The sequence below is a fragment of the Mycolicibacterium anyangense genome (assembly GCF_010731855.1).
Classification (GTDB): Bacteria; Actinomycetota; Actinomycetes; order Mycobacteriales; family Mycobacteriaceae; genus Mycobacterium; species Mycobacterium anyangense.
The window spans coordinates 3,083,632-3,533,734 of record NZ_AP022620.1 but is presented as its reverse complement, the minus strand read 5'-3'; the positions used below and the strand labels follow the sequence as shown (position 1 = coordinate 3,533,734).

Genomic DNA, 450,103 nt, shown 5'->3' with positions numbered 1-450,103 from the left:
GACCGGATGGTGATACTCCTCGAACAGGCCCATCGCTTTGGCATGCGGATCCTCGTGCAGAGCGGCCGGCGGGGTGACCATCGCGAACGGCAGGCGTGCGGCGCTGAACCGGTCATTGGCCTCGGCCATGGTGATGTTGGCCGCAGCGGCGTGGCAGAGATCCATGATGTCGTTGAGGAGTCCCATATTGGCAACTCGCGCCGCTGTTGTGGCCAGGCGTGGGTCGTCGTAGCCGTCGACGCCGAGGCTGCGGCACAGGTTGACGAACTGCTCGTCGTTGACCACGGCGACGGCTCCCCACCCGTCGGCGAAACACATCGGGTCAAAGCCGGCGGTGATAGTCGACGGGAATGAGCCGTCGGAGTCCAGCAACATTTCGTTGCCCGCGGCGTCGGCCCACAGGAACGAGGCGCCGGCATCCACCATGGACAGCGTCAGATGCTGCCCGCCGGCGCCGCGGTCACGCGCGAACAGAGCAGCGGTGATGGCCTGGCAGGCGAACAGAGCCGTGACCTTGTCGACCGTGGCTTGATGTAAGAATGCCGGTGGCGCACCGGGGCCGTCCGATTGATTCGTGGCGAATCCGGTGTAGGCCTGGATGATCGGATCGAGCGCCCCGCGTTCACGGTAAGGTCCAACAGGTCCGAAACCGCTCAGCGAGGCGCAGACGACGTCGGGGTTGATCGCTCTGATGGCGTCGTAGCCGAGGTTGAGCTTGTCCATCACCCCGGGACGGAAGTTCTGGATCACCACGTCGGCCGAGGCCGCGACCTCGCGGATGATCGCGGCACCTTCGTGATGATGGGCGTCGACGGCAACGGATCGTTTGCCACGGTTGCACACCAGGAATAGCGATGTCATTCCGCCGACCCGCGCCCCAATCCAGCGGGCGAGATCACCAATGTCGGGACGCTCCACCTTGATCACGTCGGCCCCTTGATCGGCCAATAGGGCAGCAGCGTAGGGTCCGGTCAGCATGATCGACATGTCCAACACGCGAATACCTTGCAGCGGTCCGCTCATGATTCCTCAGCTCAGCGTTGTGGCGAAAGATGTTGTGTCGGTGGAAGTTCAGACATTTGGCGGCTGCGCATAGGCGCCGCGCAGGTGCGCACTGATCACCGGGGTGGTCGGCACCTGGGTAGGCCCAGTTGCCGCTCGGCGATTATTCCTCGAAGTACCTCGTTGGAGCCTCCGGCGATCGGGCCGACAACGCCGTCGCGGGCGGCTTCCTCGATTGCCGCGTCGAGCGGGGCATCACCGGCTTCCCGCTTGAGAACACCGGCGGCACCGAACATGTCGAGCAGATCCCACTCCCGCTGCTGGGTGGTCTCGGAACCGAATACCTTGACGGCAGCGGTGGGGGCACCGGAGAGGTCGCCCTGTTGGGCTGCCCACACCGCGCGGTAGCGCAGTAGCTCGGTGATCTCTTCGTTGATGGCGTGACGCACGAGGCGCTCCCGCACAACCGGATCATCCCATACTCGACTGCCGTCGTCACGATGGTTGCGCTGCGCCCATTCCACTGCACTGCGTGTCGTCTCGAGGTTCTCTGGGCGCAAATTGTCGCGTTGGCCGCCACGTTCGTACATCAGTGCGGTACGCAGCACGTCCCAGCCGCCGTTGATGTCTCCGATGCGAAATTCGTCGGGTGTCCGTACGTCGGCATAGAAGGTCGCGTTGGTGCGTTCCCCGCTAAGCGTCCAGACCGGTTGAATCTCCACGCCTTCGGCATCGAGAGGGACCAGGAAGGTGGTCAGACCATTGTGCTTGGGTAGCTCTGGATCGGTGCGGGTGAGCATGAACACGTGAGTCGCGAGGTGCGCGCAGCTGGTGAACATTTTTTGCCCGTTGATCACCCACTCATCGCCGTGCCGGACCGCTCGGGTGCGTGCGGCTGCGGCGTCCGAGCCCGCCTCAGGATCGGTGTAGCCCAAGGCGATTATCATCGCTCCGCGCAGCGCATCGGAGATGATTGATTTTTTCTGTGCTTCGGTGCCCCGGTCCCGGATGGTGTTGATGACGAACGATGTGGTGAGCCAGGCGATCATGCGAACGCCGCTGAGCGCGATCTGCTGATGAATCGCGCGGGCTACCCCAACCTCGTTGTCGGTGCCGCCGTATTCGGTTGGCCATCCTGCGCCGAGCCAGCCCGCGGCGGCGAGGCATCGGTGGATTTCCGGCGAGAATGAATCCCCGCTCACGCGTTGGCGTTCGGCCTCGCTCGCGAGGGCGGGAAGGTTGTGTTCAATCCACCGGCTCGCCTGCTCACGATACGGCTTGAGCTCATCCTCGTCCTGGGTGAAGTCCATGTCACTCCTGTGTCTCGGGGAATAGCTGCGCCGCCAGCTGCTGGTAAATCACGTGGGGATCCCCTGCGGCGAGTGACCATGCCTTCGCTCGCCGCAGGTAGAGCTGGATGTCGTATTCGAGGGTGAAGCCGTAGCCGCCGTGGAACTGCACGGCTTCACGGCAAGTCTTGAAGCTGACTTCGGCGGTGAAAAGAAACGCCATCATGGCCAGGTTGGCGGCCGTATCGAGACGCTGTTGTCGTGCCCAGGCGGCCTTAGAGACCAAAAGGCGCGCCCCGTCGCCGCTCATGCTCAAATCGGCCAGCCGGTGTTGCACGGCCTGGAACCAGCCGACCGGGGTGCCGAACACTTTGCGCGCCTTGACGTATTCGACCGCGAGATCCAGCGCCGCGCCCCGCAGCCCGTCGAGGGCGGCGGCAGTCAGCAACATCCACTCCGTAAGCGCGTCGGCGTAGATCTGGTGCGCCTCGGCGCCGCTGGTCAACACTATTCTCTCGAACGCCTCATCGTGTAGGTCGACGTCGGCGATCGGGCTGCACCCTAAATTCGGCGGCGGCATGCTGTACGGACGGTCACCAGATCTCTTGCGACGCAATGCAATCAGCTCATCGTTGAAGATCACAATGACGACATCGGCCACAGCGCCGGCAGGGACCAGCCGGTACACGCCATTGAGCGGCGGCCGGATCGCCAGCGTCCCCAGCGCGCCGTGGCCTGCTGCGGCGGCGAGTTCCGCCGGGCCCGACCGCGCGAGGACGCTGTTGGCGGCGATGGCTTCGGCAAGAGGTATCGGTGCGAGCCGCCGGCCCGCTTCCTGAACGGCGATCACGCTGGCCATTGTCGAAGCGGAGCCGCCACCAACAGCTTCCGGCATCGCCATCATTGGTGTCCCCAGATGGACCACGCGCCGCCACAGCCCGTCGTCGAACCCGACCGGTTCTGCGGCCCTGACGCAGTCGGGCCCGGACTCGGAGCTGAAAAACGCTTCGAGCGACCTCTGCAGCATCACCTCATCGTCATTGAGACTCAAGTCCATGAGAAGCCTTCGATACCGCGCCGCACCGTAGTGCGGGCCCCAGGCGTTGATCGTTGTCTCGCGTCATACGCGACAGTCTGTATCCTCATGACAGCACTCTCCCGCCCCGATGTGAAGTGTTGTTGTGTCATTGCTGTCCTCCGATTCCACGCACATGATCATCGATGGGAAGTCCATGTCTCCAGGCGATTCCGACAATCGTGTCGGTGAGTCGCCGATCGAAAAGCTCATCTCGACTGGGAAAGGTAGATCCGCTCAGCGATCGCAAGCCCTGCAAGTCGGTATCAGCACGCGTGGCGCGGAAGCGAAGTGTTAGACGAAAAAGAACTCGATGTGCCGGTGATGATCGTGCGACGGTGGGGTCATGTCGTGGGATCTTCCGGAGCGGTCGTGGCGATTCGCATTCGAGGACGATCCGCCCGCCGATCTCCCACATGCCTGGGCCGCTGCTGCCCGTGCGGTGACCCATGATCTGGGCTGCCGTCGGTACGGTCGCCCGATCTCGCTCAACGGCATGTGCTGGAACTTCAAGGCTTCTGACGATTGCATAGCCCTGGGTTTCGACGGGCCTGTGGGCGCATACCATCGCTGCCTGGGCTATCTGCTGGAGACGTCAGCACCGCAGGCGTTGGTGTGGCTGGCCGGGGACGTGCAGTACACGCTGGCCGGCTCCGAGTGGGTGCAGTGGCCCATCAGCGGCCAGCGGATGCTGGATCCACGCCTGGTCGATGATCATGCGGTGTGGGTGGAGCCCAGCATGAACGCGCCGGCCGCAGCCATCGGTGAACTGTGCACAGCCGCAGAAGAGCCGAGTCCTATTGTCCGGCAATCGGGTACCGGTTAGAGCGCCCGCAGCCGACGCACCCGGTCCGCCATCACCCGCTGGGAGACATCCGCGGCAGGGGCCAGCGCCTCGAATGCGTGCGGGCAGCCCGGATGCACATGCAGCTCGGTCGGCACTCCGGAGATCGAAAGTCGTTGTGCGTAAAGGACATTCTCGTCACGGAAGATGTCCAGATCGCCGACATCCAAGTAGGTGGGTGGCAGTCCGGAGAGATCCGTCGCGCGCGCCGGAGCGCTGTAGGCCGACACCTCGTCGCCGCCGGCCAGATCACCCAACAGCGCTCCCCAGCCGGTCACGTTGTCCTCGTAGGTCCACGTCAGGAACTCCGGCGGCAGTGCTGGATCCGGCGTCACCGTGCGGTCGTCGAGCATCGGGTAGATCAGCAGCTGCAGTGCCGGTGCTGGTCCACCGCGGTCGCGGGCCAACAGGCTCACGCCCGCGGCCAGCCCGCCGCCGGCGCTATCCCCGGCCACCGCCAGCCGGTCGGGGTCCACACCGAGTTCATCGGCGTGCTCGGCCAGCCAACACAACGCGGCGTAACAGTCCTGGACTGGCGTCAGTCCCGAATGTTCGGGCGCCACACGGTAATCCACCACCAGCATCGGCACGCCGGTAGCCGCGACGTATCCGCGAACGCCGGCGTCGTAGGCCGGTGCGGTCTCGGCCAGGCTGTAGATCATCCCGCCACCGTGCAGGTACAGCGCCGCACTGCCGGTAGCTCCCGAGGCCGGCATGTACCAGGTCAGCGGCAGCTCGGCGCCGTCGGCAGCGGTGACGGTGAACGACTGTGCCGTCACCCCGTCGACCGCTGGTCGGCCCGCCGCCAGCATCTCGAAGAACGGCGCCGCCCGCTCGCGCCGGATGGCGACGTCGCCCACCGCCGGCGGTTCGACCTGAGCGGCGGCTTCCATCAGCGGTTGCAGGAAAGCGAGGACTTGGGGATCCATCGACAGGGCCACGACAGCCAACCTTAGGCGCTGGCGTCCCACCTTTCACGCACGGTGCGCGCGCCGTCATCGGTCAGTCGGCCGAAGAGCCGAAGCCGCGCCATCCCGCCGTCGGGGTAGATGTCCAGCCGGGCCTCGCTCACCGGTCGCCGGCCATCGAGCAGCAAGCGGTGCCGGGTGTCGGGACGCAGGTCGGTGATGGGCAGCACCTCGAACCAGTCGCCGTCGCCGTCGCGTCCCATCAGCCGGCCTTGCCCTGGGGCATTGCCGAGAAAGTAGGAGGTGTCCAGTTCGGCGGCGGTCAGCACGCCCTGTCCGGCTAGTCGAACCTGCACCCAGTCGTTGCCCGCGTCACGGCGCCTGGAGGTCTCCCACCCTTCGCCCATCGTCCGCGCCGTGCCGGGCAGCAGCAGGTTGTTCGGCGAGCTGTAGAACATGTTCGAGCAGGCGGTCACCCGGCCACCGTTCTCCAATGCGGCCAGATCCAGCGGCAGGCCGTCGGCAAACCGCGGATCCGGCAATGCCTCTCCGTGCACCCGGAACCGGGCCACCCCACCGTCCGGGTAGATCGACAGCCGCACATGCGTCCATCGGCGAGATGAGTTGACCTTGAACGGGTTTCGGGTGTCACCGTTGACGTCGGAGCGCTCCACGATCGTGATCCAGACCGTGTTCTCCAGTAGTTCCTCGACACTGGGGTAACCCTCGACAAAGGCTGCCTCGACGGAGACCTGCGGCGGGTAGTTCCCGGTGAACCATGCCGTGTCGACGACCACGCCGCGCACGATCGCAGGCACTCCCAGCCGCACGATCGCCTGGTCACAGTCCTGCGCCGTGGCGCCGCGGCGCCGGCGGGTCTCCCACCCGTCGTACACCTGGCCCTTGTGACCGAAGGTAGCCGGCCGGAACTCGGCGGGTTTCGGTGTGATCAGGTTCTCCCGCTCGGCGAACAGGTCGTCATTCGCCCACACCACCGACCCGCCGGCAGTGCGCGCCGCCAGATCTGGGAACGACAGGAAATGCGGGTTCGCGGCACCAGTCACCGCGCAAGCCTATGCGCCGAGCCGACATTCGGCCGACCACACGGGATCAGCCCCAGTTGTCGTAGCCGCCCTCGGGACCCAGCATCCGCTCCAGACGGCTGCGGTTGATCCGGGCCAGTTCGTTGCGCACCACCTTGCGCTCGGTCTCGGGATCGTGGTGCATCCGGTCGCGGACAACGCCGATCACCGACTCGGCACAGCAGTCAGGGGCCAATCCGCCGACGTGCATCACGAAGTCGTAGCCGAATCGTTCGGTGTACTCCTGCACGACGGCCCGCAGTTCGGCCATCACCTCGGGCCGGTCGTCCCACACCGAGCACTGCTCGGCCTGCGACTTGGTGCTGCGCGGCCGCGTCCCGACATGCGGGTAGGCCTGCAGGATGTCGTCGATGACCGTCTCCGACAGCGAGAACAGCAGCGCGTCGGCACGGCGGAACAGGGCGTTGTGATCGGCGTAGGGGCGTCCCCTGGACAGATCCCGAGCCAGCGTCACACTGTTGCAGCACTCGTAGAGAGCGTGCATGGCCTTGCGGTCCGGAAGCTCGTTGAAAGCCTCCAGCCCGATGCCCTGATGCAACAACACCCCGCCATCATCGAAAACCCAGAGCACAACCGGGTTACCGCATGTTACGGCCAGGCTAAATCCTGTCCCGGCCGAAGCGTGGGCTCAGTAAACCTCAGTGCCCCTCGGCGGCGAACCGCTCCCGCGAGCGCTCTACCTCGGCCTCGGCCTCGGCCCGGCCGACCCAGTCGGAACCCTTGACGAACTTGCCCGGCTCGAGGTCCTTGTAGTGGGTGAAGAAGTGCTGGATGGAGTCGAGTTCGTCCTTGGGCACGTCGCCGATGTCCTGGATGTGGTCCCAGCGCTTGTCACCAGCAGGCACGCACAGCACCTTGTCGTCGCCGCCGGCCTCGTCGACCATCTTGAACATGCCGACCGGGCGTACCTCGATCAGCACGCCGGGGAACACGGACAGCGGAAGTAGCACCAGGGCATCCAGCGGATCGCCGTCCTCGCCGAGGGTGTCCTCGATGAAGCCATAGTCGGCGGGGTAGGCCATCGGGGTGTAGAGGTAGCGGTCCAGCCGGACCCGTCCGGTCTCGTGGTCGACCTCGTACTTGTTGCGCTGGCCCTTGGGGATCTCGATGGTGACGTCGAATTCCACCGCGCGACTCCTTTTCCACTGGTTCTGGTTGCCCGAGCTGAGCCCGGGTCGCTTCGCCAAGCCCGCAGGCCAGGCGACGGCGTCTAACCCTAACGCCACCACCGCCCCGCACTACAGGGTGGTTGGGCACAATGAAACGAATGCAGTCAGGACAGTCATGAATCCCGCGCGGTGGCGTCGCTCCACCCACGCGCTGGTCGCTGCGGCGGTCATCGCGCTGGTCGCCGCCGTCGTCGCGGTCGTGGCTGTGGCCACCGGCGCAGACACCAGCAGCGCCCAGCTGCCGGCGCCGCACCCGCCGGCGACGGCGAAACCGGCCGTCGTTCCGGTCTCGGACACCGCGGGGACGCCCACGTCGGCCGGACTGACCGCCGCGCTGGCCGCCCCCGTGGCCGATCCCAACCTCGGCAACATCACCGGCCGCATCACCGACGCCGATACCGGTAAGCAGCTCTGGGAACAGCGATCCGGCGTGCCGATGCAGCCGGCCTCCACGAACAAGGTGCTCACCACCGGCGCGGCGCTGCTCACGCTGCCCCGCGACGAGCGGGTGACCACCACGGTGGTGGCCGCCGACCAGACCCGCCAGCCCGGCGTGGTGGTGCTCGTGGGCGGCGGTGACCCGACATTGTCGGCCGCTCCGCCCGGCCAGGACACCTGGTATCGGGGTGCGGCCCGGATCAGCGACCTGGCCGACCAGGTCCGCAAGAGCGGTTTCGCCGTGACGGCCGTCCAGGTCGACGGTTCGCTGTTCAGCGGACCGGACTTTGCGCCGGGCTGGGATCCCGCCGATATCGACGGCGGCGACATCGCGCCGCTCCAGTCGGTGATGATCGACGCCGGGCGCACCCAGCCCACCACCGTCGATTCTCGCCGCTCGACCACGCCCGCGCTCGACGCCGGCCGGGCGCTGGCCACCGCCCTCGGCGTCGACCCGGCGACCGTCACCTTCGCCACCACCGCCCCGACCGGACAGCAACTGGCCTCGGTGCAGTCCGCGCCGCTGATCGAGCGGCTTCGCCAGATGATGAGCGCCTCGGACAATGTGATGGCCGAATCCATCGGCCGCGAGGTGGCCAAGGCCACCGGCCGGCCGGTGAGTTTCGCCGGTGCTGTCGATGCGGTGACCAGCGCACTGCGGTCGGCGGGCGTCGACATGACGGGTGCGACGCTGGTCGACTCCAGCGGTCTGTCGGTGTTGGACCGGCTGACCGCGACCACCCTCGACGAGGTGATCGGCGCGGCGGCCGGCCCGGACCATCCACAGCTTCGGCCACTGGTGGATCTGCTCCCGATCGCCGGTGGCAGCGGCACCCTGTCCGACCGCTTCCTCGGCGGTGATCCCGCCACCTCGTCGGCCGGCTGGCTGCGCGCCAAGACCGGCTCGTTGACCGGCACCAACTCGCTGGCCGGGATTGTCACCGATGCCGGCGGCCGGGTGCTCACCTTCGCGTTCATCTCCAACGACGCCGGGCCGATGGGCCGGGTGGCCATCGACGCCCTAGCCGGCACCCTGCGTACCTGCGGGTGCGGCGCGTGAGCGCCGACGGCGATCTGACCGTCGGGCGGGCGGTCGACTGGGGCTTCGCCGGCACCGTCGGCGCCTGGCTCACCCGGCCCGGACCGCCGGCCACCGACTACACCCGTCGCCAGGCGATCGACGAACTGGCCGCCGCGGCTCGCACCGCCGAGGGTCCGGTCCGCGAGGTCACCCGGTTGGGCAACGACGACGTCGTCCCCGACGCCCGAATCGTCAACCGGGAGGAATGGATCCGCGCGGCCACCGAATCGATGCGGGTGATGACCGGCGGAACCGAGAAGGCAGCCAACCCGATCACCGGCCGGATCACCGGGGCGCAGACCGGGGCTGTTCTGGCGTTCGTGTCCTCGGGCATCCTCGGCCAGTTCGACCCGTTCGCGGTCGGCGCGCAAGCCGGCGGTCAGCTACTGCTGGTCTACCCGAACGTGATCGCCGTCGAGCGCCAGCTGCGAGTCTCGCCCTCGGACTTCCGGCTCTGGGTGTGTCTGCACGAGGTGACCCACCGCGTCCAGTTCAGTGCGAATCCCTGGCTGGCCCAACACATGTCGCGCGCGTTGGCGGTGCTGACCTCGGATGCTGGTGACGACGTCGCCACCGTGGTGGCCCGGCTGGCCGAGTTCGTCAAGGAGCGGCGTTCGTCGCAGCGCCGGCCCGACCCGAACAATGACGGCATCCTCGGGTTCATGCGCGCGGTGCAGTCCGAGCCGCAACGCCAGGCCATGGACCAACTCCTGGTGTTGGGCACCCTGCTCGAAGGCCACGCCGACCACGTGATGGACGCCGTCGGACCGGCCGTTGTGCCGTCGGTGCAGACCATCCGGCACCGCTTCGACCAACGCCGCCAACGTCATCAGTCCCCGCTGCAGCGGCTGCTGCGGGCGCTGCTCGGCCTGGACGCCAAGATGAGCCAGTACACCCGCGGCAAGGCCTTCGTCGACCATGTGGTGACCACGGTCGGCATGGACCGGTTCAACACCGTCTGGTCGGGTCCCGACACCCTGCCGCTGCCCGACGAGATCGAGGATCCGCAGCGGTGGATCGACCGGGTGCTCTAGCCCGGCTGCGGGCCGCCCTCGCCGGGTTCGCGACCGAACACCTGCCCGGCGGCGACGCCTGGTGTGTGGCGCTGTCCGGTGGGCCCGACTCGCTGGCCCTGACCGCCGCCGCGGCGGCGCTGCGTCCCACCACCGCGCTGATCGTCGACCACGGTTTACAGTCCGGCTCGGCGGACGTGGCCGACGCTGCCCGGCGCGCGGCCCTCGAGCTGGGCTGCAGCGAGGCGACGGTGCTGACGGTGCACGTCGGCACCCGGGGCGGCCCCGAGGCCGCCGCCCGCACGGCTCGGTACGCCGCCCTGGACAGCGCCCGCGGCGGTGCGCCGGTGTTGGTCGGCCACACCCTCGACGACCAGGCCGAGACCGTGCTGCTCGGCTTGGGCCGGGGATCCGGGGCACGCTCGATCGCCGGCATGCGGGTCTGCGACCCGCCCTGGTACCGGCCATGGCTCGGCCAGCGTCGCAGCCTGACCCGCGCCGCCTGCACCGAACTCGGCCTGGCCCCCTGGGATGACCCGCACAACCACGATGCACGGTTCACCCGGGTGCGGTTGCGCACCGAGGTGCTGCCCCTGCTCGAGGACGTTCTCGGCGGCGGGGTGGCCGAGGCGCTGGCCCGTACCGCCGGCGCGCTGCGGGAGGACACCGAGGCGCTCGACGCGCTGGCCGACGCGGCGCTGGCCGCGGCGCTCGACGGCGACGGCCTGTCCGTCGCAGCGCTGTCCGGGCTGGCGACGGCGGTACGCCGCCGCGTGTTGCGAGGGTGGCTGCTGCGGGGCGGCGCCAGCGGCTTGACCGAGACACAGATCCGCGCGGTAGATGCGCTGGTGACGGCGTGGCATGGCCAGGGCGGGGCGGCCGTCAGCGCCGATCTGCCGCACCAGAGACTGTTCGCGGGGCGCCGCGACGGAAGATTGGTGTTGTACGCGCGGCCGGTGTGATTGGTCGTCAGGCTCCGGGCATGGCACAGTGTGGGCGTGTCGGTGCACGACCTGTACCCCGGGGATATCAAATCGGTCCTGTTGTCCCAAGACCAGATTCAGGACCGAACCGCGGAACTGGCGGCTTCGGTCGCCAAGGACTACGGCGACTCGCTGAACGGTCAGGACCTCTTGCTGGTCACCGTCCTCAAGGGTGCGGTGATGTTCGTCACCGACCTGGCGCGGGCCATCCCGTTGCCCACTCAGTTGGAGTTCATGGCGGTCAGCTCCTACGGATCCTCGACGTCGTCGTCGGGTGTGGTGCGCATCCTCAAGGATCTCGACCGCGACATCCACGATCGCGATGTGCTGATCGTCGAGGACATCGTCGACTCCGGGCTCACCCTGTCGTGGCTGCTGCGCAACCTGGCGACCCGGCACCCCCGGTCGCTGCGGGTGTGCACGCTGCTACGCAAGCCCGACGCGGTGCGCGCCGACGTGGACATCGCCTACGTCGGCTTCGACATCCCCAACGAGTTCGTCGTCGGCTACGGCCTGGACTACGCCGAGCGGTACCGCGACCTGCCCTACATCGGCACGCTGGACCCCAAGGTCTACGAGCCTTAGCCGAGCTCCCACACCGCGGTCACCGAGAAGCCGACGGTCTGCTCACCGGGCTGCAACGGGACCTCGCTGGCCATCGCCCCGCGCGGCATCGGCGCGGGCATCGGTTGCGGCGGGGCCACGGCGCCTGGTGCCTCGCTGATCGAGATGATCTTGCCCAGTGACAGTCCGGACAGCTGGGCGTACTGCTGGGCACGGCCCTTGGCGTCGTCGAAGGCCCGCGCCCGCGCATCGCTGACCAGTTTCGAGTCGTCCTCGATGGAGTAGCTCACCGAGTTGATCCGGGTGGCGTCGCCGCCGGCGCCCACGACATTGGCCAGCACCTGCGAGGCGGTGCCGAGGTTGCGGATCTTGATCTGGATCGAGTTGGACGCCCGGTAGCCCAGGATCGTCGACCCGTCGCCGTACTGCGGCTGCAGGCTGACGCCGGTGGTGCTGATGTCCTTGGTGTCGACGCCGCTGGCGTTGAGCGAGTTGAGCACGGCCTTCTGCCGGTCGTTGGTCTGGTTCATCGCCGTCGTGACGTCCGTAGCGGAGGCCTCGATGCTGACGTCGGCGGTCAGGGTGTCCGGCACGCCCTTGACCTGTCCGTTGCCCACCACAGTGACCTGCCGGGGATTGGCGCCGACCGGGGCGGCCGAGGAGTCGCAGCCACTGACCGCGGCGGCGGTGACCCCTGCAGCAGCGACGACAACTGCTAACCGATGGCTCATCGACATGAGGCCACCGTAGCGCGCAGTCCCGACTTTCCGGTCCGCACCGTTATCGAGGGCTGAGGCGGTTGTCGTTGTAGGCGACGACGAGAACCACTGCGGGTGGAAGTCCGACACGGCGGAATCGGTGTGTCGCGGCTGCATCGAAATACGCGCAATCCCCGGTACCCAACTGGATGGTCTGCCCGTCGTAGTTCAGATCCACCGTCCCGCTGTGCACGAAGACGAACTCCTGGCCCGGATGGTTGGGGTGCGAGTGCTCGGCGAACTCGGTCCCCGGATACAGCACGAAGGGGGACATGGCTTTCCCCAGCATGTCTGCAGCGATGGGTCGGTGTCCGCGTTGGTGCTGGCCGACGGCTCGCTCCACGGTGATGGCCTGGGCCTCGGGGTCGTCGGAGAACAGTTGGGCCACATCCACATCGAGGGCCCTGGCGATCTTCATCGCTGCCGCGATCGAGGGGACGCTCTGGCGGCGTTCGACTTTGGACAGGTAACTCTTCGTCAGGCCGGTCAGCTCGGCGAGTGCCTCCAGCGTCATGGCGCGTTCCAGGCGAACCGCGCGTAGCACGTCGGCCATCACCGCTCCTCCTTTCCGCCGACTCGATGAGCATCGCCAGAATACAGTGTTGCCGACAGGACACAATGTGTCCTAATATCCACACTGTGTCATTCAGTTGGGTAACCGAGGAGGATCAGCTGGTGAGCGCCGCTCTTGATGTAACCAAGCCCGAAATCATGCGACGGGCATTGGCTGATCTGTCGGTCCACGTGCCAGAGACAGGGTTGACCACCCGACAGAAGGTGGCATTGACCTGCCGGGCATTGTTCGACGCCGGCCACGATTCGGGGCTCGCGGGGCAGATCACCGCCCGAGGGGAGACGCCGGGCACCTTCTACACCCAACGGCTCGGCTTGGGCTTCGACGAGATCACCGAGGACAACCTGCTGGTGGTCGACGAGGCTCTGAATGTGCTGTCCGGCGACGGGATGGCCAACCCTGCCAACCGTTTTCATTCATGGATCTACCGATCCAGGCCGGACGTGACGTGCATCGTCCACACCCATCCGTTTCACGTGGTCGCACTGTCCATGCTCGAGATACCGCTGGTGGTCTCTCAGATGGACATCACGCCCCTGTACGACGACTGCGCCTTCCTGGCCGACTGGCCCGGTGTGCCGGTTGGCGATGAGGAGGGCGAAATCATCAGTGCGGCGCTGGGATCCAAGAAGGCGATACTGCTGGCCCATCACGGCCATGTCGTTGCCGGCGCCAGCGTGGAGGAAGCGTGCTCGCTGGCGATGTTGATCGAGCGTGCCGCCAAGCTGCAACTTGCCGCGATGGCGGCCGGGAGCATTGCTCCACTGCCGGAGCGGCTGGCGCGTGAGGCGCACGACTGGACCTTGAATCCCAAACGCAGCCAAGCCAACTTCGCCTACTATGCCCGGCGCGCCCTGGTCCGCCATCCCGATGTCCTGACTTCGCAGTCCACCGCCCACACCTAAGGAATGATGACCATGGCAACCACATCGATACACGGAATCATCGCCTACCCCGTCACGCCGTTCACGGCGTCCGGCGACGCCGTCGACACCGGCAAGCTCGCTTCCTTGGTCGAGGAACTGGTCGACGCAGGCGTCCATGCGATCGCCCCGCTCGGGAGTACGGGGGAAGCGGCCTACCTGACAGAGCAGGAATTCGACGGCGTGGTCGACACCGTGGTCGGCGTCGTGAACCGCAGGGTTCCGGTCGTCGTCGGGGTCTCGGACCTGACCACGGCGAACACCGTGCGCCGGGCCCGCCATGCGCAGCACGCGGGTGCCGACGCGGTCATGGTGCTACCGATCTCCTACTGGAAACTGGCCGAACACGAGATCATCCAGCATTACGCCACCGTCGGCGCCGCCCTCGACATACCGATCATGGTCTACAACAACCCCGCCACCAGCGGCATCGACATGAGCCCGGAACTCCTCTTCGACATGTTCACCGAAGTCGACAACGTGACCATGGTCAAAGAGTCCACCGGTGACCTCACCAGAATGGTGCGCATCAAGGAACTCTCCGGCGGCTCGTTGCCGTTCTACAACGGCAGCAATCCGTTGGTTCTTGACGCCCTCAAGACGGGCGCCAGCGGATGGTGCACCGCTGCTGCTCACTTGCGGCCGCAAGCGTGTCTGGATCTCTACGCCGCAACCCAGGCAGGCGATTTCGCGCGCGCCCAACAGATCTACGACGAGCTCGCACCGTTGCTCCGATTCATCGTCAGTGGTGGGCTCCCCAGCACGGTAAAGGCCGGCCTCGACATCCTCGGCCAGGACGTCGGAGACCCGCGTCCCCCGTTGCTGCCGCTACGGCCGGCGGAGCGCTCCGAACTCCAAGCGATGCTCTCCGCGGTGTAGCGGCGTGAGTGCATCAGCAGACGGGGCGGATGAACGCCTGCGCGTCCATTTCGTGCAGCACGAATCATTCGAAGCACCAGGGGCATTCGAGTCATGGGTCGCCGGGCGTGGCCACCGGTCCAGCTACTCGCGGGTCTTCGAGGGTCAGCCCCTGCCGCTGTCGGGATCCGACATCGACCTGCTGGTGATCCTCGGCGGGCCGCAGTCCCCTGCGACGTCCACCGATGAATGCCCGTATTTCGACAGCGCCGCCGAATGCAGGTTGATCACCTCATGCATCGCCGCAGGAAGAGCGGTGGTGGGGGTCTGTCTCGGTGCCCAGCTGATCGGCCAGGCGTTGGGCGCCGGCTTCGAACCCAGTCCGTATCCCGAGATCGGGAACTTCCCGATCACACTGACCGCCGATGGATTGGCGAGCCCTGCAGTCGCCCACTTCGGGCCACGCCCCGTGGTTGGCCACTGGCACGCGGACATGCCAGGGTTGACGGCCCAGGCCAGGGTGCTCGCAGTCAGTGCAGGTTGTCCCCGCCAGATCGTCGAGTACGGCCCACTGGTGTATGGATTCCAATGTCACTTGGAGTTCACACAGCCGCTGGTCGATGGGCTCATCGAGCAGGCCTATCCCACAGCAGTGGAGCCGTCGGCACGCTATGTGCAACGCGCCGAGGTGATGCGTGACCACCAATACGACGTGATGAATCACCTGCTCTACGAATTCCTGGACAGGCTGTCAGTGGCATACCGACACAGATCGAGAGCTCTGCGGCCGGTCGGCTAGTGTCGTGAGTCGGAAGTTCGCTGCTCCCTTCAGAACCTCACCGACGCTGTCGTTATCGCGTAAAAGGCAAGTAACCCGGGCGATAACGACAGGCTCGCGGTAACGAGAGGCATGCGTGGCTGTCCACGAACTAACGAATCGGGACACTAGACCCGCATAGTCAAGGTTCGAACACCCGTGTTGCCTCACGGGCAACAGGTGGTTACGCTGCGGTGCATGTCAGCGGCGGTCGATCTCGAGGCAATCGGTCCACGGCTCAGATCGGCGCGGGAGAGCCGTGGCCTTACGCTCGATCAACTCTCGGACTGCTCGGGCCTGTCGAAGGCCCACCTGTCGCGGTTGGAATCCGGTGAGCGGCAGGCGTCGATCGGCGCATTGGTCGATCTTGCAACAGCATTGGGTGTTCGAGTCAGCTCGCTCCTCGGCGAGGACGATGGTGGCCCAGAGCTGGCGACATTCGCCCCGGGCGCCCCGCGACGATCGGCCGATGGACTGGAAGTCGCTGTTTGTAGCGGATTTTCGGGATCCCGCAGCATCGAGGCGTTGCGGGTCAGGGTTCAACCGCGTCGCCCCGCCGGTACCCCCGTCCAGCATCGCGGCGAAGAATGGCTCTACGTCGTCAGCGGGGCGTTGACCTTCACCTACGACGGTGTCGATCACGAGATTCCAGCCGGTGCTGCAGTGCATTTCGATGCGGGCCGACCGCATCGGTTGACGGCTCGGATGGTCACCGAGGTATTACTGGTATCGGCAACCGATCACACCGAGCTCAGCCGCATACACCATTGATGTCCGGTATCGATGTGATGAAAGTGCCTGCATGACAACGATGTAACGTTGCATTACCGCGTCGTCAAATTGGTCAACAAGTGTTGTCTCTAAGGCAACCAAGCTCCTAGCCTTGATCGTGCCGGGCACACGCACCGCCCGATGACGAAATCGCGAACCCGCTCTGTATCGGGTCTTCAGGCAATTAGGAGCTCCTCTCATGGCCATGGCCGCTGAACTACCACCCACTCCCGCGACTGTCGGACCACCGCCGGGATCCACGTCAGGGATACGCGAGGGCGTACTCGGATTCCCCACCCTGCTGGCGCAGTCGGTGGCGCTGATATCGCCGACGATGACTGCTGTTCTCATTGTGCCGCTGGCCTTTTCGTTCGCGGGCAATGGAACCTGGTTGGCCTATCTGTTCGCCACTGTCATGCTCTCGTTCGTCGTGATGAACCTCAACGTGTTCGCTAGTAGATCGGCGTTGCCCGGGTCCATGTACGCCTATATCGGCCGTGGGCTCGGACCGCGGGGCGGTGTGTTGTCCGGCTGGACCCTGCTGTGGTCTTATGCGTTCATCGCGGTCGCCGGCCTGGCCGGCTTTGCGATCTTCGTCAATCAGTTCCTCGATGCCGTCGGAATCGGTGCCCACGTTCCGGTCGTATTCTCATTCGGCGTCAGTGCTTTCCTTTGTTGGCTCGTGGCCTACAAGGACATCCGGATCTCGTCGCTGCTGATGCTGGTCCTGGAAGGCCTGTCGGTCGTGTTGATCGTCGTACTGTGCGCAACGGTCTTGGCCAAACATGGCTCTGTCCTCGACGTGCACCAGCTGCGCCTCGACGGCGTGAGCGTCAGTGGCACAACGCTGGCAGTCGTCGCGTGCATCTTCAGCCTCGTCGGGTTCGAGAGTGCCACCGCGCTCGGCGGCGAGGCCAAGAACCCGCTGAAAAGTGTTCCGCGAGCTGTGCGATGGAGTCTGATCATCGCGGGACTGTTCTTCGTCTTCGTCAGCTATGTCGAGGTCGTCGGCGCCAGTGGCCGCGGCCTGGATCTAGGACAGCTTGCTGCGCCGCTCACCACGCTGTCCGATGCCTATCAGGTCGGCTATCTCAAGGCGCCGATCTGTCTGGGCGCGGTGTTGAGTTTCTACTCGTTGACATTGTCGTGCGTCAACGCGGGCTCGCGCATTCTGTTGCCCATGGCCCGGCACGGAATGCTCAGCCACCGGATGGGAAACATTCACGCCGGCAACCGGACACCCCACGTGGCGGTCACCGTCTACACGGTGCTGGTGCTGGGCATCGTGAGCGTGATGCAGATCTTCACCGATCCACTGACCACCTTCGGCGACGCCGGAACACTTGCCGCGTTCGGATTTCTGCTCGCGTATTTCATGATCGCGGTCGCCGCCCCGGTATACCTGCGCAAGCACGGCCAGCTCAGCACGAAGAGCGTCGTCATATCTGCACTGGCGATCGTCTGTCTTTTGGTCCCGACCATCGGTAGCTTCTACCCGCTGCCCCCGGTGCCGGTGCGCTACTTCCCCTACTACTTCCTGGCATACATGGCGGTCGGAGCGACATGGCTGGCGGCTGCCGGACGACGTCGACCGGTGCTGTTCGACGAGATCGAGGCCGATCTGGAAGTGACCGTCGACACCTGGGCGCACCCGCGGGAAGGTGCTGCGCCGCAGATGAATCCGGCGCCGTAGCCACCGAAATCTAGGCTTGCCCGCTGGTGTGCTCGCCGATCGCCTTCATGATCGCCTCGCCGGCCCTGCCGAACAGGTTGTCGCGCATATCCCGTGCCCATTCGTGTGATGCTTCGCCGGCACGGAGCTGGCCTTTGAAGTGCGGAATGACCTTGCGGGCGAACAACTCGTAGGAATGATAGGTGGCCTGCGGGTTGGCCCAGTCGTGGCCGAGCATCAGGAAGGTGCCGAAGCCGCCGGAACGCTCCAGCAGATCGCTGATGTAGGCGATCGCGTCATCGGCGGTGCCGATACAGCAATTCCCTTGGGCGGCATAGTCGGCGACGAACTCGCGGGGCGACTGGGTGGCCTCGTCGACGTCGTTGGACAGCGGGACGAACCCGGCGGCACCGAAGTAGTTGGCGAAGTCCTTCAACCCGTAGGTGCAGTCCTCGATGGCTTGTTCGCGGGTGTCGGCCAGGTGCACCACGCCCAGCACCCGCCAGTTGGTCCGGTCGGGTTCGGGGCGGCCAGCCTCGGCGGCCTTGTCGACCACGATCCGCCAGGCGTCTTCCAGTGCCGCATATCCGCCCGGTACCGACATCGACAGCGAGAGCAGCGACGTTCCCAATGTGCCGGCCAGTCGGGGACCGGACGGCGACACCATGGCCGCGGTGGAGATCTCCGGATACGGCCAGGTGTAGGGCCGGATGTGCAGTTGCGCATCGCGCAGGGTGAACCAGTCGCAGTGCCGGTTGATCCGCTCGTCGGGGCCGGCGCGGAACAGGGCGAGGATGGCCTCCAGCGACTCCTGCATCATCTGCCGCTGCTCGACCGGGTCGATACCCATCATGTAGGCGTCTGACGGCAGGGCGCCCGGCCCGGTTCCGAACATCACCCGACCCCGGGTCAGATGGTCCAGCAGTACCCAACGGTCGGCGACCATCAGCGGATGGTGGTAGGGCAGCGACACCACGCCGGTACCGAGACGGATGTGCTTGGTGCGTTCGGCCGCCGCGGCGATGAACACCTCCGGGCAGGCGATCAGCTCGTAGCCGCCGGAGTGGTGTTCGCCGTACCACACCTCGTCGTAACCGAGCCGGTCCAGCGCGACCGTCCGATCGAGGTCGTATTCCAATGCGACGGTGGGGGATTGCCCGACGGGATGAAACGGCGTGACGAACACACCGAAGTTGAGGGGTCGCATGGTCACCACTCCGATCCGGATAGGAAATCCAACAGTTCGCGATTGATGTCGGCTGGCCGCTCCTGCTGGATCCAGTGACCGGCGCCGCTCAGTAGGACCTGACGATAGGGACCCTTGACCATTTCGGTGGCCCGATCGGTCCGCGTGAAACCGAGCGTCGGATCGTCGGTGCCGCCGATGAACAACGCGGGGACCGTGATGGTGTCGGCAGCCGGGTGGCCCAGGATCTGCCAGTTGCGGTCAAAGCAGCGGTACCAGTTCAGCGCCCCGCTGAACCCGGTGCGGCCGAATTCGGTTGCGTAATGCTCGAGCTCGTCGGGTGAGAGCCAGTCCGGCAACCGTTCGGGCTGGGTCAGCCGGTCAAGGAAGCCGGCGGGCCCCGGGGTGAGCATCCGCTGCGCGGCCTCCTCGCCGTCGGGGGTGCGCATGCCGGCCAGCAACACCCGCATGGTCCGGAACGGGTCCCTGGCCAGTTCGGCGTCGGCCGGGCCGGGCTCCTGGAAGTACAGGATGTAGAAGAAGTTGTCGCCGAAGATCCGGCGGAACGCCTCGGTCGGCGGGGTCAGCGGCCGGGGGATCGGGGGTACCGCCAGCCCGGCGACGGCCGCGACCCGATCGGGATGCAGCAGCGGCATGTTCCACGCCACCACGGCGCCGAAGTCGTGGCCGACGATGGCGGCCCGCTGCGCGCAGGCGTCGTCGAGCAGGGCGGCCACGTCCCCGGTCAGGGCGGCGATGTCATAGGCCCCGATGTCCTCGGGGCGCGAGGACCCGCCGTAGCCGCGCTGATCGGGGGCCAACACGTGATAGCCGGCATCGGCCAGGACCGGGATCTGGTGGCGCCAGGAGTACGCCAGTTCGGGGAAACCGTGGGCCAGCACCACCACGGGCGCACCTCGATCGCCGGCTTCCAGTACCCGCAGGCGCACTCCGTTGACGTCAACTAACCGTTCGGTCGGGGCGGCCACGGTGGTAGCCAAGCACAGCCGCACGGCTGCCGGAAGGGCCTCGTTCGCTCTCGGGTGAACCAGAACCATTCCGTAACGGAAACCGGCGGGGCTCTGCCCGACGTTGGTGTAGCGGTAGCCTGAACTATCCCAGCTGCGCATATCGGAAGGACCTGGCCGGATACGGCCGATGTAGATGAACCGCAAAAATGTGATCCGCACATTGACGGTGGTGGCCGTCGTGTTGCTGCTCGGCTGGTCGTTCTTCTATTTCAGTGACGACACCCGTGGCTTCAAACCCGTCGACACCTCGGTGGCGATGACGCAGATCAACACGGACAACGTCAAGAGCGCCCAGATCGACGACCGCGAACAGCAGCTGCGCCTGGAGCTCAAGAACGGCAACGGCGACACCGAAGACTCCAACAAGGTCATCACCAAGTACCCGACCGGGTACGGCGTCGACCTGTTCAATGCGCTTCAGGCCAAGAGCGTCAAGACCAACACCGTGGTGAACCAGGGCAGCATCCTGGGCTCGCTGCTGGTCTACATGCTCCCGCTGCTGCTGCTGGTCGGCCTGTTCGTGCTGTTCTCCCGCATGCAGACCGGCGGCCGGATGGGCTTCGGCTTCGGTAAATCGCGGGCCAAGCAGCTGTCCAAGGACATGCCCAAGACCACCTTCGCCGACGTGGCCGGTGTCGACGAGGCTGTCGAGGAGCTCTACGAGATCAAGGACTTCCTGCAGAACCCCTCGCGCTACCAGGCACTGGGCGCCAAGATCCCCAAGGGCGTCCTGCTCTACGGCCCGCCCGGAACGGGTAAGACCCTGCTGGCCCGGGCGGTGGCCGGTGAAGCCGGAGTTCCGTTCTTCACGATTTCTGGCTCGGACTTCGTCGAGATGTTCGTCGGCGTCGGCGCATCCCGGGTGCGCGACTTGTTCGAGCAGGCCAAGCAGAACAGCCCGTGCATCATCTTCGTCGACGAGATCGACGCCGTCGGCCGCCAGCGCGGCGCGGGCCTGGGCGGCGGGCACGACGAACGTGAGCAGACCCTCAACCAGCTGCTCGTCGAGATGGACGGCTTCGGCGACCGCCAGGGCGTCATCCTGATCGCCGCCACCAACCGGCCGGACATCCTCGATCCGGCGCTGCTGCGGCCCGGCCGTTTCGACCGCCAGATCCCGGTGACCAGCCCCGACTTGGCCGGCCGCAAGGCCGTTCTGCGGGTGCACTCGCAGGGCAAGCCGATGGCGCCCGACGCCGACCTCGACGGCCTGGCCAAGCGCACCGTCGGCATGTCCGGCGCCGACCTGGCCAACGTGATCAACGAGGCTGCGCTGCTGACCGCCCGCGAGAACGGCACGGTGATCACCGGGGCCGCACTCGAAGAGGCCGTCGACCGCGTGATCGGCGGGCCACGCCGCAAGGGCAAGGTGATCTCCGAGCTGGAGAAGAAGATCACCGCCTACCACGAGGGCGGCCACACCCTGGCGGCCTGGGCGATGCCCGACATCGAGCCGATCTATAAGGTCACCATCCTGGCTCGTGGCCGCACCGGCGGCCATGCCGTCTCGGTGCCCGAGGACGACAAGGGTCTGATGACCCGCTCGGAGATGATCGCCCGCCTGGTGTTCGCGATGGGTGGCCGCGCGGCCGAGGAACTCATCTTCCGCGAGCCCACCACGGGTGCGTCCTCCGACATCGAGCAGGCCACCAAGATCGCCCGCGCGATGGTGACCGAGTACGGGATGAGCGCCAAGCTGGGCGCGGTGCGCTACGGCACCGAGCACGGAGACCCGTTCCTGGGCCGCAGCATGGGCACCCAAGCCGACTACAGCCACGAGGTCGCGCAGATCATCGACGACGAGGTGCGCAAGCTCATCGAGGCTGCGCACACCGAGGCGTGGGCCATCCTCACCGAGTACCGCGACGTGCTCGACGTGCTCGCCGGTGAACTCCTGGAGAAGGAGACGCTGCACCGCAAGGAGCTGGAGGGCATCTTCGCCGACGTCAAGAAGCGCCCGCGCCTGACGGTGTTCGACGACTTCGGTGGCCGCATCCCCTCGGACAAGCCGCCGATCAAGACCCCCGGTGAGCTGGCCATCGAACGTGGCGAGCCGTGGCCCAAGCCGATGCCGGAGCCGGCGTTCAAGAAGGCGATCGCACAGGCAACGGCACAGGCCCAGCAGACCAATGGCGGCAACGGCAACGGCGCGCACCACGCGCCGCCCGCGGCCCCCGCCGGCAACCAGCCCGACTACGGCGCACCCGCCGGCTGGCACGCGCCGGGCTGGCCGCCGCCGGCCCAGCAGGGTGGTGGCTACTGGTACCCGCCGCCGCCCGGATGGGGCCCGCCGCAGCAGCAGGGCCAGCAGCCGTATCCGCCGTACCAGCCCTACCCCGCGCCCAGCCATGCCGGGCCCGGCCCCGCGCCGCAGGACGATGCCGCGGATGACGGCACCCGGCCCACCCCGCCGCCGAATGGTTGATTGACGAAACGGAGCTTCGATGGCCCAGCCGACCTCGATCTCGCTCGAGACGCCGGTTTTCGACCAGGAACGTGCCGAGGCAGCAGTGCGTGAACTGCTGCTCGCAGTCGGGGAGGATCCGACCCGGCACGGCCTGGTGGATACCCCGGCTCGGGTGGCGCGAGCCTTCCGGGAGATGTTCGCCGGGCTCTACACCGACCCCGATGCGGTGCTGGAGACCACCTTCGATGAGCAGCACGATGAGCTGGTGCTGGTGAAGGACATCCCGATGTACTCCACCTGTGAGCATCACCTGGTGTCCTTCCACGGGGTCGCGCATGTCGGCTACATCCCGGGTGAGGATGGTCGGGTCACCGGGCTGTCGAAGCTGGCCCGCGTGGTCGACCTGTACGCCAAGCGCCCGCAGGTGCAGGAGCGGCTCACCTCCCAGGTCGCCGACGCGGTGATGCGCAAACTCAAGCCGCGCGGGGTGATCGTGGTGATGGAGGCCGAGCATCTGTGCATGGCGATGCGCGGGGTCCGCAAGCCGGGCGCCAGCACCACCACCTCTGCGGTGCGGGGACAGTTCAAGACCGACAAGGCATCCCGAGCCGAGGCGCTGGAACTCATCCTGCGAAAGTGAACAGCATCCCACCCCGGGTCGCCGGCCGCGTGCAGGTGATGGGAGTCGTCAACGTCACCGATGACTCCTTCTCCGACGGCGGGAGGTATGTGGACCCCGGTCGGGCCGTCGAACACGCTGTCCGACTGGTTGCCCAGGGTGCGGCCATCATCGACGTCGGCGGCGAGTCCACCCGTCCCGGTGCGGTGCGCATCGATGCCGCCGTCGAGACGGCCAGAGTGGTGCCGGTGATCAAAGAGCTTGCCGCCCAAGGGATCACCGTCAGCATCGACACCATGCATGCGGCCGTGGCCGCGGCTGCGCTGGACAACGGTGCCAGCATCGTCAACGACGTCTCCGGTGGGCGCGCCGATCCGGCGATGGCGCGGGTGCTCGCCGACGCGAACGTGCCGTGGATTCTGATGCACTGGCGTTCGGTCGGTGCCGCGCAGCCGCATGCGGTGCCGGACTATCACGACGTGGTCGCCGAGGTACGCGACGAACTGCTGGCCAGTGTGGACGCCGCCGTCGGCGCCGGTGTCGCGCCGGCCAATCTGATCATCGACCCCGGCCTGGGCTTCGCCAAGACAGCCCAGCACAATTGGGCCCTGCTGAACGCCCTGCCCGAACTGGTCGGCACCGGGATCCCGGTCCTGGTCGGGGCCTCGCGCAAGCGGTTCCTCGGCGCCCTGCTGGCCGACGCCGACGGGACCCCGCGGTCACCCGACGGCAGGGAAACCGCCACCGCGGTGGTCTCCGCCCTGGCCGCGATGCACGGCGCGTGGGGTGTTCGGGTGCATGACGTCCGCGCGAGCGTGGATGCGCTCGCCGTCCTCGACGCTTGGGAGGGTGCCGGTGGCTGACCGAATCGAGTTGCGCGGGTTGACCGTTCGCGGCAACCACGGCGTCTTCGACCATGAGCGACGCGACGGCCAGGACTTCGTCGTCGACATCACCGTGTGGATCGATCTGGCGGCCGCGGCCGCCAGTGACGACCTCGCCGACACCTTCGACTACGGCGTCCTGGCCCAGCGGGCGGCCGCCGTCGTCGGCGGCCCGGCGCGCAACCTGATCGAGACGGTCGCCGCCGAGATCGCCGAGGACGTGATGACAGACGAGCGGGTCCACGCCGTCGAGGTGGTGCTCCACAAACCGGACGCCCCGATCCCGTTGTCGTTCAAGGATGTTGCGGTGGTGGCCCGTCGATCCCGGCGCGGCGGCGGCCGGCGGCAGATCGTTCCGGCCGGAGACGCGATATGAGCCGGGTGGTGCTGTCCATCGGCTCCAACCTCGGTGACCGGATGGCGCGGCTGCAGGCCGCCGTCGACGGTCTCGGTGCGTCGGTGCGCGCCCTGTCGCCGGTCTACGAGACCGACGCCTGGGGCGGTGTCGAGCAGGGGCCGTTCCTCAACGCCATCGTGGTGGCGGAAGATCCCGAACTCGACGGACACGGTTGGCTGCGGAAGGCGCAGGCCCTCGAGCAGGCCAACGAGCGGGTCCGCGAACAGAAGTGGGGCCCGCGCACCTTGGACGTCGACCTGGTGTGCTGCCACGAGGGGGAGACCGAGATCTTCTCGCGCGACGAGGGTCTGACCCTGCCGCACGCGATGGCACATCTGCGCGCGTTCGTCCTGATTCCGTGGCTGGCGGTGGAACCCGACGCCGTCCTGACGGTGGCCGGCCAGAGCCGGCCGGTCGAACGGCTCATGGGTGAACTGGACGCGGCCGAACGTGACGGCGTCCGACTGACCGATCTGATCCTGCACCTGCCTCCCGAGCTGAGTGCCTGATGGGGCTGACCCGCAGACGCGACCTGCTGGCCGCGATCGTCGTGGCAGCGGTCGTCTCCTATCTGGTGGTGCATGTGCTGTACCGCTACTTCCCGCCGATCACGGTGTGGACCGGACTGTCGCTGCTGGCCGTCGCCGTGGCTGAGGCGGCGTGGGCCGTGTCGGTGCGCGGGCGGATCCGCGACGGGCGAATCGGGGTCGGCGCCGGCCGGCTGCATCCCCTGGCGGTGGCGCGCAGTGTCGTGATCGCCAAGGCCTCGGCGTGGGTGGGCGCGCTGGCCGCGGGGTGGTGGACCGGCGTCGTCGTCTACCTGCTGCCGCGCCGCACTGAACTCCGGGTCGCCGGCGCCGACACCCCGGGTGCGGTGGTGGCCGCCATCAGTGCAGCGGCGCTCGTGGTCGCCGCGTTGTGGCTCGAGAATTGCTGTAAGTCGCCGGCCGACCCAACCGAGAGCGCCGACTCCGCCACCGAGTGATGCGCCGCGGCGAATCGCCGCAGCTTGAGGACACGTACACGGACATCGCGCGGGTACAGTCACCCCATGACCGTTCTGTCCCGCGGCGGCCGGAATCGGCGCGGCGGCCGCAGGCCGGGTTGGCTGCTCTTGACGACGTTGCTGGTCCTGGCCATCGTTGCCAGTTCCGCGTTGGTATTCACCAACCGCGTCGAGCTGCTCAAGCTCGCGGTGGTGCTGTCGCTGTGGGCGGCCGTGGTCGCCGCCTTCGTGTCGGTGATCTATCGGCGCCAGAGCGATGTCGACGCCGCCCGGGCCCGGGACCTGAAGCTGGTCTACGACCTGCAGCTCGATCGGGAGATCTCCGCGCGCCGCGAGTACGAGCTGGGAGTCGAATCGCACCTACGCCGTGAACTGGCCGCCGAACTGCGAGCCCAGGCCGCCGACGAGGTAGCGGCGTTGCGCGCCGAACTCGCCGCCTTGCGCGCGAATCTCGAGATCCTGTTCGACGCCGATCTCGGCGACCGTCCCGCGCTGGAGGGCGACCGTGCGGCGGCCGGGTACGGCGACTGGACCCGCGACACCACGGCGATGCCACCAACTCCCGGCCGGGTGCAGAGCAGCCGTATCACCCCGGTCACCGCGGAGGACAACGCCAGCCGGACGGCAGAGAACCCGATCATCGACGTGCCCGAGGAGCCGCTGGTTCCGCCGCCGCCCGCACCGGCTCCCCGGCAGCAGCCCGCTGCCCAACAACAACAGCCCTACGCGCCGCCGCCCCCGCGCCCTCGCTACCAGGAACCCCCGCCGCCGCAGGATTACGACGACTACCGCGGCTCGCACCGCCGGCCGGCCGGCAACGGCGCCGGCCCGGCCGCCCCGCCTGTGCAGCCCACCCCGGTACCCGCACCGCCGCAGCCCGCACCGGCCCCGGCGGCCCAGAGCAGCGAGTGGCAGCCGGTGGAGGCCGAGGGGCGTTGGCTGCCGCCTGGGACGCCGGGCAGCACCTGGGTGTCACCACCGGTTGACAGCGCCCCCACACCGGAGGAGGCACGCCGCGGCAGGCACTGGACCGGCCCGGTCGACGAACCGCCCGCACCCGCGCCGCCGAGACCCGAACCGGCGCGCCCCGAACCGGTCATGCAGCCCGCTGCGGAACCGGCCGCCCCACGGGCCCGGCACTCGGTGGAGGCCCCGGCCTACGGCCAGGCCGCGCCGGCCATGTCCACACCCCCGCCGCCGGAGTCCGGCGGCAGGCGACGGCGGCCCGAGCCCGAGCCGGAGCCCGAACCACAGCCAGAGCCCGAACCGGAACCGCCTGCCGGCCCTGGCGGTCAGCACGCCGGTGGCCAGTCCGTCGCCGACCTGTTGGCCCGTCTGCAGGCCAACGGCAACACCGGCAGCGGCGGCCGCCGCCGCCGCGAGGACTGAGCCCGCGGGGTAGGCGAGCCCGCGGCGCCGCGTCGGCCTGGGGTTAAAGTTGTGCTGACCGTCCGGTACCGGCAGAGCAGGACTGGAACGAATCGACGTCAGTGAGGTCGTCTAGGTGGGGACCCCCAATGGCTTGCGCCCGGCGCGCCTCAAAGTGGGCGTCATCTCGGCCGGGCGGGTCGGCACTGCGCTCGGCTTGGCTCTCGAACGAGCAGACCACGTCGTGGTCGCCTGCAGCGCGATCTCGAACACCTCCCTGCGGCTGGCGCAGCGGCGGCTGCCCGACACCCCGGTGCTTCCGGTGCCGGAGGTGGCCGACAGTGCCGAGCTGTTGCTGCTGACCGTCCCCGATTCGGAACTGGCCGCACTGGTCAACGGTCTTGCCGCCACCGGGTCGGTGCGGCGGGGAACGATCGTGGTGCACACCTCCGGTGCCAACGGAGTCGGCATCCTGGCCCCGCTGGCCGAGCAGGGGTGCGTGCCGCTGGCCATCCACCCGGCCATGACGTTCACCGGTTCCGACGACGATGTGGTGCGGCTGAGTGAGACGTGCTTCGGTATCACCGCCGCCGACGAGATCGGCTATGCCATCGCCCAGTCGCTGGTTCTCGAGATCGGCGGCGAGCCGTTCCGGGTCCGCGAGGACGCTCGCGCGCTGTATCACGCGGCTCTGGCGCACGCGAGCAATCACGTCGTCACGGTGGTCGCCGACGCGCTCGATGCGTTGCGTGCCGCGCTGTCCGGGCAGGAGCTGCTCGGACAGGAACTCATCGGCACTGCACCGGGCGGGCTGGCCGAGCGGATCGTGGCCCCGCTGGCCCGCGCCGCGCTGGAGAACACCCTGCAACGTGGGCAGTCCGCGCTGACCGGTCCGGTGGCGCGCGGCGACGCGACCGCGGTGGCGGGTCACCTTGCTGCTCTCAATGAAGTGGATTCCGCACTGGCGCAAGCATATTGCGCAAACTCTCTGCGTACCGCCCAGCGTGCGCGGGTTTCCAAGGAGGTCTTTGAGGTGTTGACGGACTGGTCGGCCGGCCAAGGACGGCGGCAATGAGCAAGGCGGCGCCGAAGTTCAGCGCCGGGCAGCTCAACGTGTACCCGACCCCTCAGTCGGTGTCGGATGTCACCAGGGCGTTGCGGCACACCGGCCGGCGGGTGATGCTCGTGCCGACGATGGGTGCGCTGCACGACGGCCATCTGGCCCTGGTCCGGGCGGCCAAGCGGGTACCGGGAGCCGTGGTGGCGGTGTCGATCTTCGTCAACCCCTTGCAGTTCGGCGCCAACGAGGACCTCGACGCCTACCCCCGCACACTGGACGCCGACCTGGAACTGCTGGCCGGTGAAGGTGTCGAGGTGGTGTTCGCCCCGACCGCCTCGGCGATGTATCCCGACGGTCAGCGCACCACGGTGCATCCCGGACCGCTGGGTGCCGAACTCGAAGGTGCGGTGCGCCCGACGCATTTCGCCGGCATGCTCACCGTGGTGCTCAAGCTGCTGCAGATCGTGCAGCCCGATCGGGCCTTCTTCGGTGAGAAGGATTACCAGCAGCTCGTTCTCATCCGCCAGATGGTCGACGACCTGAACGTGGACGTCCGGATCGTCGGGGTCCCGACCGTGCGGGAGTCCGACGGCCTGGCCATGTCGTCGCGCAACCGTTACCTGAATCCCGAAGAGCGCGAACAGGCCTGCGCGCTGTCCTCGGCGCTGCTGGCCGGTATGTACGGTGCCGCAGACGGTGTCGGCCCGGCATTGGACGCGGCCCGCGCGGTTCTCGACGAGGTGCCCGCCATCAAGGTCGACTATCTCGAGGTGCGCGGGCCGTGGCTCGAGCCCGCCCCGGCCTTCGGCCCGGCCCGGATGTTGATCGCCGCCCGGCTGGGCAGCACCCGCCTGCTGGACAACATCGCCATCGACCTGTCGACCAACTCTGCCCCGCCCGGTGCGGGCCATGACGCCAACAACGAAATAAGCTGGAGAAATTGATGTTTCGGACCATGCTGAAGTCCAAGATCCACCGCGCCACGGTCACCCATGCCGACCTGCACTACGTGGGTTCGGTGACCATCGACGCCGATCTGATGGAAGCCGCCGACCTGCTCGAAGGCGAACAGGTCACCATCGTCGACATCGACAACGGCAACCGACTGGTCACCTACGCGATCACCGGTCAGCGAGGTTCAGGAGTGATCGGGATCAACGGCGCCGCAGCGCATCTGGTTCATCCCGGTGATCTGGTCATACTGATCGCCTACGGCACCATGGACGACGCCCAGGCCCGCGAATACCGGCCCCGCATCGTGTTCGTCGACGCCGGCAACCGGCAGGTCGACCTCGGTGACGACCCCGCGCATGTGCCCGATGACGTCGCCGATCTGTTCTCACCGCGAGGTGCGCGCTAGCCGTGCTGCTCGCCATCGACGTCCGCAACACCCACACCGTCGTCGGACTGATCTCCGGTTCGGGAGATCACGCCAAAGTGGCTCAGCAGTGGCGTATCCGGACCGAGTCGGAGGTCACCGCCGACGAACTCGCGCTGACCATCGAAGGGCTCATCGGCGATGATTCCGAGCAGCTGACCGGAGCCACCGGACTGTCCACGGTGCCATCGGTGCTGCACGAGGTACGCCTCATGCTCGAGCAGTACTGGCCCTCCGTGCCGCACGTGCTCATCGAGCCCGGCGTGCGCACCGGCATACCGCTGCTGGTCGATAATCCCAAGGAGGTGGGCGCCGACCGCATCGTCAACTGCCTCGCCGCGTACGCGAAGTTCTCCTCGCCCGCCATCGTGGTGGATTTCGGTTCGTCGATCTGTGTCGACGTGGTGTCCGCCAAGGGTGAATTCCTCGGTGGCGCAATCGCCCCCGGTATCCAGGTGTCCTCTGACGCTGCTGCGGCCAGGTCGGCGGCGCTGCGGCGGGTCGAGCTGACCAGGCCGCGATCGGTGATCGGCAAGAACACCGTCGAGTGCATGCAGGCCGGTGCGGTGTTCGGCTTCGCCGGGCTGGTCGACGGTCTGATCTCGCGCATCCGCGAGGATGTCGACGGGTTCGCCGGTGCCGATGTGGCGGTGGTGGCCACCGGCCATACCGCGCCGTTGCTGCTGCCCGACCTGAGTACGGTCGCCCATTACGACAAGCACCTGACCCTGGACGGTTTGCGAATGGTCTACGAGCGCAACCGGGACGGCCAGCGCGGCAAGCTCAAGCCGGGCCGCTAGAAGAAGGTCCGCACCAGGTCGACCACCCGGCCGCGCTCGTCGAGGGCCGGGATCAGCTGCCACTTGTCGAACACGGTGCACGGATGCGACACCCCGAACTCGATCCAATCGCCGACCTGGATCTGCGTGTCGGCAGTCTCGGACAGCTGCAGGAACGCGTGCTGGTCGTTCAGCTTGGTCACCTCGCATTCGGCGAGCGCGCCGTCGGTCCACCCCGATGGCGTTCGAAGCCGTTGCGGCACGGGCATGTCCTGATCGAAGGAGACATCCCGACGGCCCATCGTCACCAGGGCCAGGCCCGGCTCCGGGCGGGAGCTGATCTGTGCCCACACGTGCAGCGCGGCACGGAGCCCGGCGCCCGATGCCCCCGGCCGGGTCAGCGGTGAGGTCCGGTGGTACAGCCCGTCGTCGTTGGTCAGGTAGGCCCCGCTGCGCACGATCGTGCGCCAGGCGCCGAGCAGTTCGGTGGCCACCACGTCGAAATGCGTACTGCCACCGGCAGTCACGATCATCTCGTCGCTCTCGCACAGCGGCGCCAGCCGCACTGCGGTGGCACGCAGCCGGCGCAGATAATCCAGCACCGGCCGCACCCCGGCGCTCGATACGTCATGCCCCAGTGCGGCCTCGTATCCGGCGACCCCGGCCAGCCTCACCCGTCTGCTGGCCAGCACCGCCTGCGCCACCGCATCGGCGGTGTCGTCGTCGCGGCACCCAGTTCGGGTCCCCGGCGCACCGAGTTCGACGCACACGTCCACGGGCCTGCGGCCGCCCCCCGCATCCAGCGCCCGGTCCATCAGCTCGACGCCGCGCACCGAATCGACCCAGCAGAGCAACCGGAACCCGTCGTCGGAATCCAGTTCGGCGGCCAGCCACGCCAGACCGGCCGGATCCACCAGCTCGTTGGCCAGCACCACCTCGCGCACGCCGAACGCGCGGTAGGTCCGCACCTGGCTGACCGTGGCCGCCGTCACCGCGGTGGCGCCCGCCTCGAACTGCCGGGCCACCAACTGTGGCGCCATGTGGGTCTTGCCGTGCGGGGCCAGCTCGACCCCGTGCCGGGCGCACCACTGGGCCATCGTCTGCAGGTTGTGTTCCAGGGCCGCGGCGTCCAGCACGCACACCGGCCCCAGCGGCCCGCCGGCGAACAGATCGGGCCGCTCGGCGCAGATCTGTGCCACCGTGCGACCCGACCAGGAGACCGGCAGACCCTTGAACCGCCAGTCCACTCGCTCGTGGGCCAGAGCCGCCACCGCTGCGGCGTTGATGAGCGACTTCACCGACTCATTTAAGCTGGCACGTCGTGAGCTCTGCTGATGCACCGGACAATGACTCGTACACCGAGGCCGAGGGAGCTGAGGTCCCAGAGCAGTTCCGCATCCGGCAGGGCAAGCGGGAGCGGCTGCTGGCCGAAGGGCGGGACCCCTACCCGGTCACGGTGCCGCGTACCCATTCGCTGGCCGAGATCCGGGCCGCCTATCCCGACCTCCCCGCCGACTCCGCCACCGGGGACATCGTCGGCATCACCGGCCGGGTGGTGTTTGCGCGCAACTCCGGCAAGCTGTGTTTCGCCACCTTGCAGGAGGGTGACGGGACCCAGCTGCAGGCCATGATCAGCCTTGCCGGTGTCGGTGAAGAGGCGCTCGAGCAGTGGAAGTCCGATGTCGACCTGGGCGACATCGTGTTCGTGCACGGTGAGGTGATCAGTTCGCGGCGCGGTGAACTCTCGGTCCTCGCCGACTCCTGGCAGATGGCGGCCAAGGCGCTGCGGCCGCTGCCGGTCGCGCACAAGGAGATGAGCGAAGAGTCGCGGGTCCGGCAGCGCTACGTCGATCTGATCGTGCGGCCCCAGGCGCGCACGGTGGCCCGCCAGCGCATCGCCGTGGTGCGTGCGGTGCGCAATGCGCTGGAGCGTCGCGGCTTCCTCGAGGTGGAGACGCCGATGCTGCAGACGCTGGCCGGCGGCGCGGCCGCCCGCCCGTTCATCACCCATTCCAATGCTCTGGACGCCGACCTCTACCTGCGAATCGCGCCGGAATTGTTCCTCAAGCGCTGCGTGGTGGGCGGCCTGGAGAAAGTCTTCGAACTCAATCGCAACTTCCGGAACGAAGGTGCCGATTCCACGCATTCACCGGAATTCGCGATGTTGGAGACATATCAGGCGTGGGGCACGTATGACGATTCCGCGGTCGTCACCAGGGAACTTATTCAAGAAGTCGCCGACGAGGCCATCGGCACACGTCAAGTGCCATTGCCGGATGGCACAATCTTTGATCTTGACGGCGAATGGCCGGCGATTCAAATGTATCCATCGTTGTCGGAGGCTCTCGGCGAAGAGATCACGCCCGACACGTCGTTGGAATACCTGCTCGCCATTGCCGACCGGCTCGATCTCGAGATCCCACGGGACCGCGGCTACGGCCACGGCAAGCTCGTCGAGGAGCTATGGGAGCACACCGTCGGCGACACGTTGTGGGCTCCGACATTCGTCAAGGACTTCCCGGTGGAGACCACACCGCTGACCCGCCAGCACCGCAGTATCCCCGGCGTCACCGAGAAATGGGATCTCTACGTGCGCGGAGTCGAGTTGGCCACCGGCTACTCCGAACTCGTCGACCCGATCATCCAGCGGGAACGGTTCGAAGCGCAGGCCAGGGCGGCCGCCGCGGGTGACGACGAGGCGATGGCGCTCGACGAGGATTTCCTGGCTGCGATGGAGTATGCGATGCCGCCGACCACGGGGACCGGAATGGGTATCGATCGCTTGCTGATGGTTCTCACCGGATTGTCAATTCGCGAGACTGTTTTGTTCCCGATTGTTCGGCGGCACGGCAACTGAAGTGCACCGACCTGAGCTCGGTTGAATGCGTTGCAGCAATGTGGCACATTAGTTCACAAGGGGAGGCGTTTCATCAATCGCTTGTCGTGCACAAGCAGAAGGACCACGTGAGCTGATGGCCAAAAAAGTTACCGTCACCCTCGTCGACGATTTCGACGGTGAAGGTGCGGCCGACGAAACAGTTGAATTCTCGCTCGACGGTGTGAGCTACGAGATCGATCTTTCCGCCAAGAATGCGCAGAAACTGCGCAACGAGTTGAAGCCGTGGGTCGAGGCGGGTCGCCGGGTCGGTGGCCGCCGCCGTGGCCGCTCGGGTCCGCCCGGACGCGGCCGCGCCTCCATCGACCGCGAGCAGAGCGCCGCCATCCGGGAGTGGGCTCGCCGCAACGGCCACAAGGTCTCCACCCGCGGCCGTATCCCCGCCGACATCATCGACGCTTTCCACGCCGCGACCTAAGCCGGCGCCGTCCTCACCGGCCCACGTCATCGTCTCGTCAGCCACTTTCGCTCGGGGCGAAGTCAACGCCGGTGATGACGGGAAACGATTCGGTGTTCTCCCGCGTTGGTCTGCTGTGTCCACCGCAGTAATGCGGTATGGGTGGGGCAAGGGAGGGCACCTCTCGGGACCGCCCATTAGAGTGGACGACAGGCGCGCGGTGCCTACCGTCGTACCTAAATCGTGATGGAGAGCAGGTAACCACCGATGTTCGAGAGATTTACCGACCGTGCCCGCAGGGTCGTCGTCCTGGCTCAAGAAGAAGCCCGGATGCTCAACCACAACTACATCGGGACCGAGCACATCCTGTTGGGTCTTATTCACGAGGGTGAGGGCGTAGCCGCCAAGTCCCTGGAATCGCTGGGTATCTCCCTGGAGGGGGTCCGCAGCCAGGTCGAGGAGATCATCGGCCAGGGCCAGCAGGCGCCCTCGGGCCACATCCCCTTCACCCCTCGTGCCAAGAAGGTTCTCGAGCTGTCCCTGCGCGAGGCGCTGCAGCTCGGCCACAACTACATCGGCACCGAGCACATCCTGCTCGGCCTGATCCGCGAGGGCGAGGGCGTGGCCGCCCAGGTGCTGGTGAAGCTCGGCGCCGAGCTGACGCGTGTTCGTCAGCAGGTGATCCAGCTGCTGTCCGGCTACCAGGGCAAGGAGACCGCCGAGGCCGGCACCGGTGGCCGGGGAGGGGAGTCGGGCAATCCGTCGACGTCCCTGGTCCTCGACCAGTTCGGCCGCAACCTGACGGCTGCCGCCATGGAGGGCAAGCTCGACCCGGTCATCGGCCGGGAGAAGGAAATCGAGCGGGTCATGCAGGTGCTGAGCCGGCGTACCAAGAACAACCCGGTGCTGATCGGCGAGCCCGGCGTCGGCAAGACCGCCGTCGTCGAGGGCCTGGCCCAGGCCATCGTGCACGGCGAGGTGCCCGAGACGCTGAAGGACAAGCAGCTCTACACCCTGGATCTGGGTTCGCTGGTCGCGGGCAGCCGCTACCGCGGTGATTTCGAGGAGCGCCTGAAGAAGGTGCTCAAGGAGATCAACACCCGCGGCGACATCATCCTGTTCATCGACGAGCTGCACACGCTCGTCGGCGCAGGTGCCGCCGAGGGCGCTATCGACGCCGCCTCGATCCTGAAGCCGAAGCTCGCCCGTGGCGAGCTGCAGACCATTGGCGCCACCACCCTCGACGAGTACCGCAAGTACATCGAGAAGGACGCCGCCCTGGAGCGCCGGTTCCAGCCGGTCCAGGTCGGTGAGCCGACGGTCGCCCACACCATCGAGATCCTCAAGGGTCTGCGCGACCGCTACGAGGCCCACCACCGGGTCTCGATCACCGATGCCGCGATGGTCGCGGCGGCCACCCTGGCCGACCGCTACATCAACGACCGGTTCCTGCCGGACAAGGCGATCGACCTGATCGACGAGGCCGGCGCCCGGATGCGGATCCGCCGGATGACCGCTCCGCCAGACCTGCGGGAGTTCGACGAGAAGATCGCCGATGCGCGCCGGGAGAAGGAAAGCGCGATCGACGCGCAGGACTTCGAGAAGGCGGCATCGCTGCGGGATCGCGAGAAGCAGCTGGTAGCCCAGCGTGCCGAGCGTGAAAAGCAGTGGCGCTCAGGTGATCTCGACGTCGTAGCCGAGGTCGACGACGAGCAGATCGCCGAGGTGCTCGGCAACTGGACCGGCATCCCCGTGTTCAAGCTGACCGAGGAGGAGACCACTCGGCTGCTGCGTATGGAGGACGAGCTGCACAAGCGGATCATCGGCCAGGAAGATGCCGTCCGTGCAGTTTCGAAGGCGATCCGCCGCACCCGCGCCGGCCTGAAGGACCCCAAGCGCCCGTCGGGCTCGTTCATCTTCGCCGGCCCGTCCGGTGTCGGTAAGACCGAGCTGTCCAAGGCGCTGGCGGAGTTCCTCTTCGGCGACGACGACGCGCTCATCCAGATCGACATGGGCGAGTTCCACGACCGCTTCACCGCGTCGCGGCTCTTTGGTGCCCCGCCCGGATACGTCGGATACGAAGAGGGCGGCCAGCTCACCGAGAAGGTCCGTCGCAAGCCGTTCTCCGTCGTGTTGTTCGACGAGATCGAGAAGGCGCACCAGGAGATCTACAACACCCTGTTGCAGGTCCTCGAGGACGGTCGTCTCACCGACGGCCAGGGCCGCACGGTCGACTTCAAGAACACCGTGCTGATCTTCACCTCGAACCTCGGTACGTCCGACATCAGCAAGGCGGTCGGTCTCGGCTTCACCTCCGGTGGTGGCGAGAACAACTACGAGCGGATGAAGCAGAAGGTCAACGACGAGCTCAAGAAGCACTTCCGCCCGGAGTTCCTCAACCGCATCGACGACATCATCGTGTTCCACCAGCTCACCCAGGACGAGATCATCCAGATGGTCGACCTGATGGTGGGCCGGGTGTCCAAGCAGCTCAAGACCAAGGACATGGAGATGGAGCTGACCGACAAGGCCAAGGCCCTGTTGGCCAAGCGCGGGTTCGACCCGGTGCTGGGGGCGCGGCCGCTGCGCCGCACCATCCAGCGCGAGATCGAGGACGCCCTCTCGGAGAAGATCCTCTTCGAGGAGGTCGGCCCGGGTCAGCTGGTGACCGTCGACGTCGAGAACTGGGACGGCGAAGGCCAGGGCGAGGACGCCAAGTTCACCTTCCACGGTGGGCCCAAGCGGACCGAGACGGCCGAGCCCGATCTCGCCAGCGCGGGCACGCCCAGCGAGTAGAGCGCTTGTCGCGCGAAGGCCCCCGGCAGTGCCGGGGGCCTTTCGCTTGCCCCGGCCCGACAGTCACGACGACTGTGCGGTTTCGTACGCAACGCGCCGCGCAGCGCGTATGAGTGTGCACACTCGTGGTGGCCGCTAACCTCTGCTCATGCTTGTTGTGACCACCAATGACATCCCGGGCTGGGAGATCCAGCGAGTGTGCGGCGAGGTGTTCGGCTTGACCGTACGGTCGCGTAATGCCTTCGCCCAGATGGGCGCAGGCTTCAAGAGTATGTTCGGCGGCGAGATCCAGGGCATGACCAAGAATCTCGCCGAAAGCCGCAACGAGGCGATGGGCAGGCTGATGGCCGAGGCCCGTAACCGCGGCGGCAACGCGATCGTCGCGATGCGTTTCGATACCACCGAACTCGGCGACGTCTGGACCGAGATCTGCGCCTACGGCACGGCGGTCCAAGCCGTCCCCGTGACCGACGCGGCAAAGTACACCGCTCAACAACTGGGGTACGGGTCCGCCTGATCCGGCCCCTGGGTCTACGATTCTCGATGTAATAGACGAGTCGAGGAATCTGGTGAGAATCCAGAACGGTCGCGCCACTGTACACAGTCAGACCCGACACTCGTCATCGACCGAACCGGGACGCGAACTTCCGGGAAAGGACTGACATGACATCTCCGCACGCCCGTAAAGCCACCCGCGCCGTCGACCTCTCCGCGACGAAGGCGGTGGTGTGGTTGGCCACCACGGCATTCTTCGCCCTTCTGGTGCTCTATTTCGTCGGCGTCGACCAGGGCGCCACGTCGGTCTTCGGCGACAACATGTACATCCACGAATTCGTGCACGACGCACGCCACCTGCTCGGGTTCCCCTGCCACTGACTCGGCGGGACCTGATCAGGCACATGGAAAAGCACATCATCTGGCGCGGCATTCTGGCTGGCGCCGTAGCCGGTGTTCTCGCGTTCATCTGGTCGAAGATCTTCATCGAGCCGATCGTCGGCCGCGCCATCGACTTCGAGGACGGCACCACCGCCGCACATGAGTCCATGGCGATGGCCGCAGGGCACAGCCACGGACACGAAGATGGCGTCGAACTCTTCTCGAGGACCGTTCAGTCCACTGTCGGCATGGGATTCGGCGTCCTGGCGTTCAGCGTTGCGCTCGGGGCACTGTTCGCCGTCGTGTTCTGCATCGCCTACAGCCGGATCGACCACGTTTCGGCACGCAAGTTGGCGGTGCTGGTCGCCGGGGCGATGCTCATCGCGCTCTGGGTGGTGCCGGCGCTCAAGTACCCGCCGAATCCACCGGCGACGAGCCTGGCCGAAACCATCAGACAACGTGCCCTGCTGTACGTGTTGATGGTGGCGCTGTCAGCACTTCTGATGGTCGCAGCCGTGTACCTCGCCTTCCAGCTCGTCCCGAAGCTGGGGGCGTGGAACGCGACTCTGGCCGCGGGCGGTGCCTACATCGTCGCGGTGGTGGGCGTCATGCTCATCCTGCCGAGCATCAGTGAGACGCCGGGGCCGATCCGCGATGAGACCGGGATGATCGTATTTCCCGGCTTCCCCGCCACCGATCTCTACGAGTTTCGGCTGTATGCACTGGGCACCCAGGTGATCGTCTGGACCACGATCGGTCTCCTCGGCGCCGCCATGTTGTCGCGGTTGCTCGACGGCAAGGCGAAGGAAACAATCACTGCGTGAGCGACGTCGTCCGGCTGACCCTGGTGTCGCACGCCATGACCGACGCCATGGCAGCCGGACGATTCGCCGATGACGAACCGCTGAACACCCTGGGCTGCAATCAGATTGACGCTCTCGTCGATATCGGTGCGGTGCAGCTGGCGCTCACCGCGCCGGAAATCCGCACCCGGCAGACCGCCGAGCGGCTGGGGCTGGAACCGGCGGTGGACGCCCGACTTGCCGATCTGGACGTCGGCCGCTGGCGGGGCTGTCCGCTGTCGGAACCGCCTGCCGAAGAGGTGGCGCTGTGGCTGAGCCGCCCGGAGAGCGCCCCGCACGGCGGCGAGTCGATCGAGGCGCTCATCTCCCGGGTGCGGGCGTGGCTGGACGACATCAGCGGCGGCCAGGGACGGATCGTTGCGGTCACCCATCCGGCGGTGGTGCGCGCCGCGATCCTGGTGGCCCTCGACGCCCCGTCGAAGTCCTTCTGGCGCATCGATATTGCGCCTGCCACCCGCACCGTGTTGCACCACCGCGGGCGGTGGACACTGCGCTGGGGTCAGCGGTAGTGCGGCAGTAGCCCGAACACCTGCTTGATGATCGTCATGATCCAGCCGCCTGCGTTGCCGCTGTGGAACCGGGGCCAGTTCAACTGGAAGCTGACCACCCAGGCCTGTCCGGTGCGGTCTACGGCGTACCAGCTGAACGTGTAGTCGCCGGGCAGGTTGCCGGCCTTGGCCCCGATGTAGGGCCACTCGGCACGGTCGAGGTCGATGCCGGAGATCTCCGACATGATGTCCTTGACCGGGGCGGCGGGCCCGACGGCGTTGTGCTGCAGTCCGGCGTGCACCCGGCAGATGTCCTCGGCGCTGCCGTACCATTCCGCGCCGTAGGCCGAACCCGGAGCGTGGGTGCGCTGTGGATCCGGGTCATAGGGTCGGGAGTTGGCTTCCTGCAACAGGATTGCCCGGCGCTGCGGGGTTGCAGTTTTCCACTGTTCACGAACATCGGGATTACCCCAGCCGACGGCGAAGATCTCGCGCATGGTGGGGAACGGCACCATGCTGGACGGATCATGGTGACCGGCGTCGACGAGCGCCTGTTCGATCGCGTGCGTGCCCAGTCGGCCGATCAGCATGTCGGTGGCCATGTTGTCACTGGTCGCGATCATTTTGCCGGCTGCCTGCCGCACCGTGATCTGCGAGCCGGGGGGCAGCTTGTCGAAACCGGAGGAACCCAGCTTCTTGCCCTCGGCGGTGATGGTGAGCTTGTCGTCCCAACTCAGGGTGCCCGCCCGCACCGCGGTCTCGACCGCGAACAGGACGTAGGTCTTGAAAATCGAAGCCAGTGGCAGGGATTGGCTGGTGTTGGTGCCGGCGACCTTGGTGCAGCGACCATCGTCGACCTTCGACACCTGCCAGGAGTAGCGCGCACCGGTCCGGCTCAGTGCCGCGTCGACATCCTGCCAGGAGTTGATCGCGGGCTTCTCGGTGGTGACGACGAAGCGGCGCACGAAAGTGTCGTCGCCGGTGCGGATTTCGATGTCCTGCCGAGCACCGTAGGAGCTGAGCAGATGCAGGGTGGCCACCCCGGCGCCGATGTCCACGCCGGCCAGGGTGTAGGGCCTATCCCACCACAGCGAGTCCATGGCCGTAGCGACCGAGTTCACCATGTCGGGTGCGGCCAGCGTCTTGACGCTGGGAGCTCCGATCGGCCAGTCGGAGTTCAGCATGTCCATGACCTGCTGGGCGCGCACACCTTGCGGGGTGTTGGTCTCGATCCGGACGGGCGCACCGGCGTTGGCCGGTGGCGCTGGGGCCGGTGCGCAACTGCTCGCCAGGGCTGCCGCCGACACGATCGCGGTGGTCGTCGAGAAAGCCCGAGCCCATGCTCTGGCCACCGCGCTGCGGCGCACCCGGCGTGCGCTAAGCCTTGCCGGTCCCGGCAACGTCCAACACAACCTCGAACTCGAGCAGGTGGGCTCCCTTGGCCACGGGATTGGCCCGCTCCCCGGCATGGGCGTGGATGGCGGGGCCGGTGGCCCAGGCCTGGAAGGCCTCTTCGCTCTCCCACGATGTGACCACGAAGTAGCGGTCCTCACCCTTGACCGGCCGCAGCAATTGGAACCCGAGGAAGCCCGGCTGGTTCTCGACGGCGTGGGCGCGATTGGCGAACCGCTTCTCCAGTTCGGGGCCGGCACCCGGCGGTATCTCGATTGCGTTGATCTTCACCACGGACATGGCGCAAGGCTACCGCGCGCGCCTGTGGCGTCGGCCCACCGCGCAAGATGAAGCGGTGAACAGCGCACTGCTGACCCACCAGGGTGGCGACGGACGGCCGCTGGTGCTGGTGCACGGGCTGATGGGCCGGGGCAGCACCTGGTCGCGGCAGGTTCCGTGGCTGAGCCGCTTCGGCGCGGTCTACACCTACGACGCGCCCTGGCACCGCGGCCGCGAAGTCGACGACGACGCCCCGGTCAGCACCGAACGGTTCGTCGAGGACCTCGGTGCCGCGGTCGGTTCCCTTGGCGAACCGGTGATCCTGGTCGGGCATTCGATGGGGGGCCTGCACTCCTGGTGTCTGGCCGGGCAACGGCCCGATCTGGTCAGCGCGCTCGTCGTCGAGGACATGGCCCCGGATTTCGTCGGCCGCACTACCGGCCCGTGGGAACCCTGGGTGCACGCGTTACCGGTCGAATACTCCACTGCCGAAGAGGTTTACGACGCGTTCGGTCCGGTGGCGGGCCGGTATTTCCTGGAGGCGTTCGATCGGACCGCCACCGGCTGGCGCCTGCACGGCCAGCCGGCCCGCTGGATCGAGATCGCGGCGCAATGGGGCACCCGGGACTACTGGGAGCAGTGGCGGACGGTGCGGGCGCCGGTGCTGCTGATCGAGGCGGGTGATTCGGTGGCCCCGCCCGGTCAGATGCGGCGCATGCAGGAGATGGCGGGCGAGCGTGCCCGTTACGTCCGAGTCCCGGGCGCAGGCCACCTGGTGCACGACGACGCACCCGATCCCTATCGCGAGGCCGTCGAGGAGTTCCTAGCGGCGCTCCCCGAACACACCGGGTGACGGCCACACCGGGTGCTCTTCGAAGCGGGTTCGGATGGCATCCAATTCGTGCCCGACTCGGCGGGCGTCGGCGTCGTGGACATGGTCATTGCCATCGTCGTAGAGCCGGCCGACGAACGGGGCGGCGATCCTGAATTGGCGGGACTGCAGCCGCAGCGAGCCGTCCCGATGCGACACGGTGGCGACGACGGCCACCACGCCGAACGGGGCCAGCACCAGGGCTGCCAGCAAGAGGAAGGTGATCATCGCGGTCATGGCAGTAATGCTTCGCCCATGCAGATCCCGCCACTAGTGGCAGAACTGACCTCGTGCGATAAAATACTGCCATGGCATTGCGCAGCGTCTCCGCGCTCGTCCTCGACGGCGTCACCATCTTCGAGTTCGGGGTGATCTGCGAGGTCTTCGGCATCGACCGTTCCGCCGACGGTGTGCCCAACTTCGATTTCAAGGTCTGCGGCCCACAACCGGGAAAGGCGCTGCGCACCAGCGTCGGTGCTCAACTGGTGCCCGAGCACGGGCTCGACGATCTGATGGGTGCCGACGTGGTCGCGGTGCCGGCGGTGGGCGGGCCGCCGGAGGCCTTCCCGCCGGAAGCCCTCGAGGCGCTGCGCGCCGCGCATGCGGCGGGTTCCACCGTGCTGACCGTGTGCTCCGGGGTCTTCATCGCCGGGGCCGCTGGTCTGCTCGACGGCCGGCGGGTGACCACGCACTGGATGCATGCCGAAGAACTCGCCCGGCGCTTCCCGTCGGCGATCGTTGACCGCGACGTCCTGTTCGTCGACGACGGCGATCTGGTCACCAGTGCCGGTACCGCCGCGGGCATCGACGCCAGCCTGCATCTGGTGCGCCGCGAACTAGGCAGTGCGGTCACCAACACCATTGCCCGCCGCATGGTGGTGCCGCCGCAGCGCGACGGCGGCCAGCGTCAGTACATCGACCAGCCGATCCCGGCTCGATGTTCGGAAGGTTTTGCGCCGCAACTTGATTGGATACTCGGCAACCTCGGTACGCCGCACACGGTGGCCAGCCTCGCGCGGCGGGCCAGCATGTCGGCGCGCACCTTCGCGCGTCGCTTCGTCGAGGAGACGGGCACCACCCCGATGCAGTGGGTCACCGACCAGCGGGTGCTCTATGCGCGGCGGATGCTCGAGGAGACCGACCTCGACGTCGACCGCATCGCCGAGCGGGCCGGCTTCGGCAATGCCACCCTGCTGCGCCACCACTTCCGCCGCATCGTCGGCGTCACACCGTCGGACTACCGCCGCCGCTTCGCCCAGGCCTCCTGAGTCGCCGCTACCTACTCGCCTTCGGACCTGTCTGCTCGGCTCGTCCTCGGTCGCTACGCTCCCGCATCGTCGCCTTCGGTCCGGTCTGCTCGGCTCCTTCTCGGTCGCTACGCTCCCGTATCGTCGCCTTCGGACCTGTCTGCTCGGCTCCTCCTCGGTCGCTACGCTCCCGCATCGTCGCCTTCGCCGGCCAGGGCGAACCGGCCGTCGGCGGTCTGCTCGACCAACCCGTCCACCAGCAGCGAGTCCAGCGCGCGATCGCGCTGTGCCGGGTCGCGCAGCCACACCACGTCGAGTGCGGCCCGCTCCACCGGGGTCGAGCTGGCCCGCAGCACATCCATCAACCGGCCCCGAACCTGACGATCGGTACCGGCGTAGCCCTGCGCCTTGCGCGCCGGACCGTTCGACGCCGGATAACCGGCCGCCCGCCACGCGCACACACTGAGCGGGCAGATGCCGCACTTGGGTGAACGGGCCGTGCACACCGTGGCACCCAGCTCCATCAGCGCTGCCGAAAATGTTGCGGCAGTGGCATTCTCGGGCAGCAGCGCCTCGACGTCGGCCAGATCGCGCGTCGCCGACGGGTTGCCCGCGTCAGCCAAGCCATGCACAGCGCGGGCCACCACCCGCCGCACGTTGGTGTCCACCACGGGCACCCGCTTCTGGTAGGCGAAACACGCCACCGCCCGCGCCGTGTAGGCCCCGACACCAGGCAAGGTGAGCAGCACCTCGACGTCATCGGGCACCACGTCGCCGTGGTCGCTGGCGATCACCAAAGCGCACTCGTGCAGCCGCTTGGCCCGCCGGGGATACCCCAACTTTCCCCAGGCCCGCAGCACGTCGGCGGCACCGGCGGCGGCGGTGGCCGACGGGGTGGGCCAGCGCGCCACCCAATCCAGCCAGATCGGCGCCACCCGCGCCACCGGGGTCTGCTGCAACATGAACTCGCTGACCAGGATCTGCCAGGCCGTCACGTCCGGGTCGCGCCACGGAAGATCGCGCCGGGCCTGGGCATACCAGTCGACGAGTTCGGGCGGGGAGATGCTCACGACGTACTCACAGCGGGCGCAGTGCAGAATAGGGCCCATGCCAAACAGCAGCCCGGTGACAGCGTGGAAGGCACTCAAGGAGGGTAACGAGCGCTTCGTCGCGGGTAAGCCCGAGCATCCGAGCCAGAGCATCGAGTACCGGGCCAGCCTCGCCTCCGAGCAGCGGCCCACCGCGGTGGTGTTCGGCTGTGCCGACAGCCGCGTCGCTGCGGAGATCATCTTTGACCAGGGCCTGGGCGACATGTTCGTGGTGCGTACGGCCGGCCATGTCATCGACTCAGCGGTGCTCGGCTCCATCGAGTACGCCGTCAGCGTGCTCAACGTCCCGCTGATCGTCGTCCTCGGCCACGACAGCTGCGGCGCGGTCAAGGCCACCCTGTCCGCCCTGGACGGCGGGCAGGTCCCGCTCGGGTTCGTCCGCGACGTGGTCGAGCGAGTCACCCCGTCCATCCTGCTGGGCCGCCGCGACGGCCTGACCCGGGTCGACGAGTTCGAGGCGCGCCACGTCACCGAGACCGCCGCCCAGCTGATGGCGCGCTCCACAGCGATCGCCGACAAGATCAACCAGGGCAGTCTGGCCATCGTCGGACTCACCTACCATCTCGCCGACGGCAAGGTCGCCCTCCGTAAGAATTTCGGTGACATCGGCGAATAATCACTAATCCGGCTGGCAAACAAGGCGACACGCCGAGTCAGGTCGGCCAGCTGGCGGTGACCTGGGCTTACCGTGAGATCGTGCTGGATCTGGATCTCGAACCGCGTGGCCCGCTGCCCTCGCAAATCTACTGGCGCCGCCGTGGACTGGCGATCGGTCTCGTGGCCCTGGTTCTCGCCATCATCATCGGGGTGGCCTACGCCGTATTCGGCGGCAGCTCGGATTCCAAGAGCACCGTCAAGCCCGCCGCATCTGCGACCCAGAACCCGCAACCGGAGAACAAGACCCCCGTCATCGCCCCGCCGCCGTCCGCCTCCGCTGCGGCCTCGCCCACCCCGACTCCGACCGAAGCCGTTGCCCCGCCGCCGGTACTCAAGGAGGGTGACGACTGCCCCGACTCGACGCTGGCGGTCAAGGGCATCACGAATCAGCCGCAGTACGTCATCGGCGATCAGCCGAAGTTCACCATGGTCGTCACCAACATCGGGCTGGTGGCCTGCAAGCGCGATGTCGGTGCCGCAGTGCTGGCCGCCTACGTCTACTCGCTGGACAACAAGCGGCTCTGGTCCAACCTCGACTGCGCGCCGTCCAACGAGACGCTGGTCAAGACGTTCAACCCGGGTGAGCAGGTGACCACCGAGGTGACCTGGACGGGAATGGGCTCGGCGCCGCAGTGCCCGCTGCCGCGTCAGCCGATCGGCCCCGGCACCTACAACCTGGTGGTGCAGCTGGGTAATCTGCGCTCGGCCGCAGTGCCCTTCATCCTCGCCGAGGCGCCGCCGCCAGGTGCTCCGCCCGCCGACGCACCCGCTGCGGCTCCGGCCGAAGCGCCGCCCGCACCTGCGGGTTAGACCAGCCGGTCGGCGATCGTCGACTCGGCCAGCTGCGAGAGCCCCTCTCGGACGTGCCGCGCCCACATGGCACCGATCCCATCGACGGACTGCAGATCGGTGGCGCTCGCGGCAAGCAGACCCTGCAGTGAACCGAACCGGCGCACCAGCAGGTCGACATGCGCGAACTGCAATCGGGGGATCCCCGCCATCGCCCGGTACCCGCGGGCCGATAGCGCCGAATCCTGAGCCTCGGCGGTCGAGGGATAACCGAACACCCGCGACAGCGCGGTGAAATCGAGCAGTTCGGTGTCCGAGAGCGCGTCGAGCTCGGCCAGTGTCCCGCTGACCTGAGCCTTGGTGGGCGGGTCCGGGTTGGCGTGGTAGTCCAGCACGATCAGCTCGCGGGCGGTGTCGTTACCGCCCAGCAGCTCCTCGAGCTGCAGCCGCAGCTGCCGGCCGTCGGTGCCGAGTTCGACGGCGTCGTTGTCGATCTCCAGCCCGATACGCCGCACCATCTCCAGGCGCTGCACCACCGTCATCACGTCGCGGAGGGTGACGAAGTCCTCGATCTCGGCGGTCGACAGCTGGCGGGACACCTCGTCGAGGCGAGCCTTGTAGCGCTCCAGGGTGGCGATCGCCTGGTTCGCCCGCGACAGGATGGTCGCCGAGTCGGCCACCACGTGCCGCTCACCGGCGACGTAGACAGTGACGATGTTCATCGAGTGGCTGACCGAGATCACCGGGTAGCCGGTCTGGATGGCCGTGCGTTCGGCCGAGCGGTGCCGGGTGCCTGACTCGTCGGTGGGAATCGTGGGATCTGGAACCAACTGGACGTTGGCCCGCACGATCCGGGAACCGTCGGTGGACAACACCACGGCCCCGTCCATCTTCGACAGCTCACGCAACCGGGTCGGCGCGAATCGCACGTCCAGGGAGAAGCCACCGTCGCAGATCGTTTCGACACGTTCGTCGTGGCCCAGCACGATCAGCGCGCCGGTGCGACCGCGCAGGATGCGCTCCAGGCCGTCGCGCAGGGCAGTGCCCGGCGCCAGCCGACCGATGGTGTCCCGAAGGTTGGCAGCCGCCGGCGGTGCCGAGCCATTAGACCGGTTGACGGTGCTCACAGCCACTTATTGTCCACTGCGTCGTCCTCGTTACTCGACCTGTCCCGCCGAATCTGCGTGACGACCTTGTCGTACGGGGATTTCGCGATGGACAGCATCGAGCGCAGCGCGTCGCCGAGGGTGGCCGACTCGATCGCCCGGAAGCCCTTGGGGACCGCTCCGCAGCCCACCGGAACCAGTGCGGTGGTGAACCCGAGGCGGGCCGCTTCGGCCAGTCGGCGGTCCATTCCGGTGACCTTGCGTAGATCTCCGGCCAGGCCCACCTCGCCGACCACCACCGTGGTGCTGGGCAGCGGCATGTCGGCGTAGGCAGAGGCCATTGCCATCGCTACGGCCAGATCCGAGGACGGGTCCATCAGCCGCATCCCGCCCACGGTGGACAGGTAGATGTCGGTCGCGCTGACCTTGAGTCCGCCCCGGCGCTCGAGCACCGCGGCGATCATCGCCGCCCGCGAGTTGTCGATGCCGCTGACCGCGCGGCGTTGTTGGGCATGCTCACCGCGTGCCATCAGCAGCGCCTGGATCTCACCGATCATCGGGCGCTTGCCGTCCAGCGTCACCGTGACCGCCGTGCCCGGGACAGGGGTGGGCCGCTCGTCGAGGAACAGCCCGGACGGATCTGCCACGCCTTCGATCCCGTTCTCGTGCAACAGGAAACACCCGACCTCGTCGGCCGCGCCGAACCGGTTCTTCACCCCGCGTACCATCCGCAGCGCGGAATTGCGGTCGCCCTCGAAGTGCAGCACCACGTCCACCAGATGTTCCAGCGAACGCGGACCGGCGATGGCACCGTCCTTGGTGACGTGCCCGACGAGCACCATCGCCACCCCGGTGGATTTCGCGGTCGCGGTCAATGCGGTGGTCACCGCCCGGACCTGGGTCACCCCGCCGACCACCCCGTCGGTGTCGGCGGTCATGGTCTGCACCGAGTCGACGACCACCAGGCTGGGCTGTACCGCTTCGATATGCCCGAGCACGGTGTTCACATCGGATTCGGCGGCCAGGAACACCTCGTCGTGGGTGCATCCGGTGCGTTCGGCGCGCATCCGGATCTGCCCGGCGGACTCCTCGCCGGAGACATAGAGCGCTCGCCGGCCTGCCTTGGCCCACCGGTGCACCACATCGAGCAACAGCGTCGATTTGCCGACCCCCGGATCACCGGCCAGCAGGCTCACCGAGCCGGGAACCACCCCGCCGCCCAGGACCCGGTCCAGTTCACTGACCCCGGTGGGAAAGTGGCGGGTGCGGTCCGGGTCGATCGAGCTGATCGGCACCGCGGGCGACGACGGAACCACCGCACGCTGCGCGGTCCCGGCCGCCAACGGAGGTGCGGAAACCTCCTCGACGGTGCCCCAGGTGCCGCATTCGGGGCAGCGGCCGACCCATTTACCGGTGCTATGCCGGCATTCTGAGCAGCGGTATTGCACCCGAACCTTGGCCACGCGTTGACGCTATCGGGTGGGTATGACAGATCCGGCGATCAACCCGCCGCGACGATCCGGCCGGACTCAGCCGTGCCCGCCGCCGGCGCCGACCTCGTCCTGGCGGGGCGCGTTACCCGCCGAGATCGGCACTGCAACGGAAACCTCGCCGGCCTTCTCGAAGTCGAACTTGAAGGTGTACGTCAGGCCGTTGCTGATGGGCTGGCTCAACGTCACCTCGGCGCTGGTCGGCTGTGCGCTGCTGAGCGCCTCGACCTCGTCCTGGCCGTCAGGGGTGCCGACGACCAGCCGGGAGTTCGCCGGGATCGCCGTCGGGCCGCTGACATCGACCGAGCCCACGTCGGTGCTGATACCCACCAGCTTGTCGTTGACGTCGGGGGAGTTGTTCGCTGCCACGAAGATCAGCTCAACGGTGCGCCCGGGCTTGAGAGCGTCACCCTTCTGCACTGCCTGCAGGTGCACATTGCGCAGCGCGATGTTCTTGACGTTGCCGGTGCTGCCGTTGATCGCGGCCTCCTGGCCGGCGGTCTGCGAGATCTGGCCCGATCCGCATCCGGTGAGCAGTAGACCACCGGCGGCCAGGGCCGCGGTTGCTACCACAAGGCGGTTCGACAAGCGGTTCACAGCAGCCTCCTGCTCGGCCGTGCGGTCGGCAGATCTCGCCGCCGCGATTCGACTATGTAGCGTAGTAGGTCCCGTCTCCACGCGGTACCCAAGGGTTGCCCTACCTCGTCGGCAACGTGTCGAGGGGTTGCCGGAATCGGTCTCACAAACCCGGCGCGTTGCACGCTTTCGTCACCCTGTCAACCCCCACTCTTCACCTACGGTGCCCCTGACCTGCATCGTTGATCCCCGCGCTCGTTCGCGCCGTGCTAGCATTGGGGTGTGAAAGGGGCTCGAATCTGATGATTTTCAAGGTCGGAGACACCGTTGTCTATCCACACCACGGTGCTGCATTGATCGAAGCGATCGAAACCCGGACCATCAAGGGCGAACAGAAGGAATACCTCGTCTTGAAGGTCGCTCAGGGAGACCTGACCGTTCGAGTTCCAGCCGATAACGCCGAGTATGTCGGCGTTCGTGACGTCGTGGGCCAGGAAGGCCTGGACAAGGTCTTCCAGGTGCTGCGCGCACCGCATACCGAAGAGCCGACCAACTGGTCTCGCCGCTACAAGGCCAACCTCGAGAAGCTGGCCTCCGGTGACGTGAACAAGGTTGCCGAAGTCGTTCGTGACCTGTGGCGTCGCGATCAGGAACGCGGTCTGTCCGCCGGCGAGAAGCGCATGCTGGCCAAGGCTCGTCAGATCCTCGTCGGTGAGCTCGCGCTGGCTGAGAACACTGATGACGCCAAGGCATCGACCATCCTCGACGAGGTCCTGGCCGCCGCCTCCTGACTGCCCTGAGGGGATCAGTGTCGGACACTGTCGCGGTCGTGACGGCCGCGGGCTCCGGTGAACGGCTAGGTGCCGGTATCCCGAAAGCGTTCGTCGATCTCGGCGGTCGCACCATGCTCGAACGGGCTGTCGACGGTCTGGTCGACTCCGGCGTCGTGGACCGCGTGGTCGTGGCCGCGCCGCCGGATCGCGTAGACGCCACCATGCTCATCCTGGGGGAGCGGGCCACGGTGGTGGCCGGTGGTCCGGAACGGCCCGAAACCGTGCGCCGGGCGCTGGCCGCGGTCGGTGATCCGCAGTTCGTCCTCGTCCATGATGCCGCCCGGCCACTCACCCCGGTCGAGCAGATGCAGCGGGTGGTTTCCGCCCTGCGCGACGGTCTGCGTGCCGTGATCCCGGTGCTGCCGGTCGTCGACACCATCAAGGCTGTCGATGCCAACGGCGTGGTGCTGGGGACACCCGAGCGCAGCGGTCTGCGTGCGGTACAGACACCGCAGGGTTTCGACACCGACCTGCTGCGACGGGCCTACCAGCGGGCAGGCAGCGCCGTGGTGACCGATGACGCCTCGCTGGTGGAGTTCCTCGGAACCCCGGTGCACACCGTCGCCGGCGACACCCTGGCGTTCAAGATCACCACGCCGCTGGACCTCAAACTGGCCAAGGCGGTATTGGGCGTATGACGATTCCGCGGGTCGGTGTGGGCACCGACGTCCACCCGATCGAACCCGGCCGGCCCTGCTGGCTGCTCGGCCTGCTGTTCGAGGAGGCCGACGGCTGCTCGGGGCACTCCGACGGCGACGTCGCGGTGCATGCGCTGTGCGACGCGCTGCTGTCGGCGGCCGGGCTCGGTGATCTCGGCGCGGTGTTCGGCGTCGACCAGCCGCAATGGCAAGGTGTCACCGGCGCGCGGATGCTGACTCATGTGCGCGATCTGGTGGCCGAGGCGGGGTTCCTGGTCGGCAACGGCGCGGTGCAGGTGATCGCCAACCGGCCGAAGATCGGGCCACGCCGCGACGAGGCCCAACGGCTGCTCACCGAACTGCTCGGTGCGCCGGTGTCGGTGTCGGCGACGACCACCGACGGGCTGGGCCTGACGGGTCGTGGTGAGGGTCTGGCGGCCGTGGCGACCGCTCTGGTCGTGCCCCGTTCCGACACGGTGTGAGAAGTACGCCGGTCAGGCCGGTAAGCTGGCGCGTCGTGACCGGCACCAGTTTGCGATTGCACGACACCTATACGGGTACCGTGCGCGACTTCGTGCCGATTCGTCCGGCGCATGCCTCGATCTATCTGTGTGGTGCGACGGTGCAGGGACTGCCCCACATCGGGCACGTCCGCAGCGGCGTCGCCTTCGACGTGTTGCGCCGCTGGCTGATGGCCAAGGGTTTCGACGTCGCCTTCATCCGCAACGTCACCGACATCGACGACAAGATCCTCAACAAGGCCGCCGACGCGGGCCGCCCGTGGTGGGAGTGGGCTGCCACCCACGAACGGGAGTTCTCCTGGGCCTATGACGCCCTGGGCGTGCTGCCCCCGTCGGCCGAACCGCGGGCGACCGGGCACATCACCCAGATCGTCGAACTCATCGAGCGTCTCATCGACAACGGCCATGCCTACACCGGGTCGGGGGACGTCTACTTCGATGTACTGAGCTTCCCGGAGTACGGCAAGCTCTCCGGCCACCGTATTGATGACGTCCACCAGGGTGAGGGCGCCGGTGAAGGTAAGCGCGACCAGCGTGACTTCACGCTGTGGAAGGGCGCCAAACCCGGTGAGCCGTCCTGGCCCACTCCGTGGGGACGCGGTCGGCCCGGTTGGCATTCCGAGTGCGTCGCGATGGCACATGAATACCTTGGCGCTGAGTTCGACATCCATTGCGGTGGAATGGATTTGGTCTTCCCGCATCACGAGAACGAAATCGCCCAGGCGCGTGCCGCGGGTGACGGCTTCGCCCGGTACTGGCTGCACAACGGCTGGGTGACCATGGGCGGCGAGAAGATGAGCAAGTCCCTGGGCAACGTTCTCGCGATTCCCGCTGTGCTGCAGCGGGTTCGGCCAGCCGAGCTGCGCTACTACCTGGGCAGCGCGCACTACCGCTCCATGCTGGAGTTCTCCGAGACCGCACTGCAGGACGCGGTGAAGGCCTATACCGGCATCGAGGAATTCCTGCATCGGGTGCGCACCCGCGTCGGCGCCGTCGTCCCCGGCACCTGGACAGAACGGTTCGGTGCGGCACTCGACGACGATCTGGCCGTCCCGGTGGCGCTGTCGGAGGTGCACAGTGCGCGTGCCGACGGCAACCGCGCCCTGGAATCCGGAGACCACGAGACCGCGATGGTCAAGGCCGGCGAAATCCGTTCCATGATGGCCATTCTCGGCTGTGACCCGCTCGACGAGAGGTGGGAGCACCGGGATGAGACCTCGGCGGCACTGGGCGCGGTCGACGTGCTCGTGCGCGCGGAGCTCAAGCGCCGCGACGACGCGCGTCAGGGCCGGGACTGGGCCCAGGCCGATGAGATCCGCGACCGGCTCAAGGAAGCCGGTATCGAGGTGACCGACACTGCAGACGGCCCGCAATGGGCGCTGCGCGACGAAGGCAGCAAAGCAGATGGCGGGTAATTCCCAGCGCCGAGGCGCAATTCGCAAGGCCGGCACCAAGAAGGGGCCGACCGTCGGGTCCGGTGGCGTGCGCAGGCGCGGCCTGGAGGGTCGCGGCGCGACGCCGCCGGCGCACATGCGCCCGGGCCATCCCGCCGCCAAGCGCGCAGCCCAACAGGCCCGCAAGACCACCAGCAAGCCCACCGACGAGACCGAGATGGTGCTGGGCCGCAATCCGGTCGTGGAATGCCTGCGGGCCGACGCCCCGGCGAACGCACTGTATGTGGCGCTGGGCGCCGAAGCCGACGAGCGCCTGACCGAGTCGGTCACCCTGGCCGCCGATCGGGGCATCCCGATCCTCGAGGTGCCGCGCACGGATCTGGACCGGATGAGCTCCAACGGCCTGCACCAGGGCATCGCGCTGCAGGTGCCGCCGTACCGCTACGCCCATCCCGACGACCTGTTGGCCGCGGCCACCAGTGATGTCGAGCCCGCGCTGCTGGTCGCGCTGGACAACATCTCCGACCCGCGCAACCTGGGCGCGATCGTGCGCTCGGTGGCGGCCTTCGCCGGGCACGGTGTGCTCATCCCGCAGCGTCGGTCGGCCTCGGTCACCGCAGTGGCCTGGCGCACCAGTGCTGGTGCGGCGGCGCGGGTTCCGGTGGCACGTGCCACCAACCTCAATCGCACGCTCAAGGAGTGGGGCGACGCCGGGCTGCAGGTGGTCGGCCTGGACGCCGAGGGCGACACCACGCTCGACGAACTCGACGCCACCGGGCCGGTGGTCGTGGTGGTCGGCTCCGAGGGCAAGGGGCTGTCCCGGCTGGTGCGGCAGAACTGCGACGCGGTGGTGTCGATTCCGATGGCCGGACCGATGGAGTCGTTGAACGCCTCGGTGGCCGCCGGTGTGGTGCTCGCTGAGGTCGCTCGCCAGCGCCGCCGCTAGGCCAGTCGCGCCTGAACCAATGCCGTCGCAACCGACCGAGCAGGCCGTCACCGGTGTCGGACTCGATCCCGCCGACTGGCATGAGCTGCGGGCTCAGGCGCACCGGATGTTGGACGACGTCGTGGACCACATCGCCAGCCTTGCCGACCGGCCACTCTGGCAAGCCCCGCCCCCACGGGTGCGGGCGGCATTCGACTCCCCGCTGCCGCTGACACCCACCCCGCTGGCGCAGGTGCACGCCGAGGTGCGCGAGAACATCCTTCCCTACGGCAGCGGCAACGGTCATCCGGGTTTCATGGGCTGGGTACAGGGCGGCGGAACGGTGGTCGGCATGCTCGGCGACATGATCGCCGCCGGACTCAATTCCAACCTCGGCGGCCGTGACCATGCGCCACTGGATGTCGAGCGGCAGGTCGGTCGCTGGATGCGCGATATCTTCGGCTTCCCGGAGACGGCCGACGGCTTGTTCTTCACCGGCACCAGCCAGGCAACTCTGGTGGCGGTGGTGGCCGCGCGGACCCGAGCACTCGGGACGCAGGCGCGACGCGTTGGGTTGCCGACCGACCGCGTACTCACCGCCTACGCCAGCAGTGAGGCTCACGCGTGCATCTCGCGGGCGCTCGACATCGCCGGTATCGGATCTGACCAACTGCGGTCGATCCCCGCCGACCGGAACCACAGGATCGACCTGACGGCCCTGCGAGCCGCGATCGACGCCGACCGTGCCGCTGGTCACCGACCGTTCCTTCTGGTCGGGACGGCCGGAACCGTGAACACCGGCAGTGTGGACGATCTGGCCGGGCTGGCGACGATCGCCGCCGAGCAGGATCTGCACTACCACGTCGACGGGGCGTTGGGTGCCTTCGGTGTTCTCGCACCGGAATTGAAGCCGCTGTACGCCGGAATCGAGCGGGCCGACAGCATTGCGTTCGACTTCCACAAGTGGATCCAGGTGCCCTACGATGCAGGCTTCCTGCTGGTGGCCGACGCTGCGTGGCTGCGCGATGCGTTCGCCTCCGACGCGGCGTATCTCAGTCGCGCGGGTGCGGGACTGGCCGGCGGCGACTGGTGGCCTTGTGATCTCGGGCCGGACCTGTCGCGCGGTTTCCGGGCGCTCAAGACCTGGCTGACCTTCAAGACCTATGGCCTGGAACAACTCTCAGGTGTCGTGTCGACGACGTCGGCGCTGGCCAGGTCGCTGGCCGAGCGGGTCGACACCGAGGCCGCGCTGACCCGGGTGGCGCCGGTGACATTGAACGTCGTGTGTTTCTCCTACGGCGCCGCCGATGCCGCGGCACCGAATACAGGAGGTTCGGTGAATGCCCGCATCGTCGAGCGCCTGCACCTGGAGGGCCACGTGGCGCCGTCGCTGACCTCTGTCGACGGCAGGCCGGCGATCCGCGCGGCCATCGTCAATCACCGCACTCGGACCGTGGACATCGAGCGTCTGATCGACGATGTCCTGCGAATCGGCGCGGAGGAAACCGCCGATTCGGTGTCAGCTGAGATGTGAGCGTCAGGCCGCGGCCCGGTCGCGGTTGGCGTTTCCCGCCCCGCGGCTGTGCCGGCCGTCGATCGACTGCGGTACGTCTCCGGCCAGGGTGACGCGGTGCACCAGGCGCCGTTGGTTGTCGTAGTTGTCGATCGCCCGGTGCTGGGTGGCGCGGTTGTCCCAGATCGCAACGTCGCCGGGCTGCCATTCCCAGCGAATAACGTTCTCGGGCTGCGTGATTCGACGTTGGAGGAGTTCGAGCACGGTGGCCGACTCGTGCGGGTCGAGCCCGAGGAAGTACTTGACGAAGGACCCCAGGAGCAGCGACCGCTCACCGGTCTCGGGATGGACCCGCACCACCGGATGTTCGGTGCGGAAGTCGGCTGCGGTGAATTCGGCCAACTCGTTGATCTCGCCCTTGATCTCGCTGATCTTGTTGCTCACCGCATAGTCGAACTGGTTGGAGTGCAACGCCCACAGGTCTTCGGTGAGCCTCTTGAGGCTCGAGGGCAGGGCATCGTAGGCGGCCGCGGTGTTGGCCCACAGGGTCGATCCGCCGTAGCTGGGCAGGATCACCGCTCGCAGGATCGAGGCCTTGGGGTAGGCGGTCTGGAAGGTGACGTCGGTGTGCCACTGGGTGGCCTTGCCCCACTCGGAGTCCAGCGGCTGGATCAGTGCCTTGTCCGGGTCGGCGTGCTTGATGGATGGGTGTGCGACTGGCGTTCCCAGTAGCCGTCCGAATTCCTGCTGTCGGGCGTCGTCGAGGTGATGTTGGCCCCGGAAGAACACCACCTTGTTGTCCAGCAGGGCTTGTGCGATCAGCTGTACCGCGTCAGGGTCGAGGTCCCCGCCCAACCGGACACCGTCGATCTGGGCTCCGATCCGGCTGGACAATTTCGTCACAGTCACTGTGCTTGTCATCGCGAACTCTCCTGAAAGGTGCCGTCGTAGTCGAGCGACTACAGCCGATGGTGAGTATCGTAGTCACATGACTACATCGTCGGCAACGGCATCGGAGGTGGCCTGTCCGCGGGGCAGGGAAGAGGTAACGGATGCCATCCTGGCGGCGGCTGCCGATCTGTTCGCCGAGCGCGGTCCGACAGCCACCTCGATCAGGGATGTCGCGGCGCGTGCGGGCGTCAACCACGGGCTCGTTTACCGCCATTTCGGCACCAAGGATCAACTCGTCGGCGCCGTGCTCACCTGGCTCGGCTCGCATTTCAGTGCTCTGATCGCCAGTTCGCCCGAGCCCGCGGTGGCCCAGGCCGCGATCGATCGCCACCTGCGGGTCATCGCGAGGGTCTCCCTCGACGGCTTTCCGGTGGGGGAGTTGCAGTCCACCTTCCCCAACGTGGCACGGATCTTGGAACCGATGCTGCGCCGGCACGGCGACAATCGCGAGACCAGACTTGCTGCGGCACATAGCCTTGCGGTCTCTGTGAGTTGGTGTCTGTTCGGAGATTTCCTGCGAGCGGCCACCGGCCTGAAGGACATCTCCGAGGCGGACCTGCAGGCGTCGATCCTGGCGGTCGCCGGCACGCTGTGCGCTGCCCCGGGGCGGGGTTGACAGTCAGGCCCCGATCAGCCGGAGCCCCGCCCACAGCGCCACCACGGCGAGGACGAGACACAGTGGCACGGTCAGCAGACCCAGCCAGGTGAATTCGCGCACGCTGGTGGGCTCGTCCGCCTGATGTAGCACCCGCCGCCACAGCAGGTTGGCCAGGGAGCCGACGTAGGTCAGGTTGGGTCCGATGTTGACGCCGATCAGCACGGCGAGCACCGCGGCGGGGCCGCTCACCAGTGGTAGCAGTACCAGTACCGCCGGCAGGTTGTTGACGACGTTGGACAGCACCGCGGCCAGCGCGGCGATGCCGAGCAGGGCAACCAGCCCGTCGCCGGAGGGCAGCAGGTCACCGGCCGCGGTGTCCAGGCCGTTGACCATGACGGCCTTGACCACCACGGCCAGTGCCAGCACGAACAAGCAGAACGGCAGGTTCAACGACCTGATGACCCCACCGATCGTGCTGCGCCGCTGGGCAAGTGAGCGCACACCCAGCACGACTGCACCGGCGAGGGCCGCCCAGGCCGGCGACAAGCCGGTGAACGAGGTGACGGCGAAGCCCACCAGCGTCAAAGCCAGCACCACGAGCACGAAGACCGGTCGCTCACCGGACTCGGGGACCTTGGCCACCGGGAGTTCGGCGAGGTCGCGGCGGAACACCCACCGGAACATGCCGTACTCGGCGGCCACCGCCACCAGCCATGGTGCGGCCATGAGCGCACTGAACGTGGTGAACGACAACCCTGCGGCGCTGAATGCCAGCAGATTGGTGAGGTTGGAGACCGGCAGCAGCAGTGACGCCGTGTTGGACAGGTGGGCGGTGGCGTAGAGGTGCGGACGGGCTGGCACCCGCAAGGTCCGCACGGTGGCCAGTACCACCGGGGTCAGCAGCACCACCGTGGCGTCCAGGCTCAGGACTGCCGTCGTCGCTGCCGCGACCACGAAAACCTGGCCGAGCAGGCGCCGGGGGTTGCCCGAACTGGTCCTGGCCATCCATGCGCCGGCGGCGTCGAACAGGCCCTCGTCGTCGCACAGGCTGGCCAGTACGAGCACGGCGGCCAGGAACAGCACCACCGGCAGCATGCGGTTCATCTCGGTGAGTGCGTCGCGCGGCGACACCGCGCCGATGGCGACGACGATGGCTGCCGCAGGGACCGCCGCGACCGCTTCCGACCAGCCGGCCGGCCGCACGATGGCGAAGACGAGCACAACGACCAGTGCCACCAGCGCGCCGATCAGCACGAGGCTGCGCCCTGCACTGTCGGGGCGGTCTGAGCGTGCCAAGTCACCCGCCCACCCTACGGGCGTGCCTCGGTCCGGGTGGACCACGCTCCGCGCTAAATGACAACGATTGTCATTTAGCGCGGGTTTCAGCTACAGTTCGCCGGAGAGCTTGTTGAAAATCATTGCTATTAAGGAGAGGGTGGGTCCCGCTGATGGCGCGCAACGACATTCGTCCCAAGATCAAGCTGCGGTCGACGGCCGGAACCGGGTACACCTACGTCACCCGCAAGAATCGCCGCAACGACCCGGACCGGCTGGTGCTCAAGAAGTACGACCCCATAGTCCGGCGGCACGTCGACTTCAAGGAGGAACGCTGATGGCCGGCCGGCGCCCGAAACCGAACGCTGTGCCGGCCAAGCGGCGCACCAATCAGCTTCGCGCCCTGGGCATCACGACGGTGGACTACAAAGATGTCCAGCTGTTGCGGACCTTCATCAGCGAGAAGGGCAAGATTCGCTCGCGCGCGGTGACCGGGTTGACCGTTCAGCAGCAGCGCATGGTGGCTACCGCGATCAAGAACGCCCGGGAGATGGCGCTGCTGCCGCCGGCCGGTTCGCGCTGAGTCAGCTCCACGGATCGGTGCGCTGCCATATCGTCGGCAGATGCAGGCCTACGCCGTCCCGATCGGCCAGCCGGGACAGTACTCGCATGGGTGTGTACCGGCCAGCACGGCGGCCAGCCGATTGATCCCGGCCCGGCTCAGGTCCGGTCGGCCCAGCTTCAGCCGCATCAGGTGAACGACGTCAGTTCGATGCCGTCGGCGAGCAGTCTGTCGCGCACGGCGGCGGCGATCGTGACCGCACCGGGTGAATCACCATGCACGCAGACCGATTCCACTTCCACCGTGATCGTGGTGCCGTCGACCGCGGTGACCGCTCCGGTGGTCACCATCATGGCGACGCGTTCGGCGATCTGGACCGGGTCGTGCAGGACAGCCCCGGAACGGCGGCGGGAGACGAGTTGTCCGTCGGGTTCGTAGGCCCGATCGGCGAATGCCTCGGCGACGGTGCGTAGGCCGAGTTCGGCGGCCTCCTCGAAGAACACCGATCCGGCAAGTCCCAGCACCGGTAGGCCCGGATCGACGGCGCGCACGGCGCGCGCAACCGCACGCGCCTGTGCGCGGTCGGTGACGATCGTGTTGTACAGCGCGCCATGGGGTTTGACGTAGCCGACCGCCGACCCGGCGGCCTTGGCCAGTGCCTCCAGCGCGCCGATCTGGTAGATGATGTCGGCGGTCAGTTCGGCGGGTTCCACATCGATGTAGCGGCGGCCGAAGCCCGCGAGGTCGAAGTACCCGACCTGGGCCCCGATCTGCACACCCGATTGCACGGCGGACTCGCAGGTGCGGGCCAGTCGCACCGGGTTACCGGCGTGGAAACCGCACGCCAGGTTGGCGCTGGTGACGATCGCCAGCATGGCGTCGTCATCGCCGAGTTCCCACACCCCGAAGCCTTCGCCTAGGTCCGCGTTCAGGTCTACTGATGGCACCAGGCCAGCCTATGGGGCGAGAGGCCCGAGGAACCGCCCTACGCCGCAGCGGGGTCGTGCCGGCGCCGGCTGATCGCCCAGCACACCAGGTAGATCACGAACGAGATGGTGGTGACGAACACCGATACCGGAACCCCGGGCGCCAGCGACAACACGATGCCGGCGACCGCGGACACCTCGGCGAAGACCACCGACGCCGCGATCACCGCCACCGGGGAGCTGAATACCCGGGCCGCTGCGGCCGCCGGGGTGATGAGCAGCGACATCACCAGCAGCGCACCGACGATCTGCACGCCCTGAGCGGCGACCACCCCGACCAGGGCGGCGAACACGATACCCAGGGCTCGGACCGGAACACCGCGTGCGGCCGCCACCTCCGGGTCGGCGGTGGCGAACAGCAGGGGGCGGTAGCTGACGGCCAGCACCGCGACCACCGCGACCGTCACCCCGACCAGCAGCGTGAGGCCGGAGTAGCCCACCCCGACGATCTGTCCGGTCAGCAGCGCGAAGCTGGTGCCGGTGCGGCCCGGGTAGAGGTGGATGAACAGCACCGCCATGCCGAGGCCGAACGCCAGTACCACCCCGATCGCGGAGTCACGTTCCCTCGCCCGCTGACCGAGCACCCCGAACAGGATGGCCGCCAGGCCGCAGCCCAGCAGGGCGCCGATCCCGACGTTGAAGCCGGCCAGCAGCGCGAAGGCGGCGCCGGTCAGGGACAGTTCGCTGGATCCGTGTACCGCGAACGACATCTGCCGCATCACGATGAACGGCCCGATCAGCCCGGCCACCAATGCCAGCAGGGCGGCCGCGATGAGTGCCTGCTGGACGAAGTCACGGCTGAGCAGGTCCGCGGTGATGTGGAACGAGAACAGGTGGCCCAGCAGGTGGGCGAGTTCGTCACTCATGGGTATGGCCCTGGGCGTGTCCGGAATGGTCGAAGTGCTCGCCCACCACCACGTAGCGATTGCCCACCTGGACCACCTGAATGTCCGCCCGGTACAGCTCGGAGAGGGTTTCCGACGTCATCACCTCGGCCACCGTGCCGATCCGGAATCTGCCGTCGACCAGATAGATGACCCGGTCGACGTAGGGCAGCACCGGATTGACCTCGTGGGTCACGAACAGCACCGCGGTCCCGGACCGCCTGCGACGGTCGATGAGCTGGGCGACCAGGCGGGCATTGGCGGGGTCGAGGTTCAGCAGCGGCTCGTCGCACAGCAGCAGCACCGGGTCGCTGGCCAGTGCCTGGGCGATGCGAACCCGCTGCAGCTCGCCACCGGACATCACGCCGACGGCCACTTTCGCCAGCTTCAGCGCGTGAACCTGGGCCAGCGCCCGCTCGACGGCCTCCCGGCGGTGGTGGCGTGCGGCGCGGCTGAGCGGGGCCGCTCCCCAGCGGTGTCCGTCGATACCCAGCTGTACCAGGTCACGTCCGCGCAGGCTCAGCCCACGGTCGACGGCCCGGTGCTGGGGCACGTAGCCGATCTTCTCGCTGCCTGCTTCGATCGGGCTTCCCTGGATCGTCGCGGTGCCCGCGGTCAGCGGCAGCTGGCCGAGCAGGACCTTGAGCAGTGACGTCTTACCTGTTCCGTTCGGACCCAGGATGGCGATGAACTCACCGGCCGACACCGTCAGGTCGAGGTGGTCCCACAGCACCCGGTCGCCGAAGGCCAACCGGGCACCGGTCAGCGAAACGACCTCGGCAGCCACAAGCAGTGATTATCGGTGCTGCTGCAGTGCGCCCGCCAACCGGTCCGCGGTCTCACGCTGCCAGGTCAGGTAGTCCTTGCCTGCTGGCAGCGTCTCGGTGACCCCGACGACCGGCACACCGGCGCTCTGGGCGGCCTCCTGGACCTGCTTGGTGACCGGGGTGATGGTCTGTTCGTTGAACACCACCGCAGCGACCTGGCGGCCCTTGATCAGGTCCAGCATGGCGGCGACGTCGACCGGTGCGGGGTCGCTGTCCTGTTCGATCGCGTTGGCGAAGCCCTGCGGTGTCTTGTCGGTGAGCCCGGCGGCGACCAGAAGATAATGTGCGACGGGCTCGGTGGCCACCACGGCCGCGCCCGGGTGAGTGGTGCGGATCGCCTGCTCGATCTGTTCGATCGCGTCGGCGCTGCGGTTGAAGTTGGCGACGTTGGTCTTGTAGTCGGCCGCGTGCGCGGGGTCCTCCTGGGCGAGCTTGTCGCCGATCGAGGTGGCCACCGCCTTGGTGGTGGCCAAATCGTAGAAGACGTGCTCGTTGGCGGGGGTGGGTTCGCCGGGTGCGGCGAGGAGTTTGTAGGCGTCGATCGAGGCGACGTTCGGGTGGCCGGCCAGAATGTCGTCGACCCAGTGGTCGTAGCCGCCGCCGTTGTAGACCACGAGGCTGGCGTCGGTGATGGCGGCCGCGTCCGAGGGGCTGGCCTCGAAGGAGTGGGGGTCGGCTGCCGGATCGGTGATGATCGAGGACACCTTGGCGTGGTCGCCGGCGATGGCCTTGGCGACGCTGCCCCAGACGTTGGTGGAGGCGACGACGGTCGGGGTGGTGGCGGCGCCGGCCCCGTCGGACTTCTTGTCACTGCCGCACGCGCTCAGCCCTACCGACAGCACCAGTGCCGATACCGCGACAACCGTTCCAACCCGCACGACCACTCCTCGTAATACAAATGAAAACCGTTTCCAATGAAAGGCTATCGGACTCCTGCGGGGAACCTGCACAGTGATCCACTAATCTCACAGAGCATGTCCAGAAGTCCCGCGCCGCGGCGCCGGGCGACGCTGGCCTCGTTGGCTGCCGAACTCAAGGTGTCGCGCACCACCATCTCCAATGCCTACAACCGGCCCGACCAGTTGTCGGCCGACCTGCGTGAGCGGGTGCTGGCCACCGCCAAGCGGCTGGGCTATCCCGGCCCAGACCCGGTGGCCCGCTCGCTGCGCACCCGCAAGGCCGGTGCGGTCGGTCTGCTCATCACCGAGCCGTTGACTTATTCCTTCAGTGATCCGGCTGCCCTCAATTTCGTTGCCGGCCTTGCTGAATCCTGCGAAGAGGCGGGCCAGGGTCTGCTGCTGGTGGCGGCGGGGCCGGGCCGCAGCGTCTCCGACGGCACCAATGCAGTGCTGTCGGCCGGAGTGGACGGGTTCGTCATCTACGCCGCCTCCGACGACGACACCTATCTGCAGACCGTGCTGCAACGTCACCTCCCGATCGTCGTCGTCGACCAGCCCAAGGATGTCCCGGGCGCCTCCCGGGTGTGTATCGACGACCGGTCGGCGATGCGTGGCCTCGCCGACTACGTGGTGGGTCTGGGTCACCACGAGATCGGGCTGCTGACGATGCGCCTGGGCGCCCAACCGGGCGCCGGCGGACAGCCCGCCGGAATGGTCACTTCGGATCGCTTGCGGCAGTCGCACTTTCACGTGCAAACCGAGCGGATCGCCGGGGTGCGGGACGCGATGAGCGCTGCGGGTCTGGACCCCGGGCGCCTCACGATCATCGAGAGCTACGAACACCTGCCGGCCTCCGGCGCCGCCGCTGCCGAACTGGCGCTGCAGGCCAACCCGCACTTGACCGCGCTGATGTGCACCACCGACGTGCTGGCGATATCGGCAATGGATTACCTTCGCGCGCATGGCATTTACGTTCCCGGACAGATGACCGTGACCGGGTTCGACGGTATCCCCGAAGCGCTGAACCGTGGTCTGACGACGGTCTCGCAGCCCAGCCTGGAGAAGGGCAAGCGGGCCGGGCGGCTGTTGCACAACCCGCCCCGTGACGGACTGCCCGTCATCGACGTGCTGCCCACCGAGATGATCCGTGGTCGCACCGCCGGACCGCCGGCTTAACCCAGCCAGTCCCGGCGCAGATCGCGCAGTATCTGCAGCGCGCGCGCCACATCCTCGGGGGTCTGTACCCGGTAACCGGCGCGGGTGTCGCCGGGCCCGACCTTGACCCCGATGTCATCGCCGGCCAACCGGCCGAATGCCTTCTCGTCGGTGACGTCGTCGCCGAAGAACACGGCGGCGTCCGCCTGGTCACGGCGTCGCAGCAGGTCCAGCGCCGCGCCCTTGTCGGTGTCGATCACCGCGAACTCCCGCACCGCCTTGCCCTCGGTGACGTGCACATCCCAGCTGGACACCGCCTCCAGCGCGGCCTGCAGGGCTTCCTGCGCGTGTTCGGGGGCGGCGTTGCGGACATGGAAGGCGACGCTGACGGGTTTGGTCTCGATGCTGGAACCGGGGTACCGGGCAGCGAGGTCGGCCATGACCTGCTCGAGCTCGGCCAGCAGCGCCTTGGCGGAATCGTCTACCGCGTCGAGGAAACCGGTGTCGAATTCCGAGCCGTGACTACCCACCAGTGCAACGTCGGCCGGTGCCCCCGACAGCAGGCTCAGATCGCGCAGGGCCCGCCCGGAGATCAGCGCGGCGGACGTCGCCGGCAGCGCGGCTAGCGAGGCCAGCGCGTCGGCGGCAGCCGGGATCGGACGGGCGTCGCCGGGATTGGCCACGATCGGGGCGATGGTGCCGTCGAAATCCGAGGCCACCAGAAGGCGCGGAACCCGGGCGACAGCACCGAGCGCGCGATGCAGATCGTCGGGCAGATCGGCGGGGGCCACCGGAACTAGGCGGATCCGTCGTCGCCGATCAGCAGGCGCACCGCCAGATCCAGACGTTTGCTGACATCGGTGGCCGAAGCCCGGCGCGTCAGCCAGGCAAGCAGATTCGACAGCCAGACATCGGAGATGACCCGGGCGATGTGGTACTGGTCTTCGGTCGGCTCACCGTCACTCATCGCCCGGGCGAACATGCTGTCGATGATCTTCTCGACGTGATCAACCTCACCGGCGGCGGAGGCGTCGGCGAACACATAAGCCCGGGTCATCGCCTCGGTCAGCAGCGGGTTGCGCTGCATCGCCCGGTTCAGCTTGCCCACCATGAAGTTGAGCCGCTGGAACGGTGTGCCACCGGTCATCGCGCTGCGGTCGGTCTTGTTGTCGATCCGCTCGAACTCGCGGGCCAGGGCCGAGACCAGCAGGTGCACCTTCGAGGGGAAGTAACGGTAGAGCGTGCCCACCGCGACATCGGCGCGGTCGGCGACCGCCCGCATCTGCACCGCCTCGTAACCGCCCTTGGAGGCGATGGCCATGGTGGCGTCCAGGATCCGCTTGCGGCGTTCGCGCTGGGCTTCGGAACCCAGTTCGGACTCGGCGAGAACCGACACCGGCATGACCTCGCGCGGCTGCGACCCGGAACCGGCCGACGACTTCTGCGCGGGCGATGACATGGTGTGGTCGGCTCCTTCCGAGTGCGTTCGTGACAAAACGATACGCATTGCCAGGGTGCGTCTGGTGTTTGTCCGAGCCGATGTCGGGCCCGTGTCCTGCTGGGATGGACGTCGACTTGACGGTGGATCGCTGGCACTATTAGAACACGTTCTAGTGGGCCGTGTGGCCTTGTCTGTGCGAAACCTAGGAGCCGACGGTGTCCGCGACCATCACCGACGAACAGTTTGCCGCCCGCGAGTTGGTCCGGAGCTGGGCTGCGTCGGCGTCCACCCATGCCGCGGTGCGCGAGGTCGAGCAGGGCCGCCCGGATGCGTGGCGGCCGATCTTCGCCGGGCTGGCCGATCTCGGGTTGTTCGGCGTCGCGGTGTCCGAGGAGGCCGGCGGAGCCGGCGGATCGATCCAGGATCTGTGCGCCATGGTCGAGGAGGCGGCCAGGGCACTGATTCCCGGTCCGGTCGCGACGACGGCATTGGCCACCCTGGTGGTGACCGACCAGGCGCTGCTCGACGGACTCATCTCGGGCTCGTTGACGGCGGGTGTGGCACTGCGCGCCGACCTGCGCATCGAGGGCGAGGCGGTGTCGGGCACCGCCGAAACTGTGCTCGGTGCCGACGCTGCCGGTGTGCTGCTGCTCGCGGTCGGTGAGGATGTCGTCGCGCTCGACGCGGCCGGCGACGGCGTGACGATCGAACTGCTCGAGGCCACCGACTTCTCCCGGCCGCTGGCCCGGGTGACCCTGACCTCCGCCGCGGTGATCCCGTTGGCGGTGTCGCGGCGCCGGTTCGAGGATCTGGCTGCCACGCTGTCGGCGGCCGAAGCCGCCGGGGTGGCCACCTGGAGCCTGGACACCGCCTCGGAGTACGCCAAGGTGCGCGAGCAGTTCGGCAAGCCGATCGGCAGCTTCCAGGCCATCAAGCACATGTGTGCCGAGATGCTGCTGCGCTCCCAGCAGGCTTCGGTGGCGGCAGCAGACGCGGCCGTGGCAGCCGACAGCTCACAAGACCAGTTCGCCATCGCCGCCGCGATCGCCGCTGCAGTGGGAATCGGTGCAGCACAAGCCAATACCAAGGACTGCATCCAGGTTCTCGGCGGCATCGGGATCACCTGGGAACATGACGCCCACCTGTACCTGCGCCGCGCCTACGGGATCGGGCAGTTCCTCGGGGGGCGACCGTCGTGGCTGCGCCGGGTCGCCGCGCTGACCCTCGACGGCGCGCGCCGCGAGCTGCAGATCGACCTGGAGTCGGTGGCACACCTGCAGCCCGAGATCGCCGCTGCGGTCGCCGATGTGGCCGCGCTGCCGGTGGAGCAGCGCCAGCCCGCGATGGCCGCCAACGGCCTGCTGGCTCCGCACTGGCCGAAACCATACGGCCGCAACGCTTCTCCGGCTGAGCAGTTGCTCATCGACCAGGAGTTGGCGGCCGCCGGCGTGCAGCGCCCGGATCTGGTGATCGGCTGGTGGGCAGTCCCGACGATCCTCGACGGCGGAACGCCGGAGCAGATCGAGCGGTTCGTTCCGCCCACGCTGCGTGGTGAGCTGATCTGGTGTCAGCTGTTCAGCGAGCCGGGCGCGGGTTCGGACCTTGCTGCGCTGCGGATGAAAGCCGTTCGCGCCGAGGGCGGTTGGCGCCTGACCGGGCAGAAGGTCTGGAACTCGGCGGCGCAGAAGGCGCATTTCGGTGTGTGCCTGGCCAGAACGGATCCGGACGCCCCGAAGCACAAGGGCATCACCTACTTCATCGTCGACATGAAGACCCCGGGCATCGTGATCCGGCCGCTGCGTGAGATCACTGGCGATGAGTTGTTCAACGAGGTCTTCTTCGACGACGTCTTCGTGCCCGACGAGTTGGTGGTCGGTGACGTCAACGATGGTTGGCGGCTGGCGCGCACCACGCTGGCCAACGAGCGCGTCGCGATGGCCGGCGGTACTGCCCTTGGCAATCCGGTTGAGGAGATGCTGCGCGCGGTCTCTCAGCGTGAACTCGATACCGCCCTGCAGGATCGTGTCGGTGAGCTGATCCTGTCCGCTCAGGCGGGCTCGCTGTTGGACCAGCGGATTGCGCAGCTGGCCGTCGCCGGCCTTGACACCGGGGCCGAGGCCAGCGCCCGCAAGCTGATCGGGGTGCGGCATCGGCAGTCGCTCGCCGAGTTCCGCATGGAACTGGCCGAGTCCGGCGGCTCGGTCGTCGACAAGTCGGTGCACGACTTCCTCAACACCCGCTGCCTGTCGATCGCCGGCGGCACCGAGCAGATTCTGCTCACGATGGCCGGGGAACGCCTGCTCGGCCTCCCGCGCTGAGCGGGTGGCGCCTACTCGTCGTAGGTGACGTCCACCGAGTCGGTCTTGGGCAGAGCCTGGCAGGCCAGGATCAACCCGTCGGCAATGTCGTCGGGCTCCAGGACGTCGTTGATGTCCATGTCCACCTCGCCGCTGCGCATCACCACGGCGCACGCGCCGCAGTGCCCTTCGCGGCAGGAGAACGGTACGTCCAGACCCTTGTCGAGCAGCACGTCGAGCAGCTTGGCGGTGCGCGGCCACGACACGGTGTGGGTGGTGCCGTCGAGCTGGACGACGGCGGTGGCCGGCGGCTCGGCACCGTCGTCGACGATCGTCACCGCGGCGAACGGGTCGGTCTCCAGCGACCGGAACACCTCGATGTGGATCTTGTTGGCCGGAACCGACAGCGAGGTCAGCGCATCCTCGGCGGCCTGCATGAACGGGCCGGGCCCACAGATGAAGGCCTGCCGATCGGTGTACGGCGCCACCAGCCTGCTCAGCGCCGCTGCGCTCGGCAGTCCCTGCACCGACTCCAGCCAGTGCACCACCGTCAGTCGGTCGGGGTACTTGTTGGCCAGCTCGCGCAGTACGCCGGCGAAGATGACGTTGCTCTCGTCGCGGTTGGCGTAGAGCAGCGTGACCTGGCCGGCGCCCTGCGACAGCGCCGACTTGGCGATCGACAGCATCGGGGTGATCCCGCTGCCCGCCCCGATCAGCAGGAAGTCGTCGTCGAGCGTCGTGGGCACGAAGGTGCCCGACGGTGCCAGCACGTGAATCCGCATGCCCTTGTGGGCGTGGTCGCATAGCCAGTTGGACGCGTACCCGTCGACGGTGCGCTTCACGGTGACCGCCAGCGCGTCGTCGGTGAACGGCGAGCTGCACAGCGAGTAGCAGCGCGCCACCGAGCCGGTGCGGTCGCTGGGGATGCGCAGCGTGAGGAACTGGCCGGGGGAGTAGCGCAGCCGGTCGGCCGGCACCTCGGCGCCCTGCGGGACTCCGAATACCAGCGACCGGGCATCAGCGGTCTCGTCGACGACCGCGATGACTTCCAGTTCGAGGACGTGGCTCCCCAACGGCTCGTCCGGCGGCACCAGTGTCACGTTGCTTAGCCTTCCCTTTAGCGAACTAGAACAGGTTACAGAAATGGGGTTGCATACTGCCACCAGGCCCTGCGTCGCGCTGCTCGACACAAATCGTAACGTGTTCTAGTCTTGGGTCCAGTAACGCATATCTGGGAGGCATGCAGTGACGTCCATTCAACAGCGTGACGCGCAGTCGGTACTAGCCGGCATCGACGAGTTGCTCCCGAAGCTGCGCGAGCGCGCCCAGCAGACCGAGGATTTGCGCCGAGTCCCCGAGGCCACGGTCAACGAGCTCGATGAGGTCGGCTTCTTCAAGCTGCTCCAGCCCGAACAGTGGGGCGGACTGCAGTCCGACCCGGTGCTGTTCTTCGAGGCGGTGCGCCGGCTCGCCAGTGCCTGCGGGTCCACCGGGTGGGCCATGGGCATCCTCGGTGTGCACAACTGGCATCTGGCCCAGTTCGAGCAGCAGGCCCAGGAGGATGTCTGGGGCGAGGACCCGACGGTGCGGATCTCGTCGTCCTACGCCCCGATGGGCGCCGGCGTGGTGACCGACTCCGGTGACGGCTACATCGTCAACGGCGCGTGGCGCTGGTCCTCCGGCTGCGACCACGCCAGCTGGACGTTCGTCGGCGGCCCGGTGATCAAGGACGGCCGCCCGGTCGACTTCGGCAGCTTCCTCATCCCGATCAGCGACTATCAGATCATCGACGACTGGTACGTGGTCGGCTTGAAGGGCACCGGCAGCAAGACCCTGGAGATCAAGGACGTCTTCGTGCCCCGGCACCGTTTCCAGTCCTTCAAGCAGATGAGTGACGGCACCGCGCCGGGCCTGCAGACCAACACCGCTCCGGTGTACAAGATGCCGTGGGGCACCATGCATCCCACCACCATCTCCACGCCGATCGTCGGGATGGCCTACGGCGCCTACGACGCCCACATCGATCATCAGGGCAAGCGGATGCGTGCCGCCTACGCCGGCGAGAAGGCCAAGGACGACCCGTTCGCCAAGGTCCGGATCGCCGAGGCGGCAAGCGATATCGACGCCGCGTGGCGTCAGCTGTCAGGCAACCTCGCCGACGAGTACGCCCTGCTGCGTGCCGGCCAGGAGGTTCCGTTGGAGTTGCGCGCCAGGGCGCGCCGCGACCAGGTTCGGGCCAGCCAGCGCGCCATCGCCGCGGTCGACCGGCTCTTCGAGGCCGCCGGTGCCACCGCGCTGCAGACCGAGACTGCGCTGCAACGGTTCTGGCGTGACGCCCACGCCGGTCGGGTGCACGCGGCCAACGACGCCGAGCGGGCCTATGTGATGTTCGGAAACCAGGAGTTCGGTCTGCCTCTCGGCGACACCATGGTGTAGTCGAGTTCCGTACGCTGACAAACGACTTCCCGAAAGGGCGCGGCAATGAGCATCAAGGCACTGGGCTACATGCGAATCGAGGCCACCGACGTGGCCGCCTGGCGTGAGTTCGCGCTCAAGGTGCTCGGCATGGTCGAGGGTGACGGGGCCATCCCCGGTGCGCTGTATCTGCGCATGGATGACTTCGCCGCCCGCCTGGTGATCGTTCCCGGGGAACGGGACCGGCTGCTGATCGCCGGCTGGGAGGTCGCCGACGCCCCGGCGTTGCAGGGTCTGCGTGAGACGCTGGCCAAGGCCGGGGTGGACTTCGTCGAGGGCACCCGTGAGGAGAAGTCCGAGCGCCGCGTCGAGGGGTTGATCCGGTTCTCCGATCCCGCGGGCAATGTGCTGGAGGCCTTCCACGGTGCGCAGTACCTGGGTCGGCGATTCGTCAGCCCGTACGGCCACAAGTTCGTCACCGCCGAGCAGGGGCTCGGGCACGTCGTGCTCACCTGCGACGACGACGCCGCAGCCCAGGCGTTCTACCAGGACGTACTGGGCTTCCGGCTGCGGGACTCGATGAGCCTGCCACCGCAGATCGCCGGCCGCCCGGCCGACGGTGATCCGGTGTGGCTGCGGTTCTACGGCTGCAATCCGCGCCATCATGCGCTGGCCTTCATGCCGATGCCCAACCCGACCGGGATCGTGCACCTGATGGTCGAGGTGGAGAATTCCGATGACGTCGGCCTGTGCCTGGACCGCGCCTACCGCCGCAAGGTGCCGATGTCGGCGACCCTGGGCCGCCACATCAACGACAAGATGCTGTCCTTCTACATGAAGACGCCCGGTGGGTTCGACGTCGAATTCGGTTGCGAGGGTTTGCAAGTCGTAGACGACGGCTGGGTCGCCAGGGAGAGTACCGCGGTCAGCCTGTGGGGCCACGACTTCTCCGTGGGATTCAAGTAACGGTGTCGGCCACGGAGATCGACCCGCGTACGTTCCGTCACGTACTCGGTCAGTTCTGTACGGGCATCACGATCATCACGACGATGCACGACGATGTGCCCAATGGCTTTGCCTGCCAATCATTTGCGGCGCTGTCGTTGGAGCCGCCACTGGTGCTGTTCTGCCCGACGAAGGTGTCGCGGTCCTGGCAGGCCATCGAAGCCAGCGGCAAGTTCTGCGTCAACGTCCTGACCGAGAAGCAGCGCGAGACCTGCGCGCGGTTCGGCTCCAGGGAGCCCGACAAGTTCGCCGGGGTGGACTGGCACCGGTCCAAGCTCGGCTCTCCGGTGCTGGACAACTCGCTGGCCCACATCGACTGCACGGTGCACTCGGTGCACGACGGGGGTGACCACTTCGTGGTCTTCGGCCTGGTGCACTCGCTGTCGGAGGTTCCGAAGGTCAAGCCGCGTCCGCTGCTGTTCTACCGCGGCGAGTACACCGGAATCGAGCCGGACAAGAACACCCCGGCGCAGTGGCGTGACGACCTCGAGTCGTTCCTGACCGCCACCACCGACGACACCTGGCTTTAGCTGCCGATCTGCTGGTCGATGAAGGCGACGACGGTCGCGGCCACGTCCCGGTGCACCGACTCGTTGAGGATATCGTGGCGGGCGTGGTCGAACTCGGCCAGTGACAGCGCGGGAATCTGCTCGGAGTAGGCGGCCACGGCGCCGATCGGTGCGATCGGATCGTTGCGGCCGTGTACCGCCAGCGTCGGCACGCTCAAGGTCGGGAGCTCGGCCCCGAACCGCTCCCAGGCCCGGTGCAGCTCGCGGGCCAGGGGCGCGCTGTCGGCCTCGACGAATGCCAGCGGGTCGTTCTCCAGGGAGTCGACATAGAACGGGTCACTCGACAGCCAGCTCGGATCGAGCTCCAGGTCGGTGTTGGTGTCGAGCAGTTCGGGCACCGGCACCAGCGGGGCGCCCGAGATGACGCCGGCCCGGTAGCGGTCCGGCTGCTGGAGAAGCCGGAAGAGAGTGACGATCGAGCCGAGTGAATGTCCTTGTGCCACAAGCGGTATTCCGGGGTGTTCCTGCTCGGCCAGATCGATGAGCGAGTCGGCGAGCGCCGAGCTGTCCTCGATGGTCCCGAAGTTGCCGCGCGGGCCGGGAGTCAACCCATGCCCGAGCTGGTCGACCGCCCACAGGTCGATTCCCGCGGCGTTGAGGGTGAACCCGTAGCGGTGATAGAGCCCGGTGTGCTCGCCGAAGCCGTGCAGGAAGATGACGGCGGCGCGGGGGTCGGCGACCGCCCAGTGCCGGTAGTAGGCGCGCTGGTTGTTGTGCTCGATGAAGGGCATGCCACGACTGCACCAGCTGCGGTCGCGCACCGCAAGATTTTCGCTCAACGCGCGCCAAGTGGGCTTGACCCTCCCCCTGGGGGAAGCCCCAGAGTGGCGCTATGACAACGAACAACACCGACAGCACCGTGGCCTGGAACGCGCTTCCCGCCGTGGTCAGGACCTATCTCACCGCGCACCGAGCCCGCGAGGTGGATGCTGCGATCAACACCTTCACCGCCGAGGCCGCCGTGACCGACGAGGGACACACCGTGCATGGCCGCGAGGCGATCCGCACCTGGCTGGCCACCGCGGGCACCGAGTTCACCTTCACCACCGAGTTCACCGGAGCCACCGCGACGGATACCGCACACGTCGACGTGCTCCAGCGCCTGGTTGGTGACTTTCCGGGCGGGGTGGCCGATCTGCACTACCGGTTCACGCTCGACAACGACCTCATCAGCCGACTCGTCATCGAGGTCTGACCGATGACGAAAAACTGGTTCATCACCGGTGGCACTCCCGGTGGATTCGGAATGGCTTATGCCGACGCGGCTTTGGAGATCGGCGACCGAGTGGTGCTGACCGCGCGGCGGCCCGGGGAGCTTGACGACTGGGCTGCGAACCACGGCGACCGGGTGCTGGTCCTGCCCCTCGACGTCACCGATGCCGCCCAGGTCCAGTCCGCGGTGCGCGCCGCCGAGGAACACTTCGGCTCCGTCGATGTCCTGGTCAACAACGCCGGCCGCGGGTGGTACGGGTCGATCGAAGGCATGGCGGACGCTGATGTCCGCGCGATGTTCGAGCTGAATTTCTTCGCGCTGCTCTCCGTCATCCGTGCTGCGCTCCCGGGCATGCGTGCCCGCCGAAGCGGTTGGATCATCAACATGTCGTCGGTGGCCGGGCGCACCGGCACCACCGGCTTCGGTTTCTACTGTGCAGCGAAGTTCGCGGTCGAGGCCGTCACCGAGGTTCTCGCCGACGAGGTTGCGCCGCTGGGCATTCGGGTGATGGCGATCGAGCCGGGTGCGTTCCGCACGCACGCCTATGCCGGCTTCGCCGACGAGCCGATCACCGAGTCGATTGCCGACTACCGGCCGATGCTGGAACAGGTCCGCTCGGCGATGATGCAGCAAAACGGCAGCCAGCCTGGCGACCCGCAGCGCGGAGTCCGAGCGGTGATCACCGCGATGGCCCAGGATCCGCCGCCTCGGCGGCTGGTGCTGGGCAACGGCGGTGTCGACGCCGTCGTCGCCATGCTGGAAAACTCGCTCACCGAGGTTCGCACCCACGAGGCGCTGTCCCGCAGCGCTGACTTCCCGGCCGCCGTCACCGGCAGCTATCCCGGCGCGGGCGCGAGTTGAAACACCGGCCAGCCGATCTCGGTTCGCCACGCGGTCGGGTCGTCGGTGTCACGTGGACCCACCACGTAGGTCTCGTGGATCGGCCCGTCAACAGCCAGTGCGTGGCTGACCACCCAGGCGCCGAGGCGCCCGTAGGTCACGTCGAGATCGTCGTGCGGTCCGCAGTGGACCGCCACGGCGAGGTCGGCCGCCGGAAGCTCGATGACTTCGATTCGGCCGGATGGTCGTGGGGTGCGGACCGGCCGGAAGACCATCATCACCCCGGCCCCGTGCGCGAACAGCGCGTTCGCGTACTGCCCACCGGGCGGTCCGGTACGTTCCGCCGGGGGGAAAGCCCCATCCAGTTCGGCCATCGCGCCGTCGTACCATTGCAGCGAATCGTCAAGGCGGGCTTGCTCGCTGATCGCGACCACGGTTCGGGCGGGCACCGACCGCAACTCGATGTGAACGTCGGCCGGGTCGGGTCGCAGCAGCCGGCGCAGCGACACGACCGCCGCCTGGGTGCGGGTCAGCTCGGCCTCCAGCCGATGCAGGTGGCCCGCGATCACCTCAGCCCGTTGCTGCGGATCGTCCGTGTCCAGGATCGACCGGACCTCGGCGAGCGGCAGATCGAGCCGGCGCAATTGGTGGATCACCTGGGCGGTGGGAATCTGCTCGGGCGCGTAGTACCGGTAGCCCGAAGCCGGGTCGACCGACGCGGGCTCGAGCAGTCCGGCCTCGTGGTAGCGCCGCAGGGTGCGCACACTCAGGTGCGTCACCGTGGCGAATTCGCCGATGGTCAGTTGGGAACGCACGCCATCTCCCTCCTCGAGTCACTCGACCGGCTACACCCGTCCACCACAGCGTAAGGAAGTTCCGTTGCATTCCGTCTTGACGAGCTACGACTACGTCATCGTCGGCGCCGGATCGGCCGGATCGGTGATCGCCGCACGGCTGTCCGAGGATCCCGCCAGCCGGGTGCTGCTGCTCGAGTCCGGGCCGGCCGACACCAAACCCGAGATCCTCGCGCCACCCGCCTGGCCGGCGCTGTGGGGTACCGAGATCGACTACTCCTACAACACTGTCCCGCAGGCAGGCACCGTCGGCCTGGCCCACAACTGGCCGCGGGGCCACACCCTCGGGGGCAGCAGCAGCATCAACGCCATGGTCTACCTCAGGGGCCACCGGAGCGATTTCGACGGCTGGTCCCAAGCAGGTTGTACCGGTTGGGATTACGAGTCGCTGCTGCCCTACTTCCGGCGCATGGAGACGGTCCGGGATGGCGATCCGCGCTACCGGGGCACGGATGGTCCGATGCATCCGGCTCCCGCCGCGCCCGAGGTCGCCAACCCGCTGTCGAAGGTGTTCCTCGATGCTGCGGTCGACACCGGGTTTCCGCTGACCGACGACTTCAACGGCTCCGACGCCGAGGGCGCCGGCTGGCACGACCTGTCCATCTCCGGTGGTGTCAGGCAGAGCACCGCCGCCGCCTACCTGCATCCCGCGCGCGACCGGGCCAACCTCACCGTCATGACCGATTCCCGCGCACACAAACTCCGCTTCGTCGGAAACCGTTGCACTGGTGTCGATGTCGTCCAGGCCGGTCGCGAACTGACCGTTTACGCCGAAGCCGAGGTAGTGATCAGTGCAGGCGCGGTGGACTCGCCGCGTCTGCTGCTGCTGTCGGGCATCGGCCCGGCCGCGGAACTCGGCGCAGCGGGGGTCAGTGTCATCCATGACCTGCCCGGGGTCGGCCGCAACCTGCACGACCATCCGCTGTGCGGCGTCGTCTACGAGGCGGCTCAGCCGATTCCCGCGGGTCGCACCAACCACGCCGAGACATCGCTGCTATGGCGCAGCACAACGGCATTGGCCGGCCCGGACATGCAGCTGATGTTCATCCACGTGCCGTTTCATCCGCCACATCTGACGGCCCCGCCGAACAGCTACACGCTTGCGGTCGCGACCGTGCCGGAGGCTCGGGGTTCGATCCGGCTGGCGGGACCGGATCCGGCGACACCGCCGCTGATCGATCCGAACTATCTCGGTGTGGAATCCGACGTGCAGCGAATGGTCCACGGGGTCGAGGTGGCGCGCGAGGTCGCCGCTGCGGAGCCGTTCGCACCGTGGCGAGCGCGCGAGGTACTCCCCGGACCCGATGTCACCGATGAGGCGGCGTTGCGGGACTTCGTCGCCCGCGGCACCGGCACCTACTACCACCCGGTCGGCACTTGTGCGATGGGGATCGGTCCCGACGCGGTGGTCGGACCGGATCTGCGGGTGCACGGTCTGAGGGGTCTGCGGGTGGCCGACGCGTCGGTCATGCCGCGACTCATGCCGGTGAACACCAACGCCGCCGCCATCATGATCGGCGAGAAGGCCGCCGATCTGCTCCGCTGACTGAAACACGGGGAGAATCTGCAATTCCGCAGATGGTTGCTGCGGATATCGGCATTGCTTCCTTGCTTGGACTGCTGTAGGACGACTGCAGTCGGGCTATTCTCTGTGGCATGACGGCGGGGGCAACCTCCCAGACCACCACGCGGATTCTGTGCGCGGTGGGTGCCCTGGCGGCTCTCGTGCTGGCATTCTTCATGTCTTCCGATCTGTACATGATCGGCTTTCCCGACGGCCACCTCACCGACTACGACAAGGCATCCCTAACCTCGAAGCAGGTGCTGGAGCGGGTGCAGTTCGGATTTTCAGCGCTGTTCGTCCTCTTGGCCCTGGTCCCGATCGGCGGCCGGGCGCGGCTGACCGCGTGCCTGGTCACACTCGGCGTTTCGATCCTGCTCGCGGTGACCTACTGGGCCGGCGTGCCCTGGTACTTCGGAACGCACCTCGGCCTCGACAACGGAATCGGCGGCTAACTGCTCAGCCAGGGTCCTAGCCGACGCAGCGCCTCGTCGATGTCGGACTCGGGGCCGGCGAACGACATCCTGACGAACGAGCCGCCGTGGACGGTGTCGAAGTCGACGCCCGGGGCGATCGCCAAACCGGTATCAGCCAAGAGCTTTTCGCAGAAGCTCAGCGAATCCGAGGTGAAGTCCGAGACATCGGCGTAGACGTAAAACGCGCCGTCGGTCGGTGCCAGCCGGGTGATCCCGAGCTGGCGCAGCCCGCTGAGCAGGGTCTCCCGATTGACCGCGTACTGGTGCAGGTGCCCTTCGGCCTCGGCGATGGCCGCTGGCGAGAAGGCGGCTACCGCAGCGTACTGGGGCAGCACCGGTGGGCAGATGGTGAAGTTGCCGGTCAGGCAATCCACTGCCCGGCGCAACTCCTCCGGTACCAGCAGCCAGCCCAGCCGCCAGCCCGTCATTGCGAAGTACTTCGAAAAGCTGTTCGCGACAACGGCATTGCGTGAGGTCTGCCAGGCACACGAGGTTTGCGGAGCACCGGGGTAGACCAAGCCGTGATACACCTCGTCGCTGATCAGCCGCACGCCGTTTGCGTCGCACCAGGTCGCGATCGCCGCCAGCTCGGCCGGTTCGATGACCGTCCCGGTGGGGTTGGCCGGGCTGGCCACGATAACACCGGCCACCGGCGGGTCGAGTTCGGCGAGCATCGCCGCCGTCGGTTGGTACCGGGTCTCGGGACCACAGGGGATTTCCACCACCTCGCACCCCAACGCCGAGAGGATGTTGCGGTAGCAGGGGTAGCCGGGGCTGGCGATCGCCACCCGGTCGCCGACGTCGAAACAGGCCAGGAATGCCAGCAGGAACCCACCCGAGGACCCGGTGGTCAGCACCACGTCTTCCAGGCCGACGTCGAGGCCGTAGCGGTCGGCATAGGAGTCGGCGATCGCCCGGCGCAGCTCGGGAATGCCGAGCGCGACGGTGTAGCCCAGCTGATTGGCCTCCAACGCAGCCGCTGCCGCAGCGCGTACCGGCTCCGGGGCACCTGCTTTGGGCTGGCCGGCCGCGAGGTTCACCAGGTCGCCGTGCGTGCGCTGCCGCTCCGCGGCGGCCAGCCACACGTCCATGACGTAGAACGGCGGGATACCTGCTCGCAAGGCGACGCGACTGTTCACCTGATTCACGCTAGAACACCTGTCTCCGGTGGACGCTGACCGTACAAACCGGGGCCGTCCGCGAGTCGCAGCTCCTCGAGGAAGTGGCGCGCGTAGGTGTAGGCATCCTCGATCAACGTGGTGGTGTGGGTGAAGTCCAGCGGCGAGACCAGCTTGGGCGAGGGGCCGGGCAGGTACACCACCGGCAGCGTCTCGGCGACCAGGGCGGCCTCGGCCACCGCCTGCGAACGCATGGTGACCAGCGCCGTGTACAGCACGATGTCGGCGATGGTGTCGGTCGAGGCCGGGAGCTGGCCGGGGAAGAAGCAGTCCAGCACGATGAGCGAGCGCGCACCCATCGCGACGGCTTGCCGCAGGGGCACGTTGGCCACCACGCCACCGTCGTACAGGCGCCGACCATCGTGGGCGACCGGCGGATAGATGCCGGGAATCGCCGAACTGGCCAATAATGCCGGCAGTAGCGGACCGTTGCGCAGGACGTGCGGTCGGGCCGTGGCGACGTCCATCGTGACCGCAGCGAACGGAAGCCTCAGATCGCTGAAGTTCACTGTGCTGCCGAGGAACTCGGCAATCACCTCGGCTAGCCCGGTGTTGGGGAAGAGATGGGTCTTGACCCGCTGCAGCAGCAGCGCCTGGGCGATGAGGCCGCCGGGGAACACCCGGTCGCGGGACATTCGGGCCCACGCGTGCGACAGCCGGTGCGCCGCTCCGGTTGGATCCGAGGCCAACACAGCACCGTTGATCGATCCAACCGACGTGCCTACCACCAGGTCTGGCGGTACGGCACGTTCGCTGAGCGCCTGCAACATGCCGACCTGTACCGCACCGAGGCTGCCCCCGCCGCCGAGGACGTAGCCGATCGGCCGGGGAAGATCCTCGATACAGCCGGTCGCCATGGAACCAGGCTAGAACACCTGGGATTCGAGTCGGCGCAGTTGGTCGCGTGGCGGCCCGAACAACTGGGCACTGCCGTGTGCGCGCTTGAAGTACAGCTGGATGTCGTGCTCCCAGGTGATCGCGATGCCGCCGTGCAGCTGGATCGCTTCGCCGGCGACCGTGGTGAACGCCTCGCTGGCCGACAGGCGGGCCAGCGCCGCCGACACCGGGTTGGGGTCGGCGATCGCATCACCGACCAGCGCGCGCGCGGACTGCACTGCGACGTACAGGTCGGCCATCCGGTGCTTGAGCGCCTGGAAGCTGCCGATCGGCCTGCCGAACTGGACGCGCTCCTTGGTGTAGTCGACGGTTAATTCCAGGCAGCGCGTGGCGGCGCCGATCTGTTCGGCCGCCAACAGGATGGACGCGATGTCGGCCAGGCCGGGATCCTCGCCGAGTGGTTCGGCCGAGCCGGCGGTGACGCGCGCCAGCCTACGGGTCGGATCGACCGTCGGTGTCACCTCGGTGGTGACGTCGGCCCAGCGTTGCAACTGCGCCCCATCCAGTCCGATCACCACGTCGGCTATGTCACCGTTGACCACATAGTCGGGGTCGAATGCGACGGTGCCGATCACCGCGCCGGCGGCGAGTTGCTCGAGCAGCTCGGAGTCGGGCTGCTCGGCAGCCAGCAGCGCCAGTTCGGCCAGCGTGGTGCCCAGCAGCGGCGTCGGCACCAGGGCTCGGCCCAATTCCTCCAGAACGACTGCGGCGTCGGCCAATTCACCACCGGAGCCACCGAATTCCTCGGGTACTACCAGAGCGGCGACGCCGACCTGCTCACAGAGCAGGGTCCACAGCGACTCGTCGTATCCGCGGGGAGACTCCATCGCCGCGCGCACCGCGGCCGACGAGGCGTGCTTGTCGATCAGAGCTGCCACGGTCTCCTGCAGCATCTGCCGTTCTTCTGATGACGTCATGTCAGTGCCTCCAGCACTCGACGCTTGTGGGTGGTCGGGTCGCCCCAGGCGGAGTGCAGCGCCTGCACCCGCAGCAACCACAGTGACAGGTCGTGCTCGGCGGTGAACCCGATGGCGCCGTGGGTCTGCAGCGACGAGCGGGCGGCCAGCAGGGCGGCATCGGAGGCCGCAGCCTTGGCCGCGCTGACGTCGCGGGCCGTGTCCGGCGATCCGTCGGCCAGTGCCAGGGCCGCCCCGTAGACCAGCGGACGCGCCAGTTCCAGCGCGATATGCACATCGGCCAGCTTGTGCTTGATCGCCTGATAGCTGCCGATGATCCGGCCGAACTGGCTGCGCTGCTTGGCGTACTCGACGGACGTGTCCAGCATCGCCTGGCCCGCTCCGACCAGCTGCGCGGCGGTGAACAGCGCACCGTACTCGAACGCCCGGGCCACGTCGGCCTGTTGCCCAACACCGGTTGCGGTGACGTCGAACAGCTTTCGGGCCGGGTCCACCGATTCGTGCGCCTCGCCAGCGGCTCCGTCGTGCACACTGCCACCTTCGGCGAGCAGGACCAGTCCGGCGAAGTCGGCGTCGGCGGCCCGCGGAACCGCGGGCGAAAGCGCCACCGTTGCGATCATCTCACCGGCGGCCAGCGCCGCGGATCGCTCGTCGGTCGCGAGCAGAATCGGCGCCACTGCAATCGATTCGGCTAGTGGACCGGGCACGCACCAGCGACCGAGTGCTTCGGCCGCCACCGCCAGGTCGACCGGATGCGCCTCGATGCCGTCGTAGCGTTCCGGCACCGTCAGGGCGGTGACACCCAGGTCGGTCAGCGTCGCCCAGACCTTGCGGCCCGGTGCGGTGTCGCCCCGGGCCCAGGCTCGCACGGCCGCCGGTACGTCGGCGGCTCCGAGCGCGGCGTCGATACTCGCCGCGAAGTCGCGCTGTTGTTCGTCGAGTGCGAATTTCATGTCGTCTTCCCGGAGGGTTCTTTGGGCAGTCCGAGCATCCGCTCGGCGATGATGTTGCGCTGAATCTCGTTGGTGCCGGCGTAGATCGGGCCGCCCAACGCGAACAGCAGGCCGTCGGTCCAGGAGTCGGCCAGCTCGGCGTCCGGGCCGCGCAGTTCCAGGGCGGTCTGGTGCAGCGCCACGTCCAGATCACTCCAGAACACCTTGGTGACCGACGACTCCGCGCCCAGCTCCCCGCCCTCGGCGAGTCGGGTGACGGTGCCGAAGGTGTGCAGTCGATAGGCCTGGGCCTTGATCCACGCGTCGGCCACCCGGCCGGCGAAGGCGGGCTCGCAACCCTGCGCTGCCCAGGTTTTCACCAGCCGTTCGGCGGGTGCCAGGAAGCGTGCCGGGCTGCGCAGCGACATGCCGCGCTCGTTGCTGGTGGTGCTCATCGCCGCGCGCCAGCCTTCGTGCACCGAACCGATAACGTCGTGGTCGGGCACGAACACGTTGTCCAGGAAGATCTCCCCGAAACCGGTGTCACCCCCGAGTTGCGCGATCGGGCGAACGGTGATGCCGTCGGCCTTGAGGTCGAACATGAAGTAGGTCAGTCCGCGGTGACGCTCGGCGGTCGGGTCCGACCGGAACAGCCCGAACCCGCGGTCGCCGAAGGGAGCCCGGCTGCTCCAGATCTTCTGCCCGTTGAGCAGCCAGCCGCCATCGGTCTTGGTGGCGGTGGACCGCAGTGAGGCCAGGTCGCTACCGGACTCCGGCTCCGACCAGGCCTGGGCCCAGATCTCTTCGCCGCTGGCCATTTTCGGCAGGACGCGGTCCAGCTGCTCTTCAGTGCCGTGCGCGAACAGGGTCGGCGCCAGCATGGAGGTGCCGTTGGCGCTGGCGCGCCCGGGCGCCCCGGCGCGGAAGTACTCCTCTTCGTAGACCACCCATTGGAGCAGGGTCGCGTCTCGGCCGCCGTACTTCTTGGGCCAGGCGATCACCGACAACCCGGCGTCGAACAGCACCCGGTCCCAGATCCGGTGCTGCTCGAAACCCTCGGCGGTGTCATAGGACTTGGTGGGGAAGGACGCCTTGTTGGCGGCCAGGAAATCGCGTACCTCGTCGCGGAACTCGCGGGTGGCGTCGTCGTAGTTCAGATCCATCAAACCATCTCTCGCAGTGTGGGTTTGACCACTTTTCCGCCGGGGTTTCGCGGCAGTGCTGCCAGGAAGGCCACCGATCGTGGTGTCTTGAAATTCGCCAGGTGCTTACGCGTGTAGTCGATGACGGTCTGTTCGTCGAGGTCGCTGCCGGGCCGCCGAACGATGAACGCCCTGCCCACCTCGCCGAGGCGTTCGTCGGGAACCCCGATCACCGCGGCGTCGGCGACACCGTCCAGGCGGGCCAGTACCTGTTCGATCTCGGCGGGGTAGACGTTGAACCCGCCGCAGATGTACATGTCCTTGAGCCGGTCGGTGATCCGCAGATTGCCTGCGGCGTCGACGGTTCCGATGTCCCCGGTGTGCAGCCAGCCGTCGGGGTCGATGGCGGCCGCGGTGGCGGCGGGGTCATCGAGGTAGCCGAGCATGACGTTGGGTCCCCGCAACAGGACTTCGCCGGCGCCAGCCTGATCCGGTGAATCGATGCGCAGCTCGAAGTCCGCGATCGGGCGCCCGCACGTGGTGGCGACCGTCACCGCGTCGTCCTCGGCACGGCACATCGTGCCGAAGCCGGTGGCCTCGGTGAGCCCGTAGGCGGTCAGCACGATGTCGAAGTCCAGCTCGGCCTGCATGCGCTCGATCAGCACCACCGGGACGGTGGCCGCACCGGTGACGGCGAACCGCAGCGAGCTCAGGTCGTAGTTCGCGCGGGCCGGGTGATCCAGCAGGGTCTGGAAGATCGTCGGCGGTCCCGGGAGAACCGTCACCCGCTGCTTCTCGATGATGCGGAAGGCCTGTTCTGGATCGAAGGTCAGCTGCGGGATCAGCGCCGCCCCGGTTTGCAGGCAGGCCAGGATGGCGGCCTTGTAGCCGAAGTTGTGGAAGAACGGGTTGATGCACAGGTAGCGGTCGGCGCTGGTGAGCTGACCGCACGCCGCCCAGGCCGCCGGTGCGGCCAGCGACTGCCGATGCGCGCTGAGCACACCTTTGCTGCGGCCGGTGGTACCGGAGGTGAACAGGATGTCCGAGACGTCGTCACCGGTGAGCGCCGCCGCTCGGGCGTCGACCTCGGTGGGCGACGCGCCAGGGCCCGACACGAACTCGTCCCAGGTGCCGTCGTCGGTGTCCAGCGGCACCCGCACGATGTGGCGCAGGTGGGGCAGCGCGGCGCGGTCCAGGTCGGCCACCCGGTCGGTATCGAGGAAGCGGCCCATCGCGATCAACAGCGGCGCCTGGGTACGGGCCAGGATGTCGGAGGCTTCCTCAGCGGTGTAGCGGGTGTTCAGCGGAACCACCACCGCACCGGCGTAATGGGTGGCCAGGCACGCGACCACCCAGTGCCAGGTGTTCGGCGACCAGATCGCCACCCGGTCGCCGGCGTCCACCCCGAGCGCGATCATCGCCGCGGCCACCGTGCGCACCTCATCGCGCAGCTGCGCGAAGGTGAGCGTGCGCTCATCGGTGATCAACGCATCCCGGTCGCCCAGCTCGCGGGCCATCCGGTCCAGCACCGCGGGTGTCGTGCGCGGGTCGCTGGGCTCCATCAATGCTCCTTTGGTCTTGCCTACCCGGGCCGCACGGCAATCGTCGTCACCGGGCTAACAAAGCAAGTGCTTGGTAGGTTAGCCTACAGGGGTGATAACGGTCGAGGAGTTCCGGGCTGAGGTCCGCGAGTGGCTGGCCGACAACCTCGTCGGCGAGTACGCCGCGCTCAAGGGCCTCGGCGGGCCCGGGCGCGAACATGAAGCCTTCGAAGAACGGCTGGCGTGGAACCGCCATCTGGCGGCCGCCGGTCTGACGTGTCTGGGCTGGCCGGTGGAGCACGGCGGCCGCGGTCTGTCGGTGGCGCACCGCGTCGCCTTCTACGAGGAGTACGCCAAGGCCGACGCCCCCGACAAGGTCAACCACCTGGGTGAGGAACTGCTCGGGCCCACCCTGATCGCCTTCGGCACGCCCGAGCAGCAGCAGCGGTTCCTGCCGCGCATCCTCGATGTCACCGAACTGTGGTCACAGGGCTACTCCGAGCCCGGCGCCGGCAGCGATCTGGCCAACGTGGCGACCACAGCCGTCCTGGACGGTGACCACTGGCTCATCAATGGCCAAAAGGTGTGGACGTCGCTGGCGCACTGGGCGCAATGGTGTTTCGTGGTGGCCCGCACCGAGAAGGGCTCCAAGCGGCACGCCGGCCTGTCGTTTCTGCTGGTGCCGCTGGATCAGCCCGGCGTGGAGATCCGCCCGATCATTCAGCTGACCGGTGACTCGGAGTTCAACGAGGTGTTCTTCACCGATGCCCGTGCCGACGCCGGCCTGGTGGTAGGCGAGCCCGGCGATGGCTGGCGGGTGGCCATGGGGTTGCTGACGTTCGAGCGCGGTGTCTCGACGCTGGGCCAGCAGATCCGTTATGCCCGTGAGCTTTCCGGGGTTGTCGAGCTGGCCAAGGCCAATGGGGCCATCGACGACCCGCTGATCCGCGAGCGGCTCACCCGGGCCTGGGTGGGGTTGCAGACCATGCGCTCCTACGCGTTGGCGACCATGGACGTGGAACAACCCGGCCAAGATAACGTGTCCAAACTGCTGTGGGCGAACTGGCACCGCGATCTCGGCGAGCTGGCCATGGACATCCAGGGCAAGCTCGGGCTGCTCAAACAGGACGACGAGTTCGACGAGTGGCAGCGGCTGTTCCTGTTCTCGCGCGCCGATACGATCTACGGCGGCTCCAACGAGATCCAGCGCAACATCATCGCCGAGCGGGTGCTCGGCCTACCCCGGGAGGCGAAGGGCTAGTGGGCTCATTGGCGGAGGTCCCGCAGGAGGTCGCCGGCCACGGTCTGCTGACCGGAAAGGTCGTGGTAGTGACCGCGGCGGCCGGCACCGGCATCGGCTCGGCCACCGCGCGCCGCGCACTGGCCGAGGGCGCCGACGTGGTGATCTCCGATCACCACGAACGCCGGCTCGGTGAAACCCGCGATCAACTCGCCGAACTCGGCCTGGGCCGGGTCGAGAGCGTGGTCTGCGACGTCACCTCCACGGCCCAGGTGGACGCGCTGATCGCCTCGACCACCGCCCGGATGGGCCGGCTGGACGTGCTGGTGAACAACGCCGGACTCGGGGGTGAGACCCCGGTGGTCGACATGACCGACGAGGAGTGGGACCGAGTTCTCAACGTCACGCTCACCTCGGTGATGCGCGCGACGCGGGCCGCCCTGCGCTACTTCCGGGAAGCCGGCCACGGCGGGGTGATCGTCAACAACGCCAGCGTGCTGGGCTGGCGAGCGCAGCACTCACAGTCGCACTACGCCGCGGCCAAAGCGGGCGTGATGGCGCTGACCCGGTGCAGCGCGATCGAAGCCGTCGAGTTCGGGGTGCGCATCAACGCGGTGTCTCCGAGCATCGCCCGGCACAAGTTCCTGGAGAAGGTCAGCTCGGCGGATCTGCTGGATCGCCTCTCGGAAGGCGAGGCGTTCGGCCGCGCCGCCGAGCCGTGGGAGATCGCCTCGACGATCGCGTTCCTGGCCAGTGACTACTCCAGTTACCTGACCGGCGAAGTCATTTCGGTATCGAGCCAGCGAGCATGACAGAACAGCCGGTCAGCCGTCGCGACGAGCTTCTCGATCTCGCCGCGACGATGTTCGCCGAACGTGGCCTGCGCGCCACCACGGTGCGCGACATCGCCGATTCGGCGGGCATTCTGTCCGGCAGTCTCTACCACCACTTCAAGAGCAAGGAGCAGATGGTCGAGGAGGTCCTGCGGGGCTTCCTGGACTGGCTGTTCGCGCGCTATCAGCAGATCGTCGAGTTCGAACCCAATCCACTGGAGCGGCTCAAGGGCCTGTTCATGGCCTCGTTCGAGGCGATCGAACACCGGCACGCCCAAGTGGTGATCTACCAGGACGAGGCCAAGCGGCTGTCGTCGCTGCCGCAGTTCGGGTTCGTCGAGGTGCGCAACAAGGAGCAGCGCAAGATGTGGCACGACCTTCTCAACGAAGGTATCGAGCAGGGTTGCTTCCGGCCCGACATCAACGTCGACGTGGTCTACCGGTTCATCAGGGACACCACCTGGGTGTCCGTGCGGTGGTATCAGCCCGGCGGTCCGCTGACCGCCGAAGAGGTTGGCCGCCAATACCTTTCCATCGTCCTCGGCGGAATATCCGCCACAGAGTAAGGAGATCGACATGGCCCCCGCCTCACAGGCATACGTGATCGACGCCGTGCGCACCGCGGTCGGCAAGCGCAACGGTTCGCTGGCCCACGTTCATCCCATTGACCTGGGTGTGGTGGCCTTCCGCGGGATCTTCGACCGCGTGGACGTCGACCCCGGTGCCGTCGAGGATGCGATCGTCGGCTGCCTGGACACCATCGGCCCCCAGGCCGGCAACATCGGCCGCAACACCTGGCTGGCCGCCGGCTTCCCAGAAGCGGTGCCCGGCGTGACGGTCGACCGGCAGTGCGGTTCGAGCCAGCAGGCTATTTCCTTTGGCGCACAGGCGATCATGGCAGGCACCGCCGATCTGATCCTGGCCGGCGGCATGCAGAACATGAGCAAGATCCCGATCTCGTCGGCGATGCTCGTCGCCGAGCAGTTCGGTTTCACCTCGCCGACCAACGAGTCGCAGTATTGGCTGGAGCGCTACGGCGACCAGGAGATCTCGCAGTTCCGCGGGGCCGAGATGATCGCCGAGAAGTGGGGCCTGTCTCGCGAGGAGATGGAGGAGTTCTCGCTCGGCAGTCATGAGAAGGCCTTCGCCGCAATCCAGGCCGGGCACTTCGACAACGAGATCGTGCCGGTCGGTGACTTCCGCATCGACGAGGGCCCCCGCGAGTCCAGCCTGGAGAAGATGGCCGGCCTCAAGCCGCTGCGCGAAGGCGGCCGGCTGACCGCGGCGATGGCCAGCCAGATCTCCGACGGCGCCAGCGCGGTGCTGCTGGCCTCCGAGCAGGCCGTCAAGGACCACAACCTGACCCCGCGCGCCCGCATCCACCACATCAGCGCCCGCGGTGACGACCCGGTGTTCATGCTGACCGGCCCCATCCCGGCCACCCGGTACGCGCTGGACAAGGCCGGCCTGACCATCGACGACATCGACGTCGTGGAGATCAACGAGGCGTTCGCGCCGGTGGTGATGGCCTGGCTCAAGGAGACCAAGGCCGATCCGGAGAAGGTCAACCCCAACGGGGGCGCGATCGCTCTGGGCCACCCCCTGGGTGCCACCGGCGCCAAGCTGTTCACCACCATGCTCAACGAGCTGGAGCGCCGTGGCGGGCGCTACGGCCTGCAGACCATGTGCGAGGGTGGCGGCACCGCCAACGTGACCATCATCGAGCGGCTCTAGTACTGGCTCCAGTGTGGGCCTTATGTACGCAGATCGGTGAAAACCCGTGCATAGGGCCCACACTCGGGTCAGCCACCGGTGGCGATGGCGACCAATCCGTACGCAACCGCGTAGCGGTGGCCCAGCGTGCGGCAGACGTTGCCCCGCCCGACCGTCACCCGCAGGCCGAGCTGTTCGCTGACGGCGCGGACGAGTTCATCGTCGCCGGCCCCGCCACCGACCAGCACCAGACCCCGGGCATCGGGTGCCACCCGGTCCAGCCCTCGCACCACGTTGGCGCCGATGACGAGGCGCTTGGCCGCCAGGCGCCAGTTACGCCATTCGGAGCCGGACAGCTGCGAGGTGAAGGGCAGCAGTCCGTTGGCGGCCGAGGCCAGCAGCCAGCCTGTGCAGCGACCATCGATCGGGGAGTCGAGGAAGTGCCGGCGCCCGTGCTCGTCCTCGACGAGCTGTGGAGTGACCGCGCTGAGAGCCTCGGCGCGCTTGGCGTATTCGGCGGTGCTGCGGGAGATGCCCAGGGCCGCAGATGTGGCGGTCGTGAGCAGTTGACCGGCACCGGGCAGGACGATGCGCTGCGTCGCGGATACCACGTCGACGGTGCCGCCGCCGACATCGACGACCACCATGTCCGCGGTGACACCGGGAGTGGTCAGCGCACCTACCCTGGCCGCAGCGGCCTCGGAGTCCACCCGTGTCACCGGCACACCCAGTGCGGCACTGAGCGCGTCGGCACCGGCGGGCGGCCGCCGCACGTCATCACCCATCGTCGCCCGCACCACACTGTCGACCGCCACCGCGCCGCGACGTGAATTCGCTTGTGCCGCAATGTCGGCAAGGTGTACGACGTGCGATTGCTCGGTATCGGCCGGGGCGGAGAGCGGTTCGGCGGGGTGGTCGTCCTCGGGGATGCCGTCGTGCAGGCACACCACCGCGCATGCGCTGTCGAAGAGTTGGTCGGCGACCAGCCTGGCGTCGGTGCGTTCCTCATCAGACAGGTCGAACGCGTCGACGAGCCAGTACGGGTCGGTGAGCCGCTGCAGCGACGTGAAGCCCTGACGCACTTCGACGGCGACCAGGGTGGCCGACATCAGCGCAGCCACGTCGACGCCGTCGATGACCGGCAGCGGCGTGGCCAGCCGGTTCGACACCAGCACGGCCTCGTCATTGGTGGTCACCACACCCACCACGGAGCGGCCCGAATCGATTGCGGCATTGACGAATCCCGCGACATCGCGGTATCCCTGCTCGGCCGTCGCGCAGGCGATGACCGGCTGGTCCCGGCCGACCTCGCTGAGGCGTTCGACGGGTACCGGGATGCCGATGCCGGCCGAGTCGCCCGCGGTCGTGGGCGCCGACCGGGTGATGATGAGCAGCCGGCCGGTGCGGCGGGTGTGCAGTTTGACCTGCTCGGTGCTCGACGTCACCGGCGGCGTCGGAGCGAACGCCGCCCGTTCGACCAAGAGTCCGTGGGAGTCGCTCACCTGGCGAACCAGTTGGGCGGCAACGTCGATGGCGCGCAAAGATCCTTTTCCGCCCCGGGTTGGAACCCGTGTGCTGGCCACCACCTCCAGCTCGCCGGTGACGCGGCACAGGACTACTTCGGTGGTGGCGTTGCCGATGTCGACACCGGCCCACACCGTCATCGCAACAGGCCGCGCCGCTGGTAGGCCGTCGCCGCCTCGCGGACCAGCTGCGCGCACGCGTGCGCTTGGTGGGAATCGAGTCGCTGCGCCAGCTCCTGCAGCTCGTCGAACGTGGAACGGTTGGGGCGCAATGCCTCGTATGCCGCCAGCATCTCGGCCGCCGGAAGCGCCGTCATCTCGGCCGCCCGGCGCAGGTTCATCGCCAGTTGTGCTGAACCGGACCGCTCGGCGGCGTCGGCCTGGTGCAGCAGGGTCTCCCGGCTGATGCGGATGTCGTCCAGGCTGAGCTGACCGGCACGGGCGGCTTCGACGGTGATCTCGTCGAGCGCGCGACCGGAATGGGCGGAGATGGTCATCGAACGAACTCCAATTCCACGTTGGTTCCGCTGTGCGCGGCGATCTCGGCTCGCTCGATCGCGACCATCGACACCACCTTCGTGTGGTAGCGGGCGGTGATGGCCTCATCGGTGTAGGCATTGCGCATCGGGGCCGGAGTGGCGCCTTTGGCGTGTCTGCCGGCGTTGATGCCGATGAGCCGGTACATGTCGGGGGCGATGAGCGGGGCGACGCTGAGCAATTCGAGGTTCGCCAACGGTGGAAGATCACGGCGGTGGATCAGTGTGGTGCCCTTGGCCTGGAGGCCGACACTGACTCCCGACCCGGACAGTCCGGCCGCGGTCTTCCCGATCGAACCCAGATCCACGGTGTTGGTGACGCGGACCAGCCGCGGCACACACTGCTCTTCTTCCAGCCCGGCGAGGATCTGCTCGAGCACGTCGTAGATCGTCATGCCCGACAGCGTGCGGAACAGCTTGGTGGCGAACGCGGGGGAGACGCCGACCACGACCTCTCGCGGGTCGGTCCCGGGCAAAGCCGGGCCCCGTTCCGTCACCCGGCCGGGCTGGCAGAAGTTGGCCTGCTCCTTGACCAGATCGGTCACCGACCGTGCCTGTCGGACGGTGTCGATCTGAGCCTGCCGCTCCGGCGAGGGTCGGTATCCGGTGCCCGGTCCGCGATAGTCGTTGGGATCCTGCAGTGCCGAGAGCACATTCATCTGCTCGTCGAAGATCGCCGCGGTCTGCAGATAGTCACCGGTGACGCGGGCCTTGGCCATGCCCAGCACGCGGTCGGCGACATCGGTGAACCCCGTCTCGGCGAGCGCGGCGACAATGTCGAGGACGGTCAGTCCGGACTGTTCGATCATCCGGGCGGCGTTCAGGACGGCCACGCCGTCGGAGTCGGGGAGCTCCTTGGAACCTTCGGCCTGTACGACGGTCTCGACGTGCTCGTCGTCGAAGTCCGCCAGGCCGAGGTATTCGAACACCGCCCTGGTGGCTTCGGCGGCCTGCCGGCGCATCGCCTCCAACGTGGTCGGATCAACCGACCGCAGGCCACCGTCGACACCCCAGTCGCGCTGCAACACCAGGTAGTCATCGAGGTCGGCGGCATTGAAGTTGGACGGTCCGAACATGTTGTCGTAGGACACGATCGAGCCGAATCCGGAGAAGATGAAGTCCGACCCCGACAACAGCGTCGGCAACGTCCGGGCGGTGCGACGCATGGTCGATTCACTCATCAACGAGTCGTTGCCGCTGCATGATTCGAGCCCGCGCAACATCACCATCAGGTTCTCGGCAGCGAGTTCCTTGACCCCGGCGGGCACCGAGGCGGTGATCGCCGCCCCGTCGACACCGCCGTTCTGCACGCCCTGTGCCCCGATTCCCTTGGCCAGGGCCACACAGCGGGACTCCAGATAGTTCATCGACTTTCGTTCGGCCTGGCCCATCAACACCTCGGAGCCGGCCCCGCTGGACAGCCGCATCTTGATCCCGCGTGAGGCATAGGCCGAGGTCAGAAATGCCTTGGACCACGGGGTGTCGTCACCGTCGGTGAAGACCTGCTCGGTTCCGTAGACCGACACCGTTTCGGCATAGGACACCAGCCCGCGGACTCCGAGTTCGAGTTCCCTGGCCTCCTCCACCGAGCATTGGGTCAGTGCGCCGGCCGCCGGCACCTGCGAGCCGATGAGCAGGGCCATCGCGACGGCCGGAGCGTCGTCGAGCACCGGGACCGTGGTCTCCAGTTCGCGGAAGCCGTACACCACCGCGGTTGCCGCGTCGGCAGCGATCAACAGCGGGTCGTCGAGCCGGTTGGTGACGTGGGCTTGATTGGCCGGGGTGCGGCGGGCGCGCATCTTCATCATCGCCACCTGGAGCTCCACCGGCTGCAGCATCGCGACGACCCGGGCCATCTTCGCCGGGGTCAGCCCCGAGCAGACCCGAAGCACCTCGTCGCGCGGCACGTTGAAATCCACGATCAGCCGAGCCAGCTCGGCCTCGGTCATCGCCATCGAGGCCTTCGCCTGGGAATGGTCGATCGCATACCGGACGACGAACTCGTCGATGGTGTCGAAGTCGGCGGCCGGCTTGGAATCCATCTCCAGCACCGTGCCGTCGTCGGCCACCCGCCAGGACGGCTCCGGGTCATACGGCGACAGATGCGAGATCATGCCGAGTTCAGGATCGGGTTCGGCGAACCCGTCCAGGTTGACTGCCTGCTGATCCAGCAGTCGGATGCGGCCCAGCCGGTGGTCCTGGCCGGCCGCGTCACTATTCGGGTGCATGGCACACAGCATTGGGGTATCTGGCCCGGCAGGCAAGGACACCACGAAAACTTCCAGCAGCGTGTCCGGTGGGGCCGCTCGGTGGCGCCTCAGTGGTCGTGGACGATGACCCCGCGGATGTTGCGTCCGGCGAGCATGTCGTCGTAGCCGACGTTGATATCGGCGAGCTTGTACTCGGAGGTCACCGTCTCGTCGAGCAGCAGCTTGCCCTCGCGGTAGAGGCTCAGTAACCGCGGAATGTCGGCGCGCATGTTCGCCTCCCCGTAGAGGCTGCCCAGCAACCGCTTTTGGAAGAACGTGAAGATGGCCATCGGCAGGGTCGGGGTCATGTCGAAGGCGTTGGCGATCGCGGTCAGCACCACCGCCCCGCCCTTGCGCACCATCATCAGCGCGTCGTTGATCATCGGACCTTCGGCCAGCCCGACGGTGATCAGCGCGGAGTCGGCCATCACCCCGCGGGTGATCTGACCCACCAGTTCCAGACCTTCGGCCATCGAGGTGGCAAAGTGGGTGGCGCCGAACTGGAAGGCCTTGTCCCGCTTGTGTTCTGCGATGTCGATCACGACGATCTTCTCCGCGCCCGCCAACCGGGCCCCCTGCACGGCGCCGCTGCCGATACCGCCGAACCCGATCACGACGACGGTGTCCCCGGGGGCGACCTTCGCGGTGTTCACCGCCGAACCCCAACCGGTGGTCACCCCGCAGCCCAGCAGGCAGGCTCGGTTGAGCGGGAGGTCGTCGTCGATCTTCACCAGCGAGGTCTCGTGCACCGTTCCGTACTGGGCGAAGCACCCGAGCAGGGAGGTGACGCCGATGTCCTGCCCGCGGGCGTGCCGCCGGTAGGTGCCGTCCACCTGGGTGCCCATCATGATCAAAGCGCCCATGTCGCAAAGGTTCTGCTGTCCGGTGGAGCACCAGCGGCACTGTCCGCACACCGGCAGGAAGGAAGTGACGACGTGGTCCCCGACCTTCAGATCCCGCACGCCGGGGCCGACTTCGACCACCACGCCGGCACCTTCGTGGCCGCCGATGATCGGCAGCGCGACGGGGGTGTCACCGGTGCGGAAGTGATGGTCGGAGTGGCACATGCCGGTGGCCTCGAATGACACCAGTACCTCGCGGTCGCCGGGCGGATCGAGCTCGACTTCCTCGACGCTCCAGTCGCTGTTGGCGGCCCACAAGACCGCGGCGTTCATCTTCATGAAGCTCCCTGAGTCGGCACGTGTCGCCGCAAGCCTAGGTGGCCGGTTCGGGCCGAACGCGCCGATCCCGTTGTCTGAGACAGGGATCTACTGCGCCAGGGCCAGCCCGCCGAGCGCCACTATCCAGCTGGCGAAACTGCCGACCAAGAAGTACTCGGTGACATCGTCGATTGTTATTCCCGGGTCACTGCGCTCCTGTCCGCCGGTGGTGATTCCCGGGTCGCTGCGCTCCTGCCCGCCGATACCGCTAGCACCGTTCTCCCGGGCCCTCTGTGCGTTGATCTCCGGGAACCGGATGATGCTCTTGGCTGCCACGACGGCGGTCGCGGCGGTGAGCTGACCGGCCAGACTCAGGCCCAGGATCAGGAGCCGTTCCATCGGGCCCAGAAGGCGGCCACCCTTGAGCCGGTCGGAGGCTTGCGGCTGACCCGCCGGTTTGACCGAGCCCACCGACCCGAGTAGCAGGCGCACCAATTGGTTACCGGTGACCAGTTGCAGCAGGACCACCGCGATCACCATGACGACGCGAGCGGGCTCGACGGTCCCGAGTCCCGGTAGTGACGCCCACCGGACCCAGGCGGCGACCGGACCGCCGACCGTCGAGCCGAGCCCGGACAACACGATCAGTACCGCCAGGATGCCGGCGAACAGAACCAGCGGCAGGACCTGGCTGCGACCGCCCCGGCGCTCAGCTCGGGTACATGCGAGCTCCCAGAGCGCCGCGCCAACTGCCCCGATGCCCACCGGCACGAGGTCACCGAGATGCCAGAGCCCGCACAACGCCGCCGTGGCGATCGCGATCAGTGGACCGGCGAACACCGCCAGCCGGGGCCGTGGCGCAAGCCGGCGCAGGATGTCGGCGCAACCCACGGCGATCAGGAAGACCGCGACCCCGCTCACCGGATGCCCCGCAGCTGGGCGCTAGCCAGTACGAGCAGGTCCAGTCCGTCGCGCGCCGTGCGCTGGGACACCGCTGAGGCGCTGATGCCTTCCATCTCCGCCAATTCCTTCTTCGTCTTGTGCTCGAGAAGCCCCCGCAACAGCCGCAGGGACCGGGCATCCACCGATCCAAGCAGGTGGTCCCGACACATCAGGGCGGCGTTGACAGCGTCGGGATCGGGGCCGTCAGCGCCGGCCCGGCGATACGCGGTGCGCAGGTGTGCAAGACCGGGTTGCTGCTGGGCGCCGGCCGTCCACTCGATGGCCTCTCGGGCCGACCACCACCCCGGCCCGTCTTGGATGCCGGTGTCCGGGTCCAGGATGGTGACCTCGCCCCAGCCGATACCGAAGCGCACGTCGAACTCCGGTGCGATGTCCAACCGTACCGACAGGGCGGCGTCGATCGCCGCGCCGACGGTGGGGTAACTGCCCTGGAACTCGTCGCCCACTGTGAAACCGGGCCCTTCGGTTGCCCCCGGCGCTACGGCGTCGAGTGCGGCCGCCACCCGTTGATGCAGGCCACCGCGGTCGGCGGTCTGCCGGGAACCGACGATGTCACCGATCAGCGTCGCCAGTGGTGAAGCGATAACCTTAATTCGTGCCATATGAAGAATATACCTTCATTTCCCTACAATGAAGCGTACAGCTTTATTAGGAGATGCGGACCCGGAGAAAGTGTTCGATGCCGGTCCGCTCGAAAGTCCTGCGCCGGTCGCGGCGCAACAGGGGCAGCGCTTCGGTGGCATCGATGATCTCGGGCGCCACCACCTCGTAGGTCTCGCCCCTATTCGAGATGCGCGCCCGCCCGGCGGTCAGGACATTACGTAGCCAGTCCACCTGCGTGCCGTAGGGCAGCGGAACGATGAATCGGTCGCCAACCCGGTCGGCTACCACCGGTGTCGCGTAGTGCTTCCCGGACTTCCTGCCGGTGTGCCGGATCACCGCGGCGTACCAGTACTTGGTTCCCGCCAACCGGAGCATGACCGGGTTGAGCAGGTATTTGTTGGACAGCCGGATCAGGTCGCGCACCTGTCGCGGCCAACTGTCGGGTGCTAGCTGTACTTTCCTAGCCATCGCTTCCCCTGGAATCAACGCCTACCAACCCACGGTACGCGTCATCCGATCAGTGCGGCCGCCGCCTGCAGGTGTTTGACCGCATCGTCGACGATGGTCCGGATCAACTCCGCACATGACGGCAGGTCCTCGATGATGCCGGCCACCTGCCCGGAGGCCAGCACACCGGCTTCGGTGTTGCCCTCTACCAGGCCCGCCTTGAGCAGCATCGGGGTATTCGCCGCCATCAGCACCTGGGACCAGGTGAGGTCTTTGCCGTGCCGCATGGCCAGGCCGTCGCGGATCATCGACGCCCAGCTCATCTGGGACATCTTCTTGAACTTGGCGGCGTTGCCGACCGCAGCGGTGAATCCCCTTATCCGGGAGCCGCTTTCCAGCTTCTCGACCAGACCCGTTCGCAGCACCCGGTGTGGCATCCCGTCCACGCGGGTCGACACCACCGTGCCGTCGAGTGCTGCCTGCAGGTAGCGCTGCTTGATCTCGTCGGGCACGGTGGAGTCCGACGTCAGCAGGAAGCGCGTTCCCATTGCCACACCCGCGGCGCCATAGGACAACGCCGCGGCCAGGCCGCGGCCGTCGAAGAATCCGCCGGCTGCGACCACCGGGATGTCGACGGCGTCGAGCACCGAGGGCAGCAGCAGTGTGGTGGCCACCGGGCCGGTGTGCCCGCCGCCCTCGCCGCCCTGCACGATCACCGCATCGGCGCCCCAGCCGGCCACCTTGCGGGCGTGTTTGGCTGCTCCCACCGACGGAACCACCAGGGAACCAGCTTCTTTGAGGCGGGCGATCAGTTCCTGCTTGGGGGCCAGCGCGAACGAGGCCACCTTCACACCCTCGCGGATCATGAGATCCACGCGGTCACCGGCGTCGGCGGCATCGGCCCGAATGTTCACACCGAACGGCTTGTCGGTGGCCGACTTCACCTTCGAGATCGCGGTCGCGAGTTCGTCGATGTTCATGGTCGCCGATGCCAGGATGCCGAGTCCGCCGGCATTCGATGTCGCCGAAACCAGTCGGGCACCGGCGACCCAGCCCATCCCGGTCTGGACGACGGGATGCTCGATACCGACCAGTTCGGTCAGCGGCGTCCGCAAACTCATACCTTGACTTCCTTGTCGCGCAGCCCCTTCGGGTCGATCCGCTCCCGGATCAGCGCCTGCTCCTCACCGCTGGGAAGGCGGGTGCGTTCGGCGTCGGCAAGGCCGTGGACCTCGAAGGCGGTGTTCTCCCGGACTTCGTCGGGCTCGACACCGGGATGCAGGGACAACGCCCGCATGGTCCGGTCGGGGCCGTCGAAGTCGAACACGCCGAGGTTGGTGACGACGCGGTAGACGTTGACGAAGCGGTAGGCCGGGTTGTCCGGATCGACCTTGTCCCAGCCGATTCCGGACACGATGTCGACGGAGTCGCAGAACACCCGCTTGGTGTGGCTACCCACCCAGTAGCTGGTGGCGTGGTTGATCGTGTTCCCCGGGGCGCCGCGCACGCCGAACATCTGCCGGGTCGGGTGTTGCAGTGGACCGAAGGCCGACAGGTTCTGGTTGCCGAATCGGTCGATCTGGTTGGCGCCCATGACGACATGGCGACGTCCCCAGGCCAGGGTTTCGAAGACGCGGCCGAACGGCATCCAGCCCTCGATGGTCCCCTGCGCGCCGATCGCCGGGGTGTCGGCCAACAGTCGAGCTTCACCGTCGGTGAGCAGGATGTCGGGCGCGAAGGTCAGCCGTGCCAGACGGGCGCCGATCGAGACGATGGTCGTCATCGGGCTGACCATGATCTCGCCGGCGTCGCGGAACAATTCGGCGCAGGCGATGACGCACACCTCGGCGCGGCTGACCTGGATCATTTGGCCTCCTGTTCTGCGAAGCGGCGCACCGCGGCCTGGTAGTCGGCTTCACTGCCGGACAGGTAGGTGGCGACGAATTCCTGCCACGTCGCGTCCTCGGCAGCGGCCGAGGCATAGTGCCGCTGGAACTTCTCGTCGCGCTTGTAGTCGGGCTCCGCGGTGGTGAAGTGCGCCCCGTTGGGGGCTTCGACCACCTGGTCGACCATCATCCGGTTCACCAGCAGTGCCTGTGGCGGAACGGATTTCACCAGTTCCTCGGTGGACACCACTTTTTCGACGGATAGGTAGCGGCGGTCGGCGGCCATCAGGAAGAGGTCGTCGAAGTACGGGTCGATACCGGTGTAGGCGGCGTTGCCGTGTTTGTCGCCGATGTTGAGGTGGGCGAACGCGGCGTCCAGCCGCAGGGCGGGCATGGCGACGAGCTCTTCATGCGATCCGTCGGTCTGGTAGGGGGAGCGGACAGTGTGGAGCTCGCCGTCCCAGAAGTCGATGACTGAACTGCCCAGCCCGGCCCGGATCGGCAGGAACGGCAGTCGCTGGGCGGCCGCCTGAAGGCCGCACCGCAGCATGCCCTCGTCCATCTCGCGGGCGACGATCGCACCGGAAGTGCGGGCCTTGGAGAACCAGGGGTCGTAGAACGGTGGCGAATCCAGTGAGACGAATCCGTAGTAGACCTTGCTGACCTTGCCTGCCGAGCACAGGAGTCCGAGATCGGGTCCGCCGTAGGTGACGACGGTCAGGTCGGTGACATCGGTGCGCAGCAGGGCGCGTACGAAAGCCATTGGCTTGCGGCGTGATCCCCAGCCGGCGATACCGATCGTCATACCGCTCTCGATGCCGGCGACGGCCTCGTCAAGGGTGGTCCGTTTGTCTCTCATGACGTGGCCTTGCCTCCCTTGGCGGTCCCGGCGAACGCGTCGCGGTGCTCGTCGGCGACGCCGGACAGGTTGAGTTCGAAGGTGAAGCCCTGCTCCATGCGGTAGCTGGAGTTGACCCGCTGGACGTCGATGAAGTTCAGCGCCTCCTTGGCCGCCCGGATCACCCGGGTGTCCTTGCTGGCGATGTCGCGGGCCACCCGCAATGCGGCCTCGTCGAGGTCGGCGCGCGGCACCACCTCGTGCACGGAACCGAACTGGTGCAGGGTCTGTGCGTCGACGGTCGCCGCCGTGTAGAACAGCCGGCGCATCATGTGCTGGGGCACCAGTCGGGACAGATGGGTCGCCGCGCCCAGGGCGCCGCGCTCCACCTCGGGCAGACCGAACTTCGCGTCATCGGAAGCCACGATCACGTCGGCGTTGCCGACCAGGCCGATACCGCCGCCGACGCAGAACCCGTTGACCGCCGCGACCACGGGCACCTCGCACTCGTAGACGGCCTTGAAGGCCGCGAAGCAACCGCGGTTGGCGTCGATCAGTGCGGTGAAGCCCTCGGTGTTCTGCATCTCCTTGATGTCCACACCGGCGTTGAACCCGCGGCCCTCGGCTCGCAGGATCACCACGTGGGTGGACATGTCACGACCTGCGGCGGTGATGGTGTCGGCAAGCTCGAACCAGCCGCGTGACGGGAGGGCATTGACGGGTGGATGGTCGACCGTGACCGCGACGATGCCGGGTTCGACGGTGCGAGACGTGATGGTCATCGGAGCTCCTGACGAGGCGAATACCTAAGCAAGCACTTGCTTGGTACGCTAGCACAGTGAGCGGTATCAACCTGCAACTGAGCGGCCGGGTGGTCCTCGTGACGGGCGGTGTGCGCGGCGTCGGTGCGGGCATCAGCGCGGTCTTCGCCGAGCAGGGTGCCACCGTCGTGACCTGCGCCCGGCGCCCCGTCGAGGGCTTGCCGTACCCGTTCCACGGCTGCGATGTCCGTGATCCGGAGGCCGTGGCCGCCATGATCGATGCCATCGTGGCCGAGCACGGTCGTCTCGATGTGGTGGTGAACAATGCAGGCGGCTCGCCCTACGTGCCGGCCGCCGACGCATCGCCGAAGTTTCACCAGAAGATCATCGAACTCAATCTCCTTGGCATGCTCCATGTCTCGCAGGCCGCCAACGCCGTCATGCAGCAGCAGCCCCGCGGCGGATCGATCGTGTCGATCTCGTCGGTCAGCGCCGGTCGCCCGTCGCCGGGAACCGCGGCCTACAGCGCCGCCAAGGCCGGCGTCGAAAGCCTCACGACCACCCTTGCGGTGGAGTGGGCGCCGAAGGTCCGGGTCAACGCCCTCGTGGTGGGCATGGTCGAGACCGAGCAGGTCGAGTTGTTCTACGGTGACGCCGAGTCACAGGCGGCGGTGGCCGCGACCATCCCGCTGGACCGATTGGCCAAGCCTGCCGATATCGGCTGGGCCGCAGCATTTCTCGCTTCTGACGCTGCCTCATACATCAGTGGGGCCAAGATGGCGGTGCACGGTGGTGGCGAGCCGCCGGCATATCTGTCCGCCTCCAGCGCAAACAAGTAAGGAGACAGGGTATGGGTTTGCTCGACGGCCGAGTGGTCATCGTCACGGGTGCCGGTGGCGGTATCGGGCGCGCGCACGCGCTGGCATTCGCCGCCGAAGGGGCGCGGGTGGTGGTCAATGACATCGGCGTCGGGCTCGACGGATCCCCGGCCGGTGGAGGTAGCGCCGCCCAGGGCGTGGTCGACGAAATCGTCGCCGCCGGTGGGGAAGCCGTCGCCAACGGCTCCAACGTCGCCGACTGGGCGCAGGCCGAGGCACTGATCCAGACTGCCGTGGACAGTTTCGGCGGGCTCGACGTCCTGGTCAACAATGCCGGCATCGTGCGGGACCGGATGTTCGTCAACACTTCCGAAGAGGAGTTCGACGCCGTCATCGCCGTGCACCTCAAGGGACACTTCGCGACCATGAAGCATGCCAGCACGTACTGGCGGGCCAAGTCCAAGGCCGGCGAGGCGGTCGATGCCCGCATCATCAACACCAGCTCGGGCGCCGGGCTGCAGGGCAGCGTGGGCCAGGCCAACTACAGCGCCGCCAAAGCCGGTATCGCGGCCCTGACCCTTGTCGCCGCCGCTGAGATGAGCCGAATCGGGGTGACGGTCAACGCGATCGCACCCTCGGCGCGCACCCGCATGACCGAGACTGTCTTCGCCGACATGATGTCCACCCAGGATCAGGACTTCGACGCGATGGCGCCGGAGAACATCTCGCCGCTGGTGGTCTGGCTCGGCAGCGTCGAGTCGCGCGACGTCACCGGCCGGGTGTTCGAGGTCGAGGGTGGCATCATCCGCGTCGCCGAGGGTTGGGCCCGCGGTGCCGACATCGACAAGGGGGCGCGCTGGGATCCCGCCGAGCTCGGTCCGGTGGTCACCGACCTGCTGGCCAAGTCCCGCGAGCCGCTGCCGGTGTTCGGCGCCTAAGTCACTCGCCGAATGGCCAGTTATGTCACGCTGCAGCGCGAAATCCGTGGCATAACTGGCCATTCGCGGCGGAAAGCTACGGGTCGCAAATCACGACCGGAATCACCCGGTCGGTCCAGGACTTGTAGTCGTCGAAGGCCTTGTAGATAGCGGTCAGTTTCGGCCAGTACTCCTCGCGCTCCGCTTCCGTGGCATCGCGGGCCGTCAGCTCCAGCACCTCGTCCTTGATCTGGACCTTGACCTTCGGGTTGGCCTTGAGATTGAGGTACCACAACGGGTGCTTGTCGCTGCCGCCCTGGGATGCCACCAGCACGATCCGATCACCCTCGCGTAGGTAGAGCAACGGCGCGACCCGCGGCTCACCGCTCTTGCGGCCGATCGTCGTCAGCAGCGCCACCGGCGCGCCCTCGAGGAAACTGCCGCCGATCTTGCCCTTGGTCGCCTTGTACACCGCGGTCTGTGCCCGCGACATCCACTTGATGATGAACTTGGTGGCCGGCGTATCGAGGCCCTTGGGCCGGGGTTTGGGCAAGAAGAACTCCTCGGACTAGCTCGTGATGAACGGGCGGACGACCGCCCGAATGTGATGGATCTTGCCATCGGCGGCCGGGATCAGGAACGTCTCGTCGATCCGTGCGGCGACGCGCCGTCCCGCGAGCGTCGGCTTGGTGAGCAGTTCGAATCGGGCGTGCACCTCGTCACCGTTCACAGTGAACTCCGGCTCGCTGACCGACTTGATGACGAGGTATTGCGGGCCGCGATTGAGGCTGCGGCGCAAGTGATCTCCGGAGAATCCGGTCTTGACGCCGAACTCGATGCGGGTGCAGCCCGGCGCGAACGGCACGTTGTCGGCCTTGTGACTGGCGAGGGCCTCGATATAGGCGCGCGCCGCCGCAATGCGCTCGGCATCGGTGGAGGGCACTTAGATCCGCTCGATGATCGTCCCGGTCGACAGCGCACCGCCGGCACACATGGTGATCAGGGCGGTGCTCTGGTCGGTGCGCTCGAGTTCGTGCAGTGCGGTCGTGATCAGCCGGCTGCCGGTGCTGCCCACCGGGTGGCCCAGGGCGATCGCGCCACCGTTGACGTTGACCTTCTCCATATCGGCGTCGTGGACCTGCGCCCAGCTGAGCACCACCGAGGCGAACGCCTCGTTGATCTCGACCAGGTCGATGTCGCCGAGCTTCATGCCGGCCTTCTCCAACACTCGCGTGGTGGACTGCACCGGGCCGTCGAGGTGGTAGTAGGTTTCGGCGCCGACGAGCGCCTGGCTGACGATGCGGGCACGCGGTTTGAGGCCGAGAGCCTTGGCCTTGTCTTCGTCCATCCACAGCACGGCGGCCGCCCCGTCGGAGATCTGCGACGAGGTACCGGCGGTGTGGCTGGCACCCTCCATCACCGGCTTGAGGCCGGCCAGCCCCTCCAGCGTGGTCTCCCGCAGGCCCTGGTCGCGACTGACGAAGTGGCGCTCGGCGGTGGGCTGCTTGTTCTCGTCGAGGATCGGAGCCTCGATGGGTGAAATCTCGCGGTCGAATCGGTGCTCGTCCCAGGCCCGCTTAGCCTTCTGCTGGGACAGGAAGCCCAAGTGGTCGAGGTCCTCGCGGGTGATGCCGCGGCGCTTGGCGATGCGCTCGGCGGCGGTGAACTGATCGGGCATGTCGATGTCCCACGAGGCAGCGCGGATCAGCGAGCGGTCCGGACCGGCGTTGGCCCCCAGCCCCACCCGGCTCATCGCTTCGATACCGCAGGCGATCCCGACGTCGATCGCACCGGTGGCGATCAGACCGGCGATCAGGTGGTTGGCCTGCTGGGCACTGCCGCACTGGCAGTCGACGGTGGTGGCACCGACCTGCTCGGGCAGGCCGGCCGTCAGCCAGGCCACCCGGGTGATGTTGTTGGACTGCTCGCCGTACTGGGTGACGCAGCCGCCGATGACCTGCTCGACCTCATTCGGGTCGATCCCGGCCTTCTCCACGAGCGCCTTCTGGACGGCACCGAGCAACTCGGTGGCATGCAGGCCGGACAGCCAGCCGCCGCGCTTTCCGATCGGGCTGCGGGTGGCTTCGACGATGACAGGATTACCCATGAGGTCAGGCTAGAACACGTTTCATTACTCTGACAAGCGAGGATGCTTTTGCGCCTTTTGTCTGCGGTGGAGCCGTGTTTTACTGGCACTAGAACACGTCATATCGAGGAGCGCGCGATCATGCCAACCCCCAACCTGCCGCACGGATTCGACTTCCTGGATCCGGACCGCAACGTCAAGAAGTTGCCGGTCGACGAGCTCGCTGAGCTGCGTAAGGTCGCGCCGATCTGGTGGTGCGAGCAGCCTATCGGAAAGGGCGGCTTCAATGACGGTGGCTATTGGGTGGTCACCAAGCACAAGGACGTCAAAGAGGTATCCCGGCGCAACGACGTCTTCTCCAGTTGGGAGAACGGCGCCATCCCACAGTTCCCGGACGACATGGCGCGTGAGGACATCGACCTGCAGCGCTTCGTCATGCTCAACATGGATGGTGAGCACCACGACCGGCTGCGCCGCATCATTTCCAAGGGTTTCACGCCGCGGGCGGTCAATCGCTTGCAGGACGAACTGAACGATCGGGCCCAGGCCATCGCCAAGGCGGCCGCCGCCGAGGGCGCCGGTGACTTCGTCGAGCAGGTGTCCTGTGAGCTTCCGCTGCAGGCGATCGCCGGGCTTCTCGGTGTGCCGCAAGAGGATCGGGAGAAGTTGTTCCGCTGGTCCAACGAGATGACCGGCGGTGAGGATCCCGAGTTCGCCCACGTCGATCCGAAGCAGTCCTCGATGGAGGTGCTGGCCTATGCCATGCACATGGCCGGGGTCAAGACGGCCAACCCCGGCGACGACATCGTCACGGCTCTGGTGAACGCGGACATCGACGGCGAGAAGCTCTCCGAGGACGAGTTCGGCTTCTTCGTGATGATGCTGGCCGTCGCCGGCAACGAGACCACCCGCAACTCGATCACGCACGGCATGATCGCCTTCGCCAACCACCCGGAGCAGTGGGAACTGTACAAGAAGGATCGTCCGGCCACCGCGGCCGACGAGATCGTCCGATGGGCCACCCCGGTCACCGCGTTCCAGCGCACGGCGCTCGAAGACGTCGAACTCGGCGGTGTGACCATCAAGAAGGGCCAGCGCGTCTCGATGTTCTACCGCTCGGCGAACTTCGACGAGGAAGTGTTCGACGATCCGCACACGTTCAACATCCTGCGCGATCCCAACCCGCACGTGGGCTTCGGCGGCACCGGTGTGCACTACTGCATCGGCGCGAACCTCGCGAGGATGACCATCAACCTGATGTTCAACGCCGTCGCTGACCACATGCCCGATCTCACCTCTATCGGCACGCCGGAGCGGTTACGTTCAGGATGGCTCAACGGCATCAAGCACTGGCAGGTCGACTACACCGGTAAGACACCGGCCACCGTCTAGACCACGACACGAGGAGGATTCGGGTGGACTTCACTCCGGACCCGGAACAGCAGGCTGTCGCCGATGTGGTGACCTCCGTCCTGGATCGCGAGAATACATGGGACGCACTGGTTTCCGGTGGCGTCACCGCACTGGGCGTACCTGAGAGGCTGGGTGGCGACGGAGTCGGTCTGCCCGAGGTCACCACGGCGCTGACCGAGATCGGCCGCCACGGCACCGTGTCGCCGGCCTTGGCGACCCTGGGGCTGGGCCTGATCCCGCTGCTCGACCTGGCTTCCGAGTCGCAGCAGGACCGATTCCTGAGCGGGGTGGCCAAAGGAGCCATCCTCTCGGCAGCGCTCAACGAGCCCGGTGCCTCGTTGCCGGATCGCCCGGCGACCACGCTGGCCGCCGGCCTGCTCAACGGAACCAAGGTGGCGGTCCCCTACGCGGAGCAGGCCGACTGGCTGGTGGTCACCGCCGACAACGGGGTCGTCGTCGTCTCGCCGCAAGCCCCGGGTGTCGAGCTGACGAAGACGCCGACCTCCACCGGCGGTGAGGAATACGCCGTCACCTTCACCGACGTCGCCGTCGAGTCCGACGATGTACTCGACGGCGCGACCCCGCACCGGGTCAACCAACTGGCCGCCGCAGCCATCGGAGCGTTCGCGGCCGGACTGGTGGCAGGCGCACTGAAGCTGACGGCAGGCTATGTGGCCAACCGTGAGCAGTTCGGCAGGCCGCTGTCCACTTTCCAGACCGTGGCCGCTCAGCTCGCAGAGGTCTACATCGCCTCGCGGACACTGGCTTTGGCGGCCAATACGGTCGTGTGGCGGCTGGCCGAGGGCCGCGACGCCGATGATGACATCGACGTGCTGAGCTACTGGCTGACGTCGCAGGCGCCGCCCGCAATGCAGACCTGCCATCACCTGCACGGTGGTATGGGCATGGACATCACCTATCCCATGCACCGCTACTACTCCACGATCAAGGACCTCACCCGTCTGCTGGGTGGACCGTCTTATCGTCTCGACCTGGTGGGAGCGCAATGTTCATCGAACTGACCCCGGAGCAGCGCCAGCTGCAAGCCGAATTGCGGCAGTACTTCGCCAATCTCATCTCGCCCGAGGAGCGGGCCGAGATGGAAGTCGACCGCCACGGCAAGGCCTACCGCGCGATCATCAAGCGGATGGGATCCGACGGCAAGCTCGGCGTGGGCTGGCCGAAGGAGTTCGGCGGCCACGGTTTCGGGCCGGTCGAGCAGTCGATCTTCGTCAACGAGGCTGCCCGGGCGGATGTTCCGCTGCCCGCCGTCACGCTGCAGACCGTCGGCCCCACCCTGCAGGTCTACGGCACCGAGGCGCAGAAGAAGAAGTTCCTGCCCGCCATCCTGGCCGGTGAGGTGCACTTCGCCATCGGGTACTCCGAGCCCGAGGCCGGCACCGACCTCGCGTCGCTGCGCACCTCCGCGGTGCGCCATGGCGATGAGTACATCGTCAACGGCCAGAAGATCTGGACCACCGGCGGACACGACGCCGACTACGTCTGGCTGGCCTGCCGCACCGATCCGGATGCGGTGAAGCACAAGGGGATTTCGATCCTCATCGTCGACACCACCGATCCGGGATACTCCTGGACTCCGATCATCTTGTCCGACGGCGCGCACCACACGAACGCCACCTACTACAACGATGTCCGTGTTCCGGCCGACATGCTCGTCGGCGAGGAGAATGCCGGGTGGCGGCTCATCACCACCCAGCTCAACCACGAACGGGTGATGCTCGGACCGGCGGGCAGGATCGCCGGCATCTACGACCGCGTGCACGAGTGGGCATCCAAGCCGGGCGGTAACGGTGTGACGCCGCTGGACCACGACGACGTACGTCGACTGCTGGGCGAGATCAAGGCGATCTGGCGAATCAACGAGCTGCTCAACTGGCAGGTCGCCGCCGCCGGCGAGACCATCGACATCGCGGATGCCGCTGCCACCAAGGTGTTTTCGACCGAGCGAATCCAGCGGATCGGGCGCCTGGCCGAGGAGATCGTCGGCAAGTACGGCAATCCGGCAGAGCAGCAGACCGCCGAACTGCTGGACTGGCTGGACTCCCAGACCAAGCGCAACCTGGTCATCACTTTCGGCGGTGGCGTCAACGAGGTGATGCGAGAACAGGTCGCAGCGTCGGGTCTCAAGGTGCCGAGGGTGCCTCGGTGATGAGTGCTATCGATGACATCCGCGCTGCTGCGGAGAAGGTGAAGGCTGACGGCAAGAGCAAGCCGCGCGTCGGCCGTCATCCGGTGAACCAGCCGATGATCGACCACTGGCTGGATGCCCTCGGCGACAAGAACCCGATCTACGTCGACGAGGCGGCAGCCAAGGAGGCGGGCCATCCCGGCACCGTTGCGCCGCCGGCGATGATCCAGGTCTGGACCATGATGGGCCTCGGCGGGGTGCGCCCCGACGACGACCCGCTGGGCAAGATCATCACGCTGTTCGACGAGGCCGGGTACATCGGTGTGGTCGCCACGAATTGCGAGCAGACCTATCACCGTTACCTGCGTCCCGGCGAAGAGGTCAGTGTCAGTGCAGAACTGACCGACGTGGTCGGGCCGAAGACGACGGCGCTCGGCGAGGGGTTCTTCATCACGCAGAAGATCACCTGGTACAGCGGCGACGACCAGAAAGAACCTGTCGCCGAAATGATGTGGCGCATCATGAAGTTCATTCCTGCCGACAAGGGATCATCGGCACCGTCGTCCGTCCCGGAGGACCTGGACCCGGCGTTCATGATGCGGCCAGCGCCGTCTAAGGACACCCAGTTTTTCTGGGACGGTGTGAACGCACACGAGCTACGGCTGCAGCAGCGTCCGGACGGGACGCTGCAGCACCCACCGGTTCCCGCACTGTGGGCCGACAAAGATGCTCCGACGGACTACGTCGTCGCCAGCGGCAAGGGCACGGTGTTCAGCTTCGTGGTGCACCACGCACCCAAGGTGCCCGGTCGCACGGTGCCATTCGTGATCGCGCTCGTCGAACTCGAGGAGGGCGTGCGCATGCTCGGCGAGTTGCGCAACGTCGACCACTCGACGGTGCAGATCGGAATGCCGGTTCACGCAACGTATATCGACTTCCCCGCTGGTGACGATGGGCCGGCGTGGACCCTGTATGCATGGGAGCCCGACGCATGAGTGTTGAGGTGGGCACCAAGCTGCCCGAACTGGCCCTCTACGGTGATCCCACGTTCATCGTGTCCACCGCCATCGCCACCCGGGACTACCAGGACGTCCACCACGACCGGGACAAGGCGCAGGCCAAGGGCTCCAAGGATATCTTCGTCAACATCCTCACCGACACGGGTTTGGTGCAGCGCTACATCACCGACTGGGCGGGACCGAACGCGATCATCAAGACGATCGGTCTGCGTCTGGGGGTGCCGTGGTACGCCTATGACACGGTGACGTTCAAGGGTGAGGTGACCGCTGTCGACGACGGTCTGATCACGGTGAAAGTCGTTGGGAGCAATAGTCTCGGCGACCATGTGATCGCGACCTCGACGCTGACGATCGGAGGAGACGCCTGATGCCCGGTGAGCTTTCGGGGAAGGCGGCTATCGCGGGGATCGGTGCCACGGACTTCTCCAAGAATTCCGGGCGCAGTGAACTTCGGCTGGCCGCCGAAGCGGTGCTGGACGCGCTCGACGACGCGGGGCTGACCCCCGCCGACGTCGACGGCATGGTGACGTTCACCATGGATTCCAACACCGAGGTGGCCGTTGCACGGGCGACCGGAATCGGGGACTTGAAGTTCTTCTCCAAGATCCACCACGGTGGCGGCGCGGCGTGCGCGACGGTGCAGCAGGCCGCGATCGCGGTGGCCACCGGTGTCGCTGATTGTGTTGTGGCATACCGCGCGTTCAACGAGCGATCGGGGATGCGGTTCGGTCAGGTGCAGCTGCGGCTGATCCAGGGCGCGGACTCCACGAGTGTGGACAACTCGTTCTCCTACCCGCACGGGCTGTCCACCCCGGCGGCGCAGGTCGCGATGATCGCCAAGCGCTACATGCACCTTTCCGGTGCGACCAGCCGGGACTTCGGTGCGATCTCGGTGGCCGACCGCAAGCACGCCGCCAACAATCCGAAGGCGTACTTCTACGGCAAGCCGATCACCATCGAGGAGCATCAGGAATCGCGATGGATCGCCGAGCCGCTGCGGCTGCTGGACTGCTGCCAGGAGACCGACGGCGGGGTGGCGATCGTCGTGGTCTCCGCCGAGAGAGCACGCGATCTCAAGCACCGTCCGGCCATCATCGAGGGCGCGGCACAGGGGTCGAGCCCCAACCAGTATTCGATGGTCAGCTACTACCGTCCGGAGTTGGACGGCCTGCCGGAAATGGGTCTGGTCGGCAAGCAGCTGTGGGCGCAGTCGGGTCTCGAGCCGACCGACATCCAGACCGCGATCCTCTACGACCACTTCACCCCCTTCACGCTGATTCAGTTGGAGGAGTTGGGATTCTGCGGCTGGGGTGAGGCCAAGGACTTCATTGCCGACGGTGCCATCGAACTCGGTGGACGGCTGCCGATCAACACCCATGGTGGACAGCTGGGCGAGGCCTACATCCACGGGATGAACGGCATCGCCGAAGGTGTGCGGCAGCTGCGCGGCACTTCGGTCAACCAGGTGCCCGACGTCGAGCACGTGCTCGTCACCGCCGGCACCGGCGTGCCCACTTCGGGCCTGATTCTCGGCTAGCGAGGTCAGCTTTGCGCCGAGCGTCACACCAGAGTGACATTGAGCGTCGAGCGGGACTCTGGAGTGACGCTCGACAGGGCTTGTCGGTGGCCAGCGGCACACTCCTGCCATGATCGAGCCTTTCGTAGGGAGCGAGGCCGTGGTCGCTGGGGAGCTCGCCAAGAGTGATCTGCGTAGCCGTCGGTACAGCCGACTCTTTCCAAACGTGTATGTGGTAGCGACTGCAGATCTGGATCCTCGTCTCCAAGCACGCGCAGGATGGTTGTGGTCGGGGCGCGAAGCGGTCGTGGCGGGGCGGTCGGCCGCAGCAGTGTTCGGCGCGCAATGGATCGACCGGCAGACCCCGGTCGACCTCATCCACCACAACCGCAACAGACTGCCCGGCATCGCTGTCCGGGGCGACCGTCTCGCCGACGATGAGCTCATGGTCGTCGACGGTATGGCTGTCACAACGCCCGTACGTACCGCACTCGACCTAGCGTGTTGGTATCCACGGGTAACCGCCTTAGCAGTTCTCGACGACCTTGCCCGTGCCTCGCAATTCGACACCGGTGAGGTACTCGCGCTGATCGAAAGATATCCAGGTCGCAGGGGTATTCGACAAGCCCGCAGTATTCTGAATCTGGTTGACCGCGGGGCTCAGTCGCCCAGGGAGACGTGGCTGCGTGTACTCCTCGTGGATGCCGGCCTGCCGATTCCTACGACGCAGATTCCGGTCCACGACGAATTCGGCCAATTGGTGGGCTATCTCGACATGGGATGGGAAGACGTCAAGGTCGCCGCCGAGTACGACGGTGAACAACATCGCAAAGATCGTCGCCAGTACACCTGGGACGTCCGCCGGCTGGAAGCACTCGAACGGCTCGGCTGGATCGTGATCAGGGTGGTCGCCGGCGATAGGCCAATCGACATCATCCGCCGCGTGCGGGAGGCAATCGCCCGCCGAGCGTCACAGGTGAGTGACGTTCGGCACTCAGCGTGACTCTGGTGTGACGCTCGACGCGCGCAAGGCCGCCGACCTAGGCCGGGACGAATTCCACGTCGGACAGCACGACGGCGTCCTCACGGGACGGCACCGTGACGACGCCGACGTAACGGCCGTCTTCCTTCCACGCACTGACCTTGATGGTCTCGCCCGGGAAGACGACGCCGGCAAACCGGGCACCGTAACTGCCGACCTGGGCCGCGTCCCCGTCGAGCAGGGTGTCGACGAGCGCTTTGCACGTCATGCCGTAGGTACACAGCCCGTGCAGGATGGGTCGCGGAAAGCCCGCCGCCGCAGCGAATTCCGGATCGGAGTGCAGCGGATTGCGATCCCCGCACATCCGGTACAGCAGCGCCTGCTGCGGCGACACCGCGACCGCGATCTCGTGGTCCGGTGCGCGCTCCGGCGCTGCGACCGACGTCGACGGCCCACGCTCGCCGCCGAAGCCACCCTCGCCGCGGGCGAAGATCGAGCGCTTGGTGGTCCACAGCAGGTTGCCCGCGGGGTCGGTCACGGTCATCTCGCTGACGATCACCGCCGCCTTGCCCTTGTCCCAGATCTCGGTGAACTTCTGCACCGACCGTCCGGTACCGCTCGGTGGGATGGGCCCGGCAACCGTCACCGCCTCGCTGGCGTGCAGCACCTTGCTCAGCTCGATGTCGATGCCGGGGAACTGCACCTTCGGGGCCTCGGTCATGTGGAAGCTGGCCGCCACGCTGCTGAACGTCGGCAACACCTGCGGCGTGCCGTCGGTCAGGTAGCGCAGCTCTCGAGGATCCATCGGGTCCTGGCCCGCGCCCAGGCCCAGGTGGTAGAGCTGTACGTCACTACTGCTCCACGAGAACTCGATGGGGTCCAGCTCGGCGCCGAGTGCAACGTCGAGATCGATTGGCATGTCAGCCCTTCCGTGCGATGTCCAGGGCGGCCAGGTAGCCGAAGGCCATCGCTGGACCGATGGTGCCGCCGGGTCCGGGATAGGTGTGCCCCATCACGGTGGCGCTCACGTTACCGGCGGCATAGAGACCTTCGATGACCGAGCCGTCGTCGCGCAAGGCACGGCCGCGCACGTCGGTGCGGATACCGCCCTTGGTCCCCAGATCACCCGGCACCATCTTGGCCGCGTAGAACGGTCCGTGCTTGATCTCGCCGAGGTTCGGGTTGGGCTTGTTGGTAGGGTCGCCGTAATAGCGGTCGTAGGTGCTCTCGCCGCGACGGAAGTCCTCGTCGACACCCGAGCGGGCGAAGCCGTTGAAGCGTTCGACGGTTGCGAGGAAGGCGTCAGCAGGAAGGCCGGTCTTCTCGGCCAGCTCGGCCAGGGTGTCGGCCTTGACGATCACCCCGGACTCCATCCACTTCTTCGGAATGCGCTGTCCCGGTTGCAGTCCGGCGAAGATGAACCGGTCGCGGTACTGCTGGTCGAAGACCAGCCACGCGGGAACGTTCTCGCCGGGGCCGGAGCCCTGGCCGTACTGGCCGCCGTACATGTGGTGGCAGGCCTCGACATAGGGCATCGACTCGTTCATGAATCGCTTGCCGGCCAGGTTCACGATGATCGATCCGGGGGAGTTGCGCTCGGAGAGGGCGAACCACGGTGCGCCGACCAGCGGCACCGTCGGACCCCACCAGGCGTCCTCCATCAGTTCCAGAGCGGCACCGAGCTTCTCGGCGGCGACGATACCGTCGCCGGTGTTGGCCGCCGCGCCGACCGTCCACTCCGTGGTGATCGGCGCGCGCTGGTACTTGATCCGCATCTGCTCGTTGTGCTCAAAACCGCCAGAGCCCAGGATCACGCCGCGGCGTGCCCGGATCAGCTGCGGGTCAGCGGCTTCGGGGCCGGTTGTGTCGCGCACATAGATGCCGCGGACCACGCCGTCCTCGACGTAGAGATCGGTCAACGCGGTGTTCAGCAGCACCGGCACCCCGGCCTCCCGCAAGCCGATGCGCAAGGGCGCGATCAAGGCCCGGCCCATACCTACGAGGTTCTTTCCGCGTGCATTGGCCCACACGGTCCGGGCGCCGACCTTCAGGCTGCGCAGCACACCCCGCGGATGGCGCTTGAGTTGGTTGAGGCGCACGTAATCCTGCTGCATGACAACGACATTGAGGGGCACTTTGCCGTAGGCCGGCTCCAGATATTTCTCGTCGGGCCCAAGCTTCTTGGCGTCGAACGGCTTTGGTTCGATCGAGCGGCCGCCGGGACGGCCGCCGGGCGCCTCCGGGTAGTAGTCGGAGTACTCCGGGACCCAGCACAACTTCAGCGGCGTGTGCTTGAGCACGAACGAGAGCATCTCGGGCGCGCGATCGAGGTAGGTGTCGATGCGTTCTGGCTCGACCGCGTCACCGATGATCGTGTGCAGATAGGTGCGCGCGGCTTCCTTCGTATCGGTGACTCCGGCCCGCTTGAGGATCTCGTTGTTCGGGATCCAGACGCCACCGCCGGATCGTGCGGTCGATCCGCCGAAGTGGGCAGCCTTCTCCACGAGGACGGTGGATAGTCCCTGGTGGGCCGCCGTGAGTGCGGCGACCATGCCGGCCGCACCGCTTCCGACGACGACGACGTCGAACTCCTGAGCTGTCATACTAGAACACGTTATAGAATTGCCCCGTCCGGGCGCTACTGACCCCGCCTTTCCGGTCAGCGGAACGCCCATCACGCGGGTACCCGGATGAGCCTAGAATTGCCTGCGCCGGGTGCCGTTCGCCCCGGTCATACCGATAAAGGGGACAGCCGGGAATGCTCAGTGTCGCCACCCGCGCGGAACTTGCCGCCGAGCTCGCAGAGGCAGAGCGCAGCCGCGTGCCGTTGACGCCCCTGACCGCCAATCACCCCGACATCGACGTCGTCGACGCCTACGAGATCCAGCTCATCAACATCCGCCAGCGAGTCGCCGAGGGCGCCCGGGTGGTCGGCCACAAGGTGGGGCTGTCCTCGGAGGCGATGCAGAAGATGATGGGAGTCGACGAGCCGGATTACGGTCATCTGCTCGCCGACATGGAGGTCTTCGAGGACGTGCCGGTTCCCGCCGGGCGGTTCCTGTACCCCCGGGTCGAGGTCGAGGTCGGCTTCATCCTCGCCGACGATCTGCCGGGTGAGGGCTGCACGGAGGACGACGTGCTGGCCGCCACCGCTGCCTTCGCCCCGTCGATCGAGCTGATCGACACCCGCATCAAGGACTGGAAGATCGCGCTATGCGACACCATCGCCGACAACGCGTCGTCGGCCGGGTTCGTCCTCGGCAAGGAGCGGGTCTCGCCCAAGGACGTGGATATTCAGGGCATCGACGCGGTACTGACCCGCAACGGCGAGGTGGTGGCCGAGGGGCGCAGTGACGCCGTCCTGGGCAACCCGGTCACCGCGGTGGCGTGGCTGGCGCGCAAGGTCGACAGTTTCGGCGTCCGTCTCAAGGCCGGCGACATCGTCCTGCCGGGGTCGTGCACGCGGGCCATCGACTGCCGACCTGGTGACCAGTTCGTCGCCGACTTCGCCGGTCTGGGTTCAGTCCGGCTGTCATTCGAGTAAGAGGAGCATCCCGTGGGCCAGAAGAGCTCAGTCGCCATCGTCGGGTCGGGCAACATCAGCACCGACCTGCTGTACAAGCTCCTTCGTTCGGAGTGGCTCGAGCCGCGCTGGATGATCGGCATCGATCCCGAGAGTGAGGGTCTGGCCCGGGCACGCAAACTCGGACTGGAGACCAGCCACGAGGGAGTGGACTGGCTGCTGGCGCAGTCGGAGAAGCCGGACCTGGTCTTCGAAGCCACCTCGGCCTACGTGCATCGGGCCGCTGCGCCGCGCTACGAGGAAGCCGGTATCCGCGCGATCGATCTGACCCCGGCCGCAGTCGGCCCCGGTGTCATCCCGCCGGCCAACCTGCGCGCGCACCTCGATGCTCCGAACGTCAACATGGTCACCTGCGGTGGCCAGGCGACGATCCCGATGGTCTACGCGGTGAGCCGCGTCGTGGATGTGCCCTACGCGGAGATCGTGGCGTCGGTGTCGTCGGCGTCGGCTGGTCCCGGCACGCGGGCCAACATCGACGAGTTCACCAAGACCACCAGTGCGGGTGTCGAGGTCATCGGTGGCGCCAAGCGCGGCAAGGCGATCATCATCCTGAATCCGGCGGACCCGCCGATGATCATGCGCGACACCATCTTCTGCGCGATCCCCGAGGACGCCGACCGCGATGCCATCACCGCGTCGATCAAGGAGGTGGTGGCCGAGGTGCAGACCTACGTCCCCGGTTACCGCTTGCTCAACGAACCGCAGTTCGACGAGCCGTCGGTGGTCAACGGCGGCAACTTCGTCGTCACCACCTTCGTGGAGGTCGAGGGCGCGGGTGACTATCTCCCGCCATATGCGGGAAACCTGGACATCATGACCGCCGCCGCGACCAAGGTGGGCGAGGAAATCGCCAAAGAGGCTGCGGCCGTAGCAGGAGGCACACGATGACCGACGGAATCTTCTTCGACGCCAGTTGGGACGTCCGGATGACGGACACCTCCCTGCGTGACGGCAGCCATCACAAGCGGCATCAGTTCACCAAGGACGAGGTCGGCGCCATCGTTGCCGCACTCGACAATGCGGGTGTCCCGGTGATCGAGGTGACTCATGGTGACGGGCTCGGCGGTTCGAGCTTCAACTACGGCTTCTCCAAGACTCCCGAGCAGGAGCTGATCAAGCTCGCGGCCGAGACGGCCAAGGAAGCCAAGATCGCCTTCCTGATGCTGCCGGGCGTGGGCACCAAGGAGGACATCAAGGAAGCGCAGAACAACGGCGGGTCGATCTGCCGGATCGCCACCCACTGCACCGAGGCCGACGTATCGATCCAGCACTTCGGGCTGGCCCGTGAGCTGGGCCTGGAGACCGTCGGGTTCCTGATGATGAGCCACACCATCTCCCCGGAGAAGCTGGCCGCGCAGGGCAGGATCATGGCCGACGCCGGGTGCCAGTGCGTCTACGTGGTGGATTCCGCCGGCGCCCTGGTGCTCGAAGGTGTTGCCGACCGGGTGGCCGCGCTGGTCGCCGAACTGGGTGGCGATGCCCAGGTGGGCTTCCACGGCCACGAGAACCTCGGGCTCGGCGTGGCGAACTCGGTCGAAGCCGTCCGTGCGGGTGCCAAGCAGATCGACGGATCCTGCCGGAGGTTCGGAGCCGGAGCCGGCAACGCGCCGGTCGAGGCGCTGGTCGGGGTGTTCGACAAGATCGGCGTCAAGACCGGTATCGACTTCTTCGAGATCGCCGACGCCGCCGAGGAGGTCGTCGCGCCCGCCATGCCTGCGGAGTGCCTGCTGGACCGCAACGCACTGGTGATGGGTTACGCCGGGGTGTACTCCAGCTTCCTCAAGCACGCGGTTCGTCAGGGCGAACGCTACGGCGTGCCCGCCCACGAGCTGTTGCTGCGCGTCGGCCAGCGCAAGCTGATCGGTGGCCAGGAGGATCAGCTGATCGACATCGCGCTGGAGATCAAGCGCGAACAAGAGGCGGCCGCCACCTAAGGTGTCAGCACCCCCGGGCACGATGGGGTGCATGACCGCGACCCGAGCCGACGCCCAGGCCGTCCTTGAGCAATTGGCCGGCCCGGCCGCCGTGTTGCGAGACGACCAGTGGGCCGCCATCGAGGCGCTGGTGGTCCAGCGCCGGCAGGCACTGGTCGTACAGCGCACCGGATGGGGCAAGTCTGCGGTGTACTTCATCGCCGCCAAGCTGCTGCGTGAGCAGGGGCGCGGTGCCACGGTCATCGTCTCGCCGCTGCTGGCGTTGATGCGCAACCAGGTCGCGGCTGCGCAGCGCGCGGGCGTGCGGGCGGCCACCATCAACTCTGGCAATGTCACGGAGTGGGACGAGATACACCAGCGGGTCAACGCCGGGGAGCTCGATGTCCTGCTCGTCAGCCCGGAACGGTTGAACAATCCCGATTTTCGCGACACCGTGTTACCGGCGCTGGCTGCCGATGCCGGGTTGGTCGTGGTCGACGAGGCGCACTGCGTCTCGGACTGGGGTCATGACTTCCGCCCCGACTACCGGCGGATCCGAACGCTGATCGCCGAACTCGGTTCGGATGTACCGGTTTTGGCGACCACCGCCACCGCCAACGATCGCGTCGTCACCGATGTCGCCGCGCAACTGGGTGTCGGCCGTGCCGACAATGTGCCCGGTGGTGGCCGTGACACGCTGGTGCTGCGCGGCGGACTGGACCGGCAGTCGCTGCGGCTGTCGGTGGTGGCGGCCGGCGGCGGTGCGCAACGCACGGCGTGGCTGGCCGAGCATCTGCATTCGCTGCCCGGTTCCGGGATCGTCTACACGCTGACCGTCGCCCAGGCGCACGATGTGGCGGCGCTGCTGCGTGAGCGGGGCCACGAGGTGGCCGCCTACACCGGCGCCACGGAAACCGCTGAGCGCGAACAACTCGAGGCCGATCTGCTGGATAACCGGGTCAAGGCGCTCATTGCCACCTCCGCACTCGGGATGGGATTCGATAAACCCGATCTTGGCTTCGTCGTGCATCTCGGGGCGCCGTCGTCGCCGATCGCGTACTACCAGCAGGTCGGTCGTGCCGGCCGCGCGACCGACAGCGCTGAGGTGGTGCTGCTGCCGGGCCGGGAGGATCAGGATGTCTGGCGGTATTTCGCCTCGGTGGCGTTTCCGTCGGAATCGATGGTGCGCACCGTGATTCGAGCACTGGATCCGGACCGTCCGCAGTCGACGCCGGCGTTGGAACCGCTGGTCGATCTGGGCCGCACCCGGCTGGAGATGGTGCTGAAGGTGCTCGACGTCGACGGTGCGGCACGGCGGGTCAAGGGAGGCTGGCTTGCCACCGGCCAACCATGGGAGTACGACGAGGATCGGTACCGCCACCTCGACGAAGCCCGCCGCCGTGAGCAGCAGGCCATGCTCGACTACCAGAGCACCGACGAGTGCCGGATGACGTTCCTGCGCCGACAACTCGACGACCCCGAGCTGACCGCAGACGAGCGGTGCGGGCGCTGCGACAACTGTGCCGGAGCCCGTTTCGGCGCCGCCGTCGACCAGGATGCCGCAGCGCTTGTCCAGGACCGGCTGATGCGTCCCGGGGTCGAGATCGCCCCGCGCAAGCAGTGGCCGTCGGGCCTGGAACGGCTGGGCGTCGCACTCAGCGGCCGCATCACCGGCGGTGCCGCGCCGGGCCGCGCGATCGGGCGGCTGACCGACCTGGGCTGGGGGCCGCGGTTACGACGCCTACTCGACGAACCCGACGCTGCGGTCCCGCCCGATGTGGTGCAGGCGGCGGTCAAGGTGCTGGCTGCCTGGGACTGGGCCCAGCGCCCGACGGCGGTGCTGGCCATGGACTCCGATACCCATCCCGTCCTGATCTCGTCGCTGGCCGGTGAGCTGGCCAGGATCGGCAGGCTGACCGACCTCGGCGTGCTGCGCTACGCCGTCGGCCGGCGGCCGGTCACCGCCGCCAACTCCGCCTACCGGGTAGCGGCCCTCGACGGCTCGTGGTCGGCCCCGGATTCGGCCGCACTCGCCGCGGCCGACGGCCCGGTCCTCCTCGTCGACGATCGCGGCGACACCGGATGGACCATGACGATGGCCGCCCGGGTGGTGCGTGACGCGGGTGCGCCCGCGGTGCTGCCCCTGGTGATCGCGACCACCAGCTGAGCCGGGTAACACCGGCCGCCACCCGCGCGACGTTTCTTGCAGTGGCCGCGCGGCGGTAGTGCTGCGCGCCTTCGAAGGGAGAACCGCCATGCTCGTCCGCCGTGCCGTCCTCGCCATGCTGGCCGCCGCCGCGGCCGGTGCCGTCTCGATGCCCTCAGCAGCGGCCGAGCCCTCGCCCGCTCCGGTGCCGCCCGCGGACTGCAACGCCGCCGGCCTCTCGTCGACGATCAGCTCGGTCACCGCGAACCTGTCCAGCTACTTCGCCGCGCACCCGGACGCCAACCAGGCGCTCATCGACGCGACGCGGCAGTCGGCCTTCGGAGCGATCGGCGCCTTCAACACGTATTTCAACGACCATCCGGATCAGGCCAACGACATCCGCGCCATCAAGGCGCCGCTGGTCGACTTCCAGAACCGGTGCGGTCTGCAGGTCGAACCGGCCGAGGCGCTCGTCGTCATCGGCGAGCTGTAGTCACCACGCGGGTTTGGCGCCGCCGAGCTGGGCGGTGAGCGCGTCCGCCGTGGCCACCAGGCCGCGGGCGTGCTTGGTGATCTCGGCGTCGGTGAGCGCGCGGCCGATCTGCAGGGAGACCGTCATCGCCTGACGGTGGTGGTGGTCGTAGACGGGTGCGGCGATGACGCTGACGTCGTGGCGTTGTCGCGGGCCGGATTCGCCGGGCAGGTGGACACGCTCACCGATGTCGGAGATCAATTCGCCTAGCAGCGCCCGCAATTCGTCGGGCAGCGTGCTCGACACCCCCGCCATCAGCGCGTAGAGCCGCCGGCCCGCCGGTGTCAGCCGCTCGACCAGGTAGCCCGACGAGCGGCATTCGGCGACGACGCGCTCGAGGCGCTGGCTGTCGGTGCGCAGTGGGATGGTCGGAGTCTTGGCCAGCCAGGTCCGCAGCGCGTCGTCGTCCCACAGCACGAACATCAGACCGACCGGCGGGGCGAACGGGTAGCTCTGACCGACCCGCACGCCGACGTCGGAGCCGGGCGGACCGATGAGTTCGAGCAGGGTGATCCGGTCATCGACAACGCCGGCCAGAGCCGCGGTGGTGTTGAACGTATTCGACAACCGGCTGAGTTCGGCGCGGGCGGCGGGGTTGACGCGCAATGACTCCTGAGCGATGTGGCCCAGGGTGATCAGGCTCGGTCCCAGCCGATAGGTCTTGTCCTTCGGATCGCGTACCAGGTAGCCGGACTCGGTCAGGGTGGTGACGATGCCCAGGCAGGTCGGCTTGGACAGCTCGAGGCGACGGGCCAGGTGCGACAGACCGAATTGTTCGTGCGGATGCTTGGCCAGGAAGTCCAGGATCGCCACCACGCGCTGGGTCGGGGGAGAGGAGCGTCCGGACGACTCGCCGTTCTGCATTGCAGAATCGTACCTTTCCGTTCCAGATATGAACCGATACCGATGTTGACTCACATTAGAACACGTTCTACTGTCGGTCCAGAAGATGTACCAGTGCGGTCGAATATTGAAACGCGAGGCAGTCGATGTACACCCAACCGCTGGCGGAAGCCATCGCCGAGGCCGAGCGCCTGGTCGCCGAAGCTCCGTTCATCGAGAGTGAGGCCGACCTGCTGGAAGGCCTGCAATATCTGGCCGGCTGCATCGCCGCCTGTACGCATGTGGCGTTCGACTACGACCGCGACCATCCCTTCCTGCATTCGGGTACCGGGCCGTTCACCAAGATGGGGCTGGACAATCCCGACACCATGTACTTCGGGACCCGGGTGGTGGCGGGCAAGGAGTACGTCGTCACCGGCACGCGTGGCACCACCACCGATGTCAGCTTCCAGCTGCTCGGTGGTGAGTACACCGACAAGGTCGTGCCGGACAGCGAAACCGCCTTCGACGACCGCCGGCTCGACATTGCCGCCGACGGGACATTCGAGTGGCGCTTCACACCGGACACCAACGCGCAGTTGGTGATTCGCGAGGTCTACAACGACTGGTCGGCGCAGCGCGGCAGCTTTGCGATCGCCCGCACCGACACCGCAGGGACGGCGCCGCCCGCTCTGACCAAGGAGCTCATCGACAAGCGGTATGCCACCGCGGGCAAGCAGTTGGTGCAACGCGTCAAGACCTGGCTGCAGTTCCCCAAGTGGTTCTACGACAACCTCCCGGTCAACACGCTCACCGCGCCCCGGCTGACACCGGGCGGACTGGCCACCCAGTATTCGTCGGTCGGCCACTACGACCTGGCGCCCGGGAAGGCGCTCGTTCTCACCCTGCCGGAAACGGATGCGCCGTATCTCGGCTTCCAGCTCGGCAGCCTCTGGTACATCTCGCTGGACTACATCAACCACCAGACCTCGCTGAACGGCACTCAGGCTCAAGCTGATCCGGACGGCAAGATCCGCATCGTCGTCGCCGACGAGAACCCGGGGGTCACCAACTGGGTCGAGACGCTGGGACACCGCAAGGGCTATCTGCAGTTCCGGTGGCAGCGCGTCTCGCGTGAGCTGACCGCCGACGATGGGCCGACCCTGGAACTGGTCGACCTCGACGCGGTGCCGGGCAAGCTGCCCTACTACGAGCAGAACAAGATCTCCGAAGAAGGCTGGCGGGAGCGGATTGCGCTGCGCCAGAAGTTAATCGGCAACAGGATGGTGGGATAAGTCATGGCCGGCTTGCTGGAGAACAAAGTCGTGGTGATCAGCGGTGTGGGCCCAGCCCTGGGCACCACGCTGGCCCGTCGATGTGCGCAGGAGGGTGCTGACCTGGTGCTGGCGGCGCGTACCGTCGGGCGCCTGGAAGACGTCGCCAAGGAGGTCGCGGACCTGGGCCGGCGCGCACTGTCGGTCGGCACCGATATCACCGACGACGCGCAGGTGGACAATCTCGTCAAGCAGACCCTGGACGCCTACGGCAGGGTCGACGTCTTGGTGAACAACGCGTTCAAGGTGCCGTCGATGAGGCCGTTCGGCCAGACGTCGTTCGACCACATCCGGGATACCCTCGAGCTCACCGTGCTCGGCGCGCTGCGGATGATCCAGGGTTTCACGCCGGCGCTGTCGGATTCCAAGGGATCCATCGTCAACGTGAATTCGATGGTGGTGCGGCATTCCGACCCCAAGCAAGGGGCCTACAAGATGGCCAAGTCGGCGCTGCTGGCGATGTCCGAGTCGCTGGCCAGCGAGCTCGGCGGGCAGGGAATCCGGGTGAATTCCGTTCTGCCCGGCTATATCTGGGGTGGCACTCTGAAGGGTTACTTCGAGCATCAGGCCGGCAAGTATGGCACCACGGTGGACGAGATCTACAACGCCGCCGCGGTGAACTCCGATCTCAAACGGCTGCCGACCGAGGACGAAGTCGCCTCGGCCATCCTGTTCATGGCCAGCGACCTGTCCAGTGGGATCACCGGGCAGACGCTGGATGTCAACTGCGGGGAGTACCACAACTGATGGGGTCCAGCGATTTCCTCAGCGTCGAGAGCCTGCTGGCCTCGGCCACCAAGGCCACCGGTCTGGATGATTTCGGCGTCGACGACGACAACTACCGCGAAGCGCTGAGCGTGCTGCTCAACGCGTTTCGCACCGAAGCGGACCTGACCGACCTCGGTAGCAAGATGCAACGCTTCTTCGTGCGTAATGCGCTGGTGGCGCGGCTGCTGTCCGAGGCTGCCTTCAAGCAGTACCCGCAGCACGTCGAGGTCGCCATCGAGCGGCCGATCTTCGTGACCGGCCTGCCCCGCACCGGCACCACCGCGCTGCATCGCCTGCTGTGCGGCGATCCCCGCCATCAGGGTCTGGAACTGTGGCTGGCGGAGTTTCCGCAGCCGCGTCCGCCGCGGGAAACATGGCCGGACAACCCGGTTTTCGCCGAACTCGACGCTCGGTTCAAGAAGGCGCACGACGAGAACCCGGACTACACCGGCCTGCACTACATGACTGCCGACGAGGTGGAGGAATGCTGGCAGCTGCTGCGCCAGTCGCTGCATTCGGTCTCCTATGAGACGTTGGCACATGTGCCCAGCTATGCGCAGTGGCTGGCCAAGCAGGACTGGACCAAGCCCTATCTGCGGCACCGCAAGAATCTGCAGCTGATCGGTCTCAACGACCCCGAGAAGCGTTGGGTGCTCAAGAATCCCAGTCATCTGTTCGCCCTGGACGCGGTGTTCGCTGCCTACCCGGATGCGCTGATCCTGCAGTGCCACCGGCCGGCCGAGACGATCATGGCGTCGATGTGCTCGCTGTCCGCGCACACCACCGAAGGATGGTCGAACACGTTCGTCGGTGACGTCATCGGTGCCGATGCACTCGAGACGTGGTCACGTGGGCTGGAGCGGTTCAACGCGGTACGCCGCGAGCATGACGAGGCGCAGTTCTTCGACGTCGACTACTTCAAGCTGATCCGCGACCCGATCGGTACCGTCGAGAGCATCTACACGCACTTCGGTATCGAGATGACCGACGATGCGCGGGCGGCGATCCAGGCCACCGACGAGGAGAGCAAGCAGGGCCCGAGGGCGCCGAAGCACACCTACTCGCTGTCGGACTACGGGCTGACCGAGGACCAGGTCAAGGAACGCTTCAAGGGGCTGTAGTCGCGCCGAGATCGACGAAATGGTGTGATCTACTTGATCTTTCGCGCCCAGACGTCGGTTTGGGTGCGAAAGATTCAGCCGTCGCCGGGGGCGGGAGCGCTGGAGTACTCCTCCAGGCAGCCTTCGGCGACAGCATGTTTGATGCTGTCCGACAGCTTCGGGCAGCCGCGGGTGCGAGCGCTGCTGCCACCGGCGGCCCGGACCTCGGCGAAGTACGCACACCGGTCCTGCGCCTGCGAGTTCCACTGCACCAGGGTGTGGGCGGCGCCGAGCTTCTTGACCCGCACCGCCACATGGCAGAACCGGCAGTCGACCTCGGCCAAGCCCGCATTGAGATAGCGTTCTCGATCCTGCCGGGTGGCCTCGTGCACCGCCGCGGCCCGCTGCGGGTTACTGGCGAAATCGGGCGCCTTGGCCCACGACGACGGGGCGTCGTCGTCGCCGTCAGCCGCGTACGGCTCGTCGTGGTCGTGCACGCCGAGCAGCTCCATCATGGACCGCGCCAAGTCGTCGACGTCAGGCGGTTGGTCCCCGACGGTCATGTCGCCGGCTGTCCCGCTTGGTCGGCCTGGCGCTTGAGGTTCTCCTCGACCTCGACCTTCCACTTCTCGTTGGCCGGCGTGGTGTCGATCTCGAGTTCGAAGCGCTCGACCATATCGGGGGAGATGTCGGCGACGTCGACATAGAACTGCTGATACCAGCGGCGCATCTGGTACACCGCACCGTCTTCCTCGACCAGCAGTGGGTTCTCGATGCGCGTCTTGTGCTTCCAGATCTCGACGTCCTGCAGGAAGCCCTTGCTGACCCCGGCGACCATGGCGTCAGACAGTTTGTCGCTCATTGCCTCGTCGAGCCCCTTGGGCTTCTCGACGATCACACCCCACTGCAGCACGAACGAATCCTGCGTCACCGGGTAGTGGCAGTTGATCAGGATGGACTCGGCCTTGAATCCGCCGTAGGTGTTGTGCAGCCAGTTGATCATGAACGACGGCCCGAAGTAGGACGCCTCCGAATCCAGGTGGGACTCAACGTAAGCCGTCCCCATGTCGTTGATGTCCGGTCGGCCGACATTGTGCAGGTACTGCGAGGCGATGTGACCTTCGAAGACGTTCTTGAAGTACGTCGGCAGGCCGAAGTGGATGTAGTAGAAGTGCGCCATATCGGTGACGTTGTCCACGATCTCGCGGCAGTTGGAACCCTCGATCAGCATCGAGTTCCACTTCCACTCGGTCCACTCGCCACCCGCGTACTCCGGGATCTCCGGGATACGCACCTCGGGCTGCGGCGGATTTCCCTCATGGTCGTGCCACACGAACAGCAGACCGCTGCGGACGTCGGTCTCCCAGGACCGGGTGCGGGCCAGGCGCGGAGTGCGCTTGGCATATGGCACCAGCTTGCAGCGGCCGTCGCCGCCCCAGCGCCAATCGTGGAACGGGCAGGCGATGGCGTCGCCCTTTACCGTGCCTTGGGACAGGTCGCCGCCGAGGTGGCGGCAGTAGGCGTCCAGCACGTGCACGGCGCCCGAGTCGTCGGCGAACACCACCAGCTTGGTGCCGAACGCAGTGATCGGGTGCGGCTTGCCGTCCAGGTAGTCTTTGACCGGCCCCAGGCAGTGCCAGCCCCTGGCATAGCGATCCGGCAGGGTTCCGGTGTCGATCTCGCGAACGCCGCTAGTCACCTGTCGCCTCCAACTTCTCCGTCGCCAACTAGAACACGTTACAATTTCTAGGTCAGCTCTCGCAATATCAACGCTGCTAGCTGCGGATTACCCAAATGACATGGGGTATATCTGGACAATGCCGATGTATTCGTTCGAAGGCCGGTCACCGCGAGTGGATCCCACCGCGTTCGTCGCACCCACTGCCGTCCTGGTCGGTGACGTCACGGTGGAGGCCGGCGCGTCGGTCTGGTTCAACGCCGTCCTGCGGGCCGACTTCGCGCCCATCGTGATCCGAGAGGGCGCGAACGTGCAGGACGGTTCGGTGTTGCATGCACCGCCGGGAATCCCGGTGGACCTCGGTCCGGGCGCGACGATCGCGCACATGTGCACGATCCATGGTGCGCACATCGGCGCCGAGGCGCTGATCGCCAACCACTGCACCGTGCTCGACGGCGCCGTGGTCGGCGCCCGCAGCATGGTCGCCGCGCACTCGCTGGTCACCGGCGGCACCCAGATCCCGGACGAGGTTCTGGTCACCGGCGCGCCGGCCACGGTCAAGCGGCCGATCGCCGGCACCGGCGCCGAGGTGTGGGTGAACCTCAACCCCAAGGCCTACCAGGACCTGGCCCAGCGCTATCTGGCCGGCTTCGGGGAGGTCGCCTCCTGAGGCCCTGAGCCTCGGCGACAATCGCCGCGCCGAGGTATATAGTGGACAGAGTGTTCACAAACTGCGGCGTGCGGTCCCACCGATGAGCGTCGATACCGCTGTCGATCCGGCTCCGATCAGCACCCTGGCGCCGCGTGCCTGGGTCGGCGCCGCGGCTGCTGTCTTCGCGATCGCCTGGGGTGGTAACGAATTCACCCCGCTGCTCGTGATGTACCGGCGCGACGCCGGGCTTTCCGCCGTCACCGTCGACATCCTGCTGTTCGCCTACGTGGTGGGCATCGTGCCGGCCCTGCTGATCGGCGGCCCGCTGTCCGACCGCCTCGGCCGACGGCCGCTGATGGTGCCGGCACCGGCGCTGGCCGCGGCCGGCTCGCTGTTGCTGTCCCTCGGCGTCACCTCGGTTCCGTTGCTGATCGCCGGGCGGGTGCTCAGCGGTGTCGCGCTGGGTCTGGCGATGGCAGTGGGCGGCAGCTGGATCAAGGAACTCTCCAGCGCGCCCTGGGGTGACGGCCACGGTGTGCGCCGCGCCGCGATGAGCCTGACCGCCGGCTTCGCCGCCGGCGCGGGCGTCGCCGGGGTGCTGGGCCAGTGGGCGCCGTGGCCCGCAACGCTGCCGTACGTGGTCAATATCGTGCTGGCGCTGACCACCGGTCTCGGGTTGATCGGCGTGCCGGAGACCAGGACGGCCCCGGCCGGCCAGCGGTGGTCGCTGCGGACCGACCTGACCATCCCGTCGGCAGGGCATCGCCGCTTCCTGTTCGTCGTCGCACCCCTCGCGCCGTGGGTTTTCGGAGCGGCCGCCTCGGCCTACGCCGTGCTGCCCGCGTTGATGGCCACCCATGTCGGACATGCGGCCGTGGCGTTCTCGGCGCTGCTGTGCGTGATCGCTCTCGGCTGCGGCTTCCTGGTCCAGTCGGTGGGCCGCCGACTCGACGACCCCGACAATGCTCGTGGTGTCGTCATCGCGCTCGTTCTGCTGGTGGTGGGCATGGGTGTTGCGGCGTTCGCCGCCGGCCGGCTCAGTGTCTGGACCGCCGTGCCGGCCGCCGCACTTCTGGGGGCCGGATACGGTATGGCGCTGGTCGCCGGCCTCGCCCAGGTGCAGCGCATCGCCGGACCGGCCGACCTGGCCGGGCTGACCGCGGTGTTCTACGGGATCAGTTACCTCGGCTTCGCCGTCCCCGTCGCACTGGCCGTCGGATCCCAGGCGCTGCCCCACGTCCTGACCTACCCAGTGATGTTCGGGCTGGGTGCGGGCGCGGCCGCCCTGTGCCTCGCGGTGGTGATCGCCGGACACCGCAGGCACCGCCTGCCGGCGTCCCTATGATCAGCGGGTGGCCGGTGCACAGGCGCAATCACCTCGACGGGGCCGACCGCGCAGCGCGTCGGTCCGATCGGCGATCGTCGGTGCCGCGGTAGACCTGGCATTGGCCGGTGGCCCGGCAGCCGCCAGCGTCGATGCCATCGCCAAGCGGGCCGGAGTCAGCCGCACCACGATCTACAAGTGGTGGCCGTCGAGCGCATCGATCGTCCTGGAAGGGCTGCTGGAATCGGTGCAGCACTCGATCGTGCGGCCGCCCGGGAGTAGCTCCGCCGAAGCGTTGCACCACCATGTCCGCGAGCTGAACCGGATCCTGTCGCACCCGCCGACCGGACCGCTGCTGCGCAATGTGATCGCCGCCGCCGCATCCGATCCGGCGATCACCTGCGCCGTACTGGATCAGTGGATCGTGCCGCGCCGCGATGCGGCCGCCGAGATCCTGCGTGCGGCGGTGGCGGCCGGGGAACTGTCCGATGACATCGACATCGAGGTTGCCGTCGATGCGCTGGTGTCGCCGCCCTACTACCGGCTCACCCTCGGCATGGAGCCACTGGACGATGCCGCTGTCAGTCACCTCACCGACACGGTCTGGCGCGGACTGCGGCGCTGACTCAGATGGGCCGCGCGCTGGCTGTCGCGGCGTCCAGTTCCCAGTACGCACGCAGGGCCACGATCTTGCCGTCGTCGTTGACGCGGTACGTGAACACACCCTCGGCGACCACCCGGTAGCCAGCGGACTCGATCACGATGTGGCCGACGTTGGCTTCCTCGTTGCCGCACTGATAGGTCTTCTCGAAGTGAAAGCTCAAGGCGCTGGGCGCAATCGCCATGTCGTAGAACTTCGAGATCGCATCCTTGCCGCGATGGCCCTTGCCCTCGGGATCGAAATGCGACGGGCCGATCGGGTCCTCCACGATCGCGTCGTCGGCGAACACCGCCAGCCAGGCATCCTTGTCGTGCGCCATGGCCGCCTCGCGGGACCGTCGGCCCGCTTCATGCGCCGGGGTGCCCACTTCGTTCGCTCCCACCGTCAGTCCTGCCAGCCGGAGTGGATGTAGGTGTCGGCGAAGCGCTTCATCGCGTCGATCTTTCTGGCCACCGGAGCGTCGAAGGGCAGACCTTCGAACACCCACGGGATGCCGATGTAGTCGGTGACCCCAGCCGTCACCAGGTCGCGGTGCCCGTCCACACCGAACTTGTCGATGCAGACCGCCTGGTACTCGAAAGGATCGCCGGCACGGCCATTTTCGGCGAGCAACCGCTTGAGCGTACCGATGGTCTCGGCCAGCTGGTCGCAGGTCATCATGGCGCTGGTCCAGCCGTCGCTGACCCGCGCGGCCCGCCGCAGCGCCACCTCGGTGTGCCCGCCGACGTAGAACGGCACCGGCTCGGACGGCGCCGGACTCATCTGCAACCGGTCGAAGTCGTAGAACTCGCCATGGTGTTCCACCATGCCGCCGGCCAGCACCAGCTTGATGACCTCGATCATCTCGTCGACGCGCTTGCCGCGCTTGGCGTAGGGCACCCCGCACCACTCGAATTCCTCAGGTGCCCAGCCGATTCCGACACCGAAGCCGAACCGGTTGTTGGTCAGGTTCGCCACCGAGCCGACCTGCCGGGCCAACAGCAGCGGGTTGCGCGAGCCGAGCTTCATCACGTTGGTGTAGAAGCGCAGCGTGGACGTCACCGCGCCCAATGCGCCGGCGAGGATCAGGGGATCGACCCAGGGCGAGTTCTCGTCGAACATCCGTTTGCCGTCGGCGGTGTAGGGATAGTCGACGGACTGCTTCTCGAAGTAGAAGATGGAGTCCGGCAATGCGATGTTGTCGAAGCCAAGTTCCTCTGCCGCCTTGGCAATCTCGATCAGCTGATCCAGCGGGCTGAATGCGATGCTGACGGTGTACTTCATCCGGGTCACGGCGTGCTCAGCGGCCCGGCTTGTCGGCCCCGACCACCCACATCGAGTAGTACTGCGACCCGCCGCCGTAGGCGTGGCCGAGTGCCTTACGGGCACCTTCGACCTGGTGATCACCGGCCTTGCCCATGACCTGGATCGCCGACTCGGCGAACCGGATCATGCCGGAGGCGCCGATCGGGTTCGACGACAGCACACCGCCGGAGGCGTTGACCGGGATCTTGCCACCGATCGCCGTCTCGCCGGCCTCGGTGAGCTTCCAGCCCTCACCCTCGGCGGCAAAGCCGAGGTTTTCCAACCACATCGGCTCGAACCAGGAGAACGGGACGTAGATCTCGGCGACGTCGATCTCGTCGATCGGGCTGGTGATACCCGCCGCCTTCCACAGCGCAGCTGCGGCGTCGCGGCCGGCCTGCGGGCTGACCTGGTCACGTCCGGCGTAGGCCAGCGGCTCGGTGCGCAGCGCGGTGGCGTGCACCCACGCGACCGGATGACCGTCGGCGACCCGCTGGTCCGCGATTGCCTCGTCACCGATGACGATCGCGCAGGCGCCGTCGGAGGACGGGCAGGTCTCGTCGTAGCGGATCGGGTCCCACAACATCGGCGACTCCATCACCTTCTCGACGGTGATGTCGGGCTGATGCAGGTGGGCCAACGGGTTCTTGGCACCGTTGAGCCGGTCCTTGACCGCGACGATGGCGCCGATGTGTTTGGGCGCACCGGATCGGTTGATGTAGGCGCGCACGTGGGGGGCGAAGTAGCCACCAGCCCCGGCGCCCACCGGCTTGGTGAAGGGAACCGGAATCGACAACCCCCACATGGCATTCGACTCTGACTGCTTCTCCCACGCCATCGCCAGGACGCGCTTGTACTTGCCGGACTGCACCAGGCTGGCCGCGACGATGGCCGTCGACCCGCCCACCGACCCGGCGGTGTGAACACGGATCAGCGGCTTGCCGGTGGCACCCATCGCATCGGCCATGAACAGCTCGGGCATCATGACGCCCTCGAAGAAGTCGGGCGCCTTGCCGACCACGACGGCGTCGATGTCGTCGAAGGTCGATCCCGAGTCGGCCAGCGCCCGGTCGATGGCCTCACGCACCAGGCCGTTCATCGACACGTCCTTGCGCTTGGCGACGTACTTGGTCTGCCCGGTGCCCAGCACCGCGGCCAGATGCTTGCCGCCCATCAGGCGTCCTTCCCTTCCAGAACTGCCACCAGGTTCTGTTGCAGCGCCGGGCCACTCGTGGCGTGGGCCAAGACGCGCTGCGCCGATCGAGAGAAGATGTGCTGGGCGGCGAAGCCGATGCGCTCCAGACCCGCCGAGAACATCGGGTTGGCCGCCAACGCGCCGCCGGACGGATTGACGGTGGTCGTGTCCGTCAGCCCGATCGCTTCTTTGAGGATCAGCTGCTGATGGCTGAAGGGGGCGTAGATCTCGGCGATCTCGATGGAGCCGACGTCACCGCCGGTGGCCGCCCTGGCCGACGCCACCGTCGAGGGCGACGTGGTCAGATCCCGAGCGCCGAGGACCGGGGTCTCGATCCGATGCTCGAAACCGGTGATCCAGGCCGGGTTTTCGCGCAGTTCGCGGGCTCGGTCGCCGGCGGCCAGCACGATGGCCGAGGCGCCGTCGGTGATGGGTGCGATGTCGTGCTTGCGCAGTGGTTCGGCGAAGTAGGGCCGCGACAGCAGTTCGTCGATGCTCTTCGCCGGCTTCTCGGAGTCGGTGCGCCCAGCGGCGGCGAAGGCGTCGAGAGCGACCTGGGCCATCTGCTCCTCGGTCCACTTGCCGGCGTCCAGGCCGAACCGGGCCTGCAAGCCGGCGATCGACACCGAGTCGGGCCACAGCGGCGCGACGGTGTAGGGGTCGGTCTGCAACGCGAGCACCCGGCGCAGGGTGCCCGCCGAGGACTTGCCGAAGCCGTACACCAGTGCGGTGTCGATCTCGCCCGTCAGCAGCTTGATGTAGGCCTCGTAGAGCGCCCAGGCCGCGTCCATCTCGACGTGTGACTCGTTGATCGGCGGCACTGCGCCGATCGAATCGATCGCGGAGATGAACGAAAAGGCGCGCCCAGCAAGGTAATCGGATGATCCGGAGCACCAGAAGCCGATATCGGTTTGCTTGAGCCCGAGTTCGGAATAGAGCTCGGCGAAGCAGGGCATCAACATTTCGACGCCGTTGGTGGTGCCATCGGTGCGCCGCACGTGCGGAGCGTGCGCGAACCCGACGACAGCTACATCGCGGTCAGACATGGGTGGTGTTGTCCCTTTACAGGTGGTGCTTGTAGGTGTCGTAGTCGGCGTCCGGTTCACCGGTCGGCCGGAAATACTCGATGTTGTCGATGCCCAGGCCCCATTCCTCCTGGGGCTTCCAGACCGCTTCGACTCGCATACCCATCCGCACGTCGGCGGCGTCGATGTCCGAAACCAGGTGCAGGAACGGGATATCCGCGCCGTCGAGCAAGATGTAGGCCGCGACGTAGGGCGGCTTGATGCGCTGGCCGGCGAACGGAATGTTGATGATGGCGAAGGTCGTCACCGTGCCCTTGTCCGGCAGCTCCAGGAAATGGTCGAGTTCCTTGCCGGTGGCCGGATCGGCCTCGCGCGGCGGGAAGTACACCTTCCCGTTCTCGCCGGTGCGCCCGCCGAGCAGCTTGCCCGTCTGCAGTGCCCGCAGGTAAGCGCTCTCCGGCGCCGAGGCGGTGTGCTGGATGGCGATCTTGCTCGGGATGACCAGCAGTGTGACCGGGTCGCGGTCGTCGTCGACGGCGGGGACGTCCTCGGCGTCCTCACCGGGCACGAAGTAGGCGATGTCGGTGATCGCGCCGACCGGCTCGTCGACCCAGTGCGCGTGCACCCGGTCACCGGTCTTGATCTGCCCGGACTCCTTGGCATCGACAGCGTGCAGCAACGCGGTGTCGGCGCCGTCGAGTTTGATCAGCGCCCACGCGAACGGGCGGTCCAGCGGCTGACCCTCGAGCGGCTCGGGCTGCCACGTCCAGGACAGTACTGTTCCGACGCTGGCCACCGGTACGATCTCCGACAGCGGCTCGTAGGTCACCGGGTCGTACTCGGCGGCGGGCACGAGGACCTTTCCATCGGAACCGCGGACTCCGACGATGCGGCGTTCACGCAGTGCCGTGAAGAAGGCGCTGAGGGTCGGTCCGACCGAACGGGTGTAGTCGAACGACAGTTCCAGCGGCGCCGAAAGGGGCGGCTCGTGCGAATCGGACAAGGCAGGGCTGCTTTGGCTGACTGTCACACCATCGAGTAGAACAGGTTCTAAGAATCGTGGCAAGGACCGGTTCCGGAGAGAAAGGCAGTACCGGATGAAGCTCGGACTTCAGCTCGGATATTGGAGCGCTCAGCCTCCCGAGAACCACGCCGAACTCGTCGCCGCTGCCGAGGAGGCCGGCTTCGACACGATGTTCACCGCCGAGGCGTGGGGCTCCGACGCGTTCACTCCGCTGGCCTGGTGGGGCCGGGAGACCAAGCGCCTGCGGCTGGGCACCTCGGTGGTGCAGATGTCCGCGCGCACCCCGACGGCCTGCGCGATGGCGTCGCTGACCATCGACCACCTCTCCGGTGGCCGCCACATCCTGGGCCTCGGCGTCTCCGGGCCGCAGGTGGTCGAGGGCTGGTACGGGCAGAAGTTCCCCAAGCCGCTGGCGCGCACCCGCGAGTACATCGACATCATCCGTCAGGTGTGGGCGCGCGAAGCACCGGTGACCAGCGACGGCCCGCATTACCCGCTGCCGTTGACCGGCGAGGGCACCACTGGGCTGGGCAAGCCGCTCAAGCCGATCGTGCACCCGCTGCGCGCCGACATCCCGATCATGCTCGGCGCCGAAGGCCCCAAGAATGTGGCGCTGGCCGCCGAGATCGCCGACGGCTGGCTGCCGATCTTCTACTCACCGCGCATCGCCGGCATGTACAACGAGTGGCTCGACGAGGGCTTCGCCCGCCCCGGGGCACGGCGCACCCGGGAGGACTTCGAGATCTGCGCGACGGCTCAGGTGGTGGTCACCGACGACCGGCCCGCCGTCATGGAGATGATGAAGCCCTACCTGGCGCTCTACATGGGTGGGATGGGCGCGGAGGACACCAACTTCCACGCCGACGTCTACCGGCGGATGGGCTACGCGGAGGTGGTCGACGACGTGACCAAGCTCTTCCGCAGCGACCGCAAGGACGAAGCCGCCAAAGCTGTTCCCGACGAGCTCGTGGACGACTCCGCGATCGTCGGCGACGTCGACTATGTGCGCAAGCAGATCCCGGTGTGGGAGGCCGCCGGCGTGACGATGATGGTGATCGGCGCCCGAAGCGTCGACCAGATCAAGGAAGCCGCCGCGCTTCTGTAGACACTTCTTGCGGAGTGTCTACCCAGGGTCCTAGATTGTCCGGATGATGTCCGGGCGCTCACCTCAGGACGGTTGCGTCGCCGAAGATCATTTCGACGTTGTTCACCGACGTGCTGACCATGGCGCGCCTGGGCAGGTCGAGGGAGGCCAGTTCCCTGGCGTAGGGGTGATCGCCGAGGGTCAGCGTGACCCCGCCCGGCCGCATCCGCAGCCCGTGGTTCGTCATCTCCGAGTGCACCTCGCGCAGCGTGCCGTCGAGCGAGGTGAACGACGTCAGCGGCCGGGGGCGCGGCCGCAGCGACGGAATGGGAAGTCCGCGAGCGAATTCCATCGACGCGATCAGCGCGCCGCCCTCGCTCACCTCGAAGGAGAACGGGTTGGCCTCGCGCACCCGGAACTCGGCCATGATCTTGGGGTAGCCCCAAATCGTCCGGCCCGCTTCCAAAGTGAAGGACTGGTCGACCGGCAGGTGGTGGATGAAAGCCGCGGCGTCACCGAGGGCCTTGAATCCTTGGGCATTCGACCCCGGCGGATTGACCATGACGCTGGTGCCGAACTCGTGGTACTTGCCGAGGTCGCCGTCGATGTAGCGGGCGAGCATCAGGTTGACCATGGCGCGGCCTGGGCGGAACTGGCAGACCTGCAATCCGCTGTAGTCGATGAGCTTCTGGGCGGCCTGCGCCGGCACCGAGAACATCGCATTGTGGACGTCGGCCTTGCGAACAACTACGGGCATGGTGAGAACCGTGCCGGCGATGGTGTGCTGCGACTGGGACATGCGGTCACTGTAATCCGCAGTCATAGAAATGTGGAAGGTGAGAAATGACGGGCACTTTGGCCGGCACCAAGCCGGACGTGGATCTGACCAACGGCAACTTCTATGCCGATCGCGGGGCGCATGAGGTGTACCGCTGGATGCGGGCCAACGAGCCGGTGTTCCGGGATCGCAACGGGTTGGCCGCCGCCGCAACGTATCAGGCGGTCATCGAGGCCGAGCGTGATCCGGAGACGTTCTCCAACACCGGGGGCATCCGCCCCGACCAGCCCGGCATGCCGTACATGATCGACATGGACGACCCGTCACATCTGTTGCGCCGCAAGCTCGTCAACGCCGGCTTCACCCGCAAGCGGGTGATGGACAAGCTGGCGAGCATCGATGTCTTGTGTGACTCGCTGATCGATGCGGTGTGCGAGCAGGGCGAGTGCGACTTCGTCCGCGACATCGCCGCACCGCTGCCGATGGCCGTGATCGGGGACATGCTGGGTGTGCTCCCCGCCGAGCGCGCCACGCTGCTGAAGTGGTCCGACGACCTGGTGTGCGGGCTGAACTCAGCCGCCGACGAAGAGACCCTGCAGGCGGTGATGGACGCCTTCGCCGGCTACTCGGCCTACGCCGTCGAGACGATCGCCAAGCGCCGGACCGAACCCACCGACGACCTGTTCTCGATCCTGGTCAACTCCGAGGTCGAGGGCCAGCGGATGGACGACCAGGAGATCATCATGGAGACGCTGCTGATCCTGATCGGCGGCGACGAGACGACCAGGCATACGTTGTCCGGCGGCACCGAACAGCTTCTGCGCCACAAGGATCAGTGGGATCAGCTGACCGCCGATGACACCCTGGTGGCCGGTGCCATCGAGGAGATGCTGCGCTGGACCTCACCGGTGAAGAACATGGCCCGCACCGCATTGCGGGATGTCGAGTTCCACGGCACGCAGCTGCGCGAAGGCGAGAAGATGCTGCTGATGTTCGAGTCGGCGAACTTCGACGAGACCGTGTTCGGTGATCCGGAGAACTTCCGCATTGACCGGAACCCGAACAGCCACTTGGCATTCGGCTTCGGCACGCACTTCTGCCTGGGAAATCAGTTGGCCCGCCTCGAGCTGAGCACGATGCTGCGCAAACTACTGCAGCGGTTGCCGGATCTGCGACTGGCCGACAGTGCTCAGGTGCCGCTGCGGCCGGCGAACTTCGTCAGCGGCCCCGAGGCGATGCCGGTGGTGTTCACCCCGACCAAGCGGGTCCTGGCCTAGCGGCCCGCGCGCCGAGTGTGCGTCCACTGCGAAATTCCAGGCGGATTTTCGCATTGAGTTCACATTCGGCGAGCGAACGCCGTCGCCACGCGGTGCAAGATGCCACCGTCGGTGTCTTCGGCGGTGACCCGTAGGTGGATCCAGCCGAGTTCATTGAGTGATTCGGACCGTCGTATGTCGTTGTTGAACGTACGACGATCGGTGCGATGATGGTCGCCGTCGTATTCCGCGGCGATCTTGACGTCCTCCCAACCCATATCCAGCACAGCGACCAGGACGCCGTACTGGTCGTAAACCGGAATCTGGGTCGTCGGTGGCGGGAATCCACCGCGAATGAGCAGCAGCCGTAGTGAGCTCTCCCGAGGCGACTCTGCGCCGGGATCAACCATCGCGATCACGGTCCTGGCCTGCCGGATGCCTCGATGTCCGCGGTACCGGTCAGCGAGAAGTTCGACGTCGGCCACCTTCAGGCGGGTGCGCTGCGCGAGCGCGTCGATGGTGATCACCGCAGCGTCGAACGGATACCGGCAGGCGATGTCGAATGCAGTGCGGGCCGGGGTGGTGACGCGGATGCCGTTCACAACCTCGAACTCGTCGTCGGCCAAAGTCTGCGACCAGCAGCGAATTCCCTTGGGTGGCCGCCTATTCGTCCACATCAGTTCTGCCGGCAGTCGGGCATCGACCCATTTCGACCCATGGACTGCGGCCGCCGAGCGGCCGGCAACGACTGCGCGCCTCCCGGACCACAGCCACGCCGCCACGGCTTTGGTTTGTGCTGTCAATGCGACGTTGCACGGCATGTACACGTCGGGGTAGATCGCGGTGAACTTGCTTCGAAGTGCATACGGTGTCAGCTCGCCGCTAACCACGGCTTCGCTTCCGATGAAGGGCACCTTCATAGCCCGAAGTGTGCAGCTACCCACCGACATCTCACCGAACGTGCAGTGACTGCGAGAATTCGGTCGAAAATTCGCAACCAGTGCACGCTCGGCGAAAAGGGAGAGCGAAGGCGAAAGCGGCAGACCGCCTAGCGCATCTTGAACTGCGGGGCGCGCTTCTCCTTGAACGCCAGCGGACCTTCCTTGGCGTCCTCGCTGAGAAACACCTCGATGCCGATCTTGGTGTCGATCTTGAACGCGTCGTTCTCGTGCAGGCCTTCGGTCTCGCGGATCGAGCGCAGGATGGCCTGCACCGCCAGTGGACCGTTGTTCGAGATCACCTCGGCGATCTCCAGCGCCTTATCCAGCGCGGACCCGTCGGGCACGACGTAGCCGATCAGTCCGTACTCCAATGCTTCGCGGGCGGTGATGTGCCGGCCGGTCAGCAGCAGATCGCAGGCGATGGTGTAAGGGATCTGGCGCACCAGCCGCACCGCCGAACCGCCCATCGGGTACAGGCTCCACTTCGCTTCGGAGATACCGAACTTCGCGCTCTCGCCGGCCACCCGGATATCGGTGCCCTGCAGGATCTCGGTGCCGCCGGCGATGGCGGGACCCTCGACGGCGGCGATCAGCGGCTTGGTGAGCCGGCGGCCCTTGAGTAGACCGTCGATCCGGGTCGGGTCGTAGTTGCCGCTCTTGAACGAGTCGCCCGGTGGTGCCTTGGTCGCGGCCTTGAGATCCATGCCCGCGCAGAAGTAGCCGCCGGCACCCGTCAGGATGCACACCCGGATATCGGGATCGTTGTCGACCCGGTCCCAGGCCTCGACCATGATCGAGAGCATCTCGGTCGAGAGCGCATTGCGCGCCTCGGGCCGGTTGAGCGTCACGATCAGGGTGTGTCCGCGCTGCTCGATGAGGGCGTCGGGGCCCTTCTCCGGCTCACTCATGGGTGCCTGCCTTTCTTCGCCGAGACTGGAGACTTGTGTCGAAATGTAACAGGTTCTAATTTGGGCTTGTGGCCCTGAACATAGCTGATCTCGCCGAACACGCCATCGACGCCGTGCCTGACCGCGTCGCCCTCATCTGCGGCGACGACCAGATCACCTACGGCGAGCTCGAGGAGAAGGCGAACCGCTTCGCTCACTACCTCATCGACCACGGCGTCAAGAAGGACGACAAGGTCGGCCTGTACTGCCGCAACCGCATCGAGATCGTCATCGCGATGCTCGGCATCGTGAAGGCCGGCGCGGTCATGGTCAACATCAACTTCCGGTACGTCGAGGCCGAGTTGAAGTACATGTTCTCCAACTCCGACATGGTCGCGCTGGTGCACGAGCGCCAGTACGCCGACCGGGTGGCCAATGTGCTGCCCGAGACGCCGAATGTGAAGACCGTTCTGGTCGTCGAAGACGGCACCGACGAGGATTACCAGCGTTACGGCGGTGTGGAGTTCTACGAGGCCATCGCCCAGGGTTCCCCGGAGCGCGACTTCCCCGAGCGCAGCGCCGACGACATCTACCTGCTGTACACCGGTGGCACGACGGGATTCCCCAAGGGCGTCATGTGGCGGCACGAGGACATGTACCGAGTATTGTTGGGCGGCACTGACTTTGCCACCGGCGAGTACATCAAGGACGAGTACGACCTGTCCAGGCAGGCTGCCGCGGGTGCGCCGCTGGTGCGCTTCCCGATCCCGCCGATGATCCACGGCGCCACCCAGTCGGCCACCTGGGGCGCGCTGTTCACCGGTTCGACCACCATCCTGGCGCCGGAGTTCGACGCCCACGAGGTGTGGAACCTCATCGAGAAACACAAGGCGAACCTGTTGTTCTTCACCGGTGACGCCATGGGCCGCCCGCTGCTGGACGCCCTGGAGAGCACGATCGACGACCGTGACCTGTCCTCGCTGTTCCTGCTCGCCAGCACTGCCGCGCTGTTCTCGCCGAGCCTGAAGGAGAAGTTCCTCGACCTGCTGCCCAACCGCATCATCACCGACTCGATCGGCTCCTCGGAGACCGGCTTCGGTGGCAGCAGTGTGGTGGAGAAGGGTGCCCACCAGGCCGGTGGCCCGCGGGTGACCATCGACAAGAACACCGTCGTGCTCGACGAAGACGGTAACGAGGTCAAGCCCGGCTCCGGCGTTCGCGGCATCATCGCCAAGCGCGGCCACATCCCGGTGGGCTACTACAAGGACGAGAAGAAGACCGCCGAGACGTTCCGGACCATCAACGGGGTGCGCTACGCCATCCCGGGCGACTACGCCACGGTCGAGGAGGACGGCACCGTGACGATGCTGGGCCGCGGCTCGGTCTCGATCAACACCGGCGGTGAAAAGGTCTATCCCGAAGAGGTGGAGGCCGCGCTCAAGGGCCACCCCGACGTGTTCGACGCGCTGGTGGTCGGGGTGCCCGATCCCCGGTTCGGCAACCACGTGGCCGCCGTCGTCGCGCCCCGCGAGGGCACCCGGCCGACGCTGGCCGATCTGGATGCGTTCGTGCGCAAGGAGATTGCCGGCTACAAGGTGCCGCGCAGCCTGTGGATAGTCGACGCGGTGAAGCGTTCCCCGGCCGGCAAGCCCGACTACAAGTGGGCCAAGGAACAGACCGAGCTGCGCCCCGCCGACGACGTTCACGCCAAACATGTGGGGGCCACCAGCTGATGCGCACCGACCTGTGCGACCGGTTTGGCATCGACTACCCGATCTTCGCCTTCACGCCCTCGGAGAAGGTGGCCGCGGCGGTGACCCGGGCCGGCGGCATGGGCGTGCTGGGCTGCGTGCGGTTTAACCACTCCGATGAGCTCGAGGCCACCCTGCAGTGGATGGACGAGAACACCGACGGAAGGCCGTACGGCGTCGATGTGGTGATGCCGGCGAAGATCCCCACCGAGGGCACCGCGGTCGACATCGACAAGCTGGTCCCGCAGGCGCACCGTGAATTCGTCGCCAAGACGCTGGCCGACCTCGGGGTTCCGCCGCTGCCCGCAGACCTGGCTCGTAACGAGGGCACCCTGGGCTGGCTGCACTCGGTGGCCCGCTCGCACGTCGACGTCGCGCTCAAACATCCCATCAAACTGATCGCCAACGCGCTGGGCTCCCCGCCCAAGGATGTCATCGATCAATCCCATGCAGCCGGGGTGGCGGTGGCGGCGCTGGCCGGATCGGCCAAACACGCTGTGCGCCATGTCGAGAACGGCGTGGACATCGTCATCGCCCAGGGCCACGAGGCTGGCGGGCACACCGGCGAGATCGGCTCGGTGGTGCTCTGGCCGGAAATCGTCGATGCTGTCGGCGATACCGCCGCGGTGCTGGCCGCCGGCGGCATCGGAACCGGCAGGCAGGTGGCGGCCGCGCTGGCGCTGGGCGCCTCCGGTGTCTGGATGGGGTCAGCCTGGCTGACCGCGGCCGAATACGACCTCGGAGTGCATGCGGGCAGTGGGCCGTCGGTGATCCAGCAGGGGCTGCTCGCCGCCAGCTCGAGCGACACCGTGCGCAGGCGGATCTACTCGGGTAAACCGGCCCGGCTGCTCAAGAGCCGCTGGACTGACGCGTGGGACGCCGACGGCGCTCCCGAACCGTTGCCGATGCCCCTGCAGAACGTGCTGGTCGCAGAGGCGCACCAGCGGATGAGCGGCTCGGCCGACCCGACCGCGGTCGCGATGCCGGTCGGTCAGATCGTCGGCCGGATGAACGAGATCAGACCCGTCGCCGACATCATCGCCGAGCTGGTCTCCGGCTTCGAGGCGGCTACCCGCCGACTGGACGACATTCGCGACAGCTGAGCCCGCCGCGCGTCTACAGTCGAACGCGATGACGAACGACAGGAACGGCGCGCAAGCACTGATCAGCACCCTGGTCGCCGAAGGTGTCCAGGTGTGCTTCGCCAACCCCGGCACCTCCGAGATGCATTTCGTGGCGGCCCTGGACACGGTGCCCGAGATGCGCGGTGTGCTCACCTTGTTCGAGGGGGTGGCCACCGGCGCCGCCGACGGTTACGCCCGGATCGCCGACGGCCCGGCCGCGGTACTGCTGCACCTCGGTCCCGGGCTGGGCAATGGCCTGGCCAATCTGCACAACGCCCGCCGCGCGGGAGTGCCGATGGTGGTGGTCGTGGGTGACCACGCCACCTACCACAAGAAGTACGACGCGCCACTGGAGTCCGACATCGACTCGGTCGCGGGCACGGTGTCCGGCTGGCTGCGCCGCACCGCTGCGGTTCAAGACGTGGCCACCGATGCTGCGGAGGCCATCGCCTCGGCCCGTTCGCATCAGCACGTCTCGACGTTGATCCTGCCCGCGGACATCTCCTGGGGCGACGGCGCCGCACCGGCGAAAGCCGTTGCAGCCCAAGATGGCCCGACCGCACCACACCTCGACGAGGTGGCTGCGGTCTTGGGCTCGGGCGAGCCGACCGTCCTGCTGATCGGTGGGGACGCCACCCGCGAACCGGGGTTGGCCGCCGCGGTCCGGCTGGCGCAGGCCTGCGGTACGCGCGTCATCTGCGAGACGTTCCCGACCCGCCTGCAACGCGGTGCCGGTCTGCCCGCGGTCGAGCGGCTGGCCTACTTCGCCGAGGCTGCCACCGCACAGTTCGACGGTGCCGCGCACATCGTGCTGGCCGGCGCGCCGCACCCGGTGTCGTTCTTCGCCTATCCCGGCAAGCCCAGCGATCTGGTTCCCGACGGCTGCCAGGTGCACACCCTGGCCGGACCGGTCGGGGCGGCCTCCGCACTGGCTGCGCTCGCCGACCTGCTGGCCCCCAACGAGACCGCCGCACTCGCGCCCGACGCCCGGCCGGCGCTGACGTCCGGCCCGCTGACCATCCAGACCCAGGCCGACGTCATCGGTGCGCTGCTGCCCGAGCGTGCGATCGTGGTCGACGAGTCGAACACGTCGGGATTCCTTCTGGCGCAAGCCACCGCCGGAGCGCCTGCGCATGACTGGCTTACTCTCACCGGTGGGGCAATCGGGTACGCACTGCCGGTGTCGGTCGGTGCCGCGATCGCCGCGCCGGATCGCCCGGTACTGTGCCTGGAGTCCGACGGTTCGGCGATGTACACCATTTCGGCGCTGTGGACCCAGGCGCGGGAGAACCTGGACATCACCACCGTGGTCTACGCCAACCGGGCCTATGACATCTTGCGCATCGAATTGCAGCGCGTCGGTGCCGAAGCGGCCGGGACTGGTCCCGGCCCCAAGGCCGAGTCGCTGCTCGATCTAACTAGTCCCACACTGGATTTCGTGAAGATCGCCAAGGGTATGGGAGTGCCGGCACGACGGGCGGGCACCGCCGAAGAACTCGCCGACGCCTTGCGCTGGGCCTTCGACGAGCCAGGCCCGCACCTCATCGAAGCGGTGCTGCCGTCGATCGCGGGCGCAGCCCCGGCTAGACCCGCTTGACGGCGAACTGTGCCGCCTGGCCGACCATGCCGTTGGCCGCGTACATTCCGTGCGCACCGCCGTCGTTGCCGCTGTCCGAGCAGATCGGGTCGGCCGATACGCACATGTCGATCGTCTTGGTGGCATACAGCGGCCCGATCGCGATCGGCGGGGCCCCGATCGAATTCATGAATTCCGGCGACGGCTTGCCGAACAAGGCGATCGCAGCGATGTGATCGGCGATGTCGTTGGGCATCGGTCCGGTCAGCCCCGGCGGCGGGGTGAACCCGTCGGGAATGGCATTGGCGGTCACGAACCCCATCACCGCCGCGCCCTGCGAGTAGCCGCCGAGCACCATCTTGGTCTTGGGGCAGGCCAGTGCGGTAGCCCGAATGTGGTTGCTGGCGTCCATCACTCCGTCGACGGCCCGCGGGAAGTCGGTACTGGCCGGGTAGTCCACCGGGTAGACGTTGACCGACTTGCCGGCGGCATCGGCGGTGACCGCGTCGACGAAGGCCTGGCCGATGCGGCCGACTCCGGGCGGCTCGAAGGTGCCGCGGGCGAACAGCACCTCGATGTCCGGGCAGTCGGCGGCGTGCGCGGCCGGCATGACCAGCAGTGACGAGGCCACGGCGGCGACCGTGAAGACCAGACGGGCGAGTTTCACCCGCAAGCGATAGCCCTCAGCGCGAGATTTCAAACACCGGGTCGGGGCAGTCCAGGCCCTCGGCGGAGAGCTTGCGCTTGATGATCTTGAACGTCTCGGTGCGCGGCACGCTGACTCCGACGCGGACGAACCGCGGCCACTGCTTGGGGCCCAGGTCGGGCTGGTCGGCCAGGAAGTCCCGGAACGTGCCCGGATCGAACTCGGTGCCCGCCGGCATCACCAGAGCGGCCATCACCCGGTCGCCCACATCGGGATCGGGGATGGCGTACACCGCCGCCTCGGTGACGTCGGGATAGCGCATCAGCACGCGCTCGATCGGGGCGGTGCCCAGGTTCTCGCCGTCGACCCGCATCCAGTCGCCGAGCCGGCCGGCGAAGTGCGCATAACCCGCCTCGTCGCGGTAGGCCAGGTCGCCGCTGTGGTAGATACCGCCCGCCATCCGCTCGGACTCGGCGTCCGGGTCTTTGTAATAGCCGCGAAAGTTGCCCGGCCCGTTGAGATTCACCAATTCCCCGATGACACCGGGTGGGCATGGCTGGCCGGTGTCGACGTCGACGATGTCGAGTCCTTCGGGTAGCGGGCCCAGTGCCCCTTCCGGGGTGTCGGGGGTGCGGGCGATGTTCACCCCGCCCTCGGTGGAGCCGAACCCGTCGATCACGGTGACCCCGAACCGGGTGGCGAACCGCTCGATGTCGCGGGGTGCGGCCTCGTTGCCGTAGACGATGCGCAAGGGGTTGTCGGCATCGTCGGGTTCGGGTGGGGTGGCCAGGATATAGGACATCGGCTTGCCGACGTAGTTGGCGTAGGTGGCCTGAAACCGGCGCACGTCGGGGATGAACTGCGAGGCGGAGAACTTGCGGCGCAGGGCAATCGCCGCGCCGCCTGCCACCGCGGGCGCCCAGCCGGCCATCACCGCGTTGGAGTGGAACAGCGGCATCGACAGATAGCAGACGTCGGAGGCGCCCAAGCCGAACCGGTCGGCGAGCATCACCCCGGGGCCGGCGACCTTCTCGTGAGTACAGCGGACGGCCTTGGGCTCACCGCTGGTACCCGAGGTGAAGATCAGCATGAACAGGTCAGCGGAATCGGTGTCGGCGAAGGTGATCGGCGCGCGATCGGCCGTGGCCAGCTCGTCGGCCCACTCCCGCGCCGCCACGTCGATCACCGGCGTACCGGCCGGGGCGAAATCCGGTCCGTAGCTCTGTTCGCCGACCGGGTCGCCGTCGGCCAGCACCAGCTGGCAGTCGGCGTGCTCGATATCGCGGCGCAGCGCGGCGCCGCGGCGGGTCGGGTTCAGCCCGACGACCACCAGTCCGCTCAGGCCCGCGGCGACCAGCACCCGGGAGAAGAACGGCGTATTGCCCAGCAGCACACCGACATGCGGCGGCTTGTCCGGATCGAGCCGGGCACGCAGCACCGCCGCCAGGTCAGCGGCGTCCTGGATATGCCGACGCCACGTCGAGTAGGACCCGTCGTCAGCGCTGATGCCGCGGTCGTCGACGTCGACCAGCGGCTTCAGCAGGCCGGTGACGGTCGGTTCACCGGTCACGGGTCTGATCAGGCCGGTGTCTCGGCCAGTTCGCGGCCGATCTGGCGCAGCTGCGTGGTGGCACCGCCCAGGGCGAACTCGACCTCCTTGGCAGTGATGAAGTAGCGGTGCACCTGGTGGTCGACGTCGATGCCGACACCGCCGTGGACATGAACGGTGGTGTGAGCCACCCGATGTCCGGCCTCGGCGGCCCAGAACGCGGCCGTTGCCACCTCGATGTCGGCGGGCAGATCCTCCGAGAGCCGCCACGACGCCTGATCGATCGCCAGGCGCAGCCCCTTGATGTCGATGTAGTCGTCGGCCAGCCGCGACGAGACCGCCTGGAAGCTGCCGATCGGACGGTCGAACTGCTCACGGGTGCGGGCATATTCGGCGGTGAGTTCCAGCGCGCGTTCGAGGACGCCGAGCTGGTAGGCGCTGTAGCCCAGCGTCTTGTGGGTGGCCAGCCACGCCAGCGCGTCACCGGCGCCGACCACCCGGTCGGCGCCGACCTCGACGCCGGCGAGGTCCAGTTCACCGGTGCTGTTCTTGCCCGTCGTCAACTGTGCTGTGACCGAGACTCCAGCGTCGGTGGCGGTGACCAAGAACAGCCTTGTGCCCGAATCGGTTTCGGCCGGAACCAGGAAGGCGTCGGCGACCGGGGCGAACGGTACCTGGATGCGGGTGCCGGTGAGCCGGAACCCGTCCCCGGCGCCGGTGGCCTGCACCGGCCCCTGGCCCCACTCGCCATCCAGAGCGATGGTCACGATCTTCTCGCCCGCGACCGCCGGTGCTGCCCACTGCTGTTGCAGCTCCGCGGAACCGAAGCGGGCCAGCACACCTGCGCCGAGCACCACCGACTCCAGATACGGGACCGCGGCAAGCTGGCGGCCCAGCGCGGCCAGGATGGCCGCCTGCTCGAGTGTGCCGAATCCGCCGCCGCCCACCGACTCCGGCGCGGCGGTGCTCAGAATGTCGGCGTCGATCAGCGTGCGCCAGAGCTCGGTGTCGAAGCGCTGGTCGAGTCCGTCGAGAGCGCGCTGATGCTCGGGCGTGCACACCGCATCGACGATGGTGCGGACCAGGCCCGAGAGATCCTGTGCTGCTTCTGTTCTGGTGAAATCCATGTCAGTCCTCGTGTCTCGGTCAGCGGTTTACTCGGGGCAGGCCCAGGGCCACCATGCCGATGATGTCGCGCTGGATCTCGTTGGTGCCGCCGCCGAAGGTGAGGATCAGCGCGGAGCGGTGCATGCGCTCGACCTTGCCGCGCAACAGCACGCCGGGCGAATCCTGCCGCAATGTCGCCGACGGGCCCAGGATCTCCATCAGCAGCCGGTAGGCCTCGGTCGCCAGTTCGGTGCCGAAGACCTTGGCCGCCGACGCGTCGGCGGGATTGAGGGTGCCGCTCTTGGCCGAGGCCAGCTCCCAGTTGATCAGCTTGAGGTACTCGGCCTTGGCATGCACCCGGGCGAGGTTGAGCTGCACCCACTCCGAGTCGATCAGCCGGTTGCCGTGGGCGTCCTTGGTGTTCTGCGCCCACTCGCGAACCTGGTTGAGTGCCAGGAAGATCGGCTGAGCGGACACCAGTGCGACACGCTCATGGTTGAGCTGGTTGGTCACCAGCTTCCAGCCGCCGTTCTCCTCGCCGACGAGGCTGCTGACCGGCACCCGCACATCCTGGTAGTAGGTGGCACTGGTACCGACCCCGGCCATGGTGTGCACCGGGGTCCAAGAGAAGCCCTCGGCGGCGGTCGGCACGATCAGCACCGAGATGCCGCGGTGCTTCTTGGCCTCGGTGTTGGTACGCACCGCCAGCCAGACGTAGTCGGCGTACTGGATCAGGCTGGTCCACATCTTCTGGCCGTTGACCACGTAGTCGTCACCGTCGCGCACGGCGGTGGTGCGCAGCGCAGCCAGGTCGGTGCCGGCGCCGGGCTCGGAGTAGCCGATCGAGAAGTGCAGATCGCCGGAGGCGATCTTGGGCAGATAGAACTTCTTCTGCTCCTCGGTGCCGAACGCCATGATCGTCGGTGCGACGCTGTTGATGGTCAGGAACGGCACCGGGGCGCCGGCGATGGCCGCCTCGTCGGTGAAGATCAGTGAGTCCATCGGGTCGCGGTTCTGCCCGCCATACTCCTCGGGCCAGTTCAGCGTGAGCCAGCCGTCCTTGCCCATCTGGGAGACGGTTTCGCGGTAGACGTTGCCGGTGCCGATCTCGCCGCCGGAGGTCGAGCTGAGCGCCTCCTGACGCTCCGGGGTCATCAGCTTGGTGAAGTACGACCGGAGCTCGCGGCGCAGCTCCTCTTGCTCAGGGGTGTAACTGATCCGCATGGCTGGCCCTTCAGCTCGGTGTTCGGCGCCTGTCGGCGACCCGCCGACACCTCCGGTTGTAACACGTTCTAGTCTTGGGGTCCAGCGCCGTTGAGACGGGCAGGGAGCCGATCTCGTCGTATCGTGGTGCTGCGAATGCCCCCGGCTGGCGGGGTGTGTCGGGCAAGGAGGTTGTCATGCGTGTCGAAGTCGACCGTGATCGTTGCGAGGGGAACGCCGTCTGCGTGGGAATTGCGCCGGACCTGTTCGAACTCGATGACGAGGACTACGTGTACGTGACGAAGGACCCGATCCCCGCCGACCAGGAGGAGTTGGCCGAACAGGCCATCGCCGAATGCCCGCGCGCAGCGCTGACCCGCCGCGACTGACTCGACGTTAGAGGTATTCATAAGTTGACCGCACAAGACGACTCGAACGACCTGTCCGGACGTGTCGCCGTCGTGACCGGCGCTGCCGCCGGTCTCGGCCGCGCCGAGGCGATCGGACTGGCCAAGTCAGGGGCGACAGTCGTCGTCAACGACATGGCCAAGGCCCTGGATGCCTCCGACGTGCTCGACGAGATCAGCGCGGCCGGCTCCAAAGGCGTGGCCGTCATCGGTGACATCAGCCAGCGTTCGACGGCCGACGAACTGGTCGAGACCGCCGAGTCCCTCGGCGGGCTGAGCATCGTCGTGAACAACGCCGGCATCACCCGAGACCGGATGCTGTTCAACATGTCCGACGAAGACTGGGACGCCGTGATCGCGGTCCACCTGCGCGGACATTTCCTGCTGACCCGCAATGCGGCGACCTACTGGCGCAACAAGGCCAAGGAAAACGACGGTTCGGTCTACGGCCGGATCATCAACACCTCATCGGAGGCCGGGCTCTCCGGTCCGGTCGGCCAGGCCAACTACGGTGCGGCCAAGGCCGGCATCACCGCTCTGACGTTGACCGCGTCGCGGGCGCTGGGCCGGTATGGGGTGACAGCCAACGCCATCGCACCGCGGGCGCGCACCGCGATGACCGCCGAGGTGTTCGGCGAAGCCCCGCCGGAGGGCGAGGTCGATCCGCTCTCGCCCGAGCACGTGGTCACCCTGGTGCGCTACCTCGCCTCGCCGGCCTCGCACAAGGTCAGCGGCCAGATCTTCATCGTCTACGGCCCGACGGTCACATTGGTGGCGGCGCCGACGGCCGAACACCGGTTCCACGCCCACGGACCGGCCTGGGATCCAGCCTCGCTCAGCGAGTCGATGAGCGACTATTTCGCCGACCGCGATCCGGAGCGCACCTTCGGCGTGATGGGCTTGATGGGCGACTAAGTCACTCGATCGCGGTGCCGTCGGTACCCGATTTGGCGTCGGCCAGGGCGTCCAGGAATGAGCGTGCCCAGCGGTCGACATCGTGGGCCAGCACCTGGCGGCGCAAGGCGCGCATTCGGCGGCGGCCCTCCTCCGGGGTCTGGTTCAGTGCCGCCTCGATGGTGTCCTTGACGCCTTCGAGGTCATGCGGGTTGGTCAGGTAAGCCTGGCGCAATTCGGCTGCCGCGCCGGTGAATTCACTCAAGACCAGCGCGCCGCCGAGATCGCTGCGGCAGGCGACGTACTCCTTGGCCACCAGGTTCATGCCGTCCCGCAGCGGGGTGACCAGCATGACGTCGGCCGCGACGAAGAAGGCGATCAGCTCGTCGCGCGGCACCGGTCGGTGCAGGTAGTGCACCACCGGGTGGCCGACCTCGCCGTACTCGCCGTTGATGTGGCCGACCTGCTGTTCGATCTCGTTGCGCAGGATCCGGTAGCTCTCGACGCGCTCCCGGCTCGGGGTGGCCAGCTGGATCAGGACGGTGTCGTCGCGTTTGGCACGCCCTTCGGCCAACAGCTCCGAGAACGCCCGGAGCCGGACGTCGATGCCCTTGGTGTAGTCGAGGCGGTCGACTCCGAGCAGGATCTTGCGCGGGTTGCCGAGCTCGGCGCGGATCTCGCGGGCGCGTCGGCGGATCTCGCGGCCCCGCGCGGTCCGATCGAGCTCGGCGGAGTCGATGGAGATGGGGAAGGCGCCGACCTTGATGGTGCGTAACCCCAACTGCACCTCGCCGAACCGGGACCGCACGCCGACCGATGCGCGGGAGGTGTTGGCACCCACCAGCTTTCGTGACAAGAACAGAAAGTTCTGTGCACCGCCGGGCAGATGAAAGCCGACCAGGTCCGCACCCAGCAGGCCCTCGATGATCTCGGTGCGCCAGGGCATCTGCATGAACAACTCGACCGGCGGGAAGGGGATGTGCAGGAAGAAGCCGATGGTCAGGTCCGGGCGCAACATGCGCAGCATCTTGGGCACCAGTTGCAGCTGGTAGTCCTGCACCCAGACGGTGGCGCCCTCGGCGGCCGCGCGCGAGGTGGCCTCGGCGAAGCGGCGGTTGACGTCGACGTAGCGGTCCCACCACTCGCGGTGATAGGCCGGCTTGACGATGACGTCGTGGTACAGCGGCCAGAGCGTGGCGTTGGAGAAGCCCTCGTAGTATTCGGCGAACTCCTCGGCGCTCAGCCGCACCGGGTAGAGCTGCATCCCGTCTTCGATGATGGGATCTTCCGGACCGTCGACGATGCCCGGCCACCCGATCCAGGCGCCGCGATGCCGTCGTAGCAGCGGTTCCAGCGCGGTGACGAGGCCGCCGGGGCTGCGCCTCCAGGTGAGGCTGCCGTCCGGCAGCCGCTCCATGTCGATCGGTAGCCGGTTGGCGACAACGACGAATTCAGAGTTTCCGGAGCCGGTCGTCTTGTCTCCGGGCACGGTCTAGGCCTCGAGCTTTGACGGCCCAATACCGAGCATCGAGAGGAAGACGCGGCATTCGTCGGCGTCGTTGGCATAGGCGGCGACGACCCGGCGGGCCTGACGGGCCGTGCTGTCGGCCAGCGGCTCCACGTCGTCGATGTCCGCGGGGTCAGATTTTGCAGGCATAACTCAACTCTAGGTGAAGGTCTTGTCGATGGTTACGGGCTGGAGGAGATGGTGGACTTGGGCTCGACCGGCGGGCCCTCGGTCTGGCTGACGGCGTAGCAAGCCGCCGACTCCCAGTACCCGGTGCACGGGTAGCCATTGATATTGGGCACCAGGTCGGCTGGATCGCCGGTGACCACGGTGCTGGTGACCGCGCCGGTCTGCGGTGGCGGGGCCGCATCGGGCTGTACCTGGTCGCCTTGCGTGCTGTCCAGCGGTGTCATGGTCGGCACACAGTTGCCGGTCGAGGGGTCGATGGACTCGCCGGACTGGCAGCCCGCCGAGTTGCCCGGCTGGTCGGCGACGGGAGCGGGCACCGGCACCGGTTGCGGGTCGGGTACACCGCCAGAGCCTTCGGCGAAAGCCGGTGCGGCACAGATCAGCCCGATTGCAGGCGCCAGCGCCACCGCGAGTGCGAATGCACCCGCGGTGAGCAGCGTGGCGGTGCGGCTGGAATGGATCGGCATCGTTGCCCTTCCTGGTTCCCGCGGTGTTACGGGCTCGACGAGATGCTCGAGCGCGGCTGGACGTCCGGCGCGCCCTGATCCTCCTCGAGACCGATGCACTGCCCGGTGTTGTGGCCGGTGCACGGGATCCCCTGGACCTCCGGCACGCTGTTGGTGTCACCTGGGGTGGAGAAATCCACGCCGCCCGATGTGTTCGGCGTCAACTCCGGGGTGCACTCGCCGGTGTAGATGTCCTCGATCTCGCCGGCGGGGCAGGCGATCGCGACTCCTGCCGGGGCGAGCGAAGGCCCCACCACGAACGCAGCCGCCGGGGCGGCTGCGATCGCGAGGCTCAACCCTCCGGCAAGGAGGATGCGTCGGCCGACAGAGGAGGGTTTCGCCATACTTCACACTTCCTAAAGTGGAACGACGGAACACCGCTGTCGGCGCTCCGCGCTACGGACTGGACGAGATGCTCGAGTGGGGCTCCACGGCCGGAGCCCCCTGCTCTTCCTGCAATCCTATGCACTGGCCGGTGTTTGCGCCTGTGCAAGGGATGCCCTGGACCTCGGGCACGCTGTTGTTGTCACCCGGGGTGGAGAAGGCGACCTCACCAGGCGGGTTGTCCTGCGGCGGGGCGGGCAGACAGCCGATGCCTTCGGTGTTCACCACCTCGCCGGGAGCGCACTCGGCGACGGCCGGTGCCGGGCCGGTGGAGACAGCGGTGAAAGCAGCCACCGCCGGAGCGGCTGCGACTGCGAGCGCGAAGCCGCCAGCCAGGGCCAGGCGTCGCGCCGAATTCTTCAAGGTAGCCATCATGGTGCTTTCTTCTCGGTTTGCTGAGCGGCTGTGTGAGAGCAGTGTATGGCTGCCTTCCCCCGACCGCAGTTGTTCGGGTGTTTTATCGCCCGTAACCTGGCGTGTGTTACAACACAGTCAATAACTTCTGCCGCGAATTCGGGGCCCGACGCCAGCCCGACGAAATGCGGTCTGAGCTGCTCGGAGCTAACCGGTTTCGACACTGTTCCGGCATGGTGCAGATTCCCGAATTACCGCATGGCCCACCATGGCATTGCGCACTGCGGCCATTCTTCAGACCGTTTTGAGCCTGTGACCGGAGATGCCCCCGGGGTTGCAGAGGCCGTTCCCGGCGGCGTGACTGTGCCTTCCCTGTGTTCGCTGCAAGCGATCTGGGTGGCGCTGGTCGGCGGCCGCGGCGGGACCGGGACGACCTCTTTTCGCCGCCGGCTCGTCATGGTTCGATATGTGAAACCTGTTCCAGTTTTTCTGTGAGGAGTGCGGCGTGCAGCTCTCGTTCGAGGATCGGACGTACCTGGTCACCGGCGGCGGTAGCGGAATCGGCAAGGGGGTTGCCGAGGGTCTCGCCGCGGCGGGTGCCCGCGTTCTGATCGTCGGCCGCGGTGCCGAGCGGCTGGCGGCGACCGCCGAGGAGATCAAGGCCAACGCACCGGCCGGTGATGTGCGGTACCAGTCCGCTGACGTCACCGATGAGGACCAGATCGCCGCCGCAGTGGCCACAGCGACGGAGTGGAACGGCCGGCTGCACGGCGTTGTGCACTGCGCGGGTGGTTCGCAGACCATCGGACCGATCACCCAGATGGACTCCGAAGCCTGGCGGGCGACGGTCGACCTCAACATCAACGGCTCGATGTACGTGCTCAAGCACTCCGCCCGCGAGATGGTGCGTGGCGGTGGCGGTTCGTTCGTGGGAATCTCCTCGATCGCATCCAGCAACACCCACCGCTGGTTCGGCCCGTACGGGGTGACCAAGTCGGGTCTGGACCATCTGGTGAAGCTGGCCGCCGACGAACTGGGCCCGTCCTGGGTGCGGGTCAACGGCATCCGCCCCGGGCTGATCCGCACCGAACTGGTGCAACTGGTCCTGGACTCGCCGGAGATCAGCGGTGACTACGCCGAGTGCACACCGCTGCCCCGGCCCGGCGAGGTCGACGACGTCGCCAACACGGCGCTGTTCCTGCTCAGCGATGCCGCGCAATGGGTCACCGGCCAGATCATCGGGGTCGACGGCGGGCAGAGCCTGCGCCGCGGTCCGGACTACTCCGCCATGCTGGAGCCGGCCTATGGTGCCGACGGCCTGCGGGGCGTCGTCTAGCCGCGCTTTTAGTTGACGCAGGGGATGCCGCCGCCGTCGATCGGCTTGCCCTGATCGGGCGTCGGCGTCGTGGTCATTCCGTACCAGCCCTGCGCGCTTGTGGTGTCGGCTGCTTGTTCCTCGGCGGGCTGCTCGGTCGGCGTGTCATAGCCGTCGCCGAGGATCACCTGAATGTGATCGGCCGCCAGTGCCTTGTTGGCCTGGGGTGCGTTGTCGATTCCCAGGATCCTGGCCACCGATTGGGCGTCGGTCTGCGCTCCTGGTCCGTAGGTGATCACGGTGTCGACGGGTTCGCCGGATTCCCGGTCGCGGACGGCACCGACGGTGAACTCCTTCTTGCCCAGCAGGGCGGCGGCCTGGGCGGCAAGCCCTGCCGTCTCGCTGGCGTTGACCACGGTGACCGATGTCAGCGGGTTGATCGGCGGCAGGGGTTGTAGCGCGCTGGTCGTTGCGGTGGTCGTGGTCGTCGTGCCGGTACCGATGGCGTTGGCGATCTCCGCGCGGATCTTCGCGGGGTCGATGATGTTGACGTCCTGGCCGTTGATGTTGTCGTAGCGCACCACGGGCAGGGTGCGGAACTCGACGGAACCACCGGCCAGCGCCGCCATCCGGCGGAACTGGTCTTCTCCCCAGCCCTCCGACAGCACGATGTCCTTGCGGGCCACGTCCATCAGCCCCCGGAACTTCTCGATGTCGGTGAACGAGCCGGACTGCTGTAGTTCGTGCATGACCGAGAGCAGGAAGGCCTGTTGACGGTGAGTGCGGTCCAGGTCGCCGTTCTCCAGGCCATGGCGCTGACGCACGAATGCCACCGCCTGTGCGGCGTCGAGGCGTTGCCGGCCCGCAGGGAAATCCGCGCCCGAATAGTCGTCGTGCACAGCGTGATTCAGACAGACCTCGACGCCACCGAGGCTCTCGGCCAGATCGTAGAAGCCCGCGAGGTTGACCTCGGCGAAGTAGTCGATGGGCTGACCGGTCAGATTGCGCACTGCGCGCAGCGTCGCTTTGCGACCGGCCTCCCGGCCGGCCTTCTCCAGCTGCGCGCGGTCGGTGATCCCTTCGTCGACGAGCTTCTGCTCGGTCTCGAACTTGGTCAGGCCATACGCCTCTTTGATCTTGATGTGGTCGTAGCCCTTGATCCCGGTGACGGCGACGTAGTCGTCGCGCGGGATCGAGAACGCCACCACCCGGTCATCGGCCCCGATGTGAACGAGGATGAGCGTGTTGGTGTTGTAGCCGCCCGCGTCGGAGTCGCCGGCGTGCAATTTGCCCAGAACCTCGTCGGGCAGTTCGTTGCCGTCCTGATCTTTGCGCGAGTCCAGACCGATCAGCAGGATGTTCATCGCGCCACCGCTGGATCGCGGCTCGTCCGAGCCGAGTGCACGTGAGATCGTGATGCCGCCGAGCAGTCCGTGCGCCTGCGAGTAGGCCACCCCGGTTCCGGTCACCACCAGCACCGACACCACTGCGATCAGAACTCGGCGCAAGATACGCGCCGCCCGCCGCACCGGTGTCATCGCGCCACCCCGATGGCGGCCGTGGCGGTTGCCCGCAGCGGCCGCCGGCGCAGGTGGCGTCGGATTCATGCTCGCCAGTATGAGGTCACTTGCTGGCGGCCTCGCAGCTAGTCCTGGTTGGCTTGGGTGCGAACGCCCGCCGCGCCCGGTCGTCTGCAGTACGCTCCTGCCCAGATCAGGGCTTTGCAGGGGATGTCGGAAGGCGCCGCCATGGGGACACTCTCGAGGTGCTGGACAGCGGCGTTTATCACAGCGGGACTGCTCGCCGCGGCACTGCCCGCGGCTGCGACCGCCGGGGCCGAGTGCGTCAACTCCGGTGGCGCCACGGTCTGTGCCCAAGGGCAGGTCCGAGGTAGTGGCCAGCCGCCACCGCCGACCGCCGGTCCGTACGTGCCCTATCCCTGTGACTATGACCCGTACTGCTACGACGGCGGCTTGTCGATCATCATCGATCCGGGCTGGGGCGGCGGGAACGGCGGCGGAAACGGCGGGCCGATCCTGCCGCGCCCCACTCCGCGGTAAGGCCGCGGCGGGGCCTGGTCGTCTTCGTATCGTCGAGGGATGAGCATGCGTCCACCCGCACAACCCCCCGGCCCCGGTCAGGAGTCGGTATGGGATTACCCCAGGCCACCTCGCCTCGAGCCCTTCGACGGCACGATCACCGTCGAACTCGGTGGCACCGTGATCGCCTCGACCGACCGCGGTTGGCGGGTCCTGGAAACCAGTCACCCGCCCACCTACTACCTGCCCCGGGAGGCGTTCGCCCCGGGCGCGCTTCGGGATGCGCCGGGCTCGTCGTGGTGTGAGTGGAAGGGGCAGGCGCGCTACTACGACCTGGTCACCGAGGCGCGTACCGCGCCACAGGCGGCTTGGACCTACCCGGCTCCCACGCGCGGTTTCGAGTCGATCGCCGGCGCGATCGCGGTCATGGCCGGGCAGGTGGATCGCTGCACCGTCAACGGCGAGACCGTCGAGCCCCAGCCCGGCGGCTTCTACGGTGGCTGGATCACCAGCTGGATCGTCGGGCCCTTCAAGGGCGTCCCGGGCTCGATGGGCTGGTGAGCGCCGGCCCGGCGTGAAACACGGCAGAAACACAAATGCCGCCTGTTGGAAACACCACGCCGACATTCTCGTCGGGACCGTCGAAGGAGCCGGACTTGAATTCGATCGATCCCGCCGCCACCGCCTGGCTACTCACCAGCACCGCCCTGGTCCTCTTGATGACGCCCGGGCTGGCCATCTTCTACGGCGGCATGGTCCGCACCACCGGTGTGCTGAACATGATCATGATGAGCTTCATCGCGATCCCACTGGTGACCGTCACCTGGCTGCTGGTCGGCTACTCGCTGGCGTTCTCCGGCGACAGCGCGGGCGGGTTCATCGGCGATCTGTCACATCTCGGGATGGCCGGTATCGACTCGAGTACCCCGCACGGTTCGGTTCCCGAACTGCTGTATGCCACCTTCCAGCTCAGCTTCGCGATCATCACTGCGGCGCTGGTCAGCGGCGCCATCGCCGACCGGGCCCGCTTCGCGGCGTGGATGGTATTCGTCCCCGTCTGGTCCGTCGTGGTGTATTCGGTTGTGGCGCACTGGGTTTGGTCGCCCGGTGGGTGGCTGTTCAAGCTCGGTGTGCTCGACTATGCCGGTGGGCTGGTGGTCGAGATCGTGTCCGGGGCATCGGCACTGGCACTGGCGCTGGTCCTGGGGCCCCGGATCGGGTTCAAGGTCGACGCCATGCGCCCGCATAATCTTCCGTTCGTGCTGCTCGGTGTCGGACTGCTGTGGTTCGGCTGGTTCGGTTTCAACGCCGGGTCGGCGCTGGCCGCCAACGGTGCGGCTGCGGCGATCTTCCTGAACACCCTGGTCGCAGGGTGCCTGGGGATGCTGGGCTGGCTGTCGGTCGAGCAGATTCGCGACGGCAGGCCCACGACATTCGGCGCCGCCTCCGGGGTGGTCGCCGGCCTGGTTGCCATCACACCGTCGTGTGGAACGGTCAACACGCTGGGTGCCGCGATCGTCGGGGTGGCCGCCGGCGTCGTCTGCGCGTTCGCGATCGGTCTGAAGTTCCGCTTCGGCTACGACGACTCCCTCGACGTGGTCGGTGTGCACTTCGTCGGCGGAGTGGTCGGTGTGCTGCTGATCGGCTTCCTGGCCACCGCCGTCATGACGGGCGGCCCGCAGGGACTGTTCTTCGGTGGCGGTCTGGCCCAGCTCGGCAAGCAGGCGCTGGCGATGGTGGTGGTCGCCGCATACGCCTTCGCGATGTCCTTCGGGCTGGCCAAGCTCATCGACCGGACCATGGGCTTCCGGCTCAGTCCCGAGGACGAGATGGCCGGAGTGGACTTCGCCCAGCACGCCGAGACCGCCTACGCCGAAGGTGTGCATGGTCATCAGCCGGTGCGCCGGCCCCTGTTCGGCGAGGGTCGGCCCCGTTCCGAGCGCCCCGACGAGGACTGAGCCCGGCCGTCAGCGGCGCTTGCGGCGCCGGAGGAAGGCGAAGCCGACCACGATCAGCGCCACACTCTGCGGCGGATCGGAGATGTCGTAGCCGAGGTCCTTGAGGATGCCGATCTCGATCGGGCTCAGGGTCCGCACCCCCAGGCCGGTGTCGGTGGCGGCGTTCATCAGCTTGGCATTGGAACCGGTGAACTTCGTGTCGTCCAGGTGCGACATCGAACTGCCGGATTCCCAGGGGCTGGGCGTGTAGAGCGGGACGGGGTGGCCGTTGTTGGCCGCCATCGCATTGGGTCCGCCGAAGTACAGGCCCTGGTTGCCGCCGGTCAGATACGAGTCATAGGCGGACAGCCAGGTGAAATTGCTGTCGATCGGATGGGTGCCGTTGGCGGTTACGACGAAGCCGTCGTAGGTGGTCCAGTTGTTGCCGGTGTTGTTGCCTGCACTGTCGATCACCGACAGGAAGCCCAGGGTGTGTACCAATTCGTGCAGGGCGGTGGACTGGAAGTCGTATTGGCCCGGCGCCACCGAATCGCCGTAGGCCCACGAGTATTTGAAGTTCCACGAGATCTGACCGTCGGCCGCTGCGCCGTTGGAGTCCACTCCGGTCTGAATCTTCTTCTGCACCACGGTGTTGTAGAAGCCCGGATCGGACGAGATCAGGTCGCTGCCCGCCGACGCGAGCTCCGAGGTGAAGAAGGAGTACTGCCCGGTGACGTCGTAGGTGATGGTCACCGGCTGCGGCGCCTTGATGGTGGAGGACAGGTAGATCGCCGCCGATTGCAGCGCGGCACGAGCCGCACTCGACCAGTATTGCGAGCCGGAGCCGAAGATGAAGCTGAACGCGACCCGGATCGCGGTGTCGTTCTGGGTCACCGAGACCAGCGCGCCGGTGCTCGCCGAACGCAGCGGGTCGAGCAGGTTGATGTGGAACCCGGTGTCGGTGGCCGACAGGGTGAACGCGTCCACGCCGCCGAACCCGGTGCCCGGCGTGTAGACGTAGTTTCCCGCGGAATCGACTGTGACACTGCCGTAGTGGGGGGTCTGAGTGATGGCGTAGACGATCGGATCGCCTTCTGGGTCAACGGCATTGAGGCTGCCGCTGATGACTCCGCCGGTCTGGCCCGAGGTCTGCACGGGTGCGACGGTGGGCGCCTGGTTGAAGAAGGTGCGGCGCACCAGCAGGCCGATGCCCTCGAACAGCGAGCCCACCGAGTTCACCAGGTTGGTGAAGACGTCGGTGATCGAGGACGCAGAAGCTGCCGCACTCGGCACGCGCAGCGCACCGATGTCGTCTGCGACCGGCGCTGCTGCGGCGGTGGGGGCGCTCGGGCTCGGGGTGGCCGAGACGGTGACGACGGTGGTCGCGGTGCCGGGGGCGGCGGTCGAGACGGCGCTACTGTTCGGGCTCGACGGCCCGGAGTCGCTGACGGCGGACTCGGGGGCCGGTGCCCGCCCGGTGCGCCCGGTGGCCGGCAGGCGACCCACCACGGTGCGGGTGCTCACGGTGGTGCCCGCCGTGGTCCGTGCCGCGCCCGCGCTGGAGGGCTCGCCGGCCGATGCCGACCCGGGCGCAGTGGTAGCCGAGGTGCGGGCTGATCGAGCGGAGTGGCCGGTGGCTGTGCCGGACTTCGCCGGACCCGCGGAGCTCGATCCGGAATCCTGGTCTGGCCCGTCGGCTGCCGCGATACCAAGGGCTTGCGGTCCGGCCAGTGACAACCCGACAGCGAACGCCGCTGCGCCGATCCGAACGCTGATCCGGGGTGTCGACATCGCACTACCCGCCTTCCCCGCCTCCGCGCAGATCGGTATCTGCGGTGGCGTTGATTTTAGGGTGCGGGGCCGGCTCACTCGCCCTAGACGGGGAAACGGGCGGTCAAGAGCCCCCTGTCAGGATTGAACTGACGACCTACGCTTTACAAGAGCGTTGCTCTACCACTGAGCTAAGGAGGCGTGACCCGTTCACAGGTGAGCGGGCCGCTAACAGACTATCGGGTGGCTACTCGTCTTCGTCGCGGACCAACCGGTCGCTGCGGACCCGTTCGGAGGCGACCGGCTGCGGCGGGGTGTAGCGGCGGCGGCCGGGGATCGGGATCCGGTCGGCGATAGTGCTCAGCGGGTTGACCACCAGGCTCAGGGTGGTCACCGCCTCGCGCAGCGTCTCGATGGTCGGTGCGAGTGCTTCCAGGCCAGGTGCCAATCGGTTGAGCGTGTCGGCGACGTCGGCCAGCTGTTCGAGCGGTCCGTTGCGCGCCGTCAGCTTCTCGACCAGACCGCCTTCGGCCAGCAGCCGGTCGGCCAGACCTTCTTCGCCCAGCACGCGTTCGATCAGGCCGTCCTCGTCGAGCAACTGGTCCACCAGCCCGCCGGGCGCCAGCGCCCGCTCGAGGCCGCCGCCCTCGGCGGTCAGCCGGTCCAGCAACCCGTCCTGGGCGGTGATCCGGTCGATCAGGCCACCCGGACGCATCAGTCGGTCCAGCGGACCGTCCGGTGCCAGCGCCCGGCCCAGGGGAGCGTCATCGTCGAGGAGCTGGGCGATCTTGTTGGCGCGCGCGACGGTGTCTTCGAGGCCGAACATCTGCGCCACCGAGTTCGGCGTGCTGGACATGCCGGCTTCCCCCAGCGTCCGTCTGGTCAGGTCGAGGCCCGCCCTGGCGACGTCCAAGCCCGCCTCGGCGGCGGCCAGACCCACCTTGACCGGTGTGGTGGCCAGCCCTACCAGCGTTTTTGCCAGGTCCATCGGACAAGTGTAGGACTGGCGAGAATGCGGGACCGGCGGTATCACTGAAGTACGTGATCACGACTCACAGGAAGTCCACAGGCCCCTGGCAGCGGGATTTCACCATCGTAAGAGGAAATTGACAGCATGGCCGCACCTGTAACCACCGAAACCAAGCCCGAGGCACGAGTCCTGGTCGTCGATGACGAAACCAACATCGTCGAACTCCTCTCGGTCAGCCTGAAGTTCCAGGGCTTCGAGGTACACACCGCATCCAGTGGACCTGCGGCGCTCGACCGCGCCCGGGAGGTCCGGCCCGACGCGGTGATCCTCGACGTGATGATGCCCGGGATGGACGGGTTCGGAGTGCTGCGCCGGCTGCGCGCCGACGGTATCGACGCCCCTGCCCTGTTCCTGACGGCTCGCGACAGCCTGCAGGACAAGATCGCCGGGCTGACCCTCGGCGGCGACGACTACGTCACCAAGCCGTTCAGCCTCGAAGAGGTGGTGGCCCGGCTGCGGGTGATCCTGCGCCGCGCCGGAAAGGGCGTCGAGGAACCGCGCAACTCCCGGCTGACGTTCGCCGACATCGAACTCGACGAGGACACCCACGAGGTGTGGAAGGCCGGCGAACCCGTCTCGCTGTCGCCGACCGAGTTCACCCTGCTGCGCTACTTCGTCATCAACGCCGGCACCGTGCTGAGCAAGCCGAAGATCCTCGACCACGTCTGGCGCTACGACTTCGGCGGCGACGTCAACGTCGTCGAGTCCTACGTGTCGTACCTGCGTCGCAAGATCGACACCGGCGAGAAGCGGCTGCTGCACACCCTGCGCGGGGTCGGGTACGTGCTGCGGGAGCCGCGATAATCCGGCGCTCCGCGCTGCGGCGCGGGGACAATGGGGCGATGCCACCGCCGTATCACCGTGCCCTGCCACTGCGGGTCGGCCTGGTCGCAGCCATGCTGCTGTTGGTGGGCCTCGGACTGTTGGCCTCCGGTGTCGCAGTCACCTCGACGCTGCGGCATGACCTCATCAACCGCGCCGACCAAACCCTGATCGACGCCTCGCGCGGCTGGGCCCAGGCCCCGCGCCGCAGCATGCCGCCGCCCGACGAAGGCCCCAACCCGGCCCGCCCGCCGTCGAACTTCTACGTGCGCGGCGTCGATACCGACGGCAACGTCTGGATGGCGGTCAACGACCGCGACGCCGAACCGGACCTGCCCGACGACAACGATGTCGGCCCGGTGCCGGTGACCATCGGTTCGCTGGACAGGTCGGCCGTGCAGTGGCGTGCGGTGTCGGTGCGCGGGCCCAGCGGCGAGTTGACCACTGTCGCCGTCGACCTGTCCGATGTGCAGTCCACCGTGCGGTCGCTGGCCTGGTCGCAGGTCGCCATCGGTACCGCCGTGCTGGTGATTCTCGGCGTGGTCGGCTACTGGGTGGTGCACCGTAGCCTGCGCCCCCTGGTCGAAGTCGAGCGCACCGCCGCAGCGATCGCCGCCGGAGAGCTGGATCGCCGTGTGCCCGAACGTGATCCGCGTACCGAGGTGGGCCGGTTGTCACTCGCCCTCAACGGCATGCTCGCCCAGATCCAAAGTGCCATGGCCTCATCGGTGGCTTCTGCCGACCATGCCCGGATGTCCGAGGAACGCATGCGCCGGTTCATCACCGACGCCAGCCATGAACTGCGTACCCCCTTGACCACCATCCGCGGATTCGCCGAGCTGTATCGCCAGGGGGCGGCCAAGGACGTCGAGATGCTGATGTCGCGCATCGAGAGTGAGTCCCGGCGGATGGGCCTGCTCGTCGACGACCTGCTGCTGCTGGCCCGACTGGATGCGCAACGCCCGCTGGAACGCCGGCGGGTCGACTTGCTGGCACTGGCCACCGACGCGGTTCACGACGCGCAGTCGATCGCCCCCCGGCGCACCATCACCATGGAGGTGTTCGACGGCCCGGGCACGCCCGAGGTGCTCGGTGACGAGGCCCGGCTGCGTCAGGTGCTCGGCAACCTGGTGGCCAACGCGTTGCAGCACACCCCGGAAACGGCGCGGATCACCGTGCGGGTGGGGACGGCCGACGACGATGCCGTGCTCGAGGTCGCCGACGAAGGTCCGGGTATGACGCAGGAAGACGCGCAGCGGGTGTTCGAGCGGTTCTACCGAACCGACTCCTCGCGGGCCCGCTCCAGCGGGGGCACCGGACTGGGGCTGTCGATCGTGGATTCGCTGGTCTATGCCCACGGCGGCCGGGTCACGGTGACGACTGCGCCGGGGCAGGGGTGTTGCTTCCGGGTGAGCCTGCCGCGCATCGCCGATGTCCCGGCAGCCGATGTGCCCGCAGCCATCGGCTGATCCGGTTCGCGGGGCCGGCTCAGCCGAGTTCGGCCAGCGCCGTGCGGATCTTGGCCTGCGCCTCGTCGAGTGACTCCGGTGACGGATTGTGGTCGACATGGGCGAAGCCGTAGTCGGACAAGCCGTAGGCCGGAAAGACGTGCACGTGCAGATGCGGCACCTCGTGTCCGGCGATGATGAGCCCAGCGCGGTCGGCGCCGAAGGCGGCGCACACGGCCTTGCCGATCTTCTGCGATACCGCCATGACCTTGTTGAGCAACTCGGGCTCGGTATCAAGCCACTTGTCGACCTCGGTGCGCGGCACCACCAACGTGTGGCCCTGGGTCATCGGCTCGATCGTCAGGAAGGCGACGACGTCGTCGTCCTCGTACACGAAACGACCGGGTATCTCACGGTTGATGATCATGGTGAAGACTGACGCCATGGGCCCAAGCATAGGAGAGGCGCTCGGCGGCGCTGCTGGCCAGCACACGGCTAGCTCACAGCAAGCCCCCAGACCCGGCCCAGTCCGGTGGCAGCTGGGCACGACAGCATCGTCGCTATGGCCGACACCTTGCCGGGCGAGTTGACGACTGCTCAGCCCAGCTCCGCAGGGGCCCCTCCGGTTCACTACGTCCTCGACATCGTCGTGCCCGTCTACAACGAGGAACGCGATCTGCCCGAGTGTGTGCACCGACTGCACGAGTACCTGTCGACCGAGGTGCCGTATCGGGCCCGAATCCTTATCGCGGACAACGCCAGTACCGACGACACCCTGGCAGTGGCGCACCGGCTGGCCGGTGAGCTCCCCGATGTCGACGTGCTGCATCTGGACGCCAAGGGTCGCGGTGGCGCGCTGGCTACGGCGTGGAGGTCCTCACCTGCCGACGTGGTCGCCTATATGGACGTCGACCTGTCGACCGATCTGTCGGCGCTGATGCCGTTGGTGGCGCCGTTGGTCTCGGGACACTCCGACATTGCGATCGGCTCCCGACTGGCGGCGTCCTCGCGGGTGGTGCGCGGGGCAAAACGTGAAGTGATCTCCCGCGGATACAACCTGCTGCTCCGCAGCGTGCTCGGCGCCCGGTTCTCGGACGCCCAATGTGGCTTCAAGGCCATGCGATCCGATGTCGCGCGCCAGTTGCTGCCCCTGGTGGTCGACACCGGCTGGTTCTTCGACACCGAACTGCTGGTGCTGGCCGAGCGCGCCGGGCTGCGCATCCACGAGGTGCCGGTCGATTGGGTGGACGATCCCGACTCCCGGGTCGACATCGTCGGGACCGCAATCGAAGACCTGCGTGGCTGCTGGCGGGTAGGACGGGCGCTGGCCTCCGGTGCGCTGCCACTGCGGGAGTTGCAGGCGGCGCTGGGCCGCGAACCGCTGGTGCCCGGCGTGCCCCGCGGCATGGTGGGTCAACTGGTGCGGTTCGGCCTGATCGGCATCGCCAGCACGATCGCCTATGCGCTGCTCTACCTGTCGCTGCACGAGGAACTCAAGGCCCAGGTCGCCAACTTCACCGCGCTGTTGGTGACGGCGCTGCTCAACACCGCCGCCAACCGTGCCTTCACCTTCGGCATCCGTGGCCGCGCCGGCGTCGCACGCCACCACCTGCACGGCCTCCTGGTCTTCGGATTCGGGTTGATGATCACCAGTGGATCGCTGTACCTGCTGCACCGTTTCGACCCCACGGTGGACAAGGTGGTGGAGCTGTCGGTGCTCGTGGTGGCCAATCTGATCGCAACTGTCGTGAGGTTCCTGGCGCTGCGTCAGGTATTCGGCAGGGCGCGATGACGGTCGTCGCCGAGCGACCCGCCGTCGAGGGCGCCGAGCCCGTCACCAACCGGCCGCGAGTGTCGTCGCAGCGATGGGCGCTGCTGGTGCTGCTCGCCGGCACCGCAGTGCTCTACATCTGGCACCTCGATCGTTCGGGCTGGGCGAACTCGTTCTATTCGGCTGCAGCACAGGCTGGTTCGGTCTCGTGGAAAGCCTTCCTGTTCGGGTCTTCGGATGCCGCCAACTCGATCACCGTCGACAAACCGCCGCTGGCACTGTGGTTTCCGTCGTTGGCGATCCGGGCGTTCGGCCTCAACCCGTGGAGCGTCCTGGTACCGCAGGCCCTGATGGGCGTCGCGTCGGTGGCGCTGCTGTGGGACACCGTGCGACGGCGGTCCGGTGAGACCGCTGGTCTGCTCGCCGGTCTGGTGCTGGCACTGACACCGGTGGCCGTGTCGATCTTCCGCTACAACAACCCCGATGCACTGCTGATCCTGCTCATGCTCGCCGCGGTGTGGGCCATGCTGCGGGCGATCGACGACGGCCGGTTGCGCTGGCTGCTGTTGTGCGGTGCCTTCGTGGGACTGGGGTATCTGACCAAACAACTCGAAGTCGCCCTGGTGCTGCCCGCGTTGGCGATCGGCTACCTGGTGAGCGGGCCGCGGACGCTACTGACCCGGCTGTGGCAGCTGGGTGCTGCGCTTGTCGCGGCGCTGGCCGCGGCCGGGTGGTGGGTGCTGCTGGTGCAACTGTGGCCGGCCCGTGACCGGCCGTGGATCGGTGGGACGCAGCACAACTCGATCCTCGAACTGACGTTGGGCTACAACGGTTTCGGCCGTCTCAATGGTGACGAGCCGGGCAGTGTGTCAGGGCTTGGTGTGAGTTCTTCGATTCACCCCGGCGGCCGGACCGCCACCCATCCGTGGGGGCAACCCGGTATCGCGCGGCTGTTCGAGCCGGCGCAGATCGGCGGCATCGGCTGGTTGCTTCCGGCGGCGCTGGTGTTCGCGGCGGCGCTGCTGATCTGGCGCGGCCGCGCCCCGCGGCGCGATCCGCTGCGGGCCGAGGTCCTGGTGTGGGCGCTGTGGCTGGTGGTCACCGCACTCGTGTTCAGCTTCATGGCCGGGATCTTCCACTCCTATTACACCGTGGCGCTGGCACCATCGATCGCCGCGCTCGCCGGGATCGGAAGCGTGATCGGCTGGCGGCACCGCGAAACCATCTGGGCCAGAGTGACTTTGACGGTTGCCGTCACGCTGACTGTACTCACCGCCTACCGCACGCTGGCCGGGTCCGCCGACTTCCAGCCGTGGTTGCGCTGGGCGATCGTTGTCGCCGGAGCGGCGCTGGTGTGCTGGCTGGCGGTCGGTGCGCCCTTGGCCATGCGGAGCCCGACCCGGTACGCGGCTGCTGGGCTGGCCGCGGTGGTCCTGCTCGGCGGCCCCACCGCGTACAGCCTGGCCACGGTGGCCCACGGTAATTCGGGGGCGCTGCCGATCGCCGGCCCGCTACCGCATTTCGTGACCGCGATGACCAAGGGGGTGGCGGTGGTCCCGCGTGCCCAGGTCACCGTCGTCAAGGGCCCGGGCTTCCTGCTGCCCGCGGGCGCCTCCGGTCACAACACCCATCTGGTGGGGTGCTCACTACTGGACTCCGGCATTCCCGATCCGGAGATCGTCGCACTGCTGGACGCTGACGCGAACTCCTACACCTGGGTGGCGGCGACCATCGGATCAACCTGTGCCGCAGGCTATCAGCTCGCCACCGGACACCCGGTGATGCCCGTCGGCGGATTCAACGGCACCGATCCCGCGCCGGCACCCGATGAGTTCCTGCGTCTGACGCTGGCCAAGCGGATCCACTATTTCATCGTCACCAACCCCATCCACGAGGACAAGTGGGGCCATCTGGACACCAACGCCCTGATTCAGCAGTGGGTGCAACGCAACTTCACCCCGATACGGGTCGGCCGAACCGAGATCTACGACCTGAGCCGCTAGCTCAGCGCAGCATCGCGGCGATATCGTCGAGCGACCACGGCGGCGCGTCGTGGTGATCCCGGTAGCCCAGCAGGCTGGGGGACGGCCGGTCGAAGCGGCCGACGAAACCGCCTGCAGCGATGAAGATCTGGCCGCTCACTCCGGCGGCCAGATCGCTGACGAGATAGGCGTACATCGGTGCCACGTACTCCGGTGGTGCGGCATCCAGTGCACCTTGAGCGCTGACCTCGTCGAGCATGCCACGACGGCGTAACGTCGCGATCTGTTCCTCGTACTGGGTCCCCGTGGACAGCCGTGTCCTGGCTCCCGGGCACACCACGTTGGCGCGTACCCCGTGCTCGGCGAGCTCGGCGGCGATCGCGACGGTCAGGCCGTTGACCGCGCCCTTGCCTGCCGGGTAGCCCGTCCCACCGTAATCGCCGAGGAACGCGAACGAACTGGTGTTGACGATCGCACCGCGCTGACGCGCCACCATCTTCGGTGCCGCTGCCCGGCAGGTGGCGAAGACCGTGCCCAGATGCACGTCGATGAGATCGCGGAACTGCTCTGCGGTGATGTCCAGGATCGACGACCCCGGCGGTTCCGCGGTTCCCGCACAGTTCACCAGGGCATCGATGGCGCCGAACTCGTTCTCGCACAGAGCGATAAGCTCCTCGGCAACCTCGGGTTCGGCAGCTGATCCGGCATGCGCGACGGCTCGGCCGCCGGCATCGGTGATCGCGGTGACGGTCGCTTCGACGGCAACGGCGTCGCGGCCGTTGACCACCACACCGGCACCGCACTCGGCGAGCGTGGCCGAGACGGCCGCACCGATCCCGCGCGACCCTCCGGCGACCACGACACCGAAACCGGCGAGCGGCCCGTCACTCACCGTCAGTCGGAGCCTGGTACATGAGGCGGTCCCAGTTGCCCCTGGCCTCCGTCGGCGCTGGCGCGCCACCTCCGGCCAGCGTCACTGAACCGCCTGGCCGAACTGCATGCCTTCCATGTTCCAGTAGCCGCGCATGTTGGTGATCAGGCCCGCGTCGTTGACCCGGTAGGTGAACACCCCGCGGACGGTGCTGGTCAGTCCGCCTTCGAACTGGCTGCGCAGCACCAGGATATGGGCCACCTCCCGCGGTGAGCTGGAGGGAAACGTCTCCTCGCAGGTGACCCGCAGGTTATTGATGGCGATGTTGGTGTCGTAGAACGCCGCGACCGCATCCTTGCCGCGCACGCCCAGACCGTCGGGGTTGGTGACGGCTTGGCCGATCGGGTCCTCGATCACCACATCGTCGGCCATCAGGCCCAGCCAGCCCTCGCGGTCGTGCGACATCACCGCACGCCACGAGGCCTGGGAGGCGGCCAGCGCGGGAGAAGCCTCGGTTGTCTTTTGCGACATGACGATTCGGATCAGCGATCTTCGTCGGTGTAGCGGATGACGCCGCGGATGTTGCGGCCGTCCAGCATGTCCTGGTAGCCCTCGTTGATCTGCTCCAGGCGGTACTGCCGGGTGATCATGTCATCGAGGTTGAGCTTGCCGACCTTGTACATCGAGAGCAGATGCGGGATGTCGTAGTACGGGTTACCGCCGCCGAAGATGGTGCCCTGCAGGTTCTTCTGCATCAGGGTGAGCATCGCCAGGTTGAGGTTGACGTTGGTGTCGAGCATGCTGCCGATGGCTGTCATCACGCAGGTGCCGGACTTCGAGGTGATGTTCATGTAGTTGTCGACGTCGGCACCGTGCACCTCACCGACGGTGACGATGACCTTCTTGGCCATGAAGCCCTGGGTCACCTCCGCGATACCGGCCATCGCGGACTCGATGTCCTCGTAGACGTGGGTGGCGCCGAACTTGAGCGCCTGGTCACGCTTCCATTCCACCGGGTCGATGGCGAAGACGTAGCGGGCACCGGAGTTGACCGCGCCCTGCAGGGCCGACATGCCGACACCGCCGACACCGACGATCGCCACGTCTTCCCCGGGCTTGACCTGTGCGGTGTGGGTGGCCGAGCCGTAGCCGGTGGTCACGCCGCAGCCGACCAGGCAGGCGACCTCGAACGGGATGTCCTTGGGAATCGGTACGACCGAGGACTCGTGGACCACCATGTACGGCGAGAAGGTGCCCAGCAGGGTCATCGGGAAGACGGGCAGGCCGTCGGTGGTGTGGATGCGGTGGGTGCCGTCGGAGATGGCGGTGCCCGCCAGCAGGCCGGCGCCGAGATCGCAGAGGTTGCGCAGACCGGCCTGACACGACGGGCATGTGCCGCAGGACGGGATGAACGACATCACCACGTGGTCGCCGACGGCGACGCCCTCGACACCCTCACCGATCTCGATCACGACACCGGCGCCCTCGTGGCCGCCGAGCACCGGGAAGCCGAACATCGGGATGCCGCCGGTCACCAGGTGGTGGTCGGAGTGGCACATGCCCGACGCTTCCATCTGGACCTTGACCTCGCCCTTCTTCGGGTCGCCGATCTCGATCTCCTCGATCGTCCATGGCTGGTTGAACTCACGGATGAGTGCACCTTTTGTCTTCACTGCGAACCTCCACTCGCAAACCCATCCCCAGGGTTTTCCCGGGGAGCCGGCGTCGCCGGATGGTCGATCAAGGACAAAGTAGAACGTGTTCCTGTTCTGCAGGCCATTATGACCTGTGTCACCCCACCGTATACCGCGGGGCGGCATTGTTGACAGGCGTCGAGTAAATCACCAGATCGGGACGGGAGCCGCACCGAGGGGGTAGTAGCCGGGCAGCTTCTCGCCGGCCAGGCTGCGCTCGATGCGCTGGGACATCCCCTTGGACAGCTTGCCGTCCTTCATCAGCTGCAAATACAGCTTCTGCACGTGGCCGAAGTCGAAGAAGTCGCGCTGCCACTCGATCTTGGCGTTGGCGTCCAGCCGGAACCAGCTGCCGCCGATGCCGTAGATTTCCTCGGAGTTCCCATCGGCATCGGTGGCCACCTGCTTCCAGAAGCCCACCACCTCGCCGATCTTGTCGTCGATGATCACCTTCTGGTACGGGTAGCTCCAGCCCTCCAGGCCGAACATCTCCAGACCCAGCGCGATGTCCCGGATCTCGTCGACGCCGACGCACATGACGTCCTCCTTGGGGCCGATGTTCCAGCCGTAGGTGGCGTCATCGGTGTAGAACTCGGCCAGCCCGGTCCAGTCGCCCTCGGCTTCGGCGACCCGGTTGGCCTCCAGCCACCGCTCGACGAAATCTTCCAGAACCTCACGCGGCAATGACGGCATTGTCAGTCCTTCTCTCGAATGGATAGTGCTCGGGTGGGACACATCTCGACGGCGAGCTCGATCTGCGGGCGCGCCTCGTCAGGTGGTTCGTGGTCCAGGATCTCGACCGGGCCGCGCTTGGGCACCCGGAAGTAGTCGGGTGCCTCCAGCTCGCACATGGCGTGGCCCTGGCACAGGTCCTCGTCGAGTTCCACGCGGTAACAGCCCATGGCCGACTCCTAGGAGGTGCGCTTGCGGTAGCGGACGCTGGCCGGACGGGCCAGCTGGACCACCATCTTCGAGTGGTCGTTGTGGTAGCTGTCCGCGGGCTGGGCCATCTCGAACTCATACTCGCGCAACAGAACCGAGAAGATCGCCTTGATCTGCATCTGCGCGAATGCCGCGCCAACGCAGCGGTGCCTGCCCGCCCCGAACGGGATCCAGGTCCACCGATGGACGACGTCGGCCTCCATCGGCTTGTCGTAGCGGGTGGGGTCGAAGCCGTCCGGATCCGGGAAGTCTTCCGGGATGCGGTTGGAGATCGCCGGGGAGGCGGCGACGAAATCACCCTTGTGGATCGGGAAGCCCTCGACTTCGAACTCGCCCTGGGCCACCCGCATCAGGATGATCAGCGGTGGATGCAGCCGCAGCGTCTCCTTGAGTACGTTCTCCAACTTCGGGATCTGGCGCAGCGCATGGAAACTCACCTCCTGGCCGTCGGCGTACAGCTCGTCGAGTTCCTGCTGCACCTGGGCATAGACCTCGGGGTGGCGCAACAGCTCGATCAGCGTCCACGACGAGGTTCCCGAACTGGTGTGGTGCCCGGCGAACATCAGCGAGATGAACATCCCGGTGATCTCGTTGGCGGTGAACTGGGCGTTGCCGTCGGCGTCCTTGATGGACACCAGCACGTCGAGCAGATCGCGGTCAGATTTGTCCTTGGGCGGGTTGGCGATTCGCTGGTCCATCACGCCCTGCACCAGCTCGACGAGTCCGGCCCGGGCCTCGTCACGGATCCGGAAGCTCTCGATGTCGAGGTAGGGGTCGACGTAGCACAGCGGGTCGGTGCCGCGCTCGAGCAGGTGGTAGTAGTTGGCGAACCGGGAGTCCAGCTGGTTGCGGAATTTCGGGCCGATCAGGCATGCGGTGGAGGTGTAGATGGTCAGCTCGGCGAAGAACTCGAGCAGGTCGATTTCTCCACTCTCACCCCAGTTTTCGATCATCTTGCGCACTTCGCGCTCGATGGTCACGGCGTGGCCCTTCATGTGGTCGCCCCGCAGCGCGGTGTTGTGCAGCATCTCCGAGCGGCGTTCGGGGCTCGCGTCGAACACCACCCCCTCGCCGAAGATGGGCGTCATGAACGGATACGCCTCGGCCTGGTCGAGGTCGTCATCGGAGGACCGGAAGAAGAACTCGTTGGGCTCGGCGCCGGTGAGCAGAATGACCTTCTTGCCGGCGAGCTGGAACCAGCCGACGTCACCGCACTCCTCGCGTAGCCGCTTCATCAACCCGATCGGGTCGGTGCGGAACTCCTCGAGGTGGCCGTGTTCCTCCTCGCCGCCCGAGACGCGCGGAACTTCCTTGAGCGAGCTGGCGGTCACGATTCCTCCCGGTACTTCAACTGCTGACGTTCTTTGGGCCCGTTGGACAATGGCGCCTCGGGCTGAACTTCGATCGACACGATGAACCCGCCACGCGGGGTATCGGCGACGAACGCGATGGCGCGGGCCAGGTCGGATGCGCGCAGGAAGTAGTCGTGCCGGGCCTGACCCCACTTGGCCCAGTCCTCGAGCGCGGGGCCGATCAGCTCGCCGGGCAGGCTCCAGCCCATCGAGGTCTTGGTCGGGCCGGGGTGCACGATCGATGCCCGAACGCCGGTGCCCTCGAGCTCCATCTGTAGGTTGGTCACCATGGCGACCAGGCCCGCCTTCGCCGCGCCGTAGGCGCCCATGTGCGGGCGCTGGCGCAGCGAGACATCCGACCCGACGAAGATGACGTCGCCGCGCTGACGTTCGATCATCCCCGGCAGCACGGCGTTCGCCAGCCGGAAGGCGCCCATCAGATGGATCTGCAGCTGCGACTCGAAGTCGTCCGGGCTGATCTCGTAGAGCCGGCCGAAATAGGTGTCGCCGGCGCCGGCCACCAGCAGCTCGATCTCGCCGAGCGCTTCGGTGGCGCCGTGCACGTAGCCCTTCACCGACTCGGGATCGGTCACGTCGAGCGGAAGGGCAACCGCCTCACCACCTTCGGCGCGGATCTGGTCGACGAGCTCCTGGCACTTCTCGACGCGCCGGGCGCCCAGTGCCACGGGGTAGCCGCGGGATGCGAGCTCCAGGGCGGTGGCGGCACCGATTCCGGAGGATGCCCCTGCGACCAGGGCTGGCCGGCGGGCCGGGTTGGGTTCGAAACGGGGCATCAGGCCTTCTTCACTGTGATGGGCAGGTTGGCAAAACCGCGCACGCTGCTGGAGTGCACCCGGACCGCGTTGGCCTCGTCGACCTCGAAGCCGTCGATCCGCTTGACGAACTCCTCCAGTGCCACCCGGCCCTCCATACGGGCCAGATGTGCGCCGAGGCAGAAGTGGGCACCGCTGCCGAAGCTCAACAACTTCGAGCCGATGTCGCGGCCGATCCGGAAATCGTCGGGGTCGTCGAAGACCCGCTCGTCGCGGTGCGCGGCACCCGGCACCAGCAGCAGCGTGTCACCCTCGTGCACCGTGGTGCCGTGGAACTCGACATCCTCGGCCACGGTGCGGGCCAGGATCTGGCTGGAGGTGTCATAGCGCAGCGTTTCCTCCACCCACAGCGGCACCCGAGCATGGTCGGAGAGCACCGTGGCCAGCTGGTCCTGGTTACGCCCCGCCCAAAAGACAGCATTGCCAAGCAGTTTGGTGGTGGTCTCGTTGCCGGCGACCACCATCAGGAACAGGAAGCCCATGATCTCTTCGTCGGTGAGCCGGTCGCCGTCGATCTCGGCCTCGATCAGTGCCGAGGTGAGGTCGTCACTGGGCTTGCGGCGGCGCTGCGCCACCATGTCGGCGTAGTAGACGAACAGCTTGATCGACGCCTCGATGGCCGAGGGCGGCACGTCGGTGACACCGTCCTCGCGGTGCATCACCCCGTCGGCCAGTGCGCGCAGGTGCTGGCGGTCCTCCCGCGGCACGCCCACCAGCTCCGAGATGACGTCCATCGGCAGCTTGCCGGCGAATTCGGTGATGAAGTCGAAGCTTTCGCTCGCCAGGGCGGCGTCGAGATGCTCGGTGGTCAGTTGGAGCACCCGCGGTTCCAGCTCGCGGATCCGCCGCGGGGTGAAGCCCTTCGAGACCAGGGTGCGCAACCGGAGATGGTCGGGGTCGTCCATGGCCAGGAAGGACATGGTCTTACTGGCTTCCGGGGTGCGCGAGATGGGGTCGAGTGCCACGCCCAGCTTGTTCGACAGCGCGACGCTGTTGCGAAAGCCCTTGTGCACGTCGGCATGCCGAGTCAGGGCCCAGAAGTTCAGTTCATCGTTGCGGTAGAGCGGGGCTTCGTCGCGGAGCCGCTTGTAGTAGGGGTAGGGGTCCTCGTGGAAGTTGTAGTCGTAGGGATCGAGGACCAGCTCGACGGGATGTTGTCCGGTTGGAGCGGCCATCAGTCGTCGTCTCCCAGGATCAGGCCGACCACATAGGCCATCCGGTCGGCGACTTGGTGGTAGGTCAGGGCGCCACTGCCGGCGTGCACCAGCGCGCCGTAGTACGTCATCTCCAGCGCCGAGACGATCCGGTGATCGGCGTCGGGGCCCAGGGCGGACTTGATGCGCTTGTGGATCTGGGCGCCAATGCGGTCGCGCACCGGGCGCACGCCGGCGTCGTTGGACAGCACGGCGGTGGTGCAGGCGACGGCCACCTCGGGCTCGTCGGCGATCACCAGGGCGAGGGCTCGCAGCGTCTGCTGGACCCGACTGAGCTGGGTGTCGTTCACGTCGGTGAAGAACGGAGCCTGCTTGACCAGATCGAGGTAGACCTCGGCGATCAGGTGGTTCTTCGACGAGAAATAGGTGTAGGCCGTCGCCGGTGCCACCTTTGCCCGGGCGGCCACCGCGCGCACCGTCAGATCGGCGTAGGAAGTTTCGCGCAGCATCTCCCTGGCAGCGCTCACCACCTTGCGGAAGGTCTCTTCCTGGCGGCGATTGCGCGGAACATCGGCGCCGTCTGATGTGACGGCTAGCACGGCATCGCTGGACACTTGTCCAAGATAGCCACCCCGAGGTCGACTCGGCAAGTGTAACGGAAGAAATACCTGTTCATAAGGCATATAGGCGGAGGAGCGAGAAGAACCTTGCACCCTGCAGGGGTGGGCGGTTATGGTTCGACTGACAGCATGTCGGACATGTGTCCAATGAGAAGACGGGAGTCGCGGATGGCGATTGCGGCCGAGAACAGCAGCGATCTCTTCATCGACGGCAAGCTCGTGCCGGGCGGCAACGGCAGGTATCCGACCATCAACCCGGCGACCGAAGAGGTGTTGGGCACCGCGGCCGACGGCGACGCGCAGGACATGGACCGGGCCATCGAAGCCGCCCGCCGCGCGTTCGACACCACCGACTGGTCCACCAACACCGAACTGCGGGTGCGGTGCATCCGGCAGCTCCGCGACGCGATGAAGGCGAACATCGAACAGTTGCGGGAGATGACCATCGCCGAGGTCGGCGCTCCCCGCATGCTGACCGCGATGGCCCAGCTCGAAGGCCCGGTCGACGACCTGACATTCAGCGCCGATACCGCCGAGTCCTATCCGTGGCGCCAGGACCTCGGCGTCGCCTCGCCGATGGGTATCAAGACTGCCCGCACCATCGTCCGCGAGGCCGTCGGCGTTGTCGGCGCCATCACCCCGTGGAACTTCCCGCATCAGATCAACCTGGCCAAGCTGGGCCCCGCCCTGGCTGCCGGCAACACCCTGGTGCTCAAGCCGGCACCCGATACCCCTTGGTGTGCAGCGGTTCTCGGTGAACTGATCGCCGAGCACACCGACATCCCGCCAGGCGTGGTGAACATCGTGACGTCCAACGACCACGCGGTGGGTGCGCTGTTGTCCACCGATCCGCGGGTGGACATGGTGTCGTTCACGGGCTCGACCAACACCGGGCGCGCGGTGATGGCCGCCGGCGCGGCGACCATCAAGAAGGTGTTCCTGGAACTCGGCGGCAAGTCCGCGTTCCTGGTTCTCGACGACGCCGATCTGCCCGGTGCGTGCTCGATGGCGGCGTTCACCGCGTCCATGCATGCCGGCCAGGGGTGCGCCATCACGACTCGCCTGGTGGTGCCGCGCGGCCGCTATGACGAGGCTGTCGAGGCGGCCGCGGCGACGATGGCCGGGTTGAAGCCTGGTGATCCGACGAACCCCGGAACCATCTGCGGGCCGGTGATTTCCGAGCGCCAGCGCGACCGGGTGCAGTCCTACCTCGACCTCGCGATCACCGAGGGCGGCCGGTTCGCCTGCGGCGGCGGCAGCCCGGCCGACCGTGACAAGGGCTTCTTCATCGAGCCGACCGTCATCGCCGGCCTGGACAACACCGCCCGGGTGGCCCGCGAGGAGATCTTCGGCCCGGTGCTCACGGTGATCGCCCACGACGGTGACGACGATGCCGTCCGGATCGCCAACGACTCGCCGTTCGGCCTGTCCGGCACTGTCTTCAGTGCCGACCCGCAACGTGCCCAGGCCGTGGCGGCCCGGCTGCGGGTCGGCACCGTCAACGTCAACGGCGGAGTGTGGTACTCCGCGGACGTGCCCTTCGGCGGCTACAAGCAGTCCGGCGTCGGCAGGGAGATGGGTCTGGCCGGCTTCGAGGAATACCTCGAACTGAAAGTCATTGCCACAGCGGTCTGACCGCGCCACAGACTGGAGAGGAATTCGTATGGGACAGTTCGACAACAAGGTGGCGATTGTCACCGGCGCCGGCGGCGGTATCGGCCAGGCCTACGCCGAGGCGCTCGCGCGTGAGGGGGCGGCCGTGGTGGTCGCCGACATCAACACCGACGGTGCGCAGAAGGTGGCCGACGGCATCAAGGCTGAGGGCGGCACCGCGCTCGCCCTGCCGGTGGATGTCAGCAGCCCGGAGTCGGCCAAGGCAATGGCCGATGCGACGCTGGCCGAATTCGGCGGCATCGACTACCTGGTGAACAACGCGGCGATCTTCGGCGGCATGAAGCTGGACTTCCTGATCACCGTCGACTGGGACTACTACAAGAAGTTCATGAGCGTGAATCTCGACGGCGCGCTGGTGTGCACCCGGGCGGTCTACCGCAAGATGGCCAAGCGCGGTGGCGGTGCGATCATCAACCAGTCGTCCACCGCGGCCTGGCTGTACTCGAACTTCTACGGCCTGGCCAAGGCGGGCGTGAACAGCCTCACCCAGCAGCTGGCCACCGAACTGGGCGGCCAGAACATCCGGATCAATGCCATTGCGCCGGGCCCGATCAATACCGAGGCCAACCGCAGCACCACGCCTCAGGAGATGGTCGCCGACATCGTGAAGGGAATTCCGTTGTCGCGCATGGGCGAAGTCGACGACCTCGTCGGCATGTGCCTGTTCCTGCTGTCCGATCAGGCCAAGTGGATCACCGGGCAGATCTTCAATGTCGACGGCGGACAGATTTTCCGCTCGTGACGGCAACGAAGGCCGTCAAGGTCGGTTACATCGGGCTGGGAAACCAGGGAGCGCCGATGGCCAGGCGGCTTGCCGCGTGGCCGGGCGGACTCATCGTCTTCGACGTGCGAGCCGAAGCCATGGCGCCGTTGGTCGAGTTGGGTGCCACGCCCGCCGACAGTGTCGCCGATGTTGCGCGCGCCGACGTCATCGAAGTGACGGTGCTCAACGACGAGCAGGTCCGCGACGTGGTCGACCAACTCGCCGAACACGCCAAACCGGGCACGGTCATCGCGATCCACTCCACCATCGATCCGCACACCGCCCCGGAACTCGCCGAGCAGTTGGCGCCCAAAGGTATTCACGTCGTCGACGCCCCGGTCAGCGGTGGCGCCGGTGCGGCCGACAAGGGTGAACTGGCCGTCATGGTCGGCGCCGACGACGAGGCTTACGAATTGGTCAAGCCGGTGTTCAAGTCCTGGGCGTCGTTGGTGGTCCGGGCGGGTGAGCCCGGTGCGGGCACGCGGATGAAGCTGGCCCGAAACATGCTGACGTTCATCGGCTTTGCCGCTGCCTGCGAGGCGTCGAGGCTGGCCGAGGCGGCCGGGATCGACCTGCAGAAGCTGGGCCGGGTGGTCCGGCACAGCGACGCCCAGAGCGGTGGCCCCGGCGCGATCATGGTCCGTGACGACACCACGGCGCTGGCGCCGGATCATTGGATTTACGCCATGTTCGTGCACACCCGAGGTCTGGCGGAGAAGGATCTGACGTTGGCATTGGGCCTTGGTGAGGCCACCGGCGTGGAACTGCCGCTGGCCGAGATCGCGTTACGGGACCTGGCCGCCGGCCTCGGCGTGCCCCACACGAAGGAGTGACGATGGACGAGTTGCGCCGCAAGGGCCTGGAGAAGATGAACGAGGTCTACGGCTGGGACATGCCTGATATCGAGGGCAATCCGTTCTTCGATCTGACCGTCGAGCATCTGTTCGGCACCATCTGGACGCGACCGGGATTGTCCATGCGGGACAAGCGGATCATGACGCTGACCGCCGTCGCCGCACTCGGTATCGACGACCTCGCCGAGATCCAGGCCAATGCCGCCCTGCACAACAGCGAGCTCGACGCCGACGAGCTCAAGGAGATGGCGATCTTCTTGACGCACTACCTCGGTTTCCCGTTGGGTTCCAAGTTCGACGGCGCCGTCGGACGGGTGGTGGCCAAGCGCAAGAAGGCCGCCGAGAAGGGTGAAGGCGAGGACAAGCGAGCGAACGTCGACGCCGCGGTCAAGATGCACAGCGGCAAGAAGTTGGAAGACTGACCCGATGGGTCGGCTCAGGCGAGCCGATACCCGACGCCGGTCTCGGTATCGATGATCGGTGGCGGTCCGAGCTTTCGCCGCAACATCATCACGGTGTAGCGCACCGCTCCGGTGAAGGGATCGGCGTTCTCATCCCACACCTTTTCCAATAAGTGCTCGGCGGAGACGACCGCACCTCCCGCTCGCAGCAGCTCGGCCAGCACCGCGAACTCTTTGCGGGACAGGCTGATCGGTGTGCTGTCACGCGTGACGGTCAGCATGTGGGGATCGAGTCTGATGCCGCTTCGTTCCAGGACCGGCGGCACCGCCGGCTGTGATCGGCGGCCCAGTGCCTGGACCCGCGCGACGAGTTCACTGAACGCGAACGGCTTGCTCAGGTAGTCGTCGGCGCCGAGTTGCAACCCATCGACCCGATCGGCGACAGCGCTTGCCGCGGTGAGCATCAAGATGCGGGCGGTGCGGCCGGTGGTGGACAACTCGGCGCACACATCGTCGCCCGAAACCACCGGCAAGCCGCGGTCGAGCACGATGACGTCATAGTCGTTGACGGTCGCGCGTTCCAATCCGCTGGCTCCGTCGTAGGCGACGTCGACAGCCATTGCATGCCGGCGCAACCCCGCGGCGATCGCGTCAGCCAGCACCGTCTCATCCTCGACGACCAACACCCGCATGCGGAGAGTATGCCTCGGCCGGTGTTAGGCGGCTGTGCGGAGATTTCGGTACGCGGGGCGGGCGTGCGGCACGTAGAGCTCGTGCCGCACGCCCGCCGTTGTCCGGTCAGATCAGGCCGACTCCGGGCAGGCCAACACCTGCGCCGGGGAGTAAGCCGACCCCCGACGCGGGACCACCGACGCCGCCGAGGCCGGGACCGGGCAATGCCCCGACTCCGACCGCCCCGGCACCGGCGCCCGGCAGGACGCCAATCCCGGAGGCCGGGCCGCCCACGCCGCCCAGTCCGAGCCCGGGCAGGATGCCCGGCCCGGGTGCGCCCCAGCCCAGGCCGGGATCGGCGCTTGCGACTCCGCTCAGGGCAGCCAACGGCACGGCGATAGCCGCTGCGGCGGCAGCCAGACCCACGAGTGACCGCATCGCGATTTTCCGATTGTGCATAGTGAATTCTTCCTTCCGCACTGATGTGATCGCTGCATCCAGGTGTGCAGCTGTTGGCTCCCTGTCCTCTTCGACGAGCGAGCCAACGCTGAATCAGTTTGGTAAGTCGGATGTTCGACGACGGTGAGGAGAGTCCTCACGTCCACCAAACACCGGCTTTGGGACTGTGGGGTGGCCTCCAGCCGGCTGGAGGATCAGATGAGATGAAAGGACGGTCGAGTCCATGGCCACGTATTCCACGTCGAGGACACCGGTGCGGTATCGGGTCCTGTTCGGCGGCAGTGTTATTGTCGTTGTCTTGGCGGGTACCTTCGCCGCGCCCGCCGCCGCTGCCGACGACTGCACCGCTAGCGGGCTGGCCCGCACCATCTCGGGGGTAGCCGCCAACACCGCGGACTATCTCGAGGCGCACCCGGATGTCAACGACGCTTTCACCAGACTCAAGGGTGAGTCGCGTCCCCAGATGCGCACCGACGCCCAGCAATACCTCAACGCAAACCCTCAGGTTCGGGCGGATTGGCAACGCCTGCGGGCGCCACTCAATGACCTGGCCCAGCGTTGCGGTGTCGCATTCCCCGCCGGCCCGCTCGGCGGCTGAGCTGGGGCGCGAGGTCCGCCGGCGTTCCTCACGGCAATCAAACAGGGAATCGGCGACGATGATCGGGTGCAGGTATTCCGAACGGCCCAGTGGCTGGGCACGCCGCTACGGGGCAGGACGATCAGAACCAGGCTGACGGTTCTCTACGGCGGGGCCTTCTTCATCGCGGGGGCACTCCTGGTCGCGGTGATGTATTTTTACGTCCGTCAGTCGTTGGACAACAGTCCCGGACTCAATGCCTTGAACACCGCCCAGACCTTCCTGGGCGAGCGCGGGATGCAGGCGCACCCGCTGCTGGAAGATCTCGTCACCGGTCTGACCAAGCAGGCCGAACAACAGCGCCGCGACACATTGCGATCGATGCTGATCTGGTCGCTGGCGTGTCTGGCGGTCGTGGGTTTGGCCGCGTTCGCGTTCGGCTGGGTGTTGGCAGGGCGCGTCTTGCAACCGCTGCAGGAGATCACCGCGACCGCTCGCCGAGTGGTCGACCGCAACCTGCACGAGCGCATCTCGCTGTCCGGTCCGCCGGATGAGATCAAGGAACTGGCCGACACCTTCGACGCCATGCTCGAGCGTCTCGATAGGGCGTTCGACAGTCGATACCGCTTCGTGGCCAACGCATCTCACGAGTTGCGTACGCCATTGGCGATCAACCGGACGGTCATCGAGGTCGCTCTGGAGGATCCCGACCTGATGGAGCAGACCCGTCGGCTCGCCGAGACCCTGCTCGGCGTGAACAGGCGCCATGAACGACTGATCGACGGTCTGCTGGTGCTGGCCAGCAGCGACCAGCGCATCGATCGGTTGGTCCAGGTGGAGCTCGCCGATGCCGCCGACCAGGCCATTGCCAACGTGAGTCGGCAGGCCGCCCAGGCCGGGGTCCGGATCTCCTCGCGAATAACGTCGGCACGGGTGGCTGGTGATCCGGCCCTCTTACAACGCCTCATCGACAACCTGGTGGACAACGCCGTGCGCTACAACGTCCCGGAAGGTGGTTGGGTGCACGTCGGTGTCAAGGCCGACCCGTCCGGAGCTCACGTGCGCGTGGAGAATTCCGGACCACCGCTGTCGGAGGCTGACTTCGAGGTGATGTTCGAGCCGTTTCGGCGGCTGGGGAACGCCGATAGCCGAAGCAACGTCTTCACTGGTGCCGGCCTTGGGCTGTCGATCGTGCGCGCCGTCGCCGACGCACACGGCGCCCAGGTTCAGGTGTGGCCCGGGCCCCGTGGCGGCCTGGTGATCAATGTGGCGTTCCCGGTGGCTCAATAGCTGCCGCAGGTCTTTGCTACGGCCAGTAGTACCGCCTGTGCCTGCTGGCCCTCGGGGGTTCCGGCCTTCTGGTCGATCGTGTTCTGCCACTGCGGATGAGTCGTCAGAGCCTGCTGAACCATCTGCTGCCGTGTCTGGATAGGAGATGCAAGGAATCGCTGAAGCTTGGCCTGAGCCGGTGGGTATTGGGATAGTTCGGCAGCCAGGTCGGGCGCCTGTACATTCAGGGCCGCGATCACTTGCTGATAGCTGCAGGTGGTATTGATCAAGGGGCTCAGATCAGGCTGTGCCGAGGCGATGCCGGGTTGCGTCGCGCTGCAGAAGCCCAAGGCAATCAACGTGATTCCCGCCGTCATTGTGGTCCGTCGAGGCATGATGCAGTTCCTTTCGTTGGTACGGCGCGAGCTGTCGCGACGTGGACTTCAGTTGAGCACCAATGCCGTTGGGTCATCGTTTGGGCGCAGCGATTCTGCAAACGCCGAGCAAACACGTCGACTGGTCGACTGAGTGGCGTGAGTATGCGAATCCCGTTGACTCGCAACATTGGGCAGAACTACGAGAGAGGAATATCGATGCTCCTTGTCAAGTCAGGCGAGCGTTCGGCGGCCGTGATGGCTGCAGCGATGAGTGCGGCGGCTGCGATATCGGTGTGTGCCGTCGCTGGGGGGCCCCTTACCGAAAGTTCGGCGTGGCGGCTGGCAGCGTCCTCGCTGTCTGCCGAGGTTTCAGCCACGATTCACGATGTGCTGGCCGCCGCGCACAGTGCCGTGCACGCGGATCGGAGCGACCTCGTGGCCGGCCGGCAGGCGATCAGAGACACCCGTCGCGAGGCGGCCGGCGCGATCGGCGCCAGTGTTCTCAGCGGCTCGATCGGCGAGGGCCAGCTCAAGGAGATCACCAGTACCGCCGGGACCACCGTCGCCGACGAACGTCAGGCGAACAGCGAAACCCGAATGGACATCCACCAGACCCGGCAGGCCGCAGCGGGCGACATCCGCACCATCGTGTCCGAAAACCACGACGGATCCACGGTGCAGGCGGTGCGCGCCATCCTCGACACGGCGCAGATGGACAATGCGATCACCCGGTCGGCCATCGCCGCGGCCGCGGCCGACAACAAGACGATTCGGCGCGCCACCGCCAGTGATGTCGTGACGCTGCGCCGCAGCGCGCGGGCCGGCGACATCACCAAAGCCGATGCGGCTCAGCAGATCACCGCTGCGCGGCAAGCTGCTCACCAAGATATTGCCGACAATCGTGCTCAGATGGTGTCCTCGCACAAGGAGATCACCGCCACGCGTCGGCAAGCGGCACAGGACGTGGCGAAAGCCGTCCACGACGGCCGCGATGGGTAATGACGTGAGATGACCATCGGCTGGAGCCATCGCGGTCCGTCCGGGTTGGCTCCAGCCGGGCTCACACTGAGCGCGCTTGATAACACCGCGTCGGTTAAGGCAACGGTAAGGAAACGCGCGGATCGCAAACAGTTATCCGGTCGTGTCGTAAACGTGACATTTGTAGACCACTGTTACCAAAGTGAAATCGGGGGCCTCTCGGGTCCCGGTGACGGCAGGAGTGGCGGATGACTTCTCTGACGATGTACGACGCGTGGACTGCGCCGACCATGCTCAGCATGTGGAGCGAGCCGCCGACCAAACGTGCCAAAGTTGTTCACCGAGTGTCGAATTGGGTCGGCGTGGTCGATACCACGGCGCGGATTTCCTACCCGCTGGTGGCCACCGCCGCCGTCGTCTTCGCGGTGTTGATGTGGCCGGCCCCGGCCGACCCGCCGGCCCAGCCGCCGGTCGTCAAGGCGACGGCGCCGAGTTCGGTCCCACTGTCGCCGCACTGATCGCCCCGCGCGTCAGCGCACCCCCCACCCAGCGGCGCAGATACCGTCGCAAGGGGATGCCCTGTCGGGGCGGCCGGCCGGGGTCGAGCATGAACGACTGGATCGTCCGCAGCAGATGCTCGGCCAATTCGTCCAGGTCGGTGTCGGCGAATCCGTGATCGGTCCAATCGACGTCGAACCGCCGCAGCACCGAACGGCCTAGTTCCAGTGCGACATCGGAGGTGATCTCAGCGCTGAACGCACCACCGCGGTCCGGTCCCAGCAGCAGGCCCATGTGCTTGTCCTGGGGCAGGATCTCCAGGGCGGTCGCGATGGCTTCCGTCACCGCTTCGGCCGGATCGGTCATCCCCGCGACGCGGGCCGCGATGCGGTCCAGGAAACCGCCGGTGGCTTGCATGGCGGCGGCCTGCAGGAGCGCGTCGGTACTGGGGAAGTAGCGGTAGACGGTCTGTCTGGTGACGCCGAGGGTGCGGGCGACATCGGCGATGCTCAGGTCGGCACCGCGGGTGTCGATCGCCTTGTTAGCCGCGGCCAGGATCCGCTCGACCGCCTCTTCGTCGGTCGCCGGCGCCGACCCGGACCAGCCGTGGGTGCGCACGTCAGGCACCCACCGCTGCCGAGTAACCCACCGCACCGAAAACCAGCACGAGGACGCACAGCCCGAACGTGCCGGCCGCGAACGGCCAGGCGCGCTTGCGTCGGGCGAGCTGGACGATCGTCACCACCACGCCGGCCAGGCCGACCACCGCCGCCACTCCCAGCGCCGTCATGACCGCGGTGGCCGCGCCCTCGGCGCTGCACGTCGCGGGAGGGCAGTAGTCCAGGAAGGCCAGCGAGAAGATCCCGAAGAACACGGCGACCGCCCCCATCAGGATCGTGAACACCATGATCACGATCGAGACCGTCAAGTCAGCGGTGGAGCGCTGCGGCGCGGGCGCCGGATAGCCGGGGTACGCCGGGTAACCGGGGGGAGGCGGATAGCCGGGGTAGCCCATGACCGGGCATCGTATCGGCGGGCGCGCCTCAGTGATACGAGACCGGCAGATCCTTCAGGCCATTGACGAATCCTGATCGCAGCCGCTGCGGCTCACCGAGCTTGCCGATGTCGGGAATCTGGTTGGCGATCTCGTCGAAGATCAGCTTGATCTCCATGCGGGCCAGGTTGGCGCCCACGCAGAAGTGCGCACCGTTGCCGCCGAAGCTCATATGCGGATTGGGGTCGCGCAGGATATTGAACTGGAACGGGTTGTCGAAGACGTCCTCGTCGTAGTTCGCCGAGCTGTAGAACAGGCCGGCCCGCTGTCCCTGGCGGATGGTGACACCGCCGACCTCGACGTCGGTGAGCGCGGTGCGCTGGAAGCAGTGGATCGGGGTGGCCCAGCGGATGATCTCGTCGACCGTGGTCTGCGGGCGCTCGCGCTTGAACAGCTCCCACTGGTCGGGGTTGTCGAAGAACGCGTTGATGCCATGGGTCATGGCATTGCGGGTCGTCTCGTTACCGGCCACCGCCAGCAGGATCACGAAGAACGCGAACTCGACCTCGCTCAAGGACTCACCATCGATGTCGGCTTGCACCAGGCGGGTGACGATGTCGTCGGCCGGGCACTGCCGGCGCTGCTCGGCCATCGTGTAGGCGTAGCCCATCAGCTCGGCATTGGACACCGTCGGGTCGTTGTCGAAGTCGGGGTCCTCGCTGTTCATGATGCTGTTGGTCCAGTGGAACAGCTTCTTGCGGTCCTCCTCCGGCACGCCCAGTAGATCGGCGATCGCCATCAGCGGCAACGGCATGGCGATGTCGTCGACGAAGTTCCCGGAGCCCTTCTCCTTGGCGGCGGTCACGATCTCGCGGGCCGCCACCGCCAGCTTCTCCTCGAGTCCGGCGACTGCCCGTGGGGTGAACAGGCGCGATACCAGCTTGCGTAGCCGGGTGTGCTCGGGGGCGTCGTGATTGATCAGCAGCGCCTTGGTGAGCTCCAGGCCTTCCTTGGGAGTGCCGTCGGGGAAGCGCATGATGACGCCCTGGGCGTTGGTGGACCACAGGTGGCTGTCCCGGGAGATGGCCTTGATGTCGCGGTGCTTGGTGATCACCCAATAGCCGCTGTCCCCGAAGACGTTGGAATCGGGGTCCTGCTCGTTCCACCACACCGGGGCGGTCTTTCGCAGCTGGGCCAGCTGGGTCACCGGCATGCCTTCGAGCAGGACATCGGGGTCGGTGAAGTCGAATCCCTTGCCGAAGGGGCAGACGCTCGTGGTCATCGTTTACCTCGCCGTTCGTGTGATGTAGGGCACTTTCATTAGACCATACACTCAAGCGATATGTGTATGCCCGACGCGGCTTCGGCGGTCGAGGGTCCGCGGGTAGGTTCGGCTGATGGCTGACCGCCCCGAACTCGATGAACTCCTGCAGCGGCGTGCGCTGACCGAGGACGCCGCGCGTCCTGACGCGGTGCAGCGCCGGCACGCGGCCGGCGGGCGGACAGCCCGGGAGAACATCGCCGACCTGGTCGATCCCGGCACCTTCGTCGAATACGGACGCTTCGCCATTGCCGCCCAGCGGCAGCGCCGCGACCTCGATGACCTCATCGCCAGAACCCCGGCCGACGGCCTGATCGCCGGCACCGCCCAGATCGACGGCCGGCCCTGCGCGGTGCTGTCCTACGACTACACCGTGCTGGCCGGCACCCAGGGTGTGTTCGGGCATCTGAAGAAGGACCGGCTTTTCGAGCTGATCGAGCGTATGCGGCTGCCCACCGTGTTCTTCGCCGAGGGTGGCGGCGGCCGCCCCGGTGACACCGACCATCCGACGGTGTCGTCGCTGGAGGTGCGGGCCTTCAAGCTGTGGGCCGCGCTGTCCGGTGTGGTGCCGCGGATCGCCGTCGTCAAGGGCCGCTGCTTCGCCGGCAATGCCGTGATCGCCGGTTGCTCGGATCTGATCGTGGCCACCGCGGACACCTCGATCGGCATGGGTGGCCCGGCGATGATCGCCGGCGGCGGGCTGGGCGAGGTCGCCCCCGACGCCGTCGGACCGATCTCGGTGCAGGCGCCCAACGGCGTGGTCGACGTTGTCGTCGCCGACGAAGCCGAGGCGGTCGCCGTCACCAAGCGCCTGATGGGCTACTTCCAGGGGCCGACGGCGCCCGGCCCGGCAGCCGACCAAACCCCTTTGCGCACAATCGTTCCCGAGCGGGCCCGACGCGCCTACCCGGTGGGCCCGGTGATCGAGACCATTGCCGACGAGGGCACGGTGACTTTCCTGCGGGAGAAGTTCGCACCCGAGATGGTGACCGCGCTGGCGCGTATCGAGGGTCGGCCCGTCGGGGTGATCGCCAACAATTCGATGGTGATGGCGGGGGCGATCACCGCCGCCGCGGCCGACAAGGCGGCCCGTTTCCTGCAACTGTGCGACACCTTCGGTATCCCGATCGTCTCGCTCATCGACTGCCCGGGATACATGGTCGGCCCGGCCGCCGAGTCCGAGGCGCTGGTTCGGCGCGCCTCCCGGCTGCTCGTCGCCGGCGCCGCGATGCGGGTGCCGATGGTGGCGGTGGTGCTGCGCCGTGGTTACGGTCTCGGCGCCCAGGCGATGACCGGCGGCAGCCTGCGTGAGCCGCTGCTGACGGTGGCTTGGGCCGGTGCGCACCTGGGGCCGATGGGTCTGGAGGGTGCGGTGCGGTTGGGCATGCGCAAGGAGTTGGAGGCCATCGCCGACGACGCCGAGCGCGAGCAGCGGGTGCGCCAGGCCACCGCCGCCGCCCAGGACCACGCCAAGGCGCTCAACGCCGCCCAGCTCTTCGAGATCGACGACGTCATCGACCCGGCCGAAACCCGTGCTCTGATCGCTGCGACGTTCGCCGCGGCGACCGCGCACGGCGAACTGCGGCCGCCGCACCGGTTCGTCGACACCTGGTGAATTAGGGTGTGCGTGTGCGCGTCCTCGTGATCGGATCCGGTGCCCGCGAACACGCTCTGCTGTTGGGGCTCCGAAGAGACCCGCAGGTGGAGTTCCTGGCCGTCGCCCCGGGCAATGCTGGCACCTCCGCGGTGGCCGAACAGCACGATGTCGACGTCACCTCTGCCGAGGCGGTCACCGCGCTGGCCGGCAAGCTTACTGTCGACCTGGTGGTGGTCGGGCCGGAAGTGCCTTTGGTACTCGGCGTCGCCGACGCGGTGCGCGCCGCGGGGATCGCCTGTTTCGGTCCGTCGAAGGATGCCGCCCGTATCGAGGGGTCCAAGGCGTTCGCCAAAGACGTGATGGCTGCCGCCGGTGTGCGCACCGCGGTCAGCGAGACCGTCGACAACCCAGCCCATCTCGACGCGGCCCTGGATCGCTTCGGGCCGGCCGCCGGGCAGCCGGCCTGGGTGGTCAAGGACGACGGATTGGCCGCAGGCAAGGGTGTGGTGGTCACCGCCGACCGGGACGCCGCCCGCGCGCATGCCGCGGAATTGCTCGAGTCCGGGCACCCAGTGCTGCTGGAGTCCTTCCTGGACGGCCCCGAGGTCTCGCTGTTCTGTCTGGTCGACGGAGCCACCGTCGTGCCACTGTTGCCCGCACAGGATTTCAAGCGCGTTGGTGACAACGACGCAGGCCCCAATACTGGTGGTATGGGCGCCTATTCGCCGCTGCCCTGGCTGCCCGACGAGGTGACCGCAGCGATCGTCAGCGATGTCGTGGAGCCCGTCGCCGCCGAGCTGGTTCGTCGGGGTTGCCCGTTCTCCGGACTGCTCTACGCCGGTCTGGCCATCACGTCCAACGGTCCCGCGGTCGTCGAATTCAACTGCCGCTTCGGTGATCCCGAGACCCAAGCCGTGCTGGCACTGTTGGATTCCCCACTAGGGCAGGTGCTGCACGCAACGTCCACCGGCACCCTGGCCGAATTCGGCCCGCTGCAGTGGCGCGACGGCTACGCCGTGACCGTGGTGCTCGCCGCCGAGAACTATCCGGGGCGGCCACGGGTCGGTGACGTGATCGTCGGGTCGGAAACCGATGGTGTGCTGCATGCTGGTACGGCCCGCCGCGGCGACGGTGCCGTGGTGTCCTCCGGCGGCCGGGTGCTGTCCGTGGTGGGAACCGGCGCGGATCTACTCGCGGCACGTGAGTCTGCTTATGCGGTGCTGTCCTCAGTCCGGTTGCCGGGCAGCCACTTCCGGTCCGATATTGGCCTAGCCGCCGCCGAAGGCCGCGTCGCGGTGCCCGGGCGGTGACGCGCTCGAACCGGCGGAGTGGCCGATGAACAACGCTTACGGCGAGGCGTTCCCCGGCGCGGTGAACGTCGTCTGAGCCGTCAGGCTGTCAACAGCGGGGCCATCCACGCCAGCTCGGCGGGCAGCTGGGCACTCCAGAACGCCGCGTCATGGCCGCCGGGGGAGAACCCGCCAGCGGGCGGGTTCGGTAGCTGCGCGATGAACTGCTTGGTGGCGCCGTAGAACGGATCGCTGTTGCCGCAATCGATCCGGATGGGGATCGACGCCAGCGCGGGCAAGCCAAACACACTGTTGGCGGCGAAATCGTCGGCGCTCTCGAAGGCGCCGGGTGCGGTTGCCCCGTAGGACGTCCACAGGGCAGGACTGACCGCGGTGATCGCCGCGGTGCGCGCCGGACCGAGCCGGGCGCCCAGCAGCAGCGCGCCGTAGCCGCCCATCGACCAGCCGAGGAACGCCACCCGTGAGGTGTCGAGTCCCTTGTCGGCGAGCAGCGGGATCAGCTCGCCCAGAACCATCGATCCGGCGCGGTCACCGGACGGGCGGTCATGCCAGTAGGCCTCACCACCGTCGACCGAGACGACGGCGAATGGTGGCAGGCCCGCATTGACAGCCTGGGCCAGACCCTGCTCGACCCCACCGGCCATCACGGTCGCGGCGTCGCTCCATCGGCCGTGCAGGGCGATCACCGGACGCAATGGCGCGGTCTGGCCGGGCGGGCGGGCGATCGCCCAGTTCGTCGTAACGCCGCCGCGGGCCGCTGAGACGAACGATCCGGTGACCATGGTGGGCGCCGCTGCGGCGGGTTCCCGGGGCGGGGGCGGCAGCAGGGGTGCGCCGACACCGGCCATCGCGACATTCGGCCCGGCCAGCCGGGGGGCGGCCTCGGGTGTCATACCCAGCGCGTATGCCCCGGCCGCGCCGGCTGCTGCTCCAGCGCCGAGTCGCAGGACGGCGCGTCGGCTCAGGTTCGCCATGGCGGCCATCTTGCCATCTGGGCCGGACGCCGGCCCCGGTCAGCTGGGAATCAGATTAGGAATTGCGATTTCCCTCACACCTCATATAGTTATATTGTTTAGATGACATGCTAGCTCAGGAGGTGACATGCCGGCATACTCGGTGATCGAGGATCGGTCCTCACGTGTTGAATCGGCAGATCGTTCGAACGAGCCATCTCATGTCGTGCGAGCCGAGGTGGACTTACGGGGCAGATTCGTTGCGGCGGCCGACTGGGTACTGGTGACCGACGGGTTCGCCAATTTCAAGGTCAAAGAGGTGTGCCGACGGGCGGGCTTGTCGACGCGTTGCTTCTACGGCGTCTTCGCGAACAAAGATGAACTGCTGGCAGCCATGTTGGAGAAGCAGTTCACCGGGGCGGCTGGGCACTTGCGACGGACGATCGACCCCGAGCTACCCCCCGTGCAGCGCGTGCGCGCCCACATCGACGCGATGCTTGACTTCGGATTCGACAGGCGTTTCGACATGCCGCTGGCACTGTTCGCAATGTACTGGCGCGCGTTGCTCCCGCATTTCCACGAGTTGGCCGAGCGCTGTGTTGCGGACTTCCTTGCTTCGCTAGTGGACGCCATCGCCGAAGGCGCCGCCGACGGTGCGCTCCACAGTCCGGATCCCTGGGCCGACGCCAAGGCCATCTTCCACTTGGTGGTCGCTCTGCTGTTCGATCAGCCCTCCAGTGTCGACCGACGCGCGGAAGTGGAGGTCACGGTGCGGCGGCTGGTGGGGCGAGCACTCAAAGCGCCTGCACTGGTTTCTCCGCAATAGTCCGTGGTCCGCACTTGTGACGTGCCCGACGGCAGCCGGAAAGGGAGGGTATGAAAGCCAATCTGGAGTCGCAGTAGACGTTTGAGCCTGGCGTCGATATGCAGTCGCCAATCGCTGACGAGCTGGCTGAAAAGCTCACCCGCAGTGGACTTGTCGCAGATTCCGTAGCCATCCACCCGGGTCTGGTCGGCGTTCGGGAAGTCGCGTCCGCGTCGGCGTGCGCGCAGGCAGCGATAGCGACCGCCACGCAACGCGTAGCGCCGGTGGTCATCGCCGCGGCGGTTCGCCGACTCCTGAGGTCAACGTAGCGCTCTTAGTGCCGTTGGAGCACTGATCCCCAAATACGTTCCTGGAACTGCATTTGCGCCTTGCATGACAGGTGTGTGGGAGTCGCGCTGAGCTTGCCGCGGGTCCCGAAAGATCGGGTTCGAAGGACGAACCGATGTCCGAACAACGAAAACACGGTTCCACAATTAGGGGTGACGCAATGCATGACGACGGCTCTAGGGTGATCGGGAACATAAACAGCTGCAGGAGGATTGAGTTGTCCGTGTCGCCGCCAGCGAGCAAACAGTTGGGGGGAAAGCTGTGACTGTGCCCAGTGGGCTAATCAAGCCGATGCGCGGCGTCGGCGAGTTCTATGCGATGACATTGGACACGCTGATGATGATTCCGCGTCGCCCGTTCGCCCTGCGTGAGTTCGTCACCCAGTGTTGGTTCATTGCGCGGGTATCGCTGGCTCCGTCGCTGCTGCTCGCTCTTCCGTTCACGGTCCTGTCCTCGTTCACCCTCAACGTCCTGCTCGTCGACTTCGGCGCGTCCGACTTCGCCGGCGCGGCAACGGGTATCACGTTGGCTCAGCTCGGTCCGATCGTGACTGTTCTGGTTGTGGCGGGAGCGGCGTCGACGGCCATCTGCGCCGATCTCGGGTCGAGGACCATCCGTGAGGAACTCGATGCGCTGCGTGTGCTCGGAATCAATCCAATCCAATCTTTGGTCGTTCCAAGGGTTTGCGCAGCAACCGTGATAGCAACGCTGTTGGCGGCCATCGTTTCGGTCGCCACGCTGGCCGGGTCCTTCTGGTTCGCTGTGTTTGTTCAGAACGTCACGCCCGGAGCCTATGCCGCCGGACTGACTGTCATCACCGGTGCAACAGACATCGCGGTCGCGTTCATCAAGGCGGCGCTGTTCGGCCTGGCAGCCAGCCTTATCGGCTGCTACAAGGGCATTTCGGTCGGGGGTGGACCCGCGGGCGTGGGCAATGCCGTCAACGAGACTGTCGTGTATTCGTTCATCTCGCTCTACGTCATCAACGTACTGATCACAGCAGTGCAGTTCGGAGGGCCGCAGTGAGTAGCAGAGCAAGCGTTCCTTCCGCGCCATTCCTCAGGGTCCGGCGAGTGTTCGCCCCGGTTGTCGGCACCTGGGATCGCATCGGAATCCAAACAGCGTTCTACGGCAGGACCTTACGGTCAATCGGTGATGCGCTGATCCACTACAAGTCCGAAATCATCCGGCTGATCGCGCAGATGAGCCTGGGCACCGGAGCCCTAGCCCTCGTCGGTGGCACAGTGGTGGTCATCGGTTTCCTCACCCTGTCCGCTGGCGCGCTGATCGCGGTTCAGGGCTACAACCAGTTGTCCGGAATCGGCGTCGAGGCGTTGACGGGGTTCATCTCTGCCTACGCCAATGTTCGCCTGATCGCTCCGGTGACCGCAGGCATTGCGCTCGCTGCCACCATTGGGGCCGGTGCCACTGCGCAGTTGGGAGCGATGCGAATCTCCGAGGAGATCGACGCCCTTGAAGTGATGGGGGTGCGCTCAATTGCCTACCTGGCTTCCACCCGGGTCTTCACCGGGGTCATCGTGGTGATCCCGCTGTACTGCGTCGCAGTGGTGATGTCATTCCTGGCCGCCCGGTTGGGGACCACCATGGTCTATGGCCAGTCGACCGGTGTCTACGACCACTACTTCAACACCTTCCTCATCCCTGCCGACCTGATGTGGTCCTTCGTCCAGGTCATCATGATGGCAATCGGGATCATGCTGATTCACACCTATTACGGCTACACGGCTTCCGGCGGACCGGCTGGCGTCGGGGAGGCTGTCGGCCGGGCGGTCCGCGCCTCGCTGGTATCACTGGTCTTCGTCAATCTGTTGACATCGCTGGCCATCTACGGCCAGTCCGGTAACTTCCATCTGGCGTCGTAGCCCATGGAACCCAGACCCGGAGAACGCACTCTCAAGCCAGGGTGGTGCACGCTCATCCTTGTGGTGGCCCTCGCGGCCGCAGTGGCGCTCACCGTCGCCCTCTATCGTGGATCCTTCAATTCCGTTGTGCCAGTGACACTGACCTCTGACCGGGCTGGTCTGGTGATGGAACCGGGTGGCAAGGTCATGCTCAATGGCATCCAGGTCGGCCAGGTGGCCGACGTCCGAGGTGGCTCTGACGGCGTCGATCTCAAGCTCGATATCGCAGCAGACCAGATCAAATACATCCCGGCCAACGTGGGTGCGCAGATCCGGGCCACCACCGCCTTCGGATCCAAATTCGTCGACCTCGTCTATCCGGATGACCCCAGTGCGAAGCGACTGGCTGCCGGCGCGGTGCTGCGCTCGCGCAATGTCACCACCGAGGTCAACACCGTCTTCCAGAATCTGGTAGGGCTGTTGGATCAGGTCGATTCCTCGAAGCTCAACGCGGTTCTGACCACCCTTTCGGATGGTTTCCGCGGCCAGGGTGAACGGATCGGCGAGGCCATCACTGACGGCAATCAGCTTCTGCTGCAGCTCAATCCGCGCAGCGAGGCGATCAGACAGGACTGGCAGGCACTCAAAGGAGTCAGTGATGCCTACGGCGGAGCGGCCGACGATATCGTCCGCATCCTCGATGCGGCCAGCACCACGAGTGCGACCATCGCAGGCCACGCCACCGCGCTGGATTCGCTGTTGCTCAGCACGATTGGATTTGCCGACACTGGGATCAACGTTCTCGGATCGAACAAGCAGAACTTCATCGATGCGATCAACACGCTTGAGCCGACGACCGCGCTGCTGCTGAAGTACGACCCGGAGATCACCTGCACGCTGGTCGGCGCCTACAACGGCTTACCGGACTTCCTCGCCTCCACCGGTGGAAATGGATACTCGGAGATCACCGACTCTGCGATCCTCCTCGGCGACGACCCCTACCAATATCCGGACAACCTGCCGATGGTGAAGGCCAAGGGTGGCCCCGGGGGTAAGCCTGGCTGTGGTTCGTTGCCCGACGTCACCAAGATGTTCCCGGTGCGCCAATTGATCACCAACACCGGCTTTGGAACCGGCCTTGACTGGCGCCCCAACCCCGGCATCGGTCATCCCTGCTGGGTGGACTATCTCCCTGCGACACGGGCAGTTCCGCAGCCCCCCAGCATTCGCAAGTGCCTGCCAGGGCCTGCCCCCGGACCGGTGACGGCGCCGGGTATGCCGCCCTACGGTGCTGCCCTGTACGGACCTGGCGGTGTCCCGCTGTGGCCCGGTATCCCACCCGCTGGTACGCCGCCTCCGGTCCCTGTTCCGGGCACACCGGTGGCGCCCGGGAAGATCCCACCGGATCAGGCACCAGCGGTGTTCTCCGCACCGCCGCCGCCAGTAGCGCCCGCAGCACCCGACAGTGCCACCCCTACGCCGTGATGCGTCCGGCCAACGAAGGAATGACGTTGTGAGAGCCAGTCTGACAGGGACCCTGTGGCGTCTCGGTGTCTTCGCCGCCACCTGCCTGTTCGGGATGTTCGCGCTGTTCGCCATCTTCGGGCAGCTCCGCTTCGACGAGGGCAAGACCTACCGGGCGCTCTTCACCAATGTCACCGGGCTCGCCGGTGGCAACTTCGTGCGGATCGGCGGCGTCGAGGTCGGCAAGGTGAAGAGCATCACGGTTCAGCCGGATGCGGTTGTCGACGTTGAGTTCTCGGCCGATCCGTCGGTGGTACTGACCGAGGGAAGCCGAGCGGTGATCCGGTACGACAATCTTGCCGGCGGCCGCTATCTGGCCTTGGAAGAAGGCGCCGGGGGAACCAAGATCCTGCCACCGGGCGGCACCATTCCGTTGGCGAATACCGCGCCCGCTCTTGATCTGGATTCGCTGATCGGCGGCTTCCGGCCGCTGTTCCGCGCGTTGAACCCTGATCAGGTCAATGAGCTCACCGGGCAACTGATTTCCGCGTTCCAGGGTCAGGGCGACACCATTGGTTCGTTTCTGACCCAGACCGCATCGGTGACCAACACGCTGGCCGACCGCGACGAGTTGATCGGCCAGGTTATTTCCAACCTGAATACGGTACTCGGATCACTGGGTGACCAGACCGATCAGTTCGACAAGGCGATCACGTCGTTGTCGGATCTGGTCAAGGGGCTCGCGGACCGCCGCTCGGAGATCGCTGCCGGCTTGGCCTACACCAACGATGCCACCGGTACCTTTGCCGACCTACTAGCGCAGGCCAGGGAACCGTTGAAAGATGTTCTGAAGCAGACGGATCGGTCCTCGACGCTCGTCGTTGCCGACCGTGACTACGTCGACAATCTGATCAACAATCTGCCCGAGAAATACAAGTTGTTGAGCAGGCAGGGACTCTACGGGGACTACTTCAGTTTCTACCTGTGTGACATCACTCTGAAAGTCAACGGTAAGGGTGGCCAGCCGGTGTACATCAAGGTCGCCGGTCAAACCACAGGACGGTGTGCGCCAAAGTGAAATCGTTCTCCGAGCGCAATCCCATCGTGGTCGGCGCCATCGGCTTGGGCCTGACGCTACTCGCGGTGCTGATCGCACTGCAGTATCGCAACCTGCCGTTCTTGAATTCGGACAAGCAATACACCGCCTACTTCTCCGAGGCAGGCGGGCTGAACACAAATTCCGCCGTGCAGGTCTCCGGTTACAAGGTCGGTCAGGTCTCCAGCGTGAAGCTCGATGGCAACCGGGTGGTAGTGAACTTCAAGGTGGACAAAACGATTCGGCTGGGCGAGCGAACCGAAGCGATCATCAAGACCAAGAGCCTGCTGGGGAGCAAGATCCTGGAAGTCGTTCCCCGAGGTGACGGTAACCTGTCGGGGCCGATTCCGCTGGATCGCACCACGCCGCCCTATCAGTTGGCCGATGCCCTCGGTGATCTGAGTTCGACGGTCGAGGCCATCAACACCGACCAACTCTCCACCTCGTTGTCGACGCTGGCGGAGACGTTTTCCAAGACACCACCGGAGTTGCAGGTGGCAGTGCAGGGGTTGGCCAGGTTTTCGACGTCGCTGAACAATCGCGATGAGCAGCTGCGCACCTTGCTGGCCAATGCGAACAAGGCGACCAAAGTCCTGGCTGCCCGCAGCGATCAGGTGGTCAGCCTGATCTCGGACAGTAACGCTCTGCTCGGCCAGTTGCGGAACGAAAGCGCGGCATTGGACCAGATCGCCGGCAACTTGTCGGCAGTGTCCAAGCAGCTGTCCGGGTTTGTGGGCGAGAACCGTGAGACGTTCCGCCCGACGATCGATCGGCTCAACGTTGTTCTGGGCATTCTCGCAAACCGCAAGGAGCGGATTCAGCTCTCATTGCACCGGTTGAACGCCTACGCGCTCGCACTCGGTGAGTCGGTGTCGTCCGGGCCCTGGTTCAGTTCCTACATCGCCAACTTGATGCCCGGTCAGTTCGTACAACCGTTCATCGATGCCGCCTTCTCCGATCTGGGACTGGATCCGAGTGTGTTGCTGCCCAGTCAGCTTCACAATCCTCAGACCGGCCAGCCCGCGACACCAGCATTGCCAATGCCGTTCCCACGGACCGGGCAAGGTGGCGAGCCGAATCTGAATCTGCCCGATGCCATCACCGGCAATCCTGGAGATCCCCGGTACCCCTATCGTGAGCCGTTGCCGGCGCCGCCCCCGGGTGGCCCGCCTCCCGGTCCGCCGGCGGGCTCACCCCTCCCGGCGCCTACGCCGACCCCATTCCAGGTTCTGGCGCCTGGTGAGGTCGCCCCGACCGCGGAGCCCGGCTCGTGAGCCCGCGGGTGCGGCGGATGGCATTGGCCGCATTGCTGGCAGTCGCGTTGGTCGCCGGTGTGGTGGTGGCGGTCCGATCGACGTCCGGTGCCGGGAGAACACAGGTGACTGCGTACTTCGAGAACAGCAACGGCATCTACCCGGGTGACGAGGTTCGCATTCTCGGGGTGCCGGTGGGCGAGGTCGCCACCATCGAACCGCAGCCGCGGCAGGCCAAGATCACGTTCTGGGTGGACGACCAGTACAGGATCCCGGCCGATGCCAAGGCGGTGATCCTGTCGCCGTCCGTGGTGTCTGCTCGTGCGATTCAGTTGACGCCGGCCTATACCGGCGGCCCTGTGCTGGCCGACCATGCCGTCATTCCCCGCGACCGCACTGCGGTTCCGGTGGAGTGGGACGATCTGCGCACCCAGCTGGACAGGCTGAGCCAGACGTTGCAGCCGACGGAGCCGGGCGGAGTGTCCACGATGGGCAGCTTCGTCAACACTGTCGCCGACAACCTGCGGGGCCAGGGAGCCGACATCCGGCGGACCGTGATCAAGCTGTCGCAGTCGTTGTCCATTCTCGGTGACCACTCCGGCGATATCTTCGGCACCGTCAAGAACCTGGCAATCCTGGTTTCGGCGCTGCGCGACAGCACCGATCTCATGCGGCAGCTGAACACCAACTTCGCCGCCGTCACCACACTGCTCGCCGATGATCCCGGTGCTGTCGGTAGAGCGATCTCCGACCTCAACACCGCCCTGACCGACGTGCGTGGCTTTGTCGCCGACAACAAGGAACCGTTGGGCACCAGCTTCGACAAGCTGGCCCAGATCGCGTCGGCGTTAGGCGGAAGTCTGGATGACATCAAGCAGGCGCTGCACATGTTCCCCAACACGATCCAGAACTACGCCAACATCTATCAGCCGGCGCAAGGCGACGCGCCAACCGGCGCCATCGCGGGATCCAATTTCGCGAATCCGATCCAGTTCATCTGCTCGGCCGTTCAGGCCGCATCGCGGCTCAACGCCGAACAGTCGGCAAAGCTGTGCGTGCAGTACCTGGCGCCGATCGTGAAGAACCGCCAGTACAACTTCCTCGGACCCATCGGGATGAATCCTTTGGTCGGGGCGTCAGCGCGGCCCAACGAGGTCACCTATAGCGAGGATTGGATGAGACCCGACTACGTTCCCCCGGCTGCCCCTGTGCCGGCGGATGCTGCGGCGCAAGGACCCGCGCCGGCCGGAACGCAACCTGCGTTGCCTGCCGAAGCCCCCGGCTCCTCTGATCCGGTCGCGACGAATCCGGGCGCGGGGTTGACCGGCATGATGATGCCGGGCGGGGCGGGATCATGAAGTGCGCTGTATCGCGATGCGCGATAGCCGTATTGGTTTCGGCAGTGATCATGGGTGTGGTGTCGGGTTGCGGGTGGAAAGGACTGAACTCAATCCCGTTGCCGGGCACTAAAGGCGGCGGACCGGGTTCGTACCTGATCCAGGTTCAGATGCCCGATGTGGTCAACATTCAGCAGAACGCCCGCGTGCGGGTGGCCGACGTCAACGTGGGCACCGTGACGGAGATCGAACGGCAGGGCTGGCACGCGTTGCTGACCCTGCGGCTCGACGGTGACGTCCACCTGCCCGCCAACGCGACGGCGAAGATCGGCCAGACCAGCCTGCTGGGATCGACCCATATCGAACTGGCACCCCCGACGAACGTCCCGGCGGAGGGGCGGCTGCACGAAGGGTCGCTGATTCCGCTGGCCAACGCGGGGGCATATCCGACCACCGAACAGACGTTGTCCGCGGTGTCGCTGCTGCTGAACTCCGGTGGTGTCGGCCAGATCCAGGATGTTGTTCAGACCTTCAGCACTGCGCTGCGTGGGCGTGAACAAGATCTTCGCAGCCTCCTCGTACAACTCGACACGTTCGTCGCGAATATCGACGGCCAGACTGCGGACATCATCAGTGCGACGGACAGTCTCAACCGGGTGGTGGGTAAGTTCGCCGCGCAGAAGCCGGTGCTGGACAAGGCACTGACCACCATTCCGAATGCGCTGGTGGTGCTGAAGCAGGAGCGCTCGAACCTTGCCGACGCGCTGGTCAAGATCGGCCAGTTCAGCGCCATCGCGGGGGATTCGGTGAAGCAGACCAAAGAGAATCTGGTCAAGGAACTGCGTGAGCTCAGCCCGGTGATCAAGTCCCTGGCCGATGCAGGACCGGCTATGACACGGTCGTTCAGCAGTCTGCTCACCTACCCGTTCCCCAACGAGACGCTGGACAACTGGTTTCGTGGAGACTACGGAAACCTCAGTGCGATCATCGATCTCACGTTGAGCCGCATCGATTCCTCCTACTTCGTCGGGACCCGCTTCGAGGGAGACCTGACCCAGTTGGAGATGCAGTGGGGCCGGACGATCGGCCAGTTGCCCAGCCCTTACACCTCCGCCAATCCGTTGGTGGCGCCCTACCATCTCGATCAGGGACCGTGACATGCATCTGAGCAGACGTATCAAGATTCAGCTCGCGATCTTTGCCGTCGTTGCCTTGGTCTTTGGACTCGTTCTCGTCTTCGGCTACATCAAGCTGCCGGCGATGTTCGGGGTGGGGCGCTACACCGTCACCATGGAACTGCCCCGCTCGGCCGGGCTCTACCCCTCCGGCAACGTCACCTATCGCGGCACCCAGGTGGGCAAGGTGGAATCGGTTGGCCTGACCGACAACGGCCATGTCGCAGCGGTGTTGTCGATGTATGACGGAGTGCGGATTCCCTCCAATCTCGAAGCGGAGGTACACAGTCAGTCGGCTTTGGGTGAGCAGTATGTGGCTCTGCTGCCCAAGGATGACACGTCGCCGCCGCTGAAGAACGGGGCGGTGATCCCGCTCAAGGACACCTCCGTTCCGCCCGCCATCGACGCGGTGCTCGACGCCACCAACCGCGGCCTCAAGGCGATACCGCATGACAGCTTGAAGACCGCGATCGACGAGTCTTACACCGCACTGGGCGGATTGGGCCCGGAGTTCTCCCGGCTGGTCAAGGGGTCGACCAGCCTGGCGATCGACGGCAGGGCCAATCTCGACTCGTTGACCACGCTCATCGATCAATCGGCGCCGCTGCTCGACTCGCAAGCCGATACCGGCGGCGAGGTTCAGGCGTGGGCAGCACATCTCGCCGACGTCACCGCGCAGTTGCGTGACCACGATGCAGCGGTGACGGGAGTGCTCAACAATGCCGGTCCGGCGGTTGACGAGGCACGTCAGTTGTTCGAGCGGGTAAAACCCACGTTGCCGGTCTTGCTGGCCAATTTGGTCACCGTCGGCCGCGTCGCGATCACCTACCAGGACGGTCTGGAACAACTCCTCGTGTTGGTGCCACAAACGACCGCACTGGGGGCTGGCAGCTTTGTCGCCAACAAGACCAATCCGGGTCACCACGAAGGGTATCTGGACTTCAACCTCGATGTGAACCTTCCGCAGCCATGCACGACCGGCTATCTGCCCGCCTCCCAGCGGCGTAGCCCGGCACTCACCGATGCGCCGGAGAGGATCGAGGGTGATATCTACTGCCGGGTTCCTCAGGATGCCCAGCAGGATGTGCGCGGAGTTCGAAACCTGCCGTGTGAGACCAAGCCCGGCAAGCGCGCGCCGACGGTGAAGATGTGTGAGAGCGACAAGGAGTACGTACCGCTCAACGACGGCGCGAACTGGAAGGGCGATCCCAATGCGACGGACTCCGGCCAGGATGTTCCGCAGCTGGAGTTCCTGATTCCCAACCCCGTCAAAGCTGCCGCTTCGGAGTCGGCACCACCGCCAAATCCGGCGCTTGCCGTCGCGCAATACGATCAGGCGACCGGTTCCTATGTCGCTCCCGACGGAAAGGTGTATACCCAGGCCGATCTGGCGCAGAACGCAACGCAGGAGAAAACGTGGCAGTCGATGTTGACACCACCGCCAGCCAACTGAGGGACCCGGTCGATGCGGAGGTAGCCGCTTCGGACAGTCCATCTCCAGGTGTCCAGCCATCGCTGGCGGGACGGCCGGTGCGCCAAGCGTTGTTACTTGGAGCAGTCACGGTCGTGGTACTTCTCGGGTTGGTCTGCTGGCTTGGCTACCGCGCACACGGCTCTCGTGAAGCCGAGCATCAGCGGGCGGATTTTCTACAGGCAGGGCGGCAAGCTGCGGTGGATCTGACCAGCATGGACTACACCAAGGTGGATGCCGACGTTGCCCGTGTCCTTGGTTCGGCCACGGGCAAATTCCACGACGACTTCCAGCAGCGCTCGCAGCCGTTGGTGGAGGTGATCAAGAGAACCCAGTCCGTCTCGGTGGGATCAATCGTCGAGGCCGGGCTGGAGTCCGTCGGACCCGATTGGGCGAAAGTCATTGTCGCGGTGCAGGTCAAGACTGCAAGTCCGAATGATCCGAATACCCACAGGGTGCAGGGCTGGCGGATGCGGATCGACGTCCAGCGGGTCGGGCAGGCGATCAAGGTTGCCGATGTGGAGTTCGTCCGGTGACCGCGCACCCTGTCGAGGAACTCCAGGAGGACAGCACCGAGCCCCGTAGGCTGCCGGGCGATGAGCTGGTCGACATGATTCCTGATGCCCCCCGCAAGAACCGGGACCGCTGGGGTCGTGTGATCGGCTACGTGGCATTGCCGGTCATCGCGCTGGGGTTGGCGCTGGGCGCAGGGTTTCTTCGATGGGAGGATTCCTCGGCCCGCGATTCGGTCACGGCGGCAACGGGTGCTGTCGCGGCAGCCCGCGACAGCACCGCCGCTCTCCTGAGCTATCAGTGGACCACGGTGGACCAAGATCTGGACGCTGCTCGGGGGCGGCTCACCGGATCTTTTCGGGACCAGTACAGCAAGCTGATCAGCGACGTCGTAATACCGGGATCGAAGCAGAAGAACATCTCGGTCGTCGCGACGGTACCGTCGGCGGGATCGGTATCTGCGAGCGAAAGCCACGCAGTGGTAATCGTTTTCGTCGACCAGAAGACCACCATCGGCAACGCTGCTCCAGCTGATAGTTCCTCGAGCGTGCGGGTCACCTTGGACAAGATCGCCGACCGGTGGTTGATCTCGGGCTTTGAGCCGATCTGACACATGAAGGGCGTGGCTGCGTGAGTAGAAGATTCCTGAGGCGGATGGCTGTCGCGACCTGCGCAGTGTTATCGGTGGCAGCGCTACCGGTGCCGCCGCTCGCACAGGCCGACAATGCCCGGCTGAACAAGAGTGTCGTCGCCAACGTCATTACGCTGCAGCAGCAGGCCGGCTGCCAGGCGACGATCAAGATCAATCCCAAACTGCGGCTTGCTGCGCAGTGGCAGACCGAGGACGTGCTGAACAATCAGGCCCTCGATGGTGACATCGGCTCTGACGGTTCGACCGCGCAGGACCGGGCCAAGAACGCCGGTTACGTTGGCGCCGTGTCGGAAACGGTCGCCATCAACCCGGCCCTGGCCATCAACAATCTTGAGATCCTCAATCAGTGGTACTACCGGGCCGACTACTACAAGATCATGACCGACTGCAGCAACCGCGACATCGGTGTGTGGTCGGAGAACAGTTTTGATCGCAGCGTGGTGGTTGCCGTCTACGGAAAGGGTGACGATTCGGCCCACTGAGCGCTAGTGCGGACCGATTATCCGGGCGATGAACGGCAACAGCATGTGTTCGATCTCGTCGCGGGGAGTGGCCGGGCGCAGCGTGGCCTGATCGGCTGTCACACTGGCGACCAGGAAGTAGATCGCCCGGGCGTCGTCAACCGGATCGTCGGAGTCGAACTCCCCGGATGCTGTGCCCTCGAAGATTGCCTCGGCCAACGGCGCGATCACGAGCTCGATGCAACGCTCGAGTTCCTCGGGGTAGCTGGGCATCAGTTCGCGCCAATGTGACCCGAACAACGAGGTTGGCCGGCGCTTGTCGTCGAGATACGCCATGTCGAGCAACGCCCCGACGTAGGCGAACACTTTCGCGTAGGGCGTGGTTACCGCATCGGTGTGCTGCCGAAGCCACACAGCATTATTGGCGAACTGACGTTCCAACAGCGCGAGCAGCAGATCGGTCTTCTTGCCGAAATGCCGATAGAAGCTGCGGGTGGAAAGGCCGGCCATCTTGAGTACGCTGTCGACTTTGAACCCCCACCACCCGCTGCGTTCGAGCACCTGCATGGCCGCGGAAAGCAGCCGGTCGCGCTCGTCGACTGAGTGCCCGGGAGCGGTTCCACTCTCGGGGGAGCTGGATTGTTGGTTCTCGGAATCAGACGACATGTCGCATCGTTCGGTAGTTCACCCGGCAGTGAAGATTCGGAGTTCGATGCCGAATGATTCGGCTGCGATGAGGGATATTCCGGCCAGAGAGGCCGCCGCGCAGACAGCCATCGCCGGGATGAGGGTCAGAGTGTCGATGTCGCCGTCATCTAGTGGACCCTGGACGCCGGGTGCCGTGCCCAGGAACAGTTTGGCCAGCCAGCTCCTGCGGATTGCGTTGAGCGGGGCTGCGATACGCTTTCTCTCGCGGTGTCGGCGAAGTAATGCCCGAGCTGCGAAGGACGCCACGAACACGACAATTGCAGCCAGTATGAGAAGCCATCCGGCGACGGACTGACTGATTGGCAACACTAGTGGCCGGCCGAACGGATCTGCGCGAGCCGCTGGCCCCGGTGGTACACATGCATGGTGCAACCGGAGCCGGCCTGGTCGAGGTAGCGCGAGGCTTGCGACCGCAGGTGGGAAAGCTGAACGGCAATCACTTGCGTGCCGGACATTTCCTGCTGTCGTTGTGATGTCACCTGTTGGTGCGAAACCGGCTCGATACGAAGGGCTACCCGGCCGCGCCGAATCACCTGCAGCGTGTCGCCGCCTGCCACCCGCTGCAAGTATCTACATGTGTCGGCGCGGAGCTGACCCACGCCGATCGTCTCGATCATCAGTTCATTCTGGTTGCGCTGAGGTCCGGTGGCGACTGATTGCCATCACCGTTTCGAGAACCGCGTTTGCAACGGCCCGAAATGGCGTTCCCAGTCGATCTTCCATGAAGTGCTACACCCTGTTGCGTCAGGTCGCTACCTTGGCCTGGTGGAGCAACACGGTGTCGTCATCGCTTGTGCAGCGGCGTGTCTAGTAGTGCTGTCAGCGTGTTCGAGTACTCCTGCCGAACCGGCTCTGCGCTCCGGCGAGCTCGCTGTCGGAACCGCATCGGTCACTGTCAACGGGCAGGATCTCGGCAAGACCAGTGCGGTGTCGTGCGTCCGAAATGGCAACCTCACCACGATCAGCACCGGTGACGTATCGGCCGGGACCACGACAGTCCTTGACAACAGCCACGGTCTGACAACCAAATCGGTGAGCATCCGCAATCTTGGCGGATTCACCGGCAGCTACTGGCAGGGCCTCGACGGTAGTGGGAATCTGAAGACCTCTGGCGCTACCTTCGACCTTGACGGCGAGGCGTACGGATTCAACGCCGACAACCCCAGTGCTCGCACCACCGGAACATTTCGCATCAAGGTTGCGTGCTGAGTCTCTGCGAATTGGCCTCTACTGCAGTCCAATTGCCCGTTGGATGAACGGCATCAAGACGTGCTCGAGTTGCTCCCGCGGGGTCGTGCCGCCCAGGCTTGCCTGATCGGCTGTCATCCCGGCCACCAGATAGAACACCGCCACGGCATCTGCCTCGGGATCCTCTGAGGTGAACTCGCCTGTCGCGATACCGGCTTGGATGGCCTCCACGAGAGGCGCCATCACCTCCGCGATGCAGCGCTCGAAGGCGTCCGGATTCTCGAGCAGCATCTCCCGCCAGTGCGAAGCGACCAGTGACAACGGCTTGGCCAGATCTTTCTGGTAGGCCGCGTCCAGGGCCGCGGCGATATACGCCCGAACTTTTTCCGACGGCGTCTCGACGGCGGCCGTCGCGCGTCGCAGTGAGATGGCTGACGCGCCGAGTTCATCTTCGAACAGCGCCACCAAGAGGTCGCTCTTCTTGTGGAAGTGCCGATAGAAACTTCGTGTCGACAAGCCAGCCTGGCGCAAGACGCTGTCCACCTTGAATCCCCACCAGCCATTGCGCTGCATGACCTCCGTTGCGGCAGTGAGCAACCGGCTGCGTTCGGACTCGGCTATGTCTGTGCGTGCTTCGGCAGCTGCAGGCTGCTGCCGCGCGCGGGGCCTGTTCGCGGGGCTCATTGTTCTCCCCTCTCTTGGACGCCCGCCAACAGGGTAATCCCGGGCGACGATGCCAGATGACAGATCGGCTCGTCTGCCCAGCGGCCAGGGTGGAAATTGAAATCGACGTTTCCACCGATGGCGGTACTGCAGTGGGTGGCGACTTCCTACATTGGCTCTCGTAGAACCCAACAACTGGAGGTAGTTCGGTGAGCGGTCCGCTCCATGGAATCAGGGTGATCGACTGCACCAGGGGGCTGGCGGGCCCGCGGGCCACCGGGATGCTCGCCGACTACGGAGCCGAGGTCTGGTGGGTGGAGCCCCCCGGCGGCGACCCGCTGCGCGACGTGTTGGCGACGGAGTATGCCGTCTTCAACCGCGGCAAGAAAAGCGTGCAGCTCGACCTGAAGAAGGACGCCGACCGCGCTCAGCTGTTCGACATGCTCGGGTCGGCAGACCTCTTCGTCACCAGCTGGCGACCCGGCGTGGCCGAACGGCTCGGCGTCGACTGGGTGCGCGTCCACGAGCGGTTTGCTCGCCTGGTCTATACCGCGATCACCGGATTCGGTGAGGACGGCACCCTTGCCGAGGTGCCCGGGCATGAGGCCGTCGTGCAGTCCTACGTGGGTGTCACGGCCGAACAGGTGGGCCTGCGGCCCGCGCCGATCTACGAAGGCGTGCCGTTCGCCAGTATCGGCGCGGCGAACCTGGCGGTCATCGGTTCACTGGCGGCGCTCTACCGCCGCGACGAAGACCATCGCGGCCGACTGGTCCAGACCTCACTCGTCGACGGTGCGCTCAGCTACATGGGCATGATGTGGGGTGACGCCGACAAGGCCGGTGCCGCACCGCAGATCGTGCCGGGCAGCATCCGACTGGTCTCACGGTCCTTCCGCTGCGCCGACGACGAGTACCTGGGCGTCCACACCGGTGCGGTGGGGGCCTTCGGACGATTGATCCGCGAACTCGGTCTCGACGACCGGCTGCAGGTCGCCACGGACGGCTCCGACATGAGAATTCCCCTCAACGAAGACGAGCGCAAGGTCCTGCTCGAGGATGTGCCGGCGATCTTCGAGAGCCAGCCCAGGGACGTGTGGCTCAAGCGGCTCATCGACGCCGACGTCGCGGTGATCCCCGAGCTACATCCCGGGGAAATCTTCGACCAACCGCAAGTGCGCCACAACGGCATGGTGGTGACGGTCGAGGACTCGCGGTTCGGCACGGTGGAGCAGGTGGCACCTGCCATCAGGTTCGCCGGCCTGGACCACCGGCCGGAAGCGGGAGCGCCGGAAGTGGGCGAGCACGACGGTCGATGGACCGCCGGCGTATCGGGCCAGAGCCAGGGCCAGAGCCAGACCCCGACCGCAGACTCCGGCGACCAGTACCTGCTCGAGGGTCTGCGAATCCTCGACGCGGGCGCCTATTACGCGGGTCCGTTCAGCTCCAGGCTGCTCGCCGACCTCGGAGCCGACGTGATCAAGCTCGAGACCACGCTGGGTGACCAGTTGCGGGCAATCCAGCGGCCGTTCCGGGCCGCATCGTGCGGCAAGCGCGCAATTTCTCTGAACCTCAAGGATCCTGAGCTGCACCCTGCCCGTGACGAACTGATCCGGTGGGCCGATGTGGTGCTGCACAACATGCGTCCCGGTGCCGCCGACCGCGTCGGACTCGGCCACGAGCAGGTGCGCGATCTCAATCCGGAAGCCGTCTACCTGTACGCGCCGGGATGGGGGTCTTCGGGCCCGGACAAGTTGCGGCAGTCGTTCGCTCCGTTGATGTCGGGCTACGTCGGGCTCGGTTATGAGGTGGCCGGCCAATTCAACCCGCCGATGTGGCCCATCGGCAACGAGGACCCGGGTAACGGCCTGACCGGGGCCATCGGCATCCTGGCCGCTCTGCTGCACCGCAACCGTGCCGGCGGTGGCTGCTACGTGGAGAACCCTCAGCTGAACGCGACCATGACGCATGCCGCTCACATCGTGCGGCAGGACGACGGCACCGTGCTCGGGGCGCAACGGCTCGATCCGCTGCAGACCGGTATCGGTCCGCTGGACCGGCTCTACGAAACCCGGGATGGCTGGGTGTGTCTGGTGGCGCTCAGTGATGCCGAGATACGCCGGCTCGAGCCGGTTCTCGGTGTCGAGATTCTGGAGGATCCGCGTTTTGCCAGCCATGACGCGCGGATGGAGAACCGCTACGAACTCGAAGAGATGATCTTCGACGTGCTTGTCCAGCGAGACAGTGCGGACTGGGTCGAGGTGCTGCGGTCAGCGGGCGTGGCGGCCATTGTGCCCAAGTCGCAGAACAACAGCAGGAGCTTCCACCGCGATCCGATCAACCAGGCGATCGGGCGTATCGCCGAAGTCGCCGATGCCGACGGAAGCATGGTTCGGGAGTCGGCTGTCATGGTGCGGGTCAGCGACGCCAAGCCTGCGCCGCACCGGCTTGCGCCCGCGCTCGGCCAGCACACCGACGAGGTGCTGCTCGGACACGGCTACAGCGTCGAGAAGATCGCGGAGCTGCGCGCCCGCGGCTCGATCAGGTAGCCGGAGATGCCGAGACAACCCTGATGCCGCCGACCGACCCCATGCCACCCCTTGGGTCGGACGTCGCGCTAAAGGGCGAACTCGCGGTCTTTCATGTGCGCGGGAATCCGGGGATCGCGCTCGCGAATCTCGTTCACCGGCAACGGAACTTCAGCGATCACCGGGAGGTAGATCTGCGGATCCACTCCCCAGTTCCACCGGCCGATCTCGGCGGCAGAACGGCGGCCCGCCATGGCACGCACGAATTCGAAACGGTCGGCCACCACGCACGAGGTGGCTTTGCCCCGGCCCGCGATGGTGCCCCACTGCTCGACCGTCACACGCAATGACGGCAGACCCGCGGCGGCGACCCGGTCGGAGAATCGGCCGGACAATTCGTCGAGCGCCACCTTGATCGCCACGTTGTCGCGGGCCCCCGGTGCATTCAGGACTGTTCGCAGGTCGTGCTCGGTCATCGTGATGGCGGTGACCAACGCAGGTACCGCGCAGTCAGCGAGCCGCGAGCGCAGTGCGACGGCTGCGGCGTGGACGTCGGCGATCAGTTCGGGCAGTGCCGACTGTGCCGTTCCTGGTTCGGGGAGGGTCAGCGGCACAGGCTCGGGGGTGGCGAGCACCTGCGCCAGGTGCGCAACGCCGTCGCACACCGTTGCCCCGGGAACGGTGTGCAGCGGTTGGGTCTCGGAGTCATCGGGCAACGAGCGGAGTAGACCCTCGATGCGCTCGATGGTGGCCTCCCAGATTGCTGCGAGATCGCGTTCCGGCGCAGGAGTGGTGTCGGAGCGCATTGCTGAATCTCCTGCTCTCAGAGGATGAGTCGAGGACCGCCGTTGCCGGGCCGTGCCCGAGTGATGCCGGCGGCGGATGTGTCTGCAGCGTAGGAGAACTCAACTGTCTGAGAAAGGTGTACCGGGCAGCCAAAATTGGAAACGCCGTTTCCCGCTCGGGCCTCCACATCGTGTTGCGCCGGTGCCATCATCAGATTCAGGCTGACCGCCGTTACACCGCAATGATTAGGGAAGCGAGTCTTCAGCAATGTTTACCTTGTTCAGCGTCGACGACCACATTGTCGAGCCTGCCCACGTGTGGACCGACCGCGTGCCGGCCAAGTTCAAGGACCGGGTGCCGCATGTCGTCGAGGTTGACGGCCGTCAGATCTGGGAGTGGGAGGGCGGCCGCGAACTGACCATGGGCCTCAACGCCGTCGCCGGTAAGCCGCGCGAGGAGTGGGGCATGGAGCCGGCCCGATTCGAGGACATGATCCCCGGCTGCTACGACCCCGTCGAGCGCCGCAAGGACCTGCTGTCCAATGGCATCTTCGCGTCGGTGTCGTTCCCGACCCTGCCCGGTTTCGGCGGCCGCAAGTTCGCCACGTGGCCGGACAAGGAACTCGCCTTGGTCTGCGTGCAGGCCTGGAACGACTACATGATCGACGAGTGGTGTGGTGCCGGCCGCGACGTCTTCGTGCCGATGCACATCCTGCCGGTGTGGGACATCGACCTTGCCATCAAGGAGCACGAGCGGATGGTGGCCAAGGGAAGCAAGGCGATCTGCTTCATCGAGGATCCGTACGTTGTGGAACTGCCGAGCTTCCATGGCGGGTACTGGGAGCCGCTGTTCGCCGCAGCCCAGGCTGATCAGACCCCGATCTGCATGCACATCGGTTCCGGCGGTGCCGCCATCGACCTGTCGAAGATCCATGCCGTGGGCGGCGAGATGCCCAACCCGATGACAGAGATCGCCGCCGCGTTCGCGGTGGCCGCGCGCTCGGCGTGCAACCTGATGGTCAGCCCGCTGCTGCGCAAGTACCCCGACGCCAAGGTGGTGTGGTCGGAGGGTGGCATCGGCTGGATCCCGGCGGCACTCGAGCGAGCCGATCGCCAGTGGCAGCGCCACCAGTACTGGTCACATGTGGAGAACGCCGACATCCTGCCGTCCGCGGTCGCGCGGCGCAGCATGTACTTCTGCATGATCGAAGAGCCGATCGGCATCAAGTACCGGTACGACTTCGAGATCGACAACATCCTGTGGGAGTCGGACTATCCGCACGCCGACACTCCGTTCCCGAAGTCTCAGATGGCCGCCAAGGAGGTCTTCGACGGGGTACCGCAGACCGAAATCGACAAGATCACCCACAAGAATGCTGAAAAGCTGTTCCACTTCCCGATCGACCAGCAGCTGGTCGCCGACTACCTAGGGTCGAGCAGCTAGCACGGGCCTTGGCGGTCGAGACGCTGCCCGACTGCCAAGGTTAATGATTCGGTGAAACACCGATGCGGCAGCGTCAGCTGCTGGCAGCATTCTGGACGTGATCGCGGCGGTGACTCCCAAAGGGGAGCGACGACGGTATGCGCTGGTCAGCGCTGCCGCCGAGCTGCTGTGTGAAGGTGGGTTCGAGGCGGTTCGGCATCGCGCGGTGGCCGCGCGGGCCGGCCTGCCACTGGCGTCGACCACCTACTACTTCTCGTCGTTGGACGATTTGGTGGAGAGCGCGGTCGAGTTCGTCGGCACGGTGGAAGCCGCCCAGTTGCGGTCGCGGGTGGACGACCTGCCACGGCGTCGTCGGGGTGCTGAGGCCACCGCGGACGTCCTGGTCGACCTGCTGATCGGTGACCCGTCGCAGGAGCCGGTCAGTGAGCAACTGATCTCCCGGTACGAGCGCTACATCGCCTGCGCCCGCCAGCCGGCGCTGAGGGGCATCCAGCGGCGGCTGCTGCAGCAGCGGGTCGAAGCGGTGGGCGAGGCCATCGAGCGGTCCGGGCGCTTTGTGCGGATGGAACTGCTCACTGCGCTGGTGTGCGCGGTCGACGGGGCAGTGGTGTCCGCGCTGGTCGGCGATGGTGACGGTCCTCGCGAGGTGGCTCGTGCCACCCTGGTGGACATGCTGGACGTGCTGGCTCCCATCGACGAGCGCAGCCTGCGAGTCTGAAGGTTACGTTCGAGGCATGGACTTCTCGGCGCTCACCCGGCCGGCAACCGAACTGCTGGATGGCGCCATGGACCGCGCCCTGGTCTTGGGCTACACCAAGATCGGTTCGGGACTGCGGCGCTTGTGGTGGCCCGCCGACCCGGCGGCCGGCTCGATGGTGGGCGAGCGGGTGGTGGTGTCCGGGGCAACCGCGGGGATCGGGTTCGCCATGGCACAGGGCTTTGCCGAGCTGGGGGCGACGGTCCATCTGCTGGGCCGCAACGCCGAGAAGGTGCACCAGTGCGCCGAGGCGATCCGGGCTGCGGTGTCCGGCGCCGACGTCGTCGAGGAGGTGTGCGACGTTTCCGACCTGGACGCGGTTCGGGCCTGGACCGCGTCGTTCTCCGGTCGAGTGCTCGCGCTGGACGGACTGGTGCACAACGCCGGGCTGATGCCCAAGGACCGCAGGGTCACCCCGCAAGGTCACGAGGTGCAGTTGGCCACTCACGTGCTGGGCCCGCATCTGATGACCGACCGGCTGCTGCCGTTACTCAAAGCGGCTCGGGCATCGTCGGTGGTGTGGGTGTCGTCCGGGGGTATGTACAGTTCCCCGCTGGTGGTCGACGACCTGGAATACCGCAGCGGCTACAACGGGGTCCGCGCCTATGCCCGGACCAAGAAAATGCAAGTGGTACTTGCTGATTCGTGGGCGCGCCGGCTGGCCGGCACTGGTGTGCGGGTGGAGAGCATGCATCCCGGCTGGGTGGACACCCCCGGTGTGGCCGAGTATCTGCCCCGGTTCCGGGTGCTCACCAGGCCGCTGTTGCGCGACCTGTCCGACGGTGCCGACACCGCGGTGTGGCTGGTGGCCACCCGGCCGGAGTCCACCCCCGGGCATTTCTGGCATGACCGGGTACAGCGTCCGACGACATTCGGTTGGCAACGCCAGGAGAATCCGGCGAAGGTGCGCCGCTTCCTCGAACAGGTGAGCCGTCTCACCGGGACCGCGGACACCTGGACGGGCTTGCGCGCCTGAGTGTTTCGCTCAGTTGGTGCTGGGTGGTGAGTGTGGTTCGTAGGGTTGGTACCACCACCATTGGGCGCGTTCGCCGGTCGGGCCGGGGTAGGACGGGACATCCGTTGGCGGTCGGGTGGGTGTGTGGGCAATCGGGGCGTCGGTGAGGGGATCGCCGTTGGTGTCGGTGATGACGAGCTGGTCGGCGGGGCCGGTGATGGTGATCAGCCCTTGGTGGTGGGCGCGGTGGTGAAACGGACACAGCAGGACCAGGTTCGATAGCTCGGTGGGTCCGCCGTGTTCCCAGTGCACGATGTGGTGGGCGTGCAGACCGCGGGTGCTGTTGCAGCCGGGTACCGCGCAGGCCCGGTCGCGGTGTTCCAGCGCGCGGCGCAGCCGGCGGTCGACGGTGCGGGTGGCGCGTCCGGCCCCGATGGGCCGGCCGTCGCGTTCGAACCAGACTTCGCAGGTGGCATCGCAGGTCAGGTAGTGGCGGTCGGCATCGGGCAGCAGCGGGCCCAGGTGCAGTGCGGCGGCGGACTTGTCGATGTCGAGGTGCACGACGACGGTGGTGTGCTGGCCGTGCGGGCGGCGGGTGGCTTGCGCGTCCCAGCTGTCGGTGACCAGTTGCAGGAAGGCGTCGACAGTGGTGGGGAACGATGGTGCCTGCGTCGGGTCGCTGCCGTGATCGCGCGTCCACTCGCTGACCAGGGCGTCGAGATGGGACGTGAGGGCGGCGTCGAGGATGGCGGCTTCGTCGTGGGGCAGGGTGATACGCCAGCTGGTGGTGGTGTCGGTACTGGTGGTGGTGATGCTGCGTTGGGGCTGCGGCCGGGGATCGGGGTCGGGTCGGGGTTCGAGCCGGATCGCGGTGCGCAACTGGTGGACGGTGGCGACCGCGGCCAGCTCGGCGTAGTGCTCATCGGAACCCTCACCTGCACCGGCGGCGATGACGGCGACCTGATCCAGCGACAGCCGGCCCTGCTGCAATTCGGTCACGCAGCGGGGGAAGTCCTGACTGCGGTGGGCCACCGTGGCGATCGCGTGGGCGTTGGCCGTGGTGGTGCCCAGTTTCCAGGCCACCAACGCGGCCACCGAGCGCGCCCCGGTCGCACCCCACAACTCGTCGCGCTCGACCTCGGCCACGATATCCACGATCCGCCCGTCGATCGCATTGCGCTGACCAGCCAACTCCGAGAGCTCCTCAAACAGCGCCTCAAGACGCTGCTGGGGTGTGGTCACCACCATCGACGAGGACATGACCACATCCTCGCAGCACCCACCGACAAGTTTTATATCCCCGCGCCCCTGCTCGGCAAAACCGACGATTCGGCGCGAAAGATCAAGTAAGAAGCGCCATTACGTCGATCGCGGCGTCGGGGTAACGATACAGCCGGTAGCCGGTTCGCCATAGATCGTCACGTCCCCCGGCCGGGTGAGGAAGAAGCGCGCGACGTAGGCACACAGCACCGCGTCGATCGGATCCTCGGCCCGGCGCAACTCCGATTTGCGCGTAGCGTCGGCGACCGACGTGGTGAGCCGTCGCCAGTCGGGATGATCGAGAGACAGATCCGGCAGCTCTTCAATGAACTCGACCAGTCGCAGAAGCTCGGAGCGCAGCAGTGCCATATCTCGGCCCTGTTTCTGCTTGTACTTCAGCGTGCGCCCCAACCCGAACAGCGCGACGGCGGCGGCGTGCGGGTAGACCTCCAGCGCCCGGCGAGCCGACGACGACCGTGGATCGAGATCAAGGTTGAGCGCCCGGCACAACCGTGCGCCCCGGCCACCGTCGGCGAACCAGGCCAGCCCGGTATTGGCCGGGTGCGCGCCCGCGTCGTAGCGGCGGAAGTCCCGGTTCAAGGCGGTCTCACACGGCCGGGTTCCGGTCGGGTTGGTGACCACCAGGGGAGCGTCGACGGCCACCACACAGGGGCCGCCGACGTAGGGGGCGATCCGGGCGAGGACGTCGTCGTCGTCACCCGCGGCGCTGACGTGCAGCAGCACGCCGTCGCCGTCGAGGACGGCCACCCCGGTGGGGTTGCGTTGCCCCCAAGCCAGGTCGACCCCGACACAGTGCATACGCCAAACCGTAAGCTAGTGCCTCGTGACGATCCCGAATGTCCTGGCCAACCGGTATGCGAGCGCGGAAATGGTGGCCATCTGGTCACCGGAGGCCAAGATCGTGGCCGAACGGCGGCTGTGGCTCGCGGTGCTGCGCGCACAGAAGGAACTGGGTGTCGACGTACCCGACGGGGTGATCGAGGACTACGAGCGGGTGCTCGAGCAGGTGGACCTGGGTTCGATCGCCGCGCGTGAGCGGGTGACCCGCCACGACGTCAAGGCCCGCATCGAGGAGTTCAATGCGCTGGCCGGTCACGAGCACGTGCACAAGGGGATGACCAGCCGCGACCTGACCGAGAACGTCGAGCAGCTGCAGATCCGGCGCTCGCTGGAGTTGGTGCACGCCCACGGTGTCGCGGTGGCGGCCCGGCTGGCCGAGCGGGCGGCCACCTATCGCGATCTGGTGATGGCCGGCCGCAGCCACAACGTCGCCGCGCAGGCCACCACGCTGGGCAAGCGGTTCGCCTCGGCCGCCGAGGAGACCCTGATCGCGCTCACCCGCATTCGTGAGCTGATCGACCGCTACCCGCTGCGCGGCATCAAGGGGCCGATGGGCACCGCCCAGGACATGCTCGATCTGTTCGACGGAGACGACGAGCGGTTGACCGAGCTTGAACGCCGGGTGGCCGAGTTCCTGGGATTCTCAGCGGTTTTCGCCAGCGTCGGCCAGGTATACCCGCGGTCGCTGGACCACGATGTGCTCTCCGCTCTGGTGCAGTTGGGCGCGGGACCGTCGTCGTTCGCGCACACCGTCCGGCTCATGGCCGGCCACGAGCTGGTGACCGAGGGCTTCGCACCGGGACAGGTCGGCAGCTCGGCGATGCCGCACAAGATGAACACCCGCAGTTGCGAGCGGGTCAACGGCCTGCAGGTGATCCTGCGCGGATACGGCTCGATGGCCGCGGAACTGGCTGGGGCGCAATGGAATGAGGGCGACGTGTTCTGTTCGGTGGTGCGCCGGGTCGCGCTGCCGGACGCATTCTTCGCCATCGACGGGCAGATCGAGACGTTCCTGACCGTGCTCGACGAGTTCGGTGCCTACCCGGCGGTGATCCAGCGCGAATTGGACCGCTATCTGCCGTTCCTGGCCACCACCAAGGTGCTGATCGCCGCGGTGCGTGCCGGCGTGGGCCGGGAGACCGCGCACGAGGTCATCAAGGAGCACGCCGTGGCCGTCGCGCTGGCGATGCGGGAGAAGGGCCAGGAACCCGACCTCTTGGACCGGTTGGCCGCCGATGACCGGCTTCCGCTGGACCGGGCGGCACTGGACGCGGCGCTGGCCGACAAGCAGGCCTTCACCGGTGCTGCGGCCAGCCAAGTCGACCAGGTGATCGCCGCGGTGGACGAACTGGTGCGGGATTACCCGGACGCCGCCAAGTACAGCCCGGGTGCGATCCTGTAAGCCCATGGTGCTCAAGGACATCGACTTCACGGACCTGGACAACTTCGCTGACGGGTTTCCCCACGACCTGTTCGCGATCCATCGCCGTGAGGCGCCGGTGTACTGGCACGAGCCGACCGTCAACACCCCCGACGGTGAGGGTTTCTGGTCGGTGGCGACCCATCCGGAAACCCTTGCGGTGCTGCGTGATGCCGGCACGTACTCGTCGGTGACCGGGGGAGAGCGGCCCTACGGCGGCACCCTGTTGCAGGACCTGCCGATCGCCGGCCAGGTGCTGAACATGATGGACGACCCGCGGCACGCCCACATCCGGCGGCTGGTCAGTTCGGGTCTGACACCGCGGATGATCCGCCGCGTCGAAGACGACCTGCGTGCCCGCGCGCGGGCGCTACTGGACGAGGTCGACCCGGGGGTGGCCTTCGACTTCCTGGTCGACGTCGCCGCCGAACTGCCGATGCAGATGATCTGCATCCTGCTGGGAGTGCCGGAGAGCGAACGGCATTGGTTGTTCCAGGCCATCGAGCCGACCTTCGACTTCGGCGATTCCCGGCGCGGCGAGGTGGGCACGCTCTCAGTCGAGGACGCCGGATCGCGGATGTTCGCCTACGGCATGGAGTTGATCGCGGCCAAGCGGACACAGCCGACCGACGACATGCTGTCGGTGGTGGCCAATGCCACCGCTGATCCGTTGTCGGATCTCGAGTTGTACATGTTCTTTTCGCTGCTGTTCAGCGCTGGGGCGGAGACCACCCGCAACGGGGTGGCCGGGGGACTGCTTGCCCTGGCGCAGAACCCGGACCAGTACCGGCGACTGCAGGATGATCGCGAGTTGTTGCCGACGGCGATCGAGGAGATGATCCGGTGGACCTCGCCGTCGCCGTCGAAGCGGCGCACCGCGACCCGGGACACCGAACTGGGTGGCCAGGCGATCAAGGCTGGGCAGAAGGTGCTGGTGTGGGAGGGCTCGGCCAACCGCGACGCCGCGGTATTCGCCGATGCCGATCGCTTCGATGTGGGCCGTAAACCCAACCTGCACTTGGGTTTCGGTCAGGGCGTGCACTACTGCCTGGGTGCCAACCTGGCCCGCCTCGAGCTGCGGGTGCTCTACGAAGAGTTACTGAGCCGGTTCGATGAAGTCCGCGTGGTCAAGCCGGTGGAGTGGGCGCGCAGTAACCGGCACACCGGAATCCGGCACCTGTTCGTCGAATTGCGACCGTAGCCGCGGGTCGTCAAGGTCAGGCTGACTGCCCCGATGTACCTCCGATGAGAGATCCGGGATTGCCGCCTTGGCCGCCATTGCCGCCGACGGCGCCTCCGTTGCCGCCTGCGGGGAAGCCATCGTTGCTACCGCCGTGACCGCCGCTGGCGCCGCCTCCGCCAGCCGCCCCATCTGTGCGCGGTGTGTCAATTCCGTCGGCGCCGGCTCCGCCGCCACCGCCGGTGCCCGCCCCGCCGATGCCGCCCGCACCTCCATTCCACGCCGCTGACGGTGAGCCGTTGGTGAATGAGACGGCATCCCCGCCCGCACCGCCGTTCCCGGCGACACCAGAGCTGGATGCGGCACCACCACCGCCGCCGCCGTCGCCGCCACTGGAGCCGAGTTGACTCTCAACGATGCCTGCGCCACCGCCGCTGCCGCCGCCACCGCCGCCGCCGGCTTTACCGCCGGTAGCCCCCGATGCCGTGGCGCCCGCGCCACCTGACCCGCCAGTTCCGCCGCCGGCGGCGGTCAGGTAGGTGAAGTTGTCGATGGTGGTGCCCGTGCCGTAATTCGCGGAGCCGCCGTGACCTCCTGCACCGCCGGTTCCACCGGTGCCACCGCTACCGGTTGCGCCAGAACCGTTTCCGGCGTTGCCACCGACGCCGCCCGCACCACCGCCACCACCACCGCCCCCGTCGGCGAAGTCAAAGCCGAAGGTCGCGGTCTGGAAGGCGATGTAGTCTCCGCCGGATCCGCCGTTCCCGCCAGTTCCGCCGTTGCCACCGGAGCCGTTGACGGCCGTGCCTGACGCCGCACCACCGCTGCCGCCGGCGCCACCTCGACCGCCCGAGCCGCCTGGCGGTGAAAATACGATGAAACCGGCGTCAGCGATGAGAGCGGATCCACCGCCACCGGTGCCGCCGGTGCCGCCGGTACCGCCGGCGCCACCGTTGCTATTGCTACCTGCGGAACCCGCGGTACGACCGGTTCCGCCCGTGCCGCCGGTGCCCCCGGCACCGCCGGTTCCGCCGGTTCCGCCCGTTCCGCCGTTGGTTCCCGCGTTGCCGCTTCCGTCGGGCGCGTTGTAGCCGCTGCCGCCAGCTCCGCCTTGGCCGCCGGAACCGGCAGAGCCGCCCGAGCCGCCCTGACCACCGACTCCTTGCAATCCGGTGGTGCCGCCACCGCTACCACCGGTGCCGCCGGTGCCGCCGGTTCCGCCAGCACCGCCGCTGCCGCCCGTGCCCCCACTGGTTCCGGCGACGCCGGAAGACGAGCTGTCGGTGCCGCGGGTCCCGGTGCCGCCGGTTCCGCCCGCCCCGCCAGTGCCGCCGATGCCGCCGGTGCCGCCGTTGCTGTCAGTGCCTGCGGCGCCGCTGCTGCGACCCGCGCCGCCTTGGCCGCCGGCGCCGCCGGAACCACCCGTTCCGCCGGTTCCGCCGGTTCCGCCTGCCGTGGCGTCCTCCCCGACTCCGCCGCTATAGCCGGTGCCGCCGGCACCGCCTTGGCCGCCCGTGCCTGCCGATCCGCCGGAACCGCCCTGACCGCCCACGCCTTGCAAGCCGGTGGTGCCGCCTCCGCTACCGCCGACTCCGCCGGTGCCACCGGCGCCTGCGTTGCCGCCTAGTCCACCTTGGCCTCCGGCTCCTCCACCGGTGCCGGCGGCGGTGCTATCGGTGCCGCTTGTACCGGTGCCGCCGTTGCCGCCAGTGCCGCCGGTACCACCCTTTCCGCCGGCGCCCCCGTTGCTGTCGGTTCCCGTGACGCCGTTGACCCGACCCGCGCCGCCTTGGCCACCGGCAGCGCCGGAACCGCCTGTGCCGCCAGTGCCGCCGGCGCCACCGCTGCCGCCATTGATGCCGAAGAAGAAGATTGTCAACGGGTCAGATGGGCTGTAGCCCGTACCGCCCTGTCCGCCTTGGCCGCCAACGCCGGCAACACCTGCCGAGCCACCGTTAGCGCCAAGGCCCTGAAGTCCACCGTTGCCACCGCCGACGCCACCGTTTCCACCAGCTCCGCCCGCACCCGCATTTCCGCCCGAACCCCCGGTGCTTCCCTTGCCGCCGTTGAGGTTTGACGTAGACAGATCGAAATCAGCCCCGGGCGCACCTTGACCGCCGCTGCCGCCGTTGCCGCCGGAGCCACCTTGGCCGCCGTCTCCGCCATTGCCGGAAAGAGCGCCACCTTTGCCGCCGTCGCCTCCTCTGCCGCCACTGCCACCGTCGCCGCCGGTCGGGTTCTGGCTGGTGCCATAGCTTCCGGCCGCACCGTTGCCGCCGACGCCGCCCGACCCGCCGTTGCCGACTGCTCCGCCGTTGCCGCCGTTTCCGCCGTTGCCGCCGTTGGTTCCGGCCAGTACGGTGACGTCGGCGGCCGCGTCGTATCCGTTGCCGCCGTTACCGCCGTTGCCTCCTGAGGTGGCGGGGTTGCCGTTCGCCGCTGAGCCGTTGCCGTCGCCGTTGAGCCCGCCGGCGCCGAATGTTCCTGGTGCGCCGCCGTTTCCGCCGTTTCCGCCGGTGGGGTATGCGGCGCTGCCGTCACCACCGTTTCCGCCGTTGCCGCCTTGTCCGGCGTTACCACCATTTCCGCCTTGGCCCGCAACGCCTGCGAGAACGACGGTACTGGCCGAGCCTCCGGCTCCGCCCGAGCCGCCGTTGCCGCCGTTGGCTCCGCTGCCGCCTGCGCCCCCGGTGCCGGCGGCCGCGTACGCGGTGGCATCCTCGCCATTGCCACCCGCCCCGCCCGAGCTGCCGTTACCGCCGGATCCGCCGGTACCACCGCCGCCACCAGTGCCGTTGGTGGACAGCGCCTTTCCGCCGCTTCCGCCGTTGCCGCCGCTTCCGCCCGCGGTGCCATTGGCACCGTTGACCCCGTTCTGGGGTGGGGTCAGCACCACCACCGCGTTCGTGCCAAAGGAATTGGTGACGTAGCCGCGGGTGCCGTTGGGGCTGATCGCCACGTCCCACGGCGTGGCGGACGATCCGATGGGAATCTCCTGCACGGTATTGGTCGCGGTGTCGATCACCGACACTGACCGGCTATTGCGATTGGCGACATAGACGGTCTTCCCATCAGGGCTTACCGCCAAGCCTGCTGGATTGTCACCGACGGTGATGGGAGTGCCGACGACTGTGTTGGTGGCGGTATCGATCACCGAGACCCTGTCGTAGTTGTTGGTGATGTAGACGCGGGTGCCGTCGGGGCTGATGGCCACTCCGGTCGGGTTGGTGCCGACGGTGATGGGATCGCCGATGACCGAATTGGTCGCCGTGCTGATCACCGAGACGGTGCCACTTCCGCTGTTGGTGACGTACACGCGGGTTCCATCGGGCGTCACGGCAATGCTGTTGGCGCCGCTACCGTTCGGGATGGAGATAGCGGTGACGGCAAGGGTCTCGAGATCGATCACCGACACTGTGCTGTTGTACTGGTTCGCGACGTAGGCACGTGTTCCATCGGGCGTCACCGCAATGGCCACCGGGCCGGAGTCGGGCCCGACAGATATCGGGCTGCCCACAACGGTATTGGTGCTGGTATCGATCACCGAAACCGTGCCACCGCCGGCGTTCGTAACGTAGGCGCGGGTGCCGTCCGGGCTGACCGCCACGTCGAAGGGGGTGCTGCCGACGGCGATGGTGGCGGCGACGGTGTTGGTGGCCGCGTCGATCACCGACACCGAATTGCCGCCCTCGTTCACGGCATAGATCCGGGCGCCGTCAGGGCTGACCGCGACTCCCAACGGCGAGTTGCCGACCGGGATGGCGGCCGCGACCTGGCTCAGCGGCAACGCTGTCGAGAGGCCGTCGGCGCCAGGCGCACCGGCGCCGCCCGCACCTCCCGCTCCGCCATTGCCGGCCGTCGCGCCGCTGTCGCCGCCGATGCCGCCGGTACCGCCGTTGCCGCCTGCGTGGGTCGCGTCACCGGCTTTACCGCCACCGCCGGCTCCGCCTTGGCCGCCGTTGCCGACCGCGCCGCCGTTGCCGCCGTTTCCGCCGTTGCCGCCGTTGGTTCCGGCCAGTGCGGTGACGTCGGTGGCGGCGTCGTAGCCGTTGCCTCCGTTGCCTCCGTTGCCGCCTGAGGTGGCGGGGTTGCCGTTCGCTGCTGAGCCGTTACCGTCGCCGTTGAGCCCGCCGGCGCCGAATGTGCCTGGTGCGCCGCCGTTTCCGCCGTCTCCGCCGGTTGGGTATGCGGCGCTGCCGTTGCCACCGTTTCCGCCGTTGCCGCCTTGTCCGGCGTTACCGCCACTTCCGCCCGCCCCTGCGGCGCCTTGGGTTCCGCCATTGGTGGCCGCCCCGCCTGCGCCGCCGGCGCCGCCCGTACCGCCGGTGCCTCCGATGCCACCCTGTCCGCCGGTTCCGGCGGCTAGTAGCGCGGTGGCGTCTGCTCCGTTTCCGCCGACCCCGCCGGTGCCGCCGCTGCCTCCGATGCCACCAGAACCACCATGGCCACCGGTTCCGTTGGCCGACAATGCTTTCCCGCCCGTTCCACCAGCGCCACCGGACCCGCCCGCGGTGCCGGATGCGCCGTCGGTGGCGTTCTGAGAAGCGCCGAGCACCGTCACCGAGTTGTCATCGAGGTTGGTGACGTAGACCAGGTTGCCACCGGGGCTGACTGTCACTCCGTTCGGAGATTGGCCCACGGCCACGGTGTCGATGACGGTGTTGGTGGCAGTGTCGATCACCGAGACCGAATTGCTGGACCGGTTTGCCACGTAGGCGCGGGTGCCGTCAGGGCTGACCGCCACCCCGTATGGAGTATTGCCGACGGGGATGGTGGCGACGACTTCCTCAGTTGCGAGGTCGATCACCGACACCGTGTTGGCGCGCGCGTTGCCGACGTAGGCGCGGGTGCCTTGGGAGTTGACTGCCAGAACGATCGGGTTCTCGCCGACACCGATGGTGGCGGTGACGGTCTTCGTGGCGATGTCGAGCACCGACACCGTGTCGTTGAGGGGGTTGGTGATGTACGCAGTGCCGCCGTCCGGGCTGAGCCCCACAAAGCCGGGGTAGCTGACCGGGATCGTGTCGGTGATCGTATTGCTGGCGGTGCTGATCACCGAAAGCCCGCCGCCGATGAGGCGTGCGACGTAGACGCTGCTGCCGTCGGGGCTGAGTGCCATCCCCAGCGGGTTGGATCCAACGGGGACGGTGCCGATCGTTGCGCCAGTGCCGGTGTTGACCACCGTCACCGTTCCGGTGCTGTTGTTGTTCGTGATGTAGGCGCGGGTGCCATCGCTGTTGAGTACGACGGTATTTGGGTTGTCTCCGCCGGTGAAACTACCGCTGACGCTGTTGGTGGCGGTGTCGATGATCGACACCGTCCCGGTGCCGCTGTTGGTGACGTAGGCGTGGGTGCCGTCGGGGCTGAACGCAACCCAGAACGGGTATTGGCCGACGGAGATGGGAGATCCGATGACGACGAGGGGCGCAGCCGTCGTGCCGCCGTTGGCGCCGGCAGCGCCGGTGGCCCCGTTACCGCCGTTGCCACCCGCGCCGCCCGCTCCGCCATTGCCTGCCACGGTCCCGCTGTCACCACCGGAGCCGCCGGCACCACCCGTGCCGCCGGGCGTGCTGGAGTCGCCCGCTTTGCCGTCGCCGCCTGCCCCGCCGGCCCCGCCGTTACCGACCGCGCCGCCGTTGCCGCCCTTACCGCCGTTGCCGCCGTTGGTTCCCGCGGCCGCGGTGGTATCGACGGCCGCGTTGTAGCCCGCACCGCCGGTTCCGCCATTACCCCCGGAGGTGAGGGCCGCGGCGGTCGCACCGTTCTGGCCGGGAGTGCTGCCGGTGCCACCCGCGCCGCCTTGGCCCGGCGCGCCAGGATCTCCGCCGTCGCCGCCATCGCCACCGGTGGGGGTAGTGGCATTGCCGGCCGCTCCGTTGCCGCCGTCCCCGGGTGTGCCGGATGCGCCGCCGTCGCCGCCCTTGCCGCCTGCTCCGGTTTGCCCTGATCGATTGAACAGCAACAGAGTTCGGCCAGATCCGCCCTGCCCGCCGTTGCCGCCCGCCCCGCCGGTGCCGCCGGCTCCGCCATCCCCGCCGTTGCCCCCGTCCTCGCCGGCGACGGTGGCATTGGTGCCCTTGACGCCCTTGCCGCCGGTACCGCCCTTGCCGCCGGTACCCCCGGCTCCGCCAGCACCGCCCGCTCCGATGATCCAGCTGCCGTCGCCGCCGGCACCGCCGGCACCCCCGGCGCCACCCGCGGTGCCTGTTCCGCCGGAATCGCCGGCGTTCGTTCCGTCCTGGCCTGTGGCGCCGGGCGCTCCGTTCCCGCCGTCGCCGCCATGTCCGCCATAGCCCCACACCGACAGCGCACCGACGTCTCCGGCGTCGCCGCCACGGCCACCAATTCCATTGGTGCTCAGCGCAGCTCCACCGGTTCCGCCACTACCGCCGTTGCCGAGGAGGAGGCCGCCGCGACCGCCGTCGCCGCCTCGGGCACCGGAGGTGCCGTCCCCGCCACGCCCGCCGGCGCCGCCCTTGCCCCACAACGCTGTGGCGCTGCTGCCGCCCGTTCCACCGGCGCCACCGGCCGCGGCGTCGCCCTTGCCGCCGGCACCGCCGGCACCGCCGTCGCCCCACAGCGACAACGCTCCGGCGTCGCCGCCGTCGCCTCCTGCACCGCCGGCCTGACCGGTCGTCGTGGCGTTGCCGCCGGCGCCGCCGCTGCCGCCTTTACCGCTGAACAGACCACCTTGGCCGCCGGTGCCGCCAGCTTGGCCAGGCAGGCCCGCCCCGCCGTCGCCGCCGTTGCCGAACCAGCCGGCCGAGCCGCCATTGCCGCCGTTGTAACCGTTGCCGCCGTCACCGAACAGTCCGGCCCGGCCACCGTTGCAGGCGGTGTTGCCGGTGCAGGTGCTGGCGTCGTAACTGAATCCGGTGCCCAGCAGCAGCCCGGCGTCGGGGTGCTCGGCGGTGCCGTTGCTGATGAAGATCGCGATGATGCTGCCCGGCTGCCAGGCGACTGCCGAGGCGCTGACGGTTTCACGCCGGGTGTAGGCGGTGGCGGGCAGCAGGTAGGCCGCGGCGGCGGGTTCACCGGGGCGGGTACCGGATCCCGTGGGGGACGGCGCCGCGGCGACGGGAGTGCTCAGTGCACTCGTTCGCGCTGTGGTACCCGTCGAGCGCGGTCTGTCGGCGGCGCTGGTGGCCGTAATCACCGAGCGGTTTGTGCCACCGGAGGCGGTGCCAGAAGCCGCTGCCGCCCCCGAGGTGCTGCTCTTGGTGGACGATGACGACGACGGTTTGGCCGGCTTGGCTGGGGTGCGGCCGGTGTGCCCGCTGGTCCGCGAAGGACCGGCATCGGACGAACTCGACGAGGATCCGCCGTCGGCCCATGCCACGGCGGGCAGAGCCGCGATCCCGGCACCGACGCCCAGCGCGATCGCCAGCGCTCCCACCCGACCCACATATCGGGCCGAGCTCACCCGGGCCGCACCGCCGCCGCCCGCCGCGCGATCATCTGAGCCGGTAGCGGCAACGGTCACAGTGTTCTCCCTCCACAGCACAGCGCCCACCCCAGGCGCCGCTTGTGCATGAAAGCACATGGAGCCACTTTCCGTGCGGTAGCTCCAATGGATTCATAGCTTTCAGGAGTAAACGCATCAGCGATGTGCGAGAACGCTCCGAGGAGCCGCAGAAATTGAGATAGCCAGCTGTTTCGTGGAATCGTCGGTAATTGCGACAGTCACAGCCAAATGACAGCAACTCCCAGAATTGACTTTTGTGGCTATTTGCTACGTCGAGTCTGGCAAGGCGGATTCACATCACGGTGTGACCGGCATCGACCGGCAGGGCCACACCGGTCACGTGGCGCGACTTGGGGCTCACCAACCACATCACCGCGTTGGTGACGTCCTCGGACTCCACATACGGCACCGGAAGCAGATTGGCGGACAACCTCGACCCGTTCGGGTTCTCCCGAATCCTGCTGGCGGTGAACTCGTTCATGATCATCGGTGTCGCCACCCCGGTCGGGTGCACAGTGTTGACACGAATGTTGTGCTGCGCGTAAGCATTTGCCGCAGAACGCATCAGTCCGACCACGCCGTGCTTGGCGGCCGCATACGCGAACATCGCCGCGCTTCCGTCGCCACCGCGCCCGACCAGTCCCTGGGCCGAGCTGGTCATTGGGCACCAGTTCGAAGCGCGGGTCGATGATGTGGAAGTGCGCGTCGAACACGTGCGGCCGGCTCACCGAGGGCTGCTAGGCCTGCGGCCCGCGCCAGTACCGCGGCGGGGCGACACCCGCCGACCGCAGTTCGAGGGCGGCCAGTCCGCGGATCGCCATCGGGTCATCGTGGCGCCACGCGCCGACCGGGTCGGTGCTGATTTCGGTGAGTTTGCGCAACGGGCGGTTGGCCAACGCCCGCAGGGCCAGCAGCTGCTCGCCGGCCGGGGTGCGGGTCAGCGCGATCACCGTCCACTTGCGCCGGAAGAACCGGATCCGCAGGAACAGCCACGGCATGCCCACCGCCAGGATCGGTGGGGCTGCCACCGCGATCGCCAGCAGCACCGCCAGCCACGCTGCCGTGCTGTCCAACTGATGCCCGGCCCCGGCCAGATCGAGCGCGGCCTCGCTGGCGGCTCGCAACGGCTTGGACATGGTGTCCCCGATCAACGGCACGCCGTGCACGCTGTCGCCCGCCGAATGCAGGTTGTCCGACAGGCCGGTGGCGCTGTCGTTGACCTGGCGTCCCACGCTGGAGATGGTGGCGATCGCCGAATGCACGCCCAGGCCTACGCCGACCCAGAGGACGATCCACAGCGCGACCAGCAGGTCGCTGACCACCTGCACCAGCAGTCGTCCCGGAGTGGTGGCATACGGCAGGAACCGCGATCTCATGGCTCGATCCCAGCACAGTCGCCCCGTCTCGGCGGCCGATAGGCTGACGCGATGCGCCCCGCTCTGAGCGACTATCAACATCTGGCCAGCGGCAAGGTCCGCGAGATCTTTTCCATCGACGACGAACACCTGTTGTTCGTCGCCAGCGACCGCATCTCGGCCTTCGACTACATCCTGGACAGCCTCATCCCGGACAAGGGCCGCATCCTGACCGCGATGAGCGTGTTCTTCTTCGACTACCTCTCGGAGCACATTCAGGCTCCCAACCACCTGGCCGGCCCACCGGATGACCCGCGCATTCCCGGCGAGGTGCTGGGCCGGGCCCTGGTGGTGCGCCGCCTGGAGATGGTGCCGGTGGAGTGCGTGGCCCGCGGCTACCTGACCGGGTCGGGTCTGCTCGACTACCAGCGCACCGGCTCGGTCTGCGGCATCCCGCTGCCGCCCGGCCTTGGCGAGGCCAGCAAGTTCGAGACCCCGCTGTTCACCCCCGCCTCCAAGGCGGAGTTCGGCGAGCATGACGAGAACATCTCGTTCGCTCAGGTCATCGATCTGGTCGGTGCGGTCCGCGCCAATCAGCTCAAAGAACGCACGCTGCAGATCTACACCCGGGCCGCCGACCACGCCCTGACCAAGGGCATCATCATCGCCGACACCAAGTTCGAATTCGGCGTGGACGCCGACGACCGGGTGGTGCTCGCCGACGAGGTGTTCACTCCGGACTCGTCGCGATACTGGCCCGCCGACAGCTACACCCAGGGTGTGGTGCAGCCCAGCTTCGACAAGCAGTTCGTCCGCAACTGGCTCACCGGTCCCGAATCGGGCTGGGACCGCTACGGGTCGGTGCCGCCGCCTGCATTGCCTGACGACATCATCGCGGCCACCCGGGCCCGCTATATCGAAGCCTACGAACGTATTTCAGGATTGTCATTCGCCGACTGGATCGGACCCACCGCATGAACCCGCCCGTCGCCAAGCGCGTCGACACCACCCGCGTCCACCACGACGACGTCTTCGTCGATCCCTACGAATGGCTGCGGGACAAGGCCGACCCCGAGGTGATCGCGCACCTGGAAGCCGAGAACGCCTACACCGATCAGGCCACCGACTACCTCGAACCCCTGCGGCAGAAGATCTTCGACGAGATCAAGTCCCGCACCAAGGAGACCGACCTGTCGGTGCCCACCCGTCGGGGCGACTGGTGGTACTACGGGCGCAGCTTCGAGGGCAAGCAGTACGGCGTGCACTGCCGCTGCCCGGTCGCCGACCCCGATGACTGGAACCCGCCGGTGTTCGACGAGCACACCGACATCCCCGGCGAGCAGGTGCTGCTCGACGAGAATGCCGAGGCCGACGGCCACGAGTTCTTCGCGCTCGGTGCCGCCAGCGTGAGCCTGGACGGCAATCTGATCGCCTACTCCGTCGACGTGGTCGGTGACGAGCGATACACGCTGCGGTTCAAGGACTTACGCACCGGCGAGCTGTACCCGGACGAGATCGCCGGCATCTCCTCGGGAGTGACGTGGGCCGCCGACAACGAATCCGTCTACTACACCACGGTGGACGAGGCCTGGCGCCCGGACACTGTGTGGCGGCACCGCCTTGGCTCCGATCAGCCCGACGAGCAGGTGTTCCACGAGCCCGATGAACGGTTCTGGATCGGCGTCGGGCGCACCCGCAGCAACAAGTACGTGATCATCGCGGCCGGCTCCTCGATCACCTCCGAGGTGATGTTCGCCGACGCCGCCGACCCGGCGGCCACCTTCACCACTGTCCTGGCCCGCCGCGACGGCGTCGAGTACTCGGTGGAGCATGCCGTCGTCGATGGGCAGGACCGCTTCCTGATCCTGCACAACGACGGTGCGGTGAACTTCACCCTGGTCGAAGCGCCGGTGGCCGACCCGACGGCGCAGCGCACCCTGATCGCCGCTCGCGACGACGTCCGGCTCGACGGCGTCGACGCGTTCGCTGATCACCTGGTGGTCAGCTACCGCCGCGAGGCGCTACCGCGAATCCAGTTGTGGCCCATTGAATCCGACGGGTACGGAACGCCGGAGGAGATCGCGTTCGACTCGGAGCTGACGTCGGCCGGCCTGGCGGGCAACCCGAACTGGTCGGCACCCAAGCTGAGGGTCGGCACCACGTCGTTCATCACCCCGCTGCGGATCTACGACCTGGACCTGGCCAGCGGTGAGCGCACGCTGCTGCGCGAGCAGCCGGTTCTCGGCGGCTACCGCCGCGACGACTACGTCGAGCGCAGGGACTGGGCGCTCGCCGAGGATGGCACCCGCATCCCGATCTCGCTGGTGTACCGTAACGGGATCGACTTCCCGGCGCCCACAGTGCTGTACGGCTACGGGGCCTATGAGTCCTCCGAGGATCCGCGGTTCTCGGTGGCCAGGCTCTCGCTGCTGGACCGCGGAATGGTGTTCGCGATCGCCCACGTCCGCGGTGGTGGTGAGATGGGTCGGCTCTGGTACGAGCGCGGCAAGCTGCTGGAGAAGCGCAACACCTTCACCGACTTCATCGCCGTCGCACAACACCTCGTCGACACCGGGCTGACCCGGCCACAGAACCTGGTGGCGCTGGGCGGCAGCGCCGGTGGCCTGTTGATGGGGGCGGTGGCCAACCTCGCGCCGCACCTGTTCGCCGGCATCCTGGCCCAGGTTCCGTTCGTCGACCCGTTGACCAGCATCCTGGACCCGTCCCTGCCGCTGACGGTGACCGAGTGGGACGAGTGGGGAAATCCGTTGGAAAACTCCGACGTCTACTTCTACATGAAGTCCTACTCGCCGTACGAGAACGTCGAGGCCAAGGACTATCCGGCGATCTTGGCGATGACCTCGCTCAACGACACCCGGGTGCTCTACGTGGAACCGGCGAAATGGGTTGCCGCGCTGCGGCACACCAAGACCGACAGTCATCCGGTCTTGCTCAAGACGCAGATGGCCGCCGGGCACGGCGGTACCAGCGGGCGCTACGAGCGCTGGAAGGAAGCCGCATTCCAGTACTCCTGGCTGCTGGCGACCGCCGACCGGCAGCACTACGGACCGCAGTCCTAGACCGTCAGCCCTCGAGCAGGGCGAGTCTGGACCGCACCCGGCGGTCCAGGAAGTCCCACAGCACCTGCTCGAACACGGCATTGTCGTCCCCGGCGACCATATGGTGGGCGTCGGCCACCGTGGCGAACTCGGCGTGCGGGACCAGGTTCAGGAACCGGATCGAGTCCTCGATGCTCAGCACGTCGGACTTGCCGCCGCGAACCAGCAGCGTCGGTATTCGCAACGTACCGGCGGCAGCGCCGAGCCAGGCCGGGTCGGTCAGCGTGTTGCGTTGCACCGCTTGGTCTTCCGGGGAGGCCAGGAATTCCGGATCCCAGTGCCAGTACCAGCGTCCGTTCCTCTCGCGCAGATTGCGCTTGAGGCCGTCGAGGTTCTTCGGGCGCGGCCGATGCGACAGGTAGGCCGCTACATAGTCACCGGCCTCTTCCAACGACGCGAAGCCCTCCTTGGCGCGGCCCAGCATGAAGTCACGAATCTTGCTGGTGCCCGCGGGTTGCAGGAACGGTGACACATCGACGAGCACCAGGCCCAGGGCCAGATCGGGGCGCAGTCCGAGGGCGGCCAGCGAGGAGATGCCACCGAGGGACGCGCCGACCAGAATCGGCGGCCGGCCGAGGAATTCGGTGATGCGTACTACGTCGTCGGCGAATCGGTCCAGGGGGTAGGCGCCGTCGGGCGACCATCCGCTGTCACCGTGTCCCCGCAGGTCGACGGTCAGCGCGTACCAGTTCTGGGCGCCGAGGTCGGCGGCGGTCTTGGTCCAGGAGTGCCGGGTCTGGCCGCCGCCGTGCAGGAGCACGACCGGGTGGGCCGCGGGGTCTCCGTAGGCGTCGGCGCACAGGGTGAGACCCGCTACCGGAATGCTGAGCTGCGGCGGCGGTGATGTCTGGGTCACTGGTCACTCCATTGGTCGGTGCTGGTGGTGCGGGTGGTGCCATTCCTGACTAGCAGACGCCGCCGCGGCCGTCGCGCCCGGTACCGTCACAGGCATGGCTCTCACCGATATCCCGCTGACCACGCTCGACGGCAAGTCCACCTCGCTGGGCGACTATGCCGACCGGGCGATCCTCCTGGTGAACGTCGCCTCCAAGTGTGGGCTGACCCCGCAGTACGGTGCCTTGGAGCAGCTGGCCCGCGACTACGCCGAGCGCGGCCTGACCGTGATCGGCGTGCCGTGCAACCAGTTCATGGGCCAGGAACCGGGCACGCCCGAAGAGATCGCCACGTTCTGTTCGACGACCTACGGGGTGAGCTTCCCGTTGCTGGCCAAGACCGATGTCAACGGCGACGACCGGCACCCGCTGTATGCCGAGCTCACCAAGACCGCCGACGCCGAGGGGCAGGCCGGTGACATCCAGTGGAATTTCGAGAAGTTCGTGATCGCTCCCGGCGGTCAGGTGGTCAACCGATTCCGGCCGCGCACCGAACCCGACGCGCCTGAGGTGGTCGCCGCGATCGAGGCCGTACTGCCAGGCTGACCCGGATGGACGTCTGACATCTCGATGGACGCAACCGCTCGGACACCTGGAGTTGTCAGACTTCCCACCGTGGCTGGACAACTCATCGTGTCGGTGTCCGGGATCTGCGAGCGCACGCTCGCCGATGTCGACGAGTTCTGCTCGGTACTGGATTCCCGTGGCGTGCCGGTGTCACTGCTGGTGGCACCGCGGCTGAAGAACGGCTACCGGCTGGACGCCGACCCGGTCACCGTCGACTGGATCCGGCGCCGCCGCGCCGACGGGGACGCGGTGGTGATGCACGGGTTCGACGAGGCCGCCACCAAGAAGCGCCGCGGCGAGTTCGCCACCCTGCCCGCCCACGAAGCCAATTTGCGGCTGATGGGCGCCGACCGGGTGCTCGAGCACGTCGGTCTACGCACCCGCCTGTTCGCCGCCCCGGGCTGGACGGTTTCCGCAGGAACTGTGACAGCATTGCCGCGCAACGGCTTTCGGTTACTGGCCGATCTGCACGGGGTCACCGACCTGGTCGGCGGTACGACGACGCGCGGCCGGGTGCTCGGCATCGGCGAAGGCTTTCTCACCGAGCCGTGGTGGTGCCGCACGCTGGTGCTCTCTGCTGAGCGGACAGCGCGGCGGGCCGGCGTCGTCCGGGTGGCCGTTGCCGCCCGGCAACTACGTAAGCCCGGGCCGCGCCAGGCCATGCTCGACGTCGTCGACCTGGCCCTGATGCACAGCTGCACACCCACGGTGTACCGCTGGGCAGCCGGCCTGCCCGCCACCTCAGCGGCTTGAGCCCGACCCGCTGGCCGTCGTCGCGATCCCGCCGTCGACCGGGATGATCGCCCCGTTCACGTACGAGCCGGCGCGGCTGGCCAGGAAGATCGCCACTCCGGCCATATCGTCGTCGCGGCCGATGCGCCGCAGCGGGGCCGACGCCGCGATGGCGTCACCGAAGGCGTCCAGGGTGGCTGCCATCATCTTCGATGGGAACGGTCCAGGGGCCACCGCATTGACCGTGATGTGCTGCGGTCCAAGTTCTTTGGCCAGAACGCGGGTCAGCTGGTGCAGCGCCGCCTTGCTGGCCGAGTAGGAGTACACCGGCAGAGCCGGCACGTGGATACCGTCGATGCTGCCCACGTTGATGACCCGTGCGGGATCGTCCTGAGTGCCGGCCGCCCGCAGCGCGGGCAGCAGCGCCTGGACCATCCAGAACGGTGACTTGAGGTTGAGGTCGAGAACCTTGTCCCACGCCGAGGCCGGGAAGCTCGCCAGCTGTTCACCCCAGGTGGCTCCGGCGTTGTTGACCAGGATGTGCAGCGCGTCGGTGTCGGCGGTGACCTCGGCGGCCAACCGTGCGCACTCTTCCTGGCGGGACAGGTCGGCCGGGATACCGCGCACCGCACCGAACTCCGACAACGCCTGCACCGCCTGCGCGACGGCGTCAGCCTTCCGCGAGCTCACGATCACCCGGGCGCCCCCCTGCAGTAGGCCGCGGGCGATCATCATCCCGATACCCCGGGTGCCACCGGTGACCAGAGCGGTCTTGCCGGACAGCCCGAACAGCCGCTCGAGATCCGCTGTGTGCGTTGGGGAGCCCATCAGAACCGCACCGAGTTCTCTTCGGGCAGGACGCGGAAGTCGGTGTCGGTCATCTCGGTGAGACGCCCGTAGTAGATACCGCGGGCCTCCGGTGCCACCACACCCTGATGGATCGGGACGGCGTGCGCCGGCGCCACGGCGCGCAGGTAGTCGACGGCCTCGGAGATCTTCATCCAGGGTGCAGCGGCCGGGGTGGCCAGCACGTCCACCGGCTCATCCGGCACGAACAGGGCGTCGCCCGGATGCATCAGCCGAGCCGGGTGCTCGTCGTCGCCCACCAGATAGGAGATGTTGTCGATCACCGGGATCTCGGGATGGATGACGGCATGCCGGCCGCCCACCCCGCGGATGGTCAGGCCGTCGACACTCAGCTCGTCACCGACGTGCACCGCCTGCCAGGCACCGCCGAGCTCGGCGGCAGTGGCCGGGTCGGCGTAGAGCGCGGCGCCGGGATTCGCCTCGAGGAGCGCGGGCAGCCGCTCACGATCGGCGTGATCGGGGTGCTGGTGGGTGATCAGAATTGCCGAAAGCCCGGTGATGCCCTCGAAACCGTGGGAGAAGTTGCCGGGATCGAACAACAGCGTGGCGCCGCCGAACCCGGCAAGAAGGCACGAATGCCCGAAATGCGTCAATTCCATGCTTACGATTGTGCGCTCAGGGGAGGCGTCACGATGCGGATGGTCCTTGCTGTGCTGTTAGCAGCCTGCGGGCTGGCCGTTGCGCCCCCGGCTGCCGCCGATCCGCAGAACTGCCCACCGGCCTGCGACCGGATTCCCGAGGCCGCCTGGATCTCGCCGTGGGCGATCCCGCTGAACCCCCGCTACGTCTGGCCGCGGCTGCCCGGCCTGGCGGTGACCGCGCCCTCGCCGCGGTTCCGGTTCGAGGACCTCTGCGCCAGCCCGCCGGTGCCGGCCGATCCCCGCGGCTACGCCGTGGCCGAACGGGCCACGGTGGCCAACCCCGACGGGCAATGGCAGCTGCAGGCCCAGGTGGTGCACTGGCGCGGCGAGACGTGGCGGGGCGGTCAGCTGGCCGAGGACGTGTTCAACGCGGCCGTCACGGCGCTGCGGGCCTGTCAGCGGACCAGCCCCGGACAGTCGCCGTCGCTGACCGTCCTGGGGCCCGACCGGATGGCCGCCGTGGTCAGCGGACCGATGATCCTGCACCAGTACCTGGTGGCCAACCCGGCCAACAGCACGATCACCGAGCTGGCCCTGTGGTCGAGCTCGCCGCCGCTGACGCCGTGGCCGTCGCCGAGCGACGAAACCGTGCTCGACACCCTCGGCGCACCGCTGTGCACGGCCTATATCGGGTCCTGCCCGTAGCGCGCCGGTACAGTTGAGCCGCACCAGTCACCGTCGTCAGCGAGGAGCTCGTAGTGCCCCGGGTGGTTGTCAACGTCATGCCCAAGGCCGAGATCCTGGACCCACAGGGCCAGGCGATCGTCGGCGCGCTGGGCCGGCTCGGCCACGCCGGCATCTCAGATGTCCGGCAGGGCAAGCGATTCGAGTTGGAAGTCGATGATTCGGTCACCGACGCCCAGCTCACCGAGATCGCCGAATCGCTGCTCGCCAACACCGTGATCGAGGACTTCACGGTCACCCGGGAACCGTCGTGAGCGCCCGCGTCGGCGTCATCACCTTCCCTGGCACCCTCGACGACGTCGACGCCGCCCGTGCGGTCCGGCTGGCCGGCGCCGAGGCGGTGAGCCTGTGGCACGCCGACGCCGACCTCAAGGGTGTCGACGCCGTCGTCGTCCCCGGCGGGTTCTCCTACGGCGACTACCTGCGCTGCGGTGCGATCGCAAAGTTCGCCCCGGTGATGGGCGAGGTGGTGGCAGCCGCCGGCCGGGGGCTACCGGTGCTGGGTATCTGCAACGGCTTCCAGGTGCTCTGCGAGGCCGGGCTGCTGCCCGGCGCGCTCACCCGCAACGCGGGCCTGCACTTCATCTGCCGCGACGTCTGGCTGAAGGTCGACTCCGTCACCACGGCGTGGACCTCGCGCTACGAGGCGGGCGCGGAGCTGCTGGTGCCGCTGAAGTCCGGCGAGGGCCGCTACGTGGCCAGCGAAGCCGTGCTCGACGAGCTCGAGGGCGAGGGCCGGGTGGTGTTCCGCTACGCCGAGAACGCCAACGGCTCGATGCGCGACATCGCCGGCGTCAGTTCGGCCAACGGCCGTGTCGTCGGCCTGATGCCGCATCCCGAGCACGCCACCGAGCCGTTGACCGGCCCGTCCGATGACGGGCTCGGCCTGTTCTACTCCGTGCTCGACGCCGTCCTGGTCTGAGGCTTTCGCCGGCGAGCGTGCGCCCCGGTACGCCGGCGACGGCGTGTCGCGGTACCGACACGCATGCTCGCGACCAGCTAGGGCGTCAGCGCGACTGATGCCTCGGCGGTGTAGCAGAGGAACGTCAGCGTCTCCTCCAGGTAGAGCTGAACTGTCTCGGCGTCGTGCTGCAGGTAGCCGATCGACACGTCGGTGCCCAGCTGCAGATCGAAATCACCGCCGCGGGTGCTCAGGACGAAGGCTCCGTCGATGGCCGGAGCCCAGATGATCTCACCGTCGACCAGCCGATTCAGGTGCTCGCGGATCGGGTAGCCGTGCTCGGTGGTCTCGCTGACCTTGGTGTAGGCCTCGGCCGACAGCAGCACCGAATACGGTCCGTCCACACCGGCCAGCCGCAGCTCGGAGAGCGCCTGGGCGACCACATCGGGGTACTCGCGCGGATCGGCAGGCAGCGCCAGCGCCGGGTTGGAACTGCAGCCGCGGATACCGTCGATGGCGGCGGCCGCATACCCCTCGAAGATCGCGCGGTCCTCGACGAAGGCCAGCTTCTTGGCCGCCTCCTTCACCGAATCCCAGTCGGAGTCCTGCGAACCGCGTTCGACGTCGTCGATGGCGCTACGCGACACGGTGAACGGAACACGCAGGCGCACAAGCGGTTTGGCCTCGCGCAGATGGGCGACCACGCCGTCGGCGGGTGCGCCCACCTGCTGTAGGTGGCCGGTGCTCACCGCCGCGGTGACGGGGCCGCCCGGCCCGCTGACGTCGACGACGCGCCGCCCGGCGATATGTCGCTTGAAGGTCCGGGTGGCCTCGAGTTCGATTTCCTCCCAGGCGGATTCGGTAACCGGAGCGAGTTCGCGGTACAGGTTGTTCATCGGGTGTGTCCTTTCAGGCTGCCGATCGCCAGTGAGCCGTCCGCAGGGGCGGCGGGGGCCGGAGGTGCTGCCGGGGCCGGGGTGGTGGGCAGCGGTGGTGGATCGTCGAGGAAGTCGACGACGGGGGTGAAGAACAGGTTGCCGGTCAGTGCGGTGGAGAAATCCAGGATGCGGTCGGTGTTGCCGGGCGGGCTGCCGATGAACATGTTCTCCAGCATCTGCTCGGTGACCGCCGGGGTGCGCGAGTAGCCGATGTAGTAGGTGCCGTACTCACCCTTGCCGACCTCACCGAACGGCATGTTGGCGCGGACGATCTTCAGTTCGGTGCCGTCCGCATCCTCGATGACGTTCAGTGCCACATGGGAATTGCCGGGCTTGACGTCATCGTCGAGTTCGATGTCGTCGAGCTTGGTGCGGCCGATGACGCGTTCCTGCTCGGTGACCGACAGCGACTCCCACGACCCCATGTCGTGGACGTACTTCTGCACGTGCACATAACAACCGCCGGTGAAGTCCGGATCCTCATCGCCGATCTGGCTGGCGGCCAGGGCGATCTGGCCGTCCGGGTTCTCGGTGCCGTCGACGAAGCCGAGCAGATCGCGGTTGTCGAAGAACTTGAAGCCGTGCACCTCGTCGACGATCGTGATGGCACCGGCCATCGACTTGGCGATCCGGCCGGCCAGCTCGAAACAGACGTCGAGAACCTCGGCGCGGATGTGGAAGAGCAGATCCCCCGGGGTGGACGGGGCGTGGTGGCGGGCGCCGCGCAACTCGACGAAGGGATGCAACTCCGCGGGCCGCGGGCCGGCGAACAACCGATCCCAGGCGTCGGAGCCGATCGAGGTCACCAGCGACAGGTGCTTGGTCGGATCACGGAAGCCGATCGCCCGAACCAGGCCGGAAAGCTCACCCAGCGCGTCGTGGACGACGGCCTCACCACCGGGGTTGATGGTGGCCACCAGGAAGATGGCCGCCGGCGTCAACGGCGCGAGAACCGGTTGCGGTTGCGGGGAGGGCACCGTTCGACCCTAATGGCTGCGCCGTCGGACATGATGGTGAACATGTCGACTGGGGCCAGTGCACACGGGCTGTGTGAGTTCATCGACGCGTCGCCGTCGCCGTTCCACGTCTGCCAGACGGCCGCGCGCCGTCTGACCGCCGCGGGCTACACCGAGTTGGCCGAGACCGACCGCTGGCCGGATCGCAAGGGCCGCTACTTCACGGTGCGAGCCGGCTCGCTGGTGGCCTGGGATTCCAGCGGGGATCCCGACCGGCCGTTTCGGATCGTCGGTGGCCACACCGACAGCCCCAACCTGCGCGTCAAGCAGCATCCCGACCGGGTAGTGGCCGGCTGGCAGGTGGTGGCCCTGGAACCCTACGGCGGGGCCTGGCTGAATTCCTGGCTCGATCGCGACCTCGGGGCCAGTGGCCGGCTGTCGGTGCGCGACCCCGACGCCGAGGGTGGGGTGTCACACCTGCTCGTCCTCATCGACGAGCCGATCCTGCGGGTGCCGCAGTTGGCCATCCACCTCGCCGAGGACCGCGGCGCGGTCAAGCTGGACCCGCAGCGGCACGTCAACGCGGTGTGGGGCTTGGGTACCACCCCGCGCTCGTTCCTCGACTACGCCGCCAAGTGGGCCGGTGTGGACCCGGCCGACGTGCTGTCGGCCGATCTGATGACCCACGATCTGACGCCGTCGGCGCTCATCGGGGTGGGCGGCGAGTTCGTCAGCGCGCCACGGCTGGACAACCAGGGCACCTGCTACGCCGGACTGGAGGCGTTCCTGGCCGCCGAGCCGACCGGTTATCTGCCGGTGCTGGCACTGTTCGACCACGAGGAGGTCGGCTCGACGTCGGATCACGGCGCGCAATCGGATCTGCTGCTGACCACCCTGGAGCGCATCGTGCTGGCCGCCGGCGGTGATCGGGAAGACTTCCTGCGCCGCCTGACCGCCTCGATGGTGGCCTCCGGCGACATGGCCCACGCCACTCATCCGAACTATCCGGATCGGCACGAGCCCGGCCACCTGATCGCGGTCAACGGCGGTCCGGTGCTCAAGGTCCAGCCCAACCTGCGTTACGCCACCGACGGCCGCACCGCCGCGGCGTTCGAATTGGCCTGCCGGCAGGCAGGGGTGCCGCTGCAACGCTACGAACACCGCGCCGACCTGCCATGCGGGTCCACGATCGGCCCGATGACATCCGCGCGTACCGGCATCCCGACCGTCGACGTCGGCGCCGCGCAGCTGGCCATGCACTCCGCGCGCGAGCTCATGGGTGCCACCGACGTGGTGTCCTATGCCGCTGCGCTGCACGCGTTCCTGGCACCGGCGTGACCCGGGCGGTGGGCGCGCCGGCCCGATCCCGGCGCGCTTCACCTGGCCTCGCGATGCCGCACAGGGGATAATCGCCCAGTGATGTGGTCGGTCGCCGGATTAGCCGCAATCATCATCGTCTGGTCGCTGGTGGCTCGCCGGTTGGAGCGGCTGCGCATCACGCCGGTGATGACACTCGTGTTCGCCGGTGCGCTGGTGGGATTTCTCACCAAGGATGCGCTGGCCGCCGGGATCGCGGCACACGTCATCGAACCGATCGCTGAAACCATCTTGGCCATAGTGCTTTTCGAGCACGCCGCCAATATCCGCGGCGGACTCTTCGGTGGCCACACCAAGCTCGCTATGCGATTGCTGTTCCTGGCACTGCCGATCAGCCTGGCCCTGGCGGTGGTTCTCGGACTGTGGTTGTTGCCGGGGCTGTCCTGGCCCATGCTGCTGGTGGTGGCGTGCGTGGTGGTGCCGATCGACTTCGCACCGGTGGTGTCCTTCCTGCACGACGATCGGATCTCGGTGCGGGTGCGCCAGCTGTTCAATGTCGAGGAAGGCTATTCCGACGGCGTGATCGCCCCGGTGTTCCTGTTCGCGCTGGCGATCTCCGACGGTGAGCACTCCAAGGCCGAGAGCGTCGCGACGGCGTTGCGGGAGGGGCTGCCCCATCTCGGGCTCGCGATCGGACTGGGCCTGGCCATCGGTGCGGGACTGGCCTGGGTGGCCAACGCCGCCGACCGGCGCGGGTTCATGAGCGAGGCGTCGCGGCGCTACCTGGTGGTCGGGGCACCGGTGCTCACCTACGCCGTCAACGTCGGTCTGCACGGCAACGGGTTCGTCGCGGCCTTCGTGTGCGGTATCGCCTTCAACGGCGTGCGGAACTACGTCGACGACAGCAGGGAACAGGAGTTCATCGACGACATCACCTTCCTGCTCGCGAGCGTGGTGTGGTTCGTCTTCGGCGCGGTCGCCTGGTACGTCCTCCAGGACGGTGCGGCGCTGAGCCAGGTCATCTTCGGCATCCTCGTGCTGATCGTCGTGCGGGGAGTGCCGGTCACGCTGGTCCTGCTGAAATCCGAGCTGTCGTGGCCGGAGCGGTCCCTGATCGCGGGGCTCGGTCCCCGCGGAACGGCGAGCATCACCCTAGGCCTGTTGGCCTACACCGTCTTGCCGGATGCCCCTGCTGACACGTTGCTGACCGTCATGATCATCGTGGTGCTCGGCAGTGTGCTGATCCACGGTCTGGTGGGGCCGGTGCTGGTGGCCCGCGCTTCGGCAGGTCGCGAGGTCACCGCGGGTTCATGAACCGCGCTCCGGCGGTCCTGTCACCGGCGCGGCCTGACGTCGAGGCCGAGGTGGCGCGGCTGGTCGCTCACGGCGCCACCGAGACGGGCCGGCACTCGTTCGGGGAGGCCTTCAGCTGGGTGGTGCTGGCCGACCCGGAGGGCAACGTGTTCTGCGTGACCGCCGCCACCGAATAACCCTCACTAGACTGTTCTCGTGACATCTGGGCTCACTGGAGCAGTCGATACCGTCGAACATGCGGCGGCCACCCCCGATAACCCGCAGCCGTTCCGCGAACTCGGTCTCAAGGACGACGAGTACCAGCGGATTCGTGAGATCCTCGGCCGCAGACCCACCGACGCCGAGCTGGCGATGTACTCGGTGATGTGGAGCGAGCACTGCTCGTACAAGTCCTCGAAGGTGCATCTGCGCTACTTCGGCGAGACCACCACCGAGGAGATGCGCTCGGCGATGCTCGCCGGTATCGGTGAGAACGCCGGCGTGGTGGACATCGGCGACGGCTGGGCGGTCACCTTCAAGGTCGAGTCGCACAACCACCCGTCCTACGTGGAGCCGTACCAGGGTGCGGCCACCGGCGTCGGTGGCATCGTGCGCGACATCATGGCGATGGGTGCCCGCCCGGTCGCGGTGATGGACCAGCTGCGCTTCGGTGCGGCCGACGCCCCCGACACCCGCCGGGTGCTCGACGGCGTGGTCCGCGGCGTCGGCGGCTACGGCAACTCGCTGGGACTGCCCAATATTGGCGGTGAGACGGTGTTCGACCCGTCCTATGCCGGTAACCCGCTGGTCAACGCGCTGTGCGTGGGCGTGCTGCGCAAGGAGGACCTGCATCTGGCCTTCGCCTCCGGCACGGGCAACAAGATCATCCTGTTCGGGGCCCGCACCGGACTCGACGGCATCGGCGGCGTCTCGGTGCTGGCGTCGGACACCTTCGGCGGCGACGAGGGCTCGGGTCCGGGTCGCAAGAAGCTGCCCAGTGTCCAGGTGGGCGATCCGTTCATGGAGAAGGTGCTCATCGAGTGCTGTCTCGAGCTGTACTCGGCCGGCCTGGTGATCGGCATCCAGGATCTCGGTGGTGCCGGATTATCCTGTGCCACATCGGAATTGGCGTCAGCCGGTGACGGTGGCATGGCGATCGAACTGGACAAGGTGCCGCTGCGCGCGGCGAACATGTCGCCCGCGGAGATCCTGTCGAGCGAATCGCAGGAACGCATGTGTGCGGTGGTCGCCCCGGAGAACGTCGAGGCGTTCATGGCGGTGTGCCGCAAATGGGACGTGCTGGCCACGGTGATCGGCGAGGTCACCGACGGTGACCGGCTGCAGATCAGCTGGCATGGCCAATGCGTGGTCGACGTACCGCCACGCACGGTGGCCCACGAGGGCCCGGTCTATCAGCGTCCGGTGGCCCGGCCGGATTGGCAGGACGCGCTGATCGCCGACACCTCGGCGAAGCTGGCGCGCCCGGTCACCGGCGAGGAACTGCGCGCCACGCTGCTGGCCCTGGTCGGCAGTCCGCACCTGTGCAGCCGGGCGTTCATCACCGAACAGTACGACCGCTACGTGCGCGGTAACACGGTGCTCGCCGAGCACGCCGATGGCGGGGTGCTGCGGATCGACGAGACCACCGGCCGCGGTATCGCATTGTCCACCGACGCATCCGGGCGCTACACCCAGCTCGACCCCTACACCGGCGCGCAGCTGGCGCTGGCCGAGGCCTACCGCAATGTCGCGGTCACCGGGGCCACCCCGATCGCGGTGACCAACTGCCTGAACTTCGGCTCACCGGAGGATCCGGGTGTCATGTGGCAATTCGCCCAGGCCGTCCGCGGTCTGGCGGATGGCTGTGCAGCCCTGGGTATTCCGGTCACCGGCGGCAACGTCAGCTTCTACAACCAGACCGGCTCCACCGCCATCCTGCCCACCCCGGTGGTCGGTGTGCTCGGCGTGCTCGACGATGTCAGCAGGCGGCTGCCCACCGGTCTGGGCAACGAGCCCGGCGAGACCCTGTTCCTGCTGGGCGACACCCGCGACGAGTTCGACGGCTCGATCTGGGCGCAGGTCACTGGTGATCACCTCGGTGGCGTGCCGCCCGCGGTGGACCTGGGCCGCGAGAAACTACTGGCCGAGGTGCTGACGGCCGCTTCCCGCGACGGCCTGGCCTCTGCGGCGCACGACCTGTCCGAGGGCGGGCTGATCCAGGCGGTGGTGGAAGCCGCGCTGGCCGGTGAAACCGGTTGCCGCATCCTGCTTCCCGAAGGCGCGGACCCCTTCGTGTTCCTGTTCTCCGAATCCGCGGGCCGGGCGCTGGTCGCCGTGCCGCGCACCGAGGAGAGCCGGTTCCGGTCGATGTGCGAAGCCCGGGACCTGCCGATCACCCGCATCGGGGTGTCGGACAACGGCTCGGATTCCGTTGAAGTACAAGGACTTTTCACGGTGTCGCTCGACGAGCTGCGTACCACCTCCGAGAAAGTGTTGCCCGGGCTGTTCGGATGACCGGTGCGGTCGGCGACGTCACGAGTGAGGCCGGGGCCTCATCGGTCGCGTCGGCATCGCAGCGTCGCCGCCGGGAGTCCTTCCTGGCGTGGGCCTGGAGCCTGCTCCGCCTCGACTTCGTCGGCATTGCCTTCGCGGCACTGTTCTTCTGTCTGTCGCTGACCCCGTCACTGCTGCCGCGCGACTGGGCTACCGGTGGCGTCATCGGTGGCATCAACGCTGCGATCGGTTACGGCCTCGGGGTGTTGCTGGGCAAGGTCTTTCGACGGTTGTTCCTGTCCCACCGGGACTGGTGGCCGCCGAGCCCCCGGGTGATCCATGTCCTCAAGGGTGTCACCGTCGTCGGCGCGATCGCGGCCAGTCTCGGGATGGTCGTGCCCGCAGCGGCCTGGCAGCGCCAGATCGCCGCGGTGATGGGAATCGACGGCCCCGCGACGCTGGGGTATCTGCGCATCGCGGTGGTCGCCGCACTGACCGGCGGCCTGCTGGTGGCCGCGGCGCGGGTGGTCAAGGATGCGATCCTGCTGCTCGCGCGGGTCATGATCCGGCGTTGGGACATCAACGACGAGGTGGCGATGTTCATCGGTACCGCGATCGTGGTCGTGCTGGTCATCACGCTGGTCAACGGTGTTCTGGTGCGCGGGTTCATCGGTGGGGCCCGTGCGGTGTTCCAGCCGCAGAACGCCACCACCCGCCCCGGTGTCGAGCAGCCCGTCAACCCCGAAAGATCCGGTAGCCCAGCATCTTTCGTGAAATGGGACACCCTGGGGTTCCAGGGACGTAACTTCGTCGGCAGCGGGCCCACCGCCGCCGAACTGACCGAGCTGAACGGCAGGCCGGCCAAGCAGCCCATCCGGATCTACGCGGGACTGCAGTCCGCGGACACCGACGACGGGCGCGTCGCGGTCCTGCTGTCCGAACTGCAGCGCACCAAGGCCTTCGAGCGCAAGCTGCTGGTGATCATCCCGACCACCGGTACCGGCTGGGTCGATCCGGTGGCCGCGCGCGCCATCGAGGCGATGTACAACGGCGACACCGCACTGGTCGCCATGCAGTACTCCTACCTGCCCAGCTGGATCTCGTTCCTCGCCGACCAGCAGAAGTCAGTGGCGGCCGGCCGGGCCATGGTCGACGCCATCCACCAACGTTGGCTGCAATGGCCGGCAGCCAGCCGGCCCCGCTTGGTGCTGTACGGCGAAAGTCTCGGTTCGATGGCGGGGCAGGGGGCGTTCGGCTACCTTCCCGACGTCGTCGACATGGACTTTTCCGCGGTGTTGTGGATCGGGCCGCCCAATGCCAGCGCGCTGTGGAAGGCACTGACCGTCCGCCGTGACCCGGGGACCCCCGAGGTGCAGCCGCGCTACGACAACGGCCGCACCGTTCGGTTCGCCCAAGCCGCCGGGGCCGCCGAGATCCAGCAGGTGGCCGCCGACCCGCCATGGAAGGGCACCCGCGTGCTCTACCTGCAGCACCCGTCGGACCCGGTGGTCTGGTGGACACCGGACCTGTTGTTCGCCAAACCCGATTGGCTCAGGGAGCCACCAGGATTCGACCGCAGTGCGGGCATGCGCTGGTATCCGATCATCACCTTCTGGCAGGTCAGCGCCGATATGGCCGGCAACGTGACGAGTTCGCAGGCCTCCCCGATCGGGCACGGACACAACTACGGTGACGCCCAGCTCGACGGCTGGGCCGCCGTCGCCGCCCCCGCGGGGTGGACGGCCCAGGACACCGAGCGGATCCGCCGGTGGCTGGAGAAGGCCATGGCGGCAGGCGGCCCGGAATTTCAATGAACTGGCGTCCGGTGCTGCGCGCCGCGGCAGCGACGGCGCTGGCGGCGACGGTTCGTGCTCCGCTGGGACTGCGACCGCCGCCGTTGTGGGCGGGCCTGCGATACGGAGCGGCGGCGGCGGGGCTGGTGTCGGCGGGGGTGGCCGCCGGCACCGCGCTGCCCGCGGTGCGCGTGGCCATGCGCGAACGGGACGTTCCCGATGCTCCCGCACGCTGGCTGGCACTCGACATCCCGGTGGGCACAGTGTGGTTCGAGGAGACCCTGTTCCGCGGCGCCGTGACCGCCGTGGCGTCGCGAGCCTTCGGGCCGACAGGCGGTTGGCTGCTGCAGGCCGCGGCGTTCGGGCTCTGGCACATCCCCGATGCGCGCACAGCGGGTGACCCGGTACTCGGCACCGTGGTCGTCACCGGCGCGGCGGGCCTGGGCTTCGGCTGGCTGGGGCGGCGATCCGGCAGTGTGCTCGCCCCGATGCTGGCGCATCTGGCGATCAACGAGGCGGGCGCCGTGGCGGCCCTGCTGACCCGGCGAGGCCGACACCGGCAGTTGGAATCCTCAGGCTTGGGATACTCGAGCACATGACCCCGCGCCGCACCGCCGACCCCGAAGCGACCCGCGGCGCGGTCCAGGCGGTGGCCGCCTGGCTGCGCGACCAGGACGCCGAGACGCCGGAGCGGGCCGCGATCGCGGCGGCGGTCCGGCTGACCGCCCGCACCCTGGCGGCGGTGGCGCCCGGCGCGAGCGTCGAGGTCCGCATCCCGCCGTTCGCGGCGGTGCAGTGCATCGAGGGTCCGCGGCACACCCGCGGTACCCCGCCCAACGTCGTGGAGACCGACCCGCGAAGCTGGCTGCGGCTGGTCACCGGACTGCTCGGGCTGCCCGACGCGGCGACCGATGGGACGGTGCGACTGTCCGGTTCCCGCGCCACGGAAGTCGGCGCTTTCCTGCCGTTGGTGAAACTCGACTGATCGCGGGGCAGACACTCGGCGTTCAATTCCGCGTTTTGCTCCGATCACCGTAGACTGACTTACGTCAACGACCTCCGCCAGGGAGCAGCCCATATCGTGACCGGCCAACTGGAAAACGAGCCTCGCGAAGAGTGCGGCGTCTTTGGAGTCTGGGCTCCGGGCGAAGATGTTGCCAAACTCACGTATTACGGCCTCTATGCGCTACAACACAGGGGCCAGGAGGCGGCGGGTATCGCCGTCGCCGACGGATCCCAGGTACTGGTCTTCAAGGACCTCGGCCTGGTCAGTCAGGTGTTCGACGAGCAGACGCTGGCCGCCATGCACGGCCACGTCGCCATCGGGCACTGCCGTTACTCCACCACCGGCTCGACCACCTGGGAGAACGCCCAGCCGGTCTTCCGTAACACCGCGGCCGGCACCGGAGTTGCCTTGGGGCACAACGGCAATCTGGTCAACACCGCTGAGCTGGCCCGGCGCGCGCGGGATGCCGGCCTGATCAACCCCAACATGCCGGGTGCAGCGACCACCGACTCCGACATCCTCGGAGCGCTGCTGGCACACGGCGCGGCGGACTCGAGCATCGAGCAGGCCGCCCTCGAACTGCTGCCGACCGTCCGCGGCGCGTTCTGCCTGACCTTCATGGACGAGAACACGCTGTACGCGGCGCGGGATCCGTTCGGGGTGCGTCCGCTGTCGCTGGGCCGGCTCGACCGGGGCTGGGTCGTCGCCTCCGAGACCGCCGCCCTCGATATCGTCGGCGCCTCCTTCGTGCGCGACATCGAACCCGGCGAACTGCTGGCGATCGACGCCGACGGGGTTCGCTCCAGCCGGTTCGCCAACCCGACGCCCAAGGGCTGCGTCTTCGAGTACGTCTACCTCGCCCGCCCCGACAGCACCCTCGCGGGGCGGTCGGTGCACGCTGCCCGCGTCGACATCGGCCGGCGGCTGGCCCGCGAGAAGCCGGTCGAGGCGGACCTGGTGATCGGTGTTCCGGAGTCGGGAACCCCGGCCGCGGTGGGCTACGCCCAGGAGTCCGGAATCCCGTTCGGGCAGGGCCTGATGAAGAACGCCTATGTCGGGCGCACGTTCATCCAGCCCTCGCAGACCATCCGCCAACTCGGTATCCGGCTCAAGCTCAACCCGCTCAAGGAAGTCATCCGCGGTAAGCGGCTGATCGTCGTCGACGATTCGATCGTGCGCGGCAACACCCAGCGCGCCCTGATCAGGATGCTGCGCGAGGCCGGCGCCGTCGAGGTCCACGTGCGGATCGCCTCGCCGCCGGTGAAATGGCCGTGCTTCTACGGCATCGACTTCGCCACCCCCGCAGAGCTGATCGCCAACGCGGTGGACAACGAGGGCGAGATGCTGGAGGCGGTGCGCCACGCGATCGGCGCCGACAGCCTCGCCTACATCTCGCAGCAGGGCATGATCGCGGCGACCGAGCAGCCGGCCACCCGGCTGTGCTGTGCCTGCTTCGACGGCACCTACCCGATCGAGCTGCCCGGGGAGACCCAGCTGGGCAAGAACGTCGTCGAGCACATGCTGGCGACCGCCGCGCGTACCGGCATCCCGCTGACGGAATCGGACAGCCTGCGTCAGCCGCTGCAGACCGACAACGACAACGTCTCAGCGCTGCGCCGGCCCTGAACTAGACCGCCGCGGTAGTCACCCGTCGTACCCGCGCGTCCAGCGCCATCGCCTGTAGCGGACGGCCCGCATACCAGTACAGCCGCCCCAACAGACCGCGTGGATAGAAGATCGCCCGCTGTTCGTAGCGGCTGCCGTCCCCCTCCGGGCTGACCCTCATCTCCAGCCAGCGATCGCCGGGTGCGGTGTTGGCGGCCCGTAGGCGCAACACCTTTCCGGGGTCACGTTCCTCGACACTCCACCGATCCGGTGCACTGCTCTCGACGGCCTTCCACAGCCGGTCCGGGCTGGCGCTGGTGTGCCGCGACCGGGTATCGGTGTAGACGACCTCGCCGGCCCAGGCCGGGTCGGTGGGCAGCTGGGCGGCGGTGCCGGTGTTCCACGTGGTCTCCACTTCGCCGCGGGTGATCCGCGCCAGCGCCAGCGACACCGACCGGCGGTAGGGTGTCAGGCCGCCGGCCGGCGGCGCGATGATCGTGTCGATGTCGTGGTTGTCCATCACCGCATCGCAGTGCAACGACTCCACCAGCGGCCGGGCCAGCCCGGACGGGATCGGTGTCACCAGGCCCACCCAGAGGGCGGCGATCCGCGGGGTGAGCACCGGCAACACCAGCATGCGGCGACGGCCCAGCCCGGCGACCTCGGCGTAGATCTGCATCATGTCGCCGTACTCCAGGACGTCGGGCCCGCCGATGTCCCAGGCCCGCGACTTCGGTACCGGGGCGGTCGCGGCGGCGACCAGATAGTGCAACACGTCGCGGATCGCGATGGGCTGGATCTTGTTGTGCACCCACTTCGGCGTGGTCATCACCGGCAACCGGTCGGTGAGGTGCCGGATCATCTCGAAGGAGGCCGAACCCGAGCCGACCACGACTCCGGCCTGCAGCACGATCGTCTCGATCCCGGAGGCGATGAGAATCTCGCCGACGGTGGTGCGGGACGCCAAATGTGTTGACAGATCGGCACCTTCGGGATGCAGACCGCTCAGGTAGACGATGCGGCGCACCCCTGCGGCGCGGGCCGCGGTGACGACGTTCTGGGCGGCCCGGCGCTCCTCGGCGGCGAAGTCCTTCTCGAAGCCCATCGAGTGCACCAGGTAGTAGACGACGTCGACATCGGCGAACGCCGCCGCCAAGGAGTCTGCGTCGTTGAGGTCGCCGCGAGCCACCTCGACCGTGCCACGCCACGGGACGTTGGCCAGCTTCTCCGGAGTGCGGGCCAAGGCCCGCACCGCGAAGCCGCTGTCCAGCAGGCGCGGCACCAGGCGGCCGCCGATGTAGCCCGTGGCGCCTGTCACCAGGCACCGGGTCTGCTCATCCGACACGCGCAACTCCCCTCGTCGCCTCTTATTCGGAGCCGACGAGCATCTGGATTGCCCCGATCCGGGCCGGTTATGCCAGCGAGAACCAGACCCGCGCCGCTACGGTGCCCCCATGGGGGATTCCTACCTGGTGACCAACGGACCGATCTGGACGGGTGACCCGGTCCAGCCGTGGGCGCAGGCCGTCGTCGTGCGCGGGACGGATCTGGTGCATGTCGGTACCCGCGACGGTGCTGACGCACTGGTCGACGCCAGTACCGAACTGATCGACCTGCACGGCCGGATGTGCCTTCCCGGCTTCATCGACGCCCACAACCATCTGGCGTCGATGGCGGTGGCCAAGCTCGGTGTCAGCCTCTCCGGCGCCGTGGGGCGCGACACCGTCCTGGCTGCGGTGCGCGACTGGGTGGCCGCTCAACCCGGCGGCGCAGCACTGCGCGGCCACGGCTGGATGCCGGACTCGTTCGAGGACCGTTCGCCGCGCCGGGAGTGGCTCGACGAGATCACCGGCGACCGTCCGATGTACCTGTTCTCCGCCGACGCCCACGACATGTGGTTCAACACCGCGGCCATGCGCGCGGTCGGGATCGGGCCGCAGACACCCGATCCCGACCCCGGTGCGCAGTACTTCGTCCGCGATGCCGACGGCACTCCGACCGGCCATGCCGTCGAGGCCGCCGCGTACATGCCGATCATCGTGGCTCAAGGACTGTTCTCGGTACCCAATATCCGCCTCGCGCAACAACTTACGTTACAGCAGGCGCCGTCGTGGGGGATGACCGCCTACTTCGAGGCAGGGGCGGCCAGCGGTGCCGCGAGCGCGGACGCCCGGTGGATCTACGAGGACCTCATCGCCCAGGATCACGCGGGGACCTTGCCGGTCAGGGTGGCCGGCTCCTACTGGACCCGAACCCCCAACGACGATCCATCCGCGATCACCGACGATCTGATCCACTGGAACCGTGACCTGCGCTCCGAGCACGTCCGGATCAGCACCTGCAAGATGTGGGCCGACGGCACCTTCATGAGCGGCGGAGCGTTGCTGCTGTCCCCGTGCTGCGGGCATTCCGCCGACGACCTCGGTGCGATGACGTTTCCGGCCGACCACATCGAGGCCCAGATCGAGGCGGTGCAGGCCGCCGGCTTCGATATGCACATCCACATTGACGCCGACGGCTCGGCGCGGGTGGTCCTGGACGCCTACGAGTCGGTGCGGCGACGGCGCGGGCGGGAGAACAGCAGGCACGTGATCGCGCACAATTCGATGGTCGATCCGGCTGATCTGAACCGCTATGCCGAACTGGGCGTCATCGCCAACTGCACACCGCTGTGGGGAACCGACTACAACGGCCAGTACCGCGACATCTACACCAGGATGCTGGGCGCCGAACGGGTGCAGGAGCGGTTGTTCCCGTACGGCGATCTGGTGCGCTCCGGCGCGGTCGTGACCTACGGCAGCGATATCCCGGCGGTCGACATCCACGAAGGGCCGCCGCTGATCCAGATCGAAGCGCTGCTGACCCGGCAGCGGCCCGGCCACCCCGACGATGTGCCACTGGTGGCCCGTCAGCGCATCGGGCTGCACGACGCACTGCGCGGCTACACCGCCAACGGTGCCTACCAGTTGCGGCTGGACCATCGCACCGGCACGGTGACCACAGGCAAGGCCGCTGATCTCACCATCCTCGGCGCGGACCTGTTCCGGGTGGATCCGCACGACATCCATGACGTCCCGGTGGTGTTGACGATGATGGACGGCCGGATCACCCACGATGGGCGCTGATTCGATCCACAATGTGTGCCATGGCGTTTGCGGGCTGGCCCATCGAGGCCGTGGAGTTCTACGAGGGTCTGGAAGCTGACAACTCCAAGGTCTACTGGACCGACCACAAGGCGGTCTACGACCGTCACGTGAAGGCGCCGATGGAGGAGCTGTTGGCCGAACTGGCCGAGGAGTTCGGCCCGGGCAAGATCTTCCGCCCCTACCGCGACGTCCGGTTCAGCGCCGACAAGACGCCCTACAAGACCAACTGCGCAGCCACCGTCGGCTCGGGCTATGTGTCCTTCTCGGCCGACGGTCTGTCCGTCGGTGGCGGGCTCTACATGCCCGACCCGAAGACGCTGGCGCGCTATCGCGAGGCCGTCGACACACCGAAGTCCGGCGCCGAGCTCGTCGCGATCGTCACCGACCTGCGCGCCGCGGGCTACGACATCATGGCGCACGACGTGCTCAAGACCGCACCGAAGGGCTTCCCGATCGACCATCCCCGGATCGACCTGCTCCGGCACAAGGGCATCGCGATGATGAAGACCTGGCCGGTGGGGGCGTGGCTGGGCACCAAGAAGGCCAAGGACCGGGTGCTCACTACGCTGCGCGCCGGAGTGCCGCTGAACGACTGGATCGCCCGCCACGTTCGGTGACCCGGCACGTCACGGCTGCGCCCGGCGGGCGGTAGCCTTATGCCCGATGACTGATCGCGAGGAAGACAACCAGATTTCCTACGCATCGGCCGGGGTTGACATCGAGGCCGGTGACCGCGCGGTCGAGCTGTTCAAACCGCTGGCCAAGCGGGCCAGCAGGCCCGAGGTGCGCGGTGGTTTGGGCGGGTTCGCCGGCCTGTTCGCGCTGCGTGGCGGCTACCGTGAGCCGCTGCTCGCGGCCTCCACCGACGGCGTGGGCACCAAGCTGGCGGTCGCGCAGGCAATGGACAAGCACGACACCGTCGGCCTGGACCTGGTCGCCATGGTGGTCGACGACCTGGTGGTGTGCGGAGCCGAGCCGCTGTTCCTGCAGGACTACATCGCCGTGGGCCGCACCGTCCCCGAGCGGGTCGCCGCGATCGTCTCTGGCATCGCCGAGGGCTGTGTGCTGGCCGGCTGCGCCCTGCTGGGCGGCGAGACCGCCGAACACCCCGGTTTGATGGAGCCCGATCACTACGACATCTCGGCCACCGGTGTGGGCGTGGTGGAGGCTGACGACGTGCTGGGCCCGGACCGGGTCCGCCCCGGCGACGTCATCATCGCGATGGGCTCCTCCGGACTGCACTCCAACGGCTATTCACTGGCCCGCAAGGTCCTGCTCGACATCGACCGGATGAACCTGGCCGGCCACGTCGAGGAGTTCGGCCGCACCCTGGGCGAGGAGCTGCTCGAGCCGACCCGCATCTACGCCAAGGACTGTCTGGCGCTGGCCGCCGAAACCCAGGTCCGGACGTTCTGCCACGTCACCGGAGGCGGACTCGCGGGCAACCTCGAGCGCGTCATGCCGCACGGCCTGGTGGCCGAACTCGACCGTGGAACCTGGACGCCTGCACCGGTTTTCACCATGATCGCCCAGCGTGGCCGGATCGACCGCGCCGAGATGGAGAAGACGTTCAACATGGGCGTCGGCATGGTGGCCGTCGTCGCGCCGGAGGACACCGACCGCGCGCTGGCCATCCTCACCGCCCGGCACCTGACGTGCTGGACGCTGGGAACGGTCGCCAAGGGGAAAGACGGCCCACGAGCGACGCTCGTGGGCCAGCACCCACGGTTCTAGAAAAGAGGGAAGGCGGCTCAGCGCCGCCAGTCGTCCTCGTCGTTCCACGGGTCCTCACCGAACCCGTTGTCGGACTTCTCGGGTTCGCTCGCGCCCGAACCGGCCAGCTCCTTACGGAGCCGATCGACATCGATTTGCGGAGAGCTGTATTTCAGCTCTCGAGCAACCTTGGTCTGCTTCGCCTTAGCCCGGCCGCGGCCCATGGGGGAACCCCCTCGCGCAATAACGGAGCGGCCCGAAATCAGGCGGCTCCGATCTGTGTGTTGGTTATTGTCCTGCCAACACTTTACCGTGCCCCGCGGCGATCTGCTGGCAGGCCCGGTCGGCCGACCGTGAACATCAGGTGTGGCCGCCCCGCAGCCGCTCGACGGCCAGCCGCCCGGCACCCACCTCGTCCGCCGGCGGCAGCGAATCCGGATCGATCTCGGCGGCGACCTGGTGCTCGCCACCGGTGGTCAACGGGGTGTCGGCCGGGATACCCCGCTTGAGCAGCGCCAACGCGATCGGCCCGTGGTCTATGTGGTCGACGACGGTGCCCAGCCGGCCGACGGTGCGCCCGCCGGCCAGCAGCGGATCACCCGCGGCCGGTCGCTCACCGGAACCGTCCAGCTGAACCAGGACCAGCATGCGCGGCGGTTTGCCAAGGTTGTGCACCCGTGCGACGGTCTCCTGCCCGCGGTAGCAACCCTTGTCCAGGTGGACGGCACTGCCGATCCAGCCCACCTCGTGCGGGATCGTCCGCTCGTCGGTGTCCACCCCCAGCCGGGGGCGCTGTGCGGCGACGCGGTGCGCCTCATACGCCCACACACCGGCCTGCCGCACCCCGGCCGCAGCCAGCCGGGCCAGCCACGCGTCCTTGTCGGCCCGGGGAACCAGCAGGTCAAGTTCGGTAGCCGCGGCCGGCAGCCGGCGCACCAGCCCACCTGCCGGCAGTGCCACCGCGGTGCCTTCGGCGGGCAGCCGGTCCACCCCGAGCACCTCGTGCACGGCCGGGCTGTCCAATGCCGGCCCAAGCAACGACAGCACCGCGATGTCAGCGGCGACCGGTGTCACCTCGGACCAGAACACCATCCGGGTGAGGTAGGTCAGCAACGGCTCACCGCGCCAGGGTTCGGTATCGAGGTAGGTGACTCCGTCCAGCTCGGTCTGAATCCAGTGATCCTCGACACGGCCCTGGCCGTCGAGGCTCAGGTTCTCGGTGACCGTGCCGTCGGGCATGTCGCTGACGTGCTGCGACGAGATGGAATGCAGCCAGCTGCGCCGGTCGGCTCCGGTCAGGGTGATGACGGCACGGTGGGAGCGGTCGACGACGACGGCCTCGTGTTCGGCGGTGCGTTGTTCGCCGAGCGGGTCACCGAAATGCCAGACCGCGCCGGCGTCGGGGGAGTTGGCGGGGGCGGGGACAGCTGACACATATCAACTCTACGAGCCTGCCAGTACGATCTGGCTCCATGCCCGGAATGCCCGACCGTCCGTCGGTGGTCGTCACGCTCGACGGCGAGGTGCACGACCCGGCCCAGCCCCTGCTCTTCGCCGACGACCTCGCCGCGGTCCGCGGTGACGGCGTCTTCGAGACCCTGCTGGTGCGTGACGGGCGGGCCTGCCTGGTCGATGCGCACCTACGGCGGCTGGTGCAGTCGGCCAGGATGATGGAGCTGCCCGCGCCCGAGCCTGCCGACTGGCGGTCCGCCATCGAGGTGGCGGTCGGCCAGTGGGCGGCCGTCACCGCCGAGGAAGGTGCGCTGCGGCTGGTCTACAGCCGGGGCCGGGAGAGCGGGTCGACGCCGACCGCCTATCTGACGGTGAACCCGCTGCCGGACCGGGTCGGCGAGACCCGGCGCGGCGGCCTGGCCGCGGTGCTGCTCGACCGGGGACTTCCAGCCTCCGGTGTCGACGAGATGCCGTGGCTGGTGGCCGGGGCCAAGACGTTGTCCTACGCGGTTAACATGGCCGCACTGCGGCACGCGGCCGCCAGGGACGCCGGTGACGTGATCTTTGTCAGCACCGACGGCTTCATCCTCGAGGGCCCGCGATCCACGGTGGTGATCGCCGCCGACAGCGCGGACTCCCCGGGGCACACCTGCCTCTACACCCCGCCGCCGTGGTACCCGATCCTGCGCGGCACCACCCAGCAGGCACTGTTCGAGGTGGCCCGGGACAAGGGCTACGACTGCGACTACCGGGCGCTGCGCCCGGCCGACCTCTTTGCAGCCCAGGGCGTTTGGCTGGTCTCCAGCATCACGCTGGCGGCGCGGGTGCACACGCTCGACGGTCGGCTGCTCGCGCCGGCGCCGCTGGCGGCCGAGATGTCCGAACTCGTCGACGCCGCGATCCTCAGCGATCGCTGAGCGCGAAAAACTGTTGGCACGGCGCCTTCTGCGCGGGTACGGTCGGCCGTACACAGGGAAGGAGGTGGTCCGGAACATTGAGTAGGAATTCTTGGACATGTGAGGTGGCTGCCCGCTAGCAGCGCCAGGTGCCGGAATCACCTGCGCCCTGAGCGCGCTGGCGAATTCCAGGCAGCTACCCGGCCCCCGAGCCCCTGGTTGAGTCCGACCAGGATTGACGGCTCGGGGGCCGCCCCATCTCTGCGCCCGTCGGGCGAAACGCACTGATCCGATTTCTGGCGCCGCGGCCCGCAGTGCGCGATGATGCCGCCCATGCGTAAAGGGTTGGTCATGATCACCGTCGCAGCGTCGACGGCACTGCTGGCGCTGGCGGGGTGCGCCCCCGCCGACGAGAAGTCCAGCACGGCAAGCGGCAGTGACAAGTGCGACAAGGCCTCGCTGCCCACGTTGAAGGCCGGTGTCCTGACCTTCGGTACCGACCAGCCCGCCTACCCGCCGTGGTTCGTCGACGACAACCCGGCCAACGGCAAGGGCTTTGAATCCGCGGTGGCCTACGCAGTGGCCGGCAAGCTCGGTTACGACGCCAAGGACGTGACCTGGGTGCGGGTGCCGTTCAACGCGGCGATCGCACCGGGACCCAAGACCTTCGACGCCAACCTCAACGAGTTCTCGATCACCGAGGAGCGCAAGAACGCCGTCGACTTCTCCTCGCCCTATTACGACGTGACCCAGGCGGTGGTGACCATCAAGTCCTCGCCCGCCGCCAAGGTCACCAGCCTGGACGGCCTGCGCGATCTGCGCCTCGGTGCTCAGGTCGGGACGACCAGCTACAACGCCGCCAAGGCGCTGAACGTCAAGGCCCCGATCTCGGTGTACAACAACAACGACGACGCCAAGGCGGCGCTGGTCAACGGCCAGATCGACGCGTTGGTGCTCGACCTGCCGACCGCCTTCGAGGTGCAGAGCGAGCTGACCGACGGCTTCATCGTCGGCCAATTGCCTTCCGGCACAGACAAACCCGAGCAGTTCGGGATCGTGCTGGACAAGGGCAGCAAGCTGACGTCCTGCGTGTCGGGTGCGGTTGACGCCCTGCGCGGAGACGGCACGCTGGCCAAACTGCAGCAGCAGTGGCTGGCCGAAGCCGGCAGTGCGCCGGTACTGAAGTGACCGCACTGGCCGTCGAACGCCAGGCATATCGACGGTCGCGGGCGCGCCGGTCCACACTCGTCGCGCTGGTGTCCACGCTGGTCTTCGCCGCGCTCGCGGTGGTGGCCACGACGTCGTCGCCCGGCTGGCCCCGGGTGCGCGATTCGTTCTTCAACCTGCGCATCGGCTGGGACAGCCTGCCTGCGGTGCTCGACGGGCTGTGGCTCAACGTCCGGGTGCTGGTGGTCTGCCAGATCCTGATCCTGACCTTCGGACTAGGCCTGGCCGCGGTGCGCACCCTGCGCGGCCCGGTGTGGTTTCCGGTCCGGGCAATGGCCACCGGCTACGTCGACCTGTTCCGCGGCCTGCCGCTGATCATCTGCCTGTATCTCGTCGGGTTCGGGTTGCCCGGTCTGCGGCTGGCCGGCGTACCCAACAACCCGGTGCTGCTGGGCGGACTCGCGCTGGTGCTGGTCTACTCCGCCTACGTCGCGGAGGTCTTCCGGGCCGGCATTGAGTCGGTGCACCCGTCTCAGCTCGCGGCGGCCAAGTCGCTGGGGCTGAACTACCGCAGGACCATGCGTCTGGTGGTGCTGCCCCAGGCGGCCCGTCGGGTCACCCCGGCGTTGCTCAACGATTTCGTCGCCCTGCAGAAGGACTGCGGGCTGATCTCGGTCCTCGGGGCGGTCGACGCGGTGCGCGCCGCGCAGATCCAGGCCGCCACGAGCTACAACTTCACCCCCTACGTGGTGGCCGGGCTGCTGTTCGTGGCACTGGCGGTGCCTTCGGCGCGGCTGGCCGATTGGGCGACCCGTCGCGCGGCGACGCGGCAGGGTGCGTTGTGACCAACGTTCTGTCGGTCCGTGGACTGGTCAAGAGCTACGGCGAACGCACCGTTCTCGACGGCGTGGACCTCGACGTCGCCGAGCATGAGGTGGTGGTGCTGATCGGCGCGTCTGGATCGGGCAAGTCCACGTTGTTGCGCTGTGTGGATCTGCTCGAGGATATCGACGACGGGCAGATCTTCCTCGACGGCCGCGACATCAGCGACCCGCGCGTCAACGCCGACACGGCCCGCCGGCCGATGGGCATGGTCTTCCAGTCGTTCAACTTGTTCCCGCACATGAAGGTCCTCGACAACGTCACCCTCGCGCCGCGGGTGGTGCATCGCCGGGACCGCCGCGAAGCCGAGGAGCGCGGCCGCGACCTGCTGGCCCGGGTCGGGTTGGCCGACAAGGCCGACGCCTACCCGGACAAGCTGTCCGGCGGCCAGCAGCAGCGGGTTGCCATCGCCCGGGCGCTGGCCTATGACCCCCGGCTACTGCTGCTCGACGAGATCACCAGCGCCCTGGACCCCGAACTGGTCGGCGAGGTGCTGGATCTGGTCGGTGAACTGGCGGCGGCCGGGCGCACCATCGTGATGGCCACCCACGAGATGGGGTTCGCCCGCCAGGTCGCCAACACCGTGTGCTTCCTCGACGGTGGCCGAATCATCGAATCCGGTTCCGCCGAACAGGTTTTGACCAACCCTCAGCAGGAACGGACCCAGCAGTTCCTGCGCCGGGTGACCGGGGTCAGGGGCGACTAGTTCAGGAGCCGGCCGGGCCGGGGCCCAGCGTCGAGCACGCCTTCATCGCGTCGTTCCAGGTCTTCTGGTCCACGCCGGGCGGCGGGCCCAGGACCACCGAGCCGCCGGACTCATCGACGCCGTGCTGGGCGAGGCAGTGCGCCAGCGAACCGTGCTCGGCGGGAGTGATGGTGGCCTCGGTCGGAGCCGGGCTGATGGTGGTGGGCGGGCCCGACGGGGTGGGGCTCGACGAACATCCGGAAAGCAGTGCGGCCGCGGCAGCCGCACCGATGAGCAGTCGCCGCATCAGCCGATGTATCGCGTCAGCCGGGCCGACAAGTGGGGCACGAGCCCGCCGTCGGCATCGACCCGCTCCTCGACATAGGCCAGGTCGCCGTTCTCGACGATGCCGTAGAGCCGCTTGGCGCCACCGACGAGAACGCCGGACTTGCTGCGGGCCAGCGCGTCGGTCACCAGCTCCCAGGAGGACTGGGTGCGGGGCTGCCCGTAGAACAGCTCCACGTAGCCGGCCGAGTGGGCCAGCAGCAGCTCGATGGCCTGTGACTCGGCCGGGTCCTCGGGGTCGGTGACGAACCGCCAGAAGCCGGTTTCGCGCAGGCCGGGGGAGTGGTAGGCGCCCTCTTCGTCGAGCCGCCAGGAGCGTGCTTCCCAGTTCAGGTAGTCGCCGCCGTCGTGGGACACGACGATCTGCTGACCGAACCGGTAGTCGCCGGTTGCTCCGCGGCCCTCGCCTTCGCCGCGCCACACCCCGATCAGCGGGAGCAGCGCGAGCAGCGCGTCGTGCAGATCGGCACCCTGGCGCAGGTTGGCGGTGTCGGCGGGCATCGGAAGGTCGTCGAACGCCGGGATGTTGCGTCCCGCCGTCTCCTTGGCGCGCTCGACTGCCGCGGCGACCGCCCGATCACCGCTGCCGGCGATGTCGTCAGAGGTCACGACTCGTCGGTGATCAGTCGGTACAGCGCATAGAGCGCGAACCAGGTGATCAGCACGACGGTGGAAACCAGAAGGATCTCGTAGAAAAGAACCACGATGAGAGTCTAACCGCGCAGGGCTCGGGCGGCGTCGCCACCCGAGCCCTGTCAGCGATACGTCAGCGTGAGCCGGTGACCGGCTCAGGCGACCTTGATGTCGACTTCGTGGATGCCGGCGCCGGTGGGGGCGACGGTCACGTCACCGTTGCCCAGCTTCGACAGCGCCCGCACCTTCCAGGTGCCGGGGGCGGCGAAGAACCGGAAGTCACCGGTGGCCGAGGCGACGACCTCAGCGGTGAACTCGTCGCTGGAGTCCAGCAGACGCACGAAGGCGCCGCCCACGGTCTGGCCGGTGCCATCGACGACGCGACCGGTGATCACCGTCTCCTTCTCCAGGTCGACGCCTGCGGGCAGGTTCTGTCCTTGTTTCGGTGCAGAGCACATGATCAATTTCCCAACTCGATTGGGGCACCCACCAGGGCGCCGTATTCCGTCCAACTGCCGTCGTAGTTCTTGACGTTCTTGTGGCCCAACAGTTCCTGCAGCACGAACCAGGTGTGCGACGAGCGCTCACCGATGCGGCAGTAGGCGATGGTCTCCTTCTCGCCGTCCAGGCCGGCGTCGGCGTAGAGCTTGGCCAGGTCCTCGTCCGACTTGAAGGTGCCGTCCTCGTTGGCGGCCTTGCTCCACGGCACGTTGATGGCACCGGGGATGTGGCCGGGGCGCTGGCTCTGCTCCTGCGGCAGGTGGGCCGGAGCCAGGATCTTGCCCGAGAACTCGTCAGGTGAGCGGACATCCACCAGGTTCTTGGTACCGATCGCGGCGATGACCTCGTCGCGCAGTGCTCGGATGCTGTTGTCGAGGGCCTTGGCGGTGTAGCTGGTGGCGGGCCGCTCGACGGTATCGGCGCTCAGCGGACGGCCGTCGAGCTCCCACTTCTTGCGCCCGCCGTCGAGGAGCTTGACGTCCTCGTGGCCGTAGAGCTTGAAGTACCAGTAGGCGTAGGCGGCGAACCAGTTGTTGTTGCCGCCGTACAGCACGACGGTGTGGTCGTTGCCGATGCCGCGGTCGCTCAGTAGCTTCGAGAACTGTTGGGCGTCAACGAAATCCCGCTTGATGGGATCCTGGAGATCCTTCTTCCAGTCCAGCTTGACGGCACCGGCGATGTGACCGGTGTCGTAGGCGCTGGCGTCTTCGTCGACCTCGACGAAGACGACCTTGGGGTTGTCGAGATTGCTCTCGGCCCAGTCGGCGGAGACCAGGACGTCGGAGCGAGCCATGAAGTGGTTCCTTTCGATTCTTTTGTGTCGTACAGGCTTATGCGGGGATACGGCGCACTCGGGTCACCAGCGGGTAGAGCTGGCAGCCCAGGCAGATGCCGAACGCCGCGTTGAGGAACGCGGCGAACAGTGCGAAGGCGGTGGCGATGACGCCGAGCAGCGGAGCGCCGAAGGCGAACCCGGCGAACCCGACGACGGCGAAAATGAATCCGACCAGTTGGGCAAACTTCAACGGCGGCACGGGTTCCCGTTCGGTGACCGGCCCCTTGCGGGGCGCGACCACGGTGGCGAAGATCCGGCCGTAGGGATGCTTGCGCGGACCGCCGAGTGCGCCGATGGCGAACACCACCGCCTGCAGACCGAGGAGGATCGCCGCGCCAGCCGTGCTGACCGCCGAGACGATGAGCACCGCCACCAGGACGGCGGTGGTCACCCAGGCCGCGAAACGCGGGCCGCGGACGTCCACCTGATCGGGTGTCGCAGAGGTGTTGGACGTGGTCGACATGGAGCTACTCCTGTTGCTGGGGTGGGCTGGTGGGGAGACACGCCAAGAAGGCCTGCTCCGAGTGGCGACGCGAGAAAGGCGCAGCTACTCAGCAGCTACAACAACAACAGCAACAACCCGCAACGCGGCACAGATCCACTGCGCGGCGCTTGGTGAGCATGAGCTCGAGGCGGGCGGACACGGCAGCCATGGTACCCAATGACCCCGTCGTTAAGCCAATAGAGGCTCGAGGGCGGAGCGCAGGTCAGCGACCTTGGGGACCCCCGATGTCCGGTACCGCTGCCGGCCCTGCGCGTCGAAGATGAACGTCGTCGGCAAGGACAGCACCGAAAGCTTGCGCGCAGCAGCCGGATTGGCATCCATATCGATCTCGACGTGAGCTACCTCACGCATCTCGGCGCACACCTGGTTGACCACCCGCCGCACTCCGCTGCACGGACCGCACCAGACCGCGCTGAAGTGCACGATGGTCGGTCCGGTCCGGGACAGGCCCAGGTCGCTGGTGTCGATCGCGGACGGTTCGGCGGTGTCGCGCAGCACGCCGGAGCGGCGGTTGTGCAGGACGCCGGCCACCGCGGCGATGCCCAAGGCGGCGACGATCGCCACGATCGCGGTGACAAGTGCAGGAGTCATGATTGTGGGAACCCGTCGAGGCGGATGGTTACTCCCTCGGAGATGCCTTCGATGATGATGTCCGATCCGCGGGCACCTTGGGTGGTCGGACGCACACCGAACGGCAGCTTCTGGCCGGGCAGGCTGCCACTGAACGCGGCGAGCACGGCGGCCTTCTTGTCCTCCGGGACGCCCTGGTCCGCGGTGCCGGGGCCCATCTCGATCCCGGTGGCAGTGAACACCAGGGTGGTCTGGTCCGGACCGGCCATCGACAGGTCGACGGTCACGCTGACCGATCTGTCGAAGCCGGCCTTCTTCGGCGTCCCGGTGAACACCAGCCCCTTGCTCCCCGAGATGCCCGACTCGGTGGTGCCGCCGGTGGCGTCATTGGTCTCCCTCGACGGCGCCTCGACCATCAGATCCTTGATGCCGATGTAGCGGCCAAGGTGCGAGGAGTCGATGATGATCCGGCTCTCCAGCTTGCCCACCGGCAGCTCGGCGTGTGGCCTGATCAGCCAGGAGGCCTCGGTGAGGTCGATGTTGTGCATGGTGGCCTCCAGCGACGCCTTGCCCGTCACGGCGTGGTCGACCCCGTTGGCCTTGATCTCGATCTCGTTGTAGTGGTGGCGCATGGCCTGCCGGATGAACGGGAAGCCGAGGATCGCCACCGACGGGTCGAAGGACAGTCCCGCGACACTGCGCACGGTCCGGGCCAGCCGGTATTCGGCGTAGATAGTGGCCCCGAAGTCGGCGCCGACCGCCCCGATGACCACCGCGAGCAGCGCGGCGCCGAGGGCCGTCAGCAGCTTCCGCACCTGCACATTCTTGCCTATCGGATGCCGCGACCGGCGGCCGCGCACCCCGCCGAGGTGTCCAGAAAGAGCTCAGATCGGCTAAATAGCAGGTCGCGGGTTAAAGTTAGTTGACCCATGGTCGGTAACGGCCATATGTCGCCCATGAGTCTGGTAGGTCACCGCGACGACGCTGTCGACGGTTTCCCATCCAGAGCATTGGAGAGTCTGTTGGACCTGCTGCTTCTGACCGTCGACCCGCATCCGGAGTCGGTGCTGCCGTCGCTGGCGCTTCTCGCGCACAACGTCCGGTCAGCGCCGACGGAGGTGTCATCCCTGCTGGAGGCGGGCAGCGCGGACGTGGCGATCGTCGATGCCCGCACCGACCTGGCCGCTGCCCGTGGCTTGTGCCGGCTGCTGGGCACCACGGGAACGTCGGTGCCGGTGGTGGCCGTGGTCAACGAGGGCGGTCTGGTGGCCGTCAACGTCGACTGGGGTCTGGACGAGATCCTGCTGCCCAGCACCGGCCCGGCCGAGATCGACGCGCGGCTGCGCCTGCTCGTCGGCCGCCGCGGCGGCATGGCCACCCAGGAGAGCGCCGGCAAGGTGAGCCTCGGTGAGCTCGTCATCGACGAGGGCACCTACACCGCGCGGCTGCGCGGTCGCCCGCTGGATCTCACCTACAAGGAATTCGAGCTGCTGAAGTACCTCGCCCAGCACGCCGGGCGGGTCTTCACCCGGGCTCAGCTCCTGCAAGAGGTGTGGGGCTATGACTTCTTCGGCGGTACCCGCACCGTCGACGTCCACGTCAGGCGGCTGCGCGCCAAGCTGGGGCCCGAGTACGAGTCACTGATCGGAACCGTCCGCAACGTCGGCTACAAGGCGGTACGGCCGGCTCGGGGGCGTCCGCCGGCCGTCGAGTCGGAGTATGTCGACGCCGACGACGAGGACTTCGGCGACGCCGACGAATCCCTGACCGACTCGGTGCAGGACGCCCTGCACTCGGCGGGCTCGATGCCGCATCCACTGCGCAGTCAGTGACCGCGCCACACTGGCGGCCCACCCTGTCGGGGGCCGAGCAGCAGCACGTTCACGCCCTCGTCGAGGCGGCCACCCTCACCGACGGTGTCGCGCCCGTCGGTGAACAGGTCCTGCGCGAGCTGCCCACCGACCGCACGGGCCATCTGCTGGCGACCGGGGACAGTGGAGACGTCCTCGGCTACCTCAACCTCGCGCCCGGCCGGGACGACGCCGACGCGATGGGTGAACTCGTCGTCCATCCCGACCATCGCCGCCGCGGGCTGGGCACGGCACTCCTGCGGGCAGCCGTCGACCGTACCGGTGGCCGGGTCCGGTTCTGGGCGCACGGCACGCTGCCCCCGGCCGCGGCGGCCGCCTCGGCGCTGGGCATGACCGCCGTGCGCGAGCTGATGCAGATGCGGCGGACGCTGCGTGAGGTGCCCGCAGTCGAGCTGCCCGCCGGCATCACCGTCCGTACCTACGCGGGGCCGGCCGACAACGCCGAACTGCTGCGCGTCAACAATGCGGCCTTCTCCTGGCACCCCGAGCAGGGCGGCTGGAGCGAGGACGAGATTTCCACCCGCCGCGGTGAGCCGTGGTTCGATCCAGACGGCCTGTTCCTGGCGTTCGACGACGCCACCGGGGCGCTGCTGGGCTTCCATTGGACCAAGGTGCACGCCGAGCACCCCGGGCTGGGAGAGGTCTACGTGGTCGGGGTCGATCCGGCCGCGCAGGGCCGTGGTCTGGGACGTGTTCTCACCCTGGTCGGGATCGGACACCTGGCGCAGCGTCTGGGCGGCCACGACCTTGGGGCAGGAGCGCAGCGACCCGGGGGAAGTGATGACCCGGCGGTGATGCTCTATGTCGAGGCCGACAACACCGCGGCAGTGAAGACCTACGAGCGGCTCGGGTTCACCGTGAGCAACCTCGACACCGCGTACGCACCCGCTGACCAGCGAAATTAACGGCAGCGACGGTCACAGCCGATGCCCGGCTGGTCGCAACGCCACGTTCACCAACCTGTTCACCCCGGGTTCATCTTCTCAACGGGTTCCGTCCACCCCTGGCGCATAACTTCCCCGATGACGCGTTCGGCTGTGCCGAGGCGAACCGAACTGGAGAAAGTGGGATAGGTGAATCTGAACAGCTTTGGCAAGGCGTTCCTCGTGACCGTGTCCGCGACAGCGATCACCGGGTTGACGTTGACCGCCTGCGGTAGCGACAACAACAGCAAGTCGTCGTCCTCGTCGGCCGGTGCATCCGGCTCGTCGGCGTCCTCGGCCGATTGCGGGGGCAAGAACGCGCTGACCGCCGAGGGTTCGACCGCGCAGCAGAATGCGATCGCGGTGTTCAACCAGGTGTGGGGCCAGAAGTGCGCGGGCAAGAACCTGTCGTACAACCCGACCGGTTCCGGTGCGGGCGTCACCCAGTTCATCGCCGGCCAGGTGGATTTCGCCGGCTCGGACTCGGCGCTGTCCAAGGATCAGCCGGACGCCGCCGCCAAGCGCTGCGGCGGAAACCCGGCCTGGAACCTGCCGCTGGTCTTCGGCCCGGTCGCGCTGGCCTACAACGTCCCCGGCGCCGACAAGCTGACCCTGACCAGTGACACCATCGCCAAGATCTTCAGCGGCGGCATCACCAACTGGAACGACCCGGCCATCGCCGCCGAGAACAGCGGCGTGAGCCTGCCGGACCAGAAGATCACCCCGATCTACCGGTCGGATTCCTCGGGCACCACCGACAACTTCCAGAAGTACCTGACTGCCGCCGCTCCGCAGAGCTGGACCAAGGGTGCGGGCAAGGAGTTCCAGGGTGGCGCCGGTGAAGGCGCGCAGAAGTCCGCTGGTGTGGTGCAGGCCATCCAGGCCACCCCGGGCGCGATCGGCTACGTCGAGAAGGGCTTCGCCAGCCAGGCCAACCTGGCCACGGCGTCGATCGACAACGGTGGCGGGGCTGTGGCGCTGAGCGACGATTCCGCGAAGAAGGCCATCGACGCCGCCAAGTTCAAGGCCGAGGGCAACGACCTGGTGCTGGATCTGAACTCGATCTACGCGACCAAGGAGCCCGGCGCCTACCCGCTGATGCTGGCGACCTACGAGATCGTCTGCTCCAAGGGCTACGACGCCGACACCGCCGCCGCGGTCAAGTCGTTCCTGACGGTGGCCGCCAACGACGGCCAGTCCGGTCTCCCGGCTGCGGGCTATGTGCCGCTGCCCGACGCGTTCAAGCAGCGGCTGCTGACCGCCGTCAACGCAATTCAGTAACAAGACTGGCGAGGTAGGTCGATTGCGGTGACGATGGAGAGATCAGTGAGCGATGGGGTGGACGTGAGCGATCACACGGCCGGTCCTGACCCGGTGGATGCCGGGTCAGGTGAGGTTGTGGCGCAGCCCATCCCGGAAAAGCCGGCGCTTCCGACGAATCCGTCGGGGCACAGCAAGGTAAGGCTCGGTGACCGGATCTTCCGAGGACTCTCGGAGGGCTCCGGCATCCTGATCATCACCCTGATCGCCGCAATCGGCTTCTTCCTCGTCTGGCGCGCGGTGCCCGCGCTGTCGCGCAACGAGGTGAACTTCTTCACCTACGGCGGGAACTGGGTCACCACCGACACGGCGCACATGAAGTTCGGCATCCTGGACCTGCTCCAGGTGACGGTGTTCGTGTCGCTGTTCGCGCTGGTTCTCGCCATGCCGGTGGCGTTGGGTATCGCGATCTTCCTGACCCAGTACGCGCCGCGCCGGGTGGCCGGGCCGTTGGGCTACATGGTGGACCTGCTGGCCGCGGTGCCGTCGATCATCTACGGCGTCTGGGGCCTGTACGTCCTGGCGCCGGTGATCAAGCCGCTGGCGTTGTGGCTCAACACGAATCTGGGTTGGTTGTTCCTGTTCTCGACAGGCAATGCATCGGTGGCCGGCGGTGGCACGATCTTCACCGCGGGCATCGTGCTCGCGGTGATGATCCTGCCGATCATCACCGCGGTCGCCCGCGAGGTGTTCGTCCAGACCCCACGCGGCCAGATCGAGGCCGCGCTGGCGCTGGGCGCCACCCGCTGGGAAGTGGTCAGGACCACCGTGCTGCCGTTCGGGTTGTCCGGCTACATCAGCGGGGCGATGCTCGGTCTGGGCCGAGCCCTCGGTGAGACGATCGCGCTGCTGATCATCCTGCGCGGCACGCAGAAGGCGTTCGGCTGGTCGTTGTTCGACGCCGGTTACACCTTCGCCAGCAAGATCGCCTCGGCCGCATCGGAATTCAACGACCAATACAAGGCGGGCGCCTACATCGCGGCGGGTCTGGTGCTGTTCGTGCTGACATTCGTGGTCAACTCGGCGGCCCGCGCCGCGGTGACCGGAAGGGGTGCCCGATGACCGCCGAGACCTTGGACCGACCGGTCAAGGGGCCGACGTTCCAGCCCGTCGGGCTCAAGCGCAAGATCGTCAACAACACCGCGACCGTGCTGGTGTCGCTCTCGGTGCTGATCGCCGTGGTTCCCCTGCTGTGGGTGCTGTATTCGGTGATCACCAAGGGGCTGAGCACCGTGCTGGACAGCACTTGGTGGACCAACTCGCAGGCCGGGATGACGGCCTTCGCGGCCGGCGGCGGCGTGTACCACGCACTGATCGGCACCCTGCTGCAGGGCCTGGTCTGCGCGGTCATCTCCATTCCGATCGGTGTCTTCACCGGTATCTATCTCGTCGAATACGGCGGCGGCACCAAGCTGGGCAAGATCACCACCTTCATGGTCGACATCCTCACCGGTGTGCCCTCGATCGTCGCCGCGCTGTTCATCTACGCGCTGTGGGTCGCCACTCTGGGCTTCCAGCGCTCCGGGTTCGCCGTCTCGCTGGCGCTGGTGTTGCTGATGATCCCGGTCATCGTGCGATCCACCGAGGAGATGCTGCGGATCGTGCCGATGGATCTGCGTGAAGCCAGCTACGCACTGGGCGTTCCGAAGTGGAAAACCATTGCGCTCATTGTCATTCCGACAGCGTTGTCGGGCATCGTCACCGGCATCATGCTGGCCCTGGCCCGCGTGATGGGCGAGACTGCGCCGCTGCTGATCCTGGTCGGCTACTCCCAGGCGATGAACTTCGACATGTTCAACGGGTTCATGGGCTCGCTGCCGGGCATGATGTACGACCAGACCTCGGCCGGTGCCGGCGCCAACCCGGTCCCCACCGACCGGCTGTGGGGCGCGGCACTGACGCTGATCCTGCTCATCGCGGTGCTCAACATCGGCGCCCGCTTCATCGCGAAATTCTTCGCTCCCAAGAAGGTTTAGGAGTCACCATGGCCAAGCGTCTCGACCTCAAAGAGGTCAACATCTACTACGGCTCGTTCCACGCGGTCTCCGACGTGTCGATGTCCGTGCCGCCCCGTAGCGTGACGGCCTTCATCGGCCCGTCGGGCTGTGGCAAGTCCACGGTGCTGCGCACTCTCAACCGCATGCACGAGGTCATCCCCGGCGCCCGCGTCGAGGGGTCGGTGCTGCTCGACGGCGAGGACATCTACGGCTCCGGGGTCGACCCGGTGGGTGTGCGCAAGACCATCGGCATGGTGTTCCAGCGGCCGAACCCGTTCCCCACCATGTCGATTCGCGACAACGTGGTGGCCGGCCTCAAGCTGCAGGGCGTGCGCAACCGCAAGGTTCTCGACGAGACCTGCGAGCGCTCGCTCAAGGGCGCCAACCTCTGGAACGAGGTCAAGGATCGTCTCGACAAGCCCGGTGGCGGCCTGTCCGGCGGCCAGCAGCAGCGGTTGTGTATCGCCCGCGCCATCGCCGTGCAGCCCGACGTGCTGCTGATGGACGAGCCCTGCTCGGCGCTGGATCCGATCTCGACCCTTGCGGTGGAGGATCTGATCTCCGAACTCAAGCAGGACTTCACCATCGTGATCGTCACCCACAACATGCAGCAGGCTGCCCGGGTGAGTGATCAGACCGCGTTCTTCAACCTGGAGGCCACCGGCAAGCCGGGCAAGCTGGTGGAGATCGACGACACCGAAAAGATCTTCTCCAACCCCAGCCAGAAGGCCACCGAGGACTACATCTCCGGCCGCTTCGGATAACGCTCGATACGACAAAGGGGCTGCCACGCTCAGCGTGGCAGCCCCTTTGTCGTAGGTATTCGGTTGTCCCGGTTGAGATCCCGACTCAGTAGGTCGGAATCTCCTCTTCCTCGGGCAGGTGACCGGTCACCTGGAAGATCACCCGGCGGGAGATCTCCACGGCGTGGTCGGCGAAGCGCTCGTAGAACCGGCCCAGCAGGGTGACGTCGACCGCGGCGGCCACACCATGCTTCCACTCGCGGTCCATCATGACGCTGAACAGGTGCCGGTGCAGGTCATCCATCGCATCGTCTTCCTCGCGGATGCGACGCGCCTTCTCCGGATCCCGGGACAGCAGCACCTCGCGGGCGCTGTTCCCCAATTCGACTGCGACCCTTCCCATTTCGGCGAAGTAGCCGTTGACCTCTTCGGGCAGCGCGTGCTGCGGGTGGCGGCGGCGGGCGATCTTGGCAACGTGCAGTGCCAGCGCGCCCATCCGGTCGACGTCGGCAACGATCTGGATGGAGCTGACGATCGCGCGCAGGTCGCCGGCCACCGGCGCCTGCAGGGCCAGCAGCACGAAGGCCGCCTCTTCGGCGCGCGCACTGGCGCTCGAGAGCGCCTCGTGGTCGCCGATCACCTGCTCGGCCAACACCAGGTCGGCCTGCAGCAGGGACTGTGTCGCACGCTCCATCGCCACCCCGGCCATCCGGCACATCTCGGCCAGTTGGTTCGTCAGCGCATCGAGCTGCTCATGATATGCGGTCCGCATTGCTCCACCCTACTTTCTGAAGGTGAGCGGAGTATGCCGCCGGTCGGTGAACGAACGGTGAATGGAAGCAAACCGGGCCGACAGGCTTATTCGCAGGTGACGTCGGCTCCGTTGGTCACCGTGAGGTCTTCGGGCAACGGCGTCGGCGTGCTGCCCGCGGTGTGGCTGACATGCACGCTGACCGCCGAACCGCTCGGCGGTGGCGGGGCGACGCTGCTGAAGTCCGGACCGAGGACCACCTGCACCGTCTGCCCCAGCCCGGACACCCGTTGCATCGCCGCGTTCGGGAACGCTGCGGCCACGGTGGCGGCCGCCTCCTCGTTGCCGGCCGAGAACATCACGGTGGTGCCGCTGACGGTGCCGGTGTAGTCGTCGGGCTCGAGCACGTTGAAGCCGTGCTGCTGCAACGCGGTCGTGGCGGTCGCGCCCAGGCCCTGCTGACCGGTGGAGTTCGAGACCTGGACGGTGACGTCGGCCGGGTTGGTGGTCACCGCGTTGACCAGTTCGGTCTGGGTGGTCCCGTCCGGCTCCTGCGTGGTGGCGCTGGGGGCGGCTTCCTCGGCCTTCTTGGCCGCGGTCATCGGGCTGGTGGTCGCGTTGGTGTCGTTCTCGCCGGGCAGCGGGTCATCGTTGATGATCGCGTCGAACAGCGCCCTGATGTCCTGGGTCCGCGGTTCCTCGTTGCCGTCGGAATCGGTGATGCCGGTCGTCGGGACGGTGACGAAGGTGATCCGGCCGGCGTTGATGCCCTGCAGTGACTGGCCGAGGTCGACCAGGTCCTTGGTCCGTACGTTGTCGACATAGGTGTCGTCGATGAACATGTTGACGACGTTGTTGAGTTTGCTGAGGCTGAACAGCGTGTCCTTGGAGATGATCGAGCGCAGCAGCGAGGACAGGAACAGCTGCTGGCGTTTGATCCGGCCGTAGTCACCGTTGAGTTCGGTGGTGACCTGGCGGGCTCGCACGTAGTTCAGGGCGGTGTGGCCGTCCAGGGTTTGCCGTCCGGCGTTGGCCAGCACCGTGCCCAGCTCGTAGTCCTCCAGCGGTGTGGTGCTGCAGACCTCCACACCCCCGACGGCGTCGACCATCTTGGCGAAGCCGGCGAAGTCCACCGCCATGAACCGGTTGATCGACAGGCCGGACATCTTCTGGATGACCTTGACCAGGCACTTCGGGCCGCCCAGTGCGTAGGCGGAATTGATCTTGGTCTCGGTGTAGCGCCAGTCGTCGCTCCACTCGCCGGTGTTGGCGTCGTACACCGGGCCGTAGGCGCCGGTGTCGGAGTTCCAGGCCTGACACTTCATCGGGGTGATCGCCAGATCACGGGGGAAGGAGACCGCGACCACCCGTTTCCGGTCGGCCGGGATGTTGACCAGCATGATGGTGTCGGAGCGCGCGCCTTCGGCATCGGCGGTGCTGCCCGCCCCCATCTGGCCGTTGGCCCCGGTCCGTGAGTCGACGCCGACGATCAGGAAGTTCTCGTCGCCGTGCTGAGCATTGGGGTCCAGGATGTCCCGCGAGTTCGGGTCCAGTGCCGCCACATTGCGCAGCTGATCGTTCTTGGTGGACTGCCACTGCCAGGCCCCGCCGGTCAGGGCCAGGGCGGATACCGCGAACACGGCGGCCGCCGACCGCCCGGCCAGCAGGACGGGTCTGCGGCGCTTGGTCTTGTTCTTTTCCGCCTTCCTGGCGGTCTTCTTCCGGGGTGTGGCGGGGTCGGGATCGGCGACCAGCGGCCCGCGGGCACGGCTGATGGCTTCCAGGTCGGGCAGCTCAGCGGCGTAGGCGGCCGTGACAACCGGGATCGGTTCGGTCCGGTCCGCCGCATCGTCGGCCGGCTCGACGGGCGCCTGTATCCGGTGCCGGTTGGGCGCAGCCGGTGTGGCAGGGGTCCCGGCGACCTTCGCGATCAGGTCGGCAACCGTGACGCCTTCGGTGTGGTTGCCCGACGGTCGCGGGCGGGAGGCCGGCTCTGGGGCCATCTCTGGGGCACGGTGGGACGCCGCGGCGCGTTCCCAGGGCGCGGGACTGTGTGCGGGCCGCGGTGTTCGGGTGACGCGCTCGCCGCTGACCGGTTCGGTGCCGTCGCGCTGGCCAGGAGTGGCGCTATCGCCGTCACTCATGTTCCAGTCGCCTCCGACTCCGGTGGGTCTTGCGCGTCGTCGCGCGGTACGGCTTGCTTGGCACCTTCGGTGAGGAATGCCGTCCTCTCGCCCCGGATCCGCTCCTGGGGCGGTCTACAACAAGTTCCTCATCGTACTGAGACAAGATGTGTGGCCGCCAGCTCACCGAGATGTCGGGACCGTCTCGAATCAGCCACCCGATCCCATGATCTCGGCGCCTTCGGGCACAGTGCAGTCGTCCGGATCGTCGAGCCAGCCTTCGGGCAGCGACACCGAGGCGGCCGAGCCCTGGCGCCCGCGCGGGCCGGTCGCCGCCGCCGGGAAGGGCACCTCCGGGTCGAGCTGGTCGAGCAGTCCGTCGAGCTCATCGAGGGTCTTGACCAGGGCCAATGCCCGACGCAGGTCGGCGCCCGCTGGGAAGCCGTGCAGATACCAGGCGATGTGCTTGCGCATGTCCCGCATGCCCTTGTCCTCGCCGAAGTGCTCGGCCAGGAGCCCGCCGTGGCGGCGCATGATGTCGGCGACCTCACCGAGGGTGGGTGGCGTCGGTGCAGGTGAGCCGGTGAAGGCCGCCGAGAGCTCGGCGAACAGCCAGGGCCGGCCCAGGCAGCCGCGTCCGATGACGACCCCGTCGCATCCGGTGGCAGCCATCATGGCCAGGGCGTCGTTGGCTTCGAAGATATCGCCGTTACCCAGAACCGGGATGGAGGTCACCGCCTCCTTGAGCTTTCCGATCTCGTCCCAGTCGGCGGTGCCGGAGTACCGCTGAGCTGCGGTGCGGGCGTGCAGCGCCACCGCTGCCGCGCCTTCCTGCTCGGCGATGCGGCCGGCGTCGAGATGGGTGCGGTGGGCGTCGTCGACGCCGATGCGGAACTTCACCGTCACCGGGACCGAGGTGCCCTCGGTGGCGCGCACGGCAGCCGCGACGATCTGGCCGAACAGGCGTCGCTTGTAGGGCAGCGCCGCCCCGCCACCGCGGCGTGTGACTTTGGGCACAGGACAGCCGAAGTTCATGTCGATGTGGTCGGCGAGGTTCTCCTCGACGACCATCTTGGCCGCCTCATAGGTGGTGGCCGGGTCGACGGTGTAGAGCTGCAGCGAGCGCGGGGACTCCTGCGGGGCGAATGTCGTCATGTGCATCGTCACGGGATGTCGTTCGACGAGGGCGCGGGCGGTGACCATCTCGCAGACGTAGAGGCCTGAAACGGTTCCGACCTTGGCCTCTTCGAGTTCCCGGCACAGGGTGCGGAACGCGACGTTGGTGACGCCGGCCATCGGCGCCAAGACAACCGGGCTGCGGAGGGCGAAGGGCCCGATCCGCAGCCCGGTGGTGGCTGGTGAGGTGTCGACTATGTCGAAGCTCCCGCGAGTGCCTTGGCGGCCCGCTTCTCGGCCAGCTTCGCGTCGCGTTCCAGCTTGCGCGCCTTGGCCTCTTCGAACTTGTCGCAGGTCTCCTCGAGCTCCTTGATCAGATTGCCCAGGTCGTCGCGCAGCCGGGCGGCCTCGCCGGTGAAGTCCTCACGCTCGAAGATGCGCCACTTCTTCAGCACCGGCATCACGACATCGTCGAGGTGGATGCGCGGGTCGTAGACGCCGCCCATGGCGATGATGACGGCCTTACGGCGGAAGTCCGGCACGGTGTATCCGGGCATCTTGAAGTTGCGCAGCACCCGGTGCAGCGACGTCATGGCCTGGTTGGGGGCGACATCGAACCCGGCTTCGCTGATGTCCCGGTAGAAGATCATGTGCAGGTTCTCGTCATTGGAGATCCGCGCCAGCAGCTGCTCGGCGACCGGCTCCTGGCAGGCCTTACCGGTGTTGCGGTGCGAGACGCGGGTGGCCAGTTCCTGGAAGCTGACGTACATCACCGAGTCGAACAGGCTCTCGGCGAACAGGTCGCCCTGCTGATTCTGGCCGGGGGAGAAGCCGCGGGTCATCTGCTCGACGCGCAGTTCCTCGAGTTCGACGGGATCGCAGTTGCGGGTGACGACGAGGTAGTCACGGATCGAGATGCCGTGCCGGTTCTCCTCGGCGGTCCACCGGTTGACCCAGTAGCCCCACGGGCCGTCGGTGGAGAAGTTCATCGCGATCTCGCGGTGGTAGGCGGGCAGGTTGTCCTCGGTCAGCAGGTTCTGCACCATCGCGGTACGGGCCACCTCGGAGAGCTGGGCCTGGTCGGGATGCCAGTCCTGGCCGCCGAGAGCGTAGTAGTTCTTGCCCTCCGACCATGGGATGTAGTCGTGCGGGTTCCAGTCTTTGAACATCGACAGGTGCCGGTTGATCAGCTTCTCCGCCACCGGTTCGAGCTGACGCAAAAGTTCGAGGTCGGTCAGGTCTTTCGACATGAACCCTCCAGTTATCTGTTTCCAGTAGTTGCACCAATATATCTGTGTATCCCGGTGACATTCAAGTTGCCGCCCCGGGCGAGTCGGGTGGCCGCGGCCGCTCGCCGCGGTCCACGGTGGGCGACGCGCGGCGCACAAATTGCTGGTCGGTGCCCCTGCGCGGACGGGCGCGGTGGAGTACTCTTCCGATTCTGAAGCCACAAGCGTTTCTCCAGTAAACGCGCAGGAAATGCCCAACTCGGAGGTTGCAGACGTGAAGAAGCCCCTTGTCCTCGGCATGGGAGCCGTTGGTGTTGCGGCAGCATCGTTCGCGGTCTTCGGTTCGGGTGTGGCCTCGGCGGTCAACGAATACGCCGGGCAGACCTACGCCGACGCGGCCCAGGCCATCAGCAATGCGGGCCAGTCCCCGGTGATCGCGACCCGGGTGGGCAGCTTCCTGCCGACCGATCAGTGCACGGTCACCGGTTCGCGCAGCGCCAACTTCCTCGATTCCAGCGGTTCCAGCACTGGTAGCAATGTGCTGCTCTACCTGAACTGCAACAACAGCTTCGCCGCAGCCGGTGTGCCGGGTAACTCGATCGGCAGCCCGGAGGGGCGCCAGGCCCGGTCGGCGTACGAGGAGAAGCTGGCCGAGCAGCAAGCGCAGGCTCAGCAGTCGTCGTCCAGTGAGCTTCTGCAGGACGGCCAGGTCCCGGGTGAGGCCGGGCAGGTCGCCGGCGGCTAACCCGCCGCTCGGCTGAGCAGCAGGTCTACGCAGTAGTCGATGAACTGCTCGCGCGAGGCTGCCAGCCGGCCGTCCAGGTAGGCGGTGAACAATGCCGTCAGCGCCCCGATCAAACCGGTGGCGACCATGTTCTGCATCGTCGGGTCGGCGATCTCGGTGAGCTTGCCCTGCAGCAGCTTGATGAAGCTCGGCATCCACTCCGCTCCGGAGTGGATCAGCACGGGCTCGACCTCCGGCGCCAGTAGCAGGACCCGCCCGCGCACCGGATCGTCGACCATCAGCGCGACGAACCGCTCGACGGCTTCGCGGGGTGTGCTCGCCGTCATCAGGGTGGCCATCGCGCGATTACAGACGTCGTCGTAGACGGCGCGGACGAAATCGTCGCGGTCGCTGAAGCTTTCGTAGAAGTAACGCTCGGTCAGCCCGGACGTGCGGCAGACGGCGCGCACGGTCAGTGCGGGCCCCGCGGCATCGCCCAGCAGTGTCAGGCCCGCGGCGAGCAGTTCGTCGCGGCGCAGCGTCTGGCGATCCTGCAGCGGCACGCCCGACCAGCGGCCCCGTCGTTGACCCGACGTCACATGGCTCCTAAGCTCGTGATGACAACGCACGTAGTCAGAATGTGAAGGTCATCAGTTGAGCCAAGATACGTCCGAGGCGCACCCGGACACCACCGACGGCGCTGCCCTCGGGCCGGGCTGCCCGGTGAGCGCGGGTGGTTACGACATGCTGCCTGATGTCCTTGGTCCCGACTCGCTGACCTGGAAGTACTTCGGCGACTGGCGCGGGCTCCTGCAAGGCCCCTGGGCGGGTTCGATGCAGAACATGCATCCCCAACTCGGGGCGGCGGTTCAGGAACACTCGATCTTCTTCCGGGAGCGGCTGCCACGGCTGCTGCGCTCGCTGTATCCGATCGGTGGCGTGGTGTTCGACGGCGACCGTGCCCCGGTCACCGGCGCCGAGGTCCGCGACTACCACATCCCGATCAAGGGCGTCGACGAGCAGGGGCGTCGTTACAGCGCGCTGAATCCCGATGTCTTCTACTGGGCGCACGCGACATTCTTCATGGGCACCATCCTGACCGCCGAGCACTTCGGCGACGGGCTGACCGAAGCCCAGAAGCGCCAGCTCTTCGACGAACACGTCACCTGGTACCGGATGTACGGCATGAGCATGCGGCCGGTGCCGAAGACCTGGGAGGACTTCCAGGCCTACTGGGACCACATGTGCCGCGAGGTGCTGGAGAACAACTGGGCCACCCGCGAGGTTCTTGACCTGTCCACGATGCCCAAACACCCGTCACTGGAATGGATTCCGGACCCGCTGTGGTCGGCGTACCTGAAGGTGATGGGGCCTCTCGCGGTGTGGCTGACGGTCGGGCTCTATGACGAGCCGGTGCGGGAGCTGATGGGCTACCCCTGGTCGCGGCGCGACGAGCGATTGCACTGGCTGTTCGGCCGCGCGGTGAACCTGGCCTTCAAACTGGTACCGCCCCGGCGCCGGATGCATCCGCGAGCACGTGCGGGCTGGGATCGTGCGACCGGGCGCAGTCCCGCCGACGCCCCGCTGGTGCATACGCCAACCCGGAACCTGCCACCGGTGGATCACCGGGACAACGGGATCCACTACCTCGGGGCGACCTGCCCGGTCCAGACGGCGCCGTCGAAGTAGCGCCACTGCCGACGTTGGCCCGGGTCGGGAAACCAGCCGGGCACGACCGGCGGGAACTGCCCGTAGCCGCCGCGCGGGTCGCCGGCGAGGTGCAGGGTGTGTTCGTAGTCGGCACGGGCGCGTAGTGCGGCCCTGCGACGCGCGGCCGCGCGCAGCGCCCGCCGGGTGGTGACCGCGGCGACGACGGCTGCAATCGCCGTGGCGGTCAGGTACCACCCGTTAGCGACGGCGAAGCAGAGCAGGCCCACGATCGCCAGGGTCAGCATCGGGTGACGCCGCCAGTACGGCGCGGAGCTACGGGGATCGTCCATCGCCGATGATTTTAGGCGGTTGGTGTCAGCGGCTCTGGCCGGTTGTGAAGGCCGAACACCAGATCGCGTAGGTGGCCGCAGTGGCGATGTCGTCGATCGCTTCCTCGTCGCCGCCGAGCTTGCGGACCGTGTCGGCGATGGCGTACCGCACGACATCGGTCGAGGTGACCCACGGGCTGCTCATAGGGCTCTCCTGAACCGGTCCCGACCTGAATTGTGAGCTTACTTACCCGTTGCTGAAATACCTCACACATCCGAGATGCGAAATGTCATTTTTTGGCTGCGAGCGCCAGTCAAAATTGACGCGCGCGTATCTCGCAAACCCGTTAGAGTGCTGGCGCCCTTGGTCTTTGGTGTCGATCTTTGACGATGGGAAAGATTTGTCGCGCGGTGAAGTGGCGCGGTATCCACGTGCTGTCCACCAATCTCATTTCCGACGAGAATTTTGCTGAAGACAACGATCGGTGATGGGTCGGGCGGATCGGATGCGGAATTCGCCGTGCGGTGCGGCTGGGAACAGTGCCACGCCGGCCCGCGACTGTGGACGGCGATGGAGCTGGTGCCCCCACCAGGGGTCGAACCTGGGACCTGCGGATTAAAAGTCCTTCCAATGGGCTCTTTTTTCTTACCCGGTTAGGTGCGGCGGCATGAGCCGCGACGCGGCCGTGGTTAACTACGGCCGTTACCCGCCAGAAGGGGAGAAGCTTGCGGGCGCAACGAGTGAGCGTCAGCATCGTCACAAATTAGTTAACACGTCAAATAATTGCCAGGAACGTCTCAGCAATACCGCAATATTGCCTGCCATGACGACGCACACAACCGGATTGGCTGATTGGGAGGTTTGGCAAGTCGCGCAACGACTCTCACGCCGGACCATCGACGAACGGTTGCGGGTCATCCGGCAGTGCCACATCGACACCGGTGTGCAACCGATCAGTATCGACGCTCCGGGTGTCGTCCGATGGATCGCCGACCACGAATACCAGTGGGGTGACTCCACCGTCTGTACCTACACCAGCTACCTCTCCGCCTGGTTCAAATGGCTGCAGGTGACCGACCGCCGCGCCGACAACCCCATGATCAAGGTCGGCACCCCGCGCACACCCGACCGGGAGCCCCGACCGATCACTGACGCTGAAGTGGTGAAACTCCTGCAGACTCGCATGTGGACTTCAACACGGCGCATGATCCTGCTCGCCCTTCTGGCCGGGCTGGAACCGTGCATTTCCCAGCGTCTAGCGTGGTGAATCCGCCGATCGGCCCGCCCGCGACTCGTGCGTGGCGCTGAGAGTGTTTGTGGTTGAGCAGTTCTGGCGACCCGCCGGAATATCTGGCTGAATCGCTGCACCCCAGGCCGGCGTTGTGCTGCCAAAATTCTGGGGGATTTGCGTCTACCGGGCTATGGGCACACGTGTAGCGCGCCCCCCTAGTTTGCACGAAATTCTGGCTGCGTCAAGAGTGGTTCGGTCAACGCGGCGTGTCGGAGATCTTGTGTCTTGGTCCCAGGCAAACCTACCTAGGGCGAACCCGCACCCAATCCGTGCGAGATCGATTTTGCCCGCGCACGGCGGCGTGGTTGATCCTCCGCCGATGCTGGCATTGCATCATGCAGCAGACCCAGTGGATGGACCGGCGGCGTCTGTCGATATTCGCGATGTAATCCGGTCCAAGTTCAACACCTTCACAGTGAACCGCCAGCGAGCGCTAGTATTCGGCGATGATAGAGCGATGAAACCTTCGCTACCCTACTCATTTGAAGCCCCTGACAGGACAAACCGTGATTTGTCGCTTTGCCATCATCACCGCACTGGTCACCGTCGGCTTTCTGGTCACACCAGCGGCTCATGCGACCCCGGTCGTCGCAGCACCGCAATGCCCACCGGGTTCGTACGTCAATCCCGACGATTTGAGTGCGTGCCTACCAAACACGCCCGGCAATGACTACGTCGCATTATCGGCCTCTGCTAGTGCTCAAGAACTTTACTGGGGCAGAGGATCCAGCCCGCAAGAAGCCAGCCGTATCTCGATAGCCCAATGCATCGCGGCGACCAACTCGGCTTGCGAAACCATCGCCCAAACCCAAAATGGCTGTATCGCACTTGCATACGACGACGATCCCATGACCCAAGCAGGGATCGGGCCCACACCGGAAGCCGCTTCAGCAGATGCATTGAGTCGCCTAAACCATAATGGAGAAGGGCATATTTGGGCCTACTATTGCTCCGCGCCCTAGCGCCGCTAGCGGGAGGTCGAGTGATTGGCAGAGGCCAACGAACTTGTTCGGTGCCCAGAAGTAACCGCATTGTTGAAGCGGTGGCGATCGGATGAGTTCTGACGGAGGTCTCTCGCGCGGCGCGCTTATCCGCCAGCACGGGGAAAGTCGTCCCACCTTGCTGCAGTCGAATGTGGTGCCGTAGCCTCCCCGCTCACAGGTAATTGTCAGCGGCATGTCTGGGACGGGGTATGGGAATGCGTATAGGCGCGTTTTGGTGCGGTATCGGGGCCACGGCAGTGAGCTTGGTCGGTTGCGGGACGACAACCGAGCAACATCCTGCGACGGTGTCGACGGTCACGGTTACGTCCAGCAGTCCGTCGGCCACCGATGCGGCGACCGCCGCGCCGACGTCCACAACACGACCCGGCGACATCACCGACCAAGACCGGGTGTTCCTAGCCCAGCTGCAGTCGTCGTCACAATGGTCATTCTTTTCCACCGTGGAGCGCGGCAGCCTGTTCGACTCGGCACACATGGCGTGCAACAGGTTCGATACCGTCGGCAAGGTTGGCACCTTGCAATGGATGCTCGATGCTGGCTTCAACATTGATCAGGCGACCCCTTTTTTGGTCGCCGCGGCAATGGCCTACTGCCCGAATAATCTATCTGGCGTCCAGTAGTTCGGCCCCAAATGGTCTAAACTCGCCCCCTCCCGAAGGCTCGCGGGCGATCTCGACTCGTGTGCGGGTTTTACCCCATACTGTCGCGCTTGGCGTGAACGTACGCGTCGTACAAGATGTTGCTACGCCACCAGAACCTGCCGACAACCGGGATTCGCACGCGTGCCTCGGGATCGGCGCCGCGGTCCTCTTCGAATTGCTGGACCCCTTCGGAGCCGAGCTGCTGGTTCCCGTAACGCCGCATAATGGCATAAGCTCTCAGGCCATGAACAGGATTGCCGCAGCAAAGTTTGGTGCACTGGCGGCGGTCGTGACGATCTGGAGCGTCGCGCCCACGTTCGCGCGCGCCAGCCCTGAAGACCCCTACGGCGAAGATTGGGTGGCCCTAGTCGTCGCCCCTTTCGCGCCCGAGCCTTCCATAAAATACGGCATGGCGGGGACCCAGGATGAAGCTGTGCGGATCGCCATGGATCTTTGCAATAGAGAAAACGCGGGTAAGTATCCGTGCTATGTGGGATCAACGACCGAATATGGTTGTGCTGCCGTCGCGATCAACCAGCGTACTGGGGGATTCACTGGCGGCCGCGGACCAGACGAAGCGAGCGCTCTTCAGGATGCGGCCAACCAGACGGCCAGCGATGCGGACCCCACAGGTTTCAAATCGGGCGCGGTCAGGTGTTCCAATCCGGTGACGCCGCCGTAGTGCCCCTCACCCGGTCTTCACAGGCCGAGGAGGAACCTGATCCCACGAAATCGGCTTCCTCGCCGGTCGCCGAAGAGATGCGAGTCTTAGCCTGATGGCGAGGCGGGCAATTCAGGCTGTGTCAATAGCGGCTCGGTCATCGGCGACGTGCCGGGAGCTTACCGCCGATATGGCTCTACTCGAGGACGCCGGCCGGGAGCGGGAGGCCCAGTTGCTGGCAGAGGTCGATGTACTTATCGGGTGCCCAGAAGTAGCCGCATTGTTGGCAGGTGCAGCCGTATTCGGCGATCACTTGAAGCGCTGGTGATCGGATGAGTTCTCCTGCGCTGTCTCGTTTTTGGGCGGTGGCTGCACCACAGCACGGGCAGGCCGCGGAGATGTATTGGACGTGGCCGTGATTGAGCAGGATGTCGATGTCATCAGCCCAGGCATTGATGATGCCGGCCTTGCGGCGGACTTCGGCGGTGTCTTCGACGGTCCATGTCTTGGCCGACAGTGTGCGAAGTTTGACGACGGTGGTGCCGGCGGATCGACACCAGACCGTGATCATGAGATCGATGTTGTGGAGCTGGACGGCCGCGTCGGTCCAGAACGGCGGGCGCGATTTCGATCCTCGGCCGCTACCAGTGTTGCTCTGTTGACCGAGTTCGACGGCGTCCTTGAGTTGGGTGTAGAGCCCGGGGGCCTCAATGTAGGCGTTGTTCTGGTAGCCCGTGGTCGGTGTGATGAGCCGGTCGATAGCGCTGCGGAGCCTGTGGACGGCGGCGGTGAGGTTGGGGCGTCGTCCCGGCGTCGTGGCAGTCATCTTCCCTCACATGGTGATTGGGCTCGAGTCTCGGCAATATCCTGACGGTCAGCCATCAGCAGCTACCACTAGCGATAGCCCGTGATCGCAAGGCCTGAGAGTTTCGTTGCCGGCGTAGTCCACACCGCTGATTCGTCCAAAGTCGTCACAGCCCAGCGGGCAGTTGTCGATGAGTCGCTGCCGCCGACGCCGTTCGAAATCGTTGGCAGCGGCCAGAGCGTCGTTGTGCTCGAGGCGATGTGTTTGCCACGCGTCGAAAGCTGTTCGGGCATTGGCGCAGTCGGAGCATTTGTGCCTGGTCCCGTACGGATGGTTGTCGCAGAATCGTGATGGCGGCCCGTCGATGTGTGCGTCCGCGTGGGCCCGTGGTGACGTACCCGAGTTGGGTGACACACCAGTATTTTTGGTGAATGACTCTGGTGGGAGGAACGGCTGTTCCGGTGATGGTGACTTGTACGTTCCGGCGGTGGAGTTGTTCACAGGATGCGTCGTTCCGGTGATGGGGTTGCCAACAGGAACAGCCGTTCCGGTGAACAAAGTGGGTACGACGATGCGATAGACAGCTGCTCGGGCGGCTCGCGGGTTTGCTGGTGCGGTTTGCTGAATGAGTCCGATCGTGCGGCCGCGCTCCAGCGCGCTGCGGACGGCGCGTGTTGTGATGCAGCAAATTTCGGCCAGGTTCGCTTCCCCCGGGTGGGCGTTCGAACCGTCGCGGTAGTCAGAGAAGGTCTCCAGAGCCAGCACAACGGCTTTCTGTGCGGCGGTGAGGTCCTCACAACCGATGACCCGACGCACCCACTGTCGGCGCTGCTCGGGCGTGATAGTCATCCGCTCAGACATTCGGCACCGCCCCCTGCAAGGTGTTAGCGATACGGCGGCACCGGTATTCGATTACGCCGCAGGCTTTCCAGTACTCAAGCGTGGCGCCGATCGCCCGAACGTCGCGCTCGGTGAGGTCGTTGGTGGATTCGACTGAGCGCCAGGTGATGAACGAGCAGACGGCCAACCTGTGCGGGCGGCACTCGACCCCACCTTCGCGAAAGAGCGCGAACATGCGGCGTACGAGCGGAGCCGGAGCGTTAGGTGCCATGCGCGGCGCAGGCTGCGCGGCTCTGCCAATGGGTCACGATGACACCGCCGTGGTGGCCTTGGCGCACAACGCAGCGATGAACGAAACCCACTGGCGAGCTTGGCTTTCGTCAGAGATCGCTACCGTGGCAGGGTGATCGACACCGGCAAAGTGCGCCACGTCGGGGTAGGTCACCAGAAACCATTGCGGCGAACCGCCGTCGTCGCGTTGTGCCAGTGATTCGAACGCGGTGACGACAGCCTGGCCGCCGACCATGCCGTCAATGAACGGGTGAGAGACCGTGCTACCCGGCGTTCCCGTGAGTCCCTCGCGGATTGCAAAGGGCTCTTGGGCTACCGTGGAATACGACATCGGGTTCCTTTCACCTTGGGTACCGGTGTCATTTCGGAGGGTCGCCGGGCATGGCGGCCCTCCAGCTTTTTCAGGTGGAGAAGAAGGGCCTGTGTGGCTGCTATCGGCAACTGCATCGGGGTTGTTGGCACGACGTGCACATCTCGTCCGCGGTGACAAGGTCACTGGAGCCAAGCGGATCCGGCGTCGGCAGGTACGCGCGCGAGTGGCTACGACGCTCCGCCAGTTGCACACGGTTGGCGAGGGACAACGCGATGGAAACCAATGCCGCCACTCCGAGAGCAGCCAGGGCCAATGGATCCATCAGCCACCGAACCGCGAGCCAGCTGAACGCGGCGCCGTCATCGCGTCCACCACAGATCGGCGTACCACTCATCGATGTCGCGGTCGTCGGCCGAACGTGGCGGTGGCTTTGCCTTCCGCAGACTTAGAGATGCACCGAAGCCGATCCCACCTGCCAACATGAGGATGAACAGGGCAGCCACCAGCGCGCTGTTCACGCGCTGGCCTTCGTAGGCAGCAGGTCAGTCGGGTCGACGCCGCAGAGAGATGCGATTTGGTAGATCTCATTCACGGTGAACGGCGCTACCCCTGCGAGGCGACGCGAAATGGATGACTGCGAGATGCCCGCTGCGTCAGCCGCTTCCTGCTGTGAAATCCGGTTACGGGCCATGATGGCACGCACCTCAGCTGCTATCCCACCTGTCGGCGAATCGACCATGAAAGAGTAATTTACCCACATGTGGGTTAAAGTCAAGGCCTGTTGGTCTCGTCATGGCTGGGAGCGTCAAACCTGTGTGAATGTTTCACCCAGATGTGGGTGATTTTATGCACTGGTGGATCTAGTATCGGCTGTCATGAGCAAGGTCATCTACATGTCGGATCGGTCGGCTGCCCGCGCGAAGGTGGCGACCGAGGTTCGCGTCGAAATGGCGCGCATCGGTATCAAGGAGTCCGCTCTTGCCTCGGCTGCCGGCATCTCGCAGTCGACACTGAATCGGCGGTTGAAGCCAACGAGTGAGCGAGACGCGTTCACGGTCGACGAACTTGAGCGTGTCGCCGATGTACTGGGCGTCCACCCTGCGACGTTCTTCCGCTCGGTCTCCGGTCACGACGGTGGCGGAGACGACGACGGCGGAGCTGCTGGTGCCCCCACCAGGGCTCGAACCTGGGACCTGCGGATTAAAAGTCCGTAGCTCTACCGACTGAGCTATAGGGGCGCGTCGGACAGAATACTGCCTCCGGGTTGGGGCCCTGGTTTTGGGATTGGGCTCCCCGTGCCCTAAGCTAACGACGCTCCAGCGTTAAGTCGTTGTGAGTACCCCGAAGAGATTCGGCCGGGCCCCCATCGTCTAGTGGCCTAGGACGCCGCCCTTTCACGGCGGTAGCACGGGTTCGAATCCCGTTGGGGGTACGCACGACACGGAAACGTGAAGGCACAGCAAGGCCCTGTGGCGCAGTTGGTTAGCGCGCCGCCCTGTCACGGCGGAGGTCGCGGGTTCGAGTCCCGTCAGGGTCGCCATGCATGTGGTGAGGCACTTTTGGACGTGGTGCCTTCCGGCCAGGTAGCTCAGTTGGTACGAGCGTCCGCCTGAAAAGCGGAAGGTCGCCGGTTCGATCCCGGCCCTGGCCACGTCAAGAACCACCCGGTCTAGCGGGTGGTTTTTTCTTTTCTGGCCGTGCGGTTCTGGTCTTGGTGAAACCGAGCCGGCGCCTCCTCATCGACTCAAACTATAGTTGTGTTACTCTAACTTTAGTTGGAGAGGGTTCTGGTCATGCAGTTGAACAAGCCGTTCGCTACCGTGACGCCGACGCTGGATGGTGATGTCCTCGCCGTCTTGGCGGGCGCAGACGTCGCATTCACGATCAGTCAGGTTCGGCGCATCCTCACCACTGCGTCAGGGGAGGGCATCCGCAAGGTCCTCAACCGCCTGAGCGCGCAGGGGGTTGTGCTGCACGACGAGGTGGGCAGGACGCACACGTACCGCCTCAACAGCGAGCACCTCGCGGCCGAGCCGATCATCGCGCTGTCGCGGTTGAACGCCACGTTTCTCGCCCGTCTCGAACAACACCTGAACGGGTGGGGGGCTGTGCTGCGGTACGCCGCGGTGTTCGGGTCGGCGGCGACCGGGCGAATGACGCTGGACAGCGACATCGACGTGTTCCTGGTTCGCGCTGCTGGCTCCAGAGATGACGACTGGGATCAGCGGGTGACTGAACTCGCCCGACTGGTCACCGCGTGGACCGGAAACGACGGCCGCATCGTCGAGTACGCCGAGGAGGAATTCCGTGCCGCGGCAGCCGCCGGTGAGCCCCTGTTACGTGATGTGTCGGTCCAGGGGCTGACTGTCGCCGGCACCCGCGCGTGGTTCACCGCGCAGCTGCGCACGGTGAGGAAGCCGTGATGGCAGGACAACGCAACTGTGACTCAGCGGTCACCGCGGGCCGCATGTCCAAGGCGAATGAATTCTTCGACGCCGCAGATCATCTCGGGACCGAGATGCCGAACGCTGCCGGGGACCTTTACGTGGACGCGGGAATCGCCGCATCGGACGTCATCTGCTGCGTACGCCTCGGCGTGCACTCCAACACGGGCAACCACAGCGAGGCTGTCGCCTTGCTCAAGCGAGCGGACAGCGGATCCGAACGGCATCTGAACACGTTGCTCAACCTGAAGAACAAGGCCGCTTACACGCATCAGGACTTGACCGCCGCGGAGTTGAAGAAGATGAACCGCGCGGCTGAGTATCTGGTCGGGGCAGCCAGACAGGCAGTAGCCGCTCGCGGGTAGCTCGCGAGGCGTCGACCAGCTTCCAGTCTCAGCGCCGTTCCGCAGCCGGGCGGCAAATGACACTATGAGCGATGTGTCTACTATTCCCCGGTATCCCGCCGACGTCACGCCCGGCTGGCTGGCCCGCATCCTGGCCGGCCGCGGAACGGCCACCGAGGTCGCGTCCGTCGACGTCCGCCCGGTCGGTACCGGGCAGACCGGCGCCACCTTCCGGGTGACGGCCACCTACGACGCGAATCCGCACGACGTGCCCGACACGTTCATCCTGAAGCTGCCCTCGGGTGACGACGCCGTCCGGGACCGGGTTGCACTGGCGTACCGCAGCGAGAGCGCCTTCTACCAATCAGTCGCCGACCGGGTCGCCATCCCGATCGCGGAATGCTTCCACTGCGCGATCGCCGACGAGGGCTTGAGCTTCGCCCTCTTGCTCGCCGACCAGGCCCCGGCGGTCCAGGGTGACCAGCTCGCCGGCTGCGGAGTCGAGCAGGCCCGCCTGGCCGTGCGGGCACTGGCCGGGCTGCACGCGCCGACGTGGTGCGATCCGTACTGGCAGACCTTCGAAGGCCTGATCATGACCACCATCGGCGAGGACACCATCCGCGGCTTCGGCGAGATCGCGAAGATGGCCGCCGACATCACCAGGGACAAGCTCGCCGGCAAGCTCAGCGACGACGACGCCGAGACGCTGTCGGTGGCCATGGCGGCGGTGACGCCGTGGCTTCTGCAGGCACCCGACCGCTTCGCCCTGCTGCACGGCGACTACCGGCTGGACAACCTGCTGTTCGATCACGACCGCGTGACCGTGGTCGACTGGCAGACCCTCGGCGTCGGTCTGGCCGGCCGCGACCTCGCCTACTTCACCGGCACCAGCCTGGAACCCGATCTGCGCGCAGCCGTGGAGAAGGACCTGGTCGCCGACTACCACCAAGCGCTGACCGAACAGGGCGTCGCCGACTACGACGTGGACACCTGCTGGCTCGACTATCGCCTCGGCATGATCCAGGTACCGCTGATCTCTGCTCTGGGGTTCGCCTTCTCGGTGGAGACCGAGCGCGGCGACGACATGGTGGCGACCATGCTGCGCCGCGGCTGCCAGGCCATCCGCGACCTCGACACGCTGGACCTCATCGCTGCCGAATAGCACGACGGCGTCCCTGAGCCGCGCCCTCAGTACTTCGTCGAGCCCTGGTCGACGGAAATCGCCTCAGCGGTAATCAGTTTGGCATCGTCACTGGCCAGGAAGCAGACCGCGGCGGCGATGTCCTCCGGCTCGGCGATGTAGACCGGCAGGAAAGGCAGCATCATGTTCTGCAGCGCCGGGTTGGTCTCCATCGCCCTGCCGAGTTCGGCCACCATGTCGCCGGTTCCCATGTCGGTGTTGACCGGCCCCGGATGGACGCTGTTGACCCGGATGTTGTGCTTGCCCAGTTCGGCGGCGAACGCCCTGGCCATTCCCGTGACCGCGTGCTTGCTGGCGGTGTAGTGAACCATGAACGGCTGCAACTTGATTCCCGCTGCCGAGCTGATCAGGGTGATCGAACCGCCACGGCCTCCCTCGACGATCGCCGGCGCGCCGGCCATCACGGTGTTCCACGTGCCGGTGACGTTGACGTCCATGACATCCCGGAAGGCGTCCGGGGTGATCTCGTCCCACGCCGCCGGCGAGGTGATGCCGGCGTTGGCGACGATCACATCGAGTCTGCCGAACATGTCAAGACCCTGTGCCACAGCCGCTTTCAAGCCATCGAGGTCCCGGATGTCGACAGCCGAGGCTAGGATGCGCTGACCGGTCGCTTCGACGAGTCGGACCGTCTCGGCGAGGTCCGCCGGGGTTGCGGGGTGATAGGGCACGCACTCCGGCAGCGGCCCTGCGATGTCGACGGCGATGATGTCGGCGCCCTCGCGGGCCATCCGTACCGCGTGGGCGCGCCCCTGGCCGCGGGCTGCTCCGGTGATGAACGCGACCTTGCCGGACAGTCGGGCGCTCACCGGCTGCGCTGCGCTTCCTTGACCAGACCGCCGCCGATGATGAGGCGCTGAATCTCGCTGGTGCCCTCATAGAGTCGTAGCAGCCGCACTTCGCGGTAGATCCGTTCGACGGGAACGCCGCGCATGTATCCCGCTCCGCCGTGCACCTGCACCGCCAGGTCGGCGACCTTGCCGGCCATCTCTGTGCAGAACAACTTCGCCACCGATGGCGCGATCCGGCGGTCCTCGTCGTGCAGCCATTTCTGGGCGGCGTCGCGCACCAGCGCGCGGCCGGCCATCACGCCGGACTGCTGGTCGGCCAGCATCGCCTGCACCAGTTGGAAGCTCCCGATCGGGGTGCCGCCCTGGGTTGCGGTCGCGGCGTAGGCCACCGACTCGTCGAGCGCGCGTTGCGCGGTGCCGACGGCCAGCGCCGCGATGTGGATGCGTCCGCGGGCCAGCGATGTCATCGCCGCGCGATAGCCGTGGTCCTCGCTGCCGCCGATCAGGGCGTCGGTGCCGACCCGCACGTCGGTGAAGGTCACATCCGAGGTCCAGGCGCCCTCCTGGCCCATCTTGGCGTCCTTGCTACCGACCTCCACGCCGCGGGTGTCGGCGGGTACCAGGAACACCGCGATGCCGGCGCCGTTGGCGTCGGCCGGCCGGGTGCGGGCGAACACGATAAAGAGGTTGGCCACCGGGGCGTTGGTGATGTACTGCTTACTCCCGTTGATCACCCAATGATCGCCGTCCCGAACGGCTTTCGTCTTCAGCCCCGACGGGTTGGACCCGGCGCCGGGTTCGGTCAGGGCGAACGAGGCCACCACCTCGCCGGTGGCGATCGGCTCGAGCCAGCGGGTCCGCTGTTCGTCGGTGCCGAAACCGACCAGCACCTGGCCCGCGATGCCGTTGTTGGTGCCGAACATCGACCGCAGCGACAGGCAGGTGTAGCCCAGCTCCATGGCCAACTCGACATCCTGGGTGATGTCCAGGCCGAGGCCGCCCCACTGTTGCGGGATCGCGTAGCCGAACAGCCCCATCTTCATGGCCTGGTCGCGCAGGTCGTCCGGGACCTTGTCGCCGGCCACGATCTCCGACTCGCGCGGCACCACCGCGCTGCGAACGAACTGGCGGGTCTGCGCCAGGATCTCGCGGAAGTCGTCGTCGCTGACGTCACTCATCGCAGCTCCTCGGGAACGTGGGGGGCAGGCCGTGGCGATCATATATGAAATATGATCGCCTTCAGTTTCTCGTACTCAGCCAGGAAAAGGGGAGAGCAGATGTCATTGCTGGCCGGCCAGACGGCAGTCATCACCGGAGGCGCGCAGGGTCTGGGCTTTGCGATCGCCGAGCTGTTCATCGCCGAGGGCGCCCGGGTGGTGATCGGCGACATCAACCTGGCGGCCACCCAGGAAGCGGCCGAGAAGCTCGGCGGCGCGGACGTGGCCCGTGCGGTGAAATGCGATGTCACCTCCTACGCCGACATCGACGTGCTCGTCGACACCGCGATCGAGCAATTCGGCCGCTTCGACATCATGGTGAACAACGCCGGTATCACCCGGGACGCCACGCTGCGCAAGATGACCGAGGACGAGTTCGATCAGGTCATCTCGGTGCACCTGAAAGGCACCTGGAACGGCTTGAAGAAGGCCGCGTCGATCATGCGCGAACAGAACAGCGGGGCGATCGTGAACATGTCGTCGATCTCCGGCAAGGTCGGGATGATCGGCCAGACCAACTACTCCGCGGCCAAGGCCGGCATCGTGGGCATGACGAAGGCTGCCGCCAAGGAGCTCGCGCACCTGGGCGTACGCGTCAACGCGATCCAGCCCGGGCTGATTCGGTCGGCCATGACCGAGGCCATGCCGCAACGCATTTGGGATTCCAAGGTCGCCGAGGTGCCGATGGGGCGCGCCGGCGAGCCGTCGGAAGTGGCCAAGGTGGCGCTGTTTCTGGCATCCGACCTGTCGTCGTACATGACCGGCACCGTCCTCGAGGTCACCGGAGGACGGCACCTGTGACCCGCGAGGCCGTCATCTGCGAGCCGGTGCGCACGCCGATCGGGCGCTACGGCGGAATATTCCAGTCTTTGAGCGCTGTCGATCTGGGCGTCGCCGCACTCACCGGGCTGCTCGAACGAACCGGGGTGCCCGGCGATGCGGTACAGGACGTCATCTTCGGGCACTGCTACCCCAACAGCGAGGCGCCCGCGATCGGCCGCGTCGTCGCACTCGACGCCGGTCTGCCCGTCACCGTGCCAGGCATGCAGGTCGACCGGCGCTGCGGTTCCGGCCTGCAGGCTGTGATCCAGGCGTGTCTGCAAGTGTCCTCTGGCGACAACGATCTCGTGGTCGCCGGCGGCGCGGAGAGCATGAGCAACGTCGCGTTCTACTCCACCGACATGCGCTGGGGTGGAGCCCGCCACGGGGTGGCGGTGCACGACGGCCTGGCGCGGGGCCGCACCACCGCAGGCGGCCGGTTCTACCCGGTGCCCGGCGGCATGCTGGAGACCGCGGAGAACCTGCGCCGCGAATACGGCATCTCCCGGCAGGAGCAGGATGAACTGGCCGTCGCCTCCCACCAGCGTGCAGTCGCCGCCCAGGCCAGTGGCGTGTTCGCCGAGGAGATCATTCCCGTCACCGTGTCGACCCGTCACGGTGATCAGGTCATCGACACCGACGAGCACCCGCGTGCCGACACCACAATCGAGTCGCTGGCCACGCTCAAACCCGTTCTGATCAAACAGGATCCGGATTCCACCGTGACCGCGGGCAACTCCAGCGGACAGAACGATGCCGCTTCGGCGTGTCTGGTCACCACCCCGCAGATGGCCGATGAGTTGGGTCTGCGTCCACTCGTGCGGCTGGTGTCCTGGGCGTCGGCGGGAGTGGGCCCGGCTGTCATGGGCATCGGTCCGGTGCCGGCGACCGATGCCGCACTGCGCAAGGCTGGCCTGAGTCTTGCCGAGGTCGACGTCATCGAGCTCAACGAAGCCTTCGCCGCGCAGGCCCTGGCGGTGATGCGGGAGTGGAAGTTCACCGAGACCGACCTGGAGCGCACCAACGTGCACGGCTCGGGAATCTCGCTGGGCCACCCGGTGGGTGCCACCGGCGGACGCATGTTGGCGACGTTGGCGCGTGAGTTGCATCGGCGCGACGCGCGCTATGGCGTGGAGACGATGTGCATCGGGGGCGGGCAGGGCCTCGCCGCTGTGTTCGAGAGGGTGTGACGGCATGACACGCTTGGCCCAGACGCTCGGCCTCACCGAGTTTCAAACCGAAATCATCTCCACGGTAAGGCAATTCGTCGACAAGGAGATCATCCCCAACGCCCAGGAGCTGGAACACTCCGACAGCTACCCGCAGGCCATCGTCGATCAGATGCGCGAGATGGGGCTGTTCGGCCTCATGGTGCCCGAGCAGTACGGTGGGCTCGGTGAGTCCCTGCTCACGTATGCATTGTGCGTCGAGGAACTGGCCCGCGGCTGGATGAGCATTTCAGGCGTGGTCAACACCCACTTCATCGTCGCGTACATGATCCGCCAGCACGGCACCGACGAGCAGAAGCAGCGATTCCTGCCGCGGATGGCCACCGGTGAGGTCCGGGGCGCGTTCTCGATGTCGGAGCCCGAGCTCGGCTCGGACGTCGCGGCCATCCGCACCCGCGCCCGCGACAACGGCGACGGTACCTACACCATCGACGGGCAGAAGATGTGGCTGACCAACGGCGGCAGCTCGACACTGGTGGCCGCCCTGGTGCGCACCGACGAGGGCGCGGACAAACCGCACCGCAACCTCACCGCATTCCTCATCGAAAAGCCCTCCGGTTTCGGTGAAGTGGCGCCCGGGCTGACCATTCCCGGCAAGATCGACAAGCTCGGCTACAAGGGCATCGACACCACCGAACTGATCTTCGACGGCTACGTGTGCGGGGCCCAGAACATCCTCGGCGCCAAGCCCGGCCAGGGCTTCTTCCAGATGATGGACGGCGTGGAGGTCGGCCGGGTCAATGTCGCTGCCCGAGCGTGTGGGGTGGGGGTGCGGGCGTTCGAGCTCGCCGCCCGGTACGCCCAACAGCGCACCACCTTCGGCAAGCCGATCGCCGAGCATCAGGCCATCGCCTTCCAGCTTGCCGAGATGGCCACCAAAGTCGAAGCGGCACATCTGATGATGGTCAACGCGGCCCGGCTCAAGGACTCCGGCGAACGCAACGACGTCGCGGCCGGGATGGCGAAATACCTGGCCAGTGAGTTCTGCTCCGAGGTCACCCAGCAGAGCTTCCGCATCCACGGCGGCTACGGCTACTCCAAGGAGTACGAGATCGAACGCCTGATGCGCGATGCCCCCTTCCTGCTGATCGGGGAGGGCACCAGTGAGATCCAGAAGAACATCATCAGCAAGCGCCTGCTGGCCGACTACCGGATCTGACGTGAGCGCACCCGAATTCACCCCTCGGCCGCAGCTGGCCGAGGACGTGGCGCGGTTCGTCCGCCGCCGCATATTCGACGGGACCTATCCTGCCGGCGAGTACATCCGGCTCGATCAGCTCGCGGCCGAGCTCGGGATCAGCGTGACGCCCGTGCGCGAGGCCCTCTTCGAGTTGCGCGGTGAAGGGCTGCTGGATCAGCTGCCCCGGCGCGGTTTCGTGGTGCTGCCGTTCACCGACCGCGACATCACCGACGTCGCCGATCTCCAGGCTCACGTGGGCGGACTGCTGGCAGCCCGAGCCGCGGCGAACATCACTGACGAACAACTAGAGGAACTCGCCGCGATCCACGCGGCCCTGACCGATGCCTATGCCGCCAACGACGGTGACCGTGCGGTGCGGCTGAACCATGACTTCCACCGCGCGATCAACGTCGCTGCCGACTCGCCGAAGCTGGCGCAGCTGATGTCCCAGATCACTCGGTATGCACCGGAATCGGTGTTTCCCACGATCGAGGGCTGGCCGACGCAGTCGGTGGCCGACCACGAGCGGATCGTCGCGGCACTGAGCCGTCGCGACGAGGGAGCAGCGCGGGCGGCGATGTCCGAGCATCTGGCCACCGGTGCCGGACCGCTCATCGAGCACCTGGTCAAGAAGGGCGTCGCTCAGCGCGTCATGCGGCCCTGAGCGGCGCCTGCCGCCCCGTAGTCCTGGATGATCCGCTGGCGCGTGTTGGCGAGTTCGCGCTCCACGTCGAATCGGGCGGGCAGGGCAAGCCACAGGAAGGCCGCCCCGAAGGTTGCCGCTGTGATGTCGGCGCTCGCGACGGACACGTCGATTCCGGGGCGAACCGAACCGTCGCGCAATCCCTTTCGCAGACTGGCCGTCACCTTGCGCACGCCGGCGGCCAACTGGTGGTTGACTCGTTCGCGCAACGGCGAGGTGGTCTTGAGGGCTTCGAAGTTCGCCACGAACATGGCGCGCAGCACGTCGGGGTCGTTGGCGTAGACGTCGCGGATCCGGTCGAGATGAGCCAGCACCTGGTTCAGTCCCGTCGACGCGGGGTCCGGATCCGGGTTGAGCATGCTGATGTACTCCTCGACGAACTCTTCGAGGAGGGCGTCCTTGCTGCCGTAGCGGGCGTGCACCATGGTCCTGCTGTAACCGGCCCGTCGGCCGATCTCGGCAGCAGTGGTTGCTTCCCAGCCCTTCTCGACGATCAGCTCGGCGGCAGCCGCCATCAGCCGGCGTCGAGAGGTCTCGACCCGCTGCGGTTGCGTCAGGCCGCGTTCAGGCGAGGGCACCCTTGCATATTAAACACACGACAACTATGTTGCCGGAATGGCCAGGAGTGCACGCGAGGTCGTCGAGCTGTACAACCTGGTGGTCTGGAACGCCCGGGACTTCGCTCTCGCGGAGGAATTGTTGGGCGACAACGTGATACGTCACGAGGTGGGCGAGTCGCACGTCCTCACCCGTGACCAGGCCGTCCAGCGGGTGGTGGACACCTGGGAGATGTTCGACGAGATCCGCTTCGAGCTGAACCTGGTGGTCGCCGGTGACGACGACGAACATGTCGCCCTCGTCTACCAGTCACCGATGCGACTCACCGACGGCACCGAGCTCTGCATCGGAAGTATGGAGATCTTCCGCGTCGTCGACGGCCGGATCGTCGAGGTCTGGAACTGTGGCCACAAACAAGGAGAGTGGAAGTGAGTCAACCCCTGCTCGATGAGCTCGGTTACTACCTGCTGGCCGGTGCGGGTGGTGAAGGCCCCAGGACGTTGGTGGACGAGGCCCGTCGTGGTGAAGAACTCGGTTTCGGCACGGCCTTCATCTCCGAGCGCTTCAATGTCAAAGAGGCGTCCTCGCTCGTCGGCGCAGCCTGCGCCGTCACCGACCGGATGCAGATCGCCACGGCCGCAACCAATCACAACACCCGCCACCCGCTGATCACCGGATCGTGGGCCACCACCATGCACCGGCTGTCCGGCGGTCGGTTCACGCTGGGCATCGGTCGGGGAATCGGGGCCATCTACTCGGCATTCGGCATCCCTGCAGTCACCACCGCGCAGATGGAGGACTTTGCCAACGTCATGCGCCGCATGTGGCAGGGTGAGTACATCTTCAACCACGACGGTCCGATCGGGAAGTATCAGATTCTGGGCCTTGACCCCGACTTCCGGGAGGACATCAGGCTGGCGCTGGTGGCGTTCGGCCCGAACACCCTCAAGCTCGGCGGCCGAGCGTTCGACGACGTCATCCTGCACACCTACTTCACGCCGGAGACGCTGGCGCGCTGCGTCAAGACCGTCAAGGACGCCGCCGAGCAGACCGGACGGGACCCGGACAGTGTGCGCGTCTGGTCCTGTTTCGCCACCGTCGGCGATCATCTCCCCGAGGAACTCCGGTTGAAGAAGACTGTAGCCCGCCTGGCTACCTACCTGCAGGGCTACGGCGACCTGATGGTCACTACCAACAAGTGGGATCCCGCTGTGCTGGAACGCTTCCGGGCTGATGCCGTGGTGCAGTCGATCGGGGGTGGCATCGACCACAAGGCCACCGCCGAGCAGATCGAACACATCGCCACGCTGATTCCCGAGGAATGGCTGGAGCCGTCGGCGACCGGATCGGCCCAGCAGTGCGCGGCCCGGGTGCGCAAGGAATTCGATTACGGTGCCGACGCGGTGATCATGCACGGTGCGACCCCCGACGAGTTGGAGCCGGTCGTCACCGCGTACCGCGCTACGGTGTGATGGCGGTGCGCGCCACCGGTTCGGCGACCTGCTGACGGCTGTAGATCCCGCGTTGCAGGGCCAGCAGCAGCGCGTTGCGGGTCTCCTCCGGTGCGATCAACTCGTCGAACCCGAGGGTCGCGGCCGTCCGGTAGGACGCCTCCAGTTCCATCTGTTCGAGGGTCTCGGCGATGTCGGCGTCGGCGTGTGACGCGCGGCTGAGCGCAGCCGCGCTCATCGCGCCCATGGTGGCGCCGGGGTAGGCGAAGGTGGCCACCTGGGTTGTCGAAGCCCACGAGTGACATCACCATCGAGCCGAACCCGAATGCCTTGCGCAGTGTCAGATGAAGCTTCAGTGTCGTGGCCGTGGTCTGCGCGACGAACATCCGGGCACCTGAGCGCAGCACCCCGTTACGCTCGGACTGGCTGCCGGGCAGCATGCCGGGATTATCGGCGAGGAACACGATCGGTAGGTGGAACGAGTCGGCCACCGTGATGAAATGTGCTGCCTTGTCAGCGGCATCGGAATCGATGGAGCCGGCCAGCCTGGTCGGCTGGTTGGCCACGACGGCCACCGGATGACCACCGAGATGAGCGAGCGCGCAGATGATAGCCGGACCGAACGTCGGCTGGATTTCCAGCCAGTCGGCGTCATCGAACACCGCGTCGATGACCCTGCGCATGTCGTAGCTGCGCCGGTTGTCCCGCGAGACGATGTCCAAGAGTTCCGGAGTCGGCCGCACCGCGGCGGCATCGTCGTGAAGCCGCGCCGGTGGGTAGGACCAGGCACTGGACGGGAAGTAGGAAAGGTAGCGGCGGATGTCGTCGAGGACGGCTTCGTCGGTATCGGCATGGTTATGGATGACCCCGCTGCGCAGGGACACCTCGGGGCCGCCCAGGTCTTCCTTCGAAACATCCTCTCCGGTGGCCTCTTTCACCACCGGCGGTCCGGCGGTGAAGATGGAACCCTGACTGCTCATGATGGTGAAGTCGCACACCGGAGCGACGAGGGCACCGTGGCCCGCTGACGGGCCCAGGACGGCCGCGACGGTCGGCACCTTGCCCGAGCACCGTGCCTGCGCGATCAGGTCGGTGGGGCTGCGCCCGGCATGCTCTCCGCGTGGCCGGAAGCCCGCGCCTTCCAACAGCATGATCAGCGGAATCTTGTTGCGTAGAGCCAGTTCTGCCAGTCGGTAGCGCTTTGCGTTGCCCCCGGCGCCGATGGTGCCGGCCAGGGTGGTGAAGTCCTCGGCCCCAACCATCACCGGTGTGCCGCCGACGCGACCGGCGCCGGCGACGATGCCGTCGGCGGCGATCTCGCCCCCGACCAGAGTGCCGAACTCCTGGAAGCTGTCGGCGTCGAGCAGATGATCGATGCGGGCGCGGGCGTCGAGTTTTCCGGTAGCGTGGTGCTTGGCCAGTTTTTCCTGGCCGCCCATGGCCTGCGCATGCTGGCGGCGACGGCGCAGGTCGTGCAGCGTGTCCTGCCAGTCCTGCGCGTTGCTCATCGAGGTGCCCTCATCTCACTGCGCGCGTTGACCCCACTGAAGCGCCCACTGTAGCGTCCGGCCCGTGGCGGCGGGCGGTGTTCGCAGGCGCGATCGGAAGGTGCTGATGGTCCCGTTCGAGGTACTCATGGCCGATGAGCGCACCCAACTGGACGCGTTTGTCGAGGAATATCGGGCCGCTATCGAGGCGACACTGAGCGGTCTCACCGAGGAGCAGGTTCGGATCCGGCTGGTGCCGTCGGCGACGACGTTGCTCGGGTTGCTCAAGCACGTCACATGGATGCAGCGAGTGTGGTTCGAACAATGCGTCGTTGGGATGTCCCGGCGAGAACTCGGCCTGGTTCAGAGTGTGGACGAGTCGTTCAGGCTCGGCGACGGCGACACCATCGCATCCGTGACGGCGGCCTACCGACAATCCTGTGAGACTGCCCGAGCGGCCGTAGCCGGCCTGCCACTCGACGCTGTTGTGACGGGCCATCAGGCCGGACCGCGCACGCTGCACTGGGTGTACCTACAGGTTCTGCGGGAATTCGCTCACCACTGCGGTCACGCGGACATCCTGCGCGAACAGATTGTTGCCGACCCGGCCTGAGCGGTTGTCCGCCAAGGCTTTCCACAGTCCCGGTTTCATCCACAGCAGGAACCGACGGGGCGGCTCTTGCCCGGTGGGTTGGAGTAGCGTTTCGAACATGCTTTCGAGTGTGGTGGTGGAAGGATTCGCGGAGGTCAACGCCGCGCTCGATGCCGTCGCCGAGGTGGATCTGAGTGGGCTCGATCCGCAGCAGCTACTGCACCTGGCCGCCCTCACCGAGAAGACCTTGCGCCGGCTCACCGTGATATCCCACGACGTCAGTCTGCACGTGAGCCGTCGCGGCGTCGCCGAAGTCGGGGGCGCTCCGGCCAAGGTACTGGCGGACTGGCTGCGCATCAGCCCCGCCGAAGCTCGCCGCCGTGCCCGGGTCGCCGAACCCCTGGCCGAGCGCACCACCCTCACCGGTGAAGCGTTGGCGCCTCACCAGCCGGCCACGGCGCAGGCCTGGCGATCCGGCGATCTCGACGGCGAACACGTGCGCGTCATCCAGCGCTTCCTGGCCGACCTGCCGCTGGACGTCACGGCGGCGCAACGGGAGAAGGCCGAAGCGTTTCTCGCCGAGCATGCCCGGCTGCTGCGTCCCGACCAGCTGGCCCGGCTCGCCGACCGACTGGCCATCGAGCTCAATCCAGACGGGGTATTCAGCGACGAGGACCGCGCCCGCAAGCGAGGGTTCATCCTGGGCCGCCAGCGCTCGGACGGGATGACCGAGGCCAGGCTGTGCGCCACCCCGGAGCTGCGGTCCTATCTGGAAGCTCTGCTGGCCAAGTTCGGCGCCCCGGGCATGTGTAATCCGGCCGACCAGACCGCCGTCACCGACGGTGAACCGGTGCAGGCCCAGGTTCAAGCGGACACCCGCACCGTGGCCCAACGCCATCACGATGCTCTGATGGCTGTGCTGCGCTCCACATTGGGAGATCCGAAACTGGGCCGGCACCACGGCCTGCCGGTGACCGTGGTGGTCTCGGCCACGCTGCAGGAGTTGCAGGAGCGCACCGGCTACGGCGTCACCGGCGGAGGAGGGCTGGTGCCGATGGAAGACGTCATCCGGATGGCCGCCCATTCCTACCACTACCTCGCCCTGTTCGACGGGGTCACCGGGCAGTCGCTCTGGCTGGGGCGCACCAAACGGCTGGCCACTGCGGACCAGCGAATCGTGTTGCACGCCAGGGATCGTGGCTGTACAGCACCGGGATGCACGGTGCCGGGTTACGGCTGTCAGGTGCAGCATGCGGCCAAGGACTGGTCCGACGGTGGCGCCACCAACATCGATGAACTCGCGTTCGCGTGCCAGTGTGACAACCTGCTCGTCGAGAACGGTGGCTGGAGTACCCGAAAGCTGCCCAACGGGGACACCGAATGGATACCGCCGTCGCACCTGCCACTGCCCGGTGGCACCAATGCCTATCACCATCCGGAGCGCTTTCTCAGGGAACGCGAAGGCCCGCGCCGGGAATGAATCGGTGTCCCGTGGCGCTTGAGGCAGGCATGACGTACACCCTGGCCGCTGACGCAGCTCTGCTTGCACCGATCACCATCGGCACTGTGACCGCGCGTAATCGGATCTTCATGGCGCCGCTCACCCGCAGCCGGGCACAGGCTGACGGCACTCCGAGTGATCTGCAGGTCGAGTACTACGCGCAGCGGGCGGCGGCAGGTCTGATCATCACCGAGGCCACCGCCGTCTCGCCGGGTGGCAACGGCGCCTATCTCAACACTCCGGGCATCTACACCGATGCCCACGAGCGCCAGTGGGCCGAGGTCGCCGAGGCCGTCCATGATCGTGACGGACTGATCTTCATGCAGATCTGGCACGTCGGTCGGATGGCGCACCCCGACATCAGCGGCGGCGAATCGGTGGCGCCCTCGGCGATCGCTGCCGAGATGTCCGCGCACACGCCGGACGGCAAGAAGCCGTTGCCGGTGCCGCGGGCGCTGGAGACCGCCGAAATCCCCGGGATCGTCGCACACTTCCGCGCAGCGGCCCGGCGGGCCGTGGACGCCGGCATGGACGGCGTCGAGATCCACTCCGCCAACGGCTATCTGTTGCACCAGTTCCTGGCCGACTCGACCAATCGGCGCACCGACCACTACGGCGGCTCACCGGAGAATCGTGCGCGGCTGGCGGCCGAGGTCATCGAGGCGGTTGCCCAGGAGATCGGCCCCGACCGGGTCGGGGTGCGGATCTCGCCGGGAAGCCACGCCGGCGACATTCACGAGATTGACACCGTCTCCGCGTACGAGGCTCTGCTGCAGCGCATTTCATCGTTGGATCTGGCCTATCTGCATGTCCTGATGAATCCCGACGCCGAGGAGTTCGGGACGATTCGCGCGCTGTGGCCGGGCACCTTCGTGCTCAACACCGGCCGTGACGTGCAGACCAGCTTCTGCCAGTTGGAGAACCTCGCGGACTGGGGTGTCATCAGTGCCGCCACCGTCGGTCGGTCCTACCTGGCCAATCCCGATCTGATCGACCGGTTGCTGCTGGGTGCCGAACTCACCGAGCCCGACGTGGCGACGTTCTATTCACCCGGCCCGCGGGGCTACGTCGACTACCCGACGCTGGCGACGACCGTCTGAGCCGCCTTCTGGTGGCGGCGCTGGCGCTCCGCGGTCGCCAGGTAGAACGCCCACGCGAAAGCGAAGCTGGTGAACAGGCTGGAGACGAAGAACAGCCAGGGTCTGCGAATCCCGCGCCGGTAGCCGTCCACGATGGTGAACAACGGCAGCAGGATGACGTTGCCGATGGTGTAGTCCTGGCTGGCCGACGCCGCAGCCGGGTTGTCGTAGCCCAAAGTGATGAATTGCCACCAGCTTCCATTACCGCTGAAGACGTTGCCGGTGCCGTCGGCGTACTGGTGGACGAACTTGATGTTGAAGTACCAGCCCAACACGACCGAGGCGATACCGGCCACGTAGTAGGCCACCTCGAGGGCACTCAACGCCGGCCCGGTGGCGGGCCGACGAAAGATCGTCGGGTTGGACTGGATGACCCAGGCGATCACCAGGACGGCGAGCACGGCATGCACGATCAGCGTCATGGTTGGTGAATGTAGACCAACCAGTCCGGTGTTTTGTCAATTTTGACAAATCAAAGTGAGGTAGGTTGTCGTCCGTGATTCGGCCTGCTCAGACCGCTCGCAGCGAGCGCACCCGCGACGCGCTGCGGCGCGCCGCCATGGTTCGGTTCCTCGCCCAGGGCGTCGAAGAGACCTCGGCCGAGCAGATCGCGGCGGACGCCGGGGTGTCGCTGCGCACCTTCTACCGCCACTTCACCTCCAAACACGACCTGCTGTTCGCCGACTACGACGCCGGGCTGGAGTGGTTCCGCGCCGCGCTGAAGGCGCGCTCGCCCGCGGAGCCGATCCTGGAATCCGTGCAATCGGCCATCGACGCCTCCCCGTATGACCCGGAGGCCGTCGCGCAGATTGCCGCACTGCGCGCCAAGGAACTGGACCCCGGCAGCATCGTGCGGCATACCCGGCAGGTGGAGGCCGAATTCGCCGATGCCGTCGCCGAACAGATGTCGGCCGGTGCCGAGGCGGCCTCGGTGGATGAACGCCTCTACGTCATCGTCTCGTCCCGCTGCATCGCCGCAGCCGTCTTCGGTGCCATGGAGATGTGGATGACCGGTGATGACCAGTCGCTGGAGGAACTCCAGCGGTTGTGTCGCGCCGCGCTCGCGCTCCTGCGCCCCGACCACCTCACCGGCTAGCGTCCGGGGCCTCCGGCCGTGGCATGCTGGCCGCCATGCATGCATTTCGCGCTGCTGTCGAAGCCGGTGACTTCGATGCCCTGCCCGCGCTGATGGCCGACGACGTGGTGTTCCGCAGCCCCATTGCGCACAAGCCGTACCAGGGTCGCGAGACCGTCGGGGTGATCCTTCGGGCCGTCTCGCGGGTGTTCGCCGACCTGACCTATGTCCGGGAGATCGGCGCCGAGGGCGCTGCCGACCACGCGTTGGTGTTCACCGCCAAGGTTGGCGAACTCGATATCAACGGGTGCGATTTCCTGCACGTCGATGCCGACGGGCTCATCGACGAGTTCACCGTGATGCTGCGTCCGCTGCGGGCCGTCAACGCCTTCGCCGAGCGGATGAGCGAGGAATTCGCGAAAGAGATGCAGCGGTCCGGTCTTTCGGGCTGACACGGCGTGTGCTCCCACACTTGACCGCGGGTGCGGAGCACCATCGAACCCATGGCGCGGATCGGCCACGACTCCCTGATCGTTCGAGCCGTCCGGCGTCCGGACGCCACCTGGCTGTTCACCCTGCGCTACACGGTCTACTTCGACCAATCCGAGCTCGGCCTGCGCTTCGACGACAGCGTCGCGGTGGTCGCCGAGGAGTTCGCGGCGCCAGTACCTTTCGTCGCATGTGGACGTTCGGTCCTGCGGACCAAGCGGGTCGTCGTCGACGATGACGTGATCACCCGACTCGACGACGTTCGGGCCACCGTGTGCCTGCGCCGTCGCGGCGGCGCCGATGCGTTGACTCAGTCTGCCCGCGTGCGCAGGATCTCGGCCCAGTCGCTGGGCACCCGGCCGCGCGGGCCGGGCACTGTCTCGTCGACCGGCCGGCTCTCCGGCGGCGCCAGTCGCGGTCCGTCGTAGTACTGGTTGTCCTGGTAGTTCCAGAACCAGTCCTCGCCCGGCTCGAACGACCGGATGATCGCGTGACCGGACTGCCGCCAGTGCGCGGCGGCATGGCGCTTCGGTGAGTCGTCGCAGCACCCGATGTGGCCGCAGGCAGCGCAGCGGCGCAGGTGCACCCACCAGCCGCCGGCGGCGTCGCACTCGACGCAGCCTGTACCGCTCGGAGGGACGGACGGGTCCACCGCGTCAGCCATGAACCCCAGGCTACCGGCGGTCGCCGGGCACGGCGGGCAACAATTGTGCTCACCGAGATTCAATCCGTCTGAGCGAAACGAAATGCTGTGCGGCGACCTGCCGATACCGATATTTGACGCTCCAGCTTCCCTGCCATCCCGCGTTGACAGCCCCTGGGTGCTCTCTTAGCGTCCCGCTCAAGCCGGGGCGATGAGAGGACTACATGTGGGATCCGCAGCGGGGTGCTGGCGCCTGGCAGCCGTCATGGCGCCGACGTCCTTGCCTCACCCGCGAATCCTCGGCGGCCCCCGGTGAAGGTTGGGGCCTGGTCCAAGCCCGTTTTTTCCATCGGCGACTTCGTGGTGCTGGTGGGGGAGACGTGTGCGGCGATGTTCCGCCGCCCGTTCGCCTGGCGTGAGCTCCTCGACCAGATCTGGTTCGTGGCCCGGGTGTCGATCGTGCCCACCGTGGTGCTGTCGATTCCCTACACGGTGTTGATCGTCTTCACCCTGAACATCGTTCTGCTGGAGGTCGGCGCGGGTGACCTGTCCGGTGCCGGCGCCGCGCTCGCCTCGGTCACCCAGGTCGGCCCGGTGGTGACGGCGATCGTCGTCGCCGGCGCCGGCTCGACCGCGATGTGCGCGGACCTCGGCGCCCGCACCATCCGCGAGGAGATCGACGCGATGAAGGTGATCGGCGTCGACCCGATTCAAGCGCTGGTGGTGCCGCGGGTGATCGCCGCGACTTTCGTTGCGCTGATGCTGTATTCGGTGGTCGCGGTGGTCGGCCTGGCCGGCAGCTACTTCTTCGTCGTCTACATCCAGCACGTCACGCCGGGGGCGTTCGTCGCCGGCATGACCCTGCTCACCGGGCTGCCGCAGGTGATCGTCTCTCTGGTCAAGGCGCTGTTGTTCGGCCTCTCGGCCGGATTGATCGCCTGCTACAAGGGCCTGTCCGTGGGCGGCGGTCCGACCGCGGTCGGCAATGCCGTCAACGAGACTGTGGTTTTCGCGTTCATGGCGCTGTTCCTGATCAACATCCTGGCCACGGCGTTCGGTGTGAAGGTGGCGCCGTGAGCGAGAAGCGAAGCGGGATCGCGCAGTGGGCCGTGAGCACCAGCGAGGGCAACCGGGTGATCGACTCCACCCGCAAACTGGGTGAGCAGACGGTCTTCTACGGCAACGCCCTGGCCGCCACCCCCGACGCCCTGCGCCGGTACCCCGCCGAGGTGCTGCGACTGATCGCCGGGATGGGCATGGGCACCGGCGCGCTCGCCGTCATCGGCGGCACCGTGGTGATCGTCGGCTTCCTGACGCTGTCCACCGGTGCGTTGATCGCGGTGCAGGGCTACAACACCTTGTCCAACGTCGGCATCGAAGCCCTCACCGGCTTCCTCGGTGCCTTCCTCAACGTCCGCTTCATCGCTCCGGCGACCGCGGGCGTGGCACTGGCCGCCACCATCGGCGCCGGCGCCACCGCTCAGCTCGGGGCGATGCGGATCAACGAGGAGATCGATGCGCTGGAGGTGATGGGCATCCGGGCGGTGACCTATCTGGCCTCGACGCGCATCGTCGCCGGTGTGCTGGCGGTCATCCCGATCTACACGGTCGCCGTGCTGATGTCGTTCCTGGCCACCAGGTTCGGCACCACCATCATCTACGGCCAGTCCCGGGGCGTGTACGACCACTACTTCTCGACGTTCCTGCACCCGAGCGACCTGATGTGGTCGTTCATCGAAGCCCTGGCCATGGCGGCGGTGGTGATGACCATCCACACCTACTACGGCTACAGCGCCACCGGAGGACCGGCCGGCGTCGGGGAGGCCGTCGGCCGGGCGGTGCGCACCTCGATCACCGCCGGCGTCTTCATCCTGCTGACCATCACGCTGTCCGTCTACGGACAGTCCGGCAACTTCCATCTGTCGGGGTGACCGGGTGGCCAACTCGTCCCGGCGGGCGAAGATCGATCCGATCTGGTACGCCCCCGTCCTGATCCTGGTGATCGCCGCGCTCACCGCCCTGACCGCCGTGCTGTTCTCCGGAGGGCTGCGCACCACCGTTCCGTTGACCGTGGTGTCGGACCGTGCTGGCCTGGTGATGGAGGACGGCGCCAAGGTCAAGCTGCGGGGTGTGCAGATCGGCGAGGTGGCCTCCGTCGGCGCCGAGCACGCCGGCGGCGCCAACCTGTCCACACTGCGACTCAAGATCGATCCGGGACCGTTCCAGTACCTGCCCGGCAACGTCGAGGCGGAGATCAAGTCCAGCACGGCGTTCGGGGCCAAGTACGTCGACCTGGTCGTCCCGGATTCCGGCAGTGCCGCAGGACATTTGGCGCCTGGTGCGGTGCTGCACTCGCGCAATGTGACCGTCGAGGTCAACACCGTCTTCGAGAACCTTCAGTCGGTGGTGCGCTCGATCGACCCGGCCAAGCTCAACGCGGTGTTCACCGCCGTCGCCGATGCCGTCCGCGGCAAGGGTGAACGGATGGGTCAGGCGATTTCCGACGCCAACACCGTCTTGCTGGCGGTCAACCCCAGAATGCCGACCGTACAGCGGGACTGGCAGCTGTTCGGTCAGACGATGCAGGCGTATTCCGATGCCGCACAGAACATCCTGGCGATCCTGGACAACTTCACCACCACCAGCTCGACCATCACCGACAATGCCGCAGCGCTCGACAGCCTGCTGCTGTCCGCGGTCGGCTTCTCGCAGTCCGGTATCACCACGCTCGGGGCCAACCAGCCGAACCTGGTGCGCGCCATGAACATCCTCGACCCGGTCACCGCGCTGTTCATGAAGTACTCGCCGACCTACACCTGCCTGTTCGAGGGCGCGCAGTGGTTCCTGGATAACGGTGGACGGGACGCCCTGGGCGGCAACGGCAAGTCGGTCATCATGGACGCGGCACTGCTGGCCGGGGACGACCCGTACCGCTACCCGGACAACCTGCCCGTCACCAATGCCACCGGCGGGCCCGGTGGAAAGCCCAGTTGCGGCTCGTTGCCCGACGCCAGTAAGAACTTCCCGGTCAAGTACCTGGTCACCGACACCGGTTTCGGCACCGGACTCGACGTGCGGCCCAACCCGGGCATCGGATTCCCCGGCTTCGCCAACTACTTCCCGGCCACCAAGGGAGTCCCCGAACAACCGCGCATCCGGTACCCGGGCGGACCTGCCCCCGGCCCGCCGCCGCCCTATCCGGGCGGACCGGCCTACGGCGCACCCGAGTACGCCCCGGACGGAACACCGCTGTATCCGCCGCCACCGGGAGGCCAGCCGTGAGATCCAGTACCGCCAAGGCCGTCATCAGGGTGTCCTTGTTCACCGTGATGTGCCTGATCTTCACGTTCGTTCTCATCACGGTGTTCGGCCAGTTCCGCTTCGACACCCGCGCTTCCTACTCCGCGGTGTTCTCCAACGTCTCCGGCCTCAAGGGCGGCAACTTCGTCCGCATCGCCGGCGTCGAGGTCGGCAAGGTCGGGGACATGACCCTGCACAAGGACGGCACGGTCACCGTCGAGTTCGCCATCGATAAGGGACTGCAACTCACCGAAGGCACCACGGCGGTGGTGCGCTACGAGAACCTGATCGGGGACCGGTATCTGTCCCTGGAGGAGGGCCCCGGCTCGGTACGCAGGCTGCTTCCGGGACAGACGATTCCGCTGTCCCGGACTTCACCGGCGCTGGACGTCGACGCGCTGATCGGTGGCTTCCGGCCACTGTTCCGCGCCCTGGATCCCGAACAGGTCAATGCGCTTTCCGGGCAGTTGTTACGGGTGTTCCAGGGCCAGGGCGGCACGATCTCGTCGGTGCTGGCGCAGACCTCAGCACTGACCACCACCCTGGCCGGGCGTGACCAGCTGATCGGGGAGGTCATCACGAACCTCAACACCGTGCTGGGCACCTTCGCCACCCGCGACGAACAATTCGGCACCGGCCTGGACAAGCTCTCACAACTGGTACAGGGCCTGGCCGACCGCCGCAGCGACATCGGCAACGGACTGGCCTACATCAACGCCGCCGCCGGGTCGGTGGCCGACCTGCTCACCGCGGCGCGCCAGCCGATCAAGGACACCGTCACCCAGACCGACCGGTTCGCCGGGCAAGTGATGGCCGACCACGACTACGTCGACGATCTGGTCAAGACCCTGCCCGACGCCTACCAGGTGCTGGCCCGCAACGGCTTGTACGGCGACTACTTCGGCTTCTATCTCTGCGACGCGATTCTCAAGGTCAACGGCAAGGGCGGCCAGCCGGTGTTCGTCAAACTCGCCGGGCAGGACACGGGACGGTGCACACCCAAATGACACGAATCTCCCTGCGGCGTCCGCGATTCACGCCGCTGGCCGAACGCAACCGGCTCACCGTCGGCCTGGTCGGTGTGCTCATCCTGCTTGCGCTGGTGGTCGCGGTCTTCTCCTACGACAAGATTCCGTTCATCAAGGGCACCACCGACCAATCCGCCTACTTCGCCGAGGCCGGTGGCATCAAGACCGGCAGCGATGTGCGGGTATCGGGACTGGCGGTGGGACGAGTCTCCGGCATCTCGCTCGAGGGCACGAAAGTGTTGGTGGACTTCACCGTTGCCGACGGTGTCGAGCTCGGCGACCGCACCGAGGCCGCCATCAAGACCGAAACCGTGCTGGGCACCAAGTATCTGGAACTGACGCCGCGGGGCGACGGCTCGCTGGCCGGGCCGATCCCGCTGGAGCGCACCCGCTCGCCCTACGACCTGACCGATGCGCTGGGTGATCTGACCACCACCATCAGCGGACTGGACACTGCGCAGCTGTCCTCGGCGCTGACCACGCTGGCCGATACCTTCAAAGACACCCCGCCGGATCTGAAGATCGCCCTGCAAGGGGTGGCCCGGTTCTCCGACACCCTCAACACCCGCGACGCCAAACTGCGCGACCTGCTGGCTGAGGCCAACAAGGTCACCGGAGTGCTGGCCAAACGCAGCGACCAGATCGCCCAACTGGTGGCCAACGCCAACGCACTGCTGGTAGAGCTTGTGGCGCAGCGCAATTCGGTCGACGCATTGATGACCAACCTCAGTGCGGTCTCCGCTCAGATCTCCGGTCTGGTGGCCGACAACCGCACCCAGATCAAGCCGGCCCTCGACAAGCTCAACGGTGTACTGGCCATCCTGGACAACCGCAAGAAGGAACTGCAGCGCACGCTGTACCTGCTGCGCCGGTACGCGATGTCGTTCGGTGAGGTGCTGGGATCCGGCCCATTCTTCAAGGCCTCGCTGGTCAACCTCATCCCCGGTCAGTTCTCCCAGCCGTTCATCGACGCGGCGTTCTCCGATCTCGGCTTGGACCCAAACGTGAAGGTGCCCTCGGAACTCGTCGACCCTGGTGTCGGCCAGCCCGCCACGCCGCCGCTGCCGGTGCCCTACCCGCGCACCGGACAGGGCGGTGACCCGAACCTGACGCTGCCCGATGCGATCGCCGGCAACCCTGGTGACCCGCGCTACCCCTACCGCGAGCCGTTGCCCGCCCCGCCGCCCGGCGGCCCGCCGCCGGGCCCGCCGGCCCTGGCTCCCGCACCGGGACAGCTACCGCCGCCGTCGATCCCGCCGGTGGCCCCCGACCCCGCGGCGGGAGGTAACTGACCATGACCCGGCATCGGCGTGCCATCCAATTCGGCGCCGGCATCAGCCTGCTCGCCATCCTCGCGGTGGCGATCACCGTGGTGGCCACCCCGTGGTGGCGGCACGTCGCGCAGAACACCTACGTCGCCTACTTCGCCAACACCAACGGCCTGTATACCGGCGACGAGATCCGCATCCTCGGCGTCGCGGTGGGCACCGTGGAGAAGATCGAGCCCCAGCCACAGGCCGCCAAGGTGACCTTCACCGTCGACCGCAAGTATCCGGTGCCCGCCGACGTCAAGGCGGCGATCCTGTCGCCGTCGCTGGTGTCGGCCCGAGCCGTCCAGCTGGTTCCCGCGTACTCCGATGGTCCGAAACTCGCTGACGGCGCGACGATTCCGATCGAACGCACCGCGGTCCCCGTCGAATGGGACGACCTGCGCCGTCAACTCGAGAAGCTCACCGCGTCGCTGCAGCCCACCGAGCCCGGTGGGCCCAGCCCGCTGGGGGAGTTCATCAACACCGCCGCGGACAACCTGCGTGGCCAGGGCGACACCGCCCGCGACACGGTGATCAAGCTGTCCCAGGCCACCTCCGCACTCGGCGATCACGCCACCGACATCTTCGGCACGGTGAAGAACCTGCAACTGCTGGTGTCGGCGCTGTCCTCGAGCAGTGACCTACTGGCATCCTTCAACACCAACCTCGCCGAGGTCACCGGCGTGCTGTCCAACACCCCCAACGAAGTCGCCGACGCCACCAAGGGTCTCGACGGCGCGCTGAAGGACCTTCAGGGCTTCGTCGCCGACAACCGGGAGGGTCTGGGGACGACCTTCGACCACCTCAACGCGATCACCACCGCGCTCAACGACAGCCGCACCGACGTCAAGCAGGTGCTGCACATCGCGCCGAGCGTGTTCAGCAACTTCACCAACATCTACCAGCCGGCCCAGAGTGCCATCACCGGCATCCTCGCGCCGGTCAACTTTGCCGACACCGTCGGATTCATCTGCGGCGCAATCCAGTCCGCGTCACGCGAAGGCTGGGAGCAGTCCTCCAAGCTGTGTGTCCAGTACCTGGCACCAATCGTCAAGAACCGCCAGTACAACACCTTTCCGATTGGCGGCAACCCGTTCGTCGGCGCCGTCGCCCGGCCCAACGAGCTCACCTACAGCGAGGACCGGCTCAATCCGCATCTGCCGCCGGCCAATCCGGCGCCGGCGCCGACTGACGGTGCCGCGGCGTTGGCAGCCGAGGTGCCACCGGCGACGTCGACCGATCCTGGTGCGGGACTGGAAGGCCTGATGGTTCCGGAGAGTTCGCCGTGAGCCGGCTGGTGGCCGCTACCCTGGTGGTGCTGTTCTGCCTCACCGGATGCCAGTGGCGTGGCCTGAATTCGCTGAGCCTGCCGGGCACCACCGGCAGCGGGGACGGCTCCTACACCATCCAGGCACAGCTGCCCGACGTGGTGACGATCCAGCAGAACACCCGGGTGCGGGTGGCCGACGTCAACGTCGGCAACGTCACCAAGATCGAGGTCCAGGATTGGCATGCCCTGGTGACGATGCGCATCAACGGCGATGTGCACCTGCCCGCCAACGCCACCGCCAAGGTCGGACAGACCAGCCTGCTGGGCTCCATGCACATCGAGCTCGCGCCACCCACCGACGAAGCCCCGGAAGGGCAGCTCACGGACGGCTCGATCATCCCGTTGTCCCGGGCGGCCACCTATCCCACCACCGAACAGACATTGGCCTCGGTGTCGGTGTTGCTCAACGGTGGCGGCCTGGGCCAGCTACAGGAGATCAACCAGGCGTTCGCCAAGGCCCTGTCCGGCCGTGAGGACGTGATGAAAAGCCTTCTGAATCAGCTGGATACGTTCATCAGCCAGCTGAATGGCCAGACCGACGACATCATCACGGCCACCGAGAAACTCAATTCGCTGGCCGGCCAGGTGGCCGCCAAGGACCAGGCCGTCGACAAGGCCCTGACCACCATCCCGCAGGCGCTGGCCGTGCTCGCCGACTCGCGCACCAAGCTGGCCAACGCCATCGACGCACTCGGCAAGTTCAGCGCCGTCGCGGCCGACACCGTCCACCAGACCAAGCAAGCACTGGTGGACAACCTCCGCAACATGGCGCCCGTGCTGCGGGAACTCGCCAACGCCGGGCCCGCGCTGACCCGGGGTCTGGACTTCCTGTCCACCTACCCATGGGTGAAAAGCACCATCCCGAACTGGTTTCGGGGCGACTTCGCCAACATCACCCTGATCGTCGACCTGACACTCAGCCGCATCGACAGCAGTCTGTTCACCGGCACCCGTTGGGAGGGCAATCTCACCGAACTCGAACTGCAGTGGGGCCGCACGATCGGCCAGATGCCCAGTCCCTACACCGCGGGCAACCCGTTGATCGCCCCCTACCACTTCGACGGGTACTGAGATGCTGCGACTACCCCGCTCCGTGTGGCGGCAACTGGCGATCCTGGCCGCCATCACCGTCATCTCGGTCAGCATCATGGCATTCGGATTCGTCAAACTGCCTGCACTGCTGGGGATCGGGCGCTACACGGTCAGCGTGAACCTCCCGGTCTCCGGTGGGCTGTACCCGACGTCGGTGGTCACCTACCGCGGTACCGAGGTGGGCCGGGTGAAATCCATCGACGTCACCGCCAACGGCGTGCGTGCCGTGCTGGACCTCGACTCCGGCATCCCGATTCCGACTCCGGTCGAGGCGGCGGTGCACAGTCGATCCGCCGTCGGTGAGCAGTTCCTCGAACTGACACCCAAGAACGGGTCGGGTCCCACGCTGCGCAACGGCGACGTCATCCCGGCCGCGCAGGTGCAGACCCCGCCCGACATCGGGAAGCTTCTCGACGCCACGAATACGGCGCTGCAAGCGATTCCGCAGGAGAATCTGCGAACGGTCGTCGACGAGGCGGCCAAGGCTGTCGGCGGGTTGGGGCCCGAGCTGGCCCGCATCGTCGACGGCTCCACCGCGCTGGCCATCGAGGCCGGCCGCAACGTCGACTCGATCACCCAACTGATCGACCAGTCGCCGCCGGTGCTGAATTCCCAAGTCCAGAGCTCGGATTCGATCGCGGCCTGGGCGGCACACATGGCGTCGATCACCGGCCAGTTCGCCTCGCAGGACGCGGCGTTGGCCGACCTGCTTCGATCCGGGGCACCGGCGCTCGCGCAAGGGCGTGCGCTGTTCGACCGGATCAACCCGGGCCTGCCGGTCTTGCTGGCGAACCTGGTGAGCCTGGGCGACATCGCCGTCACCTACCGCAGCGACATCGAGCAGCTGCTGGTGCTCTTCCCGCAGGGCACCGCCGTCATGCAGGCCATCACCGTCCCGGATTCAAAGGTCAAGCAGGCCTTCCGGGGTATCTATCTGGACTTCAACCTGAACCTGAATCTGCCGCCACCGTGTAACACCGGATTCCTTCCGGTGCACCAGCAGCGCTCGCCGTCCGACGTGGACTACCCCGAGCGTCCCGCCGGCGACCTCTACTGCCGTATCCCGCAGGATTCCGACATGAATGTTCGTGGCGTACGCAACATTCCGTGTGAGACCAAGCCGGGTAAGCGTGCACCCACGGTGGAGATGTGTGACAGCGACGAGAATTACGTCCCGCTCAACGACGGCTTGAACTGGAAGGGTGACCCCAACGCGACGTTCTCCGGACAGGGGGTGCCGCAGTACCCGCCCGGGACTCCGGTTGCCGCCGTTCCCTACGACCCGGCCACCGGGACCTACATCGGTCCCGATGGCAAGCCGTATACCCAGGCCGACCTGGCGCACCCGTCCAACCGGACCTGGCAGTCGATGCTGATCCCGCCGTCGCCCTGAGCTGCCGATGGCCAAACCGGTCCACGGGTGACGCCGTGTCGCTATGGTCACGCCATGGCAGTCAACGATTCGCGGGAAGTGACCATCGAAGCGACACCCGAGGAGATCCTCGACGTGATCGCCGACGTCGAATCGACACCGACCTGGTCACCGCAGTACCAGAGCGCCGAGGTGCTCGACAGCTACGACAATGGCCGGCCGCGGCAGGTCAAGATGAAGATCAAGGCCGCCGGCCTGACCGACGAGCAGATCGTCGAGTACACCTGGACTGACAGCGGTGCCAGCTGGACCCTGGTCAAGGCTGGCCAGCTGCGGTCGCAGGATGCCTCGTACACACTGACCCCGGACGGCGAGAAGACCAGGGTTCGCTTCGAGATCACCGTTGACCCGTCGGTACCCATCCCGGGCTTCCTGCTCAAGCGAACGATGAAGGGCGCGATGGAGACCGCCACCGACGGGCTGCGCAAACAGGTCCTGAAGGTCAAGAACGGCGGCTGAGTTAGCGTGTTTGCGTGACGAACACGGGGCCACTGGCCGGGGTCAGAGTGATCGAACTCGGCGGGATCGGGCCGGGACCGCACGCCGGCATGATGCTGGCCGACCTCGGGGCCGACGTCGTGCGGGTGCGCCGCCCCAGCGGCGGCATGGCGATGCCCGCCGAGAGCATCGACCTGTTCCACCGCGGCAAACGGGTGGTCGATCTGGACATGAAGTCGCAGCGCCAGGAGTTGCTGGACTTGGTGGCCGGGGCCGACGTGCTGTTGGACTGTTTCCGCCCCGGCACCTGCGAGCGGCTCGGGATCGGACCGGACGAGTGCGCCGCGGTCAACCCACGACTGGTGTTCGCCCGGATGACCGGCTGGGGCCAGCACGGGCCGCTGGCCGCCACGGCCGGCCACGACATCAACTACCTGTCCCAGACCGGTGCGCTCAACGCCATCGGCTACCGCGACCGGCCGCCGGTGGTGCCGCTGAACCTGGTCGCCGACTTCGGCGGCGGATCCATGCTGGTGCTGCTGGGCATCGTCGCCGCACTCTACGAACGGGAGCGCTCCGGTCAGGGGCAGGTGGTCGACGCCGCAATGGTCGACGGTGTCAGCGTGCTGGCCCAGGCGATGTGGACCATCAAGTCGACCGGCCGGGTCTCCGATGAACGCGAGTCTTTCCTGCTCGACGGCAGCTGCCCCTACTACCGCACGTATGAGACCGCTGACGGCAAATATCTGGCGGTTGGCTCGATCGAACCGCAGTTTTTCGCGGAATTGCTTGTAGGCCTTGGCTTATCGGCGGACGACGTACCGGCCCAGTCCGATGTCGCCGGCCGCGCCGAGATGGCGCGCATCTTCACCGAGCGCTTCGCGACCAAGACCCGCGACGAGTGGACGGAGATCTTCGCCGGCACCGACGCGTGTGTCACGCCGGTGCTCAGCTGGAGCGAAGCGGCCGTCAGCGCACACCTGCGGGAGCGTGGCACCTTGGTGGACGTCGACGGCACCACCCAGGCCGCACCGGCGCCACGGTTCTCCCGCAGCCAGGCCGGACCGATCGGCGTACCTCCACAGGCGTCCACGGATCTCGCCGACATCGGTTGGTAAGAAACGCGATGAGAGCCTGGGGAGGTTGCCGGCCGCGGTCACCAAGCAGGCCGCAGTCCGTCTTCGTCATCGAAGCTCACCCAGCGCTCCAGCAGTTCGCCGCGTTCAACGGCTGAGGGACCCCCGAGTCTCTTTTCCACTATCGAGGTCAGGGCCGATCTCCAGTTGTCCAGTTCGGCATGAGCGAATCGTCGTGAGGCCGGGCTAACGGAGGCGAAGTTGCCACGGAGAAGTCTGGTGACCGTACTCGTTGGGGAGAGCACTGAAGTGGGTACGACCGGTTCGATCATGACCGGCTCGCGGCGGGCCATGCCGACGCCAATGTCGACGACGTTCATTCCGGTATAGGCGGCTTTGTGGCAGGAAGCCCATAACCGCGGATTGCACTCGGTAAGGTATAAACCCCCCTCACTGGGGGTTCCGCGCATGTCAAAGCTCAGCACTCCGTGAACCGACTTGGCGCTCACGATTTCCTCCGCCATGCCAATCGCGGAGGGAAGGTTCACGAACTCCAATGATCTGTCCGGCGCGACCTGTTGAACTCGGCCACCGAGGACTGAGCCATCCCGTGCGATGACGCTGAGCGTCAGGTCGAATCCTGGCACATATTCCTGAACCAGTACTGGCAAAAGCCCAGCGGCGTCGATTCGTCCGATGACCGATTCGACTTCGGCGGGGGAGTCTGCGAACCGCAGGCCGAGCGAACCCTCGCCGTGTACTGGCTTCAGTACCAACTTTCCTGCCGGTAGTTCCGGCACGTTGTCGGCGCTGGAGATGAGGACAGTGGCAGGCGTTGGTAGTGAGAGTTGCTGTACCAGCTGGAAGAAACGCCACTTGTCGTTCAGCTCTTCCAGGTCCGCGGCTGGTGAAAGCGGGAACACATTCTGCGGCGGGAGGGCGGCCGCATTACGAGCGAGGAACAAGGTCGGTTGAATTCCGACGGGAATGATCACGGTATCGGTGTGTGCGACTCTGTCGCGCAATCGACCGAGGAGTTCGGTGCTGTCCGACACGATATCGCTAGCTGCGACGCTGGCATGATCTGTGCAATTGCGCATTGCGCTGAGTCCTCGGCAACGGCTGGTCGCGAGCAACTCGAAGGTCATGTCGGCGTCGTACAGGCATCGAGCCACTGATCTGGCCAACGACGGATTCCAGGCAAGCAGCAAAGTATCCGATCTTCGCTGCCTGGGTCTGGACACGGAGGTAACTGTAAGCGGCACTCACCAGATTCTGCTCGTCGACATGCTTTGTGCTGGTGGTTCTTGGTTCGGAGAATCGCGCCGCAGGCTCCGCGGGCTGGCTACTGTGGCTCAGATGGCGGTTCGGGCATCGCGGGAGATCCTGATCGACGCCTCGCCGGAGGTCATCCTCGACGCGCTCGCCGACATCGAGGCCGTGCCGGCGTGGTCGTCGGTACACAAGCACGCCCACGTGGTCGACCGCTACGCCGACGGACGCCCGCACCACGTCAAGGTCACCGTCAAGATCCTCGGACTGATCGACCACGAGATGCTGGAGTACCACTGGGGCCGCGACTGGGTGGTGTGGGACGCCGACCGCACCCCCCAACAGCACGCCCAGCACGTCGAGTACACGCTGCATCCCGAAGGCGGGCAGACCCGGGTGCGCTTCGACATCACCATGGAGCCCTCCGCGCCGTTACCGGAGTTCCTGGTCAAGCGCGCCAAGAAGACGGTGCTGGCCGCCGCCACCGAGGGGCTGCGGCACTACGTCATGCGCGCAGCACGGCGAGACGCCTGATCGCTTCATCGAGAGTTTCCTGGCGTTTGCAGAAAGCGAAGCGCACCAAGTGATTCCACTTCTCGGCGTGCCCGGAGTGCGGGTCGCAGAACGCCGACATCGGGATCGCCGCCACCCCGGCGCGGGTGGGCAGCTCCGCGCAGAACGCCGCGCTGTCAGAAAAGCCGAGTGGGCGCGGATCGGCGCACAGGAAGTAGGTGCCTGCGCTGTCGTGCACGGCGAACCCGATGTCGGTCAGCGCGCCTGCGAGTGCGTCGCGTTTGACCTGCAGCGAGTCGCGCAGCGCGTCGACCCAGGCATCCTCGGTGTTGAGCGCGTAGGCCACCGCCGGCTGGAACGGCGCGCCACCGACATAGGAGAGGTACTGCTTGGCCGCCCGCACGCCGGCGATGAGATCGGTTGCGCCGCAGGCCCACCCGATCTTCCAGCCAGTGCAGTTGAACATCTTGGCCGCACTCGAGATCGTGACCGTGCGCGCCGCCATGCCGGGGTAGGTGGCGATCGGCAGGTGCCGGGTGTCGTCGTAGACCAGGTGCTCGTAGACCTCATCACTGATCACCAGCAGGTCGGCCTCGACGGCGACGCCGGCCAGGGCGCGCAGATCGGTATCGGAGAGCACCATCCCGGTCGGATTGTGCGGCGAGTTGACGATCACCGCCCGGGTGCGGGGCGTGATGGCGGCCCGCAGGGCGTCGACGTCGAGCGCGAAACCTTGGCCGTCGGGCACCAGCGCAACGGTGACCCGGTTGCAGCCCGCCATCGCGATGACGGGCGCGTAGGTGTCGAACGCCGGCTCGATCACCAGGACGTCGGAGCCCGGCTCGACCAGCCCCAGCACCGAGGCCGCGATGGCCTCGGAGGCGCCGACGGTGATCAGCACCTCGGTCTCCGGGTCGAACTGCATGCCGTAGCGGCGCAGGCGCTGGGCGGCGACAGCCTGGCGCAGGGCCAGGATGCCCGGACCGGGCGGGTACTGGTTGACCCCGTCGGTGATGGCTTGGCGGGCGGCGTCGAGCATGGCGGCCGGGCCGTCCTCGTCGGGGAAGCCCTGGCCGAGGTTGACCGCCCCGACGCGCGCGGCCAGTGCCGACATGGCGGCGAAGATGTTGACCGCATAGGGCTGCAGCCGCTGAACCGTCATGTCCAGTGAGCCTAGTGAGCCCTCGGCGATGGGGAAAACCCAGCTCAGGCGCCCAACCAACAGGTTGGCCGAACTGGCTGTTAGGGTGCCAATGCAGAGGTCTACGCTCCGAAGGGCCGGACCCACCCACTCCGAACAGGACAGAAGGGGCAACACACCATGTCCGAAGAAGCCTTCATCTATGAGGCCATCCGCACGCCTCGCGGCAAGCAGCGTGGTGGCTCACTCACCGAGGTCAAGCCGCTCAGCCTGGTCGTCGGGCTGATCGAGGAGCTGCGCTCGCGCTTCCCTGACCTCGATGAGAGCCTGATCAGCGACGTCATCCTGGGCTGCGTCTCCCCGGTCGGCGACCAGGGCGGCGATATCGCCCGCACCGCGGTGCTGGCCGCGGGTATGCCCGACACCGTCGGCGGCGTGCAGCTCAACCGCTTCTGCGCCTCCGGCCTGGAAGCCGTCAACACCGCCGCGCAGAAGGTCCGCTCCGGCTGGGACGATCTGGTGATCGCCGGCGGCGTCGAGTCGATGAGCCGCATCCCGATGGGCTCCGACGGCGGCGCGATGTTCACCGACATCCCGTTCACCTACGACAACTACATCGCCCCGCAGGGCATCGGCGCCGACCTGATCGCCACCATCGAGGGCTTCTCCCGCGACGATGTCGACGCCTACGCGCTGCAGTCCCAGCAGCGCGCCGCGGCGGCCTGGTCGGGCGGCTACTTCGCCAAGTCCGTGGTCCCGGTCAAGGACCAGAACGGTCTGATCATCCTCGACCACGACGAGCACATGCGGCCCAACTCCACTTTGGAGAGCCTGGGCAAGATCAAGCCTGCCTTCGAGGGCCTGGCGGCCATGGCCGGTTTCGACGATGTGGCGCTGCAGAAGTACCACTGGATCGAGAAGATCAACCACGTCCACACCGGTGGCAACAGCTCCGGCATCGTCGACGGCGCCGCCCTGGTGCTGGTCGGTAGTGAGAAGGCCGGCAAGTCGCAGGGCCTGACCCCGCGCGCCCGCGTCGTGGCGACCGCGACCACCGGCGCCGACGCCACCATCATGCTGACGGGGCCCACTCCGGCTACCCGCAAGGTGCTCGACCGGGCCGGTCTCACCGTCGACGACATCGACCTGTTCGAGCTCAACGAGGCCTTCGCGTCGGTGGTGCTGAAGTTCCAGAAGGACCTCAACATCCCCAACGAGAAGCTGAACGTCAATGGTGGCGCCATCGCGATGGGTCACCCGCTGGGCGCCACCGGCGCCATGATCACCGGAACCATGGTCGACGAGCTGGAGCGCCGCGGCGCCAAGCGCGCGCTGATCACGCTGTGCATCGGCGGCGGCATGGGCGTAGCCACCATCATCGAGCGAGTGTAAGGAAAACCTATGGCAGAGAACACCATCCAGTGGGACAAGGATGCCGACGGCATCGTCACGCTGACGCTGGACGATCCGACCGGCTCGGCCAACGTGATGAACGAGCACTACAAGGAATCCATGCACAACGCTGTGGAACGCCTTGTGGCCGAGAAGGATTCGATCACCGGCGTGGTGATCACCAGCGGTAAGAAGACCTTCTTCGCCGGTGGCGACCTCAAGAGCATGATCAAGGCCGGCCCGGAGAACGCCGGTGAGATCTTCGACGAGGTCGAGGGCATCAAGCGCGACCTGCGCACCCTGGAGACCTTCGGCAAGCCGGTGGTGGCCGCCATCAACGGCGCAGCGCTCGGCGGTGGCCTGGAGATCGCGCTGGCCACTCACCACCGCATCGTCGCCGACGTCAAGGGTGTGCAGATCGGTCTGCCCGAGGTCACCCTGGGCCTGCTGCCCGGTGGCGGCGGCGTCGCGCGCACCGTGCGGATGCTCGGTATCCAGAACGCGTTCGTCAACGTCTTGAGCCAGGGCACCCGCTTCAAGCCGTCGGCAGCCAAGGACAACGGGCTGGTCGACGAATTGGTCTCCAGCGTCGAGGAATTGGTGCCCGCCGCCAAGGCCTGGATCAAGGCCAACCCCGATGCGCACGTGCAGCCGTGGGATGCCAAGGGCTACAAGATGCCCGGCGGAACTCCGAGCAGCCCGGCATTCGCCGCCATCCTGCCCTCGTTTCCGTCGCTGCTGCGCAAGCAGCTCAAGGGTGCGCCAATGCCCGCGCCGCGCAACATCCTGGCCGCCGCGGTCGAGGGTGCCCAGGTGGACTTCGACACCGCGACCCGCATCGAGAGCCGGTACTTCACCGACCTGGTCACCGGTCCGATCGCCAAGAACATGATCCAGGCGTTCTTCTTCGACCTGCAGGCCATCAACTCCGGTGGCTCGCGGCCCGAGGGCATCGGCAAGACCCCGATCACCAAGATCGGTGTGCTCGGTGCGGGCATGATGGGCGCCGGTATCGCCTACGTCTCGGCCAAGGCCGGTTTCGACGTGGTGCTCAAGGACGTCACCATCGAGGCGGCGCAGCGGGGCAAGGGCTACTCAGAGAAGCTGGAGGCCAAGGCTCTCGAGCGTGGCAAGACGTCGAAGGAGCGCTCCGACGCACTGCTGGCGAGGATCACCCCGACCGCCGATGCGGCCGACTTCAAGGGTGTCGACTTCGTGATCGAAGCCGTCTTCGAGTCGGTCGAGCTGAAGCACAAGGTGTTCCAGGAGATCGAGGACATCGTCGAGCCCAACGCGCTGCTGGGATCGAACACCTCGACGCTGCCGATCACCGAACTGGCGACCGGCGTGAAGCGCCAGGACGATTTCATCGGCATCCACTTCTTCTCTCCGGTCGACAAGATGCCGCTCGTAGAGATCATCAAGGGCGAGAAGACCTCTGACGAGGCGCTGGCCCGGGTGTTCGATTACACCCTGGCCATCGGCAAGACCCCGATCGTGGTCAACGACAGCCGCGGTTTCTACACCAGCCGCGTCATCGGCACCTTCGTCAACGAGGCGCTGGCGATGCTCGGTGAGGGTGTCGAGCCGGCGTCCATCGAGCACGCCGGTTCCCAGGCCGGCTACCCGGCCCCGCCGTTGCAGCTGTCCGACGAGCTCAACCTCGAGCTGATGCACAAGATCGCCGTCGCCACCCGCAAGGGTGTCGAAGATGCCGGCGGCACCTACACCGGGCATCCGGCTGAGGCGGTCGTCGAGAAGATGATCGAGATCGGGCGTCCGTCGCGGTTGTCCGGTGCCGGTTTCTACGAGTACGTCGACGGCAAGCGCACCCAGTTGTGGCCCGGCCTGCGCGAGACGTTCAACTCCGGTAGCACGCAGATTCCGTTGCAGGACATGATCGACCGCATGCTGTTCGCCGAGGCGCTGGAAACCCAGAAGTGTTTCGACGAGGGCGTGATCACCACGACGGCCGACGCCAACATCGGCTCGATCATGGGCATCGGCTTCCCGCCGTGGACCGGTGGCGCCGCGCAGCTGATCACCGGCTACCCGCATGGTGGCAAGGCCGGGTTCGTCGCGCGGGCCAAGGAGCTGGCTGCCAAGTACGGCGAGCGGTTCAACCCACCGGCCTCGCTGGAAAGCTAGACAGCGCAAGCAGAAGTCCCCGAGACGGTCTCTGTCTCGGGGACTTTCTGCGTTATGCGGCTCGCCCGTAGAGTCGAGTCCATGCGCTTCGGACTCTTCATCCCCCAGGGCTGGCGGCTCGATCTGGTCGGCATCCCCACCGAAAACCATTGGCAGGTCATGAGCGGGCTCGCGGCCCACGCCGACAATGGGCCGTGGGACTCGCTGTGGGTCTATGACCACTTCCACACCGTGCCGTTGCCCACCGACGAGGCCACCCATGAGGCGTGGACGTTGATGGCGGCCTACGCCGCCACGACCTCGCGGATCAAGCTCGGTCAGATGTGCACCGCGATCAGCTACCGCAACCCGGCCTACCTGGCCAAGGTGGCCGCCACCACCGACATCATCTCCGGTGGCCGCGTACAAATGGGTATCGGCGGCGGCTGGTACGAGCACGAATGGCGGGCCTACGGATACGGGTTCCCCTCAGCCGGGGTGCGGCTGGGCCGCCTCGACGAGGGCGTGCAGATCATGCGCGACGCCTGGCGCGACGGTCGGGTGAGCTTCGAGGGCAAGCACTACCAGGTCGACGGCGCGATTGTGGCGCCGAAGCCGTTGCAGCAGAACGGAATTCCGTTGTGGATCGCCGGCGGCGGCGAGAAGGTGACGCTGAAGATCGCGGCGAAGTACGCCCAGTACACCAACTTCACCGCCGAGCCTGCAGGGTTCAAGAGCAAGTCCGACATCCTCGCGGCGCATTGTCGCGAGGTCGGCACCGATTTCGGCGCCATCGTGCGGTCGGCGAACGTCAACGCGATCCTTGGCACCAGCGAGTCCGATGTGCAGCAGCGGATCGGGCGGGTGCGCGACCGGCTGGCGGGCAGCTGTGGCGACGGCGCCGCCGATGCGATGCTGTCGATGTTCAGCGCACCGGGTTCGGCGGCCGGCACGCCTGAGCAGGTGGTGGAGAGCCTGACGAACCTGCGGAACCTGGGCTGCGAGTACGTCATCTGCTACTTCCCGGAGGCCGCGTACGACCGCTCCGGTATCGAGCTGTTCGAGCGTGAGGTGATCCCCGCTCTCGCCTGAGGCGGCCCTACGTGCTGGCCGGGACGCCGAAGACACCGGCGATGGCCTGGGCGACGACCAGGAACTCGATCAGCCCGGCGGTGGTCACCAGCCCGACATCGGCGGCAAGGGGGCGACCGAAGGCGTTGAGGAGTCCGTTGATCGGATCGCCGTGGATCGCCTGCTGGATGCCGTCGAGGAACAACGTCACGTTGTAGGCCGGCAGCATGGTCACGATGGCATTGACGATGTCGGCCGTCGGCAGCAGTGCCGCATACAGCGACGCAGCGGCGTTCGAGATCGCCGACGCCACCGAGGTCGTCACGTTCTGGATCGCGGTGATGATGCCATCGGGTGTCGTGGGCAGGGCGATCGGGCCGAGGGTGGGCAGGTGGATGGAACTCATTTCCTGCCAGAAGGAGCCACCGGGCTGGAAGTCCGCGACGAAGTCGTGGATGCCCTGCTGGACGCCGGCGACGAGGGCCCCGACCACCTCACCGACGTCGATGTTCGGCAGGAATTCGAACGGGTGCAGCTGGTCGGCGAACCCGTCGCTCGACCAGCCCTGGTAAGGATCGCTGCCGTAGCCGAGGTTGACGATCACCTTCAACGCCGGCTGCAGCAGGTCGGCCAGCGGATTGCCGATCAGCGGTATCAGGCGCAGCGGCTCGAGCAGCGGCAGATTCTGGGTCGGGATGATGTAGTACTTCTGGGTGGGAGAGCTGCTCGGCAACAGGATGGCCTGATCTACCTGCTGCTGGGTGAGGTCGGCGTACTTGGTGTGGACGAACACGATGCCCAGCCCGGCGTTGAGGTCGGCCAGGAAGTTCAGCGGGTACTTGGGGAAATCGGCGAAGCCGTCGTACTCCTGGGTGTAGTTGACGACCGGGAAGCGGTCGTTGGGTGTGGCGCCGTAGAAGGTCAGGCCCAGGCTCGGCAGGGTCAGGCCGGGGAACCGGGACAGGAAGCCGCCGTTCGGGTTCATCTCGTTGCCGACCAGGACGAAGTTGATCGGTTCGCTGGTCGGCTCGGTGTTCATGATGAGCGACGAGATGATGGCGCTCTGTGAGTAGCCGAAGATCGTCATCGAGTTCTGCTGGACGATCTGCTGGTCGATCTGAGTCTGCAGGCTCGCGATGCCCTGGGTCACCGAGATGTTCAGCGGCAGGCTCTTCACGCCGGTGATGGGGTACAACCCCTCCGGCGTGGTGAGTTCGATGGGAATGGTCCCGTTCGGGCTGTTGGGCTGAACATAGAGCTGGTAGACCTTCAGGATGTAGTTCTCAGTGGGCACCGGCACGCCGCTGGGCCCCATGATGATCCCGATGTTCTGCGCCGCGGCGGCGGGCGCCCCCGTGCTCTGCAGTGTCGGGGTTTGCAGTGCCGCGGACGCAGCCGGCAGCGTGGTGCGCGCGGAGTGCGCGGTGCTGGTGAGCTCGCGCCGGGTGTAGGCCAGCACGGTCAGGTCCGTTGCCGGTTGGGTCGGTGCCGCCGGGCTGCCGCCGCTCGAGGAATCCCGGACGGCGGTGGTGACGCTGGCGGGAAGAGCGGAGATGGCCCTCGCGGAGACGGCAGCGGGGGAGACGACGGCCGGTTGTGCCTTGTGCGTGGCGGCGGCCTTCGGCCCGGCATGGGTGGCCGTCGAGCGCGCCGAGGAGGCGTGGGCGGCCGACGAATCCGAAGCATCCGCCCAGGCCACCGCGGACCCGCCGAGCGCGGCGGCGCCGATACCGGCGCCGATCCCCAGGGCGACCGCCAGACCACCGACCCGACCGATGACGCTTGCTGCTCTCACGGCACCCCCAATTGACAACGCCAACAATTAGTGCGAAGACTATCCCGCTCGGGCGCCGTTCACCGCCGGATGGCAGGGGTGTTGGAGAACGGACTCAGATCGCCGGGCCGAGTAGATCGTCGGCGTCGGTGATGACGTAACCGTAACCCTGCTCGGCCAGGAAACGCTGCCGATGCGCGGCGTACTCGGCATCGAGACTGTCGCGGGAGACCACCGAATAGAACACCGCGCCGCCGCCGTCATGCTTGGGGCGCAACAGCCGGCCCAGCCGCTGTGCCTCCTCCTGGCGTGATCCGAAGGTGCCCGAAACCTGAACGGCCACTGAGGCTTCCGGCAAATCGATCGAGAAGTTGGCCACCTTCGAGACCACCAGGGTCTTGATCTCACCGCGGCGGAACGCCTCGAACAGCGCCTCGCGCTCGGCGTTCTTCGTCGAGCCCTGGATCACCGGCGCGTCGAGTTGGGTGCCGAGTTCGTCGAGCTGGTCCAGATACGCCCCGATCACCAGCGTCGGCTCGCCGGGATGGCGGGCCAGGATCGACTTGACGACGGCGATCTTCGAGTGCGCCGTCGAACACAGCTTGTAGCGTTCCTCGGGCTCGGCGACGGCGTAGAGCATGCGCTCGTTATCCGTCATCGTCACCCGGACCTCGACGCATTCGGCGGGTGCGATCCAGCCCTGGGCCTCGATGTCCTTCCACGGTGCGTCGTAGCGCTTCGGGCCGATCAGGCTGAACACGTCGCCTTCGCGGCCGTCCTCGCGGATCAAGGTGGCCGTCAGTCCGAGCCGGCGCCGCGACTGCAGATCCGCGGTCATCCGGAAAACCGGAGCGGGCAGCAGGTGCACCTCGTCGTAGATGATCAGGCCCCAGTCCCGGCTGTCGAACAGCTCCAGGTGCCGGTACTCGCCTTTGGTGCGTCGGGTGATCACCTGGTAGGTGGCAATGGTGACCGGCCGAATCTCCTTGCGCTCACCGGAGTATTCACCGATCTCCTCTTCGGTCAGCGAGGTGCGGGCGATCAGCTCCCGCTTCCACTGCCGTCCCGCGACGGTGTTGGTGACCAGGATCAGGGTGGTCGCGCCCGCCTTGGCCATCGCCGCGGCGCCGACCAGCGTCTTACCCGCACCACACGGCAGGACCACCACACCCGAGCCGCCGGCCCAGAACGACTCGGCCGCCATCTCCTGGTAGTCACGCAGCTCCCAGCCGTCCTGCTCCAGGGTGATCGGGTGGGCCTCGCCGTTGACATAGCCGGCCAGGTCCTCGGCAGGCCAGCCGATCTTGAGCAGCATCTGCTTGACCCGGCCGCGCTCGCTGGGATGCACGATGACGGTGTCGTCGTCGAGGCGGGCACCCAGCATCGGGGTGATCTTCTTGTTGCGCAGGACCTCTTCGAGCACCGCCCGGTCCAGGCTGACCAGCGTCAGGCCGTGCGCCGGATGCTTGACCAGTTGCAGGCGGCCGTAGCGGGCCATCGTGTCGACGATGTCGACCAGCAGCGGCTGCGGCACGGCGTAGCGGGAGAAGCTGACCAGGGCGTCGACCACCTGCTCGGCGTCGTGGCCGGCTGCACGGGCGTTCCACAAGGCCAGTGGGGTGATGCGATAGGTGTGGACGTGCTCGGGTGCGCGTTCGAGTTCGGCGAACGGGGCGATGGCCGCACGTGCGGCGCCGGCCTGCTCATGGTCGACCTCGAGCAGCACCGTCTTGTCGGACTGCACGATCAGGGGGCCGTCGCTCATGGGCGATCCGCCTTCGCTTCTTGAGGGAAGGTCATGACTCCATTATCCGGCGTCCGCCGACATCACCGATGTGACGCGATGCACGGCGAACTCCCGCGGCCGTCCCTGCGTCTCGTCCCAGGCCACCAACTGCCCGCCGTTGACGCCCAACGGGCGCACCACCCGCTGGGTGGCCACCCCGGCGGCGTCGACGTAACCGATCACCACGTCCTTGTGTTCGACGGCGGCCTGCTGCAACAGCGCCATCGCGACGGCCGGGTCGAGGCGCACGTTGGCGAACGGCAGCGAGTCCACCCGGCGCAGCATCCCGACCACCGCGGCCAGCGTTTCGGCGCTCGGCTTGGGCAGCGACCGGAACACCCGGCGCTGCTGCGGCGCGGGCACCCGTGCGCCGCGCTGGCGGATGTCGACGATCGCGCCCGTCGAGTCCTCGGCGGCGGGGGCGAAGCCGGCCGCGCGCAACCCGGCCAGCATCTCGTTGATGGGTGCCTGGGATACCGCGACCGTCGGAGCCAGCAGCCGCACCTCCAGGTGCGCCAGGGCTGGGGCGGCTACCGCGCTGGCGAGCAACGCAGGGTCCTCGCAGCGGACGAACGACGACGCCATCCCCACCCGCAGCTGGCCGTGCCGGCGGGCTACGTCATTGATCAGATAGGTAAGCCCTTGGGGGACAGGGGTTTTGGAATGACTCTCGAAGAAGGTGTGCAGGGCGCCTGCGGTGCGGCCGGTGTCCAGTGCGTGCCGGATCGACTGCTCGCTGACCCGGTAGACCATCGCCGCACCTGCTGATTCGACGGTGGCCACGGCGGCCAGTTCGTCGGCCAGTTCGCGTTGCAGCGGACCGGGGACCACCACTGTCAGGTCGGCCTGGAGCAGGAAGTGGTCGATCGGTGCGGGCAGCACGGTGGCCATCGCCTCGATCGCGGCCTTCTCGCCGCGACTCAGCAGCGCGCGCGCCGGTGTGCTCAGGGCGCCGCGGCCGACAAAACCGAGCGAGTGGGCCTCGTCGAGCAGGTGGGCTACCGGGTCGGGCTGCAGGCGTGCCGCCCACCGTGGCCGGAGCCAGATCAGCAACTCCGAGGCGTGTTCGGCGTCCACGCCCGCACCGGGGGAAAGATCGGCCAGCGCGCCGAGCAGCAGCCGGCGATCCAGCGGTGCCGCGGTCGAGTACAGCGAATCCGACAGTGCGGCATAGGGTTTGCCGTCCTGGCCGCGGCTGCCGATCAGACCCGGCCGGGCCGGCAGATCCAGCCAGGTGCTGGCCAGCAGGTACCAGCGCTCGGCGGTCGCCGTTTCCAGGAACCGGTCGGCGGCTACCGTCGGCGCCCAATACAGGCCCGCGCCGTCCGGCGGCTCCGGGTCCGGCGTGCCACTGGCGATCAGCCCGGCTGCGGCCGACACCTCGAGGATGAGGCCGAGCCGCTGTTCGTCGATACCGGTCAGCTTGGTCAGCTTCTTCGCCTCGCGCACGCCGAGGCCGCCGCTGCGCAGCTCGGGAACCGGTGTGGCGGAAAGGGTTTCCAGCACGAGCTCGATCTCGCGGAGCAGGTCCAGCACCTCGCCGGCCGCCGAGGCGTCCGCGTCGGCCGCGGTCGTGGTGGTGACCACCGGGTCCGGTGGCACGAGGTGCCGCGGGCCGGGCAACTCGCCGCGCAGCACCTGGCCGACCTGACGCGGCAGGATCACGGTGTCCTCGTCGAGCTGGCGCAACAGGCCGGCGGCCAGCAACCGCGGCACCGGCCGGTCCGGTGGGGCCCCCGGAGCGGCATCGCGGGTACGGCCCACCGGCGATCCGGTCACCAGCCGCTCCACCAAGTCGCGCTGTGGCTCGTCGAGGCCGTCGATGGCGGCGGCGATCTCGTCGGCCGACCGGGTGGTGTCTTCGAGAATCGCCTGTCCGGGATACCAGGGCAGGCCCGCGGAAGCCTCCGCCGAGACCCGCACTGCGGTGTCTCCCCACGCCAGGACGCGCTCCCGCAGGCCGTCGAGGGCGGCCAGCACGGCGGACTCGGCGGCGCGGTCGCCGATCAGCGCGAGGAGTTTGGCCACCGGCACGGCCGCAGCCTCGGCATGCAGCACCAGCAGGGCGTCGAGCACCGCCAAGTGCAGGAAGTCCAGCTCATCGGTGGCGGCCTTCACCGACTGCCGGGCTGCGGCCCGGGCAGCCAGGGCCGCGATGCTGCCCGGCGCAGGCTGGGCGAGGTCCGGACGCAGTTCCAGCAGGCGGATCACCCGCTCGTCGGACAGCTCAGCCAGCCAGGCACCCAGCGGCGGCGCGGCCGGAGCGGAGGGTTCTGTCATTGATGACCAGCCTAAAACAGGTGGCTATGTGCGCACCTGCGCCGCAGGAGTGTCAGAATGATGCCGTGGCTGAGAAGACCAAGACCCGGTATGTCGACAACGGCTGGCCGACCCGCGACCCCGACGACCATCCAGTGAGCGAACTGGCGTCCGACCGGGTGGGTGCACTGTCCCCGTTCGGTGATGTCACGTTCCCGCTGCCGGCCTCTGACCTGCCCTACCTGCACCCGGTCACCGTCGTCAACCGATAGCGGTGAACAGCGGACCGCAGCGCCGCCTGTCGCACCTCGACGAGCACGGTGCGGCGCATATGGTCGACGTCTCTGACAAGGCATCCACCGTCCGCAGCGCCGTTGCAGCAGGAACCGTTCGTACCACCGCCGAGGTGATCGCGCTGATCACCTCCGGCGGGTTGCCCAAGGGAGATGCGCTGGCCACCGCGCGGGTGGCCGGCATCCTGGCCGCCAAGCGCACCAGCGATCTGATTCCGCTGTGCCATCCGCTGGCGTTGACCGGCATCGACGTCGAATTCACGATCGGGGCTGCCGAGATCGGCCTGACCGCATCGGTGCGCACTACTGACCGCACCGGCGTCGAGATGGAAGCGCTGACCGCCGTCAGCGTCGCCGCCCTGACGGTGTTCGACATGATCAAGGCCGTCGACCCGGCCGCACGCCTCGAGGAGATCCGGGTGCTGCGCAAGGAGGGCGGTAAGACGGGCGTTTGGACGCCGCAGCCGTGAGCCGCCGCGCCCGCGTCGTCATCGCCTCCACCCGCGCCGCCACAGGGGTCTACGAAGACCGCTGCGGGCCGATTCTGGTGGACTGGCTCGCCGATCGTGGGTTCGACGTCCCCGCCGCTGTGGTGGTCGTCGATGGCAACGCAGTGGGTCACGCCCTGCGGGCGGCCATCGATGACGGGGTGGACGTTGTCATCACCTCCGGCGGCACCGGGATCTCGCCGACCGATGCCACCCCGGAGGTCACCGTCGCCCTGCTGGACTACCAGATTCCCGGACTGGCCGACGCCATCCGGCGAGCCGGCCTGCCGAATGTGCCGACCTCGATCCTGTCCCGTGGTGTCTGCGGGGTGGCCGGTCGCACCCTGGTGGTCAACCTGCCCGGCTCCACTGGAGGTGTGCGGGATGGACTTTCGGTGCTCGCCGACGTCCTCGACCATGCTCTCGACCAACTTGGGGGAGGAGACCACAGCCGATGACACGCATCCTGCGGGCAGCGCTGGTCGACGGGCCGATCTCGCTGACCGAACACGAGGAACTGGTGGGCAACGACGCGGCGGGCGCGGTGGTCGCGTTCGCCGGCGTGGTTCGCAACCACGACGGCGGCCGGGACGTGGTCCGGCTGGAGTACTCGGCGCATCCGCTGGCCGAGCAGACCCTGTTCGAGGTGCTGGCAGAGGTAGCCGGAACGGCAACCGGTGTCCGCGCCATCGCGGCCAGCCATCGGATTGGTGCGCTTCAGATCGGTGACGCCGCCCTGGTGGCTGCCGTCGCAGCCGACCACCGGGGCGCGGCGTTCGAAACGTGCGCGCGCCTGGTCGACACCATCAAAGAGCGATTACCGGTGTGGAAGCACCAGTTCTTCGTCGACGGAACCGACGAGTGGGTTAACTCGGCCTGAGCTCTACTGGGCGGGTGCCGGAGCCGGTGCCGGAGCGCCCGGGACGAGAGCCGGAGCGTTCGGGTCAGCCGGAGCAGCGGGGCCGGGGGCGCCCATGGACGGGTCGTTGGTCACCGGGGTGGTCATCGGGCGCTGGGCCAGGGCCAGCAGGGCGTCACCCTTGCTGATCTCCTGGGTCTGGACCGCGTGCCACAACTCCTTGAGGTAGGAGACGTTCGGGCCGTCCTGATCGCCGACCGGCTCGCTACTGGTGCCCGGCGGCGGATTGTCCGGGCTGGACAGGTGCTGGACACCGTTGGGCAGCTGGATGGCACCGTCTGCGGCGGGCGCCGAGGCGACGGCGGTGGTGCCGTTGGCCGGACCGGGGGCAGGAGCCGCGGCCGGGTCGGCCGGAGCGGGGGCCGGAGTGGTCGGCAGCACCGGCGGAACCGACGGGTCGGCCGGAGCCAGCGGCACGGAGTGGATGGACGCGGCCTGCACGACGACGGTCTGCTCGTCGGCATTCGCCGGGGCCGCCACGACCGGAGTCTGCAGCGAGGTGTCGATGACAGGCTGGGCGGCGACGGCGTCGGAGGCCGGCGCACCCTGCTGCTGGGAGACATCGATGACCTCGAGCTGCGGCGCGGGTGCCGGGGCAGGCGCGTCGGGAGCGGGTGCGTCGAGGGCGGGTGCGTCAGGGGCCGGCGCGGGGGCAGCGGGCAGGGGTGCGTCCAGCGGGGCGGCATCGACGGGAGCATCGGGCAGCGGAGCGTCCAGCGGAGCTGCCGGAGCCGGGGCGGCAGGGGCGGGGTCGTTGACCACGTTGCGCGGTGTCGCACCGGACAGCCCGCGGCCGCACACCGGCCAGGCACCCTTGCCCTGGGTCGCCAGCACATGCTCGGCGATCGCGATCTGCTGATCCTTGCTGGCCATGTTCGCGGCGGGCGCGTACTGGGTGCCGCCGTGGGCCGCCCAGGTGCCGGGGGAGAACTGCAGACCACCCTGGTAGCCGTTGCCGGTGTTGATGGCCCAGTTGCCGCCGGATTCGCAGCGCGCTACCTGATCCCATTCGGAGTCGGGGGCGGCCTGTGCCTGGCCGGCAAGCGCAATGCTGCCGCCGCCGATGACGGCCCCGGTGAATGCAATCTTGGCGACGCTGATGGACGAGGAGGTGGGCTTGCGATGCCGTCCACTCATAGGTCGGTTAGTTCCTCTCTAAACACGCCTGCGAGGTCAGCTGTCGGGTTCGGGCTGGAGAGGTTGCCCGGCCTCGGCGTTCCGGGTGGAACGGCCTCGGCTTCACCCCAAGGAGCCGCGGGCGGCTCCGGGTCGATCTCGGTGGACCGGTTGGGTCCCCCGCCTCCATCCATGGATCTCGTTGGTCCCTCCGCTCCTCGGATGGAGCTCGGCGCTAGGTGCGGAGAGGGCCTGCCCTGGTTGAGGGGGCTGACCTGTTGAGGAACGGTAATGGCTGTGGAGAGAGTCGTCACCTTTTGCAAAAACAGGCGTTTCTGCTACTGGCAAATCTTAATAAAGGTCTAAATGCCCATGACATCGGGACGTTGTCCCTGCTGAATCAGGCACTTCCCCCCGGTTTGGCCATCTCGTGACCTGATCGTGATGTGATGCAAATCACGATCATCCGCCCGCGAATGGGGGTAGGACGTCGACTGTCTGCCCGGATCGCAGTCCGGCGGCCTTATTTCGGACTGCCACGCCGTCGCACAGATAGGAGCACCGCTGCAACACGCGTGCTAAGTCGTCACTGCGGCAACAGAGTTCGTTGATCACATCGGCCACCGTCGCGCCCGATGGCAGGGCGAGTTGGTCGCTTTCCGTGCCAGCCGCCGCCCTGGCCGCCGCAAAGAAGCGAACGGTCACCTCGACCGGCCGCGAAACCTCGGATACACCAGCCACCTCAGCCGCCGATCGCGCTCATCGGCCGCTGCGGCTGAACGAACCCGGGGTCGTTGATGCCGTGGCCGGCAGCCTTGCGCCACATCGCCGCGCGCCAGGCCGACTCGAGCGCGTCATCGTCGGCGCCGCCCCGCAGCAGTGCGCGAAGATCGGTCTCCTCGGTGGCGAACAGGCAACTGCGGACCTGCCCGTCCGCGGTCAACCGGGTGCGGTCACAGGCCGAGCAGAACGCGTGAGACACCGACGCGATGATGCCGACGGTCGCCTCGCCGCCGCCGACCCGCCACAGCTGCGCCGGCGCCGAGCCACGCGGTGCGGGATCGAGGGTCAGGGTGAACCGGGCCGCCAACGCTGCGTAGATCTGGTCGGCGCTCAGCGTGGCATCGCGCTGCCAGCTGTGGCCCGCGTCGAGTGGCATCTGCTCGATGATCCGCAGCTGGTAGCCGAACCTGAGGCAGTACGTGAGCAGCTCGACGGCGTCGGCCAGACCCGATTGCGGGTCCAGCACGGCGTTGACCTTCACTGGCCGCAGGCCGGCGGCCGCCGCGGCGGCCAGCCCGGCGAGCACGTCATCGAGCCGATCGCGCCGGGTGATCGCCGAGAACCGCTGCGCGTCGACGGTGTCCAGCGAGACGTTGACCCGGTCCAGGCCGGCGGCTGCCAGCCCCTCGGCGCGGCGCGCCAGCCCGATGCCGTTGGTGGTCAGCGCGATCTCCGGCCGGGGCCGCAGCGCAGCCGTGGCGGCGACGATCTCTTCGAGGCCCTTGTAGAGCAGCGGCTCACCGCCGGTGAAGCGGATGTTGGTGATGCCGAGCCGGGTCACCGCCAGGGCCAGCAGCCGGGCCAGTTCGTCGCGGGTCAGCAGGTCGTCGGCCGGCAGCCAGTCCAGGCCTTCGGCGGGCATGCAATAGGTACAGCGCAGGTTGCACCGGTCGGTCAGCGACACTCGCAGATCGGTCGCCGCCCGGCCGAACGTATCGATCAGCGGGCCGCGGGTGGGCATGCCCTCGGCAGATCCGGTGGCGGTGCGACGGATCGACGGCAGGCCGAGCATGGTGTCCGTCATACGGCTGCCTGGACGCTGTCGACCGGCACGATCTCCTTGCCGAGGGGAACCAGCGAGACCGGGACGAGTTTGAGGTTGGCCAACGCCAGCGGGATTCCGACGATGGTGATGGCCATGGCCACGGCGCTGACGATGTGGCCGATGGCCAGCCACAGACCGAACAGCAGGATCCAGATGACATTGCCGATCAGGGCGCCCGGCCGCGGGCCCGGCTTCTCCACGATGGTGCGGCCGAACGGCCACAGCGCATAGGAGGCGATGCGCAGCGAGGCGAACCCGAACGGGATGGTGATGATGAGGAGGAAGCAGACCACCGCCGCGAGCGCGTACCCGAGCGCCAGCCACAACCCGCCGAACAGCAGCCAGATGACGTTCAGGACCAGGCGCATGTCTCCTCCAGGGGTTAGGCCAGCCTACCTACTAAACAGGGGTGCTCGGCCGACTGTTCCCCGAGTAGGATCACCCACACGCGTCCTGCACCCGCGGGACGCTTCATGTTGTCACGGACCCGTTAGACAGAGCAGGTGAGACCAGTGCCGACCGGCAAGGTGAAGTGGTACGACGCCGAGAAGGGCTTCGGCTTCCTGTCCCAGGAGGAAGGCGAGGACGTCTACGTGCGTGCCTCGGCGCTGCCGGAGGGCGTGGAGGGTCTCAAGGCGGGTCAGAAGGTGGAGTTCGGGGTGGCTTCCGGCCGGCGCGGCCCACAGGCATTGAGCGTCAAGCTGATCGACCCGCCGCCGAGCATCACCCGCACCCGCCGCGAGGCCGCGCCGGTCGAGCGCAAGCACTCGCCCGACGAGTTGCACGGAATGGTCGAGGACATGATCACCCTGCTCGAGGGTGCCGTACAGCCGGAACTGCGTAAGGGCCGCTACCCCGACCGTAAGGTGGCCCGCCGGGTCTCCGAGGTGGTCAAGGCCGTCGCCCGCGAACTCGACGCCTGAGCGCGCTCGTTCACCGTCGCTTCACGGTCCCCGAAGTAGGGAACACTGAACACGTGGGTGCCTACGTGGCCGGCGACGGCGAGTTCAAGCGCGATACCAACTACATCACCACGCGGATCACCGCCGACGGTGCCGACGGCTATCCCGTCGAGCCCGGCCGCTACCGATTGATCGTGGCGAGGGCATGCCCGTGGGCCAATCGTGCGATCATCGTGCGCCGCCTGCTCGGCCTCGAGGATGTGCTCTCGATTGGGTTCTGCGGGCCGACGCATGACGAGCGAAGTTGGACCTTCGATCTGGATCCGGGCGGGGTGGATCCGGTGCTGAAGATTCCCCGGCTGCAGGATGCGTACTTCGCGCGTGATCCGAACTATCCGAAGGGCATCACGGTGCCCGCGATCGTCGAGGTGGCCACCGGCAAGGTCGTCACCAACGATTTCGCCCAGATGACTCTCGACTTGTCCACCGAGTGGAGTGCCTTTCATCGCGACGGCGCACCGCAGCTCTACCCGGAGGCGCTGCGCGCCGAGATCGACGAGGTGGCATACCGCATCTACACCGAAGTGAACAACGGGGTGTACCGGTGCGGGTTCGCCGGTTCGCAGGACGCCTACGAACGCGCTTACGACCGGTTGTTCACCGCACTCGACTGGCTCACCGAACGGCTATCTGCACAGCGATACCTGGTGGGCGACACCATCACCGAGGCCGACGTGCGACTGTTCACCACCTTGGCCCGATTCGATCCGGTGTACCACGGCCACTTCAAGTGCAACCGCGCCAAGCTCGCCGAGATGCCGGTCCTGTGGGCCTACGCGCGGGACCTGTTCTCGACCCCGGGGTTCGGCGACACCGTCGATTTCGTCCAGATCAAGCAGCACTACTACATCGTGCACAAAGACATCAATCCCACCGGCGTCGTGCCGAAGGGGCCCGACCTGAGTTCGTGGTTCGCGCCGCATGGCCGAGAAGCTTTGGGCGGCAGGCCTTTCGGTGACGGTACTGCGCCCGGCCCGACACCCGACAGTGAGCGGGTACCCGACGGTCACGGTGTGCCGTCCGGGCCGTGGTAATAGCGCGCTTCGGCGTCGTGCTTGCCGATGCTGACGGGTTGCGCAAGCCCGATTCGATAGGCCACCGCGTAGGCCAGCGCGGGCAGGCCGAACACCGGCAGTGACAGCACCGCCCCGAGGGTGGCTTGCAGGTACTGACGGCGGGCGAAGGGGATGCGCCGTCTGCCGTCGTCCACCCCCATCAACGCCACGATGAACGTCAAAAACCCGGTCAAGAGCACCGTGCCCAGGCTCCACCCGAGGGCAAGCCGGGAGCCGCTGAGCACCAGGGCGGACCCAGCGACCGACCACCACAGCGGCCGGGCGGATGTGTCCCGGATCTCCGCGGGAAGCTGCGGGATGCTCGGCGGAGTCTCGGCGATCCGATCGGTGTAGCTGGCCGCGATGATGTGGCCGCGAATCTTCAGGAATGGCGTCCAGCGGATGGCGAGGATGACGCCCATGAAGACCATGGCACCGAACCCGAACAACGCTGTGCTCCAGCCCCGGAACACCAGGGCGACACCACACAGCGCCGAGCCCGCGAGCCAGGTGTACCAATACAACCGGCGCCGGATCCACATATCGGTCAGGAACATGTCGGCCACCAAGGCGCCGCCCCACATGGCGAACCCGGCGTACATCAGCGCGGTGGACCATACCGGGGGAGCGACGTGGGCCGGCACCTGGCCTAATTCCAGACCAGCCGCACCGACCATTCGGCATGCGGGACGTCGCGCAACTGGCCTTGCGGATCGGTCACCAAGGTCAGTAGCTGCACGACGATGCCGGTGAGCTTGCCGCGCTGCGGGTCGACTGTCGGAATGGTCACGGCCAAGGTCGAATTGGGGCGAAACACCGACGTGGTCGAGTTGTTCTCGTCCTCGTAGACCTTCAGCAGCCGCCACGGTGCCCGCCCGATCGTGGTCGGCACCGACAACTGGATCGGATAGCGCTCGCTGACCGGCAGGTCGCCCTGGGTCTTCGGGTTGCGGCAGTCGTTGAGATTGACCACATTGCAGTACACGTACGGACCCACCCGGACCGATTGCCCGTGCGAGTAGGCGCTGATCTGGGGCATCCGGTCGTCGTTGTTGCCGCGGTTCGCAAGCCAGACGCCGACGCCTGCACCTGCCGAGGCGAGTATCACCACGACGACGAGAACCCAACGAAGCCAACGGCTCACCGGTTGGTCACCGTCGACTTTCCCTCCTGCTCAGCCACCACCGGCCGGTTCCCGCCGAAGCCCGGGATCAGCGACGCCCCGCGGCTCGAGACGATGGTCTGCGCCAGCCCGAGGATCAGCAGTGCACTGATCGCCGTGAACCCTACCCATAGTTCGGTGTAGACCAGAACTCCGAGCGCACCGCCGAGCACCCATGCCAATTGGAGCACCGACTCCGAGCGGCCGAACGCCGACGCACGGGACTCCTCGGGCAGGTCGTCCTGCAGCGAGGCATCCAGCGAGGCCTTGGCGATGGCCGTGGATCCGGAGGTGACCAAGGTTGCGGCGGCGGCGACGAACAGATTGCCGGTGACCGCGGCGGCCAGGGCCATGACGGTGACGGCAATCGTGGCACGCACCACCAGGACCGCGGGCCGCCCCAGCCGCAACCGCGCCGCGGTGAAGTTGCCGGCGAAGTTCCCGATGCCGGCCGCGGCGCCGATCATGCCGAGCATCCCCAATTGCACCCAGCCACTGGCCTGGTGGGCCTTGGCCACGAATGCCGGGTACAGGAACAGGAACCCGACCATGGCCTTGATGGTGCAGTTGCCCCACAGTGAGGTGATGATGTTGCGGCCCAAGGGTTGCCGGGGGGAGCTGATCGGCTCGGTCACCGCATCGGAGGCCCAGCCGCCCATCGGTCCGCTGGGTCCGTGATACGTCAGGGTGGTGGGAACCTCACCCTCGGTGACCTCGACCCAGCGCGGTATGCGCATCGACAGGGAGGCTCCGGCCAGGGCCAGGAAGACGACCACGAACAGGGCGCCGGGCAGAGCGAACAGGGTCGTGAAGAGGTATTCGATACCCGCGGCGATACCACCGCCGACGATGGTTCCCCCGATCAAGCCGAACACGGTCAGCCGGGAATTGACCCGCACCAGGTCGATCGTCGGCGGCATCACGCGCGGGGTCACCGCGCTGCGCAGCACGCTGAAGGACTTGGACAGCACCATCATTCCCAGCGCGCAGGGGTAGAGGACCCACGAGGGGTAGCTGCCCGTGGCGCCGTCGTAGTTCATGATCAGCACGATCGCCAGCACCATGCGCAGCATGAAGGACATGGCCAGGGCCGCCCGGCGGCCGTGCTGGACCCGGTCCAGGGCCGGCCCGATCAGGGGCGCGATGACGGCGAACGGCGCAATCGTGATGAGCAGGTACAGGGCCACCTTGCTCTTGCTCTCGCCGGAGGCGGCGGCGAAGAACAACGTATTGGCCAGTGCCACCGCCATCGCCGAGTCGACGGCGAAGTTGGCCATCACCGGCCAGGTCAGTGCGGTCAGGCCGGACTTGTCGGCGCCGTCGGCGGTGGCCGCCCGATGCACCATCGAGTACATCCGCTCGCCCATTTCCCGGCTGCGCATCGCGGCGGCGCGGGTGACGGTGACGCGCTCGCCCGCGCGGTCGCCCACGCCGCGCCGCGGCGGCCCGTCCGGATCGGACTGGTGGCCGCGCTCGGAGCCCAGCGGAGGCAGGTAGCGGTTCGCGCTGGGCGTCGGATTCGACCGTCGCCCCGAGGCCGAGTCATAGCCCGAGCCGTAACCTGAGCCGGAGGTGGCATGGTCGTCGCTGGGGTAGTTGGCCATACCGGGGTGCTCGCCGGTGCCGTCGTTCGGATAGCGGCGGACCGGACCGGACTCCGGTCCCGCGTTCGGGTGCTCACGCCGCCTTCCAGACACGTCACGATTCTCCCCCATCGCGCGGTAGTGCGACGCAGACGCGACCGGTGTGGCTGCCCGCGGGAGTCGTGAGGCAAGATTGGTGACGATGGACAGCCAGATCGACGCCGCCGAATCCGCGGCTCCGGTGCAGCCGGCCGAGCCCACGGCGGCCGTTGCCGCGGTACTCGACGGCGCGGTGGACCTGGCTCGTCGCGCGATCGTGGAGTTCAGCGGGGAGACGGTCGGGGAGTATCTGGGCGTCGCCTACGAGGACGAAACGGCCGCTACCCACCGCTTCTTGGCGAACATGCCGGGATATCAGGGCTGGCAGTGGGCGGTGGTGGTGGCGGCCTACCCCGGCGCCGATCACGCCACCGTCAGCGAAGTCGTCCTGGTTCCCGGTCCGACCGCATTGCTCCCGCCGCCCTGGGTGCCGTGGGAGAACCGGGTCCAGCCGGGCGACCTGAGCCCGGGTGATCTACTGGCGCCGCCGGTCAATGACCTGCGACTGGCGCCGGGCTTCACCGCCACCGGGGATCCGCTCGTCGACGACACCGCCCTGGAGATCGGCTTCGGCCGTCGCCAGGTCCTCAGTGCCTTCGGTCGGGACCTGGCCGCCCAGCGCTGGCATGACGGTGACCACGGCCCCGGCGCACCGATGGCGCGATCCACCAAGCGGGTGTGCCGCGACTGCGGTTTCATGGTCCGCCTCGACGGCGCGCTCGGGGTGATGTTCGGGGTCTGCTGCAACGAGCTGGCCGCCGACGGTCGCGTCGTGGACTTCGAGTACGGCTGCGGTGCGCACTCCGATACCCCGCAGCCGCCCGGCACCGGATCACCGATGTTCGATCCCTTCGACGACGGGGTGCTCGACGTCGTGGAGATCGCGGCTGCCGAGCCGGTTCTTCACGCTCCTGACCAGGAGCCTGCGGTCGAGCAGACGCCCCCGGCCCTGGTCGAAGCCGAACAGCTCGAACTTCACGTCATCGAGCCGGAGGTCATCGCCGAGGCCGCCATCGCGGATCCCGACGCGGAACCCGATGCCGAGCCGGAGCCCGGACAGGCCGACCCGGCCGACTAGTTTTCGGCGGCGGCCTTGATGCGCGCCAGCGAGGTGTTCATCCCGGCGACGAGTTCCTTCTCGAAACTCGGCACACCGCCCAGCACGGCATTGACCGTCATCGTCGAGATCGCCTTGACGCCGTTCTCGGCATGCCGGGTCTCCACGACGCGGGTGCCGGTGGCGGTCGGCTCGAGCTCATAGGTCCAGACGGTGTTGTTGGCGTTGACGCGGAACGCCAGTTTGCGCTCCGGGATCACCTCGGTGATGGTCGACGTGGTCGGCCAGAAAAGCTTGTTGCGCCGGTTCAGGTTCAGGGTGCGCGTGCCCGGGCGCAGCGGACCCAGTGATCTCATCACCCGGCACTGCGGGCTCCACTTCGGCATGTTGCCCAAGTCCGCGATGAGGTTCCAGACCTTGCTCACCGGAGCGTTGATCTCGATCTCTGCCTGCAATAGCGGTGCTGCCATCGGTTCTCCTTCGTCGGTGTCTTCAGTGTTCATCGGCGTTCATCGGCGTTCGTCGGCGTTCGTCGGCGTGGGAGCGGTCAGAGACCGGTCTGCGCACCTCGCGCACCACGCCTGGCAGCGGTGCGCTGCCACAGGAAAATCGAGGTGCCGACGACGCCGACACCCAGGCCTGCCACTGCGATCGGACGCCACGACTCCAGCGCCGGTACCGCGAATGCGGCAATGGCCGCCAGCGCCCACAGCACCGCCCCGGTGACGATCACCGGCCACGGGTCGAGCAGACCCGGCGGCAGCGCCGGCGGCTCTGGTTCGGCCACCGGCGCGGGGCTCGGGTCGGACGGATCGGAAGGCATTGCGGTCCAAGGTAACCGATGGGGCAGCCGGTAGGGTGCCCAGATCAGTAGTTGCAGGTTGAGAGGTTTCGGAGCTGTGGTGTCGTATGTTTGCGATGTGAACGATGGTGAGCTGCGGCTGGCCGGTGATCTGTCGCTGGCCGTGGTCCGACTCGCCCGTCAACTGCGGTTCCGCCGTGCCGAATCGACCACCACGCTGTCCCAGCTGTCCGCCTTGTCGACGCTGGCCAAGGAAGGGGCGATGACACCCGGGGCGCTGGCCGTGCGGGAACGGGTCCGGCCCCCGTCGATGACGCGGATCATCGGATCGCTGACCGACCTCGGCCTGGTGCAGCGTTCCGCCCACCCGGCCGACGGTCGTCAGGTGCTCATCGCGGTGTCGCCAACCGGCAAGGAGTTGGTGGACAAGGAACGGCAGGCCAGCCAGGAGTGGCTCAGCAAGCGGCTGGCCACCCTGGCTCCTGAGGACCGTGACGTCCTGCTGCGCGCCGCCGATCTGATGACTGCGCTCGTCGACGAAGAACAGTGAGCGACAACGCTTCTGGCGGACCCGACGTCATCGACATCACCGATCCCGACGACCCTCGGGTCGACGACTTCCGGGACCTCAACAGCGTCGACCGCCGACCCGACCTGCCCACCGGCAAGGGGCTGGTGATCGCCGAGGGAGTGCTGGTGGCCCAGCGGATGCTGGCCTCGCGGTTCAGTCCGCACGCCCTGCTGGGGACCGAGCGCCGTCGTGCCGAGTTGGCCGCCGACCTGTCCGGCGTGTCGGTGCCCTACTACCGGGCCAGTGCCGAGGTGATGGCCGAGGTCGTGGGCTTCCATCTCAACCGCGGTGTGCTGGCGGCCGCCCGCCGGCCCCCGGAACTGGCGGTCGGCGAGGTCGTCGCCGCGGCCCGCACCGTGGCCGTCCTGGAGGGCGTCAACGACCACGAGAACCTCGGTTCGATCTTCCGCAACGCCGCCGGGCTCGGCGTCGATGCGGTCATCTTCGGGATGGGCTGTGCCGATCCGCTTTACCGGCGGGCGGTGCGGGTCTCGATGGGCCACGCCCTGCTGGTGCCTTTCGCCAAGGCCCAACATTGGCCCGCTGATCTGAATGACCTTCGCCAGCAGGGGTTTCAGTTGCTCGCGATGACACCCAACCCGCAGGCGCACACCCTGGCCGACGCGATGGACGGTGTGGCCGGTGAGAAGGTGGCTGTGCTCGTCGGAGCCGAGGGGCCGGGGCTGACCGAGACGGCGATGCGGGCCAGCGATGTGCGGGTGCGGATACCGATGTCGCGGGGTACCGACTCGCTCAATGTGGCGACGGCCGCGGCGCTGGCGTTCTACGAGCGGGCCCGATCGGCCGGTGTGGTCCGGGCAGAGGAGGATGGCCGACTATGACCGACGAGTCGACGCCCTGGGGGACCGGGCTGACGGTCGCTGCCTTCGTTGCCGCGATCGTCGGTGCCGCCATCGTGGTCCTGAGCCTGGGCATGATCCGGGTGCACCCACTGGTCGCGGTGGTGCTCAACCTCATCGCGGTCGGCGGGCTGGCGCCGACGCTGTGGGGCTGGCGTCAGGTGCCGGTGCGACGGTGGTTCGTGCTGGGCGCCGGTATCGGGGTGGCCGGCGGCTGGATAACCCTGTTGGCGCTGGTGCTGCGGTAGCTCAGCGATCGCCGCTGGAGCGCACGCCCAGCAGCACGTCTTCCCAGGCGGGAACCGTCGGCTTGGCCTTCGTACGCTTGGCTCGCACCGGCGGGACCGGTGGCGAGGGCGGCGACGGCTGGGTCTCCGCGGGAGTCGGCGCCGTGTCGGGCTGCTCCTCGAAATCCAGCTGGGCAACCGGCGCGACCGGCCGCAGGGTGCGCTCGAAGTTCGGGTCGATCAGCTCGTTGGCCGCGTCGTCCAGCGCGGTGACGGTGCCGCCGTGCGCGCCGGGGGAGAACCGGAAGTGTGCCACGTTGTCGGACAGACCGGCCTGCCAGGCCATCTGCACGGTCCAGCGGCCGTCCTCGTTACGCCAGGCGTCCCACGTGGTGGCCTCGGAGCTCAGCCCCCGCCCGGCCAGCCATGCGCTGATGGCCTCCAGCAGGGTGACCACCGCGGGCCCGTCGGCCAGCACTGGGTGCGCGGCGGTGGCCAGCTCGGCTGCGCGCTGTCGTTCCAGCAGCACTGGATGGGCGAAGCGCTCGATCTTGCTGATGTCCATGCCGGACGCCTCGGCGAGCTGTTCGACGGACGCGCCCGCTCGGATCCGAGCCTGAATGTCTTTGGGCCGCAACACGCCTTTGACCTCGATGTCCCTCAGGGTCTGACCCAGCGACCGGTCACCGCGGACGGCGGCGCGCAGCCGGTCGTCCACGGGGATCAGGAATTTGTCGGACGGATCGCGACCTTCGCAAATGATGGCTTTGCCGTCGACATCGAGCCCGATCACCTTCAGTTCCCGCATGCCGACCTCCTTCGTCGGCACTCTAACGCAGACTCGGAAAGATCACGGTGAGGACACGCTGGAGTTACAGCCGTTCGACAACCCAGTCGACGCAACGGGTCAGCGCTTCGACATCGTCGGGCTCGATGGCCGGGAACATCGCGATGCGCAACTGGTTGCGGCCGAGCTTGCGATACGGCTCGGTGTCCACGATGCCGTTGGCCCGCAGGATCTTGGCCACGGCGGCGGCGTCCACGGAGTCGGCGAAGTCGACGGTGCCCACCACCTGGCTGCGCAGCGCAGGGTCGGCGACGAACGGGGTGGCGTAGGACGACGCCTCCGCCCACGAGTACAGCCGTTGGGAGGAGTCCGCGGTCCGCTTGACCGCCCAGTCCAGGCCGCCGTTGCCATTCATCCAGTCGATCTGCTCGGCCATCAGCGCCAGGGTGCCGATCGCCGGGGTGTTGTAGGTCTGGTTCTTGAGGCTGTTGTCGATCGCGATCGGCAGCGACAGGAATTCGGGCACCCAGCGACCCGAGGCGGCGATGGCCTCCACCCGGGCCAGTGCTGCCGGCGAGAGTAGCGCGAACCACAGACCGCCGTCGCTGGCGAAGTTCTTCTGCGGCGCGAAGTAGTAGGCGTCGACCTCACGGACGTCGACCGGCAGGCCGCCGGCCCCGGAGGTGGCGTCGACCAGGACCAGGGCTTCACCCGATCCGGCGGGACGCCGCACCGGCACGGCCACGCCGGTCGAGGTCTCGTTGTGCGCCCAGGCGATGGCGTCGACCGACGGATCGGACTGAGGTTCGGGCGCGCTGCCGGCATCGGCCTTGATCACGATCGGATCGCCGACGAACGGGTTGGCTGCCACCGCCGAGGCGAACTTGGCCGAGAACTCACCGAAGGTCAGGTGCAGCGACTTCTTGTCGATGAGGCCGAATGCGGCGGCATCCCAGAATGCGGTGGCTCCGCCGTTGCCCAGGATGACCTCGTAGCCGTCGGGCAGGGAGAACAACTCCCGCAGACCGTCGCGGACCCGTCCGACGAGGTTCTTCACCGGAGCCTGGCGGTGCGAGGTGCCGAACAGGGCGGCGGCGGTGGTGGTGAGTGCCTGCAGCTGTTCGGGGCGTACCTTCGATGGTCCGCAGCCGAAGCGGCCGTCGGCAGGTTTGAGGTCGGCGGGGATCGTCAGCGCTGCATCAGCCATGCCTCAAGCCTAGAAGTCGGCGCGCGACTCCCGAAATCAGGCGTTCGGCAGAGCCGAAAACGGGTATGGACACTTAGGCGATACCTGCGGTACCGTTTGGACAACAACCGCCCCAATGTAAACCTCTGAGGAGGCTGTCATGGCGAGAACCAAGATCGTGCGGCGCTGGCGGCGCAACATGGACGTCCTGGACGACGTCGCCTACGTCGAGAAGCTGGCCACCCTTTCCGAGGGCTCGGTGCGCAGAAACTTCAATCCCTATACCGATATCGACTGGGATTCGCCCGAGTTCACCGTCGTCCCGAACGACGAGCGCTGGATTCTGCCGGCGAGCGATCCGATCGGGCGGCACCCCTGGTACCAGTCGCAGACCAGGCAGCGCCAGATCGAGATCGGCATGTGGCGGCAGGCCAACGTCGCCAAGGTCGGCCTGCACTTCGAGTCGATTCTGATCCGGGGCTTGATGGAGTACGCGTTCTGGACCCCCAACGGCTCACCGGAATACCGGTACTGCCTGCACGAGGCGGTCGAAGAGTGCAACCACACGATGATGTTCCAGGAGATGGTCAACCGCATCGGCGCCGATGTGCCGGGTATGCCGCGGTTGCTGAAGTGGCTGCAGCCGACCATCCCACTGGTGGCCGGACCGCTGCCGATCCCGTTCTGGTTCGGCATCCTGGCCGGCGAAGAGCCGATCGACCACACCCAGAAGAACGTTCTGCGCGAAGGCAAGATGCTGCACCCGATCATGGAGCGCGTGATGGCCATCCACGTGGCCGAAGAGGCCAGGCACATCTCGTTTGCACACGAATACCTCCGCAAGCGGGTGCCGCACCTGCCGCGGCGCAAGCGGTTCTGGCTGTCGCTCTACGTGCCCGTCGTGATGCGGGTGCTGTGCTCGGCGATCATCGTCCCGCCCAGGGCGTTCTGGAAGGAGTTCGACATCCCGCGCTCGGTGCGCAAGGAGATCTTCTTCCGCTCGCCGGAGTCGCGACAGATGTTGCGCGACATGTTCGGCGACGTCCGCATGCTCGCCGCCGACACCGGGTTGATGAACCCGCTGGCAAAGCTGATGTGGCGGATCTGCCGGATCGACGGGCAGCCGAGCCGGTTCCGCAGCGAGCCCGCCCGCCAGCACGTGGCCGCCGCCTAGGAGTGTCATGCCACACGTGATCACCCAGTCGTGTTGCAGCGACGGGTCCTGCGTCTACGCCTGCCCGGTCAACTGCATCCACCCCAGTCCTGACGAACCCGGCTTCGCCACCGCCGAGATGCTCTACATCGATCCGGTGGCCTGCGTGGACTGCGGGGCGTGCGTCAGTGCATGCCCGGTCGGTGCGATCGCTCCCGACCGGAATCTGACCGCCGCCCAACTGCCGTTCGTCGAACTCAATGCTTCGTTCTACCCCGAGCGCCCCGCCGGTGTGAAGCTGCCGCCGACCTCCAAGCTCGCCCCCGTATTGCCGGCGCCCCAACTGCGTCGCGGCGGCGATCTGACGGTGGCCGTCGTCGGCTCGGGGCCGGCGGGGATGTATGCCGCCGATGAGTTGTTGACGCAGAAGGGCGTGCGCGTCAGTGTCTTCGACAAGTTGCCCACGCCGTTCGGCCTGGTACGCGCCGGCGTCGCGCCCGATCATCAGCACACCAAGGGTGTGACGCGGCTCTTCGAGCGGATGAGCAAGCACCCCAAGTTCACGTTCTACCTCAATGTCGAAGTCGGGCAGCATATTTCGCACGAGGAATTGCTGCAGTACCACCACGCCGTGCTGTACACCGTCGGTGCGCCCACTGATCGCCGCCTCGACATTGCGGGCATGGGCATACCCGGCACGCAGACCGCGACGGAGACGGTGGCCTGGATCAACGGCCACCCCGACTTCGCCGGGCTCGACGTCGACCTGAGCCATGAACGAGTGGTGATCGTCGGCAACGGCAACGTGGCCCTCGACGTGGCCCGGATCCTGACCGCCGATCCCGACGACCTGGCGCGTACCGACATCTCCGACACCGCACTGCAGACACTGCGTGGATCGGCGGTGCGCGAGGTCGTCATCGCGGCCCGGCGCGGTCCGGCCGACTCCGCGTTCACGCTGCCGGAGCTGATCGGGTTGACCTCGGTCGCCGATGTCGTGCTGGACGCCGACGACCACGAGCGTGTCCGGCGTGACCTCGAGGCCGTCGACGACGCTCTGACGGCCGCGAAACTGGAGATCCTGGCCAAGCTGCCGGTGGCCACCGCCGCGGTATCCCGGCCGCGAATCCGGTTGGCCTACAGACTGACTCCGCATCGCATCCTCGGCGCGGATCGGGCCGGCGGCATCGAGTTCCGGCGCACCGGCACCGAGGAGGCGGTGAGTGTGGAAGCCGGCTTGGTACTGACCTCGATCGGCTACCGGGGAGCGCCGATCGCCGGACTGCCCTTCGACGAGGGGGCCGCCGTTGTCCCGAACTTTCAGGGGCGCGTCCTCGATCCGCTCACCGGTGACCCGGTCGTCGGTGCCTATGTCGCCGGCTGGATCAAGCGCGGTCCGACCGGCTTCATCGGCACCAACAAGTCCTGCTCCATGCAGACCGTCGCCCATCTGGTCGACGACTTCAACGCCGGCGTGCTTACCGATCCGGTTGACCGTCCGACGGCGCTGGACCGGTTTGTCCGCGCCCGCCAGCCCGACGTCGTCGACGCGGCGGGCTGGCGTGCCATCGATGACGCAGAAACCGCCCGCGGTCGCGATGCGGGGCGCCCGCGGGTGAAGTTCACCGATGTGGCCGATATGGTCGCGACGGCCGCCGCCGCGCCGGAACCCCCGCTGGCCAGACGGCTGCTCGCCGGGTTGTTGCGCTAGCCCTGGCTCATCATCGCCTGCTGGATCTCGTCGTAGCTGACCTCGCGTACCGGCTGCCCCAACGACCACTGGTGGCCGAACGGATCGCGGACCATGCCGTAGCGATCTCCCCAGAACTGGTCCTCGAGCGGCATCACCACGGTGGCGCCCGCGTCGATGGCCTGCTGGAATTTCGCGTCGACGTCGGTGACGGTCAGGTGGATGGTCACCGGGGTGCCGCCCAGGGCCGGCGGGGTCATCGACCTGCCGCCGGACATCTCCGGAAAGTCGTCGTTGAGCATCACCATGGCGCCGTTGATCAGCACGGCGGCGTGGATGAGCTTGCCGTCGGGGCGCGGCACGCGACCGATCTCCTCGGCGCCGAACGCCTTGACGTAGAAGTCGATCGCCGCCGGGGCGTCGTCGACGACCAGATGCGGGGACAGCCCGGGTTGTACTTCGATCGCCATGAAAAGCCTCCTGTTACGTCAGGCGGCCGGCCGGCCGCCACCGGTACAGACATGGTGGGCGGTGCAAACTCATCGCCCACCGCCATGCAACCACCGGGCACCGACGCAAATCATGGTGATCGTCCTTCGGATGGTCCCGCGCCGGGCCACACTGGAGTACGGTTCGGGGCCGGAGGCAGGGAGGCCGACGATTGACCACCACGACAGCGCCGCGATCGAGTGCCGCCGAGACCCGGCGGGCGATCTGGAACACGATCCGCGGGTCCTCGGGCAACCTGGTCGAGTGGTACGACGTCTACGTCTACACCGTGTTCGCAACGTATTTCGAGGGCCAGTTCTTCGACGAGTCCGAGAAGAATTCGACGGTCTACGTGTATGCGATCTTCGCGATCACCTTCGTGATGCGACCGGTCGGGTCGTGGTTCTTCGGCCGGTTCGCCGACCGGCGGGGCCGGCGGGCGGCACTGACGGTGAGCGTGTCACTGATGGCGTTGTGCTCGTTGGTGATTGCGCTGGTGCCGTCGCAGGCGATGATCGGGGCGGCGGCGCCGGTCATCCTGATCGTGGCCAGGCTGGTTCAGGGTTTCGCCACCGGCGGTGAATACGGCACGTCGGCGACCTACATGTCGGAGGCGGCGACCCGCGAGCGGCGCGGGTTCTTCTCCTCGTTCCAGTACGTGACGCTGGTCGGTGGGCATGTGTTGGCACAGTTCACGCTGCTGATCCTGCAGTCGGTCCTCAACACTGACCAGCTGCGCGAATTCGGTTGGCGCATCGCATTCGCCGTGGGTGGCGTAGCGGCGGTGGTGGTGTTCTGGCTGCGCCGCACGATGGACGAGTCGCTGTCCCAGGAGGTCATCGAGGCGACCAAGGCGGGGCAGGACCCTGGTGCGGGATCGATGCGAGCACTGTTCACCGACTACTGGCGGCCGCTGCTGCTGTGCTTCCTGATCACCCTGGGCGGGACGGTCGCGTTCTACACCTACAGCGTCAACGCGCCGGCGATCGTCAAGACCACCTACAAGGGCGACGGGATGACCGCGACATGGATCAATCTGACCGGGCTGATCTTCCTGATGCTGCTGCAGCCGGTCGGCGGGATCATCAGTGACCGGATCGGGCGCAAGCCGATGCTCGTGTTCTTCGGGGTCGGCGGTCTGGTGTGGACCTATGTGCTCATTACGTTCCTCCCCGAGACACGTTCGCCGCTGGCATCTTTCGGGCTGGTCGCGGTGAGCTATGTGATCCTGACCGGGTACACGTCGATCAATGCGCTGGTGAAATCGGAGCTCTTCCCGGCGCAGGTGCGGGCGCTCGGTGTGGGGGTCGGCTATGCGCTGGCGAACTCGATCTTCGGCGGGACTGCGCCGCTGATCTACCAGGCGGCCAAGGAGCAGGGCCACGTACCGCTGTTCATCGCCTACGTCACGGTCTGCATTGCGGTGTCGCTGGTGGTGTACGTGTTCTTCCTGCGCAACAAGGCCGACACGTATCTGGATCGGGAGCGGGGCTCGGCGTTCGCGGCGTGAGCCTCAACTAGACGTGCTTGTGCGCGATCTCGTCCCAGCCCTGCACCGACTCCGGTGAGCGAGGTTCCGGGCCGACGTAGATCGCCGATGGCCGGACCAGCTTGCCCAGGGTCTTCTGCTCGAGGATGTGGGCGCACCAGCCTGCGGTGCGGCCGCAGGTGAACATGGCCGGCATCATCTTCGGGGGCACCTTGGCGAAGTCGAGGATCACCGCGGCCCAGAACTCGACGTTGGTCTCGATCGCCCGGTCCGGGCGGCGTTCCCGCAGCTCGGCGAGTGCGGCCTGCTCGAGGGCGGCGGCCACCTCGTAGCGGGGCGCGTCCAGCCGCTTGGCCGTAGCCCGCAGTACCCGGGCCCGGGGGTCCTCGGCCCGGTACACCCGGTGGCCGAAGCCCATCAGCTTCTCCTTGCTGTCGAGGATGTTGCGCACCACCGCGCGCGCGTCACCGGTGCGCTCGGCTTCCTCGATCATCGGGATCACCCGGGCGGGGGCGCCGCCGTGCAGCGGGCCGCTCATCGCGCCGATGGCGCCGGACAGGGCGGCCGCCACATCGGCACCGGTGGACGCGATCACCCGGGCGGTGAACGTGGAGGCATTCATCCCGTGCTCGGCCGCCGACACCCAGTAGGCGTCGATCGCCGCGACGTGGCGCGGATCCGGCTCGCCCTGCCACCGGGTCATGAAACGTTGTGTGACGGTGGAGCATTCATCGATCACCCGTTGCGGAACCGCCGGCTGGTAGATGCCGCGTGCCGACTGTGCGACGTAGGACAGCGCCATCACCGAGGCACGGGCCAGATGCTGGCGCGCGGTCTCGCCGTCGATGTCCAACAGGGGCCGGTATCCCCAGATCGGTGCCAGCATCGCCAGGCCGGCCTGCACGTCGACCCGGACGTCGCCGGTGTGGATGGGCAGCGGGAACGGCTCGGCGGGCGGCAACCCGTCGCCGAAGCGGCCGTCGACCAGCAGCCCCCACACGTCGCCGAAGGTCACCTGGTTGCCCACCAGATCCTCGATGTCGACGCCGCGATAGCGCAGCGCACCGCCGTCTTTGTCCGGTTCGGCGATCTCGGTGGTGAATGCCACTACGCCTTCCAGGCCGGGCGCGAAGTCCTCCGGTACCAGGGTCATAGGAGGATTGTTCCACTCGGTCCCGACGCTGTCGCTACCGGCCGGTAACAAACGGCTGGCTGCCGGCGGCGTACCGTGTGACCGTGGAGTTTCCAGCGGGTGATCGCCTGGCGGCGATGCGGGTGGAGTACGGCTCGGTCGAGAAGGACGGCAGCAGCGACCTCGACGTCGACTGGCTGGCCGACGGCTGGCTTGCCTTGCTGCACAGGTGGATTGCCGACGCGGAGACCGCGGGTGTCGCCGAGCCCAACGCCATGGTGCTGGCCACCGTGGAGAACGGCAGGCCGGTGACCCGAACCGTGTTGTGCAAGAGCGTCGACGAGTCGGGCATCACCTTCTACACGAACTACGACTCGGCCAAGGGGGCCGAGCTGGCCGCCGTCCCGTACGCCTCGGTGACGTTCCCCTGGTACGCCCTGGGCCGGCAGGTGCACCTGCGCGGCACGGTCACCAAGGTCAGCGCGCAGGAGACCGCCCAGTACTGGGCCAAACGGCCGCGGGGTTCGCAGCTGGGTGCCTGGGCATCGGCGCAGTCCCGGCCCATCGGCTCCCGGGCCGAGCTGCTGGCGCAGCTGGCCGAGGTCACCGAGCGCTTCGCCGGCGACGAGCAGGTGCCGGTGCCCCCGCACTGGGGTGGCTACCGCATCACGCCGGAGGTCATCGAATTCTGGCAGGGCCGGGAGAACCGGATCCACAACAGGATTCGCGTGAGCACCGGAGCCGCTGGGCCGGCGACATCTAGCGGCGGAGCCGCCGGGCCGGCGACATCTGGCACCGGAGCCGGCATCGAGCGGCTGCAACCCTAGGGTGGCGCGGCTCTTCGCCGACACCACCCCGCTGCGAACGCCGGACTTCCGGCGGTTGTGGCTGGCCGGCATCGTCACGGTGATCGGGGGCAACCTCACGATCTTCGCCGTTCCCGTGCAGCTGTACGCCCTGACGCAGAACTCGGCGTACGTGGGTCTGTCGGGAATCTTCGCGCTGGTCCCGCTCATCGTCTTCGGGCTGCTCGGCGGGGCCTGGGCCGACGCCATGGACCGTCGCTTGCTGTTGATCATCGCCTCGTGCGGCCTGGCGGTGGCCTCGATCCTGTTGTGGGTGCAGGCCGCACTGCACTGCAACAACGTCTGGCTGGTGCTGGTGCTGCTGTCGGTGCAGCAGGCCTTCTTCGCGGTCAACTGGCCCGCTCGCGGTGCGGCGATTCCCCGGATGCTGCCGATCGAGCAGTTGCCCGCCGCGAACTCACTGAACATGACGGTGCAGCAGTTCGGCGCGATCGTGGGCCCGTTGCTGGCTGGTCTGCTGTTGCACTGGATCGACCTGTCCACGCTGTACCTGATCGACGCAATCACCTGTGTGGTGCCGATCTGGGCGACATTCCGGCTGGCGCCGATGCCGGCCACCGAGTCCGCCGACGTCGCGGGCTCGGCACGCTGGGGGATCGGTGCGGTGCTGGAGGGATTCCGCTATCTGGCCGGAAACCGGGTGGTGTTGATGTCGTTCGTCGTCGACTTGATCGCCATGATCTTCGGGATGCCCAGGGCGTTGTTCCCGCAGATGGCGCATCAGAGCTTCGGCGGCCCGGTCACCGGCGGCACCACCATGGCGTTGCTGGCCGCCGCGATGTCGTTCGGTGCCGTCGCGGGCGGGGTGTTCTCCGGGTGGTTCCCGCGGGTGCGCAGGCAGGGGCTGGCGGTCATCGCCGCGATCCTGGTGTGGGGCGCGGCGATGGTCGGCTTCGGGGTGGCCGGTGGGCTCGCCAACGGGCATGCCGGTCTGGTGCTGTGGATTGCCTTGGCGTTCTTGGCGATTGGCGGAGCGGCCGATATGGTCTCGGCCGCCTTCCGGTCAACCATCCTGCAGGAGGCCGCGTCTGACGATCTGCGAGGACGGCTGCAAGGCGTGTTCCTGGTGGTCGTCGCCGGGGGTCCCCGGCTCGCCGATGCGGTGCACGGTGCGGCCGCGGCAGCGATCGGCACGACGATCACCGCGGCCGGCGGTGGCGGGCTGGTGGTGATCGGTGTCCTGCTCGCTTCGGCACTGGTTCCTGCCTTCGTCCGCTACCGGGTCGGGCCCGCCGACATCAGCTGAGCAGCGTCAATACGTCGATATTGGTGCTGCTCATACCTGCTGGGGCATACCCTCGGTGCGCTGACTTCATGGACGCTGGCGAGGCGAGGGGCTGGTCGGGTGTGGCCGGTGAGATGAACGACGGGGCATCCGGACTCCGCGAGCGCAAGAAACAGCGCACCCGGGCCACGTTGATCGACGTGGCCGCCCGGCTGTGCGTCGAGCAGGGCTACGACAACACCACCGTCGACCAGATCGCGGCGGCCGCCGACGTCTCGGCCAGGACGTTCAGCCGCTACTTCCCCAACAAAGAGGCGGTGGTCGTCGCGGTGATCTCCGACGTGGCCGACGGGGTGGCGGCCGCATTCGATCATCAGCCGCTCGACATCACCGAACACGAGGCGCTCATGCGGTCCACGGTCGAGACGTTCCGCGGTGGGCCGGCCGGGCAACCCGACCCTGCCGTGTTCGATCGCATGACGCTGCTGTTGAAGATCCTCGGGACGGCTCCTGACATCGGCCTCTCCGCGTTCTCCTACCGGCCGGAGGGGCCGCAGCATTCGGTGTTCATGGCCATCGCCCGTCGCATGCGGGTACCCCCCGATCACCCGGCGTTGCGGATCCTGTTCGATACCTGGGCTGTGCTGATGGGAGTGGCCTGCGCGGGGCTGGGGGCGCCGGGTGCGCCCCCGATCGAACCCGAGCTGTTGTGCGAGCGGATCGAGTCGACCTACGCGTTGTTCGCCCGGCTGTGGACCCCATGGCATACCCAAGGCCAGCCCCCCGCGGGCGAGTCGGCACAATAGCGACTACCTTCACCTAAGTACGGACAGCCTTATCGGGCGTCGAAGAGCGCAGAAGGGGTTCATGTGGCCGCAACCGACGACACCGCCACCCTGAAGTACCCGGGGGGCGAGCTGGACCTGGAGATCGTCCATGCGACGGAGGGCTCCGACGGAATAGCTCTGGGGTCGCTGCTGTCCAAGACCGGGTACACGACGTTCGACTCGGGCTTCGTCAACACCGCCTCCACCAAGAGCGCCATCACCTACATCGACGGTGACGCCGGCATCCTGCGCTACCGGGGCTACCCGATCGAGCAGCTCGCCGAGAAGTCGACCTTCATCGAGGTCAGCTACCTGCTGATCTACGGTGAACTGCCCACCACCGAGCAGCTCGAGGCGTTCACCACCCAGATCCAGCGGCACACCCTGCTGCACGAGGATCTCAAGCGGTTCTTCGACGGCTTCCCGCGCAACGCCCACCCGATGCCGGTGCTGTCCAGCGCGGTCAACGCGCTCAGCGCCTACTACCAGGATTCGCTGGACCCGCTGGACACCAAGCAGGTCGAGCTGTCCACGATCCGGCTGCTGGCCAAGCTGCCCACGATCGCGGCGTATGCCTACAAGAAGTCGGTGGGCCAGCCGTTCCTCTACCCGGACAACACGCTGACCCTGGTCGAGAACTTCCTGCGGATGACGTTCGGCCTGCCCGCCGAGCCCTACGAGGTGGATCCCGAGATCGTCCGGGCGCTCGACATGCTGCTGATCCTGCACGCCGATCACGAGCAGAACTGCTCCACCTCGACGGTGCGTCTGGTCGGCTCGTCGCAGGCCAACCTGTTCACCTCGATCTCCGGTGGCATCAACGCACTGTGGGGCCCGCTGCACGGCGGCGCCAACCAGGCGGTGCTGGAGATGCTGGAGAAGATCCGGACCGGTGACGACGACGTCCAGACCTTCGTCCGCAAGGTCAAGAACCGCGAAGACGGCGTCAAGCTGATGGGCTTCGGCCACCGGGTGTACAAGAACTACGACCCGCGGGCGCGCATCGTCAAGGAGCAGGCCGACAAGATCCTGGGCAAGCTCGGCGGTGACGACGAGCTGCTGGACATCGCCAAGCAGCTCGAAGAGATCGCGCTGACCGACGACTTCTTCATCGAGCGCAAGCTCTACCCGAACGTCGATTACTACACCGGCGTGATCTACCGGGCCATGGGCTTCCCGACCCGGATGTTCACCGTGCTGTTCGCACTCGGCCGGCTGCCCGGCTGGATCGCGCACTGGCGGGAAATGCACAACGAGGGCAACAGCAAGATCGGTCGGCCGCGCCAGATCTACACCGGCTACACCGAGCGCGACTACGCCGCTATCGACGGCCGCTGACCTTTGTCGCCCAAACCCACGTTTGGGCGACAAAGGTCGAGTGATCTTCGCCATTTCGTCGAGTTCGACGAGGGTGGGCCTTGCCTTCCCGACAGTTGTGATTTAACAATAGTTGTGTGAACACAAGTGTCGGCGAGCTGAGTGAGCGCCGTAAGACGATCATCCTGGCGTCCTGTTGCCTGAGCCTGCTGATCGTGTCGATGGACGCCACCATCGTCAACGTCGCAATCCCGGCGATCCGCGCGGACCTGCATGCCACCGGAGCGCAGATGCAGTGGGTCGTCGACATCTACACGCTGATGCTGGCGTCGCTGCTGATGTTGTCCGGTGCCACCGGGGACCGGTTCGGCCGCCGCCGGGTGTTCCAGATCGGCCTGATCGTCTTCGCGCTGGGATCGCTGCTGTGCAGCATCGCCCCCACCATCACCATGCTCATCGGAGCGCGGCTGCTGCAGGCGATCGGCGGCTCGATGCTCAATCCCGTTGCGCTGTCGATCATTTCGCAGATCTTTGTCGGTCGTGTCGAACGGGCCCGCGCGCTGGGTATCTGGGGTGCGGTGGTCGGCATCTCGATGGCACTGGGCCCCATCGTCGGCGGTCTGCTGATCGAAACCGTCGGCTGGCGGGCGGTGTTCTGGATCAACCTGCCGATCTGCGCCGCGGCGGTCCTGTTGACCGCGATCTTCGTCCCCGAGACCAAGTCGGCCACCATGCGCGATATCGACCCCGTCGGTCAGCTGCTGGCCGTGGCCACCCTGTTCGGGCTGGTGTTCGTCCTGATCGAGGGGCCGGGGATGGGCTGGACCAACCCCCGGATCGTCGCCATCGGACTGACCGCCGCCGTCGCCTTCGTGGCCTTCCTGCGCTACGAGTCCCGCCGCCACGACCCCTTCATCGATCTGCGGTTCTTCCGCAGCATCCCGTTCTCATCGGCGACGCTGACCGCGGTCTGTGCGTTCGCCGGGTGGGGATCGTTCCTGTTCATGATGTCGCTGTACCTGCAGGGGGAGCGCGGGTACTCCGCGGCGCACACCGGTCTGATCTATCTGCCGATCGCGGTCGGCGCGCTGTTCTTCTCGCCACTGTCCGGACGGCTGGTGGGACGCTTCGGTGCGCGCCCGTCGCTGCTGATCTCCGGTGTCCTGATCGCCATCGCGTCGGTGATGCTGGCGTTCCTGAGCCGGAGTACGCCGGTGTGGGCGCTGCTGGTGATCTTCGCGTTGTACGGCATCGGATTCGGCATGGTGAACGCACCGATCACCAACGCCGCCGTCAGCGGCATGCCCCAGGACAGGGCCGGCGCCGCCTCGGCAGTGACCTCGACCTCGCGGCAGGTCGGGGTGAGTATCGGGGTCGCGCTCTGCGGTTCGGTCGCGGGTCCGGCCTTGGCCACCTTCGGCGCCGACTTCACTGCGACGGCCCGCCCGCTGTGGTACATCAACATCGTGCTCGGCCTTGCCATCGCCGTCCTGGCGATCACCTCGACCTCTGCGCGGGCCCGCCGCTCCGCCGAGCGGCTGGCGCCGCTCATCGACGATCAGCGGATCGGGGCGGCGCGTGTCTAGCCCGCTCGCCGACGAAGTGTGGCGTTCGATGTCGGCGCTGGTGCTCGACAACAAGGACGCCTGGCGCCGCGCCGCGGTCGAACGAACGGGATTGCCGTTCAGCCGGGTTCGCATCCTCCGGCGGTTGGCCAAGCGGCCGATGACGGTCAAGCAGGTTGCCGAGATGGCGACCATCGACGCGCCGGCGGCCACGGTGGCCGTCAACGATCTCGAAGAACGCGGCCTGGTGACCCGCGAGATCGACCCGCAGAACCGGCGGTGCAAGCGGGTGTCGTTGACCGATGCCGGCCGTCAGATGATCGCCGTGCTCGACGCCACCGAGGATCCCGCGCCCGACGGTCTGGCCGCACTCGCCGAGCCGGACCTTCGCGCGCTGCAGACGATCCTGGCCCGGGTGGTCAGCTGAGGTAGCCCTCGACTTCGTCCGGTGGGCGAACGCTGGCCTCGCGCGGATCGCCGCCGGTCTCACGCAGGGCCCGGCGCTGCCGCAGCAGGTCCCAGCACTGGTCGAGCTCGGTTTCGATGGAGCGCAGTCGGTGGTGCTCCTCGGACGGTTCGATCTCCCGATGCACCAGTTGTTCGCGAAGTCGACGTTCCTCGGCCACCAGGGTGTGGATGCGCGCGAGGGTGTCCTGATCGGTCGGTGTGCTGTCGTGTGCCACCACTCCAGTGTGCCCGTACCCGCCGGGTTACTGCGAGGAACGAAGAACCTCGGTGAAAGCGGTGCAGAACCAGTCGACGTCGGATTCGGAGAACACCAGGGGCGGCCGGACCTTCAGCACATTGCCGTCGCGGCCGCACACCGAGATCAGCACTCGCTGTTCGCGCATCGCATTGACCACCGCTTTCGCGCCAGCGCGGTCGGATTCTCCTGTGGCGGTGATCATTTCGACACCGAGGTAGAGTCCGGCTCCGCGCACGTCACCGATGCGGGGATGGTCGCGGGCCAGCGCGGACAGCTCGGTGTGCAGCATGGTGCCGACGTTGTCGGCATTGGACATCAGCTTCTCGTCCTCGATGACGTCGAGCACCGCGGCGGCGGCGGCCATGGTGACGGGATTGCCGCCGAAGGTGTTGAAGTAGGGCACCCCGCGGGCGAAGGCTTCCAGCACCTCGGATCGTGCGGCCATCGCTGCGATGGGCAGGCCGTTGCCCATGGGTTTGCCGGTCGTCACCAGATCGGGGACCACGCCGTGGCGCAGGAAGCCCCACATCGCCTCACCGGTGCGCCCGAACCCGGGCTGGACCTCATCGGCGATGAACACGCCGCCGGCGGCGCGGACGGCCGCCACCGCGGGAGCGAGTACCGAGGGGTCGGGGTAGATGCCGTCGGAGGAGAAGATGGTGTCCACGATCAGAGCGCTGACCCCCGCCCCGCTGGCGCCCAGGTCCTCGATCGCGGCAATGACATCGGCGGCGAACCGGGCGGCGAGATCGGCGGCCGGAATCCGGTAGCTGTCCGGCGGGGCCACCGCCCGGACATGGGCGCCGAGTGCGGTCGAACCGCCGATCGACGGCGAGATCGCAGTGACGGCAGCGGTGTTGCCGTGGTAGGCGTCGGTCGTGATGATCACGCCCTTTGCGCCGGTGTGCATTTCGGCCACCCGCAGCGCGAGGTCGTTGACCTCCGAGCCGGTGCAGGCATACATCACCTGGTCGATCGCATCGGGCATGGTGGCCAGCAGTCGCTCGCTGTAGTCGACGATGCCCCGGTGTAGGTAGCGGGTGTGGGTGTTCAGGGTGGCGAGTTGGCGGCTGACCGCCTCGACCACGTGCGGGTGGCAGTGGCCGACGCTGGCGACGTTGTTGTAGGCATCGAGATAGCAGGTGCCGTCCGCGTCGTAGAGGCGGGTGCCCTCGCCGCGGACCAGGTGTACCGGCCGTTCGTAGAACAGCCGGTACGCCGGGCCGAGCATGCGATCGCGGGCCGCGATCAACGATTCGATAGCCGGATCGAGCGGTTGATCCGGGGAGTAGCTGTTGGAATCCATGATGTTCGAGAAACCCATATCGCTACTCCTTACCGTGGTGGTTGATCGCGGCCCGTGTCCTCAGCGTTCGTGCGCCTCTTCGAGGACGATCCGGCCGAGCTCCGAATACCGTTGCGGCGACTTCGCTTTCAGGTAGAGAGCCAGCAGGACCCCGCTGAGACCGGTGATGCCGACCACGTAGGGGATGATGGTGAACACCCAGTCGGTGGCCGCCGATCCGGCCGCGAACGACGCATTCTTGCCGAGCAGGTAGATCACGTACAGCATGCCGATGCCGCCGAGTAGTGGAGCCAGGAATGTGCGGAACCAGTGTGCGGTCTCGGGATGGTGCTTTCCGACGTGGAAGTACGCGATCACCGCGAACGCCGCCAGGGCCTGCACGATCAGGATCGCGGTGGTGCCCAGCAGCGCCATCAGCCCGTAGAGACCGGTGTAGGGGTCACGGCCGGTGAAGGCGAAGAACAGCACGACGACGGTCGCGAAGATGGTCTGCGCCAGGCCGGCGATGTGCGGCGAACCGTGCACGGGATGGGTGGCGCCCAGGGTCTTGCGCATACCGGGGATGACGTTCTCGCGGCCCAGGGCGTAGATGTAGCGTGCTGCGCAGTTGTGGAAGGCCATACCGCACGCGAACGAACCGGTCATCAGCAGGATCTTGAACATGTCGACCGCCCAGGTGCCGAGGTTCCTCTGCACGGGGCCGAAGAAGATGTCGCCGGCAGTCGACGAATCCTGCGCCAGCGCAATGGCATTCTGCGGTCCGGTGCCGACGATGGCCATCCAGGAGATGAAGATGTAGAACAGGCCGATACCGACCACCGAGCTGATGACCGCGATCGGGATGATCTTCTTCGGGTTCTTGGACTCCTCGCCGTACATGGCACTGGACTCGAAGCCGACCCACGACCAGAAGGCGAAGAACAGACCGATACCGGCCGAGCCGGCCACCGCGAGCACCTTGCCGTCCGGACCGGTCACCGAGCCGGACAGGCTGGCAAAACCGTTGAGCGGGTTGAGCGATCCCCACGACCAGCCCTGCGGGCCACCACCGGTGAACAGAACCGACAGTGCCATCAGGGCCAGCATGACGATCTCGGTGATGAGGAAGACCCCGAGCACCTTGGCCGCCAGGTTGATGTCGAAGTAGGTCAGCACCAGGTTGACCACGAGCATGCCGATCGCGAACACGATCCACGAGATGTTGACGTGGAACAGGGAATTGAACGTGTCGTTGGCGAAGAACGCGAAGATGCCGATCAGCGAGGCCTCGAAGACCATGTAGGCCATCGTCGTCAGGAAGCCGGCGCCGAGTCCGACGATGCGGCCCAGCCCGTGCGAGATGTAGCCGTAGAAGGCGCCGGTTGCGGTGATGTGCTTGCTCATCGCGGCGTAGCCGATCGCGAACAGGGTCAGCACGATCGTGGCGACGAAGTAGCCGGCCGGCGCGTAGGCGCCGTTGCCGAACCCGACGGCGATCGGGACGTTGCCCACCATGGCGGTGATCGGTGCTGCCGTGGCCACCGCCATGAACAGCACGCCGATCAGGCCCACGGCATTGGGCTTGAGCCGTTGGACGGTGTCACCCGCCGAACCGGCCTGGGCTCCTGCCGCGGCAGGCGGGTCGATGATGTCGCTCATTTGTGTGTTTTCCCGTCTCGAACACGACCGGTGGTCGCGCAGTTATTTGGTCTGGTTTAGCCCGAGATGCGGCTGCGTCCGGGGAGCGAGGTGGTTGTCGACGACAACGTTGTGATACGACGCGGTCATTGTTACCCCTGTCAGATCGCCTGGTCAACAGGAAAAATGGAGGAATCTCGGCGGAGTGTTTCGGCAATGTTTCCAAAAGTCCCGCCGCGAAACACGGGCGTTAAATGTGCCGATTTGGTCTGCTTTGTAGGAGGTAATGGTTCACACTGTTGCCATGCCGGGATTGCCGCCGACCCATGAGTCCTTCGCGCGCGCAGCACTTCCTGCCTACGGCCGTGCCGCCGATACCGCCCTGCGTCTGCTGAGCCTGTCGGAGAACGCCACCTATCTGGTCGCCGACGACGACCCGATCGTGTTGCGGGTGCACCGGCCTGGGTACCACTCGCTGGACGCGATCCGGTCGGAGCTGGCGTGGATGAAGGCGCTGCGCACTGATACCGCTGTTACCACACCGGAATTGGTCGTCGCCCGAGACGGGGCCGATGTGGTGGTCGCCGAGGCCGAGGGATCAACGCTGCATGTCGACGCGGTGACCTTCGTCCCCGGCTGCACCGCCGAGGACGACCCCGACGCGGTCGGTTTCGACGAACTCGGTCGGATCACCGCCGTGATGCACGAGCACTCCCGGCGCTGGCCCACACCGAGCGGATTCACCAGGTTCCGCTGGGATCTGGACACCATCCTGGGGCCCGACGCGCGCTGGGGTAACTGGCGGCTGGCGCCCGGGTTGACCGACGCCGACCGATCCTGGATCCAGCGTGCCTCCGATGACATCACCGCGAAGCTCACCGAGTTCGGCAGCGCCCCAGACCGTTTCGGCCTGGTGCATGCCGACCTGCGGTTGGCCAACCTGATGGTCGATCCCACCGACCTGACCGCGGGCATCACGGTGATCGACTTCGACGACTGCGGGTGGTCGTGGTATCTGGCCGACCTGGGTGCGGCGGTGTCGTTCATCGAGGACACCCCGGCCGGCGAGCGCATCATCGCCGACTGGCTCACCGGCTACTTCGACGTCGGGACCATTGCCCCCAACCATCTGGAACTGATCCCGACGTTCGTCATGATGCGGCGCATCAATCTCACCGCGTGGATCGCCTCCCACCACGACGCCGACGCCGCGATCGGGCTCGGCGAGCGGTTCGCACCGGACACCGCCCGGTTGGCGCAGCGGTACCTCGAGGACCGCACCTGGCTCCACGAGGCGATCTTCGGTTCCAGGGTCTGAATGACCCTGCAGCAGAAAGGAAACGGATGTTTGATCTGAAGTCGACGTCGGTCCTGGTGACAGGCGGGAGCAAGGGGATCGGCCGAGGTATCGCCACGGTGTTCGCCACGGCGGGCGCCAATGTGGCGATCGCGGCGCGGTCCTCGGCCGACATCGACGCCGTGGTCGCCGATCTCGATGACCGCGGATCGGGAAAGGTGATCGGAATCCAGGCCGATGTCGCCGATCCGATGTCGTGCGCCAATCTTGCCGAAACGGTGCGTGAGACGTTCGGCGCCATTGACGTGGTGTGCGCCAACGCCGGCATCTTCCCCGAGGCACCGCTCGCTTCGATGACACCGGCCCAGCTGAGCGAGGTTCTCGACATCAACGTCAAGGGCACCGTCTACACCGTGCAGTCCTGCCTGGAGGCCCTGACCGCCTCCGGGCGCGGCCGGGTGATCCTGACCTCGTCGATCACCGGGCCGATCACCGGGTTTCCCGGATGGTCGCACTACGGGGCCTCGAAGGCCGCCCAACTGGGCTTCATGCGCACCGCCGCAATCGAATTGGCGCCGCGCAAGATCACGGTCAATGCCATCCTGCCCGGCAACATCCTCACCGAGGGGCTCGCCGACATGGGTGAGGACTACATCGCCGGCATGACCCGGGCGATCCCGGCCGGTGCGCTGGGCACGCCTGCGGACATCGGTCACCTCGCGGCATTCCTGGCCACCAAGGAGGCCGGCTACATCACCGGTCAGGCCATCGCCGTCGACGGTGGTCAGGTACTTCCCGAGTCCCCGGACGCCGTGAGTCACTAGCAATGGAGGAGTCCGAGGGGGGGCCGATCGCCGAGGACGTCCGTCGCCGCATCCTGTCGATGCTGGCGCAGGGGGCGTTGCGGCCCGGATCCCGGTTGGGCACCGAACGCGAGATGGCCGAGCAGTTCGACGTCTCCCGGTCCACCCTGCGCAGTGCGCTGCTCCCGCTGAGCCGTGCCGGCGTGCTCGAGCGGCGAACCGGCCGCAACGGCGGGACGTTCGTGCGGGCCGACGTCGTCGAACGCAATGCTGCCGAATTGGCCGGACTGCCCGCCCGGCTCCGCAGCGGTGGGCACACCAGCGCCACCAGGGTGCTGGCCACCGATCGCCGGGCGGCCACGCCCGCCGAGGCGGCGGCTCTCGAGATCACCACCGCCGAAGAGGTTTTCGCCATCCGGCGGCTACGATTCGCCGACGGCGTACCGCTGTCGGTGGACTTCTCCTGCTTCATCGCCGAACAGGTGGTGGATCTGCTCGAGCAACCGCTGGGCGGCTCGATCTACGAACTCCTGGCAGTCCGCTACGGCCTGTCGCCCGCCACGTCGACCGAGATGATCGAGGTGGTCAGCGCCAGCCCCCGGGAAGCCGAGTGGCTCGGCATCGCGAACAAACGCCCGCTGGTGGCGATCACCCGCGTCACCCACGATTCCTCGGACCGGCCGTTCGAATACGCCTACGACCTGTTCCGCGCCGACCGCGTCCGGCTCACCGCGACCACGTCCACCGTCACCTCGCGCGAGCGCCGTGGCACCGATGGCAGGGTCGAGCGTTCGGTGAGCAGCGCCTGACGGCCGCAAGGAAGGTGTAATCCATTGGTGGACAGCCCAGTACGCAGTGCCATCGTCACCGGGGCCTCGGGCGGTATCGGTTCGGCGATCGCGGCGATGCTGCACGAGGAAGGCTTCGCCCTGACCCTCGTCGGCCGTGACCCGGGTAAGCTCGACACCGTGGCCGCCGGCCTGACCGACGGCGCGGGACCGCCCGTCGCGGTGCTGGCCGGATCGCTGGCCGACGAGGCGTTCCTGGATACGGTGGTCGGCGAGCACGCCGCCCGCCACGGGTCGCTGGACCTGCTGGTCAACAATGCCGGGGTGGCGGGGGATCGGCCGGTGCACCAGATCACCGCCGACTTCCTCGACGAGCAACTCGCGGTCAACGTCCGGGCGGTGATCCTGCTGACCAGCAAGTCGATGCCGCTGCTCACCGCATCGGTGCAGCAACGCACATCGGCTCAGGTGGTCAATATCGCCTCCAACGCCGGCAAGCGCGGTGAGGCGGGGCTGTCCTCCTACTCGGCCACCAAGTTCGCCGTCGTCGGCTTCACCGAGTCCCTGCACGACGAGCTGTCCACCGCCGGTATCAAGGCCACCGCGATCTGTCCTGGCCTGGTCGACACTCCGATCGCCAACGGTTATCGCGACACCGTCGGCCCCGAGGAGATGATCGCCCCCACCGACATCGCCGAGGCGATCCGGATGACGATCCGGGTGTCGCGCAGCTGCGTGGTGCCCGAGATCGTGCTGCTGCGACCGATCGAGTGGCTCCAGCCGCCGGGGGCCTGACCCCGGCTAAGGTGTGAGCGGTGACGACCAAACCCGAGATCGAATTCCCTGACGGCCCGGCCCCCACCGAGCTCGTCATCAAAGACCTGGTGGTGGGCGACGGCGACGAAGCCAAGCCCGGTGCCGTGGTCGACGTGCACTATGTCGGTGTCGAGTACGACACCGGCGACGAGTTCGACAGCTCCTGGAATCGCGGCGAGTCCATCTCGTTCCCGCTTCGTGGACTGATCCAGGGCTGGCAGGACGGAATCCCCGGCATGCGGGTCGGTGGCCGTCGTCAGCTGACCATCCCGCCGGAGCAGGCCTACGGTCCGGCCGGTTCAGGGCATCAGCTCTCCGGTAAGACGCTGATCTTCGTCATCGATCTTCTGGCCACCCGCTGACCGCCGCGCGCCCCGGCTAACAGACGGAAATTCGCCGGGGCGCCCGCCCGACGTTTGCGTTAATATTTCTGCGTTCAACTATCAACCGCTGTGCGGCGGTCGTATCGTGCAGCGGTCCGGATTTTGATGCGCAAGCGGAGCGGCGGAGGAGCAGGCCGATGGCGGACTCGGATGATGCGCGCGTAAGCGCGACGGCAACCCAATGGCGGCGCGAATCAAGATTCTTCCGCCGCTCGCCGGGCCTGGGTTGGTTGCTCGGTCTGCTCTTGATCCCGTTGTTGCTCGGTCTGATCGGCTGGGGCCTATTGAACAAGGGCCCGAAGGTCAGCGTCAGCACTCCGAGTATCGGTGTCACCGCGCCGAGCCTGTCCGTGCCGTCGCTGAACTTCGCGCCGTTGTCGATCATCCGCAACGGCAATGACTTCACGCTCTCCGGTGACTTTCCCGACCTCTCGATCAAGACCTCGCTGCTCGACAGCCTGAAGGCGGCGCTGGGCCCTGGTGTGAACCTGATCGACAAGCTCGACATCAAGGCCGGTGTCAGCGTGCCCGACTTCTCCGGTCTCGGCGGATTGTTCAAGGCCGCCTTCGACATCCCGGATTTCCACTTCGACCTGTCCGGTGGCACCGTCACGCTGACGGGAACCGCGCCGTCTGCGGAGGTCAAGGCCGCCGTCGAGGCCGCGGCCAAGGCGGCCTGGCCCAACCTGACCGTGGTCGACAACATCGTGGTGGCCCTGCCCTCGGCAACCGGGTCGGCCACCGCGCCGGCGCCGGCCCCGACGGCCGGTGCCGGTGGCGGGTGCGGGTCGCTGCAGTCCGATATTGCCGCGGCGCTGACGGCCCCGATCAACTTCCAGACCGACGGGTACAGCCTGACTTCGGCGGCGCAGCAGATGCTGGCCGGGGTGGCCGCCAAGATCAAGGCCTGCCCGCAGGCCAAGATCGTGGTCACCGGCTACACCGACAACACCGGCAACGATGCGATCAACATCCCGCTGAGCGGTGCGCGGGCCAAGTCGGTCGGCGATTACCTGGTCTCCCAAGGGGTTTCAGCGGGAGAGGTGACTACCACGGGGCTGGGTTCGGCGAGTCCGATCGCCGGCAATGACACCGAGGCGGGTCGAGCACAGAACCGTCGCGTCGAGATCACGGTGAGCTAGGAGAGGCCGACATGGGATTCGTCGTTCAATGGTTGTGGTATCTGCTGGCGTTCCTCGTCGGCTCGGCGGCCGCCTGGCTGATCGCGGTGGCGACGGTCAAGCGGACCAGCGAGGAAGAGGCGCTGGCCGACCTGCCCGGCTCGCGTGAGATCGGAGCCAACTGATGCATGATGTGAATTGGTGGCTGATGGCACTGGCTTTCGTGCTGGGGCTGGCCCTGACGCTGGTCTTGATGATCGGCCGGGTGACCCGTGAGGTCCCCGTCACGCAGTCGGTGTCGGCCGGACTCAAGGGTTCTGGGGTTTCGGGTACCGCTGCAGCGGCAGGAGGTGTCGCCGCGGGTGCGGCTGCGGCGAAGTTGGCCGCGGGCGATTTCGAGGAACCGTATGGCAAGGGGTCGGCCCGCGTCACCGCCGGTGCCGCAGCGCCCTCCGGCTTCGACATCAAGGGCAACGAGGACTCGATGCTGTACCACACTGTCGAAAGCCCTTGGTACGAGCAGACGATCGCCGAGTTGTGGTTCGCCGACGAGTCCACCGCGCAGGCCGCCGGCTTCGACAGGTGGGACCACAAGGAGAAGGGTGCCGCGGTCGCTGCTCTGGCCGATGTGCCGGCCGGTCCCTACGGCAAGGGTTCGGCCAGGGCCGGTGACGGCGGCAGCGGGCCGCTCGGCTGGACCATCAAGGGCAACGAGGATTCCATGCTCTACCACACGGTGGACAGCCCCTCTTACAAGCAGACGATCGCGGAGGTGTGGTTCTTCGACGAGGAAACCGCCAAGGCGGCCGGCTTCGACAGGTGGGACAAGAACTCCCGCTAGGTCCCGGCTGGACCGGGCCTAGCGGGGCGCCGGCAGCCGTAGCATCAGCCGTGCACCGCCCAGCGGGCTGGTCTCCAATGACGCTGTGCCGCCATGGATCTCGGCTTGCTGGGCCACGAGTGCCAGGCCAAGCCCGGAACCGGACACCGATGCCGTCGAGCCGCGGGCGAAGCGCTCGAACACTTCGGTGCGTTCCACCTCGGGCACCCCTGTGCCGTTGTCGTCGACCGCGATCTCCACTCCGTCCCGGGAGCTCACCGCCGAGAGCTGTACCCGGGTTGCGCCCCCGTGCTTGACCGCGTTGGCGATCGCGTTGTCCACGGCCAGCCGCAGTCCGGCGGGCAGTCCGATGATGATGCATGTCGGCGACGGCGCCAGCGCAACCTCCAGATCCGGGTACACCCGCATCGCGTCATGGGCGGCGCGGTCGAGCAACTCGGTGATGTCGACCGGCACCTGGTCGGCCGCCGTGGTCAGTTCACCCTGGGCCAGCCGCTCGAGTGCGCCCAGCGTCGCCTCCACCCGGGCTTCGGTGCGCACCACGTCCCCGAGCACTTCCTTGCGCTGTTCCTCGGGCATGTCCAGGGTGGCCAGCACCTCGAGATTGGTGCGCATCGCCGTCAACGGTGTGCGCAACTCGTGGGCGGACACCGCGGCGAAGTCGCGGGCCGAGGCCAACGCGGCCCGGGTGCGATCCTGCTCGGCGCGCACCCGGCCGAGCAGACCGGTGATCGCCTCGCCGATCTCGATCGCCTCGCTGGCGCCGCGGACGTCGATGTCCGGGGCCACGTCGCCGGCGTCGATCTGGCGGGTCTGTTCGGCCAGCCGCCGGAACGGCCGTACCGCGAACGTGGCCAGCAGCCAGCCGAGTAGCCCGGCCGCGCCGATGGCGAACCCGCAGATCATCAGCACCCGGCGGTGCAGGTTGTTGGTATCGGCGATGGTGTCGTCGTAGGTAGCGCCCACTTCGAGGGAAGTGGCCTCGGGGTAGGCCAGTTCGACGGTGCGCACCCGGTACTTGACGCCGTCGATGTCGGTGGTGGCGTAGTCACCGGTGAGTTTGGGCAGAACCACCGGCGAGTTCGACTTCACCTGGTCGCCGCGCCGGACGGTGATCACCACGTCCTGGTCGTTGGGTGAGGGCGGGATCTGATCGAGCCCGCGCGGCACGAAGGGGACGGCGAACCCGGCGGCCTCATCGAGTCGGCGGTCCAGCCGCTCCAGCCGGTCGTTGGTGATACCGATCCAGACGATGGTGCCGACGATGGTGACCACGATCGCGGCACCGATCGCCGTCGCGAACGCCACCCGGGTGCGCAGTGACGGGGTGCGGCGGAAGATGCGCGCCAGCATGACGTCGGCTCAGGTCCCGGCTCAGGTCACTGGGTTCGCAGCACGAAGCCCACGCCGCGCACGGTGTGCAGCAGTCGGGGCGCGCCGCCGGCCTCCAGTTTGCGGCGCAGGTAGCCGATGAACACGTCGACCACGTTGGTGTCGGCGGCGAAGTCGTAGCCCCAGACCAGTTCGAGCAACTGGGCGCGGCTCAGCACGGCGGTCTTGTGCTCGGCAAGCACCGCGAGCAGGTCGAATTCGCGTTTGGTCAGGTCGACGTCGACGCCGTTGACCCGCGCGCGCCGGCCCGGGATGTCGACCTCGAGCGGGCCCACCTGGATGGTCTCCGAGGAGAAGGTGGCCGTCGATCCCCGCCTGCGCAGCAGTGCCTTGACCCGCGCGACCAGCTCGGCGAGCTGGAAGGGTTTCACCAGGTAGTCGTCGGCGCCGGCTTCCAGGCCGGCCACCCGGTCGTCGACCGAACTGCGGGCCGAGAGCACACAGACCGGTACGTCGTTGTCCATGGCGCGCAGTGCGGTCACCACGCTCACGCCGTCGAGCACGGGCATGTTGATGTCCAGGACGATCGCATCGGGCCGGGTCTCGGTGGCCGACCGCAGGGCTTCGGCGCCGTCGACGGCGGTCGACACTTCGAACCCCGAGAGGCGCAGTCCGCGTTCCAGCGATGCGAGCACGTCGGGATCGTCGTCGACGACGAGTACCCGCGGTGAGGCCGAACTGTCCATGACCACATCTTGCCTGATCGCCGCCCGGCGGCGTGGGAGGCCGGGAGGTCGCGTCCGGGCTCGTGATTGACCTCAATCACAGTTGAGGTTCTACCGTGACGATGTCGCGGCCGAAATCGGATTGCTCGACGTGGGATCATCGGAATGAGGGGGGTCGACCGCGGCGTTGTTGGCAGACGCGCCGTGTGCATGGCGGTCGATAACAAGGGAGACGGGCTGTTGGGCGAGACGACCCACGAGCCGGGTGCAGGGCACCTGGCTGCGGCCATCGCCCCGCCTCGTCCGCGGCCGCGGGCGGCCTCCGACCTGTTGCGCTTGATGCCGTACCTGATGCCCTACCGCGCCCGGTGGATCGCGATGATCGTCATCGCTATCAGCAGCCTGGGCGCCACCGTGGCGATTCCGCTGATGACCAAGGCGGTGATCGACGGTCCGGTGCGCCATCAGGATCAGCGCGGTTTGTGGGTGGTGGGCGCGGCGGCGGTGGCGGTCGGGGTTGCCGAGGCGGTGCTGTGGTTCATCCGGCGCTGGCTGGTGGCCCGGGCCACGATGGGTGTGGAGGCCGACATCCGCAAGGACCTCTACGCCCGGCTGCAGATCCTGCCGATGTCCTTCCATGGGCAGTGGCAGTCCGGTCAGCTGCTCTCGCGAATCATGAATGACCTGAGCACGATTCGTCGGTTGCTGTCCTTCGGTCTGGTGTTCCTGATGCTCAACGTCCTGCAGATCACCGTCGTGACCGCGATCCTGCTGGCGATGTACTGGCCGCTGGGCGTGGTGGTGCTGGTCTCGATCGTGCCGATCACCTTGATCGTGCTGCACTTCGAGCGCACCTTCACCCGGCTGTCCCGGCAGGCCCAGGATCAGGCCGGCCACGTCGCCACCCACGTCGAGGAATCCGCACTCGGGTTGCGGGCCGTCAAGTCCTTCGGCAGGGAGGACTACGTGTACGGCCGGTTCGACGAACAGGCCGGCGAGCTCTACGACACCCAGATCAAGAAGGTCGCCGTCTCGGCGAAGTTCTGGACGCTGCTCGAGATCATCCCCAACCTCACGCTCATCGTCGTACTGGGCTTCGGGGCATACGCCGCCGGGCACGGCCTGGTCACGCTCGGCACGCTGGTCGCGTTCATCACGATGATGCTGTCGCTGGTGTGGCCGATCGCCTCGCTGGGCTTCCTGTTGTCGATGACGCAGGAGTCGATGACGGCGGCCAACCGGATCGCCGAGATCTTCGACGCTCCCCGGGAGATCACCGACGGCCGGCGCACCGAGGAACCGCGCGGCGGCCGGCTCGAACTGATCGACGTCGGTTTTAGGTTCAACGACAGCGACGAGTGGGCGTTGCGCCATGTCACTGTCACCGTCGAACCGGGGGAGACCCTGGCGCTGGTCGGCGCCACCGGCTCGGGCAAGTCGGTGCTGGCCGCCCTGCTGCCTCGGCTCTACGACGTCAGCGAAGGCTCGATCCGGGTCGACGGCACCGATATCCGGGACCTCTCGCTGTCCGCGCTGCGGTCGGCGGTGGCCACCGCGTTCGAGGACCCGACCCTGTTCTCCATGTCGGTGGCCGAGAATCTCACGCTGGGCCGGTCCTCGGACAACCCGGTGAGCGACGAGGAGCTGGCCCGGGCCATCGAGGTGGCGGCCGCCGAGTTCGTCTACGACCTGCCCTTCGGCCTGCAGACCCGCATCGGCGAGCAGGGGATGAGCTTGTCCGGCGGTCAGCGCCAACGGCTTTCGCTGGCGCGGGCGATTCTGGCCGCCCCGCGGATCCTGGTTCTCGACGACACCCTGTCGGCGCTGGACGTGCACACCGAGGCGGTGGTCACCGAGGCGCTGCGGCGAGTGCTGGCCGGGGTGACCGGTGTGGTGGTGGCCCACCGCGCGTCGACGGTGCTGCTGGCGGACAAGGTCGCGTTGCTGGACACTGTCGACGGGGCCGGCACCATCACGCACCTCGGCACCCACGCCGAACTGCTCGCGACCGTTCCGCGCTACCGCTATCTGCTGGCCGCCGATGACGACCTCGACGACGGGTGCGAACCGCGCGAGCAGTGGGAGGACGACGACGAGCGGCAACGGCTGGGCCGGGCCTACGACGAGTCCTGTGAGGAGCGCGAATCCGTCCGCGGCCCAGTCGGTTACGTCACTTTCGAGGGAGGTCAGCGATGACCACCACCGAATGGCGCGGCAAGTTCGACGAACAGCCCGACGACCTGCCGATCGACGAGGCCGTGCCGCGGCGCCGCGAGGCGCGCGCCCTGCTCGGCTCGCTGTTGCGGCCCTACCGCGCCACCGTCGGCGTGCTGGCCCTGGTGGTCGTCGTGGAAAACGCTGCGCGACTGTCGGTTCCGCTGCTGGTGCAGCGGGGAATCGACCATGCGATACCGCCGCTGCTCAGCGGTGGTTCGTCGCGTGAACTGATCCTGGTGGTCGCCACGCTGTGCGGTGTGGTGGTGCTGCAGGCGGTCAGTCGGCTGATCTTCCTGAACCGGTCCGGACGCATCGGCCAGCGGATGCTGCTCGAGGTGCGCAGGCGGGTGTTCCGGCATTTCCAGCGTCTCGACGTCGCCTTTCATGACCGCTACACCTCGGGGCGGGTGGTCAGCAGGCTGACCAATGACGTCGAGGCCATCCAGGACATGCTGGAGACCGGGTTCGACAGCCTGGTCACCGCGGTGCTGACACTGTTCGGTACCGCGATCCTGCTTGTGGCCCTTGATGTTCGGCTCGGGTTGATGTGTCTGGCGGCGTTCCCGATCCTGGTCGCCCTGGTGTGGTGGTTCTCGGCGGAGTCGGCCAAGACCTACCGCAAGGTCCGGGAGAGCGCGGCCCTGGTGATCGTGCAGTTCGTCGAGACGATGACCGGGATCAAGGCCGTCCAGGCCTACCGGCGGGAGCCGCGCAACCAGGAGATCTTCGACGACGTCGCCGACCAGTACAGCGCGGACAACGAACGCACCTTCCGGTTGTTGGCGATCTTCATGCCGGGGGTCAAACTGGTCGGCAACCTGACGACCGGTGTGGTGCTGCTCTATGGCGGCTACCGGGTGCTGCACGGTGAGATGACGATCGGCACCCTGGCCGCCTTCCTGTTGTACCTGCGGATGTTCTTCGAACCCATGCAGGAGATCTCGCAGTTCTTCAACACCTTCCAGTCGGCGTCCTCGGCGCTGGAGAAGCTCGCCGGCGTGCTGGCCGAGAAGCCGGGTATCGCCGATCCCGCGCACCCGGTGCGGCTGCACGACGTCCGTGGCGACGTCGCCCTGCGTGATGTCCAGTTCGCCTATGTCCCCGACCGGCCGGTACTGCCCGGACTGAACCTCACCATCCCGGCGGGGCAGACCGTCGCACTGGTGGGCACCACCGGGGCGGGCAAGACCACCATCGCCAAGCTGATCGCCCGGTTCTACGACCCCACCTCGGGGGCGGTCACCCTCGACGGCGTCGACCTGCGCGACGTCGCGCAGAGCGACCTGCGCCGCCACGTGGTCATGGTGACCCAGGAGAACTTCCTGTTCTCCGGCACGGTCGCCGACAACATCCGGTTCGGCCGGCCCGAGGCCTCCGACGAGGAGGTGGCCGCGGCCGCCGCCGCGGTCGGCGCCGACGGGTTCATCGCGGCACTGCCGGACGGCTACCGCACCGACGTCGCCAAGCGGGGTGGACGGCTGTCGGCCGGGCAGCGCCAGCTCATCGCCTTCGCCCGGGCGTTCCTGGCCGATCCCGCGGTGCTGATCCTGGACGAGGCGACGTCCTCGCTCGACATCCCCAGCGAGCGCCTGGTGCAGCGCGCACTGCACACCGTGCTGGCCGACCGGACCGCGCTGATCATCGCCCACCGGCTGTCGACCGTGGAGGTCGCCGACCGGGTGCTGGTGCTCGAGCACGGCCGCATCCTGGAGGACGGGCCGCCCGGCGAGCTGATCGGCGACGGGCAGGGCCGGTATGCCGCGCTGCACCGAGCCTGGGTCGAATCGCTGGCGTAGCTGCGCCGAGATCGACGGTGTGGCGGGTTCCACTCGTGATTCCGCGCCCATTCGTCGGTTTCGGCGGAATGGGGGTCAGGGCAGACCGATGCGCCGGTAGCGTTCCAGCCGCGCCGCGTACCGGTCGGCGGCCGGCTGCGTGCGCAGGCCGTGCAGTTCGCGGGCGATCGCGGTGCCCAACCGGCGGGTGAACTCGACTGGTTCGTCGGCGGCGTCGGGATGTTCAGGCACGATCGCATCGACGATCCCGTTGCGCAACAGATCCGCGGACCGAATGCCTTGTGCGCCAGCCAGTTCCGCTGCATGGGTGGTATCGCGGAAGACGATCGCGCTGGCGCCCTCCGGGGGCAGCGGCGCCAGCCAGCCGTTCTGGGCGGCCAGCACCCGGTCGGCGGGCACCATCGCCAGTGCCGGGCCGCCACTGCCCTGACCGAGCAGCACCGACACCGTCGGGGTGTCCAGGGTGACCAGGTCGGACAGGCAGCGGGCGATCTCACCGGCCAGGCCGTTCTGTTCGGCGTCGGCCGACAGCGCCGGGCCGGCGGTATCGATGACGAGGACCAGCGGCAGTTGCAGGCTGGCGGCCAGTGCCATGCCGCGGCGGGCCTCGGCGAGGGCGGCGGGGCCGGTCCGGTGGGCAGGAGCGAAGCGACCCGGGGATGGATCGAGCCCGCCGGTGACGCGCCGCTGGCCGACGACGACGGCGGGCTGCCCGCCGAAGCGGGCCAGCGCCAGCACCGTGGAGGCGGCCTCGCCGTGCGTCCCGGACAGCAGCACCCGGTCGGTGGCACCGGTCCGCAGCAACCAGCTCACACCCGGCCGGTCCGGGCGTCGGGAGGCCACCACGGAACCCCACGCCGGCACGTCCGGGATCGGCTCGGCCGCAGCGGCATCCGGTGCGGGCCCGGGTGTATCGGCGATGACGCTCAACGCCCGGTCAAGCGTCGGGCGCAGCAGGTCGATGTCCACCACGCCGTCGATGACACCGTGGCGCAGCAGGTTCTCGGCGGTTTGCACGCCGGCGGGGAAGGGTTCCCCGTAGAGCTGTTCGTAGACCCGCGGGCCCAGGAAGCCGATCAGCGCGCCGGGCTGGGCGACGGTGATGTGGCCTAGCGACCCCCACGAGGCGAACACCCCACCGGTGGTCGGGTGGCGCAGATACACCAGATAGGGCAGATGCGCCTGCTTGTGCAGCGTGACGGCGGCGGCGATCTTGACCATCTGCAGGAAGGCGACGGTGCCCTCCTGCATGCGCGTGCCGCCCGAGCTGGGCGAGGCCAGCAACGGAAGACGCTCCGCGGTCGCGCGCTGCACGGCGGCGGTGATCCGTTCGGCCGCGGCCACGCCGATCGACCCGGCCAGGAAGTCGAACTCGCAGGCCACCACGGCCACCCGGCGGCCGAATACAGTGCCCTCGCCGGTCAGCACCGACTCGTCGAGCCCGGTGGCCGCCCGGGCCCGGGCCAGCTCGGCCGCGTAGACCTGATCGACGGGCACCTCCAGCGGCGCGTCGTCCCAGCTGCGGAACGACCCGGCGTCCAGGACAGCGTCGCGCAGTTCGACTGCCCCGATGCGACTCACCAGACGAGGTTAACGGCCCAGTACTCTGGGTTTCATGATCGGAGTCAACCGTGTGGGTGATGTGACGACCATCGAGCTGCAGCGTTCCGAGCGGCGCAATGCGCTGAACTCCGAGTTGGTCGACTCGTTGCGCGACGCCGTGGAGAAGGCGGCGGCCGACGATGTGCGGGCCATCGTGATCACCGGGCAGGGCACGGTGTTCTGCGCCGGCGCCGACCTGTCCGGCGACGTGTTCGCCGCGGACTTCCCCGACAAGGCGATCGCGCTGAACAAGGCCATCGACGCCGTACCGATGCCGGTGATCGGCGCCATCAACGGTCCGGCCATCGGCGCCGGCGTCCAGCTGGCCATGATCTGCGACCTGCGGGTGGTGGCACCGGAGGCGTACTTCCAGTTTCCGATCGCGAAATACGGCCTGGCACTGGATAACTGGAGCGTGCGACGGTTGAGCTCGCTGGCCGGTTACGGCCGCGCGCGGGCCATGCTGCTGGCCGCCGAGCGGCTTGACGCGCAGACCGCGCTGATGACCGGGATGGCCAACCGGATCGGTGATCTGGCCGACGCGCAGACCTGGGCCGCCGAGATCGCCGGGTTCGCCCCGCTGTCGCTGCAGGCGTCCAAGCGGGTACTGAACGACGACGGCGCCTACGAGGAGCAGGGTCCGCTGCACAAGGAACTGTTCGACAAGGCCTGGGGCAGCAAGGACGTCATCGAAGCCCAGGTGGCGCGCATCGAGAAGCGCGCCCCGAAGTTCCAGGGGGCCTAGGACTTGTTGAGGGCGGCGCTGCGCTTCGCCGCCGGGACCGCATCGCTGGCCACCGGCGGGTGGGTCCTGCGCGCTCTCAACGACGCGCCCGCCTCGCTGGGCGCCGGGCCCGGCCTGATCGGCCCGGTCGCCGGCCGTTCGCCGCACTACCGCGACGGGGTCTTCCACAACCTGGAGCCGGCCTCGCCGCTGCGGCTGGACGCCGAGGAGAACCGCCTCGTCCTGTTCGACATGCTGTCGAGCCGTTCGGCCAGCCGTCCGCGGAGCACGATCCCGCTCGACGAGCCGCCGGTGCCCGCGCCGCCCGAACCACTGGCGGTGAGCTGGCTGGGCCACTCCACCGCACTTCTGGAGATCGACGGCTACCGGGTGCTCACCGACCCGATCTGGAGCCAGCGATGCTCCCCGTCGCGCGCGGTCGGCCCGCAACGGCTGCACCCGGTGCCCACCCCGCTGGAAGCCCTGCCCGCACTGGACGCCGTGGTGGTCAGCCACGACCACTACGACCACCTCGACATGGACACCGCGCTGGCGCTGACCCGCAGCCAGCGCGCCCCGTTCGTGGTCCCGCTCGGAGTGGGCGCTCACCTGCGGCACTGGGGTATCCCGGACGGCAGGGTGATCGAACTGGACTGGCACGAAGAGACCCGTATCGGCGACCTGACCCTGGTGTGCACCCCGGCGCGGCACTTCTCGGGGCGGTTCCTGACCCGCAACACCACGTTGTGGTCGTCCTGGGCCATCATCGGGCCCCGCCATCGCGCCTACTTCGGCGGCGACACCGGCTACACCCGCAGCTTCGCCGACATCGGCGCCGCGCACGGCCCCTTCGACCTGACGCTGATGCCGATCGGGGCCTACAACAACTCCTGGCCCGATATCCACATGAACCCCGAGGAGGCGGTGCAGGCGCACCGCGACGTCACCGATGCCGGCCTGCTCGTGCCGGTGCACTGGTGCACCTTCCGGCTGGCCCCGCACCCGTGGGCCGAGCCGGTCGAACGGCTGCTCACCGCGGCCGACGCCGCCGGAATTCCGGTCGCGATCCCCAAGCCGGGCGGGCGGGTGGTCACCACGGCATCACCAGGGATAGAGCGGTGGTGGCGGCCCTGACGCACTACGGTGCAAGCCATGACCGCTCTGGGCAGACTTCTCGTGACCGTCGTTCTGTTGGCCACTCTCACCGCCTGCAGCACCAGCCCCAAGTCTGAACCCGCCACCGTGCCCTCCGACGTTCCGCCGCCCCTGGTGCCTGCGATGGCGCTGCCGGACAACGCCGTCGACAACGCGGTGGCCAAACTCGACGGGATCGCCGCAGACCTGATGAGGTCCTCCGGTATCCCGGGGATGGCTGTAGCGGTCGTTCACGGCGGGAAGACGGTGTACGCCAAGGGATTTGGTGTCAAGGACAACACCAGGCCCGCCGATGACCCGTCGAACAAGGTGGATCCCGACACGGTGTTCCAGCTGGCCTCGGTGTCCAAGTCGATCGGGTCCACCGTGGTGGCCCATCAGGTTGGCACCAGGGCGATCACCTGGGACACCCCGGTGGTCGACAAGCTGCCCTGGTTCGCGCTGTCCGATCCGGCGGTCACCAGGATGGTAGCCATCGGTGACCTGTACTCGCACCGTTCCGGTCTGCCCGACCACGCCGGTGACAAGCTGGAGGACCTGGGCTACGACCGCCGCGCCGTGCTGGAGCGGCTGCGGAACTATCCGCTGAGCCCGTTCCGAATCTCCTACGCCTACACCAACTTCGGGCTCACCGCCGCTGCCGAGGCCGTTGCTGCCGCAGCGGGTAAGTCCTGGGAGGATCTCAGCGACGAGGTGCTCTACCGGCCGCTGGGGATGGCCTCCACCAGTTCAACGTTCGCCGACTTCGAGGCCCGCGCCGACAAGGCGCTCGGTCACATCCGCATCGACGGCGGCTACCAGCCGCGCTACCAGCGTGACCCCGATCCGGAGTCTCCGGCGGGCGGGGTCAGCTCGTCGGTCAACGACATGACGCACTGGCTGACCATGCTGCTGGCCAACGGAACCTACAACGGCCGGCAGATCGTGGATCCCGCCGCGCTGCTGCCGGCGCTGACTCCGCAGATCGTGTCCAGCCCGCCCAGTGAGCCGGCCATGCGGTCGGGTTTCTACGGCTACGGATTCAACGTCGGCACCACCTCCGCGGCGCGCACTGAGATCAGCCATTCCGGGGCCTTCGAACTCGGAAGCGGAACGAACTTCGTGATCATCCCGTCGGCCGATGTCGCGATCGTCGCGCTGACCAACGCCACCCCGCGCGGGATCCCGGAGACGCTGACCGCTGAGTTCGCCGACCTCGTCCAATTCGGCCAGGTCCGCGAAGACTGGCGCAAGCTCTACGGCGATGCCTTCGCCACGATGGACGCGCCGGTGGGGTCGCTGTCCGGTAAGCAGCCGCCGGCCAATGCCGCGCCGGCCAAGCCGCTGGCCAGTTACGCCGGCACCTACGCCAATGCGTTCTGGGGGCCGGCCACCGTCGCCGAGAAGGACGGCAAGCTCACCGTGGCACTGGGACCCAAGGGGCAGACCTTCGAGCTGACCCACTGGGACGGTGATGAGTTCGCCCTGAGCTTCGTCGACGAAAACTCGCCGCCCGGAAGCATTTCCGCGGCCCGTTTCGACGGCGACAAACTCACGCTGGAGTACTACGACGACGAGAAGATGGGCACTTTCACCAAATGACTGCCAGCACCGCGACCGGTCTGAGCGACGCCGAGGTCGCCGCACGCACCGCCGAAGGTAAGACCAACGACGTCCCCAGCCGGGCGTCGCGCAGTGTCAACGAGATCGTCCGGGCCAACGTCTTCACCCGGATCAACGCCATCCTCGGTGTGCTGCTGCTGATTGTGCTGGCCACCGGATCGCTGATCAACGGGCTGTTCGGCCTGCTCATCATCGCCAACAGCGGCATCGGCATCATCCAGGAACTGCGGGCCAAGAAGACCCTGGACAACCTGGCCATCGTCGGGCAGGCCAAACCCACCGTGCGCCGCCAGTCGGGCACGAAACCCTTGGCGCCCAACGAGGTCGTCCTCGACGACATCATCGAACTGGGGCCCGGTGACCAGATCGTGGTCGACGGTGAATTGCTCGAGGCATCGATGCTGGAGGTCGACGAGTCGCTGCTGACCGGTGAAGCCGACCCGATTCCCAAAGACGTCGGCGCCGCGGTGATGTCGGGCAGTTTCGTCGTCGCGGGCACCGGTGCCTACCGGGCCACCAAGGTGGGCCGGGAGGCCTACGCGGCCCGGCTGGCCGAGGAGGCCAGCAAGTTCACCCTGGTGAAGTCCGAACTGCGCAGCGGCATCAACAAGATCCTGCAGTTCATCACCTACCTGCTGTGGCCGGCGGGCCTGCTGACCATCTACACCCAGCTGTTCACCACCGGGGTCGGCTGGCGGGAGTCGGTGCTGCGGATGGTCGGTGCGCTGGTGCCGATGGTCCCGGAAGGTCTGGTGCTGATGACGTCGATCGCCTTCGCCGTCGGGGTGGTCCGGCTTGGCCGGCGCCAGTGCCTGGTCCAGGAACTGCCCGCCATCGAGGGCCTGGCCCGCGTCGACGTGGTGTGCGCGGACAAGACCGGAACCCTCACCGAGAACGGGATGCGGTTGTCCGAGGTGGCGTCGGTAACCGCCGAGGGCACCGACGTCACTCCCGATCTGGTCGCGAAAGTCCTTGGCGCCCTTGTGGCCGACGATCCGAAGCCCAACGCCAGCATGCAGGCCATCGGTGAGGCGTATCCCGACCCGCCGGGCTGGACCACCACAGCCAGCGCGCCGTTCAAGTCGGCCACCAAGTGGAGCGGCGCGTCCTACGGCGAGCACGGCAACTGGCTGATCGGTGCGCCCGACGTGCTGCTGGACCCGGACTCGCCGGCTGCCGCGCAGGCCGAGGAGATCGGTTCGCGCGGGCTGCGGGTGCTGTTGCTCGGTTCCAGTGACGTCCCGGTCGACAGCCCGCAGGCACCTGGCACCGTCACTCCCGTCGCCCTGGTGGTCCTGGAGCAGCGGGTCCGCCCGGACGCCCGTGACACCTTGGAATACTTTGCCTCCCAGCAGGTCTCGGTGAAGGTGATTTCCGGCGACAACGCGGTTTCGGTGGGTGCGGTGGCCGGTTCGCTCGGGCTTCAGGGCGAGACCATGGACGCCCGTCAGCTGCCGTCCGAACCCGACGAACTGGCCGACACGATGGCCGAGTACACCACCTTCGGGCGGGTGCGCCCGGACCAGAAGCGGGCCATGGTGCACGCGCTGCAGTCCCGCGATCACACCGTCGCGATGACCGGCGACGGCGTCAACGACGTGCTCGCGCTCAAGGATGCCGACATCGGTGTGGCGATGGGCTCCGGCAGCCCGGCATCGCGTGCGGTGGCGCAGATCGTGTTGCTGGACAACAAGTTCGCCACGCTGCCCTACGTCGTGGGTGAGGGCAGGCGGGTGATCGGCAACATCGAGCGGGTGTCCAACCTGTTCCTCACCAAGACGGTGTACTCGGTGTTGCTGGCCCTGCTCGTCGGGCTGGCGGGGCTGTCATCGAAGTTCTTCGGCACCGACCCGCTGCTCTATCCGTTCCAGCCGATCCACGTGACCATCGCGGCCTGGTTCACCATCGGCATCCCGGCCTTCATCCTGTCGCTGGCACCCAACAACGAGCGTGCCCATACCGGGTTCGTGCGCCGGGTGATGGTCTCGGCGCTGCCGTCGGGCGTGGTGATCGGCCTGGCGACCTTCGTGTCCTACGTGATCGCCTACCGCGACAGCGCCACCACCGTGGAGCAGATGCAGGCCTCGACCGCCGCGCTGATCACCCTGCTGATGGGCGCGGTGTGGGTGCTGGCCGTGGTGGCCCGGCCCTACCAGTGGTGGCGGGTGGCCCTGGTGGCCGTCTCCGGTCTGGCCTACGTGGTGATCTTCGCCATTCCGCTGGCGCGCAAGGAGTTCATGCTCGACCCGTCGAATGTCCAGACCACCTCGACGGCGCTGGCGATCGGCCTGGTCGCGGCGATCATCATCGAGGCGCTGTGGTGGATCCAGGGGCGGGTACTCGGCGAACCGCGAACCTTGTGGCGGCCATCGGCCGGGGGCAAGATTGAGCCTGGTTGCGTTGAGAAGAAAGGGTGACCATGAGTTTCATCGACAAGGCCAAGGAAGTATTGAGCCAGAACGCCGACAAGGTGGAGGCGGCGATCGACAAGGCCGGCGACATCATCGACGAGAAGACCCAGGGCAAGTTCTCCGAGGCCGTCGACAAGGTCCAGGATGCGGCGAAGAGCGCTGTCGAGAAGGGCGCCGAGGCCGTCAAGAAGACGACCGACACGGACGACAAGCCGGCCTAGTAGAAATAAGGCATGGCGAAACTCTCCGTATCCGTAGACGTTCCGTTACCGCCCGAGCAAGCCTGGCAGCACGCCTCTGACCTGTCCCGGTACAAGGAATGGCTCACCATTCACCGGGTCTGGCGCTCCACGCTGCCCGAGACCCTCGACAAGGGCACCGAGGTGGAGTCCATCGTCGAGGTCAAGGGCATGCCCAACCGCGTGAAGTGGACCATCGTGCACTTCAAGCCGCCGGAGGCGATGACGCTCAACGGGGCCGGCGTCGGGGGAGTGAAGGTCAAACTCATCGGCAAGGTCCGGCCGCACGACACCGACGCCGACTCGTCGGTGGTCACCATGGATGTCCACCTGGGCGGTCCGGCATTGTTCGGGCCGATCGGCATGCTGGTGGCCGGTGCGCTGCGCAGCGACATCAAGGAGTCGCTGGACCGGTTCGTGACGGTGTTCTCGCCCGCTTAGCGGCCGGCCCGGATGACCCGGTGCGGGCTCGGGTGCGGGTGCACCCGGTTGACCGGGTGCCGGGCCGGGTTCGACGCCGGTTGCGGCCGGGCGGGACCCGTCTCGAGGAACCGCTGCTCCAGGTTGGCGATGAGGTCCTGGACCGCCCTGCGCTCGCGCTCCGCGGTGCGGATCATGCCGCGGATGCGCCGGGCCTGGGTCTGTTCGCCGCGGCGCTGGTAGCGCTCCAGGGCCGAACCATAGGTGACCAGGTCGGCGTCGAGCTCGTCACACTGGGCCAGCAGCATCTCACGCAAGTGTTCGGCCTGCTGGCGATTCGCCGATTCAGACAGGGGTTCTACGCGCTGCTCGCGGCTCCTCAGTGGGGTCACGCGCGAACTGTATCCGACCGTTCTTGCGCCCGCGCAACGAGCCGAAGTCATTGCCGCGGCAACTTTTTACGTTCACCAAGTCGTCGACGCCTTGTCATCGAGATCACCTATCGACGGTTGCGTAAACGGCCCTCGGCGTTCGATGATGACGGGCGTGGAACGTGCCGAAGAACAACGCCAGATGGCACAGGTGGTGCAGCGCCTCGCCGACGAGTTCCCCTACGTGCCCGAGCACGTGATCTCCGAGACCGTGGACGTCGCGCACAGCCGGTTCGACGGTGCCCGGATCCGGGACTATGTGCCGCTGTTCGTCGAGCGCTACTGCCGCTCCGAGTTCGGCCAACACCCCGTCGTCGAGATCTCGGCCTGACCGGCTAGGGCAGTTCAGCTAAGGCAGTGGCGCCGACCACACCAGCCGGGTTCCGCCGCCGGGCTGCGGGGCGATGGTGAACTGACCGCCACATTCGTGGGCGCGGGCGCCCAGGTTGGCCAGGCCGCTGCGGGTGATGTCGGCACTGATGCCCACGCCGTCGTCGGTCACGCTGATGGTCAGGTCGTCGTCGACGGTCACCGAGACGGTCACCGACCGGGCGCCGGCATGACGGACCACATTGGAGACCGCCTCGCGGACCACCGCCTCGGCATGATCGGCCAGTGCCGCGTCGACCACCGACAGCGGTCCGCTGACGTGCACGGCCGGTCGCACCGGTGAGTCGGTGGTCATCCTGGTGACGGCCTGCTCGATGCGCTGACGCAACCGGGTCACCGACCCGCCGTGCAGGTCGAAGATCGCGGTCCTGATCTCCTGGACAACCTCCTGCAGGTCGTCGAGTGCCCCGGTGACCCGCCGGGTGCCGTCCTCGGCATTGGCGCCGAGCGCGCCCTGCAAGGACAGGCCGACGGCGAACAGCCGCTGGATCACGTGGTCGTGCAGGTCACGGGCGATCCGGTCACGGTCGGTGAGCACGTCGAGTTCGCGCATCCGGCGCTGGGCGTTGGCTAGGTGCAGCGCCAGGCCGGCCTGCGAGGCATACGCCCCGGCCATGTCCAGCTCGTGTTCGGTGAAGTGCCGGCCCGCCGGAGCCACGCACACCAGTACCCCGGTGGCGGTGTTCGGTTCGCACACCGGCAGCACGAGCGCTGACCCGCAGGCCTCCCCGAGATCGTCGAAGTCGTTGACGGACATGGCGATACAGTCGGAGAACGCCAGCCCCACGGTGGACCCGGTCTTCGCGACGCGCCGGCCCAGCAGGTCCTCGCGGGTCGAGTCGGTGACCACCAACTCGCCGGACTCGTCGGGCGTCATGCAGAAGCTGTACTCGCTACCGGTCAGCGCCATCGCCTTGGCGGTGATCTCGCGGTGCACGGCATCGGGGTCCTGGCCGGCCAGTAATTGAGTGCTGATGTCGCGGGTGGCCTCGATCCACAGTTGCTGGGTGTTGGCCGCCTGGTAGAGCCGCGCGTTGTCGATGGCGATACCGGCCGCACCCGCCAGGGCCAGCACCAGGAGTTCGTCGGCTTCGGTGAATGCGGCACCGTCGGCCTTCTCGGTCAGGTACAGGTTGCCGAACACCTGCTCGCGGATCCGGATCGGCACGCCGAGGAAGCTGCGCATCGGCGGATGGTTGGCCGGGAACCCGATGGACGACGGATGTTTGGAAAGGTCTTCGACGCGAATGACTTTCGGGCTGTTGAGCAGCACGCCCAACATGCCGTGACCGGTGGGCAGCGGACCGATCTTCTCGGCGGTCGGCTGGTCGATCCCCTCGAAGACGAACCGTTCCAGCACCGGCTGGGGGTCGGTGCCGATCACGCCCAGCGCACCGTAGCGGGCCTGCACCAGCCCCATCGCGGTGTGCACGATGGTGTGCAGCTTGCGTTCCAGTTCCAGCCCGGACGACACGGCCAGCATCGCGTCGACCAGGCCGTCGCGGACCTCGATGTCAAACACCGCTGCGGCCCAGCGTCTCTGCGGCGAACAACGCGGCCTGGGTACGCCCGCTCAGCCCCAGCTTCGTCAGCAGGCGTGACACATAGTTCTTGACGGTCTTCTCCGCCAAGAACATTCGCTGCCCGATCTCCCGGTTGGTCAGGCCCTCGCCGAGGAGCTGCAGCAGGGTGCGTTCGGTGGCCGACAGGTCCCGCAGCCGCTCGTCCTGCTCGGTGTCGCGGCGCAGCCGCGACATCAGCACGGCGGCGGCACGGTTGTCCAACAACGACTTTCCCGAACCGACGGCCTTGATCGCCTGGGCCAGCTCCATCCCGCGGATGTCCTTGACCACATATCCGCTGGCACCGGCCAGGATGGCGTCCAGCATGGTTTGCTCGTCGGTGAACGAGGTCAGGATCAGGCAGCGGAGTTGGTCCTGGGTGGCCAGCAGTTCCCGGCACAGGTCGATGCCGCTGCCGTCGGGCAACCGGATGTCCAGCACGGCGACGTCGGGGCGGGCCGCCGGAATACGGGACAGGGCTTCGGTCATCGTGCCGGCCTCGCCCACCACGCTCAGTTCGGGATCGCTGCCGAGGAGTTCGGCCAGACCGCGTCGCACCACTTCGTGGTCGTCGACCAGGAACACCGTGATCACACCGCAGTAGAGCCTGAAAGCGTCCCGGCCGGGTAGGGACTTTGGTCCCGAAAACACCTGACCAACGCCTTGCCGGCAGGGGCCCAAGACTACTGGCATTGGAGGGCCCCGACCAGGGATTGTCGTAGTCGACATGGCCGCACTGGCCGACGCGAGCGGGGAGGACGAGATGGTGCACAGCCCCGCCGCATCCGGTGAGATCGTGGTCGGCGTCGACGGTTCGGCATCCTCGAACGCCGCGGTCCGGTGGGCCGCCGCTCAGGGTGCCCGCCGCAACATCCCACTGCGCCTGGTCCACGTCGCTGCCGCACCATCGGTCACCAACGTGATGCTGCCGGTGCCCGCCGAGTTCGAGCAGTGGCAGGACACCCAGGCCCGCGAAGTGTTGCGGGAGGCCACCGAGTTGGTCGCCCAGGTTGGGGCCGAGACCGGTGCCACCGTCCGCATCGCCGACACCGACATCTATCACGCTGCGCCGGTGCCGACGCTGATCGACCTGTCCAAGGGTGCTGAGCTGATCGTCGTGGGTAGCCGCGGCATGGGTGCCTTCCGGCGCACCCTGCTCGGGTCGGCCAGCACCGGCCTGCTGCACCATGCGCACTGCCCGGTGGCGGTGATCCACGACGGCCCGACCCCGGCGCCGCAGCTACCCGTGGTCGTCGGCGTGGACGGATCCCCGGCCTCGGTGGAGGCCGTCACACTCGCATTCGCCGAAGCCGCTCGCCTGGGCGTCGACCTGGTGGCCGTGCACGCCTGGAGTGACGACAGCCTGTTCTCGGTTCCGGGAGTGGACTGGGCGGCGGTCATGGTGACCGAAGAAGAAGTCTTGTCGCAGCGGTTGGCCGGGATGGCCGAGGACCACCCCGACGTCACCGTGCATCGCGTGGTGGTACGCGATCAGCCCGCGCGGTACCTGGCCGAGCAGGCCCAGGGCGCGCAGCTGCTGGTCGTGGGCAGCCACGGTCGTGGCGGGTTCGCCGGGATGCTGCTCGGCTCGGTCGGCACCGCGCTGGCCCACACCGTCACCATCCCCCTGATTGTCGCGCGTCGTTACTAGCACCCCACGGCGCGCGCCTTGAGCCGGCGGACGGAGTTCTCCCCCGTCCGCCGGCTCGCTCTTTCTAGACTGCGTCGGTGAGCGCCACCTGTCGGCGCCGGTTAGCCCGTCCAATGGGTTGGCGTGACCCGGCCGGGTTGCGAGGCCCGCTGGCCCTTGCGCATCGTGTCGATCAGTTCGCGGTAGGGCCCCACCAGATAGGCGGTGTCCCCGGCGACCAGTTGGGTCTCGCGGCGCGGATGCAACCGCACCGGCGACCCCTCGCGTTCGATGGCGATCACCCGGGTCTGGGTGGACAGCTCGAACATCCGCAGCCCGTCGAGTTCGCTGTCGGGCAGCACCCGCACGCCGCCGAGCATGAACGAGCGCTGGCCTACCGAGAAGGTGCCCAGGACGTCGAGGCCCATCGCGGCGCCGATGAACCACGGCGTGGCCAGATCGACGGTGGAGCGCACGTAGGCGAAGCCGAACCGCTGGCCCACGGCGGCCCCCAGGGCGCGGTCGTAGATGCGCAGGACGATCGGGACGTCCGGGCGGTGCAGCTCCGGTGCGGTGCGCGGGCCGAACATTTCGCGCAGCACGATGCCGGTCTCGATGTTGACCATGTCGTCCTGGGTGAGCACCGCGATGGCCCGGGCGTCGTCGAGGCGGGCGGCCGCCAGCGTCTGGCGCAGGGTGGCGTCGCCGAAGATCACCGGGAGTTCGAGTTCGGCGGCTGCGGCCAGGTACCGGTTGTCCTCGTTGCGCTCGATCACCGCGACGTCATGTCCGGCGGCCTTCAGCACGGTGGCCACCCGGATCCCGAACGAGCCCAGCCCGACGATGACGACGTGGCGGTGCAGGTGGCGGATGCGCTGCCTGCTGGCCGCCTGCGACAGCCGCCGGGACAGCAGCACGTCGGCGACGAAGGCCACCACGATGGCGGTGGTGGCCACACCGGCGAACATCATTGCGATACCCCACAGCCGAAGCCAGGTCGGCTGCTGCAGGAAGTTGAAGTCGCCGTAACCCACCGTCGCGATGGTCTCGGCCGAAAAGTACAGGGCGTCAACCCAACTCATACCAGGCTGTTTATAGGCGAAGCGCAGCATGATCGTCGAGCCCAGCAGCAGCCCGGCCGCCACCGCCAGCGCCCGGTAGAACATCGGGTTGAGGTCGTCGCGGAAGGCGCGCACCGCGTCAGCGACGCGAACCACCAGCGGTCGTTCCCGCGGCGTCGACGGTATCGGCTTGGCGATCCTGATGCCACGCTCCGTCAGCTCCTCGGCGGTGCCGATCATCGCCGTCCAGTCGCCGGGGTGCACCCGTTCGTCACGGCCGGGACAGGCGATCACCTCGCCGGGATGCTCGGAGTGCTCGCCGCGGATGATGGCCACTGGGGCGAGGTCGCCGTACATCGAGCGCAGGGTGTCCTCGTGAGTGGCCGTCGCACCGGAGACGACGAAGTCGATCCCGGCGGCGGTGATCGTGTGCGTGGTGCGTTCCAGCAGTGCCTCGACCACCGAGGGGGCGGCCAGATCGGCGATGTCCAGCACCGCGCCGGGACCATTGTCGTCGGACATCGCCTTGCGCAGCACGGTGTTGGCCAGCCGGGTGACCACCCGGACCCCCGGGTTGGCCTGTCGGGCAAGCAGGGCGATCTCGAGGTTCAGGGCATCGTCGTCGGCGGCGCAGATGATCGCGTCGGCGGTGCCGATACCAGCCGCTTCCAGCCCGTCGGGGGACTGCAGGGTGACCACGCTGAGCTCGGCATTGTTGAGCTCGTCGATGATGCGCATCGCGAGCGCATCGTCGCCGCAGACGATGGTGTGGCCGTGCATGGGGAAACGCTACTTCGGAAACCTTCGCCATGACGGGTCAAGATTGGGGTATGGCTTCATCCTCTTCCGATTCCCCGCGTCCGTACGTCAAGGCCTGTATCAACGGTGCCCGCACCCCCGACCAGCATCCCGGCCTTCCGGTCAGCCCGCAGCAGCTCGCCGATGCCGCCCTCGCCGCCCACCGGGCCGGTGCGCAGGCCGTGCATCTGCACCCCAAGACGCCCGACGGGGTGGACTCGCTGCTGGCCGACACCGTGGGAGCGGCGGTGAGCGCGGTGCGCCACGCCGTCCCGGGGCTGCCGTTGGGGGTGACGACGGGTTTCTGGGCGCTGCCCGATCCGCAGGCGCGGCTGGAAGCGGTCCGGTCCTGGGAGGTGCTGCCGGATTTCGCGTCGGTGAACTGGCACGAACCCGGTTCCGAGGAACTGGCCCAGTTGCTGCTGAGCCGGGGACTCGGGGTGGAGGTCGGGATCTTCCATGCCGAGGCGGCGCAGTCGTGGGCGCGCTCGGAGGTGGCGCCGCACTGCCTGCGGGTGATGATCGAACTGCAGGCCGACGGTGACACCGCGACCGCCGATGATCTGCTGGCGCGCATCCGCAGCGCCGGGTCGCCGGCGCCGGTGCTGCTGCATGGCCTCGACGACAGCTGCTGGCCGCTGTTGCGGCATGCCGGTGTGCGCGGTCTGCAAACCCGCATCGGCCTGGAGGACACCGTGCTGCTGCCGGACGGATCGCCGGCGCCGGGCAATGCCGAACTGGTCGCGGCCGCCGTGCAGATCCTCGGTGAGATCAGGAACTGAGCGCGAAGTCGGCGAAGTCGAACCCGGGCACCACCACGCAACTGACCAGCGTCGCCTCGTCGTCGCGGGGCTCGGCGCGCTGCCAATAGCCGGGCGGCACGATCAGCTGCGGGTGCTGCCCGGCACTGACGTCAGGGCCCAGCACATATGGTGTGGCACTGGACTGTTCGCGGCCGATCTCCAGCAGCAGCGGGCTGCCACGATGGTGGAACCACAGCTCGGCGCTGCGTACGGTGTGCCAGGCGGACTGCTGCCCGGGCAGCAGGACGAACAGGATCGCGGTGCCGGCACTGCGCGGACCGACGTAGTCCGGCGGCAGCACCGACTCGCCGAGAACCAGGTCGCTGCGCCAGGTTTCCTTGTAGAAGCCGCCTTCCGGATGGGGCGCCATGTCGAGCTGCCGAACCCAGTCGGGGAGATCCGTCATATGCCGTCCTCGGTCGATGTGTGCACCCAGCGTAGAGATAAATCGGTTGTGCGCCAGCGCCGTGCCTGGCTAGCGTTGCTGTATTCGGACGACTCCGTGTGGAAAGGATGGTCTTCGTCGTGGATCTGCGCACCGGCCCCGTGCCCGCTGCCCACTACGACGGAGACCCATGCCCACCGACTCTTCCCTTACCCTGATCGACCTCGGTTTCGTCTGGCCGGACGGAACCGTCGTGCTCGAGGATCTCAATGCCACCTTCGGCACCGGCAGTACGGGTGTGGTCGGCGACAACGGCAGTGGCAAGTCCACGCTGTTGCGCCTGATCGCCGGTGACCTGCAGCCCACGTTGGGTCGCATCGTCACCGCCGGCGAGGTCGGCTACCTGCCCCAGACGTTGACGCTCGACGTCGACACCACGATCGCCGAGGTGCTCGGCGTCGCCGACGCGCTGGCCGCGCTGCGCGCCATCGAGGCGGGCAGCACCAGCGAGCAAGATTTCGACGTCCTCGGTGACGACTGGACCGTCGAGCAGCGCGCCGCTGAAGCGCTGGCCGCCATCGGATTCGGCGTCGACGCCCTGGACCGCACCGTCGGTCAGGTGTCGGGCGGAGAGGCCATGCTGGTGGCGGTGACGGCCCTGCGGATGCGGCGGGCACCGATCACGCTGCTCGATGAGCCGACCAACAACCTCGACCGCGAGGCACGCGAGCGGCTGTCGGCGCTGCTGGCGCAGTGGCCGGGCACCCTGCTGGTGGTCAGCCACGACATCGACCTGCTGGACCGGATGGACAACACCGCCGAGGTGTACGACCGCGGGCTGAGCCTATACGGCGGGCCGTATCGGCAGTGGCGCAGCCACCGCGATCAGGAGCAGGCCGCTGCGGCGCGCGCCGTCGTCGCGGCTGAACACGCCGTGCGGGTGGAGAAACGCCAGCGGGTCGAGGCCGAAACCGCACTCGCCCACCGGAACCGCAAGGCGCAGAAGGATTATGCGAACAGGCGTGCTCCCAAGATCGTGATGAACACCTGGGCGATGTCGGCGCAGGTGGCGGCAGGCAAGCTGCGCACCAACCTCGACGCCAAGGTGGCTGCCGCCCAGGATGCGCTGCAGGCCGCCGAGGCCCGGATGCGTGCCGAGGAGCAGATCCGCATCGACCTGCCCGATCCCGGCGTCTCCGCCCGTCGCCGCATCGCCGAATTACCCTCAGCGCAAGACCCTTTCGTGATACAGGGCCCTGAGCGGGTCGCGATCGTCGGCCCTAACGGCATCGGCAAGACTGCGCTGCTGGAAGGCCTCATCGCCGGTCGGAGCGGGCGGTTGTTGACCGACCGGGTCGGCTATCTGCCCCAGCGTCTGGACGGTCTCGACGAGCGGGCCAGCGTCCTGGACACCGTCAGCGCGGTGGCCGCACAGGTCGACCCCGCGCTGATCCGCACCCGGCTGGCGCGGTTCCTGCTGCGCGGCGATGCCGTGCATCGCCCGGTGTCCGCACTGTCCGGGGGCGAACGGTTCCGGGTCGCGCTGGCCCGGCTGCTGCTCGCCGATCCGGCGCCCGAGCTGGTGATTCTCGACGAGCCGACCAACAACCTGGACATCACCAGCGTCGACCAGCTCGTCGATGCGCTGCGCTCCTACCGGGGCGCGGTGCTCGTGGTCAGCCACGACGACGGCTTCCTGGGCCGGCTCGACCTGAGCCGGACGCTGGTCATGCGGATACCCGGCGTGCTGACCGCGGGGGGATAGGGTCGGTCCATGGCATTCCTGCGGCCCGGGTGGCTCGTGGTGTTGTGCGGGGCGACGCTCGCGGTGAGCGCGTGGCTGCCGTGGCTGACGACATCGGCGGCAGGCGGGGGGCGGGCGAGCGCGATCGGGGGCACCGTCGGCAGCATCTCCTTGCCCCCACGGTTCGGCTCTGGCCAGCTCATCGTGCTGCTGTCCTCGGCGCTGATCGTCACCGGGGCGATGGCGGCCCGCAACCTCTCACCCCGGCTGGCCGCCACCGCAGCCCTGGTGATCGCGGCACTGATCGGTGTGCTGACGTGGTCCTACTATCACCTCAACGTCAGTCCGCCGGTCGCCGCCGGCTACGGCTTCTACATCGGTGCGGCCGCCGCCGCGGGTGCGCTGGTCTGCTCGGTGTGGGCGTTGGTGGCGGCCCTGCTGGGCGGGGGATCGGCCCGATGAGCCGGTTCGTCGAGCCCGCCGTGCTCACCGGCCCGGCCTGGGTGAGACTGGAGCCGTTGGGCCACAACCACATTGACGAAATCGCGGCTGCGGCCGCTGACGGTGACGTCGGGTCGCTGTGGTTCACTTCGGCGCCGTCCCCGCAGAGCGCCGCGGCCTGGGTGGACCGGATGCTGGCCATGCAGGCCGCCGACGAGGGTGTCACCTTCGTGATCCGGCGGCGTACCGACGGTGTGGTGGTCGGCTCCTCGAGCCTGTTCCATGTCGACGCCGCCAACCGGCGGCTCGAGATCGGCCACACCTGGCACGCGGCGTCGGCACGGCGAACCGGGGTCAACACCGAGACCAAACTCGTGCTGCTCACCCACGCCTTCGAACGGTTGGGCTGTGTGGCGGTGGAGTTCCGCACGCACTTCTTCAACCAGGCCAGCCGGGCGGCCATCGAACGGCTGGGTGCCAAGCAGGACGGCATCCTGCGCAGTCACCAACTGCTGCCCGACGGGTCGCGCCGCGACACCGTCGTCTACTCGATCCTCGACATCGAGTGGCCTGCGGTGCGCAACAACCTGACATTCCGGCTCAGCCGCCACGCGTGACGGCTGAGCCGGAACATGGTGTCGGTCAGGATGATTCGATGGTGGTGGGTTCGATCGGCTTGCTGCCGGCAGCATGGGAGACCTCGATGCGGCGCGGCTTCGCGCGTTCGGCCAGCGGGATCGTGACGGTCAGGACACCGTTCTCGTAGGTAGCGCTGATCCTGGTGGTGTCGATACCGTCGCCCAGCGACAGCTGGCGGCGGTAGGTGCCGAAGAATCTCTCGCTGGTCAGCCACTGCACCGAGTCCTCCGAACGGGCCGACCGATGGGCCGTCAGGGTCAGGGTGCCGTTGTCGACGCTGACATCGACCGAGCCGGGGTCGACCCCCGGCAGATCGGCGGTCAAGACATAGTGGTCGTCGACCTTGTACAGATCCATCGGCATGAACCGGGGACTGCGGTCGCTTCCGGACTGGCTGCTCAGCAGGCCACGGGTCATGGCGTCAAGGTCACTGAACGGATCGAAGCGGAGCACAGCAACTCACCTCCTGAATCTTCTCGTGGAGCCCGCCACCCCGGCGGGCAGCCATCACTGTGCTACCCAGAGATTAGCACTCGACCATGGCGAGTGCTAACACAATTTCGCCGAACCTGCCGGCGCCACGGGTAGGCTGTGGCGGATTTCGAAGGGGTTCAGATTGCGCAACGTGGTAGCACCTGTGGCGGCGGTGATGGCGGCCGCGCTGGCGATGTCGATTGCCGGCTGCTCGGAGGAGAACAAGCCGGCGGCGGCGAAATGTGACACGGTCTCGGCGCCGATGACCGACATCCCGACCCGCACCGACCAGGAGCCGCGGATGCGGATCCCGCAGCCGCAGGGCTGGGAGCGCACCGACAAGCTGGATTCCGAGACCATCCGCTACGCCCTGCGCAACCCGAACCTGTCCTCGGACGGCTTCACGCCCAACGCGGTGGTGACCCTTCAGAAGGTCGGCTCCGATGTCGGCAAGCCGCAGCAGATTCTCGACGCGCAGAACCAGCAGCTCAAGACCAAGCTGAAGGTCAAGGACATGACCACCACACCGGGCCAGGTGTGCGGGTCACCGGCGCAGGCCGTCACCTACACTGCACCGGCGATGGGCAAGATTCCCGCCCGCAAGGCGACCTCGCTGGCGGTGGTGTTCACCTCCGGTGACATCAACTACATCGCCACGGTCACCGTGCAGGCCATCAAGGCCGACAACCCCACCTACGCCACCGATTCGGCCGAGATCGTCAAGGGCTTCCAGATCATTCCGCCGAAGTAGCGATACCGACGTGCGCACCGGTCAGACGCTGCGCGCACTGATCACAGGCCAGCTCCCCGGTGAACGGCGCCTGGCAGCCGCGGTGGTGCAGGAGCAGCGCCGGGCCTTCGGGAGCCTGGAACCACCACTGCGCCCACTGCACGGCCGCCACGAGTACCGGGAAGAACGCGCGGCCTTTGTCGGTGAGGAGATAGGCGGCCCGTTCCGGGCCGCTGCGCTCGGCGGGCGAGGTGGCGAACACGCCGATCCCGCAGAAGGTCTGCAGCCGTTCGGCCAGCAGGCTGGGAGGAGCGCCGAGCTGGGACTGGAAGTCGGTGAACCGGCTGCTGCCCAGGAAAGCCGCCAGCAACAACGCTGCCGCCCAACGATTTCCGAGCACACTCATGGTCTCCGGAAACATCCCGGCGCCGCGGCCGCCGCCGTCGGACTCCGACCGGCGGCGTGTCGCGGCGGCCGGCGCCGAGCGCTCCCACGCGCCGCTGGGGCCCAGGCTGAGCGTGACATCGCAATGTTCGGCCGGGGCATGGCAGGAGTCGCATCGCAGCACCGGCGCGAACGACTGACCACACAGGTGGTGGTGCATCGACGGCAGGGTCGAGCGATGCTCGGCGACCCAGTTACGTTCCCACTCCCAGATCGACAGCAGTGCCGGCCATAGCGAGCGGCTCCGTGCCGTCACCAGATACTCGGTGCGCGACCGGGTCGAGGCGTGCTCACGGCGGGTCAGCATTCCGTCGCTCACCAGGATCCGAAGCCGGTTGGTCAGAACCGAATTCGAGATCGGCAACCGGGCCATGAACTGGCTGTACCGGGTGGCACCCATCAGCGCCTGCTGGATGATCAGCAGGTTCCATTCATCGCCGATCAGCCCAAGCATCCGGCCGATGGCATTGGTTCCGTGGGGCGCCAGAGCCAGCGGGGCGTCGGCGTCGATGAGGTCGCTCACCTAGAGACCGATCGCCTCGGCGGGGCAGTCGACAGCCTGCCAGCGCCGCAGCGACTGGCCGGCCACCCACGTCGAATGGGTACCGCTGGAGATCCGTTCGGGGAGCTGCAGTGTGCACACCGGACCGTCGGAGATGCGGGCGGCGTCGAAGACCAGGCAGTAGGACGCGTCGGCGTTCATGTCGGTGGTGAGGGTGACCAGATATCCGTCGTCCTCGGCGCGGCTACCCGCCCGCGGCGCCATCGCAGTCTCGCTGCCGTACACGCCCTCGCCGAAGCTGATCCGCTCCTCGGCTCCGCTGAGCACGTCATGGCGGATCAGTCCGTCGAACAGGAACCAGCCCGGCTTGCCGGTGGCCGCGTAGGTGTACCGATAGGGTTCACCGCTGTAGCCACCGTTGATCATGCCGAACTCGGAGATGCTGTCCGACAACGGTTCTTCGGTGAGACCGCCGGTGACGACATTCAGCCGCCAACGGTGCAGCCGGGTCTGCATCCGGTCCAGTGCCAGGAACCGGAACGCCCGCTGCCACTTCGTGCCGGTGCCATTGTCGGTGGGTTCGGGGTCGCCCTGGAAGAACCCGTCCAGGACGATCTCGTCACCGTCCTCGTAGGCGTTGACGAAATGCAGCACGAAGGTCGGCTCGGCCTCGAACCACCGGATTGGTCCTTTCCCGCGCCGGGGCAGGACCGCGAACCGGGATGGCATGTCCCGGTGGAAGCGGGCCATATGGATTTCGCGCTCGAGCATCTCAGGCTCCCAGAACAGCGGAAAGTCGTTGAGAATGGCGTAGTTCGGGGTGAACGCCATATCGTGCGGCAGTCGTGGACCGGGCAGTGGGACGTCGGTGTAGTGCACCAGGGTGTTGTCCCGGTCGACCACCCCGTAATGCAGGTAGGGGGCGTTCTTCGAGTAGTTGAAGAACATCATCTCGTCGGTGCGCTCGTCGACCTTCGGGTGGGCCGAGACGCCCTCGGCGGGAAAGGCGCCGCCCCAGGTTTCCTTGCCCCGGGTGTCGCCGCTGTAGGGGTCGACGCGGTAGAGGTCGCCGCACTGGTAGAAGCTCGTCAGCGCGGTGCCCCGGTGCACGATCACATCGGTACTCGAGGCGTCCTTGAGCAGGGTGCGGGCCCCCCAGCCGTAGTCCACCTTGGCCAGCGACAGCGGTTCGGCCAGCCCCGGCCACAGCGGCCCGCCCGCGGCGTTCTCGGCCTCGAACCCGTCGGTTCGCACGAATCTGTTGCGGTAGAAAGCCTTTCCGTCCCGGAAGCCGACAATGTGGAGCATGCCGTCACCGTCGAACGGGTGATAGGACTTCAGCGCAGGGTGCAGCGGGTTCTCGGTATTTCGCAGGTATACGCCATCGAGGTCGGCGGGGATCTCACCCTCGATGACCGCAGGGTCCGGCGCGTGCCACTCGGTGTGCTGCGGACGCCACGGTCCGGTGCGGTACGGGTGGTCGTCGTCCTCGGGCAGGGTGGACAGGAACTTGCCGACGACCTGGACATCCATCAGGCCGCGTCCTCTCCCGAACCGATGACGAAGCTGACCGTGGTGGCGGTGCTACCACCCAGATTCAGGGTGGCGAATCGGCGGGCACCCTCGACCTGATAGTCCCCGGCCAATCCGCTCACCTGTTTGGCGGCGTCCAGAACCATCCGGATCCCGGTGGCGCCCACCGGATGGCCACCACCGATGAGACCGCCGCTGGGGTTGATCGGCAGCCGGCCGCCCACGGCGATGTCACCGTTCTCGACGGCCTTCCAGGACTCGCCCGGTCCGGTCAGGCCGATGTGGTCGATGGCGAGGTACTCGCTGGGGGTGAAGCAGTCGTGAACCTCGAAACCGTCGATCCCGTCGAGGTCGGTCTGCGCGCGCTGCAACGCATCTTGCACGGTGGCCCGCAGATGGGGCATGACATAAGGGTTCTCGGCGTCGCGGTCGAACTTCTGCCGCAAGCCCAGTCCCACGGTGTGGTGGCCCCACCCTTCGATCCGGCCGATGGGCCGCACGCCCGGATGGTCGCGCAGGAACTCGTCGCTCACCAGGACGACACCCGATCCGCCGTCGGTCATCTGGCTGCAGTCGAAGCGGCGGATCCGGCCTTCCACGGGCGGATTGATCGCATCGTCGCCGCCCTCGGCGAGCAGATCCGGGATGTCCCACTCCCGGGTCTGGGCGTTCGGATTGCGCTTGGCGTTGGCCAGATTCACCGTGGCGATGCCGCGCAGGTGAGCCTCGTCGAGACCGTAGCGGCGGTCGTATTCGTCGGCCACGTCGGAAAACATCGACGGCCACAGGTACCTCGCCTGCTGGCCCTCGTGACCCGTCCACGCCGCCGCGCCCAGATGCTGGGCGGCGATGTCGCCGGGCACCGTCTTCTCCAACTCCACGCCGATCACCAGTGCGGTGCGGTAGTTGCCGGCCCGCAAGTCGGCCATGGCCGACAGGATCGCGATGCTGCCCGACGCGCACGCCGCCTCGTGCCGACTGGCCGGGGTGTCCCATAGTCCGTCGTGCACGGTGGCCGGCATCGCTCCGAGATGACCCTGCCCAGCGAACAACTCGCCGAAGGCGTTGGCGACGTGTACAACCTCGATATCGGCGGCGTCGATCATGGACTCCGCCAGTGTCAGGTCCACGACCTCGGTGGTCAGTCCTGCGAAATCCCGCCCCTCACGAGTGAGGTTGCGTGCGAAATCGCTTTGGTATCCGCCCAGGATCCAGACATTGCCGACCACAACGCCGAAGCTACTACAGCTAAGAGAGTGGCGGGCCGGAATGACGTGCCCGCCCGTAGGCGGCCCCGCCGGCTCGCGGTCTGAACCGACAGGACCTCGCGGACGTAGCTGTCGACGGCTGCGTCCACTTCAGGCCAGCATTGCCGGGGCAGGTGCTCGGCAAACGTGACGAGTTTCGGGGCGAGCCGTAAATTCCGCCAAGAATGGGCACCCTGCACCCATGACATCGCCGAACCATGACCTCGCGGTGCGGATGGCCGAGCTGGCCAGGGCAACGGCGCTGCCCAGCACGGTCGACGACGTGCTGGCCGGGGTGACCGCCGCCGCGGTCGAAATGATCCCGGGTTCCGACACCTGCGGGGTGCTCTTGATCGGCAAGGGCGGAAAGTACGAGTCGTTGTTCGGCACCTCGCCGTTGATCTACGAACTCGACGCGCTGCAGGAGCAGTGCGGTGAGGGCCCGTGCATCAGTGCCGCCGTCGACGAGTTGATCGTGCGGACCGACGATTTCAGCCACGAGCGGCGCTGGCCGAAGTACAGCGCCGCGGTGACCGAGCTCGGGGTGCGCAGCGGGCTCTCGTTCAAGCTCTACACCGGGTCGAGCACCGCTGGTGCGCTCAATCTGTTCGGGCTGACTCCGCACGCGTTCAACGGAGAGTCCGAGGCGATCGGCGCGGTGCTGGCCGCCCACGCGGCGTCGGCGATCCTGGCCAGCCGTCACGGTGAGCAGTTGGAGGCGGCGCTGAACACGCGCGACACGATCGGCCAGGCCAAGGGCGTGATCATGGAGCGCTTCACGGTCGACGCGGTCCGTGCCTTCGAGATGCTGCGCGAGCTGTCGCAATCCACCAACACCCGGCTGATCGACATCGCCAACCGCGTCATCGACAGCCGGGGCGATTAGGTGTCGCTCGAGTCCCACGCTTCATCTCGATGAAACACGCTGGCTTCCTTCGTGATTGGGACACACGCCGCCACAATCCTGCTAGCCGTGGCACATTTGCTTTACTGGGAACCGTGACTGCTGACATCGGCCTGCGCGAACGTAAAAAGAACGAAACTCGTGCCGCACTGAGCCGTGCAGCCCTCGATCTCGCGCTGCGCGATGGCTACGACGCCGTCACGATCGACGCCATCGCCGCGGCGGCCAACGTGTCGACCCGGACGTTCCGAAACTACTTCTCCAGCAAAGAAGATGCGGTGCTGGCCTTGTTGTTCGACGTCGACGACCACCTGACCCGGACGCTGCAGGGGCGCGACGACGCGGAGCCGGTCTTGGACTCACTGGAGGCCTGCGCCCTGGATCTCATCGCCGCCGGCGATGACTTCGACCGGGCCGTCTCGGTCACTCGGATGATGGTGGAACACCCCGCCCTGATCGCCCACGCGGCGGCCGCTCATCACCGCTCGTCGGAGCGGACGATTGCTGAAATCTCCCGTCGGATGGGGCAGGGCAGTGCTGGGATCGCCCCGCGACTGCTCTACCACGCCAGCCGCGGTGTCCTCGCCGCTGTCGTGGAGTCGATCGCGGCGGGTAGCGCCACACATCGGGCCGCTGCTCTGGTCAGCGAAGGCTTCGAACTGCTTCGCGCCGGCCTCGGATAGCCGGCCGGGTCGACCCTCGTCGGGCCTCGCCTGGCCAGCGGACTCGTTGCGCGCACAGCTTCAGGAATAACTTGCTGATTCAGGCAAGTTTGCACAAATATGAAGTCGTGTAGTGCGCGGGTGAGGAGGTCATCGTGAAGAAGGGATTGGCGGCCGTGCTGGTCGCGGGACTCACTGGCCTGGGGGTTGCCACGGCGCCCCCGGCGCTGGCGGACGGCTGCGGTCAGTTCGTGTTCGGTGGCAATGGTGGCGGTCAGTGTGACGGCCCGTTCTACCCAGACGGCAGCTTTCAGCGTTGCGTCACGGTCTACGTGCTGGGCATCGGCGGCACCAACTGCTTCATCGTTCCGGCTGGCGCGCCGCAGCCAGGTTCGGCGCCCCCGGCTCAACAGCCGGCGTGAGTCGGGCGGCCTGAACCCGCAGCCCTGGGCACCGGCTGCCTGACGACCCGATCGGCGCGATTTCCCGCATCGACGTGCCGCTGCGTCGATACGATCACTCGACCGTCGCGAGCGTGGTTTTCCGGGAAAGGTTCTGGCCAGATGTCGTCGAACACCGCAGCCGAGATCGTCAGAAGCGTCGGAGGCGCCGCCAACATCGCGGGGCTGTCGCACTGTGCGACGCGATTGCGCTTCCAGCTCCGCGACGCCTCGGGCGTCACCCAGTCCGACATCGAGGCGGTGCCCGGGGTGCTCGGCGCCGTCCCGCAGGCCGGTGACCGCTACCAGGTGGTGATCGGCGGCGCGGTGCAAAGCGTCTACAACGACATCCTGGCGCTGCCCGGGATGAGCGGCGCCGGCGCCGAAGACCCCGACGCAATCAAGGCCGCCGCCCGCGCCAAGGGCCCCCGCGGCAAGTTCACCTGGCTGGACTCGTTCTTCGAGTTCCTGTCCGATTCGTTCCGCCCCATCCTGGGAGCGCTGCTCGGCGCGTCGCTGTTCATCACGTTCATGGCCCTGATGAGCACACTGCACGTCATCCCCAACTGGGCCGACCCGCGCACGGAGCTCTCCCCGTCCTGGCAGTTCATCAACCTGTGCTGGCAGAGCGTGTTCGTCTTCCTGCCGCTGATGATCGCCTACAACGCCTCGAAGAAACTCGACGCCGACCCGTGGGTCGGGTTCGCGATCATGGCGGTGGTGATGCTGCCCGGATTCGCCGGCCTCAAGGACGTATCCCAGCCGATGACCGTGTTCGGCTCCCAGGTGGACATCGTGCACATCTTCGGCGTGCCCCTGACGGTGTTCAACTACAGCTCGCAGGTCTTCCCGCCGCTGTTGATGGCCGCGGTGCTCGGGCCGCTCTACAAGTTCCTCAAGCGGATCATCCCGGACAACGTCCAGCTGATCTTCGTGCCGTTCCTGTCGATGCTGATCATGATCCCGCTGACGGCGTTCCTGATCGGGCCGATCGGGGTGTACACCGGCGCCGGGCTGGGCAGCTTCTTGAAGTCGGTCAACGACTTCTCGCCGTTGATCTTCGCGATCCTGATTCCGCTGGCCTACCCGTTCATGGTTCCGCTGGGTCTGCACTGGCCGATCAACGCGATCATGCTCATCAACATCCAGACCCTGGGTTACGACTTCATCCAGGGCCCGATGGGGGCGTGGAACTTCGCCTGCTTCGGCGCGACGGCCGGGGTGCTGTTCCTGGCCTGGCGGGAGCGCGACGCGCAGATGCGCCAGACCGCGATCGGTGCGCTGGCGGCCGGATTGCTCGGTGGCATCTCCGAACCGTCGCTCTACGGAATCCATCTGCGGTTCAAGCGGATCTATCCGCGAATGCTGGTGGGCTGCTTGGTCGGTGGCGTGATCATCGGCATCGGTGGCGGGGTGACCACCAAGGCGTTCGTGTTCACCTCGCTGCTGACCATTCCGGCGTTCTCCAATATGGCGTTGTACGCGGTGGCAGTTGCCGCGGCGTTCCTCACCGCGATGATCCTGGTGATCCTGTCCGGCTACCGCTCACCCGAGGAGGCCGCCGCGGCAGTCGCGGCGGGCGTGCCGGTAGCCGATCTGGAGAGCCCGCGGGCGAAAGCCAGTGCCGAGACGTTGGTTGCCGCAAGTGAAACCAAGGCCGCCGACCAGGCGGGTGTGGGCATCGATGTGCCGTCGCCGCTGGCGGGCACGGTGGTGCCGCTGGCCGATGTGCCGGACCCGGTGTTCAGCAAGGGCACGATGGGTCCGGGGGTGGCCGTCGAGCCTTCCGGGGACACGGTGTACGCGCCGGGCGCCGGTGTGGTGGTGGCTGTCCCGGCGTCGGGGCATGCGTTCGGCCTGGTGCTCGACGGCGGGATCGAGTTGCTCATCCACGTGGGTATCGACACCGTGGCGCTGAAGGGCGAGGGCTTCGACGTCAAGGTCGCCAAGGGTCAAAAAGTCACGGCGGGAACGCCTTTGGTGACCTTTGATCGCGCTGTGATCGAGGCCGCCGGTTACCCGCTGATCACCCCGATCGTGGTGCTCAACGGCAAGAAATTCGGCTCGGTGGATGCGGCAACCACCGGCGAGATCGCGGTGGGTGCGCCGCTGCTGACCGTGACGCCCGCGCCCGCGCCAGCCGAGGCGTCGGTGTAGGCGAGCGCTGGGTGAGGGGGAGGCCGATGACCCGGGTTCGGATGGGCGCGCTCGTCGGTGTGTGTGCTGGGCTTGCGCTCTTACCGGTCGTTCCCAGTGCCGCCGCTGATACTCCGAGCTGGAACGGCGATTACGAGATCACGTTCATCGTCGGCCCTAAGGGCGGGACAAGTCTGGCGGCCGGTCAACCCGAGCAGCAGTACTCCGACGTCTACACCTTGCAGTCGAGCTGCACCGGCGGGCAGTGCACGGCCACGATCGTCGGTGGCCCTTCGCCGAGGAATCCCACTGTGCCGCAGCCAGTTCGGTTCACCTGGGATGGATCATCCTGGACCCAGGTGAGCGACTTTCAGTGGGAGTGCAGGAAGGACGACGGCACGGTCGAATGGAATCCGGCCCGGGCCGACGTGCGCTACACGCCCCAGCCCGACGGGACATTGTCCGGCACCATGCGCACCGATATCACCGGCGGCGCTTGCCAGGGAACAGTCGAGATGAATATGACGGCCACGCGGGTGTAGTGCTCCCGGCATGAGTCGAACATGCGACACCGGCTACAAGTCAGCGTGCAGCCCACCGAATCACGGTGCCGAAAGTGGCTTGGAAATGCGATATCTGCCATCCGTGGCCACATAGCCCCTCGGTCACATGAGGGTGGGACGTGGTCGTCTGGTGATCGTTGCGATAACGAATTCAGGCCGGGCCCCTATGTGCCCGGTAGCATCGAACCTGTTCGATTCGTCAAGGGGGTGTCCCGTGGAACGTAGAACACCGAAGAAGGTGGTGGTGTCGAAGGCTGCGGTGAAGCGCTCTTCGATACGCGCGGTGAAGGCGTCGGCCAAGTTGGAGGGTCGAGTTGTTCCGGCCGGGCACCAGCGATCGGACGCAGTGAAGGCATACCTCGCGAAGCATCAGCCGCCGAAGCGCTGATGTCCCTCTTCCCTGGTTACGGTGAGACTCTCTTCCACACGACGAACTGAGTGCGCTACTACCCGCGGTCGTCGAAGTCCTCGGTGAGCCGGTGACGCGAGCGGATGTCTATGACCTGGAGCAGGCGTTGCAGGGTCAACTCGAAGAGGAGTTCTTGGTGGCGGCGATAGACGGGTCGTTGCCACTTGACGAGTTGTTGACCGATTACTTCCTCCGAGACTTGCATGCCCGCATGTATGGCCCGATCTGGGAGTGGGCGGGGAAGTGGCGCAAGTTGGAGCTCAACATCGGGGTCGCGCCGGAGATGATCGCTGTCGAGTTGCGGGAGTCGCTGGGTACAATCGCCTACCGGTGGGAGCACACCGACGACTGGTCGGCTCACGATTTGGGAATTGCGGTGCACGCCGAGACTGTGCGGATTCACCCGTTCATTGATGGAAATGGGCGTGCGACACGATTTCTTGCCGATCTGGTGTTTGCCGCTGCGCAGGATCCTGCGGAGTTGAGGTACGACTGGGATCTCGACAAGGTCGCGTACATTGAGCTGCTTCGCGCGTACAACGGGCACCGCGACGTATCAGCGTTGGCAGTGTTCGTCGAGAGCGTGCCGATCGAGGGCGACTGATCCGGCGCCGCGAAGGATGGGCGCGTTTCGCTGATGCCTGCCGGGTCCCAGCGTTTCTCCTTGCGCGAGCATAGATCGCGGTTGCCACGGTGAGCATTGTCGCTCGCTAAGAGCTCGATACCCCTCGATGTGGAGAGCGCTGGGCCCACACCGCGATTGTTGAACTTCGAACGCCAACCGGCGTGGCGTCGTCCCCAAACGCTCAACTCCCTCATCGAGGGAGTGTCAAGGATCAACCGAAGCAGGTGTAACGCATCAGCCGAGGTCATACATCGAAAAGTGCCCCCGGCATGATTCGAACATGCGACACCGGCTTTAGGAGAGCCGTGCTCTATCCCCTGAGCTACGAGGGCGGACCGGCTGGCAGTTTACCGTGCCGGGGTGTCCGCCCCGCACAGTGCGATCAGGTAGCAGTGCCCGGGCGCTGAGCTGGGATATCCCTTGCGCAGCCAGACGGCCAGACGGCGGATCATGGTCACCTTCGGTAAGGGAGCAGGGCCCCCCACTCGTAGCGGGCGACGGCGGTGGCGTTGCTGTCGGCTTCCGGCTCGATGTCCTGGGCCAACCGGACCAGCGCCCGGGCCACCCGCCCGCAGGAGAGGTGATGCCGGTGCGAGGCCCGGCTGATCTCACCGGCGGCCGCGTCCAGCGTGCATCTCTTGATCGCGACGATCACGCCCTCGGCCTGCTGCCTGATCTCGGTCTGCTCGAAGTCCCCGTCGAAGTCACCTAGGTACTGCTGCGTCATCCGGAATTCCTGTACCGCTGTCATCGCCGTCCTGCCTCCCGCAACCAGCCATTCCCGGCGATCAGGGGTGGCAAACCACCGACGGTTCAGCGAAGTTCGGCGATGACCTTGGCGAAGTAGTCCGCGTGGTAGTCCTGCACGGTGAAGTAGGTGATCCCGTAGCGGTCGCGGCGCTCCCGCAGGGTGTCGGCGATGTCGCGGGGCGTCCCACTGAGCACGGTCGGGAGCGCCAGCAGTTGTTCGTCGGTGGCTTCCGTCTCGTAGCCGCGGGTCAGCCGCAGGTCCGGCACCCCGGAGGCATCCGTGGGCACGCCGGTGATGGCGATATTGAGTTCCAGGTCGTCGAACCGGTCACCGGCCGCCTCGCGGACGAATGCGATCCGCTCGGCCAGCGGGTCGTGCTCGGGCGAGCGGGGGATGCCGCCGCCGGTGAGCCCGATGATGTCGGCGTGCTGGGCGGCGATCCGCAACACCCGGTCACCGTTGCCGGCGATCAGGATCGGGATCGACGGCGCCACCTCTTTGAGGTACTTCGTGGTGTGCCGCAGGTGGTCGACGCGTTCACCGGCGCTCGGGTAGGGCATCTCCGCCGCCTCGAACTCCTCGCGCACGTAGCCGGTACCCAGCCCCAGATCCAGCCGTCCGTCGCTCAGCACGTCAACGGCGACGGCGTCGCGGGCCAGCAGCGCCGGCTTGTAGAACGCGGCATTGATCACGAACGTGCCCACCCGCATCGTCGGGGCGGCCTCGGCGGCGGCGACCATCGTCGGGAACGGCGCCGGCACCCCGAAGCGCCCGAGGTGGTCCGGCACGTGCAGCACGTCGAAACCCAGATCGGCGAAGCGGCGCACGGTGTCGCGGAGCTTCGCTGCAGACTTGACCGACCGCACACCGATACCGAACCGAAAGTCCCTGGGCACCCCGGTCATGCTAGAGACACCGCGGTTTGGGCGACGGCACTTTCGGGCATTCACCTGCCGATGAGCGCCCCGAGCGTCGGTGTGGAGGAGGAGTTCCTTCTCGTCGACCCCCACACCGGTGAACCGGTGCCCCGCAACTCCGAGGTGGCGCACCGCGCTGCCCGCCACGATGTCGAACTCCAGCTCGAGCTCACCACCTGCCAAGTGGAGACCGCGACGGCGGCGGCCCAGACGAGTTCGCAACTGCGCCAGGACCTTACGCGTTTGCGCCGAGTGGCCGCCGATGCCGCGCAGGAGGCCGGCGCGACCCTGCTCGCGGTGGGACTGCCACCCACGGTGCCGCACGCCTTCCCGATCACCGACGCCCCGCGCTACCGCGCGATCGCCGAACGCTTCGGCATGATCGCCAGCGAGCAGGGCATCTGCGGCTGTCACGTTCACGTTGAGGTGCCCGACCGGGACGCCGCGATCGACGTCGGCAACCGGCTGCGGCCGTGGCTGCCGTTGTTGTTGGCGCTGACCGCCAATTCGGCCGTCTACCGCAACTCCGACAGCGGGCACGCCAGTTGGCGCAGTGTGTTGTGGGGCCGCTGGCCCAGCGCCGGCCCGCCGCCGTTCTTCGAATCGGTCGACCACTACGACGCGATGGTGGCGATGATGATCGACTCCGGGGCCATGCTCGATGACGGCATGGTCTATTGGGACGTCCGGCCGTCGGCGAAGTTCCCCACCGTGGAGGTGCGGGTGTCCGACGTCCCGTCGACGGTGGCCGAAACCGTCCTGCTGGCCACCCTGATCCGGGCCGCGGTGATGACGGCGCTCGACGAGGCGGCCCGCGGGGTGCCGCCGCCGCGGGTCAGCGACCACACCCTGCGTGCCGCGTACTGGAAGTCGGCGCACGACGGGCTGGACGGCCAGGCGATCGATGTGCTCGACGGCTGGGCCACCGCGCCGACTGCGCGGGTGCTCGGCCAGTGGCTGACGTTCCTGGCCCCGGCGCTGCAGGAGCTCGGCGACGAGGAATGGGTGCGCGCCGAAGTGGCCCGCCTATTGCAGGACGGCAACGGTGCGATGCGCCAGCGGCAGGCCTGGCAGCAGCGTGGCGAGATCGGCGATGTCCTGGCCGAGGCGGCCGCAGCCACCGTCCGGGGGTTGGATGTCTGAGTCAGACCAGCGGCAGTTCGGCAACCACCTGGCCGGTCGGCTGGGTGGAGCCGGTGCCCGGCTCGACGGTGAACTTCAGCGCCGTGGACTTCCCGAGATCGGGCAGCACCGCGGTGGTCGACGGGGTCACCGCCTTGTCGTCCATGGTGCCGGCCGACGTCGCACCGGCATCGCTGACCAACCACATCTGATACACCGTGCCGGGCTTGGGTTTCGGCACATCGTTCATCACCAGCACGCCGGCGTTCTTGTCCCTGGAGAACACCACCGTGGCGGTGCCGCCGCCGGGGATGGCACCGGAGATGGTGTGCACGTCGGGCGCGGCGAACACCTGCTGGGCGGTGGACGGCTGGGCGGGCCCGGGGCGCAGCGATTGCACCACCGCGACCGCACCAAGTCCGATCACCACCGCAGCGGCGGCCGTCAGAACCGTGGTACGCCAACGCTTTCCGGAATCGGGGCGGGCGCTTCCCGCGGTGGGCAGGGTGCGCACGTTGTCGCCGGCAACCGTTGCCAGCAGTCGATCCCGCAGCTCGGCGGGCGGCTCCTGTGCGCTGACCGCCGACACCACGGCCATGGTCTCGCGGATGGCCCGCACTTCATCGTAGAAGGCGTCCGCCTCCTGCAGGCCGGCATGGGCCAGCCTGCTCTCGATATCGTCACGCTCGTCGTCGGGCAGCGCATGCAGTGCATACGGGACGGCGAGATCTAACAGGTCGCCGTCGGCGAACCCGTCGTGAGGTTGAGTCATCGCAGCACCCTCATCGCACACCCAGACAATTGCGCAAGCCCCGCAGCGCGTCGCGCATGCGCGACTTGATCGTGGCGAGATTCGCCGACAACCGCTCGGAGACCTGCACGTACGTCATTCCCTGGTAGTAGGCAAGTTCAATGCACTCGCGCTGGACATCGGTCAGGCCGTCCAGGCAGGCGGCGACCTGACGTCGTTCGTCGCTGGCGACCACGGCGTCACTGACGTGGTCGACCGGTGGCTCCACCGTCGACGAGCCGTAACGGGACTCGCGATCGGTGGCGGCCTGTTCGGAGCGCACCCGGTCCACCGCCCTGCGATGCGCCAGCGTGAGCAGCCACGCCAGCGGTGTTCCCGAGGCGGGGTCGTAGCTCTCCGCGGTGCGCCACACCTGGAGGTAGATGTCCTGGGTGGTCTCTTCGCTGTAGCCGCGGTCTCGCAGCACCCGGGTCACCAGGCCGTAGACCCGGGCGCGAGTGGCGTCGTAGAACGCGGCGAATGCTTCGGCGTCACGCTGCGCCACCCGGCGTAGCAGCCCGTCGAGTTCGGTCGGCGCCGTCATGGCCGCCGCCCGCATTTTATCGCTGACATCGAGCCGTAGCCTAACCGGCGGGTCAAGCAAACTTGTCACGATGGCATCCACGAACGCTGTGTTGCCGACCAACCAGCCGTCGCGGAGTGCATGCTCACCGCCTGCGGCAGATGCTCATGAGTGGCCGGGCGGGGCACCACCGGCACGCCGCGCAACCGCAGGATCAGGTTCTGCACCCGCGCACTCAGTGCGGCCATCTGCGGAGCCAACGGTGCGCTGAACTGCAACCGCAGCACCTGACCGGCGCTGGCCCGCCGCCGCGTCCCGCGCACCGTCGCCACCAGTGCGGGCTCGTTCTCGCGGTGCAGGGACACCGTGAGGTCCAGCTGCTCGGCCGGCCGCGGCGCCCGCACCAGGTAGTAGCCGTCCACACCGTTGAACGGCGAGGTGTAGAAGGTCTTGGCCACCATCGCCGGCGTGTCCTGGTCGGGCGGCAGCAGATAGGCGTGCCGCTCGCCATAGGTGTTGTGCACCTCGGCGATCACGCAGCGCAGCTCGCCGGTGGCGTCATGGCACCAAAACAGGCTCAGCGGGTTGAAGGTACGGCCCAGGACCCGTGGCATCAGCAGGGCTGTGATGCGGCCGCCGGGCAGGTAGATGCCATGTTCGGCGAGGTACCCGTCGACCCGCTGGCGCAGGGTGTCGTTGTCGGAGCCGGTGAAGTGGTCGACGGCCTCGAACCGGGCGAACGGGCGCAACCACCACGGCAGGCTGGGCAGCTGATCCACATCGACGTACCAGCTGTAACTGCTGCGTTCGCCGTAGTGGTGCACCGGTGATCGGCGCAGTTGGGTGATCCGAGTCCGGTACAGCGCAGGAGTCAGCGGCTGAGGGTCTGCCTGAGTGCTCATCGGTTTCACACCCACTATTCGGAGCACCGGTTGGCTCGGATGGGTCGGATCGGTGACGAAATTGTCGTCAGCGCCACGAGCGCGCCGCGGCGCCCAAACCCTGCACCAATGCCGAGGTGGCCGGGGTCAGGCCGTCGGCATCCGGAAGCTGGCTGCGCGGGCTGATCCCACGCACCCGGGTGGAGAGTTCGAGCTGGGTGCCGCCACCGCGGACCCGGTTCACCGGATTGTCGCGGTGCAGGCCGCGCAGTTCGGCGGGGATGGCCGCCAAGTCGGTGATCACCTGGTATCCGGGGACGACGACGTGGCGGGCCAGATGCTCGGCCAGCGCGCGGTTGCCGCCACCGGCCAGCAGCTGCGTGCTACGCCCGATGCGCCCGTAGCCGTGCAGCGATACCGCCACCTCGACGTGGTCCAGGAAGGTGGCCAATGCGGCCGACTCCTCGGCGAGATAACGGGCCGACGGCAGATGGTGCGGGTAGCCGGTGGGGTGGCGAAGCAGATACACCGAGGCCCCCGCGGCGTCGGCGGCACGTTCGGCGATGACGTCGGTCATCTGCTCCAGGCCGCCGCCGTGGATGGCCAGGAACCCGAAGGTCGAGCGCAGCCGGCACACCTCGGTGACCGCGGGATCGGCGAGCAGTTCGGAAAGCGATTGCGGCCCATCGGTTTTCGATGCCAACGAGGTAGGCCAGTGAGTGGGATCCCAGCGGTGCAGGAAGTCGATCCAGCGTTGCGGCAGGCCGTGATGGCGGGCACCGTCGATGATGCGCTCCAGGTAACCCGGCCGCGGCGGCCCGGGTTCGGTGCGGTGGTCGATGTAGACCCAGGCCGCAGCAGGCCCGTCGGCGGTGTGCACGGTCAGCTGGTCGCGGCGGTAGCGCGACGGCACCCCTTCGGCGCTGTCCAGGGTGGCCAGGTCGCGGTCGGACAGCCACCACAGCACGCCGTGCACGGTGCTGCCGGCGAACGGCTCGACGGTGGCCACACCGCGTTCGTTGATCAGCCAGTCGTGGTCGGCCAGGGTCGCCGGGCGCGGGTCGGTGGCGTCCGGACAACGCTGCGCCATCTGCTGGATGCACAGGTTGGACCCGTAGGCGAAGTACGGGTGCCGGAGCCGCTGGGCCGGCGACATCGGGTCGCGCATCAGCGGGTGAGCGTGAGGTAGATCAGGACCACGTTGAGCAGCGTAATGATCAGGGCGATGCCCCAGCCGAAGATCGACACCATGCGGTGGTTGGTGTCCGCGCCCATCAGCGCACGATTACTGGTCAGCCGCACCAGCGGCACGAGCGCGAACGGAATGCCGAACGACAACACCACCTGGGAGATCACCAGCGCCCGGCTCGGGTCGACACCGATCGCCAGCACCACCAGTGCGGGGATCAGGGTGATGAGACGTCTGACCAACAGCGGGAACGACTTTCGGAGTAAGCCCTGCATGATCATCGCCCCGGCGTAGGCGCCGACCGAGGTCGACGCCAGGCCCGAGGCCAGCAGCCCGACCGCGAAGAACAGCGCCACCGTCGGCCCCAGGGCAGCACCGACGGCGGCGTGCGCGCCCTCGATGGAATCGGTGTTCGGGGTGCCCTGCAGGTTGGTCGCGGCGATCAGCAGCATGGCCAGGTTGACCGCGCCAGCGACCAGCATGGCGATTCCGACATCCCAGCGGGTGGCCCGCAGCAGCAGCCTTCTGGCCGCACCGGCCGGCGGGTGGCCGTGCCGATCGCGGGCCAGGCCGGAATGCAGGTACACCGCGTGCGGCATGACCGTTGCACCCAGCATCGCCGTGGCCAACAGCACGCTTTCGACGCCATCGAACCGCGGGACCAAGCCGGCGGCCACCTCGCCGGCCGGCGGGGCCTTGACGAACAGGCTGGACAGGAAACCGATGGCGATGACCATCAGCAGGCCGGTGATCACCCGCTCGAACACCCGCTGGCCGCGGCGGTCCTGCACCACGAGCAGCAGCAGCGACACCGCACCGGTGATGACCCCACCGAGCAGCAGGGGCAGTCCGAACAGCAGCCGCAGTGCGATCGCGCCGCCGACCACCTCGGCCAGGTCGGTGGCGATGGCCACCAGTTCGGCCTGGATCCAGTAGCCGACGCGGGTCGGGGTGCGGGTGTGGTCGCGCACGGCCTCGGGCAGGCTGCGGCCGGTGACCAGGCCCAGCTTGGCCGACAGGTACTGCACCAGCCCGGCCATCACATTGGCCAGCACGATCACCCAGACCAGCAGGAAACCGAATTGGGCGCCCGCGCTGATGTTGGCCGCGACGTTTCCCGGGTCGACGTAGGCGATGGCCGCGACGAATGCGGGCCCGAGCAGATACCAGCCAGCCCTGGCGACCCGGGTTTGCTCTGGCAAGCGTCGAGCTCTCTATGCGGCGGGTGAAAGTGGCCGAAACCAGCTCCGCCGGCCACCGCCGGGGATGTTAGACGCCGGTTTGCTCAGATACCAATCCAGATCCCGCCCAGGCCGATTCCAATGCCGCCGAAGCCCCAGCCGGGGTACGGGTTGGTCAGCGCCGGGTTGGGTGTGGTGGTGATCTGGGCGTGCCCGGGCGTCTGGCAGATCTTGGTGTTGGGGCCGGTGTCGGTGCACTCCGGCGCGGCCGCGACGGGAAATGCCAGCAGCAGGCTCGCGAGTATAAGGACAGCAGCGGTGCCGAGTCGGCTGACGATCCGCATGACGGGCCTCCTCACAGGTTGGCCTACCCAGCAGCGTACAACCCCTTACCGGTGACCAGGGGCAGGTCCAAAGTGGTGCGGATGCCGGGCTCGGCGGCCACCACCGCCGGGATGGCGTTGACGATGCGCATGGCCGTGGCCAGCACGCCGGCATGGTTGTGATCGCCGTTGGGGCTCGACAGGCACACGTCCATGGCGTAGCAGGGTTCACCGGTGATCTCGATGCGGTAGTTGCCGCCCTCCTGAGCGGGCTGCGGCCACTCGGGGCACAGGTCGTCGCGCAGCCGGGTCACGTGCTCGAGCACCACCGCAGGCGCACCCTCGACCAGTCCGATCACCTCGAAGCGCAGGGCCGCGGCAGTGCCCTTGGCGATGTGCCCGCTGGCGATCTCGAAATCCTCCGGTGCGGGCTCGCGCACGTAGATCTCTTCGAGGCCGTCGAGTTCCAGACCCAGACCCGCGGCGATCTGGCGGACCACCGAACCCCACCCGATGCTGAGCACGCCGGGCTGCAACAGCATCGGGATCTCGTCCATCGGCCTGCCGAAGCCCATCACGTCGAACATGACCGTCGCGCTGTCATAGGTCGCGTAGTTCACGATCTCCATACAGCGCACCTGCTCGATGCTCTGGCAGGTGCCCGCCAGGGCCAGCGGCAGCAGGTCATTGGCGAAGCCCGGATCGATGCCGTTGACGTAGAGACTCGAATTACCCTCCCGCGCAGCGTCTTCCAACGGCTTGATCATCTCGTCGGGGATGACCTGCCACGGCCACTGCAGGAACACCGGGCCGCTGCCGACGATGTTGACGCCGGCGGCCAGGATGCGCCGGTAGTCCTCCAGCGCTTCGACGAGCCGGTTGTCGGCCATGGCGTTGTAGACCACGCACTGAGGCCCGGTGGCCAGTACTGCGTCGAGGTCAGTGGTGGCGGTGATCCCGGTGGAGGAGTCCAGGCCGGCCAGTTCGGCGGCGTCCTTACCGGCCTTGGATTCCGAGGACACCCACACGCCGGTGAGTTCGAAGGCGGGGTTGTTGATCAGCGCGGTCAGCGAATGGACGCCGACGTTGCCGGTGCCGATCTGGGCGACGCGGATAGCCACGGGACTCCTCAGAGGTCGGGGATCGGAAGATCCAGGTTGGGCATGTTGAGCCCACCGTCGACCTCCAGCGTCTTGCCGGTGAGGTAGCTGGCGGCGGGCGAGGCGAGGTAAACCGCGGCGGCGGCGATGTCGGCGGGATCGCCGAGGCGGCGCATGGGGGTGGCCTTCTCCATCGGGTCGCGCAGTTCGTCGCTGGAGGCCACGATCTGGAGCGCGGAGGTCAGGATGGACCCCGGTGCGATGGCGTTCACCCGGATCTTGGGGCACAGATCCAGTGCGGTCAGCCGGGTGTACTGGGCCAGCGCGGCCTTGGCGGTGCTGTACGCGGCGAATCCGCGCCCGGCGGTGCGGCCCATCGTCGAGGTGATGTTGATGATGTTGCCTCCGCCGGAGTGCTCCAGCATCAGCGGCACCGCGGCCACCGTGAGGGCGTGGGCGGTCAGGACGTTGAACGCGAACGCGTCCTTCATCGCCTTGACGCTGGTGGACAGCAGCGCGTTGGGCATGGTGCCGCCGACGTTGTTGACGACGATGTCGAGCTTGCCGAACGCCTCGACGGCCTTGCCGGCCAGCTCGGCGGTGGTCTCCGGCTGCGACAGGTCACCGACGACGACGTGCGCGCGGCGCCCGAGGGCCTCGATCTGGCCCGCGACGGACTCCAACTCGGACTGGGTGCGGGAGCCGATCACGACGTCGGCGCCGACTTCGGCGAACGCGACCGCAATCGCGGCACCCAGACCACGGCCGGCACCGGTGACGACTGCTACTTGACCATCAAGGCGAAACTTGTCGAGGATCACGTGTCTCTCTTCCCTTGTCCGCGAACAACGTAACAACATCGCGGCGCCCGACGGCCGCGAATTCCGAACGCAATTGAAACACGTTCTAATTTCGTCATGAGCCGATTCGGCGAGGACTACGCCTTCTTCGCGGGCGCCTTCTTGGCGGCAGCTTTCTTCGCAGGCGCTTTCTTGGCGGGTGCTTTCTTCGCGGGCGCCTTCGTGGGGCTCTCGGAATCACCGGCCGCCTCGCGGCGGCGTCGCACGCTGGCCTCCAGCTTGGCCAACAGATCCGAGACGTCCTCGCTTTCGTCGAGCTGAGCCGGCTGATCCTCGGTGGTGAACGCCTCGCCACCTTCGAGCTTGGCCTCGACGAGTTCGCGCAGCTGCTCCTGATAGGTGTCGTGGTAGCGCTCGGGGTGGAAGTCGTCGGCCATCGACTCGACCACCTGCCCGGCCATCTTCAGCTCGGCGGGCTTGATCTCGATCTCCTGGTCGAGCACCGGGAAGTCGGGGTCGCGGATCTCGTCGGGCCACAGCAGCGTGTGCACCACCATGACGTCGCGTTTGGAGAAATCCTTGACCCGCAGTGCGGCCAGCCGGGTCTTGTTGCGCAGTGCGAAATGCACGATCGCCACGCGTTCGGTCTCGGCGAGCGTCTTGGCCAACAGCACATAGGACTTCGACGATTTGCCGTCGGGCTCCAGGAAGTAACTGCGGTCGTACATCAGCGGGTCGATCTCGCTGGCCGATACGAACTCCACTACCTCGATCTCGTGGCTGCGTTCCTCGGGCAGGGTGGCGATGTCCTCGTCGGTGATGATCACGGTCTGGCCGTCATCGGACTCGAATGCCTTGGCGATATCGCGGTATTCGACCACCTCGCCGCACACTTCGCAGACCCGCTTGTAGCGGATGCGCCCGTTGTCCTTGGCGTGCACCTGGTGGAATTTCAGATCGTGGTCCTCGGTGGCGCTGTACACCTTGACCGGCACGTTCACCAGGCCGAACGCGATCGAGCCCTTCCAGATGGAACGCATAGTCCCAGTATGCAGGCCGGGGCCTGCCGCCGGGTCAGACCGCGGGCACTGAGCCCGGATTGAGACCGAGCGGCACGTCGGGATTCGCGCCGGGAGAACCTTCTTCGTAGCCCTGCATCGGCGGGTACTGGCAGTTGCTGTTCATCGGAGTCTGGTCGCCCGAGCAGTACGGAACGTGGATCTCCGGATCAGCCCCGGCCATTGGTGCGCCGGCGACCGCCGCTGCCACCAGCAACGTGCCGATCCACCGCCGAGCCATTGGTCAACGGTAGCAGTGGGTAATACGTTGAGGTGGTGAATCAGGTGTGGCCGCCCGGGGCGACGAAGGGCCCGCGCGTCGCGCTGAGCAACGCCGACAAGGTGCTCTATCCGGCCACCGGCACCACCAAGGCCGATGTGTTCGGCTACTACACCGCCATCGCCGAGGTGATGGTGCCGCATATCGCCGGGCGCCCGGTGACCCGCAAGCGCTGGCCCAACGGTGTGGACGAGCCGGCGTTCTTCGAAAAGCAGCTCGCCAGTTCGGCCCCGGACTGGCTCGAGCGTGCGTCCGTGGTGCACCGCTCGGGCGCCACCACCTACCCGATCATCGACACCTCGACCGGTCTGGCGTGGATCGCCCAGCAGGCTTCGCTGGAGGTCCATGTGCCGCAGTGGCGTTTCACCTCGGCCGGAAAGCCCGGGCCCGCAACGCGTTTGGTGTTCGACCTGGATCCCGGCGAGGGTGTGGAGATGCCGCAGCTGTGTGAGGTGGCCAACGGCGTGCGGGAATTGATGGACGACATCGGGCTGACGGTCTATCCGTTGACCAGCGGCAGCAAGGGCCTGCACCTCTATGCGCCGCTGGCCGAGCCGGTCAGCAGCAGTGGTGCGGCCGTGCTGGCCCGCCGGGTGGCCCAGCAGCTCGAGCAGAGCATGCCCGCACTGGTCACCGCCACGATGACCAGGAGCCTGCGGGCGGGCAAGGTGTTCCTGGACTGGAGCCAGAACAACGCCGCCAAGACCACCATCGCGCCGTACTCGCTGCGCGGCCGCTCCCATCCCACCGTCGCCGCACCGCGCACCTGGGACGAGATCGGCGATCCCGCGCTGCGCCAGCTGGAGTACACCGAGGTGCTGGCGCGGGTGGCCGAGCACGGCGATCTGCTCGCTGACCTCGACGCCGACGTGCCGCGGGAGGACCGGCTGTCCACTTACCGCAGCATGCGCGATTCGGCCAAGACACCGGAGCCGGTGCCTGCCGCTGCCCCGGCCCTCGGCAACAATGACCGCTTCGTCATCCAGGAGCACCACGCCCGCCGGTTGCACTACGACTTCCGGCTGGAACGCGACGGGGTGCTGGTGTCCTGGGCGATCCCGAAGAACCTGCCCGACACTCCGGCCGTCAACCACCTGGCCGTGCACACCGAGGACCATCCGCTGGAGTATGCGACGTTCGAGGGCGCGATCCCGAAGGGCGAGTACGGCGGCGGCCAGGTGATCATCTGGGACTCCGGCACCTACGAGGCCGAGAAGTTCCGGGACAACGAGGTGATCGTCGACCTCTACGGTCAGCGGATCACCGGGCGCTATGCGCTGATTCAGACCAAGGGCGACCAGTGGCTGGCACACCGGATGAAGGAACAACCGGTGCCCTCTCTGCGGGACTATTCACCCATGCTGGCCACCCTGGGCTCGGTCGAGAAGCTGACCGCGGGCCAGTACGCGTTCGAAGGCAAGTTCGACGGCTACCGGCTGCTGGTCGAGGCCAACCATGGCCGGATCCGCCTGCAGTCGCGCAGTGGACGCGACGTCACCGGTGAGTATCCCCAATTGGCCTCGCTGGCAGCAGATCTCGCTGACCACGACGTGATCCTCGACGGTGAGGTCGTGGCGCTGGATGCCGACGGTGTGCCGAGTTTCGGGGAGATGCAGAACCGGGTGCGAGCCACCCGTATCGAGTTCTGGGCCTTCGACATCTTGGCGCTCGACGGGCGGTCGCTGCTGCGTGCCAAGTACCGCGACCGGCGCGCGATCCTTGAAACCTTTGCGCAGGGAACCGATCTCATCGTCCCCGCGCTGCTCGACGGCGACGGACCGGCTGCCCTCGAGTATTCGCGCACCAGAAAGTGGGAGGGGGTGGTCGCCAAGAAGTGGGACTCCACCTACCAGCCGGGGCGGCGGTCCTCGGCCTGGATCAAGGACAAGAACTGGAACACCCAGGAGATCGTGATCGGCGGGTGGCGGGAAGGGAACGGCGGACGCTCCAGCGGCATCGGGGCACTGCTGATGGGCATACCGGGCGCCGATGCCCTGCAGTTCGTCGGCCGGGTCGGCACCGGCTTCTCGGACAAGGAACTCGGCAAGCTCAAGAAGATTCTCGAACCGTTGCACACCGACCGCTCGCCGTTCGACCCGCCGTTGCCGCGGGCCGAGACCAAGGGCGTCACCTACGTTCGGCCCGAACTCGTCGGCGAGGTCCGCTACGGCGAGTGGACCTCCGATGGCCGACTGCGCCATCCCAGCTGGCGCGGCCTGCGCTCGGACAAGGACCCCGCCGACGTGAGGCGGGAATCCTGACCGGCGGCGTTCAGTCGCCCGGGCCGAACACGTCGACCAGTTCGGAGAGCAGGACGTAGGCCAACGCCACCGCGGTATCGGCGTCCCGGTTGGTGATCGCGGTGGCCAGTTCGACCTGACCGCCGCGGTTGGTGAGCGCCTCCGCGTTGAGTCCCTGCACCATCACTGCGCCGACTTCCTCGATCGAGCGCATCAACGTGTTCAGCGCCAGCTGGTAGGCGACATTGCCCGACCCGATCATGATCGCGGTCCACAACCGCAACTCGGCGTCCTCGAACTCCTGCAGGGTCCCGGTGTGCGGGTATGCCGCAGCGGCGGCGGTGACCGCGGCGAGCTGGTCGTCGTTGGCCTTCAGCGCACACAATCGGACCGCGTCGACCCCCACTGTGCGCCGCAGCACGGCCGTGTCGCGGAAGATATCGGCGAGCGGCACCACACCGGCGTCGATGAGCGCGAACCCCATGTCCAAACCGGCATGGGTGCGCCAATCCAGGACCATCGTCTTGCCGCCCTGGCTTATTCGCACCAACCCGGCCTGCTGCAGACGTTTGAGCGCCTCACGCACGACGTGACGGGTCACGTTCAGCTCGGCCGCCAGGTCACGTTCGGAAGGGGCGGCTTCGTTCGCCGGCCAACGGCCGCTGAGGATCTCCAGCAACAAGGTGTTGAACACGCCGTCGGACAACGTTCCGGTGCGAGAAACCGGACGTAAGAAATTCACCACCCCATACTTGCACCGATACCTCGTCGGCCGCTGTGCAGTCCCAGGTGGGGAACACCCTGCGGCCGGCGTGTTTCAGGGCAGGCTAACCAAGGTCAACGATCCGATTGTCGGTCGCTGCGTCAGAACCCTTGCACGCCAGTCGAACTCAGCGCCAGCGCTTCCTGCAGCCCTCGGGTGGCCAGCGCGTCGGCCAATTCGTTGTCGCCGATACCGGCGTGCCCCTTCACCCAGAACCACTCGACGTGATGGCGCCCACACGCGAGCTGCAGCCGCTGCCACAGGTCGACGTTCTTCACCGGCTCCTTGGCCGCGGTGAGCCAGCCGTTGCGCTCCCAGCCGTGCACCCACTTCGTGATGCCGTTACGCACGTAGGTGCTGTCGGTGTAGAGGTGCACCGTCACGGTGCGGGTCAGAGCCTCCAGCGCCATGATCGGCGCAGTCAGCTCCATCCGGTTGTTGCTGGTCTGCCCCGGCTCGCCGCCGCACATCTCCCGGACGCGCTCGCGGTGGCGCAGCACCGCGCCCCAGCCGCCGGGGCCGGGGTTGGGGCGGCAGCCGCCATCGGTGTGGATGACGACGATGTCGTCTTGCATGCTGGCGAGAATAGGCACCGTCGCGGGCCCGGCGGTCACCGACGCGCCGAGATCATCGCCGTGCGCACCGACAGCCCCAGGTCGCCGTGCCGCAGCGTGGTGATCCGGCGGCCGGGCTGGACGGCGTCCTTGACCGGCAGCGTCCGGTCCCCGAAGAACGCGGCGGTCGCGTCGATGTCGTCGACGACATAGGTGATGCCCCACAGCGTCGAGGGGCCGTCACCCGCCACGTCCGGTGAGCCGACGACCTCGACGATCACGTCGCCCAGGCGGAAGAAGATCTGCCGGATCGGCCGGCCGCCCATCTCCGCAGCGCGCTCCCGACGGGGGTGTACGTCGATTGCCGCCAGTGCGTCGACCGTGCGGGCCAGGTCGGGGGACAGCAGTACCAGGTGGTCGATCCCGCTGACGCCATTCGCGTGCGTCGCGGGGTCTGCGGGTGCCGTGTCTGACGCGGCTGTCGGGATGCCGTCGATATCCCCACCCGGGACACCGCTCAGCGACCAGCCGACGATGCCGCTACCGCGCCTCGCGGCCCACGAGCCGCAGGCGAACCCCGCCCACCCGGCACACGTCATCGGCATCGACGGTGAACCCCGCCTGCCGCCATGTATCGACTGTGTCCGCGATCTCGATCTCCTCGACGTGGACGGCCATGCTGACCATCATCGCCTACGGGTCTTTGTTCAGGAATCGCTCGGGGTGATGGTAGGTGTTGGTGCCGCCTCTGATCGGTAGATGTGGTGGCGGGATCCACTCGGTGTCGCCGTTGGGGCGCTTGCGGGTGAGCCAGCCGCCCGACTCGACCAGCAGGTTGTCACATTTGCAGGCGAAAGCCAGTTCGTCGATGTTGGTATTGCCGCCATCGGACCAGTCCTTGACGGCGTGGTGTACCTGGCAGCCGTAGCCGGGCACGGTGCAGCCGGGTGCGGTGCAACCACGATCCCTGGCGTGCAACACAATTCGCTGATCGGGCGACGCCAGCCGTTTGGTGCGGCCCAGCCAGAGCGACTGTCCGGTAACTCCGTCGAACAGGGCGAGATAGTGGTAGGAGTGGGCGGCCATCCGGATGACGTCGCGCATCGGGATCAGGCCGCCGCCTCCTGTGACGCCGTGGCCGGTCTTGTCCTGCAACTCCTGCAGCGTGGCCGAGACGATGACGGTGACGGGCAGGCCGTTGTGCTGGCCGAGTGCGGGGTCGCCGAGCTTGCTGCGCACCATCGCCATCAGAGCGTCGTGGTGGCGCTGCCCGACCGAGCGGGTGTCGGCGGCGGCCTGCGCCGGTACGGGTTCCCCATCGGTGACGGCGGTCTGGTCGGCGGGGTTGCACATACCGGGCGCGCCGAACTTGGCCAGCACGGCTTCGAGGTAGGCGCGAAGTTCAGGAGTGGCAACCAGGCGGGCTTCCGTCATCCCGTCCGAGCGCTGACGGCCGAGTATGAAGCTGCGCTTGCGGGCCCGATCCTCATCGCTGAAGGTGCCGTCGGGGTTGATCTCGAGTGCCAACCGCTCGGCCAGCCGGGCCAACTGGTCCGGGCGGAGTAGTCGTGCGTGCTCGGCGAGGAACGCCTCGGCCTTCTCCCGCTCAGGGGCCGTCACCTCGAGCGGGAGATCGCCCAGGAACTTCTGAATGACCCGCAGGTGCTCGGGGTCCAGCTCACCGGCGCGCCAGGCCGCTGCGGCAGCGGGCTGCCGCGGCGCCAACTTTTCACCGGTCAGTGCGGTGCGCTCGCACAGTGGCTCGGTGATCCGTGCGCGCCGGCGGGCTTCGGCCGGGCTGATGCGCAGCCAATCGGCCAGCACTTTGCCTGCCGCTCCGCCGATCTCGGCGACGCTGCGCTGATGCAGGTGGTGGCTGGCATCGTGGGAGACCACGGTGTGGCGGCGGATGGCCTTTTCGGTCAGCGCGGCCAGGTGCAGGAGATCGGCGCTGTCTAGACTGTCGAGGTCCAGTTCGGCGACGGTGTCGAGGGCGGCGTCGACCGCCTCGAATGCCCGCAGCACCGTACTCGAAAGCATGTTCGAAACGCTACGCCGACCCACCGACAGAAACAGCCCGGCCTACCCGCCCGGTGGATGAATCCGGGTCTGTGAATAACCCTCTAGCCCTGCAGGATTGGCTTCAGGTTCTCCAGCACCGTGGGGTCCTCGATCGTGGACGGCATCGGCTCGTCCTTGCCGTGCGCGATACCCCGCATCGTCTTGCGCAGGATCTTGCCGGACCGGGTCTTGGGCAGCGCCGGAACCACATCGACCAACCGGAAGCAGGCCACCGCGCCGATCTCGTCGCGCACCGCCGCCACCAGTTCCTCGGCCAGCCCGTCGGCCGTCGCGCCGGCCTTGAGCACCACGAATCCGCGCGGCACCTGACCCTTGATCTCGTCGGCCACACCGATCACCGCGCACTCGGCCACCGCCGGATGCGAGGCGAGCACCGCCTCGATCGACCCTGTCGACAACCGGTGTCCCGCAACGTTGATCACGTCGTCGATGCGGCCCATCACGAACAGGTACCCGTCGGAATCGATGTATCCGCCGTCGCCGGTCAGGTAGTACCCGGGATGCTCGCACAGGTAGGACGCCTCGAAGCGGGCATCGTCACCCCACAGTGTGGGCAGGGTGCCCGGCGGCAGCGGCAGGCTGATACAGATCGCGCCCTCCTCGCCCGGCGCGCACGGCGAGCCGTCGACCTGCAGGATCTGCACGTCGTAGCCCGGCATCGGCACCGTCGGTGAACCTGCCTTGAGTGCAAGGTGTTCCACGCCCATCGGATTGGCGGCGATCGCCCAGCCGGTCTCGGTCTGCCACCAGTGGTCGACTACCGGGATGCCCAGCTTCGCCGACGCCCAGGCGTAGGTGTCGGGATCCAGCCGTTCGCCGGCCTGGAAGAGGTACTTCAGCGAGGACAGGTCGTAGCGGCCGATGTGCGAGGCTTGCGGATCCTCTTTGCGGATCGCGCGGATCGCCGTCGGGGCGGTGAACAACGCCTTCACCCCGTACTCGGCACAGACCCGCCAGAAGGCGCCGGGATCCGGTGTGCCGATGGGCTTTCCCTCGTAGAGCACCGTCGTCGCGCCCGCCAACAGCGGGCCGTACACGATGTAGGAATGCCCGACCACCCAACCGACGTCGGAGGCCGCCCAGAACACGTCACCGGGGTCGATGTCGTAGACGTTGCGCATGGTCCACAGCAGCGCGACCGCGTGCCCGCCGTTGTCGCGCACGATCCCCTTGGGCTTGCCGGTGGTGCCGGAGGTGTAGAGCACGTAGAGCGGATCGGTGGCCGCCACCGGAACCGGGTCGACGGGCGCGGCATCGGCCATCACCTCGGCCCAGTCCCGGTCGCGGCCCTCGACCAGGGCGCAGCGCAACCGGTCGCGCTGGACGATCACGCACGCGTCGGGCTGGTGCGACGACAACTCCAGGGCGTGATCGAGCATCGGCTTGTACTCGACGACCCGGGTCGGTTCGATCCCGCACGACGCCGACACGATCACCGTGGGCTGGGCGTCGTCGATCCGGGTGGCCAGTTCGTGGGCGGCGAATCCGCCGAACACCACCGAGTGCACCGCGCCCAGGCGGGCGCAGGCCAGCATGGCGATCACGGCTTCCGGGATCATCGGCATGTAGAGCACCACCCGGTCACCCTTGCCGACCCCGAGTGAACGCAGCGCACCGGCGAAACGCGCTGTCTCGTCCAGCAATTCGCCGTAGGTGATGACTCGCTTGGTCCCGGTGACGGGCGAGTCGTAGATCAGCGCCGCCTGACCGGCACGACCCCCTGTGACGTGCCGGTCAAGCGCGTTGGCGCAGGTGTTGAGCTCTGCGTCCGGGAACCACCGGTAGAACGGCGGATTGCTGTCGTCGAGGATCCGCTGCGGCTCACGCGTCCACGTCACGGCACGGGCGGCCTGCGCCCAGAACGCCGCCGGATCGGCAAGGCTGGCCTCGAACAACTCGCGATATCCGCCCACAGCGGCTCCCTCCCGTCATTGGGTGGTTGCACGGTAGCGCGCGACGGTGGTGCAGGTCTCATCGGTTGCGGATTTGTCGGCGAACGCACCGAGTTCTGCGGTGAGCGGCTCAGGTCAGGGTGGCGAGATTGGATACCGAGCGGCGCACGTCGGATTCGAGCAGCCGGGCGACGAACCGCCCCACCGGACCGTTGAGCAATCCGCCGGACAGATCGGCCAGCAGCCGGAAGCACGATCCCGGATCGTCGTCGAACACCCGCATGGTGATCCCGATCCCGATGCCGCCGCGGCCCGAGCCCCGCAACTCGATGGCGTGCGGCTCGTCGTAGCCCGTCACACACCAGTGGATGACGTTGCGGAACCCCTTGACCTTGATCAGTGCGGCCACCTCAGTGCCCTCGCCGATCTGGCTGGGCACCGGACCGCGCCAGCCGCCGAAGATCGTCATCCACTCGTCGAAGCGGTGCAGATCCGAGGCCAGCTCCCAAGCGCGTTGCGGGGAAACGTCGGAAGGGACGGATACGTCCACTGTCGCCATGGCGCCCGGGATACCCGTGGCGGTGGCGGGTTAATCTGCACCGCATGGCTGCTGTGGAATTCGCCGAACTCGAAGACGGCATCGCCGGGGTCACGCTGAACCGGCCGAACCTGCTCAATGCGATCGACGGCGCTTTGCTCGACGGGATCGACGACGCTCTGGACAAACTGAGTTCGTGGAACTACCGGGTGGCCGTGCTGACCGGTGCCGGGCGCGGCTTCTGCGCCGGGGCCGATCTCAGCGGCACCGGCGAGCCCTGGACGGCGCCGGCCGGGGCGCCGTTCAAGACCATGTATGACGGGCAGGTGCGGTTGGCCGACCAGATGACCCGGCTCTACGAGCTGCCCATCCCGGTGGTGGCCGCCGTCAACGGGGTGGCCGTGGGCGGGGGACTGGCCTACGCCCTGCACTGCGATATCCGGATCGCCTCGCAGAACGCCCGATTCGGGTCGGCGTTCATCAAGGCCGGCTTCTCATCGATGGACATGGGTACCAGCTACCTGCTGCCCAGGATCGTCGGCGCCGGCGCGGCGCGCGAACTCATGCTGACCGGCCGGATCATCGACGCCGACGAGGCCTACCGGATCGGCTTGGTGCACCAGGTCGTGCCGGCCGATGACCTGGCTGACGCTGCGCTGGCGATGGCGCGAACCATCGCCGCCAACAACGCCTTTGGTGTGTGGCAGACCAAGACCGGGCTCAACGCCGCCCTGGACGCGCCGAGTCTGCGGCACGCCAAGGAGATCGAGAACCGCACCCAGGTGCTGACCGGGTTCACCAACAACCCGACCGAAGCCGCACTGGCGCACCGCGAGAAGCGGGCCCCGACGTGGGATCCGCTGTAAGGGCTACACCTTGGCGATGACGTTCTCGGCGAACCACTCCAGGTTGCGGATCTTGGCGTCCAGCGGCTCGGTGTCCGGGCCCTTGATGTAGGGGATCCGGAAGCCGACGATCACGTCGGTGACGCCCTTGTCCTCCAGGCGCTTCACGCCGTCGACGGTGAAGCCGTCGACCGAGATCACGTGGATCTGGAACGGCTTGTCGGCGGTGCCTTCCTCTTGGCGGAAGTGGTTGAGCTTGGCCAGCAGCTCGTCGAGATCCTCTTCACCGCCGCCGTGCATCCAGCCGTCGTTGCGGGCCGCCCGGCGCAACGCGGCATCGGCGTGCCCGCCGATCAGGATCGGGATCGGCTCGGTGGGCGCCGGGGTCATCTTGGTCTTGGGGATGTCGTAGAACTCGCCGTGATACTCGAAGTAGTCACCGGTGGTGAGCCCGCGGATGATGTCGATGCATTCGTCCATCCGCTTGCCGCGCTTGGCGAACGGCACACCCATCAGTGCGTAGTCCTCCGGCCACGGGCTGGTGCCCACCCCGAGGCCGACGCGGTTGCCGATCAGAGCGGCCAGCGAGCCGGCCTGCTTGGCAACCAGCGCCGGCGGGCGGATCGGCAGTTTGAGGACGAAGAAGTTGAACTTGAGCCGCTCGGTCACCGCACCGAGGGCAGCGGTGATCACGAAGGTCTCGATGAACGACTTGCCGTCGAGAAATTCGCGGTTTCCGTCCGGGGTGTACGGATATTTCGAATCCGATTCGAACGGGTAGGCGACGCTGTCCGGAATCGTCATCGCGTCATAACCTGCGGCTTCGGCGGCCTTGGCCAGCGGGATGTAGAAGGAGGGATCGGTCATCGCCTCGGCGTATGTGAATCGCATACCCGATAGTAGAACGTGTTCTAATTATTGACGGAAGATGCTCCCGGATCGGATGCGGGCAAGGTACGCTCGCCGCAGGGCTGAGAACAATGCTCACCACGTCCGCTCTGTTTCGGGCGTATGCACCGCAACTTCGCCACTGGCAGTTCGGTCGCCGAGGTTCTCATGCGACATCCGACAGAACTGCTGGTGCGGCGTTCGGTGCGGCCGTCACAAGTCAGGAGCCACGATGACCGCTGTCCTCGAGTCGCCGCCGCGCAGCACCGTCTGCACCACCGCCGACCCCGAGGCCGTCGCCACGTTCATCGGCAGTGCCCACGGAATCCGCGGCCGTGTCGAGGGGTTGCGTGGTGACCGGCCGATCACGCTGTCGCACGTGGTGATGGGTCCGGTGAGCCTGTGCACCGCACGGGTCCCCGGCGAGCTGGTCTTCGAAGCCGAGCCGGCGCCCTGCTTCGTGGTCACCCACCTGAAGTCCGGCACGATGCAACTCGGGTCCGACGCCCACCCCGACATCTGCGTCGCCGGCGACATCGTGCTCGCCATCCGGCCCGGTCGGCCCTGCCGTGCGCACCTGGCCGACGCCGAGGTGTCGCTGGCCGCGCTCACCCCCGCCGCATTGGCCGAGATCACCGGCAACCTGGATCGCGGACCGGTGCGCTTCACTTCCGGGCGGCCCCGCTCGGCGGCGGCCGCCTCGCAGTGGGAGACCGCGGTCGAATACGTCACCACCACCTTGGCGGACCGGATCGGGGTCGGCGGCTCCCAAGCGGTGGTCGGCGCGGCGGTCCGGCTGCTGGCCGCCACCATGCTGCAGGTCTTTCCCAACACCTATGCCGACGCCGTCGACGACAGCGTCGACACCCTGGACACCTCGCCGCCACTGCTGCGTCGCGCCATTGAGTTCATGCACGCCAACTGCGCCCGCGATATCGGGATGACGGATGTGGCCCGCGCCCTCAACGTCACACCGCGCGCGGTCCAGTACATGTTCCGCCGGCACCTCGACATCAGCCCGATGACCTACCTGCGGCAGATCCGGTTGCGCCGCGCGCACCGCGACCTGATGGCCGGTGACCCGACCCGCGACACCGTCGCGGCGATCGCCATCCGCTGGGGCTTCGCCCACACCGGCCGGTTCAGCCAGGCCTACCGGGCCGAATTCGGCCAGTCACCCAGCGTGACGCTGCGCGGCTGAGCCTATTCGCCGCCCTCGCCCGACGCCGGGGCCGGCGGTAGATCGGCCCACGCGGACTTCGCGCCGGAATCCCCGATCCGGTAGGTCTGCACGATCGTGCCGATGCCGGCGGCCAGGACCATCACCGCCACCACCACGTTGAGTGCGGTCGAGACCGACTTGCCCCGGCTGGTGCGCAGGTGTACGACCGCCAGCAGCACCGCCGCGACCAGCAGCGCGGCGGCGAAATAGATCATCGTGTCGCCGAGCTCGGCGTGGGCGTGTATCAGCGGCGTGCGCCCCACCCGGTGCTCGAGGTACTCACCGGCCTCGGTGGTCACCGGCGTCAGCACCGCGACGACACCGGCCAGGACCAGCACCAGCCACACCAACCGCTGGCGGGCGGCCGGCCACAGCACACACAGGATCGCCAGGATGGCGGTCAGCGGTGCGAGCACCACGATGAAGTGCACGTACAGGATGTGCGCGGGGAGTCCGTTAAACGTCGACACGCGCCGAATACTACGCCCGGTAGGAGCATCATGAGAGCTGTGAAGGACGCGGTGCGCTGGGCGCTACTCGCGGTCACGCTCGCGGCGCTGGCCGCCGGCGGGATCGCCTGGCTGCTCGGGGCTACCGCGGTGGCCGACGGCTGCTGGATCGCAGGCACCGTGGTGGCCCTGGGACCGGCGATCTGGTGGGTGATCGCCGCGTTGCGCACGGGCCGTATCGGGGTGGACATCCTGGCGGTGCTGTCGTTGGCCGGCGCTCTGGCGGTGGGGGAGTACGTGGCCGGCGCGCTGGTCGGCGTCATGCTCGCGACGGGGCAAGCCCTCGATGCCGCCGCCGAGCGGCGGGCCACCAAAGACCTTCGCGCCCTTCTGGATCGGGTTCCCCACACCGCTCGCCGCCGTGTGGGCGGCGACGTCGAGGTGGTCGGGCTGGACGTCATCGCGGTCGACGACATCGTGATCGTCGGTCCCGGCGAGGTGCTGCCCGTCGACGGACTGGTGCTCTCGGAGTCCGCGGTGCTCGACGAGTCGGCGCTCACCGGTGAGGCCGCCCACGTCCGGCGGGACCGGGACGAGGCGGTGCGCAGCGGCGTGGTCAACGCCGGCGGCGGGCTGGAACTGCGCGCCACGGCCACCGCAGCCGACAGCACCTACGCCGGGATCGTCGCACTGGCCAAACAGGCTGCCGCCGAGTCGGCCCCGGTGGTGCGCATCGCCGACCGGCTCGCCGGGTGGTTCGTTCCGGCGGCGCTGGCGGTGGCCGGCCTGGCCTGGCTGCTCAGCGGGACGGCGCAGCGTGCGGTGGCGGTGCTCGTCGTCGCCACCCCGTGCCCCCTGCTGCTCGCCGCGCCGGTGGCCATCGTCTCGGGACTGTCCCGCACCTCGCGTATCGGCGTGCTGGTCCGCGGCGGTGGCGCACTCGAAACATTAGGCCGGGCAAGCACTTTGGTGCTCGACAAGACCGGAACGCTGACCACCGGGCGGCCAAGGGGTACCGATGTCGCGGTAGCCCCGGGGTGGACCGTCGATGCCGTCCTGGGCCTGGCCGCCTCGGCCGACCAGCTCTCGCCGCACATCCTGGCCGCGGCCATCGTCGCCGAAGCCCGCCTGCGAGGCGTGCCGCTGCGGGTGCCCACCGACGTCAGCGAGCAGGCCGGAACCGGAGTTTCGGCGGTGGTCGACGGCCGCCGCGTCGCCGTCGGCAACCTGGACCTCGACGATGCGCTGCCGGATTGGGCGGCCGGGGTGCTCTCGCGGGCATCGCTGGACGCCGCGGTGGTGGCCTGGGTCCGTGTCGACGGCGACCTGGCCGGCGCGATACTGCTGACAGATCCGCTGCGGCCTGATGCGCCCCGTACGTTGCGGCGGTTGCGGGCCGCCGGCATGACGCGGCTGGTGATGCTGACCGGGGACCGGCCGGCACCGGCCCGCCAGATCGGGACGGTGCTGGGTCTCGACGAGGTGGCCGCCCAGCAGACCCCCGCCGACAAGGTGGCCAAGGTGCGCGCCGAGCGGGAGAAGGCAGTCACCGCGATGGTGGGCGACGGCGTCAACGACGCCCCCGCGCTGGCGGCCGCCGACGTCGGCGTCGCGATGGGCGCCCGCGGGTCCACGGCCAGTTCGGAAGCCGCCGATATCGTGCTGACCGCCGACCGCCTGGACCGGCTGGCCGACGCCAAGCTGATCGCCCGTCGCTCCCGGCGCATCGCGGTGCAGAGCGCCGGTGTCGGGATGGGGCTGTCGCTGGTCGCCATGGGATTCGCCGCCGCCGGGTGGCTGCCGCCCGCGGCCGGCGCACTGTTGCAGGAGGGTATCGACCTGGCCGTGATCCTCAATGCGCTGCGCGCACTGGGCGGCGACCACACCGGGCCGCCGCCGCTGAGCCACGACGCCGAACAGTTGGTGGCCCGGTTCTCCGCCGAACACGACCGCATGCGCGACGACCTCTCGGTGCTGCGGGACGCCGCCCAGCAGATCGGCGCGGGCGACCCGTCGGCGCTGGATTCACTGCGCGCCGCCGACACCTTCCTGCAGCAGACCCTGCTGCCGCACGAAGACGCCGAGGACAGCGCGCTCTATCCGGAGTTGGCCCGGCCGCTGGGCAGCGCCGAGGCCACCGCGACCATGAGCCGGATGCACGCCGAGATCCATCGGCTGGCGCAGCGGGTGCACACCCATCTCGACGTCGCCGACGAGAACGGTGGGCTCCGAGCCGAACAGACCGACGATCTGCTGGCCTGCCTCTACGGGTTGTACGCCTTGCTGTGTCTGCACTTCGTCCAGGAAGAGGAGAACTTCTTCGTGCTTGCCCCGGCTTTCTTGAACACCCTATGACGCAACGTCTTTCGCGGCTCTGGCTGACCCGCAACGTCAGGGTGCTCTCGGCGGTGTCCTTCCTGCAGGATGCGGCCAGTGAGCTGCTGTACCCACTACTGCCGATCTATTTGACGACCGTACTGGGGGCGCCCCCCTCGGTGGTGGGTGCCATCGAGGGTGCGGCCGAGGGGGCGGCCTCGATGACCAAGCTCGCGGTGGGGCCGCTGGGTGACCGGTTCGCCAAGCGGCCGCTGATCGCCACCGGCTACGGTATGGCCGCCCTCGGCAAGGTGATCATCGCGGTGGCCGCTGCCTGGCCCGGAGTCATGGCCGGGCGAGTGGTCGACCGGCTGGGCAAAGGCATCCGCGGGGTGCCGCGTGACGCGCTTCTCGTCGAGGGCATCGATAAGTCGTTGCGGGGCAAGGTGTTCGGCTTTCACCGCACCATGGACACCCTGGGTGCGGTGGTCGGTCCGTTGATCGGGCTGGCCGGCTATGAGCTGCTGGATCACCGGATCCCGCCGCTGCTGTACGTGGCGATCGTGCCCGCCGTCCTGTCGGTTCTGCTCATCGCGCTGGTGCGTGAACAGCGCCGCACCGGTCCGCGCCCGCCCCGCCAGCCGATCCTGCGCGGGCTGCGTGACCTGCCGAGCCGCTACTGGCGGGTGACCGCGGTGGTGGTGGGATTCGGCGTCGTCAACTTCCCTGATGCGTTGTTGTTGTTGCGGCTCAACGAGATCGGCTTCGGGGTGGTCGGGGTGATCCTGGCCTACGTCGGCTACAACCTGGTCTACGCACTCGGCAGCTTCCCCGCCGGTGTGCTGGCCGACCGCGTGCCCCGGTCGGCGGTGTTCGGCTTCGGGCTGGTGTTCTTCGCCATCGGCTACATCGGTCTGGGGCTGACCACCGATCACCTGGCGGCCTGGCTGTTGATCGCCGCCTACGGGCTGTTCACCGCGTGCACCGACGGAGTGGGCAAGGCGTGGGTGTCGTCGTTGGTGCCCGATGACCGCCAGGCCAGTGCCCAAGGGGTGTTCCAGGGCGCCAGCGGACTGGCGATCCTGGCCGCGGGCGTGTGGGCCGGGCTGCTGTGGGGAACCGACGGCAGGCTGCCGCTGCTGGTGTCCGGGATCGTCGGCGGCTGCTTCGCGGTGCTGCTCCTGGTGCCATGGCTGGTGCGACGCACTGGTTAGGCTCCCGTCATGCGGCGCATCCACGTCATCGGCATCGGCGCCGGCGATCCCGACTACGTCACGGCGCAGGCGGTGCGCGCCCTCAACGACACCGAGGTGTTCTTCGCCATGGACAAGGGCCAGGCCAAGAGCGACCTCGTCGAACTTCGCCGCGAGATCTGCCGCCGCTTCATCACCCGGCCGGGCTACCGCTTCGTCGAACTCCCCGACCCCCAGCGCGCCGCCGACGGCGACTACACCCAGGCCGTCGCCGACTGGCACACCGCCCGCGCCCGGATGTGGGCCAAGGCCATCGAGACCGAACTGGGGCCCGACGGCACCGGGGCGTTCCTGGCGTGGGGGGATGCCTCGCTCTACGACAGCACGCTGCGCATCCTCGAGCAGGTGGCCGAGCATGTGGAGTTCGGCTTCGACGTGATCCCCGGCATCACCGCCGTGCAGGCGCTCACCGCCCGGCACCGGATCCCGCTCAACGACGTCGGTGAACCCGTGCTCATCACCACGGGGCGCCAGCTGCGCGGCAGCGGGGTGAGTGGCTCGGCGGTGGTGATGCTCGACGGGGAATGCTCGTTCCTGGGCTGCCCGCCGCAGACCCGGATCTGGTGGGGCGCCTACCTGGGCACCCCGCAGGAGATCCTGGTGGCCGGCACCGTCGGCGAGGTCGGCGAACACATCGCCGAGGTACGCGCCGCCGCCCGCGCCCGGCACGGCTGGATCATGGACATCTATCTGCTGCGCCCCTGACGACGCACTGCCATGGGAGGATCACAACCATGGGGTCATTTCTCCTGCGCGCCGCCGTCACCGGCCTGGCGCTGTGGGTCGTCACGCTGATCGTGCCGGGGATCACCTTCGTGGGCGGCGATACCTCGCTGCAGCGGGTCGGCATCGTTCTCGTCGTCGCGGTGATCTTCGGCTTCGTCAACGCGATCATCAAGCCGATCGTGCAATTCGTGTCGATCCCGCTGTACATCCTCACGCTGGGGCTGATCCACATCGTCATCAACGCCCTGATGCTGTGGATCACCGCCTGGATCACCGAGAACACCACGCACTGGGGCCTGCAGATCGACCAGTTCTGGTGGACCGCTGTCTGGGCGGCCATCGTTCTGTCGATCGTCGGCTGGCTGTTCTCGCTGCCACTGCGCACTGCCGACCGGGTCTAGCTAGCCTGGAGTAATGCCCGAACTGCCGGAAGTCGAGGCGCTCGCCGACCATCTGCGCCGGCATGCGGTCGGTGCGAGTGTGGGCCGCCTCGACGTCGGCGCCCTGTCGGTGCTCAAGACCTTCGACCCGCCGCCCACCGCGCTGCACGGTCATAAGGTCACCGGGGCACACCGCTGGGGAAAGTACCTCGGGCTGCAGGCCGGTGAGCTCTACCTGATCACCCACCTGTCACGGGCCGGCTGGTTGCGCTGGTCGGACAAGCTGGCCGCCGCCCCGCTCAAGCCCGGCAAAGGACCGATCGCCTTACGGGTGCATCTCGGAACACCCGGCGAAGCACCGGGTTTCGACCTCACCGAAGCCGGCACCCAGAAGCGGTTGGCGGTCTGGATCGTGCGCGACCCGGCCGACGTGCCGGGCATCGCGACGCTGGGGCCCGACGCGCTGGAGGTCACGGCCGACCAACTCGCCCAGCTGCTGGCCAGCCAGTCCGGCCGGATCAAGACGGTCATCACCGACCAGAAGGTCATCGCCGGGATCGGCAACGCCTACAGTGACGAGATCCTGCATGTGGCCAAGCTGTCGCCGTTCGCCACCGCGAACAAACTCACCGAGGCCCAGGTGTCGGTGTTGCACGACGCCATGATCACGGTGCTGACCGATGCGGTGCAGCGATCGGTGGGGCAGCAGGCCGCCACCCTGAAGGGGGAGAAGCGATCCGGGCTGCGGGTACACGCCCGGACCGGGCTGCCCTGTCCGGTCTGCGGCGACACGGTGCGGGAAGTGTCGTTCGCGGACAAGTCTTTTCAGTACTGTCCGACGTGTCAGACGGGCGGCAAGGTGCTGGCCGACCGACGGTTGTCCCGGCTGCTGAAGTGAGCCCGCCCCAGCGGCGTCGTTAAGCTGCCGGCATGACCCGCCAGAAGATCCTCATCACCGGCGCGAGCTCCGGTCTCGGCGCGGGCATGGCCCGCCAGTTCGCCGCCAAGGGGCGTGATCTCGCACTGTGCGCCCGGCGCGTCGACCGGCTCGACGAGCTCAAGGCCGAACTCACCGCCCGTCATCCGGACATCACCGTCGCCGTCGCTGCCCTGGACGTCAACGACCACGACCGGGTACCCACAGTGTTCGCCGAACTCGCCGGTGAACTCGGCGGCCTGGACCGCGTCATCGTCAACGCGGGCGTCGGCAAGGGCGCACCGCTGGGTTCGGGGAATCTGCGGGCCAACAAGGCCACCATCGAAACGAATCTGGTTGCGGCGCTGGTACAGATCGAGACGGCGCTGGAGATGTTCCACACCTCCGGTTCCGGCCATCTCGTGCTGATCTCCAGCGTGCTGGGTAACAAGGGCTTGCCCGGGGTCAAGGCCGCCTATGCCGCGTCGAAGGCCGGGGTGTCGTCACTGGGGGAATCGCTGCGCGGTGAATACGCGTCGGGGCCCATCACCGTCACCGTCATCGAACCGGGCTACATCGAATCGGAGATGACCGCCAAGTCGAACAGCACCATGCTGATGGTCGACAACGAGACCGGGGTGCGCAAGATCGTCGCCGCCATCGAACGCGAAACCGGCCGCGCGATCGTTCCAGGCTGGCCATGGGTGCCGCTGGTCGCACTGCTCAAGCTGCTGCCCCCGCGGTTCACCACGCCGTTCGCCTAGCGCCCAAATCGCTTCAGCGAACCCGGCCGCGCTCCTCGCGGTAGCGGCGCACCAGTTCGTCGGTCGAACTGTCGGTCTGCTCCGCCGGAGACCCGTCGCTGGTGATCACTCCCAGCAGGGCCTTGGCCTGCGTCTTACCCAGCTCGACACCCCACTGGTCGAACGAGTCGATACCCCAGACCACGCCCTCGGTGAACACCTGATGCTCGTAGAGCGCGATCAGCTGGCCCACCACCGACGGCGTCAGCCGCCGGGCCAGGATGGACGTCGACGGCCGGTTGCCGGGCATCACCTTGTGCGGAACCACCTGCGCGGGAGTCCCTTCGGCGGCGATCTCCTGCGCCGTCTTGCCGAATGCCAGCACCTGGGTCTGGGCGAAGAAGTTGCTCATCAGCAGGTCGTGCATGCTGCCGGTGCCGTCGGCGGTCGGCAGATCGTCGGTGGGCTCGGAGAACCCGATGAAATCGGCAGGCACCAGCCGGGTGCCCTGATGCAGCAACTGGTAAAACGCGTGCTGGCCGTTGGTCCCCGGCTCGCCCCAGAAGATCTCACCCGTCGAAGTGGTCACCGGTGTCCCGTCGGCCTGCACCGACTTGCCGTTGGATTCCATCGTCAGCTGCTGCAGGTAGGCGGCGAACCGCGACAGGTCATTCGAATACGGCAGCACGGCACGGGTTTCCGCGCCGAAGAAGTCCGAATACCACAGTCCGATCAGGCCCAGCAGCGCCGGTGCGTTCTGCTCCAGCGGCGCGGTGGCGAAATGCCGGTCCACGACGTGGAATCCGGACAGGAAGTCGGCGAACGCCTCCTTGCCGATGACCGCCATCACCGACAGGCCGATCGCGGAGTCCACCGAGTAGCGGCCGCCCACCCAGTCCCAGAAGCCGAACATGTTGGCGGTGTCGATGCCGAACTCGTCGACCAGCTTGGCGTTCGTCGACACCGCGACGAAGTGCTTGGACACTGCGTCCTCGCCGAGTCCTTCAACCAGCCAGCGCCGCGCGGCCGTGGCGTTGGTCAGCGTCTCAAGCGTCGTGAATGTCTTGGAGGCGATGATGAAAAGCGTTGTGGCAGGGTCCAAGCCGTCGAGTTTGGCCACCAGGTCGGCCGGGTCGACGTTGGAGACGAACCGCGCCGAGATGCCGGCGTCGGCGTAGTGGCGCAGCGCCTGGTAGACCATCACCGGGCCCAGGTCCGAGCCGCCGATCCCGATGTTGACCACGGTCTTGATCCGCTCGCCGGTGGCGCCCGTCCACTCGCCGCTGCGCAGCTTGTCGGTGAACGCACCCATCGCGTCGAGCACCTCGTGCACGTCGGCCACCACGTCCTGGCCGTCGACCACCAGGGCGGCGTCGCGCGGCAGTCGCAGCGCGGTGTGCAGCACGGCACGGTCCTCGGAGGTGTTGATGTGCGCCCCGGAGAGCATGGCGTCGCGGCGCTCCTCGAGCTTGGCCGCGCGGGCCAGATCGACCAGCAGACCCAGCGTTTCCCGGGTCACCCGATGCTTGCTGTAGTCGATGTACAGATCCCCGACCGTCATCGTCAGTTCGCGTCCGCGGCCCGGATCTTCGGTGAACAATTCCCGAAGATGTTTGCCGGCGATCTCGTCGTGATGGCGGCGCAGCGCGGCCCATTGCGGGGTGGCGGAAATGTCGGCGGTCATTCCTAGAACCCTAATGCGGAGAAGTGTCCGGGGAAGGGGATGATGGAGCCTATGAGCTCTCCAGACATTGAACGGCTGTTGGCGTCGGTTCCGACTGGGTTGTGGATCGGCGGCGAAGAGCGGCCGGGTTCGTCCACGTTCGAGGTGCACGACCCGTCCAATGACACGCTGATCACCACGGTCGCCGACGCGGACGCAGCGGACGCGATTGCCGCCCTCGACGCCGCCTGCGCGGTGCAGGCACAGTGGGCCGCAACCCCGGCTCGCGAGCGCGGTGAGATCCTGCGCTCGGTGTTCGAGACCATCATCGCCAAGGCCGACGACTTGGCCACCCTGATGACTCTCGAGATGGGCAAGGTCGTCGCCGAGAGCCTCGGCGAGGTCAAGTACGGAGCCGAGTTCTTCCGCTGGTTCGCCGAGGAAGCCGTGCGCATCGGCGGGCGCTACGCCCCGTCGCCCGCCGGCACCGGCCGGATCATCGTCACCAAGCAGCCCGTCGGGCCCTGCTACGCGATCACCCCATGGAACTTCCCGTTGGCCATGGGCACCCGCAAGATCGGCCCGGCCTTCGCCGCGGGCTGCACGATGATCGTCAAGCCCGCCCAGGAGACGCCGCTGACCATGCTGCTGCTCGCCAAGCTGATGGACGAGGCCGGCCTGCCCAAGGGGGTGTTGTCGATCCTGCCGACCAGCAGGCCCGGCGAGGTCACCAAGGCGCTCATCGACGACGGCCGGTTGCGCAAGCTCACCTTCACCGGCTCGACCGGCGTCGGCAAGGCGCTGGTGGCTCAGTCCGCGGACAAGTTGCTGCGCACCTCGATGGAGCTCGGTGGCAACGCGCCGTTCGTGGTCTTCGACGACGCCGACGTCGATGCCGCGGTCGAGGGCGCGATGCTGGCCAAGATGCGCAACGGCGGCGAGGCGTGCACCGCGGCCAACCGGCTGCACGTCGCCAACGCGGTGATCGAGGAGTTCACCGACAAGTTCGTCAAGCGGATGGGCGAGATCACCCTCGGCAACGGGCTGGACCCGAGCTCCAAGCTGGGGCCGCTGGTCAACACCAAGCAGCTGGCCAAGGTGCAGGAGCTCGTCGACGACGCGGTGGACAAGGGTGCCACCGTGGCGCTCGGCGGGCAGGCCCCCGGCGGCCCGGGCAACTTCTACCCGGCCACCGTTCTCACCGACGTTCCCGCCGACGCCCGCATCCTCACCGAAGAGGTGTTCGGGCCGGTCGCCCCGATCATCGGCTTCGACACCGAGGAAGAGGGCATCGCGGCGGCCAACAACACCGAGTACGGTCTGGCGTCCTACATCTACACCGAGTCGCTGGACCGGGCGCTGCGGGTGGCCGAGGCCCTGGAGTCGGGCATGGTCGGCGTCAACCGTGGCGTCATCTCCGATCCGGCAGCGCCGTTCGGCGGGGTCAAGGAGTCCGGATTCGGCCGTGAGGGCGGCTACGAGGGCATCGAGGAATACCTCGACACCAAGTACATCGCCCTGACCAAGTAACCAAGCAGTGGCGCATCCCACGCTTGCGCAGGCGGGCGTGGGGTAACCACGTGGCCATGAAGACCATCAGTGCTGCCGAGCGCCGTGCCCTGCCCGAGTTGGTGGTCGCCCAGATCGGCGGTGCCATGGGCGTGCTGGCGCTGGCCCTCGACCAGCTGTTACCGGCGGGAACCCGGCGCTACAAGATCGTCGATCGGGACCTGACGCGCTGCTGAGCGGCTCTAGTGCCCGAGCCGGCCCCGGCCCATGCGCAGCAGCAGCATGGCCAGGTCCTTGCCGTCGGGACCGAGCTCGCTGTAGCGCTCGATGACCTTCATCTCGCGGCTGTGCACCAGACGGGTGCCGCCGGAGGCCATCCGGGTGCGCCCGATCTCCTGCGAGACCTCGGCACGGCGTTTGACCGCGGCCAGGATCTCGGCGTCGAGGCGGTCGATTTCCAGGCGCAAGGCGTCGATATCAGACATCTGCTCGGCTTCTACGGTCATGACTCTGTTCTCCTCGTGTGTGTTTCGGTCTCATCGCGGTCCGGACCTCACACAAGAGATGAGCCCCGGATCCGGATGCGGACCGCGGGGCTCTCGGGTTCGAGCAGCTATGCCACCACGGGTACCGCGATCCGGTACCCGTAGAAAAATCGGCGCTGCTGTGCAGTGAGCACGAGATGAGTGTGCCACCACGCGCCGCTCTTGTGCAAAAAACTGTCGCCGTACAGCGGTAAGTTGGGTCAGACATGAGTGTGCACGTGACCGACTTCAGACCCCCCGCCGACGCCGCCGAGCTTCTCGACGGCCTCAATCCCCAGCAGCGTCAGGCGGTGCTGCACGAAGGCTCCCCGCTGCTCATTGTCGCCGGCGCCGGGTCCGGCAAGACCGCCGTGCTCACCCGCCGCATCGCCTATCTGCTGGCCGCCCGCGACGTCGGCCCCGGTCAGGTCCTGGCGATCACGTTCACCAACAAGGCTGCCGCCGAGATGCGGGAGCGGGTGGTCGCGCTGGTGGGGCCCCGGGCCCGCAACATGTGGGTGTCGACGTTCCACTCCACCTGCGTGCGGATCCTGCGCAATCAGGCCTCCCTGCTGCCCGGGCTGAACTCCAACTTCTCGATCTACGACGCCGACGACTCGCGCCGCCTGCTGCTGATGATCGGCAAGGACATGGGCCTCGACGTCAAGCGCTACTCGCCGCGGCTACTGGCCAACGGGATCTCCAACCTGAAGAACGAACTGGTCAGCCCTGAGGACGCGGTCGCCGCCCTTGAAGCCAACACCGACGATCTGGCCCGCACCGTGGCCAGTGTGTACGGCGAGTACCAGCGACGGCTGCGGGCGGCCAACGCGCTGGACTTCGACGACCTGATCGGTGAGACGGTCGCGGTGCTGCAGGCCTTCCCGCAGATCGCCCAGTACTACCGCAGGCGCTTCCGGCACATCCTGGTCGACGAGTACCAGGACACCAACCACGCCCAGTACGTCCTGGTCCGGGAGTTGGTCGGAGTCGGTGCGCCGGACACCGACACCGTGCCGCCCAGCGAGTTGTGCGTGGTCGGCGATGCCGACCAGTCGATCTACGCCTTCCGTGGCGCCACGATCCGCAATATCGAGGACTTCGAGCGCGACTTCCCGGACGCCACCACGATCCTGCTCGAGCAGAACTACCGGTCCACCCAGAACATCCTGTCGGCCGCGAACTCGGTGATCTCCCGCAACGCCAACCGGCGTGAGAAGCGGCTGTGGACCGATGCCGGTGAGGGCGAACTGATCACCGGCTACGTCGCGGATAACGAGCACGACGAAGCCCGCTTCGTCGCAGGGGAGATCGACGCCCTGGCCGACCGCCACCAGATCAGCTACAACGACGTCGCGGTGTTCTACCGGACCAACAACTCCTCGCGCGCACTCGAAGAGGTGTTCATCCGCGCCGGCATCCCCTACAAGGTGGTCGGCGGCGTTCGGTTCTACGAGCGCAAGGAGATTCGCGACATCGTCGCCTACCTGCGGGTGCTCGACAATCCCGGTGACGCGGTGAGCCTGCGGCGCATCCTGAACACGCCGCGCCGCGGTATCGGCGATCGTGCCGAGGCGTGCGTTGCCGTCTACGCCGAGAACACCGGCGCCACCTTCGCCGATGCGCTGGCCGCCGCCGCGCAGGGCAAGGTGCCGATGCTCAACACCCGCTCGGAGAAGGCGATCGCCGGTTTCGTCAACCTGCTCGACGAGTTGCGCGGCCGCCTCGACGACGAACTCGGCGACCTGGTGGAGGCGGTCCTCGACCGTACCGGTTACCGCCGGGAGTTGGAGTCCTCCAGCGACCCGCAGGACCTGGCCAGGTTGGACAACCTCAACGAATTGGTCAGCGTCGCACACGAATTCAGCACCGACCGGGCCAACGCCGCCGCGCTGGCCGAGGGTGCCGAGGACGCCGAGGCCGACGAGGACGTGCCCCAGACCGGGTTGCTCGCGGAATTCCTGGAACGGGTGTCGTTGGTCGCCGACTCCGACGAACTGCCCGAGCACGACTCCGGTGTGGTGACGATGATGACCCTGCACACCGCCAAGGGGCTGGAGTTCCCCGTGGTGTTCGTGACGGGATGGGAGGACGGCATGTTCCCGCACATGCGGGCGCTGGGCGATCCGACCGAGCTGTCCGAGGAACGCCGGCTGGCCTACGTCGGCATCACCCGGGCCCGGCAGCGTCTGTACCTCACCCGGGCCAAGGTCCGCTCGTCGTGGGGGCAGCCGATGCTGAACCCCGAATCACGTTTCCTGCGTGAGATTCCCGAGCACCTCCTCGACTGGCGGCGAACCGATCCCGCGCCGTCCTACAGCGCACCGGTCAGCGGGGCCGGACGGTTCGGCACGCCGCGGCCCTCGCCGATGCGACCGGCCGGTGGCGGCAAGCGCCCTCTGCTGGTGCTGGAACCGGGCGACCGGGTCAGCCACGACAAGTACGGCCTGGGTCGTGTCGAAGAAGTGTCGGGGATGGGGGAGTCGGCCATGTCGTTGATCGACTTCGGCAGCGCCGGGCGGGTCAAGCTGATGCACAACCACGCCCCGGTGACCAAGCTCTAGCGGATGCGGCACCAGCGCTTCGTCGAAGAATGAAGCGCCAGAACAAGACTCACCAACGGCAGAACCGGGATCAGGTACACCGGCCAGGGGATCCGGGCCCCGGCGATGAACACACTGCCGAACGTCAGCAGCGCGATCACCGCGCCGAAGGTGATCAGATAGCGGCCCACTGATCGGCGCAGCAGCAGCAGGATCACCCCGGAGATCGTGCTGCCCGCGAACAACAGGGCCAGGAAACCGACTGCGACACAGAACAATCGGTCGGTATGCCACCATCCGGTGATCAGATCGGTGGCCACCACGGCCGTGGCCCAGCCGCTGACGATGCTCATCGCACTCGCGGCGGTGGCGGTGCGGCCGGTCGAGATGTCGACGACGGGGGTCACCCGCGGCGCTACGGTCACCGGCTCGGCGCGCCGGATCAGGCCGGTCGGTGCCTCCTCGACGGGCGGCCGCGGGACGTGTGCCGTGCGGTCCTGCGCCAACGGCGGGATCGGGCCGGTCGGGGCGCGCCTGATGATGCCGGTGCGGGTGTCATCGGGCCGGGGAATGGGGCCGGAGGGCTGTCGCCGGATGATCGGCGAGGTCGAACGTGGGTCGTTCGGGTGAGCCACGCTCAGCCGACGTACGGGCCGAGCGAGATACCCCGCGCGGCCAGCCACGGCACCGGGTCGATGAAGTTGGTGCCGTTCTGCAGAACCGAGAAGTGCAGGTGCGGGCCGGTCGAATTGCCGCGGTTGCCGATGGTGGCGATCTGGTCGCCGGCGAACACTCGCTGACCGATCTGCACGTTCCAGGTGTTGACGTGGCCGTAGAGGGTCACGGTGCCGTCGGAGTGCCGGATCTTGACCCAGGCGCCGTAGCCGGCCGTCGGCCCGGCGTCGACCACCACGCCGTCACCGGCGGCGTAGATCGGGGTGCCGATCGGGCCGGCCAGGTCGATACCGGCGTGCAGTGCACCCCATCGGTAGCCGAAGCCGGAGGTGAACACACCCTTGGTGGGTAGCACGAACAGTGGACGCTGCAGCCGGGCCTCACGTTCGGCCCGCTCCTGGGCGAACGCCGCGCCCTTGGAGAGCTCCTCGCTGTGCACCGACGCGTCGGCAATGGGCGTGACCGCGATCAACTGGACGCCACGCGGTGAAGCGGGCGCCCCCTCGATGGGCGTCTTGTCCGCGGCCAGCACGGTCGCCGTGGTGGTCTCGGTGGCCGGCTTGACCGCGGTGTAGGCGGCAGCGGCAGCGGCCCCGGCGGCCATCGCGGCGATCATCACGCGACCCTTGGCGGCGCTGGTCGGCTGACGGCGGTGCTGCGGTGTGCGCGGCAGGATGTCGGTGATCTCGGTGTTGACGAACATCGGCTGCTCGGCGCGGTCGATGTCATCGGAGCCGTCGAACTCGGCGGGCACCGCGAGGCGCAGCGGTTTCAGATCGTCGGCGTCGTGCATGTCATCTAGTTCAGGGGAGTGCACAACCTGCGACCCGGTGTCGAAGGTGGAGTGCTCGCAGGAGTCTACGTCGATCAGATCGCGGAGCTCGCCGAACTCGTTGAAGGGGATGATGTCGGTGATGTCGACCCGGTTCGGATCAAAAGCCCTGGTCGCAGCGCGTGCGGTCCGATCATCTCCCAAGAGATCCGAGTCCGACCGATGCTGACGCAAAACTACGTGCCCCTCTTACCGTGACCAAAGCGTTATCTCGACCCCCAGACGTTAACCAATCTCCAATGCGGGTTCAACCGATGCCGTTATTCCTTCGTCATTTGTGAGTTGAATCACTCACCCGGGTCGGTGAGATGTGCCACATGAGTGGTAGGCGGTCTTAGCGCTATTCGCCGGTGTGGATACAGTTCCCCCCGGAGCGACTTCCCCCTGCAACACCCCCCCAAGAAATAGTCAGCGCCGACCAGACAGTGAGCACATGGATCTCTTCGAGTATCAGGCGAAGGAACTATTCGCCAAGCACAACGTTCCCACCACCCCGGGCCGGGTCACCGACTCCCCGGAGGACGCCAAAGCCATCGCCGAGGAGATCGGCAAGCCTGTGATGGTCAAGGCACAGGTCAAGGTGGGTGGCCGCGGTAAGGCCGGTGGCGTGAAGTACGCCGCCACCCCGGACGACGCCTACACCCATTCCAAGAACATCCTCGGCCTGGACATCAAGGGCCACGTCGTGAAGAAGCTGCTGGTCGCGGAGGCCAGCGATATCGCCGAGGAGTACTACATCTCCTTCCTGCTCGACCGTTCCAACCGCACCTACCTGGCCATGTGCTCGGTCGAGGGCGGTATGGAGATCGAAGAGGTCGCCGCCACCAAGCCCGAGCGCCTGGCCAAGGTGCCGGTGGATGCCGTCAAGGGTGTCGACCTGGCCTTCGCGCGCGAGATCGCCGAGAAGGGCCACTTGCCCGCCGAGGTGCTCGACGCCGCAGCCGTGACCATCCAGAAGCTGTGGGAGGTGTTCACCAAGGAGGACGCCACCCTCGTGGAGGTCAACCCGTTGGTGCGCACGCCCGACGACCAGATCCTGGCGCTGGACGGCAAGGTCACCCTGGACGCCAACGCCGACTTCCGCCAGCCGGGCCATGCCGAGTTCGAGGACCGCGACGCCACCGATCCGCTGGAGCTCAAGGCCAAGGAGAACGACCTCAACTACGTCAAGCTCGACGGTGAGGTCGGCATCATCGGCAACGGTGCGGGCCTGGTCATGTCGACCCTGGACGTCGTCGCCTACGCCGGTGAGAAGCACGGCAATGTGAAGCCGGCCAACTTCCTGGACATCGGCGGTGGCGCCTCGGCCGAGGTGATGGCCGCCGGTCTGGACGTCATCCTGGGTGACAGCCAGGTCAAGAGCGTGTTCGTCAACGTGTTCGGCGGTATCACCGCGTGCGACGCGGTCGCCAACGGCATCGTCAAGGCGCTGCAGATCCTGGGCGACGAGGCCAACAAGCCGCTCGTCGTGCGTCTGGACGGCAACAACGTCGACGAGGGCCGCCGCATCCTGGCTGAAGCCAACCACCCCCTGGTCATCCAGGCCGAGACCATGGACGCCGGCGCCGATAAGGCCGCCGAGCTGGCCAACAAGTAAGGGACGCAATCAATGTCGATTTTTCTGAACAAGGACAGCAAGGTCATCGTCCAGGGCATCACCGGTGGCGAGGGCACCAAGCACACCAAGCTGATGCTCAAGGCCGGCACCCAGGTGGTCGGCGGCGTCAACGCCCGCAAGGCCGGCACCACGGTTTCGCATGTGGACAAGGACGGCAACGACATCGAGCTCCCGGTGTTCGCTTCGGTGGCCGAGGCCATCAAGGAGACCGGCGCCGACGTGTCGATCGCCTTCGTGCCGCCGGCTTTCTCCAAGGACGCCATCATCGAGGCCATCGACGCCGAGATCCCGCTGCTGGTCGTCATCACCGAGGGAATCCCGGTGCAGGACACCGCTTATGCGTGGGCCTACAACGTCGAGAAGGGGCAGAAGACCCGGATCATCGGCCCGAACTGTCCCGGCATCATCACCCCCGGTGAGTCGCTGGTCGGCATCACGCCGAACAACATCACCGGCAAGGGGCCGATCGGCCTGGTGTCGAAGTCCGGCACGCTGACCTACCAGATGATGTACGAGCTGCGCGATCTCGGGTTCTCCACCGCGATCGGCATCGGCGGTGACCCGGTCATCGGCACCACGCACATCGACGCCATCGAGGCGTTCGAGAACGACCCCGAGACCAAGCTGATCGTCATGATCGGCGAGATCGGTGGCGACGCGGAGGAGAAGGCGGGCGCCTATATCAAGGCCAACGTCACCAAGCCCGTCGTCGGCTACGTGGCCGGCTTCACCGCACCCGAGGGCAAGACCATGGGTCACGCCGGCGCCATCGTTTCCGACGGTGCGGGAACCGCGCAGGGCAAGAAGGAGGCCCTCGAGGCCGCAGGCGTCAAGGTCGGCAAGACGCCGTCGGAGACCGCCAAGCTGGCCCGGGAGATCTTCGAGACGCTGTAACTCGCGAGCAGTCGCAAGGGCCCCCGCGCGCAAAGCGTCGCGGGGGCCTTTTGCGTATGGTGGCGGCGCTGGTTAGCCTGTCGAACTATGGTCGATCCGCGTACCCCCGTCATCGTTGGCGTCGGTCAGTTCACCGAGCGTCTCGGCGAGTCCAGCTACCGCGGGCTGTCCTCGGTCGAACTCGCGACCGCGGCGGCGCAGGCCGCCCTGCGCGACACCGGCGCCGACGCCGCAGCGGTGGCCCGGGCCATCGACACGGTGGCGGGCATCCGGCAGTTCGAGATCTCCGGACGCACGCCAACCCTGCTGGGCGCGTCCAACAACTATCCACGGTCGGTGGCCAACCGCATCGGCGCGGCACCGGCGCGTGCCGTCCTGGAACCGCTCGGCGGGCAGGGGCCGCAGCATCTGGTCACCGAGTTCGCCGGTGTCATCGCGTCGGGCGCGGCCGAGGTCGTCATGATCTTCGGCTCCGAAAACACTTCCAGCCTTCGGTATTACGCCGACCGGGACAAGCCGGACCACTCCGAGACGGTCGAGGGCTCGCTGGAAGACCGCGGCTACGGCTACGAGGGCCTGTTCACCGACTACACCGTGGCGCACGGCTTGATCGGCGCACCCGCGCAGTACGGACTGCTGGAGAACGCCCGCCGCAGCCGGGTCGGCCTGAGCGTCGCCGAATACCGTCGTGCCATGGGCGAACTATTCGCCCCGTTCACCAAAGTTGCTGCCAAGAACCCATTTTCGTCGGCGCCGGTGGAGCGCACCGCCGAGGAATTGATCACCGTGACCGAGTCCAACCGGATGATCTGCGACCCGTACCCGCGGCTGCTGGTGGCGCGCGATCAGGTCAACATGGGTGCGGCCGCGGTGCTGATGTCGGTGGAGGCGGCACGCCGGCTGGGTGTGCCGCAGGAGCGGTGGGTGTACCTGCACGGGCATGCCGATCTGGTGGACCAGCCGCTGCTGGACCGCGTGCAGGTCGATTACAACTCGGCCTCGGTGCTGGCGATCAACGAGGCCCTTGCCGTGGCCGGGGTCGGCATCGACGACATCTCCACCTTCGATCTCTACAGCTGCTTCCCGGTGCCGGTCTTCAACTTCTGTGACGGCACCGGATTGGCTACCGATGACTCGCGCGGGCTGACCCTCACTGGCGGCCTGCCCTACTTCGGTGGGCCCGGCAATAACTACTCGCTGCATGGGATCGCCGAGACGGTGAGTGAAATGAGGGACCGCCCAGGCGATTTCGGCCTCATTGCCGCCAACGGCGGGATCATGAGCAAGTATTCCGTCGGGGTGTACTCGACGACGCCGGTGAACTGGAAGCCGGACAACAGTGCTGCGCTGTGTCGCGAGGTCGCGGCCCGCCCGGTGGTGCCGGTAACCGAGAAGGCCGACGGCCCGGCCACCATCGAGACCTACACGGTGCGCTACGACTGGCCGGTGCGCACCGGGATCATCATGGGCCGGCTCGATGCCGACGACAGCCGGTTCCTGGCGCTGACCGAGGACGCCGATCTGGTCGGACTGCTCAGCGACGGTGATCCGCTGGGCGCACGCATCACCGTGCGGGCCGCCGAGAAGGACAACCGCGCCGTTCTGGCCTAGGTGAGTGCGCCGAGCTTTCCGGCCAGCCGCTCGACGTAGGCGGCGACCTCGTCGGCGGGCTTGTCCGGCAGCCCGAACAACACCTCGGTGACTCCGATCTCGCGCCAGTGCTCCAGCTTGTCCGGCACCGGCTTGTAGTCCAGCGCCACGATCTGCGGGGCACCCTCGCGGCCGGCGGCGGCCCAGGTGTCATGCAGCAGCTGGACCGGGGCGTCGATGTCGAAGTCGCGTGGTGTGGTGATCCAGCCGTCGGCATGCCGGGAGATCCACTTGAAGGTGTTCTCCGTGCCGCCGGCGCCCACCAACACCGGGATGTGCGGCTGAACCGGCTTGGGCCACGCCCAGCTCGGGCCGAACTTCACGAACTCGCCGTCGTAGGCGGCCTCTTCCTGGGTCCACAGGGCGCGCATGGCCTCGATGTATTCGCGCAGCACGGTGCGCCGGCGGTTCGGCGGCACGTGGTGATCCAGCAGTTCATCGGTGTTCCAGCCGAAGCCGACCCCTAGACTCACCCGCCCACCTGACAAATGGTCAAGTGTGGCAATCGATTTCGCCAGAGTGATCGGATCGTGTTCGACCGGCAGCGCCACGGCGGTGGACAGCCTGACCCGGGAGGTCACCGCGGCTGCGGTGCCCAGGCTTACCCACGGGTCCAGGGTCCGCATGTAGCGGTCGTCGGGCAGGGTCTCGTCACCGGTGCCGGGGTGCGCTGCTTCCCGCTTCACCGGGATGTGGGTGTGCTCCGGAACGTAGAACGTCTGGAAGCCGTGGTCGTCGGCGAGTTTGGCGGCCGCCGCCGGGGTGATCCCGCGGTCGCTGGTGAACAGAACGAGCCCGTAGTCCATGCCGAGGATTAGAACGAGTTCCAGTAGCGGGGGCAAGGGCGGGGTCTCATTTCGCCGACACCGCACTTGTTCGCGCCGCTTCTCGCGATTCGCGTACAACAAGTGCAGTGTGAGCGGGTTGTCCACAGGCATGACTGGCTCGCGACGCACAGGGTGCCGACCATGACGGCGTGGCGAATTTGATCATGGCCTCGGAAGCCCTCGCGGCTGGGATGACTCGTCGTGAGTTGAACCGCGGCTATACGAAACTGCACCGCAACGTCTACGTGCGGAACCCCGCCGACCTCAGTGCCGCGGATCGGGCGGTCGCGGCGTGGATGTGGTCGGGCCGGCGGGCCACGGTGGCCGGGGTGTCCGCGGCGGCGTTGCTGGGTGTGCGCTGGATGCCCGATCGCAGTCCCGCCGAGCTGGTGCGTGCTCAGTACCGCAGACCACCTGGCATCGTCGTGCACAGCGGTGCTGTTCGCGACGATGAGCTGTGCCGGGTGCGGGGAATCAGCTGTACCACTGCTGCCCGAACCGCCTATGACCTCGGTCGCAGATCGTCATTCACCCTCGGGCTCATCCGCGTCGACGCGGTACTTGCCGCGACCCGTGTCACCGTCGCCGATATCGCGACGATCGCCCGACGCAATCCCGGTGCGCGCCACATCAGACGCCTGCGCCACATCCTCGACATCGCCGACGGCGGAGCGGAATCGCCGCAGGAATCGAGGGTGCGGCTGTTGCTCATCAGCTCAGGTCTGCCCCGACCTGTTACACAGATCCCAATCCGCAATGCAGCCGGCCGCATCGTCAGGCGTATCGATATGGGTTGGCCGGAATGGAAAGTCGGCGTCGAGTACGACGGCGCGCAGCACTGGACCGACCCAGGACAGCATGCCGGGGACATCGATCGGCTGGAGTTCTTCGCGGATCTTGGTTGGCGCATGGTCCGGGTGAGCGCCAATCACCTGCGCTACCAACCTGAAAACATTGTGAGACGCGCGCTTACCGCTCTGGCGGCCAGCGGGTACCGTGCCGCCGACACCGCACTTGTTCACGCCGCTTCTCGGGCTTCGCGTACAAGAACTGAACTCTCGGCGAGTTAAAAGGGTGACGTGCTCAGGCGCGCTGGCGAGCATGTTTCCCCGTGACAACCGAACGCATTGCAGACCAAGTGAAGTTCGCCTACTGGGTGCCCAACGTCAGTGGTGGGTTGGTGACCAGTGACATCGAGCAGCGCACCGACTGGAACTACGCGTACAACGCAAAGCTGGCGCAGACCGCGGAGAACAACGGCTTCGAGTACGCGCTGAGCCAGGTGCGCTACGAAGCGTCCTACGGCGCTGAGTTCCAGCACGAGTCGACCAGCTTCAGCCTGGCACTGCTGTTGGCGACCCAGCGGCTCAAGGTGATCGCCGCCGTCCATCCGGGTCTGTGGCATCCGGCCGTGCTGGCCAAGCTCGGCGCCACCGCCGACCACCTGTCCGGCGGCCGGTTCGCGATCAACGTCGTCTCCGGCTGGTTCAAGGACGAGTTCACCCATCTGGGTGAGCCGTGGCTCGAACATGACGAGCGCTACCGTCGCTCTGCGGAGTTCCTTCAGGTGATCCGCAAGATCTGGACCGAGGACAACGTCGATTTCCGCGGCGACTTCTACCGGATCCACGACTTCACCCTCAAGCCCAAGCCGCTCAACACCGCCGACCGGCCAAACCCGGAGCTGTTCCAGGGCGGCAACTCCACCGCGGCCCGGCGCAACGGCGGCTACTACGCCGACTGGTACTTCTCCAACGGCAAGGACTTCGACGGCATCACCGAGCAGGTCGTCGATGTCCGCGACCATGCCCGCGAGGCGGGCCGCGAGGTCAAGGTCGGGCTCAACGGCTTCATCATCGCCAGGGATACTGAGAAGGAAGCGAAGGACACGCTGCGCGAGATCATCGCCAAGGCCAACAAGCCTGCCGTGGAAGGTTTCCGCTCGGCCGTGCAACAGGCCGGCAACTCCACCGCCGACAAGCGCGGCATGTGGGCCGATTCCAGCTTCGAAGACCTGGTCCAATACAACGACGGGTTCCGCACCCAGCTCATCGGGACACCCGAGCAGATCGCCGAACGCATCGCGGCCTACCGCAAGCGCGGGGTGGACCTCATCCTCGGTGGCTTCCTGCACTTCCAGGAGGAGATCGAATACTTCGGCGCCCGCGTGCTGCCGCTGGTCCGCGAAATCGAAGCAGCCGATAGCGATTCGGTGGGGGCCCCGGTCTTGGCTTCTGCCTGAGGCGTGTGGGCAGTGTGTCAACTGCCTGTGTGACACGCCGATGGTCGCCGCCCCTGCGGCACCGTGCGCTAGCGTTGATGGTCGAGCTGGGCCAGTGGGTCCGTTCGAGTGCCACAACCGACGCAGCGCCGCAGGGGAGCGCGGCGCGCCAAGGCTGAAGGAGAGGCCATGACCTACCCGCCCAACAACCCGGGCTACCCGCCCACGCAGCCGCAGGGCGCGTACGGGGCTGCCGGGCCGTCGTTCGCCCCGAGCGACCCGGGACCGAGCAAGCTGCCCCTGTATCTGACGATCGGCGTTGTGGTGGCCGGCCTGGTCGCCTACCTGGCCAGCTTCGGACCGGTGTTCACCGTGACCGCCGAACTCGGCCCGTTCGGCGGTGCCGAACTCACCGGCAGCGGTGGCGGCTACCCCGTGATCGCGGCCGTGCTCGCCGCGCTGCTCGCCGCCGTCAGCCTGGTGCCCAAGGCCAAGCCCTACACCGCGGTCGTCGCCGCGATCTCGGTGCTCGCTGTGCTGCTGGTCATCGCGCAGGTGGTCAGCAAGCCGGCGGGCTTCTCGATCGGCTGGGCGCTGTGGGTGGTCCTCACGTTCACCATCCTGGAAGCGGCCGCCGCCGTCGCGGCGCTGCTGCTGGAGGCCGGAGTCATCACCGCGCCCGCCCCGCGGCCCCGCTACGACCAGTACGGCCAGTACGGCCCGCCCCCGGGTGGCTACTACGGTCAGCAGGTTGGTCCGCAGCCCGGACCGCAGGGCCCGGGTCAGCGTCCCGGTTACCCGTCCCAGTACGGCGGCTACCCGTCCGGCGGCGGCTTCTCCGCACCCGGCCCGCAGAGTGGGCCGCCCACCCCGCCCACCGGATTCCCCAGCTTCAGCCCGCCGCCGTCGGTCGGCTCCGGCCAGCAGCCGGCCCCCGGACAACCCGGGCAACAGTCCCAGGCGCCGTCCGCACCGTCGTCGCCGTCTGGCCCGGCACCGTCCTAACCGGGTGCGCCTCGCGCGTTCCGGATACCAGCGCGACCTGTGACGCGAATGGAGGACCAGCGGCCCGTCGGCGCGCGCCAGGCGCGTGACCTGGTCCGGGTTGCCTTCGGCCCGGCCCTGGTTGCGCTCGTGGTGATCACCGCGGTCACGCTGCTACAGCTCGTCATCGCCAACAGCGATATGACCGGCACCCTCGGTGCCGTCGCCAGCATGTGGCTGGCGGTACACCAGGTGCCCGTCTCGATCGCCGGACATCAGCTCGGCGCACTGCCGCTACTGCCGGTGCTGGTGATGGTGTGGGGGACGGCCCGCACCACCGCCGCCGCCACCTCGCCGCGTGCATCGTGGTTCGTGACCCGCTGGATCGTGGCGTCGGCGCTCGGCGGACCGCTGCTGGTCGCGGCGATCGCGCTGGCGGTCATCCACGACGCCTCCTCGGTGATCACGGATCTGCAGACCCCCAGCGCGTTGCGGGCATTCTCCGGTGTGCTGGCGGTGCATGCCGTCGGCGCCCTGATCGGGGTGGGCTCGCAGGTGGGATGGCGCGCGCTGCGCTCCCTCGGGCTGCCGCTCTGGCTGGGCGACACGGTGCGCGCTGCCGCGGCCGGAATGCTGGCCCTGTTCGGGCTGTCGGCCGCGGTGACGGCCGGGTCGCTGGTCGTGCACTGGGGCACCATGCACGACCTGTTCGCGATCACCGACTCACTGTTCGGCCAGCTGAGCCTGACGCTGCTGTCGGTCCTGTATGCACCCAACGTCATCGTGGGGACATCGGCGGTGGCCGTCGGATCCAGCGCGCACATCGGCTTCGCGACGTTCAGTTCGTTCACCGTGTTCGGCGGTGACATCCCGGCGCTGCCGATCCTGGCGGCGGTGCCCACACCGCCGCTGGGCCCGGTGTGGGTCGCCCTGCTGATCGTCGGAGCCGCAGCCGGGGTGGCGGTGGGCCAGCAGTGTGCCCGCCGGCCGCTGCCGCTGCCGGCGGCGCTGGGCAAGCTCGCGGTGGCCGCCCTGCTGTCCGCGGCGACGATGGCGCTGCTCGGCTATGCCGGGGGCGGGAAACTGGGCAACTTCGGCGACGTCGGGGTAGACCAGTCGACGTTCGGGCCCGGGGTGTTCTTCTGGTTCTTCGTCGTCGGCGCGCTGACGGTGGTGATGGCCGGCGGTGTGGTTCGCCGGCCCAAGCCGGTGATCAAGGCGCCGCTGGTGGTCGCCGAACCCGATGGCGAGCCGATGACCGAACCGATCGTCTTCGGCGAGCCGGTCGTCGACGACCAGGGCCCGGTGATCGAGGCGGAGTTGATCGACGCGGAGGTGATCGACGCCGAACTGGTGCCCGAGCCCGAGCCCCAGCCCGGGCCGGAACCCGAGCCGGAGCCGAAGCCGCCAGCTGCGCCGCCACGGCCGGTGCGGCCCGCTCCCGACCTCGAGGATGTCGAGGATCTGATGTTCGTCGACGCCGACATCGAGGCCGACGAGCCGCACCCGCCGCGGGACTGAGCTCACGCCGACAAAGTGCGAGTAGCGGCCTGCAGGACGGCAATCTCGCGGCGATCGGCCGGGTGCCCGGTCTCATTAGGGTCAAACCACAGCTAGGCTCATCGCCGTGCAGCATCCCCTCAGCATCCCGCCCAGCGCGCCGGCCCGCGTCGTCGTCCTGGCTTCGGGAACCGGATCGCTGCTGGCCTCGCTGCTCGACTCCGCGGTGGGCGACTACCCGGCCCGCATCGTCGCGGTCGGGGTGGACCGTGACTGCAAGGCCGTGCAGATCGCACAGGACGCGGGCATTCCGTCCTACTGCGTACGGCTGGGCGACCACCCTGACCGGGCCGCCTGGGATACCGCGATCGCCGATGCCACCGCAGCCCATCAGCCTGACCTGATCGTCTCGGCAGGTTTCATGAAAATCCTTGGCCCCGAGTTCCTTTCGCGTTTCATCGGCAGGGTGGTCAACACCCATCCGGCGTTGCTGCCCGCCTTCCCCGGCGCGCACGCGGTGCCCGACGCGCTGAATTACGGTGTCAGGGTCACCGGATGCACTGTTCACCTGGTCGACGCCGGGATGGACACCGGGCCGATCCTGGCCCAACAGGCCGTCGAGGTCCTCGACGGCGATGATGAAGACACATTGCACGAGCGCATCAAGGTCGTCGAACGGCGACTGCTGGTGGACGTGCTGGCCGCGGTGGCAACGCGCGGTGTGACCTGGAGTGGCAGAAAGGCGACCATAGGATGACGTCGGGGACATTGATCGGCAAGAGGCCGATCCGGCGGGCACTGATCAGCGTGTACGACAAGAGTGGCCTGATCCCACTCGCGCAGGGCCTGCATGACGCCGGGGTTGACATTGTCTCCACCGGTTCGACCGCCAAAACCATTGCCAGCAAGGGCATTCCGGTGACCCCGGTGGAAACGGTGACCGGTTTTCCCGAGGTGCTCGACGGCCGGGTCAAGACCCTGCATCCGCACATCCACGCCGGGCTGCTCGCCGACACCCGCAACCCCGAGCACGTCGCTGCGCTGGAGAAGCTCAACATCGAGCCGTTCGACCTCGTGGTGGTCAACCTCTACCCGTTCAGCGAGACGGTGGACTCCGGCGCCGAGATCGACGAGTGCGTCGAGCAGATCGACATCGGCGGCCCGTCGATGGTGCGCGCCGCGGCCAAGAACCATGCCAGTGTCGCCGTCGTGGTGGACCCGCTGGGCTACGACGGGGTGCTCGCCGCGGTCCGGGCCGGCGGATTCACCTTCGATGAGCGCAAGAAGCTGGCGTCGCTGGCCTTCCGGCACACCGCCGAATACGACGTCGCGGTGGCGAGCTGGATGGGCTTCACCCTGGCCCCCGAAGAGGGCGAGGCGCCGGGGTTCCTGCCGCCGTGGTTCGGCCGCACCTGGCGGCGCACCTCGCTGCTGCGCTATGGCGAGAACCCGCATCAGCAGGCCGCGCTCTACAGCGACGACGTGGGCTGGCCGGGCCTGGCGCAGGCGCAGCAGCTGCACGGAAAAGAGATGTCCTACAACAACTTCACCGATGCCGACGCCGCCTGGCGGGCCGCGTTCGACCACGAGCAGATCTGCGTGGCGATCATCAAGCACGCCAACCCCTGCGGTATCGCGATCTCCTCGGTGTCGGTGGCCGACGCGCATCGCAAGGCCCATGAGTGCGATCCGCTGTCGGCGTTCGGTGGCGTGATCGCCGCCAACACCGAGGTGACCGTGGAAATGGCCGAGTTCGTCTCGGAGATCTTCACCGAGGTCATCATCGCCCCGGCCTATGAGCCGGGCGCGGTCGAGATCCTGGCCCGTAAGAAGAACATTCGCGTGCTGGTGGCCGCCGAGCCGCCGGTCGACGGGGTGGAGATCCGCCAGATCAGCGGCGGTCTGCTCATGCAGGAACGCGACAGCATCAACGCCCCCGGTGACGACCCGGCCAACTGGACGCTGGCCACCGGCGAGCCCGCCGACCCGGCCACCCTGGCCGACCTGGCCTTCGCCTGGCGCACTTGCCGGGCGGTGAAGTCCAACGCGATCGTCGTCGCCGCCGACGGTGCCACCGTTGGAGTGGGTATGGGTCAGGTCAACCGGGTCGACGCCGCCCGACTGGCCGTCGAGCGTGGTGGGGACCGGGTGCGCGGCGCCGTCGCCGCCAGCGACGCCTTCTTCCCGTTCCCCGACGGGCTGGAGACACTGACCGCCGCGGGCGTGAAGGCGATCGTCCACCCCGGTGGATCGCTGCGCGACGAGCTCGTCACCGAGGCCGCCGCCAAGGCGGGAATCACGTTGTACCTCACCGGCGCCCGGCACTTCGCGCACTGAGGCCGGCGATGAGGACCCCGCGGGTGGTGATGGTCGCAGCGGCGACCCTGGTGCTGGTCACATCCTGCACCCGGGTCATCGACGACGCCCGCGGGGTGGCCGCCCCCAACCTCGGCACCTCGGGTGGCACCGCGACCGACTGCACCACCGTCGACGCCCCGCTGACCGCGATTCCGCCCCGCGGCCCCGGTGAGCCGGTGCTGAAGATCCCGCAACCCGCCGGCTGGGAGCGGGTGACGATGATGGATTCCGAGCTCATCCGCTACACCATGCGCAATACCGGACTGGCCACCGCGGGGTTCGCGCCGACCGCGGTGGTGACGCTGGAGAGCAGGCCCGGCCTGACCGAGCCCGACGACGTCTTCGAGGCCCAGCGCCAGGGCCTTCGGTCCGGCCTCGGGGCCAAGGACATGCAGACCGCCAACACCACGCTGTGCGGGCTGCCCGCTGCAACCATCGACTATCAGATGCCGTCGGTCGGCGGTTTACCGCCGCATCCGGCCCGGGTGCTGTGCGCGGTGCTGCAGAGCGGGGCCCGCACCTACGCGATGACGGTCACGGTGCAGAGCGCCGACCCCGACAACCCCACCTTCCAGCGGGACGCGGAGGCCATTCTGACCGGATTCCAGATGCTCTCCCCGGCCTGAGTCGGCACACCGTCACGCACGGGTAAGGAGGTAGCGGGTGCCGGTGCGCGACGGCAGTCGTAGCGTGGAGGAGTGACGTCACCTGACAACCTTCCCCGCACCCTCGGCGAACTGCGTGCCTCCGGGCATCGGGAGCGCACCGTCAAGGAGGAGCTCCGGGAGAACCTGCTCTCCGCGCTGGCCGAAGGCGATGACGTCTGGCCAGGCATCTTCGGCTTCGAGGACACCGTGATCCCGCAGCTGGAGCGGGCCCTGATCGCCGGCCACGATTTCGTCCTGCTCGGTGAACGCGGCCAGGGTAAGACCCGCATCCTGCGCTCACTGGCCAACCTGCTCGACGAGTGGACCCCGGTGATCGAGGGAGCCGAACTCGGCGAGCACCCGTACTCGCCGATCACGCCGCAGTCGATCCGCCGCGTTGCGGAGTCCGGTGACGACCTGCCCATCAGCTGGCGGCACCGCAGCGAGCGGTACACCGAGAAGCTGGCCACCCCGGATACCAGCGTGGCCGACCTGGTCGGCGACATCGACCCGATCAAGGTGGCCGAGGGCCGCAGCCTCGGTGACCCGGAGACCATCGCCTACGGCCTGATCCCGCGGGCGCACCGCGGCATCGTCGCCGTCAACGAGCTGCCCGACCTCGCCGAGCGGATCCAGGTCTCGATGCTCAACGTGATGGAGGAGCGCGACATCCAGGTCCGCGGCTACACCCTGCGGCTGCCGCTGGACGTGCTGGTCGTCGCCAGCGCCAACCCGGAGGACTACACCAATCGCGGCCGCATCATCACCCCGCTCAAGGACCGCTTCGGCGCCGAGATCCGTACCCACTATCCGCGCGAACTGGACGCCGAAGTCGGCGTCATCAGCCAGGAAGCGCACCTGTCCGCACAGGTTCCGATCTACCTGATGCAGATCATTGCCCGCTTCGCCCGCTACCTTCGCGAGTCCAACTCCGTCGACCAGCGCTCCGGGGTGTCGGCCCGCTTCGCCATCGCGGCCGCCGAGACCGTCGCCGCCTCGGCTCGCCACCGCGGCGCGGTGCTCGGTGAGGACGAGCCGGTGGCCCGGGTGGTCGATCTGGGCACGATCGTCGACGTGCTGCGCGGCAAGCTCGAATTCGAATCCGGTGAGGAAGGCCGCGAACAGGCGGTGCTCGAACACCTGCTGCGCCGGGCCACCGCCGACACCGCCCAGCGGGTGCTCGGCGGGATCGACGTCGGGCCGCTGGTGGCTGCTGTCGAGGGTGGATCGGCGGTGACCACCGGTGAACAGGTCTCGGCCAAGGATGTGCTGGCCGCGCTGCCCGACCTGCCGGTCATCGACGCGATCGCCGATCGGCTCGATGCGCAGTCTGACGGGCAGCGCGCCGCCGCACTGGAGTTGGCGCTGGAGGCGCTGTATCTGGCCAAGCGCATCGACAAGGTGACCGGCGAGGGCGAAACCGTCTATGGCTAAACCCAATCGGGGACACGGGCACGATTCCCGCTACTCCGCCTATACCGGAGGACCCGATCCACTGGCCCCGCCGGTGGACCTTCGTGAGGCGCTCGAGCAGATCGGCCAGGACGTCATGGCGGGCACCTCACCGCGCCGCGCCCTGTCCGAGCTGCTGCGCCGCGGCACGCCCAATATGCGCGGTGCCGACCGGCTGGCCGCCGAGGTGAACCGCCGCCGCCGAGAGTTGTTGAGCCGCAACAACCTTGACGGCACCCTGCAGGAGATCAAGAAGCTGCTCGACGAGGCGGTGCTGGCCGAACGCAAGGAGTTGGCCCGCGCCCTCGACGACGACGCCCGGTTCTCCGAGTTGCAGATCGAGGCGCTCTCCCCGTCGCCGGCCAAGGCCGTCCAGGAACTGTCCGACTACGACTGGCGCAGCCCCGAGGCGCGGCAGAAGTACGAGCAGATCAAGGATCTGATGGGTCGGGAGATGCTCGACCAGCGCTTTGCCGGAATGAAGCAGGCCCTGGAGAACGCCACCGACGAAGACCGCCAGGCTGTCAACGAGATGCTCGACGACCTGAACGACCTGCTGGACAAGCACTCTCGCGGCGAGGACTCCCAGGAGGACTTCGAGAACTTCATGGCCAAGCACGGCCAGTACTTCCCGGAGAATCCGCGCAACGTCGAGGAACTGCTGGACTCGCTGGCCAAGCGGGCCGCGGCGGCGCAGCGGTTCCGCAACAGCCTGACCCCGGATCAGCGCGCCGAGCTCGATGCCCTGGCGCAGCAGGCGTTCGGCTCGCCGCAGTTGATGAACGCACTGAACCGGCTCGACGCGCACTTGCAGGCCGCCCGCCCGGGTGAGGACTGGAACGGCTCCTCGGAGTTCTCCGGCGACAACCCGCTCGGGATGGGGGAGGGCGCCCAAGCCCTGTCGGATATCGCCGAACTCGAGCAGCTCGCCGAGCAGCTGTCGCAGAGCTATGCCGGGGCCTCCATGGACGACGTCGACCTCGACGCGCTGGCCCGCCAACTCGGCGACCAGGCCGCGATCGACGCCCGCACGCTGGCCGAACTCGAACGCGCCCTGATGAACCAGGGCTTCCTGGACCGTGGATCCGACGGGCAGTGGCGGCTGTCGCCGAAGGCCATGCGTCAGCTCGGGCAGGCCGCGCTACGCGATGTCGCCCAGCAGCTGTCGGGTCGACACGGTGAACGGGCCACCCGACGGGCCGGTGCGGCCGGCGAACTCACCGGTGCCACCCGTCCGTGGGCGTTCGGCGACACCGAGCCGTGGAACGTCACCCGCACGCTGACCAATGCGGTGCTGCGGCGGGCCGGAACCAAGGATACGGAAGGTCCGTTGCGGATCGCCGTCGACGACGTCGAGGTCTCCGAGACCGAGACCCGCACCCAGGCGGCGGTGGCGCTGCTGGTCGACACCTCGTTCTCGATGGTGATGGAGAACCGCTGGCTGCCGATGAAGCAGACCGCGCTGGCCCTGAATCATCTGGTGAGCACCCGGTTCCGGTCCGACGCGTTGCAGATCGTCGCCTTCGGCCGCTACGCCAGGACCGTCACCGCCGCCGAGCTCACCGGGCTGGAAGGCGTCTACGAGCAGGGCACCAACCTGCACCACGCGCTGGCCCTGGCGGTACGGCATCTGCGTAGGCATCCGAACGCACAACCGGTAGTCCTGGTCGTCACCGACGGTGAGCCCACCGCCCACCTCGAAGACTTCGACGGCCGCGGCTCGTCGGTGTTTTTTGATTACCCGCCGCACCCGCGGACCATCGCCCACACCGTCCGCGGCTTCGACGAGGTGGCCCGCCTCGGCGCCCAGGTGACGATCTTCCGGCTGGGGGACGATCCGGGGCTGGCGCGATTCATCGATCAGGTTGCTCGCCGGGTCGAGGGCAGGGTGGTGGAGCCGGATCTCGACGGACTGGGTGCCGCCGTCGTCGGCGATTATCTTCGGTCGCGTAGACGTCGGCGCTGAACCGCCGGCCAATACCGCGCAGCAAACACTGGGAATGTTTCACCGTGTTTCGCCGGCGCAATATTGACACCTGAGAGCGTGGCAAACAACAGGGTTATTAACGCCATCGTTCTACGGCGTGCAATGTTAGCGAACACGTGCTAGGCGCTGGTCGACGGACGGTACCAGTCGGAGCGCCCGGCAACGCGCAGAGTGCCGAAGCTATGTAAGAGCTGTGACGATTGAGAAACTTGCTGGCTGCCGATTTCCCTCGTACCGCTTGCTAGACGGCAAACAGCCCCTTAGTATTCATCAGGATCTTCTAAGATTCGTATCAGCAAAGCATCGAGTTCGTCACAACCTGGGCGAACCCGCACCAGCAAGGGGAATCAGCAATGGCGTCACGAACTCGGCCAATCGTCATGACAGGAGTCGCGCTCGCCAGCGCTGCTGCCGTTGTCGCCGCTGTGCCGGCAGTCGTTCCTACCAGCGATGTCACGGTGGCATCGTCCTCACTCGCCCCGCTCGCGTTGTCGACCGCGAAGTACGAGCTGACCTCGATCAGCGAGATCACCACGCAGGGCATCAACGACGCCTTCTGGTTCGGCTGGGGCGGGTTCCTCAACGAGAACACGCCGTATTACCAGACCAGCTCGCCGATCTACGTCAGCGGACTGTCCGGTGTCGCCTACTACATCATCGACTGCGCCACCTCCAACACCTGCACCAGCTCGGAGGGCAGCAGCGGCCTGACCCTGGACAACTACTTCTTCGAGGCCGGCGGCGTTCCGGCGGTCATCGACGTGGCCGTCAACCAGATCTTCGGTGAGGGCTCGGTTCCCGCCCTGGTCGCCGACACCGTCTTCAAGTACGGCGTGACCAGCACCGTCAACGCCCTGCTGTACTCGGCGGCTCAGGCGCTGCCCAAGATCACGCTCGGCCCGATCACCATCGGTGGCGGCATCCTGGCCGGCCTGTTCTTCTACGGCCAGACCCCGGACGGCAAATTCAACTACGGAACTCCCGGCTTGTCCGCAGTGCTGAGCTACATCGTCACCTCGATCAGCGACGCGCTGCCGTCGGCCAACGCCAACGCCAACTCTTCGGCGGCGGCCGCTGCCAAGACCGCGACGCTGGCGGCCACCACGGAGACCGCCACCACCGGTGAGACCAAGCCGGCGGACACCACCACCGCGGCCGACACCACCACCACCACTGAGGCCGCTCCGAAGGCTACCGGTGGCTTCAAGAAGGACACCGTGGTCACCACCTCGAGCGACGCGACCGTCACCCCGGCCGCCAGCACCGAGTCGGCCCCCTCCACCGACACCACCTCGACCGACACCAAGTCGACCGAAACCACCTCGGCCGACAGCACGGATGCCAGCACCGGCACCCTGCCCAAGGCGACCCCGACCGTCAAGGCTCCGAAGACCGCCAAGTCGGAGAACCCGCTGGCCAAGATCGGCCAGAAGATCTCCGATGCGATCTCGGGCAAGAAGGCTGACAAGTCGGACTCCGGCTCGTCGAGCGACGCCGGTAGCGGCGGCTCCGGCGCGTCGGGCGGCAGCGCCAAGGGCTGATCACAGCCATGAACAACATCGGCCCCTTCCACTCGGAAGGGGCCGATGTTGTTGTGCGGGTTAAGCCGTCGGGCCGCTCTTGCGGTTCTTGCGTTTGATGCTGACCCCGCCCCACAGCGAGAAGCCGCGGATGGTGACCGTGGGGGCCCCGGGTGTGCCCTGACCATCGACGGCGTGGTCGAACCCGCCCATCACCGCGACACCGTGGACCTCGACATTGACCTCCGGCGGCAGCAGGATCGTCTGGCCACCCATGATCGAGTATGCGTGGATCTCGACATCGGTCGAGGTGAAGTCGGCGTAGCGCAGATCGACGACGCCGCCACCGAACAGGGTGAACGTGGTCATCCGGCCCGGTACGTTCCAGCGGCCGCGCCGCTCGAATCCGCTGAGGATGGCCAGCAGCAGCGTCGACGGCGCAGGCCTGCCAGAGCCGCGCCGGCGTGGGGTCTCCGGAGCACCGGGCAGATCATCGGTGAGCCGTTCGAGTTCCTCGTACGTGGTGGCGGCATACGCCGCGGACAGTCGGCGCTCGTACTCGCTGACGTCGAGCCGACCTTGAGCGGCCGCTTCGCCGAGCAACTGTGCGACCTGGATGCGGTCGGCATCGGCGACCCGCATCGACGCGTCCCGGGGAGTCAAGTTGCTCATCGCATACGAGGGTACGGCTCTGCCTCGCAACCGCAATAGTGTTCGCTGATCTGTCACATGAGCGTTCTATTGCAGCCAGCTGGGTGGGCGCTTCTGCAGGAACGCCAGCATCCCCTCCCGGGCTTCCTCAGAGACGAACAACCGCGCCGATTCGGTTGCCAACCGCTCAGCGTCCCGGTCGAAACCGGCCAGGACCTCCGCGGTGGTCAACGCCTTTGACGCCGCCAGTCCCTGGGGTGAACCCTTGACCAGCTCCGCGGCCAACTCGGCCACCGTGGCCGCCACATCGTCGGCGGCCACGGTGATGAGTCCGATCGCAGCGGCCTGCGCGGAGCTGAACGTCTCGCCGGTGAGGTAGTAGCGGGCAGCCGCCCGGGCCGACAACTTCGGCAGCAGGGTCAGCGAGATGATCGCCGGGGCCACCCCGATCCGCGCCTCGGTGAGGGCGAACGTGCTGCGCGGGCCGGCGACGGCCAGGTCGCACGCCCCGACCAAGCCCATGCCACCGGCGCGGACGTGCCCGTCGACGGCGGCCACCACCGGTCGTGGCGACGCGACGATCGCCCGCAGCACGTCGGCCAATTCGCGCGCCCGCGCCGCGGTGGTCTCGACCGGGTCGCCGCCGGAGGCCTCACTGAGGTCGGCGCCGGCGCAGAACGTCCCGCCGGTGTGGCCGAGCACCACCACCCGCACCGCGGGGTCGTCGGCGGCTCGGCGCAGCCCGTCGTGCAGCTGCTCGACCAGGCGCGTCGACAGTGCGTTGCGGTTATGCGGGGAGTCCAGGGTCAGCCGGGCGACGTGTCCGTCCACCGCATACGAGACCAGCCTGTCCCTCTCAGTCCCCATGTCGCTGCGCTCCTGCCCGCCGCTCTCAGTACGACCGCGGCAGGCCCAGCGAGGTCTGCGCGACGAAGTTGAGGATCATCTCGCGGCTGACCGGCGCGATGCGCGACAGCCGGGATGCGGTGAGCATCGCGGCGATTCCGTACTCCTGGCTCAGGCCGTTACCGCCGTGGGACTGGACGGCCTGGTCCACAGCGCGGGTGGACGACTCGCCGGCGGCGTACTTCGCCATGTTCGCGGCTTCGGCGGCTCCGGCGTCGTCCCCCGCGTCGTACAGCGTGGCGGCCTTCTGCATCATCAGCCTGGCCAGTTCGAGTTCGATGTGGGCCTGCGCCAACGGATGTGCGATGCCCTGGTGCGCGCCGATCGGGGTCTTCCACACCTGCCGTGTCTTGACGTAGTCGGCTGCCTTGGTCAATGCCAGCCGGCCCATGCCGACCGCGCTGGCCGCTCCCATGATCCGCTCCGGGTTCAGCCCGGCGAACAACTGCGCGATCGCCGCGTCCTCGGATCCGACCAGGGCGTCGGCGGGCAGGCGCACCTCGTCGAGGAACACCTGGAACTGGCTTTCCGGCATGACCAATTCCATCGGGATCCTGGTGTAGCTCAGGCCCGGTGTGTCGGTCGGGACGACGAACAGCGCGGGCCGCAGGTTGCCGGTTTTCGCTTCTTCGGTGCGGCCGACGATCAGTAGCGCCTGGGCCTGATCCACCCCGGAGATCCACACCTTCTGACCGGACAGAATCCAGTCGCTGCCGTCGCGGCGGGCGGTGGTGGTGATGCGGTGCGAGTTGGACCCGGCGTCGGGCTCGGTGATGGCGAATGCCATGGTGATCGAGCCGTCGGCGATCCCCGGCACCCAGCGCTTCTTCTGTTCGTCGGTGCCGAACTTGGCGATGATGGTGCCGTTGATCGCAGGGGAGACCACCATCATCAGCAGCGGGCAGCCCGCCGCCGAGAGTTCCTCCATCACCAGCGACAACTCGTACATGCCTGCGCCGCCGCCACCGTACTCCTCGGGCAGGTTTACCCCGATGAAGCCGAGTTGGCCTGCCTCCCGCCACAATTCGTCGGTGTGGCCGCCGGCCCGGGCGCGCTCCAGGTAGTAGTCGGCGCCGTAGTTCGCCCCGAGTGCGGCGACGGCCTTGCGCAGCGCCTGGCGCTCGTCGCTTTCGATGAAGCTGGTGTCGGTCATGCTTCTCCTTCGTCGGATACCGGGCTCTGGACCCGGGCCAGAACAGTTCCCACGTCGACCTGTTGGCCGACGGTGACATCGAGCTGGGTGAGGACGCCGTCGGCTGGAGCGCTGATGGTGTGTTCCATCTTCATCGCCTCCAGCCACACCAGCGGCTGGCCGAGTGTCACGGTGTCGCCCAGGCTCGCGCCCAGCCGGATCACCGAGCCGGGCATGGGTGCCAGTAGTGAGCCCTTGGCGACCACGGAACCTGGCTCAGGAAATCGTGGGACCGCGGCGAAGGTGACCGCGCCCAGCGGTGAGTCGACGTACACGTCGGCGCCGTAGCTGCTCACCCGCAGTGCGGTGGCCACACCGTGGGCGTCAGCCAGCACCACCTCGTCCGGGGCGACCGAGAGAACGCGCAGGTCCTCGTCCTCGGGCAGCAGCACACCGTCGCGGGTGAACCGGTAGGTCACGTGGAACTCGTCGCCGCCGGTACCGCGGTAGCTCTTGTGCTGGTCTCCGGAGACCAGATTGCGCCAGCCGCTGGGGATCCCGGCTAGTACGCGCGCGGTGGCGCGGTTGTGCGCGGCGTCGGCTAGGGCGGCGGCGACAGCCGACCACCGGACGGCCCGGTGATCGGCCAGCGGCCGTGCCAGCTCTGCCAGACCGTGGGTGTCGAAGAACGCGGTGTCGGTGGCGCCGGCCAGGAAGGCGCTGTGCCGCAATACGTTCACCAGCAGGTCGCGGTTGGTACGGACGCCGTGCAGCCGGGTACGGGCCAGTGCGTCGGCCAGGATGTGCGCCGCGCGGGCCCGGGTCGGGGCATACGAGATGACCTTGGCCAGCATCGGGTCGTAGTGGATCGACACGGTGGTGCCGTCGACCACGCCCGAGTCGAGCCGCACACCGGTACCGTGGATGCGGCCGAATTGTGTTGCTACACCGGGCACTTCGACATGATGGATCGGACCGGCCTGCGGCTGCCAGTTCTGCGCCGGGTCCTCGGCGTAGATGCGCGCCTCGATCGAATGCCCCCGGGCGGTCGGTGGCTGGCCGGGCAGCGGCTCGCCGTCGGCGGCCAGCAGCTGCAATTCCACCAGGTCGGTCCCGGTGGTGAGTTCGGTGACCGGATGCTCGACCTGCAGCCGGGTGTTCATCTCCAGGAAGAAGAACTCGCCAGCCCGATCTGGTGAGTCGTCGGCCAGGAACTCGACGGTGCCTGCGCCGGTGTAGCCGATCGCGCCCGCGGCCAGCCGGGCCGCCTCGAACAGGCGCTCGCGCATCCCGGGGACCCGCTGCACCAGCGGTGACGGTGCCTCTTCGATGATCTTCTGGTGACGGCGCTGGATCGAGCATTCCCGCTCGCCGACCGCCCATACGGTGCCGTGCTGGTCGGCCATCACCTGCACCTCGACATGGTGACCGGTGGGCAGGTAGCGCTCGCAGAAGACGGTCGGATCGCCAAAGGCCGACTGGGCTTCTCGCTGCGCGGCGGCCACCTGGACGGGCAGGTCGGCCAGTGCGGTCACCACCCGCATCCCGCGGCCGCCCCCGCCGGCCGACGCCTTGATCAGGACCGGCAGCTGGGTTTCGGTGACGGTATCGGGATCGAGTTCGGCCAGCACCGGCACTCCGGCGGCAGCCATCATCTTCTTGGCCTCGATCTTGGAACCCATGGCCTGCACGGCCGCCACCGGCGGACCGATCCAGGTCAACCCCGCGGCGACGACTGCGGCCGCGAAATCGGCGTTCTCCGAGAGGAATCCGTAGCCGGGATGCACCGCGTCGGCGCCGGAGGCGGTGGCCGCGGCGATCAGCTGTGCGGCATCGAGGTAGCCGCTCACCCCGTCGAGCCGGACCCGGGTGTCGGCCTCACCGACGTGCGGGGAGTGCGCATCGGGGTCGGTGTAGACGGCGACGGTGGCGATGCCGAGCCGGCGGCAGGTGGCGAACACCCGGCGGGCGATCTCGCCCCGATTGGCGACAAGCACGCGTGTAATCACTGTTGTCCTCTGCTCTTCGCGCGAGCGCTCATCGCCACGCTCACATCCGGAAGACGCCGAAGTTCGACGTCCCCTCGATCGGGCCATTGGCAATGGCGGACAGGCAGATTCCCAGAACGGTGCGGGTATCCCGCGGGTCGATCACCCCGTCGTCGTAGAGTCGGCCGGACAAGAACATCGGCAGTGACTCGGCCTCGATCTGGGCCTCGACGGCCGCCCGCAGCGCCGCGTCGGCATCCTCGTCGACCGTGCCGCCGCGGGCCTCGGTGGCGGCGCGGTTGACGATCGACAGAACGCCGGCCAGCTGGGTGCCGCCCATCACCGCCGATTTGGCGCTGGGCCAGGCGAACAGGAAGCGTGGGTCAAAGGCGCGCCCGCACATGCCGTAGTGGCCGGCGCCGTAGGAGGCGCCGATGAGCAGCGAGATGTGCGGCACCGTGGAGTTCGAGACGGCGTTGATCATCATCGAACCGTGTTTGACCATCCCGCCTGCCTCGTAGGCCTTGCCGACCATGTAGCCGGTCGTGTTGTGCAGGAACAACAACGGCGTGTTGGATCGGTTGGCCAGTTGGATGAACTGGGTGGCCTTCTGGGATTCCTCGCTGAACAGCACGCCTCGGGCGTTGGCCAGGATGCCCAGCGGGTAGCCGTGCACGGTGGCCCAGCCGGTCACCAGTGACGAGCCGTACAGCGGTTTGAACTCGTCGAAATCCGAGCCGTCGGAGATGCGGGCGATGATCTCGCGGGGGTCGAACGGGATCCGCAGGTCAGCCGAGACGATGCCGAGCAATTCATCGGGATCGGCCAGCGGCGGGACGACGGCCTTGGGCGGTGGACCTTGCTTGCCCCAGTTCAGTCGGGCCACGATGCGTCGTCCGATCCGAAGTGCGTCGAGTTCGTCGACGGCGAAGTAGTCGGCCAAACCCGAAATGCGGGCGTGCATTTCGGCCCCGCCGAGGGATTCGTCGTCCGACTCCTCGCCGGTGGCCATCTTGACCAGGGGCGGCCCGGCGAGGAACACCTTGGAGCGTTCCTTGATCATGACCACGTGGTCGGACATGCCCGGGATGTAGGCGCCACCGGCGGTGGAGTTGCCGAACACCAGGGCGATGGTCGGGATGCCGGCGGCCGACAGCCGGGTGAGGTCGCGGAACATCCGGCCGCCGGGGATGAAGATGTCCTTCTGCGTGGGCAGATCGGCGCCGCCCGATTCCACCAGGGAGATGACCGGCAGCCGGTTCTCCAACGCGATCTGGTTGGCGCGCAGGATCTTCTTGAGGGTCCACGGGTTGCTGGTGCCGCCCTTGACCGTCGGGTCGTTGGCCACCAGCATGCACTCGACGCCTTCGACCACCCCGATACCGGTGACCACGCTGGCGCCGACCTGAAAGTCGGTCCCGTAGGCGGCAAGCGGGCACAGTTCGAGGAACGGCGCGTCGGCGTCGAGCAGCAGCTCGATGCGTTCGCGCGCGGTGAGCTTGCCGCGGGCGTGGTGGCGCTGCACGTATTTGGGTCCGCCGCCGCCGAGAGCCTTGGCCAGCTCGGTGTCGATCTCGGCCAGCTTGGCCGACATCACCTCGGCCGCCTCGGTGTAGGCCGGTGCCGTCGGGTCGACCAGGCTACGCAGTGCGGTCATGACTGGTATCCCAACGTCTTGGCGGCCAGGCCGGTGAGGATCTCGGTGGTGCCGCCGCCGATCCCGATGATCCGCATGTCGCGGTATTGGCGTTCGACTTCCGATTCGGTCATGTACCCCATTCCGCCGAACAGCTGCACCGCCTGGTGGGCCACCCATTCGCCGGCTTCGACCGCGGTGTTCTTGGCGAAGCAGACTTCGGCGATCAGATTTTTCTCACCTGCTAGTTGGCGTTCCACGACATGCCGCGAATACACCCTGGCGACGTCGATTCGCCGGGCCATCTCGGTCAGGGTGTTCTGCACCGCCTGCCGCGAGATCAGCGGGCGGCCGAACGTCTCTCGGTCTCGGCACCACTGCACCGTCAGGTCCAGGCAACGCTGGGCTGACGAATAGGCCTGTGCGGCAAGCCCGATGCGCTCGGAGACGAACGCCCCGGCGATCTGGAGAAAGCCCGAGTTCTCGGCGCCGACGAGGTTCTCGACGGGCACTCGGACATCGGTGTAGGACAGCTCAGCGGTGTCGGAGGACCGCCAGCCCATCTTGTCCAGCTTGCGCGACACCTCGAAGCCAGGGGTGCCTTTCTCCACCACCAGCAGTGACACCCCGGCTGCGCCGGGTCCACCGGTGCGCACCGCGGTGACCACGAAATCGGCCCGCACCCCGGACGTGATGTAGGTCTTGGCGCCGTTGACGACGTAGTGGTCGCCGTCCCGGACAGCGGTAGTGCGCAGATGCCCCACGTCCGAGCCGCCGCCCGGTTCGGTGATGGCCAGCGATCCGATCAGCTCGCCGGCCAGTGTGGGCCGCACGAACTTCTCGATCAGGTACTCATCACCGGAGGCCGCCATGTGCGGTACCGCGATCCCGCAGGTGAACAACGACGCGAAAACCCCACCGGGAACACCGGATTGGTGCAACTCCTCGCAGACGATCACCGAGTCGACGGCATCGCCACCCCCGCCGCCGACCGTCTCCGGCAGTTCAGTGCCCAGCAGGCCGATCTCGGCGGCCCGACGGTGCAGGTCGCGGGGTAGCTCGCCGGCGCGCTCCCAGTCATCGGCGTGCGGCAGGATCTCGCGCTCGGCGAAGCTGCGCACGGTTGTGCGCAGTTGCTGACGCTGCGGGGTGGTCCAGATGCTCACAGCAGAATCTCCTCCGGGATGTCGACGTGGCGGCTGCGTAGCCACTCGCCGAGGCCTTTGGCCTGCGGGTCGAAGCGGGCGTTGTAGGCGACGCCCTTGCCGAGGATGCCGTCGATGTCGAAATTCACCGCCCGCAAACCGGGCAGCAGATGCCGGGTGATCGGCAAACCCTGTGTCTCCGGTAGCAATTCGCGTAGCAGATCCGTGGTGAGAGTGTGTGCCAGCCAGCGCCACTGCTCGTCGGTACGAACCCAGACACCGATGTTGGCGGCGCCGCCCTTGTCACCGCTGCGGGCTCCGGCGACCGCGCCGAGGGGGAGTCGTCGGGTGGGCCCCGGCGCCAGTGGCTCCGGTAGTTCCGGGGCCACCACCTCGCCCAGTTCGAGGGTCCGCGCCGGTGCCTCGATCCGGGTTCGGCTGCCGTCCGGGTGAACGGCCAGGTGTTCGATCTCGTCTGCCGGTACGTACCCGGCAGTGAAAACGCCGTATACCTGGGCCTCGCCGGGCGGTGCAGTGGAGGTGAATCCGGGATAGCTTGCGAGGGCCAGTTCGACTGCGGCCGAGGAGAATCGGCGGCCGACGGTGTTCGGATCGGGGTCGCGCACCACGCACGTGAGCAGTGCGCTGGCGGTCTGCTCGGTGTCGGCGTCGGGCCGGTCGGTGCGGGCCAGCGTCCACACGATCTCGGCCGGTGTCGCCGTGAGCGCGGACTCCAACTGGCTGCGCACCAGGGTGGCTTTCTGCTCGATGTCCAGACCGGTCAGGATGAACGTCACCGCATTGCGGAACCCGCCGATGCTGTTGAGTGACACCTTCACCGCCGGCGGCGGTGGCTCGCCGCGTACCCCGCTGATCCGTACCCGATCGGGGCCGTCCTCGCTGAGTCCGATGGTGTCGAAGCGCGCGGTCGTGTCAGGATTGGCGTAGCGGGCGCCGCTGATCTCGTAGAGCAGTTGGGCGGTGACCGTCCCGATGCTGACCTGGCCGCCGGTGCCCGGGTGCTTGGTGATCACCGATGAACCGTCGGCATGGACCTCGGCCAGCGGGAAGCCGGCGTGTCCGAGGTCGGCGATCTCGGTGAAGAACGCGTAGTTGCCGCCGGTGGCCTGGGTGCCGCATTCGATGACGTGACCGGCGACCACCGCACCGGCCAGCCGGTCGTAGTCGTCGCGCGCCCAGCCGAAGTGGGCGGCGGCCGGCCCGACCACCACCGAGGCGTCGGTCACCCGGCCGGTGATGACGATGTCGGCGCCGGCGTTCAGGCAGTCGACGATGCCCCAGGCCCCCAGGTAGGCATTCGCCGTCAGCGGCTCGCCCAACCCCAGCACTGCCGCCCGGGGCAGCAGGTCGTCACCCTCGACGTGGGCGACCGTCACTCCGATCCCGAGCCGTTCGGCCAGGCCGCGCACCGCGGTGGCCAGCCCGGCGGGATTGAGCCCGCCGGCGTTGGCGACGATGCGCACCCCGCGCTCGTGGGCCACGCCGAGGCATTGTTCGAGCTGGGTCAGAAATGTCTTGGCGTAGCCGCGGTCGGGGCTTTTCATGCGGTCGCGGCCGAGGATCAGCATGGTCAGCTCGGCCAGGTAGTCCCCGGTCAGGTAGTCCAGCTCACCGCCGGTGAGCATCTCGTGCATGGCGGCGATGCGGTCACCGTAGAAGCCGGAGCAATTGCCGATCCGTACCGCATCCACCACGCGTTGTCTCCCTCGACGGCCCAACCAACCGGTAGGTTACTCGGCGGTAGCAGCCGCCCGTCAAGGGGTGGTGCCGATCACATTTCCGGCTGGTGCCGCGTCTCGTCGCGGATCTCGGCGGCCCGTGCGGTGCTCGTTTTGGACCCCGTCGGAGTGAGCCGCTATCCTGAGACGCAACTGTTGGCCGCCGGCATCCATGCCCTTGCGCGGCGACACCCCTGATCGAGGAGATGTACGTCATGGCTGTGCCCAAGCGCAGAATGTCGCGCTCGAACACCCGCAGTCGGCGTTCGCAGTGGAAGACCGAAGCCACCGGCTTGGTCAACGTGTCCGTTGCGGGCCGTCAGCACAAGGTGCCGCGTCGGCTGCTCAAGGCGGCCCGTCTCGGCCTCGTCGATCTCGACAAGCGCTGACACCGTTCGCCAGCAGCGAATTGCCTGCTAGCACGGCGTGCCTCTCAGCCCAATCTCAGAAGTTGGGTTGACACTAGTGGCCGTGCGAATTCTTGTCGTTGACGACGATCGTGCCGTGCGCGAATCGTTGCGCCGGTCCCTGTCCTTCAACGGTTATTCCGTGGATCTTGCCCAGGACGGGGTCGAGGCTCTCGATGCGATCGCCAACGAGCGTCCCGATGCCGTCGTCCTCGACGTGATGATGCCCCGGCTGGACGGCCTGGAGGTGTGCCGCCAACTCCGCAGCACCGGCGACGATCTGCCGATCCTGGTGCTCACCGCCCGTGACTCGGTGTCCGAGCGGGTGGCCGGACTGGACGCAGGTGCCGACGACTATCTGCCCAAGCCGTTCGCCCTCGAGGAACTGCTGGCCCGGATGCGCGCGCTGCTGCGCCGCACCACCCCCGACGACCAGTCCGACTCGGCGGTGATGACGTTCTCCGACCTGACCCTGGATCCGGTGACGCGTGAGGTGCATCGCGGTAAGCGTGCGATCAGCCTGACCCGGACCGAGTTCGCTCTGCTCGAGATGCTCATCGCCAACCCGCGCAGGGTGCTCACCCGCAGCCGTATCTTGGAAGAGGTGTGGGGTTTCGACTTCCCGACCTCGGGCAACGCGCTCGAGGTGTACGTCGGCTATCTACGTCGAAAGACCGAAGCAGAAGGAGAACCGCGGCTGATCCACACCGTGCGAGGTGTGGGTTACGTGCTGCGTGAGACACCGCCCTGATGTCGCCGCTGAGGCGGCGCTCGCGGAAAGCGCGGGCGCCCGAAGAAACGTCCACATCGCTGTCGCTGCGATGGCGGGTGATGTTGCTGGCCATGTCGATGGTGGCCATGGTCGTGGTGCTGATGGCGGTAGCGGTGTATGCGGTGGTCTCCGCCGCGCTCTACACCGATATCGACAACCAGCTGCAGAGCCGCGCCCAGCTGCTGATTGCCAGCGGGTCGCTGGCCGCCGATCCTGGCAAGGCCATCGAGGGCACCGCCTACTCCGACGTCAACGCCATGCTGGTCAATCCCGGCCGGTCGATCTACACCGCC

At 67.4% G+C, this 450,103-nt stretch carries 453 protein-coding genes, 6 tRNA genes, 7 pseudogenes and 2 riboswitches (2 of these 468 running past the window's edge); of the genes and pseudogenes, 262 read left to right on the top strand and 204 right to left on the bottom strand.

Going from position 1 to position 450,103, the window contains the following annotated elements:
- The 3 genes from G6N35_RS16720 to G6N35_RS16710 all read right to left on the bottom strand — a co-directional run.
- Positions 1-1,023 carry the 5' portion of a CaiB/BaiF CoA transferase family protein gene (locus tag G6N35_RS16720; RefSeq protein WP_163805267.1) on the bottom strand. 165 nt of this gene lie to the left of the window's left edge, so the window shows 1,023 of its 1,188 coding nt (coding positions 1-1,023); its start codon is at positions 1,021-1,023; its stop codon lies beyond the left edge, outside the window.
- Positions 1,024-1,118: 95 nt separating this feature from the next.
- Complete coding sequence (locus tag G6N35_RS16715) at positions 1,119-2,312, bottom strand: acyl-CoA dehydrogenase family protein (protein WP_163805266.1); 1,194 nt, start codon at positions 2,310-2,312, stop codon at positions 1,119-1,121.
- Between the two features lies 1 nt (position 2,313).
- The gene (locus G6N35_RS16710) at positions 2,314-3,348 is read right to left on the bottom strand and encodes an acyl-CoA dehydrogenase family protein (RefSeq protein WP_163805265.1); all 1,035 of its coding nucleotides are present in this window, start codon (positions 3,346-3,348) and stop codon (positions 2,314-2,316) included.
- 364 nt (positions 3,349-3,712) lie between these two features.
- Between G6N35_RS16710 and G6N35_RS16705 the strand changes: the two genes are divergently transcribed.
- Positions 3,713-4,192 carry a hypothetical protein gene (locus tag G6N35_RS16705; RefSeq protein WP_163805264.1) on the top strand — a complete coding sequence of 160 codons (480 nt, stop codon included), beginning with the start codon at positions 3,713-3,715 and terminating at the stop codon, positions 4,190-4,192.
- Here G6N35_RS16705 and G6N35_RS16700 read toward each other — a convergent pair.
- The 4 genes from G6N35_RS16700 to G6N35_RS16685 all read right to left on the bottom strand — a co-directional run bounded on the left by G6N35_RS16700 (position 4,189) and on the right by G6N35_RS16685 (position 7,348).
- On the bottom strand, positions 4,189-5,151 hold the full coding sequence (locus G6N35_RS16700; protein WP_163805263.1) for an alpha/beta hydrolase: 963 nt from the start codon (positions 5,149-5,151) through the stop codon (positions 4,189-4,191). The two genes, G6N35_RS16705 and G6N35_RS16700, sit on opposite strands and share 4 nt — an antisense overlap.
- 11 nt (positions 5,152-5,162) lie before the next feature.
- The gene (gene alc, locus G6N35_RS16695) at positions 5,163-6,182 is read right to left on the bottom strand and encodes an allantoicase (protein ID WP_163805262.1); all 1,020 of its coding nucleotides are present in this window, start codon (positions 6,180-6,182) and stop codon (positions 5,163-5,165) included.
- Positions 6,183-6,228: 46 nt separating this feature from the next.
- Positions 6,229-6,765 (bottom strand): 2-oxo-4-hydroxy-4-carboxy-5-ureidoimidazoline decarboxylase, encoded by a 537-nt coding sequence (locus G6N35_RS16690; protein WP_163805261.1) that lies wholly within the window; start codon positions 6,763-6,765, stop codon positions 6,229-6,231.
- Between the two features lie 94 nt (positions 6,766-6,859).
- The gene (locus tag G6N35_RS16685; protein WP_163805260.1) at positions 6,860-7,348 is read right to left on the bottom strand and encodes an inorganic diphosphatase; all 489 of its coding nucleotides are present in this window, start codon (positions 7,346-7,348) and stop codon (positions 6,860-6,862) included.
- A 157-nt stretch (positions 7,349-7,505) separates the two neighbouring features.
- On the opposite strand from G6N35_RS16685, the gene dacB reads away from it, so the two are divergent.
- Genes dacB through hpt form a run of 4 tightly spaced genes read left to right on the top strand, consistent with a single transcriptional unit; the run spans position 7,506 to position 11,490 of the window.
- Entirely contained in the window at positions 7,506-8,888 is a 1,383-nt protein-coding gene (gene dacB / locus G6N35_RS16680; RefSeq protein WP_163805259.1) for a D-alanyl-D-alanine carboxypeptidase/D-alanyl-D-alanine endopeptidase, read from the top strand.
- Entirely contained in the window at positions 8,885-9,943 is a 1,059-nt protein-coding gene (locus tag G6N35_RS16675; protein ID WP_163805258.1) for an Rv3626c family coenzyme F420 biosynthesis-associated protein, read from the top strand. The genes dacB and G6N35_RS16675 overlap by 4 nt, the downstream gene beginning before the upstream one ends.
- Positions 9,922-10,884, top strand: a complete 963-nt coding sequence (gene tilS, locus G6N35_RS16670; RefSeq protein ID WP_163805257.1) for a tRNA lysidine(34) synthetase TilS — start codon at positions 9,922-9,924, stop codon at positions 10,882-10,884. The genes G6N35_RS16675 and tilS overlap by 22 nt, the downstream gene beginning before the upstream one ends.
- Positions 10,885-10,914: 30 nt before the next feature.
- Positions 10,915-11,490: a hypoxanthine phosphoribosyltransferase gene (gene hpt / locus G6N35_RS16665; protein WP_179967371.1), complete on the top strand. Its 576-nt coding sequence runs from the start codon at positions 10,915-10,917 to the stop codon at positions 11,488-11,490.
- Here hpt and G6N35_RS16660 read toward each other — a convergent pair.
- Positions 11,487-12,206: an SIMPL domain-containing protein gene (locus G6N35_RS16660; RefSeq protein ID WP_163805255.1), complete on the bottom strand. Its 720-nt coding sequence runs from the start codon at positions 12,204-12,206 to the stop codon at positions 11,487-11,489. The genes hpt and G6N35_RS16660 overlap by 4 nt on opposite strands.
- A gap of 43 nt (positions 12,207-12,249) precedes the next feature.
- A complete protein-coding gene (locus G6N35_RS16655; RefSeq protein ID WP_163805254.1) occupies positions 12,250-12,780 on the bottom strand; it encodes a helix-turn-helix domain-containing protein in 531 nt (176 codons plus the stop codon).
- Between the two features lie 122 nt (positions 12,781-12,902).
- Between G6N35_RS16655 and G6N35_RS16650 the strand changes: the two genes are divergently transcribed.
- The 5 genes from G6N35_RS16650 (at position 12,903) to G6N35_RS16630 (ending at position 17,863) form a co-directional block, all read left to right on the top strand.
- Entirely contained in the window at positions 12,903-13,706 is an 804-nt protein-coding gene (locus G6N35_RS16650) for an aldolase (RefSeq protein WP_197748430.1), read from the top strand.
- Between the two features lie 12 nt (positions 13,707-13,718).
- A complete protein-coding gene (locus tag G6N35_RS16645) occupies positions 13,719-14,603 on the top strand; it encodes a dihydrodipicolinate synthase family protein (RefSeq protein ID WP_163805253.1) in 885 nt (294 codons plus the stop codon).
- 4 nt (positions 14,604-14,607) lie between these two features.
- Positions 14,608-15,381, top strand: a complete 774-nt coding sequence (locus G6N35_RS16640) for a glutamine amidotransferase-related protein (protein ID WP_197748429.1) — start codon at positions 14,608-14,610, stop codon at positions 15,379-15,381.
- A gap of 216 nt (positions 15,382-15,597) precedes the next feature.
- Positions 15,598-16,170, top strand: coding sequence for a helix-turn-helix domain-containing protein (locus tag G6N35_RS16635; RefSeq protein ID WP_163805252.1), 573 nt, complete (start codon positions 15,598-15,600; stop codon positions 16,168-16,170).
- Positions 16,171-16,369: 199 nt separating this feature from the next.
- Entirely contained in the window at positions 16,370-17,863 is a 1,494-nt protein-coding gene (locus G6N35_RS16630) for an APC family permease (RefSeq protein ID WP_163805251.1), read from the top strand.
- Between the two features lie 10 nt (positions 17,864-17,873).
- On the opposite strand, the gene G6N35_RS16625 is transcribed toward G6N35_RS16630, so the two are convergent.
- On the bottom strand, positions 17,874-19,049 hold the full coding sequence (locus tag G6N35_RS16625) for an LLM class flavin-dependent oxidoreductase (RefSeq protein WP_163807727.1): 1,176 nt from the start codon (positions 19,047-19,049) through the stop codon (positions 17,874-17,876).
- Between the two features lie 2 nt (positions 19,050-19,051).
- The gene (locus tag G6N35_RS16620) at positions 19,052-20,017 is read right to left on the bottom strand and encodes an alpha/beta fold hydrolase (RefSeq protein ID WP_163805250.1); all 966 of its coding nucleotides are present in this window, start codon (positions 20,015-20,017) and stop codon (positions 19,052-19,054) included.
- Positions 20,018-20,192: 175 nt separating this feature from the next.
- Between G6N35_RS16620 and ftsH the strand changes: the two genes are divergently transcribed.
- The 11 genes from ftsH to G6N35_RS16565 all read left to right on the top strand — a co-directional run bounded on the left by ftsH (position 20,193) and on the right by G6N35_RS16565 (position 29,978).
- Positions 20,193-22,484 (top strand): ATP-dependent zinc metalloprotease FtsH, encoded by a 2,292-nt coding sequence (gene ftsH / locus G6N35_RS16615; protein WP_163805249.1) that lies wholly within the window; start codon positions 20,193-20,195, stop codon positions 22,482-22,484.
- Positions 22,485-22,503: 19 nt separating this feature from the next.
- Positions 22,504-23,106, top strand: a complete 603-nt coding sequence (gene folE / locus G6N35_RS16610; RefSeq protein ID WP_163805248.1) for a GTP cyclohydrolase I FolE — start codon at positions 22,504-22,506, stop codon at positions 23,104-23,106.
- A 38-nt stretch (positions 23,107-23,144) separates the two neighbouring features.
- Entirely contained in the window at positions 23,145-23,948 is an 804-nt protein-coding gene (gene folP / locus G6N35_RS16605; RefSeq protein WP_163807726.1) for a dihydropteroate synthase, read from the top strand.
- Positions 23,941-24,345 carry a dihydroneopterin aldolase gene (gene folB / locus G6N35_RS16600; protein ID WP_163805247.1) on the top strand — a complete coding sequence of 135 codons (405 nt, stop codon included), beginning with the start codon at positions 23,941-23,943 and terminating at the stop codon, positions 24,343-24,345. Before folP ends, folB begins: the two co-directional genes overlap by 8 nt.
- Positions 24,342-24,875, top strand: coding sequence for a 2-amino-4-hydroxy-6-hydroxymethyldihydropteridine diphosphokinase (gene folK, locus G6N35_RS16595; RefSeq protein WP_163805246.1), 534 nt, complete (start codon positions 24,342-24,344; stop codon positions 24,873-24,875). Before folB ends, folK begins: the two co-directional genes overlap by 4 nt.
- A complete protein-coding gene (locus tag G6N35_RS16590; protein ID WP_163805245.1) occupies positions 24,875-25,351 on the top strand; it encodes a DUF3180 domain-containing protein in 477 nt (158 codons plus the stop codon). The genes folK and G6N35_RS16590 overlap by 1 nt, the downstream gene beginning before the upstream one ends.
- A gap of 66 nt (positions 25,352-25,417) precedes the next feature.
- Complete coding sequence (locus G6N35_RS16585) at positions 25,418-26,761, top strand: DUF6779 domain-containing protein (protein WP_163805244.1); 1,344 nt, start codon at positions 25,418-25,420, stop codon at positions 26,759-26,761.
- Between the two features lie 115 nt (positions 26,762-26,876).
- On the top strand, positions 26,877-27,815 hold the full coding sequence (locus G6N35_RS16580) for a Rossmann-like and DUF2520 domain-containing protein (RefSeq protein ID WP_163805243.1): 939 nt from the start codon (positions 26,877-26,879) through the stop codon (positions 27,813-27,815).
- A complete protein-coding gene (gene panC / locus G6N35_RS16575) occupies positions 27,812-28,744 on the top strand; it encodes a pantoate--beta-alanine ligase (RefSeq protein ID WP_163805242.1) in 933 nt (310 codons plus the stop codon). Before G6N35_RS16580 ends, panC begins: the two co-directional genes overlap by 4 nt.
- Positions 28,744-29,160, top strand: coding sequence for an aspartate 1-decarboxylase (gene panD, locus G6N35_RS16570; RefSeq protein ID WP_163805241.1), 417 nt, complete (start codon positions 28,744-28,746; stop codon positions 29,158-29,160). The genes panC and panD overlap by 1 nt, the downstream gene beginning before the upstream one ends.
- Before the next feature lie 2 nt (positions 29,161-29,162).
- The gene (locus G6N35_RS16565; protein ID WP_163805240.1) at positions 29,163-29,978 is read left to right on the top strand and encodes a type III pantothenate kinase; all 816 of its coding nucleotides are present in this window, start codon (positions 29,163-29,165) and stop codon (positions 29,976-29,978) included.
- Here G6N35_RS16565 and G6N35_RS16560 read toward each other — a convergent pair.
- On the bottom strand, positions 29,975-31,255 hold the full coding sequence (locus G6N35_RS16560; protein WP_163805239.1) for an alanine racemase: 1,281 nt from the start codon (positions 31,253-31,255) through the stop codon (positions 29,975-29,977). The genes G6N35_RS16565 and G6N35_RS16560 overlap by 4 nt on opposite strands.
- A gap of 23 nt (positions 31,256-31,278) precedes the next feature.
- Between G6N35_RS16560 and lysS the strand changes: the two genes are divergently transcribed.
- The 7 genes from lysS (at position 31,279) to G6N35_RS16525 (ending at position 38,294) form a co-directional block, all read left to right on the top strand.
- Positions 31,279-32,814 carry a lysine--tRNA ligase gene (gene lysS / locus G6N35_RS16555; protein ID WP_163805238.1) on the top strand — a complete coding sequence of 512 codons (1,536 nt, stop codon included), beginning with the start codon at positions 31,279-31,281 and terminating at the stop codon, positions 32,812-32,814.
- Positions 32,815-32,929: 115 nt separating this feature from the next.
- Entirely contained in the window at positions 32,930-33,271 is a 342-nt protein-coding gene (gene lsr2 / locus G6N35_RS16550) for a histone-like nucleoid-structuring protein Lsr2 (RefSeq protein WP_163805237.1), read from the top strand.
- 246 nt (positions 33,272-33,517) lie between these two features.
- A complete protein-coding gene (clpC1, locus tag G6N35_RS16545) occupies positions 33,518-36,046 on the top strand; it encodes an ATP-dependent protease ATP-binding subunit ClpC (RefSeq protein WP_163805236.1) in 2,529 nt (842 codons plus the stop codon).
- 148 nt (positions 36,047-36,194) lie between these two features.
- On the top strand, positions 36,195-36,563 hold the full coding sequence (locus G6N35_RS16540) for a YbjQ family protein (protein ID WP_163805235.1): 369 nt from the start codon (positions 36,195-36,197) through the stop codon (positions 36,561-36,563).
- Positions 36,564-36,685, top strand: a riboswitch (cobalamin riboswitch).
- Between the two features lie 24 nt (positions 36,686-36,709).
- Positions 36,710-36,922: a CbtB domain-containing protein gene (locus G6N35_RS16535; protein WP_163805234.1), complete on the top strand. Its 213-nt coding sequence runs from the start codon at positions 36,710-36,712 to the stop codon at positions 36,920-36,922.
- Positions 36,923-36,945: 23 nt separating this feature from the next.
- Positions 36,946-37,746, top strand: a complete 801-nt coding sequence (locus tag G6N35_RS16530; protein ID WP_163805233.1) for a CbtA family protein — start codon at positions 36,946-36,948, stop codon at positions 37,744-37,746.
- The gene (locus G6N35_RS16525) at positions 37,743-38,294 is read left to right on the top strand and encodes a histidine phosphatase family protein (RefSeq protein WP_163805232.1); all 552 of its coding nucleotides are present in this window, start codon (positions 37,743-37,745) and stop codon (positions 38,292-38,294) included. Before G6N35_RS16530 ends, G6N35_RS16525 begins: the two co-directional genes overlap by 4 nt.
- Here the strand turns inward: G6N35_RS16525 and G6N35_RS16520 are convergent.
- Positions 38,285-39,673 carry a serine hydrolase gene (locus tag G6N35_RS16520; protein ID WP_407664556.1) on the bottom strand — a complete coding sequence of 463 codons (1,389 nt, stop codon included), beginning with the start codon at positions 39,671-39,673 and terminating at the stop codon, positions 38,285-38,287. The genes G6N35_RS16525 and G6N35_RS16520 overlap by 10 nt on opposite strands.
- Complete coding sequence (gene mhuD / locus G6N35_RS16515) at positions 39,651-39,965, bottom strand: mycobilin-forming heme oxygenase MhuD (RefSeq protein WP_163805230.1); 315 nt, start codon at positions 39,963-39,965, stop codon at positions 39,651-39,653. The genes G6N35_RS16520 and mhuD overlap by 23 nt, the downstream gene beginning before the upstream one ends.
- A 55-nt stretch (positions 39,966-40,020) precedes the next feature.
- Here mhuD and G6N35_RS16510 point away from each other — a divergent pair, with 55 nt between their 5' ends.
- Positions 40,021-40,797 carry an alpha/beta fold hydrolase gene (locus tag G6N35_RS16510; RefSeq protein WP_163805229.1) on the top strand — a complete coding sequence of 259 codons (777 nt, stop codon included), beginning with the start codon at positions 40,021-40,023 and terminating at the stop codon, positions 40,795-40,797.
- Here the strand turns inward: G6N35_RS16510 and G6N35_RS16505 are convergent.
- Complete coding sequence (locus G6N35_RS16505) at positions 40,768-41,052, bottom strand: hypothetical protein (RefSeq protein WP_163805228.1); 285 nt, start codon at positions 41,050-41,052, stop codon at positions 40,768-40,770. The genes G6N35_RS16510 and G6N35_RS16505 overlap by 30 nt on opposite strands.
- Before the next feature lie 71 nt (positions 41,053-41,123).
- Here G6N35_RS16505 and G6N35_RS16500 point away from each other — a divergent pair, with 71 nt between their 5' ends.
- On the top strand, positions 41,124-42,083 hold the full coding sequence (locus G6N35_RS16500) for a helix-turn-helix domain-containing protein (RefSeq protein ID WP_163805227.1): 960 nt from the start codon (positions 41,124-41,126) through the stop codon (positions 42,081-42,083).
- 161 nt (positions 42,084-42,244) lie between these two features.
- On the opposite strand, the gene G6N35_RS16495 is transcribed toward G6N35_RS16500, so the two are convergent.
- Positions 42,245-43,132, bottom strand: coding sequence for an iron-sulfur binding domain-containing protein (locus G6N35_RS16495; protein WP_179967369.1), 888 nt, complete (start codon positions 43,130-43,132; stop codon positions 42,245-42,247).
- A gap of 37 nt (positions 43,133-43,169) precedes the next feature.
- Between G6N35_RS16495 and G6N35_RS16490 the strand changes: the two genes are divergently transcribed.
- Together G6N35_RS16490 and G6N35_RS16485 are read left to right on the top strand one after the other, a co-directional pair.
- Positions 43,170-43,787, top strand: a complete 618-nt coding sequence (locus G6N35_RS16490) for a carbonic anhydrase (RefSeq protein ID WP_163805225.1) — start codon at positions 43,170-43,172, stop codon at positions 43,785-43,787.
- Between the two features lie 89 nt (positions 43,788-43,876).
- Positions 43,877-44,638, top strand: coding sequence for a flagellar basal body-associated FliL family protein (locus tag G6N35_RS16485; RefSeq protein WP_179967474.1), 762 nt, complete (start codon positions 43,877-43,879; stop codon positions 44,636-44,638).
- Here G6N35_RS16485 and disA read toward each other — a convergent pair.
- From disA to G6N35_RS16470, 3 genes are all read right to left on the bottom strand, one after another.
- Positions 44,635-45,750 carry a DNA integrity scanning diadenylate cyclase DisA gene (gene disA / locus G6N35_RS16480; RefSeq protein WP_163805223.1) on the bottom strand — a complete coding sequence of 372 codons (1,116 nt, stop codon included), beginning with the start codon at positions 45,748-45,750 and terminating at the stop codon, positions 44,635-44,637. The two genes, G6N35_RS16485 and disA, sit on opposite strands and share 4 nt — an antisense overlap.
- Complete coding sequence (gene radA, locus G6N35_RS16475) at positions 45,741-47,186, bottom strand: DNA repair protein RadA (protein ID WP_163805222.1); 1,446 nt, start codon at positions 47,184-47,186, stop codon at positions 45,741-45,743. The genes disA and radA overlap by 10 nt, the downstream gene beginning before the upstream one ends.
- A 66-nt stretch (positions 47,187-47,252) precedes the next feature.
- Positions 47,253-47,810, bottom strand: coding sequence for a copper chaperone PCu(A)C domain-containing protein (locus tag G6N35_RS16470; protein WP_163805221.1), 558 nt, complete (start codon positions 47,808-47,810; stop codon positions 47,253-47,255).
- A gap of 281 nt (positions 47,811-48,091) precedes the next feature.
- On the opposite strand from G6N35_RS16470, the gene carD reads away from it, so the two are divergent.
- From carD to G6N35_RS16440, 6 genes are read left to right on the top strand one after another with little or no spacing between them, the layout of a single operon-like run.
- Positions 48,092-48,580, top strand: coding sequence for an RNA polymerase-binding transcription factor CarD (gene carD / locus G6N35_RS16465; RefSeq protein WP_011892341.1), 489 nt, complete (start codon positions 48,092-48,094; stop codon positions 48,578-48,580).
- A 17-nt stretch (positions 48,581-48,597) separates the two neighbouring features.
- Entirely contained in the window at positions 48,598-49,260 is a 663-nt protein-coding gene (ispD, locus tag G6N35_RS16460) for a 2-C-methyl-D-erythritol 4-phosphate cytidylyltransferase (RefSeq protein WP_163805220.1), read from the top strand.
- Positions 49,257-49,742 (top strand): 2-C-methyl-D-erythritol 2,4-cyclodiphosphate synthase, encoded by a 486-nt coding sequence (ispF, locus tag G6N35_RS16455; protein WP_163805219.1) that lies wholly within the window; start codon positions 49,257-49,259, stop codon positions 49,740-49,742. Before ispD ends, ispF begins: the two co-directional genes overlap by 4 nt.
- Positions 49,743-49,777: 35 nt before the next feature.
- The gene (gene cysS / locus G6N35_RS16450; RefSeq protein WP_163805218.1) at positions 49,778-51,196 is read left to right on the top strand and encodes a cysteine--tRNA ligase; all 1,419 of its coding nucleotides are present in this window, start codon (positions 49,778-49,780) and stop codon (positions 51,194-51,196) included.
- Positions 51,186-52,121: a 23S rRNA (guanosine(2251)-2'-O)-methyltransferase RlmB gene (rlmB, locus tag G6N35_RS16445; protein ID WP_163805217.1), complete on the top strand. Its 936-nt coding sequence runs from the start codon at positions 51,186-51,188 to the stop codon at positions 52,119-52,121. Before cysS ends, rlmB begins: the two co-directional genes overlap by 11 nt.
- A 19-nt stretch (positions 52,122-52,140) precedes the next feature.
- Positions 52,141-53,634, top strand: coding sequence for a pyridoxal phosphate-dependent decarboxylase family protein (locus tag G6N35_RS16440; protein ID WP_163805216.1), 1,494 nt, complete (start codon positions 52,141-52,143; stop codon positions 53,632-53,634).
- A gap of 3 nt (positions 53,635-53,637) precedes the next feature.
- Here G6N35_RS16440 and G6N35_RS16435 read toward each other — a convergent pair whose 3' ends face one another.
- On the bottom strand, positions 53,638-54,534 hold the full coding sequence (locus G6N35_RS16435; protein ID WP_163805215.1) for a TauD/TfdA dioxygenase family protein: 897 nt from the start codon (positions 54,532-54,534) through the stop codon (positions 53,638-53,640).
- Between the two features lie 67 nt (positions 54,535-54,601).
- Between G6N35_RS16435 and G6N35_RS16430 the strand changes: the two genes are divergently transcribed.
- Positions 54,602-55,180 carry a TetR/AcrR family transcriptional regulator gene (locus G6N35_RS16430; protein WP_163805214.1) on the top strand — a complete coding sequence of 193 codons (579 nt, stop codon included), beginning with the start codon at positions 54,602-54,604 and terminating at the stop codon, positions 55,178-55,180.
- A 3-nt stretch (positions 55,181-55,183) separates the two neighbouring features.
- Here the strand turns inward: G6N35_RS16430 and G6N35_RS16425 are convergent, their stop codons facing one another.
- Positions 55,184-56,413, bottom strand: a complete 1,230-nt coding sequence (locus G6N35_RS16425) for an SLC13 family permease (RefSeq protein WP_163807725.1) — start codon at positions 56,411-56,413, stop codon at positions 55,184-55,186.
- A 197-nt stretch (positions 56,414-56,610) separates the two neighbouring features.
- Here G6N35_RS16425 and rpmG point away from each other — a divergent pair, with 197 nt between their 5' ends.
- Complete coding sequence (gene rpmG, locus G6N35_RS16420) at positions 56,611-56,775, top strand: 50S ribosomal protein L33 (RefSeq protein ID WP_163805213.1); 165 nt, start codon at positions 56,611-56,613, stop codon at positions 56,773-56,775.
- Positions 56,775-57,020, top strand: coding sequence for a 30S ribosomal protein S18 (rpsR, locus tag G6N35_RS16415; RefSeq protein ID WP_163805212.1), 246 nt, complete (start codon positions 56,775-56,777; stop codon positions 57,018-57,020). The genes rpmG and rpsR overlap by 1 nt, the downstream gene beginning before the upstream one ends.
- Positions 57,021-57,187: 167 nt before the next feature.
- Here rpsR and G6N35_RS16410 read toward each other — a convergent pair whose 3' ends face one another.
- Genes G6N35_RS16410 through G6N35_RS16395 form a run of 4 tightly spaced genes read right to left on the bottom strand, consistent with a single transcriptional unit; the run spans position 57,188 to position 60,574 of the window.
- A complete protein-coding gene (locus G6N35_RS16410) occupies positions 57,188-57,946 on the bottom strand; it encodes a LamB/YcsF family protein (RefSeq protein WP_163805211.1) in 759 nt (252 codons plus the stop codon).
- Positions 57,947-57,984: 38 nt separating this feature from the next.
- Positions 57,985-58,851, bottom strand: coding sequence for a metal ABC transporter permease (locus G6N35_RS16405; RefSeq protein ID WP_163805210.1), 867 nt, complete (start codon positions 58,849-58,851; stop codon positions 57,985-57,987).
- Positions 58,844-59,656, bottom strand: coding sequence for a metal ABC transporter ATP-binding protein (locus G6N35_RS16400; protein WP_163805209.1), 813 nt, complete (start codon positions 59,654-59,656; stop codon positions 58,844-58,846). Before G6N35_RS16400 ends, G6N35_RS16405 begins: the two co-directional genes overlap by 8 nt.
- A 9-nt stretch (positions 59,657-59,665) precedes the next feature.
- Positions 59,666-60,574, bottom strand: a complete 909-nt coding sequence (locus tag G6N35_RS16395; protein ID WP_179967368.1) for a metal ABC transporter solute-binding protein, Zn/Mn family — start codon at positions 60,572-60,574, stop codon at positions 59,666-59,668.
- 96 nt (positions 60,575-60,670) lie between these two features.
- Here G6N35_RS16395 and G6N35_RS16390 point away from each other — a divergent pair, with 96 nt between their 5' ends.
- Positions 60,671-61,771 carry an Rv3575c family transcriptional regulator gene (locus G6N35_RS16390; protein WP_163805208.1) on the top strand — a complete coding sequence of 367 codons (1,101 nt, stop codon included), beginning with the start codon at positions 60,671-60,673 and terminating at the stop codon, positions 61,769-61,771.
- A gap of 2 nt (positions 61,772-61,773) precedes the next feature.
- Here G6N35_RS16390 and otsB read toward each other — a convergent pair.
- Both otsB and kstR read right to left on the bottom strand, forming a co-directional pair.
- Positions 61,774-62,541 (bottom strand): annotated as a pseudogene (gene otsB, locus G6N35_RS16385) (trehalose-phosphatase); the annotation flags it as partial.
- Between the two features lie 5 nt (positions 62,542-62,546).
- On the bottom strand, positions 62,547-63,209 hold the full coding sequence (gene kstR / locus G6N35_RS16380; protein ID WP_163805206.1) for a cholesterol catabolism transcriptional regulator KstR: 663 nt from the start codon (positions 63,207-63,209) through the stop codon (positions 62,547-62,549).
- A gap of 197 nt (positions 63,210-63,406) precedes the next feature.
- On the opposite strand from kstR, the gene G6N35_RS16375 reads away from it, so the two are divergent.
- Positions 63,407-65,509, top strand: a complete 2,103-nt coding sequence (locus G6N35_RS16375; RefSeq protein WP_163805205.1) for an acyl-CoA dehydrogenase family protein — start codon at positions 63,407-63,409, stop codon at positions 65,507-65,509.
- Positions 65,510-65,520: 11 nt separating this feature from the next.
- On the opposite strand, the gene G6N35_RS16370 is transcribed toward G6N35_RS16375, so the two are convergent.
- Positions 65,521-66,588: a ferredoxin--NADP reductase gene (locus G6N35_RS16370; RefSeq protein WP_163805204.1), complete on the bottom strand. Its 1,068-nt coding sequence runs from the start codon at positions 66,586-66,588 to the stop codon at positions 65,521-65,523.
- A gap of 145 nt (positions 66,589-66,733) precedes the next feature.
- On the opposite strand from G6N35_RS16370, the gene hsaA reads away from it, so the two are divergent.
- Genes hsaA through hsaB form a run of 3 tightly spaced genes read left to right on the top strand, consistent with a single transcriptional unit; the run spans position 66,734 to position 69,438 of the window.
- Complete coding sequence (gene hsaA / locus G6N35_RS16365; RefSeq protein WP_163805203.1) at positions 66,734-67,924, top strand: 3-hydroxy-9,10-secoandrosta-1,3,5(10)-triene-9,17-dione monooxygenase oxygenase subunit; 1,191 nt, start codon at positions 66,734-66,736, stop codon at positions 67,922-67,924.
- A gap of 45 nt (positions 67,925-67,969) precedes the next feature.
- Entirely contained in the window at positions 67,970-68,869 is a 900-nt protein-coding gene (gene hsaC, locus G6N35_RS16360) for an iron-dependent extradiol dioxygenase HsaC (RefSeq protein ID WP_163805202.1), read from the top strand.
- 2 nt (positions 68,870-68,871) lie between these two features.
- A complete protein-coding gene (hsaB, locus tag G6N35_RS16355; RefSeq protein WP_163805201.1) occupies positions 68,872-69,438 on the top strand; it encodes a 3-hydroxy-9,10-secoandrosta-1,3,5(10)-triene-9,17-dione monooxygenase reductase subunit in 567 nt (188 codons plus the stop codon).
- Here hsaB and G6N35_RS16350 read toward each other — a convergent pair.
- On the bottom strand, positions 69,435-70,208 hold the full coding sequence (locus G6N35_RS16350) for an alpha/beta fold hydrolase (RefSeq protein ID WP_163805200.1): 774 nt from the start codon (positions 70,206-70,208) through the stop codon (positions 69,435-69,437). The genes hsaB and G6N35_RS16350 overlap by 4 nt on opposite strands.
- Positions 70,209-70,309: 101 nt before the next feature.
- On the opposite strand from G6N35_RS16350, the gene G6N35_RS16345 reads away from it, so the two are divergent.
- Both G6N35_RS16345 and G6N35_RS16340 read left to right on the top strand, forming a co-directional pair.
- Complete coding sequence (locus G6N35_RS16345) at positions 70,310-70,672, top strand: nuclear transport factor 2 family protein (RefSeq protein WP_163805199.1); 363 nt, start codon at positions 70,310-70,312, stop codon at positions 70,670-70,672.
- A gap of 3 nt (positions 70,673-70,675) precedes the next feature.
- Positions 70,676-71,551 (top strand): oxidoreductase, encoded by an 876-nt coding sequence (locus G6N35_RS16340; protein WP_163805198.1) that lies wholly within the window; start codon positions 70,676-70,678, stop codon positions 71,549-71,551.
- Here G6N35_RS16340 and G6N35_RS16335 read toward each other — a convergent pair.
- Positions 71,527-72,345, bottom strand: a complete 819-nt coding sequence (locus tag G6N35_RS16335) for a MerR family transcriptional regulator (protein ID WP_163805197.1) — start codon at positions 72,343-72,345, stop codon at positions 71,527-71,529. The genes G6N35_RS16340 and G6N35_RS16335 overlap by 25 nt on opposite strands.
- 76 nt (positions 72,346-72,421) lie before the next feature.
- Here G6N35_RS16335 and G6N35_RS16330 point away from each other — a divergent pair, with 76 nt between their 5' ends.
- Together G6N35_RS16330 and G6N35_RS16325 are read left to right on the top strand one after the other, a co-directional pair.
- On the top strand, positions 72,422-73,930 hold the full coding sequence (locus G6N35_RS16330) for a GMC family oxidoreductase (protein WP_246224333.1): 1,509 nt from the start codon (positions 72,422-72,424) through the stop codon (positions 73,928-73,930).
- Between the two features lie 110 nt (positions 73,931-74,040).
- Positions 74,041-74,400, top strand: coding sequence for a hypothetical protein (locus G6N35_RS16325; RefSeq protein WP_163805196.1), 360 nt, complete (start codon positions 74,041-74,043; stop codon positions 74,398-74,400).
- On the opposite strand, the gene G6N35_RS16320 is transcribed toward G6N35_RS16325, so the two are convergent.
- Genes G6N35_RS16320 through fadD3 form a run of 6 tightly spaced genes read right to left on the bottom strand, consistent with a single transcriptional unit; the run spans position 74,397 to position 81,049 of the window.
- Positions 74,397-75,560, bottom strand: a complete 1,164-nt coding sequence (locus tag G6N35_RS16320; RefSeq protein ID WP_163805195.1) for a pyridoxal phosphate-dependent aminotransferase — start codon at positions 75,558-75,560, stop codon at positions 74,397-74,399. The two genes, G6N35_RS16325 and G6N35_RS16320, sit on opposite strands and share 4 nt — an antisense overlap.
- Positions 75,561-75,565: 5 nt before the next feature.
- A complete protein-coding gene (locus G6N35_RS16315) occupies positions 75,566-76,456 on the bottom strand; it encodes a patatin-like phospholipase family protein (RefSeq protein ID WP_163805194.1) in 891 nt (296 codons plus the stop codon).
- 9 nt (positions 76,457-76,465) lie between these two features.
- Positions 76,466-77,413, bottom strand: a complete 948-nt coding sequence (gene ipdE2, locus G6N35_RS16310) for an acyl-CoA dehydrogenase IpdE2 (protein WP_163805193.1) — start codon at positions 77,411-77,413, stop codon at positions 76,466-76,468.
- Positions 77,410-78,366 carry an acyl-CoA dehydrogenase family protein gene (locus G6N35_RS16305; protein WP_163805192.1) on the bottom strand — a complete coding sequence of 319 codons (957 nt, stop codon included), beginning with the start codon at positions 78,364-78,366 and terminating at the stop codon, positions 77,410-77,412. The genes ipdE2 and G6N35_RS16305 overlap by 4 nt, the downstream gene beginning before the upstream one ends.
- A complete protein-coding gene (locus G6N35_RS16300) occupies positions 78,363-79,508 on the bottom strand; it encodes an acyl-CoA dehydrogenase family protein (RefSeq protein ID WP_163805191.1) in 1,146 nt (381 codons plus the stop codon). The genes G6N35_RS16305 and G6N35_RS16300 overlap by 4 nt, the downstream gene beginning before the upstream one ends.
- Positions 79,508-81,049 carry a 3-((3aS,4S,7aS)-7a-methyl-1,5-dioxo-octahydro-1H-inden-4-yl)propanoate--CoA ligase FadD3 gene (gene fadD3, locus G6N35_RS16295; RefSeq protein ID WP_163805190.1) on the bottom strand — a complete coding sequence of 514 codons (1,542 nt, stop codon included), beginning with the start codon at positions 81,047-81,049 and terminating at the stop codon, positions 79,508-79,510. Before fadD3 ends, G6N35_RS16300 begins: the two co-directional genes overlap by 1 nt.
- Positions 81,050-81,140: 91 nt before the next feature.
- Between fadD3 and ipdE1 the strand changes: the two genes are divergently transcribed.
- Genes ipdE1 through fadA6 form a run of 4 tightly spaced genes read left to right on the top strand, consistent with a single transcriptional unit; the run spans position 81,141 to position 84,835 of the window.
- Positions 81,141-82,289, top strand: coding sequence for an acyl-CoA dehydrogenase IpdE1 (gene ipdE1 / locus G6N35_RS16290; protein ID WP_163805189.1), 1,149 nt, complete (start codon positions 81,141-81,143; stop codon positions 82,287-82,289).
- Between the two features lie 8 nt (positions 82,290-82,297).
- The gene (gene ipdF / locus G6N35_RS16285) at positions 82,298-83,080 is read left to right on the top strand and encodes a (5R,7aS)-5-hydroxy-7a-methyl-1-oxo-2,3,5,6,7,7a-hexahydro-1H-indene-carboxyl-CoA reductase (protein WP_407664626.1); all 783 of its coding nucleotides are present in this window, start codon (positions 82,298-82,300) and stop codon (positions 83,078-83,080) included.
- Positions 83,077-83,667 (top strand): TetR family transcriptional regulator KstR2, encoded by a 591-nt coding sequence (gene kstR2 / locus G6N35_RS16280; protein ID WP_163805187.1) that lies wholly within the window; start codon positions 83,077-83,079, stop codon positions 83,665-83,667. Before ipdF ends, kstR2 begins: the two co-directional genes overlap by 4 nt.
- Positions 83,668-83,677: 10 nt before the next feature.
- Positions 83,678-84,835 carry a steroid 3-ketoacyl-CoA thiolase FadA6 gene (gene fadA6, locus G6N35_RS16275; RefSeq protein ID WP_163805186.1) on the top strand — a complete coding sequence of 386 codons (1,158 nt, stop codon included), beginning with the start codon at positions 83,678-83,680 and terminating at the stop codon, positions 84,833-84,835.
- Positions 84,836-84,903: 68 nt separating this feature from the next.
- On the opposite strand, the gene G6N35_RS16270 is transcribed toward fadA6, so the two are convergent.
- The 11 genes from G6N35_RS16270 to echA20 form a co-directional block, all read right to left on the bottom strand.
- Positions 84,904-86,478, bottom strand: a complete 1,575-nt coding sequence (locus G6N35_RS16270; protein WP_163805185.1) for a diol dehydratase reactivase ATPase-like domain-containing protein — start codon at positions 86,476-86,478, stop codon at positions 84,904-84,906.
- Entirely contained in the window at positions 86,475-86,834 is a 360-nt protein-coding gene (locus tag G6N35_RS16265) for a diol dehydratase small subunit (RefSeq protein ID WP_163805184.1), read from the bottom strand. Before G6N35_RS16265 ends, G6N35_RS16270 begins: the two co-directional genes overlap by 4 nt.
- Positions 86,831-89,101 carry a propanediol/glycerol family dehydratase large subunit gene (locus G6N35_RS16260; RefSeq protein ID WP_163805183.1) on the bottom strand — a complete coding sequence of 757 codons (2,271 nt, stop codon included), beginning with the start codon at positions 89,099-89,101 and terminating at the stop codon, positions 86,831-86,833. The genes G6N35_RS16265 and G6N35_RS16260 overlap by 4 nt, the downstream gene beginning before the upstream one ends.
- An 89-nt stretch (positions 89,102-89,190) precedes the next feature.
- Complete coding sequence (locus tag G6N35_RS16255) at positions 89,191-90,303, bottom strand: NDMA-dependent alcohol dehydrogenase (RefSeq protein ID WP_163805182.1); 1,113 nt, start codon at positions 90,301-90,303, stop codon at positions 89,191-89,193.
- An 87-nt stretch (positions 90,304-90,390) separates the two neighbouring features.
- Entirely contained in the window at positions 90,391-91,203 is an 813-nt protein-coding gene (locus G6N35_RS16250; RefSeq protein ID WP_163805181.1) for a hypothetical protein, read from the bottom strand.
- A complete protein-coding gene (locus G6N35_RS16245; protein ID WP_163805180.1) occupies positions 91,200-91,847 on the bottom strand; it encodes a SatD family protein in 648 nt (215 codons plus the stop codon). Before G6N35_RS16245 ends, G6N35_RS16250 begins: the two co-directional genes overlap by 4 nt.
- Positions 91,848-91,893: 46 nt before the next feature.
- Positions 91,894-92,316, bottom strand: a complete 423-nt coding sequence (locus tag G6N35_RS16240) for a nitroreductase family deazaflavin-dependent oxidoreductase (protein WP_163805179.1) — start codon at positions 92,314-92,316, stop codon at positions 91,894-91,896.
- A gap of 41 nt (positions 92,317-92,357) precedes the next feature.
- A complete protein-coding gene (ipdC, locus tag G6N35_RS16235) occupies positions 92,358-93,416 on the bottom strand; it encodes a (3aS,4S,5R,7aS)-5-hydroxy-7a-methyl-1-oxo-octahydro-1H-indene-4-carboxyl-CoA dehydrogenase (protein ID WP_163805178.1) in 1,059 nt (352 codons plus the stop codon).
- The gene (gene ipdB, locus G6N35_RS16230) at positions 93,413-94,162 is read right to left on the bottom strand and encodes a cholesterol ring-cleaving hydrolase subunit IpdB (protein ID WP_163805177.1); all 750 of its coding nucleotides are present in this window, start codon (positions 94,160-94,162) and stop codon (positions 93,413-93,415) included. The genes ipdC and ipdB overlap by 4 nt, the downstream gene beginning before the upstream one ends.
- Complete coding sequence (gene ipdA, locus G6N35_RS16225; protein WP_163805176.1) at positions 94,159-95,040, bottom strand: cholesterol ring-cleaving hydrolase subunit IpdA; 882 nt, start codon at positions 95,038-95,040, stop codon at positions 94,159-94,161. The genes ipdB and ipdA overlap by 4 nt, the downstream gene beginning before the upstream one ends.
- Positions 95,037-95,801, bottom strand: coding sequence for a (7aS)-7a-methyl-1,5-dioxo-2,3,5,6,7,7a-hexahydro-1H-indene-carboxyl-CoA hydrolase (gene echA20, locus G6N35_RS16220; RefSeq protein ID WP_163805175.1), 765 nt, complete (start codon positions 95,799-95,801; stop codon positions 95,037-95,039). Before echA20 ends, ipdA begins: the two co-directional genes overlap by 4 nt.
- 56 nt (positions 95,802-95,857) lie before the next feature.
- Here echA20 and G6N35_RS16215 point away from each other — a divergent pair, with 56 nt between their 5' ends.
- Together G6N35_RS16215 and G6N35_RS16210 are read left to right on the top strand one after the other, a co-directional pair.
- Positions 95,858-96,619, top strand: a complete 762-nt coding sequence (locus tag G6N35_RS16215) for an SDR family oxidoreductase (protein WP_246224332.1) — start codon at positions 95,858-95,860, stop codon at positions 96,617-96,619.
- 11 nt (positions 96,620-96,630) lie between these two features.
- Positions 96,631-97,536 (top strand): SDR family oxidoreductase, encoded by a 906-nt coding sequence (locus G6N35_RS16210; RefSeq protein ID WP_163805174.1) that lies wholly within the window; start codon positions 96,631-96,633, stop codon positions 97,534-97,536.
- A 76-nt stretch (positions 97,537-97,612) separates the two neighbouring features.
- On the opposite strand, the gene G6N35_RS16205 is transcribed toward G6N35_RS16210, so the two are convergent.
- Genes G6N35_RS16205 through G6N35_RS16195 form a run of 3 tightly spaced genes read right to left on the bottom strand, consistent with a single transcriptional unit; the run spans position 97,613 to position 99,622 of the window.
- The gene (locus G6N35_RS16205; RefSeq protein ID WP_163805173.1) at positions 97,613-98,068 is read right to left on the bottom strand and encodes a nitroreductase family deazaflavin-dependent oxidoreductase; all 456 of its coding nucleotides are present in this window, start codon (positions 98,066-98,068) and stop codon (positions 97,613-97,615) included.
- A 15-nt stretch (positions 98,069-98,083) separates the two neighbouring features.
- A complete protein-coding gene (locus G6N35_RS16200) occupies positions 98,084-98,458 on the bottom strand; it encodes a DUF8021 domain-containing protein (RefSeq protein WP_163805172.1) in 375 nt (124 codons plus the stop codon).
- A complete protein-coding gene (locus tag G6N35_RS16195; protein ID WP_163805171.1) occupies positions 98,459-99,622 on the bottom strand; it encodes a steroid 3-ketoacyl-CoA thiolase in 1,164 nt (387 codons plus the stop codon).
- Between the two features lie 120 nt (positions 99,623-99,742).
- Between G6N35_RS16195 and G6N35_RS16190 the strand changes: the two genes are divergently transcribed.
- The 7 genes from G6N35_RS16190 to G6N35_RS16160 all read left to right on the top strand — a co-directional run bounded on the left by G6N35_RS16190 (position 99,743) and on the right by G6N35_RS16160 (position 106,701).
- The gene (locus G6N35_RS16190; RefSeq protein WP_163805170.1) at positions 99,743-100,993 is read left to right on the top strand and encodes a cytochrome P450; all 1,251 of its coding nucleotides are present in this window, start codon (positions 99,743-99,745) and stop codon (positions 100,991-100,993) included.
- 23 nt (positions 100,994-101,016) lie between these two features.
- On the top strand, positions 101,017-102,036 hold the full coding sequence (locus tag G6N35_RS16185) for an acyl-CoA dehydrogenase family protein (protein WP_163805169.1): 1,020 nt from the start codon (positions 101,017-101,019) through the stop codon (positions 102,034-102,036).
- Positions 102,021-103,184 carry an acyl-CoA dehydrogenase FadE29 gene (gene fadE29, locus G6N35_RS16180; RefSeq protein WP_163805168.1) on the top strand — a complete coding sequence of 388 codons (1,164 nt, stop codon included), beginning with the start codon at positions 102,021-102,023 and terminating at the stop codon, positions 103,182-103,184. The genes G6N35_RS16185 and fadE29 overlap by 16 nt, the downstream gene beginning before the upstream one ends.
- Positions 103,184-104,158 (top strand): bifunctional MaoC family dehydratase N-terminal/OB-fold nucleic acid binding domain-containing protein, encoded by a 975-nt coding sequence (locus G6N35_RS16175; RefSeq protein WP_163805167.1) that lies wholly within the window; start codon positions 103,184-103,186, stop codon positions 104,156-104,158. Before fadE29 ends, G6N35_RS16175 begins: the two co-directional genes overlap by 1 nt.
- Entirely contained in the window at positions 104,140-104,550 is a 411-nt protein-coding gene (locus G6N35_RS16170; protein WP_407664554.1) for a MaoC family dehydratase, read from the top strand. The genes G6N35_RS16175 and G6N35_RS16170 overlap by 19 nt, the downstream gene beginning before the upstream one ends.
- Positions 104,550-105,719, top strand: a complete 1,170-nt coding sequence (locus tag G6N35_RS16165; RefSeq protein WP_163805165.1) for a 17-hydroxy-3-oxo-4-pregnene-20-carboxyl-CoA lyase — start codon at positions 104,550-104,552, stop codon at positions 105,717-105,719. Before G6N35_RS16170 ends, G6N35_RS16165 begins: the two co-directional genes overlap by 1 nt.
- A gap of 109 nt (positions 105,720-105,828) precedes the next feature.
- Positions 105,829-106,701, top strand: coding sequence for a type IV toxin-antitoxin system AbiEi family antitoxin (locus G6N35_RS16160; protein ID WP_163805164.1), 873 nt, complete (start codon positions 105,829-105,831; stop codon positions 106,699-106,701).
- A 37-nt stretch (positions 106,702-106,738) separates the two neighbouring features.
- On the opposite strand, the gene G6N35_RS16155 is transcribed toward G6N35_RS16160, so the two are convergent.
- Positions 106,739-107,599 (bottom strand): enoyl-CoA hydratase ChsH3, encoded by an 861-nt coding sequence (locus G6N35_RS16155; RefSeq protein WP_163805163.1) that lies wholly within the window; start codon positions 107,597-107,599, stop codon positions 106,739-106,741.
- Between the two features lies 1 nt (position 107,600).
- On the bottom strand, positions 107,601-109,283 hold the full coding sequence (gene kstD / locus G6N35_RS16150; RefSeq protein WP_163805162.1) for a 3-oxosteroid 1-dehydrogenase: 1,683 nt from the start codon (positions 109,281-109,283) through the stop codon (positions 107,601-107,603).
- A gap of 155 nt (positions 109,284-109,438) precedes the next feature.
- Between kstD and G6N35_RS16145 the strand changes: the two genes are divergently transcribed.
- The 5 genes from G6N35_RS16145 to G6N35_RS16125 all read left to right on the top strand — a co-directional run bounded on the left by G6N35_RS16145 (position 109,439) and on the right by G6N35_RS16125 (position 114,815).
- The gene (locus G6N35_RS16145; RefSeq protein WP_163805161.1) at positions 109,439-110,224 is read left to right on the top strand and encodes a 2-keto-4-pentenoate hydratase; all 786 of its coding nucleotides are present in this window, start codon (positions 109,439-109,441) and stop codon (positions 110,222-110,224) included.
- Between the two features lie 12 nt (positions 110,225-110,236).
- A complete protein-coding gene (locus G6N35_RS16140; protein WP_163805160.1) occupies positions 110,237-111,151 on the top strand; it encodes an acetaldehyde dehydrogenase (acetylating) in 915 nt (304 codons plus the stop codon).
- Positions 111,148-112,197 (top strand): 4-hydroxy-2-oxovalerate aldolase, encoded by a 1,050-nt coding sequence (dmpG, locus tag G6N35_RS16135; RefSeq protein ID WP_163805159.1) that lies wholly within the window; start codon positions 111,148-111,150, stop codon positions 112,195-112,197. Before G6N35_RS16140 ends, dmpG begins: the two co-directional genes overlap by 4 nt.
- A gap of 31 nt (positions 112,198-112,228) precedes the next feature.
- Positions 112,229-114,343, top strand: coding sequence for a RecQ family ATP-dependent DNA helicase (locus G6N35_RS16130; RefSeq protein WP_163805158.1), 2,115 nt, complete (start codon positions 112,229-112,231; stop codon positions 114,341-114,343).
- A gap of 88 nt (positions 114,344-114,431) precedes the next feature.
- Positions 114,432-114,815: a hemophore-related protein gene (locus G6N35_RS16125; protein WP_163805157.1), complete on the top strand. Its 384-nt coding sequence runs from the start codon at positions 114,432-114,434 to the stop codon at positions 114,813-114,815.
- On the opposite strand, the gene G6N35_RS16120 is transcribed toward G6N35_RS16125, so the two are convergent.
- Positions 114,816-115,718, bottom strand: coding sequence for an IclR family transcriptional regulator (locus G6N35_RS16120; protein ID WP_163805156.1), 903 nt, complete (start codon positions 115,716-115,718; stop codon positions 114,816-114,818). It abuts the gene before it with no gap.
- Between the two features lie 125 nt (positions 115,719-115,843).
- Between G6N35_RS16120 and G6N35_RS16115 the strand changes: the two genes are divergently transcribed.
- The 3 genes from G6N35_RS16115 to G6N35_RS16105 are packed head-to-tail and all read left to right on the top strand — an operon-like array spanning position 115,844 to position 118,899.
- Entirely contained in the window at positions 115,844-116,971 is a 1,128-nt protein-coding gene (locus tag G6N35_RS16115; protein ID WP_163805155.1) for a hypothetical protein, read from the top strand.
- A gap of 3 nt (positions 116,972-116,974) precedes the next feature.
- Complete coding sequence (locus tag G6N35_RS16110; protein ID WP_163805154.1) at positions 116,975-117,757, top strand: SDR family oxidoreductase; 783 nt, start codon at positions 116,975-116,977, stop codon at positions 117,755-117,757.
- The gene (locus G6N35_RS16105) at positions 117,757-118,899 is read left to right on the top strand and encodes a sulfotransferase family protein (protein WP_179967367.1); all 1,143 of its coding nucleotides are present in this window, start codon (positions 117,757-117,759) and stop codon (positions 118,897-118,899) included. The genes G6N35_RS16110 and G6N35_RS16105 overlap by 1 nt, the downstream gene beginning before the upstream one ends.
- Before the next feature lie 74 nt (positions 118,900-118,973).
- Here G6N35_RS16105 and G6N35_RS16100 read toward each other — a convergent pair whose 3' ends face one another.
- On the bottom strand, positions 118,974-119,441 hold the full coding sequence (locus tag G6N35_RS16100; protein WP_163805153.1) for a hypothetical protein: 468 nt from the start codon (positions 119,439-119,441) through the stop codon (positions 118,974-118,976).
- Positions 119,438-120,577 carry a 3-ketosteroid-9-alpha-monooxygenase, oxygenase component gene (locus G6N35_RS16095; RefSeq protein ID WP_163805152.1) on the bottom strand — a complete coding sequence of 380 codons (1,140 nt, stop codon included), beginning with the start codon at positions 120,575-120,577 and terminating at the stop codon, positions 119,438-119,440. The genes G6N35_RS16100 and G6N35_RS16095 overlap by 4 nt, the downstream gene beginning before the upstream one ends.
- Before the next feature lie 118 nt (positions 120,578-120,695).
- Here G6N35_RS16095 and G6N35_RS16090 point away from each other — a divergent pair, with 118 nt between their 5' ends.
- From G6N35_RS16090 to G6N35_RS16080, 3 genes are all read left to right on the top strand, one after another.
- Positions 120,696-121,226 carry a gamma carbonic anhydrase family protein gene (locus G6N35_RS16090; protein WP_163807720.1) on the top strand — a complete coding sequence of 177 codons (531 nt, stop codon included), beginning with the start codon at positions 120,696-120,698 and terminating at the stop codon, positions 121,224-121,226.
- An 82-nt stretch (positions 121,227-121,308) separates the two neighbouring features.
- On the top strand, positions 121,309-122,553 hold the full coding sequence (locus tag G6N35_RS16085) for an MFS transporter (protein WP_163805151.1): 1,245 nt from the start codon (positions 121,309-121,311) through the stop codon (positions 122,551-122,553).
- Between the two features lie 7 nt (positions 122,554-122,560).
- On the top strand, positions 122,561-123,157 hold the full coding sequence (locus tag G6N35_RS16080) for a TetR/AcrR family transcriptional regulator (RefSeq protein WP_246224331.1): 597 nt from the start codon (positions 122,561-122,563) through the stop codon (positions 123,155-123,157).
- 1 nt (position 123,158) lies between these two features.
- Here G6N35_RS16080 and G6N35_RS16075 read toward each other — a convergent pair whose 3' ends face one another.
- From G6N35_RS16075 to G6N35_RS16055, 5 genes are read right to left on the bottom strand one after another with little or no spacing between them, the layout of a single operon-like run.
- Positions 123,159-123,575, bottom strand: coding sequence for a nuclear transport factor 2 family protein (locus G6N35_RS16075; RefSeq protein WP_281357012.1), 417 nt, complete (start codon positions 123,573-123,575; stop codon positions 123,159-123,161).
- 2 nt (positions 123,576-123,577) lie between these two features.
- Positions 123,578-124,456, bottom strand: coding sequence for a TIGR03619 family F420-dependent LLM class oxidoreductase (locus G6N35_RS16070; protein ID WP_163807717.1), 879 nt, complete (start codon positions 124,454-124,456; stop codon positions 123,578-123,580).
- Between the two features lie 16 nt (positions 124,457-124,472).
- Complete coding sequence (locus G6N35_RS16065; protein WP_163805150.1) at positions 124,473-125,651, bottom strand: thiolase family protein; 1,179 nt, start codon at positions 125,649-125,651, stop codon at positions 124,473-124,475.
- Positions 125,651-126,718 carry a thiolase family protein gene (locus G6N35_RS16060; protein ID WP_163805149.1) on the bottom strand — a complete coding sequence of 356 codons (1,068 nt, stop codon included), beginning with the start codon at positions 126,716-126,718 and terminating at the stop codon, positions 125,651-125,653. The genes G6N35_RS16065 and G6N35_RS16060 overlap by 1 nt, the downstream gene beginning before the upstream one ends.
- Positions 126,719-126,734: 16 nt before the next feature.
- A complete protein-coding gene (locus tag G6N35_RS16055; RefSeq protein ID WP_163805148.1) occupies positions 126,735-127,727 on the bottom strand; it encodes a Zn-ribbon domain-containing OB-fold protein in 993 nt (330 codons plus the stop codon).
- Positions 127,728-127,794: 67 nt separating this feature from the next.
- On the opposite strand from G6N35_RS16055, the gene G6N35_RS16050 reads away from it, so the two are divergent.
- Positions 127,795-128,826, top strand: a complete 1,032-nt coding sequence (locus G6N35_RS16050) for an LLM class F420-dependent oxidoreductase (RefSeq protein WP_163805147.1) — start codon at positions 127,795-127,797, stop codon at positions 128,824-128,826.
- A 58-nt stretch (positions 128,827-128,884) separates the two neighbouring features.
- On the opposite strand, the gene G6N35_RS16045 is transcribed toward G6N35_RS16050, so the two are convergent.
- Complete coding sequence (locus G6N35_RS16045; protein WP_163805146.1) at positions 128,885-129,604, bottom strand: acetoacetate decarboxylase family protein; 720 nt, start codon at positions 129,602-129,604, stop codon at positions 128,885-128,887.
- A gap of 44 nt (positions 129,605-129,648) precedes the next feature.
- Here G6N35_RS16045 and G6N35_RS16040 point away from each other — a divergent pair, with 44 nt between their 5' ends.
- Positions 129,649-130,860: a cytochrome P450 gene (locus G6N35_RS16040; RefSeq protein ID WP_163805145.1), complete on the top strand. Its 1,212-nt coding sequence runs from the start codon at positions 129,649-129,651 to the stop codon at positions 130,858-130,860.
- A gap of 59 nt (positions 130,861-130,919) precedes the next feature.
- On the opposite strand, the gene G6N35_RS16035 is transcribed toward G6N35_RS16040, so the two are convergent.
- Both G6N35_RS16035 and G6N35_RS16030 read right to left on the bottom strand, forming a co-directional pair.
- A complete protein-coding gene (locus G6N35_RS16035) occupies positions 130,920-131,759 on the bottom strand; it encodes a type IV toxin-antitoxin system AbiEi family antitoxin (RefSeq protein WP_163805144.1) in 840 nt (279 codons plus the stop codon).
- A gap of 128 nt (positions 131,760-131,887) precedes the next feature.
- A complete protein-coding gene (locus G6N35_RS16030; protein ID WP_163805143.1) occupies positions 131,888-132,688 on the bottom strand; it encodes a crotonase/enoyl-CoA hydratase family protein in 801 nt (266 codons plus the stop codon).
- Between the two features lie 68 nt (positions 132,689-132,756).
- Between G6N35_RS16030 and G6N35_RS16025 the strand changes: the two genes are divergently transcribed.
- The 3 genes from G6N35_RS16025 to G6N35_RS16015 are packed head-to-tail and all read left to right on the top strand — an operon-like array spanning position 132,757 to position 137,139.
- A complete protein-coding gene (locus G6N35_RS16025; RefSeq protein WP_163805142.1) occupies positions 132,757-134,400 on the top strand; it encodes a medium/long-chain-fatty-acid--CoA/3-oxocholest-4-en-26-oate--CoA ligase in 1,644 nt (547 codons plus the stop codon).
- Complete coding sequence (locus G6N35_RS16020; RefSeq protein ID WP_163805141.1) at positions 134,400-135,521, top strand: NAD(P)H-dependent flavin oxidoreductase; 1,122 nt, start codon at positions 134,400-134,402, stop codon at positions 135,519-135,521. Before G6N35_RS16025 ends, G6N35_RS16020 begins: the two co-directional genes overlap by 1 nt.
- 28 nt (positions 135,522-135,549) lie before the next feature.
- The gene (locus tag G6N35_RS16015; RefSeq protein WP_163805140.1) at positions 135,550-137,139 is read left to right on the top strand and encodes an acetolactate synthase large subunit; all 1,590 of its coding nucleotides are present in this window, start codon (positions 135,550-135,552) and stop codon (positions 137,137-137,139) included.
- On the opposite strand, the gene G6N35_RS16010 is transcribed toward G6N35_RS16015, so the two are convergent.
- The 4 genes from G6N35_RS16010 to G6N35_RS15995 all read right to left on the bottom strand — a co-directional run bounded on the left by G6N35_RS16010 (position 137,126) and on the right by G6N35_RS15995 (position 141,644).
- A complete protein-coding gene (locus G6N35_RS16010) occupies positions 137,126-137,728 on the bottom strand; it encodes a cutinase family protein (RefSeq protein ID WP_163807716.1) in 603 nt (200 codons plus the stop codon). The two genes, G6N35_RS16015 and G6N35_RS16010, sit on opposite strands and share 14 nt — an antisense overlap.
- A gap of 73 nt (positions 137,729-137,801) precedes the next feature.
- On the bottom strand, positions 137,802-139,334 hold the full coding sequence (gene fadD17, locus G6N35_RS16005) for a long-chain-fatty-acid--CoA ligase FadD17 (RefSeq protein ID WP_163805139.1): 1,533 nt from the start codon (positions 139,332-139,334) through the stop codon (positions 137,802-137,804).
- An 8-nt stretch (positions 139,335-139,342) separates the two neighbouring features.
- Positions 139,343-140,440, bottom strand: coding sequence for an acyl-CoA dehydrogenase family protein (locus G6N35_RS16000; protein ID WP_163805138.1), 1,098 nt, complete (start codon positions 140,438-140,440; stop codon positions 139,343-139,345).
- 19 nt (positions 140,441-140,459) lie between these two features.
- Positions 140,460-141,644, bottom strand: coding sequence for an acyl-CoA dehydrogenase (locus G6N35_RS15995; RefSeq protein ID WP_163805137.1), 1,185 nt, complete (start codon positions 141,642-141,644; stop codon positions 140,460-140,462).
- A 176-nt stretch (positions 141,645-141,820) separates the two neighbouring features.
- On the opposite strand from G6N35_RS15995, the gene G6N35_RS15990 reads away from it, so the two are divergent.
- The gene (locus G6N35_RS15990) at positions 141,821-142,012 is read left to right on the top strand and encodes a ferredoxin (RefSeq protein ID WP_059016686.1); all 192 of its coding nucleotides are present in this window, start codon (positions 141,821-141,823) and stop codon (positions 142,010-142,012) included.
- Positions 142,013-142,036: 24 nt separating this feature from the next.
- Positions 142,037-142,945, top strand: coding sequence for a 3-oxoacyl-ACP reductase (locus G6N35_RS15985; RefSeq protein WP_163805136.1), 909 nt, complete (start codon positions 142,037-142,039; stop codon positions 142,943-142,945).
- Between the two features lies 1 nt (position 142,946).
- Here the strand turns inward: G6N35_RS15985 and G6N35_RS15980 are convergent, their stop codons facing one another.
- From G6N35_RS15980 to G6N35_RS15965, 5 genes are read right to left on the bottom strand one after another with little or no spacing between them, the layout of a single operon-like run.
- A complete protein-coding gene (locus G6N35_RS15980) occupies positions 142,947-144,413 on the bottom strand; it encodes an alpha,alpha-trehalose-phosphate synthase (UDP-forming) (RefSeq protein ID WP_163805135.1) in 1,467 nt (488 codons plus the stop codon).
- Positions 144,414-144,416: 3 nt separating this feature from the next.
- Positions 144,417-144,581, bottom strand: coding sequence for a hypothetical protein (locus G6N35_RS26925; protein WP_170313133.1), 165 nt, complete (start codon positions 144,579-144,581; stop codon positions 144,417-144,419).
- Positions 144,582-144,613: 32 nt separating this feature from the next.
- Positions 144,614-145,087, bottom strand: coding sequence for a hypothetical protein (locus G6N35_RS15975; RefSeq protein ID WP_163805134.1), 474 nt, complete (start codon positions 145,085-145,087; stop codon positions 144,614-144,616).
- 26 nt (positions 145,088-145,113) lie between these two features.
- Positions 145,114-145,470, bottom strand: coding sequence for an intersectin-EH binding protein Ibp1 (locus G6N35_RS15970; RefSeq protein WP_163805133.1), 357 nt, complete (start codon positions 145,468-145,470; stop codon positions 145,114-145,116).
- Positions 145,471-145,522: 52 nt separating this feature from the next.
- On the bottom strand, positions 145,523-145,885 hold the full coding sequence (locus G6N35_RS15965; RefSeq protein WP_322790609.1) for an intersectin-EH binding protein Ibp1: 363 nt from the start codon (positions 145,883-145,885) through the stop codon (positions 145,523-145,525).
- A 484-nt stretch (positions 145,886-146,369) separates the two neighbouring features.
- Here G6N35_RS15965 and G6N35_RS15960 point away from each other — a divergent pair, with 484 nt between their 5' ends.
- Complete coding sequence (locus tag G6N35_RS15960) at positions 146,370-147,200, top strand: SDR family oxidoreductase (RefSeq protein ID WP_163805131.1); 831 nt, start codon at positions 146,370-146,372, stop codon at positions 147,198-147,200.
- 8 nt (positions 147,201-147,208) lie between these two features.
- On the opposite strand, the gene G6N35_RS15955 is transcribed toward G6N35_RS15960, so the two are convergent.
- Positions 147,209-148,786: an LCP family protein gene (locus G6N35_RS15955; RefSeq protein WP_163805130.1), complete on the bottom strand. Its 1,578-nt coding sequence runs from the start codon at positions 148,784-148,786 to the stop codon at positions 147,209-147,211.
- A 141-nt stretch (positions 148,787-148,927) separates the two neighbouring features.
- Between G6N35_RS15955 and G6N35_RS15950 the strand changes: the two genes are divergently transcribed.
- From G6N35_RS15950 to G6N35_RS15940, 3 genes are all read left to right on the top strand, one after another.
- On the top strand, positions 148,928-149,239 hold the full coding sequence (locus tag G6N35_RS15950; RefSeq protein ID WP_163805129.1) for a hypothetical protein: 312 nt from the start codon (positions 148,928-148,930) through the stop codon (positions 149,237-149,239).
- 39 nt (positions 149,240-149,278) lie between these two features.
- The gene (locus G6N35_RS15945) at positions 149,279-149,779 is read left to right on the top strand and encodes a DUF427 domain-containing protein (RefSeq protein WP_163805128.1); all 501 of its coding nucleotides are present in this window, start codon (positions 149,279-149,281) and stop codon (positions 149,777-149,779) included.
- Between the two features lie 95 nt (positions 149,780-149,874).
- Positions 149,875-151,176: an ammonium transporter gene (locus G6N35_RS15940; RefSeq protein WP_163805127.1), complete on the top strand. Its 1,302-nt coding sequence runs from the start codon at positions 149,875-149,877 to the stop codon at positions 151,174-151,176.
- A 9-nt stretch (positions 151,177-151,185) separates the two neighbouring features.
- Here the strand turns inward: G6N35_RS15940 and G6N35_RS15935 are convergent, their stop codons facing one another.
- The 3 genes from G6N35_RS15935 to G6N35_RS15925 all read right to left on the bottom strand — a co-directional run bounded on the left by G6N35_RS15935 (position 151,186) and on the right by G6N35_RS15925 (position 153,913).
- Positions 151,186-152,946, bottom strand: a complete 1,761-nt coding sequence (locus G6N35_RS15935; RefSeq protein WP_163805126.1) for an Ig-like domain-containing protein — start codon at positions 152,944-152,946, stop codon at positions 151,186-151,188.
- Between the two features lie 108 nt (positions 152,947-153,054).
- Positions 153,055-153,126, bottom strand: a tRNA-Thr gene (locus G6N35_RS15930).
- A 46-nt stretch (positions 153,127-153,172) separates the two neighbouring features.
- Positions 153,173-153,913 carry a hypothetical protein gene (locus G6N35_RS15925; protein WP_163805125.1) on the bottom strand — a complete coding sequence of 247 codons (741 nt, stop codon included), beginning with the start codon at positions 153,911-153,913 and terminating at the stop codon, positions 153,173-153,175.
- A gap of 126 nt (positions 153,914-154,039) precedes the next feature.
- Between G6N35_RS15925 and phoP the strand changes: the two genes are divergently transcribed.
- The gene (phoP, locus tag G6N35_RS15920) at positions 154,040-154,759 is read left to right on the top strand and encodes a two-component system response regulator PhoP (RefSeq protein WP_163805124.1); all 720 of its coding nucleotides are present in this window, start codon (positions 154,040-154,042) and stop codon (positions 154,757-154,759) included.
- Between the two features lie 38 nt (positions 154,760-154,797).
- The gene (locus G6N35_RS15915; protein WP_163805123.1) at positions 154,798-156,246 is read left to right on the top strand and encodes a sensor histidine kinase; all 1,449 of its coding nucleotides are present in this window, start codon (positions 154,798-154,800) and stop codon (positions 156,244-156,246) included.
- A gap of 19 nt (positions 156,247-156,265) precedes the next feature.
- Here G6N35_RS15915 and G6N35_RS15910 read toward each other — a convergent pair whose 3' ends face one another.
- The gene (locus tag G6N35_RS15910) at positions 156,266-156,670 is read right to left on the bottom strand and encodes an HIT family protein (RefSeq protein ID WP_163805122.1); all 405 of its coding nucleotides are present in this window, start codon (positions 156,668-156,670) and stop codon (positions 156,266-156,268) included.
- Between the two features lie 117 nt (positions 156,671-156,787).
- Between G6N35_RS15910 and G6N35_RS15905 the strand changes: the two genes are divergently transcribed.
- Positions 156,788-158,017, top strand: a complete 1,230-nt coding sequence (locus G6N35_RS15905) for a bifunctional glycosyltransferase family 2/GtrA family protein (protein WP_163805121.1) — start codon at positions 156,788-156,790, stop codon at positions 158,015-158,017.
- Positions 158,014-159,999 carry a glycosyltransferase family 39 protein gene (locus G6N35_RS15900; protein ID WP_163805120.1) on the top strand — a complete coding sequence of 662 codons (1,986 nt, stop codon included), beginning with the start codon at positions 158,014-158,016 and terminating at the stop codon, positions 159,997-159,999. The genes G6N35_RS15905 and G6N35_RS15900 overlap by 4 nt, the downstream gene beginning before the upstream one ends.
- Position 160,000: 1 nt before the next feature.
- Here G6N35_RS15900 and G6N35_RS15895 read toward each other — a convergent pair whose 3' ends face one another.
- The 9 genes from G6N35_RS15895 to G6N35_RS15855 form a co-directional block, all read right to left on the bottom strand.
- Positions 160,001-160,837 (bottom strand): SDR family NAD(P)-dependent oxidoreductase, encoded by an 837-nt coding sequence (locus tag G6N35_RS15895; protein ID WP_163807715.1) that lies wholly within the window; start codon positions 160,835-160,837, stop codon positions 160,001-160,003.
- Positions 160,838-160,951: 114 nt separating this feature from the next.
- On the bottom strand, positions 160,952-161,380 hold the full coding sequence (locus tag G6N35_RS15890; protein ID WP_163805119.1) for a nuclear transport factor 2 family protein: 429 nt from the start codon (positions 161,378-161,380) through the stop codon (positions 160,952-160,954).
- 11 nt (positions 161,381-161,391) lie between these two features.
- Complete coding sequence (locus tag G6N35_RS15885; RefSeq protein WP_163805118.1) at positions 161,392-162,522, bottom strand: NDMA-dependent alcohol dehydrogenase; 1,131 nt, start codon at positions 162,520-162,522, stop codon at positions 161,392-161,394.
- A 168-nt stretch (positions 162,523-162,690) separates the two neighbouring features.
- Entirely contained in the window at positions 162,691-163,236 is a 546-nt protein-coding gene (locus G6N35_RS15880; protein WP_163805117.1) for a Cif family virulence factor, read from the bottom strand.
- A gap of 2 nt (positions 163,237-163,238) precedes the next feature.
- A complete protein-coding gene (locus G6N35_RS15875; RefSeq protein ID WP_163805116.1) occupies positions 163,239-163,445 on the bottom strand; it encodes a ferredoxin Fdx in 207 nt (68 codons plus the stop codon).
- A gap of 9 nt (positions 163,446-163,454) precedes the next feature.
- Positions 163,455-164,816, bottom strand: coding sequence for a lanosterol 14-alpha demethylase (locus G6N35_RS15870; RefSeq protein ID WP_163805115.1), 1,362 nt, complete (start codon positions 164,814-164,816; stop codon positions 163,455-163,457).
- Positions 164,813-165,631 carry an SDR family oxidoreductase gene (locus tag G6N35_RS15865; RefSeq protein WP_163805114.1) on the bottom strand — a complete coding sequence of 273 codons (819 nt, stop codon included), beginning with the start codon at positions 165,629-165,631 and terminating at the stop codon, positions 164,813-164,815. Before G6N35_RS15865 ends, G6N35_RS15870 begins: the two co-directional genes overlap by 4 nt.
- Positions 165,631-166,845 (bottom strand): cytochrome P450, encoded by a 1,215-nt coding sequence (locus G6N35_RS15860; protein ID WP_163805113.1) that lies wholly within the window; start codon positions 166,843-166,845, stop codon positions 165,631-165,633. Before G6N35_RS15860 ends, G6N35_RS15865 begins: the two co-directional genes overlap by 1 nt.
- Positions 166,845-167,438 carry a TetR family transcriptional regulator gene (locus G6N35_RS15855; protein WP_163805112.1) on the bottom strand — a complete coding sequence of 198 codons (594 nt, stop codon included), beginning with the start codon at positions 167,436-167,438 and terminating at the stop codon, positions 166,845-166,847. Before G6N35_RS15855 ends, G6N35_RS15860 begins: the two co-directional genes overlap by 1 nt.
- A 174-nt stretch (positions 167,439-167,612) precedes the next feature.
- Between G6N35_RS15855 and G6N35_RS15850 the strand changes: the two genes are divergently transcribed.
- Genes G6N35_RS15850 through G6N35_RS15835 form a run of 4 tightly spaced genes read left to right on the top strand, consistent with a single transcriptional unit; the run spans position 167,613 to position 171,157 of the window.
- Positions 167,613-169,079 carry an aldehyde dehydrogenase gene (locus G6N35_RS15850; RefSeq protein ID WP_163805111.1) on the top strand — a complete coding sequence of 489 codons (1,467 nt, stop codon included), beginning with the start codon at positions 167,613-167,615 and terminating at the stop codon, positions 169,077-169,079.
- 28 nt (positions 169,080-169,107) lie between these two features.
- Positions 169,108-169,860, top strand: coding sequence for an SDR family oxidoreductase (locus G6N35_RS15845; protein WP_163805110.1), 753 nt, complete (start codon positions 169,108-169,110; stop codon positions 169,858-169,860).
- Positions 169,857-170,714 (top strand): NAD(P)-dependent oxidoreductase, encoded by an 858-nt coding sequence (locus G6N35_RS15840; protein ID WP_281357011.1) that lies wholly within the window; start codon positions 169,857-169,859, stop codon positions 170,712-170,714. Before G6N35_RS15845 ends, G6N35_RS15840 begins: the two co-directional genes overlap by 4 nt.
- Positions 170,715-170,716: 2 nt before the next feature.
- Complete coding sequence (locus G6N35_RS15835; protein ID WP_163805109.1) at positions 170,717-171,157, top strand: carboxymuconolactone decarboxylase family protein; 441 nt, start codon at positions 170,717-170,719, stop codon at positions 171,155-171,157.
- Positions 171,158-171,171: 14 nt separating this feature from the next.
- Here the strand turns inward: G6N35_RS15835 and G6N35_RS15830 are convergent, their stop codons facing one another.
- Together G6N35_RS15830 and G6N35_RS15825 are read right to left on the bottom strand one after the other, a co-directional pair.
- The gene (locus G6N35_RS15830; RefSeq protein ID WP_163805108.1) at positions 171,172-171,828 is read right to left on the bottom strand and encodes a response regulator transcription factor; all 657 of its coding nucleotides are present in this window, start codon (positions 171,826-171,828) and stop codon (positions 171,172-171,174) included.
- Positions 171,829-171,934: 106 nt separating this feature from the next.
- Complete coding sequence (locus G6N35_RS15825) at positions 171,935-172,246, bottom strand: hypothetical protein (protein WP_246224330.1); 312 nt, start codon at positions 172,244-172,246, stop codon at positions 171,935-171,937.
- 244 nt (positions 172,247-172,490) lie between these two features.
- On the opposite strand from G6N35_RS15825, the gene G6N35_RS15820 reads away from it, so the two are divergent.
- Both G6N35_RS15820 and G6N35_RS15815 read left to right on the top strand, forming a co-directional pair.
- Complete coding sequence (locus G6N35_RS15820) at positions 172,491-172,865, top strand: heme-binding protein (RefSeq protein WP_163805106.1); 375 nt, start codon at positions 172,491-172,493, stop codon at positions 172,863-172,865.
- Between the two features lie 66 nt (positions 172,866-172,931).
- A complete protein-coding gene (locus G6N35_RS15815) occupies positions 172,932-174,134 on the top strand; it encodes a sensor histidine kinase (protein ID WP_246224329.1) in 1,203 nt (400 codons plus the stop codon).
- Here G6N35_RS15815 and G6N35_RS15810 read toward each other — a convergent pair.
- The gene (locus G6N35_RS15810; protein WP_246224328.1) at positions 174,128-174,490 is read right to left on the bottom strand and encodes a hemophore-related protein; all 363 of its coding nucleotides are present in this window, start codon (positions 174,488-174,490) and stop codon (positions 174,128-174,130) included. The two genes, G6N35_RS15815 and G6N35_RS15810, sit on opposite strands and share 7 nt — an antisense overlap.
- 387 nt (positions 174,491-174,877) lie before the next feature.
- Between G6N35_RS15810 and G6N35_RS15805 the strand changes: the two genes are divergently transcribed.
- Both G6N35_RS15805 and G6N35_RS15800 read left to right on the top strand, forming a co-directional pair.
- Entirely contained in the window at positions 174,878-175,489 is a 612-nt protein-coding gene (locus G6N35_RS15805; protein WP_163805104.1) for a hypothetical protein, read from the top strand.
- A 227-nt stretch (positions 175,490-175,716) separates the two neighbouring features.
- On the top strand, positions 175,717-175,986 hold the full coding sequence (locus tag G6N35_RS15800; protein WP_163805103.1) for a hypothetical protein: 270 nt from the start codon (positions 175,717-175,719) through the stop codon (positions 175,984-175,986).
- Here the strand turns inward: G6N35_RS15800 and G6N35_RS15795 are convergent.
- The 3 genes from G6N35_RS15795 to G6N35_RS15785 are packed head-to-tail and all read right to left on the bottom strand — an operon-like array spanning position 175,943 to position 178,242.
- Positions 175,943-176,584: a TetR/AcrR family transcriptional regulator gene (locus G6N35_RS15795; protein ID WP_163807712.1), complete on the bottom strand. Its 642-nt coding sequence runs from the start codon at positions 176,582-176,584 to the stop codon at positions 175,943-175,945. The genes G6N35_RS15800 and G6N35_RS15795 overlap by 44 nt on opposite strands.
- 1 nt (position 176,585) lies before the next feature.
- On the bottom strand, positions 176,586-176,981 hold the full coding sequence (locus G6N35_RS15790; protein WP_163805102.1) for a hypothetical protein: 396 nt from the start codon (positions 176,979-176,981) through the stop codon (positions 176,586-176,588).
- 28 nt (positions 176,982-177,009) lie between these two features.
- Positions 177,010-178,242, bottom strand: a complete 1,233-nt coding sequence (locus G6N35_RS15785; protein WP_163805101.1) for a cytochrome P450 — start codon at positions 178,240-178,242, stop codon at positions 177,010-177,012.
- A gap of 115 nt (positions 178,243-178,357) precedes the next feature.
- On the opposite strand from G6N35_RS15785, the gene G6N35_RS15780 reads away from it, so the two are divergent.
- On the top strand, positions 178,358-179,896 hold the full coding sequence (locus G6N35_RS15780; RefSeq protein ID WP_163805100.1) for an acyl-CoA carboxylase subunit beta: 1,539 nt from the start codon (positions 178,358-178,360) through the stop codon (positions 179,894-179,896).
- Positions 179,897-179,910: 14 nt separating this feature from the next.
- Positions 179,911-181,188: a phosphoribosylamine--glycine ligase gene (purD, locus tag G6N35_RS15775; protein ID WP_163805099.1), complete on the top strand. Its 1,278-nt coding sequence runs from the start codon at positions 179,911-179,913 to the stop codon at positions 181,186-181,188.
- Positions 181,189-181,268: 80 nt separating this feature from the next.
- Here the strand turns inward: purD and G6N35_RS15770 are convergent, their stop codons facing one another.
- Positions 181,269-182,171 carry an alpha/beta hydrolase gene (locus G6N35_RS15770; RefSeq protein ID WP_163805098.1) on the bottom strand — a complete coding sequence of 301 codons (903 nt, stop codon included), beginning with the start codon at positions 182,169-182,171 and terminating at the stop codon, positions 181,269-181,271.
- A 118-nt stretch (positions 182,172-182,289) separates the two neighbouring features.
- On the opposite strand from G6N35_RS15770, the gene G6N35_RS15765 reads away from it, so the two are divergent.
- From G6N35_RS15765 to G6N35_RS15710, 12 genes are all read left to right on the top strand, one after another.
- The gene (locus tag G6N35_RS15765; protein ID WP_163805097.1) at positions 182,290-182,967 is read left to right on the top strand and encodes a TetR/AcrR family transcriptional regulator; all 678 of its coding nucleotides are present in this window, start codon (positions 182,290-182,292) and stop codon (positions 182,965-182,967) included.
- Positions 182,968-183,585: 618 nt separating this feature from the next.
- Positions 183,586-184,320: an MlaE family ABC transporter permease gene (locus G6N35_RS15760; RefSeq protein WP_179967366.1), complete on the top strand. Its 735-nt coding sequence runs from the start codon at positions 183,586-183,588 to the stop codon at positions 184,318-184,320.
- A 47-nt stretch (positions 184,321-184,367) separates the two neighbouring features.
- Positions 184,368-185,177: an ABC transporter permease gene (locus G6N35_RS15755; RefSeq protein WP_246224327.1), complete on the top strand. Its 810-nt coding sequence runs from the start codon at positions 184,368-184,370 to the stop codon at positions 185,175-185,177.
- A 3-nt stretch (positions 185,178-185,180) separates the two neighbouring features.
- Positions 185,181-186,641, top strand: a complete 1,461-nt coding sequence (locus G6N35_RS15750) for an MCE family protein (protein ID WP_163805095.1) — start codon at positions 185,181-185,183, stop codon at positions 186,639-186,641.
- Positions 186,642-186,669: 28 nt separating this feature from the next.
- Positions 186,670-187,698 carry a virulence factor Mce family protein gene (locus tag G6N35_RS15745; protein ID WP_163807709.1) on the top strand — a complete coding sequence of 343 codons (1,029 nt, stop codon included), beginning with the start codon at positions 186,670-186,672 and terminating at the stop codon, positions 187,696-187,698.
- Positions 187,695-188,990 (top strand): MCE family protein, encoded by a 1,296-nt coding sequence (locus tag G6N35_RS15740; RefSeq protein ID WP_163805094.1) that lies wholly within the window; start codon positions 187,695-187,697, stop codon positions 188,988-188,990. The genes G6N35_RS15745 and G6N35_RS15740 overlap by 4 nt, the downstream gene beginning before the upstream one ends.
- 17 nt (positions 188,991-189,007) lie before the next feature.
- Entirely contained in the window at positions 189,008-190,327 is a 1,320-nt protein-coding gene (locus G6N35_RS15735) for an MCE family protein (protein ID WP_163807710.1), read from the top strand.
- Entirely contained in the window at positions 190,324-191,463 is a 1,140-nt protein-coding gene (locus G6N35_RS15730; protein WP_163805093.1) for an MCE family protein, read from the top strand. Before G6N35_RS15735 ends, G6N35_RS15730 begins: the two co-directional genes overlap by 4 nt.
- 1 nt (position 191,464) lies before the next feature.
- Entirely contained in the window at positions 191,465-192,934 is a 1,470-nt protein-coding gene (locus G6N35_RS15725) for an MCE family protein (RefSeq protein WP_163805092.1), read from the top strand.
- A complete protein-coding gene (locus tag G6N35_RS15720; RefSeq protein WP_163805091.1) occupies positions 192,898-193,488 on the top strand; it encodes an Rv1363c family protein in 591 nt (196 codons plus the stop codon). Before G6N35_RS15725 ends, G6N35_RS15720 begins: the two co-directional genes overlap by 37 nt.
- Positions 193,485-194,075 carry an Rv1363c family protein gene (locus G6N35_RS15715; RefSeq protein WP_246224326.1) on the top strand — a complete coding sequence of 197 codons (591 nt, stop codon included), beginning with the start codon at positions 193,485-193,487 and terminating at the stop codon, positions 194,073-194,075. The genes G6N35_RS15720 and G6N35_RS15715 overlap by 4 nt, the downstream gene beginning before the upstream one ends.
- Before the next feature lie 44 nt (positions 194,076-194,119).
- Positions 194,120-194,599 (top strand): CAP domain-containing protein, encoded by a 480-nt coding sequence (locus G6N35_RS15710; protein ID WP_163805090.1) that lies wholly within the window; start codon positions 194,120-194,122, stop codon positions 194,597-194,599.
- Between the two features lie 3 nt (positions 194,600-194,602).
- On the opposite strand, the gene G6N35_RS15705 is transcribed toward G6N35_RS15710, so the two are convergent.
- On the bottom strand, positions 194,603-195,244 hold the full coding sequence (locus G6N35_RS15705; protein WP_163805089.1) for a TetR/AcrR family transcriptional regulator: 642 nt from the start codon (positions 195,242-195,244) through the stop codon (positions 194,603-194,605).
- Between the two features lie 350 nt (positions 195,245-195,594).
- The gene (locus tag G6N35_RS15700; RefSeq protein ID WP_163805088.1) at positions 195,595-195,903 is read right to left on the bottom strand and encodes a hypothetical protein; all 309 of its coding nucleotides are present in this window, start codon (positions 195,901-195,903) and stop codon (positions 195,595-195,597) included.
- A gap of 148 nt (positions 195,904-196,051) precedes the next feature.
- Between G6N35_RS15700 and G6N35_RS15695 the strand changes: the two genes are divergently transcribed.
- A complete protein-coding gene (locus tag G6N35_RS15695; RefSeq protein WP_246224325.1) occupies positions 196,052-196,495 on the top strand; it encodes a lipoprotein LpqH in 444 nt (147 codons plus the stop codon).
- Positions 196,496-196,513: 18 nt separating this feature from the next.
- Here G6N35_RS15695 and G6N35_RS15690 read toward each other — a convergent pair whose 3' ends face one another.
- Complete coding sequence (locus tag G6N35_RS15690; RefSeq protein WP_163805087.1) at positions 196,514-197,158, bottom strand: TetR/AcrR family transcriptional regulator; 645 nt, start codon at positions 197,156-197,158, stop codon at positions 196,514-196,516.
- Positions 197,159-197,346: 188 nt separating this feature from the next.
- Between G6N35_RS15690 and G6N35_RS15685 the strand changes: the two genes are divergently transcribed.
- A complete protein-coding gene (locus tag G6N35_RS15685) occupies positions 197,347-199,683 on the top strand; it encodes a CaiB/BaiF CoA transferase family protein (RefSeq protein ID WP_163805086.1) in 2,337 nt (778 codons plus the stop codon).
- Between the two features lie 68 nt (positions 199,684-199,751).
- Here G6N35_RS15685 and G6N35_RS15680 read toward each other — a convergent pair whose 3' ends face one another.
- Positions 199,752-200,468, bottom strand: coding sequence for a hypothetical protein (locus tag G6N35_RS15680; RefSeq protein WP_163805085.1), 717 nt, complete (start codon positions 200,466-200,468; stop codon positions 199,752-199,754).
- 247 nt (positions 200,469-200,715) lie between these two features.
- On the opposite strand from G6N35_RS15680, the gene G6N35_RS15675 reads away from it, so the two are divergent.
- The 3 genes from G6N35_RS15675 to G6N35_RS15665 all read left to right on the top strand — a co-directional run bounded on the left by G6N35_RS15675 (position 200,716) and on the right by G6N35_RS15665 (position 203,624).
- Positions 200,716-201,891 carry an amidohydrolase family protein gene (locus tag G6N35_RS15675; RefSeq protein WP_163805084.1) on the top strand — a complete coding sequence of 392 codons (1,176 nt, stop codon included), beginning with the start codon at positions 200,716-200,718 and terminating at the stop codon, positions 201,889-201,891.
- An 88-nt stretch (positions 201,892-201,979) separates the two neighbouring features.
- On the top strand, positions 201,980-202,609 hold the full coding sequence (locus G6N35_RS15670) for a TetR/AcrR family transcriptional regulator (protein WP_163807706.1): 630 nt from the start codon (positions 201,980-201,982) through the stop codon (positions 202,607-202,609).
- Between the two features lie 16 nt (positions 202,610-202,625).
- On the top strand, positions 202,626-203,624 hold the full coding sequence (locus G6N35_RS15665; RefSeq protein ID WP_163805083.1) for an SDR family NAD(P)-dependent oxidoreductase: 999 nt from the start codon (positions 202,626-202,628) through the stop codon (positions 203,622-203,624).
- Between the two features lie 9 nt (positions 203,625-203,633).
- Here the strand turns inward: G6N35_RS15665 and G6N35_RS15660 are convergent, their stop codons facing one another.
- Together G6N35_RS15660 and G6N35_RS15655 are read right to left on the bottom strand one after the other, a co-directional pair.
- A complete protein-coding gene (locus G6N35_RS15660) occupies positions 203,634-204,863 on the bottom strand; it encodes an HNH endonuclease signature motif containing protein (protein WP_163805082.1) in 1,230 nt (409 codons plus the stop codon).
- 99 nt (positions 204,864-204,962) lie between these two features.
- Positions 204,963-205,682 carry a DUF429 domain-containing protein gene (locus G6N35_RS15655; protein WP_163805081.1) on the bottom strand — a complete coding sequence of 240 codons (720 nt, stop codon included), beginning with the start codon at positions 205,680-205,682 and terminating at the stop codon, positions 204,963-204,965.
- A gap of 25 nt (positions 205,683-205,707) precedes the next feature.
- On the opposite strand from G6N35_RS15655, the gene purB reads away from it, so the two are divergent.
- Together purB and G6N35_RS15645 are read left to right on the top strand one after the other, a co-directional pair.
- Positions 205,708-207,126 (top strand): adenylosuccinate lyase, encoded by a 1,419-nt coding sequence (gene purB, locus G6N35_RS15650; protein ID WP_163805080.1) that lies wholly within the window; start codon positions 205,708-205,710, stop codon positions 207,124-207,126.
- 4 nt (positions 207,127-207,130) lie between these two features.
- Positions 207,131-208,345, top strand: coding sequence for a cytochrome P450 (locus G6N35_RS15645; protein ID WP_163805079.1), 1,215 nt, complete (start codon positions 207,131-207,133; stop codon positions 208,343-208,345).
- Positions 208,346-208,361: 16 nt separating this feature from the next.
- Here the strand turns inward: G6N35_RS15645 and G6N35_RS27635 are convergent, their stop codons facing one another.
- From G6N35_RS27635 to G6N35_RS15630, 3 genes and pseudogenes are all read right to left on the bottom strand, one after another.
- Complete coding sequence (locus G6N35_RS27635) at positions 208,362-215,807, bottom strand: beta-propeller fold lactonase family protein (RefSeq protein ID WP_163805078.1); 7,446 nt, start codon at positions 215,805-215,807, stop codon at positions 208,362-208,364.
- Positions 215,808-216,081: 274 nt separating this feature from the next.
- Positions 216,082-216,450: pseudogene (locus G6N35_RS15635) on the bottom strand (SDR family oxidoreductase); the annotation flags it as partial.
- 76 nt (positions 216,451-216,526) lie between these two features.
- Positions 216,527-217,165 carry a hypothetical protein gene (locus G6N35_RS15630; protein WP_163805077.1) on the bottom strand — a complete coding sequence of 213 codons (639 nt, stop codon included), beginning with the start codon at positions 217,163-217,165 and terminating at the stop codon, positions 216,527-216,529.
- Positions 217,166-217,216: 51 nt separating this feature from the next.
- On the opposite strand from G6N35_RS15630, the gene G6N35_RS15625 reads away from it, so the two are divergent.
- Entirely contained in the window at positions 217,217-218,122 is a 906-nt protein-coding gene (locus tag G6N35_RS15625) for a phosphoribosylaminoimidazolesuccinocarboxamide synthase (RefSeq protein ID WP_163805076.1), read from the top strand.
- Positions 218,119-220,224, top strand: coding sequence for a S9 family peptidase (locus G6N35_RS15620; RefSeq protein ID WP_163805075.1), 2,106 nt, complete (start codon positions 218,119-218,121; stop codon positions 220,222-220,224). The genes G6N35_RS15625 and G6N35_RS15620 overlap by 4 nt, the downstream gene beginning before the upstream one ends.
- Positions 220,225-220,228: 4 nt before the next feature.
- Here the strand turns inward: G6N35_RS15620 and G6N35_RS15615 are convergent, their stop codons facing one another.
- On the bottom strand, positions 220,229-221,119 hold the full coding sequence (locus G6N35_RS15615) for an alpha/beta fold hydrolase (RefSeq protein WP_163805074.1): 891 nt from the start codon (positions 221,117-221,119) through the stop codon (positions 220,229-220,231).
- A 94-nt stretch (positions 221,120-221,213) separates the two neighbouring features.
- Here G6N35_RS15615 and G6N35_RS15610 point away from each other — a divergent pair, with 94 nt between their 5' ends.
- Both G6N35_RS15610 and G6N35_RS15605 read left to right on the top strand, forming a co-directional pair.
- The gene (locus tag G6N35_RS15610) at positions 221,214-221,702 is read left to right on the top strand and encodes a glutathione peroxidase (protein ID WP_163805073.1); all 489 of its coding nucleotides are present in this window, start codon (positions 221,214-221,216) and stop codon (positions 221,700-221,702) included.
- Positions 221,703-221,771: 69 nt separating this feature from the next.
- Positions 221,772-222,476 carry a DUF2334 domain-containing protein gene (locus G6N35_RS15605; protein WP_163805072.1) on the top strand — a complete coding sequence of 235 codons (705 nt, stop codon included), beginning with the start codon at positions 221,772-221,774 and terminating at the stop codon, positions 222,474-222,476.
- On the opposite strand, the gene G6N35_RS15600 is transcribed toward G6N35_RS15605, so the two are convergent.
- The gene (locus G6N35_RS15600) at positions 222,465-223,283 is read right to left on the bottom strand and encodes an SDR family oxidoreductase (RefSeq protein WP_163805071.1); all 819 of its coding nucleotides are present in this window, start codon (positions 223,281-223,283) and stop codon (positions 222,465-222,467) included. The two genes, G6N35_RS15605 and G6N35_RS15600, sit on opposite strands and share 12 nt — an antisense overlap.
- Positions 223,283-223,921: an MBL fold metallo-hydrolase gene (locus G6N35_RS15595; RefSeq protein WP_163805070.1), complete on the bottom strand. Its 639-nt coding sequence runs from the start codon at positions 223,919-223,921 to the stop codon at positions 223,283-223,285. Before G6N35_RS15595 ends, G6N35_RS15600 begins: the two co-directional genes overlap by 1 nt.
- Positions 223,922-223,954: 33 nt before the next feature.
- Here G6N35_RS15595 and G6N35_RS15590 point away from each other — a divergent pair, with 33 nt between their 5' ends.
- From G6N35_RS15590 to purQ, 3 genes are read left to right on the top strand one after another with little or no spacing between them, the layout of a single operon-like run.
- Positions 223,955-224,608, top strand: a complete 654-nt coding sequence (locus G6N35_RS15590; RefSeq protein WP_163805069.1) for an ATPase — start codon at positions 223,955-223,957, stop codon at positions 224,606-224,608.
- A gap of 53 nt (positions 224,609-224,661) precedes the next feature.
- On the top strand, positions 224,662-224,901 hold the full coding sequence (gene purS, locus G6N35_RS15585) for a phosphoribosylformylglycinamidine synthase subunit PurS (RefSeq protein ID WP_163805068.1): 240 nt from the start codon (positions 224,662-224,664) through the stop codon (positions 224,899-224,901).
- The gene (purQ, locus tag G6N35_RS15580; RefSeq protein ID WP_163805067.1) at positions 224,898-225,569 is read left to right on the top strand and encodes a phosphoribosylformylglycinamidine synthase subunit PurQ; all 672 of its coding nucleotides are present in this window, start codon (positions 224,898-224,900) and stop codon (positions 225,567-225,569) included. The genes purS and purQ overlap by 4 nt, the downstream gene beginning before the upstream one ends.
- Before the next feature lie 77 nt (positions 225,570-225,646).
- On the opposite strand, the gene G6N35_RS15575 is transcribed toward purQ, so the two are convergent.
- A complete protein-coding gene (locus G6N35_RS15575; protein ID WP_163805066.1) occupies positions 225,647-226,444 on the bottom strand; it encodes a family 1 encapsulin nanocompartment shell protein in 798 nt (265 codons plus the stop codon).
- On the bottom strand, positions 226,441-227,463 hold the full coding sequence (locus tag G6N35_RS15570) for a Dyp-type peroxidase (RefSeq protein ID WP_163805065.1): 1,023 nt from the start codon (positions 227,461-227,463) through the stop codon (positions 226,441-226,443). Before G6N35_RS15570 ends, G6N35_RS15575 begins: the two co-directional genes overlap by 4 nt.
- 42 nt (positions 227,464-227,505) lie before the next feature.
- On the opposite strand from G6N35_RS15570, the gene G6N35_RS15565 reads away from it, so the two are divergent.
- The 8 genes and pseudogenes from G6N35_RS15565 to purF all read left to right on the top strand — a co-directional run bounded on the left by G6N35_RS15565 (position 227,506) and on the right by purF (position 236,970).
- The gene (locus G6N35_RS15565; protein ID WP_163805064.1) at positions 227,506-228,780 is read left to right on the top strand and encodes a M18 family aminopeptidase; all 1,275 of its coding nucleotides are present in this window, start codon (positions 227,506-227,508) and stop codon (positions 228,778-228,780) included.
- Between the two features lie 81 nt (positions 228,781-228,861).
- Positions 228,862-230,073, top strand: a complete 1,212-nt coding sequence (locus tag G6N35_RS15560) for a cation:proton antiporter domain-containing protein (RefSeq protein ID WP_246224622.1) — start codon at positions 228,862-228,864, stop codon at positions 230,071-230,073.
- 35 nt (positions 230,074-230,108) lie between these two features.
- Positions 230,109-230,249, top strand: a pseudogene (locus G6N35_RS15555) (VOC family protein); the annotation flags it as partial.
- A 19-nt stretch (positions 230,250-230,268) separates the two neighbouring features.
- Complete coding sequence (gene purL / locus G6N35_RS15550) at positions 230,269-232,566, top strand: phosphoribosylformylglycinamidine synthase subunit PurL (RefSeq protein WP_163805061.1); 2,298 nt, start codon at positions 230,269-230,271, stop codon at positions 232,564-232,566.
- Entirely contained in the window at positions 232,563-234,359 is a 1,797-nt protein-coding gene (locus G6N35_RS15545) for an alpha/beta hydrolase (protein WP_163805060.1), read from the top strand. The genes purL and G6N35_RS15545 overlap by 4 nt, the downstream gene beginning before the upstream one ends.
- On the top strand, positions 234,356-234,937 hold the full coding sequence (locus G6N35_RS15540; RefSeq protein WP_163805059.1) for an Rv0804 family intramembrane glutamic endopeptidase: 582 nt from the start codon (positions 234,356-234,358) through the stop codon (positions 234,935-234,937). The genes G6N35_RS15545 and G6N35_RS15540 overlap by 4 nt, the downstream gene beginning before the upstream one ends.
- Entirely contained in the window at positions 234,934-235,323 is a 390-nt protein-coding gene (locus G6N35_RS15535; RefSeq protein ID WP_163805058.1) for a sterol carrier family protein, read from the top strand. Before G6N35_RS15540 ends, G6N35_RS15535 begins: the two co-directional genes overlap by 4 nt.
- 96 nt (positions 235,324-235,419) lie before the next feature.
- Complete coding sequence (purF, locus tag G6N35_RS15530; protein ID WP_407664553.1) at positions 235,420-236,970, top strand: amidophosphoribosyltransferase; 1,551 nt, start codon at positions 235,420-235,422, stop codon at positions 236,968-236,970.
- Between the two features lies 1 nt (position 236,971).
- Here the strand turns inward: purF and G6N35_RS15525 are convergent, their stop codons facing one another.
- Positions 236,972-238,294, bottom strand: coding sequence for an SDR family oxidoreductase (locus G6N35_RS15525; RefSeq protein ID WP_163805057.1), 1,323 nt, complete (start codon positions 238,292-238,294; stop codon positions 236,972-236,974).
- A 109-nt stretch (positions 238,295-238,403) separates the two neighbouring features.
- Between G6N35_RS15525 and G6N35_RS15520 the strand changes: the two genes are divergently transcribed.
- Genes G6N35_RS15520 through purM form a run of 3 tightly spaced genes read left to right on the top strand, consistent with a single transcriptional unit; the run spans position 238,404 to position 241,829 of the window.
- Entirely contained in the window at positions 238,404-240,074 is a 1,671-nt protein-coding gene (locus G6N35_RS15520) for an amidohydrolase (RefSeq protein ID WP_163805056.1), read from the top strand.
- Positions 240,075-240,094: 20 nt separating this feature from the next.
- On the top strand, positions 240,095-240,712 hold the full coding sequence (locus G6N35_RS15515; RefSeq protein ID WP_163805055.1) for a DUF2461 domain-containing protein: 618 nt from the start codon (positions 240,095-240,097) through the stop codon (positions 240,710-240,712).
- Between the two features lie 46 nt (positions 240,713-240,758).
- Complete coding sequence (purM, locus tag G6N35_RS15510; RefSeq protein ID WP_163805054.1) at positions 240,759-241,829, top strand: phosphoribosylformylglycinamidine cyclo-ligase; 1,071 nt, start codon at positions 240,759-240,761, stop codon at positions 241,827-241,829.
- A 17-nt stretch (positions 241,830-241,846) separates the two neighbouring features.
- Here the strand turns inward: purM and G6N35_RS15505 are convergent, their stop codons facing one another.
- Positions 241,847-242,032 (bottom strand): DUF3073 domain-containing protein, encoded by a 186-nt coding sequence (locus tag G6N35_RS15505; RefSeq protein ID WP_163805053.1) that lies wholly within the window; start codon positions 242,030-242,032, stop codon positions 241,847-241,849.
- Between the two features lie 136 nt (positions 242,033-242,168).
- Positions 242,169-243,242, bottom strand: coding sequence for a CAF17-like 4Fe-4S cluster assembly/insertion protein YgfZ (gene ygfZ / locus G6N35_RS15500; protein WP_163805052.1), 1,074 nt, complete (start codon positions 243,240-243,242; stop codon positions 242,169-242,171).
- 65 nt (positions 243,243-243,307) lie between these two features.
- Between ygfZ and G6N35_RS15495 the strand changes: the two genes are divergently transcribed.
- The 4 genes from G6N35_RS15495 to G6N35_RS15480 all read left to right on the top strand — a co-directional run bounded on the left by G6N35_RS15495 (position 243,308) and on the right by G6N35_RS15480 (position 246,911).
- Complete coding sequence (locus G6N35_RS15495; protein ID WP_163807704.1) at positions 243,308-244,177, top strand: aminodeoxychorismate lyase; 870 nt, start codon at positions 243,308-243,310, stop codon at positions 244,175-244,177.
- 312 nt (positions 244,178-244,489) lie between these two features.
- Positions 244,490-245,344 carry an ABC transporter substrate-binding protein gene (locus G6N35_RS15490; protein ID WP_163805051.1) on the top strand — a complete coding sequence of 285 codons (855 nt, stop codon included), beginning with the start codon at positions 244,490-244,492 and terminating at the stop codon, positions 245,342-245,344.
- Entirely contained in the window at positions 245,341-246,168 is an 828-nt protein-coding gene (locus tag G6N35_RS15485; RefSeq protein ID WP_197748428.1) for an amino acid ABC transporter permease, read from the top strand. Before G6N35_RS15490 ends, G6N35_RS15485 begins: the two co-directional genes overlap by 4 nt.
- Positions 246,165-246,911, top strand: coding sequence for an amino acid ABC transporter ATP-binding protein (locus G6N35_RS15480; RefSeq protein WP_163805049.1), 747 nt, complete (start codon positions 246,165-246,167; stop codon positions 246,909-246,911). The genes G6N35_RS15485 and G6N35_RS15480 overlap by 4 nt, the downstream gene beginning before the upstream one ends.
- 1 nt (position 246,912) lies before the next feature.
- On the opposite strand, the gene G6N35_RS15475 is transcribed toward G6N35_RS15480, so the two are convergent.
- From G6N35_RS15475 to lmeA, 8 genes are all read right to left on the bottom strand, one after another.
- Positions 246,913-247,197 (bottom strand): hypothetical protein, encoded by a 285-nt coding sequence (locus tag G6N35_RS15475; RefSeq protein WP_163805048.1) that lies wholly within the window; start codon positions 247,195-247,197, stop codon positions 246,913-246,915.
- Positions 247,197-247,844, bottom strand: a complete 648-nt coding sequence (locus tag G6N35_RS15470; RefSeq protein ID WP_163805047.1) for a heme-binding beta-barrel domain-containing protein — start codon at positions 247,842-247,844, stop codon at positions 247,197-247,199. The genes G6N35_RS15475 and G6N35_RS15470 overlap by 1 nt, the downstream gene beginning before the upstream one ends.
- 179 nt (positions 247,845-248,023) lie before the next feature.
- Positions 248,024-248,326 (bottom strand): DUF1416 domain-containing protein, encoded by a 303-nt coding sequence (locus G6N35_RS15465; RefSeq protein ID WP_163805046.1) that lies wholly within the window; start codon positions 248,324-248,326, stop codon positions 248,024-248,026.
- Positions 248,327-248,328: 2 nt separating this feature from the next.
- On the bottom strand, positions 248,329-249,162 hold the full coding sequence (locus G6N35_RS15460; RefSeq protein ID WP_163805045.1) for a sulfurtransferase: 834 nt from the start codon (positions 249,160-249,162) through the stop codon (positions 248,329-248,331).
- Between the two features lie 37 nt (positions 249,163-249,199).
- Positions 249,200-249,667 (bottom strand): DUF4395 domain-containing protein, encoded by a 468-nt coding sequence (locus tag G6N35_RS15455; RefSeq protein ID WP_163805044.1) that lies wholly within the window; start codon positions 249,665-249,667, stop codon positions 249,200-249,202.
- An 88-nt stretch (positions 249,668-249,755) separates the two neighbouring features.
- The gene (locus tag G6N35_RS27765; RefSeq protein WP_407664552.1) at positions 249,756-249,857 is read right to left on the bottom strand and encodes an Ms5788A family Cys-rich leader peptide; all 102 of its coding nucleotides are present in this window, start codon (positions 249,855-249,857) and stop codon (positions 249,756-249,758) included.
- Positions 249,858-249,877: 20 nt separating this feature from the next.
- On the bottom strand, positions 249,878-250,300 hold the full coding sequence (locus tag G6N35_RS15450) for a TlpA family protein disulfide reductase (RefSeq protein ID WP_163805043.1): 423 nt from the start codon (positions 250,298-250,300) through the stop codon (positions 249,878-249,880).
- Positions 250,297-251,112, bottom strand: coding sequence for a mannan chain length control protein LmeA (gene lmeA, locus G6N35_RS15445; RefSeq protein WP_163807703.1), 816 nt, complete (start codon positions 251,110-251,112; stop codon positions 250,297-250,299). The genes G6N35_RS15450 and lmeA overlap by 4 nt, the downstream gene beginning before the upstream one ends.
- 189 nt (positions 251,113-251,301) lie before the next feature.
- Here lmeA and G6N35_RS15440 point away from each other — a divergent pair, with 189 nt between their 5' ends.
- The 6 genes from G6N35_RS15440 to pstB all read left to right on the top strand — a co-directional run bounded on the left by G6N35_RS15440 (position 251,302) and on the right by pstB (position 257,154).
- Positions 251,302-252,111, top strand: coding sequence for a winged helix-turn-helix transcriptional regulator (locus tag G6N35_RS15440; RefSeq protein WP_163807702.1), 810 nt, complete (start codon positions 251,302-251,304; stop codon positions 252,109-252,111).
- Complete coding sequence (gene mshD / locus G6N35_RS15435; RefSeq protein WP_163805042.1) at positions 252,108-253,055, top strand: mycothiol synthase; 948 nt, start codon at positions 252,108-252,110, stop codon at positions 253,053-253,055. The genes G6N35_RS15440 and mshD overlap by 4 nt, the downstream gene beginning before the upstream one ends.
- Before the next feature lie 168 nt (positions 253,056-253,223).
- Complete coding sequence (pstS, locus tag G6N35_RS15430) at positions 253,224-254,354, top strand: phosphate ABC transporter substrate-binding protein PstS (RefSeq protein WP_163805041.1); 1,131 nt, start codon at positions 253,224-253,226, stop codon at positions 254,352-254,354.
- Positions 254,355-254,399: 45 nt separating this feature from the next.
- A complete protein-coding gene (pstC, locus tag G6N35_RS15425; RefSeq protein ID WP_246224323.1) occupies positions 254,400-255,455 on the top strand; it encodes a phosphate ABC transporter permease subunit PstC in 1,056 nt (351 codons plus the stop codon).
- Positions 255,452-256,369 (top strand): phosphate ABC transporter permease PstA, encoded by a 918-nt coding sequence (pstA, locus tag G6N35_RS15420; RefSeq protein WP_163805039.1) that lies wholly within the window; start codon positions 255,452-255,454, stop codon positions 256,367-256,369. Before pstC ends, pstA begins: the two co-directional genes overlap by 4 nt.
- Positions 256,370-256,377: 8 nt before the next feature.
- On the top strand, positions 256,378-257,154 hold the full coding sequence (gene pstB, locus G6N35_RS15415; protein WP_163805038.1) for a phosphate ABC transporter ATP-binding protein PstB: 777 nt from the start codon (positions 256,378-256,380) through the stop codon (positions 257,152-257,154).
- 85 nt (positions 257,155-257,239) lie between these two features.
- Here pstB and phoU read toward each other — a convergent pair whose 3' ends face one another.
- The 4 genes from phoU to G6N35_RS15395 form a co-directional block, all read right to left on the bottom strand.
- Positions 257,240-257,905: a phosphate signaling complex protein PhoU gene (gene phoU / locus G6N35_RS15410; protein WP_163805037.1), complete on the bottom strand. Its 666-nt coding sequence runs from the start codon at positions 257,903-257,905 to the stop codon at positions 257,240-257,242.
- Positions 257,906-257,991: 86 nt separating this feature from the next.
- A complete protein-coding gene (locus tag G6N35_RS15405; protein ID WP_163805036.1) occupies positions 257,992-260,028 on the bottom strand; it encodes an LCP family protein in 2,037 nt (678 codons plus the stop codon).
- Between the two features lie 189 nt (positions 260,029-260,217).
- Complete coding sequence (gene dusB, locus G6N35_RS15400; RefSeq protein ID WP_281357072.1) at positions 260,218-261,381, bottom strand: tRNA dihydrouridine synthase DusB; 1,164 nt, start codon at positions 261,379-261,381, stop codon at positions 260,218-260,220.
- The gene (locus G6N35_RS15395) at positions 261,378-262,373 is read right to left on the bottom strand and encodes an acyl-ACP desaturase (RefSeq protein ID WP_163805035.1); all 996 of its coding nucleotides are present in this window, start codon (positions 262,371-262,373) and stop codon (positions 261,378-261,380) included. The genes dusB and G6N35_RS15395 overlap by 4 nt, the downstream gene beginning before the upstream one ends.
- Before the next feature lie 253 nt (positions 262,374-262,626).
- Between G6N35_RS15395 and G6N35_RS15390 the strand changes: the two genes are divergently transcribed.
- Positions 262,627-263,097 (top strand): hypothetical protein, encoded by a 471-nt coding sequence (locus G6N35_RS15390; protein ID WP_163805034.1) that lies wholly within the window; start codon positions 262,627-262,629, stop codon positions 263,095-263,097.
- Here the strand turns inward: G6N35_RS15390 and G6N35_RS15385 are convergent.
- Positions 263,094-263,675, bottom strand: coding sequence for a TetR/AcrR family transcriptional regulator (locus G6N35_RS15385; RefSeq protein ID WP_163805033.1), 582 nt, complete (start codon positions 263,673-263,675; stop codon positions 263,094-263,096). The genes G6N35_RS15390 and G6N35_RS15385 overlap by 4 nt on opposite strands.
- Before the next feature lie 55 nt (positions 263,676-263,730).
- On the opposite strand from G6N35_RS15385, the gene G6N35_RS15380 reads away from it, so the two are divergent.
- Positions 263,731-264,765 (top strand): oxygenase MpaB family protein, encoded by a 1,035-nt coding sequence (locus G6N35_RS15380; RefSeq protein ID WP_163805032.1) that lies wholly within the window; start codon positions 263,731-263,733, stop codon positions 264,763-264,765.
- Here G6N35_RS15380 and G6N35_RS15375 read toward each other — a convergent pair.
- Both G6N35_RS15375 and G6N35_RS26920 read right to left on the bottom strand, forming a co-directional pair.
- Entirely contained in the window at positions 264,720-265,076 is a 357-nt protein-coding gene (locus G6N35_RS15375) for a DUF2510 domain-containing protein (RefSeq protein WP_163805031.1), read from the bottom strand. The two genes, G6N35_RS15380 and G6N35_RS15375, sit on opposite strands and share 46 nt — an antisense overlap.
- 25 nt (positions 265,077-265,101) lie before the next feature.
- Positions 265,102-265,260 (bottom strand): hypothetical protein, encoded by a 159-nt coding sequence (locus G6N35_RS26920; protein WP_170313131.1) that lies wholly within the window; start codon positions 265,258-265,260, stop codon positions 265,102-265,104.
- A gap of 463 nt (positions 265,261-265,723) precedes the next feature.
- On the opposite strand from G6N35_RS26920, the gene G6N35_RS15370 reads away from it, so the two are divergent.
- The 4 genes from G6N35_RS15370 (at position 265,724) to G6N35_RS15355 (ending at position 268,674) form a co-directional block, all read left to right on the top strand.
- Complete coding sequence (locus G6N35_RS15370; RefSeq protein ID WP_179967365.1) at positions 265,724-266,323, top strand: site-specific integrase; 600 nt, start codon at positions 265,724-265,726, stop codon at positions 266,321-266,323.
- 506 nt (positions 266,324-266,829) lie between these two features.
- Positions 266,830-267,309, top strand: coding sequence for a DUF4189 domain-containing protein (locus G6N35_RS15365; RefSeq protein ID WP_163805030.1), 480 nt, complete (start codon positions 266,830-266,832; stop codon positions 267,307-267,309).
- A 326-nt stretch (positions 267,310-267,635) separates the two neighbouring features.
- Positions 267,636-267,971 carry a DUF732 domain-containing protein gene (locus G6N35_RS15360; RefSeq protein ID WP_163805029.1) on the top strand — a complete coding sequence of 112 codons (336 nt, stop codon included), beginning with the start codon at positions 267,636-267,638 and terminating at the stop codon, positions 267,969-267,971.
- A gap of 94 nt (positions 267,972-268,065) precedes the next feature.
- On the top strand, positions 268,066-268,674 hold the full coding sequence (locus G6N35_RS15355) for a DUF4189 domain-containing protein (RefSeq protein WP_163805028.1): 609 nt from the start codon (positions 268,066-268,068) through the stop codon (positions 268,672-268,674).
- 175 nt (positions 268,675-268,849) lie between these two features.
- On the opposite strand, the gene G6N35_RS15350 is transcribed toward G6N35_RS15355, so the two are convergent.
- From G6N35_RS15350 to G6N35_RS15325, 6 genes are all read right to left on the bottom strand, one after another.
- Positions 268,850-269,479 carry a DUF7341 domain-containing protein gene (locus tag G6N35_RS15350; RefSeq protein WP_163805027.1) on the bottom strand — a complete coding sequence of 210 codons (630 nt, stop codon included), beginning with the start codon at positions 269,477-269,479 and terminating at the stop codon, positions 268,850-268,852.
- A gap of 48 nt (positions 269,480-269,527) precedes the next feature.
- Complete coding sequence (locus G6N35_RS15345) at positions 269,528-270,307, bottom strand: hypothetical protein (protein WP_163805026.1); 780 nt, start codon at positions 270,305-270,307, stop codon at positions 269,528-269,530.
- Between the two features lie 4 nt (positions 270,308-270,311).
- A complete protein-coding gene (locus G6N35_RS15340) occupies positions 270,312-270,533 on the bottom strand; it encodes a hypothetical protein (protein ID WP_163805025.1) in 222 nt (73 codons plus the stop codon).
- Positions 270,534-270,602: 69 nt separating this feature from the next.
- A complete protein-coding gene (locus G6N35_RS15335; RefSeq protein WP_163805024.1) occupies positions 270,603-270,920 on the bottom strand; it encodes a hypothetical protein in 318 nt (105 codons plus the stop codon).
- Positions 270,921-271,261: 341 nt separating this feature from the next.
- Complete coding sequence (locus tag G6N35_RS15330; RefSeq protein ID WP_163805023.1) at positions 271,262-271,420, bottom strand: hypothetical protein; 159 nt, start codon at positions 271,418-271,420, stop codon at positions 271,262-271,264.
- Positions 271,417-271,641 carry a helix-turn-helix domain-containing protein gene (locus G6N35_RS15325; RefSeq protein ID WP_163805022.1) on the bottom strand — a complete coding sequence of 75 codons (225 nt, stop codon included), beginning with the start codon at positions 271,639-271,641 and terminating at the stop codon, positions 271,417-271,419. The genes G6N35_RS15330 and G6N35_RS15325 overlap by 4 nt, the downstream gene beginning before the upstream one ends.
- Positions 271,642-271,777: 136 nt before the next feature.
- Between G6N35_RS15325 and G6N35_RS27630 the strand changes: the two are divergent.
- Positions 271,778-272,002: pseudogene (locus tag G6N35_RS27630) on the top strand (helix-turn-helix domain-containing protein); the annotation flags it as partial.
- Positions 272,003-272,064: 62 nt separating this feature from the next.
- Here G6N35_RS27630 and G6N35_RS15315 read toward each other — a convergent pair.
- Positions 272,065-272,140 (bottom strand) — tRNA-Lys (locus tag G6N35_RS15315).
- Positions 272,141-272,261: 121 nt separating this feature from the next.
- Here G6N35_RS15315 and G6N35_RS15310 point away from each other — a divergent pair.
- The 6 genes from G6N35_RS15310 to G6N35_RS15285 all read left to right on the top strand — a co-directional run bounded on the left by G6N35_RS15310 (position 272,262) and on the right by G6N35_RS15285 (position 274,852).
- Positions 272,262-272,334 (top strand) — tRNA-Glu (locus G6N35_RS15310).
- 31 nt (positions 272,335-272,365) lie between these two features.
- Positions 272,366-272,442: transfer RNA gene (locus G6N35_RS15305), tRNA-Asp, on the top strand.
- Between the two features lie 37 nt (positions 272,443-272,479).
- Positions 272,480-272,553, top strand: a tRNA-Phe gene (locus G6N35_RS15300).
- A 142-nt stretch (positions 272,554-272,695) separates the two neighbouring features.
- Positions 272,696-273,325, top strand: coding sequence for a nucleotidyltransferase domain-containing protein (locus G6N35_RS15295; protein ID WP_163805021.1), 630 nt, complete (start codon positions 272,696-272,698; stop codon positions 273,323-273,325).
- Positions 273,325-273,711, top strand: a complete 387-nt coding sequence (locus G6N35_RS15290; protein ID WP_163805020.1) for a hypothetical protein — start codon at positions 273,325-273,327, stop codon at positions 273,709-273,711. Before G6N35_RS15295 ends, G6N35_RS15290 begins: the two co-directional genes overlap by 1 nt.
- A 64-nt stretch (positions 273,712-273,775) precedes the next feature.
- Positions 273,776-274,852, top strand: coding sequence for a phosphotransferase family protein (locus G6N35_RS15285; protein ID WP_163805019.1), 1,077 nt, complete (start codon positions 273,776-273,778; stop codon positions 274,850-274,852).
- A 26-nt stretch (positions 274,853-274,878) separates the two neighbouring features.
- Here the strand turns inward: G6N35_RS15285 and G6N35_RS15280 are convergent, their stop codons facing one another.
- Both G6N35_RS15280 and G6N35_RS15275 read right to left on the bottom strand, forming a co-directional pair.
- A complete protein-coding gene (locus G6N35_RS15280) occupies positions 274,879-275,700 on the bottom strand; it encodes a mycofactocin-coupled SDR family oxidoreductase (protein WP_163805018.1) in 822 nt (273 codons plus the stop codon).
- On the bottom strand, positions 275,697-276,860 hold the full coding sequence (locus G6N35_RS15275; RefSeq protein ID WP_163805017.1) for an acyl-CoA dehydrogenase family protein: 1,164 nt from the start codon (positions 276,858-276,860) through the stop codon (positions 275,697-275,699). Before G6N35_RS15275 ends, G6N35_RS15280 begins: the two co-directional genes overlap by 4 nt.
- 99 nt (positions 276,861-276,959) lie before the next feature.
- Here G6N35_RS15275 and fabG (G6N35_RS15270) point away from each other — a divergent pair, with 99 nt between their 5' ends.
- The 4 genes from fabG (G6N35_RS15270) to G6N35_RS15255 are packed head-to-tail and all read left to right on the top strand — an operon-like array spanning position 276,960 to position 280,791.
- Positions 276,960-277,700, top strand: a complete 741-nt coding sequence (gene fabG / locus G6N35_RS15270; RefSeq protein WP_163805016.1) for a 3-oxoacyl-ACP reductase FabG — start codon at positions 276,960-276,962, stop codon at positions 277,698-277,700.
- Entirely contained in the window at positions 277,697-278,908 is a 1,212-nt protein-coding gene (locus G6N35_RS15265) for an acetyl-CoA C-acetyltransferase (protein ID WP_163805015.1), read from the top strand. The genes fabG (G6N35_RS15270) and G6N35_RS15265 overlap by 4 nt, the downstream gene beginning before the upstream one ends.
- A 4-nt stretch (positions 278,909-278,912) precedes the next feature.
- Complete coding sequence (locus G6N35_RS15260; RefSeq protein ID WP_163805014.1) at positions 278,913-280,106, top strand: acyl-CoA dehydrogenase family protein; 1,194 nt, start codon at positions 278,913-278,915, stop codon at positions 280,104-280,106.
- Between the two features lies 1 nt (position 280,107).
- Positions 280,108-280,791, top strand: coding sequence for a GntR family transcriptional regulator (locus G6N35_RS15255; protein ID WP_163805013.1), 684 nt, complete (start codon positions 280,108-280,110; stop codon positions 280,789-280,791).
- Here the strand turns inward: G6N35_RS15255 and G6N35_RS15250 are convergent.
- On the bottom strand, positions 280,770-281,408 hold the full coding sequence (locus G6N35_RS15250) for a TetR/AcrR family transcriptional regulator (RefSeq protein ID WP_246224322.1): 639 nt from the start codon (positions 281,406-281,408) through the stop codon (positions 280,770-280,772). The genes G6N35_RS15255 and G6N35_RS15250 overlap by 22 nt on opposite strands.
- Before the next feature lie 37 nt (positions 281,409-281,445).
- Between G6N35_RS15250 and G6N35_RS15245 the strand changes: the two genes are divergently transcribed.
- Complete coding sequence (locus G6N35_RS15245) at positions 281,446-281,820, top strand: ester cyclase (RefSeq protein ID WP_163805012.1); 375 nt, start codon at positions 281,446-281,448, stop codon at positions 281,818-281,820.
- The gene (locus G6N35_RS15240; protein WP_163805011.1) at positions 281,817-282,860 is read left to right on the top strand and encodes a TIGR03857 family LLM class F420-dependent oxidoreductase; all 1,044 of its coding nucleotides are present in this window, start codon (positions 281,817-281,819) and stop codon (positions 282,858-282,860) included. The genes G6N35_RS15245 and G6N35_RS15240 overlap by 4 nt, the downstream gene beginning before the upstream one ends.
- On the opposite strand, the pseudogene G6N35_RS15235 reads toward G6N35_RS15240, so the two are convergent.
- Positions 282,850-284,347, bottom strand: a pseudogene (locus G6N35_RS15235) (acyl-CoA carboxylase subunit beta). The gene G6N35_RS15240 and the pseudogene G6N35_RS15235 overlap by 11 nt on opposite strands.
- A gap of 106 nt (positions 284,348-284,453) precedes the next feature.
- On the opposite strand from G6N35_RS15235, the gene G6N35_RS15230 reads away from it, so the two are divergent.
- From G6N35_RS15230 to G6N35_RS15220, 3 genes are all read left to right on the top strand, one after another.
- Positions 284,454-284,939, top strand: a complete 486-nt coding sequence (locus G6N35_RS15230) for a DinB family protein (RefSeq protein WP_163805010.1) — start codon at positions 284,454-284,456, stop codon at positions 284,937-284,939.
- 97 nt (positions 284,940-285,036) lie between these two features.
- Positions 285,037-286,398, top strand: coding sequence for a 13E12 repeat family protein (locus G6N35_RS15225; protein WP_163805009.1), 1,362 nt, complete (start codon positions 285,037-285,039; stop codon positions 286,396-286,398).
- A gap of 29 nt (positions 286,399-286,427) precedes the next feature.
- On the top strand, positions 286,428-287,519 hold the full coding sequence (locus tag G6N35_RS15220; protein ID WP_163807699.1) for an alkene reductase: 1,092 nt from the start codon (positions 286,428-286,430) through the stop codon (positions 287,517-287,519).
- Here G6N35_RS15220 and G6N35_RS15215 read toward each other — a convergent pair.
- The gene (locus tag G6N35_RS15215; RefSeq protein ID WP_163805008.1) at positions 287,492-287,980 is read right to left on the bottom strand and encodes a DUF2834 domain-containing protein; all 489 of its coding nucleotides are present in this window, start codon (positions 287,978-287,980) and stop codon (positions 287,492-287,494) included. The two genes, G6N35_RS15220 and G6N35_RS15215, sit on opposite strands and share 28 nt — an antisense overlap.
- A 74-nt stretch (positions 287,981-288,054) precedes the next feature.
- Here G6N35_RS15215 and G6N35_RS15210 point away from each other — a divergent pair, with 74 nt between their 5' ends.
- Genes G6N35_RS15210 through G6N35_RS15200 form a run of 3 tightly spaced genes read left to right on the top strand, consistent with a single transcriptional unit; the run spans position 288,055 to position 289,550 of the window.
- Positions 288,055-288,654, top strand: coding sequence for a TetR/AcrR family transcriptional regulator (locus G6N35_RS15210; RefSeq protein WP_163805007.1), 600 nt, complete (start codon positions 288,055-288,057; stop codon positions 288,652-288,654).
- A 35-nt stretch (positions 288,655-288,689) separates the two neighbouring features.
- Complete coding sequence (locus G6N35_RS15205; RefSeq protein WP_163805006.1) at positions 288,690-289,085, top strand: nuclear transport factor 2 family protein; 396 nt, start codon at positions 288,690-288,692, stop codon at positions 289,083-289,085.
- A gap of 30 nt (positions 289,086-289,115) precedes the next feature.
- A complete protein-coding gene (locus G6N35_RS15200; RefSeq protein ID WP_220098508.1) occupies positions 289,116-289,550 on the top strand; it encodes a hypothetical protein in 435 nt (144 codons plus the stop codon).
- On the opposite strand, the gene G6N35_RS15195 is transcribed toward G6N35_RS15200, so the two are convergent.
- Positions 289,433-289,786 (bottom strand): UBP-type zinc finger domain-containing protein, encoded by a 354-nt coding sequence (locus tag G6N35_RS15195; protein WP_163805004.1) that lies wholly within the window; start codon positions 289,784-289,786, stop codon positions 289,433-289,435. The two genes, G6N35_RS15200 and G6N35_RS15195, sit on opposite strands and share 118 nt — an antisense overlap.
- A gap of 369 nt (positions 289,787-290,155) precedes the next feature.
- On the opposite strand from G6N35_RS15195, the gene G6N35_RS15190 reads away from it, so the two are divergent.
- From G6N35_RS15190 to G6N35_RS15145, 10 genes are read left to right on the top strand one after another with little or no spacing between them, the layout of a single operon-like run.
- Positions 290,156-290,842, top strand: coding sequence for an MlaE family ABC transporter permease (locus G6N35_RS15190; RefSeq protein WP_407664625.1), 687 nt, complete (start codon positions 290,156-290,158; stop codon positions 290,840-290,842).
- A 32-nt stretch (positions 290,843-290,874) separates the two neighbouring features.
- Positions 290,875-291,696, top strand: a complete 822-nt coding sequence (locus tag G6N35_RS15185; protein ID WP_407664624.1) for an ABC transporter permease — start codon at positions 290,875-290,877, stop codon at positions 291,694-291,696.
- Positions 291,697-291,700: 4 nt separating this feature from the next.
- Positions 291,701-293,047, top strand: a complete 1,347-nt coding sequence (locus G6N35_RS15180) for an MCE family protein (protein WP_163805002.1) — start codon at positions 291,701-291,703, stop codon at positions 293,045-293,047.
- Positions 293,044-294,072 carry an MCE family protein gene (locus tag G6N35_RS15175; protein WP_163805001.1) on the top strand — a complete coding sequence of 343 codons (1,029 nt, stop codon included), beginning with the start codon at positions 293,044-293,046 and terminating at the stop codon, positions 294,070-294,072. The genes G6N35_RS15180 and G6N35_RS15175 overlap by 4 nt, the downstream gene beginning before the upstream one ends.
- Positions 294,069-295,385, top strand: coding sequence for an MCE family protein (locus tag G6N35_RS15170; protein ID WP_163805000.1), 1,317 nt, complete (start codon positions 294,069-294,071; stop codon positions 295,383-295,385). The genes G6N35_RS15175 and G6N35_RS15170 overlap by 4 nt, the downstream gene beginning before the upstream one ends.
- A gap of 2 nt (positions 295,386-295,387) precedes the next feature.
- Entirely contained in the window at positions 295,388-296,692 is a 1,305-nt protein-coding gene (locus tag G6N35_RS15165; RefSeq protein ID WP_163804999.1) for an MCE family protein, read from the top strand.
- The gene (locus G6N35_RS15160) at positions 296,689-297,804 is read left to right on the top strand and encodes an MCE family protein (protein WP_163804998.1); all 1,116 of its coding nucleotides are present in this window, start codon (positions 296,689-296,691) and stop codon (positions 297,802-297,804) included. The genes G6N35_RS15165 and G6N35_RS15160 overlap by 4 nt, the downstream gene beginning before the upstream one ends.
- Before the next feature lies 1 nt (position 297,805).
- Positions 297,806-299,218, top strand: a complete 1,413-nt coding sequence (locus G6N35_RS15155) for an MCE family protein (RefSeq protein WP_163804997.1) — start codon at positions 297,806-297,808, stop codon at positions 299,216-299,218.
- Positions 299,219-299,272: 54 nt separating this feature from the next.
- Positions 299,273-299,716, top strand: coding sequence for an SRPBCC family protein (locus G6N35_RS15150; protein ID WP_163804996.1), 444 nt, complete (start codon positions 299,273-299,275; stop codon positions 299,714-299,716).
- 14 nt (positions 299,717-299,730) lie between these two features.
- Entirely contained in the window at positions 299,731-300,813 is a 1,083-nt protein-coding gene (locus G6N35_RS15145; RefSeq protein WP_163804995.1) for a CaiB/BaiF CoA transferase family protein, read from the top strand.
- A gap of 38 nt (positions 300,814-300,851) precedes the next feature.
- On the opposite strand, the gene G6N35_RS15140 is transcribed toward G6N35_RS15145, so the two are convergent.
- Positions 300,852-301,919: an ATP-grasp domain-containing protein gene (locus tag G6N35_RS15140; protein WP_163804994.1), complete on the bottom strand. Its 1,068-nt coding sequence runs from the start codon at positions 301,917-301,919 to the stop codon at positions 300,852-300,854.
- A 211-nt stretch (positions 301,920-302,130) separates the two neighbouring features.
- Here G6N35_RS15140 and G6N35_RS15135 point away from each other — a divergent pair, with 211 nt between their 5' ends.
- Positions 302,131-302,577 (top strand): SRPBCC family protein, encoded by a 447-nt coding sequence (locus G6N35_RS15135; protein ID WP_163804993.1) that lies wholly within the window; start codon positions 302,131-302,133, stop codon positions 302,575-302,577.
- Here the strand turns inward: G6N35_RS15135 and G6N35_RS15130 are convergent.
- Positions 302,549-303,718, bottom strand: a complete 1,170-nt coding sequence (locus G6N35_RS15130; protein WP_163804992.1) for a pyridoxal phosphate-dependent aminotransferase — start codon at positions 303,716-303,718, stop codon at positions 302,549-302,551. The genes G6N35_RS15135 and G6N35_RS15130 overlap by 29 nt on opposite strands.
- A gap of 159 nt (positions 303,719-303,877) precedes the next feature.
- Between G6N35_RS15130 and G6N35_RS15125 the strand changes: the two genes are divergently transcribed.
- The 3 genes from G6N35_RS15125 (at position 303,878) to G6N35_RS15115 (ending at position 308,308) form a co-directional block, all read left to right on the top strand.
- Positions 303,878-305,089, top strand: a complete 1,212-nt coding sequence (locus G6N35_RS15125; protein ID WP_163804991.1) for an acetyl-CoA C-acetyltransferase — start codon at positions 303,878-303,880, stop codon at positions 305,087-305,089.
- 9 nt (positions 305,090-305,098) lie between these two features.
- Positions 305,099-307,237: a 3-hydroxyacyl-CoA dehydrogenase NAD-binding domain-containing protein gene (locus tag G6N35_RS15120; protein WP_163804990.1), complete on the top strand. Its 2,139-nt coding sequence runs from the start codon at positions 305,099-305,101 to the stop codon at positions 307,235-307,237.
- A gap of 81 nt (positions 307,238-307,318) precedes the next feature.
- A complete protein-coding gene (locus G6N35_RS15115; protein WP_163804989.1) occupies positions 307,319-308,308 on the top strand; it encodes an LLM class F420-dependent oxidoreductase in 990 nt (329 codons plus the stop codon).
- A gap of 7 nt (positions 308,309-308,315) precedes the next feature.
- Here the strand turns inward: G6N35_RS15115 and G6N35_RS15110 are convergent, their stop codons facing one another.
- From G6N35_RS15110 to G6N35_RS15100, 3 genes are all read right to left on the bottom strand, one after another.
- Positions 308,316-310,082 (bottom strand): PE-PPE domain-containing protein, encoded by a 1,767-nt coding sequence (locus G6N35_RS15110; protein ID WP_163804988.1) that lies wholly within the window; start codon positions 310,080-310,082, stop codon positions 308,316-308,318.
- A 94-nt stretch (positions 310,083-310,176) separates the two neighbouring features.
- On the bottom strand, positions 310,177-311,826 hold the full coding sequence (locus tag G6N35_RS15105; protein ID WP_163804987.1) for a DNA repair helicase XPB: 1,650 nt from the start codon (positions 311,824-311,826) through the stop codon (positions 310,177-310,179).
- A gap of 42 nt (positions 311,827-311,868) precedes the next feature.
- The gene (locus G6N35_RS15100) at positions 311,869-314,127 is read right to left on the bottom strand and encodes a helicase-associated domain-containing protein (RefSeq protein WP_163804986.1); all 2,259 of its coding nucleotides are present in this window, start codon (positions 314,125-314,127) and stop codon (positions 311,869-311,871) included.
- A 65-nt stretch (positions 314,128-314,192) separates the two neighbouring features.
- Between G6N35_RS15100 and G6N35_RS15095 the strand changes: the two genes are divergently transcribed.
- The 4 genes from G6N35_RS15095 to G6N35_RS15080 are packed head-to-tail and all read left to right on the top strand — an operon-like array spanning position 314,193 to position 315,767.
- Positions 314,193-314,378, top strand: coding sequence for a hypothetical protein (locus G6N35_RS15095; protein WP_246224321.1), 186 nt, complete (start codon positions 314,193-314,195; stop codon positions 314,376-314,378).
- A gap of 2 nt (positions 314,379-314,380) precedes the next feature.
- Positions 314,381-314,869, top strand: coding sequence for a cyclic pyranopterin monophosphate synthase MoaC (gene moaC / locus G6N35_RS15090; RefSeq protein ID WP_407664551.1), 489 nt, complete (start codon positions 314,381-314,383; stop codon positions 314,867-314,869).
- Positions 314,866-315,345, top strand: a complete 480-nt coding sequence (locus G6N35_RS15085; RefSeq protein WP_163804985.1) for a MogA/MoaB family molybdenum cofactor biosynthesis protein — start codon at positions 314,866-314,868, stop codon at positions 315,343-315,345. Before moaC ends, G6N35_RS15085 begins: the two co-directional genes overlap by 4 nt.
- Positions 315,342-315,767, top strand: a complete 426-nt coding sequence (locus G6N35_RS15080; RefSeq protein ID WP_163804984.1) for a molybdenum cofactor biosynthesis protein MoaE — start codon at positions 315,342-315,344, stop codon at positions 315,765-315,767. Before G6N35_RS15085 ends, G6N35_RS15080 begins: the two co-directional genes overlap by 4 nt.
- Positions 315,768-315,770: 3 nt before the next feature.
- Here G6N35_RS15080 and G6N35_RS15075 read toward each other — a convergent pair whose 3' ends face one another.
- The 4 genes from G6N35_RS15075 to G6N35_RS15060 form a co-directional block, all read right to left on the bottom strand.
- Entirely contained in the window at positions 315,771-316,943 is a 1,173-nt protein-coding gene (locus G6N35_RS15075) for a transglycosylase family protein (RefSeq protein ID WP_163804983.1), read from the bottom strand.
- Positions 316,944-316,952: 9 nt separating this feature from the next.
- Positions 316,953-317,167, bottom strand: a riboswitch (cyclic di-AMP (ydaO/yuaA leader).
- Positions 317,168-317,384: 217 nt separating this feature from the next.
- Positions 317,385-317,663 (bottom strand): MoaD/ThiS family protein, encoded by a 279-nt coding sequence (locus G6N35_RS15070; RefSeq protein WP_163804982.1) that lies wholly within the window; start codon positions 317,661-317,663, stop codon positions 317,385-317,387.
- 1 nt (position 317,664) lies between these two features.
- Positions 317,665-318,729 (bottom strand): GTP 3',8-cyclase MoaA, encoded by a 1,065-nt coding sequence (gene moaA / locus G6N35_RS15065; RefSeq protein WP_163804981.1) that lies wholly within the window; start codon positions 318,727-318,729, stop codon positions 317,665-317,667.
- The gene (locus tag G6N35_RS15060) at positions 318,726-319,118 is read right to left on the bottom strand and encodes a YccF domain-containing protein (RefSeq protein WP_163804980.1); all 393 of its coding nucleotides are present in this window, start codon (positions 319,116-319,118) and stop codon (positions 318,726-318,728) included. The genes moaA and G6N35_RS15060 overlap by 4 nt, the downstream gene beginning before the upstream one ends.
- A 144-nt stretch (positions 319,119-319,262) precedes the next feature.
- On the opposite strand from G6N35_RS15060, the gene G6N35_RS15055 reads away from it, so the two are divergent.
- On the top strand, positions 319,263-319,673 hold the full coding sequence (locus G6N35_RS15055; RefSeq protein WP_163807695.1) for a cold-shock protein: 411 nt from the start codon (positions 319,263-319,265) through the stop codon (positions 319,671-319,673).
- A 53-nt stretch (positions 319,674-319,726) separates the two neighbouring features.
- Entirely contained in the window at positions 319,727-320,746 is a 1,020-nt protein-coding gene (locus G6N35_RS15050; RefSeq protein WP_163804979.1) for a glutathione S-transferase family protein, read from the top strand.
- Here G6N35_RS15050 and G6N35_RS15045 read toward each other — a convergent pair.
- Genes G6N35_RS15045 through G6N35_RS15035 form a run of 3 tightly spaced genes read right to left on the bottom strand, consistent with a single transcriptional unit; the run spans position 320,719 to position 323,533 of the window.
- On the bottom strand, positions 320,719-321,411 hold the full coding sequence (locus tag G6N35_RS15045; protein ID WP_163804978.1) for a hypothetical protein: 693 nt from the start codon (positions 321,409-321,411) through the stop codon (positions 320,719-320,721). The genes G6N35_RS15050 and G6N35_RS15045 overlap by 28 nt on opposite strands.
- Before the next feature lie 5 nt (positions 321,412-321,416).
- Positions 321,417-321,911, bottom strand: coding sequence for a DUF2771 domain-containing protein (locus G6N35_RS15040; protein WP_163804977.1), 495 nt, complete (start codon positions 321,909-321,911; stop codon positions 321,417-321,419).
- A complete protein-coding gene (locus tag G6N35_RS15035; protein ID WP_163807694.1) occupies positions 321,908-323,533 on the bottom strand; it encodes an MFS transporter in 1,626 nt (541 codons plus the stop codon). The genes G6N35_RS15040 and G6N35_RS15035 overlap by 4 nt, the downstream gene beginning before the upstream one ends.
- A gap of 142 nt (positions 323,534-323,675) precedes the next feature.
- Here G6N35_RS15035 and G6N35_RS15030 point away from each other — a divergent pair, with 142 nt between their 5' ends.
- Positions 323,676-324,689, top strand: a complete 1,014-nt coding sequence (locus G6N35_RS15030; RefSeq protein WP_407664550.1) for a DUF3027 domain-containing protein — start codon at positions 323,676-323,678, stop codon at positions 324,687-324,689.
- Here the strand turns inward: G6N35_RS15030 and G6N35_RS15025 are convergent.
- Complete coding sequence (locus tag G6N35_RS15025) at positions 324,686-325,138, bottom strand: SRPBCC family protein (protein ID WP_163804975.1); 453 nt, start codon at positions 325,136-325,138, stop codon at positions 324,686-324,688. The two genes, G6N35_RS15030 and G6N35_RS15025, sit on opposite strands and share 4 nt — an antisense overlap.
- A gap of 77 nt (positions 325,139-325,215) precedes the next feature.
- Positions 325,216-325,491 carry a DUF2530 domain-containing protein gene (locus G6N35_RS15020; protein WP_163804974.1) on the bottom strand — a complete coding sequence of 92 codons (276 nt, stop codon included), beginning with the start codon at positions 325,489-325,491 and terminating at the stop codon, positions 325,216-325,218.
- Positions 325,492-325,588: 97 nt separating this feature from the next.
- On the opposite strand from G6N35_RS15020, the gene G6N35_RS15015 reads away from it, so the two are divergent.
- Genes G6N35_RS15015 through G6N35_RS15005 form a run of 3 tightly spaced genes read left to right on the top strand, consistent with a single transcriptional unit; the run spans position 325,589 to position 327,149 of the window.
- A complete protein-coding gene (locus G6N35_RS15015) occupies positions 325,589-326,020 on the top strand; it encodes an Rv0880 family HTH-type transcriptional regulator (RefSeq protein ID WP_163804973.1) in 432 nt (143 codons plus the stop codon).
- Positions 326,017-326,883 carry a TrmH family RNA methyltransferase gene (locus G6N35_RS15010; RefSeq protein WP_163804972.1) on the top strand — a complete coding sequence of 289 codons (867 nt, stop codon included), beginning with the start codon at positions 326,017-326,019 and terminating at the stop codon, positions 326,881-326,883. Before G6N35_RS15015 ends, G6N35_RS15010 begins: the two co-directional genes overlap by 4 nt.
- Entirely contained in the window at positions 326,880-327,149 is a 270-nt protein-coding gene (locus tag G6N35_RS15005) for a DUF2537 domain-containing protein (protein ID WP_163804971.1), read from the top strand. The genes G6N35_RS15010 and G6N35_RS15005 overlap by 4 nt, the downstream gene beginning before the upstream one ends.
- A gap of 1 nt (position 327,150) precedes the next feature.
- Here the strand turns inward: G6N35_RS15005 and sepH are convergent, their stop codons facing one another.
- Both sepH and serC read right to left on the bottom strand, forming a co-directional pair.
- Complete coding sequence (gene sepH / locus G6N35_RS15000; RefSeq protein WP_163804970.1) at positions 327,151-327,936, bottom strand: septation protein SepH; 786 nt, start codon at positions 327,934-327,936, stop codon at positions 327,151-327,153.
- Positions 327,937-328,000: 64 nt separating this feature from the next.
- The gene (gene serC, locus G6N35_RS14995; RefSeq protein ID WP_163804969.1) at positions 328,001-329,122 is read right to left on the bottom strand and encodes a phosphoserine transaminase; all 1,122 of its coding nucleotides are present in this window, start codon (positions 329,120-329,122) and stop codon (positions 328,001-328,003) included.
- Positions 329,123-329,261: 139 nt separating this feature from the next.
- Here serC and G6N35_RS14990 point away from each other — a divergent pair, with 139 nt between their 5' ends.
- Positions 329,262-330,275, top strand: coding sequence for an AurF N-oxygenase family protein (locus tag G6N35_RS14990; protein WP_163804968.1), 1,014 nt, complete (start codon positions 329,262-329,264; stop codon positions 330,273-330,275).
- Positions 330,276-330,282: 7 nt separating this feature from the next.
- The gene (locus G6N35_RS14985; protein ID WP_163804967.1) at positions 330,283-331,965 is read left to right on the top strand and encodes an FAD-dependent oxidoreductase; all 1,683 of its coding nucleotides are present in this window, start codon (positions 330,283-330,285) and stop codon (positions 331,963-331,965) included.
- Here G6N35_RS14985 and G6N35_RS14980 read toward each other — a convergent pair.
- Complete coding sequence (locus tag G6N35_RS14980; RefSeq protein WP_163804966.1) at positions 331,962-332,414, bottom strand: VOC family protein; 453 nt, start codon at positions 332,412-332,414, stop codon at positions 331,962-331,964. The genes G6N35_RS14985 and G6N35_RS14980 overlap by 4 nt on opposite strands.
- Positions 332,415-332,605: 191 nt before the next feature.
- On the opposite strand from G6N35_RS14980, the gene G6N35_RS14975 reads away from it, so the two are divergent.
- The gene (locus G6N35_RS14975; protein ID WP_163804965.1) at positions 332,606-333,943 is read left to right on the top strand and encodes an MFS transporter; all 1,338 of its coding nucleotides are present in this window, start codon (positions 332,606-332,608) and stop codon (positions 333,941-333,943) included.
- 7 nt (positions 333,944-333,950) lie between these two features.
- On the opposite strand, the gene G6N35_RS14970 is transcribed toward G6N35_RS14975, so the two are convergent.
- The gene (locus tag G6N35_RS14970) at positions 333,951-335,075 is read right to left on the bottom strand and encodes a citrate synthase 2 (RefSeq protein ID WP_163804964.1); all 1,125 of its coding nucleotides are present in this window, start codon (positions 335,073-335,075) and stop codon (positions 333,951-333,953) included.
- A gap of 116 nt (positions 335,076-335,191) precedes the next feature.
- Here G6N35_RS14970 and pdxH point away from each other — a divergent pair, with 116 nt between their 5' ends.
- The 6 genes from pdxH to G6N35_RS14940 all read left to right on the top strand — a co-directional run bounded on the left by pdxH (position 335,192) and on the right by G6N35_RS14940 (position 341,281).
- On the top strand, positions 335,192-335,881 hold the full coding sequence (gene pdxH / locus G6N35_RS14965; protein WP_163807693.1) for a pyridoxamine 5'-phosphate oxidase: 690 nt from the start codon (positions 335,192-335,194) through the stop codon (positions 335,879-335,881).
- A gap of 1 nt (position 335,882) precedes the next feature.
- The gene (locus tag G6N35_RS14960) at positions 335,883-337,166 is read left to right on the top strand and encodes an MFS transporter (protein WP_163804963.1); all 1,284 of its coding nucleotides are present in this window, start codon (positions 335,883-335,885) and stop codon (positions 337,164-337,166) included.
- Positions 337,167-337,234: 68 nt separating this feature from the next.
- Positions 337,235-337,951: a TetR/AcrR family transcriptional regulator gene (locus G6N35_RS14955; protein ID WP_246224319.1), complete on the top strand. Its 717-nt coding sequence runs from the start codon at positions 337,235-337,237 to the stop codon at positions 337,949-337,951.
- 63 nt (positions 337,952-338,014) lie between these two features.
- The gene (locus G6N35_RS14950; RefSeq protein WP_163804962.1) at positions 338,015-339,310 is read left to right on the top strand and encodes a citrate synthase; all 1,296 of its coding nucleotides are present in this window, start codon (positions 338,015-338,017) and stop codon (positions 339,308-339,310) included.
- Between the two features lie 116 nt (positions 339,311-339,426).
- Positions 339,427-340,875 (top strand): DHA2 family efflux MFS transporter permease subunit, encoded by a 1,449-nt coding sequence (locus G6N35_RS14945; RefSeq protein WP_179967364.1) that lies wholly within the window; start codon positions 339,427-339,429, stop codon positions 340,873-340,875.
- Between the two features lie 28 nt (positions 340,876-340,903).
- On the top strand, positions 340,904-341,281 hold the full coding sequence (locus G6N35_RS14940) for a MarR family winged helix-turn-helix transcriptional regulator (protein WP_163807690.1): 378 nt from the start codon (positions 340,904-340,906) through the stop codon (positions 341,279-341,281).
- Here the strand turns inward: G6N35_RS14940 and G6N35_RS14935 are convergent.
- Genes G6N35_RS14935 through G6N35_RS14925 form a run of 3 tightly spaced genes read right to left on the bottom strand, consistent with a single transcriptional unit; the run spans position 341,274 to position 344,504 of the window.
- Positions 341,274-341,537, bottom strand: a complete 264-nt coding sequence (locus G6N35_RS14935; protein ID WP_163804961.1) for a DUF2630 family protein — start codon at positions 341,535-341,537, stop codon at positions 341,274-341,276. The genes G6N35_RS14940 and G6N35_RS14935 overlap by 8 nt on opposite strands.
- A 27-nt stretch (positions 341,538-341,564) precedes the next feature.
- Positions 341,565-342,884: an aspartate aminotransferase family protein gene (locus G6N35_RS14930; RefSeq protein WP_163804960.1), complete on the bottom strand. Its 1,320-nt coding sequence runs from the start codon at positions 342,882-342,884 to the stop codon at positions 341,565-341,567.
- Between the two features lie 42 nt (positions 342,885-342,926).
- Positions 342,927-344,504 (bottom strand): APC family permease, encoded by a 1,578-nt coding sequence (locus G6N35_RS14925; RefSeq protein WP_163804959.1) that lies wholly within the window; start codon positions 344,502-344,504, stop codon positions 342,927-342,929.
- A gap of 283 nt (positions 344,505-344,787) precedes the next feature.
- Here G6N35_RS14925 and G6N35_RS14920 point away from each other — a divergent pair, with 283 nt between their 5' ends.
- The 8 genes from G6N35_RS14920 to arfC all read left to right on the top strand — a co-directional run bounded on the left by G6N35_RS14920 (position 344,788) and on the right by arfC (position 350,532).
- On the top strand, positions 344,788-345,801 hold the full coding sequence (locus G6N35_RS14920) for a phosphotransferase enzyme family protein (protein WP_163804958.1): 1,014 nt from the start codon (positions 344,788-344,790) through the stop codon (positions 345,799-345,801).
- Positions 345,802-345,827: 26 nt separating this feature from the next.
- Positions 345,828-346,604, top strand: coding sequence for a 3-oxoacyl-ACP reductase FabG (fabG, locus tag G6N35_RS14915; RefSeq protein ID WP_163804957.1), 777 nt, complete (start codon positions 345,828-345,830; stop codon positions 346,602-346,604).
- A gap of 2 nt (positions 346,605-346,606) precedes the next feature.
- Positions 346,607-347,392, top strand: a complete 786-nt coding sequence (locus G6N35_RS14910) for a GntR family transcriptional regulator (protein WP_163804956.1) — start codon at positions 346,607-346,609, stop codon at positions 347,390-347,392.
- Between the two features lie 27 nt (positions 347,393-347,419).
- Positions 347,420-348,166, top strand: a complete 747-nt coding sequence (locus G6N35_RS14905; RefSeq protein ID WP_163804955.1) for an SDR family oxidoreductase — start codon at positions 347,420-347,422, stop codon at positions 348,164-348,166.
- A gap of 20 nt (positions 348,167-348,186) precedes the next feature.
- Positions 348,187-348,549 carry an FKBP-type peptidyl-prolyl cis-trans isomerase gene (locus G6N35_RS14900; RefSeq protein WP_163804954.1) on the top strand — a complete coding sequence of 121 codons (363 nt, stop codon included), beginning with the start codon at positions 348,187-348,189 and terminating at the stop codon, positions 348,547-348,549.
- A 158-nt stretch (positions 348,550-348,707) separates the two neighbouring features.
- Positions 348,708-349,712 (top strand): channel-forming protein ArfA/OmpATb, encoded by a 1,005-nt coding sequence (arfA, locus tag G6N35_RS14895; protein ID WP_246224318.1) that lies wholly within the window; start codon positions 348,708-348,710, stop codon positions 349,710-349,712.
- An 11-nt stretch (positions 349,713-349,723) separates the two neighbouring features.
- On the top strand, positions 349,724-349,876 hold the full coding sequence (gene arfB, locus G6N35_RS26915) for a channel accessory protein ArfB (RefSeq protein WP_170313130.1): 153 nt from the start codon (positions 349,724-349,726) through the stop codon (positions 349,874-349,876).
- The gene (gene arfC, locus G6N35_RS27055; protein WP_179967363.1) at positions 349,876-350,532 is read left to right on the top strand and encodes a channel accessory protein ArfC, sunset domain variant; all 657 of its coding nucleotides are present in this window, start codon (positions 349,876-349,878) and stop codon (positions 350,530-350,532) included. The genes arfB and arfC overlap by 1 nt, the downstream gene beginning before the upstream one ends.
- 18 nt (positions 350,533-350,550) lie before the next feature.
- On the opposite strand, the gene G6N35_RS14880 is transcribed toward arfC, so the two are convergent.
- Together G6N35_RS14880 and prrA are read right to left on the bottom strand one after the other, a co-directional pair.
- Positions 350,551-351,885, bottom strand: a complete 1,335-nt coding sequence (locus G6N35_RS14880) for a HAMP domain-containing sensor histidine kinase (protein WP_163804953.1) — start codon at positions 351,883-351,885, stop codon at positions 350,551-350,553.
- A 26-nt stretch (positions 351,886-351,911) separates the two neighbouring features.
- Positions 351,912-352,610: a two-component system response regulator PrrA gene (gene prrA / locus G6N35_RS14875; RefSeq protein ID WP_163804952.1), complete on the bottom strand. Its 699-nt coding sequence runs from the start codon at positions 352,608-352,610 to the stop codon at positions 351,912-351,914.
- 219 nt (positions 352,611-352,829) lie between these two features.
- On the opposite strand from prrA, the gene G6N35_RS14870 reads away from it, so the two are divergent.
- Both G6N35_RS14870 and G6N35_RS14865 read left to right on the top strand, forming a co-directional pair.
- On the top strand, positions 352,830-354,785 hold the full coding sequence (locus tag G6N35_RS14870) for an ABC transporter ATP-binding protein (RefSeq protein WP_246224317.1): 1,956 nt from the start codon (positions 352,830-352,832) through the stop codon (positions 354,783-354,785).
- A complete protein-coding gene (locus G6N35_RS14865; protein WP_163804950.1) occupies positions 354,782-356,602 on the top strand; it encodes an ABC transporter ATP-binding protein in 1,821 nt (606 codons plus the stop codon). Before G6N35_RS14870 ends, G6N35_RS14865 begins: the two co-directional genes overlap by 4 nt.
- 75 nt (positions 356,603-356,677) lie before the next feature.
- Here G6N35_RS14865 and G6N35_RS14860 read toward each other — a convergent pair whose 3' ends face one another.
- Entirely contained in the window at positions 356,678-358,183 is a 1,506-nt protein-coding gene (locus tag G6N35_RS14860) for a carboxyl transferase domain-containing protein (protein ID WP_163804949.1), read from the bottom strand.
- 34 nt (positions 358,184-358,217) lie between these two features.
- Here G6N35_RS14860 and G6N35_RS14855 point away from each other — a divergent pair, with 34 nt between their 5' ends.
- The 6 genes from G6N35_RS14855 to G6N35_RS14830 are packed head-to-tail and all read left to right on the top strand — an operon-like array spanning position 358,218 to position 364,776.
- Entirely contained in the window at positions 358,218-358,949 is a 732-nt protein-coding gene (locus tag G6N35_RS14855) for an enoyl-CoA hydratase (protein ID WP_163804948.1), read from the top strand.
- A gap of 6 nt (positions 358,950-358,955) precedes the next feature.
- A complete protein-coding gene (locus G6N35_RS14850) occupies positions 358,956-360,062 on the top strand; it encodes an MBL fold metallo-hydrolase (protein WP_179967362.1) in 1,107 nt (368 codons plus the stop codon).
- 18 nt (positions 360,063-360,080) lie between these two features.
- Entirely contained in the window at positions 360,081-361,664 is a 1,584-nt protein-coding gene (locus G6N35_RS14845; protein WP_179967361.1) for a serine hydrolase, read from the top strand.
- Positions 361,661-364,102, top strand: a complete 2,442-nt coding sequence (locus tag G6N35_RS14840; protein WP_163804945.1) for an HAD-IC family P-type ATPase — start codon at positions 361,661-361,663, stop codon at positions 364,100-364,102. Before G6N35_RS14845 ends, G6N35_RS14840 begins: the two co-directional genes overlap by 4 nt.
- 2 nt (positions 364,103-364,104) lie before the next feature.
- Positions 364,105-364,317, top strand: a complete 213-nt coding sequence (locus G6N35_RS14835) for an antitoxin (RefSeq protein WP_163804944.1) — start codon at positions 364,105-364,107, stop codon at positions 364,315-364,317.
- A gap of 12 nt (positions 364,318-364,329) precedes the next feature.
- Positions 364,330-364,776 (top strand): type II toxin-antitoxin system Rv0910 family toxin, encoded by a 447-nt coding sequence (locus tag G6N35_RS14830; RefSeq protein ID WP_163804943.1) that lies wholly within the window; start codon positions 364,330-364,332, stop codon positions 364,774-364,776.
- Here G6N35_RS14830 and G6N35_RS27625 read toward each other — a convergent pair.
- Positions 364,773-365,147: a hypothetical protein gene (locus tag G6N35_RS27625; protein ID WP_163804942.1), complete on the bottom strand. Its 375-nt coding sequence runs from the start codon at positions 365,145-365,147 to the stop codon at positions 364,773-364,775. The genes G6N35_RS14830 and G6N35_RS27625 overlap by 4 nt on opposite strands.
- 145 nt (positions 365,148-365,292) lie before the next feature.
- On the opposite strand from G6N35_RS27625, the gene G6N35_RS14820 reads away from it, so the two are divergent.
- Positions 365,293-365,517 carry a three-helix bundle dimerization domain-containing protein gene (locus tag G6N35_RS14820; protein ID WP_246224316.1) on the top strand — a complete coding sequence of 75 codons (225 nt, stop codon included), beginning with the start codon at positions 365,293-365,295 and terminating at the stop codon, positions 365,515-365,517.
- A gap of 18 nt (positions 365,518-365,535) precedes the next feature.
- Here G6N35_RS14820 and G6N35_RS14815 read toward each other — a convergent pair whose 3' ends face one another.
- Positions 365,536-367,098, bottom strand: a complete 1,563-nt coding sequence (locus G6N35_RS14815) for a GAF domain-containing sensor histidine kinase (protein WP_163804940.1) — start codon at positions 367,096-367,098, stop codon at positions 365,536-365,538.
- The gene (locus tag G6N35_RS14810) at positions 367,091-367,732 is read right to left on the bottom strand and encodes a response regulator (RefSeq protein WP_163807688.1); all 642 of its coding nucleotides are present in this window, start codon (positions 367,730-367,732) and stop codon (positions 367,091-367,093) included. The genes G6N35_RS14815 and G6N35_RS14810 overlap by 8 nt, the downstream gene beginning before the upstream one ends.
- 169 nt (positions 367,733-367,901) lie before the next feature.
- Here G6N35_RS14810 and G6N35_RS14805 point away from each other — a divergent pair, with 169 nt between their 5' ends.
- Entirely contained in the window at positions 367,902-368,789 is an 888-nt protein-coding gene (locus tag G6N35_RS14805; RefSeq protein ID WP_163807687.1) for a universal stress protein, read from the top strand.
- 101 nt (positions 368,790-368,890) lie between these two features.
- Here the strand turns inward: G6N35_RS14805 and G6N35_RS14800 are convergent, their stop codons facing one another.
- Positions 368,891-370,609 (bottom strand): NAD-binding protein, encoded by a 1,719-nt coding sequence (locus G6N35_RS14800; RefSeq protein WP_163804939.1) that lies wholly within the window; start codon positions 370,607-370,609, stop codon positions 368,891-368,893.
- Positions 370,610-370,659: 50 nt separating this feature from the next.
- Here G6N35_RS14800 and G6N35_RS14795 point away from each other — a divergent pair, with 50 nt between their 5' ends.
- Positions 370,660-371,409 (top strand): 3-keto-5-aminohexanoate cleavage protein, encoded by a 750-nt coding sequence (locus tag G6N35_RS14795; protein WP_163804938.1) that lies wholly within the window; start codon positions 370,660-370,662, stop codon positions 371,407-371,409.
- On the opposite strand, the gene G6N35_RS14790 is transcribed toward G6N35_RS14795, so the two are convergent.
- Positions 371,399-371,836 carry a cupin domain-containing protein gene (locus G6N35_RS14790; RefSeq protein ID WP_163804937.1) on the bottom strand — a complete coding sequence of 146 codons (438 nt, stop codon included), beginning with the start codon at positions 371,834-371,836 and terminating at the stop codon, positions 371,399-371,401. The genes G6N35_RS14795 and G6N35_RS14790 overlap by 11 nt on opposite strands.
- A gap of 169 nt (positions 371,837-372,005) precedes the next feature.
- On the opposite strand from G6N35_RS14790, the gene G6N35_RS14785 reads away from it, so the two are divergent.
- The 3 genes from G6N35_RS14785 to G6N35_RS14775 are packed head-to-tail and all read left to right on the top strand — an operon-like array spanning position 372,006 to position 374,617.
- A complete protein-coding gene (locus tag G6N35_RS14785; RefSeq protein ID WP_163804936.1) occupies positions 372,006-373,580 on the top strand; it encodes an ABC-F family ATP-binding cassette domain-containing protein in 1,575 nt (524 codons plus the stop codon).
- Positions 373,581-373,589: 9 nt separating this feature from the next.
- Complete coding sequence (locus G6N35_RS14780) at positions 373,590-374,021, top strand: hypothetical protein (RefSeq protein WP_163804935.1); 432 nt, start codon at positions 373,590-373,592, stop codon at positions 374,019-374,021.
- Positions 374,018-374,617, top strand: coding sequence for a GNAT family N-acetyltransferase (locus tag G6N35_RS14775; RefSeq protein WP_163804934.1), 600 nt, complete (start codon positions 374,018-374,020; stop codon positions 374,615-374,617). Before G6N35_RS14780 ends, G6N35_RS14775 begins: the two co-directional genes overlap by 4 nt.
- A 25-nt stretch (positions 374,618-374,642) precedes the next feature.
- Here the strand turns inward: G6N35_RS14775 and G6N35_RS14770 are convergent, their stop codons facing one another.
- A complete protein-coding gene (locus G6N35_RS14770; RefSeq protein ID WP_163804933.1) occupies positions 374,643-375,092 on the bottom strand; it encodes an Hsp20/alpha crystallin family protein in 450 nt (149 codons plus the stop codon).
- 172 nt (positions 375,093-375,264) lie between these two features.
- Between G6N35_RS14770 and G6N35_RS14765 the strand changes: the two genes are divergently transcribed.
- A complete protein-coding gene (locus G6N35_RS14765) occupies positions 375,265-375,864 on the top strand; it encodes an LpqN/LpqT family lipoprotein (protein WP_163804932.1) in 600 nt (199 codons plus the stop codon).
- Here the strand turns inward: G6N35_RS14765 and G6N35_RS14760 are convergent.
- From G6N35_RS14760 to G6N35_RS14750, 3 genes are all read right to left on the bottom strand, one after another.
- Positions 375,848-376,741, bottom strand: a complete 894-nt coding sequence (locus tag G6N35_RS14760; protein ID WP_163807686.1) for a winged helix-turn-helix transcriptional regulator — start codon at positions 376,739-376,741, stop codon at positions 375,848-375,850. The two genes, G6N35_RS14765 and G6N35_RS14760, sit on opposite strands and share 17 nt — an antisense overlap.
- A gap of 69 nt (positions 376,742-376,810) precedes the next feature.
- A complete protein-coding gene (locus G6N35_RS14755) occupies positions 376,811-378,322 on the bottom strand; it encodes a carotenoid oxygenase family protein (protein ID WP_163804931.1) in 1,512 nt (503 codons plus the stop codon).
- Positions 378,322-379,551: an acetyl-CoA acetyltransferase gene (locus tag G6N35_RS14750; protein ID WP_163804930.1), complete on the bottom strand. Its 1,230-nt coding sequence runs from the start codon at positions 379,549-379,551 to the stop codon at positions 378,322-378,324. The genes G6N35_RS14755 and G6N35_RS14750 overlap by 1 nt, the downstream gene beginning before the upstream one ends.
- Before the next feature lie 220 nt (positions 379,552-379,771).
- Between G6N35_RS14750 and G6N35_RS14745 the strand changes: the two genes are divergently transcribed.
- The 6 genes from G6N35_RS14745 (at position 379,772) to G6N35_RS14720 (ending at position 385,287) form a co-directional block, all read left to right on the top strand.
- Positions 379,772-380,455 carry a GAF and ANTAR domain-containing protein gene (locus G6N35_RS14745; RefSeq protein ID WP_163804929.1) on the top strand — a complete coding sequence of 228 codons (684 nt, stop codon included), beginning with the start codon at positions 379,772-379,774 and terminating at the stop codon, positions 380,453-380,455.
- 113 nt (positions 380,456-380,568) lie between these two features.
- Positions 380,569-381,156: a TetR/AcrR family transcriptional regulator gene (locus G6N35_RS14740; RefSeq protein WP_163804928.1), complete on the top strand. Its 588-nt coding sequence runs from the start codon at positions 380,569-380,571 to the stop codon at positions 381,154-381,156.
- Positions 381,157-381,287: 131 nt separating this feature from the next.
- Positions 381,288-381,557 carry a CDGP domain-containing protein gene (locus G6N35_RS14735; protein WP_456093995.1) on the top strand — a complete coding sequence of 90 codons (270 nt, stop codon included), beginning with the start codon at positions 381,288-381,290 and terminating at the stop codon, positions 381,555-381,557.
- A 141-nt stretch (positions 381,558-381,698) separates the two neighbouring features.
- Entirely contained in the window at positions 381,699-383,732 is a 2,034-nt protein-coding gene (locus G6N35_RS14730; RefSeq protein WP_163804926.1) for a glucose PTS transporter subunit IIA, read from the top strand.
- 26 nt (positions 383,733-383,758) lie between these two features.
- Positions 383,759-384,253 (top strand): Rv2253 family sensor-like surface protein, encoded by a 495-nt coding sequence (locus tag G6N35_RS14725; protein WP_163804925.1) that lies wholly within the window; start codon positions 383,759-383,761, stop codon positions 384,251-384,253.
- A gap of 500 nt (positions 384,254-384,753) precedes the next feature.
- Entirely contained in the window at positions 384,754-385,287 is a 534-nt protein-coding gene (locus tag G6N35_RS14720) for a Fic family protein (RefSeq protein WP_246224314.1), read from the top strand.
- Positions 385,288-385,567: 280 nt separating this feature from the next.
- Here G6N35_RS14720 and G6N35_RS14715 read toward each other — a convergent pair.
- The 3 genes from G6N35_RS14715 to G6N35_RS14705 form a co-directional block, all read right to left on the bottom strand.
- A tRNA-Arg gene (locus tag G6N35_RS14715) sits at positions 385,568-385,640 on the bottom strand.
- 122 nt (positions 385,641-385,762) lie between these two features.
- Positions 385,763-386,059, bottom strand: a complete 297-nt coding sequence (locus G6N35_RS14710; RefSeq protein ID WP_163804924.1) for a hypothetical protein — start codon at positions 386,057-386,059, stop codon at positions 385,763-385,765.
- 62 nt (positions 386,060-386,121) lie between these two features.
- Positions 386,122-386,955, bottom strand: a complete 834-nt coding sequence (locus G6N35_RS14705; RefSeq protein ID WP_163804923.1) for an LLM class F420-dependent oxidoreductase — start codon at positions 386,953-386,955, stop codon at positions 386,122-386,124.
- Between the two features lie 60 nt (positions 386,956-387,015).
- Here G6N35_RS14705 and G6N35_RS14700 point away from each other — a divergent pair, with 60 nt between their 5' ends.
- A complete protein-coding gene (locus G6N35_RS14700; RefSeq protein WP_163804922.1) occupies positions 387,016-388,119 on the top strand; it encodes a glutamate--cysteine ligase 2 in 1,104 nt (367 codons plus the stop codon).
- Position 388,120: 1 nt separating this feature from the next.
- On the opposite strand, the gene G6N35_RS14695 is transcribed toward G6N35_RS14700, so the two are convergent.
- The 10 genes from G6N35_RS14695 to G6N35_RS14650 all read right to left on the bottom strand — a co-directional run bounded on the left by G6N35_RS14695 (position 388,121) and on the right by G6N35_RS14650 (position 396,184).
- Positions 388,121-388,870, bottom strand: a complete 750-nt coding sequence (locus G6N35_RS14695; RefSeq protein ID WP_163804921.1) for an anti-sigma factor — start codon at positions 388,868-388,870, stop codon at positions 388,121-388,123.
- 10 nt (positions 388,871-388,880) lie between these two features.
- A complete protein-coding gene (locus G6N35_RS14690; protein ID WP_163804920.1) occupies positions 388,881-389,432 on the bottom strand; it encodes a sigma-70 family RNA polymerase sigma factor in 552 nt (183 codons plus the stop codon).
- A gap of 65 nt (positions 389,433-389,497) precedes the next feature.
- Complete coding sequence (locus G6N35_RS14685) at positions 389,498-390,313, bottom strand: DUF1365 domain-containing protein (protein WP_163804919.1); 816 nt, start codon at positions 390,311-390,313, stop codon at positions 389,498-389,500.
- A gap of 67 nt (positions 390,314-390,380) precedes the next feature.
- Positions 390,381-391,460 (bottom strand): poly-gamma-glutamate hydrolase family protein, encoded by a 1,080-nt coding sequence (locus tag G6N35_RS14680; RefSeq protein WP_246224313.1) that lies wholly within the window; start codon positions 391,458-391,460, stop codon positions 390,381-390,383.
- Positions 391,460-392,683 carry an Nramp family divalent metal transporter gene (locus tag G6N35_RS14675; RefSeq protein ID WP_163804918.1) on the bottom strand — a complete coding sequence of 408 codons (1,224 nt, stop codon included), beginning with the start codon at positions 392,681-392,683 and terminating at the stop codon, positions 391,460-391,462. Before G6N35_RS14675 ends, G6N35_RS14680 begins: the two co-directional genes overlap by 1 nt.
- Before the next feature lie 83 nt (positions 392,684-392,766).
- Positions 392,767-393,006 carry a hypothetical protein gene (locus tag G6N35_RS14670; protein ID WP_163804917.1) on the bottom strand — a complete coding sequence of 80 codons (240 nt, stop codon included), beginning with the start codon at positions 393,004-393,006 and terminating at the stop codon, positions 392,767-392,769.
- Between the two features lie 23 nt (positions 393,007-393,029).
- On the bottom strand, positions 393,030-394,106 hold the full coding sequence (locus tag G6N35_RS14665; protein WP_163804916.1) for an NAD(P)H-dependent amine dehydrogenase family protein: 1,077 nt from the start codon (positions 394,104-394,106) through the stop codon (positions 393,030-393,032).
- 8 nt (positions 394,107-394,114) lie between these two features.
- Complete coding sequence (locus tag G6N35_RS14660) at positions 394,115-394,906, bottom strand: SDR family oxidoreductase (RefSeq protein WP_163804915.1); 792 nt, start codon at positions 394,904-394,906, stop codon at positions 394,115-394,117.
- 116 nt (positions 394,907-395,022) lie between these two features.
- Complete coding sequence (ku, locus tag G6N35_RS14655; protein WP_163804914.1) at positions 395,023-395,925, bottom strand: non-homologous end joining protein Ku; 903 nt, start codon at positions 395,923-395,925, stop codon at positions 395,023-395,025.
- A 34-nt stretch (positions 395,926-395,959) separates the two neighbouring features.
- The gene (locus G6N35_RS14650; RefSeq protein WP_163804913.1) at positions 395,960-396,184 is read right to left on the bottom strand and encodes a hypothetical protein; all 225 of its coding nucleotides are present in this window, start codon (positions 396,182-396,184) and stop codon (positions 395,960-395,962) included.
- 35 nt (positions 396,185-396,219) lie between these two features.
- On the opposite strand from G6N35_RS14650, the gene G6N35_RS14645 reads away from it, so the two are divergent.
- Entirely contained in the window at positions 396,220-398,484 is a 2,265-nt protein-coding gene (locus G6N35_RS14645) for an ATP-dependent DNA ligase (RefSeq protein ID WP_246224312.1), read from the top strand.
- 10 nt (positions 398,485-398,494) lie between these two features.
- Here G6N35_RS14645 and G6N35_RS14640 read toward each other — a convergent pair whose 3' ends face one another.
- The 6 genes and pseudogenes from G6N35_RS14640 to G6N35_RS14615 form a co-directional block, all read right to left on the bottom strand.
- Positions 398,495-399,205, bottom strand: a complete 711-nt coding sequence (locus G6N35_RS14640; protein WP_163804912.1) for a FadR/GntR family transcriptional regulator — start codon at positions 399,203-399,205, stop codon at positions 398,495-398,497.
- Between the two features lie 122 nt (positions 399,206-399,327).
- Complete coding sequence (gene rnhA / locus G6N35_RS14635; protein ID WP_163804911.1) at positions 399,328-399,801, bottom strand: ribonuclease HI; 474 nt, start codon at positions 399,799-399,801, stop codon at positions 399,328-399,330.
- 35 nt (positions 399,802-399,836) lie between these two features.
- A pseudogene (locus tag G6N35_RS14630) lies at positions 399,837-400,458 on the bottom strand (VOC family protein).
- Positions 400,459-400,473: 15 nt separating this feature from the next.
- The gene (locus G6N35_RS14625) at positions 400,474-401,820 is read right to left on the bottom strand and encodes an HNH endonuclease signature motif containing protein (RefSeq protein WP_163804910.1); all 1,347 of its coding nucleotides are present in this window, start codon (positions 401,818-401,820) and stop codon (positions 400,474-400,476) included.
- Positions 401,821-401,903: 83 nt separating this feature from the next.
- Complete coding sequence (locus G6N35_RS14620) at positions 401,904-403,775, bottom strand: propionyl-CoA synthetase (RefSeq protein WP_163804909.1); 1,872 nt, start codon at positions 403,773-403,775, stop codon at positions 401,904-401,906.
- A gap of 109 nt (positions 403,776-403,884) precedes the next feature.
- On the bottom strand, positions 403,885-404,313 hold the full coding sequence (locus G6N35_RS14615) for a type II toxin-antitoxin system Rv0910 family toxin (protein ID WP_163804908.1): 429 nt from the start codon (positions 404,311-404,313) through the stop codon (positions 403,885-403,887).
- 44 nt (positions 404,314-404,357) lie between these two features.
- On the opposite strand from G6N35_RS14615, the gene G6N35_RS14610 reads away from it, so the two are divergent.
- Positions 404,358-405,158, top strand: a complete 801-nt coding sequence (locus tag G6N35_RS14610) for an enoyl-CoA hydratase/isomerase family protein (RefSeq protein ID WP_163804907.1) — start codon at positions 404,358-404,360, stop codon at positions 405,156-405,158.
- A 3-nt stretch (positions 405,159-405,161) separates the two neighbouring features.
- Here the strand turns inward: G6N35_RS14610 and G6N35_RS14605 are convergent, their stop codons facing one another.
- On the bottom strand, positions 405,162-406,028 hold the full coding sequence (locus G6N35_RS14605; RefSeq protein ID WP_163804906.1) for a TIGR03619 family F420-dependent LLM class oxidoreductase: 867 nt from the start codon (positions 406,026-406,028) through the stop codon (positions 405,162-405,164).
- 229 nt (positions 406,029-406,257) lie between these two features.
- On the opposite strand from G6N35_RS14605, the gene G6N35_RS14600 reads away from it, so the two are divergent.
- Complete coding sequence (locus G6N35_RS14600) at positions 406,258-407,226, top strand: helix-turn-helix transcriptional regulator (RefSeq protein WP_163804905.1); 969 nt, start codon at positions 406,258-406,260, stop codon at positions 407,224-407,226.
- A 2-nt stretch (positions 407,227-407,228) separates the two neighbouring features.
- Here the strand turns inward: G6N35_RS14600 and G6N35_RS14595 are convergent, their stop codons facing one another.
- A complete protein-coding gene (locus tag G6N35_RS14595; RefSeq protein WP_163804904.1) occupies positions 407,229-407,717 on the bottom strand; it encodes a DUF2231 domain-containing protein in 489 nt (162 codons plus the stop codon).
- A gap of 30 nt (positions 407,718-407,747) precedes the next feature.
- Here G6N35_RS14595 and G6N35_RS14590 point away from each other — a divergent pair, with 30 nt between their 5' ends.
- Genes G6N35_RS14590 through G6N35_RS14565 form a run of 6 tightly spaced genes read left to right on the top strand, consistent with a single transcriptional unit; the run spans position 407,748 to position 414,051 of the window.
- Positions 407,748-410,051 carry a heavy metal translocating P-type ATPase gene (locus G6N35_RS14590; RefSeq protein WP_163804903.1) on the top strand — a complete coding sequence of 768 codons (2,304 nt, stop codon included), beginning with the start codon at positions 407,748-407,750 and terminating at the stop codon, positions 410,049-410,051.
- Positions 410,048-411,226, top strand: coding sequence for an MFS transporter (locus G6N35_RS14585; protein WP_163804902.1), 1,179 nt, complete (start codon positions 410,048-410,050; stop codon positions 411,224-411,226). The genes G6N35_RS14590 and G6N35_RS14585 overlap by 4 nt, the downstream gene beginning before the upstream one ends.
- 9 nt (positions 411,227-411,235) lie before the next feature.
- A complete protein-coding gene (gene cobF / locus G6N35_RS14580) occupies positions 411,236-411,970 on the top strand; it encodes a precorrin-6A synthase (deacetylating) (RefSeq protein ID WP_163804901.1) in 735 nt (244 codons plus the stop codon).
- Positions 411,971-411,999: 29 nt separating this feature from the next.
- Positions 412,000-412,392 carry a phage holin family protein gene (locus tag G6N35_RS14575; protein WP_163804900.1) on the top strand — a complete coding sequence of 131 codons (393 nt, stop codon included), beginning with the start codon at positions 412,000-412,002 and terminating at the stop codon, positions 412,390-412,392.
- Between the two features lie 13 nt (positions 412,393-412,405).
- On the top strand, positions 412,406-413,269 hold the full coding sequence (locus tag G6N35_RS14570; RefSeq protein WP_163804899.1) for an Fpg/Nei family DNA glycosylase: 864 nt from the start codon (positions 412,406-412,408) through the stop codon (positions 413,267-413,269).
- Positions 413,270-413,301: 32 nt separating this feature from the next.
- Positions 413,302-414,051, top strand: a complete 750-nt coding sequence (locus G6N35_RS14565; RefSeq protein ID WP_163804898.1) for an SDR family oxidoreductase — start codon at positions 413,302-413,304, stop codon at positions 414,049-414,051.
- 13 nt (positions 414,052-414,064) lie between these two features.
- Here G6N35_RS14565 and pgi read toward each other — a convergent pair whose 3' ends face one another.
- The gene (gene pgi / locus G6N35_RS14560; RefSeq protein WP_163804897.1) at positions 414,065-415,714 is read right to left on the bottom strand and encodes a glucose-6-phosphate isomerase; all 1,650 of its coding nucleotides are present in this window, start codon (positions 415,712-415,714) and stop codon (positions 414,065-414,067) included.
- A 51-nt stretch (positions 415,715-415,765) separates the two neighbouring features.
- Between pgi and G6N35_RS14555 the strand changes: the two genes are divergently transcribed.
- Both G6N35_RS14555 and G6N35_RS14550 read left to right on the top strand, forming a co-directional pair.
- Positions 415,766-417,223: an NAD-dependent succinate-semialdehyde dehydrogenase gene (locus G6N35_RS14555; RefSeq protein ID WP_163804896.1), complete on the top strand. Its 1,458-nt coding sequence runs from the start codon at positions 415,766-415,768 to the stop codon at positions 417,221-417,223.
- 56 nt (positions 417,224-417,279) lie between these two features.
- On the top strand, positions 417,280-417,438 hold the full coding sequence (locus G6N35_RS14550) for a hypothetical protein (RefSeq protein ID WP_163804895.1): 159 nt from the start codon (positions 417,280-417,282) through the stop codon (positions 417,436-417,438).
- A gap of 6 nt (positions 417,439-417,444) precedes the next feature.
- Here G6N35_RS14550 and G6N35_RS14545 read toward each other — a convergent pair.
- Positions 417,445-417,717 (bottom strand): annotated as a pseudogene (locus G6N35_RS14545) (chorismate mutase); the annotation flags it as partial.
- A 236-nt stretch (positions 417,718-417,953) separates the two neighbouring features.
- Between G6N35_RS14545 and pcrA the strand changes: the two are divergent.
- Entirely contained in the window at positions 417,954-420,290 is a 2,337-nt protein-coding gene (pcrA, locus tag G6N35_RS14540; RefSeq protein WP_163804893.1) for a DNA helicase PcrA, read from the top strand.
- Here the strand turns inward: pcrA and G6N35_RS14535 are convergent.
- Together G6N35_RS14535 and G6N35_RS14530 are read right to left on the bottom strand one after the other, a co-directional pair.
- On the bottom strand, positions 420,287-420,904 hold the full coding sequence (locus tag G6N35_RS14535) for a hypothetical protein (RefSeq protein ID WP_163804892.1): 618 nt from the start codon (positions 420,902-420,904) through the stop codon (positions 420,287-420,289). The two genes, pcrA and G6N35_RS14535, sit on opposite strands and share 4 nt — an antisense overlap.
- A 2-nt stretch (positions 420,905-420,906) precedes the next feature.
- Positions 420,907-421,950 carry a M23 family metallopeptidase gene (locus tag G6N35_RS14530; protein WP_163804891.1) on the bottom strand — a complete coding sequence of 348 codons (1,044 nt, stop codon included), beginning with the start codon at positions 421,948-421,950 and terminating at the stop codon, positions 420,907-420,909.
- A gap of 259 nt (positions 421,951-422,209) precedes the next feature.
- Here G6N35_RS14530 and sucC point away from each other — a divergent pair, with 259 nt between their 5' ends.
- The 3 genes from sucC (at position 422,210) to G6N35_RS14515 (ending at position 425,899) form a co-directional block, all read left to right on the top strand.
- The gene (gene sucC / locus G6N35_RS14525; RefSeq protein ID WP_163804890.1) at positions 422,210-423,373 is read left to right on the top strand and encodes an ADP-forming succinate--CoA ligase subunit beta; all 1,164 of its coding nucleotides are present in this window, start codon (positions 422,210-422,212) and stop codon (positions 423,371-423,373) included.
- A gap of 12 nt (positions 423,374-423,385) precedes the next feature.
- Positions 423,386-424,288, top strand: coding sequence for a succinate--CoA ligase subunit alpha (sucD, locus tag G6N35_RS14520; RefSeq protein WP_059016959.1), 903 nt, complete (start codon positions 423,386-423,388; stop codon positions 424,286-424,288).
- Positions 424,289-424,375: 87 nt separating this feature from the next.
- A complete protein-coding gene (locus tag G6N35_RS14515) occupies positions 424,376-425,899 on the top strand; it encodes an acetyl-CoA acetyltransferase (protein ID WP_163804889.1) in 1,524 nt (507 codons plus the stop codon).
- On the opposite strand, the gene G6N35_RS14510 is transcribed toward G6N35_RS14515, so the two are convergent.
- A complete protein-coding gene (locus tag G6N35_RS14510; protein WP_163804888.1) occupies positions 425,896-426,744 on the bottom strand; it encodes an LLM class F420-dependent oxidoreductase in 849 nt (282 codons plus the stop codon). The two genes, G6N35_RS14515 and G6N35_RS14510, sit on opposite strands and share 4 nt — an antisense overlap.
- A 170-nt stretch (positions 426,745-426,914) precedes the next feature.
- On the opposite strand from G6N35_RS14510, the gene G6N35_RS14505 reads away from it, so the two are divergent.
- The 10 genes from G6N35_RS14505 (at position 426,915) to G6N35_RS14460 (ending at position 439,455) form a co-directional block, all read left to right on the top strand.
- Positions 426,915-427,835 (top strand): type IV toxin-antitoxin system AbiEi family antitoxin, encoded by a 921-nt coding sequence (locus tag G6N35_RS14505; protein WP_179967360.1) that lies wholly within the window; start codon positions 426,915-426,917, stop codon positions 427,833-427,835.
- A gap of 41 nt (positions 427,836-427,876) precedes the next feature.
- Complete coding sequence (gene sfnG, locus G6N35_RS14500) at positions 427,877-429,007, top strand: dimethylsulfone monooxygenase SfnG (protein ID WP_163804887.1); 1,131 nt, start codon at positions 427,877-427,879, stop codon at positions 429,005-429,007.
- 168 nt (positions 429,008-429,175) lie between these two features.
- On the top strand, positions 429,176-429,991 hold the full coding sequence (locus G6N35_RS14495) for a DUF5336 domain-containing protein (RefSeq protein WP_163804886.1): 816 nt from the start codon (positions 429,176-429,178) through the stop codon (positions 429,989-429,991).
- A gap of 48 nt (positions 429,992-430,039) precedes the next feature.
- Positions 430,040-431,491: a cell division protein PerM gene (locus tag G6N35_RS14490; protein ID WP_163807682.1), complete on the top strand. Its 1,452-nt coding sequence runs from the start codon at positions 430,040-430,042 to the stop codon at positions 431,489-431,491.
- Between the two features lie 106 nt (positions 431,492-431,597).
- Positions 431,598-432,227, top strand: a complete 630-nt coding sequence (gene purN, locus G6N35_RS14485; protein ID WP_163804885.1) for a phosphoribosylglycinamide formyltransferase — start codon at positions 431,598-431,600, stop codon at positions 432,225-432,227.
- Positions 432,224-433,807, top strand: a complete 1,584-nt coding sequence (gene purH, locus G6N35_RS14480; protein WP_179967359.1) for a bifunctional phosphoribosylaminoimidazolecarboxamide formyltransferase/IMP cyclohydrolase — start codon at positions 432,224-432,226, stop codon at positions 433,805-433,807. Before purN ends, purH begins: the two co-directional genes overlap by 4 nt.
- Positions 433,808-433,815: 8 nt before the next feature.
- On the top strand, positions 433,816-434,454 hold the full coding sequence (locus G6N35_RS14475; RefSeq protein WP_163804884.1) for an LpqN/LpqT family lipoprotein: 639 nt from the start codon (positions 433,816-433,818) through the stop codon (positions 434,452-434,454).
- Between the two features lie 72 nt (positions 434,455-434,526).
- Positions 434,527-435,909: a sigma 54-interacting transcriptional regulator gene (locus G6N35_RS14470; protein ID WP_163804883.1), complete on the top strand. Its 1,383-nt coding sequence runs from the start codon at positions 434,527-434,529 to the stop codon at positions 435,907-435,909.
- Positions 435,902-437,893, top strand: coding sequence for a vWA domain-containing protein (locus G6N35_RS14465; RefSeq protein WP_163804882.1), 1,992 nt, complete (start codon positions 435,902-435,904; stop codon positions 437,891-437,893). The genes G6N35_RS14470 and G6N35_RS14465 overlap by 8 nt, the downstream gene beginning before the upstream one ends.
- Positions 437,894-438,267: 374 nt before the next feature.
- Complete coding sequence (locus tag G6N35_RS14460) at positions 438,268-439,455, top strand: hypothetical protein (protein ID WP_220098507.1); 1,188 nt, start codon at positions 438,268-438,270, stop codon at positions 439,453-439,455.
- Between the two features lie 60 nt (positions 439,456-439,515).
- Here the strand turns inward: G6N35_RS14460 and G6N35_RS14455 are convergent, their stop codons facing one another.
- From G6N35_RS14455 to G6N35_RS14425, 7 genes are all read right to left on the bottom strand, one after another.
- Entirely contained in the window at positions 439,516-440,106 is a 591-nt protein-coding gene (locus G6N35_RS14455; RefSeq protein WP_163804880.1) for a DUF1707 SHOCT-like domain-containing protein, read from the bottom strand.
- 66 nt (positions 440,107-440,172) lie between these two features.
- Positions 440,173-440,952, bottom strand: a complete 780-nt coding sequence (locus G6N35_RS14450) for an enoyl-CoA hydratase family protein (protein WP_163804879.1) — start codon at positions 440,950-440,952, stop codon at positions 440,173-440,175.
- Positions 440,953-440,977: 25 nt separating this feature from the next.
- The gene (locus G6N35_RS14445) at positions 440,978-442,144 is read right to left on the bottom strand and encodes an acyl-CoA dehydrogenase family protein (protein WP_163804878.1); all 1,167 of its coding nucleotides are present in this window, start codon (positions 442,142-442,144) and stop codon (positions 440,978-440,980) included.
- Positions 442,141-444,132: an ATP-binding protein gene (locus tag G6N35_RS14440; RefSeq protein WP_246224310.1), complete on the bottom strand. Its 1,992-nt coding sequence runs from the start codon at positions 444,130-444,132 to the stop codon at positions 442,141-442,143. Before G6N35_RS14440 ends, G6N35_RS14445 begins: the two co-directional genes overlap by 4 nt.
- A 40-nt stretch (positions 444,133-444,172) precedes the next feature.
- Entirely contained in the window at positions 444,173-445,768 is a 1,596-nt protein-coding gene (locus G6N35_RS14435) for an acyl-CoA carboxylase subunit beta (protein WP_163804876.1), read from the bottom strand.
- Positions 445,765-446,913 (bottom strand): acyl-CoA dehydrogenase family protein, encoded by a 1,149-nt coding sequence (locus tag G6N35_RS14430; RefSeq protein ID WP_163804875.1) that lies wholly within the window; start codon positions 446,911-446,913, stop codon positions 445,765-445,767. The genes G6N35_RS14435 and G6N35_RS14430 overlap by 4 nt, the downstream gene beginning before the upstream one ends.
- A complete protein-coding gene (locus G6N35_RS14425; protein WP_407664623.1) occupies positions 446,910-448,604 on the bottom strand; it encodes an acyclic terpene utilization AtuA family protein in 1,695 nt (564 codons plus the stop codon). Before G6N35_RS14425 ends, G6N35_RS14430 begins: the two co-directional genes overlap by 4 nt.
- A 242-nt stretch (positions 448,605-448,846) precedes the next feature.
- Between G6N35_RS14425 and rpmF the strand changes: the two genes are divergently transcribed.
- The 3 genes from rpmF to G6N35_RS14410 form a co-directional block, all read left to right on the top strand.
- Positions 448,847-449,020, top strand: coding sequence for a 50S ribosomal protein L32 (rpmF, locus tag G6N35_RS14420; protein WP_163804873.1), 174 nt, complete (start codon positions 448,847-448,849; stop codon positions 449,018-449,020).
- An 82-nt stretch (positions 449,021-449,102) separates the two neighbouring features.
- The gene (locus G6N35_RS14415; protein ID WP_163804872.1) at positions 449,103-449,789 is read left to right on the top strand and encodes a response regulator transcription factor; all 687 of its coding nucleotides are present in this window, start codon (positions 449,103-449,105) and stop codon (positions 449,787-449,789) included.
- On the top strand, positions 449,789-450,103 hold the start of the coding sequence (locus tag G6N35_RS14410) for a HAMP domain-containing sensor histidine kinase (protein ID WP_163804871.1). 1,227 nt of this gene lie beyond the right edge of the window; only the first 315 of its 1,542 coding nucleotides appear in the window; it begins with the start codon at positions 449,789-449,791; the stop codon falls past the right edge of the window. The genes G6N35_RS14415 and G6N35_RS14410 overlap by 1 nt, the downstream gene beginning before the upstream one ends.

What these genes read in the sequence shown, in the direction of transcription:
- G6N35_RS16715 (WP_163805266.1), bottom strand. Translation starts at nt 2,312, where the DNA reads ATGGACTTCACCCAGGACGAGGATGAGCTCAAGCCGTATCGTGAGCAG.
- G6N35_RS16710 (WP_163805265.1), bottom strand. Translation starts at nt 3,348, where the DNA reads ATGGACTTGAGTCTCAATGACGATGAGGTGATGCTGCAGAGGTCGCTC.
- G6N35_RS16705 (WP_163805264.1), top strand. Translation starts at nt 3,713, where the DNA reads ATGTCGTGGGATCTTCCGGAGCGGTCGTGGCGATTCGCATTCGAGGAC.
- dacB (WP_163805259.1), top strand. Translation starts at nt 7,506, where the DNA reads ATGAATCCCGCGCGGTGGCGTCGCTCCACCCACGCGCTGGTCGCTGCG.
- G6N35_RS16660 (WP_163805255.1), bottom strand. Translation starts at nt 12,206, where the DNA reads ATGTCGATGAGCCATCGGTTAGCAGTTGTCGTCGCTGCTGCAGGGGTC.
- G6N35_RS16655 (WP_163805254.1), bottom strand. Translation starts at nt 12,780, where the DNA reads ATGGCCGACGTGCTACGCGCGGTTCGCCTGGAACGCGCCATGACGCTG.
- G6N35_RS16645 (WP_163805253.1), top strand. Translation starts at nt 13,719, where the DNA reads ATGGCAACCACATCGATACACGGAATCATCGCCTACCCCGTCACGCCG.
- G6N35_RS16635 (WP_163805252.1), top strand. Translation starts at nt 15,598, where the DNA reads ATGTCAGCGGCGGTCGATCTCGAGGCAATCGGTCCACGGCTCAGATCG.
- G6N35_RS16630 (WP_163805251.1), top strand. Translation starts at nt 16,370, where the DNA reads ATGGCCATGGCCGCTGAACTACCACCCACTCCCGCGACTGTCGGACCA.
- G6N35_RS16625 (WP_163807727.1), bottom strand. Translation starts at nt 19,049, where the DNA reads ATGCGACCCCTCAACTTCGGTGTGTTCGTCACGCCGTTTCATCCCGTC.
- ftsH (WP_163805249.1), top strand. Translation starts at nt 20,193, where the DNA reads ATGAACCGCAAAAATGTGATCCGCACATTGACGGTGGTGGCCGTCGTG.
- folE (WP_163805248.1), top strand. Translation starts at nt 22,504, where the DNA reads ATGGCCCAGCCGACCTCGATCTCGCTCGAGACGCCGGTTTTCGACCAG.
- folP (WP_163807726.1), top strand. Translation starts at nt 23,145, where the DNA reads ATGGGAGTCGTCAACGTCACCGATGACTCCTTCTCCGACGGCGGGAGG.
- folK (WP_163805246.1), top strand. Translation starts at nt 24,342, where the DNA reads ATGAGCCGGGTGGTGCTGTCCATCGGCTCCAACCTCGGTGACCGGATG.
- G6N35_RS16590 (WP_163805245.1), top strand. Translation starts at nt 24,875, where the DNA reads ATGGGGCTGACCCGCAGACGCGACCTGCTGGCCGCGATCGTCGTGGCA.
- G6N35_RS16585 (WP_163805244.1), top strand. Translation starts at nt 25,418, where the DNA reads ATGACCGTTCTGTCCCGCGGCGGCCGGAATCGGCGCGGCGGCCGCAGG.
- panC (WP_163805242.1), top strand. Translation starts at nt 27,812, where the DNA reads ATGAGCAAGGCGGCGCCGAAGTTCAGCGCCGGGCAGCTCAACGTGTAC.
- panD (WP_163805241.1), top strand. Translation starts at nt 28,744, where the DNA reads ATGTTTCGGACCATGCTGAAGTCCAAGATCCACCGCGCCACGGTCACC.
- lsr2 (WP_163805237.1), top strand. Translation starts at nt 32,930, where the DNA reads ATGGCCAAAAAAGTTACCGTCACCCTCGTCGACGATTTCGACGGTGAA.
- clpC1 (WP_163805236.1), top strand. Translation starts at nt 33,518, where the DNA reads ATGTTCGAGAGATTTACCGACCGTGCCCGCAGGGTCGTCGTCCTGGCT.
- G6N35_RS16540 (WP_163805235.1), top strand. Translation starts at nt 36,195, where the DNA reads ATGCTTGTTGTGACCACCAATGACATCCCGGGCTGGGAGATCCAGCGA.
- G6N35_RS16535 (WP_163805234.1), top strand. Translation starts at nt 36,710, where the DNA reads ATGACATCTCCGCACGCCCGTAAAGCCACCCGCGCCGTCGACCTCTCC.
- G6N35_RS16530 (WP_163805233.1), top strand. Translation starts at nt 36,946, where the DNA reads ATGGAAAAGCACATCATCTGGCGCGGCATTCTGGCTGGCGCCGTAGCC.
- mhuD (WP_163805230.1), bottom strand. Translation starts at nt 39,965, where the DNA reads ATGTCCGTGGTGAAGATCAACGCAATCGAGATACCGCCGGGTGCCGGC.
- G6N35_RS16505 (WP_163805228.1), bottom strand. Translation starts at nt 41,052, where the DNA reads ATGACCGCGATGATCACCTTCCTCTTGCTGGCAGCCCTGGTGCTGGCC.
- G6N35_RS16500 (WP_163805227.1), top strand. Translation starts at nt 41,124, where the DNA reads ATGGCATTGCGCAGCGTCTCCGCGCTCGTCCTCGACGGCGTCACCATC.
- G6N35_RS16490 (WP_163805225.1), top strand. Translation starts at nt 43,170, where the DNA reads ATGCCAAACAGCAGCCCGGTGACAGCGTGGAAGGCACTCAAGGAGGGT.
- carD (WP_011892341.1), top strand. Translation starts at nt 48,092, where the DNA reads ATGATTTTCAAGGTCGGAGACACCGTTGTCTATCCACACCACGGTGCT.
- ispF (WP_163805219.1), top strand. Translation starts at nt 49,257, where the DNA reads ATGACGATTCCGCGGGTCGGTGTGGGCACCGACGTCCACCCGATCGAA.
- rlmB (WP_163805217.1), top strand. Translation starts at nt 51,186, where the DNA reads ATGGCGGGTAATTCCCAGCGCCGAGGCGCAATTCGCAAGGCCGGCACC.
- G6N35_RS16440 (WP_163805216.1), top strand. Translation starts at nt 52,141, where the DNA reads ATGCCGTCGCAACCGACCGAGCAGGCCGTCACCGGTGTCGGACTCGAT.
- G6N35_RS16435 (WP_163805215.1), bottom strand. Translation starts at nt 54,534, where the DNA reads ATGACAAGCACAGTGACTGTGACGAAATTGTCCAGCCGGATCGGAGCC.
- G6N35_RS16430 (WP_163805214.1), top strand. Translation starts at nt 54,602, where the DNA reads ATGACTACATCGTCGGCAACGGCATCGGAGGTGGCCTGTCCGCGGGGC.
- rpmG (WP_163805213.1), top strand. Translation starts at nt 56,611, where the DNA reads ATGGCGCGCAACGACATTCGTCCCAAGATCAAGCTGCGGTCGACGGCC.
- rpsR (WP_163805212.1), top strand. Translation starts at nt 56,775, where the DNA reads ATGGCCGGCCGGCGCCCGAAACCGAACGCTGTGCCGGCCAAGCGGCGC.
- G6N35_RS16405 (WP_163805210.1), bottom strand. Translation starts at nt 58,851, where the DNA reads ATGAGTGACGAACTCGCCCACCTGCTGGGCCACCTGTTCTCGTTCCAC.
- G6N35_RS16390 (WP_163805208.1), top strand. Translation starts at nt 60,671, where the DNA reads ATGTCCAGAAGTCCCGCGCCGCGGCGCCGGGCGACGCTGGCCTCGTTG.
- kstR (WP_163805206.1), bottom strand. Translation starts at nt 63,209, where the DNA reads ATGTCATCGCCCGCGCAGAAGTCGTCGGCCGGTTCCGGGTCGCAGCCG.
- hsaC (WP_163805202.1), top strand. Translation starts at nt 67,970, where the DNA reads ATGAGCATCAAGGCACTGGGCTACATGCGAATCGAGGCCACCGACGTG.
- G6N35_RS16350 (WP_163805200.1), bottom strand. Translation starts at nt 70,208, where the DNA reads ATGCCCTTCATCGAGCACAACAACCAGCGCGCCTACTACCGGCACTGG.
- G6N35_RS16345 (WP_163805199.1), top strand. Translation starts at nt 70,310, where the DNA reads ATGACAACGAACAACACCGACAGCACCGTGGCCTGGAACGCGCTTCCC.
- G6N35_RS16340 (WP_163805198.1), top strand. Translation starts at nt 70,676, where the DNA reads ATGACGAAAAACTGGTTCATCACCGGTGGCACTCCCGGTGGATTCGGA.
- G6N35_RS16325 (WP_163805196.1), top strand. Translation starts at nt 74,041, where the DNA reads ATGACGGCGGGGGCAACCTCCCAGACCACCACGCGGATTCTGTGCGCG.
- G6N35_RS16315 (WP_163805194.1), bottom strand. Translation starts at nt 76,456, where the DNA reads ATGGCGACCGGCTGTATCGAGGATCTTCCCCGGCCGATCGGCTACGTC.
- ipdE2 (WP_163805193.1), bottom strand. Translation starts at nt 77,413, where the DNA reads ATGACGTCATCAGAAGAACGGCAGATGCTGCAGGAGACCGTGGCAGCT.
- G6N35_RS16305 (WP_163805192.1), bottom strand. Translation starts at nt 78,366, where the DNA reads ATGAAATTCGCACTCGACGAACAACAGCGCGACTTCGCGGCGAGTATC.
- G6N35_RS16300 (WP_163805191.1), bottom strand. Translation starts at nt 79,508, where the DNA reads ATGGATCTGAACTACGACGACGCCACCCGCGAGTTCCGCGACGAGGTA.
- fadD3 (WP_163805190.1), bottom strand. Translation starts at nt 81,049, where the DNA reads ATGGAGCCCAGCGACCCGCGCACGACACCCGCGGTGCTGGACCGGATG.
- kstR2 (WP_163805187.1), top strand. Translation starts at nt 83,077, where the DNA reads ATGACAGAACAGCCGGTCAGCCGTCGCGACGAGCTTCTCGATCTCGCC.
- fadA6 (WP_163805186.1), top strand. Translation starts at nt 83,678, where the DNA reads ATGGCCCCCGCCTCACAGGCATACGTGATCGACGCCGTGCGCACCGCG.
- G6N35_RS16270 (WP_163805185.1), bottom strand. Translation starts at nt 86,478, where the DNA reads ATGACGGTGTGGGCCGGTGTCGACATCGGCAACGCCACCACCGAAGTA.
- G6N35_RS16265 (WP_163805184.1), bottom strand. Translation starts at nt 86,834, where the DNA reads ATGACCATCTCCGCCCATTCCGGTCGCGCGCTCGACGAGATCACCGTC.
- G6N35_RS16260 (WP_163805183.1), bottom strand. Translation starts at nt 89,101, where the DNA reads ATGCACCCGAATAGTGACGCGGCCGGCCAGGACCACCGGCTGGGCCGC.
- G6N35_RS16255 (WP_163805182.1), bottom strand. Translation starts at nt 90,303, where the DNA reads ATGAAGATGAACGCCGCGGTCTTGTGGGCCGCCAACAGCGACTGGAGC.
- G6N35_RS16245 (WP_163805180.1), bottom strand. Translation starts at nt 91,847, where the DNA reads ATGGCACGAATTAAGGTTATCGCTTCACCACTGGCGACGCTGATCGGT.
- G6N35_RS16240 (WP_163805179.1), bottom strand. Translation starts at nt 92,316, where the DNA reads ATGGCTAGGAAAGTACAGCTAGCACCCGACAGTTGGCCGCGACAGGTG.
- ipdC (WP_163805178.1), bottom strand. Translation starts at nt 93,416, where the DNA reads ATGAGTTTGCGGACGCCGCTGACCGAACTGGTCGGTATCGAGCATCCC.
- ipdB (WP_163805177.1), bottom strand. Translation starts at nt 94,162, where the DNA reads ATGATCCAGGTCAGCCGCGCCGAGGTGTGCGTCATCGCCTGCGCCGAA.
- ipdA (WP_163805176.1), bottom strand. Translation starts at nt 95,040, where the DNA reads ATGAGAGACAAACGGACCACCCTTGACGAGGCCGTCGCCGGCATCGAG.
- echA20 (WP_163805175.1), bottom strand. Translation starts at nt 95,801, where the DNA reads ATGACCATCACGTCTCGCACCGTCGAACCCGGCATCGTCGCGGTCACG.
- G6N35_RS16210 (WP_163805174.1), top strand. Translation starts at nt 96,631, where the DNA reads ATGGGTTTGCTCGACGGCCGAGTGGTCATCGTCACGGGTGCCGGTGGC.
- G6N35_RS16195 (WP_163805171.1), bottom strand. Translation starts at nt 99,622, where the DNA reads ATGGGTAATCCTGTCATCGTCGAAGCCACCCGCAGCCCGATCGGAAAG.
- G6N35_RS16190 (WP_163805170.1), top strand. Translation starts at nt 99,743, where the DNA reads ATGCCAACCCCCAACCTGCCGCACGGATTCGACTTCCTGGATCCGGAC.
- fadE29 (WP_163805168.1), top strand. Translation starts at nt 102,021, where the DNA reads ATGTTCATCGAACTGACCCCGGAGCAGCGCCAGCTGCAAGCCGAATTG.
- G6N35_RS16175 (WP_163805167.1), top strand. Translation starts at nt 103,184, where the DNA reads ATGAGTGCTATCGATGACATCCGCGCTGCTGCGGAGAAGGTGAAGGCT.
- G6N35_RS16170 (WP_407664554.1), top strand. Translation starts at nt 104,140, where the DNA reads ATGGGAGCCCGACGCATGAGTGTTGAGGTGGGCACCAAGCTGCCCGAA.
- G6N35_RS16165 (WP_163805165.1), top strand. Translation starts at nt 104,550, where the DNA reads ATGCCCGGTGAGCTTTCGGGGAAGGCGGCTATCGCGGGGATCGGTGCC.
- G6N35_RS16160 (WP_163805164.1), top strand. Translation starts at nt 105,829, where the DNA reads ATGATCGAGCCTTTCGTAGGGAGCGAGGCCGTGGTCGCTGGGGAGCTC.
- G6N35_RS16155 (WP_163805163.1), bottom strand. Translation starts at nt 107,599, where the DNA reads ATGCCAATCGATCTCGACGTTGCACTCGGCGCCGAGCTGGACCCCATC.
- kstD (WP_163805162.1), bottom strand. Translation starts at nt 109,283, where the DNA reads ATGACAGCTCAGGAGTTCGACGTCGTCGTCGTCGGAAGCGGTGCGGCC.
- G6N35_RS16145 (WP_163805161.1), top strand. Translation starts at nt 109,439, where the DNA reads ATGCTCAGTGTCGCCACCCGCGCGGAACTTGCCGCCGAGCTCGCAGAG.
- dmpG (WP_163805159.1), top strand. Translation starts at nt 111,148, where the DNA reads ATGACCGACGGAATCTTCTTCGACGCCAGTTGGGACGTCCGGATGACG.
- G6N35_RS16130 (WP_163805158.1), top strand. Translation starts at nt 112,229, where the DNA reads ATGACCGCGACCCGAGCCGACGCCCAGGCCGTCCTTGAGCAATTGGCC.
- G6N35_RS16125 (WP_163805157.1), top strand. Translation starts at nt 114,432, where the DNA reads ATGCTCGTCCGCCGTGCCGTCCTCGCCATGCTGGCCGCCGCCGCGGCC.
- G6N35_RS16120 (WP_163805156.1), bottom strand. Translation starts at nt 115,718, where the DNA reads ATGCAGAACGGCGAGTCGTCCGGACGCTCCTCTCCCCCGACCCAGCGC.
- G6N35_RS16115 (WP_163805155.1), top strand. Translation starts at nt 115,844, where the DNA reads ATGTACACCCAACCGCTGGCGGAAGCCATCGCCGAGGCCGAGCGCCTG.
- G6N35_RS16110 (WP_163805154.1), top strand. Translation starts at nt 116,975, where the DNA reads ATGGCCGGCTTGCTGGAGAACAAAGTCGTGGTGATCAGCGGTGTGGGC.
- G6N35_RS16105 (WP_179967367.1), top strand. Translation starts at nt 117,757, where the DNA reads ATGGGGTCCAGCGATTTCCTCAGCGTCGAGAGCCTGCTGGCCTCGGCC.
- G6N35_RS16100 (WP_163805153.1), bottom strand. Translation starts at nt 119,441, where the DNA reads ATGACCGTCGGGGACCAACCGCCTGACGTCGACGACTTGGCGCGGTCC.
- G6N35_RS16090 (WP_163807720.1), top strand. Translation starts at nt 120,696, where the DNA reads ATGCCGATGTATTCGTTCGAAGGCCGGTCACCGCGAGTGGATCCCACC.
- G6N35_RS16085 (WP_163805151.1), top strand. Translation starts at nt 121,309, where the DNA reads ATGAGCGTCGATACCGCTGTCGATCCGGCTCCGATCAGCACCCTGGCG.
- G6N35_RS16070 (WP_163807717.1), bottom strand. Translation starts at nt 124,456, where the DNA reads ATGAAGTACACCGTCAGCATCGCATTCAGCCCGCTGGATCAGCTGATC.
- G6N35_RS16065 (WP_163805150.1), bottom strand. Translation starts at nt 125,651, where the DNA reads ATGGGCGGCAAGCATCTGGCCGCGGTGCTGGGCACCGGGCAGACCAAG.
- G6N35_RS16060 (WP_163805149.1), bottom strand. Translation starts at nt 126,718, where the DNA reads ATGTCTGACCGCGATGTAGCTGTCGTCGGGTTCGCGCACGCTCCGCAC.
- G6N35_RS16050 (WP_163805147.1), top strand. Translation starts at nt 127,795, where the DNA reads ATGAAGCTCGGACTTCAGCTCGGATATTGGAGCGCTCAGCCTCCCGAG.
- G6N35_RS16045 (WP_163805146.1), bottom strand. Translation starts at nt 129,604, where the DNA reads ATGTCCCAGTCGCAGCACACCATCGCCGGCACGGTTCTCACCATGCCC.
- G6N35_RS16040 (WP_163805145.1), top strand. Translation starts at nt 129,649, where the DNA reads ATGACGGGCACTTTGGCCGGCACCAAGCCGGACGTGGATCTGACCAAC.
- G6N35_RS16035 (WP_163805144.1), bottom strand. Translation starts at nt 131,759, where the DNA reads ATGAAGGTGCCCTTCATCGGAAGCGAAGCCGTGGTTAGCGGCGAGCTG.
- G6N35_RS16030 (WP_163805143.1), bottom strand. Translation starts at nt 132,688, where the DNA reads ATGAGTGAGCCGGAGAAGGGCCCCGACGCCCTCATCGAGCAGCGCGGA.
- G6N35_RS16020 (WP_163805141.1), top strand. Translation starts at nt 134,400, where the DNA reads ATGCGCACCGACCTGTGCGACCGGTTTGGCATCGACTACCCGATCTTC.
- G6N35_RS16015 (WP_163805140.1), top strand. Translation starts at nt 135,550, where the DNA reads ATGACGAACGACAGGAACGGCGCGCAAGCACTGATCAGCACCCTGGTC.
- G6N35_RS16010 (WP_163807716.1), bottom strand. Translation starts at nt 137,728, where the DNA reads ATGCCGGCCGCGCACGCCGCCGACTGCCCGGACATCGAGGTGCTGTTC.
- G6N35_RS16000 (WP_163805138.1), bottom strand. Translation starts at nt 140,440, where the DNA reads ATGGATTTCACCAGAACAGAAGCAGCACAGGATCTCTCGGGCCTGGTC.
- G6N35_RS15995 (WP_163805137.1), bottom strand. Translation starts at nt 141,644, where the DNA reads ATGCGGATCAGTTACACCCCTGAGCAAGAGGAGCTGCGCCGCGAGCTC.
- G6N35_RS15990 (WP_059016686.1), top strand. Translation starts at nt 141,821, where the DNA reads ATGCGTGTCGAAGTCGACCGTGATCGTTGCGAGGGGAACGCCGTCTGC.
- G6N35_RS26925 (WP_170313133.1), bottom strand. Translation starts at nt 144,581, where the DNA reads ATGCCTGCAAAATCTGACCCCGCGGACATCGACGACGTGGAGCCGCTG.
- G6N35_RS15975 (WP_163805134.1), bottom strand. Translation starts at nt 145,087, where the DNA reads ATGCCGATCCATTCCAGCCGCACCGCCACGCTGCTCACCGCGGGTGCA.
- G6N35_RS15970 (WP_163805133.1), bottom strand. Translation starts at nt 145,470, where the DNA reads ATGGCGAAACCCTCCTCTGTCGGCCGACGCATCCTCCTTGCCGGAGGG.
- G6N35_RS15965 (WP_322790609.1), bottom strand. Translation starts at nt 145,885, where the DNA reads ATGATGGCTACCTTGAAGAATTCGGCGCGACGCCTGGCCCTGGCTGGC.
- G6N35_RS15955 (WP_163805130.1), bottom strand. Translation starts at nt 148,786, where the DNA reads ATGAATCCGACGCCACCTGCGCCGGCGGCCGCTGCGGGCAACCGCCAC.
- G6N35_RS15950 (WP_163805129.1), top strand. Translation starts at nt 148,928, where the DNA reads ATGGGGACACTCTCGAGGTGCTGGACAGCGGCGTTTATCACAGCGGGA.
- G6N35_RS15945 (WP_163805128.1), top strand. Translation starts at nt 149,279, where the DNA reads ATGAGCATGCGTCCACCCGCACAACCCCCCGGCCCCGGTCAGGAGTCG.
- G6N35_RS15935 (WP_163805126.1), bottom strand. Translation starts at nt 152,946, where the DNA reads ATGTCGACACCCCGGATCAGCGTTCGGATCGGCGCAGCGGCGTTCGCT.
- G6N35_RS15925 (WP_163805125.1), bottom strand. Translation starts at nt 153,913, where the DNA reads ATGGACCTGGCAAAAACGCTGGTAGGGCTGGCCACCACACCGGTCAAG.
- phoP (WP_163805124.1), top strand. Translation starts at nt 154,040, where the DNA reads ATGGCCGCACCTGTAACCACCGAAACCAAGCCCGAGGCACGAGTCCTG.
- G6N35_RS15915 (WP_163805123.1), top strand. Translation starts at nt 154,798, where the DNA reads ATGCCACCGCCGTATCACCGTGCCCTGCCACTGCGGGTCGGCCTGGTC.
- G6N35_RS15910 (WP_163805122.1), bottom strand. Translation starts at nt 156,670, where the DNA reads ATGGCGTCAGTCTTCACCATGATCATCAACCGTGAGATACCCGGTCGT.
- G6N35_RS15905 (WP_163805121.1), top strand. Translation starts at nt 156,788, where the DNA reads ATGGCCGACACCTTGCCGGGCGAGTTGACGACTGCTCAGCCCAGCTCC.
- G6N35_RS15900 (WP_163805120.1), top strand. Translation starts at nt 158,014, where the DNA reads ATGACGGTCGTCGCCGAGCGACCCGCCGTCGAGGGCGCCGAGCCCGTC.
- G6N35_RS15890 (WP_163805119.1), bottom strand. Translation starts at nt 161,380, where the DNA reads ATGTCGCAAAAGACAACCGAGGCTTCTCCCGCGCTGGCCGCCTCCCAG.
- G6N35_RS15880 (WP_163805117.1), bottom strand. Translation starts at nt 163,236, where the DNA reads ATGCCGTCATTGCCGCGTGAGGTTCTGGAAGATTTCGTCGAGCGGTGG.
- G6N35_RS15875 (WP_163805116.1), bottom strand. Translation starts at nt 163,445, where the DNA reads ATGGGCTGTTACCGCGTGGAACTCGACGAGGACCTGTGCCAGGGCCAC.
- G6N35_RS15865 (WP_163805114.1), bottom strand. Translation starts at nt 165,631, where the DNA reads ATGCCCCGTTTCGAACCCAACCCGGCCCGCCGGCCAGCCCTGGTCGCA.
- G6N35_RS15860 (WP_163805113.1), bottom strand. Translation starts at nt 166,845, where the DNA reads ATGGCCGCTCCAACCGGACAACATCCCGTCGAGCTGGTCCTCGATCCC.
- G6N35_RS15850 (WP_163805111.1), top strand. Translation starts at nt 167,613, where the DNA reads ATGGCGATTGCGGCCGAGAACAGCAGCGATCTCTTCATCGACGGCAAG.
- G6N35_RS15845 (WP_163805110.1), top strand. Translation starts at nt 169,108, where the DNA reads ATGGGACAGTTCGACAACAAGGTGGCGATTGTCACCGGCGCCGGCGGC.
- G6N35_RS15835 (WP_163805109.1), top strand. Translation starts at nt 170,717, where the DNA reads ATGGACGAGTTGCGCCGCAAGGGCCTGGAGAAGATGAACGAGGTCTAC.
- G6N35_RS15830 (WP_163805108.1), bottom strand. Translation starts at nt 171,828, where the DNA reads ATGCGGGTGTTGGTCGTCGAGGATGAGACGGTGCTGGCTGACGCGATC.
- G6N35_RS15825 (WP_246224330.1), bottom strand. Translation starts at nt 172,246, where the DNA reads ATGCGGTCACTCGTGGGTCTGGCTGCCGCCGCAGCGGCTATCGCCGTG.
- G6N35_RS15820 (WP_163805106.1), top strand. Translation starts at nt 172,491, where the DNA reads ATGGCCACGTATTCCACGTCGAGGACACCGGTGCGGTATCGGGTCCTG.
- G6N35_RS15810 (WP_246224328.1), bottom strand. Translation starts at nt 174,490, where the DNA reads ATGACGGCGGGAATCACGTTGATTGCCTTGGGCTTCTGCAGCGCGACG.
- G6N35_RS15800 (WP_163805103.1), top strand. Translation starts at nt 175,717, where the DNA reads ATGACTTCTCTGACGATGTACGACGCGTGGACTGCGCCGACCATGCTC.
- G6N35_RS15790 (WP_163805102.1), bottom strand. Translation starts at nt 176,981, where the DNA reads ATGGGCTACCCCGGCTATCCGCCTCCCCCCGGTTACCCGGCGTACCCC.
- G6N35_RS15785 (WP_163805101.1), bottom strand. Translation starts at nt 178,242, where the DNA reads ATGACCACGAGCGTCTGCCCCTTCGGCAAGGGATTCGACTTCACCGAC.
- G6N35_RS15780 (WP_163805100.1), top strand. Translation starts at nt 178,358, where the DNA reads ATGGCTGACCGCCCCGAACTCGATGAACTCCTGCAGCGGCGTGCGCTG.
- G6N35_RS15770 (WP_163805098.1), bottom strand. Translation starts at nt 182,171, where the DNA reads ATGGCCGCCATGGCGAACCTGAGCCGACGCGCCGTCCTGCGACTCGGC.
- G6N35_RS15765 (WP_163805097.1), top strand. Translation starts at nt 182,290, where the DNA reads ATGCCGGCATACTCGGTGATCGAGGATCGGTCCTCACGTGTTGAATCG.
- G6N35_RS15760 (WP_179967366.1), top strand. Translation starts at nt 183,586, where the DNA reads ATGCGCGGCGTCGGCGAGTTCTATGCGATGACATTGGACACGCTGATG.
- G6N35_RS15750 (WP_163805095.1), top strand. Translation starts at nt 185,181, where the DNA reads ATGGAACCCAGACCCGGAGAACGCACTCTCAAGCCAGGGTGGTGCACG.
- G6N35_RS15735 (WP_163807710.1), top strand. Translation starts at nt 189,008, where the DNA reads ATGGCATTGGCCGCATTGCTGGCAGTCGCGTTGGTCGCCGGTGTGGTG.
- G6N35_RS15730 (WP_163805093.1), top strand. Translation starts at nt 190,324, where the DNA reads ATGAAGTGCGCTGTATCGCGATGCGCGATAGCCGTATTGGTTTCGGCA.
- G6N35_RS15725 (WP_163805092.1), top strand. Translation starts at nt 191,465, where the DNA reads ATGCATCTGAGCAGACGTATCAAGATTCAGCTCGCGATCTTTGCCGTC.
- G6N35_RS15710 (WP_163805090.1), top strand. Translation starts at nt 194,120, where the DNA reads ATGGCTGTCGCGACCTGCGCAGTGTTATCGGTGGCAGCGCTACCGGTG.
- G6N35_RS15705 (WP_163805089.1), bottom strand. Translation starts at nt 195,244, where the DNA reads ATGTCGTCTGATTCCGAGAACCAACAATCCAGCTCCCCCGAGAGTGGA.
- G6N35_RS15700 (WP_163805088.1), bottom strand. Translation starts at nt 195,903, where the DNA reads ATGATCGAGACGATCGGCGTGGGTCAGCTCCGCGCCGACACATGTAGA.
- G6N35_RS15690 (WP_163805087.1), bottom strand. Translation starts at nt 197,158, where the DNA reads ATGAGCCCCGCGAACAGGCCCCGCGCGCGGCAGCAGCCTGCAGCTGCC.
- G6N35_RS15680 (WP_163805085.1), bottom strand. Translation starts at nt 200,468, where the DNA reads ATGCGCTCCGACACCACTCCTGCGCCGGAACGCGATCTCGCAGCAATC.
- G6N35_RS15675 (WP_163805084.1), top strand. Translation starts at nt 200,716, where the DNA reads ATGTTTACCTTGTTCAGCGTCGACGACCACATTGTCGAGCCTGCCCAC.
- G6N35_RS15665 (WP_163805083.1), top strand. Translation starts at nt 202,626, where the DNA reads ATGGACTTCTCGGCGCTCACCCGGCCGGCAACCGAACTGCTGGATGGC.
- G6N35_RS15660 (WP_163805082.1), bottom strand. Translation starts at nt 204,863, where the DNA reads ATGTCCTCGTCGATGGTGGTGACCACACCCCAGCAGCGTCTTGAGGCG.
- G6N35_RS15655 (WP_163805081.1), bottom strand. Translation starts at nt 205,682, where the DNA reads ATGCACTGTGTCGGGGTCGACCTGGCTTGGGGGCAACGCAACCCCACC.
- G6N35_RS15645 (WP_163805079.1), top strand. Translation starts at nt 207,131, where the DNA reads ATGGTGCTCAAGGACATCGACTTCACGGACCTGGACAACTTCGCTGAC.
- G6N35_RS15630 (WP_163805077.1), bottom strand. Translation starts at nt 217,165, where the DNA reads ATGAGATCGCGGTTCCTGCCGTATGCCACCACTCCGGGACGACTGCTG.
- G6N35_RS15625 (WP_163805076.1), top strand. Translation starts at nt 217,217, where the DNA reads ATGCGCCCCGCTCTGAGCGACTATCAACATCTGGCCAGCGGCAAGGTC.
- G6N35_RS15620 (WP_163805075.1), top strand. Translation starts at nt 218,119, where the DNA reads ATGAACCCGCCCGTCGCCAAGCGCGTCGACACCACCCGCGTCCACCAC.
- G6N35_RS15610 (WP_163805073.1), top strand. Translation starts at nt 221,214, where the DNA reads ATGGCTCTCACCGATATCCCGCTGACCACGCTCGACGGCAAGTCCACC.
- G6N35_RS15600 (WP_163805071.1), bottom strand. Translation starts at nt 223,283, where the DNA reads ATGGGCTCCCCAACGCACACAGCGGATCTCGAGCGGCTGTTCGGGCTG.
- G6N35_RS15595 (WP_163805070.1), bottom strand. Translation starts at nt 223,921, where the DNA reads ATGGAATTGACGCATTTCGGGCATTCGTGCCTTCTTGCCGGGTTCGGC.
- G6N35_RS15590 (WP_163805069.1), top strand. Translation starts at nt 223,955, where the DNA reads ATGCGGATGGTCCTTGCTGTGCTGTTAGCAGCCTGCGGGCTGGCCGTT.
- G6N35_RS15575 (WP_163805066.1), bottom strand. Translation starts at nt 226,444, where the DNA reads ATGAACAACCTGTACCGCGAACTCGCTCCGGTTACCGAATCCGCCTGG.
- G6N35_RS15565 (WP_163805064.1), top strand. Translation starts at nt 227,506, where the DNA reads ATGTCGACTGGGGCCAGTGCACACGGGCTGTGTGAGTTCATCGACGCG.
- G6N35_RS15560 (WP_246224622.1), top strand. Translation starts at nt 228,862, where the DNA reads ATGTGGTCGGTCGCCGGATTAGCCGCAATCATCATCGTCTGGTCGCTG.
- G6N35_RS15545 (WP_163805060.1), top strand. Translation starts at nt 232,563, where the DNA reads ATGACCGGTGCGGTCGGCGACGTCACGAGTGAGGCCGGGGCCTCATCG.
- G6N35_RS15540 (WP_163805059.1), top strand. Translation starts at nt 234,356, where the DNA reads ATGAACTGGCGTCCGGTGCTGCGCGCCGCGGCAGCGACGGCGCTGGCG.
- G6N35_RS15535 (WP_163805058.1), top strand. Translation starts at nt 234,934, where the DNA reads ATGACCCCGCGCCGCACCGCCGACCCCGAAGCGACCCGCGGCGCGGTC.
- G6N35_RS15520 (WP_163805056.1), top strand. Translation starts at nt 238,404, where the DNA reads ATGGGGGATTCCTACCTGGTGACCAACGGACCGATCTGGACGGGTGAC.
- G6N35_RS15515 (WP_163805055.1), top strand. Translation starts at nt 240,095, where the DNA reads ATGGCGTTTGCGGGCTGGCCCATCGAGGCCGTGGAGTTCTACGAGGGT.
- purM (WP_163805054.1), top strand. Translation starts at nt 240,759, where the DNA reads ATGACTGATCGCGAGGAAGACAACCAGATTTCCTACGCATCGGCCGGG.
- G6N35_RS15505 (WP_163805053.1), bottom strand. Translation starts at nt 242,032, where the DNA reads ATGGGCCGCGGCCGGGCTAAGGCGAAGCAGACCAAGGTTGCTCGAGAG.
- G6N35_RS15490 (WP_163805051.1), top strand. Translation starts at nt 244,490, where the DNA reads ATGCGTAAAGGGTTGGTCATGATCACCGTCGCAGCGTCGACGGCACTG.
- G6N35_RS15475 (WP_163805048.1), bottom strand. Translation starts at nt 247,197, where the DNA reads ATGCGGCGACTGCTCATCGGTGCGGCTGCCGCGGCCGCACTGCTTTCC.
- G6N35_RS15465 (WP_163805046.1), bottom strand. Translation starts at nt 248,326, where the DNA reads ATGTGCTCTGCACCGAAACAAGGACAGAACCTGCCCGCAGGCGTCGAC.
- G6N35_RS15460 (WP_163805045.1), bottom strand. Translation starts at nt 249,162, where the DNA reads ATGGCTCGCTCCGACGTCCTGGTCTCCGCCGACTGGGCCGAGAGCAAT.
- G6N35_RS15455 (WP_163805044.1), bottom strand. Translation starts at nt 249,667, where the DNA reads ATGTCGACCACGTCCAACACCTCTGCGACACCCGATCAGGTGGACGTC.
- G6N35_RS27765 (WP_407664552.1), bottom strand. Translation starts at nt 249,857, where the DNA reads ATGGCTGCCGTGTCCGCCCGCCTCGAGCTCATGCTCACCAAGCGCCGC.
- G6N35_RS15450 (WP_163805043.1), bottom strand. Translation starts at nt 250,300, where the DNA reads ATGACTCCTGCACTTGTCACCGCGATCGTGGCGATCGTCGCCGCCTTG.
- pstA (WP_163805039.1), top strand. Translation starts at nt 255,452, where the DNA reads ATGACCGCCGAGACCTTGGACCGACCGGTCAAGGGGCCGACGTTCCAG.
- pstB (WP_163805038.1), top strand. Translation starts at nt 256,378, where the DNA reads ATGGCCAAGCGTCTCGACCTCAAAGAGGTCAACATCTACTACGGCTCG.
- phoU (WP_163805037.1), bottom strand. Translation starts at nt 257,905, where the DNA reads ATGCGGACCGCATATCATGAGCAGCTCGATGCGCTGACGAACCAACTG.
- G6N35_RS15405 (WP_163805036.1), bottom strand. Translation starts at nt 260,028, where the DNA reads ATGAGTGACGGCGATAGCGCCACTCCTGGCCAGCGCGACGGCACCGAA.
- G6N35_RS15395 (WP_163805035.1), bottom strand. Translation starts at nt 262,373, where the DNA reads ATGTCGAAAGACCTGACCGACCTCGAACTTTTGCGTCAGCTCGAACCG.
- G6N35_RS15375 (WP_163805031.1), bottom strand. Translation starts at nt 265,076, where the DNA reads ATGGACGATCCCCGTAGCTCCGCGCCGTACTGGCGGCGTCACCCGATG.
- G6N35_RS26920 (WP_170313131.1), bottom strand. Translation starts at nt 265,260, where the DNA reads ATGAGCAGCCCGTGGGTCACCTCGACCGATGTCGTGCGGTACGCCATC.
- G6N35_RS15370 (WP_179967365.1), top strand. Translation starts at nt 265,724, where the DNA reads ATGAGCCGCGACGCGGCCGTGGTTAACTACGGCCGTTACCCGCCAGAA.
- G6N35_RS15350 (WP_163805027.1), bottom strand. Translation starts at nt 269,479, where the DNA reads ATGACTGCCACGACGCCGGGACGACGCCCCAACCTCACCGCCGCCGTC.
- G6N35_RS15345 (WP_163805026.1), bottom strand. Translation starts at nt 270,307, where the DNA reads ATGACTATCACGCCCGAGCAGCGCCGACAGTGGGTGCGTCGGGTCATC.
- G6N35_RS15340 (WP_163805025.1), bottom strand. Translation starts at nt 270,533, where the DNA reads ATGTTCGCGCTCTTTCGCGAAGGTGGGGTCGAGTGCCGCCCGCACAGG.
- G6N35_RS15335 (WP_163805024.1), bottom strand. Translation starts at nt 270,920, where the DNA reads ATGTCGTATTCCACGGTAGCCCAAGAGCCCTTTGCAATCCGCGAGGGA.
- G6N35_RS15325 (WP_163805022.1), bottom strand. Translation starts at nt 271,641, where the DNA reads ATGGTCGATTCGCCGACAGGTGGGATAGCAGCTGAGGTGCGTGCCATC.
- G6N35_RS15295 (WP_163805021.1), top strand. Translation starts at nt 272,696, where the DNA reads ATGCAGTTGAACAAGCCGTTCGCTACCGTGACGCCGACGCTGGATGGT.
- G6N35_RS15290 (WP_163805020.1), top strand. Translation starts at nt 273,325, where the DNA reads ATGGCAGGACAACGCAACTGTGACTCAGCGGTCACCGCGGGCCGCATG.
- G6N35_RS15285 (WP_163805019.1), top strand. Translation starts at nt 273,776, where the DNA reads ATGAGCGATGTGTCTACTATTCCCCGGTATCCCGCCGACGTCACGCCC.
- G6N35_RS15275 (WP_163805017.1), bottom strand. Translation starts at nt 276,860, where the DNA reads ATGAGTGACGTCAGCGACGACGACTTCCGCGAGATCCTGGCGCAGACC.
- fabG (WP_163805016.1), top strand. Translation starts at nt 276,960, where the DNA reads ATGTCATTGCTGGCCGGCCAGACGGCAGTCATCACCGGAGGCGCGCAG.
- G6N35_RS15260 (WP_163805014.1), top strand. Translation starts at nt 278,913, where the DNA reads ATGACACGCTTGGCCCAGACGCTCGGCCTCACCGAGTTTCAAACCGAA.
- G6N35_RS15245 (WP_163805012.1), top strand. Translation starts at nt 281,446, where the DNA reads ATGGCCAGGAGTGCACGCGAGGTCGTCGAGCTGTACAACCTGGTGGTC.
- G6N35_RS15230 (WP_163805010.1), top strand. Translation starts at nt 284,454, where the DNA reads ATGGTCCCGTTCGAGGTACTCATGGCCGATGAGCGCACCCAACTGGAC.
- G6N35_RS15225 (WP_163805009.1), top strand. Translation starts at nt 285,037, where the DNA reads ATGCTTTCGAGTGTGGTGGTGGAAGGATTCGCGGAGGTCAACGCCGCG.
- G6N35_RS15220 (WP_163807699.1), top strand. Translation starts at nt 286,428, where the DNA reads ATGACGTACACCCTGGCCGCTGACGCAGCTCTGCTTGCACCGATCACC.
- G6N35_RS15215 (WP_163805008.1), bottom strand. Translation starts at nt 287,980, where the DNA reads ATGACGCTGATCGTGCATGCCGTGCTCGCCGTCCTGGTGATCGCCTGG.
- G6N35_RS15205 (WP_163805006.1), top strand. Translation starts at nt 288,690, where the DNA reads ATGCATGCATTTCGCGCTGCTGTCGAAGCCGGTGACTTCGATGCCCTG.
- G6N35_RS15195 (WP_163805004.1), bottom strand. Translation starts at nt 289,786, where the DNA reads ATGGCTGACGCGGTGGACCCGTCCGTCCCTCCGAGCGGTACAGGCTGC.
- G6N35_RS15190 (WP_407664625.1), top strand. Translation starts at nt 290,156, where the DNA reads ATGTTCCGCCGCCCGTTCGCCTGGCGTGAGCTCCTCGACCAGATCTGG.
- G6N35_RS15170 (WP_163805000.1), top strand. Translation starts at nt 294,069, where the DNA reads ATGACACGAATCTCCCTGCGGCGTCCGCGATTCACGCCGCTGGCCGAA.
- G6N35_RS15165 (WP_163804999.1), top strand. Translation starts at nt 295,388, where the DNA reads ATGACCCGGCATCGGCGTGCCATCCAATTCGGCGCCGGCATCAGCCTG.
- G6N35_RS15155 (WP_163804997.1), top strand. Translation starts at nt 297,806, where the DNA reads ATGCTGCGACTACCCCGCTCCGTGTGGCGGCAACTGGCGATCCTGGCC.
- G6N35_RS15150 (WP_163804996.1), top strand. Translation starts at nt 299,273, where the DNA reads ATGGCAGTCAACGATTCGCGGGAAGTGACCATCGAAGCGACACCCGAG.
- G6N35_RS15140 (WP_163804994.1), bottom strand. Translation starts at nt 301,919, where the DNA reads ATGACCTTCGAGTTGCTCGCGACCAGCCGTTGCCGAGGACTCAGCGCA.
- G6N35_RS15135 (WP_163804993.1), top strand. Translation starts at nt 302,131, where the DNA reads ATGGCGGTTCGGGCATCGCGGGAGATCCTGATCGACGCCTCGCCGGAG.
- G6N35_RS15130 (WP_163804992.1), bottom strand. Translation starts at nt 303,718, where the DNA reads ATGACGGTTCAGCGGCTGCAGCCCTATGCGGTCAACATCTTCGCCGCC.
- G6N35_RS15125 (WP_163804991.1), top strand. Translation starts at nt 303,878, where the DNA reads ATGTCCGAAGAAGCCTTCATCTATGAGGCCATCCGCACGCCTCGCGGC.
- G6N35_RS15120 (WP_163804990.1), top strand. Translation starts at nt 305,099, where the DNA reads ATGGCAGAGAACACCATCCAGTGGGACAAGGATGCCGACGGCATCGTC.
- G6N35_RS15115 (WP_163804989.1), top strand. Translation starts at nt 307,319, where the DNA reads ATGCGCTTCGGACTCTTCATCCCCCAGGGCTGGCGGCTCGATCTGGTC.
- G6N35_RS15105 (WP_163804987.1), bottom strand. Translation starts at nt 311,826, where the DNA reads ATGAGCGACGGCCCCCTGATCGTGCAGTCCGACAAGACGGTGCTGCTC.
- G6N35_RS15100 (WP_163804986.1), bottom strand. Translation starts at nt 314,127, where the DNA reads ATGACAGAACCCTCCGCTCCGGCCGCGCCGCCGCTGGGTGCCTGGCTG.
- G6N35_RS15080 (WP_163804984.1), top strand. Translation starts at nt 315,342, where the DNA reads ATGACACGCATCCTGCGGGCAGCGCTGGTCGACGGGCCGATCTCGCTG.
- G6N35_RS15075 (WP_163804983.1), bottom strand. Translation starts at nt 316,943, where the DNA reads ATGAGTGGACGGCATCGCAAGCCCACCTCCTCGTCCATCAGCGTCGCC.
- moaA (WP_163804981.1), bottom strand. Translation starts at nt 318,729, where the DNA reads ATGACGGACACCATGCTCGGCCTGCCGTCGATCCGTCGCACCGCCACC.
- G6N35_RS15060 (WP_163804980.1), bottom strand. Translation starts at nt 319,118, where the DNA reads ATGCGCCTGGTCCTGAACGTCATCTGGCTGCTGTTCGGCGGGTTGTGG.
- G6N35_RS15035 (WP_163807694.1), bottom strand. Translation starts at nt 323,533, where the DNA reads ATGGCCAACTACCCCAGCGACGACCATGCCACCTCCGGCTCAGGTTAC.
- G6N35_RS15025 (WP_163804975.1), bottom strand. Translation starts at nt 325,138, where the DNA reads ATGGCAGCACCGCTATTGCAGGCAGAGATCGAGATCAACGCTCCGGTG.
- G6N35_RS15020 (WP_163804974.1), bottom strand. Translation starts at nt 325,491, where the DNA reads ATGCCTTCCGATCCGTCCGACCCGAGCCCCGCGCCGGTGGCCGAACCA.
- G6N35_RS15005 (WP_163804971.1), top strand. Translation starts at nt 326,880, where the DNA reads ATGACCGACGAGTCGACGCCCTGGGGGACCGGGCTGACGGTCGCTGCC.
- sepH (WP_163804970.1), bottom strand. Translation starts at nt 327,936, where the DNA reads ATGCGGGAACTGAAGGTGATCGGGCTCGATGTCGACGGCAAAGCCATC.
- serC (WP_163804969.1), bottom strand. Translation starts at nt 329,122, where the DNA reads ATGGCTGATGCAGCGCTGACGATCCCCGCCGACCTCAAACCTGCCGAC.
- G6N35_RS14990 (WP_163804968.1), top strand. Translation starts at nt 329,262, where the DNA reads ATGGCGAGAACCAAGATCGTGCGGCGCTGGCGGCGCAACATGGACGTC.
- G6N35_RS14985 (WP_163804967.1), top strand. Translation starts at nt 330,283, where the DNA reads ATGCCACACGTGATCACCCAGTCGTGTTGCAGCGACGGGTCCTGCGTC.
- G6N35_RS14980 (WP_163804966.1), bottom strand. Translation starts at nt 332,414, where the DNA reads ATGGCGATCGAAGTACAACCCGGGCTGTCCCCGCATCTGGTCGTCGAC.
- G6N35_RS14970 (WP_163804964.1), bottom strand. Translation starts at nt 335,075, where the DNA reads ATGACCCTGGTACCGGAGGACTTCGCGCCCGGCCTGGAAGGCGTAGTG.
- pdxH (WP_163807693.1), top strand. Translation starts at nt 335,192, where the DNA reads ATGCGGGTGGAGTACGGCTCGGTCGAGAAGGACGGCAGCAGCGACCTC.
- G6N35_RS14955 (WP_246224319.1), top strand. Translation starts at nt 337,235, where the DNA reads ATGGACGCTGGCGAGGCGAGGGGCTGGTCGGGTGTGGCCGGTGAGATG.
- G6N35_RS14940 (WP_163807690.1), top strand. Translation starts at nt 340,904, where the DNA reads ATGTCGGCGCTGGTGCTCGACAACAAGGACGCCTGGCGCCGCGCCGCG.
- G6N35_RS14930 (WP_163804960.1), bottom strand. Translation starts at nt 342,884, where the DNA reads ATGGGTTTCTCGAACATCATGGATTCCAACAGCTACTCCCCGGATCAA.
- G6N35_RS14925 (WP_163804959.1), bottom strand. Translation starts at nt 344,504, where the DNA reads ATGAGCGACATCATCGACCCGCCTGCCGCGGCAGGAGCCCAGGCCGGT.
- G6N35_RS14920 (WP_163804958.1), top strand. Translation starts at nt 344,788, where the DNA reads ATGCCGGGATTGCCGCCGACCCATGAGTCCTTCGCGCGCGCAGCACTT.
- fabG (WP_163804957.1), top strand. Translation starts at nt 345,828, where the DNA reads ATGTTTGATCTGAAGTCGACGTCGGTCCTGGTGACAGGCGGGAGCAAG.
- G6N35_RS14910 (WP_163804956.1), top strand. Translation starts at nt 346,607, where the DNA reads ATGGAGGAGTCCGAGGGGGGGCCGATCGCCGAGGACGTCCGTCGCCGC.
- arfA (WP_246224318.1), top strand. Translation starts at nt 348,708, where the DNA reads ATGGCGGACTCGGATGATGCGCGCGTAAGCGCGACGGCAACCCAATGG.
- arfB (WP_170313130.1), top strand. Translation starts at nt 349,724, where the DNA reads ATGGGATTCGTCGTTCAATGGTTGTGGTATCTGCTGGCGTTCCTCGTC.
- arfC (WP_179967363.1), top strand. Translation starts at nt 349,876, where the DNA reads ATGCATGATGTGAATTGGTGGCTGATGGCACTGGCTTTCGTGCTGGGG.
- G6N35_RS14880 (WP_163804953.1), bottom strand. Translation starts at nt 351,885, where the DNA reads ATGCTGGCGCGCATCTTCCGCCGCACCCCGTCACTGCGCACCCGGGTG.
- prrA (WP_163804952.1), bottom strand. Translation starts at nt 352,610, where the DNA reads ATGGACAGTTCGGCCTCACCGCGGGTACTCGTCGTCGACGACGATCCC.
- G6N35_RS14865 (WP_163804950.1), top strand. Translation starts at nt 354,782, where the DNA reads ATGACCACCACCGAATGGCGCGGCAAGTTCGACGAACAGCCCGACGAC.
- G6N35_RS14855 (WP_163804948.1), top strand. Translation starts at nt 358,218, where the DNA reads ATGATCGGAGTCAACCGTGTGGGTGATGTGACGACCATCGAGCTGCAG.
- G6N35_RS14845 (WP_179967361.1), top strand. Translation starts at nt 360,081, where the DNA reads ATGACCGCTCTGGGCAGACTTCTCGTGACCGTCGTTCTGTTGGCCACT.
- G6N35_RS14840 (WP_163804945.1), top strand. Translation starts at nt 361,661, where the DNA reads ATGACTGCCAGCACCGCGACCGGTCTGAGCGACGCCGAGGTCGCCGCA.
- G6N35_RS14835 (WP_163804944.1), top strand. Translation starts at nt 364,105, where the DNA reads ATGAGTTTCATCGACAAGGCCAAGGAAGTATTGAGCCAGAACGCCGAC.
- G6N35_RS14830 (WP_163804943.1), top strand. Translation starts at nt 364,330, where the DNA reads ATGGCGAAACTCTCCGTATCCGTAGACGTTCCGTTACCGCCCGAGCAA.
- G6N35_RS14820 (WP_246224316.1), top strand. Translation starts at nt 365,293, where the DNA reads ATGACGGGCGTGGAACGTGCCGAAGAACAACGCCAGATGGCACAGGTG.
- G6N35_RS14805 (WP_163807687.1), top strand. Translation starts at nt 367,902, where the DNA reads ATGGTGCACAGCCCCGCCGCATCCGGTGAGATCGTGGTCGGCGTCGAC.
- G6N35_RS14800 (WP_163804939.1), bottom strand. Translation starts at nt 370,609, where the DNA reads ATGCACGGCCACACCATCGTCTGCGGCGACGATGCGCTCGCGATGCGC.
- G6N35_RS14795 (WP_163804938.1), top strand. Translation starts at nt 370,660, where the DNA reads ATGGCTTCATCCTCTTCCGATTCCCCGCGTCCGTACGTCAAGGCCTGT.
- G6N35_RS14790 (WP_163804937.1), bottom strand. Translation starts at nt 371,836, where the DNA reads ATGACGGATCTCCCCGACTGGGTTCGGCAGCTCGACATGGCGCCCCAT.
- G6N35_RS14785 (WP_163804936.1), top strand. Translation starts at nt 372,006, where the DNA reads ATGCCCACCGACTCTTCCCTTACCCTGATCGACCTCGGTTTCGTCTGG.
- G6N35_RS14780 (WP_163804935.1), top strand. Translation starts at nt 373,590, where the DNA reads ATGGCATTCCTGCGGCCCGGGTGGCTCGTGGTGTTGTGCGGGGCGACG.
- G6N35_RS14775 (WP_163804934.1), top strand. Translation starts at nt 374,018, where the DNA reads ATGAGCCGGTTCGTCGAGCCCGCCGTGCTCACCGGCCCGGCCTGGGTG.
- G6N35_RS14760 (WP_163807686.1), bottom strand. Translation starts at nt 376,741, where the DNA reads ATGCTTGGGCTGATCGGCGATGAATGGAACCTGCTGATCATCCAGCAG.
- G6N35_RS14755 (WP_163804931.1), bottom strand. Translation starts at nt 378,322, where the DNA reads ATGGATGTCCAGGTCGTCGGCAAGTTCCTGTCCACCCTGCCCGAGGAC.
- G6N35_RS14745 (WP_163804929.1), top strand. Translation starts at nt 379,772, where the DNA reads ATGACATCGCCGAACCATGACCTCGCGGTGCGGATGGCCGAGCTGGCC.
- G6N35_RS14730 (WP_163804926.1), top strand. Translation starts at nt 381,699, where the DNA reads ATGTCGTCGAACACCGCAGCCGAGATCGTCAGAAGCGTCGGAGGCGCC.
- G6N35_RS14725 (WP_163804925.1), top strand. Translation starts at nt 383,759, where the DNA reads ATGACCCGGGTTCGGATGGGCGCGCTCGTCGGTGTGTGTGCTGGGCTT.
- G6N35_RS14710 (WP_163804924.1), bottom strand. Translation starts at nt 386,059, where the DNA reads ATGACAGCGGTACAGGAATTCCGGATGACGCAGCAGTACCTAGGTGAC.
- G6N35_RS14700 (WP_163804922.1), top strand. Translation starts at nt 387,016, where the DNA reads ATGAGCGCCCCGAGCGTCGGTGTGGAGGAGGAGTTCCTTCTCGTCGAC.
- G6N35_RS14695 (WP_163804921.1), bottom strand. Translation starts at nt 388,870, where the DNA reads ATGACTCAACCTCACGACGGGTTCGCCGACGGCGACCTGTTAGATCTC.
- G6N35_RS14690 (WP_163804920.1), bottom strand. Translation starts at nt 389,432, where the DNA reads ATGACGGCGCCGACCGAACTCGACGGGCTGCTACGCCGGGTGGCGCAG.
- G6N35_RS14685 (WP_163804919.1), bottom strand. Translation starts at nt 390,313, where the DNA reads ATGAGCACTCAGGCAGACCCTCAGCCGCTGACTCCTGCGCTGTACCGG.
- G6N35_RS14680 (WP_246224313.1), bottom strand. Translation starts at nt 391,460, where the DNA reads ATGCGCGACCCGATGTCGCCGGCCCAGCGGCTCCGGCACCCGTACTTC.
- G6N35_RS14670 (WP_163804917.1), bottom strand. Translation starts at nt 393,006, where the DNA reads ATGCGGATCGTCAGCCGACTCGGCACCGCTGCTGTCCTTATACTCGCG.
- ku (WP_163804914.1), bottom strand. Translation starts at nt 395,925, where the DNA reads ATGCGTTCCATCTGGAAGGGCTCGATCGCGTTCGGCCTGGTGAACGTG.
- G6N35_RS14650 (WP_163804913.1), bottom strand. Translation starts at nt 396,184, where the DNA reads ATGGCTCGGCGGTGGATCGGCACGTTGCTGGTGGCAGCGGCGGTCGCC.
- rnhA (WP_163804911.1), bottom strand. Translation starts at nt 399,801, where the DNA reads ATGCAAGACGACATCGTCGTCATCCACACCGATGGCGGCTGCCGCCCC.
- G6N35_RS14625 (WP_163804910.1), bottom strand. Translation starts at nt 401,820, where the DNA reads ATGCTTTCGAGTACGGTGCTGCGGGCATTCGAGGCGGTCGACGCCGCC.
- G6N35_RS14615 (WP_163804908.1), bottom strand. Translation starts at nt 404,313, where the DNA reads ATGGCGACAGTGGACGTATCCGTCCCTTCCGACGTTTCCCCGCAACGC.
- G6N35_RS14610 (WP_163804907.1), top strand. Translation starts at nt 404,358, where the DNA reads ATGGCTGCTGTGGAATTCGCCGAACTCGAAGACGGCATCGCCGGGGTC.
- G6N35_RS14605 (WP_163804906.1), bottom strand. Translation starts at nt 406,028, where the DNA reads ATGCGATTCACATACGCCGAGGCGATGACCGATCCCTCCTTCTACATC.
- G6N35_RS14600 (WP_163804905.1), top strand. Translation starts at nt 406,258, where the DNA reads ATGACCGCTGTCCTCGAGTCGCCGCCGCGCAGCACCGTCTGCACCACC.
- G6N35_RS14590 (WP_163804903.1), top strand. Translation starts at nt 407,748, where the DNA reads ATGAGAGCTGTGAAGGACGCGGTGCGCTGGGCGCTACTCGCGGTCACG.
- G6N35_RS14585 (WP_163804902.1), top strand. Translation starts at nt 410,048, where the DNA reads ATGACGCAACGTCTTTCGCGGCTCTGGCTGACCCGCAACGTCAGGGTG.
- cobF (WP_163804901.1), top strand. Translation starts at nt 411,236, where the DNA reads ATGCGGCGCATCCACGTCATCGGCATCGGCGCCGGCGATCCCGACTAC.
- G6N35_RS14575 (WP_163804900.1), top strand. Translation starts at nt 412,000, where the DNA reads ATGGGGTCATTTCTCCTGCGCGCCGCCGTCACCGGCCTGGCGCTGTGG.
- G6N35_RS14570 (WP_163804899.1), top strand. Translation starts at nt 412,406, where the DNA reads ATGCCCGAACTGCCGGAAGTCGAGGCGCTCGCCGACCATCTGCGCCGG.
- G6N35_RS14565 (WP_163804898.1), top strand. Translation starts at nt 413,302, where the DNA reads ATGACCCGCCAGAAGATCCTCATCACCGGCGCGAGCTCCGGTCTCGGC.
- pgi (WP_163804897.1), bottom strand. Translation starts at nt 415,714, where the DNA reads ATGACCGCCGACATTTCCGCCACCCCGCAATGGGCCGCGCTGCGCCGC.
- G6N35_RS14555 (WP_163804896.1), top strand. Translation starts at nt 415,766, where the DNA reads ATGAGCTCTCCAGACATTGAACGGCTGTTGGCGTCGGTTCCGACTGGG.
- G6N35_RS14550 (WP_163804895.1), top strand. Translation starts at nt 417,280, where the DNA reads ATGAAGACCATCAGTGCTGCCGAGCGCCGTGCCCTGCCCGAGTTGGTG.
- pcrA (WP_163804893.1), top strand. Translation starts at nt 417,954, where the DNA reads ATGAGTGTGCACGTGACCGACTTCAGACCCCCCGCCGACGCCGCCGAG.
- sucC (WP_163804890.1), top strand. Translation starts at nt 422,210, where the DNA reads ATGGATCTCTTCGAGTATCAGGCGAAGGAACTATTCGCCAAGCACAAC.
- sucD (WP_059016959.1), top strand. Translation starts at nt 423,386, where the DNA reads ATGTCGATTTTTCTGAACAAGGACAGCAAGGTCATCGTCCAGGGCATC.
- G6N35_RS14515 (WP_163804889.1), top strand. Translation starts at nt 424,376, where the DNA reads ATGGTCGATCCGCGTACCCCCGTCATCGTTGGCGTCGGTCAGTTCACC.
- G6N35_RS14510 (WP_163804888.1), bottom strand. Translation starts at nt 426,744, where the DNA reads ATGGACTACGGGCTCGTTCTGTTCACCAGCGACCGCGGGATCACCCCG.
- G6N35_RS14495 (WP_163804886.1), top strand. Translation starts at nt 429,176, where the DNA reads ATGACCTACCCGCCCAACAACCCGGGCTACCCGCCCACGCAGCCGCAG.
- G6N35_RS14490 (WP_163807682.1), top strand. Translation starts at nt 430,040, where the DNA reads ATGGAGGACCAGCGGCCCGTCGGCGCGCGCCAGGCGCGTGACCTGGTC.
- purH (WP_179967359.1), top strand. Translation starts at nt 432,224, where the DNA reads ATGACGTCGGGGACATTGATCGGCAAGAGGCCGATCCGGCGGGCACTG.
- G6N35_RS14475 (WP_163804884.1), top strand. Translation starts at nt 433,816, where the DNA reads ATGAGGACCCCGCGGGTGGTGATGGTCGCAGCGGCGACCCTGGTGCTG.
- G6N35_RS14465 (WP_163804882.1), top strand. Translation starts at nt 435,902, where the DNA reads ATGGCTAAACCCAATCGGGGACACGGGCACGATTCCCGCTACTCCGCC.
- G6N35_RS14460 (WP_220098507.1), top strand. Translation starts at nt 438,268, where the DNA reads ATGGCGTCACGAACTCGGCCAATCGTCATGACAGGAGTCGCGCTCGCC.
- G6N35_RS14455 (WP_163804880.1), bottom strand. Translation starts at nt 440,106, where the DNA reads ATGAGCAACTTGACTCCCCGGGACGCGTCGATGCGGGTCGCCGATGCC.
- G6N35_RS14450 (WP_163804879.1), bottom strand. Translation starts at nt 440,952, where the DNA reads ATGGGGACTGAGAGGGACAGGCTGGTCTCGTATGCGGTGGACGGACAC.
- G6N35_RS14445 (WP_163804878.1), bottom strand. Translation starts at nt 442,144, where the DNA reads ATGACCGACACCAGCTTCATCGAAAGCGACGAGCGCCAGGCGCTGCGC.
- G6N35_RS14435 (WP_163804876.1), bottom strand. Translation starts at nt 445,768, where the DNA reads ATGACCGCACTGCGTAGCCTGGTCGACCCGACGGCACCGGCCTACACC.
- rpmF (WP_163804873.1), top strand. Translation starts at nt 448,847, where the DNA reads ATGGCTGTGCCCAAGCGCAGAATGTCGCGCTCGAACACCCGCAGTCGG.